Here is a 329,682-nt window from a genome sequence, read left to right on the forward strand (position 1 = left end):
TACGAGTTAAATCAACAACTCGTACAGACGAGTTTTGTTTTTGTTTATGATGAGCCTCCGAAAAACCGGGAAACGTCCTACGCTCCTGTCGTCAAATAATGACAGCCGAATGGACAACTCCCCCACTTGGCCCGTAAGGTTCCGCCCCGGTGAACAGCGCGGTACAGAGCCCTCTCCATGAGCAAATACAACCAGATCTACAACGATCTGCTGACCAGCATTACCACCGAACGCCTGGAGCGAGGCGCTCGCCTGCCCTCCGAAACCGAACTGATGGACAGCTATCAGGCCAGCCGTGGCACGGTGCGCAAGGCCATCGAACAACTCCAGGAGCGCGGCTTCGCCCAGAAGATCCATGGCAAGGGCACCTTTGTGCTGTCGACCCAGCCCATCGAATTCCAGCTCGGCGGCATCGTCAGCTTCCAGGAGACCTACCCGCGCCTGGGCAACGATGTCAGCACCGAAGTGGTCGAGTTCAGCCAGTTTCCGTTGGAAGGAGCGCTGCTCGAACACATCAAGGCCCCCGCCGGGAGCCCGATCACCCGCATCAAGCGGGTCCGGCGAATCGACGGCAAGCGCGTGATCCTGGACATCAACCACTTCGTCAGCGACGTGATCCCTGGCCTGACCCGCGACATCGCCATGCAGTCGATCTACGCCTTCATCGAACAGACCCTGCACCTGCAAATCGCCTACGCCCAGCGCACCATCGAAGCAGTCCGCTGCGGCAAGGACGACCAGCAACACCTGGACCTCGACGGCCAGAGCCATGTGATCGTGGTCAGCAACCAGACCTTTCTCCAGGACGGCCGACAGTTCGAGTACACCGAATCGCGGCATACGCTGGACAAGTTTTATTTTTCGGATGTGGCGCGGCGTTGATTTCGGCCCATACCCCTACCTGTTGCAGCGCGGGCATTCCAGAAATGATGTCGTGCACCTGATCTTGTAGCTAACGGTTAAGGTTGTAAAAAAACGATTAGATAACAAGAGTCGCGCACAAAAACGATTACTCCTGCCAACCGGCTCGTCAAACTGAGGAGAGGCTGAGCATGACTATCACCCAACCAAAGCTTCCAACTCTTCGCAAGCCATACCAGGTAACCGTCGACCTTCTTTCGCAACGTTGACCTGCAACGCCACCTGGGCCACATCCAACACATTCTTGGTAAGCGAATAGCTGCCCTTGGCCTGCAGCCAGGTCAGCACGTCTGCCAAATGCCAGATAGAAGCACTCCCCTCGTGCACCGGCGTTGGGAAGCTATCTGGATGAGCCAACATCAGCTTGCGCATGTTCTGCCGAGACACACCTACGATCTCAGCTACATCGGTCAGCCCTACCAAATCAGGCGCTACCTCGATCAATTTGACCGACGGCACCGCGCGATGGACGTCGGCCAGAGCACTAAGCACTGCCTTGACCGCATCAGGAGCATCGCGAGTGAACTCAAGCGCCAGTCGCCCCGGCTGCCCGATGCCGACCAGGGCATCGTCGCAGCCCGCTTCTCCCAAGCGCTCGATCAGTTCATCCATGGCACAGCCATCGTCAGCAAGCTGATATTTCAAGGTAAAAATATAGTCCATTGTTCTATTGCTCAGCATCGTCATCAGCCTCACGCCGATTGCGATGCGCAGTGCAATTGTCCACGACGCGTCGCATGCTCGCGCATGGTTGCCAGGGTTCTTCGGCGTGCACCATATCGAGGTGATGCAGAACTCGCCGCAGCGGCACGTCTCATCGTTGTACGGGCAATAAACCCGTCCCCAGGCGTGACTGCCGCCAACTTCTATGCACCACCCCTGCCCTTCGGCATGCCTAAGCGCTTCTTCGATTTCTTTCTTCGGGTGCGTTGGACGAATCATCCGTGATCTTCAGTATTCGCATGAGTCGCCAGATTGTCAGATGACAACCTAAGCATCCGCTTCAAGCGGCGCCACTCAGCAGCGTCTCAAACGAGGAGATAGGTTGGCATGTGACAGGTCCTCGTGAACCGTACGGTGAAATACTCTTGGGGCCATGCCGCCCGATGATAAGCGTTTCCGGAACACCGCTAAGGCGGGTAATCGTAGCGAACGGTGACGGCACCGCCCTCCCAATACCGTCACGCTAGGTCACCACGGGCGGAAGCTGATGAAGCCTGGAATTGAGCCAAAATGAAAAAAGCCCCATGGAAGTTATCCACAGGGCTTTTGTTCAAAACGGGCGCCAGGGCCAATAGTGGCCGTCAGCAGTCAGATATCTAAGCCTGACTCATTCCCACTCAATCGTCGCCGGCGGCTTGCTCGACACGTCATACGTCACGCGCGAGATACCTTCGATTTCATTGATGATGCGCCCGGAAACGGTTTCCAGCAGCTCGTACGGCAGGTGTGCCCAGCGCGCGGTCATGAAGTCGATGGTTTCCACGGCACGCAGGGCCACGACCCAGGCGTAACGACGGCCATCGCCGACCACGCCCACCGATTTCACTGGCTGGAACACCACGAACGCCTGGCTGACCTTGTGGTACCAGTCGGCCTTGCGCAGTTCTTCGATGAAGATGTGGTCGGCGCGACGCAGCAGGTCGGCGTATTCCTTCTTCACTTCACCGAGGATCCGCACGCCCAGGCCCGGGCCCGGGAATGGGTGACGGTAGACCATGTCGTACGGCAGGCCCAGCTCCAGGCCGAGGCGACGCACTTCGTCCTTGAACAGTTCGCGCAGCGGCTCGACCAGCTTGAGGTTCATCTCTTCCGGCAGGCCACCGACGTTGTGGTGGGACTTGATCACGTGGGCCTTGCCGCTCTTGGCGCCGGCCGACTCGATCACGTCGGGGTAGATGGTGCCCTGGGCCAGGTACTTGATGTTGTCCAGCTTGTTGGACTGGGCATCGAACACGTCGATGAAGGTGCGGCCGATGATCTTGCGCTTCTTCTCCGGGTCGGACTCGCCGGCCAGGTTGTTCAGGAACTGCTCTTCGGCGTTGGCGCGGATCACTTTGACGCCCATGTTCTCGGCGAACATGGCCATCACTTGCTCGCCTTCGTGCAGGCGCAGCAGGCCGTTGTCGACGAAGACGCAGGTCAGTTGGTCGCCAATGGCCTTGTGCAGCAGCGCGGCAACCACCGAGGAATCGACACCGCCAGACAGGCCCAGCAGCACGTTGTCGGTGCCAACCTGGGCGCGCACCTGGGCGATGGCATCTTCAGCGATTTTCGACGGGGTCCACAGGGCTTCGCACTCGCAGATGTCGAGGATGAAGCGCGACAAGATGCGGCCGCCCTGCTTGGTGTGGGTCACTTCAGGGTGGAACTGCACGCCGTAGTAACGGCGATCATCGTTGAACATGCCGGCAATCGGGCAGCTCGGGGTGCTGGCCAGGATGTGGAAGTCTTCCGGCATCCTGGTGACCTTGTCACCGTGGCTCATCCACACGTCCAGGCCGAACAGGCCGTCGGCGTCGACGTGGTCCTCGATGCCGTCCAGCAGGCGGCTCTTGCCGACTACGTCAACGCGGGCATAACCGAACTCACGCAGGTCCGAACCTTCGACCTTGCCGCCCAGCTGTTCAGCCATGGTCTGCATGCCGTAGCAGATACCGAAGACGGGCACGCCCAGGTCGAACACGGCTTGCGGGCAGCGCGGGCTGTCGGCTTCGTGCACGGACTCGGGGCCGCCGGCGAGGATGACGCCTTTAGGCGCGAATTCGCGAATCGCTTCATCATCCATGTCGAACGGATGCAATTCGCAGTACACACCGATTTCACGCACGCGGCGGGCGATCAGCTGGGTGTACTGGGAACCGAAGTCGAGGATCAGGATGCGGTGAGCGTGAATGTCGAGGGCCATGACTCATTCTCATGTAGTGAATCAGAAACAACTCGGGGCTGAATGAACAGCCCCGGTGATTAACGTTTTGCTGGAAGCCTTAACCTACGCGGTAGTTCGGCGCTTCCTTGGTGATCTGCACGTCGTGGACATGGGACTCGGCCATGCCAGCGCCGGTGATACGCACGAATTCCGGCTTGGTGCGCATCTCTTCGATGTTGGCGCTGCCGGTGTAGCCCATGGAAGAACGCAGGCCGCCCATCAGTTGATGGATGATGGCGCTCAGGGTGCCTTTGTACGGCACGCGACCTTCGATGCCTTCCGGCACCAGCTTCTCGGCACCCGCGGAGGAGTCCTGGAAGTAACGGTCGGAAGAGCCCTGGGCCTGGGACATGGCGCCCAGCGAACCCATGCCGCGATAAGCCTTGTAGCTACGGCCCTGGAACAGCTCGATCTCGCCCGGCGCTTCTTCGGTACCGGCGAACATCGAACCCATCATCACGCAGGAGGCACCGGCTACGATGGCCTTGGACAGGTCACCGGAGAACCGGATACCGCCGTCGGCGATCAACGGCACGCCAGTGCCTTCAAGGGCGGCGGCGACGTTGGCGATGGCACTGATCTGCGGCACGCCGACACCGGCAACGATACGGGTGGTGCAGATCGAGCCAGGGCCGATACCGACCTTGACCGCGTCGGCGCCGGCTTCGGCCAGGGCCTTGGCGGCAGCGCCGGTGGCGATGTTGCCGCCGATCACCTGCACTTCAGGGAAGTTCTGCTTGACCCAGCGAACGCGGTCGATCACGCCTTTGGAGTGGCCGTGGGCGGTGTCGACCACCACCACGTCAACACCGGCACTGACCAGGGCGGCGACACGGTCACCGGTGTCCTTGCCGGTGCCGACCGCAGCGCCGACGCGCAGACGACCTTGGTCGTCCTTGCTCGCCAGCGGGTAGGCCTTGGCTTTTTCGATGTCGTTGACGGTCATCATGCCCTTGAGGGCGAATTTGTCGTCGACGATCAGCACGCGCTCGATGCGGTGCTTGTGCAGCAACTCGCGGACTTCTTCCTTGTTGGTGCCTTCCTTGACCGTGACCAGGCGCTCTTTAGGCGTCATCACTTGGCGGACGCTGGCATCCAGGCGATTCTCGAAACGCACGTCGCGGGAGGTGACGATGCCGACCAGGTCGCCATCGTGCAGCACCGGAACGCCGGAGATGTTGTGCATGCGGGTCAGTTCGAACAGATCCCGGACCGTGGCGTCAGCCTCGATGGTGATCGGATCCTTGACCACGCCAGCCTCGAACCGCTTGACCTTGCGCACTTCGGCGGCCTGCTGTTCGATGGTCATGTTCTTGTGGATGATACCGATACCGCCTTCCTGGGCCATGGCAATAGCCAGACGGGCTTCGGTCACGGTGTCCATGGCGGCGGAAACCAGGGGGATATTCAGTTCGATGCCACGGGTGAGACGGGTTTTGAGACTGACTTCGTTAGGCAGTACTTCGGAATAACCGGGCACTAGGAGAATGTCGTCGAAGGTCAGAGCTTCTTGGCTGATACGCAGCATCGCGGGGGCTCCCGAGCGGGAAAATGGAAGCGCGCCATTATACTCATGGACCCCGTCTGGCTCAATGTAAAACTCTGTCTATTATTGCCGGGCTGATTGACGGGCTAAATCACTGCCCTACTGCCAGCACATTCCCTGTGGGAGCGAGCTTGCTCGCGATGGCGGCGTATCAGTCAACACCGCACCAACTGACCCGACGCCATCGCGAGCAAGCTCGCTCCCACACTCGCTCATCGGTGTCCTTACAACTCCACCTTCACCCAACTCACCGGCTGATCGAGCCAATCGGCGAACTCATCGAGAAAGTCCTGCTTGAACCCCGCCTCCAGCCAGTTGTTGAAGATGAACCCCAGGTTGGAAAAGCCGCAGGGCTGCAGGAACAGGAAGCCGTTGATGTCGTCTTCATGACCGCATTCGGGGCAAGTGAAGTTGTCGGTGCGCGCCGGCATCCAGTCTTCGAGGCTTTCGAACAGCGCTTCGCCGACTTCCTTGCGGCACTCGGCGCAACCGGCTTCTTCGAGAAAGCCCTTGGCCGGTGTATAGATGCAGCGCTTGGTGATGATCTCCAGGCCATTGATCGCTTCACCGAACGGCAAGGCTTCGGGATGCAGGACCACCTCGCGGGCTCCGGGGGCGATGGCGTGGGCCATGCGATTGCCGGTGCGCCCGCAGGTGGTCAGTTGTTCTTCGACGATATTCTTGCGCACCAGCCAGCGCACGATCGCCCGGGCCCGAGGCTCGTGGACCGGCAGGGTGGAAATTTTCGGAACGATGATGCTTTGCGAGTTCATGGCGAGGCCTGGCTGTTTCCCTGGCAGGGTCTGATCAAAGGCCGGCAGCTTAATCCCTGGCGGGGCCAGGTCAAGCACTCAGGTAGCGCCCGATCAACGCGAGGCCGCTGGCAAGCACCAGCCAGGTGACCAGCCGCACGAATGCCTCTCGCGACATCTTCATGGTCAAGCGACGCCCTACCCACAACCCCAGCGCCATGGCCGGCAACAAACACAGCGCCAGTACCAACAAGGGTAGCTCGGCATAGACCCCGGCCACGATAAACAGACTCAGGCGCACCACGGTGCTGCAACTGATCAGGGCACTTTGCGTGGCTCGGGCCGGGTCCTTGGGCAAGCGACTGTTCAGGTAGATGGCATATAAAAAGCCGCCACTGCCAAACAACGCGCCGAACATCCCGCCCACCGTGCCCATCGGAACCGCCCACAGCGATGACAACTGCGTCGGCCGGGTCTTGATCAGCAGGCTGTAGATCGCATAGCAACTGATGAACACCCCCATCAGCAGCAACAACAGGTCGGACTTGAGGTTGAGCAGGAAAATCACCCCGAGGGTGCAGCCCAGCGCCATGCACGGCAACAACCGCAGCAGCTCCGGCCGGGACACGTCCCGACGCGACGGCAGCAAGTTGCCGAAGGCCGCGACAAAATCCAGCAAGACCAGCAGCGGGACGATTTTCGACAGGGGCATGAACAGCAGCAGAATGGGCGCGGCCACCAGCGCTGTGCCGAACCCGGCGATACCGAAGACGATATAGGCCAGGGCAATGGCCGAGCCGATCACCAGCCATTGCGTGGGGGCAAATGCCCATTGGCCCAACCATGGGAGAAGACTCATCCGGCACTTCCTTGATGGCGAAAGCGGCGACTTTAGCCAGATGCGGGGGGTTACTTCCAGCATTTGTGGTGATTGGCCTATCGCTATCGCGAGCAAGCTCGCTCCCACATTCGATCTTCAGTGCGACATAGATCTCCTGTGGGAGCGAGCTTGCTCGCGATGCAGGCAACCCGGTCTAATTGTCTGCACACCATCGGCGAATCCCCTTATCATGCCGCCCATGATTAAAGATCCCTTTGCCCGACTGGGCCTGGACCGCGAGGTCCTGACTGTCAGCCAGCTCAACGGCCGTGCGCGGGTGTTGCTTGAAGACGTGTTCAGCAACATCTGGGTCGAGGGCGAAATCTCCAACCTCGCCCGTCCGGCCTCCGGCCATGTGTACTTCACCCTCAAGGACAGTGGCGCCCAGGTGCGTTGTGCGCTGTTCCGGCAGAATGCCGCGCGGGTGCGCCAGGCCTTGAAAGACGGGCTGGCGGTGAAAGTGCGCGGCAAGGTCTCGCTGTTCGAAGGCCGTGGCGACTATCAACTGATCCTCGACACCGTCGAGCCGGCCGGCGATGGCGCACTGCGCCTGGCCTTCGATGCCTTGAAGGAAAAGCTCAGCGCCGAAGGCCTGTTCAGCGCCGAACGCAAGGTGCCGTTGCCGGCCCATCCGCAACGCATCGGTATTATCAGTTCACCCACGGGCGCGGTGATCCGCGACATCATCAGCGTGTTCCGTCGCCGCGCGCCGCAGATTGCCCTGACCCTGATTCCCACTGCCGTGCAAGGCCGCGAAGCCACCGCACAAATCGTCCGCGCCCTGAAGCTGGCCGACGCCCGTGGTTTCGATGCGCTGATCCTGGCCCGGGGCGGCGGTTCGCTGGAAGACTTGTGGTGCTTCAACGAAGAAGCCGTGGCCCGGGCGGTGGATGCCTGCGTCACGCCGATCGTCAGCGCCGTAGGCCATGAGACCGACGTGTCCATCAGCGATTTCGTCGCCGACGTACGCGCCCCGACCCCGTCCGCCGCCGCCGAACTGCTGGCCCCGGATGCCGGCGACCTGGTGCGTCGGGTCGAAAGCCTGCATCGCCGGCTGGTGATGCGCATGCGTGACCGGCTGATGCGCGATCAACTGCGTCTCGAAGGCCTCACCCGACGCCTGCGTCACCCCGGCGAACGCCTGCGCCAGCAAGCCCAGCGCCTCGACGACCTGGACATGCGCATGCGCCGGGCGTTCGAGCGCAGCCTCAATACCCGCCGCGAACGCCTGATCCGCCTGGAAACCCGCCTGGCCGGGCAACATCCGGGCCGGCAACTGGCCTTGCTGCGCCAGCGCCTGGACAGCCTGGCCGAACGCCTGCCCCGGGCCATGCGCGAAGGTCTGAAAAACCGCCGCGTGCAATTGCACAACCAGATGCAGACGCTGCACATTGTCAGCCCCCTGGCGACCCTCGGCCGCGGCTACAGCATTTTGCTCGACGAACGCGGCCAGGCGATCCGCAGTGCCGGGCAAACCCAGACCGGCCAGCGCCTGACCGCCAAGCTCGGCGAAGGCGAATTGCTGGTACGGGTCGAAGACAATCACCTGACGCCGGTCACCCTTTCTTTACTGGATTGATTCATGCCGCGATATCTCGCCCCCTTGCTCTTGCTGTGCCTGACCTTCAACGCCCACGCCGACAGTTACATTACCCGCCTGCTGAACAAACCAGTGCCCGGCGGCGTGGCCGTGGTAGACCTGGGCAGCGCCGCCAAGGCACCGAAAGCCAGTTACCAGGGCAAGCCGGTGCTGGTGGTCAAGGAACAGGACAACTGGCTGGCGATTGTCGGCATCCCGCTGACGGTCCAGCCCGGCACGCAGCAGATCAGCAGTGGCGGCGGCACCCAGCCGTTCGTGGTCGGCTACAAGAAGTACCCCGAGCAACACATCACCCTGAAGAATAAGCGCCAGGTCAACCCGAACCCGGCGGACCTCAAGCGCATCGACGCCGAGCTGACGGTGCAACTGAAGGCTTATCGCAGCTTCAGCCCGAACATCCCCAGCAACCTGCTGCTGGACAAACCGGTCGACGGCCCGCTGTCGAGCAAGTTCGGCGTGCGCCGCTTCTTCAACGGCGAAGAGCGCAACCCCCACGCCGGCCTGGACTTCGCCGTGCCCGCCGGCACGCCGATCAAGACCCCGGCCGCCGGCAAGGTGATCCTCACCGGCAACTACTTCTTCAATGGCAACACCGTGTTCGTCGACCATGGCCAGGGCTTCATCAGCATGTTCTGCCACATGTCGAAGATCGACGTGAAGGTCGGCCAGCAACTGGCCCGGGGCACCGTGGTGGGCAAGGTCGGCGCCACCGGCCGCGCGACGGGGCCGCACATGCACTGGAACATCAGCCTGAACGATGCGCGGGTGGATCCGGCGATTTTTATCGGAGCTTTCCAACCCTGAATGGGATGGTGGGGCTACTGGCCTCATCGCGAGCAAGCTCGCTCCCACATTTGATCTTCAGTGCGACATAGATCTCCTGTGGGAGCGAGCTTGCTCGCGATGACGGCAGCCGCATCACCCCCTCCTTTGAATTGCCAAGCTCAAAACATCGACGCAATTTCTGACATCCGTACCTGATACATGCGCGATTAAATCTCGCAAACCCGCCTAAAAGCAGAACTTATCTCAATTTTTTCCGACTGCTTGCGATCCTCTCCTCACGCGGTTAGGGTTGAAGGCATGAAAACCTCTCACACCCTCATTCAGCTTCGCCAGCACCGCAGCCTGTGCCTCGTCAGCGCACGACTGCCGGGCTGAATCGCGGCACCTCGTCCCGGCTGTGAAGCCACCCCCATCGAACCACCGGCAGGCCGCCTCTTTCCGGCCACGACAATAAGGATTTCCCCATGAGCATGCTCAAAGACCCGTCTTCCAAATACCGTGCTTTCCCGACGATCAACCTGCCGGACCGCACCTGGCCGTCGAAGACCATCACCGCCGCGCCGATCTGGTGCAGCTCCGACCTGCGTGACGGCAACCAGTCGCTGATCGAGCCGATGGACGCGGTCAAGAAGCTGCGCTTCTGGAAAACCCTCGTCGCGGTGGGCGTGAAGGAAATCGAAGCTTCGTTCCCAGCCGCTTCGCAGACCGACTTCGACTTCGTGCGCACCCTCATCGAAGAAGGCCACATCCCGGACGACACCACCATCCAGGTGCTGACCCAGGCCCGTGAAGACCTGATCGCCCGTACGTTCGAATCCCTGCGCGGCGCGAAAAAGGCCATCGTTCACCTGTACAACGCCACCTGCCCGTCGTTCCGCCGCATCGTGTTCAACCAGGACAAGGAAGGCGTGAAGGAAATCGCGGTGAACGCGGCCAAGCTGTTCGTCAAATACGCCGCGCAGCAACCGGAAACCCAATGGCAGTTCGAATACTCGCCAGAGACTTTCAGCGCCACTGAGCTGGAGTTCGCCAAGGAAGTCTGCGACGCGGTGATCGAAGTCTGGAATCCGACGCCAGAGCGCAAGGTGATCCTCAACCTGCCCGCTACCGTGGAAGTCGCCACGCCGAACATCTACGCCGACCAGATCGAGTGGTTCCACCGCAACATCACCCGTCGTGACAGCGTGCTGATCAGCCTGCACACCCACAACGACCGTGGCACCGGCGTAGCCGCTACCGAGCTGGGCCTGATGGCCGGCGCCGACCGTGTCGAAGGCTGCCTGTTCGGCAACGGCGAACGCACCGGTAACGTCGACCTGGTGACCGTGGCGCTGAACCTCTACACCCAGGGTATCAACCCTGAGCTGGACTTCTCCGACATCGACGGCGTGCGCAAAGTGGTCGAGGAATGCAACCAGATCCCGGTACACCCGCGTCATCCGTACGTTGGCGACCTGGTCCACACCGCGTTCTCCGGCTCGCACCAGGACGCCATCCGCAAGGGCTTCGCCCAGCAGAAATCGGACGGTCTGTGGGAAGTGCCTTACCTGCCGATCGACCCGGCCGACATTGGCCGCAGCTACGAGGCGGTGATTCGCGTCAATAGTCAGTCGGGCAAGGGCGGCATCGCCTACCTGCTGGAACAGGAATACGGCATCAGCCTGCCGCGTCGCATGCAGATCGAGTTCAGCCAGGTAGTACAGCGCGAAACCGATCGCCTGGGCCTGGAAATGACTGCCCAGCAGATCCACGCCCTGCTGCAGCGTGAATACCTGCAAGCCAACACCCCGTACGCGCTGGTCAGCCATCGCCTGCAGGAAGAAAACGGCAACAGCGCCGTGGAAGTGGAAGTGGCGAGCAAGGGCCAGGGCGAGACCAACCTGCACTGGCGCGGCAAGGGCAACGGCGCGCTGGAAGCCCTGGTGGCCGGCCTGCCAATTCCGGTGGAGATCATGGACTACAACGAACACGCCATCGGCGCCGGCACCAATGCCAAGGCGGCGGCGTACATCGAACTGCGGGTCAACGGCGAGCGTGCGGTGCACGGCGTGGGCATTGATGAGAACATCACCACCGCCAGCTTCAAGGCGCTGTTCAGTGCACTGAACCGTTCCCTGAGCCAGCCGGAAGCCAAAGCGGCCTGATCGGTCGCTGAAAAATCAAAAAGGCCCCGGGGTGTGAACCCTGGGGCCTTTTTGTTTGGCTGATGGTTTTGTGTGGTCTGGTAGGGCCTCATCGCGAGCAAGCTCGCTCCCACATTTGGATAGCAGCGCTGCCCCCCCCTGTGGGAGCGAGCTTGCTCGCGATGGCGGTCTGTCAGACAACCAAAATGTCAGGCATGGGTATCGATCGAGACAGTCATTGCCTGCAACAGAGCGGCCTGCAGGGTCTGCAATGTGGCTTGGGTCGCCATGATCTGAGTCTGGATCGCCATGGTTTCCTGAGCTTTCTGCTCCTCCCACATTTGGATAGCGGCGCTGCCCCCCCCTGTGGGAGCGAGCTTGCTCGCGATGGCGGTCTGTCAGACAACCAAAATGTCAGGCATGGGTATCGATCGAGACAGTCATTGCCTGCAACAGAGCGGCCTGCAGGGTCTGCAATGTGGCTTGGGTCGCCATGATCTGAGTCTGGATCGCCATGGTTTCCTGAGCTTTCTGCTCCTCCCACATTTGGATAGCGGCGCTGCCCCCCCCTGTGGGAGCGAGCTTGCTCGCGATGGCGGCCTGTCAGACAACCAAAATGTCAGGCATGGGTATCGATCGAGACAGTCATTGCCTGCAACAGAGCGGCCTGCAGGGTCTGCAATGTGGCTTGGGTCGCCATGATCTGAGTCTGGATCGCCATGGTTTCCTGAGCTTTCTGCTCCTCATCAGCCCGGCTTTTTTGCACCCGAGCTAGCTGGGCTTGCTGTTCGGCCAGCAACTTCTCGGTCTGTTCGATCTGCTTCTTCAGTTGTTCGATGACATCGCCGCTGCCGCTGCTGCCACCCGCACCTGCGATATTCGCGCCGCTGGTGTCGACTTCCAATTTCTTGTCTTTGTCTTCGCTGCTGTCAGTCGATGCCACTGGACTGACCGCTTTCTCTTCTTCAGCCCCACGGATGGAGACTTTAGGGGCTGACAATGGATAAGGGTTGACGGTGGTTGCGCTGATACTGGTCATAGGGACTTCTCCTTGGCTGACCGGTTATCGGCACGCAACACCGTTCCTGAAGGGTTGAAACGTTTCAGTTAGATGAATTCGAACGAGTCGGCATCCAGGTTCGCCGGAAACCGCGTGCGATACGCCGCCAGGTCCGCTGCGTTCAAGCACACCTTGAACACACCATCCGCCTCGCCGGCGCTGAGCAAGCTCTCGCCCTGGAAATCCAGCACCTGGCTGTCACCGGTGTAGGCGAAGCCCTTGCCGTCGGTGCCAACACGGTTTACCGCCGCCACGTAGCACAGGTTCTCGATCGCCCGGGCCGGCAACAGCCGATTCCAGTGCAGACGCCGCGCCCCGGGCCAGTTGGCGGTGTACAGCAGCAGGTCGGTGTCCTCGGCGTCGCGGCTCCAGACCGGGAAGCGCAGGTCGTAGCAAATCAGCGGACGAATCCGCCAGCCCTTGAGTTCGAACAGCACCTGTCGCTCACCCGGGGTGTAGTGGTTGTGCTCCCCCGCCATGCGAAACAGATGGCGCTTGTCGTAATGCAGCACCTCTCCATCCGGCCGCGCCCAGAGCAGGCGATTGCGATGGCTGCCGTCAGCGGCCTGGATGATCACACTGCCGGTGATCACCGCGTCCAGCTTCGCAGCCTGGGCTTTGAGCCATTGGCGCGTCGGGCCGTTCTCCGGCTCCGCCAGGGTCTCGGACTCCATGGAGAAACCGGTGGTGAACATCTCCGGCAGGATGATCAGGTCAGCCCCGCGCGCCTGCTCAAGCAGCGCTTCAAAATGCTCCAGGTTGGCCCGGCGGTCGTGCCAGGCCAGGGTGGTCTGGACCAGGGCAATGTCGAGGTCTGGCAATGTACTCAAATCACGCATAGCTTTTGCGCCGCTTCGCGCAGCGTCTCCTCGCGTTTGGCAAAGCACAGGCGCACCAGGCGCTGGCCTTGTGGTGGGTGCTGGTAAAACACCGAGATCGGAATCGTCGCCACGCCATGCTCACGGGTCATCCACACCGCCATGTCGACGTCATTCAGGTCCGGGCGAATCTGCGAATAGTCCACCAACTGGAAATAAGTGCCGGTCACGCGCTTGAAGCTGAACCGCGACGGGGCCAGCAAATCGCAGAACAGGTCGCGCTTGGCCTGGTAGAAGTCCGGCAGCTCATCGACGTGTTCCGGATGCTCGGCCATATAGTCGGCCAGGGCGTACTGCAAGGGCGTCACGCCGCAGAAGCTGACGTACTGGTGCACCTTGCGCAGTTCCGCCGTCAGGGCCGCTGGCGCCACCACGTAGCCGGTTTTCCAGCCGGTGACGTGGTAGGTCTTGCCGAACGAACTGACCACGAAGGCGCGGCGGTATAGCTCTTCATGGGCCAGGACACTGGCGTGGGCGACGCCATCGAACACCAGGTGTTCGTAGACCTCGTCGCTGACCAGGTAGATGTCACGGTCGCGAATCAGCGTCGCCAATTGATCCAGTTCGGCGCGGCTGATCAGCGCACCACTGGGGTTGTGCGGCGAGTTGAGGATGATCATGCGTGTACGCGGGCTCAGGGCTTCGCCGAGCTTCTCGAAGTCGATGGCGAAATCATCCAGGCCCAATGGCACGTGCACGCAACGCCCCCCGGCCAATAGCACGGCGGGCTCGTAGCTGTCGTAGCTGGGGTCGAAGACGATCACTTCGTCGCCGCTGTGGACCACCGCCGCGATGGCACAGAAAATCGCCTGGGTCGCGCCCGGGGTCACGGTGACTTCCTGATCGGCATCGACACTGGCGCCGTAGCTGCGGGCGATCTTCGCCGCGATTTGCTGGCGCAGCGCCGGCAGGCCGGTCATGGGCGAATACTGGTTATGGCCTTGGGCAATGTGCCGGCCGACCGCATCGCGCAGGGCCTGCGGACCATCGAAATCGGGAAAGCCCTGGGACAGGTTCAGCGCGCCCGTCTGCGCGGCGAGCTGGGACATCTGGGTGAAAATAGTGATGCCGACATTCGGCAACTTGCTGGTGATCATGAAGGGTCCCTGCTCTGCACCCGGCTCTGGTGCGGCGCGGGAGAGCTCGAGGATAGCCCAATCGCCGGGCATGAAAAAGGGTGCCACCCAGGGCACCCTTCTCATGCTGAAGACTCATGCCCTGTGGGAGCCAGAGCTGTGGTAGGCAAGACTGTGAGGCCAAGACTGTGGGAGCAAGGCCTTGCTCCCACAGTTCCATAGGTCCACAGGTCCAGATCCCAGATCCCAGATCCAGACTGAATCAGCGCTTGTCGCGGCGCTTCTTGTCGGCCTTCTTGTGGTGCGACATCAAGCGGCGCTTCTTGTTGACCTGGCGGTCGGTGAGCGTGTTCTTGTTGCCTTCGTACGGGTTCTCGCCGCCCTTGAACTCGATGCGGATCGGCGTGCCGACCAGCTTCAGGACGCGACGGTAGGTGTTCTCCAGGTAACGAACGTACGACTTGGGCACCTTCTCGATCTGGTTACCGTGGATCACGATAATCGGCGGGTTGGCACCGCCCAAGTGGGCGTAGCGCAGCTTGATCCGACGGTTGTTGACCATCGGTGGCGCGTGCTCGCCTACCGCATCTTCGAGGATCTGGGTCAGGCGGTTGGTCGGCCAGCGGGTCACCGCCGACTTGAACGAGTTCTGCACCGAAGCGTAGAGGTTGCCCACGCCCGTGCCGTGCAGAGCCGAGATGAAGTGGATATCGGCGAAGTCGACGAAGAACAGGCGACGCTGCAATTCGATCTTCACGAAATCCCGTTCGCTCGGCGTCATGCCGTCCCACTTGTTGATCGCGATGACCAACGCACGACCGGCTTCCAGGGCGAACCCCAGCAGGTTCAAGTCGTGATCGACCACGCCTTCGCGGGCGTCCATCACGAAGATCACCACGTTGGCGTCTTTGATCGCTTGCAGAGTCTTGACCACGGAGAACTTTTCAACTTCTTCGTGGATCTTGCCGCGCTTGCGCACACCGGCGGTGTCGATCAGCGTGTACTTCTCTTCGTTACGCTCGAAGGGAATGTAGATGCTGTCGCGGGTGGTGCCGGGCTGGTCGTAGACGATGACCCGGTCTTCGCCGAGCATGCGGTTGACCAGCGTCGACTTGCCCACGTTCGGGCGGCCGATGATGGCGATCTTGATCCCGTCCTTTTCGCTCGGGCCAGGAATGCGCTTGGCTTCCTCGCCTTCGGCAACGATCTCTTCCTCGCCCTCTTCCGGCTCTTCCACGTCGTCTTTCGGGAAACTCTCCAGAGCGATTTCCAGCATCTGGGTGATGCCACGACCGTGGGCGCCGGCGATCGGGATCGCCTGGCCCATGCCCAACGGTGCGAATTCGGCGCGGGCCATGTCCGGGTCGATATTGTCGACCTTGTTGGCGACCACGTAGGAACGCTTGTTACGCTTGCGCAAATGCTCGGCGATCATCTGGTCGGCGGCGGTAAAACCGGCCTTGGCGTCTACCAGGAACAGCACCACATCGGCTTCTTCAATGGCGAGCAGCGACTGCTCGGCCATTTTTTCGTCCATGCCGTGTTCATCACCGGAGATGCCGCCGGTGTCGACCAGAATATAGGTACGCCCTTGCCACTTGGCCTCACCGTATTGGCGATCACGGGTCAGACCGGACAAGTCGCCGACAATGGCGTCGCGAGTCCTGGTCAGGCGGTTGAACAAGGTGGACTTGCCGACGTTCGGTCGGCCCACCAGGGCGATTACGGGAACCATGCGGCTCTCCACTTCGTTATTTCAGAAAATACAAAAGCCGCTGCGAGGCAGCGGCTGGTGCTCGGGGCAGTCTGTGCAAGCCCTGCAAACCTTGTGAACAAGGCCGCTTGGGGGATTAGCCCCAAGCATAGTCTTACTTGATGGTCAGGGCTTCCAGTTTGCCGCTGTTGCCATACACATAGATCATGTTGCCCACCACCAGCGGACGGGCACGCAGGCCGTCGCTGTCGATGCGCTCACGGCCGACGAAACGACCGTCCACCTGGCTGAGCAGGTGCAGGTAACCTTCCAGGTCACCCACTGCGACGTAGCTGGAGAACACTTCCGGGGCCGACAGTTGACGACGGGCCAGGGAGTCGTTGCTCCACAAGGCGGTGGTGGAACGCTCGTCAACACCTTCGACGGTGCCCGAGGACAGGCTCACGTAGACGCTGCCAAAGCCTTGGGCGACACCGGCGTAGCTGGACGCATCGCGCTGCCACAGCGGACGACCGCTTTCCAGGTCCAATGCTGCAACGCGGCCCTGGTAGCTGGCGACGTACAGTGTGCCGCCAGACAGCAGCAAGCCGCCGTCGATGTCGACCACACGCTCCAGCTCCGAACGACCTTGCGGGATCGCTACGCGCTGTTCCCAGACCGGCACGCCGTTGGAAATATCCAGGGCCACCACTTTACCGGTCGACAAACCAGCCACCGCCAGGCGGTTGGTGACGACTGGCGCGCTGGTGCCGCGCAGGGTCAGTACCGCCGGGGTGCTGTCGTACAACCAGCGTTGGTTGCCGGTAGCGGCATCCAGGCCGATCAGACGGTCGTCCTGGGTCTGGACCACCACCACGTCACCGTTGGTGGCCGGCGGTGCGAGCACTTCACTGGTCACGCGGGCGCGCCATTTCTCTTCACCGCTGCTCGCGTCCAGGGCGACGATCTCGCCCTTGAGCGTGCCGATCATGACCAGGCCGTAACCCACGCCAACGGCGCCGGAAACAGGCAGTTCAAGATCTTTCTTCCATTTGACGTCGCCGTTGGTGCGGTCCATCGCCATCACCACGCCCGTGACATCACCTGCATAGATGGTGTCGCCGTCAATGGCCGGCACCAGCATGTTGTAGGTTTCGCCCTGGCCATCGCCGATGGAACGGCTCCACTGCTTCTGCAGCACGACTTCTTCTTTGAAGTCGGTCAGTTCGGCCGGAGGCAGTTCTTTTTTGCTGTTGCTGCTGCAACCCGCGGCCAGAATGGCCAGAGCCAGCAATGCTGCATGTTTCCAACGGATCACGTCACGCATCCCCTTTGGCCAGGTCGTCCAGCTTGATTTGCAGGCCACCGACTGCGGCTTCATCCGACAGCGCAGCCTTGGCTTTTTGGTAGGCCGCATGGGCCTCATCGGCACGGCCCAGCTGTACCAGCAGGTCGCCCTTGAGTTCTTCGCGGGTCGCCAGGAATGCCTTGTCGGCATCACCGTCGAGCAGCTTCAAGGCGTCTTCGGCCTTGTTCTGTGCCGCCAGCACCTGCGCCAGGCGCTGACGCGCCACTTCGCCCAGGGTCGGGTTGGCCGGTTTGTCGACGATACCCTTGAGCTCGGTGGCCGCGTCGTCCAGCTTGCCGCTGTCCACCGCCACCTTGGCCACGAACAGGCGACCGTATTGGGCGTAGGCGGTGCCGCCGAATTCCTTGTCCAGCTTGCCGGCCAGGTCCGCCACGCGGGCAGCGTCAGGCTTGCCGTCCGGGGTCAGGGTGGTTTCCAGCAATTGCTGGTAGAGCACCGAGGCGCCTTGCGACTGGTTGCTCTGGTATTTCTGGTAGGCCTGCCAGCCGAACACGATGACCAGCGCCAACAGGCCGCCAGTGACCAGCGGCTTGCCGTTGCGCGTCCACCAGTCCTTCAAATCCGCCAGCTGTTCATCTTCGGTACTCGACACCCCAATACTCCTTAATCGCTAAATCGGCTGTTTGACAGCTTCAACCCTGCACGACGCAGGTGGCCAGGTGTGCAGCAAGCGCATCCCAGGCAATGCTTTGTTGTTCGCCCTGGCCACGCAGGGGTTTGAAACCTACCACTTGTTGGGCCAGTTCGTCGTCACCGAGGATCAGTGCGTACAGCGCACCGCTCTTGTCGGCCTTCTTGAATTGGCTCTTGAAGCTGCCAGCACCGGCGTTGATCTGCAGGCGCAGGTTGGGCAACTGGTCGCGGATCCGCTCGCTCAACGACAGGGCTGCCAGCTCGGCGGCCTCGCCAAAGGCGCACAAGTAGACGTCGACCTGACGGGCCAGTTCTTCGGGGACCTTGTCCAAGGCTTCAAGCATCAGCACCAGGCGCTCGATGCCCATGGCAAAGCCCACGCCCGGGGTCGGCTTGCCGCCCATCTGCTCAACCAGCCCGTCGTAGCGGCCGCCGGCACACACGGTGCCCTGGGCGCCGAGCTTGTCGGTGACCCACTCGAAGACGGTCTTGCTGTAGTAGTCCAGGCCACGGACCAACTTGGGGTTGATCACGTAAGGAATGCCCACGGCGTCGAGGCGCGCCTTCAGCCCTTCGAAGTGTGCACGGGATTCGTCGTCGAGGTAGTCGGCCATTTTCGGCGCGTCGACCAGGACCGCTTGGGTCTCGGCATTCTTGGTGTCGAGCACACGCAGCGGGTTGGTCTTCAGACGGCGCTGGCTGTCTTCGTCGAGCTTGTCCAGGTGGGCGGAAAGAAACTCCACCAACGCTTCACGGTAGCGGCCACGGGACTCGCTGGTGCCCAGGCTGTTGAGCTCAAGCTTGACCGCATCGCGAAGCCCCAGCTCGCCCCACAGGCGCCAGGTCATGACGATCAGCTCGGCATCGATGTCCGGACCCTCGAGGTTGAACACCTCCAGGCCAATCTGGTGGAACTGGCGATAACGGCCTTTCTGCGGACGCTCGTGACGGAACATCGGGCCGACGTACCAGAGTTTCTGCACCTGACCGCCGCCGGTGATGCCGTGCTCGAGCACCGCACGCACGCAGGCCGCCGTGCCTTCGGGGCGCAGGGTCAGGGAATCGCCGTTGCGGTCGTCGAAGGTGTACATCTCTTTTTCGACGATGTCGGTCACTTCGCCGATGGAGCGCTTGAACAGCTCGGTGAACTCGACGATCGGCATGCGGATCTGCCGATAGCCGTAGTTATCCAGCAGACGCGCCACGGTGCCCTCGAAATAGCGCCACAGGGGCGTCTGCTCGGGCAGGATGTCGTTCATGCCACGAATGGCTTGCAGGGACTTGCTCACGTGTATTCCTTAATCTTTCGACTTAACCGCGCGCGATGACCGCTGCGTCGGCTTCGACCTTTTCGGCCGCTTTCTGGCGGATCAGCCGTTCCAGCTCATCCACCAGATTGTCATTCGTCAGTTTCTGCGACGGCTTGCCGTCGATGTAAATCAGGTTCGGTGTACCGCCAGTCAGGCCGATATGGGCCTCCTTGGCTTCGCCCGGCCCGTTGACCACGCAACCGATCACCGCGACATCCAGCGGCACCAGCAGGTCTTCAAGGCGCCCTTCCAGCTCGTTCATGGTCTTGACCACATCGAAATTCTGCCGCGAGCAGCTCGGGCAGGCGATGAAGTTGATGCCACGGGAACGCAGGTGCAAGGACTTGAGAATGTCGTAGCCGACTTTCACTTCCTCGACCGGGTCAGCCGCCAACGAGATGCGGATGGTATCGCCAATCCCTTCGGCGAGCAGCATACCGAGGCCGACGGCGGATTTCACCGTGCCCGAACGCAACCCACCGGCTTCGGTGATGCCCAGGTGCAGCGGCTGGACGATTTCCTTGGCCAGCAGGCGGTAGGCTTCGACGGCCATGAACACGTCGGACGCCTTCACGCTGACCTTGAAGTCCTGGAAATTCAGGCGTTCGAGGTGCTCGACGTGGCGCAGGGCCGACTCCACCAGTGCCGCGGGGGTCGGTTCGCCGTATTTCTTCTGCAGGTCTTTTTCCAGGGAACCGGCGTTCACGCCGATGCGGATCGGGATGCCCCGGTCGCGGGCGGCATCCACCACGGCACGGACACGGTCTTCGCGACCGATGTTGCCCGGGTTGATACGCAGGCAATCGACGCCCAACTCGGCCACACGCAAGGCGATGCGGTAGTCGAAATGGATGTCGGCCACCAAGGGCACCTTGACCAGTTGCTTGATCTTGCCGAACGCCTCGGCGGCGTCCATGTCTGGCACCGATACCCGCACGATGTCGACACCGGCGGCTTCCAGGCGGTTGATCTGGGCGACCGTGGCGGCCACGTCATTGGTGTCGCTGTTGGTCATGCTCTGCACAGCGATAGGCGCATCGCCGCCCACGGGCACGTTGCCGACCCAGATTTTTCGGGATTCGCGACGCTTGATTGGAGATTCGCCGTGCATGACTTATTGACCCAACTTCAGGCGAGCGGTCTCGCCACTGGTGAACGGAGCGATGTCGACCGGCTGGCCGTTGTAGCTGACCTGCGCGCCACGGGCATAACCCAGGCGTACGGCAAAGGGTGGCTTGCCGTTGATGGAGGTGCTGTCGCCCTTGCGCTTGAGGCCACTGAACAGCACCTTGCCGTTGCCGTCGGTGATCTGCGTCCAGCAGTCGGCGACAAACTGAATCTGTACCTGGCCTTCACCTGCCGCTGGAGCCGGGGTCGGGGCCGCCGGGGCTGCCGGAACAACTGGCGCGGCTGGAGCCGCGTGGGTCGCAGGCGCAGTCGCGGTTGGCGCTGGCGTGCTCGGTGCGGCAGGGGCGGTGGCAATCGGTGCAGTCGGCGCTGTTGGTGCAGCTGGCACAGGGGCTGGAACAGCCGGCTCGGCACCCGCTTCGGCATCGGCGGCGTCCTGGCCCTGTGGCAACGCCAGGGCGGTTTCGCCTTCGGCCTGGCCTTCGACGACAGCCTGGTCTTCCGGCTCGTCCAGCGGATGGATCTGGGTGGTGCCGTCGGCGCCTTCGACCTCAACGTGCTCAGGGTTCATGGCGACCGGCTCTTTGTTGCGCAAAGAAGCCTGATCCTGCCACCAGACAAAACCGCCACCAATCACCGCGATCAGCAGCAACAGGCTGACGATTCGCAAAATGGTGTGGGAAACGCGAACCGGCTCCTCGATGCGACCCAGGCTGTGCACGTTGCTGCCCTGGGCATCGGAACCGGTGTATTGATCGAATTGCTGGACCAGCACGGTCTGGTCCATGCCGAGCAACTTGGCATAGGCGCGGATATAGCCGCGGGCGAAGGTATGCCCAGGCAGCTTGTCGAACGCGCCCGCTTCCAGATTGCCCAAGGAGGCCACGGTGAGATTGAGCTTGAGGGCCACTTCGGCCAGCGACCAACCATTGCTTTCGCGGGCTTGACGCAGGGTCTCACCAGGATTTACGCGAGTCGCTGCTACAACTTCGGGATGCGCCGCTTTCATCATTGCTCCGACAGGTATTGCTGATATTCCGGCGTACCGGGATAGAGTCTTTTGAGTTGCAGGCCGTAACTTGCAGCCTTGTCGCGATCTTCAAACACATGTGCCAGCCGAACGCCGAGCAATAGACTACGTGCATTTTGCTCGCTCAGCAGGCTAAAACGCTCGTAGTAGTCACGCGCGGGCACATAATGCCTGTCTTCGTAGGACAACTCAGCCATTTCCAGCAGCGCCCGCGGTTGCTGGCGGTTGAGCCGCAGCGCCTTTTCCAGCTGCTGGCGGGCCAGGTCACGCTGGCCCAGCTGCGCGGCCGTCATGCCGAGGTTTTCGAAAACCCGCGAACGCTCAGGGTAAAGGGTGTCGGCGGCAGCCTGCTCGAAGCGCTCGTAGGCTTCCTTGTAACGTTTCTGCTCGAAAAGAAAGCTGCCGTAGTTGTTCAGGATCCGTGCGTCTTGCGGGCGGGCAGACAGCGCCTTGCGAAAATGCTGGTCGGCCAGCTCCGGTTCCATCTCGGCCTGGAACACCAGGGCCAGGGCCGCGTTGGCGTCCGGGTCGGAATCGTCCAGCTCCAGGGCTTTCTTGAGCGGCACCTTGGCCCGTTCGGTCATGCCCTGCTGCAGGTAGCCAATGCCCAGTTGCACGTAGGCCACACGCGCCTCGTCGCGCCCTTTGCTGGTCCTCATCGGGTTGTAGTCACCCGACAGGACACAACCGGAACAAAGGCCGGCCAACAGCAAAACGAGCGCGAAGCGCAGGGACATAGAGTTCCTCTCTTAGTGACTGTTCGCAGCGTTTTGCACCGCATCGTCCGCGGCGTTCAACTCACGCACGGCAATGTAGCGTTCACTGCGACGGGTGCGATCCAGCACCTGTCCTACCAATTGGCCACAGGCGGCGTCGATGTCTTCGCCGCGGGTGGTGCGCACGGTGACGTTGAAGCCAGCGTGGTGAAGCTGATCCTGGAAGCGACGAATCGCGTTGTTGCTCGGACGCTCGTAACCGGAATGCGGGAACGGGTTGAACGGAATCAGGTTGATCTTGCACGGGATGTTCTTGAGCAGCTCGATCATCTCGACCGCGTGTTCGACCTTGTCGTTCACATCCTTGAGCAGCGTGTACTCGATGGTCAGCACGCGCTTTTCGCCCAGGGACGACATGTAGCGCTGGCACGACTCGAGCAGCATCTTAAGCGGATATTTCTTGTTGATCGGCACCAATTGGTTACGCAATGCGTCATTGGGTGCGTGCAGCGACAACGCCAGGGAGACGTCGATGTGCTTGGCCAGCTCATCGATCATCGGCACCACGCCGGAAGTGGACAGGGTCACGCGGCGCTTGGAGATGCCGTAGCCCAGGTCGTCCATCATCAGGTGCATGGCGGAAACGACGTTGTCGAAGTTCAGCAGCGGCTCACCCATGCCCATCATCACCACGTTGGTGATGGCACGGTCGACGGTCGCCGGGACGCTGCCAAAGGATTTGTTGGCAATCCACACCTGGCCGATCACTTCGGCGGCGGTGAGGTTGCTATTGAAGCCTTGCTTGCCGGTGGAGCAGAAACTGCAGTCCAGGGCACAGCCTGCCTGGGACGAAACGCACAAGGTGCCGCGTTTGCCCTGGGGAATGTAGACGGTCTCGACGCAGCTGCCGGACGCCACGCGCACCACCCACTTGCGGGTGCCGTCGCTGGAAATGTCCTGGCTGACCACTTCGGGGCCGCGAATCTCGGCAACAGCCTTGAGCTTTTCGCGCAGGGCCTTGCCGACATTCGTCATGGCGTCGAAGTCGTCGACGCCAAAGTGGTGAATCCATTTCATCACCTGACCGGCACGGAAACGCTTCTCCCCGATCGAGTCGAAGAATTTCTCCATTTCCGGCTGGGTCAGCCCCAGCAGATTGGTTTTAACAGTCGATGTAGTCATGGATTCACCTTCACTCTCAAGCCAATGCTTAGCGAGCGGTTACTTCAGTAGCAGCGAAAAAGTAAGCGATTTCGCGAGCAGCAGCGGCTTCGGAGTCCGAACCGTGAACGGCGTTGGCGTCGATGGACTCGGCGAAGTCAGCACGGATGGTGCCGGCAGCAGCTTCTTTAGGGTTGGTAGCGCCCATCAGCTCACGGTTGCGAGCGATAGCGTTTTCGCCTTCCAGCACCTGAACGACAACCGGACCGGAAGTCATGAAAGCAACCAGCTCACCGAAGAAACCGCGCTCGCTGTGCTCAGCGTAGAAGCCTTCGGCTTCGGCTTTGGACAGTTGCTTCATTTTCGAAGCTACAACGCGCAGGCCAGCGTCTTCGAAGCGGGTAACGATCTTGCCGATCACGTTTTTAGCAACGGCGTCAGGCTTGATGATGGAGAAAGTACGTTGAACAGCCATGGTGTAACTCCAGAAACGGTAATTTGCGAAAAATTAAACCCGCGAATTATACGCGGGTTCAGGGGTATTGCCTAACCTGCCAGGTCGATCAGTCGATTTCTTCGATCCAGAGCGCCTGGACCGCTTCCAAGACCTTCTCGCCGCAACGGCCAGAGGTGCTGTCGAAACCGGGAAGCTCCATGATCCAGTGCTGCAGATCGACGAAATTGACCTTCAGCGGATCCACGTCCGGCTTGGCTTCGGCCAGTTCTTCTGCGATGCGTTGTACATCATTCCAACCATAGCTCATGACAGTGTCACCATCAGTGCGGCGCTTCGGCCGCATGGTTAAGCGAATATTTCGGGATTTCGACCACCAGGTCTTCGGTACCGACCTTGGCCTGACAGGTCAGGCGCGACGTCGGTTCCAGGCCCCAGGCCCTATCAAGGTAGTCTTCTTCCAGCTCATCGGCCTCATTCAGCGAGTCGAAACCTTCGCGAATGATGCAATGGCACGTGGTGCAGGCACAGACACCGCCGCAGGCGCTCTCGATCTCGATGTGGTTGTCGTGGGCCACTTCAAGAATGGACTTGCCGGTTTCGGCCTCTACCACCATACCGTCCGGGCAATGCTCGGCGTGTGGCAGAAAAATGATCTGCGGCATCAGTTATTCCTCGATTTCATTCAGGTTGCGCCCCGCCAGGGCGGCTTTCACCGTCGAGTCCAGGCGGCGGGCAGCAAAGGCGTCGGTGACGTGCGACAGACGCTTGGTCTGCTGCTCGATGGCATAGCCATCGGTGCCTTTGATCAATTCGGACAATTCCTGCATCTGCAGCTCGATGACCATGCGCTCTTCGGCATCCAACAAACGGTCGCCGTCAGCCTCAAGGGCACCTTGCACGGCTTCGATCAGGCGCTGGGCGTCGACCTGCTGCTCGCGCAGCACACGGGCGACTTTGTCGTCGCTGGCATGCTGGAAGGAATCCTTGAGCATCTTGGCGATTTCGCCGTCGGTCAGGCCATAGGACGGCTTGACCTGGATGCTCGCCTCCACGCCCGAACCCAGTTCGCGGGCGGAGACGTTGAGCAAGCCGTCGGCATCGACCTGGAAGGTCACGCGGATCTTCGCCGCACCCGCCACCATCGGCGGGATGCCGCGCAATTCGAAGCGAGCCAGGGAGCGGCAGTCGCTGATCAGCTCACGCTCGCCTTGCAGCACGTGGACCATCATGGCCGACTGGCCGTCTTTATAGGTGGTGAAGTCCTGGGCGCGGGCAACGGGGATGGTGGTGTTACGCGGAATCACCTTCTCCATCAGGCCGCCCATGGTCTCCAGGCCCAGGGACAACGGAATCACGTCGAGCAGCAGCAGTTCGCCGCCATCGCGCTTGTTGCCGGCCAGGGTATCGGCCTGGATCGCGGCGCCGATGGCAACCACCTGGTCCGGGTCGATTTCAGTCAGCGGCTGGCGGCCAAAGGCCTCGGCCACGGCTTCGCGAACTCGAGGCACGCGGGTCGAACCACCGACCATGACCACGGCCTTGACGTCTTCGAGCTCTACGCCGGAATCGCGCACGGCACGGCGGCAGGCCTTGAGGCTGCGGGCGACCATGGGTTCGATCAGGGCATCGAAGGCTTCGCGGGTCAGCGCGGCTTTCCAGTCGCCATAAGCGACTTCAACCGTGGCGGCGTCGGTCAAGGCTTCCTTGGCGGCGCAGGCGGTTTGCAGCAGATGGCGTTGCGCACCCGGGTCGAGGTCAGCGGACAAACCGGCTTGCTCGATGATCCAGCCGGCGATGGCGTGGTCGAAGTCATCGCCGCCCAGGGCGCTGTCGCCGCCGGTGGCCAGGACTTCGAAGACACCGCCAGTCAGGCGCAGGATCGAAATATCGAAAGTACCGCCACCCAAGTCGTAGATGGCGACCAGGCCTTCGGCATGCTGGTCCAGGCCATACGCCACCGCAGCGGCCGTCGGCTCGTTGAGCAGGCGCAGCACGTTCAGGCCGGCGAGCTTGGCGGCATCCTTGGTGGCTTGGCGCTGGGCATCGTCGAAATAAGCCGGGACGGTAATGACCGCGCCCACCAATTCACCGCCCAGTGCCGCTTCGGCGCGCTGGCGCAAGACCTTGAGGATGTCGGCGGAAACCTCTACCGGGCTTTTCGGGCCCTGTACGGTTTCGATGAACGGCATGTGGGATTCACCGCCGACGAAGCGGTACGGCAGTTGGTCGCCCAGTTGCTTGACGTCGGACAGACCACGACCCATCAAGCGCTTGATCGAGACGATGGTGTTCAACGGGTCGGTGGCGGCGGCCAGCTTGGCCGACTCGCCCACTTCGACGTGATCGGCGTGATAGCGCACGGCGGACGGCAGGATCACTTGCCCTTGCTCATCGGCCAGCGGTTCGGAAAGACCGCTGCGCAAGGCAGCGACCAGGGAATTGGTGGTACCCAAGTCAATCCCGACAGCCAGGCGACGCTGGTGCGGTTGTGGACTTTGGCCGGGTTCGGCGATCTGCAGTAGGGCCATCGTAATCAGGACTTATCTGTAATCAGGCGTGCGACCGGAGCGGCACTGGGTTAATCGTCGAGGCGCTCTTCGAGCTGGCGCACTTCGTAGGTGAGCTTGTCGAGGAACTGCATGCGCCGCATCAGGCGTTCGGCCTGTTCGCGTTGCGCGGCATCGTTCCAGCAGGCTGCGAAGCTTTCGTTCAATGTGTGCTGGGCGTCTTTCAAGCGGCGCTTGAATACCGCGACACCGGCCAGGTCGGCGCTGTCCTGCAGGTCTTCGAGCTCTTCGCGCCATTGCATCTGCTGCAAAAGAAACTCGGGATCGTGGACCGTGACCTCCAGCGGCAACTCATGGCCGCTGATGGCGAGCAGGTAACGCGCGCGCTTGGCTGGACTCTTGAGTGTCTGGTACGCCTCGTTGAGGTTCGCAGACTGCTCAAGCGCCCGGCGCTGCTCGGCTTCGGAGGCGTCAGCAAAGCGGTCCGGGTGGACACCACGGGCCAATTCCAGATAACGCGCGGACAACTGGTCGAGATCCAGCTGGAACGCAGGCTGCATCTGGAACAACGCAAAATGACAAGGAGTACCCACAAGCTGCCTCAGATGTTGAAGCTTTCGCCGCAGCCACATTCACCGCGCACGTTGGGGTTGTTGAACTTGAAGCCTTCGTTCAACCCTTCCTTGACGAAATCCAGTTCGGTGCCGTCCAGGTACGTCAGGCTTTTCGGGTCGATGATCACTTTCTGACCATGACTCTCGAACACCTGATCGTCTTCGCCCACTTCGTCGACGAATTCCAGTACATAGGCGAGGCCAGAACAGCCCGTGGTGCGAACACCCAGGCGGATACCCTCGCCCTTGCCGCGCCCCGCAAGTGAGCGCTGGATATGGTTAGCTGCCGCTTCTGTCATCTGGATAGCCATGGAAAACTCCTTACCGTAACGCGGATCAGATCAAGCCTTTCTTCTGCTTGTAATCGCGAACGGCGGCCTTGATGGCGTCTTCGGCGAGTACCGAGCAGTGGATCTTCACTGGCGGCAGGGCCAGTTCTTCGGCCAGCTGGGTGTTCTTGATGGTTTCGGCTTCATCAAGGGTCTTGCCCTTCATCCACTCGGTGGCCAGGGAGCTGGACGCGATCGCGGAACCGCAGCCGTAGGTCTTGAACTTGGCATCTTCGATGATGCCTTGCTCGTTGACCTTGATCTGCAGGCGCATGACGTCGCCGCACGCTGGGGCGCCGACCATGCCGGTGCCGACATCAGGATCCTGCGCGTCCATCTTGCCGACGTTGCGCGGGTTCTCGTAGTGGTCGATGACCTTTTCGCTATATGCCATTTGCTTTAATCCTCATCAGTGAGTCGCTCTGGTGGCGACTTCTTCAGTGCGCCGCCCACTCGATTTTCGAAATGTCGACGCCGTCTTTGTACATGTCCCACAGCGGCGACAGAGCGCGCAGCTTGGTAACGGCCTCGCAGACTTTCTGCGCGGCGTAATCGATTTCTTCTTCGGTGGTGAAGCGGCCGAAGGTGAAGCGGATCGAGCTGTGGGCCAGTTCGTCGTTGCGGCCCAGGGCGCGCAGTACGTACGAAGGCTCGAGCGATGCCGAGGTGCAGGCCGAACCGGACGACACGGCCAGATCCTTGAGCGCCATGATCAGCGACTCGCCTTCAACATAGTTGAAGCTCAGGTTCAGGTTGTGCGGTACGCGGGCGGTCATGCTGCCGTTGACGTAGAGTTCTTCGAGGTCCTCGACCTGCTTGAAGAAGCGGTCGCTCAGGGCCTTGATGCGCACGTTCTCGGCAGCCATGTCTTCCTTGGCTACACGGAAGGCTTCGCCCATGCCGACGATCTGGTGGGTCGCCAGGGTGCCGGAACGCATGCCACGCTCGTGACCGCCGCCGTGCATGGTCGCTTCGAGGCGAACACGCGGCTTGCGGCTGACGTACAGCGCGCCAATGCCTTTAGGGCCGTAGGTCTTGTGGGCCGAGAACGACATCAGGTCGACTTTCAGCTTGGACAGGTCGATGTCGACCTTGCCGGTGGACTGGGCCGCGTCGACGTGGAACAGGATGCCCTTGGAACGGGTCAGCTCGCCGATGGCCGCGATGTCGTTGACGGTGCCGATTTCGTTGTTCACGTGCATGATCGAAACCAGGATGGTGTCGTCGCGCAGGGCGGCTTCGACCATGGCTGGAGTGATGATGCCGTCTTCACCTGGCTCGATGTAGGTGACTTCGAAGCCTTCACGCTCCAGTTGGCGCATGGTGTCCAGGACAGCCTTGTGCTCGATCTTGGAGGTGATCAGGTGCTTGCCCTTGGTGTGATAGAAATGCGCGACGCCCTTGATTGCCAGGTTGTCGGATTCAGTGGCACCGGAGGTCCAGACGATTTCACGCGGGTCGGCGTTGACCAGGTCAGCGACCTGGCGACGGGCGTTTTCGACCGACTCTTCGGCCTTCCAGCCGAACACGTGGGAACGGGACGCCGGGTTACCGAAGTTTCCGTCGACCAGCAGGCATTCACTCATTTTTTGCGCAACACGCGGGTCAACCGGGGTGGTCGCTGAGTAATCAAGGTAAATCGGCAATTTCATGGACTCTCTCCTAAATCAGGCTGGCTGGCGTTCCGCGTGCTCTGCGGCAGTCATTCGACGGCGGACGCTTCAATCTTGTCCAGGTGCGGCGCCTTGCTATTGCAACGACGCTGGTCCTGACGCTGGGCTACTTCTTGCACCTCACGACGAGTTACAAGGTCAGCCAAGCTGATACCGCTTAGAAATTCGTGAATCTGCAGGCTGAGATCGCACCACAAGTGGTGGGTCAGGCAAGTATCGCCGCCATGGCAGTCGCCAAGGCCCTGGCATTTGGTCGCATCGACCGATTCGTTCACCGCATCGATCACCTGGGCGACCTGGATGCCCTGCATGTCGCGCGACAGCTGGTAGCCGCCGCCAGGGCCGCGAACGCTGGAAACCAGGTTGCTACGGCGCAGCTTGGCGAACAGCTGCTCAAGATAAGACAGGGAAATGCCCTGGCGCTCGGAGATATCGGCCAGGGACACCGGCCCGTGCTGCGCATGCAATGCCAGATCCAGCATTGCGGTCACGGCGTATCGGCCTTTTGTAGTCAGTCGCATGGACAATTACCACGGAGTTCGGAATGGGGGCGAGTATGCAATTCCCGAGTATTTAAGTCAAGTATAAGACCTAGTACTTTACTCAGGTTTACCCGCGAAAGAGCGCGCGCATCATAGCAAAGGCTGGCCGGCGGCGACCAGTGATACCGCGTTATCGTTTATCGCGAGCAAGCTCGCTCCCACATGGGATCTGCGGCGTACACGAATTGTGCATCCACCAAAGCCCCCCTGTGGGAGCGAGCTTGCTCGCGATGAGGCCAGTAGGGTTTCAGCTGGCCTGGGTCTCATCCTTGTCCTTCACACACGCAAAATCTTCCTCGCGCAGTTCAGGCAGGTCCTTGGCACAGTAATTACTGCCCAGGTCCTTCAGGGCGCCGCACATCCCCTCCAGGCGCCCATCGACGGCCTGCAGGTGATCGAGCAACTGGTTGATGGCGCGGGCGACCGGGTCGGGCATGTCTTCGCCGACACCGTAGGCGTCGAAACCGATCTTCTCGGCCATGGCCTTGCGGCGGGCGTCCTGCTCGTCATCGGACTTGACGATGATCCGCCCAGGGATGCCCACCACGGTCGCGCCAGGCGGCACGGCCTTGGTAACCACGGCATTGGAGCCGACTTTCGCCCCCGCCCCAACCGTGAACGGCCCGAGCACCTTGGCGCCGGCGCCCACTACCACGCCGTCTTCCAGGGTCGGGTGGCGTTTGCCTTTGTTCCAGCTGGTGCCGCCGAGGGTCACGCCCTGGTACAGGGTCACGTCATCGCCGATCTCGGCGGTTTCGCCGATGACGATGCCCATGCCGTGGTCGATGAAGAACCGGCGACCGACCTTGGCGCCCGGGTGGATCTCGATCCCGGTCAGCCAGCGCCCGAAGTTCGAGACCAGCCGCGCCAGCCACTTCCAGCCCATGTTCCACAAGGCGCCGGACAGGCGGTGGATCCAGATCGCGTGCATCCCCGGGTAGCAGGTCAGCACTTCAAAGGCATTGCGCGCCGCCGGGTCACGATGGAAAACACTTTGGATATCTTCACGCAAACGTTCGAACATTTTATTTCTTCCGCTTAATCAGCTCGCCACGGGCCGCTTTCTGGGTTTCCGTGAGGATGCCGCGCAATATATTCATCTCCGCCCGGCTGACCGAGCTTCGTCCGTACAACCGACGCAGGCGCGCCATCAAGTGTCGCGGCTTTTCCGGGTCGAGGAACTCGATGTCCACCAGGGTCTGTTCCAGGTGTTCATAGAACCGTTCCAGTTCGTCCATGGTCGCCAGTGTCTCACTGCGCGGCGACGTGACCTCGGTTTTTTCGATTTTGCTGGGCTTGCCTTCAGCTGCCAGCCAAGCCATGCGCACTTCATAGCTCAACACCTGCACCGCCGCCCCCAGGTTCAAGGAACTGAACTCGGGGTCGGAAGGGATATGCACGTGAAAGTGACATCGCTGCAGCTCGTCGTTGGTCAGGCCGGAGTCTTCACGGCCGAACACCAGGGCAATCTCAAAGCCTTGCGCGGCTTCCTCGACCACTTTGGTGCCGCATTCGCGGGGGTCGAGCAGTGGCCAGGGGATACGCCGGTCGCGGGCGCTGGTGCCGAGCACCAGGTTGCATCCCACCAGGGCGTCTTCCAGAGTAGCGACGACCTGCGCGTTGGCGAGGATGTCACCGGCGCCAGAGGCCCGGGCGTCAGCTTCGTGATGGGGAAACAAGCGCGGTTCGACCAGCACCAGGCGCGACAGGCCCATGTTCTTCATGGCCCGCGCAGCTCCGCCGATGTTACCCGGATGGCTGGTATTGACCAGGACGACACGAATGTTCTGCAACAAGGGAGGCGCTCTCGAACACGATAAAGGGAGCAAATCTTACATAAGCACCTACCGTTAAGCTATGAAAGCGAACACCAACCTTCTCCTGAGAAAACTTTCTGATAGAATGCGCGGCTTTCTTTAACAACCTTAGGTGACACATCCATGCAGCCCATGCTGAATATCGCGCTGCGCGCCGCCCGCAGCGCCAGTGAACTGATCTTCCGCTCCATCGAGCGCCTGGATACCATCAAGGTCGATGAAAAAGACGCCAAGGACTACGTGTCCGAGGTTGATCGCGCCGCCGAGCAAAAGATCGTCGACGCCCTGCGCAAGGCTTACCCGAACCACTCCATCCTCGGTGAAGAGACCGGCATGCACGCCGGTACTGGCATCGAAGGCGAAGAGTACCTGTGGATCATCGATCCGCTGGACGGCACCACCAACTTCCTGCGCGGCATTCCTCACTTCGCTGTCAGCATCGCCTGCAAATACCGTGGCCGCCTGGAACACGCCGTCGTGCTGGACCCGGTTCGCCAGGAAGAATTCACCGCCAGCCGTGGCCGTGGCGCCCAACTGAACGGCCGTCGCCTGCGCGTCAGCGGCCGCACCAGCCTGGACGGCGCCCTGCTGGGTACCGGCTTCCCGTTCCGCGATGACCAGATGGACAACCTGGACAACTACCTGGGCATGTTCCGCGCCCTGGTCGGCCAGACCGCCGGCATCCGCCGCGCCGGCGCTGCGAGCCTGGACCTGGCTTATGTGGCCGCTGGCCGTTTCGATGCGTTCTGGGAATCGGGCCTGTCCGAATGGGACATGGCTGCTGGCGCCCTGCTGATCCAGGAAGCCGGTGGTTTGGTGAGCGACTTCACCGGCGGCCACGACTTCCTTGAAAAAGGCCACATCGTTGCCGGCAACACCAAATGCTTCAAGGCTGTGCTCACCGCCATCCAGCCGCACCTGCCGGCTTCGCTGAAGCGCTAAGCAACCGGCTACAAAAAAGCACCCTTCGGGGTGCTTTTTTTATGCCTGCCTCATACGCCGATCGTTCCTCACGCTCCGCGTGGGAATGCCGCCAGGGACGCTCCGCGTTCCGCTTCTGGAAGGTGACGCAGAGCGTCACGGGATGCATGCCCACGCAGAGCGTGGGAACGATCGGTTACAACATCAGACATCCACGCAAGCTTAACCACCGCTATCGCGAGCAAGCTCGCTCCCACAGGGGGTTTGAGGTGGAGTAGTAAATGCGGGCGAAAAAAAAAGCACCCCGAAGGGTGCTTCTTTCATAGCGGTTGGATCACTGAGCCGGTTCGTTCTGGCCCAGGATCAGTTGGCCTTCCTTGTTCACCGGGATCTGGTTGCCCGGGTCGCGGTCCATGCGGACTTTGCCTTCTTTGCCGTCGAGCATGTAGCGAACGTCGTAGCCTACAACCTTGTCGCTGATGTCATTGACCGTGTTGCAGCGAGTCTGGGTGGTGGTGTAGGTGTCGCGCTCCTGCATGCCTTCCTGAATCTTGTTACCGGCATAACCACCACCGGCCGCACCCGCCACGGTTGCGATCTTCTTACCGGTGCCGCCGCCGATCTGGTTGCCCAGCAGGCCACCGGCTACGGCGCCCAATACGGTACCGGCGATCTGGTGCTGATCCTGGACTGGCTTCTGCCGAGTCACGGTGACGTCCTTGCACACTTCACGCGGGGTCTTGATTTGGGTCTTGACCGGCTCCACGGCCAATACTTGCGCATACTCAGGGCCACTTTTTACCAAGCTGTAGGTGGCGACCGCACCACCGGCTGTTACACCGACAGCACCCAATACCGCACCAACCAGCATCGATTTGTTCACTTGAACCTCCTGACCATCACAAGCGGATTAATCCGCGCTTCTCCCAGCCTTGGAGCACAAAAAAAGGCGCGAGTTCAACTCGCGCCTTTTCAGTGGTGACGGATGGAAACCGGAGCCTTACGGGCGGTCGTCCACTTCCGTTTCAGCAGCAGCCGGAGGAATCAGATCCTCGGTGCTCAGGTTCAGCCAGATCAGCACCACGTTGGCGATGTAGATCGACGAGTAAGTACCCGCCAACACGCCGATGAACAGCGCGATGGAGAAACCGAACAAATTGTCGCCACCAAAGAACAACAGCGCAGCAATCGCCAGCAAGGTGGAGATCGACGTCGCCATGGTCCGCAGCAGGGTCTGGGTGGTCGAGATGTTGATGTTCTCGATCAGCGAGGCCTTGCGCAGCACGCGGAAGTTCTCACGTACCCGGTCGAACACCACGATGGTGTCGTTGAGCGAGTAACCGATGATCGCCAGCACCGCCGCCAGCACCGTCAGGTCGAAGGTGATCTGGAAGAACGACAGGATGCCCACGGTCACGATCACGTCGTGGATCAGCGAGACAATCGCGCCTACCGCGAACTTCCACTGAAAGCGGAAGGCCAGGTAGAGCAGGATGCCGCCCAGGGCCATGAGCATGCCGAGGCCGCCCTGGTCGCGCAGCTCTTCACCCACTTGCGGGCCAACGAACTCGACGCGCTTGACCTGGGCCGGGTTGTCACCGCCGGCCTTCTGCAAGGCTTCAGCCACCTGGTGACCCAACTGCGGGTCTGCACCCGGCATACGCACCAGCAGGTCGGTGGTCGCACCAAAGCTCTGCACGATGGCATCGCTGTAGCCCGAGGTCACCAACTGCTCACGCACCTTGGTGACGTCGGCCGGACGCTCGTAGGTCAGCTCGATGAGCGTACCGCCGGTGAAGTCCAGGCCGTAGTTCAGGCCCTTGTGGAACCAGCTGAACAACGCCAGTACGGTAAGGAACAATGTGACGCCGAACGCAACGTTGCGAACGCCCATGAAGTTGATTGTACGTAACATGGCAGCCCCTTAAATCCACAACTTCTTGAAGTCACGACCGCCAAAGATCAGGTTGACCATTGCGCGGGTCACCATGATGGCTGTGAACATCGAGGTAAAGATCCCGAGGGACATGGTCACTGCGAAGCCCTTGACCGGGCCGGTGCCCATGGCGAAGAGAATCCCGCCGACCAGCAACGTGGTCAGGTTGGCGTCGAGAATCGCGGTGAATGCCCGGCCGAAGCCTTCGTTGATTGCCCGTTGAATTGTCATGCCCGCGGCGATCTCTTCACGTATCCGCGAGAAGATCAGCACGTTGGCGTCCACCGCCATACCCATGGTCAACACGATACCGGCGATACCCGGCAGGGTCAGCGTGGCACCCAGCAGCGACATCAAGGCCAGCAGCATCACCATGTTCACCGCCAGCGCGACGGTGGCGATGATGCCGAAGAAGCGGTAGATGGCGATGATGAACAGCGACACGAACAGCATGCCCCACAGCGAAGCATCGATACCCTTGGTGATGTTGTCGGCACCCAGGCTCGGGCCAATGGTGCGCTCTTCAGCGAAGTACATTGGCGCGGCCAGACCACCGGCACGCAGCAGCAGGGCCAGTTCCGAGGATTCACCCTGGCCGTTCAGGCCGGTGATGCGGAACTGGCTGCCCAGTGGCGACTGGATGGTCGCCAGGCTGATGATCTTCTTCTCTTCCTTGAAGGTCTGCACCGCGACGTCTTTCTCGACGCCGTTGACCACTTGCTTGGTGTAAGTGGTGGTCGGCTTCTGCTCGATGAAGATCACCGCCATGCTGCGACCGACGTTGCTGCGCGTAGCGCGGCTCATCAGTTCGCCGCCATGGCCGTCGAGGCGAATGTTCACCTGTGGACGACCCTGCTCGTCGAAGCCCGCCTTGGCGTCAGTCACCTGGTCACCGGTGATGATCAGGCCACGCTCGATCTGCGCCGCCGGCCGATTGCCCTCACGGAACTCGAAGCTCTCGGAAGTCGCCTTGGAAGCACCCGGCTCAGCGGCCAGACGGAATTCCAGGTTGGCGGTCTTGCCGAGGATACGCTTGGCTTCGGCAGTGTCCTGCACGCCTGGCAGCTCAACCACGATGCGGTTGGCGCCCTGGCGCTGCACGATCGGCTCGGCCACACCCAGCTCGTTGACGCGGTTACGCACCGTGGTCAAGTTCTGCTTGATGGAGTATTCGCGGATTTCCGCCAGCTTGGCCGGGGTCATCGCCAGACGCAGCACTGGCTGACCATTGAGGTCGGCCGGCACAACGTCGAAATCATTGAAGTTCTTGCGGATCAGGCTACGGGCCTGCTCGCGGGTATCGGTATCGCTGAAGCCCAACTGAATGGCACCGTCGAGTTGCGGCAGGCTGCGATAACGCACGCGCTCTTTACGCAGCAAGCTCTTGACGTCGCCTTCGTAGACTTTCAGTCGCGCATCGAGGGCTTTTTCCATGTCCACTTCCAGCAGGAAGTGCACACCGCCGGACAAGTCCAGACCCAGCTTCATCGGATGCGCGCCGAGCTTGCGCAGCCATTGCGGGGTGGTCTGGGCCAGGTTCAGGGCCACAACGTAATCGTCGCCCAACGCCTTGCGCACCACGTCCTTGGCTGGCAGTTGGTCTTCGGCCTTGGCCAGACGCAACAGGCCGCCCTTGCCGTTTTCGGCGATGGACGCAGCCTTGACCTCGATATTGGACGCTTTGAGCGCAGCGCTCGCACGGTCCAGATCGGCCTGGGTGACCTGCAGCGCAGTGCTTGCGCCACTGACCTGAATGGCCGGGTCATCCGGGTATAGATTGGGAGCGGAATAAATCAGACCGACCGCCAGCACCGCCAGGATCAGTACATATTTCCACAGAGGGTATTTGTTCAGCATCACGCCGCCCGCTTATGACGCGGGGCGCCTTGCGCGCCCCGTCGATTGAATAGAAGTTGTTACTTAGATCGCTTTCAGCGTGCCCTTTGGCAGCGTGGCCGCGATAGCGCCCTTCTGGAACTTCATTTCAACAGTGTCGGACACTTCCAGAACCACGAAGTCATCAGCCACTTTGGTGATCTTGCCAGCGATACCGCCGGTGGTGACCACTTCATCGCCCTTCTGCAAGTTGCTCAGCAGGTTCTTCTGCTCTTTGGCGCGCTTGGCCTGTGGACGCCAGATCATCAGGTAGAAGATGACCAGGAAGCCGACCAGGAAAATCCACTCGAAACCGCCGCCCATAGGGCCGGCAGCAGCAGGTGCAGCCGCGTCAGCCATGGCATTAGAGATAAAAAAGCTCATTTAGCACTCCAGTTGCAAGTATTGAATCTAGGGATCGGAAAACTCAGTCCAAGGGCGGTACAGGCAACCCGCGCTTGGCATAGAAGGCCTCGACAAAGGCGGCCAATGTACCCTGTTGAATAGCCTCGCGCAAACCAGCCATAAGCACCTGGTAATGGCGCAAATTGTGGATGGTATTGAGCATACTGCCGAGCATTTCGCCGCACTTGTCCAAATGATGCAGATAAGCGCGAGAGAAGTTCTGGCAGGTGTAGCAATCGCACGTCGGATCCAGCGGCGAATTATCATGGCGATGAAACGCGTTACGGATCTTCAGCACACCAGTGTCGATGAACAGATGCCCGTTGCGGGCATTACGGGTTGGCATCACGCAATCGAACATGTCCACACCGCGGCGCACACCCTCAACCAGATCTTCCGGTTTGCCAACGCCCATAAGGTAACGAGGTTTGTCAGCGGGCATTTCACCCGGCAGGTAATCGAGCACCTTGATCATCTCGTGCTTGGGCTCGCCCACCGACAGGCCGCCAATCGCCAGGCCGTCGAAGCCGATCTTGTCCAGGCCTTCGAGCGAGCGCATGCGCAGGTCGCGGTGCATGCCGCCCTGGACGATGCCGAACAGCGCGGCGGTATTGTCGCCATGGGCGTTCTTCGACCGCTGGGCCCAGCGCAACGACAGCTCCATGGACACCCGCGCCACATCTTCATCGGCCGGGTACGGTGTGCATTCGTCGAAGATCATCACGATGTCCGAGCCCAGGTCGCGTTGCACCTGCATCGACTCTTCCGGCCCCATGAACACCTTGGAACCGTCCACCGGAGAAGCGAAGGTCACGCCCTCCTCCTTGATCTTGCGCATCGCACCGAGGCTGAACACCTGGAAGCCGCCGGAGTCGGTCAGGATCGGGCCTTTCCACTGCATGAAATCGTGCAGGTCACCGTGGGCCTTGATCACTTCCATGCCCGGGCGCAGCCACAGGTGGAAGGTATTACCCAGGATGATTTCCGCGCCAATCGCCTCGATGTCCCGTGGCAGCATGCCCTTGACCGTGCCGTAGGTGCCCACCGGCATGAACGCGGGGGTTTCCACGGTACCGCGGGGGAAGGTCAGACGACCGCGACGAGCCTTGCCATCGGTGGCGAGCAACTCGAAGGACATGCGACAGGTGCGACTCATACTGTTTCCTCGGGTCCGCGTGGCGCGGGGTTACGGGTGATGAACATCGCATCACCGTAGCTGAAAAAGCGGTATCCATGCTCGACGGCGGCCTTGTAGGCGGCCATGGCTTCGGGATAACCGGCGAACGCCGAAACCAGCATCAACAGCGTGGATTCGGGCAAATGAAAGTTGGTAACCAGGGCATCGACCACATGAAACGGCCGGCCCGGGTAGATAAAGATATCGGTGTCGCCACTGAACGGCTTGAGCATGCCATCGCGCGCGGCGCTTTCCAGGGAGCGCACGCTGGTGGTCCCCACCGCCACCACCCGCCCGCCGCGCGCGCGACAGGCCGCCACGGCATCGACCACTTCCTGGCTCACTTCCAGCCATTCGTTGTGCATGTGGTGGTCTTCGATGCGCTCGACGCGCACCGGCTGGAATGTGCCAGCGCCGACGTGCAGCGTCACGAACGCGGTCTCCACGCCCTTGGCCGCAATGGCCTCCAGCAACGGCTGATCAAAATGCAGCCCCGCCGTCGGCGCCGCCACCGCCCCCAGGCGCTCGGCGTACACGGTCTGATAACGCTCGCGGTCCGAACCTTCGTCCGGGCGGTCTATATAAGGAGGCAACGGCATGTGCCCGACACGGTCGAGCAGCGGCAACACCTCTTCGGCAAACTCCAGCTCGAACAACGCATCATGGCGCGCCACCATCCGCGCCTCACCGCCGCCGTCGATCAAGATCGACGAACCGGGCTTGGGCGACTTGCTCGACCGCACATGGGCCAGCACGCGATGGCTGTCCAGCACCCGCTCCACCAGAATCTCCAGCTTGCCGCCGGAGGCCTTCTGGCCAAACAAACGTGCCGGAATCACCCGGGTATTGTTGAACACCATCAAATCGCCCGGGCGCAAATGCTCAAGCAAATCAGTGAATTGACGGTGAGCCATGGCACCGCTGACCCCGTCCAGGGTCAACAGTCGACTGGCGCGACGCTCGGCCAGAGGGTGGCGAGCGATCAGCGAATCCGGGAGTTCGAAGGTAAAGTCAGCAACACGCATGATGGGGTTCGTCTAGCAGGGCCGGAAAGTCTAGCGGAAATATCAAAAATTCACCATGAAACGTGATTGACCAACGGTAGGCACCTCTCTATACTTCGCCGCCATTGAGCCCTGATGGCGGAATTGGTAGACGCGGCGGATTCAAAATCCGTTTTCGAAAGGAGTGGGAGTTCGAGTCTCCCTCGGGGCACCATCTTAAAGAAAGACCTTGAAATTCAAGGTCTTTTTTTTCGTCTGCAGGAAAGTGGTTTTTCGCGGCTAATGCAGAGCTCAGCCAATTCCCCACGCGCTTTTGTGGTGAGGAGATATATCCCCACTCCCCTTTGTGGTGAAGGAATCTATTCCCCCTTTGTGGCGAGGGGATTTATCCCCGCTGGGCCGCGAAGCGGTCCCCCATAGCCAACCCCATGGAAAGGAAGAACCTGGGAACAAGGAAGAACCCCGGTGGTAGAGAAGAACCTGTAGCAGGGAAAACCCTGTGGTAGGGGAAGACCTGTTATAGAGGAAAAACCTGTGGCGAGGGAGCTTGCTCCCGCTTGAGCGCGAAGCGCTCACAAAAAAGTCTCCACCCTCACCAATACCCCGAGCAGCCAAATCCAAGACATTAACCATCACCCCACCCTCCTCACCCAGTCACAAAGGACTTCACCCCATGGAATTGCTGCTGGAAACGGTCGCTCTTTACTCCCTCAAGCTGGCTTATGAGACAGAAGGCCACAGCCCAATTCTGCGGGATGATCCGTTGATGGGCAGTTGCGACCGTGAGGTTTTTGAGTTGCTGATACGGCGGGGCGATGTGGCTGGGATTCAGGGCGAAATCAGTCGATGCCTGGATTTAGCGTTGGGAGCGATTGGCGGGATGGATACGGTGCTGGGCCGAGAGCTGCATCGTTTAGCTGCGGATTTCAGCGCTGTGCAGAAGATGGACGACCTTCACGCTCCGCTCATCGCGCTTAACGGTTATGTGAAAGATATTCTATAAACAGCAGCGCTCGTTCCCACGCTCCGCGTGGTAACGCATCCCGCGACGCTCCGCGTTGCAGACTTAACAGGCAAAACACACGCCTACGCAGGCAATCCATGGACGACATCATCGCAGCGATGGGCAGTTGGCTAACCGAAACCCATGAAGCGAAACGGCGGATGGTGAGCAATCTGGAAATGCTCTTCTGGATCGCCGTCGCGATTGTCGGCGCGCTCGCCGCGAAGGATTACGCCACGAAGCGTAAGGCGCTGATGGTGCGAACGGAGCAAGCCTTGCCGGAGAAGGATCTCGTCGCTACATCGTTTAGTGACGAAGAGGGTCGTGCGGTTAAATATGTTGGCACCCTGCGGCGGGTTGAGGGCGGATATACCGTTAGCCTGATTCGAGAGGCTGACGGGGAACGCACCGAGTCGTGTAGCGAGGTGATGCCGTCGTTGGAGAAGGTTGAGGTTTATCTTACAAGTTGTACTTCGTTTGTTTTGTCGGATTTCAAAAGCTGAAGTGGCTGTTAACGTCAGCCATGACGGGCCCGCTCGCACAGAAACAGACGCCTAAAAGAAGTGGACAGAACAGCTCGACCAATGAAAACAATCCGCCCCAATTCAGTTCTGATCGCTAACCGTTAAACGCTATTGAGGTTTGGACGATGACCCGCCCACAGCTTGTGCAGATTGACCTAAGCGGAGTGATGAGTACCGACGAATTCCATTCCACCCTGAGCGATGCGCTCAGATTCCCCGGCTGGTACGGCCGTAACTGGGATGCCTTCTGGGACGCAATTACAGGATTGGTGGAAATGCCCGTGCAACTGAAAATTTCCGGGTGGGATGCTTTGTGCAAACGCTTGCCTAAAGATGCTGAGCTCATGCAAAAGTGCCTTGATGACCTGAGCCTTGAGTATCCATCGCTCGCGCCAAATGTGGAGTTCGACTGAACGCGAGAACGCGGCGACGGCTAGCGGTGCGACACTCAAGGTCATCGACCCACTATCCGAGGCCTCGTAACATCCCGTCGCACCACCCAAACCATGAAAACGGTTGAAGAGCTGCCAAGGACACACGTGAATCTACAAATCGAAATCGAGCGAATTTTTGGCTGCAACACGTTCGCCAGACCACTGTTCTATTCCTATCCCGGCGGCTTGCGCTTTGAACTCTCCGAGTCAGCGGAGTGATCGATCAGTTCCTAACCGCACTCCGCAAAGCAACAAGGATATGTAACGACATCTTCCGTGGCGAAGACGAACCCGTCGTCTGTTTGCGCGCCTACTCTGACGGAAGCCATTTCATCCACAGGCCAGTGCTTCGCGCGCTGCAATCTGCCAGCATATCAATTCGACAGGGTTAGCCGTTCTACAGCCCCCGTAACACTGATTCGAGAAGGCAACTCTCGGCCAAAAGTAGCCGTTGGGGTGACCAAAATTGGCAGATCCAGGCAGACGCTCTGTACTGAGAACTCAATGCATGGGTAGAACGGACTATGTCGTCATGAAATGTCAGATGGCATCCGCTAAGTAGTAGAGAATGTACCCGGAATACATTAGAGACCCGGCCTCCACTTCTGCTTCGAAGGACTCTTTGATTGCATCCTCATCAGCAAAACCGTATTCCGACAGCTTGTCGCCGGCAAAACTAGCAAGTCGCCATACGTCAAAGCCAGCGATCTCGCCATGGGCTCCAAAGTCAAAGTCTACTGTACCTGTGGGGAGGCTAACCGCACAGCCATAGCCGTGCTTGAAGTAACGAACTCCGCCTTCAAGCTCTCCGCGATGAGGAATGTCAGTTCCCACCCAATCCCTATTGGTCGGGGGCCGAGGGATACCAGACCGTTGCATCAAATCCACAGCGGCGCCGACGCTTGCTTGATAGTCGCGGATCAAAATGGCGAGTTGGTTATTCATACAGCCTCACTGTTATAGATGAGAAGCACTGAGACCAGAAAGTAGCATTCGAAGCAACTGACAGATAGCTTAAGCAAAAGCGGTCAGTCGTGGCTGCAATCAGTAAAATACACGATACTCCCAAACGTCTCTAGATGGCCGTCGCGGAATGCAGCATCGGTCAGAAAAAAACACACCGCTCTTACACAGGGTTCCGGGTAGATCCTCATAGTCGTAGCCGATCTGAGGCTAAGCACGTTACGATACAAATCCAATCTGTTAACAATGCAGGGATAGCACGTGAGCAAGTCAATAGAGGAAGAGCTGGAGCGACAGAAGCGCTGGGTAGCTAATTATTTTACTGGCAAGGTCGGCGAGTTCGCGTATCGCTTGAATGAAATCGTGATAGCTTGTGATGATTCGCTTTCATGTTTCATTGCTGGCCGGGATCACCCGGAGGGAACCGGAAAGATTGTAGTCTACGGCTTTTCAGCACTATCGAACTTGGTCCAAACGCTGAAAGATTCGATTTCAACGTTCTCGGGCATGAGCGTTACTTGGGGGACAATTAAAACTCTGCGGCATGGTGAGTTCTTTTACCTCAGTCGGAATGCCGCCACCCACGATGGTAATCCAATCATAAGCTCTTGGGTGGATGGGCGATTTTACGTTCCTCTGGATATAAGAAGACTGGATAGCAATAATCACTTACTGTGTATTCCTGTACCGTCTGAAGATGTCAGAACTTTCTGCCTTGAGTTTTCCTGTGATTTTATTGACTTACTGATCCAACAACTATCCACTGTAGAGCGACATGCTTATTTACTCGGCACATCATATGATTTTTATGAAACATCTAAGACAATGGAATCGAACTTGACTCCATCGTTTGCCAAAGCTTTATTTGAAGAGAATAGTGAGAAAATTAGAGCGGCCATTGAGACTTGCAGGTCTGCCCCTATAGAAAACTCAATTGAAAAACTAAACACCATCCGGCATTACTGCAATCAGATGCTTCATATTGCATAAAGAGTTTAGAGTCTGGCCTCCAGCAGTAGATAGCTACCTGTCGAACGCCAAATTGTGAGTTAACGATCTGAATACAAACTCCTTAGGTGGAGTTTAGCCTTTATCAGGTATTCCTCTTCACTTCACATTTATATCCACCTAAAGACCGAACATTTCTCCAGTCTTTCCAATTAGCAATGAACCAGTCATGGTGCAAGCTTCCATCCTTCGCAAAAAGATCCTTGCCACGTGCTATTGGGAAGTAAAAAACGTGTCTTTTATTCGAGATGGACTGCATAGTGACTTTTAATTTCGCCTGTCGTCCGTAGGATTTTTCAAAATAGGCGTTCAGGTCATCCACATATGTCAGTTGCGCAATAGTGAAAGGTACACCCGCCGTTTCGTGTACAAATACGTCGGACATTTTTTCGTCCGTTAGGTAAGACGAAACGCCCCGCAATTCTATATTCGTACCAACGGTGAGCCACTGGGTCGCTCCAGGGGCGACGGTGATTGGATTATTTTCGTTTCGATCAGGGCCGAGTGTGCACCCGCCCTTGCCGCCACTTTTCGCGACGACCATAGTTCGACCGTTCTGCACGGATAAGGATGCAGCAATCAGGACAAAGGGGACGGATTTATTTAAAAAGTCCCGCCACGCCCCCCCTGGTTTAACAGCCAAAAAATTTATTACTTGCGACGTAGACAACCTTCAAACCGACGCAATTTTTCGTCTTAGGAGTTTGATGGCGGCTGAATGTAAATCACCTGTTTATCTCGACCAACCAACAAACCGACGATGAGAAAAATCACCCCCAAGAAGAAGCCAACAAACCCTAAGAAGCCACTCACCAAGGTGCCGCCAATTGCAGCTCCTGCGGTTTCTGCGCCTGAATGAGCACCGCTAATATTCGTTGCGATATGGCTACCGGTAAAAACAATACCAGCCAACGGAAGCATGAACGCAGCAATGCCTGAGGTGACCAAAAGTCGACGCCATGCCTTGCCAGCAGAGGGAGCGGAGACAGCTATTGCTAATGCAATAATCCATATTACGAAAAAAACAATCGCGCCAGTCCCTCCGGCGGCCCTCGGAGATGCCGCCCCGGCGATAGCTACAACTGTCGAAACAAGAATGGCTAATATCAATCCCGCGACCAACCCTGCAAGAATCTTCATCCTGAACTCCCGTTTGCACCGCGCCGTATATGCTCACTCAGGTATAGCAGCAAAAAGCCACTGCTGCCCTGCGAAAATTTGTCGCACCTCAGCTAGCAGAAGAAAATCTCGCACGGATGAAGAATGGTAACCTTTGGGGCCTCGGGCCTGCTGGAGCGCTCGGCCTCCCTCGGGTACAAAAAAGGCCTTGCTGGGCAAGACCTTTTTTCAAATCCAAGCAGCACGTAGCTCTGTTGCCCTACCTCACCTCAACAATATCCAAAGCCCGGTTCGCCAACAGCTCACTCACCTCAATCACCTGCAAAATCCCCATCGCAACACGCCGTCGCGAACCATCCAGATCAAACGCCAAATCACTGATCATGGCATTCGCCGAAGCCAGGTTCTCACTGAGATTCGCAAGCAAACACTCAGAATCAACCCCCGGATCAATCCGAAAAATGGAGTCTGGCTTGTCAGACGTCTCGCCCATAGGCTTGGATTTCAGGTAGTAATCCAACGCGCGAGTGGCAGCGTCGTCGAGCTTCTTGTTGCGGGCAGACTGGGCACGAGATGTGGGTTCGTCTGTAACTGGAGGATTCGGTGTAATTTTGACCATGGCCTTAGCTCTCTTTGGTTGAGGCTACTTCCCGTTCGCGACTAAACGATTGGGAGGCAGCTGTACGCAGGTTAGTCGACCGACGAGCTAAGAAATCGGCGCGCCCGGAGGCGCCCTGCGCACAGCCACCATCGAGTGCAGGGATGGGGATACCTGACTGATGGACGCTTGAGCGACTTAGCAACGACGGGCGACTAAACCCGATCACTGATGAGCAGTGACAGGTCTCAAACTACCGACGCAATCCAAGGCGAACAAGCCGGCGGATTCTGGCGTAGTTGTAGGCAAAGGCGCAAGGCGACGTCGGCTCGCGAGTTGCGGTTGCCCAATGACTGACAGCCCCATCTGACACTTCAAATTGTTCCGGCCTCTCATATCCAGCCCTACCTGTTTTGAGGAAACCGGAACGACCACTTCAAGAAACCTCCTACATCGCGCCCCTATCTTCCCGCGTTAGCGTCTGTGCTGCATTTAGCGGACGAGATTCACTACGTGGCGACACGCAAAAAAGATATCCCCCAGGTCCGAAACCCGCCCGGCGGCGACGGGCATCACGTCACCTATCGGGACATGACCGCCAGCGAACTGGCCGAGCGCGAAGCCCGGCAGTTGGCTTACGAAGCCATGCTTGCCCGGCAGGCAGCCTATGAACGAGAGCGCTGGGCCACGGTGGATAAAAAGCCCGTATTCAGCGTGACCGGAAGCGTGTTTGCCAAGAGCTGCAAGCTCCCCGACGGCATCATCGATTACAGCAACCCCAGCGGCTACGTCCCGGCCGATCTGGTCAAGCAGTACGGCGAACTCATGTGGCTCGGCGGTCGCGGCGCCGATCCATCCGGCACGATCCCCCTCAAGCGGATCGGCGCCGGCACGGTTCCCGTTACCTTGGGCCGGCTCGCGCTGGGCGGTTCGGCAACCTCCTCGGCTGCAGTTGCTGGCAGCACCGTTGGCGCAGCCCTGCTAACAGGCATCGTCGCCCTGCTCTGGCCGTCCAATCTGGGCGACAGCGCGCTTTACAGCGAAGACCAGCTACGCGACCTCAAGCAGGCCCGCAGCCGCATGCGCCTGAGCGTCGAGCAGCAGGCCGACGGCAGTCTCAAGGGGTATGGCTTCTATACCGGCCAGCATCCCGATTGGGAAATGGTTGATGTTGTTCAGTTCACGTCGCGAGCCGATCAGTTCATCGCCGACCTGGGAGATGGCATTGAACTGATCTGGACGCCGGCTACCAATCCGGCTGACACCCTCGGCATTCCTGCCCTGGAAGCTGCACCCCAGGCACCGCCTATTTGGATCTACCCGCCGACGCCGATGGCCGACAGCATCATCGTCGACCCGATCTACCCGCCGGAGTACAGGGATTTCATTCTGGTGTTTCCGGCGGATTCGGGAGTTCGGCCGGTTTATGTTGTGGTCTCTGTCAGGCGAAGCGGTAACGCCGACCATGACTACTATCCAGCACCAGAAACCGAAGAAATTACCGGTTTTTCAAATCTCAAAGAGGTAAAAAAGAAAACACCAAAACAAGGAGGGGCTGGACTCAGAGAACGTTGGGTTGGTCCTAAAGGAAGGACCATTTACGAATGGGACTCCCAACATGGCGAGCTAGAGGTATATCGCGCAAGCGACGGAAGTCATTTAGGCGCGTTCGATCATCGGACGGGAGTGCAAGTAGGTAAAGCTAGAAAAAACCGCAACATCAAAAAATATTTGTGAGGATTCGATGGGCTTAAAAATAAGATTGGATTGGTACGACAAAAAAACCGAATTGGGCGAAGGCAAAGAATATTCGAACGACTTGGGGGATGATTTGTCAGTAATCACCGCGCTGGATCTGGAAAGCGAACCCGAAATATATGACGGGGGCTTTGATGTACGCGCCGAATGGATACCTATCATTCAGCCCTTCTTTGAGCATTCAATCGCCCCAGAAAAATTCGATTATCAAATTGCATTTCGGTACCGAGCTAATTGGTAAAAAACAACTAGCCACCTCCCATCAAAACGTTTGTACGTAGCGGCGACGTAAAGCGTTGAAAATGGGAGGATCCTAAAGGCAGGTTTATGAATGAACTCACGACACGGCACTATAGGATAACCCCATGAAACATAAAATAATGGGCGCGATAGACGGTGACGACTTCGCTTCATACGAAAAAACTCTCTGCATTGACACTCAGGCTCTAGCAAAGATAATGAATTGGAACAAAGAAGAAAGTTATTTTTACGACTACGCACTGAACACATCTCAAATTGAAGCACTGGAAGATTCGTGCTCAATAGAGTTACCACGAAACCTGTTGCTTTTTTTAACCAGCAGCAACTAATTCACTAAAAAGCATCAAAAAGAGGGATACCATGCGTTACTTCTCAATAACAGGCTTCTATCCAGACGACAAGAAAGACGATTCACTGCAATTTGAGATTTGCATAAAAAACGCCGAGCAAAACGAAGCGCTAGCCCAGATAACTGAAGCAAAACCATTCAACGCTGTTGAACCAGGAGAGCTGGAGATAACGGAAGAGCAACTCAAAAAAATAGAGAAAACACTCGACATGAAATTCCCTGCCGGCCTGGAATATTTCATCGGGACTAGCGCCGACACCCCCTCAACCAAAACCAGATCAAAAAGCTGAACGAGCCAAATGGGACTCAAACTCAGACTTGAATGGTTTAGCAAGCAAACCGAATCCTACGAAGGAGAAGGATATTCAAAAGACTTGGGCGAGGACGGCACTGTCATTGAAGCCTTAGGGATTCCAATCGAAAACAACATAAATAACGGAGGCTTTAATGTCCCACAAGAATGGATAAAAATTCTCCAACCTTATTTTCAGCATTCAATTGATTGGCCCACCTACGTCTATCAGGTCTCCTTCGATTATCGAGACAGCTGGTAGCCACGGAGTGAGTGGTCAATCAAAGAGAAATACAGACTCACGCCACATACCGTGCCCGGCTAAAAAACAGTGCCGCACCGATAGCAATAGCACTGGTTGAAGCGATACCCACATCAAAGCCCGAGATGAAGGATGGCAGCGCAAAAATACTCGCAAATCCCAGCGCAAGCAGGGTTATGCCGAGCCATTTCCTGAGGTCGTAGGATTTCATATAGAAGAACAGCAGCAGGAACACCGCGTATGCCAAGGCGTACAGGCCATATTCGCTCATAGTCCTAACCTCCTTGAGCCTTGATGATCATGGAGGATCCGGAGCGTTGCGGACCTATGCCACCGCTAACTTGTGCATCCAGGCTAACGATGACATCACCGGCGTGATAGGTCGGCAACTTGCCCAGTGTGAACTCGCGGACCGCCCATCCCACAGGAAGGGCTGCGCCGGGCATTAATTTGCCGGCCGCCGTGGCGAAAACGCCAGTGGTTAGGTTGGCGATACTCATTCGTTGGGCGTTGAGTAAATCACCTTGTTGCCGGGTCAGGGGTTTTGAAATCCCGATCATCATTTGGCAGGGTAAATCCTTGGCGAGCATTTTGTCGTAGAGCTCCACCACCTGGTTGCTCACTTCATAGTGGGCGGATTTCGCTTCGCCAAAGTGCAGTGTTCTGAGGCTACCCCGTTCATCGGCTGACAGGGTGAAGCGCGATACGCTGAAGATAATTCCATGGTTGCCAGAAAATTGGCCTGTTTCAAACTTCAATGCTCGCATCCTTATCGAGTCTATGAAGGCGGGATTCTGTCTTAGCCGGTGCGCTTTTCGCAAATGGTAAAGCTACGGCTCGGATTGCCCTGCTACCTGACGATCCGCAGTCACGATAAAGGGCCTGCCCTCAAGATCCATTTGCTCCAGGACCATCCTGTTCTTATCCACCTCCTTGATGCGCGCCTGCCCCGATCCCCCTTCGGGGTAGATATCACTGAGGTTGGGCATGCTGGGGCCGATAAATTGCGCCACTGTCAAAGGCGAAATATCTTGGCCGTCAACCGAGTAGGTCTTGGGTAACGTCTTCATCTGCTGCAGCGTGAACGACAGGTTTTCGCTGTCTGCGCTCCAGGTGCCGGCGCCATTGGCGCTGTATTCGAGCCTGAACGGCTTCGAAGGCTCTGTCCCAACCAGCGCGACGACGCCGCTGACGTTGTAATGATTGTTGGCGAAGTATTCGATGGTGCCCTTGAACTCGAACTTCATGCCGTCGCCGTTGGGATAGCTGAACGCTTCGGTCCAACGACCAATGAAGTGGCTTTTGTAGTAGTCGGCCCTCATTTCGGCCAACCAGGATGAAATGCTGGGGAACCCGGCCAACAAGCCAACAATCGCCACGATCGCGGCCCAGCTTTTTAGCGAGTACTGCTTGAGTGTCGAGACAGCGGTCATCCATAACTCCTTATCCATGAGGAGGCGCGCAGCACTCCGGTTTGCCTGAGCGGTTGTTGCCAGACCGCTCAATAGAAGCGGTCTTCTTCTTTCATGCGGTAAATGCGACCGAACGTCATGAAGGAAATTCCGAAGAACACCAATGTCAGCAATACCCCGCCAGCCATGACGAAGAAGCTGGCGCGATAAGTGTGTAGCTCGGTGGCGATGCTGCTGATTTGGGGAAACCAACGTGAATACAGCAGGGGAACGTCCCCCCCTACCTCGTACTGATCATGTTCGTTATAGCGTTGGTCCACGTATTCGTCTTCATGGACTTGCTGATCACCGTCGGCATATTGGTAACGAATGATGATGCCGTTTTCATTCATCGGGATGCTTTCCAGTTGCGTCACGGTGCCGTTTACCTCGACAGCGCTCCACCGAATGGCCCCATAAATGGACCCTGAGTGTTTTGCCAGAGAGGCTAGAAATAGCAGTACACAGCAAGCAACGGTAAGCAGGACGATTCGGTTATACAGGTGGTCTTTTTCAGCTTCGCGTGGGTAAAACATGCTCCGGTCCTTCGAATGGGATTGCTGCGCAACCTATCGGCGAGCGACCGGGCAACTTGAGTTTTTATAGAGGCCACGGCCCGTTCGTTGCTGTCGGCCTGTCGATAAGCAGGGTTCAACGGATTGTTATCCTGCCAAGTGTTTCATTTACTTAACAGCACGCCGTCAACACTTTCAATTATCGCCAAAAACAGGCGAGTCGATTCGACAAGCGAAACGGTACGGCTATATTCACAATGCCTCCATCCTGATTGGATTTGAATCCTTCGCTGTAGATCCTGCCGGAGGGACGTAAGCATCCGAACCGGACTCATCTCCTGTTCTGAGATAACTATGCTCGGACAAAGGAATTCCCCATGGCTTTGGTCGACCCTAGAAATAACGAGTACGACGTTTCCAAACTACAAAGTGCAAGTATTATTGGACACGTCACCACCCAGTCTGCACGCATTTGGATTCGCGTCTATACACCAGGAAACTGGAGCCTGGTTTGGTCAAAGAATGCAATCGAAGGCGATTTGGTAAAGCTGGATGGCAAACCGCTGGCCGAGTTTTTGAAACCGTATAACTGTGCTCATGACTCATATGCATTCAGCTGGGAAGATGATCTGACCCATACCTTCGACCTTCAGGGCCTGGATCAAGACACGACTTATTTCTACTATCTAATGACCGACGAGACGGACGGTACGGAAACCTTTCGCAGGACCGAAATCGGTTGTCATAAGTCACTCGCCTTCAGGACCATGGCAGACGAGATGCTTGATTTCAGCTTTGGATTCTATAGTTGCCATGATCCGTTCAACGCAAATGGAAGTTATGGCGCCTGGCCTCTCTTTCTGGAAAAAATGGATGTTTCAAACGCCAGATTCGCTATAGGGGGTGGCGATCAAGTGTATGTTGATTGCCAGGAGAGCAAGCACTTTCCTGACATCTGGGAGTGGTTGAAAGACAACAAGGACGACTTGATCGCAGAGTGCTCCACAAAAGGCAAGCTTGACCTTAAAAAGCTCGACGCGTACCTGCTCAATCTGTATCGCTGGTACTATCGAGTGTATTGGAAATTTCCACACCTCCAGGAAGCGTTCTCCAAGTACCCGCAATACATGATCTGGGACGATCATGAAATCATGGATGGCTGGGGTTCTCGTACCGACGAAGAGCGAATCGCAATAATTTCCAGGTATTTCGAACGCGATGACAAGGTAATAGATAGAAAATTGGTTAATTCAATGTGGACGGCTGCGCGGACGGCTTACTTTGAATATGCGCACAGCCACAATCCCGAGACTGGCGTTTCCAAAGGCTCCTTGAAAAAACCAGAGACCTGTATCTGGGATTACGGTTTTGAAAAAGGCGGCATTCCATTTTATATGCTTGACATGCGTGGACATCACGACGTCGAAACCCCGGAAAAGAAGAACTTTCTTCTCGGTACAAAACAAATCGAACGATTCCAAGAATGGTTGAAAAGTAGCGCGAACTCATCCTCTCCCTTGTTATTTGTGGTTAGCCCGGTGCCATTCGTTCACTGGAAATCGGTGCTCTTGACGGCTGGTTCCTGGCTTGACTCCGCCAAAGATGATTGCATGGATGAGTGGGACCATAGCAGCAACCATGCAGAGCGAAACATTCTGCTGGATTCCATCTTTCCAGCGCTGGACAAAAGCGGTAAGACATTGGTGTTCATCAGTGGCGACGTTCACTGTGCCGCTGCGTTTCGACTGAGTCATGATAAATATCGTAAAGCCAGTATCTATCAGGTGGCCTCCAGCGCTATTTCCCGAATGCCCGCCGGGCAGTTCGCCGGAACCGGGATCGCAAATTCTGGAAAGATCAACGGTCATGATTCCATCTATTTCGAGCACCTTTTCAGTCACTCGGAAGACAAGAACTTTGCAATATTCCACGTAGCAGGTGGAGCCTCGGCATCTGTCGATCTCTGTTGGCCTGGTGGCTCACAAGGCGAAGCCGTGGTGAAAACCCTACGACTTCGCTGACTCCCGCTTGACGCAAGGCCTTGATAAAACCTGCGCACTGTAAGTCGCTATGGTGCGCAGTCACGTCCCGAAAATCTTTCCACTCCATCCCTTCCCGCAAAGCTCCCATCCGCTCCAGCAAACGCCCCCGCCCACCCCCGCCTCGATAATCCCTTCTCCACTCACCCCCTACCGCTGCAACCGAGCACCGTGTACCCCCCATGAACCTACGCACCTTCATCCGGAGCTATTGCCTCAACTCCAGGCTCGCCACGCATGCCCTGACCCGGCTGCACCGAGCGCTGTCATCCCTGGCCGCCTACCTGGCCCAGCAAGGCTTCGATTCCAACATATGGCCGGCCACCCGTGACGAAGCCACGCTCGACCGTCGCCTCAACACCGTGTGCCCAGAGCTGGCCGCCACTGTGTTCAGCCACGCCCGCGAAGGCATCATCCTGGTCGACCCCTTCGGCCGGGTCATCGCCGTGAACGAGGCCTTCACCCGCCTCACCGGTTACGGGCAAGAAGAGATCAAGGGTCGCGAGCTGAACTCCCATCGCATGGTCCGTCGCCTCACCGCTTTTTACGCGCCAATGAAAAACGCGTTGGATTTCCACGGGCATTGGTCCGGTGAAATCCAAAGCAACCACAAGGACGGCCGGGAGATGACCTCGCGGATCAGCATCAGTGCGGTGCATGACCGTCACGGCAATGTTCAGCACTATGTGGCGCTGTTCAGCGACATGACCCAGATGAAGCAGCGTCTGCAGTTGCTGGAGCGCGATGCCCGGTATGACGCGCTCACGCAGTTGCCCAATCGGTTGTTGTTGGCCGAGCGGATGCGTCAGGCGTTGGGCAAGGCGCGTATTTATCAGCAGAAGGTGGCGATTGCGTTTATTGATCTGGATGGGTTCAAGGCGCTGAACGACAGTTATGGGCATGACTGGGGGGACCGGGTGTTGCAGATTGTCGCGGCGCGGATCAATGCGACGTTGCGTGAGGGCGATACGTTGGCGCGGCTGGGGGGTGATGAGTTTGTTGCCGGGCTGGTGGGGTTGCAGGCGGTGGAGGACTGCGAGCCGTTGCTCAAGCGGATGCTGGCTGCGGCCAATGCGCCGATTTTGATTGGCGCGCAGACGGTGGAGATCGCGGCGAGTATCGGGGTGGCGTTTTACCCTGAGCATGGGCATGAGATCGATGGGCTGATCAGTAAGGCGGATCAGGCGATGTATCTGTCGAAGAAGGCCGGTGGTAATCGTTTGGCGTTTTGTCCGACGCGGTTTATTTCGGTCAATAGCGAAGCCTGACGGTGGTGCCGAGGGTGCGTTCGCTGCCGGTCATGACGCCGTAGTCGCCGGTGCCGAGCAGTGAATAGACGGCTGTGATGTAGTTGCGGTCGAAGAGGTTACGCACCCAGCCTTCGACTTCCCAGGCACGGTCCTGGCTGCGCAGGCCCAGGCGCAGGTTGGTGAGGCCGTAGCTGGGTTGATAGCTGCCTTCGCCACCTTCGAGGGTGCCGGAGTAGCCGGTGCGAAAGCTGTAGTCGATGCCGCTGAAGGCTTCCAATCCGTAGGGCAGCGGGTGGGTGTGGTCGAGACCGCTGCTGAGGGTCCATTCCGGCGCGTTGTAGAGGCGCTCGCCGCTGAGGTCGCAGGTCCATTGGCCCGAGGCCGGTGGGCACGGGGCGTTGGGGAAGCTGCGGTAGCGCGCATCGCTCCAGGCCAGGCCCAGGCGGCCGGTGAGTTTGGGGGTAAGTTGCCAGGCCGAATCGAGTTCGATGCCGCGCAGGCGGACTTTGCCGACGTTGATCAGATTGTCCCGCAGGGGTGGCGCGAACAGCGAGGTGGGCGGGCTGTAGGTGAGCGCTTGGTAGTTGTCGACGTCGGTCTGGTAAATGGCGAGGTCGAGCAGCGCGCGTTCATCCCAGAACCGCGTCTTCATGCCCAGTTCCAGTGATGTGGCCCGCTCGGGTTCGAAGGTCGGCGCGGTGAACGGGCCGACCACGTCGAAGTTGATGCCGCCGGCCTTGTAGCCCCGCGACCAGCTGACGTAGCCCATCACCGCCTCGCTGAAACGGTAGCTGGCGCTGAGGAGGCTGGAGACGTTGTGTTCTTCAATCGAATCTTCGCGGTAATAAGCACCACCGAGGGCAATGTCGCGCAGCAATTGCCCACCGGCCTGGAACACCGGGGGCAAGCCAGTCAGCGGGGCGAGGTTGCTGACGTCGCGGGAGATCCAGCCGTCCTTGCGCTCCTGGCTGTAGCGCAGGCCGCCGGTGAGTTCCAGCGGGTCAATCGGGCGCCAGGAGAGTTGACCGAAAATCGCTCGGCTGTCGCCCTTCTGCTCGCCATCGTAACGTTGCCGGGCGCCGTCCAGCAGCATGGCCGGCACCTGGCTCGGATCGGTGATGTTGATGCCCAGTTTCTTCAGTTGCTCCAGTTGATCACCGACGAACCAGGGCGCGGCGTCCTTGCCGAATTCGGCGTCGATCTGTCGGTCGAGCTGCTGGCGCAGGTAGTAAAGGCCGGCGACATAGTCGACGGACGAGCCGGCTGTGCCGGACAGGCGCCATTCCTGGCTGAACTGCCGGTGGCCCAGCTCGGTTTCGGATTGGATCACCGACAGCGCGGTGCTGTCGCTATCGCGGGTGGCGCGGTAGTCCCAGTCGCGGTAGGCGGTGATGCTGGTGAAGCGCATCGCCTCGTCGAGGTCCCAGTTCAACTCCAGTGAGACGCCGTTCTGCAGGGTTTGCGGATGGCCCGGCGCGTCGATGCGGGACTCGCGTTTGTAGGGGTCGGGCTCGGTCAGTGGATAGCCGAGGAATTTGGCGCGTTTGCGGGTTTGCTCGCCGTAATGATTGACCAGCAGGACGTTGCCAGCTTCGTTTTGCTCGGCGTAGTCGGCGATCAGGCGGGCGCTGAAGTCCGGGTTCGGCGTCCACAGCAATTGGCCGCGCAGGCCTTGGCTGTCGGCGTCGCCGAGGCGGCTGCCGTCTTGCAGGTTTTCCACGGCGCCATCGGAGGCGCTGTCGAAAACGTTGAGGCGGCCGGCCAGCACGTCGTCTTGCAGCGGCCCGGAAATCGTCCCGCGATACTCACGCAAACCGCGCTCGCCGTAGCGGGCTTCGAGGTTGGCTTCGGGCTGGAACGTCGGTTGTTTGGTGATGATGTTCAGCGCGCCGGCGGTGGTGTTTTTGCCGAACAAGGTGCCTTGGGGCCCGCGTAAAACTTCGATGCGCTCGATGTCCATCAACTCGGTGAAGGCCATGCCCTGGCGCGCCTGGTAAACGCCATCGACGTAGGTGCCGACGCTGCCTTCCAGGCCTTCGTTGTAGGCGGTGGCGCCGAAGCCGCGCAGGCCGAAGCCGGCGTAGCGGGCATCGTGGCCGGACACTATCAAGCCCGGCACGCGTTGTTGAATGTCTTGCAGCCGGTGCAGGCCGGCTTCGTCCAATTGATCGCCGTAGAGGACGTTGATCGGGATCGGCACGTTTTGCGGGTCTTCCTCGCGGCGGCGAGCGGTGACGGTGGTTTCGTCGAGCGTGAGGACGGTGGGCGCCGTTTGTTCGGCCTGGACCTTCGCCCAGGGCACCATCGAAAGGCTGCCGAGCAAAAGCAGTCGGTAACCCCAACCCTGCACGCTATTGCTCCCGAGCCATCGCCGGACCCGCCGTGTCCGCGCAGGCCAGAGCCTTGACGCACGCCAGCAATTCGCGGCTGTCGGCGGGCTTGAGCAGTACTGCGTCGAAGGCCAGGTCCTGTGGATAGTTCTCCGGTCTGCGTGGCGGCACTGCGGAATAAAGCATCACGGGTAGATCGCGCGGACCGTCGCGCACTTGGCGCAGCAGTTCCCAGCCGTCCATGCCGGGCATCATCTGGTCGCTGATCAGCAGGTCAATCGATTGTTCAGCCAGGCAGGCCAAGGCGTCTTCGCCGTTCGCCGCCATGCTCACGTCGAAGCCGTAACCGGCCAGCAGGTCGTAGAGCCATTCGCTGTTCTGTTCGATGTCGTCCACCAGCAGGACGTGTTTGCCCTGGCCGTCGAATGGCGTGGCGTTGTTGTCGACGATGCCGTTTTCCAGGTCGTGTTCTTGGGCGCAGTTCAGTTGCAGGCGAAAACTGAAGTGGCTGCCCTGCCCCGTAGCTTGCGGCTCGAGGCGGCTGTCCATGCGTTCCAGCAGTTGCGTGACGATGGACAGGCCCAACCCGCTGCCTTCGTAGCGCTGGGCATTGCGGCCGCGGCGGAACGGTTGCAGGAGTTGTTCGAATTCCTGCGGATCGATGCCGATGCCGGTGTCGATCACGCTGAAGCGCAGTTCCACGGTATTGGTGCTCGCACCTGAAGGAGCGCTCACTTCGAAACGGATCTGGCCGTTGCGAGTGAATTTCGCCGCGTTCGCCAGGAGGTTCATGAGGATCTGCCGGAGGCGTTTGAAATCGGCCTCTACCAGTGGCGGCAGGTCATCCGCCAGCACCGCCTCAAAGGTGTTGCCCTGGCGTGCGGCGAGAAAGCCCGCTTCGTCTGCGATCTCGTTGAGGAAGCCGTACAGATAACCCGGTGCGAGGGTCAATTGCATCTGCTCCAGCTCGCCATGGGAGAACTCGAGCATCTCGTCGATCAGCTCCAATTGCTGGCGGGCGTTGCGCTCGATGGTGGCTTGATAGTCGCGGTTGGGGCCGGCGTGCAGCAGCCGCGCGTAGTCGATGATGCGTACCAGCGGCGAGCGCAGGTCGTGGCTGATCCGCGCCATCAACGCACTGCGCGCCGCCAGGGATTCGCGCAACTGCGACGTGCGCAGGGCCACGGTGCTTTCCAGGCGTTCCTGTTCGGCTTGGCGTTGTTGGTCGAGGGTGGACAGGGCGTTTTTTTCACGGTTGCGACTGCGGGCGACTTCCATGATCAACGTACACACCTGCAACGCCACGCCCGCCAGGGTGGACGATAGGCTGTATTTGCTTTGCGGCGACTGCCAGGGCAATTGCTCCTGGGGGAAGAACAGCCGCATTAGCAATTGCCCAAGCAACAGCGCCGGCACCAGCCAGGCCATCCAGTTGTAGCTCAGTCGTGCGCGCCAAGCCATGAACAGCGTGGCAAGCAGTACGCCATAGAAACTCATCAAGGATATCTGGACGATCTGCGCGCCTTGGACTGGATCGATCTTCAGCCACCAGAGTCGGCCGAGGATGCAGCCCAGCAGCGGCACCCAATAGCTCCAGCCGATGATTCCGGGCAGACGGGCAACCTGCAACAGGACGCGTATGTAGGCCAGGAAGAGTACGAACGAGAACGCGCTGGCGCAGGTCAGCAGCTCGCGTGTCCAGCCGAGTGCGGTGGGCCAATAGATCAGGTAGCCGTTGAGGATGCAGGTCAGCAGGATGTAGCTAAATATCGCGCCCGCGTTCACGGTCAGCAGTTGGGAGCGCAGGATCCAGCCGACGATGAAACCGAACGGGACCACCAGCAGGACAATGCCGAGGGTGAGTCCGTCGCTCAGGTAGGTCTGTTGCTGACTGCGCAGCAGCGCCGGTTCGGACCACAGTTCCGGCTCCAGCAACATCTGGAAATTGCTCGCCACGCGGATGAATAGCGTGGCGCTCTCCCCTGCCGCCAGCGAGACCGGGAACGCCGGCTGACGTGTCGCCGGCTGCGGCCATTCGGCCAAGGGATAGGCGCCGCCTGCATGGGCATCCTGACCCGGTTGATAGACGCGGATGTCTTCCAGGCGCGGCGCGCCGACCACCAGCAGGCGCGAACACGCCGCAGTACTTGAGTTGCTGAGCTGCACTTTCAACCAGAAGGCGGAGCGGCTGTAGCCTTGGGTCGGCCAGCCTGGGGTCGCGTGCTTGAAATACGTGTTGGGTAGTTGAGTGACTTCTTCCTGGCTCAGGCTGGCCTGGGTGTCCTCGAAAATTTGCATCGCGGGCATCAGGTCCAGGTGGTCAGCCCGGCAGATATCCACAGGCGCGGCGCGCAGCAAGCCTGTGGATAACAACGCTATCGTCAGCAATAAAACCTGTAGGAGCCGCATCAGGCGCGCCCGGCCAACTCGGTTTCGGTGATGCCCAGGGCTTGCTGGCGAAACTGGCTGGGCGTCATGCCGATTCGCTGGCGGAAGGCCGTGGTGAAGTTGCAGGCGTTGCGAAAGCCCACCAGTTCGGCAACGTCTTGCACGCTCATGGCGCTTTCGGAAAGCAGATCCTGGCCGCGCCGCAGTCGTGCGTCGCGAATGTAGGCGAACACGGTCAGCCCCAGGTGCTCGCGAAAGATTCGCGAGAGACGTTTCTCGTGAGTGCCGACTTTTTGCGCCAGTTGGACCAGGGACGGCATGTCATCGAGGTGGTCTTCGATCAACCGCATCGCGGCGCGCAGGACGATCTCATCGCCTTCCGGCTCCGGATCCGCCGGGTTCTGTTGGTGGGTGGGCGGCGCGCGCCAGGTCAATTGCAGGTGGATCTTGATACGCGCCAGCACTTCCTCGGGCGCGCAGGACTTGGGGATGTAATCCACCCCGCCCACGGTGAGCCCTTCCAGGCGTTCGATGGAGCTGTTGGCCGATGACAGGAACAGGATGGGCGTGTGCCGTGTCGCCGGCGCCTCGCGCAACAGCCGGCACAGGCTGAAACCGTTCATGTGCGGCATGTGCACGTCCAGCACGATCAAATCCGGACGCAAGGCCAGTGCCCGCTGATAACCCTGGTGAGCATCGCTGGCCAGGGAAATGCGCCAGGGTTGGGCCTTGAGCAAGATGAGCGTCGCACGGATATCCTCCGGGACGTCGTCGATCAGCAGAATATGCGGCGGCTCGGACGACACCGCCGCGCTTGCCTCCAGAGCCGCCCGCCTTTCGTATCGTCCGTCGTCCATTCGCTACGTTCTCTTATCGTGCGTTTGCCAATTAATTGCCGGAAAGCAACGGTATCGCAACGCAAAATCGATGGATCGGTAAAAATCGTTACACCAATAGCGGCAGGTGCGGCGAAGACTTGAAGGCGCCGATATGTCCATGGCCGCTATGCTGAGGCGATCCTACTTCGACAGGCAGGCTTTGATGATCCAGTGCAAACGCGCCTATGAAACAGCCAGCGCCGAGGATGGCGTACGGGTTCTGGTGGACCGCTTGTGGCCGCGCAATTGCCGCAAGGATGCGTTGGCGATTGCGCAGTGGCTGCCGGAGGTCGGGCCTTCCCATGAGTTGCGCAAGGCGTTCAAGGCGGGGGCGGTTTCGTTTGCCGAGTTCAGCGTGGCGTATCGGCGTGAGCTGGCGGCGCGGCCAGAGCATTGGTGGAAGCTGGTGGATATTGCGCGGGATGGGACGCTGACGTTGGTGTATGCGGCCAAGTCGACGGTTGAGAACAATGCGGTGGTGTTGGCGCAGTGGTTGGAGGATGAGGTGGAGAAACGGGCGGAGGGGAGTTCGCCGGTTTGTTATTTGTCTGAGTTTCCGGAGCTTTGAGTTGATCGTTCCCACGCTCCCGCGTGGGAACGCCGCCAGGGATGCTCCGCGTTCCGCTTCTGCGAGGTGACGCAGAGCGTCACGGGATGCATGCCCACGCAGAGCGTGGGAACGATCAGGGTGCGGCGGCGGTGGAAGATCGTTCCTCACGCTCCGCGTGGGAACGCCGCCAGGGATGCTCCGCGTTCCGCTTCTGCGAGGTGACGCAGAGTGTGGGAACAATCAATGCACTGCACAGACCTCTCCACGGGGTAATTGGTTTGCTTAAGTTCGGCGGCGTGCGGCTAAGATGGCGCGCAGAGAAACCACAAGGAAGACAGCCGCGATGCAATCGCCATTTGATCCGTTGGTTCATATCGATTGGAAAACACCGGGCAGCGACTTGCTCGGGCTGTTGCAGCATTACTATCCCGACATCGGTGTGTTTTCCGGCCCGGAATTCGAGGCGTTGTTGGATGAGCTGTCCAACGAAATGCCCGAGGTCTGCTTCGAGGCGCTGGCGCCGGTGTTGGCGGCTCAGGGTTACGACTTGTGGAACCTGGATGCCGGTGGCGATGATTATCGGCCGGTGATTGTCCCGGTCGATCAGCGCGAGGCGTTTGCACAACACTGGCGGGAACAAAACGCAGAGCCAGGCTACACGCCGACGTTGATCGAGCCGCCGAAACCTGTCGCAGTCGAGCGCAAAAAACCCAAGGCCAAACGCAGCAAGTTGAATTGGCTGCAGGAAGTCCATGACTATCCCGGCACCACCTATGTGCATGAATACAACTACCGCAACGGTTGGGCCGCCATCACCGAGCAGGACGAAGACCAGTGGTTGTGCTTCCTGATCGATTACAACCAGTGGCCGCCCACCGAGCAGGACATGCTCGAACACCGGACCGATGGCGTGGACGGCGCGGACTTGCAGCTCATCGATGCCGATGCCCAGCGCAGCCTGTGGAAACGTCGGGTCGTACGCGGCGATTACAGTGCGGATGACCGTTATCAATACGAGATTCGGCAAGGCGATGAGATCGCGGCGTTCGGGCCTGCCGGGGTGCAGTGGCCGGAGGTTGAACAGCCCTGCGTGGTGGTGGGCTCGGAGATATTCGAACGCCAGCGTATTTACGAACCCGAGCATTTGACGCGGATCTGGCGGATCACGGCGGACAGCAGCGAGGTGATTTTCGAGTACGCGGATGAACTGACGATCCTGCCCATCGGCCCTGGCCGCTTGCTGTTCATGCAGCACAACGGCCCGAAGTGCTGGGTCTGGAATCAAGACCCGCCGCACCAGGCCATCGTCGCCAAACCGATGCCCGCTGAGGCTTATAAGCTGCGGGCCTCAACCGCGTACCTGGGGGGTGACGAGATCCTGTTGTTCAGCGAAGGCGCGCGGCAGAACGTCGAGCACTCGGGTTATCAGGAGACGGTGCTGTTGGCGTGGCGCTTCAACTTCATGACTGGCACTGCGACAAAGGCGACATTGGATGGTTTCGGCAGTGAGCTACGCCAGGACACGCGCCTGCTCGTCACGCAGCCCAAGCAGGTCATTACCTTGCGCACGTTTCACGGGCAGCTTCATGTGTCCCGGGGGCATGGGGATTGGTGGGTGTGGAGTTATCGCGCCAATACGTTTGGGTCGCAGACGCTGGCGTGGTTTTGGAATCAACGCAGCAATGAGGTGGTGAAGCTGTCGACCAAGGACATCCCGCGTATTAAACCGGATGTTCGTTACGTGCCGGCGCAGGATCGGTACCTGGCGTTTGAGACAGAGTTTGTGGCGCGGTTGCCGGGGTTCAGTGAGATGGTTGAGGCCAAGGGGTGTGAGGTTTTGGTTTTTGAGTGAGACGGTTACGCAGGAGCTTTTGTGGCGAGGGAGCAAGCGCCCTCGCCACAGGTTTGCTTAGATGCTTAGCACGCCGCGAAACCCGCGCGCCGCGTAATACGACTGCACCCCATTGTGGTAGATGAACACCCGGCCATAACGGTAGTCGCCAAAAATCGCCCCATCGAGCGAGCGAAGCGCTGGAGGGGTTGCCAGCCAACTGGATGTCTTGGCATCAAACTCACCGAGCGTTTGCAGAGCTCGGTACTGGTCTTCCGTCAGCAGGGCGATACCCATTTCTTCGGCCATTTCGACGGCACTGCCCTTGGGCTTGTTCTCCTTGCGTGCATCCAGGGCGGCGCGGTCGTAGCAGAGGCTTCGGCGACCGGTTGGGCTTTCTTTGGCGCAATCGCAGAAGGTGACAGCGCCGGTTTTCGGATCGAGGCCGATCACGTCCGGCTCGCCTCCGGTGGCTTCCATGGCCTGGAGGGACTTCAGGGCATTGGGGTTGGCTTCAAGCCGGGCTTGGATGTCGGCCCAAGAGATACCTGGGTGGCGTTGGGGATTTTGGTCGAAGCGGGCCTTCAGGGTGTTGAGCAAACTTTCTTGTTCTTGTTTTTTCATGGTCCTGGAATCCATTGATGGTCGGTTGCAAGCCCCGCACTTATTGCCCACAGGAGGCTAGAATAAAGACCTGCCCGGTGGTACTCACCTGCGTAATGCCAAGGCTTCCTATCGGGGTAAAGGGATAGCTGCCGGTCGTCAAGGTCAATGGTTTAGAGTCGAACTCGGTATCCGGCGTAAAAAACAATGTGGTTTTTACGCCGTCTCGCCGTTCTTTGGGCGCCAGCGCCAGGTTTTTTTATTCAGCGCTTCGTCTTGATTGGTGTAGTCGTTAAGGTGGTTCATTGGAATCCCTCCCGATGTTGCATTCAGAGCGAATACTTCACTCTAGACAGCGTATTTCACACCGTCCAGCGAGGGGCCTTGTTCCACGTTGCCCGCCAAAATGAGGCCTGAGTGCTGCCCAATGGTTACAGAAAACGCTTCAGACTCGTCCCTGAGTTTTCGTCCAGCCAACCTTGATCAAGACAGCGACGTTTGCGTGCATTTCTTCGAGGACATGCTGCTGTGTGCGTTTGGTTGCGCACAACAGCTACACGGTCCCGATGGTAGGCAGCGATACCTTCAGTCGCTGCAAGAAAAAGCAGCCGCGGTTCCTGGCAGCGTTGTCCATGCCTGGGATGAAACACGGATTGTGGGACAGATAGAGATATCGCTGCTGAAGACAGAACCTGCAGTGGGTTACATCCACTTTTTCTATCTCATCCCTGACTGGCGATCACGCGGTGCCGGGAAGTTGCTGTTGGCTTACGCGACCGACTTTCTTGCGGGGCTGGGCTGCGAGCGGATGAGATTGTCGGTGAGCGAAACGAACCAGAGGGCGGCGCAGTTTTATAGCCACCATGGTTGGACTGATATCGGGCCCAGACAGGACAAGCCAGAACTGCGCTTGCGCTTGATGGAAAAGCCCATTGGCTAAGGGCCTGTGGTGCAATATCGGACTTTGAGATTCTGGCTCCTCGAAAAAGAGCGCGTCGTATCGGAAGGGGAAATGACTTCCTTGAAGTATCCGGCGCTCAAGATAATGCCTTCACACTCCTTCAGTTAAGCACTGAACTGCTTGATCCAATCAAGGCCTGCCACGGTAGAGCCGGCGGGACGGTATTCACAGCCGATCCACCCTTGGTAGCCACGCCGCTCCAGGTCTGCGAACAAAGCCGCAAAATCCATGCTCCCCGTCCCTGGTTCATGACGCCCCGGACAGTCGGCAATTTGCACATGGACGGTTCGGTCATAGAAACGAGCCAGGATATCCGCCGCGTCCCCGGTCAGCCGTTGGGCATGGTAAAGATCGAGGATCAGCCCAACACTCGGGAACGTCTCCAGCACCTGCTGCGCCCTGCTGAAGTCGGACATGTAGTAGTCCGGCATTTCCTGCACGCAGATGACTTCGATCAACGGCCGCAACCCCTGGTCTTCGAGAAATTTGACGGCGTACTCCAGATTGCGCCCATAGATAAGCGCGGCGTCTTCCTGAGTCGTAACGCCCGACATGATGTGGACATCCGAACACGCCAGCGCCTTTGCATAGCGAGCAGCCTGGAGCAAGCCGCTGCGAAACTCCTCGTCCTTGCCGTGCAAGGCTGCGATGCCTTTGGTCACGCCAGCCGGTGCAGCGAACTGGATCAACGGCAGGTTGTGTCGAGTCAGATGATCGGCCAGAAGACTGGCGTCGAACTCATAGGGCGACGGGAATTCCACCGCGCGAAAGCCCGCAGCAGCGGCGGCTTCGATGCGTTGTAGAAAAGGCACTTCATTGAATTGAAAACCGAGATGAGCGTTGAACTTGGGCATTGGGTAAATCATCCATCCTGGGAAGAAACGAAATCATCCGTTTAGAGCAACTTGCGCAGCGCCAGCACGGCACTGTCGGGTGTGGTCAATACCGGTAGTCCGGAGCGAGCCTGGGCCTGTTCGGCAGCACTGGTCATCGAAAACTGGGCGAAACAGATCAGGTCGCAACCCTCGACCCGGGCGGCCATTTCCACGATGGCGGCATCGTGGGCTTGCGGGTTGCCGTCTTTCAACGCCTGCAATGCCCCCGGAACGAAATAGGGCACCACTTCCACCGCGCGGCCACTGCGCTCTGCCGCTTGCTTGAACTCGGGCATCATCGAGGTAATGGTGGGTTCGAACGTTGCCAGCACAGCAATGCGCGATGCCTGGCTCAGCGCCTGGTCGATCATGGCTTCGTTCGGCTTGAGCACGGGAATGGCCACTTCGGGTTTAACCAGGTCGATGGCATCACCAAAGGCCGAACAAGTAAACAGAATGGCATCCGCCGCGCTTTGTACGGCGTAATGGGACAGCGTCAGGAAGCGCGCTTTCATGCTCGTGGTCAACTCGCCCTCTTCCACCCGGTCCTGGGGCAACGAGTCCTCGAGCAGATTGATGATCCGTGCCTGCGGCCAATGCCGGGTAAAAGCCGCCGTGATGGGCTCGATTGCCAAAGGGGTTGCGTGGATCATGAAAATTCGTGGAGCCTTCATGCTCATGTGCCTCGATAAGGTTTTTCGGCCAGCAGCAACTACCGCTCAGCCTCTCCCTGTGGATAAATGTCGCTCACATTCAACGACAACTTTGCCGCCACTTCTTGTCCGTCGGCTTTGCTGAAGCGCAACTGAAATTCCTGGTACGCAGGACCGGCCCGCCAACGGTCAACTTTCAGGTTTTGGTGGAGGGTACTTTCGCCGGGTTCGAGCTGCCCGAACAGCGGATAGCCTGCATTGGTAAACAGTTGCTCCGCTTCATACCAGTCCATCTCCTTGTGCAAGGCTACGAGCGGCTCCACCATTGCCCATGCCGCCGGAGATACTTTTTGCCCGACATCCAGGAAGACCACCTTGCTTTCTTTCGCGGCGATCAGGAATGGCAAAGTCATGGACTCGCCCGTCGAATCGAACAGCTTTGAATTCATGCCGGCGTACGCGTCACTGCTATTTCCCCTGCGTTCCGATATTCGCCAGCCGATAACGCTTTCCGGGTTGAAGCTGTTATTGGTGAGGATGATTTTGTAGCGCTGCTTGAACAGCACCTCCTGGTCATCCTGGTAGGCTTTGTAGAAGGACACTTTGCTGTGTTCAGCGCCGACCCGGATGATGAGTGGAGTTCTGCGGCTGGCGACGCTGTCCTGGTATTGCTGGTAGCTGAAGTAGGCTGAGGCGATGGAGACGATCAAAGCCAGTGTTGCAATGGCGTCTGTTCGAGTGAGGGAATTGAACCATTTCATCATGAGGTGGCGCGTCCGGGCATTGGTGTTGGCTAAAATGACGTCATCGCGAACAGGCTCGCTCCCACAATCATCAGTGTTCGCAGCATTTTGTCTCACCAGAACCCTGATTCCCCATCAAACCAGGACATTCACTCTCCCCCCCGTCTGTGAATGGGTCATGAGCCCACGATAGGACTGAGGCAGGTTGCCAGCGCGGAAGCGAATCTTGCCATCACCATGGGGTGTACGCTGGCGTACGACTTGGCTGGGTATCCGGTATAGGGGTCCTTGATTGGCAACCTTGCCTGATCGGCGTCTACGTTTGCTTGGGCGCGGCCGTCGCGCCAGGCAATATCACCACGTCACTGCGTTGCGTGACGATGCAGACATGTGAATGTTCTGGCCATTGGCCCAGGTGCGTGCCGCTCAAGTCACCGGGGCACAGCAGAAGAACATCCCCAAGGGAAAAGAGTGGAAAGGCCTCTACAACCGGGAGATCCAGGCTCGCGTCCACCGTTCCCCAGCTCGCCGGATCAAAGTCTTTGGCCTCAAAATTCTTCAACAACCGATATTTGAGTGGAGTCGTTTCACGCACCCCCATCATCCCCGCCGCCTTGAACACCACGGTAGAGCTCGCGCCCGGATACGTGGCGACAACCACCAAGGTGACAAGCAATGCCGATCCGAACGACAACAGCCCGCGGGCGACGATATGTTTTTTGCTCACGAAGAAGATCAAGGCTGGTAAGAACAACAAGACGACCGCCACCATGGAAATGACCATCAGCGAGTTGATCGCTTCCGGGGTGTCTTTGCCCGTGTACGACTTCAGCAATATCAACATCGGGTAGACGGCGGCGAAAACGGCGATTATCAAAATAGAGTAGGCAAAAAAGAATACGCCTGCCTGATGCCACCAAACCCCAAGGCCTTTGAGGTTGTTAAAGAGGGACACCAACTTCAAGGCCATTCGAATTCTTTGCGATTTCAACGATAAGCCCAAGACCGCGCTCATGCCTGAAAGGATGACCAAGGCGACAATCCAATGCTCGAGCTTAGGCGCCTGGAACGCAAAGGCCACAAAAATCAACGACCCCACGACCGCCGCCCAGAAAAACCAGCGGGCAACCGTTGGCCTGAGGTTGGGCGTCTGGTTGAAAAAAGACACGGCTAAGGCGTAGAACATGGTAGTGACACACATCACCACCATGTAAAGAAACAGGACAAAGGCAACCACTCCCATCCACGGAAGCAATGCAGAGAGCTTCTTATCGAACACCAGCGGTAAAAGGTCGATCCGATCGATCGCCTTCGCGTACGTCATCAGGATTCCAAAACTGAGCACCGCACTGATTAACGCCCCCAGACTGCCTATCAGGCCCCAATGCTCCGCCATCAATTTCAGCGCCGCGTAGATATCCTGTTGGAATGAGGCAGGTTTCTGTTTCTCGTCCGTTGTGCCGAATTCTTGCTCCATTACCTTTTCCTTTTCCATTCCAAACTGAACAATGAGGAGAAACACAGATGGATGCGCACGTCTCCAGAATCACCCTATCGACCGCACGTCGATGACCTTTAGCCTGCAGGATACCGGGCGTAAAGGGGAGCTGGTTCGCGATGCGACCGGTCTAACCTGCGATGTTGTATGTGCTGCCGTTTTCGCGAGCAAGCTCGCTCCCACAGTTTTTTGTGTTGAGATGACATTCCAGCATGAATAGCTAAGGTGAAGTAACCCGTAGCGTCCATCACTGAGCACATGAGGCCCGTATGAAGAACTTCACGATTCAACGTATTGACCACATCGTCCTGCGCGTAAAAGACATCGAGCGCAGCCTCGCTTTCTACACGTCGGTGCTTGGTTGCGAGCTCAAGAAGCGCCGGGACGATCTTGGCATGATTCATCTGGGCACCGGTGTTTCGATGATTGACCTGGTAGCCGTCGACGGGCCTCTCGGTCGCCAGGGCGGGCCGGCGGCCGGAAAGCAAGGGCACAACGTCGATCACCTCTGCCTGCGTATCGAGCCGTTTGATGAACAGGCCCTCCTCGCGCATCTGGCTTCAGCTGGCCTGGAGGTTGAGAAAGCGCAGAAGCGCTATGGCGCGGAGGGCAAGGGTTGGTCGATTTACTGCTTCGATCCGGACGGCAACCAGATCGAGTTGAAGGGGCCGGCGTTGGAGCCTTGAGTTCGACAGGCCTGACCCGTTCCGCGACATCGGCCGAGCTTTGTGCACTGTCCAATGAATCGGCCAACCGGGGCATTTTGTGCAATGACATAGCAACCTCGCCTTCGCGCTGGCCCAAGGGTGCCCATCCCTGGGTACCGCTCTGGTTGGTCGCCAACCCGCAATGCCTGCCGTTCGACCCCGCCAGTGGTGCCGAGGTGCACGCCATTGCCCTGGCGGCTTTGCAAAGTTTGTATGTGGAAGGCGATGACGGCTTTTACAACATGGCGCTTCACGACCAACCTGATGACTTCATCACACCCAACGCCCCCTCTGCGCGAGTCAGGCCCTCAAGGGCACGTACAGGCTCGCCGGGATCGATGCCGATTCAGCGCTCCCTCGGGTGCGCTTGCTGGGTGCGGGCCGGCGTCAGCGCGCTCGTCCGCTGTTGCGCGCCGCGCTGGCCGCTCGCTCCAGCGCGTCACTGAAGACGCGCTGCTGTGCGTCGTCGAATTGCGACAAGAACAATTCCTCCACTGCCCCTTCGTAAATGTTCCACATCTTTTTGCGCAATACCTTCCCGCGTTCGGTGATGGCGGCGTATGCGCCCCGGCCGTCATCGCTGGCGCGGCTGCGCGTGACCAGGCCTTCGGCCTCCAGGCGGTCCACCAGGCGAGTGAGGTTGTAGCGCTCGATGGCCATCACGTCGGCCAGTTCGTTCATGCGCCGGGTGCCGTCAGGGCCGCTTTCCAGACCCCATAACGCGTCATACCAGGCGTAGGCCGGCAGCCCGGCGGCGGCCAGCCGACGTTCGATTTCGCGGATCAGGCAGCGGTGCGCCCTGACGAATCTGAACCAGGTATCCGGCTCGCTTGAAGACATGCATCACCTTTTTCATGAGATCGATTTAGTTGCAATTGTAGCGCGCGACAGGCTAAGTTCTCGCACGTAGTTGCAATTGCAACTACAAACATTCTTGAAGGTTGGCGTCGATCCACGCCCCTTAGTCAGGCACCAAACGACTCGGTGCTGCTGCACTGTCCAGGAGAAGACAACGATGGCTCAACAACCCATGTTCCTCGACGAGGATCCACAAGAGACTCGCGAATGGCTCGAATCCATTGAATCGGTGGCGAGCGTCGAAGGGCGGTCTCGCGCCCACTACCTGATTGACCAGATGCTGGATTTCGACGCCAACCGCCATGGCGATTTTTACGGGCGCGTCACCACGCCCTACGTCAATACCATTCCATCCGACCGTCAGCAGCCTTATCCCGGCGACCTGGCCATAGAGCGCCGGATAAACGCCTACATCCGCTGGAACGCGTTGGCCATGGTGCTGCGCGCCGGCAAGCATTCGAACGTGGGTGGACACATCGCTTCCTATGCCTCGGCGGCCGTTCTCTACGATGTGGGCTTCGAGCACTTCTTCCGTGGCCGCACCGAGCAGTTCGGTGGCGACATGGTGTACATCCAGGGCCACTCCTCGCCGGGCATCTACGGGCGTGCTTATCTGGAAGGTCGCCTGGACGAAGCACAGCTGGACAACTTCCGCCGCGAGACCGACCGCGATGGTGTTTCATCCTATCCGCATCCAAGGCTCATGCCGGATTTCTGGCAATTCCCCACGGTGTCCATGGGGCTCGGGCCGATCACCGCCGCGTACCAGGCGCGGTTCATGCGCTACCTGGAAGATCGCGGGCTGAAGGAGCATCAGGGGCGCAAAGTCTGGGCGTTCCTCGGTGACGGTGAAATGGACCAGCCGGAATCGCTGGCGGCAATTTCCCTCGCGGGCCGGGAGAAGCTCGACAACATCATTTTTGTCGTCAACTGCAACTTGCAGCGCCTCGACGGACCGGTGCGCGGCAACAGCAAGGTGATCCAGGAATTCGAAAGCCTGTACCGCGCAGCCGGCTGGAACGTCATCAAGGTGATTTGGGGCAGCGGTTGGGATGCGCTGTTGGAAAAGGACAAGACCGGCCTGCTACGCCAACGGATGATGGAGTGCGTCGACGGCGATTATCAGAACTACAAGTCCCAGAACGGCGCCTATGTGCGGGAGCATTTCTTCGGCAAATACCCCGAGTTGCAGGCGCTGGTCAGTGACCTGAGCGATGACGACATCTGGAAACTGTCGCGCGGTGGCCATGACCCGGAGAAGGTCTACAACGCCTACGCCGCCGCCATGCGCCACACCGGCGGGCCTACGGTCATCCTGGCGAAAACCGTGAAAGGCTTCGGCATGGGCGAAGCGGGCGAAGGCCAGAACATCAACCACCAACTCAAGAAGATGGGCGAGGATGCGGTCAAGGCGTTCCGTGATCGTTTCGGCCTGGACCTCACGGACGATCAATTGGGCGACATGCCCTATCTCAAGCCCGCAGCGGACAGCGTCGAAGCCCTTTACCTGCAAGCCCGGCGCACTCAGTTGGGCGGCTACGTGCCTGCGCGCTTCAGTGCGGTGGAGCCTTTGCAGATCCCGCCATTATCGACCCTGGACACCCAGCTCAAAGGCACCGGCGAGCGGGCGATCTCGACGACCATGGCCTTCGTGCGCATCCTCGGCACGCTGCTCAAGGACCCGAACATCGGCAAGCTGATCGTGCCGATCGTCCCGGACGAATCACGCACGTTCGGCATGGAAAGCCTGTTCCGCCAGATCGGCATCCATTCCCATGTCGGCCAGTTGTACACGCCTCAGGACGCCGGCCAGCTGAGCTATTACAAGGAAGCCCGGGACGGCCAGATCATGCAGGAAGGCCTGAACGAATCCGGCGGGATTTCTTCCTGGATCGCGGCGAGCACTTCCTACAGCACCCATGGCGTGATGACGGTGCCCTTCTACATTTTCTACTCGATGTTCGGCTTCCAGCGCGTCGGCGATCTCGCCTGGGCCGCTGGCGATGCCCGCGCCCGGGGGTTCCTGCTCGGCGCCACCTCCGGCCGGACCACGCTGATGGGCGAAGGCCTGCAACATGACGACGGCCACAGCCATGTGCTGTCCTCCACCATCCCCTGCTGCGTGTCCTACGACCCGACCTACACCTATGAACTGGCGGTGATCATCCAGGACGGCATGCGGCGAATGTATGTCGACAACGAGGACATTTATTACTACATCACCCTGCTCAACGAAAACTACGCCCATCCGCCCATGCCCGAAGGGGTCGAGCAAGATATCCTGAAAGGCATGTACCGGCTCTCAGCCCCTGCGCAGCTCAGCGAAGGCAAGCATGTGCAACTTATGGGCTGCGGTTCGATCCTGCGCGAAGTCGTCGCCGCCGCGCAGTTGCTGGAGCAGGACTTCGGCGTCAGCAGCGAAGTGTGGAGCGTCACCAGCCTGACCGAACTGCGTCGGGACGGCCAGGATGCCGAACGCTGGAACCTGCTCCATCCACAGCAGGCACCTCGTATCAGCCATGTTGAAAGCTGCCTGCTGGATAAACAGGGGCCGGTGGTGGTGGCGACCGACTACATGAAGATATTCGCTGACCAGATCCGCCCGTTCGTGCCCAAACGCCGCTTCGTGGCCTTGGGCACCGACGGCTTTGGCCAATCGGACACCCGTGAATCGCTGCGCCGGTTCTTCGAAGTGGATCGCCACTTCATTGTGCTGGCGGCCTTGAAGGCGCTGGCTGATGACGGGGCAATACCGCGGGAAAAAGTGGCCGAGGCGATTGTGCTTTATGGCATTGACCCGGAGAAACAGAACCCGACAGCGGTTTGAGCCCTTCCCTCTTGCAGCGGCATCCCCAGCGGCGCTGCTGTGAGCAGCCAGGATCAAAAACTGTGGGAGCGGGCTTGCTCGCGAATGCGGTCTGTCTGAGACGGTGATGTTGGCTGTGCCGCCGGCATCGCGAGCAAGCTCGCTCCCACAGGGGGACTGTGGTGAGCGCAGAATTCGTGAACACCTGGGATCAAAACTGTGGGAGCGAGCTTGCTCGCGATAGCGGTGTGTCAGCGGCGGTGATGTTGACTGTGCCGCCGTCATCGCGAGCAAGCTCGCTCCCACAGGGGGACTGTGGTGAGCGCAGAATTCGTCAACACCTGGGATCAAAACTGTGGGAGCGAGCTTGCTCGCGATAGCGGTGTGTCAGAGGCGGTGATGTTAGCAGTGCCGCCGTCATCGCGAGCAAGCTCGCTCCCACAGGGGGACTGTGGTGAGCGCAGAATTCGTCAACACCTGGGATCAAAACTGTGGGAGCGAGCTTGCTCGCGATAGCGGTGTGTCAGAGGCGGTGATGTTAGCAGTGCCGCCGTCATCGCGAGCAAGCTCGCTCCCACAGGGGGACTGTGGTGAGCGCAGAATTCGTCAACACCTGGGATCAAAACTGTGGGAGCGAGCTTGCTCGCGATAGCGGTGTGTCAGAGGCGGTGATGTTGGCTGTGCCGCCGGCATCGCGAGCAAGCTCGCTCCCACAGGGGGACTGTGGTGAGCGCAGAATTCGTGAACACCTGGGATCAAAACTGTGGGAGCGAGCTTGCTCGCGATAGCGGTGTGTCAGAGGCGGTGATGCTGGATGTGCCGCCGTCTTCGCGAGCAGGCTCGCTCCCACAGGGATCTCTGGCGAACGCCGAACTTGTGAACAGCCGCAATCAAAAACTGTGGGAGGCGGTGGCTGCGGAGGGTGGACTCCCTGTCACAGATTTTGTGCTGACTTTGGCTGCCTGGCTAGATTCGAGGTTTGCGCCGTCGACTCCAGACAATGCCCACCGTCGCAGCCACGACCACCACCCCGACATTGCCAAACAACCAGATCGCAAAGTTGCGGCTCTGGTCTGCTTCGCTCTCGTAGAACGGCCCGAAATAACTACCAACGGCCATGAACGCCAAATTAAATGTACCGACCGCCAACACGATGATCAGGAGAACAAACAAAGTTTCCTTGATGACGTTCATATGACTTTCCAGAACCAGATGTCCTTGGAATCGTGAAAGTCCGAGAACGTGCCTTCGATCGAAAAACCCATTTGTATACGTGGGTAGCTCAGCCAATCCGTCAGGCGACGGCCATTCCACAGGTCGATGTGATCGCCGCTGCGGTTGGTCGTGGTTTCGTTTGCCCGACGCCAGAAGTCCTTGAAGAAAATAACGCCCTGCTGCCCGCTCAGGGTCTCTTCGAATTCTTCGCTTTTAATGGTCTTCATGGCCTGCAAGCCAGGAATCTTGGCGCGGCTCAAGGCCTTGGCGAGCTCTTCGGCGGCCAATATGTGCCCGTCGCTCTTGGGGTGTTGCCAGCAATGTCGCACGCTTTTGAGCTGACTCATGTCTGCACCAGCGCGACGCAGGGCCACGCCGAGGTTGATCGCGCATTGGTCACTGAAGTTCTTGGCACCATTGGTTCTGCAAGGCGCGGCATCACCAAATATCTGCGGATGGCTTTTCCACAACGTGTCGAATGTAAACATTCTGCCCTCTCCATGAGGTTTTTATCCTGGACGAATAGCCTAGCAGACCTGCTCGAACCATGGATTCAATAAGCGCTGGCGCAAGATTGAAAGCCAGTAGCCATCACCGCTCCTTTATGGTTTCCTGCCCCAGCACGGTTATTGACTGAAACCTTTCGAAATGACCCGTTTGTGATGTTTCAGCCCGACGCAAGGAGGGCTCTAGCGCAACCTGTCGAGATGTACAGCCAAAGGACGGTTTTCCTGTTAACCGCACTCGACAAGTTGTTTTTCTGCCTAGACTCATCATTGTTCCGCCGTGCGCTGTGTTTTGAATGAGCCCGCACGAAAATACTAAAAACAAGAGGAAAGCCCGTAATGTTCAAACCTATCTGGAAAGCGCTCGCTTGCACATTGGCCCTTAGTGCGATGAGCACGGCCATGGCGGCAGATCCGGTGGTGATCAAGTTCTCCCATGTGGTCGCCGAACAAACACCAAAAGGCCAAGGCGCGCTGCTGTTCAAAAAACTCGTGGAAGAACGGTTGCCAGGCAAAGTGAAGGTCGAGGTCTACCCCAACTCTTCACTGTTCGGCGATGGCAAGGAAATGGAAGCCCTGCTATTGGGCGACGTGCAGATGATCGCGCCGTCACTGGCCAAGTTCGAGCAATACACCAAGACCGTACAGTTGTTTGACTTGCCGTTCCTGTTCGATGACATCTCCGCCGTGGACCGTTTCCAGTTGAGCCCTGAAGGCCAGAAGCTGCTCAAATCCATGGAAAGCAAGAACATCACCGGCCTGGCTTATTGGCACAACGGCATGAAGCAGCTGTCGGCGAACAAACCCCTGCGTGAACCCAAGGATGCTCGTGGCCTGAAGTTCCGCGTACAGGCATCGGCGGTACTGGAAGAGCAATTCAAGGCGGTGAACGCCAACCCGCGCAAGATGAGTTTCGCCGAGGTTTACCAAGGTTTGCAGACCGGCGTGGTCAACGGTGCGGAAAACCCGTACTCGAACATCTACAGCCAGAAAATGCATGAAGTGCAGAAGTACATCACCGAATCCAACCACGGTGTACTCGACTACATGCTGATCACCAACACCAAGTTCTGGAACGGCCTGCCGCCGGACATCCGCACTGAACTGGACAAGATCCTGGTAGAAGTCACGGCCCACGTGAACAAAGAGGCCGCGCAACTGAACGAGCACGACAAACAGCGCATCCTCGACGCCAAGACCACCGAGATCATCACCCTGACGCCAGAAGAACGTGGCGAATGGCGCGACAAGATGAAACCGGTATGGAAAAAGTTCGAAGGTGATATCGGCGCTGACCTGATCAAAGCCGCCGAAGCCTCCAACAAGGCCCAGTGATTGGTTGGCCGGTGCTGCCGCCCTGGTAGCGCCGGCCTGTCGTCCCCCACAGGAGAGGTCACGCCATGAACGCCCTTCGGCGCATCTGGGAACACTTCGAGGAAGCTTTCATTGCCTTCCTTCTGGCCGCCATGACGCTTGTAACGTTCGTCTACGTGGTACTCAACAATCTCTATACCGTTTTCTATAGCCTCGGCGACCAATGGTCAGCCGCGAGCGAGTCGATGTTCGCCATTGGTGACACCGTCATGGGCATGGCCCAGGCCATGACCTGGAGCACGTCACTGACCAAGGCCCTGTTTGGCTGGCTGATCTTTTTCGGGTTGTCGTACGGCGTGCGCACGGCCGGGCACATCGGCGTCGATGCGCTGGTGAAACTGGCGAGCAAACCGGTGCAGCGCGTCATCGGCGTCATTGCTTGCCTGTGCTGCCTTGGCTATGCCGGGCTGCTGGCGGTGGCGAGTTTCGAATGGATCAACACCTTGATGATTGCCCAGATCGGCGCCGAGGATCTCGGCCATTTCGGCATCATGCAGTGGCATATCGGGTTGATCGTACCGGTCGGTTTTGCCCTGGTGTTTATCCGTTTCGCAGAAATTCTCGTGCGGATCCTGCGCAACCGCCAGACCGGTCTGGGCCTGGCCGATGAAGCGGCCGAAGCCATCAAGTTGACCGAACATGAGGAAGACAAGCCATGACCATTGCCTTCCTGTTCATAGCACTGTTCGTGCTGATGTTCATCGGCGTGCCCATTGCCATTTCGCTGGGATTGGCCGGTTCGCTGACTATCATTTTCTTCAGCCCCGACTCGGTGCGTTCCCTGGCGATCAAGCTGTTCGAAACGTCCGAGCACTACACGTTGCTGGCGATTCCGTTCTTCCTGCTGGCCGGTGCGTTCATGACCACCGGCGGTGTGGCACGACGGCTGATCGACTTTGCCAACGCCTGCGTCGGGCATATCCGTGGCGGCCTGGCGATTGCGGCGGTGCTGGCTTGCATGCTGTTTGCGGCGTTGTCGGGCTCAAGCCCCGCGACGGTGGCAGCGGTCGGCTCCATCGCCATTGCCGGGATGGTGCGCTCGGGTTATCCACAGGCGTTTGGCGCAGGCATCGTGTGCAACGCCGGGACCCTGGGCATCCTGATTCCGCCCTCGATCGTGATGGTGGTGTATGCCGCGGCGACCGAAACCTCGGTGGGCAAGCTGTTCATGGCCGGTGTGATTCCCGGCTTGTTGTTGGGTTTTTTCCTGATGGTGGCGATCTACATCGTCGCTGTGAAGAAAAACCTCCCAGCCCTGCCCCGGGCGACGCTCCGTGAATGGTTGAGCACGGCACGCCAGGCCATCTGGGGCCTGCTGCTGATGTTCATCATCCTCGGCGGGATTTACTCCGGGATGTTCACCCCCACCGAAGCAGCGGCGGTGGCGGCGGTGTATTCGGCGTTCATTGCGTTGTTCGTCTACAAGGACCTGACGTTCCGTGAGACGCCGAAAGTGCTGCTGGAGTCGGCCAAGCTGAGCATCATGCTGATGTTCATCATCGCCAACGCCATGCTCTTCGCCCACGTACTGACCACCGAGCAACTGCCGCAGCAAATCACCGCATGGGTGATCGATGCCGGCTTGACGCCGGTGACCTTCCTGCTGGTGGTGAACATCGTGCTGCTGGTCGCGGGCGCGTTCATGGAGCCTTCGGCGATCATCCTGATCCTGGCGCCGATCCTGTTCCCCATCGCCATGAAGCTGGGCATCGACCCGATCCACCTGGGCATCATCATGGTGGTGAACCTGGAGATCGGCCTGATCACGCCACCGGTGGGATTGAACCTGTTCGTCACCTCGGCGGTGACCGGCATGTCCCTGCCCGCCACCATCCGCGCCGCCATGCCATGGTTGATGATTCTGCTGGCGTTCCTGGTGCTGATTACCTATGTGCCGTGGATCTCGCTGGTGCTACCGAACTGGTTGGGGATGAGTTAAGCCCAACCGAACACAGACCTGCGGAGCGAAGGCACTGGCTCATCACTCCGCAGGTGCAGCTCCTGGTGTGGTTAATGCACCGTCGACACATGCATAAGGAAATCCGGCAATGCTCAAACCTATGTGGATAACGCTCGCCTGTACCCTGGCCTTCAGTGCGTTGGGCACGGCCACGGCGGCGGAACCGATCGTGATCAAGTTTTCCCATGTCGTGGCCGAACAAACGCCCAAAGGCCAGGGCGCGTTGATGTTCAAGAAGCTCGTGGATGAACGACTGGCGGGCAAGGTGAAGGTGGAGGTGTACCCAAACTCCACGCTGTATGGCGATGACAAGGAGCTGGAGGCCTTGCTCCTCGGGGAAGTGCAGATCATTGCGCGGTCGCTGGCCAAGTTCGATCAGTACACCAAGTCGGTGCAGTTGTTCGACTTGCCCTTCCTGTTCAACGACATCGCCGCCGTGGACCGTTTCCAGCGCAGCCCCGAGGGCCAGAAGCTGCTCAAGTCCATGGAAAGCAAGAACATCACCGGCCTGGCCTATTGGCACAACGGCATGAAGCAGCTATCGGCCAACAAGCCGCTGCGCACCCCCGAGGATGCCCGCGGCCTGGCGTTCCGGATACAGACCTCCGCGGTGCTGCAGGAACAGTTCCAGGCCGTGGGCGCCAAGGCGCAACCGATGATCTTCTCGGTGGTGTACCAGGCTTTGCGCACCGGTCTGGTCAACGGCACGGAAAACACCTATTCGAACTTCTACAACCAGAAACTCAATGAAGTGCAGAAATACGTCACCGAGTCCAACCACGGCATACTCGACTACATGCTGATCACCACCTCGGACTTCTGGAACGGCCTGCCGCCGGATATCCGCAGCGAACTGGACAAGATCGTGGTCGAATCCACCGCCCATGCCAACCAGGAAGCGGAGCGATTCAACCAGCAGGACAAGCAGCATGTGCTGGACGCCAAGACCACCGAGATCATTACCCTCACACCAGAGCAGCGTAACGCCTGGCGCGAAAAAATGAAGCCGGTGTGGGCGAAGTTTGAACAGGAGATCGGGCCGGACCTGATCAAGGCGGCTGAGGCTTCCAACAAGGCCCAGTGATGTAACAAGGTATATGGCGAGGGAGCAGGCTCCCTCGCCACAAAAGCGGTCATCCACGTTGAATCCACCGTCCCCAGCAACCCGGCACATTGCGTTATGATCCCCGCCTCTCCCTGAACAGAGCTTTTACTCGCGAATGCTGCCGTCCACCGCCGATACCACCGCCCTGCCCGCCGTCCTGGTCGGCCCACTGTTGCGACGGCTGGAGCCCTCGCGGCTGGTGATGTGGCTGGTGGGTACGCGAGCATTGGCGTTGACGTTGCGCGTGGCCGGCGTGGGCGATCGTGCACTGGATGCGACGTGCTGCACCGTGGTGCCGGTGGGGCAGCAGGCTTTTGTACACCTGATCGATGTACGGCTCGACAGCCCCCTGCCCCGGGACGTGACGATTGACTACGACTTGCTGTTGGACAGCGCGCCCATCGCCGAATGGGCGCCGCATCTGCTGTATGACGGCGCACCGTGCCCGAATTTCATGTTGCATTCGCGCATCGAGCAGCTGGTCCACGGCTCTTGCCGCAAACCCCACTACCCAGCCAACGACGGCCTGCTCTGCGTCGACCGGCTGCTGGCGCAAACCCCGGAGCAGCGCCCGGCATTGCTGATGATGAGCGGCGACCAGGTCTATGCCGACGACGTCGCCGGGCCCATGTTGCGGGCGATTCATGCGCTGATCGAACGCTTGGGGCTGTTCGAGGAATGCCTGGACGGTGCCGTGGTGGAAGACAGCGCCAAGCTCTATCAGCACCCGGCCAGTTATTACCATCGTGCCGATTTGCTGCCGGCACTTGAGAGTAACGAAACCCTGCGCGAGCGATTTTTCGGCGGGGCCCGCAAGCCGATTTTCACCAGCAGCAGCGCCGACAATCACCTGGTGACTTTCGCCGAGGTCATGGCGATGTACCTGCTGGTGTGGTCACCCGTGCCTTGGACGCTGATCACGGTGCAACCGCCCGAACTGACCGTCGAACGGCGCCAGCGCTACGACCTGGAACAGCAGCGCATCGATGCGTTCAAGACCGGGCTGGGCGGTGTGGCGCGGATGTTTGCGCACCTGTCGTGCCTGATGATTTTCGACGACCACGACATTACCGATGACTGGAACCTGTCTGCGCAGTGGGAGGAAACGGCCTACGGCCATCCGTTCTCCAAACGCATCATCGGTAATGCGTTGATCGCCTACATGCTCTGCCAGGGCTGGGGCAACAACCCGGATGCCTTCGCTGACGTGCTCCCGCAAACCTTGGCCCTGAGCGACACCGCCCGAGATCGTTACCTCGACAGCGAACCCCAGGACCAACTGATCGACACCCTGCTGGCTTTCCAGCAATGGCATTACGTGCTGCCGAGCACCCCGGCCCTGGTGGTGCTCGACACCCGCACCCGCCGCTGGCGCAGCGAGAACAACCTCAAGCAGCCTTCCGGCCTGCTGGATTGGGAAGCCCTGAGCGAGTTGCAGCAGGAGTTGTTGGATCACCCGTCGGCGATCATCGTCTCACCGGCACCGATCTTCGGTGTGAAGCTGATCGAGACTGTGCAGCGGGTGTTCAGTTGGTGCGGTTATCCGCTGCTGGTGGATGCGGAAAACTGGATGGCCCATCGCGGCGCTGCCCAGGTGATCCTGAATATTTTCCGCCACTCGCGTACGCCCGGTAATTACGTGGTGCTGTCCGGGGACGTGCATTATTCCTTCGTTTACGAAGTATTGATCCCACACCGCAAGGGCGGTCCGCGTATCTGGCAGATCACCAGCAGTGGCATCAAGAATGAATTTCCGCCTGCGCTGCTGGAATGGTTCGATCGCCTGAATCGCTGGCTCTACTCGCCGCGCTCGCCCTTGAATTGGTTCACCAAGCGCCGCAGCATGCGCATCGTCCCCCACACCCCGGAACACGCCGAAGCCGGTGAGCGGCTGTGGAACAGCGCAGGCATTGGCCAGGTGTTCTTCAATGAACAGGGCCAGCCCACGAAGATCTACCAGCACAACGCCAACGGCCAACCGCCGACGCGCATGCGGCCTCCCAAATCCCCACCAGCCTGAAACCTGTGGGAGCGGATGCAAAAACACCTGTGGGAGCGAGCTTGCTCGCGATGACGGCGGCATGATCAGTATTTTCGCAAGCTGACACTCCGCTATCGCGAGCAAGGTCGCTTCCACAGGGAAGTCGGCAGGTCAGAACGCCAATTGCAGGCTCTGCTGACCTTCAAGGCTGAGCAGCAGCTGCTTCGCCGCCAGGCCGCCAGCGAAGCCGGTAAGGCTGCCGGAACTGCCGATGACGCGGTGGCATGGGGCGATGATCGAGATGGGGTTGCGGCCATTGGCGGCGCCAACCGCCCGAACCGCCGTCGGTTGGCCAATCTGGATGGCGATGTCGCGGTAGCTGCGGGTTTCGCCGAAAGGGATGGTCAACAGGGCTTGCCAGACGCGGATCTGGAAATCAGTCCCTGCGAAGTCCAGCTTCAGCTCGAAACGACGGCGCTGGCCGGCGAAGTATTCCAGCAACTGACGCTCGGTTTCCTTGAGGACCGGGTGCTGGGTGTCCTCCTCCAAAGGCCCCAGCCGCACCCGATTGAGCCGCTCGTTTTCCCAGAGGATGGCCGCCAGCCGTGTCTCCCGGGCGACGAGGATCAGTTGGCCGACGGGGGATTGGATGGTTTTGTAGAGGGGCAACATCGAAGGATTCCTTGTCAAAGCCTTTGTGGCGAGGGAGCTTGCTCCCTCGCCACAGGGGGTTCTCACCGCTCCCAAAATCTCGCTCAACCCAACAACCCCAACGCCTTCGCCCGCGCCACCGCCTGGGTGCGGCGCTCGACGCCGAGTTTGCTGTTGATGTGACTGGCGTGGGTCTTGACGGTGTGCAGCGAGATAAACAACTGCTCGCTGATTTCCTGGTTTGAGCAGCCTTGGGCAATCAACTGCAACACCGCCCGCTCGCGACTGCTGAGGGTTTCGACCGGCGCCGCTGGGTCGGCAGGCTGGGCCACCGTCGAGGGCAGGCGTTCGAGCAGGTGCTCGCGCAAGGTACTGGGCGGTGCCTGCAGCAGCTGTTCGCGCAACCATTCACGGTGCTCGCCGAACAACCACTCGAAAGGCTGCAATACCCCGCCGCTGGCGGCTTCGAAAGCCTGGGCCAGGGTGCGACGGGCTTCGGGTTCACGCCCGATGCTCAGCAGCAAGGCGACTTTCTGGTTGAGCGCCATCACGCTGAGCATCTGCCGGCCACTTTGCTGACCATGTTCAAGCAAGGCATCGAGCCGCCCTTGCGCGAGTATCGGTTGGCCTCGGATGGACTCCAGCACCGCCTGTTGCAATTCGACATGCAGCGGCAGTTGCGGGTGGAATTCCGGTGGTGCGGCGGCCCGTTCGCCCGTGTAGGTCTGGCCCAACCGGGCCAACCAGGCTTCGGCCAGGTCGGTGCGGCCCTGGGCCAACCAGAGTTCGCACTTAACCAGGGTGATCATCGCCAGATAGTAGATCGGCGGAACATCCCAGATATGCATCAGGCGCTCGGCTTCAGCCAGTTCGGCGAAGGCCCGGGCGAACTCGCCACTGTAGCCTTCGATACGCGCGATCACGCAATGACCGATCAGCACGCTGATGTCGCGGCAGGCACGGGCCTCGGTGAGGCCCGCCTGCAGCCGCGTAAGGCCGGCCTGGGGCTGCATGCGCAAGGTCAGCAAAAAACCTTCGTACATGATCAAGCGCGCCCGTACCGCATAAAGCCGCTGGGGCGACAGCTTGTGCAAACGTTGCAGGCCCTGGTGCACTTCATCCAGCGCCCGCAGTATCTCCCCCCGTGCCTGCAGGACCCGGGCACGATCATAATGGGCCAAAGCCTCGAACAGTGGATTACCGACCCGCTGCGCCAGCTCCAGGGAATCACGGTTCAGGTTCCGGGCGCGCCACAGGTCGCCGTCGGCAATCGCCAGGTTCGACAGTGTGGACAGGCACATCAGGCGCTGGCCGTAGCGTTTTTGCGGCAGGCTCTCCAAAGCTTCGCTGCAATACCGCACGGTGGCCTCGCGGTCGCCCCGGCCACGGGCGACGATCCCGCTCAGGGCCAGCCATTGGGCGAGCATGGATTTTTGCGCTGTGGCCGAGGGAGCCGGCAGGAAACGACTCAAGTGCGCCGCCAGCTCTTCGGCAGCGTCCAACTGGCAGGCCAGCCCCAACGCCCAGCTGTAGAGCACGATCAGCCGCGGGGTGCTGATGAGCAGGCTGTCGGGCAAGTCCATTTTCCAGCGCAGCAACATGCCGACGTTCTGCTCGGCCAGCAGTTGCTCCTCCGAGAGGTTCTGCACCAGGTTCGCCGCCACGTCCAGGTGCCCGGCCCGCAGCGCCTGCTCCACAGCTTCGTCGATCAGGCCCTGGGCGTTGAACCAGCGGCAGGCTCGCAAGTGCAGGGTCGCGGCCGGGACCATGGCCGGTGCGCTGGGGCGACTGCGCAGCAGGTCGGAAAACAGATGGTGGTATCGGTACCAATGGCCGTGCTCGTCCAGCGGCACCAGGAACACCTGGTGGGCCGCCAGGTAACGCAGGATTTCGGCGCTGTCGTGGGCCTCGCGCACGGCGTCGCACAGTTCGCTGCAAAAGCGTTCCTGAGGGGCCGTGTCGTAGAGAAATGCCTGCACCTCGGCGGGTAGGCAGTCGATGACCTCTTCAAGCAGATAATCGCGAATCAGCCCTTCGCCGCCGTGCAAGGCCTGGGGCAGCAGGCCTTCGGTACCGGCTTCGGAGGCGGCCAGCAACCAGAAACGCAGCCCGGCCACCCAACCTTCGCTGCGCTGGATAAGGTTTTCCAGCGCCTCACCGCGCAACGAACTGCTGTGGTGCTGGAGCAGGGTCAAGGCTTCGTCATGGGTCAGGCGCAGGTCCTGCTCATTGAGTTCGAGCAGTTGCCGCGACAGGCGCAAGCGCGCCAAATGCCAATCCGGCCGCTGGCGGCTGGTGACAAGGACCAGCAACCCGTCGGGCAGGTGATTGAGGAAAAATTGCAGGCAGCGATCCAGCACCGGGCTTTGGGCCAGGTGGTAATCGTCGAGCACCAGCAGCAAGGGCTCATGGGGCGATAAGTGCGTGGACAGTTCGTCCAGCAGGCCATCGAGCCATTCTTCGAAAGCAAAGGGTTGATGACGCTGACGCATTTTCAGCAGCCCCAGGGCCCGACCGCCCAGTTGCGGGAAAAACGCCTGGAGCCCTTCGAGCAACCGTTCCAGGAAGCGGCCGGGATCGTTGTCCCGGGCGCTGAGCCCCAGCCAGAGGCTTTGCCAATGGGCCGGCAGGCTCTGGCAGAACTCCACCGCCAGGGAGCTTTTACCGAACCCCGCCGGGGCACTGACCAACAGCAACCTGCCTGCGAGCCCTGCGCTCAAACGCTCGCACAACCGGGGCCGCACGACATGGCCGTCGGGCAAGGGCGGGCGGTAGAAACGCCCGTCCTGTACCGCGATGGCTGCGCGGGCAGAATCCGGAAGTGAAGACAAATCAGTCATGGCCGGCTCTTGTTGGAATGCGGGTGGCGGCGTTGCAGATGTCCGCAGACTAGCGGTAAACGAGGAGGTATTGAAGGGAGTGCTACAAATGGCTACAAAAAGACTACACGCCGACCGACTTGAAAAAACTTAGGCAGCCACCGCTCTTGTGGCGAGGGAGCTTGCTCCCGCTGGGTTGCGAAGCAACCCCCAAAGGCAGCGACTGCGTTGTACCTGACACAATGAGAAGGCTGGTTTGGGGCTGCTGCGCAGCCCAGCGGGAGCAAGCTCCCTCGCCACAGGGGGGTTGTGTTGCTCAAAAAAAACGCCCCGAACCAGTCGGGGCGTTTCTTCGAGGATGCGGCCTCGGGTAAAGCGGTTTAGCGGATGCCGTCCTGACGCAGGGCGTTCGGGGTGAAATCGGCGGTGGTGGCGGTGAAGCCGAAGTCGTAGGCCGATTTCTCTTCGTTCTTCATGCCCAGTGCCAGGTAGCGGCCGGACTGCAGGTCGTAGAGGGTTTCCAGGGCGTACCACGGCACTTGCTTGTCGTAGTAGTTCTCGGCATGGGCCTCGGCCACGCGCCACAGTTGGCCACGGCCGTCGTAATGGTCAATCACCGCAGCTTGCCAGGTGTCTTCATCGATGAAGAAGTCACGCTTGGCGTAGATGTGGCGCTGGCCTTCCTTCAGCGTCGCGGTCACGTGCCAGACACGACGCAGCTCGTAGCGTGCCAGGTCCTGGTTGATGTGGCCGGCCTTGAGGATGTCGGCGTACTTGAGTTGCGGCGAATCGATCTTGTAGCTGTTGGAGGCGATGTACAGCTCTTTCTTGCCTTCCAGCTTCCAGTCGTAGCGGTCCGGCGCGCCGTTGTACATGTCCAGGTTGTCGGAGGTACGCAGGCCGTCGGCGGCGGTACCCGGGCCGTCGTAGGACACTTGCGGGGCACGGCGCACACGACGCTGGCCGGCGTTGTAGACCCACGCCGAACGCGGCTCCTTCACTTGGTCGAGGGTTTCGTGCACCAACAGCACGCCACCGGCCAGGCGCGCCGGCGCGGTCACTTGCTGCTTGAAGTAGAACAGGATGTTGCCAGGGTTGGCCGGATCGAAGTCCTTCATCTTGTCGCGGAACACGAACTGGTCGCGGAAATACACCAGGCTGTACGAACCGTTGGGCTGTGGGGTGGCCTGGGTGACCAGACGCGTCACGCTACCGCCGCGATAACGAGTGATGTGGTTCCAGATGACTTCCACGCCGCTCTGGGGAATCGGGAACGGCACGGCCGTCTCGAAGTTCTCCAGGCCGTTGCCGCCGGAGACCAGCTTGGTGTTGACCGCGTTTTTCTTGATGGAGGCGAACACCTCGTCCGGCACGGTGGCACCGCGATGGGTCGGATAGACCGGCATCTTGAAGGTTTCCGGGTAACGCTTGAACATCGCGTACTGGCCCGGCGCGAGCTTGTCCTTGTACTGGTCGACGTTCTGCGCGGTGATGGTGAACAGCGGTTTTTCACTGGCGTATGGGTCGGCGAGGAAGCCCTTGCTGTCCACGGAACCGGCATTCTTGGCCATGGGTTTCCAGGCCGAGATCGAGCCGTCGGCATTGCCGGCCATCTCGGCGCCCATCGGCGTCAGGCTCTTGCCGAGTTTATCGGCCTCGGCGGCGGGCACTGCCGCCATGACGCTGGCAGCCAGCAGGGACAGCCCCAGAACACCGGCCTGCAACAGATTCTTTGTTATTTTCATAGTGTGTCGTCCTGAAATTCGGTGCTTAGAAGGTCACGCCGACGCTGAGCGCCAGGAAGTCACGATCGTCCACAGTGCTGAAGTCGCCACCAAAGAAGTTGGTGTAGGCCAGGCTGGCGTTGTAGGTGTTCTGGTACTCGGCATCCAGCCCGAGGCTGACGGCTTTTCGGCCTTCTTCGAAGTTGCCGCCAGGGCCTGGCGAGTAGCCTTTGACGTCATGGGACCAGGCCACGTTGGGCTTGAGGTTCACGCCGGCGAAGACGTCCGGGTATTCCCAGATGGCGCGCGCACGGTAGCCCCAGGAGGTGGAAGTGGTGAAGCCGTCGTTGTTGCAGTTGCTGTTCACGTCGTTGATGGTCTGGCCGCCACCCGACGCAGTAGAGGTATTGAGCGAGTTACAGAAACCGTTGGGCAGCTCGCCCGGCCCGAACACCGGATCGCGGCCGTAGCGTGCGTCGGATTTGCTCTCCAGGCCACCGACATGGGTCACCCCGATTTCGCCCACCAGGGTCAAGCGGCTGGCGCCCATGACCTGGTCCAGGAAGTGAGTGAACGTGGTCTGGAACTGAGTGATCTCTTTACGGCGATAGCCATGCAGGTCCTGGCCTGGCGTGCCCTGAAGCACCGATGCATCGCCAAAACCGGGAAGCGGCGTCACACCGGCGAAGAGAATGTCAGTGGTGCTCAGTTGCACTGGCGCATTCGGGCGATAGCTGATCTCACCGCTCCACGCCGTGCCGGTAGGCAGTGTCGTGGAGAAACTCAGGCCATAGAGACGGATGTCTTCCGGGTATTCGACGAAGTAGTTGGAGTTACCTGCCACGATCAGAGGACGCAGTGCCGCGATTGGCCCCGCGGTGTAGAACTGCTGCGCAGCCCCCTGGGCACTGAAAATCGGCGCACGACTGTGGTAGTTCATGAAGTAGGCGCCGAACTCGGTGTCCAGCGGTTCGAACATGTACTTCAACGATGCGCCCCACTGGCCGCTGTCGCGGGCATCGCGGTCCGGACCACGGCGTACCAGCACGCCTTCTTCATTGATATCGACACCCTGGCCTTCCAATATTGGAAGAATGACGCCCGGCAGCGGAATGGTCGAACGCTTGTTCAGCACCCGCAGGTTATCGGTACACCCATCGGCAATCACATCCGGCTGGGAGAAGAACGTACCGCAGTTATCCACCACGGTCTGGTCCCACTCCAACTGGTAGAACGCCTCGGCCGACAGATTGTCGGTCAGGCTCTGGGAGACGTAGAACATGTTGACCGGGATCAGGCCTTCCTTGATCTCGGCACCAGGACGACGGAACGCGGACACGTCGACCGGGTTGATGGAGTTGATGCCGCCCTGGATGAAGGTACTTTCACCCCAGCTGACCACCTGCTTGCCCAGACGGACCGAACCCGGCTGATCGGCGATGGCGTAGTTGTGGTAGACGAATGCATCGAGGATCTGTCCGCCGGAGGACTTGGCGCCTTCCTTGCGGTTGTTGTCACTGATGTCCTTGTACAGGCGGCTTTCGTCCTTGAGTTCGAAGTCGTACCAGTACTTGCCGCGCACGAACACGCCGGTATCGCCGTACTTCAGTTCCAAGTCATGGATGCCCTTGAAGATCTTCGAGAAGGTTTCCCCTCGTTTGAAGTTCAAGTGGCCGTCATCGGAGGTCTGCGACAAACCCTTGCCGCCATTGTTGACACCGATCAGGTCCTTGTTGGCGTTGGCCGTGGACCAGCTCGCACCGACCGACAGGGACGAGTCGAACTGGCCTTCGATTTCACCGATGTTGAAACTGACGCCGAATGCTGGCCCGGCGAGCGAAGAGGCGAGACTGACCGCCAGAGGCAGTTTTGCCCGGCGCCAGAACGTGGTTGCTGAGGTCATCGACGCTACTCCATGTGCATTATTGTTATGGCAGTGGACATTTCAAGAACACCTCGATGGCTGGGAGCGGCAGCGTCCCGACATCCGTCGAAGTCGCATCGCCCTTTCGTGCGTGCGCCCCGTTCCTGAGAATCCGTGAGCGGACTATAGCCAGCAGGTAGTACGGCTTGATCCCTCTAAAGTGTGATTTGCAGCCCTCAACCACTCTGGAACAGTCCTTTCGCCAGGCCGACAGGTGTCGGCACGGCAAGGATGGCTGAAATTTGCGGTTTGACAAGTCAAGCGCTTGCTTGGTGGGGCTGCCGTGCCCTTTCGGGCACGGCAAAAAGGCCTAAAGCGTGGAGAGGAAGGTGCTGTTGTTGCTCTGCCATTCGGTGATGTCGACGCGGATGCGCTTTTTGTCGAGCTTGCCGACGCTGGTCTTGGGAATTTCCGTAACAAGGGCTATCTGGCTCGGGATCGCCCACTTGCTCAAGTGCCCCAGCTCGACGAACGGCTTGAGGTGTTCCTTGAGTTCACGAGCCCCGATCTGATGCCCTTCGCGAATCACCAGCAGGGCAAACGGCCGCTCACCCCACTGCGGATCGGGAATGCCGACCACTGCTACTTCGCGTACCGCCACGTGACGGCTGATGAGGTCTTCCAGGTCCAGGGAGGAGATCCATTCGCCACCGGTCTTGATCACGTCCTTGATGCGATCACGGATGTCGATGAAGCCCATGTTATCCAGCGTGGCGACGTCACCGGTGTGCAGCCAGCCTCCGGCCCAGAGCTCGGCGCCCTTCTGCGGCTCGTTGAAATAGCCCTCGGTGAGCCAAGGCGCGCGCAGCACCAGTTCGCCCTGGGTCTCGCCGTCGGCCGGCAGGAAGCGCCCTTCGGTGTCGACGATCGCCGCCTCCACCAGCGGACCCGGCACACCGGCCTTGATCCGGTAGGTGGTGCGTTCGTCTTCGCTGCCGGCCATCAGTTCATCGTTGAGGTGGGCACAGGACACCAACGGGCCGGTTTCCGACATGCCATAGGCGGCAGTGAGCTGGATGCCCCGCGCCTTGGCCGCTTCGTAGAGGCTGCGATTCAGGGCGCTGCCACCGATGACGATTTTCCAACCGCCGAAATCGGTGTCCTGGGCCCCCTTGGCATTGAGGACCATTTGCAGGATGGTCGGCACGCAATGGGAAAAGGTGACCTTTTCCTTGCGCCACAACTGGACCAGGAATTCGGGGTCGTAGCGGCCCGGGTAGACCTGCTTGAGCCCGAGCATGGTCGCGACATAGGGCAGGCCCCAGGCGTGGACATGGAACATCGGCGTGATGGGCATGTACACGTCGTTGGTGCCCAGCAGCCGCACGCTGTCGATAGACCCCATGATGGTCGCCACGCCCATGGTGTGCAGCACCAGTTGCCGATGGGTGAAGTACACGCCCTTGGGGTTGCCCGTGGTGCCGGTGGTATAGAACGTGGTGGCGACGGAGTTTTCGTCGAAATCCTGGAAGTCGTAGGTGGGGGCGGCGGCGGCCAGCAGTTGCTCGTATTCACCCACCAGGTTCGGCAGGTCGGCGGTTTTCTCCGGCAGGTCGGTCAGCAGCAGGGTCTTGTCCACCGTGGTCAGGTGCCCGGCAATCGCCTGGTACAAGCCGACGAACTCGCTGTTGACCAGCACGAAGCGGTCCTCGGCGTGGTTCATGGTGTAGAGGATCTGTTCCGGGGACAGGCGCACATTGATGGTGTGGATCACCGCGCCGATCATCGGAATCGCGAACATGCATTCCAGATAACGATGGCTGTCCCAGTCCATCACCGCCACGGTATCACCGGCCTTGACCCCTGCCTCGGTCAACACGTTGGCCAGCCGCGCGACCCGCTCTATCAGCGTCGGATAGCTGTAGCGCAACTGGTCACGGTAGATGATCTCGCGGGTTTTCTCGTAACGCGTGCCGGACATCAGCAGCCGCTTGATCAGCAGCGGATATTGATAAGCGCCTTCGGCTGGAGGAATAACGCGAGTCTGCAACATAAGAGTCCCTTTTCTGACTGCACGGTCTTGGCTGGAAGTAAGCACTCTAGAGCGCTTATACACTGATCAAATCAGCCAAAGGAATGATTTGATCAGTGGGCAAATACTAGCCTTGAGCCATGTCCAGGACTGTAGGAGCTCCTACACAGAGCGGGATCAGTGCGCCTCGGTAAACGCCAGCTTCACCCCAATGGCGACGAGTACCGCGCCCATGGTCCGGTCGAACCAGTGGCCCATGCGCGCAAAACCGGCGCGCACCCGTTGCTGGCTGAACAGCAGCGCCACCAGGCAGAACCAGGCAGCCGTCGCAACCGCCAGATACACGCCGTAACCGGCCTGGACAGCCAGTGGGGTGTGTGGGTTGATCACCACGGTGAACAGCGACAGGAAAAACAGGGTGGCCTTGGGATTCAGGCCATTGGTGACGAAGCCCGAGGTGAACGCGCCGCGAGGGGTACGTTCACCGGCCTCCTTGTGCAGGTTGTCCTCGGCGGGCTTGGCCGGTTGTGCCCGCAGTGCCTTGAAGCCGATGTACAGCAGATACGCGGCGGCGGCCCATTTCAGCGCGTTGAACAGCACGATCGATTGCGACACGATCAGGCCGATACCCAACAGCGAGTACCCCACATGCAGGAAAATCGCCGTGCCGACGCCCAGCGCCGTCCAGGTCCCGGCACGCCGGCCATGGGTCACGCTTTCACGCACCACCACGGCAAAATCCGGCCCGGGGCTGGCAACGGCCAACAGGTGGATCAGGGCGACGGTGAGGAATTCGGTGAGGTACATGGTGGAGCTCCTTGGCTAACGCAATCTCGAAACAAACATCAACTGTGCAGTGAGGGGGCTGTGTGGGAGCAAAGCTTGCTCCCACACACATCTGATAGGCTCGCCACATTACGCCTTCGGTTCTTCACATAAAAGGTACAGCTGATGACGAACACCGCCCGCGCAGTCTTCCTCGACCACCCTTCCCTGGACCTCGGCGATCTGGACCTGGGCCCGCTGCGCAACTGCTTCAGCGACCTGCAACTGTTCGCCCGGACCACGCCGGACCAGGTCATCGAGCGGCTCAAGGGCGCCACCGTGGCGATCACCAACAAGATCGTGATCGATGCACAGGCCATGGCGGCCAGCCCCGAACTGAAGCTGATCCTGATCAGCGCCACCGGCACCAACAATGTCGACCTGGCCGCCGCCCGCAGCCACGGCATCACCGTGTGCAATTGCCAGGGCTATGGCACACCGTCAGTGGCCCAACATACGATCATGCTGTTGCTGAACCTGGCGACGCGCCTGGCCGATTATCAAAAAGCGGTGGGTGACGGTCGCTGGCAACAGGCTTCGCAGTTCTGCCTGCTGGACTATCCGATTGTCGAACTGGAAGGCAAGACCCTGGGCTTGCTGGGCCATGGTGAATTGGGCAGTGCCGTCGGGCGGCTGGCCGAAGCCTTTGGCATGCGTGTGCTGCTGGGGCAGATCCCCGGGCGCCCGGCCCGCCCCGACCGCTTGCCGCTGGAACAGTTGTTGCCGCAAGTCGATGCGTTGACCCTGCACTGCCCGCTCAATGAGCACACCCGGAACTTCATCGGCGCCCGCGAACTGGCGCTGCTCAAGCCCGGTACATTCGTGGTCAACACCGCCCGTGGCGGCCTGATCGACGAACAGGCCCTGGCCGAAGCCCTGCGCAGCGGTCACTTGGGGGGCGCCGCTACCGACGTGCTCAGCGTGGAGCCACCGACCCAAGGCAACCCGCTGCTGGCCGGCGATATTCCGCGGTTGATCGTCACGCCACATAACGCCTGGGGCAGCCGCGAGGCGCGGCAACGGATCGTCGGGCAAATGAGCGAAAACGCCCAGGGCTTTTTCAGCGGTACAGCGCGGCGTGTCGTCAGTTGATAAACTGCCGCACTTTTTTTCAAGGAGCAGACCATGGATCCGCGCAGTGAAGTACTGCTTCGTCAGGCCGAGTTATTCCAGGGTTCGGTGTTGTTGGCCGGCCTGCCCGCCGATGACCTGCTCGGCCGTTTGCCCGAGGCTCATGGCTGGTGCTGGCATGCTGGAGATCAGGCTGCGCTGGAGGCTCGCTTCCCCGAGCGCAGCCACTTTGGCGTGAACGTACCCGAGCGTGGGTTCGACACGGCCGTGGTGTTCCTGCCCAAGGCCAAGGACCTGACCGACTACATCCTCAACGCCGTGGCGGCGCGCCTGGCCGGGCGCGAGGTGTACCTGGTGGGGGAAAAACGCAGCGGCATCGAAGGCGCGTCCAAGCAGCTCAACCCGTTCGGCAAGCCACGCAAGCTCGACAGCGCGCGGCATTGCCAACTGTGGCAGGTCACCGTCGCCAACGCGCCCGAGGCCACGCCACTGGAAAGCCTGGCCCAGACCTACGAATTACCCCTGGCCGAAGGCCCGCTGAAAGTCATCAGCCTGCCAGGGGTGTTCAGCCATGGTCGCCTGGACCGCGGCAGTGCGCTGCTGTTGGAACACCTGGATAAACTGCCCAGCGGGCATTTGCTGGACTTTGGCTGCGGTGCCGGGGTACTGGGGGCGGCGGTCAAGCGGCGCTATCCGCACAACACCGTCACCCTGTTGGACGTGGACGCATTTGCCGCCGCCAGCAGTCGCCTGACCCTGGCCGCCAACGGCCTGGAGGCCGAGGTGCTGACTGGTGACGGCATCGACGCCGCACCGATGGGCTTGAGCGCGATCCTGAGCAACCCACCATTCCATGTCGGTGTGCACACCGATTACCACGCCACGGAGAATCTGCTGCGAAAAGCGGCCAAACATCTGAAAAATGGCGGCGAACTGCGGCTGGTTGCCAATAGTTTCCTCAAGTACCAGCCACTGATCGAGGAACATCTGGGCGTCTGCGCCATCAAGGCCGAAGGCCAGGGCTTTCGTATCTACCGGGCCAAGCGCGGTTGAAATCTTTTAGGCAACAGCACTTGCTCAATCGGATTTGCCTAGGCAGAATCCGCTCCGTCCTAGGGGAGTAGTCTCCCGCGAGCGCCATGCTCGCCCGGCATACGTCAACATACTTGGTCAGCAGACCATGGCGTATGCGGCCCAAGCGTCCACGCAGATGGTCGCTGGGTTTGACAAGACCTATGACACGCACACCTTACCCGGGGCGGGAAGGCTGTACGTGTCATAGCCGTGTCGACCCGCCCCTTTAGGAATTCCTGATGCTGGACTCACTCCTCGTACCTACCGCTATCGTTGCGCTGGCCGAAATCGGCGACAAGACGCAATTGCTCGCGCTTATCCTGGCCGCTCGCTTTCGCAAACCCTGGCCGATCATCGCCGGCATCATTGCCGCAACACTCGCCAACCACGCAGCCGCCGGGGCAGTGGGGGCCTGGGTCAGCGGATTTTTCTCCAATGCGGTGTTGCACTGGATACTGGCGGCAAGCTTCACGGCCACGGCGCTGTGGACCCTGGTCCCGGACAAACTGGACGATGAGGAAGCAAACACGGCCCGCAAGTTCGGACCGTTCCTGACCACGCTGATTGCGTTCTTCCTGGCGGAAATCGGCGACAAGACGCAGATCGCCACAGTGATGCTCGCCGCGCAATACCCGGAGTTGTGGTTGGTAATCATCGGCACCACCGTGGGCATGTTGATTGCCAACGTGCCAGTGGTCCTGGCGGGCAATTTCGCCGCCGAGAAGCTGCCCCTGACCCTGATCCGCCGCCTGGCCGCCTCGGCATTCTTCGTCCTGGCGATCGTGGCGGTGTACAAGGCGATGCAGAGCAGTGGGTGGGTTTGACCCTGTGTCACACCTTGGGCAGAGGATAACTGTGGGAGCATAGCTTGCTCGCGATAAACGATGACGCGGCCTGATTGACGTCTGCGTCGCCCCTGTCGCGAGCAAGCTTTGCTCCCACAACGATGCTTACTTCTTGGCCTGCTGATAAAGCGGCATCACCTTCGGAATCGCCGCCTGCAACGAAGCGATACGGCTGCTCGAGGACGGGTGGGTGCTCATGAATTCCGGTGGTGCGCCTTCCGAGGCCTTGGCCATCTTGTTCCACAAGGTGATCGCCGCGTTCGGGTCGTAGCCGGCGCGGGCGGCCAGTTCGAGGCCGATCAGGTCGGCTTCGTTCTCGTTGCCGCGGCTGTTGGGCAAGGTCATGCCGTAGTTGGCGACGGTGTCGGCCAACGCCAGGCTGTCCTGGCCCAGGCCGAACAAGGCGCCAGCGCCCTGCTTGGCCATCTCGATGCCATAGGCCTTGGACATCGCTTCGCGCCCGTGCTCGCGCAGGGCGTGGGCGATTTCGTGGCCCATGATCGCGGCGATTTCAGCGTCGGTCAGCTTCAACTGGTCGATCAGGCCGGTGTAGAACATGATCTTGCCGCCAGGACCGCAATTGGCGTTGAGCTCATCGCTCTTGATCAGGTTCACTTCCCAGTTCCACTGCGCCGAATCCGGGCGGAACACAGGTGCCTGGGCGATCAAGCGGTCGGCAATGACCTGGATGCGCTTGGCATCGTTACTGGTCTTGTCCAGCGCGCCCTGGGCTTTCGCCTCACCCATCGTCTTCTGGTAGGACTGGGCGTACATCTGGTTGACCTCATCGGTCGACAGCATGCTGAACATGTACTGCTTGCGTTCCACGCCCACGGCTCCGCCGCTGGTGGTATTGACCGACTGGCAACCGGTGAGCAGCAGAGCCGCGCTCAGAGCACTCACCATCAATGTCTTGTTCATGTAAAAGAAGCTCCCTGGAAACGTGGGCGTATCCTAGGCCTTGATTTGTATCGGCGCCAGATACAGAACGAGGGATTACAGGTTTTTCGGACAGACCCTACACAGTCCATTTGCGACACCCACGCAGCTAAAACAGTCAGCCGACGAACAGCGCCTCATGCCGCGCCACAGAAACGCCGATAACGGCTCCAGACGTCATTTCCGCGTCCGGAGCCTTTATGAAATTCAGATCGATCCAGTTTTCCGTGGCCGCCCTCGCCGGCGCCATTGTGCTCAGCGTGGTGGCCGCCCTTGTGCTGTACGCACTGTTTGCCGGCGCGCGCACCCAGGATATGGTGCAACAGCGGACCAAGGCGCAGTTCGAACAACTCATCGAACAACGCCTCACTGCCCTGGCCCGCACCCAGGCGAGCCTGATCCAGCGGGAACTGGAAGCCCCGCTGCTGCTCGCCCGCGGCCTGGCCACCAGCAACGCCTTGATGGGCATGAACGGCACGGACGGCAACCCGCAATTGAAGGTGCCCCGCGAGCAAATGATCAGCCTGTTGCGCGAAACCGTGGTGCGCAACCCGAAGATCCTCGGTGCCTACATCGCCTGGGAACCGAACGCCATCGACCATGACGACGCCAACTATGTGAACAGCCAGGTGGTGGGCATGGAAACCAACGGGCGTTTCCTGCCGTGGTGGTTCCGTAACCAGGACGGCTCCCTGGGCCTGGAAAAACTCGCCGACGTGACCGACCAGAAACTGCTTTCCACCGGCATCCGCGCCAGTGAGTACTACCTGTGCTCCCAGGACAGCAAGAAAGCCTGCGTGATCGACCCGGCGCCCTATCGCGTGGGCAGCACGATGACCATGCTCGCCTCGTTCATCGAACCGATCATGATCGATGGCAAGTTCCAGGGCATCGTCGGTGCCGACCTGTCGGTGAACTTCATCCAGGACATGCTCGTGGCCGCCGATGGCAAGTTGTACGACGGCGCCGGGGAAATGGCCTTGCTCTCCAGCAACAATCGACTGGTGGCCTTTACCAAGGACCCGAGCAAACTCGGGGAAAAGGCCAGTGACCTGCTGGACGCCAGTGCACTGGATAACCTCGCCAGGCTGGGCGCCGGCGAAGTGCGCTATGACATCGACGAAGAACACGGGCATATCGAGGTGTACATGCCGTTCGGCATCGGCGAGACCAACGCCCGCTGGACGCTGATGTTGCAGCTGCCGCTGAACGCGGTCATGGCCGACCTGCAAGCGCTGCAGAAGGACCTCGACCATCAGCGTCAGGCCGATATCTTCGGCATGGCGATAGTGGGCCTGGTGATTGCCGGCATCGGGCTGCTGGTGATCTGGCTGGTGGGCCACGGCATTGCCCGTCCGCTCAAGCAAATGGTGGCGATGCTCGATGACATCGCCCAGGGCGAAGGCGACCTGACCCGTCGCCTGGTCAGCGACCGCGCCGATGAACTGGGGGCGATCGCCAGGGGCTTCAACACCTTCCTGAGCAAGTTGCAGGGCATGATCACCCAGGTGGTGACCTCGGTGCAGAGCGTCAGCGATTCGTCGGAGCACACCGCCGATATCGCGATCCGCACCAACCAGGGCGTGCACAAGCAGATGTCGGAGATCGATCAGGTCGCCACTGCCGTGCACGAAATGACCGCCACCGCCCAGGACGTGGCCCGCAACGCGACCCAAGCCGCCCAGGCCGCCAGCCATGCAGACCAGGCTGCCAGCCAGGGCATGCAGATCGTGCGGGACACCTCCACCTCCATCGGCGCCCTGGCCGTGGAAATCGGCAAGGCGGTGGGCGTGGTGCAGACCCTGGCCAAGGACAGCGAGAACATCAACGCGATCCTCACCGCCATCCGCGGAATCGCCGAGCAGACCAACCTGCTGGCCCTCAACGCCGCCATCGAAGCCGCCCGGGCCGGTGAACAGGGCCGTGGTTTCGCGGTAGTCGCCGATGAAGTGCGCAACCTGGCGCAGAAGACGCAACAGGCGACCGAAGAGATCCAGACGATGATCCAACAGTTGCAACAAGGCACTCGGGATGTGGTGCAGGTGATGGAAGACAGCCAGAACCGTACCGACGAAAGCGTGCAGCATGCGGCGAAAGCGGCCCAGGCCCTGGAGACGATCACCCAGGCAGTGTCGGTGATCAACGACATGAACACCCAGATCGCCAGCGCCGCCGAGGAACAAAGCGCCGTGGCCGATGACATCAACCGTAACGTGATCAACATCGGGCAAGTAGCGAACGAAGTCGCCAGCGGCGCCGATGAGTCCAGTGCAGCCAGCGCCGGGTTGACCAAACTGGCGGAGCAGCAGCGGCGGTTGATCAATCAGTTCAGGGTCTGATCCAAAGGCCCCATCGCGAGCAAGCTCGCTCCCACAGGGGGGGTAGGCGGTGGCATGCCGATTTGTGAACGCAGCAGAACAACTGTGGGAGCAAAGCTTGCTCGCGATGGCGTCGTCACGGACAACAAAACCGCTATCGCGAGCAAGCTTTGCTCCCACAGACTCCCACAGGTTCAATGCAGGGGTTTAGAGTTCGCCGAGGGCTTCTACCAGCGCTTGGTTCTGCTCCGGTGTGCCGATGCTGATCCGCAGGAACTGGGCAATCCGCTCCTGTTTGAAGTGCCGCACGATCACACCCTGCTCCCGCAGTTTCGCCGCCAACCCTGCCGCATCGTGCCGGGGGTGGCGGGCGAAGATGAAGTTGGCCGCCGAGGGCAGCACTTCAAAGCCCTTGGCTTGCAGTTGGGCCACGACCCATTCACGGTGCTCGATGACCAACTGGCAGGTCCGGTCGAAATGCTCGCGGTCGTCGAACGCCGCCGCGCCGCCGACATTCGCCAGGCGATCCAGCGGATAGGAGTTGAAGCTGTTCTTGATCCGCTCCAGCGCTTCGATCAGGTCCGGATGGCCCACCGCCAGGCCCACGCGCAGCCCCGCCAGGGAGCGGGACTTGGACAGGGTCTGGGTCACCAGCAGGTTCGGATAGCGATCCACCAGGCTGATGGCCGTCTCGCCGCCGAAGTCGATATAGGCCTCGTCGACCACTACCACCGAATCCGGGCTGGCCTTGAGGATCTGCTCGACCGCTTCCAGCGCCAGCAGGCAGCCGGTCGGCGCGTTCGGGTTGGGGAAAATGATCCCGCCATTGGGTTTGGCGTAGTCTGCCGGGTCGATCCGGAATTGCTCATCCAGCGGCACCGCATCGAACTGGATGCCGTACAGCCCGCAATACACGGGATAGAAGCTGTAGCTGATGTCCGGGAACAACAGCGGCTGGTCGTGCTGCAACAGACCGTGAAAAATGTGCGCCAGCACTTCATCCGAGCCATTACCCAGGAACACCTGGTTGCTCTGCACGCCGTAATATCGGGCCACGGCGCCTTTCAGCAGGTCACTGTTGGGATCCGGGTACAGGCGCAGGTTGTCGTTCAACTCGGTCTGCATGGCCGCCAAGGCCTTGGGCGATGGGCCGTAGGGGTTCTCGTTGGTATTGAGCTTGACCAGCCGGGTCAGCTTCGGCTGTTCGCCCGGCACGTAGGGCACCAGGTTCTTGACGAACGGGCTCCAGAATTTACTCATTTCAGTTCCCCTGACCTTCAATGGAGTTTTCGTCAAGAATGCGGTACTCGGCGCTGCGGGCGTGGGCGCTCAGCGATTCGCCACGGGCCAGCACCGAAGCGGTCTTGCCCAGTTCGGAGGCGCCCTGCTCGGAGCAGAAGATGATCGACGAGCGTTTCTGGAAGTCATACACCCCCAGCGGCGACGAGAAGCGCGCGGTGCCGGAAGTCGGCAACACGTGGTTGGGGCCTGCGCAATAGTCGCCCAGGGCCTCACTGGTGTGACGACCCATGAAGATCGCACCGGCGTGACGGATCTGCGGCAGCCAGGCCTGCGGGTCGGCGACCGACAATTCCAGGTGTTCCGGCGCGATACGGTTGGCGACTTCGATGGCCTGCTCCATGTCGCGGACCTTGATCAGCGCGCCACGGCCATTGATCGACGTATTGATGATCTCGGCGCGGTCCATGGTCGGCAGCAGCTTGTCGATGCTGGCGGCGACCTTGTCGAGGAACTCGGCGTCCGGGCTGACCAGGATCGCCTGGGCGTCTTCGTCGTGCTCGGCCTGGGAAAACAGGTCCATGGCGATCCAGTCCGGGTCGGTCTGGCCGTCGCACACCACGAGGATTTCCGAAGGGCCGGCGATCATGTCGATGCCGACCTGGCCAAACACGTGGCGCTTGGCGGTGGCGACATAGATGTTGCCCGGCCCGACCACCTTGTCGACCCGCGGCACGCTTTCGGTGCCATAGGCCAGCGCAGCCACGGCCTGGGCACCGCCGATGGTGAACACCCGGTCCACACCAGCGATGCAAGCGGCGGCCAGCACCAGTTCGTTGATTTCACCGCGCGGGGTCGGGACGACCATGACCACTTCGGTCACGCCGGCAACCTTGGCCGGGATGGCGTTCATCAGCACCGAGGACGGATAGGACGCCTTGCCACCCGGCACGTACAGGCCGGCGCGGTCCAGCGGCGTGACCTTCTGGCCCAGCACGGTGCCGTCGGCTTCGGTGTAGCTCCAGGAGTCCTGTTTCTGCCTTTCGTGATAGTCGCGCACTCGGGACGCGGCCTTTTCCAAGGCTTCGCGCTGGGGCACGGTGATCCGGGTCAGGGCCAGTTCCAGTCGCTCGCGCGGCAGGATCAGGTCGGCCATGGACGCCACTTGCAGGCCGTCGAACTTCTGGGTGAATTCCACCAGGGCAGCATCGCCACGCTCGCGCACAGCCTTGATGATGTCCAGCACCCGCTGATTGACCGAGTCGTCAGACACGCTTTCCCAGCTCAGCAGATGATCCAGATGATGTGCGAAATCCGGGTCGGCAGCATTGAGTCGGCGAATCGAAGTGGGAGCGGTCATAGCGAGGGCCTCATTAATGGCAAATGCTCAGGCGCCCTAAGCTACCAGTCCATTCGCGTGGGCACCTGAGAAAATTGGCTATGACACGGATAGACGGGCGCGACTCAAGGTCGCGCAGGTGAATCAGCCGCGGTGTCGCGATTCCACTGCCTTGCGCAGGGTATCGATCAGAGCCTGGATACGGGCGTGCTGCATTTTCATCGAAGCCTTGTTGACGATCAGCCGGGAGGTGATGTCGGCGATGAAATCCTGGGGTTCCAGGCCATTTGCCCGCAGGGTGTTGCCGGTGTCGACCACGTCGATGATCTTGTCCGCCAGGCCGATCAGCGGCGCCAGCTCCATCGAACCGTACAACTTGATGATATCGACCTGACGGCCCTGCTCGGCGTAATAACGCTTGGCAATATTGACGAACTTGGTCGCCACGCGCAAACGCCCCTTGGGCTCCGGCGCGCCAACTTTACCGGCGGTCATCAGCTTGCAGCGGGCGATCTGCAGGTCCAGGGGCTCGTACAGGCCCTGGCCGCCGTATTCCATCAGCACGTCCTTGCCGGCAACGCCCAGGTCGGCGGCGCCATGTTCCACGTAGGTCGGCACATCGGTGGCACGCACGATCAGCAAGCGCACGTCGGCCTGGGTCGTGGGGATGATCAGCTTGCGGCTCTTGTCCGGATTCTCGGTCGGCACGATGCCCGCTTCAGCCAGAAGCGGCAGGGTGTCGTCAAGGATGCGGCCCTTGGACAGTGCGATGGTCAACATGGGAAACGTCAGTCCTTATCAAGGTACTCATGCCCGGTCGCAAGCGGCGCCGGACACACATCGAGGGTGCAAACACCCTCGATGTGAAACAAAATCAACGGACACATCCTTGTGCCCACGGAAAGTGCCTGCGCGACGATCATACTGCGTTGAAAACAGGCTCGGAATGCTCATTGACAATCAGTCAACTCCGCTTCCTCGCCTGTTTTCGCCTTGCCTGATCGCCGCGCAGTCACTTTCCAATTAGCCCGGTACGCGGCGGATCTTGGCGCCGAGCATCTGCAGTTTTTCTTCGATGCACTCATAGCCACGGTCGATGTGGTAGATGCGATCGATCAGGGTATCGCCTTCGGCAACCAGGGCCGAGATGACCAGGCTGGCCGAGGCCCGCAGGTCGGTGGCCATCACTGGCGCGCCCTTGAGCTTCTCGGTGCCGGTGACAATGGCCGTGTTGCCTTCGACCTGGATCTTGGCGCCCATGCGGTGCAGTTCGTAGACGTGCATGAAACGGTTTTCGAAGATCGTCTCGATCACAGCGCCCGTGCCTTCGGCAATGGCGTTGAGGGAGATGAACTGCGCCTGCATGTCGGTCGGGAACGCCGGGTACGGAGCGGTCCGCACGTTGACGGCTTTTGGCCGCTTGCCGTGCATGTTCACTTCGATCCAGTCTTCGCCGCAGGTGACTTCGGCACCGGCTTCCTTGAGTTTCTCCAGGACGGCTTCAAGGATGGTCGGATCGGTATCCTTGACCTTGACGCGGCCACCGGTGACCGCAGCGGCCACCAGGTAGGTGCCGGTTTCGATCCGGTCCGGCATCACTTTGTAGGTGGCCGAATGCAGGCGCTCGACGCCATCGATGGTGATGGTATCGGTGCCAGCGCCGCTGATCTTGGCGCCCATGGCGATCAGGAAGTTCGCTAGGTCGACCACTTCAGGCTCGCGCGCGGCGTTTTGCAGCACGCTGCGACCCTTGGCCAGTGCGGCGGCCATCATGATGTTCTCGGTGCCGGTCACGCTGACGGTATCGAAGAAGAAGTGCGCGCCGCGCAAGCCGCCTTCCGGCGCCTTGGCCTTGATGTAGCCGCCTTCGACGTCGATTACCGCGCCCATGGCTTCCAGGCCGCGAATGTGCAGGTCCACCGGACGCGAGCCAATGGCGCAACCGCCAGGCAAGGCGACTTCGGCTTCACCGAAACGGGCGACCATCGGACCCAATACCAGGATCGACGCACGCATGGTCTTCACCAGCTCGTACGGGGCGACCAGGGTCTTGATGGTGCGTGGATCGATTTCGACGCTGAGCTTCTCGTCGATCACCGGCTCAATGCCCATGCGGCCGAACAGCTCGATCATCGTGGTGATGTCGTGCAGGTGCGGCAGGTTGGCCACGGTCACCGGGCCATCGCACAGCAGGGTCGCGGCAAGGATCGGCAGGGCGGAGTTCTTTGCCCCGGAAATACGGATTTCGCCATCAAGACGAACGCCGCCGGTAATAATCAGTTTATCCATAAGAATCTCGAGGCCCTTGGGCTCAGGTGCGCTCGGCCCAGGCCGCGCGGCTGAAAAATTTCATCGTGACCGCGTGGATGCTGCCATCGGCGATCCATGGGTTCAAATGGGCATAGATGCTCTGCTGACGCTTCACTGGGCTCAACGTCGCCAGTTCATCGCTGATCACGTTCAACTGGAAGTTGCAGCCTTCGCCTTCAACTTCCACCTGCGTACCAGGCAGCTTTCCTTCTAGGAAGCTCTTCACTTCTACAGCCTGCATGCTCAACCTCAATCGGCGCCCTGTGCGCGCGGGTCGCACATCATACAAAAAAGCCCCGCGCCTGCGAACCCCGCGAAGCAGGACTCTGACGGGGGGACTTTTCCAACAATGTGGCTCAGGGGTGCGCCAACAACTCGGTCAGCTCGCTGACCTGGGCTATTTCGCGCATATCTTCGGGCATCCCACGGATGCTCCACGTTTTGCCGGCTGCCTTGGCGTCCCGCATGAAGCACAGCAGCAGCGACAGGCCGACGCTGCTGGACTTCTGCACCGCCGAGCAGTCAATGACCACCTCGGCGGCACTGACGGACTTGATCAGCGCCTGGCCCTCCTTGCGCAGGGCCGGGCCGGTGCGGTAATCCAGCACGCCACTGAGCATTAGCACGCCAGCCTCACCCAGACGAACGGCGGACTCACTCACCGACTCGATCATTGTGCCTGCTTCTCTTTGGCATCTTCGGCCACTTCCTTGGCCTTGGCGACCTCACCGGCCCAACCGTTGATGGTCTTGTCCAGGTCGTTGCCATTGCGCTGCATCGCGTCGGCGAACTGATCGCGGAACAGCTTGCCGATGTTGATGCCATTGATGATCACGTTGCGCACCTTCCACTCGTCGTTGATTTTCTCGAGTGTGTAGGAGACAGGGTAGATCGCGCCGTTGTTGCCTTTGACCTGCATGTCGACGCTGGTGCGGGTGCCGCTTTCGTCCTTGGCCGGCGAAACGGTGATGCCCTGGTTGTTGTATTCAAGCAAGGCGTTGCCATAGAACTGCATCAGGCTGCGCTTGAAGTTCTCCTGGAACCGGGTCATCTGCGCCGGGCTGGCCTTGCGCGAGTACTTGACGGTCATGATGCTCTTGGAGATGCCGTCGGCGTCCACCACGGGGCCGACGATGCCGTTCAGCGCGTCATAGAACGCGCTCGGGTCCTGCTTGTATTTCTCTTTGTTGGCGGAAAGGTCCGCCAACAGCCGGGTCGTCGTGTCCTGGATGATGTCATGGGCCGAAGGCGCAGCCACGGCGTTAGCCATCAACGGCAGCGCGGCGAGCAGCACCAACAAGCCACGTCGCAAGATAGAGATCATTCAAAAGCTCCTCATTTGGCGTCTTTGCTAACGGTATTGAGCAGGAATTTACCGATCAGGTCCTCGAGCACCAGGGATGATTGCGTGTCGTGGATAACGCCACCGTCCTTGAGCACGGTATCTTCCCCACCCACGCTGATGCCAATGTATTTCTCACCCAGCAGCCCAGCCGTGAGGATAGATGCAGTGGAATCAGTCGGCAGGTTATCCACGCGCTTTTCCAACTGCAGCGTCACCCGACCGGTGAAATCCTCGCGATTCAGATCGATTGCCGTGACCTTGCCGATGGTGACACCGGCCATGGTCACTTTGGCTCTGACCGTCAAACCGGCGATATTGTCAAAGTTTGCATAAAGTTTATAAGTATCGGTGCTTGCCGTCGGCGCCAGCCCACTGACCCGCAGGGCCAGCAGCAGCAAAGCCAGGATGCCAGCCAGCAAGAAAAGGCCGACACCGATTTCCAGGGTGCGGTTTTGCATCAGAAATCTCCAAACATCAAGGCGGTCAGAATAAAGTCAAGGCCCAGGACCGCCAGCGAGGCGTACACCACGGTCTTGGTTGTGGCACGGCTGATCCCCTCTGACGTGGGCTCACAGTCATAGCCTTGAAACACGGCGATCCAGGTCACGACGAAAGCGAATACGGCACTTTTGATCACGCCATTGAGGACATCGTCGAGGAAGTCGACGCTGTTTTGCATGTTCGACCAGTAGGAACCTTCATAGACCCCCAGCCAGTCTACCGCCACCCACGAGCCGCCCCAGATCCCCACGACGCTGAAAATGATCGCCAGCACCGGCAGGGAAATGAAACCGGCCCACAGGCGCGGGGCAATGATGTATTTGAGTGGGTCGACGCCGATCATTTCCAGGCTGGACAATTGTTCGGTGGACTTCATGTTGCCGATTTCGGCGGTCAACGCCGAACCGGCACGCCCGGCGAACAGCAGCGCCGTGACCACCGGGCCGAGCTCACGCAGCAGCGTCAGCGCAACCATCTGCCCGACCGCCTGCTCCGAACCGTAGCTGGACAAGATGTTGAAACCTTGCAGCGCCAGGACCATGCCGATGAAGATCCCGGAGACCACGATGATCACCAGGGACATCACGCCCACCGAGTGCAACTGCTTGACCAGCAGGCCGAAACCGCCGCCCGTCGAGTTGCGACCGAGCAAGGCGTGCATCAGGAACAGCGAGGAACGGCCCAGTACCGCCACCACATCGATGCCGGAACGGCCGAACAGGCGAACTCTTTCCAATAGTGATTTCTTGCGCATCAGCGCTTCCCCAGCAGATCGGTACGGTAATCCGTGGCCGGAAAATGGAACGCCACCGGCCCGTCCGGATCACCCTTCATGAATTGGCGGATGCGCGGATTGTCCGAATCCGCCAGTTCCTGGGGCGTGCCCTGCCCCAGCACCTGGCTATCGCCAACCACATAGATGTAGTCGGCAATGCTCGCGGTTTCGGCCAGGTCGTGGGAGACCACGATGCTGGTGATGCCCAGCGCATCGTTGAGCAGGCGGATCAGGCGCACGAGCACGCCCATGGCGATCGGGTCCTGGCCGACGAAGGGCTCGTCGTACATGAGGATCTTCGGATCGAGGGCAATAGCCCGCGCCAACGCGACCCGACGCTTCATGCCGCCGGACAGCTCGTCGGGCATCAGGTCGAGGGCGCCCCGCAGCCCAACGGCCTGCAACTTGAGCAGGACGATGTCGCGAATCATCTCTTCCGGCAGCTCGGTATGGACCCGCAGCGGGAACGCCACGTTCTCGAATACATCGAGATCGGTAAACAGCGCGCCACTCTGGAACAGCACACCCATGTGCTTGCGCGCATCGAACAGGTCGCTGCGAGACAACTCGGGAAGGTTCTGACCATTGACCCAGACTTCGCCGGCGCTGGGGCGCAATTGTGCCCCGATCAGCCGCAGCAGCGTGGTCTTGCCACACCCGGAAGGCCCCATGATGCCGGTGACCTTGCCGCGCGGAATGCGAATATCGATGTCATTGAAAATGCTGCGCGTCCCTCGCTTGAAGGACAGTCCCTTCAGCTCGACCGCGTAGGCGTTGTCGGCACTCATCTAAACTCCTTGCGATGCAGCCTCACATTCGAATGCCCAGGGCAGCCGACAAGCGCCGGTACCGCCGGGCACACGAACCGGCGGCGAACTATATCACTGCAACAGCCAAGCGCCCAAGGCCAACGCCCCGCCTGTTAAGCCTGGTTTAAGGTAAAAAGCCACATTTTATGTCGAACCTTGCGGCCCCTCGAACAAAGCATGACGAACTTACGTGAGGGAATTGTTCATTGCCGCTATAATCGCCGCCTTTTCATCGGGCTATACGATTTCTGACATGAGCCAATCCAGCGACCTGATTCAATCGGCACAACGTACCATCCGCCTCGAGCTCGAAGCCGTGCAAGGCTTGCTGCCCCAAATCGACGCTGATTTCGTACGCGCCTGCGAGATGATTCTGGCCAGCAAAGGCCGCGTGGTCGTGGTCGGCATGGGCAAGTCCGGGCACATCGGCAACAAGATCGCCGCCACCCTCGCCAGCACCGGCACCACGGCCTTTTTTGTCCATCCGGCCGAAGCCAGCCACGGGGACATGGGCATGATCACCCGGGACGACGTCATCCTGGCCCTGTCCAACTCCGGCTCCACCAATGAGATCATCACGCTGCTGCCGCTGATCAAGCGCCTGGGCATCCAGTTGATCAGCATGACCGGCAACCCGGACTCGCCGCTGGCCAAGGCCGCCGAAGTGAACCTCAATGTTCATGTCGAACACGAAGCCTGCCCGCTGAACCTGGCACCGACCTCCTCCACCACCGCGGCCCTGGTCATGGGCGACGCCCTGGCCGTGGCGCTGCTGGAAGCCCGGGGCTTCACCGCGGAAGATTTCGCCTTTTCCCATCCCGGTGGCGCCCTCGGCCGTCGCCTGCTGCTGAAAGTCGAAAACGTGATGCACGCTGGCCAGGAGTTGCCACAAGTGCTGCGCGGCACGCTGCTCAAGGACGCGCTCATGGAAATGACCCGCAAGGGGCTGGGCATGACGGTGGTCCTGGAGGTCGACGGCAAGCTCGCCGGAATCTTCACCGACGGCGATCTGCGCCGCACCCTGGACCGCACCATCGACATCCACAGTGCGACCATCGAGCAAGTCATGACGCCCCACGGCAAGACCGCCCGCGCCGAGATGCTCGCCGCCGAGGCCCTGAAAATCATGGAAGACCACAAGATCAGCGCCCTGGTGGTCGTCGACGACGAAGACCGTCCGGTGGGCGCCCTGAACATGCACGATCTTCTGCGTGCGGGAGTCATGTAAATGAACACAGACCTGTTGCAACGCGGCCAAGCCATCAAGCTGGCGGTTTTCGACGTGGACGGCGTGCTGACCGACGGCCGCCTGTACTTCCTCGAAGACGGCAGCGAGTTCAAGACGTTCAACACCCTCGACGGCCAAGGCATCAAGATGTTGATGGCCGCCGGCGTGCAGACCGCTATCATCAGCGGCCGCAAGACCCCGGTGGTCGAGCGGCGCGCGAAGAACCTCGGCATCCCGCACCTTTACCAGGGGCGCGAAGACAAGCTGGTGGTGCTGGACGAGCTTCTGGGTCAACTCAACCTAAACTATGAACAGGTGGCCTACCTCGGTGACGACCTGCCAGACCTGCCGGTGATTCGCCGGGTCGGCCTGGGCATGGCGGTCGCCAACGCGGCCAGTTTCGTCCGCGAGCACGCCCACGGCGTCACCACGGCGCGAGGCGGCGAAGGTGCGGCCCGCGAATTCTGTGAACTGATCCTGCGCGCCCAGGGCCGCCTCGAAGCGGCCAACGCCGCGTACCTGTGAGCCATTTATGCTGAGCAAGAAGATTCGCACCATCGTGGTGTTCGGCTGTATCGCGGCGATTTTTGCTGCGGTGGGCTACTGGAACATCAGCCCCGAACGGTTTCTCGACCAGCCTGCGGCCCAGGTCGAGGAAAAGATCGACTGGTACGCGACCAACACGCATACCCTGCAGTACCTGCCCGACGGCAAGGTGCAATACGAGATGACGTCCGACAAGGTCGACCACGTAAAAGCCACTGACATTACGTTGGTTACGAAGCCCGACCTGAACATGTTCCGCGGCACCGAGTTTCCGTGGCATGTGCAGAGCGAGCACGCCGAAGTCAATTCCGGCGGTACCGAAGTGGAACTGATCGACTCGGTGCGCGTCGCCCGAACCGACGAAAAAAACCGTACGACCATCATCACCAGCACGCGCATGACCGTGTTCCCACAGCAAGAATATGCGCAGACCGAGCAACCCGTTAGAATCGACGGCGCCGGGGGTGTATCGACCGGCACGGGAATGAAAGCGTATTTGAAGGAAAGCAGGATACACCTGCTATCGAACGTAAGAGGACAGTATGAAGCTCGCTAAAACCCTCCCTATTTTGCTCAGTCTGGGCGCAGCACTGGGAAGCGCGAGCGCCTGGGCTCTTCCCGACGACCGCAACCAGCCTATTCGCATCCAGGCCGACGATGCCCAGCTCGACGACAAGAATGGCGTCGCCACCTATAAAGGCGACGTGATCATCACCCAGGGCTCGATGAAGGTCACCGGCAATACCGTGACCATCACCCGCACCCCGTCCGGCGACATCGACGTGGTGACTTCGGTGGGCAACCTGGCCTATTTCGAGCAACTGCAAACCGCAGGCGATACCAAGCCAGTGCAGGGCTACGGGGTAACCATCCAGTACCACGCCGCCCAGGATCGCGTGGTCCTGATCGACCGCGCCAAGGTCGTCGACAAGGACAACAACGTCACCCAAGGCGAAAAAATCGTCTACGACACAGTCAAGAAGCTGGCCAGCGCCGGTCGCGCCACCGGCAGCAAGGTGACCGAGTCGCGTCCGCGGATCGACATGGTGATCCAACCGAAAAAGAAAACCGACGAGCAGAAGGCCCAGTAATGGCAACTCTGAAAGCTCAGCACCTGGCCAAGAGCTACAAGAGCCGTCAAGTCGTGCGTGATGTCAGCCTGTCCATCGACAGCGGCCAGATCGTCGGCCTGCTCGGCCCCAACGGCGCGGGCAAGACCACCTGCTTCTACATGATCGTCGGCCTGGTCCAGGCCGATCAGGGTCGCGTACTGATCGACGACGTGGACGTCAGCCACCAGCCAATGCACGGCCGGGCGAAGGCAGGTATCGGCTATTTGCCGCAAGAAGCGTCGATCTTCCGCAAACTGTCGGTTGCCGACAACATCATGGCGATCCTCGAGACCCGCAAGGAACTCGACAAGGCCGGTCGTCGCCAGGAACTGGAAAGCCTGCTGCAGGAATTCCACATCAGCCACATTCGCGACAACCTGGGCATGAGCCTGTCCGGTGGCGAGCGGCGTCGCGTGGAAATCGCCCGCGCCCTGGCCACCGCACCGAAGTTCATCCTGCTCGACGAACCGTTCGCCGGCGTGGACCCGATCTCGGTAGGCGACATCAAGCAGATCATCCATCACCTCAAGGCCAAGGGGATCGGCGTGCTGATCACCGACCACAACGTGCGCGAGACGCTGGATATCTGTGAAACCGCCTACATTGTCAACGACGGCCAGCTGATCGCCGAAGGCGACTCCGCAGCCATCCTGGCCAATGACCTGGTCAAGGAAGTGTATCTGGGCCATGAGTTCCGCCTGTAAGCACAAGTGTCTGGCGAATTGTCCGAGCGTCGTTTAATTTTATTATGGCGACGCTCTAGGCAAACACTTCAGTTTCAGGCATATAATTTGCTTAAGTTTGGCGCCTCGGCGCCCTGTAGTGGATGGCGCATGTGCGCCGGCTAATAAGGTGTTAAGCCCCTGCCATGAAACCATCGCTAGTCTTGAGAATGGGCCAGCAGCTGACGATGACACCGCAGCTGCAACAGGCCATCCGCCTGCTCCAATTGTCGACCCTGGACCTGCAACAGGAAATCCAGGAGGCCCTGGAGTCCAATCCGATGCTCGAACGCCAGGAAGAAGGCGACGACTTCGACAACACCGATCCGCTGGCCGACAACGTCGAGCAGAAGACCAACACCGAAATCCCGGAACCGGCCTACCAGGAAACCGCCCCGACGGTGGACAACCTCGAGGATGGCGAATGGAACGAACGCATCCCCAACGAACTACCCGTGGACACGGCCTGGGAAGACGTCTACCAGACCAGCGCCAGCAGCCTGCCGAGCAGCGATGACGACGAGTGGGACTTCACCACCCGTACCTCTGCTGGCGAAAGCCTGCAAAGCCACCTGCTGTGGCAGTTGAACCTGGCGCCGATGTCCGACACCGATCGCCTGATCGCCGTGACCCTGATCGACTGCATCAACAACCAGGGCTACCTGGACGAGACCCTCGAAGAAATCCTGGAAGCCTTCGACCCCGAGCTCGACATCGAGCTGGACGAGATCGAAGCCGTCCTGCATCGCATCCAGCAGTTCGAACCGGCCGGCATCGGTGCCCGCAACCTGGGCGAGTGCCTGTTGCTGCAACTGCGCCAGTTGTCCGCCAAGACACCATGGCTGGCCGAGGCCAAGCGACTGGTCACCGATTACATCGACCTGTTGGGCGGCCGCGACTACAGCCAACTGATGCGTCGCATGAAGCTCAAGGAAGATGAGCTGCGCCAGGTCATCGAACTGGTGCAGAGCCTCAACCCGCGCCCCGGCTCGCAGATCGAATCCACCGAGCCCGAATACGTGGTCCCCGACGTGATCGTGCGCAAGCACAATGATCGCTGGCTGGTGGAGCTCAACCAGGAGTCGGTGCCCAAGCTGCGGGTCAACGCCCAGTACGCCGGCTTTGTGAAGCGTGCCGACACCAGCGCCGACAACACCTTCATGCGCAACCAGTTGCAGGAAGCGCGCTGGTTCATCAAGAGCCTGCAAAGCCGCAACGAAACCCTGATGAAAGTTGCCACCCAGATCGTCGAGCATCAGCGCGGCTTCCTGGAGTACGGCGATGAAGCGATGAAACCGTTGGTCCTGCATGACATTGCCGAGGCAGTGGGCATGCACGAGTCGACGATTTCCCGGGTAACCACCCAGAAATTCATGCATACCCCTCGGGGTATCTATGAATTGAAATACTTTTTCTCCAGCCACGTCAGCACCTCCGAAGGCGGCGAATGCTCGTCCACGGCCATCCGCGCGATCATCAAAAAACTGGTAGCTGCGGAAAATCAGAAAAAGCCGTTGAGTGACAGCAAGATCGCTGGTTTACTGGAGGCACAAGGCATTCAGGTGGCCCGCCGTACCGTCGCCAAATACCGCGAATCCCTCGGGATCGCGCCTTCGAGCGAACGCAAGCGGTTGATGTAACAGGCCACGCCACAGCGTTCCAGTGGCAGGCATTTCTGCCTGCCGCTTTATGCACTGGCAACGAAGGAGAAGCTGTATGCAAGTCAACATCAGTGGACACCAACTGGAAGTGACCGAACCCCTGCGCACCTACATCGGCGAAAAACTCGACCGATTGGAAAGGCATTTCGACAAGATCACCAACGTGCAAGTCACGATGAACGTCGAGAAGCTGCTGCAGAAAATCGAAGCCACGCTGCATATCCCCGGCGGAGAAGTGGTTGCCAACGCAGAGCACACAGACATGTATGCCGCGATTGACCTGCTGACCGACAAGCTGGATCGCCAACTCAAAAAGCATAAGGAAAAGACCCAGAGCCTCCTCCAGGGCGCAACCGGTCGTTAACCCCCCCAATCCATGATCCGACTAGAAACCATCCTGACCCCCGGCCGTTCCCAGGTGAACGCGCCGGGCGGCAGTAAGAAGAAAGCCCTCGAACACATTGCCAACCTGATCCACCGCGAGGTACCGGATCTGGAAATGCAGGACGTCTTCGAGGCATTGGTTGCCCGTGAAAAACTCGGTTCCACCGGTTTTGGCAACGGCATCGCCATTCCCCACTGCCGTCTCAAGGGTTGTGCCGCGCCGATCAGCGCGCTGTTGCACCTTGAAACCGCTATAGATTTCGACGCCATCGACGGCGCCCCGGTCGACCTGCTGTTTGTATTGCTGGTACCGGAAGCGGCGACCGATGCGCACCTTGAGCTGCTGCGCCAGATTGCCAGCATGCTGGACCGCAAGGAAGTGCGCGAAAAACTGCGCAGCGCACCGAGTAACGAAGCTTTGTACCAGGTTGTCCTGGACGAGCAGAACGGTCATTAAAAATGCGCATGATCATTGTCAGTGGCCGCTCCGGCTCCGGTAAAAGCACGGCCCTCAACGTGCTTGAGGACAGCGGCTACTATTGCATCGACAATTTGCCCGCCGGCCTGCTGCCGGAACTGGCCGAGCGCGCCCTGATCCACACCGAGCTGGCGCAGCCGCTGGTGGCGGTGTCCATCGATGCGCGCAACCTGCCAAGCCACCTGTCGCGTTTTCCTGAACTGCTCGAGGAAGTGCGCAGCCGGCATATCCAGTGTGACGTGCTGTACCTGGATGCCGATGAAGAGACACTGCTCAAGCGTTTTTCCGAAACCCGCCGGCGCCACCCACTGAGCAACGCCAACCGTTCGCTGGCCGAAGCCATCGAGGATGAAAGCCAGCTACTGGGGCCGATTGCCGACCTGGCGGACCTGAAGGTCAACACCACGCACCTGAACCTGTATCAGTTGCGTGACACGATCAAGCTGCGCCTGCTCAACCAACCCGAGCCGGGCACGGCGTTCCTGGTGGAGTCGTTCGGTTTCAAGCGTGGCATGCCCGTCGATGCCGACCTGGTGTTCGACGTGCGTTGCCTGCCCAATCCTTATTGGAAGCCGGAATTGCGCGCGCAGTCCGGGCTCGACCAACCGGTGATCGACTACCTGGCCGCCCAGCCGGATGTCGAAGAAATGTACCAGGACATCTCCAGCTACCTGCTCAAATGGCTGCCCCGCTTTGCCGCGAGCAACCGCGCCTATGTCACGATCGCCATCGGTTGTACCGGCGGCCATCACCGCTCCGTCTACCTGACCGAACGCCTGGGTCAACTCCTGCAACAATCCCTGAAGAACGTCCAGGTTCGCCACCGCGACCTCAGCTAAAGGATTCACATCGCGATGCCTGCTCAGGAAATTGAAATCATCAACAAGCTGGGTTTGCATGCCCGAGCGTCGGCCAAGTTCGTCGGAGTCGCAGGCCAGTTCAAGGACACCACCATCAGGGTTGGCCGCACACCCGAGACTGCGGTCGACGGTAAAAGCATCATGGCGATGATGATGCTCGCCGCTGGCAAGGGCACCAAGATCCACCTGCACACCGAAGGTGAACAGGCACAGGAGGCGATGGATGCCCTGGTGGACCTGATCAACAGATACTTCGACGAAGGCGAATAACTGACCAAATCCCAAGGCGGATTTATTGTGGCAAGGGAATTCATTTGTGGGAGCAAAGCTTGCTCGCGATGAAGGCGACTCGGTAACTCAGAAAACCGAGGTGCCTGGATCGCGAGCAAGCTTTGCTCCCACAGATTCCCTCGCCACAGATAAATCACATCACCCTAGATGCCTGCCGTTTGTCACGCCAACGCCGTATCCAGCACCATCATCAGACAAAACCCCACCAACAGGCCCAGGCTCGCCAGTTTCTCGTGACCATTGCGACGGGATTCGGGAATAACCTCGTGAGTCACCACCAGCAACATCGCCCCGGCCGCCAACGCGAGCCCCAGGGGCAAGAGCATCTCGGCCAGACTCACCAACCAGGCGCACAGCAGCGCGAACACGGGCTCGACCAACCCTGACGCCGCGCCAATCAGGAACGCCCTGGCCCGCGACATCCCCGCCGCAGCCAGCACCAGCGCGATCACCAGCCCTTCGGGTACATCCTGCAAGGCGATGCCCATCGCCAGGCTGTCGGCATCCGGCATGCCGCCGCCCGCCGACACCCCCACCGCCATGCCTTCGGGAATGTTGTGGGCGATGATGGCAAACACGAACAACCAGATCCGCGGCGCAATGATCGGCCGGCCTGGCGCAGCGACCAGCCTTTCGGGACAGGCGCAGACTTTGCGGTCCACTAGATACAGCCCGAACGCGCCCGATAGAATGCCGAAACTGATAAGGCCGCTGGCGGCCCAAGGCGTCAGTCCCAACTGCTCGGCCGCAGCAATGCCCGGCACGATCAGCGAAAATGCCGTGGCCGCGAGCATCACCCCGGCACCGAATCCCAGCAGCGAATCGCTGACGGCCTGGGGCATGCGCCGGATGACCAACACCGGCACGGCCCCCAGCGCGGTGCCCAAGGCGCAGAGCCCGCCACCCTCGAGCGCGCGCAACAACCTGGGCTCCAAGTCCAGCCATGCCAGGCCCTGGGCCGCCAACAATGTCATTCCGGCCAGCAGCAACAACGACCCCAAGGCATAGCGGAACATCCGTCCGCTTCCAATCGCCAGTGTTTGAGTATCCATAGTCAGCCTTGGGTTGCTTTCAGGAAGGGCTCGAAGCCAGCGCAGCCTGGTAGCGCCGGGCGACCTCAGGCCAGTTGATCACGTTGTAGAAGGCGCTGATGTATTCCGGACGACGGTTCTGGTAGCGCAGGTAATAGGCGTGCTCCCAGACATCCAGGCCAAGAATCGGTGTGTTGCCCTTCATCAGCGGGCTGTCCTGGTTGCCGCTGCTTTCCACCGCCAGGGTCTTTTGCGGGGTCACGCTCAACCAGGCCCAACCGCTGCCGAAACGGGTCAGCGCCGCTTTGGTGAAGGCTTCCCTGAAACCCTCGATACCGCCCAGTTGCGCTTCGATCGCCGCCGCCAGGGCGCCATCGGGCTGGCCGCCGCCCCGGGGCGTCATCACTTCCCAGAACAGCGAATGGTTGGCATGACCACCGCCCTGGTTGATCACTGCGGCTTGCAGGCTTGCCGGCAACTGCTCGACACTGGACACCAGTTTTTCGACAGGCCACCCGGCGTACTCGGTGCCGTCCACCGCTGCGTTGAGGTTATTGATGTAGGTCTGGTGATGCTTGGTGTAGTGGATCTCCATGGTTTGCGCATCGATGTGCGGTTCCAGGGCGTCGTAGGCGTAGGGCAATGCAGGCAAGGTAAAAGCCATGTTCAATGAGCTCCATGATGAAGAGGGGCATTGCGCTGCCGGGGCGTAGCGGCATTGCAGTGCAGCAGGCGTTGGGTCCGTGGGTATTCACCGTGCTCGCTGATGAAACTCAGCAGTTCGACATAGGTCTTGTGGCTCTGACGCCGTGCGGCGGTGCGCAGGGCCGGTGCCAGGCGTTCGTCCTGCATCGTCTGCAACAACCGTTGGTGGATCGCGCACAAATACTCGGCGCTCTCCTCCGGCTGGTTCAGGCGCAAGTGCAGGTCTGCCAGGTTGTGATGGGAGACGACGCACGCGGCCACGGCTTCGTCGGCATCCGCCCAACGCTCGAACAGCACCTGGGCCAGCGCCAGGGCCTGCAGGTAGGCTTCGCGGGCGTCTACCAGCTCGCCCAGCATGAAACAGCGATTGGCCCGTTCGATCGTACGTTTCCAGTGTTCCATGATGAGTCCTCCACACAGGTGTCGGGGTTACACGCCGCCGGCGGTGAGCTTCTCCGGGTCCAGCAGGACTTCGAGTTCGCTGCGTGTCAGGTCGGTGTGCTCCAGGGCGACATCGATGACCGGCCGACCTTGCTGGTAAGCCTTCTTGGCGATTTCAGCGGCCTTCTGGTAACCGATGATGGGATTGAGCGCGGTCACCAGGATCGGGTTGCGCGACAACGCTTCCTTGAGCCGTGCCTCGTTGACCTTGAAGGTGGCGATGGCCTTGTCCGCCAGCAAGCGGCTGGCGGTGGACATCAAGGCGATGCTGCTCAGCAGGTTCTGGGCGATGATCGGTAGCATCACGTTCAATTCGAAGTTGCCCGATTGACCGGCGATAGTGATCACCGTGTCGTTGCCAATCACTTGGGCCGCCACCATCGCGGTGGCTTCAGGAATGACCGGGTTGACCTTGCCGGGCATGATCGAGGAGCCCGGTTGCAAGCCTTCGAGCTCGATCTCGCCCAGGCCTGCCAGCGGCCCGGAATTCATCCAGCGCAGGTCGTTGGCGATTTTCATCAGCGACACGGCGGTGGTCTTGAGCTGCCCGGAAACCGCTACGGCGGTGTCTTGGGAGCCAATCAGCGCGAACAGATTCTTGCCCGGGGTGAATTGCACCTGGGTCAATTGCGTCAGTTGTTGACTGAACAGCTCGGCGAAACGTGGATGGGCATTGACCCCGGTGCCGACCGCCGTACCGCCCTGGGCCAGGGATTGCAGGCTCGGCAGCACATCCTCCAAGTGGCCGATATTGGCCTTGAGCTGCTGCGCCCAACCATCGAGCACCTGGCTCAGGCGCACCGGCATGGCATCCATCAGATGGGTGCGACCCGTCTTGATGAATGGGTGGACCTCTTCGGCCTTGCGCTCGATCACCTGCACCAGGTGCGACAGCGCCGGCAGCAGTTGCTCATGCAAGGCCAGCGCCGCGCTGACATGAATGCTGGTGGGGATGATGTCGTTGCTGCTCTGGCCGCAATTGACGTGGTCGTTCGGATTGACCGTTTCCCCCAGCAGACGACTGGCGAGGGTGGCGATCACTTCGTTGGCGTTCATGTTGGAGCTGGTGCCGGAGCCGGTCTGGAAGATATCCACTGGGAAATGGTCCATGAAACGGCCTTCGAGCAGCCCCAGGGACGCATCGACAATGGCCTTGCCCTGGGCTGCGCTGATTTGTTCCAGCTCTACGTTGGCCCGGGCGGCAGCAGCCTTGGCCAGGATCAGGGCGCGGATGAACTGTGCCGGCATACGCTGGCCACTGACCGGAAAGTTATCCACTGCGCGCTGGGTCTGGGCGCCATAGAGGGCATCCACCGGGACTTGCAGCTCGCCCATGCTGTCGCGTTCGATACGGGTATTACTCATCGGGAGATCCTTGCACCAGTTCAATAAGAGGAATCGACGGCTCCAGGGCGCAGGTCGCCAGCGCCCAGGCATGGCTCTGCCAGCGCTTGAGGCGGCAGCGGCACAGTGATTGTTGTTCGAGCTCACGCAGAGGGCGCCAGGCCTGGTCGAGGCAGAGATTGCGCCAATGCCAGGGCAGCGCGACATCCAAGGCGGTATCGAGCAGCAGCCGGAACGCGGTCTCGGAGATCATCCATGGCGAAGTGACGGTGCAGCAGGCCAGATAGCGGCCCTCGGCCAGGTAGTGCTCGATCAACCGCGGCTCGTCCGGGTTCATCGCGCAACGGATCTGGCGGCTCATCCAGCGCCAGCTTTCAAGGTAGGGTTGTTCGTGCAGGGCAGAACTCATGACCGGGGCTCACTCGGCGAATGAGATTCATTATTAGATGATAATAAGAAGCAACACAACTGTTAGACCGCACAAATTCATTGTGGCGAGGGAGCTTGCTCCCGCTCGGTTGCGCAGCGACCGCAAGATCTTGGGGTCGCTTCGCGGCCCAGCGGGAGCAAGCTCCCTCGCCACAAAAGCGCCTTCGCCACAGGATTTGCGGGTACAAAAAAGGCGCGTCACCTCGTGGATGACGCGCCCTTTTCAAGCGGTGAGCGTTAGCTACCTGCCACCGTCATCCGCTCGATCAGCACCGAACCGGTGCGGATGTTGCTGCGCAGTTCCAGATCGTTGCCCACGGCCACGATCTGCTTGAACATGTCACGCATGTTCCCGGCGATGGTCACTTCCTGGACCGGGAACTGGATCTCGCCGTTCTCGACCCAGAAACCCGCCGCGCCACGGGAATAGTCCCCGGTAACCATGTTCAGGCCGTGGCCCATCAGTTCGGTCACCAGCAGGCCACGACCCATGCGCCGCAGCAGGGCCGCCTGGTCTTCTTCGCCATGGGTCACGAACAGGTTATGCACGCCACCGGCATTGGCGGTGCTCGGCATACCGAGCTTGCGGCCCGAATAGGTGCCGAGGATGTAGGACACCAACTCGCCGTTTTCCACGAACGGCTTGGCGTAGGTGGCCAGGCCGTCGCCATCGAACGCCGAGCTGCCCATGGCCTGCATCAGGTGCGGACGCTCGTCGATGGTCATCCATTCCGGGAACAGTTTCTGGCCCAGCGCGCCCTCGAGGAACGACGACTTGCGGTACAGGTTGCCGCCGGACACCGCCGACAGGAAGCTGCCGAACAGGCCGCCGGCCAGCTCGGCCGAAAACAGCACCGGCACTTCGCAGGTCGGCACCGGCCGCGCGCCCAGGCGGCTGGCCGCCCGTTGCGCGGCTTTCTGGCCAATGCTCACCGGGTCCGCCAGCAGGGTGCCTTGGCGGTTCACGTCGTACCAGTAGTCACGCTGCATCTGGCCGTTGGCCTCGGCGATCATCACGCAACTGAGACTGTGGCGGGTCGATGCATAACCGCCGATAAAACCGTGGCTGTTGCCGTAGACCCGGCAGCCCTGGTGGGTATTGAGCGTCGTGCCGTCGGCGTTCTTGATGCGACTGTCGGCCTCGAATGCCGCGGCTTCGCAACGCAGTGCCTGTTCGATGGCCTGCTCGGGGGTGATGTCCCAGGCGTGGAACAGGTCGAAGTCGCGCAGTTCCTTGCACATCAGCGCGGCATCAGCCAGGCCCGAGGCTTCGTCTTCGGAGGTGTGCTGGGCAATCGCCAGTGCCGCGGCGACGGTTTCGCGAATGGCCTCCGGGCCGCTCGCCGAAGTGCTGGCCGAGCCCTTGCGCTGGCCTACGTACAAGGTGATGCCAAAGCCCTGGTCGCGATTGAATTCGACGGTTTCCACCTCGCGCTGGCGCACCGACGTCGACAGGCCCTGCTCCAGCGATACGGCCACTTCACAGGCACTGGCGCCCTGGCGCTTGGCCTCGGCGAGGATCTGCTCGACTTGTTCCTGCAGTGCCGGCAATGCCTGCGGGCCGACGCTTTGAACTGCACTCATGGTGTTCTCCACTCAAATTCTTCTTTCGGTTAAGGCTTTGTACGTAAAGTGCCTGCGCGACGATCATGCTGCGTTGAAAACAGGCTCGGAATGCTCATTTACAACCAGTAAACTCCGCTTCCTCGCCTGTTTTCGCCTTGCCTGATCGCCGCTCGGCGACTTTTCGTACAAACCCTTGGCCTTCGAGCGACCGGGCCGGACAAGCGGCCCCCGACTGGTTATCATGGCGGCGTTTCTTTGCGGACTGCCACCATGGTTGATTCTTACGACGACTCCCTCTACGAGGGTGAAAAAAGCAAATCCCAGGTCAAACGCGAGCTGCATGCTCTGGTTGACCTCGGCGAGCGCCTGACAACACTCAAGCCTGACTTGCTGGCCAAACTGCCTTTGACCGACGCCTTGCGCCGGGCCCTGGCCGATGCGCCCAAGCACACCGCGAATATCGCGCGTAAACGGCACCTGCAATTCATCGGCAAACTGATGCGCGATCAGGACACTGACGCCATCCTGGTCCTGCTCGATCAACTCGATGCCTCCACCCGGCAGTACAACGAACGTTTCCACAACCTGGAGCGCTGGCGCGATCGCTTGATCGCAGGCGACGACGGCGTGCTGGAAAAATTCGTCATCGACTACCCGGAGGCTGACCGTCAGCAATTGCGCTCCCTGATCCGTCAGGCCCAGCACGAACTGGCACAGAACAAGCCACCGGCCTCGAGCCGTAAAATCTTCAAGTACATCCGTGAGCTGGACGAAACCCAACGCGGCCTGCGCTGAGTAACGCCCACGGGTGGAGGCCCTTGCACTCCACCCGATGCTCCGGTCATGCGCCCGTGCCACCCACGGTAATCGCATCGATCTTCAGGGTCGGCTGGCCGACGCCCACTGGCACCGATTGCCCATCCTTGCCGCACGTGCCCACACCGCTGTCCAGCGCCAGGTCGTTACCGACCATCGACACCTTGCTCATCGCCTCCGGCCCGTTGCCGATCAGGGTCGCGCCCTTGACCGGTGCGGTGATCTTGCCGTCTTCGATCAGGTAGGCCTCGCTGGTGGAGAACACGAACTTGCCGCTGGTGATGTCCACCTGGCCGCCGCCGAGGTTGGCGCAATAGATGCCTTTTTTCACCGAGGCGATGATTTCCGCCGGATCGCTTTGGCCACCGAGCATGTAGGTGTTGGTCATGCGCGGCATCGGCAGGTGCGCATAGGATTCACGACGACCGTTGCCAGTGCGGGCCACGCCCATCAGCCGGGCATTGAGCTTGTCCTGCATGTAGCCCTTGAGCACACCGTTCTCGATCAGCGTGGTGCATTCGGTCGGGGTACCTTCATCGTCGACGCTCAGGGAGCCACGACGCCCGGCCAGGGTGCCGTCATCGACAATGGTGCAGAGTTTCGAGGCGACCATTTCCCCCATGCGCCCACTGTAGGCCGAGCTGCCCTTGCGGTTGAAATCGCCTTCCAGGCCGTGGCCGACTGCTTCGTGCAGCAGCACGCCGGACCAGCCGGACCCCAGCACCACCGGCAACGTACCGGCCGGGGCCGGAATGGCCTCCAGGTTGACCAGCGCCTGACGCAGCGCTTCGCGGGCGTAGCCCATGGCGCGGTCTTCGCTGAGGAAATAACGGTAATCAGTGCGCCCGCCACCGCCATGGCCGCCGCGCTCACGGCGACCGTTCTGCTCGACGATCACGCTGACGTTGAACCGCACCAGCGGCCGCACGTCCGCCGCCAGGCCGCCGTCGGTGGACGCCACCAGGATCCGTTCCCAGACCCCGGCCATGCTGACCGACACTTGCTGGATACGCGGGTCGAGGGCACGGGTGGCGACGTCGATGCGCTTGAGCAGCTCGACTTTTTCGGCGCGGCTCATGACTTCCAGCGGGTTATCCGGCGCATACAACTGCGCCACGTCCTGGCTGCTGAACGCCTGGACCGTGCCGTTCTGCCCGGCACGGGAGATCGAGCGGGCCGCACGGGCAGCAGCGCCGAGGGCTTCGAGGGTGATGGCGTTGCTGTAGGCAAAACCGGTCTTTTCCCCGGACTGGGCGCGCACGCCCACGCCCTGGTCGAGGTTGAAACTGCCTTCCTTGACGATGCCGTCTTCCAAGGACCAGGACTCGGAGATCTGCCCTTGGAAATACAGGTCGGCCGCATCGATGCCCGGGCCGGCCAGGTCGCCCAGCACGCCTTGCAGGCTTTCGAGGGTCACGCCGCCGGGGGCTAGAAGGTGTTCACTGACTGAGGACAACAACCCGCTCATATGATTTACGCCTTGAATTCGTCGTCTTGGACAGGCCGCTGTCGAGCGCCCTGCGAGAAAAAGCGCCGATGGCTGGCCACCGGCATGCGCGCCCGGATGGACGCCTGTTCGCTGCTGTCACGCTCGGCCAGCAGCACGGCCTCACCTTGATCCTGTTGTGCCAGCACACGGCCCCACGGATCGACAATCGCGGCATGGCCAAAGGTTTCCCGCGGCCCCGGATGCACGCCGCCCTGGGCGGCCGCCAGCACGTAGCACTGGGTCTCGATGGCCCGGGCGCGAATCAGCACCTCCCAATGGGCCGCGCCGGTCACCGCGGTAAACGCCGACGGCGCCGTGATCAGTTCGGCCCCGGCAGCCCGCAGCTCGCTGTAGAGCTCCGGGAACCGCAAGTCATAACAGACCGTCAGGCCCACCCGGCCCACGGGGGTATCGGCAACCACCACGTTAGCGCCATAAGCATAGTCATCCGACTCGCGATAGCGCCCGCGATTGTCCGCCACATCCACATCGAACAGGTGCAGCTTGTCGTAGCGCGCCACGATCTGCCCCTGATCGTCGACCAGCAACGAACAGGCATGGGACCTGGCCTCGGGCTGGTCCACCGGTGGCAACGGCAACGTGCCGGCCACAATCCATAACTTGAGGTCTCGGGCGACCTGTTTCAACCAGGGCAGGATCGGTCCCTGACCAAAGGCTTCGGCTCGACCGATATCGGCAATGTCCCGCCGTCCCATCGCGGCGAAATTCTCCGGCAGCACGGCCAGCCTGGCACCGCCTGCGGCAGCCTGCTCCAGCAGCACACGGGCACGAGCCAGGTTGGCGAGCACATCGCTTTGGCTGACCATTTGAATCACTGCGACTGGCATGGCTCCTCCCTCTTTTTTATCCTCGCCCAAGGCGGCAGTGGGAGCAAAGCTTGCTCGCGATGAGGCAGGTACATCCAACATATAGGCTGACTGATACACCGCAATCGCGAGCAAGCTTTGCTCCCACAGGCCCGCTCCCACAAGGGAGTTGGCGTCGAACTGTCAAAACGGCTTGTCGAAGGTGATCTTCGGCTCTTTCCACGGCCCCTTGACGTCGTATCTTACGCTGGCAAAGCGCGCCACGCGGTCACCGATCAGTTTGTCGATCAGAAACAGCGCCCCACCCACCGCCGGTGCGCCAACGATCAGCGCGGCGATTGGCAGGTTATTGGTCACCGGCAGCGTCACCAGCAGCTTGGCGTCGACACGATCGGCCACCATGTCCAGCGTACCGTTGAGCTCCAGGTTGCTCGACGGCCCGGTCAGGGTAATGGGTTCGCGGGTTACGTAGACACCGTCGCTCGCTACCAACAGCCCCTTGACCCGGTCGTAGCTCAACCCCTTGCCGAACAGGTCGGAGAAGTCCAGGCGCAAGCGTCGGCCGATGGAATTGAAGTTCAGCAGGCCAAATACCCGCAGCGCCTGGGCGCTGCCTTCCACTTCGACAAACTGGCCCTTGCTCAGCGACGCGTCGAGGCTGCCGGAAAAGCGCTTGGTGGCGACCCACGCCGGCGAGCCGGGCCAGCGGCCGTCGACATCCAGACGGAATGTCTGGCTGGTCACGCTCGGGGCATAACCCCAGCCCTTGAGCACGTCGCCCAGGTTCTTGCCGCCGATACGGCCCTTGTACCAACTGCTGGTGGAACCGGGCGTACCTTCCCAACCACCACTGCCGTTCAACACCATGCCCTTGAGGCCCATGTCCAGATCGTTCAACGCGATGCCCTTGGCGGTCGGTCGCACTTTCAGCGACCACGCACCGATGAGATCAGGGCCCTGGAACAGTTTGTCGATGGCAATATCCATGGCCGGGATTTTGCCGGGATCGACCGACGCCAACGGGTCCGGAGAGTTTTCATCCGCCTGGACCGTCGGGTCTGTGGCCGGCAGGCGCACATAATCAAGCTTGATACCAATCGGGGCGGCCTTCGCATCCGGCAGGCTGACGTCGCCCTTGGCCTGCTGACTGTCAAGCCGCAAGGCCCAGGCGTCCGGCTTGCGGTCCAACTGCACCGATGCCTGGTCCAGGGTCGTGCCCATGGCCGTGAGCTTGCCGACGGTCAGATCGACGCTGTTGAGCAGTTGCTTGGCACTGCCGCCCGGATCCTGGCCCGCGTACTTGTTCACCAGGTCCTGCCAGGGACTTACGTCCAGTTCCGACAGTTTGCCACGCAGTCGCAGCCCCTTGGCCCCGGGCAGAACGGCATCGCTGGCACCCAGCAATAATTCGCCACGACCGTCGGCGATTTTCCCGCTCGGCGCGGCGTAAGTGAAACTGGCCAGGTCGCCATAATTGACCCAGTAACGGCGCTCCGGCCCTTGCAGGGTCATGCGAAACACCGTGTCGCGCCCTACATCGGCAGTCATGCCGAAGGGTGCTGGCAGGTCCACCGCCACGCCCTTGAGGTTGGAACTGACCGACAATTGGCTGTCGGCGCCGTCCAGGATCACTTGCAACTGGTAGGGCACGACACCGGATACCGGCAACGGCTGGGTGACATTCAGCCAACTGGTGAGTTTCTTGATCTCCACCTGCCCGGACGCCGCGACCCGTGTGTTGAGCGCTCCGGCGCGGCCCTCGGCGAAAATCTGCGCGGTCACGGGCCGGTCGAATGCCCGGGCACTGATGCCCTTGCCGCTCAAGCCCTTGTTGCTGTCGAAGCGGAAATCGCCCTTGAGTTGGGTCAGTTCCAATATCGGCTCGCTGAGCTTGAGACGGGCCTTGTCGGTGGCGAAGTCCACCAGGATCTTCGGTTGCTCGCCTTTGACCAGGGGAATGTCGAGCTTCACGCTGCCTTGCAGGTCGCCCTCGCCCTCCCAGCCGGCGAATGTCTCGGCGGTCCCGATCGGCGCGGTCTGGAGGATTTTCAAACCGTCGCCCAGTCCTCCGGCGAACCCGCCGTCCAGAAACAGATGAACACTCTGCCCGCTGGGTACATGGGGAATGTTCACCGAAACATCCTTGACCTGGGTATCGAGCAATTGTCCCTGGCTGGCGAAGATGCGCACACCACTGTCTTCGACGAAGACATCGCCGCTGACCTTGCTGACCGAAGGCCAGCCCGGCTGGAACGCCAATTCGGCGTCATGCACCTTGAAAAACAGGCTGATGCTGCGCGCCGCATCCTCGGCACCGTGATTGAGCGAGCCTTGATACTGGAAAAAGCCTTCGTCCACCGCGCCCTTGACGATGGCCGTGCGCAGCCACTCATCCAGCGCCGGGCTGAGGACCGCTGGCAGGTACTTGGCGGTATAGCGTCCGTCACCGTCCACCAGGCCGACCCGCAGGTCCATGTAGTCTTCCTGGCTGTGGTCGAAATGCAGGCGGATCAGGAAGTCGCCGGCAATCCGGCCCTCCTCGCCCAGCACCTTCAAATACGGCGCGATCAGGGTGAAGCCTTGCTTGTCGAGCTTCCAGGTCAACCGGGCGTTGGCCTGCAGGTACTGCCAGGGCTTGGCGAAAATCGGGTCCAGGTGCAGGGAAAAATCCTTGCTGTCCATGCGCAGCTCGCCGCCACCGAGGTCGCCGCTCAGGCTCCCCGATACGTTGCGCGCAGCCGGGGCGCCGCGATAGGCATCAAAGCCCACGGTGTCCAGGTTGGTGGCGAAGCTGATTTTCTGGTCACCAGTGTTCTGCGGCCGGTAGTCCAGCAGCACGTTGCGCAGGCCACCGGTCACCTTGAGACGGTCGATGGTCGTCGCCAGGCCTTCGGGCAACGGTGCCAGGGCATTGAGCAAAGGCGTCAGGGGGGTCAAGTCGAGGCGGTCGGCCTGCAGGTGCCAGCGCTCCTCGGCCTTTTCGGTGGCAGCACTCTGTTGCAGTTGCAGGCGCGATTCCCAGCGGGTTTCGCCCAGGTTCATCGCCAGGGAATCGAAGGTCGCGGTAAATCCCTGGTCGCCACGCTGGAAATATCCATTGAGCGCCAGGTTATGGATCTGCACCGGCTTGCGCTCGGCGTAGGCACCCAGGATGTCAGGAGCGTTCAAGCGCATGGCCGCGCTTTGCACCGTACCGTCCCCCCAACTCAGCCAGAACTCGCCACCGGCCTTGATCCGGGAAAAATTCCATTGCTGGGTCAGGCGTTTGGGCAGCCATTTGGACCAGTCGCTTTGCGGCAGGCTCAGGTACGCATCGGCCTGGCCATTCTTCCAATCACTGGCGCGGATACGGGTGCGCAGGTTGATCGCCACGGGCTGACCGTCAGGCAGGGTCAAGCGCACGTCCAGCCGTTGGCGGGTGGCGCCGGTGCGCAGGCTCAAACCGACGTAGGTGAGGGTCAGCGGTGGTTGCTCGACAGGTTGCAAGGTCACCTGGCTGTCGAGCAGCGAGAACTTGGAAACCACCTGCATGCGTTCGAGCAGTTGCTGCGGATCGAGGGGCTGGTCGTCCTTCACCGGCAGGCCTTCCAGGGCCCACTTGCCGTCGGCGCCTTCCTTGAGGCTGATCTTCAGGCCGCTGACTTCCAGGTGGGCAATGCGCACCTGACGTGCCAGCAGGCTGTCCCACAGGTCAGGCACGGCTCGCACCTGGTCCAGGTGCAAGGCGTTGGGGCCTTCGCCGACCACCACGTCGCGCGCTGCCAGGATTGGCGCCAGGGCGCTCCAGCTACCGTCGAGGCTTCCGATGTGCACAGGCATGCCCAAGGCAGCGCTGGCCCGGGTCTCGACCTCGGCGCGGTATTCGGCCACCAGCGGGACCAGCTCACGACCGAGGCTGACGTACAACGCCAGCAACACCAGCAGCAGCGCACACAGCCCCAGCCCCCAGCGAGTCAGCGCCGCCAAAATACGTGTCAGACGCTCCATGTCAGTGGGCTCCCCTGGCAAAGACAATCAAATCCGCGGGCCCGCCGCTTCCGAAGCTCTTCAGAGCAGCACCACGTCGTATTGTTCCTGGGAATACATGGTTTCCACCTGGAAGCGAATCGTGCGTCCGATAAACGCTTCCAGCTCCGCGACATTGCCTGACTCCTCGTCGAGCAGGCGATCCACCACTTTCTGGTTCGCCAACACTCTATAGCCAGTCGCCTGGTAGGCGCGCGCCTCCCGGAGGATTTCCCGGAAGATTTCGTAACACACAGTTTCCGGGGTCTTGAGCTTGCCACGGCCCTGGCAACTGCTGCACGGCTCGCACAGTACCTGTTCGAGGCTTTCGCGGGTGCGCTTGCGGGTCATCTGCACCAGGCCCAGCTCGGTGATACCGATGATGTTGGTCTTGGCGTGGTCGCGTTCGAGTTGTTTTTCCAGGGTCCGCAGCACCTGGCGCTGGTGCTCTTCATCTTCCATGTCGATGAAGTCGATGATGATGATCCCACCCAGGTTGCGCAGGCGCAGTTGCCGGGCGATGGCGGTGGCGGCTTCCAGGTTGGTCTTGAAGATGGTTTCTTCCAGGTTGCGATGGCCGACGAACGCCCCGGTGTTGACATCGATGGTGCTCATGGCCTCGGCCGGGTCCACCACCAGGTAGCCGCCGGACTTGAGCGGCACCTTGCGCTCCAGGGCTTTCTGGATTTCGTCTTCGACGCCGTACAGGTCGAAAATTGGCCGTTCGCCAGGGTAATGCTCGAGGCGGTCGGCGATTTCCGGCATCAGTTCGGCGACGAACTGCGTGGTTTTCTGGAAGGTTTCCCGGGAGTCGATGCGGATTTTTTCGATCTTGGGGCTGACCAGGTCGCGCAAGGTCCGCAGCGCCAGGCCCAGGTCTTCGTAGATCACGCTGGGGGTGGCGATGGTCTTGATCTGCGCGGCGATCTGGTCCCAAAGCCTGCGCAGGTAGCGGATGTCCATGAGGATCTCATCGGCCCCGGCCCCTTCGGCGGCGGTGCGCAGGATGAACCCACCGGCTTCCTTGATACCTTCTTTTTCCACGCAGTCGCTGACCACCTGCTTGAGGCGCTCGCGCTCGGCTTCGTCTTCGATCTTCAGGGAAATGCCGACATGGGCGGTGCGCGGCATGTACACCAGGTAGCGCGACGGAATCGACAGTTGCGTGGTCAGGCGCGCGCCCTTGGAGCCGATGGGGTCCTTGGTGACCTGCACCACCAGGCTCTGGCCTTCATGCACCAGCGCGCTGATGTTCTCCACGGCCGGCCCTTCGCGCATGGAAATTTCCGACGCGTGGATGAATGCCGCGCGGTCCAGGCCGATGTCGACGAAGGCCGCCTGCATGCCCGGCAGCACCCGTACCACCTTGCCTTTGTAGATATTGCCGACGATGCCACGCTTTTGCGTGCGCTCGACGTGGACCTCTTGCAGAACACCGTTTTCAACCACCGCCACGCGCGATTCCATCGGCGTGATGTTGATCAGGATCTCTTCACTCATGGCAGGGTCTCGTTCAGGCATGTTCACGATTATGGCCGCATCAAGTCAGACGGCGCTCAGCGCGCGTTCAAGGTTTGCCAACAGGGTATGCCGAAATGGCCCAGTAGTTCTGCGGTTTCGCACAGCGGCAGGCCAACGACGGCTGAATAACTGCCTTCAAGCCCGGCGACGAACACCGCGCCCAGCCCTTGAATACCATAGCCGCCGGCCTTGTCCCGGGGTTCACCGCTGGCCCAGTAGGCCGCCGCTTCCTGTTCCGTGATCGAACGAAAACGCACCAGGCTGCGCACAACGCGGGATTCGCAACGCTGCCCATCCAGTATGGCAATGGCGGTCAATACTTCATGTTCGCGACCGGACAGGCTCAAGAGCATCGTCATGGAGTCGGCCTGGTCCACGGGTTTGCCGAGAATTCGTCCGTCCAGTACCACAGCCGTATCGGCGCCCAGCACGCAGCCATCCACGCCGGCGTCCAGGGCTTGCCGACCCGCCTCGGCCTTGCCGCGCGCCAGGCGCTCGACATAGGCCGAAGGGGTTTCGTGGTCCAGGGGAGTTTCGTCGATCTCCGCACCGATGGCGGTAAAGGGCACGCCGATCTGCGTGAGCAGTTCACGCCGACGCGGCGAGCCTGAGGCGAGGTAAAGCGGTTTCATCAAGACATCTCCCTATCAAGGCCAATGCCTGACCGAATCAGTTGATTTTGAAACGCAGGCGCAGGCCACGCAAACCGAAGCTGACCCAGGGCCAGAGCAAGGCGCTGACCAGGGCTGGCAACACCAATGCCAGGGTCGGCTGGCGGTTGCCGGTCAGCGCGCTGAGCCACAATTGCACCAGTTGCGCCAGGCCGAAGATCACCAGGATCACCAGGCACTGCTGCCACATGGGGAACATCCGCAGGCGTTGTTGCAACGACAGCACCAGGAAGGTGATCAGCGTCAGGATCAGCGCGTTCTGCCCCAGCAACGTGCCGTAAAGCACGTCCTCGGCCAGACCCAGGCACCAGGCGGTGACCATGCCGACCTTGTGCGGCAAGGCCAGCGCCCAGAAGGCCAGCAACAGGGCCAGCCACAGTGGGCGCAGGATTTCCATGAACTGCGGCAGCGGCGAAACGCTGAGCAACAGGCCGATGGCGAAGGTCAGCCAGACCATCCAGCCGTTACCGGATTGGGTACTGCTCATTCTTCTCGTGCTCCCCTGGGGGCTGGCGCGGTGGCCGGCGTGGAGGCTGGCGGTTTGGCGGCGGGCCGGGCTGGCTGAGCAGGCTGCGCGGCGGGCGCGTGGGTGGCCGAGCGGGTCGGTTTCACAGCAGGCGCGGCGGGTGGGGTAGCCGGGGTGGCCGCAGGCGTGGTGGCCGGAGCCGCCGTCACTGGCGCAGGCACTTGTGGTTTCGGCACAGTGGCAGGGACAGGCGCAGGCGCTGCTGTCGCTGGGGCGGCCGACTCGCCGCCCTGGCGGTCCTGGGCTTCCTGGGCCACGGCGGCGTCGTTGGCACGCTCTTCGGGCGTACGGTTGTCGCTGAATACCAGCAGCAGGTAGCGGCTGCGATTCAATGCAGCCGTCGGCACCGCGCGAACGATGGCAAACGGCTGGCCGGAGTCATGGATGACCTCCTTGACCGTTGCCACCGGATAACCGGCCGGGAAGCGCTGGCCAAGACCGGAGCTGACCAGCAGGTCGCCTTCCTTGATATCGGCGGTATCGGCCACATGCCGCAGTTCCAGGCGTTCCGGGTTGCCGGTGCCGCTGGCAATCGCGCGCAAGCCGTTGCGATTGACCTGCACGGGAATGCTGTGGGTGGTATCGGTCAGCAGCAGCACGCGGGAGGTGTAGGGCATCAACTCCACCACCTGGCCCATCAGGCCCCGGGCGTCGAGCACCGGCTGGCCGAGGACGACGCCGTCGCGCTCACCCTTGTTGATGATGATGCGGTGGGTGAAGGGGTTGGGGTCCATGCCGATCAACTCGGCCACTTCGACCTTCTCGTTGACCAGCGCCGAAGAGTTGAGCAACTCGCGCAGCCGCACGTTCTGCTCGGTGAGGGCCGCCAGCTTCTGCATGCGCCCCTGCAACAGCAGGTTTTCGGTCTTGAGTTTTTCGTTTTCGGCGACCAGTTCGGTCCGGCTGCCAAACTGGCTGGCCACACCTTGCCACAAGCGCTGCGGCAGGTCGGTGATCCAGTAGGACTCCATCAACACCAGCGACATCTGGCTGCGTACAGGCTTGAGCAGCGTGAAGCGGGCATCGACCACCATCAGCGCGACCGAGAGCACGGTCAGCACCAGCAGGCGCACACCCAATGAGGGGCCTTTGGCGAAAAGCGGTTTAATAGGCCGCTCCTCCCAGGCAAATGTTTTCTTTATTCATACGGCATCAAACCGGCCTGGATACGAATGACAGAAGATAAACGCCAACGGGCAGCACTGCAAAGTGCTGCCCGGGAGCGAACAACATAGACGATCCAGCCAACTTATTCGCTGGAGAGCAGGTCCATGGTGTGCTTGTCCATCATTTCCAATGCACGGCCACCGCCGCGGGCAACGCAGGTCAACGGGTCTTCGGCAACGATCACCGGCAGCCCGGTTTCCTGGGCCAGCAGCTTGTCGAGGTCACGCAGCAGCGCGCCACCACCGGTCAGCACCAGGCCGCGCTCGGCGATGTCCGACGCCAGTTCCGGCGGCGACTGCTCCAGGGCGCTCTTGACGGCCTGGACGATGGTCGCCAACGACTCTTGCAGCGCTTCGAGCACTTCGTTGGAGTTGAGGGTAAAGGCCCGTGGAACGCCTTCGGCCAGGTTGCGACCGCGTACGTCGACTTCACGCACTTCACCGCCCGGGTAGGCCGTGCCGATTTCCTGCTTGATGCGCTCGGCGGTGGATTCGCCGATCAGGCTGCCGTAGTTGCGACGCACATAAGTGATGATCGCTTCGTCGAAACGGTCGCCGCCCACACGTACGGATTCGGCGTAGACCACACCGTTGAGGGAGATCAGCGCGATTTCAGTGGTACCACCACCGATGTCGACGACCATCGAACCGCGGGCTTCTTCCACCGGCAGGCCGGCACCGATGGCAGCAGCCATTGGCTCTTCGATCAGGAACACTTCACGGGCACCGGCGCCGAGGGCCGATTCACGGATAGCGCGTCGCTCTACCTGGGTGGACTTGCATGGAACGCAGATCAGCACACGAGGGCTGGGCTGCAGGAAGCTGTTTTCGTGAACCTTGTTGATGAAGTACTGCAGCATCTTTTCGCAGACGCTGAAGTCGGCGATCACGCCGTCCTTCATTGGGCGAATGGCCGCGATGTTGCCCGGTGTACGGCCCAGCATGCGCTTGGCTTCCGTACCGACAGCCACGACACTTTTCTGGTTACCGTGGGTGCGGATGGCCACGACCGAGGGTTCATTCAGGACGATACCGCGCTCGCGCACGTAAATAAGGGTGTTGGCAGTGCCCAGGTCAATGGAAAGATCGCTGGAAAACATGCCACGCAGTTTCTTGAACATGGGAAAGGGACCCTAGGCAACGCGTGGGTAAAAAAGTGCGGCAAACTCTAACAACGACAGGGATTTTGGGCAAGGCGCCAATATGTTAAATTGGCCGCTTTTCTGTGCACCAAACCCCGAAATCGCGGCCGTAAGACCGTAGAAATGCGGTAGTGTTCCGACAATCTAACACACGGACAGACTGCGTCCGTTTTGTTTTCCACTGGAGAATCCCATGGCGCTTGAACGCTCCGACGTGGAAAAAATCGCTCATCTGGCCTGTCTGGGCCTCAATGAAGCCGATCTTCCACACATCACTTCTGCCCTGAACAGCATTCTGGGGCTGGTCGACGAGATGCAGGCGGTCAATACCGACGGTATCGAACCACTGGCACACCCACTGGAAGCCAGCCAGCGCCTGCGCGCCGACGTCGTGACCGAGTCCAATCACCGCGAGGCCTACCAGTCCATCGCACCAGCGGTCGAAAACGGCCTGTACCTGGTTCCGAAAGTCATCGACTAAAGGGAAAGAGCCTCTCATGCATCACATGACCCTGGCCGAGATCGCCCGCGGACTCGCCGATAAAAAGTTTTCTTCCGAAGAGCTGACCCAGGTCCTGCTGGCGCGCATCGCCCAGCTCGACCCACAGCTCAACAGCTTCATCAGCCTCACCCAGGAGCTGGCTCTGAGCCAGGCCAAGGCCGCCGACGCCCGGCGCGCCAATGGTGAAACCGGCGCCCTGCTCGGTGCGCCGATCGCCCACAAGGACTTGTTCTGCACCCAGGGCATCCGCACCAGCTGCGGCTCGAAGATGCTCGACAACTTCAAGGCGCCGTACGATGCCACCGTGGTCGCCAAGCTGGCCGCCGCCGGCACCGTGACCCTGGGCAAGACCAACATGGACGAATTCGCCATGGGCTCGGCCAACGAGTCGAGCTATTACGGCGCGGTGAAAAACCCGTGGAACCTGGAACACGTACCGGGCGGCTCGTCCGGTGGTTCCGCCGCCGCCGTGGCCGCACGCCTGTTGCCGGCCGCCACCGCCACCGACACCGGCGGTTCGATTCGCCAACCGGCGGCGTTCACCAACCTCACAGGCCTCAAGCCCACCTACGGCCGTGTCTCGCGCTGGGGCATGATCGCCTACGCCTCCAGCCTCGACCAGGGTGGCCCGCTGGCCCGCACCGCCGAAGACTGCGCGATCCTGCTGCAAGGCATGGCCGGCTTCGACCCGAACGACTCCACCAGCATCGATGAGCCAGTGCCGGACTACAGCGCCAGCCTCAACGGCTCGCTGCAGGGCCTGCGCATCGGTGTGCCGAAGGAGTACTTCAGCGCCGGCCTCGACCCACGCATCGCCGAACTGGTCCACAACAGCGTCAAGGAGCTGGAGAAGCTCGGTGCGGTCATCAAGGAAATCAGCCTGCCGAACATGCAGCACGCGATTCCGGCGTACTACGTGATCGCCCCGGCGGAAGCGTCCTCGAACCTGTCGCGTTTCGACGGCGTGCGCTTCGGCTATCGCTGCGAGAACCCGGAAAACCTGATCGACCTGTACAAGCGCTCCCGTGGCGAAGGCTTCGGTGCCGAAGTGCAGCGCCGGATCATGGTCGGCGCCTACGCGCTGTCCGCCGGCTACTACGACGCCTACTACCTCAAGGCGCAGAAAATCCGTCGTCTGGTGAAGAACGACTTCATGGCCGCCTTCAACGAGGTCGACATCATCCTCGGTCCAACCACGCCGAACCCGGCCTGGAAACTCGGGGCCAAGAACAGTGACCCGGTCGCCGAGTACCTGGAAGACGTCTACACCATTACCGCGAACCTCGCCGGCTTGCCGGGCCTGTCCATGCCGGCCGGTTTCGTCGATGGCCTGCCAGTGGGCGTGCAGTTGCTCGCGCCGTATTTCCAGGAAGGCCGCCTGTTGAACGTTGCCCACCAGTATCAGTTGAACACTGACTGGCACACCCGCACCCCAACCGGCTTCTGAGGAGAAACACATGCAATGGGAAGTCGTGATCGGGCTGGAGATTCATACCCAGCTCACCACCCGGTCGAAAATCTTTTCCGGTAGCTCCACCACGTTCGGCTCCGAGCCCAACACCCAGGCCAGCCTGGTCGACCTGGGCATGCCCGGCGTTCTGCCGGTGCTCAACGCCGAAGCGGTGCGCATGGCGGTGATGTTCGGCCTGGCGATTGACGCCGAGATCGGCCAGCACAACGTGTTCGCCCGCAAGAACTACTTCTACCCGGACCTGCCCAAGGGCTACCAGATCAGCCAGATGGAATTGCCGATCGTAGGCAAGGGCCACCTGGACATCGCCCTGGAAGACGGCACGGTCAAACGCGTCGGCATCACCCGGGCGCACCTGGAAGAAGATGCCGGCAAGAGCCTGCACGAAGAATTCAACGGTGCCACCGGCATCGACCTGAACCGCGCCGGCACGCCGCTGCTGGAAATCGTTTCCGAGCCGGACATGCGCAGCGCCAAGGAAGCCGTGGCCTACGTCAAGGCGATCCACGCATTGGTGCGCTACTTGGGCATCTGCGACGGCAACATGGCCGAAGGTTCGCTGCGCTGCGACTGCAACGTATCGATCCGGCCCAAGGGCCAGGTCGAGTTCGGCACCCGCTGCGAGATCAAGAACGTCAACTCGTTCCGCTTCATCGAGAAGGCGATCAACAGCGAGATCCAGCGCCAGATCGAACTGATCGAGGACGGTGGCAAGGTCATCCAGCAGACCCGCCTGTACGACCCGAACAAGGACGAGACCCGTCCGATGCGCAGCAAGGAAGAAGCCAACGACTACCGTTACTTCCCCGACCCGGACCTGCTGCCGGTGGTTATCGAGAACTCGTTCCTCGACGAGGTGCGCGCCACCCTGCCGGAACTGCCGCCGCAAAAACGCGAGCGCTTCCAGGCGCAATTCGGGCTGTCGAGCTATGACGCCAACGTCCTGGCCACCAGTCGCGAACAGGCCGATTACTTCGAGAAAGTCGTGAGCATCGGCGGCGACGCCAAGCTGGCGGCCAACTGGGTGATGGTGGAACTGGGCAGCCTGTTGAACAAACAGGGACTGGAAATCGACCAGTCGCCGGTCTCGGCCGAACAACTGGGCGGCATGCTGGTGCGGATCAAGGACAACACCATTTCCGGCAAGATCGCCAAGATGGTGTTCGAAGCCATGGCCAATGGTGAAGGCAGCGCCGACGAGATCATCGAGAAGCGCGGCTTGAAGCAGGTCACCGATACCGGCGCCATTTCCGCCGTGCTCGATGAAATGCTCGCGGCCAACGCCGAGCAGGTCGAACAGTACCGTGCGGCAGACGAAGCCAAGCGCGGCAAAATGTTCGGCTTCTTCGTCGGCCAGGCCATGAAAGCCTCCAAGGGCAAGGCCAACCCGCAACAGGTCAACGAACTGCTCAAAAGCAAGCTCGAGGGCTGACTTATCGACGGTGATCGTTCCCACGCTCTGCGTGGGAACGCCTCACTGGACGCTCCGCGTCCGCTTTTTGTGACGCAGAGCGTCACGGGCTGCATTCCCACGCAGAGCGTGGGAACGATCATGGGGTCATCGAATGAAGCGTCTCCTCGGCGCCTGCGCCCTGCTGTCCCTGTTGGCCGGTTGCGCCAGCCAGAGCGGGACGGTCGATCCACACGGCTACGACCAGACCGGCGTCGCCTCGTATTACGGTGCCAGGCACCACGGCAAGCGCACCGCCAGCGGCGAGCGTTTCGACCAGCACAGCCTGACCGCCGCCCATCGCCAGTTGCCGTTCGGCACCCGGGTGAAAGTCACCAACCTGAACAACAATGACAGCGTGGTGGTGCGCATCAACGACCGTGGCCCATACTCCCGAGGCCGCTTGATCGACGTGTCCCGCGAAGCCGCCGAGCAACTGGGCATGTTGCGCAGCGGCACCGCACGGGTGCGCGTGCAAGCCCTCGACGATTGATAGACGGAGCCCGGCCATTTCCCTACTCACCGCCCTACCGCTGCTCAGCCTGATCGAATTGTTCGGCGCCCTGCTGTTGCTGATCGGCGGCGCCGAACTGCTGGTGCGCGCCGCCGTGGGCCTGGCGGCACGCTTGCAGGTACGACCACTGATCATCGGCCTGAGCGTCGTCGCGTTCGGCAGCAGCGCCCCACAAATGGCCGTCAGCCTGCAGGCAACCCTGGCGCAAAACGCCGACATCGCCGTGGGCAGCGTGATCGGCAGCAGCATCTTCAACATCCTCGTCACCCTCGGGCTGTCGGCGCTGATCATTCCATTGCGCGTCTCGCGCCAACTGGTGCGCCTGGACATTCCGTTGATGATCGGTGCCAGCCTGCTGGTGTTCGTGCTGGCCTGGAATGAGGAACTGACCCGGCTGGACGGCGTATGGCTGCTGGTGGGCCTGGCGGTGTACCTGGGCCTGTTGTTGCGCCAGTCGCGGCACTCGGGACGGCCGCACACGGTGGATATCGAGATGACCCGGGGGTCGTGGCCCATGAGCCTGGCGATGATCGTGCTGGGCTTGGCAATGCTGATTTTCGCCGGGCACCTGCTGCTGGGCGCGGCGGTGGAAGTGGCCACGGACCTGGGGCTTTCGGAGCGCATCATCGGCCTGACCATTGTCGCCGTCAGCACCTCGCTGCCGGAGCTCGCCACCTCGTTGATCGCCGCCCTGCGCGGCCAACGGGACATTGCGGTGGGCAACGTCATCGGCAGCAACCTGTTCAACCTGCTCGGGGTATTGGGGATAACCGCCCTCGCCGCCCCCACGCCATTGTCGGTCTCACCGAACGCCCTGGATTTCGACCTGCCGGTGATGCTCGGCGTGGCGGTGCTGTGCCTGCCGGTGTTCTATTCCGGTTATCGTGTCACCCGCGCCGAAGGGCTGCTGTTGCTGGGGTTGTACCTGGCCTATGGGCTGCACGTGATGTCCTTCACCACCGGCATGCCCCTGGCCGGCCAACTGGAACGGCTGATGCTGTTTTATGTGCTGCCGGCCCTGCTCGCGTTTTTACTGTTCACCTCCTTGCGCGCCTGGCGCCGCCAACACCACAAGAGGGATTTGCCATGACCGACACTCCAAAGACCGGCCTGGACATGCGTCGCCAAGTCATGGGCGACGCATTCGTCGACCGCGCCCTGGGCAACGCCACCGAGTTCACCCAGCCATTGCAGGACTTCGTCAACGAACATGCCTGGGGCAGCGTCTGGAGCCGCGAAGGCCTGCCGCTGAAGACCCGCAGCCTGATCACCCTGGCCGCCCTCACCGCCCTCAAGTGCCCGCAGGAACTCAAAGGCCATGTGCGCGGCGCGCTGAATAATGGCTGCACGGTGGAAGAGATTCGCGAGGCATTGCTGCATTGCGCGGTGTACGCGGGCGTGCCGGCGGCGATCGATGCGTTTCGGGCGGCGCAGGAAGTGATCGATAGCTATCAGAAACCTGAGTGACCGTTGGATCGCTATCGCGAGCATGCTCGCTCCCACAGATGATTGCGATACACCTGGGAGCGAGCTTGCTCGCGATTTGGACCTCAAGAACAGCGCAAACCCAAGGCTAGATCCACCCACCCCACTGCAACACAAAGATCCCCAGGTTGGTGGTAATCGCCGCCATCAGCGTGGTGATGACGATAATCGCCGCTGCCAGTTCATGGTTGCCATCGGCCGCCCGGGCCATGACGTAACTGGCGGCGGCGGTGGGGCTGCCGAAGTACAGGAACAGGATCCCCAACTCCGCCCCGCGAAAGCCCCAGAGCCACGCACCGAGAGTGGCCAGCAGCGGCAGCCCGACCATCTTCACCAGGCTCGAACTCAGGGCCATCTTGCCGCTCTTGCGCAAGGCCGCCAGCGACAGCGTGCCGCCGATGCAGATCAACGCCAGGGGCAAGGTCATTTGCGACAGGTACTTGGCCGAGGTCTCGAACCAGTTTGGCAGGCCGATGTGCCAATAGGCGAACGGCGCGGCGACGATCACGCTGATGATCAGCGGGTTGCTGATCACACTCTTGCAGATGCTCCACGGGTCAGACTTGATCACCGGGCTGTAGACCGCCAGCACGATGGTCGACAAGGTGTTGTAGAACAGGATCACCAGCGCCGCGAGAATCGCCCCCAGGGAAATCCCGTAGTCGCCATACATGCTCGCCGCCAGCGCCAGGCCAATGACCCCGTTGTTGCCGCGAAACGCACCTTGGGTATAGATACCGCGATCCTCGCGCGGGCAGCGCCAGATCGCCCAGCCCCAGGCCATGGCGAAACTTGCCAGGGTGGCGACGGAGAAATAGATCAGCAGGTCGGGCTGCAACGCCGCATGCAGGTCGGCATGGAGGATGCCGAGGAACAACAGCGCCGGCATGGTGACGTTGAACACCAGGGACGAGGCAATGTGGATGAAGTTGTCGTTGATCCAGTTGATGCGCTTGAGCAACACCCCCAAAAACAGCATGGCAAACACCGGCGCGGTGATGTTCAGGGTTTCGAGGAAAATTGCCAGCATGCCGGGGACCTTGAGAGGGTGTCGTTAGGTGGCTAATGATAAGCCACTCACGGCATTGGCGTCTGGTGGAGCGCTATCGCGAGCAAGCTCGCTCCCACATGTGTTCTTCAGTGAACACAAAATCCGCACTCTCCGCAAATCCCCTGTGGGAGCGAGCTTGCTCGCGAAGACGGCAGCACATCCAACATCGATGCTAGCTGAACCACCGCTATCGCGAGCAAGCTCGCTCCCACACTGGATCTCCGGCGATCACAAAATCATCAGGTGATCGGTGCTGGGTTGAACAACGTGATGTCGTTGTACAACTTGTGCCGCTCGGCCCAGGTCTGTTTCTTGCCGCTGGCCACGTCTAGGTAGTAGTGGAACAGCTCCCAACCCAGTTCCTCGATGGTCGCGCGTCCGGTGGCGATCCGGCCGGCGTCGATGTCGATCAGGTCCGGCCAGCGTTGGGCCAGTTCGGTGCGGGTCGAGACCTTCACCACCGGGGCCATGGCCAAGCCGTACGGCGTGCCGCGGCCGGTGGTGAACACGTGCAGGTTCATCCCCGCCGCCAGTTGCAACGTGCCGCAGACAAAATCACTGGCCGGCGTGGCGCAGAAGATCAGGCCCTTTTGCTTGAAGCGCTCGCCCGGACCCAGCACGCCATTGATCGCGCTGCTGCCGGATTTGACGATCGAGCCCAGGGATTTTTCGACGATGTTCGACAGCCCGCCCTTCTTGTTGCCCGGCGTGGTATTGGCACTGCGATCGGCTTCGCCCTTGGCCAGGTAACGGTCGTACCAGTCCATTTCACGCACCAGTTCCTGGGCCACTTCCTGGGTTTGTGCCCGGGAGGTCAGCAGGTAGATCGCATCGCGCACTTCAGTGACTTCGGAAAACATCACCGTTGCCCCGGCCCGCAGCAGCAGGTCCGAGGCGTAGCCCAGCGCCGGGTTGGCGGTGATGCCGGAAAACGCATCGCTGCCACCGCATTGCATGCCCAGGATCAGCTCCGAAGCCGGTACGGTTTCGCGGCGGCGCTGGTCGAGTTTCTTCAGGCGGGTCTCGGCCAGTTCCATGATCTGCTCGATCATTTCGGTGAAACCGTGACTGGAATCCTGTAAGCGATACAACCAAGGCTCGCTGAGGTCCACCGAGCTGTCGCCCTCATGCATCACCTGCCCGGCCTGCAATTTCTCGCAGCCCAGGCTGATCACCAGCGCCTCGCCCCCCAGGTTCGGGTTACGTGCCAGGTTGCGCACGGTACGGATCGGGATGTAGGCATCGGTGGCAGTGATCGCCACGCCGCAGCCGTAGCTGTGGGTCAGCGCCACCACGTCATCGACGTTCGGGTACTTGGGCAGCAACTCGTCCTTGATGCGCTTGACTGCATGGTCCAGCACCCCGGTCACGCACTGCACCGTGGTGGTGATGCCCAGGATATTGCGCGTGCCGACGGTACCGTCGGCGTTGCGATAACCCTCGAAGGTGTAGCCCTCCAGCGGCGCATCGGCCACCGGCACATCAGTGGACAGCGGCAGGCTGTCCAGCGGCGGCGCGGTCGGCATGCGCAACTGGTCTTCCTTGACCCAGCTGCCACGAGGGATCGGTTGCAGTGCATAGCCGATGACCTGGCCATAGCGAATCACCTCGCCGCCCTCGGGAATGTCCACCAGGGTGACCTTGTGGCTCTGCGGCACAAAGTCCACAGTGACCAGGCCGTCCGGGAACTCGGTCCCGGCCGGTACACCCTGGTCATTGACGACGATCACTACGTTGTCCCGCTCATGCAAGCGGATGTAACGCGGCGAATCGGCATGTTCAATCAGTTGCATTGACGCCGCTCCTTCAGGATTTTGCTTCAGACAGGCTGGAGATGTCGGCATCCTTGGCCGTTGGTTCCTTGAGCACGACACGCTTGATCGGCCCCACAATGACCAGGTAGCTGAACACCGCCACCAGCGCGTTGCAACCGACAAACACCAGCGCCCATTTGAACGAACCGGTGGCGCTGATGATGTAGCCGATGACGATTGGCGTGGTGATCGATGCCAGGTTGCCGAAGGTGTTGAACAGGCCACCGCTCAAGCCGGCGATCTGTTTTGGCGACGTATCGGAGACCACGGCCCAGCCCAGTGCGCCGACGCCTTTACCGAAGAAGGCCAGGGCCATGAAGCCCACCACCATCCATTCGATGTCGACGTAGTTGCACGCCACGATGCTGCTGGACACCAGCAGGCCGGCGATGATCGGCGCCTTGCGGGCGAAGGTCAGCGAGTGGCCCTTGCGCAGCAGGTAATCGGAAATCACCCCGCCGAGGACGCCGCCGATGAAACCGCAGATCGCTGGCAAGGACGCGATGAAACCGGCCTTGAGGATGGTCATGCCGCGTTCCTGCACCAGGTATACCGGGAACCAGGTCAGGAAGAAGTAGGTGATGCCGTTGATGCAGTACTGGCCCAGGTACACGCCGAGCATCATGCGGTTGGTCAGCAGTTGGCGGATGTAATCCCACTTCGGACCGTCGGTTTTCTTGTCCTTGCCCTTGTCCTGGTCCATATCGACCATCGCACCATTGGCGGCGATGTGATTGAACTCGGCCTCGTTGATCATTGGGTGCTGACGCGGGCTGTGGATCACTTTCAGCCAGATCAGCGAGAACACGATGCCGATCACGCCCATCACGATGAACACATGCTGCCAGCCGAAGCGATAGACGATCCAACCCATCAGCGGCGCGAACAGCACCGTGGCGAAGTATTGCGCCGAGTTGAAAATCGCCGAGGCGGTGCCGCGTTCTGCGGTCGGGAACCAGGCGGCGACGATACGTGCGTTGCCAGGAAAGGACGGCGCCTCGGCCAGACCGACCATAAAGCGCAGCATGAACAGTGCAACCACGGCCGTGGACATGCCGAATTCACCCACATAGCCTTGCAGCACGGTGAACAGCGACCAGGTGAAGATGCTCAAGGCATAGATTTTTTTCGAGCCGAAACGGTCGAGCAGCCAGCCACCGGGAATCTGCCCGGCCACGTAGGCCCAGCCGAAAGCGGAGAAGATATAACCGAGGGTGACGGCATCGATGCCGAGGTCTTTTTGCAGGCTGGAGCCTGCGATGGCGATGGTGGCACGGTCGGCATAGTTGATCGTCGTCACCAGGAACAGCATGAGCAGGATCAAATAGCGGACGTGAGTCGGCTTGGTCGCTTGCATGTAGAGGTACTCCCACTATTTATTTTTATGCGGGTCAGCAGATTGTACGACCGGAGCTGGAAATCCAGCCCCGGCCGGTGTTGCGTTTACGAACCGATGTAAGAGGTCTTCACCACGGTGTAGAACTCTTGCGCGTAGCGACCTTGCTCACGCGAACCATAGGACGAGCCTTTGCGTCCGCCGAACGGCACGTGGTAATCCACGCCGGCCGTCGGCAGGTTGACCATCACCATGCCCGCCTGGGAATGGCGCTTGAAGTGGTTGGCATACTTCAACGAGGTGGTGGCGATACCGGCGGACAGACCGAACTCGGTGTCGTTGGCCATCGCCAGCGCCGCCTCGTAGTCGGCCACGCGCACGACGTTGGCCACCGGGCCGAAGATCTCTTCGCGGCTGATGCGCATCGAGGCTTCGCTGTCGGCGAACAGGGTCGGCGCCAGGAAGTAACCTTCCGTGTCGCACGTCACCAGGCCGCCACCGCTGACCAACCGAGCACCTTCGCTCTGGCCGATGTCGATGTACTTCAAGTCCTGGCTGAGCTGGGCTTCAGAAACCACCGGGCCGATATCGGTGCCGGCCTTCAACGCATGGCCGACCTTGATCGACTGCATGCGCTCGGCCATGGCCTCGACGAACTTGTCGTGGATGCCGGCGGTGACGATCAGGCGACTCGAAGCCGTGCAGCGCTGGCCGGTGGAGTAGAACGCACTCTGCACCGCCAGTTCGACGGCCTGCTTGAGGTCTGCGTCGTCGAGGATGATCTGCGGGTTCTTGCCGCCCATTTCCAACTGCACCTTGGCCTGGCGCGACACGCAGTTGACGGCGATCTGCCGCCCCACGCCCACCGAACCGGTAAAGCTGATGCCGTCGACTTTCGGGCTGTTGACCAGCACTTCGCCAACCACACGGCCGCTGCCCATAACCAGGTTGAACGCACCGGCCGGGAAACCGGCGCGGGAAATGATCTCGGCCAGGGCCCAGGCGCAGCCCGGCACCAGTTCGGCGGGTTTGATCACCACGCAGTTGCCGTAGGCCAGGGCCGGGGCGATTTTCCATGCGGGAATGGCGATCGGGAAGTTCCACGGGGTGATCAGGCCGACCACACCGAGGGCTTCACGGGTGACTTCAACGTTGACGCCTGGGCGCACCGACGGCACGTAATCACCCGACAGGCGCAGGCATTCACCGGCAAAGAACTTGAAAATGTTGCCGGCGCGGGTCACTTCGCCGATGGCTTCGGGCAGGGTCTTGCCCTCTTCCCGGGCCAGCAGTTGGCCGAGTTCTTCACGGCGGGCGAGGATCTCGCTACCGACTTTGTCCAGCGCATCGTGACGGGCCTGGATGCCCGAGGTCGACCAGGCCGGGAACGCGGCGCGCGCGGCTTCGATGGCGGCATTGACTTGCGCTGCGTCAGCCTTGGCGTATTCACCGATGACATCGGACAAGTCAGACGGGTTGATGTTGGTGCAATAGTCAGCACCAGCCACCCACTGACCGTTGATGTAGTTATCGAAACGCTTTGAATCTGCCACGGAGCTACTCCTTCTACAAAAGCTGTCTAGGAACGCAGAGCGTCCCTGGCTGCATTCCCACGCGATGCGTGGGAGCGATCGAGCCTTACGCAAAAAGCCGCTGATTGCTCAGCGGCCTTATCGGGTCTGTTACTGCTTGCCTTGCTTGTCGATCAGCGCGGCCAGTGCTTCGTATTCTTCTGGCAGCAGGTCGGTCAGCGGCGTGCGCACAGGACCTGCGTCATAGCCCACGATCTTCGCGCCGGCCTTGACGATGCTCACTGCGTAACCGGCCTTGCGGTTGCGAATGTCCAGGTATGGCAGGAAGAAGTCGTCGATGATCTTGCCGACGGTTTCGTGATCGTCGCGGGCAATGGCGTGGTAGAAATCCATCGCGGTTTTCGGGATGAAGTTGAACACCGCCGAGGAGTAGACCGGCACGCCAAGGGCCTTGTAGGCCGCAGCGTAGACTTCAGCGGTCGGCAGGCCGCCCAGGTAGCTGAAGCGATCACCGAGGCGGCGACGGATCGACACCATCAGTTCGATATCGCCCAGGCCATCCTTGTAGCCGATCAGGTTAGGGCAGCGCTCGGCCAGTTGTTCCAGCAAAGTGGCGTTCAGGCGGCAGACGTTGCGGTTGTACACCACCACGCCGATCTTCACCGATTTGCACACGGCTTCAACGTGGGCGGCAACACCGTCCTGGCTGGCTTCGGTCAGGTAATGCGGCAGCAGCAACAGACCCTTGGCACCCAGGCGCTCGGCTTCTTGAGCGTATTCGATGGCCTGGCGAGTGGCACCGCCAACACCGGCAAGGATTGGCACGCTGGTGGCGCAGGTATCGACGGCGGTCTTGATGACTTGGGAATACTCGCTGGCGGCCAGGGAGAAGAATTCACCGGTGCCGCCCGCTGCGAACAATGCAGAGGCGCCATACGGGGCCAGCCACTCGAGGCGCTTGATGTAGCTGTCGCGATTGAAATCGCCTTGAGCAGTGAAATCGGTGACCGGGAACGACAGCAGGCCAGACGAGAGGATGGACTTCAGTTCTTGTGGATTCATTATTCGAACACCCTGGACGCAAATGATGTGTTGTAGGAAACGGTTCAGCTTCACGTGAAGTTGTAGGTCATCGTACAACTTAAAATATGAACGTCAACTGCATTTCGTCTTTTGTCGGGTGCAGGGGTTGAGGCGTTTGTCGCAGAACCTTGTAAATCGGGCCTTTGAGCAGGATGGAAAAGACAGATAAAACTTGCCGACCGAGCACCAGGACCGCTCATCGCCACTGTCAACTCTGTCAGTAGGCGTCGTCACGACAAGGGGGCATAACCCAGGCATGGCCGTGTCATGCCCGGCTGTAGTCCTTTTCTCAATCTTTTAAGTGAGTCGCCCGTACGCAACGATCAGGGCTGCCTCACAGGGAGTGACATCATGGCGAAGAGCTATGCGAAACCGACGCTCAAGGACTTTCCAGCCACTGGGGAAGTCACGATCAGCTTGTCAAAGGTAAAGACGTTGAGCGTGAAGATTCCGGATGCAGCTTTTGAACCGTACTCGAACGCCCGACTGACTCTGGGCGTCGGCTCGACGTCTCCAACTCCGGTAGGTGCGTTTACACCGCTGACCGAGGGTGAGGAAGGTACGCCCTGCAAGGATGTGACAATGACGCTAACCAATGCCGACTTGACAGCTTACATCGACAAATTGGTTGAGCTTCGTTACGAGGTTAGCTACGAGAGCTGGGATCCCGATATATCCGAGCCGCAAATGTTGCGGATCAAGGCGTAGTAGCCATCTCCGTGCGTTTGTCGGCTGGTAAGCGAGCAGCAACGCAGTATCTGTGTGGCGAGGGGATTTATCCCCTCGCCACAGGAACAGTGACTCACCTCATCTCAACTGACAGCAGCTAGCCCTGCGCCTGCGCCTCTTCATGGGCCTGGCGCAGCCGCTCGCGGCTGTTGGTCAGATGCAAACGCATGGCCGCACGGGCCGCCTCGGAGTCCTGGCGGGCGATGGCGTCGTAGATCTCCTCGTGCTCGCGGCTCAGGCGGTTCATGTAGCGCTGCTGGTCATCGTGGGCCAAACGCGCCGAGTTCACCCGGGTACGCGGAATGATGCTGGTACCCAGGTGAGTCATGATGTCGGTGAAGTAGCGGTTGCCGGTGGACAGGGCGATTTCCAGGTGGAAGGCGAAGTCCGAGGCCACCGCATCGCTGGCGTGGGCGGCGCTTTCGTTCAAGGCGTCGAGGGCGGCGCGCATGGCGGCCAGTTGCTCGTCGCTGCGGCGCTGCGCCGCCAGCCCGGCGGATTCCACTTCCAGGCTGATGCGCAACTCCAGGATCGCCAGCACGTCACGCAAGGTGACCACGGTGGCCGGGTCGATGCGAAAACCGCTGGGGCTCGGCGTGTCCAGCACGAAAGTGCCGATGCCATGGCGGGTTTCCACCTGGCCGGCCGCCTGCAAGCGGGAAATCGCCTCGCGCACCACGGTACGGCTGACGCCATGGGCTTCCATGATCGCCGACTCGGTGGGCAATTTATCGCCACGCTTGAGCAGGCCGTCGCGAATCTGCTCGGTCAACACCGTCACCAGCTCCTGCGCCAGGCTGCGGCGCTTGCGGGGAAAGCGTGGTACTTCGATCGGGTTTTCCATGGGGTTGTGTCTCGGTAAACGGCTGAATGGCATCATCATAGCGCAACGTGGTTGTACGATCACCGTGGGTGCAGCGGCGAGTCTGGTGCTGAGACCGATTCGCCTTCATCGCGAACAGGCTCGCTCCCACACTAGAGCGGTTGCGTGCATTTGCATCCGGCTCACCACAAACCCCCTGTGGGAGCGAGCTTGCTCGCGATGGCGGTGGGTCAGCCACATCAATATCAACTGATACACCGCTATCGCGAGCAAGCTCGCTCCCACAGGTTTTGGGTGTTTATGCTGTCACGGTGCGCTCCACCAGTTGGCCATTTTCGATACGCACATGTCGCGGATGGAAACGTTTCAAACTGCTTCGGTGGCCGACGCTGACGATGCTCAGGCCCGGTAACTGGTCGATCAGCGCCTGGTACAGCGTCGCCTCGTCTTCTTCATCCATCGCCGACGTGGCTTCGTCCATGTACAACCATTGCGGTGCATAAAGCAATGCGCGGGCAAAGGCCAGGCGTTGTTGCTCGCCGGGCGAGAGCATGCGCTGCCAGTGGTTGCTTTCATCCAGCCGCGGGATCAGGTGCGGCAGGCGGCAGGTTTCCAGCACCTGGGCATAACGTTCGTTGGGATAGATATCGCCGGCCTGTGGATAACTCAATACCTCACGCAGGCTGCCAATCGGTAGATAAGGCTTCTGCGGCAGGAACAGGTAACGCGCGGCCGGAAGCCGGATCGTCCCGTGCCCTGCCGGCCACAAATGCCCCATCGCCCGCAGCAGGGTCGATTTGCCGCTGCCTGAACGGCCACTGAGCATCACCCGTTCGCCCGGCTCCACGGTCATGTCGGCGTTATCGAGCAGATGGCGACCGTCGGCCAGGTCCAGCCCCAAGTGATGAACCTTCAACCCATCGCCCTGGTTTTGCACATCGATGGCCGGCACACGGTCTTCGTTGTCGCTCATGGCCTGGCGGAAACTCAGCAGACGATCGCAGGTGGCGCGCCACGCGGCGAGGTCGGCATAAGCACTGATGAACCAGCTGAAATTCTCCTGCACATTGCCGAACGCCGAGTTGATCTGCATGAGCTCGCCCAGCTGGATCTTGCCGGCGAAGTAGCGCGGTGCAGCGACGATGAACGGGAAGATGATCGCGATCTGGCCGTAGCCGGAGGTGAAGAACGTCAGGCGCTTGGACACTCGCATGATGTCCCAGAAATTATGCCAGACCAGGCCGAAACGCCCGCTCAGGCGACGGTTCTCGTTCGGTTCACCGTTGTACAGCGCAATGCTCTCGGCGTTTTCACGCACCCGTACCATGGAAAAACGCAGGTCGGCTTCGAAGCGTTGCTGGTTGTTGTTCAGACCGATCAGGCGTCGGCCGATCAAGTGCGTCAGCCAACTGCCCACCGCCGCATACACCAGCGCGCACCAGAACATGTAGCCCGGGATGGTGTAGCCGAACACTTCGATGCTGCCTGACACGCCCCACAAAATGATCGAGAACGACACCAGGCTGACCACAGTGCGCAGCAATCCCAAGCCCAGGCTCAGGGTGTTGGTAGTGAAACTGTTGAGGTCTTCGGAAATCCGCTGGTCCGGGTTATCGGTATAACCGCCCTGCTCCAGCCGGTAGTAATTCTTGTCACCGAGCCAGCGGGCGAAATGCTGCTCGGTGAGCCAGGCCCGCCAGCGGATGGTGAGCATCTGCGTGAGGTACAAGCGGTATACCGCGCCCAGGATCGCCACCGCCGCGATGCCGCAGAAATACAGGATCAACTGCCAGAACGCCGCGCTGTCCTTCTCTTGCAGGGCGTTGTAGAAATCCTTGTACCAACTGTTGATCCACACCGAGATCGCCACGCTGAACAGCGAGAGTGCGATGACGGCGATCAACAGCGTCCAGGCCTTGCCCTTCTCCTCACTGCGCCAGTACGGCGTGGTCATTTGCCAGACACGGCGGAAAAACTGCCCGCGCACCGCGTCATTGACCGCGGAATATTCAGCGTTCTGATTCATGGTTAAGGCTCTATAAAAAAAAGAACAGACTCGGGCCGATCATATAGAGCAACGACCCGATGTGTCGCGGGGGTGGACAACACCTGTTCAGCGCAGGTTCAGCGACGCACGGGACGCTTTTGCAATTTGCGCTGCAAAGTCCGCCGGTGCATGCCCAAGGCGCGGGCCGTGGCGGAGATATTGCCTTCGTGCTCGGTCAGCACCCGCTGGATGTGCTCCCATTGCAGGCGATCCACCGACATGGGGTTTTCCGGCACCAGGGTGTCGAGGTCGGCGTGCTCGGACAACAGCGCCGCCAGTACATCATCGGCGTCCGCCGGTTTGCACAGGTAATTGCAGGCACCGCGCTTGATGGCCTCGACTGCGGTGGCGATGCTCGAATAACCGGTGAGGATCACCACGCGCATCTCCGGGTCCAGCTCCAGCAGCTTGGGCAACAGCACCAGGCCCGAGTCACCGTCCATTTTCAGGTCCAGGGCGGCGTAGTCCGGCAGGTCGGCCTGGGCGATGGTCAGGCCTTCTTCGGCAGAACCTGCGGTGCTGACGCGAAAACCGCGACGGGACATCGCCCGGGCCATGACGCGGGTAAACGTGGCGTCGTCATCTACCAGCAACAGGTGCGGCAGCTCTTCGCCGTCGACTTGGATCTCGTCACTCATGTTTCGTCTCCTCGGTCGGCATGGGGCAGGCGCAGCTCGGTGAGCGTGCCGCCTTCCTCATGGGGGTAGAGTTTCACCGAGCCGCCGGCGCGTGTCACGCTGGCTTTGCTCAAAAACAGGCCCAGGCCGAAACCTTTGCCCTTGGTGGTATAGAACGGCTTGCCGATCTGCTCGGCAATCGCCAGCGGCACACCGGCGCCGTGGTCGCGAATACTGATGGTCAGCTCATAGGCATTCCAGTCCAACGCCACTTCCAGCCCTTCGGGGCAAGCGTCGGCGGCGTTGTTCAGCAGGTTCAGCAGCGCCTGGGTCAGGTCCGGCGGCGGAGCCATGCGTGGCACCGGGCCCTGGCCCAGGCGCTGGAAGCGATAACTGGCTTCCGGGCGCATCAGGTGCCAGCGGTTCAACGCCTCATCGAGCCAGTCGGTGACATCTTGCATGTCGATGGCCAGCCGACGATTGGCCTCGGCGGCGCGCACCAGGTACTGCAGGGTCTCCTTGCACAGCTTGACCTGGTCCTGCAGCACGCTGAGGTCCTCCTGCAACGCCGGGTCGTGGTGATCCTGGCGCATCTCCTTGAGCAGCACACTCATGGTCGCCAGCGGCGTGCCCAACTCATGGGCGGCGCCAGCGGCCTGAGTCGCCACGGCCAGCAATTGCTCGTCGCGCAGGCCCTCTTCACGGCGGATGGCCCGCAATTCTTCCTGGCGACGCAGCTCCTCGGCCATGCGCGCGGCAAAAAACGTGATGACCGCCGCGGCCAGGGCGAAACTCAGCCACATGCCGTAGATCTGCAGGTTTTCCCGGGCGATGGGGAAGGTTTCCAGCGGGTAGAACCGCGCCAGCAGCAAGGTGTACAGCGCCAGGGCGATACCAGACAGGATCAACGAAAAGCGCCACGGCAACGTCACCGCGGCGATGGTCAGCGGCACCAGGTAATAAGAGACGAAAGGGTTGGTGGAACCGCCGGAGAAATACAGCAGCGCGCTGTGGATAAACAGGTCGCCGGCCAGCTGTACGGCGTATTCCAGCTCAGTTACCGGCCACGAGGTGCGCAGGCGAATCGCCGTCAGCGCGCAGAGCACGCTGGAACAGACCAGGGTGATCGCCAATTGCAGCCAGGGCAGCGGCAGCAGGTTGAACCAATAGGCGAGCCCCACCGAGCCGGCCTGGGCCGCCAGGACCAGGATGCGGATGAATGTCAGGCGCCAGAGGTTCTGGCGAGAGGCGGATGTCATTTGCAAAGGGGCGAGCATGAGCTCTCCTGATGAGCGCTCCAGGCGAATCGCACGGAGTATAACCAAGGCGCGGCTTGCAGCGGCAGATATGCGGCAAAGCGCCACAGCCTCGAAATGACACACCCCCTGTCAATTGGACTCATGCACATCTGTATAGAAGTTGTAACTGTGCGAACCCACCCATAAAAGCTAGAGTCTTAACGTTCACGCAGGCCCGGACCTCACCCCTGCGCACCATCCCAAGGAGCTTTCATGCACACGTTCCGTCGCCCCGCCGCCCTGCTCGCCCTCAGCCTCGGCACCGCCGCCAGCCTGCCGGCCCTGGCCGCCGATGAGCTGCACTACAACCAGATTTCCCTGCGCGCCGAAGCCAGCCAGGAAGTGGCCCGCGACCTGATGATCGTCACCCTCTACACCGAGGAGCAGAACACCGACCCGGCCAAACTCGCCGCCGCCGTCAGCACCACGCTGAACAAAGCCATCGGCCAGGCCAAAGAGGTCAAGGACATCAATCTGCGCCAGGGCAGCCGCAACAGCTACCCGATCTACGACAACAAAGGCGGGAAAATCACCGGCTGGCGTGAGCGCGCGGAACTGCGCCTGGAAAGCGCCGACTTCGCCGCCCTGTCCAAACTCACCGGCGAACTGCTGGGTGACATGAAAATGGCTGGCATGGACTTCGCCATCGCCACCGCCACCCGCAAAACCAGCGAAGACGCCCTGCTCAAGGACGCCGTCAACGCCTTCAAGGCCCGCGCCCAACTGGCCACCGACGCCCTGGGCGGCAAGGGTTACAAAATCGTCAACCTGAACTTCAATACCAACGGTTATCCACAACCGTACATGCGCCCGCAGATGATGATGAAAGCCGCGTCCATGGATGCTGAGTCGGTGACGCCGGAAGTTGAAGCGGGCACCAGCCAGGTGACGATGACGGCGGATGGGGTGGTTGAGGTGTTGATGCAGTGATGATCGGCGGTGGTTCAGCCAGTCTCACTGACTGAACCACCGAAGCCGAGTGAGAATACTCCGTGGCGAGGGAGCTTGCTCCCGCTGGGCTGCGCAGCAGCCCCAAACCAGACGCCTCGGTGTATCAGATGGATCCAGTCGCTGCTGCTGGGGCCGCTTCGCGCCCCAGCGGGAGCAAGCTCCCTCGCCACAAGGTGGTTAAGGTGCCGGGCTGGCCGGCTCGTATCAACGTTGATAACGGCCCGCCCTGGGGTTCGCCACGCAATCCAGGAGAAATTACAGAGCTGAGTATCTGGCTGATTCGGCTGGGAATTCGGATCAGCTTCAGCCGTCCTCGACACCCTCAAACCAATGGAAAGCTCGAGCGTTTCCATCGTTCACTCAAAGCAGAAGTGCTCAATGGACGTCACTTTTCCACACTGATGGACGCTCAATCGGCTTTTGATCAATGGCGTGAGGTTTATAACCTACAACGCCCGCATCAGGCGCTGGGCTACAAGGTGCCTATGGACCGCTATCGGAGCAGCCCCTGGGCGTATCCGCAGCAACTGTCAGACTTTGAATATGGCCCGGATGATGTGTTGGCCAAGGTTTATCACAGTCGGTTTCGCTTTCAGAAACGCTACTTCAGCATCGCCAAAGGACTGGTTGGACAGCACATCGCAATACGCCCTAACGCTGAAAGCGATGGCTTGTTTGACGTCTACTTCTGCCATCACTTCCTACGGACCTTCGACGTGAATACCCCTGACTACGGTGCATAATGTGTCCACTATGTCCCCGCACAGGTGTCAACCATGTGTCCGGTCCGTACAAAAAGCGTGAAAGTAACCAAAGCGCTTTTGCCCCACCACTCGGTGCCTCGCTTAGGCTCGGCATGCCTGAACGAAGGCATTGCTCCGTGGGCCGCCGCGAAGGGCCATCCATGGCCCAGCGCGGCTAACCCGGCATCCATGCCGGGTTGCCCACTGCGCAATACCTTCGTTCAGCCAGCGTGGTTAACGGGGCGCCCGAGATCAACGTCCACCGCGAGGCGGCCTGGTAGCCGACCTGGCTCTTGGTGGGACCGCGTTTCTCCTGTGGGAGCAAAGCTTGCTCGCGATGGCGGTGGTTCAGTCACATGGATGTTGAGCTTACTGGCCTCATCGCGAGCAAGCTCGCCCCCACAATTTGGATTGGGGACAGCCGAAGATACAGGTCGGCTGTAAGGCCGCCTCGCGAGCAAGCTTTGCTCCCACAGGTCCTGCTCAAACAGATCTGATGGGTGTACGACCAGGAGAACCAGGTCGGCTACTAGGCCGCCTCGGGGCGGACGTTGATCTCAGCGCCCCGTTAACCACGCTGGCCGAACGCAGGCATTGTGGAGTGGGTATCCCGGCATGGATGCCGGGATAGCCGCGCTGGGCCATGGATGGCCCTTCGCGGCGGGCCCACGGAGCAATGCCTTCGTTCAGGCATGCCGAGCCTAAGCGAGGCACCGAGTGGTGGGGCATATAGCGTTTTGCTTACTTTTGCGCTTCTCAAAAGTGAGCCGCCGTCAGGGCGGAACCCTAAGCAGCCGTTACCGCAGCAATGGATATGTACTCGATCAACAAGGCCAGCTATCAGGTCGCCTTCGCGAGCAAGGCCGCTCCCACACTTGGATCGGGTACGACCGGGAGAGCCAGGTCGACTGTCAGGCCGCCTCGCGAGCAAGCTTTGCTCCCACAGGCCTGACGGGTGTATGACCAGACAGCCTCGCCCCCAAAACAACAAGGCGCCACCCAGTGAAACCGCAGGTTGCGCCGGGTACCACCCTCAACTCATGAGCAATGACGGTGCAACGTCCCCCTAACGCACGAATGCAGCACAAATGCTCCAGCAGAATCGGATCAAGACCATCGTCAGCATGAATGAAGCAAGCACATCAAGCGCGCAAAAAATGGCGAACATGCTGCAATGATTTACATCTGCCCCCCGATAACCGACAACCGACTGGAGCGATAAACAGGGATTTCAAACTCAGCCCATAGCCCCCATACCCATCTACGGCGCGGGTTTGAAGTGGTAACACCTGCCCATTCCCGGTGCACTACAGCCGAAAAACGCCCCCGAAAAGAGCGTGATTTACCCCGAAAAAACACGCGCAAACGATCAAATGCGTCGGAAGTTACACAGATGCGACATTAAGGTACGTTCGTGCCACTGTTTCGGACTTGTGACCGCTCTGGATCTTGCATTGGGTATGGGGCCTGCATAAGTATCCGCAGGACGACTCACGAGGTCGCCCTCAAATCCAAAAATGACAACAAATCATGAGGCCAACATGCTTAAACAAGCGGTCATTCCGTTTTTAGTCGGCGCAAGCTTATTAGCCAGCGCACCTTTCGCCCAAGCCGCGACTAACCTGGTGTTCTGCTCCGAAGGGAGCCCGGCCGGTTTTGACCCTGGTCAGTACACCACCGGAACCGACTTCGACGCCTCTGCAGAGACCATGTTCAACCGCCTGACCCAGTTCGAACGTGGCGGCACCGCCGTGATTCCTGGCCTGGCGACCAAATGGGATATTTCCGAAGACGGCCTGACCTACACCTTCCACCTGCGTGAAGGCGTCAAGTTCCATACCACCCCGTACTTCAAGCCGACCCGCGAATTCAACGCCGACGACGTGCTGTTCACCTTCAATCGCATGATCAGCAAGGATGACCCGTTCCGTAAGGCCTACCCGACCGAGTTCCCATACTTCACCGACATGGGGATGGACACCAACATCACCAAGATCGATAAAGTCGACGACCACACCGTCAAGTTCACCCTCAAGGATGTCGACGCCGCGTTCATCCAGAACATGGCCATGAGCTTCGCCTCGATCCAGTCCGCCGAATACGCCGCCCAGTTGCTCAAGGAAGGCAAGGCCTCCGACATCAACCAGAAGCCAGTCGGCACCGGCCCGTTCGTGTTCAAGAGCTACCAGAAAGACTCCAACATCCGCTACACCGGGAACAAGGACTACTGGAAGCCTGACGACGTGAAGATCGACAACCTGATCTTCGCCATCACCACCGACCCGTCGGTGCGCATGCAGAAACTCAAGAAAAACGAATGCCAGATCACTCTCTTCCCACGCCCGGCCGACCTCAAGGCCCTGAAGGAAGATAAAGCGCTGAAGATGCCTGACCAGGCGGGTTTCAACCTGGGCTACATCGCCTATAACGTGATGGACAAGATCAAGGGCAGCAACGAGCCGAACGTGCTGGCCAACCTGAAAGTTCGCCAGGCGCTGGACATGGCGGTCAACAAGCCGCAGATCATCGATTCGGTCTACCAGGGCGCCGGCCAGTTGGCTGTCAACGCCATGCCGCCGACCCAATGGTCCTACGACACCACCATCAAGGACGCCAAGTACGACCCTGAGAAAGCCAAGGAGCTGCTCAAGGAAGCCGGCGTCAAGGAAGGCACCAACATCACCCTGTGGGCGATGCCGGTCCAGCGTCCGTACAACCCGAACGCCAAGCTGATGGCCGAGATGCTGCAGTCCGACTGGAAGAAAATCGGCCTGAACGTCAACATCGTCAGCTACGAATGGGGCGAGTACATCAAGCGTTCCAAAGGCGGCGAGAACCAGGCGATGATCATCGGCTGGAGCGGTGACAACGGTGACCCGGACAACTGGCTCAACGTGCTGTTCGGTTGCGACTCGCTCAGTGGCAACAACTTCTCCAAATGGTGCGACAAGAAATTCGACGATCTGGTCAAGCAAGCCAAGCGCACCTCCGACCAGTCCAAACGCACCGAACTGTACAAACAGGCACAACACGTCCTCAAGGATGCCGTGCCAATGACACCTATCGCTCACTCGACGGTGTATCAACCCATGCGCGCCAACGTGCAGGATTTCAAGATCAGCCCATTTGGCTTGAACTCCTTCTACGGCGTCAGCGTCAGCAAATAAAGATAGGCAACGGCGACGTCTTCAACGTCGCCGTTGCTGTATCTGCCGAGACCAAGACTCAGGAAATCGCCTGCATCCAAAAGCACTGCGTACCACAGCAGTTGGTTTAGGACGTATCGCCCTTTCCCACAAGTCTTTCAGGCATTACGCATTCACCGCCTGGCCCACGGCTCCTACCGTCGGGACCTGGACGGCTTGCTGATCCTGCGGCATCGCGACGCAATGGAATGAGCTCAGTGCTCCGGGTCCCCGGAAGGACACCGGTTCACTGTTAAAACACCCCGAACGAGAGAGGGAGCGTCATGCGCCATACCTTGGTTTTATCCGCATTGCTGGGCACCGGCCTGCTGGCCACGACGTCCGCAGCCCAGGCCGCTGGCGGCAGCCTGGTGTTCTGTTCCGAAGGCAGCCCCGCCGGTTTCGACACTGCGCAATACACCACGGCCACCGACAACGATGCCGCCGAGCCGCTGTACAACCGCCTGGCCGAGTTTGAAAAAGGCGCGACCAATGTCGTCCCAGGCTTGGCGACAAGTTGGGACATTTCCGAAGACGGCCTGAAGTACACGTTTCACCTGCGCGAAGGCGTGAAGTTTCATACCACCGACTACTTCACACCGACCCGGGATTTCAACGCCGACGACGTGCTGTTCACCTTCAACCGTATGCTTGACCCGCAGCATCCGTTCCGCAAGGCCTACCCCACCGAGTTCCCGTACTTCAACGGCATGAGCCTGAACAAGAACATCGCCAAGGTGGAAGCGACCGGGCCGCTGACCGTGGTCATGACCCTCAACAGCGTGGACGCCGCGTTCATCCAGAACATCGCCATGAGTTTTGCCGCGATCCTGTCGGCCGAGTACGCCGACCAGTTGCTCAAGAACGGCAAGCCTAGCGACATCAACCAGAAGCCGATCGGCACCGGGCCGTTCGAGTTCAAGAGCTACCAGAAAGACTCCAACATCCGCTACGTCGCCAACCAGCAGTACTGGGCGCCGGAACGGGTCAAGCTGAACAACCTGATCTTCTCCATCAATACCGACGCGTCGGTACGGGTGCAGAAGCTCAAGGCCAACGAATGCCAGGTCACCCTGCATCCGCGTCCGGCCGATGTGCCAGCCTTGAAGAACGACCCCAAGCTGCAGTTGATCGAGAAGCCTGGTTTCAACCTGGGCTACATCGCCTATAACACCCGCCACAAGCCGTTCGACCAGGTCGAAGTGCGCCAGGCATTGGACATGGCGGTGAACAAGCAAGGCATTCTCAATGCCGTGTACCAGGGCGCGGGGCAACTGGCGCAGAACGCCATGCCGCCGACCCAATGGTCCTACGACGACACCGTCAAGGACGCTCCCTACAACCCGGAAAAAGCCAAGGAATTGCTCAAGGCCGCCGGGGTCAAGGAAGGCACCGAAATCACCCTCTGGGCCATGCCCGTACAGCGCCCGTACAACCCCAACGCCAAGCTGATGGCCGAAATGCTCCAGGCCGACTGGGCCAAGATCGGCCTGAAGGTGAAGATCGTCAGCTATGAGTGGGGCGAGTACATCAAGCGCACCAAGAACGGCGAGCACGACATCAGCCTGATCGGCTGGACCGGCGACAACGGGGACCCGGACAACTGGCTTGGCACGCTGTACAGCTGCGACGCCATTGGCGGCAACAACTACTCCATGTGGTGTGACCAGGACTACGACAAGCTGATCAAGCAGGCCAAGGTCGTCACCGACCGCGACCAGCGCACCGTGCTCTACAAACAGGCCCAGCAGTTGCTCAAGCAGCAAGTGCCGATCACCCCTGTTGCCCACTCGACGGTCAACCAGCCGCTGAGTGCCAAAGTCGAAGGGTTCAAAGTCAGCCCCTTCGGTCGCAACGTGTTCTCGGGCGTCAGCCTGAACCCATAACCGCTTAGCCACACAGCGAGGGCTTCCTTTGGAAGCCCTCACGCAGGCGCCTTGCCTGAATTCGTCGATCAGGCGCCATGCAAACGTTTGCTAGCTGTGAATGAGTTGCAAAAACCAATAGCCGTATCACCTAAAAAGACCGGCATCAAAAGAAAGAAAAGGAGCGTTACCCATGAAACTGAGCAGCACCGCGATACTGGCCCTGGCCATCAGCAGCATCACCGCCACGGCCTATGCAGAATCCCAAAGCCAGGCGGTCACCCCGGTGACCCTCAAGACCACCAGCGAGCAAAGCGAAGCCAAGGGCTTCATCGACGGCCAATCCATCAGTGGCAGCACACGCAACTGGTACGCCAACGAGCAATTCAAGCGCGGCGCGAAACTCACCTATCGCAAGAACGGCGAAGCACGCGAGACCGACCGCCGTATCAACTGGCTGCAAGGCACCATCATCAAGTACAACTCGGGCTTCACCGAAGGCACCGTGGGCTTCAGCACCGAACTGGCCGCCTACAACGTCATCGCCCTGGACCAGGATCGCAAGGACCTGGCGTCCAACAATGGCGGTGCCCCGACCACCCGTCCTGGCGCTGGCAACAACCGTACCCTGACCCGCGAAGGCGGCGACGCCGTGGGCCAGTGGAGCAAACTGGGCCTGGCCAACGTCAAGGCCCGTGTTTCCAACACCACCCTGACTGCCGGCCGCCAGAACTTCAGCAGCCCGATGGTCGACGTTATCGGCAACCGTGCCCTGCCCTCCAGCTTCCAGGGTGTGAGCCTGCACAGCGAAGAGTTCGAAAACCTGGCCTTCGACGTCGCCACCTTCGACCGCAACTCGCCACGTACCGAAGAGAGCCAGCGCAAGTTCCGCTCCGAATACGGCGACAGCAGCGTTGAAACCGATCACGTCAACACCGCGGGTATCACCTACCAACCACTGGCCAGCCTGAAAACCAGCCTGTGGGCGACCCAGGCCGAAGACCTCTGGAACCAGTACTACTTCGGCGCCACCCATGAACTGGGCGACAGCTCGGTGCTGAGCCTGACCACCGGCCTGAACTACTACAAGACCGTGGATTCGGGTAAAAGCAAGCTCGGCGAGATCGATAACGACACCTACTCCCTGTCGTTCGGCCTGACGCACCAGGCCCATAGCCTGACGTTCTCGTACCAGGAAGTGAACGGCAACGAGTACTTCGACTACCTGCACGAAACCAACGGCATCTACCTGGCCAACTCCCTGCTGTCGGACTTCAACGGCCCGAACGAGAAGTCCTTCCAGATCGCCTACGGCCTGAACATGGCCGAATACGGCGTGCCAGGCCTGAAGTTCAACATCTACCAGGCTCGCGGCTGGGGCATCGACGGTACTCACTACAACAGCACCGGTTATAGCGATGTACGGGCCATGGACGGTGAGCACCACTACGAATACGGCATCGGCGCATCCTATGCCGTACAGAGCGGCCCACTGAAAGCCACCGCGATCCGTGCGACCTACACCGCACACCGCGCCAGCGAAAACCAGGCCGACGGCAGCCTCAACGAGTTCCGCCTGGTCACCACCATTCCGTTCAACATTCTCTAAACTGCCACCGGGCGGTCGACTCACAAGGTCGCCCGTCCGGTCTTTTGCCATTTACCCGATTGCAGAGGATTGACGATGAACATGATCCCCCTACGCGCCGCCATCGCCGCTGCGCTGCTGAGTGTCGCCGTTGGCGCCACGGCCAAACCCCTGGTGGTTTGCACAGAAGCCAGCCCGGAAGGCTTCGACATGGTCCAGTACACGACTGCAGTCACTGCCGACGCCGTGGCAGAAACCATTTTCAATCGCCTGGCCGATTTCAAACCCGGCACCACCGAAGTGATTCCGGCCCTGGCCGAATCCTGGGGCATCAGTGACGATGGCCTGACGTACACCTTCCACCTGCGCAAGGGCGTCAAGTTCCACACCACCGAATACTTCAAGCCGACCCGCGACATGAACGCCGACGACGTGGTCTGGAGCTTCCAGCGCCAGCTGGACCCGAATCACCCGTGGCACAAACTGTCGAGCGTAGGCTTCCCGTACTTTGAAAGCATGGGCTTCAAGGAACTGCTCAAGAGCGTCGAGAAAGTCGACGAGCACACGGTCAAGTTCAGCCTGACCCGCCGCGAAGCGCCGTTCCTGGCCGACATCGCCATGGCCTTCTCCTCGATCTACCCGGCCGAATACGCCGACCAGTTGCTCAAGGCAGGCAAGGCTGGTGACCTCAACAGCAAGCCAGTCGGCACCGGCCCGTTCGTCTTCCAGCGCTACAACAAGGATGCCCAGGTGCGCTTCAAGGCCAACCCGGACTACTTCCGTGGCAAGCCGCCGGCCGACGCTCTGGTATTGGCCATCGCCACCGACAACAACGTGCGCATGCAGAAACTCAAGACCAACGAGTGCCAGATCGCGCTGTACCCCAAACCCGATGACATCCCCAGCATCAAGAAAGACCCGAACCTGAAGGTCGCCGAGCTGGATGCGATGACTGTTTCCTACACCGCCCTGAACACCAGCCACAAATACATGAGCGACGTGCGGGTGCGCAAAGCCATCGACCTGGCCTTCGACAAGGAAGCCTACGTCAACGCGCTGTTCGGCAAGGGCAACGCCACCGTGGCGGTCAACCCGTACCCACCGACGCTGCTGGGTTTCAACCACGACCTGAAGAACCCGACCCGCGACCTGGACAAGGCCCGCCAGCTGCTCAAGGAAGCCGGCGTGCCGGAAGGCACCGTGTTCACCCTGTTCACCCGCAACGGCGGCGGCCCGACCAACCCCAACCCGATGCTCGGCGCGCAGATGATGCAGGCGGACCTGGCCAAGGTCGGGATCAAGGTCGACATCCGCGTGATGGAATGGGGCGAAATGCTCAAGCGCGCAAAAAACGGCGAGCACGACATGGTGTCCGCCGGATGGGCGGGCGACAACGGCGACCCGGATAACTTCCTGACGCCTATGCTCAGTTGCGAGGCCGCCAAGAACGGCGAAAACTACGCGCGCTGGTGCAACGAGAAGTTCCAGGCGCTGATCGACCAGGCTCGCGCCACAGTGAACCCCAAGGAACGCGCCAAGCTCTATGAACAGGCCCAGGTGATTTTCAACCAGGACCAACCGTGGATCAGCATGGCCCACACCCGCATGTTCACAGCAATGCGCAACAACGTAGAGGGCTACGTGATTAGCCCGCTCACCACCAACAACTTCGCCACCACCCAGGTGAAGTAGATAAGAAAACGCCCGGTACCCCTTATCCGAGGGCTACCGGGCACGCCTAACCGGCTGATGAGGTACACCTGAAGATGTTTAGTTTTATTGCCCGCCGACTGGGATTATTGATCCCCACGTTCTTCGGCATCACCTTGCTGACCTTCGCGTTGATTCGCATGATCCCCGGCGACCCCGTGGAAGTGATGATGGGCGAACGTCGGGTCGATCCCGAAATGCATGCACAGGCAATGGAACGCCTTGGCCTCAACAAACCGCTGTATGCCCAGTACCTGGACTACATCGGCAAACTGGCCCACGGCGACCTCGGCGAATCGCTGCGTACCCGTGAAAGCGTATGGACCGAGTTCAGCTCCCTGTTTCCCGCGACCCTGGAATTGTCCATGGCCGCGCTGTTGTTCGCCGGTATCCTGGGCCTGCTGGCCGGGGTGATCGCGGCACTCAAGCGAGGATCCCTGTTCGACCATGGGGTGATGGGCATCTCCCTGGCGGGGTATTCGATGCCAATCTTCTGGTGGGGCCTGATCCTGATCATGTTCTTCTCGGTATCCCTGGGCTGGACGCCGGTGTCGGGGCGGATCGACCTGCTCTACGACATCGAGCCGAGAACCGGCTTCATGCTGATCGACACGCTGCTGGCCGATGAGCCCGGCGCGTTTCTCGATGCGCTGCACCACCTGATCCTGCCGGCCATCGTGCTGGGCACCATTCCACTGGCGGTGATCGCCCGCATGACCCGTTCTTCGATGCTCGAAGTGCTGCGCGAGGACTACATCCGCACCGCCCGCGCCAAAGGCCTGTCGCCTTCGCGCGTGGTGTTCGTGCATGGCCTGCGCAACGCGCTGATCCCGGTACTGACCGTGGTCGGCCTGCAAGTCGGCACACTGCTGGCCGGTGCGGTCCTGACCGAAACGATCTTCTCCTGGCCGGGCATCGGCAAGTGGCTGATCGAAGCCATCGGCGCCCGGGACTATCCCGTGGTGCAGAACGGCATCCTGTTAATCGCCTGCCTGGTGATTCTGGTCAACTTCGTCGTGGACATCCTCTACGGCTTTGCCAACCCACGCATCCGTCACCAGCGCTGAGATCAAAACCATGAGTACTCCAACTACCGCGGTAGCAGTCGATCAAAGCCTGCTGTATCCGTCCCCGTACAAAGAATTCTGGCACGCGTTTTCCCGCAACAAGGGCGCCGTGGCCGGGCTGCTGTTCATGATCCTGGTGGTGTTCTGCGCGATCTTCGCCCCCTGGGTCGCACCTCACGACCCGAGCGAGCAGTACCGCGACTTCCTGCTGACGCCGCCGGCCTGGCTTGAAGGCGGGCAGATCCAGTTCCTGTTAGGCACCGACGAACTGGGCCGCGACTTGCTCTCGCGCCTGATCCAGGGTTCGCGCCTGTCGCTGCTGATCGGCTTGTCGTCGGTGGTGATGTCGCTGATCCCGGGCATCCTGCTGGGGCTGTTCGCCGGGTTCTTCCCGCGCCTGCTCGGCCCGACCATCATGCGTTTGATGGACATCATGCTGGCCCTGCCTTCGCTGCTGCTGGCCGTGGCGATCGTCGCCATCCTCGGCCCAGGCCTGATCAACACCGTGATCGCCATCGCCATCGTCTCGCTGCCGTCCTACGTGCGCCTGACCCGTGCCGCCGTGATGGGCGAACTGAACCGCGACTACGTGACCGCCGCCCGCCTGGCCGGTGCCGGCCTGCCACGCCTGATGTTCATCACTGTGCTGCCCAACTGCATGGCACCGCTGATCGTCCAGGCGACGCTGAGCTTTTCCTCGGCGATCCTCGACGCCGCCGCCCTGGGCTTCCTCGGCCTCGGCGTGCAGCCGCCCACCCCGGAGTGGGGCACCATGCTGGCCTCGGCCCGCGACTACATCGAACGCGCCTGGTGGGTCGTGAGCCTGCCTGGCTTGACCATTTTGCTCAGCGTGCTGGCAATCAACCTGATGGGCGACGGGCTGCGCGATGCGCTGGACCCGAAACTCAAGAATGCCGCCTGAGGAGATTCCCATGTCACTGCTAGAAATCAAGAATCTCAACGTCCGCTTCGGCGACGCCACCGCTGTGCCGGTGGTCGACGGCCTGGACCTGACTGTGGAAAAAGGCGAAGTCCTGGCCATCGTCGGCGAATCGGGCTCGGGTAAATCCGTGACCATGATGGCGCTGATGGGGCTGATCGAGCACCCCGGCATCGTCACCGCCGATGCGCTGAACTTCGACGGCAAGAACATGCTCAAGCTGAGCAACCGCCAGCGCCGGCAGATCGTCGGCAAGGACCTGGCGATGGTCTTCCAGGACCCGATGACCGCCCTCAACCCTAGCTACACCGTGGGTTTCCAGATCGAAGAAGTCCTGCGCCTGCACCTGAAGTTGTCCGGCAAGGCCGCCCGCAAGCGCGCCATCGAACTGCTGGAAAAAGTCGAGATCCCAGGCGCCGCCAGCCGCATGGACGCCTACCCGCATCAACTGTCCGGCGGCATGAGCCAGCGCGTGGCGATTGCCATGGCGATTGCCGGCGAGCCGAAGCTGCTGATCGCCGACGAACCGACCACCGCCCTGGACGTGACCATCCAGGCGCAGATCATGGACCTGCTGCTGGCCCTGCAAAAAGAGCAGAACATGGGCCTGGTGCTGATCACCCACGACCTCGCCGTGGTGGCTGAAACCGCCCAGCGCGTGTGTGTGATGTACGCCGGTCAGGCGGTGGAAGTGGGTAAGGTGCCGCAGCTGTTCGACATCCCCGCCCACCCGTACAGCGAAGCGCTGCTGGCGGCGATTCCGGAGCACAGCATGGGCGCCGAGCGCCTGGCGACCTTGCCCGGCATCGTGCCCGGTCGCTACGACCGCCCACAAGGTTGCCTGCTGTCGCCGCGCTGCCCGTACGTGCAGGACAACTGCCGTCAACAACGCCCGGCCCTTGACCCGAAATCCAACAGCCTCGCCCGCTGCTTCTACCCGTTGAACCAGGAGGTGGCGTGATGGCCGTCGTACTTACCGCCCGTGACCTGACCCGTCATTACGAAGTGTCCCGCGGCATGTTCAAGGGCCATGCGACCGTGCGCGCCCTCAACGGCGTGTCGTTCGAACTGGAAGCCGGCAAGACCCTGGCCGTGGTGGGCGAATCCGGTTGCGGCAAATCCACCCTCGCCCGGGCCCTGACGCTGATCGAAGAGCCATCCTCCGGCTCCCTGAAAATCGCCGGCCAGGAAGTGACCGGCGCCAACAAGGCCGAACGCAAGCAATTGCGCAAAGACGTGCAGATGGTCTTCCAGAGCCCGTACGCGTCCCTCAACCCACGGCAGAAAATCGGTGATCAGCTGGCCGAACCGTTGCTGATCAACACCAGCCTGTCGGCCACCGAGCGGCGGGAAAAAGTCCAGGCGATGATGAAGCAGGTGGGCCTGCGCCCCGAGCATTACCAGCGCTACCCGCACATGTTCTCCGGTGGCCAGCGCCAGCGCATCGCCCTGGCCCGCGCCATGATGCTGCAACCCAAGGTGCTGGTGGCGGACGAACCGACGTCGGCGCTGGACGTGTCGATCCAGGCCCAGGTGCTGAACCTGTTCATGGACCTGCAGCAGGAATTCAACACCGCCTACGTGTTCATTTCCCACAACCTGGCGGTGGTGCAGCACGTGGCTGACGACGTGATGGTGATGTACCTCGGTCGCCCGGTGGAAATGGGCCCCAACGAGTCCATCTACAGCCGCCCGCTGCACCCGTACACCCAGGCGCTGCTGTCGGCCACCCCGACCATCCACCCGGACCCGAACAAGCCGAAGATCAAGATCGTCGGCGAACTGCCCAACCCGCTCAACCCACCGTCCGGCTGCGCCTTCCACAAGCGCTGCCCGTACGCCACCGAGCGCTGCAAGACCGAAGAACCGGCGTTGCGCTTGCTCGATAACCGGCAGGTGGCGTGTCATTACGCCGAGCAGTTCCTCGACGGTGCGGCATGAGCAAGGCTTGATCATCCACAGGTTCAACCCATGCACTGGGTAATGCATCAGGCATGAAAAACCCCTCCAGTCCCGACTGAGTATCAGTTGGGCTGGAGGGGTTTTCTTTAGGTTAGAGACCTACGTCTGGCTATCATCCTCTTCATTTTCATCTTCATCACCGTCCGGCGTATCGATTGGCGCGCCATCATCGTCCTCGCCATCATCCGGATCACCGGCATCCGAATCGGACGCAGCAAGCATCAACTCACCCTGCGCCACCGAGCCACTCGATGCGTGCTGCTCGTGCTCATCGCATTCCGCCCAAGCGGCGGTGGAGCCCAGGGACAGCATCACCAAGACCTTCAGCAAAAACATCATGCGTAGCAGCTTGTTCATAGCCAATTCCTTCTTTTCCGGATAAAGCCGGGACCTGACGGCGCTCAAGAAAATCTAGTTCTGAACAGGCCGGTTCACCAGATAGGACGCTCCAGAACAGACAGAAATGCCATAGCCCGACAGATTGGTTTCGAATAAGCGTTATCTCCAAACCTACTAACGCCAGGAACCTATGTGGGAGCAAGGCTTGCCCGCGAAGAGGCCGGCACATCCAACATCCAGGCAAGCTGACCCACCACTATCGCGAGCAAGCTTTGCTCCCACAGAGGGAACTGTGCCGAGCACAAGTTTCTTGCCCACTGAAGATCCAGTGTGGGAGCAAGGCTTGCCCGCGAAGAGGCCGGTACATGCAACATCCAGGCAAGCTGACCCACCGCTATCGCGAGCAAGCTCGCTCCCACAGAGGGAACTGTGCCAAACATAAATTTCTTGTCCACTGAAGATCCAGTGTGGGAGCGGGCTTGCCCGCGAAGAGGCCGGTACATCCAACATCAATGCAAGCTGACCCACCGCTATCGCGAGCAAGTTTTGCTCCCACAGAGGAAACTGTGCCGAGCACAAGTTTCTTGTCCACTGAAGATCCAGTGTGGGAGCAAGGCTTGCCCGCGAAGAGGCCGGCACATCCAATATCCAGGCAAGCCGACCCACCGCTATCGCGAGCAAGCTTTGCTCCCACAGAGGAAACTGTGCCAAACACAAGTTTCTTGTCCACTGAAGATCCAGTGTGGGAGCAAGGCTTGCCCGCGATGGCGGCGGTACATCCAACATCCGGGCAAGCTGACCCACCGCTATCGCGAGCAAGCTCGCTCCCACAGAGGGAACTGTGCCGAGCACAAGTTTCTTGCCCACTGAAGATCCAGTGTGGGAGCAAGGCTTGCCCGCGAAGAGGCCGGCACATCCAACATCCAGGCAAGCTGACCCACCAATATCGCGAGCAAGCTTTGCTCCCACAGAGGGAACTGTGCCGAGCACAAGTTTCTTGTCCACTGAAGATCCAGTGTGGGAGCAAGGCTCGCCCGCGAAGAGGCCGGCATATCCAACATCAACTCCAGCTGACACGCCGCTATCGCGAGCAGGCTCGCTCCCACAGTTAATTATTCATGTTCAGGACATGGGACAAGCCATAAAAAACCCCGCAGCTTTCGCAACGGGGTTTCGGTTTCAACACTCAGCGCTTAGTGATGCTCACGCGTCGCGCGGAATTTCACGTCCGGCCAGCGCTCTTCCATCAGTGCCAGGTTGACTCGGGTCGGGGCCAGGTAGGTCAGGTGACCGCCGCCGTCCAGCGCGAGGTTTTCCACGGCCTTGTTGGAGAATTCCTCGAGTTTCTTTTTGTCGCCGCATTCGATCCAACGAGCGGAGTACACGGTGATCGGCTCGTAGGAGCACTCGACCTTGTATTCCTCTTTCAAGCGGCTGGCGACGACGTCGAACTGCAGCACACCGACAGCACCGAGGATGATGTCGTTGCTGCGGGTCGGGAAGAACACCTGGGTGGCGCCCTCTTCGGCCAGTTGCTGGAGACCCTGGCGCAGTTGCTTGGACTTGAGCGGATCCTTCAGGCGTACGCGGCGGAACAGTTCCGGGGCGAAGTGCGGGATGCCGGTAAAGCCCAGGGTTTCGCCTTCGGTGAAGGTGTCGCCGATCTGGATGGTGCCGTGGTTATGCAGGCCGATGATGTCACCGGCAAAAGCCTCTTCCAGTTGCTCGCGTTCCGAGGAGAAGAACGTCAAGGCGTCGCCGATGCGCACGTCCTTGCCGGTGCGCACGTGGCGCATCTTCATGCCCTTTTCGTATTTGCCGGAGCAGATGCGCATGAAGGCGATACGGTCGCGGTGCTTGGGGTCCATGTTCGCCTGGATCTTGAACACGAAGCCCGAGAACTTCTCTTCCACCGGCTCCACGGTGCGCTCGTTGGCGACACGGGCCAGCGGGCGCGGGGCCCAATCGACCACGGCGTCGAGCACATGGTCCACACCGAAGTTGCCCAGGGCGGTACCGAAGAACACCGGGGTCAGTTGACCGTCGAGGAACTCCTGCTGATTGAACTCATGGCAGGCGCCCTGCACCAGTTCCAGTTGCTCGACGAAACGATCGTACTCGTCGCCCAGGTGCGCGCGCGCCTCGTCGGAGTCGAGCTTCTCGATGATCTTGACGTCGGTGCGCTCGTGCCCGTGACCAGCGGTGTAGACGATGATGTAGTCGTCGGCCAGGTGGTACACGCCCTTGAAGTCGCGGTAGCAACCGATCGGCCAGGTGATCGGCGCGGCCTTGATCTTCAGGACTGCTTCGATCTCGTCGAGCAGTTCGATCGGGTCGCGGATGTCGCGGTCGAGTTTGTTGATGAAGCTGACAATCGGCGTGTCCCGCAGACGGCAGACGTCCATCAGCGCGATGGTCCGTGGCTCGACGCCTTTACCGCCGTCGAGGACCATCAGCGCCGAGTCCACTGCCGTCAGGGTGCGGTAGGTGTCTTCGGAGAAGTCTTCGTGGCCCGGGGTGTCGAGCAGGTTGATCATGTGATCGCGATACGGGAACTGCATGACCGACGTGGTAATGGAAATACCCCGTTGCTTTTCCATTTCCATCCAGTCGGAGGTGGCATGGCGGTCGGATTTGCGAGATTTCACCGTGCCGGCGACCGCAATCGCCTTGCCCATCAGCAAGAGCTTCTCGGTGATGGTGGTCTTACCGGCATCGGGGTGGGAAATAATGGCGAAAGTGCGGCGTTTCGCGACTTCGGCGGCCTGGTTGGTCATGGGAAATCGCCTGGCAGGTGATTCAAAAAAGGGCGGCGATTATAGCTCAACTTGTGCCAGGAACCGAACCGTTGAGCACATCCAGGGTGGCCAGATCTTCCCCGGCATGGGAACCTTTAGCAGTGTGGAGGCGTCCACCACCCTGTTACGGCTATTCGTCAGGGTCTGAAAATCAGCAAGTTAGCCTGACGAGGCTGCGCTCATGGCTCGATTTACCTGCCGTTTTACCGGTATGGAAAAGAGCTGCTTCTCGCGAACGTTTTCCCGGCAACCAGTGATGGTTTGCCGCCCGGGAAAGCGTGCGCCGACTGAAAGACAAAGGAGTCCGCCTGTGGCTATCCGCTATGGCAAAGGGCTTATCGGGGGTGCGGTCGTCGTCGCGCTCCTGGCCCTGTTGGTCCACTGGATCGGCATCGATACGATCCAACGCTACCACGACGATCTGCTGTTCTACCTGCAAGCGCACCTGCTGCTGGTACTGGCCTCCATGCTGGCGGCCCTGCTCGTGGGCATTCCCGCCGGCATCGCCCTCAGCCGCCCCGGCATGGTCGGGCGCGCCGAACGCTTCATGCAAGTGTTCAACATCGGCAACACTGTGCCGCCCCTGGCCGTGCTGGCCATCGCCCTGGGCATCCTGGGCATCGGCAGCGGTCCCGCCATCTTCGCCCTGTTCCTCGCCTCGCTGTTGCCCATCGTGCGCAACACCTATGAAGGCCTGAAAAACGTCCAGGGCTCCCTCAAGGAAGCCGCCGTCGGCATCGGCATGACCCCGCGCCAGGTACTGTGGAAAGTCGAGTTGCCCAACGCCGTGCCGATCATCGTCGGTGGCGTGCGCGTGGCCCTGGCGATCAACGTCGGCACCGCGCCGCTGGCGTTCCTGATCGGCGCCAACAGTCTCGGCAGCCTGATCTTCCCCGGCATCGCCTTGAACAACCAGCCGCAGCTGTTGCTCGGCGCGGCCTGCACCGCCCTGCTGGCGCTGCTGCTCGACGGCCTGGTGACAATGGCCAGCCGCCTCTGGCTGGAACGCGGTCTGCGACCGTCATAAGCCGGCTGGATAAAGGAAATCGTTTATGAAGAAGTTGAGCTTGATACTGGGCTGCGTCCTGCTGTTCGCAGGATTCGCCCAAGCCGCTGAAAAACCGTTGATCCGCCTTGGCGCCCGAGTGTTCACCGAACAGACGCTGCTGGCGGAAATCACCGCGCAATACCTGCGCAGCAAGGGCTACGACGCGCAGATTACCGGTGGCCTGGGCAGCAACCTGGCCCGCAGCGCCCATGAAACCGGGCAACTGGACATGCTCTGGGAATACACCGGCGTGTCGCTGGTGGCCTACAACCACGTCACGGAGAAACTCGACAGCGCCCAGTCCTACGCCCGGGTGAAAGAACTCGACGCGAAAAAAGGCCTGGTCTGGCTGACACCGTCAAAATTCAGCAACACCTACGCCCTGGCCCTGCCGGAAAAAATCGCCCGCCAGTACCCGCAGATCAACAGCATCAGCCAGTTGAACACGGTGCTGCAGGCCGAAGCCGATGACGATCATCTGGTGGCCCTGGACACCGAGTTCGCCAACCGCTCAGACGGCCTGGCGGGCATGGTCGAGCAGTACGGCATGAACCTGACCCGCAAGAACATCCGGCAGATGGACGCGGGCCTGGTCTACACCGCCCTGCGCAACGGCCAGGTCTTCGCCGGCCTGGTGTACACCACCGACGGCCGGTTGAACGCGTTCAAGCTGAAGTTGCTGGAAGACGACAAGCATTACTTCCCCGACTACACCGCCGCACCAGTGGTGCGCCAGGCGTACCTCGACGCGCACCCGCAACTGGCCGAACAGCTCAAGCCCCTGGCCGAGCTGTTCGACGACGCAACCATGCGCCAGCTCAACGCCCGCGTGGACGTCAACCACGAAAGCCCTTCCACCGTTGCCGCTGATTTCCTGCGCCAGCATTCGCTGCTCTCAACCCAATGACCTGGAGGAAAAGCCATGGATTTTCTTGACGCCTTTTCCCATCTGGATTGGCCGCTGGTACTGCACCTGACCTGGCAGCACATCACCCTGGTGGGCATCGCTGTGACCCTGGCCATTGTCGTCGGTGTGCCGCTGGGCATCTTCATGACCCGCTTCCCGGCGCTCGCCGGCCCATTGCAGGCCAGCGCCACGGTGCTGCTGACGATTCCGTCGATTGCGCTGTTCGGCCTGCTGCTGCCGTTCTATTCCAAGTTCGGCCAAGGCCTGGGCCCAATGCCGGCGATCACTGCAGTGTTTCTCTATTCGCTGTTGCCGATCATGCGCAACACCTACCTGGCCCTGACCGGCGTCGAACCGGGCATCCGTGAGGCCGCCCGTGGCATCGGCATGACCTTCGGCCAGCGCCTGCGCATGGTCGAACTGCCCATCGCCGTGCCGGTGATCCTGGCCGGCGTGCGCACCGCCGTGGTCATGAACATCGGCGTCATGACCATCGCCGCCACCATCGGCGCCGGTGGCCTGGGCGTGCTCATCCTCGCTTCCATCAGCCGCAGCGACATGTCGATGCTGATCGTCGGCGCCGTGCTGGTCAGTCTCCTGGCCATCTTCGCCGACCTGCTTCTGCAATGGCTGCAACGCTCGCTGACCCCAAAAGGACTATTGAAATGATCGAACTTCAAAACCTCAGCAAAACCTTCAAGAGCAACGGCAAAGACGTCAAAGCCGTGGACTCGGTGAACCTGACCGTCAACGAAGGCGAGATCTGCGTGTTCCTCGGGCCGTCGGGCTGTGGCAAAAGCACCACGCTGAAGATGATCAATCGCCTGATCCCGCCCACCTCCGGCAAGGTGTTGATCAACGGTGAAGACACCACCGGCCTGGACGAAGTGACCCTGCGCCGCAACATCGGCTATGTGATCCAGCAGATCGGCCTGTTCCCGAACATGACCATCGAGGAAAACATCACCGTGGTCCCGCGCCTGCTCGGCTGGGACAAGCAGAAATGCCACGACCGCGCCCGCGAGCTGATGAGCATGATCAAGCTCGAGCCCAAGCAATACCTGCATCGCTACCCCCGTGAACTGTCCGGCGGCCAGCAGCAACGGATCGGCGTGATCCGGGCCCTGGCGGCCGATGCGCCGTTGCTGCTGATGGACGAACCCTTCGGCGCGGTGGACCCGATCAACCGCGAGATGATCCAGAATGAGTTCTTCGAGATGCAGCGGGCGTTGAACAAGACCGTGATCATGGTCAGCCACGACATCGACGAAGCCATCAAGCTGGGGGACAAGATTGCGATCTTCCGCGCTGGCAAGCTGGTCCAGTTCGATCACCCGGACACACTGCTGGCCCATCCGGCCGACGAGTTCGTCAGCAGCTTCGTCGGCCAGGACAGCACGCTCAAGCGCCTGTTGCTGGTCAAGGCCGAAGACGCGGCGGACAACGCCCCGTCTGTCAGCCCCGAGACGCCAGTGGGTGAGGCACTGGAGTTGATGGACGAACATGACCGTCGCTACGTGGTGGTCACCTGTGCCGAGAACAAGGCCCTGGGGTATGTGCGCCGCCGCGACCTGTACCGCCAGACCGGCACCTGCGGACAATACCTGCGCGAATTCAACGCCACCGCCGCGTATGACGAACACCTGCGGATCCTGCTGTCGCGCATGTACGAGTTCAACCGCTCGTGGCTGCCGGTGATGGATGCCGAGCGGGTGTTCCTCGGGGAAGTGACCCAGGAATCGATTGCCGAGTACCTGAGCTCCGGACGTTCGCGCGGGGGCAAGACCAGCATTGTCTCACCGGCCGAGACTGCGTTGGCCTGATCGAGCACAGCAGCCTTTGACTGATCGTTCCCACGCTCTGCGTGGGAACGCCTCCACGGACGCTCCGCGTTCGGCTCTGGGGACGCGGAGCGTCCCGGGCTGCATGCCCACGCAGAGCGTGGGAACGATCATCAACCGCCTTGAAAAACCAATCCAAGGGAACATCAATCTGTCACGCAGGTCGGTTACATCATGAGCTGTCGCGGGCCGCACGACGGATGTGTGCAAAAACGCGACATTTTTAGTTGATCTCAGGCCCCTCACGCCCTAAAGTTCGCGCCGAACGTCCATGCTGGAAACGATCCATCCGGCTCAAGTACTGACGACGAGACAGCAAGGCCAAGGGAATCACGCATCCCGTGGCCTTTTTGCTTTCGGCGACATGCCTTGGGAAGTAGGCGAACCAAAGTGGGGATACGGAGGACGTTCACGAGGGCTGCTTGCCCTCACACCCATTGATCCTGATGTTTGCCAGTAGGAGTCCCAAGTATGTCGATCCAGGTCGAAGATTATTTCGCGCGCGAAACCTTCCAGAAAATGAAAGCGTTCGCCGACAAGCAGGAAACCCCGTTCGTGGTGATCGACACCGCGATGATCTCCCAGGCCTATGACGACCTGCGCGCCGGTTTCGAGTTCGCCAAGGTCTACTACGCCGTCAAGGCCAACCCGGCGGTGGAAATCATCGACCTGCTCAAGGATAAAGGCTCGAACTTCGACATCGCCTCGATCTATGAGCTGGACAAGGTCATGAGCCGTGGCGTCGGCCCGGACCGGATCAGCTACGGCAACACCATCAAGAAATCCCGCGACATTCGCTACTTCTACGAGAAGGGCGTGCGCTTGTATGCCACCGACTCCGAAGCCGACCTGCGCAACATCGCCAAGGCCGCGCCGGGCTCGAAAGTCTATGTACGGATCCTCACCGAAGGCTCGACCACCGCTGACTGGCCGTTGTCGCGCAAGTTCGGCTGCCAGACCGACATGGCCATGGACCTGCTGATCCTGGCCCGCGACCTGGGCCTGGTGCCGTACGGCATTTCGTTCCACGTCGGCTCGCAACAGCGCGACATCAGCGTCTGGGACGCGGCGATCGCCAAGGTCAAGGTGATCTTCGAGCGTCTGAAGGAAGAAGACGGCATCGTCCTGAAGCTGATCAACATGGGTGGCGGCTTCCCGGCCAACTACATCACCCGCACCAATAGCCTGGAAACCTACGCCGAGGAAATCATCCGTTTCCTCAAGGAAGACTTCGGCGACGACCTGCCGGAAATCATCCTGGAGCCGGGCCGTTCGTTGATCGCCAACGCCGGTATCCTGGTCAGCGAAGTGGTGCTGGTGGCGCGCAAGTCCCGTACCGCCGTCGAGCGTTGGGTGTACACGGATGTGGGCAAGTTCTCCGGCCTGATCGAAACCATGGACGAAGCCATCAAGTTTCCGATCTGGACCGAGAAGAAAGGCGAGATGGAAGAAGTGGTCATCGCCGGTCCTACCTGTGACAGCGCCGACATCATGTATGAGAACTACAAGTACGGGTTGCCGTTGAACCTGGCTATTGGGGATCGTCTGTATTGGCTGTCGACCGGGGCCTATACCACTAGCTATAGCGCGGTGGAATTCAATGGCTTTCCGCCGCTGAAATCGTTTTACGTGTGATGTGTTTGGGTACTTGAACCTCTGCGGTTCTTGCCCCGGTCGCGTGGTGTTGTTCATTTGAAAAAAACGGTGCTTCTTCAGGAATGGGAAGCGCCGTTTTTTTTGATGGGTTGGTGTGTATATCCGTTGCTGCGGTAACGGCCGCTGGCGGTTCCGCTCTTACAGCGGGTCACTTCTGGAGAGCGCCAAAAGTAACCAAAAGCGCTTTGCCCCACCACTCGGTGCCTCGCCTAGGCTCGGCATGCCTGAACGAAGGCATTGCTCCGTGGGCCGCCGCGAAGGGCCATCCATGGCCCAGCGCGGCTAACCCGGCATCCATGCCGGGTTGCCCACTCCACAACGCCCCCGTTCAGCCAGCGTGGTTAACGGGGCGCCGAGATCAACGTCCACCGCGAGGCGGCCTAACAGCCGACCTGGCTCTCCCGGTCGTACACCCATTAGATCTGTGGGAGCAAAGCTTGCTCGCGAAAGCGGTGTTCCGGTCAATGAAGATCTTGGATGTGCCGGCCCCTTCGCGAGCAGGCTCGCTCCCACAGGATTTCGTCGTCGGCGGCGGGCAAAAGGCCCGCTCATGCAAATGATCGGGCCTTTTGAGTGTGTTTATGAATGCTTCTCGATAACACACGGCATAATGCACGCCGTGATGAACAGTAAATGAACAAGGCGAGCGACGTGTTGAAGAAATCCCTGTTCCAGTTGCACTGGTTTTTCGGCATCAGTGCCGGGCTGGTCCTGGCGTTGATGGGCGTTACCGGGGCGGTGGTGTCGTTCCAGGATGAAATCCTGCGGGCCTTGAATCCACAGGTTCTGATGGTCGAGAAGCAGCCGGCCGGCGTCCTGCCGCCCGCCGAGTTGGTGGAACAGATCGAGGCCACCTCCGGCAAGACCGTCGCCATGCTCTGGGTCGAGACCGACAGCGGCAACGCCGCGCGGGTGATCTTTGCGGCGCCTCCTGGGGAAAAACGTGGCGCCATACGTTATTTCAACCCTTACAACGCACAGTTCATGGGCGATGTGACGGGCCAGGACTTCTTCGGCTTGATGCTCAGGTTGCACCGCGTCCTGACCCTGGATGATGTCGGTCGGCAAATCACTGGTGCCTGCACGCTGATCCTGGTGTTTTTCTGCCTGTCCGGGCTGTACCTGCGTTGGCCGCGCCAATGGAAAAGCTGGCGCGCCTGGCTGACCCTCGACTGGGGGAAAAAAGGCCGGAGCTTCAATTGGGACCTGCACTCCGTGGCGGGCACCTGGTGCCTGGTGTTCTATCTGCTGGCGGCCCTGACCGGGCTGACCTGGTCCTACGAGTGGTACAACAAAGGCGTGACCCGCCTGCTTTCCGATTCACCGAAAGAGGAACGGGTGCGCAATCGCGGCCCGGCGCCGAGCGGCCCACTTCCCGCGGCCGATTACCGGGCCATGTGGAGCAGCATCTACAGCGCCGCCGGCCCGGGGCTGTCGGCCTATAACGTGCGCATGCCGCCCGTGGCCGGGCAGCCGGCGACCGTGTTCTACCTGCTGAAAAACTCACCCCACGACCGGGCGCTGAACCAGCTCACCCTCGACCCGGCCACCGGCGTCATCAGCCGGCACAGCCGCTACAGCGACAAGAGCCTCAAGGCGCAGTTGCTGACCAGTGTCTATGCCCTGCATGTCGGCAGTTACTTCGGCCTCGTCGGGAGGATCCTGGTGACCGTCGCCGCGCTGACCATGCCGCTGTTTTTCATCACCGGCTGGTTGCTGTACCTGGACCGCCGCCGCAAGAAACGCCACGTCAGAAACGCCCGCCAGGCCATTATCGCCAACCCGGGCAATGCGCCGGCCTGGCTGATCGGCTTCGCCAGCCAAAGCGGTTTCGCCGAGCGACTGGCCTGGCAGACCGCCGGTCAACTCCAGGCCGCCGGCTTGCCCGTGAAGGTCCAGCCACTGGCCGGTGTGCGTGAGCAGGACCTGAACGACGCCACCCATGCGCTGTTTGTCGTCAGCACCTTTGGCGACGGCGAAGGGCCGGACAGTGCCCGCGGTTTCGAACGCAAGGTGCTGGGCCAGGCCCTGAGCCTGGAGCGCCTGCAGTATTCGGTGCTGGGCCTGGGCGACCGGCAATATGAACACTTCTGCGGCTTCGCCCGGCGCCTGCACGCCTGGCTGGCGGAACACGGCGGCAAGACCCTGTTCGCGCCGGTGGAAGTCGACAGCGGCGATCCTTACGCCCTGCGGCACTGGCAACAACAATTGGCAGAGCTGACCGGCCAAGCCCCGCTGGACACTTGGCAGGCACCAAGCTTCGAAAACTGGACCCTCAGCCAGCGCACCCTGCTCAACCCCGACAGCAGCGGCTCGGGCGTATACCTGCTGGGCCTCACCGCCCCCGGCCCGAGCAGTTGGCTGGCCGGTGACCTGGTGGAAATCCTGCCGCGCAATGACCTGCTGGCCATCGAGCATTTCCTCGACGGGCTCGGCCTCTCCGGCCACGCGCGCGTGCAAGTCGATGGCCTGTCCCAGAGCCTCGACCAGGCCCTGGCGACCCGACAACTGCCGGAAAACCGCGCCCATCTGGTCGGCCTGCATGCCCAGGCGCTGGTGGATGCCCTGGCACCGCTGGCGATACGCGAGTACTCCATCGCCTCGATCCCGGCCGACGGTATGCTGGAGCTGATCGTGCGCCAGGAACGTCACGCCGACGGCAGCCTGGGCGTCGGTTCCGGCTGGCTGACCGAACACGCACCACTGGGCAGCGCCGTCAGCCTGCGGCTGCGCCGCAACAGCAGCTTCCATCTGCCGGCCCAAGGTGTGCCGATGATACTGCTGGGCAACGGCACTGGTCTGGCCGGCCTGCGCAGCCTGCTCAAGGCACGCGTCACCGAGGGCATGCAGCGCAACTGGCTGCTGTTTGGCGAGCGCAACCGCGAACACGATTTCCACTGCCGCGATGAGTTGCAGGAATGGGTGACCTCAGGCGACCTGGAACGCCTTGACCTGGCCTTCTCCCGGGATCAGAAGCAGAAAGTCTACGTCCAGGACCGCCTGCTGGAATCGGCCGCGCTGCTCAAGCAATGGCTGGCCGACGGCGCGGTGATCTATGTCTGCGGCAGCTTGCAGGGCATGGCATCCGGGGTGGATCACGTGCTCAACAACGTGCTGGGGCGCGAGGAAGTGGAGCGGCTGATCGAGCAGGGGCGGTATCGGCGGGATGTCTACTGACAGACACCCATCTTAAGTACCCCTTGTGGGAGCAAAGCTTGCTCGCGATAGCGGACTGTCAGCCAGCCATTTATTGACAGATGTACCGTTATCGCGAGCAAGCTTTGCTCCCACAGTGGCTTTTCCCACAGAGGTTCCTGGCGCGACTGACAGTCAAACCGGCTGCAACTTCTTCTCGAACACCGCCACACCTTCCAGATCCCGCAGCACCACGCTCATCTCCCCGCTTGGCCCGTCGATGTTCACCTCGCCAAAGAACTGATACCCGGCAAACGGCGAGGTGTTCTGGGCCGGCGGAGCTTTCTGGAACACCACTTCGGGGCCGAAGGTCTTGTCCAGGGCATTGGGCCCGAAGCTGCCGGCGTTCAACGGCCCGGCGACAAACTCCCAGAACGGTTCGAAATCCTGGAACGCGGCTTGTTCAGGATGGTAATGATGGGCGGCGCAATAGTGGACATCGGCGGTGAGCCAGACGTAGTTGCGCACCTGATGCTTGCGCAGGTAGCCGAGCAGTTCGGCGATCTCCAGTTCACGCCCCTGGGCCGCGCCCGGGTCACCGTTGGCGACCGCTTCCCAGCGCGGCACGCCGGGGCTGACCTCGCCATCCGGCACACCGAGGCCGATGGGCATGTCGGCGGCGATGACTTTCCATTGGGCACGGGATTGCTTCAATTCACGCTTGAGCCAATTCAACTGCTCACGCCCCAGGAACGGCTTGGCCGCGCCGAGGTTGGCGTCGTTGGCTTCGCGGTAGCTGCGCATGTCCAGCACGAACACATCCAGCAGCGGCCCGTAACCGAGCTTGCGGTAGATCCGTCCGCCGCCGTCGGCCTTCTGCAGACGCATCGGCGCGTATTCCAGCCAGGCTTGTCGCGCGCGCCCCACGAGGCTGTGGATATCCTTGGTCTGGTAGCGCTCGTCCAGTTGCTTGCCCGGCGACCAGTTGTTGACCACCTCATGGTCGTCCCACTGCCAGATCTGCGGCACTTCGGCGTTGAAGCGACGAACGTTTTCGTCCATCAGGTTGTAGCGATAGTTGCCGCGATACTCATCCAGGGTCTCGGCGACCTTGCTCTTGGCTTCGGTGGTGAGGTTGCGCCAGATGCGTCCACCCTCGGTGGTGATTTGCGCCGGCACCGGGCCGTCGGCGTAGATGGTGTCGCCGCTGTGGATAAAGAAATCCGGCAGACGCAGGCGCATGGCTTCGTAGATGCGCATGCCGCCGATGTCCGGGTTGATGCCGAAGCCCTGGCCGACGGTATCGCCGCTCCAGACAAAACGGATGTTGCGCTTGAACTGCGGCACGCTGCGCAGGTGACCCAGCCAGGGTTCGCTGGCGACACCGCTCTGGGCGTCTTCGAAATGCACCCGGTAGAAAATCGCCTGGTCGCGGGGCAGCCCGGTGAGTTCGACCCGGGCAGTGAAATCGCTGCGGGCGTCGACCATGGGCGAGACGAAGCGGCGGGGATTGCTGAACTTGCTGCGGGTGTCCCACTCCACCACCATCCGCGCCGGACGGTCGCTGCGGCTCCAGATCATCGCCCGGTCGCCCTGCAAGTCGCCAGACTGCACACCGTCGGTGAGCACCGGCCGATCCTTGACCGAAGCCATCACCGCCGGCGCCAGCCCCGGCAACAACAACCCCGCCCCCACGGCTTGCATCACACGACGGCGGCCCAGGTCGAATTCGCTCATGGTGTTCTCCCTTGAAATGGGGAAACTTAAGCATGGCTCTGTGAAGTGGGTGTGACAGGACCTCATGAACTCAGCAGAACGAAATGTGGGAGCGAGCCTGATCGCGAAAGCGGTGTATCAGTCGACAAACAGGCTGTCTGACACTCCGTTATCGCGAGCAGGCTCGCTCCCACAGTAGGCACAGCAGTGATCAGGCCTTGGCCGGCTCCAACGCCATCTCCACCACTTCCGGCCGCTTGAGCAGCGCATACGCCACCCCCGTCAGCAGGCTCCCCGCCACGATCGCCAGCAGGTACAGCAGCGCGTGGTTGATGGCGTTGGGGATCAGCATCACGAACAGGCCGCCGTGGGGGGCCATGAGCTTGCAGCCGAAGTACATCGACAGCGCACCGGTCAGCGCGCCGCCGGCGATGCTGGCCGGAATCACCCGCAGCGGGTCCTTGGCCGCGAACGGAATCGCCCCTTCGGAGATGAAGCACAGCCCCAGCACCAGTGCGGCTTTACCGGCCTCGCGCTCGGTCTGGGCGAATTTGCGCCGGGCGATGAAGGTGGCGATACCCAGGCCAATCGGCGGCACCATGCCGGCGGCCATGGTCGCGGCCATCGGTGCATAACTCTGGGAAGCCAGCAGCCCCACCGAAAACGCGTAGGCGGCCTTGTTGATCGGCCCACCGAGGTCGACGCACATCATCGCCCCCAGCAGCACGCCCAGCAGAATCGCGTTGGTGGTGCCCATGCTGTCGAGGAAATGAGTCAGGCCTTCGAGCATGCCCGCCACCGGTTTGCCGACGATGTAGATCATCACCAGGCCGGTGACCAGGCTCGCCAGCAGCGGGATGATCAGGATCGGCTTGAGCGCTTCCAGGCTCTGGGGCAGGCGCGCGTAGCGGTTGATCGCCTTGGCCACGTAACCGGCCAGGAAACCGGCGATGATCCCGCCAATGAAACCGGCGCCCAGGGTGCTCGCCAGCATCCCACCGATCATCCCCGGCGCCAGGCCCGGACGGTCGGCGATGGAATAGGCGATGTAGCCAGCCAGCAGCGGCACCATCAATTTGAACGCGGTGTCGCCGCCGATCTGCATCAGCGCGGCCGCCAGCGTGCCGGGCTCCTTGAAGGCGGTAATGCCGAACACAAACGACAAGGCGATCAACAGACCACCGGCCACCACCATCGGCAGCATGAACGACACGCCCGTCAGCAGGTGCTTGTAGACGCCGGTCTTCTCCGATTTGGCCGGGGCGCTGGCACCGCTCGACGCGCTTTCCTGACGACCTTCGACCAGCGCTTTGTTCAGCGTCGCTTCGGCCTGTTTCAAGGCGATGCCCGTGCTGCAGCGGTAGATCTTCTTGCCGGCAAAACGCTCGGTGGCGACCTCGATGTCAGTCGCCAGCAGCACCACGTCCGCCTCGGCGATGGCCTCGGTGCTCAACGGATTGCGCGCACCGACCGAACCCTGGGTTTCCACTTGCAGGTCGTAGCCGAGCTTCTTCGCTGCCTGCTGCAATGCTTCGGCGGCCATGAAGGTATGAGCAACGCCCGTTGGGCATGCGGTGATGGCAACCAGGCGCGGCGCACGCTCGGTCGACACCGCGGCTACCTCCTCCACGACATCCGAGGCGAGAAAAACCTCGGCCTCTTCGGCGCCGCGACGCAGCACCGAATCGACGTCTTGCAGGGCCTGGGCCGGGGTGCTGCGGAACAGGCGTTTGCCGACGAAGCGCGACATGTCCATCGGGCCGCTGGCAACCAGCAGGACCCATTCGGCCGCTTCGAGGGTCGCCGCCGACAACTGGCTTTCCGGGTGGGCCGTGTCATGGACTTCAACACTGGTGCTCCAACCCTGGCGCTGCGCCGCGGCGTCCAGCAGGCGGGCGCACAACACACTGGTGACCATGCCGTTGGGGCAGGCCGTCACAATGGCTAGTTTCATTCTTGCTAACCCTCTTATTGTTCTGTCAGGGGGCGCACGCGCACGCCCTGTTCAAGCGACGCCAGCAACGCGGTGTCGTGGATGCCAAAACCGATCTGCGTGACCGCCATGGCGGCGATGGCCGTGGCGGTGCGCAGCGTCTGTTCCGGGGTGTCGGCGCTGAGCAGACCGTGCAGCATGCCCGCCAGCAGCGAATCCCCGGCACCCACGGTGCTGGCGACGCTGACCTTGGGTGGCGAAGCATGCAGCGCCGTACCGACACTGAACCAGTTCACGCCATCGGCGCCGTGGGAAATCACCACATGTTCGACGCCCTGGGCATGCAGGCGCTGCGCCGCTTGCGCCTGGGCCGCTTCGCTCACCACCTCGCAACCCAGCGCGTCGGCCAGTTCCTCGGTGTTCGGCTTGATCAGCCACGGCCCCGCCGCCAGGGCGACGCGCAAGGCTTCGCCACTGGTGTCGAGGGCCACGTTCAGGCCGAGTGTTTTCAAGCGCGTGATCAAGGCCTGCAACCACTGCGGGCTGACGCCCCGGGGCAAGCTGCCCGCCACCACGACAACGTCGTGACCGGGGGCGATTTGCTCAAGACGCGCAAGCAAGGCGTGCTGTGCGGCTTCATCAACCACCGGGCCGGGGCCGTTGAGGTCAGTGATGCGTCCGTCCTGCTCGGCCAGTTTGATATTGCTGCGAGTTTCGCCGGGGACACGGATAAAAGCATCGACAAAACCACGCTGGGCAAACAGCGTCTCGAACACCTGGGCATTGTCTTCGCCCAGAAAACCACTGACCGTCAGCGTATGGCCGAGATCGGCCAACACCTGAGCCACGTTCACACCCTTGCCGGCGGCGTGGGCGTGCATGGCGTCGCTGCGGTTGACCTGCCCTGGCTCCAGGCGCGCCAACTCCACCGTGAGGTCGAGCGCCGGGTTGAGGGTCAGGGTAAGAATCTTCGCCATTACAGCGCCTCCACTAATGCGCGCACGTCATCGGCGCTGCCCACGGCCAAAGCCTCTTGGGCCAGGGTTTGTACTTGCGCCAGGCTCAATTCGCGGACCCGCGCCTTGACCTCGGCAATGCTGCGGGCCGATACACTCAGTTCGTCCACACCCAGGCCCACCAGCACTGGCACCGCCAGCGGGTCGGCCGCCAGTTCGCCACACACACCGACCCATTTGCCATGGGCATGGGCAGCGCGCACGGTGATGTCGATCAGTTGCAGCACCGCCGGGTGCAGGCCATCGGCCTGGGCCGAAAGGGTCGGGTGACCACGGTCGATCGCCAGGGTGTATTGCGTCAGGTCGTTGGTGCCGACGCTGAAGAAATCGACTTCCTTGGCGAGCACCGGCGCCAGCAACGCGGCGGACGGCACTTCGATCATGATCCCCAGTTGCAGGTCCGCCACGGGGATTTCCTGGCGCAGGCGCTCGGTCATGTCCCGGGCCTGGCGCCATTCATCGACGCTGCCCACCATCGGGAACATGATCCGCAACGGACGGTTGTCCGCCGAGCGCAACAGGGCACGCAGTTGCGCTTCCATGACCTGCGGACGCTGCAAGGTCAGGCGGATGCCGCGCACGCCGAGGAACGGGTTTTCTTCTTTCGCGATCGGCCAGTACGGCAGCGGCTTGTCGCCGCCGACATCGAGGGTGCGCACCACCAGCGGTCGACCGGCCAGACCGTCGAGCACCTTGCGGTATTCGGCTTCCTGGGTCGCTTCGTCCGGCGCCTGGGTATGGGCCATGAAAATCAGTTCGGTGCGCAACAGGCCAATGCCTTCGGCGCCCTGCTCCACCGCGCTGGCAACACCAGCGCTTTCGCCGATGTTGGCAAACACTTCCACGGCATGACCGTCACGGGTCTGCGCCGGTTCGTGGCGCTGCTCGGCGGCGACCTTGAGGCGCTGCTCGCGGGTGTCGCGTTCCTCTGCTGCCCGTTGCAAGGTAGCGGCGTCAGGGTCCACGTGCAGGCGACCGCGCTGGCCATCCAGCAACAAGGACGTGCCCGGCGCCAGCAGCAACACCGCGGCACCGGCACCCACCAGCGCTGGAATGCCCAAGGCCCGGGCAACAATGGCGCTGTGGGCGGTGGCGCCGCCACGGGCGGTGAGAATCCCCGCCACCCGCGTCGGGTCCAGGCGGGCCACGTCGGACGGACCGACTTCGTCCATCACCAGGATGTAGGGTTGATCGGGTTCGTTCGGGGTTTCGACACCGCACAGTTGCGCCAGCACACGACGGCCGACGTCTCGCAGATCGGCGGCACGTTCGGCCAGCAAGGCGTCCTGCAAGGCTTCCTGTTCTTTCGCGGCGGCTTCAACCACCCCCATCCACGCCGCTTGCGCACTCTCGCCCAGCTTCAAGCGGGTGTCGACTTCGTCGCTCAGCTCCGGGTCGTCGAGCATTTCCTGGTGGGTGATGAAGATCTCGCGGATGGCCTTGGCCTTGGCGCGCTCAATCAACCCTTGGATATCACGGCGCACCTGGCTCAAGGCGTTTTGCAGGCGCTCGCGCTCGATGGCCGCCGACTCACCGCGCAACGGGTAATCGATGGCCTGCAATACCTGGATGTGGGCCGGGCCGATGGCGATGCCCGGGGCGGCGGCGACGGCCTGGATCAGGCTGCCGGATTCGGGCGCCAACACGACAGTCGCCACTTCGGCTATCACGGTTTCCCGCGGCGCACTCGGTGGCGGCAGCGGTTCGACTTCTTCGCCAAGGCCTTCTTCGATGGCCGCCAGCAGGGCCGGCAACGCATCGGCGGCAATGCTCGGCTCGGCGATGAACTCCAGGACCTGGCCGCGACGGGCGCCCAGGCTCAACAGTTTGCTCAGGCTCTTGGCCGACACGGCGCTGTCCTGGCCATCGACGATGCGCACGCGGATCTCGCCTTCGAAGCTTTTCGCCAACTGGGCGAGGATCTTCGCCGGGCGTGCATGCAGGCCATGGGCATTGGCCAGGCCGATGCGCGCGCTGGGCCAATCGGCGGGTAATTCGCCGCCGAGCACTTCCAGCACCTTGCGGCTGCTGGTGGCGCGACCCAGTTCGTGGCCGCGGCCTTCGATCAGCAAGGCGCAGAGCCTTTCCAGCAGGGCCTGGTGAGCTTCGCCGAGGCTGGCGAGACAGAACAGCCCGCTCAACGGTTGACCCAGGTAGCGGATGGGTTTGTCCGGTGTGACGAACGCCAGGCCCGGACGCTTGACGGTCTGTTCGCTGTGCAGCCACCACAAGCCATCGCCCAAGGGCAGCGCATCGACTTGCTGCAACACCCCGGCAAAGCCATTGCTCACGCAATCGGCCTGGCGCAGCAAGCGGGCGCCGCGCCATACCAGTTCTTCAAAATCGTCAGCCGACACACCAAGACCGATCATCTGGGCATCCAGCGCCAGCTCCTGCGGCGCGCCTTGCAGCAGCTTCAGCAACGCTTCGGCGGAACCGGCACGGCGCAGGGCCTGGCCCAGGTCGGTCTCGCCGAGGGCGCGGGTCAGCAGTTGCAGCAGGCGCAGGTGTTCGTCGGACTTGGCCGCGATACCGATCGCCAGGTAGACGATCTGACCATCGCCCCAATCCACACCCTCGGGGAATTGCAGCAGGCGCACACCGGTCGAATGAACCAGGTCGCGGGTCTGCGGAGTGCCATGGGGGATGGCAATACCTTGGCCAAGAAAGGTCGAGCCCTGGGCTTCGCGAGCCTGCAAGCCGGCGAGGTAACCCTCAGCCACCAAGCCATCGGCCACCAGTTTGTCGGCGAGCAGTTGCAGTGCAGCGTCTTTATCCACAGCCGTCTGAGCCATGGATATCTGCTCTAGAGTGAGCTCGAGCATGCTTTCTCCTTTTTGGCGTCCGGTTGGCGCCAGGTATTGTTTTGAATGAATCAGCTTAGCGTTGCAGGATGATTTTTGGCGTGATCACGGCAGAAGGGCCAAAAATCCTGCTAGCCTTGAAAATACGCTTGCTGAAACGTTTAATCTAGAAAGATTGGCACGTTACTCGATAATCTCTCATCCTTGAAGTGCAACTTGTCGTAAGCGCTTGGACGGTGACCGTCGGCTTGAATCGGGTAGGATGGCCCTTATTGTCGGGGCTAACTCGAAAAAACAAGGAAAACCGGGTTGAAACTCAGTGATATTGCCCAACTGGCCGGTGTGTCCGTGACCACCGCCAGCTATGTCATCAACGGCAAGGCCGAACAGCAACGCATCAGCAGCGCCACCGTCGAACGGGTGCGGGCGGTGGTCCTGGAACACGGCTTCACGCCCAATCCCCAGGCCGCCGGGCTGCGCAGTCGCCACACCCGCACCCTGGGTTTTATCCTGCCAGACCTGGAAAACCCCAGTTACGCACGCATCGCCAAGCTGCTGGAACAAGGGGCGCGGGCGCGGGGCTACCAGTTGCTGATCGCCAGTTCCGACGACGCACCCGACAGCGAACGGCAACTGTTGCAGTTGTTCCGCGCCCGGCGCTGCGATGCGCTGATCGTCGCCAGTTGCCTGCCGGCCGGCGACGACAGCTACCTGCAGTTGCAGGCCAAGGGCATTCCGATCATCGCCATCGACCGGGTCATGGACCCTGCGCGGTTCTGCTCGGTGATCAGCGACGACCGCCAGGCCAGCCTGCAACTGACGCGCAGCCTGCTGCAGACCCACCCTCGGCAAATCGCGCTGATCAGCGCTCGTCCCGAGTTGAGCATCAGCCAGGAACGGACCGCCGGTTTTCGCGAAGCCTTGGCCGGGTTCGAGGGCCAGGTACTGATCGAGCATGGCGAGTCGTTCAGCCGTGAATGCGGTCGCCAGTTGATGGATGAAATGCTCGCACGCCTGGGGCATCTGCCTGATGCGCTGATCACCACGTCCTACGTGCTGCTGCAAGGGGTGTTCGACGCCCTCCACGATTTCCCGCTCAAGTCGCGGCCGTTGCGCCTGGGCACGTTTGGTGACACGCAGTTGCTGGACTTCCTGCCGCTACCGGTCAATGCCATGTCCCAGCAGCACCAACTGATCGCCGAAAAAGCCTTGGAGCTGGCCCTGGCGGCCATCGAAAACGATGACTACCAGCCAGGCGTGCAGGCCATCGCGCGGACGTTCAAGCAGCGTATTCACCAGGGCTGAAGCTTCTTCAGGATTGATGCATGGAGTTGATCGATACCCATACCCACCTGGATTTTCCAGACTTTGACGCGGACCGCCCGGCACTGCTGGCCGAAAGCCGCGCCGTGGGCGTGCGGCAAATGGTGGTACTGGGCGTGTACCGGGACAACTGGCAGCGGGTCTGGGACCTGGTGCAAAGCGACCCGGACCTGCATGCCGCACTGGGCCTGCACCCGGTGTATCTCGATCAGCACCGACCCGACGACGTGGCGCTACTGCGCGAGTGGCTGAGCCGCCTGGCCGGACACCGGCAATTGTGTGCGGTGGGGGAAATCGGCCTGGATTACTACATCCCGACCCTGGACCGCGAACGCCAGCAGGCGCTGTTCGAAGCACAACTGCAACTGGCGGTGGAGTTCGAGCTGCCGGCGCTGATCCATGTGCGTCGCAGCCATGCCGACGTGATCTCAACGCTCAAGCGCATGGCCCCCAAACGCGCAGGAATCATCCACGCCTTCGCCGGCAGTTTTGAAGAGGCCCGCGAGTACATCAAGCTCGGCTTCAAGCTCGGCCTGGGCGGCGCCGCGACCTGGCCCCAGGCCTTGCGCATGCACCGGGTGCTGGCGAAATTGCCGCTGGACGCGGTGGTGCTGGAAACCGATTCCCCGGACATGGCCCCGGCGATGTTCCCCGGCCAACGGAACAGCCCGGCGCATTTGCCGGCGATTTGTGAGGCGTTGGCCGGGATCATGGCGATCAGCGCCGAGCAACTGGCCGAGGCCAGCACGGCCAACGCGCGCCGACTGTTCAACTGGTGATCCCTTGTGGGAGCGAGCTTGCTCGCGATAGCGTCCCATCAGTCGACAAATAGGTTGCCTGACACTCCGCTATCGCGAGCAAGCTCGCTCCCACATTGGATCGGTGGTGGGCCCTGGGAATCACACCCGAAACGCATTGATCAACTGCTTGAGCTGCACCACCTGGGCAGACAATTCGCGGCTGGCGTCTTCGGTCTGGTGGGCACCTTCGGCGGTGCGTTCGCCGGCGCGGTTGATCTCGACGATGTTCTGGTCGATGTCATGGGCCACCGCCGTCTGCTGCTCTACCGCGGCGGCGATCTGCTGGTTCTGGTCGACGATCATGCCGACGGCGCCGAGGATATTCTCCAGGGCCTGCTGGACCTTTTCCGATTGGCTGACCGTGCCACTGGCCATCTCATGGCTGGTGCCCATCGCCTTGACCGCAGCGCCGACACCACCATGCAGACGGGTGATCATCGCTTCGATTTCTTCGGTCGATTGCTGGGTTCGCTTGGCCAGGGTCCGCACTTCATCGGCCACCACCGCAAAGCCGCGCCCCTGCTCACCGGCCCGGGCCGCTTCAATGGCGGCATTGAGGGCCAGCAGATTGGTCTGCTCGGCGATGCTCTTGATCACATCCAGCACGCGACTGATGGCCTGGCTGTCGGTCGCCAGTTGATTGATCACCTGCACGGACTGGTCGATCTCGCTGGCCAAGCGGGCGATGCTGCCCTGCTGGGATTCCACCAACCCGCGCCCACTGAGGGTTTCGTCGTTCACGCTGTGGGCACTGCTCACAGCTGCAGCGGCACTGCGGGCAACCTCCTGGGCCGTGGCCGACATCTGGTTCATCGCCGTGGCCACCAGTTCGATCTGGCTGCGCTGGCCGGCGACGGCCTGGTTGCTCTGGGCCGATACCGTTTCCACCTGCCCGGCCTGGCGTTCGACTTCGGCGACGGTGCGACCGACCTGTTCGATCAGATCATGGATCTTCGCCACCGTACCGTTGAACACTTCACCCAATTCGCCCAGCTCATCCTTGCTGCGGGCAACAAAATTGACCGTCATGTCCCCCGCCGCCACCTTGTCCATCATCTGGCCCAGGTGCTGGAGCGTGGTGCGGGTCGAGGCGTAGAAACCGGCGTACAGGTAAAAAATCAACAGGAACACCAGCACCAGCGCCACGGCTTGCAGCACCATGTGGCTGCGGTTCTGCTCCAGACGCTGCTGCAACTGCACACCAAGAAAGCCCTGGGTCGCCTCGTTCAGCCGATAGGTCTGCTCCATCAGGCCACTGACTTGCTCATAAAATGCCGGCCATGGCGCATCGAGCGTGTCGGCCATCACTACCTGCTCTTCAATCAGTTCACTGGCCTTCTTGAGGGTGCTCTTGCTGCCATTGGCCTGATCGGCAAGGGCCTGCCCGGCGGCCTTGCTGGAACCCAAGGCATCCTGCAGTTTCAAGTCATATTCGCCCTGGAGCTTTTCGATCTGCGCCAGCAACTCGTCGAAGCGGGTGCTCGACGCCGAGTTGAGAAACCCCAGCCCCAACGAGGACGCGCCCAGCGCCCGGCCTTCGCCGAGAATCTGGGTGACCTTGGGGGTCGTGCCGATGATCAACTCGCTGAGCTGGCGGATGTCGCTCTGGTTGTCGCGGCTCAGCCCCGCCTGGCTGGCGATGAGCTGGCCGAACATCTGGGCGCTGTTGAGCAACTTGCCGATCAGCGCACTTTTGCTCTGCAGCGAGCTTTCGGCCTGCTGGGCCTTGAAAGCTCCGATCATTTCGTCGCGCTTGGCCTCGAAGGCACTGACCTGCTCTGGCTCGATGGCCACGGGAGTCATGCCTTGCAGCCGCGCGAGGACCTGTTGTTCCAGGCTGCCGATCTTCGCTTCGACATCACCGGCCTTGCCGGACTGACCCAGGCTGGCGTTGATCTGCACCAGGTTATTTAGGGTTTCCAGGTCGCGGCGCAGGACCAGGCTGCTGCCCAGCAGGTCGAGGCTTTGCAGCTCCACTTGCGTGCCCTGGAATTCCCGATAGGAATCGCGCACCAGAAAGAAGTTGGTTACCAGCATTGGCAACAGGAACAGCACGCTGATCAGGCTGAACTTCATGCCGAAGCTCAGGCGGTTCATCAGCGCGACGGCGGGCCAGAGCAAACTCTTCACAAGGAAGTCTCCCGGTAGTGTTCTTATTGTTATGAGTTCGCGCACGGAGACAGCAGAAAGCCACTATTCGGGCGCTGTCCCTGTATAGCCTAAATCGGCGGGGAGATTTGTAACTTAAGGTTAACGAGAAGGACTGACACGGTTCAGCTGTGGGAGGGGATTTATCTGTGGGAGCAAGGCTTGCCCGCGATGCAGGCGCCTCGATTTCTGAAAGACCGCATCGCTTGTATCGCGGGCAAGCCTTGCTCCCACAGAATCCCTCGCCACAAGGAAATGTGTTGGTTGCTCTCAGGCCAACACCGTCCACAAGGCAAACCCGGCATACCAGAGCAGCGCCGCACGCAGCAGCAGTTCCCAGAGACGGTCCAGGCTGTTGATACCGTCCGGGCCGGCGACGGGCCGGGGGATCTCGCCTGCCACCAGGCCGACCTTGTCGATAAGGTCGGCGGCGCTGATGTTCCAGTTCAGCAGCTCATGCAGCATGACCCGGCTGACCGCGACGAAATTGCCCACCAGGGCGAAGCTCGCCGCCAGCAACCGCACCGGCACCCAATCGAAGGCGTGGCGCATTTGCGCGGCCCGCTCGGCCACGCCGGGGTTCTGGCTGTGCTCGGCGGCCAGCGCCAGCAGTCGATAACTCAGGGCCGCGACCGGGCCCAACACGAAATACCAGAAAATCACCGCGAAAAAGCTCTGGTAGGCCTGCCACAACAAATGCCCTTGGACCCGCTCCAGCAACTGCTCACCGTCATTGGCTTCAATGTCCAGGTCGCGCTTGGCGACATGGGCCGCCGCTTGCAGGTCTTCCCGACGCCACGCGTCGCGAAACGGCCCGAGGCCGGCCAGCAGATCACCGCGCCCCAGGCTGTAAATCACCACCAGCAAATGCACCGGCAGCGCCAACAGACCGTAGGCCACCGGCTCCAGCACCCACAGCAGCAACGCCAGCAGCGCCACGGGCAGCAAAACCATCACCGTCAGCACCAGCCAGGGTCGGTTGACCCAACGTGGGCTCGCCTCGAGCTTGCTCAGCTCGTGCAGCCAACCGCCGTCGCGCTGGACCCGCTGGCGCAAGGCCGAGAACTTCTCGATCCAGACGGCCAGCAGCAACACCAGAAAACTCATTGTCCTTCCCCTTCTGTCAGGGCCGCGCGGTAGCGCACCCAGTCGAATGCCGGTCCCGGATCGGTCTTGCGCCCCGGTGCGATGTCGCTGTGCCCGCAGATACGCTGCACAGTGATCGCCCTGAACGCCGCTTGCAACTGCCGGGTCAGGTCCACCAACGCGGCATATTGCGCATCGGTGAACGGCAGATCATCCGTGCCCTCAAGCTCGATGCCCAGGGAAAAATCGTTACAGGTCTCACGCCCCTCGAAGCACGAGACACCCGCATGCCACGCACGATCCAGACAAGAGACAAACTGGGTCACGGCGCCGTCACGCTCGATCAGAAAATGCGCAGAGACGCGCAGGTCGGCGATACCGACAAAGTAGGGATGTTCCGTGACATCCAGACGATTCTGGAAGAATTCCTGCACCTTGCCCGTGGCGAATTGTGCCGGTGGCAGGCTGATGTTGTGGATCACCAGCAGGGAGATTTCGCCTTCGGGGCGCGCATTGAAGTTGGGCGATGGGCAATGACGTATCCCCTCGCACCAACCGCTCGCGGAGTCCAACTGCATACAGGTTCCTTCGATGACGACGGTGAATGCCGCCAGTATGCCGTGATCGGACCGGGCAGCGCGATCACTTGCCGCGATTGAGCTGGCGCAGATTGCCCAGCACCGACTCCAGCGCGCGGTCGAACAGCAGGGTGTCGTCCAATAGCCGCGCCGCGCCACGGCGAAACTCCAGAGCCAGGCTGGTGCGGCTGTGCTCCAGCACCTTGAGGCCGGTACGATTGACGAAGACGTATTTGCCGGTGGCCTCGATGATCGCCGCCAGCTTGCAACGCAAGGTGTTGTCATCGTCCTCCTGGAACTCGACCCAGCTTCCCAGGTGCAACTGGTCGACCTGCAGCAGGCCCACGTCATCGGCGGGCAAATGCACCGCCACGCTCTCCCCCGCCGACTTTTGAGGGGGGCGCAAGACGATTTTTTCCAGCACCTCGACCATGACCGGTGAAGTGAACGACTGGGCCTGTTCCGTCGTTTGGCCCGTGCGTTCGAGCGCCTGCACATGCAGGGCTTCCAGTTCACTGAAAAACTCGCTGGTGGCGAACGGATCGAACGCCGAGCGACTCAAGCCTTCACGCAGGGCCTTGAGCAGTTCGGGCACCATCGCCAGCAAACGCAGGCCGGCATCGGATTCATCGTGAGGCTGGACGCTCCAGATCAATTGCTCCAGGGTCAAGACGTCGGCCTGCCACTCGGCGGAATACTTGCCATGCTTGAAGCACGTCAGCAGCAACACCTGGCTCCAGGCGTGTTGCACGAACTCCACCACGGCTTGCGGCAGGACTTTGCCCAACATCACCTGGTTCAGCGCCCCTTCGACGCGCTGGCGCGCCAGTTCGGCCTTGGCCCGGCCCTCTTCGGCATCGCGGATGCGCTGTTCGAGCAGCTCACTGCGGCGCCGCTCGTCACTGGTGAAGGCCAGGAAGTCGGCCAGCAGTTCGGAGAAGATCGCCGGGTCATCGACAAAATCATTCAATAAGCGCTGCACCACCTGCTCGATGCGCAGGTAGAGGCTGTCGCGCTGATGATCGTCGCAATCACCCCAGCCCATGGCCGCGGCTGCGATTTCGTTAAGCAGCCGCCGGGCGGGATGATTGCCACGGCTGAAGAAACTCTTGTCCTGCACCGCGACCTTGAGCATCGGGATTTGCAGGCGGCCGATCAGGGCCTTGAAGGAGTCTGGCAGGTTGTGATCGTCGAGGATGAATTCGAACATCATCGAGATCAGGTTGATCACGTCTTCATCGGCGCCTTCGACCACGCGAGACTTGCCACTCCTGACGCTGACCCGGGTCAACAGCTGTTCGAGCTGGCTACGCAAATCGAACTCGTCGTGAACGGTAGGTGCAGGCACGTATTGCTGCAAATGAGAGAGCAGCCGCAGCAGGTCACGGGTGGAAATCGGCTGGGGCGGCACGCTGGGTTCCAGGGTCGGCGCCACAGTGCCACGCACCTGCATCAACAGCTTCTGCAAGGCGGCGAACACTTCCTGCACGCTGTCATCAACCTCGGCATCGCTGGGCTTGGCAGCCATCTCGGCGTTGGGCCTGGGGCTATCCTCGGTGCGATCCGACGCCCGGCGCGCCAGCGTAACCTTGAGCTCTGGCAGGATGCCGGTGGCGGCCAGCAACTGGTTGGCCTCGGTATAGAGTTGGTCGCAATCGCTGAGCACATAACGCTCGAACAGCTTGAGCAGGATCAGCTTGACCTTGATTTCCACGCCCAGGTTGCGCCCGGCCTGCAGGAACTTCTCGCACAGCAATGCCGGGCTCAAGGGATTGTGCTGATTGGCCAGCGGGCGGGCCAGCAGCACACTGAGCCGTGCCGTCAGTTGTTCCAGCGACACGCCATCGCGCCTGAGCACCCGAGTGACCATCGCCTCGACCGCCAGTTGCCGCTCCAGGTCGTCCTGGGAGCGCTGGATTGGGCTGTCTGCCAGGTTCGGCGCCAAGCTGGTGTGGGTCAAGTCGTATTGGGCGAGGCTGACGAAAGTCTCGAAAAACTGCTCGATAAATTCACGTTCGATGCTTTTGCGCTTCAGGCGCAGGTCCCGCATGGCCTCGAAGTACAGGTTCTGCTCGACGTCGTCGCGCGCCCGGTCGGCCATTTCAAACAAGGTGTCGTCGGCGTTATCGAACAGCCCCTGCAAACCCAGGCGCAAGTGCTGGGCGGCCTTGTCGCGAACCTGAAGCAGAATCACAGGCAGGCGGGCGAGCGGCGAAGGATTCGCCTGATCGGTAGCGACCTTGTGCAAAGGCACTACATTCCCGTCGTTGTGCATCCTGGCCTCCTGAAACGGTTTTCTGCGGCTCATAACGTCAAAGCTATGACGTCAATCGAAAGGCGGATTATCGGGTAAAACAACCCTGTCGCACCAGCACACTCTGTGATCCATCTCGAAATACGGCGCAATAAGTGACCGGGGAAATGAGGAAATGTTGCGAGGACGCGACCAAATGCAGGTTTCGACACCCTATAATCAGGCCACTTTGTTTGTGGAGCCCGTTATGCCGAATCTACGCCTCGCCGATCTGACCGCCGAAATCGAAGCCAACGTGCGCCGTGCGTTGCTTGAAGACATCGGCAGCGGCGACATCACCGCGCAACTGATCCCCGCCGAACGCCTGGCCAAGGCCACCATCATCACCCGCGACGCGGCGATCATCAGTGGCACGGCCTGGGTCGATGCCGTGTTCCGGCAACTGGACCCGCGTGTCGCGGTGCATTGGCAAGTGCGCGACGGCGACCGGGTCAACCCCGATCAAGCGCTGTTCCATCTGGAAGGCCCGGCCCGCTCGCTGCTGACCGGCGAACGCAGTGCGCTGAACTTCCTGCAAATGCTTTCCGGCGTTGCCACGCGGGCCCGTTACCTGGCCGACTTTGTCGCCGGCACCCAGGTCAAGCTGCTGGACACCCGCAAGACCCTGCCGGGGCTGCGCCTGGCCCAGAAGTACGCGGTCACCTGCGGTGGCTGCCATAACCACCGCATCGGCCTGTACGATGCCTTCCTGATCAAGGAAAACCACATCGCCGCCTGCGGCGGGATCGCCCAGGCCATCGCCGCCGCCCACAAGATCGCACCGGGCAAACCGGTGGAAGTCGAAGTGGAAAGCCTGGCGGAATTGAAAGAAGCACTGGCGGCCAACGCCGACATCATCATGCTCGACGAACTGAGCCTGGACGACATGCGTGAAGCCGTACGCCTCAATGGCGGCAAGGCGAAGCTGGAAGCCAGCGGCGGGATCAACGAAAGCACGTTGCGCCCGATTGCCGAGACCGGGGTGGACTACATCTCGATCGGCGCGATGACCAAGGATGTGAAGGCAGTGGATCTGTCGATGCGCTTGAGCCTCTGACAACAAAAAACGCCAGCCTTGAAAGGCTGGCGTTTTGTTCAGACCACCAGATTGTTCATCTCGCAGTACTCATCCCATTCCACACCCAGCACCTCGGCCGCTTCCTTGTGCAATGCAAGGCGCTGCGTCTCGAATTCTTCAGGCGTGCTGGTGTACTTGAGCGTCAACTCCCAAGGCTGCAGCCCCTGGGCTTCGGCCTCGTCCTCGAACGCCCATTGGATCTGGTCTTTCTGATCGTCGGCAGACAAGTCCTTGATCTCTTCCAGCAACTGGGGCGCATCCAACACGTACTTTTTCAGAGCTTCTTCGTGCCTGGCTTCCTGGGTCAATTCTTTAACAGTCATGGCGTTCTCGTTGATCTGGGGAATGGAAGATGGATCTGGATCATCAAGGATCTCTCTGACGCAAAAAAACCGTGTGAAGCCCGGTCTATCTGGCCTTCAGAACCATTCGGGGATCATCTGAAAACTGCTGGGCGATGCACATGCAGGCAATGAATATAGGACGTTTTGCCGACGATTTACACGGTTCTTTACATCTATCCCACAAAAAAAACCATGCGCATGAGAAACCAGGAGAGCCTGGGAACATCTGTCAAAATAACCAGTCATAGCCATGTGCCATGCCGGCACTTCACAAGGAACCCCAGTGATGCGCAGCTTTTCGAAACGTTCGTTGACCCGGCTTGCTACCGCGACCTTGCTGCTCGGCAGCCTGACTTTGGTCGACGCTGCCCAAGCAGCTGTTGAAGTCTCCTCTGATGGGCCGTCTTCCGACGACGCTATTCCTGCCCTTCGTTATGACCGATTTGATAAGTACGTACTCGTCAAGACCAATGTCAGCGTCAGCGCCTTGGAAAACCTGCCAAAAACCGTAAAGAACAATGCTGAAGAACTGGAAAACCAGAAACGCGTCCTCAGCGAGCAGGCCCGTCAGATCGAAGAACTCAAGCGCAACAGTGGCTCCAGCTCCACCTCCAGCAGCAAGGAAATCGACGAGCTCAAGCGCACCATCAAGGAACAGGAACGCGACCTGAACGATCTGGGCAAGCAAGTGGAAGAACTCAAGCGCAATAGCGGCTCCAGTTCGAGTTCGAGCAACAGCGAGATTTCGTCCCTGAAACGGGAGCTCAGCGATCAGGATCGCGAGATGGATCAGCTCAAACGCACGGTCGAGGATCTGAGCAGGAAAGTGAAATAACGAGGGGAATGGTGCCCGAGACAGGAATCGAACCTGCGACCTTCGCGTTACGAGTGCGCTGCTCTACCGACTGAGCTACACGGGCGGTGGCTAAACCTAGCATCGTCCCCTGTGGCCAGGCAACCCGCGACACAGGGATTTTCACCACACAGCAAAACGCCCCGAACCAGTCGGGGCGTTTGCTTGTTCAGCGGTCAGGCGAAGGGGTGATTAAACGCCCGATGCCTTGGCTGCTGCGACGTCCTTGATGGACAGCTTGATACGGCCGCGGTTGTCCACGTCCAGTACCAGCACTTCCACTTCCTGGCCTTCTTTGAGGATGTCGGTCACTTTCTCGACGCGAGCATCGCTCAGCATGGAGATGTGAACCAGACCGTCCTTGCCCGGCAGGATGTTGACGAACGCGCCGAAGTCGACGATGCGCTCAACCTTGCCGACGTAGATCTTGCCGATCTCGGCTTCTGCGGTGATACCCAGGACGCGCTGGCGTGCTGCTTCTGCCGCTTCCTTGGTTTCGCCGAAGATCTTGATCGAACCGTCGTCTTCGATGTCGATCGAAGCCTTGGTTTCTTCACAGATCGCACGGATGGTCGCGCCGCCTTTACCGATGACATCACGGATTTTGTCGGTGTCGATTTTCATCGCGATCATGGTCGGAGCGTTTTCCGACAGTTCGGTACGGGACTGACCGATGATCTGGTTCATCTGACCGAGGATGTTCAGGCGCGCTTCCAGGGCCTGGCCCAGGGCGATTTCCATGATCTCTTCGGTGATGCCCTTGATCTTGATGTCCATCTGCAGTGCGGTGACGCCTTTGGCGGTACCGGCCACTTTGAAGTCCATGTCGCCCAAGTGGTCTTCGTCACCCAGGATGTCGGTCAGGACGGCGAATTTCTCGCCCTCTTTGACCAGACCCATGGCGATACCGGCAACCGGAGCCTTCATCGGCACACCGGCGTCCATCAGGGCCAGGGAAGCGCCGCAGACCGAAGCCATCGAGCTCGAACCGTTGGACTCGGTGATTTCCGATACCACGCGGATGGTGTACGGGAACACGTCAGCGGCAGGCAGCATGGCCTGGACCGAACGACGGGCCAGACGGCCGTGACCGATTTCGCGGCGACCGGCGCCACCCATGCGACCACACTCGCCCACCGAGAACGGAGGGAAGTTGTAGTGCAGCATGAACGGGTCTTTCTTCTCGCCTTCCAGGGTGTCCAGCAGTTGCGCGTCACGGGCGGTGCCCAATGTTGCAACGACCAGCGCCTGGGTTTCGCCACGGGTGAACAGTGCCGAACCGTGGGTCTTTGGCAGAACGCCGACTTCGATGTTCAGCGGACGTACGGTACGGGTGTCGCGACCGTCGATACGCGGCTTGCCGTTGACGATGTTTTCGCGAACGGTGCGGTATTCGATTTCACCGAAAGCGGCCTTGACGTCGCTGGCCGATGGCTGGCCTTCTTCGCCGGACAGCTTGGCAACGACCTGGTCTTTCAGCTCGCCCAGGCGCGCATAACGGTCGGCCTTGACGGTGATGGTGTAGGCCTGGGAGATCGCTTCGCCGAACTCGGCACGGATCGCGCCCAGCAGCTCGGTGGCTTCGGCTTGCGGAGCCCAGGTCCAGGTTGGCTTGGCGGCTTCGGCGGCCAGTTCCTTGACGGCGTTGATCACCACCTGGAACTCGTCGTGGGCGAACAGCACCGCGCCCAGCATCTGGTCTTCGGTCAGCTCTTTGGCTTCGGATTCAACCATCAGCACGGCTTCGGAAGTACCGGCCACGACCATGTCCAGGCTCGAAGCCTTCAGTTGCTCGTAGGTCGGGTTCAGCAGGTAGCCGGTGCTTTCGTGGAACGCAACGCGGGCAGCACCGATCGGGCCATCGAAAGGAATGCCGGAGATCGCCAGGGCAGCCGAGGTACCGATCATCGCAGCGATGTCCGGATCGGTTTTCTTGCTGGTGGAGACGACGGTGCAGACAACCTGCACTTCGTTCATGAAGCCTTCTGGGAACAGCGGACGGATCGGACGGTCGATCAGTCGGGAAGTCAGGGTTTCTTTCTCGGAAGGACGGCCTTCGCGCTTGAAGAAACCGCCAGGGATCTTACCGGCAGCGTAAGTCTTTTCCTGGTAGTGAACAGACAGAGGGAAGAAGCCCTTGCCTGGATCGGCTTGCTTGGCACCGACAACGGTCACCAATACGCTGACGTCGTCGTCAACGGTGACCAGCACTGCGCCGGAGGCCTGACGGGCGATACGGCCAGTCTCGAGGGTAACGGTCGACTGACCGAACTGGAATTTTTTGATTACCGGGTTCACGGTGTCCTACCTTCTTTGTGGCTCTTGGGGAACTTGTCTTCTTGCGAAATTCTTGGGCAATGGCGGGAATCGGCCCGACGTCTGTCCAGGGTAAAACGTGTATCCAGATAAAACTTGAGGCTGGGAGCCTGCCATGCGCCAGCGGGAAACCCACTGACGTACGACAGACCACCAACCTCTAGCGCAATCGCTGATTAGCGACGCAGACCCAGGCGAGCGATCAGAGCGCTGTAACGGCTCACGTCCTTGCCTTTCAGGTAGTCCAGCAGCTTACGACGCTGGTTTACCATGCGGATCAGACCACGACGGGAGTGGTGATCTTTACCGTTGGCCTTGAAGTGACCTTGCAGTTTGTTGATGTTGTGGGTCAGCAGTGCAACTTGCACTTCTGGCGAACCAGTGTCACCAACAGCTTGCTGGTAGTCAGCTACGATTTGAGCTTTTTCTTGAACGTCGAGAGCCATGAGGCAATCCTTTTAGTCAGGAAACTGTTTCAAGGAAACAGCTTCAACAGGCCAGGGACAAATCCCTGTATCTATAAATGAGTAGTGACCGTGCCTGTTAACAGCCACACTCGCCAACCTGCTGTTACGCAGGCTGGTTCCGGTCATTCCGACCGAATCAGTCGACGCGGCGCAATACGCCCGTCTTCGCTCACTTCACCGATACCGATGAAGCGACCGTTATGATCCTGCACCCGGACCATGCCGAACTTCGGCGCATCCGGGGCACGTACCGGCTGGCCGTTGAGCCAGTAGAACGCACTGTGTTCCGAGAACTGCAACAGCGGCCAATCCAGCAAGCCGCTGTCCGATGGCATCAGGAAACGGTCGACCGCTTCGTTGCCGCCTTCGGCATGTACCGCTTCAAGCTCTTCCAGCGTGACCGTCTGGGCCAACGTGAAAGGCCCGGCCTGGGTCCGTCGCAATTCTGCCACGTACGCGCCACAGCCGAGCTGTTCACCAATATCCTCCACCAGGGTCCGGATATAGGTGCCCTTGCTGCAATCCACGGCCAGCCGCGCAGTATTACCGTCAAAGGCCAGCAATTCCAAGCGCGCAATAGTAACAGAACGCGGCTCGCGCTCCACTACTTCGCCTGCCCGGGCCAGTTTATACAAGGGCTGGCCATCACGCTTCAGAGCCGAGTACATCGGCGGTATCTGACTGATTTGCCCACGAAAAGCTGGCAGCACGGCTTCGATATCAGCCTGACCAACGGTCACCGGGCGCTCGAGCAAAACCTCACCTTCGGCATCCGCCGTGGTGGTGGTCTTGCCCAGTTGCGCCAGGGTTTCATAGCCCTTGTCGGAATCGAGCAGGTACTGGGAAAATTTGGTCGCCTCGCCAAAGCACAGCGGCAGCACGCCGGTGGCCAGCGGATCGAGGCTACCGGTATGCCCGGCCTTTTCGGCATTGAGCAGCCAGCGAACCTTCTGCAACGCCGCGTTGGACGTGAACCCCAGCGGCTTGTCGAGCAGGATGATACCGCTGACGTTACGACGGATACGTTTGACCTGAGCCACCGATTACTCCTTGGTGTCTTCGGGTTCAGCCGCAACCGGATGCTGGCTGTCTTCAGCCACGGCGCGTTCGATCAGGGCCGACAGATGCGCACCACGCACGACGCTTTCGTCATAGTGGAAGTGCAGCTGTGGGACGCTGCGCAGCTTCATCTCCCGGGCCAGCTGCATACGCAGGAAGCCGGCGGCCGAGTTGAGCACCTTGATGCTCTGGGCGATTTCTTCGGCGCTATCCTGGCCCATCACGGTGATGAAAATCTTGGCATGACCGACGTCACGACTGACTTCCACTGCGGTAATGGTGACCAGGCCGACGCGCGGGTCTTTGACTTCGCGACGGATCAGTTGGGCCAGCTCACGCTGCATCTGATCGCCGATTCGTTGGGTACGGCTGTATTCTTTTGCCATGTCTTGTTACCTGTTACTGCCCCACGGTGAAACCCGCGAGGTCTGAAAGCGGCAAACGCCCGGCCTGGCAAAAGCCAGACCGGGCGTTGCGTTTAGAGTCTGCCAACGAAGCAGCGCATGTTAATGCGGCTACCCGGTGCAGCTCTTGAAGTGCGCGAGTCAGAGGCTGCGAGCAACCTGGACCTTCTCGAAGACTTCGATCTTGTCGCCGACCTTGACGTCGTTGTAGCTCTTGACGCCAATACCGCATTCCATGCCGGCACGTACTTCGGAAGCGTCATCCTTGAAGCGGCGCAGGGATTCCAGCTCGCCTTCGAAGATCACGATGTCTTCACGCAGTACACGGATCGGACGGTTACGGTGAACAACACCCTCGATCACCATGCAACCGGCGATGGCACCAAACTTCGGCGAACGGAACACGTCGCGAACTTCGGCCACACCCAGGATGTTCTCCCGGACGTCGCTGCCCAGCATACCGGTCAACGCTTTCTTGACGTCTTCGATGATGTCGTAGATCACGTTGTAGTAACGCATATCCAGGCCTTCCTGCTCGACGATCTTGCGAGCGCCGGCATCGGCGCGCACGTTGAAGCCGAACAGTACAGCGTTGGAGGCCAGAGCCAGGTTGGCGTCGGATTCGGTGATACCACCGACACCGCCACCGACCACACGCACTTGCACTTCGTCGTTACCCAGGCCATTCAAGGCGCCGTTCAACGCTTCCAGCGAGCCACGGACGTCGGATTTGAGGACGATGTTGAGCGTCTTCTTCTCTTCCTGACCCATGTTCTCGAAGATGTTTTCCAGCTTGCCAGCGTGAGCACGAGCCAGTTTGACTTCGCGGAACTTGCCTTGACGGAACAGAGCCACTTCACGGGCTTTCTTCTCGTCAGCCACAACGCTCATCTCGTCGCCAGCATCCGGGGTGCCGTCCAGGCCGAGGATCTCGACCGGGATAGCGGGACCTGCTTCCTTGATGGACTTGCCGTTCTCGTCGAGCATGGCACGTACACGGCCGTAGTTCGAACCGACCAGCACCATGTCGCCTTGGCGCAGGGTACCGTCTTGAACCAGGACGGTCGCAACCGGGCCACGGCCCTTGTCGAGGCGCGATTCAACGACCACACCACGGCCTGGAGCCGAAGGCGTAGCGGTCAGTTCCAGAACCTCGGCCTGCAACAGAACGGCTTCGAGCAGTTCGTCAACGCCGGTACCCATCTTCGCCGAGACCGGAACGAATGGAGTGTCGCCACCCCACTCTTCGGAGGTCACGCCGTGGACCGACAGTTCGCTGCGGATGCGATCGAGATCGGCGCCCGGCTTGTCGATCTTGTTCACCGCAACCACCAGCGGCACGCCAGCTGCCTTGGCATGCTGAACGGCTTCGATGGTTTGCGGCATCACGCCGTCGTCCGCTGCAACCACCAGGATCACGATGTCGGTCGCCTTGGCACCACGGGCACGCATCGCGGTAAACGCGGCGTGACCCGGGGTGTCGAGGAACGTCACCATGCCGCGGTCGGTTTCAACGTGGTAAGCGCCGATGTGCTGGGTAATGCCGCCAGCCTCACCTGCCGCAACCTTCGCACGACGAATATAGTCGAGCAGGGACGTTTTACCGTGGTCAACGTGACCCATGACGGTCACGACCGGAGCACGGGAAACCGCCTCACCTTCAAACTTCAGGGACTCGGCCAGGGAATCTTCCAGGGCGGTGTCGCTGACCAGGGTCACTTTGTGGCCCAGCTCTTCAGCAACCAGTTGGGCAGTTTCCTGGTCCAGTACCTGGTTGATGGTGGCTGGCGTACCCAGCTTGAACATGAACTTGATGATTTCAGCAGCCTTGACCGACATCTGCTGGGCCAGATCGCCCACAGTGATGGTCTCGCCGATCTTCACTTCACGCACGACAGGGCCGGTAGGGCTCTGGAAACCGTGGGCGTTGCGCTTCTTCAGCTTGGCCTTGCCGCGACCGCCACGACGGAAGCCATCGCTTTCCTCGTCGGTGGTACGTGGTGCAACGCGTGGCGCTGGTGCCTTTTCCTTGACCGAAGCACGATGAGGCGCGTTCTTGCGCTCGCCATCGCCACTGCCACGACGGTTGTCGTCGGCACGTGGTTTGTCCGGACGACGCTGTTCGTCGCGCTTGCGAGTATCGGCTGGAGCCGCAGCCGCAGCCACGACTGGAGCAGCTTCGCGCACAGGTTCGGCTACCGGGGCAACAGCCTCGACGGCTTCTACCGGAGCAGCTTGCGCAGCAGCAGGCTGGCGACGCGCTTCTTCTTCGGCGCGACGCTTGGCTTCTTCTTCAGCCTTCTGACGAGCAGCATTTTCTACTGCGCGACGTTCTTCCTGTTCGCGTTTGCGCTCGGCTTCGATTTCTTCCGGGCTGCGCTGTACGAAGACTTTCTTCTTGCGTACTTCAACGCTGATGCTTTTGCTACCGGCAACACGCAGGGTGCTGGTGGTTTTACGCTGCAGAGTGATCTTGCGCGGTTCTTCCACTTTCGCCTTGTGACTGCTCTTCAGGTGAGTCAGCAGGGACTGCTTCTCACTGTCGGTCACATGTTCCTCGGCGGCGGTGTGCGGCAGACCTGCCTCACGCATCTGCTGCAACAGGCGCTCTACCGGTGTTTTGACCTCATCGGCCAGTTGTTTCACCGTGACTTGCGTCATGCACTTCTCTCCTCAGGCCGCGCCTAATTACTCGAACCAGTGGGCTCGGGCGGCCATGATCAACTTGCCGGCACGATCATCGTCAATGCCGTCGATGTCGAGCAGATCGTCAATAGACTGCTCGGCCAGGTCTTCGCGGGTAATTACGCCGCGCACCGCCAGTTCCATCGCCAAATCCTTGTCCATGCCCTCAAGCGAGAGCAGGTCTTCGGCCGGATGGGCGTCTGCCAGCTTTTCCTCAGTAGCGATGGCTTTGGTCAACAAACGATCCTTGGCCCGAGCGCGAAGCTCGTTGACGATCTCCTCGTCAAAGCCGTCGATGTTGAGCATTTCCTCCACCGGTACGTAGGCAATCTCTTCCAGGCTGGTAAAGCCTTCATCCACCAGCACCTGCGCCAGCTCTTCATCGACTTCAAGCTCGTCGATGAAGTTGCGCAGGATGTCGCCGGTTTCAGCTTGCTGTTTAGCCTGGATGTCCGATTCGGTCATCACGTTCAGGGTCCAGCCAGTCAACTGGCTGGCCAGACGCACGTTCTGACCACCGCGACCGATGGCCTGAGCCAGATTGTCTGCGCCAACGGCGATGTCCATGGCGTGGGCATCTTCGTCGACGATAATTGCCGCCACTTCAGCAGGCGACATGGCATTGATCACGAACTGAGCCGGGTTGTCGTCCCACAGGACGATGTCCACGCGCTCGCCGCCCAACTCGCCGGATACGGCCTGGACACGCGAACCACGCATGCCGATGCAGGCGCCTTGCGGGTCGATGCGCTTGTCCTTGGAGCGGACCGCGATCTTGGCACGCGATCCCGGATCACGGGAGGCGGCCATGACTTCGATCAGGCCTTCAGCAATTTCCGGCACTTCGATGCGGAACAACTCGATCAGCATTTCCGGCGCGGTACGCGACAGGATCAGCTGCGGGCCGCGGTTCTCGGTGCGGATTTCCTTGAGCAGCGCACGCAAACGCACGCCAACCCGGAAAGTTTCGCGAGAGATGATGTCTTCGCGAGCCAGCAACGCTTCGGCGTTGTTGCCCAGGTCGACGATCACGTTGTCGCGGGTCACTTTTTTCACGGTGCCGGAGATGATTTCCCCCAGGCGCTCGCGATAAGCGTCGACGACTTGCGCGCGCTCGGCTTCGCGAACTTTCTGCACAATAACCTGCTTGGCAGTCTGTGCAGCGATGCGACCGAACTCGATGGACTCGATTTTTTCTTCTACTACATCACCAACCTTGGCACCCGGATGCGTTTCTGCAACCTTGCTCGGCCAGGTTTCGATAGCCGGATCATCCAGGTCGGCTTCCTCGACCACCGTCCAGCGACGGAAAGTCTCGTAGGCACCGGTGTGGCGATTGATTTCCACACGCAAATCAACTTCGTCTTCAAACCGCTTCTTGGTAGCAGTGGCCAGAGCCAGCTCCAGCGCTTCAAAAATAACGTTAGCCGGTACGCCCTTTTCATTGGATACCGACTCAACAACCAGCAGTACTTCTTTGCTCATCGTACGCCTCGCCTTTCGCAAGCCATTGGATCCGCGGGATCCGCAGTATCTGGCACGTATCAGTCAAAACTGGGAATAATGTTGGCCTTGTCGATCATATCGATCGGCAACAGGAACTCATGGTCATCTACCTGCACCACGACGTCCTGCTCTTCTACACCGCGCAGAAGGCCTTGGAAGTTGCGTCGACCTTCGAAAGGCGAGCGCAGCTTGATCTTCACTTGTTCACCGGCAAACGAAGCGAACTGTTCAAGTGTGAACAGGGGGCGCTCCATGCCAGGCGAGGAAACTTCAAGGGTGTATTCGGAGGTGATTGGATCTTCAACATCCAGTACACCGCTGATCTGACGGCTGACGATGGCGCAATCATCCACCAACACGCCGCCTTCCTTATCGATATAAACGCGCAACAGTGAGTGGCGACCTTGAGCCGAGAACTCAATACCCCAGCATTCATAGCCAAGGGCCACGACCACCGGGGCCAACAAGGCCTGCAACTGTTCTAGCTTGCTCGACACCTGAACCCCCTCGTGCATGTTTGTGCATGCTGTGCAAATAAAAAAAAATGGGCGAATCGCCCATCCCTGAAACGCCGTCGAACAGCGGCGTTATAAAGTGTCCAGCTAACAAAAAGCCCCTTGGAAGGGGCCCCTGAAACTGGTTGCGGGAGCCGGATTTGAACCGACGACCTTCGGGTTATGAGCCCGACGAGCTACCAGACTGCTCCATCCCGCGACAAAGCTGGGGCGGAAGTATACGACCGATCCCTTACAGGGTCAATGTAACCCTTCCACCTACAAGAAAGCCCGCAATCGCGGGCTCTCCTGATAATTGGTACCGAGAAGGGGACTCGAACCCCTACACCCTATGGGCACAACCACCTCAAGGTTGCGTGTCTACCAATTCCACCACCTCGGCAATACAGCGTTTGAAACCTTCTTACTTCTGCTCTTGAGCTGGAGGTACGTCAGTCGCCGGGTTGGCCGACTTTTGCTCTTGAAGCACCGGGACATCATCAGAAGCCGGCTGTTGCTTTGGCGCTTCCAGTACCGCTGGGTTTGGCAAACCTACTTGAGTCAGCTCATGAGCTTTCTCTTTAGCAAAGTAACCTAACCCTAAGCTGGTCATGAAGAAACCGGCGGCAAGTATAGCAGTAAACTTACTAAGAAAGGTAGAGGAACCTTGGCTTCCGAACACAGTATTTGAAGCACCTGCACCGAAAGACGCACCAGCATCCGCACCTTTACCCTGCTGCAGCAATACGAGAGCAACTACGCCCAGTGCACCCAGCAGATGAAAAACGACTACGACTGTTTCCAGCATTTTTTCAGTTTCCCGCGGCGCGACAAATCGCACCGAACTCATCTGCATTCAGGGACGCTCCACCAATGAGCCCCCCATCGATATCCGGCATGCCGAACAGTTCGACCGCATTGGCCGCCTTCACGCTGCCGCCGTATAGAAGCCGCACACCTCGTGCCACTTCAGAATTCTCTGCCGCCAACTGTGCGCGGATGGCTGCGTGCACATCCTGCGCCTGTTGCGGCGAAGCAGTCAGCCCGGTGCCAATGGCCCAGACTGGCTCGTAAGCAATGATTGCCTTTGCAAAAGCACCGACACCCAGGTCTTCGATGATGCTGCCCAGCTGACGCCCGACAACTTCAAGGGTCTTGCCGGCTTCACGCTGCTCGAGGGTTTCCCCTACGCACAACACCGGAATCAGACCACAGCCCTGGGCCGCAGCAAACTTGCGGATCAAGGTCTTGTCCTGCTCGCCCATGATCTGGCGACGCTCGGAATGCCCGACCAGGACCAGGGAGCAACCTGCATCCAGCAACTGACTCGGCGCAATTTCACCAGTCAGCGCACCTTGCATGGATTCCACCGCAGAATTCTGCGCACCGACCGAAATCGATTTGCCTTTCAAGCCATCAATCACTTGATTGATAAACAGGCAAGGCGGGAATACCGCAACATCAACACCGCTTGGCAAGGCCAGATGACGAAGGCCATTGATCAGCTCAGCGACGCTGGCGCGGGTACCGTGCATCTTCCAGTTACCAGCTACCATAGGGCGACGCATGCTGTACCTCGTCGGTCAAAGTGGGCGCAGATGTTACCCAACCGATTCATGACTGGCAAGCCGAATTCAGGCAGAAACTTCAGTAACCAGTTTTGCCAGCTCTTCGGCATAACCGCGAACTTGCGCTTCATCCTCCCCTTCGACCATGACACGCACCAAAGGCTCTGTGCCGGACTTGCGCAACAACACACGCCCACGCCCCGCCATCGCCTGTGTCACATGCTCACTGGCCTGCTTGACCTTCGCATGCTCGAGAGGATTTACACCGCCACCGAAACGCACGTTGATCAACACTTGCGGGCATTTGCGCAATGCCTGGCGCGACTGCGCGAGGCCTTCGTTACGCGCCTTGAGCGCCATCAGCACTTGCAGGGCTGCAATGATCGCATCACCTGTGGTGGTATGGTCGAAGCACACGATGTGGCCGGAGTTCTCGCCCCCGATCACCCAGTTGCGCTCCAGCAGCTCCGAGATCACATAGCGGTCACCCACGTTAGCCCGCACGAACGGAATATCCAGGTCCGCCAGGGCCAGTTCAAGCCCAAGGTTGCTCATCAACGTACCAACCACGCCGCCCTGCAGCTTGCCGCGCCCATGCAGGTCACGGGCAATGATGAACAGCAGCTCGTCACCATCGACGACCGTGCCGGTGTGATCGACCATCAAGACCCGATCACCGTCGCCATCGAAGGCGATCCCGAGATCGGCCTGCTCAGCCAGCACCGCGGCCTGTAACGCCTCGGTATGGGTGGAGCCACAGTTATGGTTGATGTTCAGGCCATTAGGCTGGGCGGAAAGTACCACCACCTCGGCGCCCAGCTCGCGAAAGACGCTCGGCGCAACTTTATAGGTTGCCCCGTGGGCGCAATCGACGACGACTTTCAGGCCGGAAAAGCTGGTACCGGTCGGCACACTGCCTTTGCAGAACTCGATGTAGCGACCCGATGCATCGTTGATCCGCGACACTTTGCCGATCTTGCTCGACTCAACCACAGTCATCGGCGTGTCCAGCAGCTCTTCGATCATCAGCTCGATATCATCCGGCAGCTTGGTACCCTGGCCGGAGAAGAACTTGATGCCGTTGTCATCATGAGGGTTGTGCGAGGCACTGATCACGATGCCTGCCTGGGCCTGGAACGTACGCGTCAGGTAGGCAATGGCTGGCGTCGGCATCGGGCCCAGCAGCATCACATCGGCACCCGCCGACGTCAGGCCGGCCTCGAGTGCCGATTCGAACATGTAGCCGGAAATTCGCGTGTCCTTGCCGACCAGCACCTTGCAAGCGCCCATTTTGCGGAACGCCATGCCGGCCGCCCAGCCGAGCTTGAGCATGAAATCAGGGGTAATAGGGTATTCGCCGACCCGACCACGAATCCCGTCGGTGCCAAAGTATTTCTTGCTCATAAGTGCTCCGTCATTCTTATTCGGCTGAATCCACAGCTGCGATCATCCGCACGACATCCATCGTTTCGGCTACATCGTGCACGCGCAATATACGCGCGCCCTTGGCAAGGGCCAAGGCAGCCAGCGCGAGACCGCCATACAGGCGTTCGCCCACCGGGCGGCCCAAGGCATTGCCTATCATGCTCTTTCGCGAGACCCCAACCAACAGGGGCCGCCCCAAGGCATGCAAGGCTTCCATATGCTTGAACAGGCTCAGGTTGTGAGCCAGGGTCTTGGCAAAGCCGAACCCAGGGTCAAGGATGATCCGCTCGGCGGGAATGCCCGCGGCGACACACTGGTCCAGACGCTCCACCAGGAATTCACCCACCTCCCTGGTCACATCATCATAGTGCGGGTCATTCTGCATGGTCCCCGGCTCGCCGAGCATATGCATCAGGCACACCGGCAACCCGGTGGCCGCCGCAGCGTCCAGGGCACCATCGCGCCGCAGGGATCGAACATCATTGATCAAGCCCGCCCCCAGTCGCGCAGTCTCACGCATGACCGCAGGCGTGGACGTATCGACGGAGATAATGACATCAAGTTCGCGATGGATACGCTCGACAATCGGCGCCACTCGCTCCAGCTCTTCGGTCGGCGAGACCGCACGCGCGCCCGGCCGGGTCGATTCACCACCCACATCAATCAGCGTTGCGCCCGCGACCACCATGGCCTCGGCGTGCCGCAGCGCAGCATCGAGCTGGCTGAATCGACCACCATCGGAAAAGGAATCAGGCGTGACATTGAGAATGCCCATGACATGCGCATGGGCCAAATCAAGAACCCGGTTGCCGCAAGGCAACCGGGTCGAGGACTGAACAGAAGTCATTTCAAGCCTTAGACATCAGCGGCCGGACCGCCAATCGGTGTTTCCGGACGCTCACCCTGTACAGCCGGAGGTGTACCGGAGGTGCCAGTACCACCCGACCAGTCACGAGGCTCGCGAGGTACGCGACCCGCCATGATGTCGTCGATCTGCTCGGCATCGATGGTTTCATACTTCATCAGGGCATCGGCCATGGCATCGAGCTTGTCACGGTTGTCCGTGAGAATCTGCCGGGCTGTGCCGTAACACTGGTCGATGATGCTGCGCACTTCGGAATCGATCAGCTTGGCCGTTTCGCCAGAGAAGCTTGCATGCTGGCCACCGCCACCACGACCGAGGAATACTTCTCCCTCTTCTTCGGCATACATCAGCGGCCCCAACTTCTCGGACAGGCCCCACTTGGTGACCATATTCCGGGCGATCTGACTGGCACGCATGATGTCGTTGGACGCGCCAGTGGTCACACCATCGAAGCCCAGCGTCATCTCTTCAGCGATACGACCGCCGTACAACGAACAGATCTGACTGATCAATGCACGCTTGGACAGGCTGTAGCGATCCTCTTCCGGCAGGAACATGGTCACGCCCAGGGCGCGACCGCGCGGAATGATCGAGACCTTGTAGACCGGATCATGCTCAGGCACGACACGACCGACGATCGCGTGACCCGCCTCGTGATACGCAGTGTTCTGCTTTTCTTTCTCCGACATGACCATGGATTTGCGCTCTGCGCCCATCATGATCTTGTCCTTGGCCAGCTCGAATTCCTTCATTTCCACGACGCGCTTGCCGGTACGAGCAGCGAACAGCGACGCCTCGTTGACCAGGTTCGCAAGGTCGGCACCGGAAAAGCCCGGCGTACCACGCGCAATGACTGCCGGGGCGACGTCGTCACCCATTGGCACCTTGCGCATATGAACCTTGAGGATCTGCTCGCGGCCACGAATGTCCGGCAGCCCCACCACGACCTGGCGGTCGAAACGACCTGGACGCAACAGCGCGGGGTCGAGCACGTCAGGACGGTTGGTGGCGGCAATCACGATGATGCCGTCGTTCATTTCGAAACCGTCCATCTCGACCAGCAACTGGTTGAGGGTCTGTTCACGCTCATCGTGACCGCCACCCATGCCGGCACCACGGTGGCGACCGACGGCGTCGATTTCGTCGATGAAGATGATGCATGGCGCGTGTTTCTTGGCCTGCTCGAACATGTCGCGAACACGACTGGCGCCCACGCCGACGAACATCTCGACGAAGTCGGAACCGGAAATCGTGAAGAACGGCACCTTGGCTTCACCGGCAATCGCCTTGGCCAGCAAGGTTTTACCAGTACCTGGCGGGCCTACCATCAGTACGCCGCGCGGGATACGACCGCCCAGGCGTTGGAACTTGCCCGGATCACGCAGGAACTCAACCAGCTCGCCGACTTCTTCCTTGGCTTCGTCGCAACCCGCGACGTCGGCCAGGGTGGTTTTCACCTGGTCTTCGGAAAGCAGCCGGGCCTTGCTCTTGCCAAAGCTCATCGGCCCGCCCTTGCCTCCACCGCCGCCCTGCATCTGGCGCATGAAGAACATGAACACGGCGATGATCACCAGGATCGGGAAGCTGGCGACCAGGAGCTGGGTCCAGATGCTTTGCTGCTCAGGCTGCTTGCCTTCGACCACGACATGGTTGTCCACCAGGTCGCCGATCAGGCCATTGTCCTGGATTGCCGGGCGAATGGTCTTGAAGCTGTCGCCATCGGTGCGCTTACCGGTAATCACATAGCCATCAACGGCTACGCGCTCGACCTTGCCATCCTTGACCTGCTGGATGAAGTCGGAATAGTTGAGGGTCTGCGGCTCGTTAGGGCTGGAGAAGTTGTTCATCACGGTCACAAGGACAGCGGCGATGATCAACCACAGGATCAGATTCTTTGCCATATCGTTCAATTAACTACCCTCTGAAGCAAGCTCCGCTACTGGCGCGCGCTTCGCATGATATTCACCGGCCTAACTTACTACATTACCTACGACTCTGGCAGGCGCCGTCTGTAACCCTTTGTGAAACACTTTCTACACAATATTCGCTAATGCTCACGGGACGAAATACGAAAAACCTATCGCCCCGGTCGAAAAACCTCTTATTCCTCACTGCGACCACGGAAACCACGGCCCAGCAGGTACTGCTCACGGGAGCGATCACGCGATGATTTCGGCTTGCGCGTCGTGACCTTCTCGAACTGCTTGCGCACGCTTTTGTGGTATTCGTCGAAGCCTTCACCCTGGAAGACCTTGATCAAAAAATCACCACCTGGCTTCAACACCCGAGTCGCAAGATCCAGTGCCAACTCGCACAGGAACATCGATCGCGGCATATCAACAGATGCCAATCCACTCATATTGGGGGCCATATCGGAAATCACAAGGTCCACCTCGTTTTTTCCAACCGCTTCAAGGATCTGCGCCAGTACGGCGTCCTCGGTAAAGTCGCCCTGAATGAAGGTCACATCCGGGATGCTGTCCATTTCCAGGATATCGGAAGCGATCAGTGTGCCTTGCCCACCAATCAGACGACTGGTCACTTGGGACCAGCCACCCGGGGCGGCGCCCAAGTCGATCACGCTCATGCCTGGACGGATCAGACGGTCTCTTTCCTGAATCTCCAGCAGCTTGTAGCTGGCACGGGAACGATACCCGTCTTTTTGCGCCATTTTCACGAATGGGTCGTTGAAATGCTCTTGCAGCCATTTAAGACTTGTCTTGGAACGGGCCACGGGCCACCTCAAAAATAAAACGGGTCGTGATTAAGTGGGCGGTCCCGGACTTGCTCGGGTAAACTGGCCGCCGCTTTTTACAAGATCAGACGCAGGGGTCAGATTATGCCGCTCACTCAAGAGCAGAAGAAACAATACAAATCCATTGGCCACCATCTGAAACCGGTTTTGACTGTGGCTGACAACGGTTTGACTGAAGGTGTACTCGCCGAACTGGAGCGCGCCTTGAGCGATCACGAGCTGATCAAGATCAAGCTCAACATCCTCGACCGCGAAGCCCGCCTGGCTGCCGTTGCCGAACTGTGCAAGACCGGCAAGGCAGACCTGGTACAGGTCATCGGCAAGATGGCGCTGATTTATCGCAAGAACTTCAGCGTCAACAAGCAACTGTCGAACGTTCACCGCTTCAAGTGATGTCAAAGGGTCAAGGGTGTGCCTCGCACACCCTGCCGCTCCACCCGGGAACCGGTTGCAACACCAGCACCAATCCGGAAAAACCCAGCACCAGGTAACTGAATGCCTGCCACTGGCTCGCATCCGGCCAGCCGAGACGCACCGCAAAGAACATCCCGCACGCGTACAACGACATGAGCAACAATTGCCCACGAATGTCGCGCCATAGACTGGCAAGGCCCTCGGCCTGAACCAGCACCAAAGCCTGAAACATTACGCACGCCGCGGAGAAACCCACCAGCAGCGCCGTCAGCATGCCTGCGATTTCATCGATGAGCAGCGGCGCCAGGCCGACTCGACCCAGCACCGGCAGCAAACCGACGTGCAACAACCAGACGCCGCCCACCCACAACATCTGAGTGAGCTGCCAGATCATGGCGCCCGCTCGCAGCGGGCGCCTTCGTTCAGATGTGACGGACTTCGACAATCTCATACTCGATGACACCACCTGGCGTCTTCACCACCACCACATCGCCCTCTTCCTTGGCAATCAAGGCGCGAGCGATGGGCGAACCAACGGAGATCTTGCCGAGCTTGATGTCTGCCTCGTCCTCACCAACGATCTGGTAAGTGACGCTTTCATCGGTCTCGACGTTGGCGATTTCCACGGTAGTGCCAAAGATCACCTTGCCGGTGTGCGGGATCGTCGTGACATCGATGATCACCGCATTCTGCATGCGACCTTCGATATCACGGACACGCGCCTCGACCATCCCCTGCTCCTCTCGGGCAGCGTGGTATTCGGCGTTTTCCTTGAGATCGCCCAGCTCACGCGCTTCACCGATAGCCTGGCTCAAGCGCGGGCGCTCGACCTTGGTCAGGAAAGCATGTTCTTCTTCCAGGGCCTTCGCGCCCTGAACTGTCATCGGGTACTTGGTTATGCTCATGCCTTCAATCCTGCATGTAGATCCTGCAAGCGACGCACGGTCTTCTCGGGACCGAACTTGAGCGCTTCGCAGATCGCTTCGCCCGCAGCAATGGTCGTGGTGCAATAGATCTTGTGCTGCAGCGCATTGCGACGAATGGAGTAGGAATCGGCGATCGACTGACGACCTTCGGTGGTGTTGATGATCAGCGTGACTTCGTCATTCTTGATCATGTCGACCACGTGCGGACGCCCCTCGGTCACCTTGTTCACGCGGCGCACTTTCAGGCCTGCCGCTTCGATAAGCCTGGCAGTACCGGCAGTGGCGACCACTTCGAAGCCCAAGTTGATCAGATCACGGGCTACACCTGCAACCAGTGGCTTGTCGTCATCACGCACGCTGATGAACGCCGTGCCGCCAGTCGGCAACACTTCGCTGGCGCCCATCTGGGCCTTGGCGAAAGCTTCACCGAAGGTATCGCCCACACCCATCACTTCACCGGTGGACTTCATCTCAGGGCCGAGGATCGGGTCGACGCCAGGGAACTTGGCGAACGGGAACACCGCCTCTTTCACGCTATAGAAGTTCGGAATGATTTCCTTGGTGAAATTCAGTTCCTTCAGGGTTTTACCAGCCATGACCCGGGCAGCGATCATCGCCAGGGAAACACCGATGCACTTGGAGACGAACGGCACGGTCCGGGAAGCGCGCGGGTTGACTTCGATGACGTAGATGTCTTCGCCCTGCAGGGCCAGTTGCACGTTCATCAGGCCGATAACGCCCAGTTCCAGGGCCATTTTCTTGACCTGTTCGCGCATCTCGTCCTGGATGTGCGCCGGCAGCGAGTAAGGCGGCAACGAGCAAGCGGAGTCACCGGAGTGAACGCCCGCTTGTTCGATGTGCTGCATGATCGCGCCAATCACCACGTCCTTGCCGTCGCTGACCGCATCCACGTCCATTTCGATGGCGCAGTTGAGGAAGTGATCCAGCAGCACCGGGCTGTCGTTGGAGACCTGGACCGCTTCACGCAGGTAGCGCTTGAGCTCGTCTTCTTGATAGACGATTTCCATCGCACGGCCGCCCAGTACATAGGACGGACGCACCACCAGCGGATAACCGATCTTGGCGGCGGCACGAATCGCCTCGTCTTCGCTGCGCACGGTGGCGTTTGGCGGCTGGCGCAGGTTCAGGCGCTCGACCATCTGCTGGAAGCGCTCACGGTCTTCGGCGCGGTCGATCGCATCCGGGCTGGTGCCGATGATCGGCACGCCAGCGGCTTCAAGGGCGCGCGCCAGTTTCAGCGGAGTCTGGCCGCCGTACTGGACAATCACGCCTTTCGGCTTCTCGACGCGGACAATTTCCAGCACGTCTTCCAGGGTCACTGGCTCGAAGTACAGGCGATCGGAGGTGTCGTAGTCGGTGGACACGGTTTCCGGGTTGCAGTTGACCATGATGGTCTCGTAACCGTCGTCGCGCAGGGCCAGTGCCGCGTGTACGCAGCAGTAGTCGAACTCGATGCCTTGGCCGATCCGGTTAGGACCGCCACCCAGGATCATGATCTTGTCGCGCGTCGATGGCGCGGCTTCGCACTCTTCTTCGTACGTGGAGTACAGGTAGGCGGTATCGGTGGCGAACTCGGCCGCGCAGGTGTCGACGCGCTTGTAGACCGGGAACACTTCCAGCTTGTGGCGATGCGCACGCAGGCTCTTCTCGGTCACACCCAGCAACTTGGCCAGGCGCATATCGGAGAAGCCTTTGCGCTTGAGGCGGAACATCATGTCGCGGTCGATGCTGGACATGCCCAGGGTCTTGACCTTCTCTTCTTCCTTGATCAGATCTTCGATCTGCACCAGGAACCAAGGGTCGATCATGTTCATGCCGAAGATCTGCTCGACGGTCATGCCGGCACGGAAGGCATCGGCCACGTACCAGATACGCTCGGCGCCCGGCACGGTCAGCTCGCGCTTGAGCACGCTCATGCTTTCCGGGTCGGCCAGGTCCAGCTTCGGATCAAGACCGCAGACGCCCACTTCCAGGCCGCGAAGGGCTTTCTGCAAGGACTCCTGGAAGGTCCGGCCGATGGCCATGACTTCACCGACCGACTTCATTTGGGTGGTCAGGCGGGCATCGGCCTTGGCGAACTTCTCGAAGGCGAAGCGTGGCAGCTTGGTGACGACGTAGTCGATGGACGGTTCGAAGGACGCCGGGGTCTTGCCGCCGGTGATGTCGTTCGACAGCTCGTCCAGGGTGTAGCCCACGGCCAGCTTGGCAGCGACCTTGGCAATCGGGAAACCAGTGGCCTTGGAAGCCAGGGCCGACGAACGGGATACCCGCGGGTTCATCTCGATGACCACCATGCGACCGGTGTTCGGGCAGATGCCGAACTGGACGTTGGAGCCGCCGGTTTCCACGCCGATCTCGCGCAGTACCGCCAGGGAGGCGTTACGCAGGATCTGGTATTCCTTGTCGGTCAGGGTCTGGGCTGGTGCGACGGTGATCGAGTCACCGGTGTGCACGCCCATCGGGTCGAAGTTCTCGATGGAGCAGACGATGATGCAGTTGTCCTTTTTGTCGCGGACAACTTCCATTTCATATTCTTTCCAGCCGATCAGGGATTCGTCGATCAGCAGTTCCTTGGTCGGCGACAAGTCGAGACCACGGGCGCAGATTTCTTCGAATTCTTCACGGTTGTAGGCGATGCCGCCACCGGTGCCGCCCATGGTGAAGGACGGACGGATGATGCAGGGGAAGCCAAGGCGTTCCAGGACGGCGTTGGCCTCTTCCATGCTGTGGGCGATGCCCGAGCGTGGGCAGTCCAGGCCGATGGATTTCATCGCCTTGTCGAAGCGCGAACGGTCTTCGGCCTTGTCGATGGTGTCGGCGTTGGCGCCGATCATTTCCACACCGAACTTCTCCAGGACGCCTTCGCGCTCCAGGTCCAGGGCGCAGTTCAGCGCGGTCTGGCCACCCATGGTCGGCAGCAGCGCGTCCGGGCGTTCCTTCTCGATGATCTTGGCAACGGTCTGCCACTTGATCGGCTCGATGTAGGTGGCGTCGGCCATGGCCGGGTCGGTCATGATGGTGGCAGGGTTGGAGTTCACCAGGATGACGCGGTAGCCCTCTTCGCGCAGGGCTTTACAGGCCTGGGCGCCGGAGTAGTCGAATTCGCAGGCCTGGCCGATCACGATCGGGCCAGCGCCGAGAATCAGGATGCTTTTTATGTCTGTACGTTTTGGCATGGGTTTGTCACTCAAATCCGCAGGTCAGTCGGCTAGGCCGTCGAACAATCTTTGTAGCGCCCGAAGGGGCCGCCGTATTCGGGGCCGCCTTCGGGCTTCACGCAGTCAGCGTCGCTTGGCCATCTCATTGATGAAGCGATCGAACAGCGGCGCCACATCGTTCGGGCCCGGGCTGGCTTCAGGGTGGCCCTGGAAGCTGAACGCGCTCTTGTCGGTACGCTCGATACCTTGCAGCGTGCCGTCGAACAGCGACTTGTGAATCGCGCGCACGTTGGCCGGCAGGGTGGCTTCGTCCACCGCAAAACCGTGGTTCTGGCTGGTGATCATCACCACGCCGGTATCCAGGTCCTGCACGGGGTGGTTGGCACCGTGGTGGCCGTGACCCATCTTCAAGGTCTTGGCGCCCGAAGCGAGGGCCAGCAACTGGTGACCGAGGCAGATACCGAATACCGGGATCTCGGTTTCCAGCACGTCCTTGATCGCCTGGATCGCGTAGTCGCAAGGCTCCGGGTCACCCGGGCCGTTGGACAGGAACACGCCATCGGGCTTGAGGGCCAGGACGTCGGCGGCCGGGGTTTGGGCCGGCACCACGGTGACGCGGCAACCACGCTCGACCAGCATGCGCAGGATGTTCAGCTTGACGCCGTAGTCGTAGGCCACCACGTGGTAAGGCAGCTCGGAAGCCTCGATCGTCGCGTGACTGTCGGTCTTCAGGTCCCAGACCGTGGAGCGCCATTCGTACTGCTTCTTGGTGCTGACGACTTTCGCCAGGTCCATGCCCTTGAGGCCAGGGAAGCCCTGGGCAGCGGCGATGGCGGCTTCTTCGGAAATGTTGTCGCCGGCCATGATGCAGCCGTTTTGCGCGCCTTTTTCCCGAAGGATGCGGGTCAGGCGACGGGTGTCGATACCGGCGATCGCCACAACGTTGTTGGCTTTCAGGTAATCGGACAGGGACATCGTGTTACGCCAGTTGCTCGCTACCAGCGGCAAGTCACGGATGACCAGGCCGGCGGACCAGACACGATCAGACTCGGCGTCTTCCGGCGTGGTGCCGGTGTTGCCGATGTGCGGGTAAGTCAGGGTAACGATTTGTTGGGCGTAGGAAGGATCGGTAAGAATTTCCTGATAGCCGGTCATTGCGGTGTTAAACACCACCTCACCAACGGTCTGACCGTCGGCTCCAATGGCTTCGCCGCGAAAAATGCTGCCATCAGCAAGGGCGAGTATGGCTGGCTTAGTCAAGAAGACCTCCCGTAAATAAAGCCTGAAAGGGCGATCGCAGGTTGTAAAAAAGCGGAGTGACGTATGGACACGTCACCCCGCTTCTTCACTGAATTATTCTGCGCGCTTTTAGTGGACACACTAAAGCTGTAGCTTACAGAAAAAGGCTTTTTTGGTCCACCGCTAATGAGCCTTAAAGGCAGGGGAATGCGACAGGCCGTCGCGAAGCGGTGTAAAACGGGGCTCAGTATAACCTGAACCCCGCACTTAAGGGCATCAACGCAGGTCGAGAACGTCCTGCATGTCGTACAAACCAGGCTCGCGGCCATCCAGCCACAGCGCGGCACGTACAGCACCCTTGGCGAAAGTCATCCGGCTCGACGCCTTGTGGGTGATCTCCAGGCGCTCACCCTCAGTGGCGAACAGCACGGTGTGGTCGCCCACCACATCACCACCGCGCACAGTGGCGAAACCGATGGTGCTGCGCTCACGCGCACCGGTGTGCCCCTGGCGCCCATACACGGCCACTTCCTGCAGGTCGCGACCCAGAGCATCGGCAATCACTTCACCCATGCGCAAGGCCGTACCCGAAGGCGCGTCGATCTTGTGCCGGTGATGCGCCTCGATGATTTCGATATCCGCATCGTCACCCAAGACCCGGGCCGCCATGTCCAGCAGCTTCAGCGACAGGTTCACGCCCACGCTGAAGTTCGCGGCGAACACGATCGGAATGTCTTTGCCCGCATCGGCCAGCAATTGCTTTTGCGCAGCGTCCAGACCCGTCGTACCGATCACCATGGCCTTGCCGTGCTTGCGGCAGATCGCGAGGTTTTTCAGCATCACTTCCGGCAGGGTGAAATCGATCAGCACATCGAACTCGTCGAGCACTTTCTCCAGGCCGCCGGACATCGGCACGCCGATACGCCCCAACGAAGCCAACTCGCCCGCATCGGCGCCTACCAGCGTACTGTCGGGCCGAACGATGGCCGCCGTCAGGCCGGAAAGCGGCGAGCGTTGCTGCACCGCCTCGACCAGCGCCTTGCCCATGCGCCCCGCAGCGCCCATCACAGCTATACGTCGCATGCGAACTCCTTACAGGTCGCCGAAGAAGCGCTTCACGCCTTCGAACCAACCAGTGGTTTTCGGGGAGTGGCTGTTGTCATCCGCCAACGAGTTGCGGAATTCTTCCAACAACTCACGCTGACGCCGACCCAGATTGACCGGAGTCTCCACCGCCACGCGGCACATCAGGTCGCCCGCACCGCCGCCACGCACTGGCGCGACGCCTTTGCCACGAATCCGGAACTGCTTGCCGGTCTGCGTGCCCTCGGGGATTTTCAGCTTGACGCGACCGTCGAGGGTCGGGATCTCAAGCTCACCACCCAAGGCCGCATCGACGAAGCTGATCGGCACTTCGCAGAACAGGTGCTTGCCGTCGCGCTGGAAAATCGCATGCTCGCGCACGTTGATGACCACATACAGGTCGCCAGTCGGGCCGCCCTGGGCACCCGCCTCGCCTTCGCCGGACAGGCGAATGCGGTCACCAGTGTCGACACCGGCCGGCACTTTGACCGACAGCGTCTTGTACTCTTCGACACGCCCTTCACCGTGGCAGGAGTCGCACGGATCGGAAATGATCTTGCCTTGGCCATGGCAACGCGGACAGGTCTGCTGCACCGAGAAGAAGCCCTGCTGCATGCGGACCTGGCCGATGCCGCCGCAGGTTGGACACGTAACGGGCGAGGAGCCCTTCTTGGCACCCGAGCCATCGCACGGCTTGCAATTGACCAGCGTTGGAACACGGATATTGACGGTAGTACCGCGCACCGCCTCTTCCAGGTTCAACTCCAGCGTGTAGCGCAAATCGCTGCCACGCTGGGCGCCGCCACGGGCACCGCCGCGACCGCCACCGAAGAAATCGCTGAACACATCACCGAAAATATCGGAGAAGTTCTGACCGCCGAAACCGGCACCGCCGCCACCCATGCTTGGGTCGACGCCGGCATGACCGTACTGGTCGTAAGCCGCGCGCTTGCTCGAATCGGACAGTACTTCGTAGGCCTCGTTGGCCTCCTTGAACATCTCTTCCGACGCTTTGTCGCCGGGATTACGGTCCGGGTGGTGCTTCATCGCCAGGCGACGATAGGCCTTTTTCAGGTCTGCCTCGCTGGCCCCCCGCTCGACACCCAATACTTCGTAAAAGTCACGCTTTGCCATTAGTCTTTGCACTCTTATAGGACGTCCGGCAAACCTCTCCTGAACCTTGCCAAACTCGTTGAGCCCCAATACAGGCCCGGACCCAACTCACGTCAATTCATCAACGATCCTGGTCTTTAAATATTTCAGCCAGGGCCCCGGCCAAAACGCAGTGCCCATCGCCGGAAAGCAGGAGCATTCCCGAACGCACCGCCAGCATCCGAGCGTTGTCGCATGCTGTAAAAATTCATTGGCTCCAGACACGCCAACGCGGGAGCAAGCTCCCGCGCGGCGACATCCTACCAGCCACCGCACAAATGCAGTCAACCGGCCGACCAACAAGCGATTACTTGTGGTCTTTCACTTCTTCGAACTCGGCGTCAACGACGTCGTCGGCTTTCTCGGCCGATTCGCCCTGCGCAGCCGCGCCTTCTGCAGGCTGAGCCTGTTCGGCGTACATCTTCTGAGCCACTGGCGCGGAGACCTTGGACAGCTCTTCGATCTTCGCTTCGATGGCGGCCTTGTCGTCGCCTTTGACGGCAGCTTCCAGGGCAACCACGGCCGCTTCGATGGCGGCCTTCTCTTCCGCGGTCACTTTTTCGCCAGCATCAGCGATCATTTTGCGAGTCGAGTGCACCAAGGCATCGCCCTGGTTGCGAGCGCTGGCCAGCTCTTCGAACTTGCGGTCTTCCTCGGCGTTGACTTCAGCATCGCGAACCATCTGCTGAATTTCTTCCTCGGACAGACCGGAGTTGGCCTTGATCACGATCGACTGGGTCTTGCCAGTAGCCTTGTCTTTCGCGCCGACGTGCAGGATGCCGTTGGCGTCGATGTCGAAGGTCACTTCGATTTGTGGCACGCCACGTGGTGCTGGTGGAATCTCGGCCAGGTCGAACTTGCCCAGGGACTTGTTCTGTGCGGCTTGCTTACGCTCACCTTGCAGCACGTGAATGGTCACTGCGCCCTGGTTGTCATCGGCAGTCGAGAACACTTGCGATTTCTTGGTAGGAATCGTGGTGTTTTTCTCGATCAGCGCGGTCATCACGCCGCCCATGGTTTCGATACCCAGGGTCAGCGGGCTGACGTCGAGCAGCAGAACGTCTTTCACGTCACCAGCCAATACCGCGCCCTGGATAGCAGCACCCATGGCAACAGCTTCGTCAGGGTTGACGTCTTTACGTGCTTCTTTACCGAAGAAATCGGTGACCAGCTTCTGAACCAGTGGCATACGGGTCTGACCGCCAACCAGGATCACGTCGTTGATCGAACCAACGTCGATACCGGCGTCTTTCATGGCGATGCGGCAAGGTTCGATGGTGCGCTGAACCAGGTCTTCCACCAGCGCTTCGAGCTTGGCGCGGGAGATTTTTACGTTCAGGTGCTTAGGACCGGTGGCATCTGCAGTGATGTACGGCAGGTTCACGTCGGTCGACTGGCTCGAGGACAGTTCGATCTTGGCTTTTTCAGCGGCTTCTTTCAGGCGCTGCATGGCCAGCGGGTCACCCTTGAGGTTCATGCCGCTTTCTTTCTTGAACTCGTCGACGAGGTAGTCGATCAGGCGGATGTCGAAGTCTTCACCACCGAGGAACGTGTCACCGTTGGTTGCCAGCACTTCGAACTGGTGCTCGCCGTCGACTTCAGCGATCTCGATCACGGAGACGTCGAAGGTACCGCCACCCAGGTCGTAAACGATCACGGTGTGATCGCCCTTGGCCTTGTCCATACCGTAGGCCAGAGCGGCCGCAGTCGGTTCGTTGATGATACGTTTTACGTCCAGGCCCGCGATGCGGCCGGCGTCTTTGGTCGCCTGGCGCTGGCTGTCGTTGAAATAGGCAGGAACAGTAATGACCGCCTCAGTCACCGCTTCGCCGAGGTAATCTTCGGCGGTTTTCTTCATTTTCTTGAGGATTTCAGCCGAGATCTGTGGCGGCGCCATTTTCTGGCCGTTCACTTCAACCCAGGCGTCGCCGTTGTCAGCCTTGGCGATTTTGTAAGGAACCATCTTGATGTCTTTCTGGACGACTTCTTCGTCGAACTTGCGACCGATCAGACGCTTCACCGCGTACAGGGTGTTATGCGGATTGGTCACTGCCTGACGCTTGGCCGACTGGCCAACCAGAATCTCGCCATCATTGGCGTAAGCGATGATCGACGGCGTGGTACGCGCGCCTTCAGCGTTTTCGATGACTTTGGCCTTGCCGTTTTCCAGCACGGAGACGCACGAGTTGGTGGTCCCCAGGTCGATACCGATAATCTTGCCCATGTTAACTCTCCCGGAACTTGGATTTTGTTGCCGCAGCAGTGGTGGCTAACTGCGGTAGCACTTAAACGCTTGACATATAGATGGGGCCGCTACGACCGATTTCAAGCCTGCTCATCAATAGAAGGCGAAACCGGCGCTGGCGTCTTGCTGACCACGACCATGGCCGGGCGCAGCAGGCGACCATTGAGCAGATAGCCCTTCTGGAAAACCTTCAGCACACTGTTTGGCTCGACGTCGGCACTTTCCTGCATCGCCATGGCCTGGTGGTGCTCGGCGTTGAAGGGTTCACCATGCGGATCAAGGGTTTCGAGCTGATAACGCTTGAGGGTGTCCTGGAACATTTTCAGGGTCAGCTCGATGCCTTCACGCATCGGACGGATGTTTTCGTCATCCGGGTTGGACAGCTCCAGGCCACGCTCCAGGCTGTCGATGATCGGCAGCAGGTCGCCGGCGAAACGCTCCAGGGCGAATTTATGAGCCTTCTCTACATCTTGTTCGGCGCGACGGCGGACATTCTGCAGGTCGGCTGCTACACGCAACGCCTGATCCTGCGCACCGGCCAGTTGCTCCTCGAGCACTTGTACACGTGCCGCCAGCTCTTCACCGGAATCCTGGGAAGCCTGATTGGCGTCTAGATTTTGCGTGTCCTGCGTCTGTTCGTCAGCCATAGATTTCTCCTCTCAACTTCGTCCGCGAGCTCAACTCGCGCTTCTGCCCCGGTATATGGGGTCGGGTTTTGCAGCTTCAAGGGCCATCTGACGAATTAACCTTACAAAAAGCAGCTGCATAACCATTCCCCGCAGCGCTAAGAAAATCATTTGTCCAAGCAAATCGAGCTAAGCGTGGGCATTGTCAGGCCAAAACAAAACACTGTATAAATAACCAGACCTAAAGCCTGGGAGCGGCCTTATGCTGGTGCACCTGTCCGTACACAACTACGCCATCGTCGAACACCTCGATCTCGAACTTGATCGAGGCATGAGCGTGATCACCGGTGAAACCGGCGCAGGCAAGTCGATCATGCTCGATGCCCTGGGCCTGACGCTGGGCGACCGCGCCGACAGTGGCGTGGTGCGCCCCGGAGCGGACAAGGCCGACATCCTGGCGACGTTCGACCTGGTCGACATCCCCGAGGCCAGCGCCTGGCTGGCCGAACGCGACCTGGACACCGACGGTTTGTGCATCCTGCGCCGGGTCATCACCGCTGAAGGCCGCTCCCGAGGCTACATCAACGGCACGCCCTGCCCCCTGGGCGACCTCAAGGCCCTCGGCGAGCTGCTGATCGACATTCACAGCCAGCATGAACACCAATCCCTGCTCAAGACCGACACCCATCGCCGCTTGCTGGATGAATACGCCGGCGCCACCGACCTGGCCCGACAGGTCCAACTGGCGGCCCAACGCTGGCGCCAGACCCGCCAGGAACTGGATCGACTCTCCAATTCCGGCGACGAACAACGTGCCCGTCACCAGTTATTGAGCTACCAGCTCGAAGAGCTGGAGAACCTGGCCCTGGGTGAAAATGAACTGGAAGAGCTGGAGCAGGAACACAAGAACCTGACCAACGCCGAAGCACTGCTGGGCATTTGCCGGCAAGTGGTCGAACAATGCAGCGAGAGCGATTCAGGCAATGTGCTCAATGCACTGACAGCGAGCCTGAACCGACTCTCCAGCGTGAACAATTCGGTGGGCGCCCTGAACGAAGCGACCAACCTGCTGACGAGTGCGCAGATCCAGGTCGAAGAAGCCGTCGGGGAACTGAATCGGTTCCTCGATCATTTCGATGCCGACCCGGCCCGCCTGCAGTACCTGGAAGAGCGCCTGGACACTATCTATACACTGGCGCGCAAGCATCGCATCCAACCGACCGATGTTGCCGAACTCCAGCAGCGCCTGCTGGAAGAACTGGAAACCCTGAACGCCAACGATGAATCCATCGAGCGCCTGGGGGACGAACTGGCTTCTTATGCCCGTCATTACCAGGAAAAGGCCAAGGAGCTCAGCGGACTGCGGCAGCACGCCGCAACAGGACTGGCCAGCGCCGTGGAACAGGAAATCCAGCGCCTGGGCATGCCGGGCGGACGCTTCACCATCGAATTGCGCCCCAACGCTGGCGACGAGCTCCAGCCCAATGGCCTGGAGCAAGTGGAACTGCTGGTCAGCGCCAACCCCGGGCAACCGCTCAAGGCCCTGGCCAAAGTCGCGTCCGGCGGCGAGCTGTCACGAATCAGCCTGGCCATCCAGGTCATCACCGCGCAGACCTCTCGTGTGCCGACGCTGGTATTCGACGAAGTTGACGTGGGCATCGGTGGCCCAACCGCGGAAATTGTCGGCCAGTTGCTGCGCCGGCTGGGGGAACGCGGCCAGGTGCTGACGGTGACTCACCTGCCCCAGGTCGCCGCCCAGGGACACCAGCATCTATTTGTGCACAAGGTACGCGGCGAGGATGCCACTCGCACCGCCGTCTCCAAGCTCAACAAAAACGAGCGCGTGGAAGAAGTGGCGCGAATGCTCGGGGGCATCGACCTCACCAAGGAATCCCTGGCCCACGCGAAAAAAATGGTCGTTACCGCGAAAATCTGAGAACGGCAGAAAGCACGAAGGCGACCCTGGGGTCGCCTTCGTTCGTTTCACGAACCGTAATAGTCCGCGCGACATGCTTACTTTTTCTTGCGTACGTACAGCACAAGATTGTGATCAACCATCTCGAAGCCATACTTGTCGACGATTGCTTTCTGCAGCCGCTCGATTTCTTCGTCGAAGAATTCGATCACTTCGCTCGTCTCGACGTTGACCATATGGTCGTGATGCTTGCCGTCGTCCAGTTCGAAGACCGCATGGCCTCCGTCGAAGTTGTGCCGCACCACCAAGCCAGCTGCCTCGAACTGGGTCAGAACACGGTAAACCGTGGCCAGACCGACGTCCTCACCAGCCTCCATAAGTGCCTTATAGACATCTTCAGCACTCATGTGGCGTTGCTCGGCGGAATCGAGCATTTGTAGAATCTTGACCCGTGGCAGGGTCACTTTGAGGCCGGCTTTGCGTAGTTCGCTATTTTCAACCATGGTCAGCTTTCTCGCGATGCTGCTTCGCAGCTTCTCTTAATGCGGGTATGATCGGCGTTTACGTTGTCCCAGCCAAGATAGTGGAAGTCGCCCACCGATGCAAAACACCAAGCTCTTGCTAACCAGTTTCACCTTTGTGGGACTGCTCGCACTCGCCGGTTGTTCATTCCCCGGGGTTTACAAAATCGACATCCAGCAGGGCAATGTCGTCACGCAGGACATGATAGACCAGTTGCGCCCGGGAATGACCCGCCGGCAAGTACGGTTTATCATGGGTAACCCCCTGCTGACCGACACGTTCCATGCCGATCGCTGGGATTACCTGTACAGCTTGCAGCCAGGCGGCGGTGAGCGCCAGCAGGAACGCATCAGCGTTATCTTTAGCCCCAACGACCAACTCGTCAGCCTGTCGGGCGATTTCATGCCTGGCGTGAGCCGTGACGAGGCCATCTTGGGCAAGGACAGCGACAACACCGTTACTGACCCGACCCAGAAGGCCGAACAGCCGAAACCGGAAAAACCGGTCAAGCCAGGTTCGTTGCTGGACCAGATCCAGAAGGACGTGGACAAAGTCGAGACCGTACCCGTGCCGACGCCAGAGCCCCTGGACACCTCGCCGCAATAAATTGCGGCATAAAAAAACCCGGCATGCCGGGTTTTTTATTGCCTGCCATTCAAGCCAGGTTATTGCTCCGATTGGCGTGCCTGGGCAGCCTTCGCCGCGCGCAAGCGACGAATTTCCTTCGGATCGGCCAACAACGGGCGATAGATCTCCAGTCGATCGGCCGCCTGCACCACCTGATGCTCTGGATCGGCAACCAGCTTGCCAAAAATTCCTACCGGGCAAGTCGCCAGATCCAGCTCTGGAAACACATCGGCAATGCCCGATGCCGCCAGTGCGGCACGAACACTCGCGCCCTCCTGCACCACGCAGGTGCGCAAGACCTGACGCTCCGTCGAGGCATACACCACTTCTATCTCAATCAACGCTTGAGCTCTGCATTCTGCTTGGCCCGCTGGCAGAACGCATCGACCAGGGTATTGGCGGCTTGATTGAACAGCGGCCCCAGCGTCGCCCGCACCAGAGGACCGGCGTAGTCGAACGACAGGTCCAGGCTGATCTTGCAGGCCTTTTCACCCAGCGGCTTGAACACCCAGACACCGTGGAGCTGGTTGAAAGGCCCTTCTTCCAGATTCATCTCGATGGACTGTCCCGGCACCAGCGTATTGCGCGTAACGAAGCGCTGGCTCAAGCCGCTCTTGGCAATGTTGAGGCTGGCGCGCATATGGGTTTCAGAGCTCTCCAGCACCTCGGCCGACGAGCACCACGGCAAGAACTGCGGGTAGCTCGCCACATCGTTGACCAGGTCATACAGCGCCTGCGCCGGATAGGGCAGCAAGGCCGAGCGTTGAATATGTGTCGTCATGTAAGCGTCACTTCCACAGCTGGGCGGCAAACACTACGAGAATGCCGATGGGCGCCACGTAGCGCATCAAGAACAGGCTCAAACCAAACAATACCGGGCTGCGCAGCGACAATTCATCACGCACCGCTTCACGCCCCATGATCCATCCTGCAAACACTACGAAACACAAACCACCCAATGGCAGCATGATCCGTGAGGTGAAGAAATCAATCACGCCGAAGAAATCCAGCCCTCCGGTTGCGCCCCATTGGTAGAGATGGAATAGCCCGTCTTCGTTCACGAAAAACTTCGCTTGCTTCCATATATTGAAGGAAAACACCGTGCCCAGGCCGACAAACCAGCAGGTGAAGGCCAACCAGAAGGTTACCCAGGCGCGGCTGAGCCGGGTCCGTTCAACCAGGTAAGCCACCATGGGTTCCAACAGGGAGATGGCCGAACTCCAGGCTGCGATGGCCACCAGGAGGAAAAACACCACGCCCATCACTTGGCCGAACGCCATGCTGCCGAAGGCAAAAGGCAGGCTGACAAACATCAGCCCCGGCCCCTCACTGGGGTTCAGGCCGGCGGCGAATACAATCGGAAACAATGCCACCCCCGCCAACAGCGACACGAAGGTATCCAACAGCGCGACACCGACAACGGTCCGGGTCAGGGATGCATTCTTGGGCATGTAGGCGCCATAGATCATGATCGAACCGACCCCGACGCTCAGGGAGAAAAACGCATGCCCCATGGCCGGCAGCAGGCCATCCAGGACTTTCTCCGGCTGGAAGTCGAACATGAAATGCACGCCTTCCATGAAATGCCCGGTGGTCATGCTGTAGCCCAGCAGCACCAGGATCATCACGAACAGCAACGGCATCATGATCCGCAGGCTGCGCTCAAGCCCGGCAACCACTCCCCGGGCAATCACCACCGCCGAGAGCACCATGAAAATCGTGTGCCAGAGGGTCAGCCTCCAGGGATCGGCAATCACATTGCCGAAGTAGGCGCCTACCTGATCAGGCGTCACACCCTGAAAATCCCCACGCCCCATGTCGATGATGTAGTCCAGCGACCAACCGCCGACCACGCTATAGAAAGACAGAATCAACAGCGCCGTGATCATCCCGGCGAAGGCGCCCCACGACCACTTGGGCGAGTGCCCCGCCGCCACCGCCAACACCTTCAAGGCATTGGCCGGGCTTTGCCGGGCCCGACGACCGATCAGGGTTTCGGCCAGCATTACCGGCGCGCCGATCAGCGCAATGCACGCCAGGAACATCAGTACGAAGGCACCGCCACCGTAGACGCCGACCATGTAGGGGAATTTCCAGATACTGCCCAACCCCACCGCAGAACCGGTTGCAGCGAATATAAAAACCCAGCGGCTAGCCCAACTGCCGTGGACAGAAACCTTGTCTGTCGACATCGTGATCACGCCCAAGCATTCAAAAAAGAGGCCGCATTGTCCGGGATTCACTCAACGTGCTCAAGCACGCTGCTTCACCGTAGCCGACACGCACGCAACTGCCTATAATGCCGCCCCTATGGCTAAACAGAAGAAACACCCCACAGGGACCATCGCGCAAAATAAAAAGGCGCGACACGATTACTTCATCGAACAACGTTTCGAGGCTGGCATGGTCCTGGCCGGCTGGGAAGTAAAGAGCCTGCGTGCCGGCAAGGCGCAACTGGTCGACAGCTACGTGCTGCTCAAGGACGGCGAGGCTTGGCTGCTGGGCAGCCATTTCACGCCGCTGACCACCGCCAGCACCCACGTGATCGCCGACCCGACGCGCTCGCGCAAGCTGCTGCTCAACAAGCGCGAGCTGGAAAAACTCTTCGCCTCCGTGCAGCAGAAGGGTTACACCTGCGTCTGCACGTCGTTGTACTGGAGCAAGCACTTGATCAAGTGCGAGATTGCCCTGGGCAAGGGCAAGAAGGAATACGACAAGCGCGATACCGAACGCGAACGCGATGCCGGCCGCGAGCTGCAGCGCGCGGTGCGCAACAAGGGCAAGGAAGACTAGCCCGGGATCAACTGTGGGAGCCGAGCTTGCTCGCGATGGCGTCGACACATCCGGCAGCGATGTGTCAGACAGACCGCTTTCGCGAGCAAGCTCGCTCCCACAGGGTCCACAGGCGCGATTACATCCCTTTACGCCGCTCCGCCCGCGCCACGCGCTGCACTTCCTGACGCACCTCTTCCAGAACCTCCTGCACATACAAGATGTGCCGGCTTGACACTTCCCGCGCCTGTTCGGCGTGCCCGCCCATGATCGCCTGGTACAACTCCCGGTGCTGGCTGATCAACATGTCGCGGGTTTCACTGCGTTGCTTGTACATGCCGCCGATGTTGGTCACCACATTGCGCTTGAGCAGGTCGAACAAGCCGCGGATGGTATGCAGCAACACCGCGTTATGACTGGCCTCGGCAATCGCCAGGTGAAACCGGGCATCCGCCGCGCCCTCCTCCGCCCGGCTCACCTCGTCGTGGCGCGAGTAACAGTCCTGCAGCTCGTCGAATGCCGCCGTCAGCCGCTCGCGGTCTACATCCGTGGCCCGCTGCGCCGCGTAATAAGCACAGGACGCTTCCAGGGTGTGACGAAACTCAAGCAAGTCGCGCTGCGCTTCGGGATTGCTTTCCAACAATTGCAGCAGTGGATCACTGAACGTCGAGCCCAGCGACTCCACCACATAGTTGCCGCCGCCCTGGCGACTGACCAACAAGCCTTTGGCCGCCAGCTTCTGGATCGCCTCGCGCAACGAAGGGCGTGACACACCGAACTGCTCAGCCAGGGTCCGTTCGGCCGGCAGCCGCTCACCAGACTTGAGCGTGCCCTCAAGGATCATGCCTTCAAGCCGCTCGACAATATCGTCAGACAAACGGCGCTGACGAATCTGATCAAACCCCATAACTCAATTCTCCACGATCCCGACGGCTCGCCGGGCTCTCTATTCTGGCCCATCCGGGCCTTGTCCACACCCATCAAAGCCGTTTTGCACAACCGGATCAGATGCGCTCTGCACCGCTTATTCGACGAAAGTTTCAGGGCGGCAAATTGACACATGACAACCAAGGCTTTTACCCTAGCCAACAGCGATTGTAAATTGGTATTACCAATTAACCAAACCCGCTGGCAGTGCCTGACCAACAACAATTAGGGGCCCACCCATTATGCAAACCTGGCAACAGCTCTACAGCCCGCTCGGCAGCCTCGGCTTGTCCGCACTCGCGGCCGTCATTCCCATCGTATTTTTCTTCCTGGCCCTGGCGGTGTTTCGCCTCAAGGGGCATGTGGCCGGCAGCATCACCCTGGCCCTGGCGATTGCCGTGGCGATTTTCGCTTTCAATATGCCCGCCGACATGGCCTTCGCAGCCGCCGGCTATGGTTTTGCCTACGGTCTGTGGCCCATCGCCTGGATCATCGTCGCGGCCGTATTCCTCTACAAACTGACAGTCAAGAGCGGCCAGTTCGAGGTGATTCGCAGCTCGGTGCTGTCGATTACCGATGACCAACGCCTGCAAGTGCTGTTGATCGGCTTTTGCTTCGGCGCATTTTTGGAAGGTGCCGCCGGTTTCGGTGCCCCGGTGGCGATCACTGCCGCCCTGCTGGTCGGCCTGGGCTTCAACCCCCTGTACGCCGCCGGCCTGTGCCTGATCGCCAACACCGCCCCGGTCGCGTTCGGTGCGTTGGGCATTCCGATCATCGTGGCCGGTCAGGTCACCGGGATCGACGCCTTCAAGATCGGCGCCATGACCGGTCGCCAGCTGCCATTGCTGTCGCTGTTCGTGCCGTTCTGGCTGGTGTTCATGATGGACGGCCTGCGCGGCGTGCGGGAAACCTGGCCAGCAGCACTGGTGGCAGGCCTGAGCTTCGCCATCACCCAGTACTTCACCTCCAACTTCATTGGCCCGGAACTGCCGGACATCACCTCCGCCCTGGCCAGCCTGATTTCCCTGACGCTGTTCCTGAAAGTCTGGCAGCCCAAGCGTACCGCTGGCGCCCAGATTGCCGGCGCCACCTCCAGCACCACGGTCACCGCCAGCGCCGGTGGTTTCGGCCAACCGCGCAGCACCGTCGCTTCGCCCTACAGCCTGGGGGAAATCATCAAGGCCTGGTCGCCGTTCCTGATCCTGACCGTATTGGTGACGATCTGGACCCTCAAGCCGTTCAAGGCGATGTTCGCCGCTGGCGGTTCGATGTACGGCTGGGTGTTCAACTTCGCCATCCCGCACCTGGACCAGATGGTGATCAAGGTCGCGCCCATCGTGATCAACCCCACTGCCATTCCGGCCGTGTTCAAGCTTGATCCGATTTCCGCCACCGGCACGGCGATTTTCTTCTCCGCATTGATCTCGATGCTGGTGCTGAAGATCAATATCAAAACTGGTCTTACCACTTTTAAAGAGACGCTTTTCGAGCTGCGCTGGCCGATCCTGTCCATCGGCATGGTGTTGGCATTCGCGTTCGTCACCAACTACTCGGGCATGTCGTCGACCATGGCCCTGGTGCTGGCCGGCACGGGCGCGGCGTTCCCGTTCTTCTCGCCGTTCCTGGGTTGGCTGGGTGTGTTCCTGACCGGTTCCGATACGTCGTCCAACGCCCTGTTCAGCTCGCTGCAAGCCACCACCGCGCACCAGCTCGGCGTCAACGACACCTTGCTCGTCGCGGCCAACACCAGCGGCGGCGTGACCGGCAAGATGATTTCGCCACAATCGATCGCGGTGGCCTGCGCGGCGACCGGGCTGGTGGGCAAGGAATCGGATCTGTTCCGTTTCACCCTCAAACACAGCCTATTCTTTGCAACGATTGTCGGCCTGATCACGTTGGCCCAGGCCTACTGGTTTACCGGCATGCTGGTTCATTAAGTCCTACACGCAATACTGAAAAAACCGACGCCGAACCGTGATTCGGCGTCTGCTATTCACCACCGGGTCTGCAAGGCTGCTGAAAGATTTCCTGTCTATATTCAGCAGCCTCAGCGGACGGATAACCGGGACCACCCGGAGACACGCCTGATGAGCGAGCTTTTTTACAACGCCGTGCCGAACGCGACCCGTGTCGCCCCGCCATTGCCCGAGCCTCGGCAGTACCCCAGCGAGAAACCGCAAAGGGTCTACCTGTTCGGCACTTGCGTGGTGGACCTGTTCTATCCCGAAGCAGGGATGGATGCGATTCATCTGCTGGAGCGCGAAGGAATCCGGGTGGACTACCCGCAAGGGCAAAGCTGCTGCGGCCAACCGGCCTACACCTCGGGCTACACCGAACAGGCGCGGACGGTGGCACGGGCGCAGTTGGCCTTGTTTGCCGAAGACTATCCGGTGGTGGTGCCTTCGGGCTCCTGCGCCGGCATGCTGCGCGAGCATTACGCCGACCTGTTCAAGGATGAGCCCGACACGCTCAAACAGGTCCAGGCCCTGGCGGCCCGGACCTATGAACTGGCTGAATTCCTGCTGTTTGTCTGCAAGGTGCAGTTGAACGACAGCGGTGAGCCGGTGAAGGTTGCGCTGCACACGTCCTGCTCGGCACGGCGTGAAATGAACACCCACCTGCACGGCCGCGCGTTGTTGGCGCAGTTACGCAATGTGGAACGAGTCGACCACAGCCACGAAAGCGAATGCTGTGGCTTTGGTGGGACGTTCAGCGTTCGCATGCCGGATATTTCCGGCGCGATGGTGGCCGACAAGACCCGAGCGCTGAAGGAATCCGGCGCGCACAAGGTCATCAGTGCCGATTGTGGCTGCCTGATGAACATCAACGGCGCACTGGAAAAACAGCAGGAGGCGTTACGCGGCCAGCACCTGGCGAGCTTCCTCTGGCAGCGTAGCGGAGGTGTCGCATGAGCACGCCGACGCTGATTCCGACCGTTGAGGTGCAGGAAGATTTTCGCGCCCGAGCCCACAAGGCCCTGGCCGACACGCAACTGCGAAACAACTTTCGCAGCGCGATGGATTCACTGATGACCAAGCGGGCAACGTCCTTCAGCGATGCCCACGAAAGAGAACACCTGCGTGTGCTGGGCAATGCCGTCCGCGCCCGTGCGTTATCGAAGCTGCCCGACCTGCTCGAGCAACTTGAAAGCAACCTGACCCGCAACGGTGTGAACGTGCACTGGGCGGAAACGGTGGACGAAGCCAATGGCATCGTCCTCTCGATCATCCGCGCTCACGAGGCGCGGCAAGTGATCAAGGGCAAATCGATGGTCAGCGAAGAGATGGAGATGAACCATTTCCTCGAGGCTCGGGACATTGAATGTCTTGAGTCCGACATGGGGGAATACATCGTCCAGCTCGACCACGAGAAGCCTTCACACATCATTATGCCGGCGATCCACAAGAATGCCGGTCAGGTCGCGTCCTTGTTCCACGACAAACTCGGCGTGGAGTACACCAAGGACGTTGACCAACTCATTCAGATCGGTCGCAAGGTATTGCGGCAGAAATTCTTCGAGGCCGACATCGGCGTCTCCGGCGTCAACTTCGCCGTCGCTGAAACCGGCACGCTGCTGCTGGTGGAAAACGAAGGCAACGGGCGGATGTCCACCACCGTGCCGCCGGTGCACATTGCCGTGACCGGCATCGAAAAAGTCGTCGAGAACCTGCGCGACGTCGTGCCGCTGCTGTCGCTGCTGACCCGCTCGGCCCTTGGCCAGCCGATCACCACCTACGTCAACATGATCTCCGGCCCGCGCAAGCCTGACGAACTGGACGGCCCCCGGGAAGTCCATCTGGTCCTGCTCGACAACGGTCGCAGCCAGGCGTTTGCCGATAGCGAATTGCGCCAGACGCTGAACTGCATCCGCTGTGGCGCCTGTATGAATCATTGCCCGGTCTATACCCGAATCGGCGGTCATGCCTACGGCGAGGTTTACCCGGGACCTATCGGAAAAATCATCACGCCGCACATGGTCGGCCTGGCCAAGGTGCCGGACCATCCGAGCGCCTCTTCGCTGTGCGGTGCCTGCGGTGAAGTGTGTCCGGTGAAGATTCCGATCCCGGCTTTGCTGCGGCGGCTGCGGGAAGAAAACGTCAAGGCGCCGGACAGCCCCCATCAGGTGATGCGCGGCCAGGGCAGCAAATACTCGCCCAAGGAACGCTTCATCTGGAACGCCTGGGCTCGACTCAACAGTTCGCCACGGTTGTATCGGCTGTTCGGGTTCCTCGCCACGCGCCTGCGCGCCCTGACGCCCAACAACGTCGGGCCATGGACCCAGAACCACAGCGCCCCCAAACCCGCCGCCCGCTCATTGCATGACCTGGCCCGCGAACACCTGAACCAGCAGGGAGACCGCCGATGAGCGCCAAGGACAATATCCTCGCCAAGCTGCGTAAAAGTCTGACCGGCGCCACGCCCGTTGCCGACAACTTCGACGTCGAGCTGGTGACGCAGACCTACCGCTATGCGCCCGAAGAACGTATCCCGCAATTGCGCAAGCTGATGGAGGCGGTGCACACCGAAATCCACCTGACGTCCGAGGAAGGCTGGCCGACCCTGCTCGCGCAATTGCTGCGCGACCGTCAATTGCCGAGCCTGCTCATCGCCCCGACCACCGCGCACGGGGAAAAAATCACACAATTCTGGGCGAACAATCCGGACCTGCCAACCCTCAAGGCTTACGACCGCCCGGTAGAAGAGTGGAAAGCCGAGTTGTTCAACGACACCCCCGCCAGCCTGACCGGAACCCTTGGCGCCATCGCCGCCACCGGCAGCCTGATTCTCTGGCCAACCCGGGAAGAGCCTCGACTGATGAGCCTGGTCCCACCGGTGCATTTCGCCCTGCTCAAGGCCAGCGAAATCCGTGACAACTTCTATGAGGTGCAGCAGGAATTCGAGTGGGCCCAAGGCATGCCCACCAATGCCCTGCTGGTATCGGGCCCGTCGAAAACCGCCGACATCGAGCAAGTCCTGGCCTATGGCGCCCATGGTCCGAAGGATCTGGTTGTTTTGATTCTGGAGGACCAATGACCCTTCCGGCCCCTTTTCTACACGACGTCCAACAACTGATCCCGCAGAAACGCCGTTTCGACGATCCGCTGTCGACTTTGGCCTTCGGCACCGACGCCAGTTTCTATCGGCTGATTCCGAAACTGGTGGTACGCGTCGAATCCGAAGATGAAGTGATTGCTTTGCTGAAACTGGCCCAACGCGACCAGGTCCCGGTCACCTTCCGCGCCGCCGGCACCAGCCTGTCCGGGCAAGCCATCAGCGATTCGGTGCTGATTGTGCTCGGGGATAACTGGAACGGGCGCGAGATTCGTGAACAGGGCACGCAGATCCGTTTGCAGCCCGGCGTGATCGGCGCCCAGGCCAACGCCTGGCTGGCGCCGTTCGGGCGCAAGATCGGCCCAGATCCGGCGTCGATCAACGCCTGCAAAATCGGCGGCATCGTCGCCAACAACGCCAGCGGCATGTGCTGCGGCACAGCGCAGAACACCTATCACACCCTGGCCGGCATTCGCCTGGTACTGGCCGACGGCACGCGCCTGGATACCGAAGACGACAGCAGCGTGGCGGCTTTTCGTACAAGCCATGGCGAACTGCTGGAACGCCTCGCGACTCTGGGCCGCGAGACCCGCGCCAACACTGAATTGGCTGCGCGAATTCGGCATAAATATCGTCTGAAAAATACCACCGGCCTGTCACTCAATGCCCTGGTGGACTTCGATGAGCCTGTGGATATCTTGAGCCACCTGCTGGTCGGCTCCGAAGGCACTCTCGGCTTCATCAGTGCGGTGACCTACAACACCGTCATCGACCATCCGAACAAAGCCTCGGCCCTGATCGTCTTCCCCGATGTGGAAACCTGCTGCAACGCCGTCACCGTGCTGAAAAGCCAGCCAGTCTCGGCCGTGGAGCTGCTGGACCGCCGCAGCCTGCGCTCGGTGCAGGACAAACCGGGAATGCCGGATTTCGTACAGCATCTGTCGATCAATGCCTGCGCCTTGCTGATCGAATCCCGCGCCGCCTCTTCATCTTTACTGCAAGAGCAACTGGCCCGGATCATGGCCTCGCTGGCCGGTTTCCCGGTGGAAAAACAGGTCGACTTTACCGAGGACCCAAGGGAAAACGCCCGGCTCTGGGCGATCCGCAAAGACACCTTCCCGGCCGTGGGTGCGGTGCGCAAAACCGGGACCACGGTGATCATCGAAGACGTGACCTTTCCGGTGGAACAACTGGCCATTGGCGTAAACCGCCTGATCGAGTTGTTCGACAAACATCACTACGACGAAGCGATCCTTTTCGGACACGCGCTGGAAGGCAATCTGCACTTCGTCTTCACCCAAGGCTTCAACAACCCTGAAGAAGTCGCACGCTACCAGGCGTTCATGGATGACGTGGCGCAGTTGGTGGCGGTGGAGTTCGGCGGCTCGCTGAAAGCCGAACACGGCACCGGGCGCAACATGGCACCGTTCGTCGAACTGGAATGGGGCAGTGACGCCTATCAATTGATGTGGCAGCTCAAACGCCTGCTCGATCCCAACGGCATCCTCAACCCGGACGTGGTGCTCAGCGAAGACCCGCAGATCCACCTCAAACACCTCAAACCGCTGCCGGCCGCCGATGAGATTGTGGATAAGTGCATCGAGTGCGGTTTCTGCGAACCGGTGTGTCCGTCCAAGGACCTGACCTTGAGCCCGCGCCAGCGCATCGTGATCTGGAGGGATATCCAAGCCAAGAAACGCGCCGGCACGGACACCACCGAACTGGAGCGTGCCTACCAATACCAGGGCATCGATACCTGTGCCGCCACGGGCCTGTGTGCACAACGTTGCCCGGTAGGCATCAATACCGGCGAACTGGTGAAAAAACTGCGCAGCCGTGACGCAACAAAGACGAAAACCGCCAACTGGATTGAAGGAAATTTCGCCACCACATTGCAAGGCGCACGCTTCGCCCTCCACGTCGCCAACGGTGCGCGCATGCTGCTGGGCGCGCCCCGCCTGGCGAAACTGTCGGCCTCGTTGACGCGGCTGTCCAAAGGCCAAGTCCCACAGTGGACCAACGCCATGCCCCAGCCGGAAAAGGCCATCCGTTTCAGCCCCGCCGTGTCGGACGAACGGCCGAGAGTCGTGTACCTGGCGGCGTGCGTGTCGCGGGTCATGGGCCCGGCGGCAGCGGACAAGGAGCAGATGTCGCTGTACGACAAGACCCGCGGCCTGCTGGAAAAGGCCGGTTATCAGGTGGTCTTTCCAGACAATGTGGACAGCCTCTGCTGCGGCCAACCCTTTGCCTCCAAAGGCTACGCCGAACAGGCCGAGCACAAGCGCCAGGAACTGATCGGCGCCCTGCTGCACGCCAGTCGCGGCGGGCTCGACCCCATCTACTGTGACACCAGCCCCTGCACATTGCGGCTGGTCCAGGACCTTGGCGACGTGCGCCTGGACCTGTATGACCCGGTTCGCTTCATCCGTACCCACTTGATGGATCGGCTCGACTTCATTCCCCAGGAGGCGCCCATCGCCGTGCACGTCACGTGCAGCACGCAGCACCTTGGCGAAAGCCAGGCGCTGATCGACCTGGCGCGCAAGTGCAGTAAAAACGTGGTCATCCCGGAAGGCATCCATTGTTGCGGTTTCGCCGGCGACAAGGGCTTCTCCACGCCAGAGCTGAACGCCCACTCGCTGCGCTCACTGAAGGACGCGGTACAGCATTGCAGCGAAGGGATTTCCACCAGCCGCACCTGTGAGATCGGTCTTACCCAACACGGCGCAATTGACTACCACGGGTTGGTGTATCTGGTGGACCGTGTCACCCGCTCCAAGCCCGTCAACGGTGAGGACCTTGCGATGGGACTCGAAGAAAAATCGAATTCCTGCGCGTCGCTGTAGTCACTTGAATAGGCCCGGCTGCGCTGGGCCATCCACTGACTCGGCCTGGCCGCCACTGTCCCGCGGCACCGAGACCATACGTTCAAGGAGATACACATGAAGCGCACCGCACTTGCTGGCTTGTTCATTTCCGCTGCGATGTTGGCCTCTCCGGTGTTTGCAGATAGCCAGGCAGACCTTTGCCAAATAAATCTGCAAAAAATCAAGGACGCCAAGGTCAGCAGCGAGCAAATGAGTGAAAGCATGAAGTCTGACATCGATGCCACTGTCCAACAGGCCACCGCTGCCAAGGCCAAAGGTACCGAGCAAGGCACGAAGGAATGCATCTCGCTGACCACCCAAGCTCTTCAGAAACTGCAGAACAACACCAAAGGCGATCAGCAGTAATGTCGCGTCCGGCCAACCTTCGGGTTGGCCTCAGTCGCGGATTGGCGTACACTGCAAATGCCTGCCACTCCTCCAGCTTCATGGAGCGACAGGTTCGGGGCCGTTTAGGATTCGACGCCGGTTGCGAAACTTTAGGTGCATGCCGAGTTGGTAACAGAACTCGTAAATCCACTGTTGCAACTTCTATAGTTGCCAATGACGAAAACTACGGCCAGGAATTCGCTATCGCTGCGTAAGCAGCCTTAGACCTGAGCTTCTGGTACCTTCGGGTCCAGCAATCATTAGGGGATGTCTGTAAACCCAAAGTGATTGTCATATAGAACAGAATCGCCGTGCAGTACGTTGTGGACGAAGCGGCTAAAACTTACACAACTCGCCCAAAGCACCCTGCCCGTCGGGTCGCTGAGGGTTAACTTAATAGACACGGCTACGCATGTAGTACCGACAGCGGAGTACTGGCGGACGGGGGTTCAAATCCCCCCGGCTCCACCACTTCAACATCTAAAGACGTCCACGGACGTCTTTTTTTGTGCCTGGAATCCAGTAAATACGGGAGTTTCAGGGCTACTGGAGGCTTTCGAGGTTTTTAGAGTTCCAGGCGATTTGGTATTCCCAATGGTATTCCCGGCTACCCGGCGCTAATCTTGGGAATACCAAAAGGTGTCATGGAGTACTTCTCATGTGCGCTCAAACCACCCGCCTCTCCGACCGCCAGCTCAAGGCGGTCAAACCGAAAGACAAAGATTACGTCCTCACCGATGGCGACGGGCTCCAGCTGCGAGTCAGGGTCAATCGCTCGATGCAGTGGAATTTCAACTACCGGCATCCCGTCACCAAGAATCGAATCAACATGGCACTCGGCTCTTATCCCGAGGTTTCTCTTGCGCAAGCGAGGAAGAAAACCGTTGAGGCCAGAGAGCTGCTTGCACAGGGCATCGACCCAAAAGCTCAGCGCAATGAGCTGCAGGAAGCCAAACGAGCGGAAACGGAACATACGTTCGAGAACGTAGCCACCGCGTGGTTCGAATTGAAGAAGGACTCCGTCACCCCGGCGTATGCCGAAGACATCTGGCGCTCGCTCACACTGCATGTTTTTCCAAGCATGAAATCAACGCCGTTATCGGAAGTGAACGCGCCGATGGTCATCAAGCTGCTTCGTCCGATTGAAGCTAAAGGCAGCCTCGAGACAGTTAAGCGAGTGAGCCAGCGCCTTAACGAGATCATGACCTACGGGGTCAACTCCGGAATGATCTTTGCCAACCCTCTCAGTGGCATTCGAGCGGTGTTCAAGAAACCCAAGAAAGAAAATATGGCCGCGCTACCACCTGACGAACTTCCGGAGCTCATGATGGAAATCGCGAACGCCAGCATCAAGCGGACGACCCGCTGCCTGATCGAATGGCAACTTCATACCATGACACGCCCTGCCGAGGCGGCCACCACTCGATGGGCAGACATCGACTTCGACAAACGCATTTGGACCATCCCTCCGGAGCGAATGAAAAAGCGTCGTCCGCATACAATTCCGCTGACCGAACATGCACTCTCGTTATTGGAGACGCTCAAGCACCATAGCGGCCACAGGGAATATGTGTTCCCGTCAGATAGAAACCCGCGCACCCACGCGAATAGCCAAACAGCAAACATGGCGTTGAAACGAATGGGCTTTCAGGACCGTTTGGTCAGCCACGGCATGCGCTCCATGGCCAGCACAATCCTCAACGAGCATGGATGGGATCCGGAGCTAATCGAAGTCGCGCTGGCGCATGTCGACAAGGACGAAGTTCGGAGCGCCTACAACCGGGCGGATTACATCGAACGTCGGCGCCCGATGATGGCCTGGTGGAGTGAACATATCCAGAAAGCGGCTACCGGCAGCCTGTCAGCGTCGGCCATCAATCAAACCAGGGACCGCAAGGTGGTGCCGATACGCTGACATCACGGCGACAGTTCATGCCATCCGTGTAGTGGAGCTTGCCAGCGCTTCTTCGGCCGAGCCCCTGAGTATGGGAAGGCTCCGCATTCCCATACTCAGGGGCTCACGCTTAAAGGCCTATCAGACAACCACGACTTTTGCCTTTCTAAGGCGGATCAACCCTGCTGTTAACTCGTAGTAGTAGACGGTAGCTGGAGCTGAGCATCGCAGGTAGTGCTTCAGAAACCATCTCACGTGCTTTTCTCTCCAGGACCAGGGAGTCGCGCAACCCCAGCGCTCACGAATCACCTCGTGCATCCTTTCTGCTTGCCTAATGTGCCGCTGCCGCGTGGCATGTGCACCTTTGAGCACGGGGCACAGGAATAACGCTATGTCGAACTCGGCCGTCATCGCCAGCCTCCGATGTAGGCACTCACCACATCGATGCGGTTATGTCCCAGTTCGTGGCTGATCTGCTGTCGTGCACGCTGATCAAGCTCTCGATCTTCTCGATGAACACGACCGCCGTTGACAGGTGTATTCAAGCCAGTCAGTTGCTCATAGCGCTCACAGGCGAAAGCCGCCCGCAGCTCATGAAAGCCTTTCAATCCATGATCGTGCAGGAGGTCCCGTGCCGGTTGCACAACTGATTGCATAAACTCTTTGTAGCTCTCGTTGGGAGCCAACAGGTTCCGACTGCGACTGGGCGAAGCCTCACAGGCCCTCTCCAAGGCGCTACGGATTTGATCAGTGACCGGAATCCAACGTGGTGCTGACGCGCCTGATCGGCCGCCTTTGGTGCCGTCTTGGATGTTGATCTTGCCCAGTTGCCGCGCCTCACATTGCAGTCGGGGCAGGTCCGCCAAGATCGCTTCACGCAGACGCATACCAGTCTCCCGGGCCAGATGCACAATTGCGGCCACTCGTTGCTGACTTCGCTCTGACAGCGCGCGTGCGATCAATTCGATCTGAGCACGATCTTGGCCTTGCGGTGCCTCCCCGCGTACGCTTGAGCGCTGCAAACCCAGCGCCTTGCTCGGACTGGAGATTTTGACGTACTGATCACCGCGCAGCGCAGCCATCGTTCGGTTCACGCTGGACAGTCGGTTCTGCGCGGTGGCTATGCCGATGTTGCCCCGATCAACCTGCTCACGCACATACGTGGCGTACCGCATGAGGATCTCACGGTCGATCTGTCGCGCGTCATTGAGTCCCGGACCTTCATCGGATCGACACCAATTCACGAAGGCCTGCCACCGATCGCTATGGGCTTTGACGGTAGCAAAATGGCCATCGCCAAATAGATCTTTCAGTGCTTGCGGTCCGGCATAGCTGAGCTGGCGACCAAAGCCAAAATTACGACCCGCTCGCTTATCGACCCGAGCCATTTTCCTGCTCCTGATCGACTGCTGCGAGCTCATGAAAAAGGGCTCGCCAGTGTGCATTCACAATAGCGAACTGGGCCCAATCAGTCGGGCGAAAACACAGCGTGTTGCCGGCGACGTATAGATGCGCGCCCTCCTTTTTCAACCATTGGATGATGGCTGTCGTCGTAGTGCTAGCTTTACGGGTGATGGCGACATCGGCGACACCGGCGACAACCCTTACCTTGTCTGGCTTTGAGCGTGGCGACAAAGTGGCGACAGTCGCGGCGACAAACCGCGCTTTCGGCTCCTTTTGGCGCTGAGCCAGGTGGTTGCGCAGCGCTTCATCAAGATTGAACATGGCGCACCTCGAAGGTGTGGCCGTCGGTGATGAGCCACTGATGATCAATCAACTCGACCAACAGCTTGGCGGTATGACGACTGCTCTTACGGGCAAAACGGGGACCGTTGCGGTTCAGCTCCCGAATACTGAAGCGCTTCCAATCTTTGACCTGCAGCCAGCGCAGCAGCCTGTCTGCCTCTTCTTTTACCCGGCACACCGGTTCCTGTTCGGTCAGGCGCTGGATCTCGGTGAGGTAGTAGCCCACCAAGGTGGAGGCCCGTTGGATATGGTCGACGTCCACGACACTGCTCTCCTCCACCACTGCCAGGATGCCGGCGACGCGCAGCAGGTTGTCGGCGGCCTTCGATCCGCTGGGCCGCACGCTGGCCAGCTCACCAAACTCACCCAGTTGAGCTTCGATGGCATCATGCAAATCAATCCAGCGACGGCGGGCTAACGGGCTGAGTGTCAGCGGTGATAGCCGCAAGGCACCGTCAGCGGAAAGTGACCAAGGCTGATGAAACAGGGCCGAAAGACGGTGGTGATATCGCTTTAGGGCGGGGTCTTTGGACAAGTCGACAGCCTGGTAACTGCGTTGTCCGGCCAGGCTGGTGGGCCAGGTCATGAGGCAGCGACCGAGAATGCCTTGCCCCTGCAGCAATGGGTCACTGAGTAACTGCATGGCTAGATACGGTTGCAGCATCAGGTGCAGGCTTAAGCGTCGATCGTAAGCTCGCAAGCTTTCACCCACCATAGACCGCGCGCGATCTATCGGACTGCCGTCCCAGAGTGACGACAAGGTCGTGACCGCTTTCAAACGGTTATCCCGACTCATGGTGCTGCTACCGAGGAATTGTCCCCCCTCGTCACAGAACAGGCCCATGCTCGGCAAGTCATGGCAGAGTCCCTTGATCAGGGCCTCGATAGTCGGATCCGTGGTGATCAGCCTAGGTGCAGAGGGCTCCGCTTCAAGCGGTACGCCGTTTGTGGGGTTGGGATCGCCAGGGTTGATACGCTGCGCCTGTCGCTGCGCGACACGGTACCGGGCGAGTTGTTCACGGTAGCGCTGCCACTGCTCTCGCTCCCATTGCCGTGCTGGCAGTAATGCAGATCGGTCTGCCGCCGTTTTACGATCCCCCGAAGCTGCCACCGTGATCAGGTACAGCGACAGGGGATAATTTCTCCCGTCGAGCTGTAAGCCGGCATGACCTTGGGTAGCCAGTGCCGAGGCGGCCAACACCGATTGCGCTGCCAGTGCTTGGGGCACGCCGATGACCTCGGCCATGCGCTCCGCCGCAAGCCCGAGAATCCCACCCAGTGCCTGCACGGGATAAGGCTGGGGCACGGGGTTCGACTCAATCAACGGTCGAGGTGGTCGTGGTAGTTCAAGCTTCGGATCTAACTGCTGCATGGGCCCTCTCCTCAATCATTGCTAATTGTCCTCACGTAGTCCCGCCACGACTGTTGAGTGTTATCAGGGATCAAGGCCCCTGCGGCCTGTGAGGTGTTCACTGACGCGGAACGATCGGCTCCTTACAACCGGGAGCGAGGGCATAACCCATGAATCTGGCCTCCTTAGTCGCATCCGAAGATGCGGGCGGGTAGAGGCTGTGCCGACTGACGAGTTCGGCACCTGGAGATCTGGAGTAGGAGAAGGCAACGACATGGACACCTGGGGCATGCCTGACTGTCAGTCAGATGCAGCCTTTCCATTGGCTGCGGCACCGGTGCCTGTGTCGTTGCGGATGGCGACGAATCGGATTTGTCAGGTCGATTGTCACGAGGAGAGTTGCGGCAATGCCCTGTACGACGTGGCTTGCAGCAGTGGTCCGAGCGCCCGTCTCTTTCCAGAAGAAAGAGACGGGCGCGGATTGGCGCAGCGAAGTGTGCCGAGAGGTGAGGTTGCTGCAGTGCAGCGAGGAAGGTCCATCGTCTGCCGCAGTAGGCAGATTGGTCGAGTAGGCATCCATCACTCTTGGGAGTGACCGTGCGAGCCGCCGGACGCTAATCGCACTTGGGGAAGAACCACCACGCGAGTGGCGTAGCCTTAAAGGTTCTGACTACCTGGGCAGGTGCTGTCAACGACAGCGATCCGTGCGCCAATTGTTATACCCACTCGAAAAGGCGGTCAAGCGGCACCGCCAATGCGCTGAGAAAGTGGCGACTGTCGCCACTTCTGTCGCCATGCTCCAGACCACGTTATACGCGAGTTGTCGCCACTGTCGCCGCTGTCGCCATACCTATATCCATGCCCAACGAAAGGATCCGCTTTGACACTGAACCGGCTCTGCGCCCGATACAGATCACGAGCAATTACTGACGGGTAAAAGAAGGCTGGCGCTGATCAAATTTGAAATGAAAGGGGGGAACGCGGTGGCTGCAAGAAAAAGCGAGTGAACCCTCCGATCGGCGCGATCAAAGATCGCTTAATCGGAGGGTTTGGCGGGAAAAGCAAAGTCTCAAACGTCAATTACAAACTCAGGCATCGATGCTGGTTGATTGGGAAGTGACTGCCTCACGTCGCATGATCAGCGTCTGCTGCAATCGCAGCAGAAAACCTGCTTCAAATGCTTCTTGGGGATCACCTGGACGATGATGCTTTCGGTTTTGCGCCAGTGCCCACCACAGCGGCAATGATGAGCCATCGAGCCAGGTCTCAGCGCACCGAACGCCGTCCTCAATCATCGGGCGGAATTCATTGCCCCAAGGTGTTCGGAGACCAGGACAGCCTTCAGCTGAAGGGACAGAGACGTACTCACCACCCTGTTGATGAACGCGCTGAGCTGGGATACCGGACAAACATCGAAACGCCTTGTCGAACAACACAGCCGCGTCATCCAACAGCTCTACCGCCAGCTCAACATCCTGTGGAAAATGAAGCAGGACGCTCTGTGCTCCATTAAGCCGAAGTATTGCAGCCTGCCGTAGTTTAATCGCTGCATCTTCAGGGGTAAGCGATGAAGTATCGATGCTGTTGGGTTTGGGAAGGCCAATGAGAAGCGAAAGATCAAACATCGCGGAATCCTCCGAGATCTTTTGCAGCTTGAATCATTTGGCCAGGGTGGCGCACGAGCTTAAAAGGGGGACAGGTCATTTTCCTTATCTCCTCGGACAGTTAAGGAGCCGTCCACCCAGCCGTTCTGACACGAAATGGGTGGCGGACCGTACGGGGGTCAGAAACCGGCGTCCGAGGGAACCGGCCAGGCCGAAGCCTGCCCCGCACGGACCGCCATAGAAAAGCAGCAGCTAAGCCTATGTAAGCACTTAATAGCTGGCTATGGCGCTATGCGCCTCGAACAATTCAGGTTCTGACACCCGGCCACGGGATTGACCGTGACGGGACAAAGCGTAAATGTGAAGCAGTGACAACACAAGCATGCAGTATCAATAAGCTATACATCCGAATGAAGCTGCCGGCCAGACGATGACGCTCGACGGTGACTGGTGGCCCTCCACCGCTTCAGCTCTGACCTAACGACGACTACTGCAGAGCCCGACCACACTGATAGAATCGGCATGGTTGTACATAACGCCCTTCTGAGAAATTTTATGAATACAGAATTGACGGAAGAAGAGATGCGCCGGGCGCTCTTCGGTGATTCTCAGTCCCCTGCGCCAGCATTTAACACACACGTGCAAGACACCGTCCCGGTTGTCGTGATGGTACAACTGGTAAACGCAGCGAAGAAAAAGAAAGTCTCAAAAGGCTTCACGCCCAGGCTGAGAGTCACGCTGCGGGTGGGAAATGAATTTGAAGGCAAAATGCACGAGATGGTACATGAGGCCGATACGCTGAGCTCACTAGTTGCGGAGCAAGAAGCTACAAAGACGGCCAGAAAAAAATTCAGATTTGTGGAAGTTGTATCGGTCAAGTCGATGTAAGCGGCCCGTCTAATTTGGTACTAAATCGTTATCTGTTACCGCAGGTCACCCGACCGACCAGTTCGTGTCGATTGAGGCCTTAAACCTCAGTTACGCTAATCATATCGCAGGCTGGATTTAACACTGACGCTCCATCCAAAGTCTCGATACTTAACTGACCGCCAGCTCCCCGCAGCCGAGGGTAGCGACGGGCAGAAACCGGCCAAAAGCCCCCCTCCGCGGGGAGTTCTCGTAGCTACTACGACAGCAACGTTTGAAAGCCATTCAGAGGCAAGGATTCAGCTTATACAACCACGTTGAGCATAGTGTCAGCGCGGGATGAGAGGAAGAATGTAGTGAATCGTCCGCCCAGACTGGATTTTCGCCCATCTGTCGCTATGTTTAAAGGAAGAGTAGGACCATTCCGAGCTCGCACGCTGGCCACTCTTTAGTAAGCGCACATAAAAATATCGCTCACTCCAAGGATGATCAAAATGGCTGCAGAGAAGAGAGTGCGATCGGTTGGTTCCGTAGCTGGCGAGCTTATAAAGAAATCCAGAGAGGCGGCCCTCGCTTCGGTGCAAATATTCAATAACCCTGCGCTCACCTTTAAGTCTGAAATATTCATTGTTTTGATGATGATATCTTGGACTTATCTCCTTCACGCATTTTATCGAAAAAAAGGAATTGAATATCGGTACTTCAAAATGGAAGGCGCGCGAAAGCGATTTCACAAAACTGCTAAAGGCGCTGTAAAGCATTGGGAACTAGAGAAGTGCTTAAATCAACCTGAATCGCCGGTAGATTTGAGCGCCGCTAACAATCTCCGATTTCTAATCGGCTTGAGGCATGAAATCGAACACCAAATGACAACAAAGATTGATCAGTTCTTAAGCGCTAGATTTCAGGCCTGCTGCTTAAATTATAACGAAATTATAAAGTCTTTATTTGGTTCCAGCTTTGGCATAGACAAGCATTTATCTTTTAGCCTTCAGTTCTCCTCCTTGAACAAGGATCAAGTTGACAGATTATCTCAGGCGGACGGCCTCCCTGAAAATATCCGAGCCTATATAACTTCGTTTGACTTAGCTCTAACCGAGGAAGAATTCAATGATCCGAAATTTTCTTATCGCGTTTTCTTTGTCCCTAAAACTGCAAATCATAAAGGCCAGGCGGATCAAGTAATTGAATTTATCAAGCCAGGGTCTGAAATGGCTCTAGGAATGAACACCAAGTATATTCAAATCAAAGAGACCGAGCGCCCTAAATATCTGCCTTCGAAAATTGTCGAAAAAGTAAAGAATGCAGGCTATCCGAGATTTAACATGATGCATCACACGCAAATGTGGCAATTCCACGAAGCAAAAAAACAAGGCAAGGGTTTTGGTGTTACCGTCATGAATACGTGGTACTGGTATGAAACATGGCTGAATAAAGTGCTAGCTGAGTGTGACATTCGAAAAAAGGAATTCCTGTAGATTATACGCGATCTGCTGTTTTCGATTCGTAGCAGCGATTCTAATAACATCGGTGGAGCATATCTTTAAAGCCACCTAGATTCCGGAGTAAAAATTGTTAAAGCTACATACCCAGTTGATTTGCGTTCATCACATGAACAATATAGACGATCCTTCTGAATTTGTGCCAGCGCCTGACAGGCGTGCAAATAAGCCTATTGGCATCCACGAGGCATCCACGAACAAAACAGCTTTTTTTCAAAAAATAATCAAACCAAAAATTGGTTCAAATATAATTACATTGGCGCTCCCCAACGAGATCACTTTAGCCATAAGCGTGGCAACTAAGGCTTTGCGGCAAGCTCAAAAAATCAAAGTGGATCTCGAGCGGTTATCGGAATTTACCGAGTCTATATACGATCGCAATGTAGGCCTTGCCTATGATTACCTCGAGAACATTCAGGTGGCGACGATATTTTCATATAAGGCAGTGGAATCGTTTTGCAATGCCGTAATTCCTGACACATACATATACAAAAAATCCACGAGCAAGTCTACTGAGCATTACAGCAAAGAACAGATAGAGCGATGGATATCTACTTCGGAGAAGGTGGCATCCATATTGCCATCAATACTGAAGTGCCCGCCACCTCAATCAGCAAGCTTCTGGTCTGACTTCAAGAGCCTTGAGCGCTTAAGAAACGAGATTATGCACTGCAAGTCAAGCAATACAGATGCAATACTGGAAGAACTATTCGCAGAATACGTATACCGATATATACAGTCAGCCATGATTTTGCTCGAACACTTTATTTCTATAGATCCATCTAATCCAATTTTTCCATTAGGTTTTGGGACGTCTATGGTGCGGATTATGAGCGTAGAAAAGGCGGAAGATATATTGGGCAAAATAGAGGAGAGCTGATTAAAACCTTATCCCCAACACGTTGGAAGACAAATTATTCATTGCTTTCCTTTTTGCCTGATTTAATTTATGACTGACGTATCCTCATAATGGCATCTGTGATGGCTTGAGCATTTGTGTCCAGCGTTTCCATGGCGGACATCGCATTGGCGCCGACACTTCCAACCCCATTTTCTGAGAGCCACTTTGTTATCTCTTCTATCGCTGCGCCCAGGGCATGCTGATTGTGCAAGAGCAATGTCAAAGCGTCCGCCGTGGCGATCTTGCAGTCTAAGTTATGTGGCACGGCAGCGTCCTTGAGGAATGGTACAGGAAGCCTAGTTTATCTCGCCGCTGGCTCAGGCTGGGAGAGTAATCGCACAGATCTGCTTTGCATTCGAACTGACCAGTCCTTTGCGCCGGACTTGATCAGCATGCTTCCTGGTGATGACCGGCGGAAATCGGCCAAAAGCGGCCTCTCGGTGAAGGTGGCTCGTGCTCCATGCTCTGGTACTTTGCTCATCGATTGGATCTGGCAGAAAGTAGTTGAGATCAGTGTGCTTAGCGCCAGCAGTGAGGCCGATAGACAAGAGTGCACGATTTGACCCCTAACGTTAGGTTAAAGGGCGGGCTTTAGCCCGTCCCAGTGAGCGGAGCGAGCGATTTGAAGCACTAGTTAGGCATTGGATCTCAGCCACATTTCCAGCGTATGCCAAGAAATATAAAATACTACTCCGGCAATGAGCAGGCTGAACTGTAACTTTGCAAGGTTATTAGACGTTTCGCTGTTGCTTTCAATTGCTGATCGAACACCTTCGCTAGCCGCAGCCAGAGCCTGCGGATGATTTCCAACTTGTGGGTGTCTGCCGCTTTCGATTTTTAACATTTCTATATTGGCATAAAGAGTAGAACTTACATATTGCAAGTGCCGACAACCGAAAAAGAAGCTGAAGCCCCAGAGCAATATACTAATGGCTAAAGGTATTTGAGATGACTTCAAAGAAAGCCCCTGAGTCTGGTTTAGGGCAAAAGCAATAGATGCACCTACCGCAGCCAGCAAAAAATAAGCATATTTATCTTGGGAAGTTCGAAGCTGACGATATAGCTCAATGATTTCTTCTTGCACAAGACCCTCCTTTACCTAACGTAGAGCTTTACAGCAATTTTGTAGCCGCGAAGCGGTGGAGAAATTGTCCGACAACAGCGACTTGTAGGGCTGCTTTTTGCGTCGGATGTATTTTATTTTTTATAAGCTTTAAGTGGTGAATCCAATCCATTCCCGATTCATATTGAATATATTGAAACTTTCTTCTCCTGTATCACACCAGAATCCAATCCAATTTTTAGATAAATCAAACTGATTAAATGCTCCGTCCCCGGTTGCAACCAGAAAACCAACCCATTCTGATGCAGTGTCAAAGATCAGAATTACTTCTTCGTCTGCCTTTACGGTGAAGCCTATGGGCTGGCAACTTTCTGAGAAAATATATAGTCCTGTAATATTTGAGACTCTATTCGGGTCTATGCTTGACGTCCTTTTAGGGTCTATAGCCGACCTCAGTTTTGGGTTGATATGTGATCTTTGGAATGGATCAATGTGTGATCTCCTACGAGGATCAATATGGGATCTTTGATTGGGATTTATATGAGATCGCCGATGAGGGTCGATATGACTTCTCCTATTGGGGTCAATATGAGAGCGCCTCCGAGGGTCAATGTGGGATCTCATGTTCGGATTGATATGGGATCGCGAAGCCGGGTTTCGTGTTGAGGGTATTTTCATTTCATTCCTTATCATTCGCCAAGCCTAACTATAAATAGACACCAACGGGTGCATAACTCCCCAGACGGGTGTGGTGTATAACATTCCTTGTTCGTCTCGCTATCCATGTTTATGCTGAGGCTTCCAGCGTTCCGATGACCGTAGAAGGGAGTTATACACCATGGATGGACAGCCTCGTTTGCTCGACCAGGTGCGGGAGCAAATTCTCTCGCGACACTACTCGATCCGTACGGAGCGTGTCTATTGCAAGTGGGTTACGCCGCACGGCAGGAATAGGTCTGCTGAGGTCGAAGCATCTCATGCAGATTTCGCAGTGTATGGCTGCGTATTTACCATTACCCAGCACTAGGCACCATCTGCATAAGCAGAGTGTCTCTACCGGAGCGGAGGTAGTCCAAAAACGTCCACTTTTGGCCGTTTTCTGCCCTTGGCGACAGGCAGAAATCGGCCAAGAGCGGTCATTCAGCCTGTCTAACAAACTAGGGACGATTCAAACCGTGAAAAGCGTCGAGCCAGTTTCTCTTTAGAGGCACGTCCTGATCGCCATCACTCAAATTGCTCAAGGTCACTGCCTGAACCGTCGGCATCCGCGGGCTGAGGAAGCTGTTCAGCGAGAACCGTAAGATGTATAGAAGCGAACTGGTGGGCCGTTATCCTCGCTGGCTTTCCATCCTGATAGTACTGAGGGTCGTCCAGCTCGGCACCGTAACGGGTACGGAGGTTATCAAAAACGTAGTCCGGTGAAATTATTGACGCGACACTGTTGTAGGTCTCGCGCCTTAGGTCAGACCTAACCGGCAGGCCGCTTTCTACCTCCCATCCTTCTCCAATGTAGGTGTCGAGAAAGTCATCCAGCTTCGCAGGGTCTTTATCAAAAAGCTCACGCAAGCCCTCTTCGATCTCTTCTCGATTTCTTCCGTGCTGCCAGTACCAGTAAAGATTTGGTGCGTCTCTTCCTGCCTGCATGAACAACGGTTCAACTTCGTTCGCGTCACGGATGCGAACAGCGAACTGTTGGTAAAGAACGTCGTCCGCTCCATCAGGAAGAACTCGTCGCTCCTCTGGTGTGTCCTTTGAGTGTGTGAGCCAACGAACGCACTCCATACCCATAGCCATTGGATGCGCCGCTCCAAGTACTGCCTCAGCGGCTGACTGCCTGTCTGATAAGGGAATACGCCTGATAAGTTGAGAAATCAGCATACCGGCGTACATCATCGTGCCGCCCATTACGAACGCTCCGCGTTCGCGCGGAAGAAGATCTCCGTTCCTCGCAACAGCGATTGCTATCGCTAACGCCGATACTTCATCCAGAGAGTTCGCACGATCTCGAAGTGCTTGGATCAATTGCGGCATGACGCGCTTGGAATACGTGCTCAGCAGACTGCGCTGCGAATCGGCATCTGCTGCGACGAGGGCGTCTACCAAGTCTGTTAAACGATTATCCGATATATCTCCTTCAGGCACTCCGTAAACGAAGTAGCGTTTGAAATACCGACTCGAACAGACTCTTCGCTCTCTAGCCCACCTCTCCTCCCAATCGCCCCCGTACATCATGTTGCTGATTCGCGGAAAAAGAGGTTTCAAAAATCGCTCTCGCACCTGGCCTCGCTCTTCTGAGGAAGAACCCGGCATTGCGATTTCGAGGAGTCGATCAACGGCGGACGGAGGTTTTTCCAAACCTCGCAAAGCTTCACGGGACTCCCCTTTTAAAAACAAATCTGCGTTGTCGCGAATTGCTGTATGAAGCTTCGGGTACAACACCCTGAGCCCTTCAACAAGCATGAACTCAGCGATGTTGACCTCCCCCTTGACGAGTGGAAGTGCAAACATCAGTGCGTTTGTGTACAGCTTGGCAACTCGTGGAGTTTCAAGCTTCGGCTCAAGCCCGTCTACAAAATGGCGACAGAATACGTCGACCTGACGCTGGTCAAGAACAATCCCTGCTTGATTGAGAGCATGTTCGACGCCCTCGAAAGCGATCTCTCGCAGACTCATTTGATCAGCAGGTGGTAAATGCAAAGGTACCTGAATGATTTTTTCGAGAAACGCGCGCCCTGCTTCTTGTCCACCGGCGCCGTAACGCTCACCCAATGCAGCAGCGACTACCTCGTCATCGAAAGCCAGAACGTAGCAGGTGTACTTGAAGCTTGCCGAGAGCTTTACCAGCTTGAAAATGGCATGGGTTTCTTGTCTGTCCAACCGGTCAATATCATCGATAAGGATGACCAATCTTTTCCCGCTTTGGCCCAGAAGAGCGTCAATTTGATCCTTAAGCTTATCGAGACTGACTTTGGATAATGACTCTCCGATCTGCTTGGCAGCTTCCCCTGGATTGATCTCTACACCCGGCAGAGCGACTGAGATGACAGACAGGATCCCTCCGTAGGACTCAAGCAGCGCAGCCGCTTTTTCTTTGAACGCTGGCTCTTTGCCCAAGGCCTCAGCCAGGGTCGCAAAAAAACCGCGCAAAAGCGCGTCTTCTGAAGGAAAGTGCCAAGGATTGAATCGTATTGTAACGACCTGTCCGTGCTGATCTAGCGACTCCTCCATCATCTTGAGAACTGAAGTTTTTCCATCTCCCCACGGGCCAAACAGACCGATGACGATGCTTGAGGGATCGCGGCGCCTAGCGATTGTCTCAGCGATACGCGCTGCGTAAGGCGCTCGCCCGAACCTATCTTGATGTTTTGAGGTGATGGGTTCGTCCGAGAAGTACTGATCGCCATCCTCGTCGCTTTCTCGATCGTGACCAACCAGTTCCTCTGCCGGAGCATCCGACGAGGCTTTTGAGCCTTGAGCGCCCATACCAAAAAGCTTGCGAATCCATTTCACGACTCTCTCCTTGATGTCTCTGTAACTCTTACGGGCTGATGCCCTTGCTTCGCTTTGTACAAGCCTGCTTAGCTAGAGCGAGATACGAACTACCCACCTCATGAATGTACGTTTTCTCTCATATTTGGTGGGTCGACAACAAGGATTTCTCCAGTCAGGCGCCGACCTCCGTGATCATGCTGGCAATTTGGTTTGGAATCGGGTGTGATAGCGGGGGCAGATGGAGCTGATAGATGGAAGCGAAAGACTTAATGACGTTGGCTCTTTCAGGCGGGGCATTGCTCGTTTCCTTCGCAGCGTTGTATTTTTCTCAACTACACAAACCTTCCAGCGCGATGTTGATCCTTCTCGAAAGAACGTTTACACCTGAGTCAATTTTATTGCAATTTGGAGACAATATTTACGATACACCTGAGGATCGTCTTGTTAGTCCCGCGACACGGCACCTCAGGTACACCTTAAGCAATACCGGCAAACAGGCACTATATGTAAAATCTGTTGAGATTCTCAGAGGACCTGACAAGCGAGGGCATATGCGGTCAAGTCATTCGTTCACGATTTTATACGACACTGAGATAAATTCCTGCCTACTCGATCCGGGGCAGATTCTGCCAATTAATATAAATCATCCCGTTGAATTTGAGCTGCCAAGTGATTTTGACTATGCCTTCAATGCCTATGAGCTAGTTAGCATTGAGTTGATTTCGGCTGACGGCGCACGATATCAAATATGTCATGATATTTCAGATCTTGGAACCAGCGGGCCTGAGTTTCATCACCCTCTATGGGACGGTGTCGCTCTCGGGGCTCCAGTAAGAGGCTCCGGATTTATGTAAATAACAATCAAGACGCCCAACTGCATGGTTGAAATTTTTTGGGGTTGGGGTATATCGTCATTGTCCGCATTGCGTGGACTAATGGAGAAATCAGCAGATGGAAGTCAGAACTCCACTCACAACCGAGATGAACAGAACAATAAAAAAACAGCAATTTTATAGGGATAATCCAGTCATCGTTGTATTCAAGTGCTGCAGGAATACGTCACAGGTTTTGAATCCAACCTCAGTGAAAAGGAGACAGATTTATTTGCTGGAGATAAATTCGCCCCCTTTTTCTCAAGACCATAACAGGCTGACAGGGCGACCAAATAAGCTTAGTTTCTATCTAAAAAGCAATTATGATAGGGTCAGTTATGCAAAAAAATTACCCGGCGCGCACTAAAAATGGTAATTTTCTGCACTTTCACAGCTATCTAAATAGAGCGTTTTAGCGCATGGAAAAAGTAAGAATAAAACTCGTAACCATTAGCCATATTCCTCTGCACCTCAACCTCCAAGAGGTGTCAAGCTGGAAATCTGAAGTATTTGAATTGATTGGTGACATTGACAATCTTTCATTGCGATGTGACTCAGACGAGGCTAACTGGGCTTATTCCGATATGCTACTGAAGACTCAGTTCCCTCCGAATGCTGGCGCTGACTTCTCAATTGCATTAGTTAACGTTCCAATTGAAGATAACTGGTACTCTCGGCGCCTCGGAAATAATAAAATTGTTCTAACATTCTGCCAAATTCGAGAATTCCTGAACTGGGAAAACATACCACTTGAAAATGTTGTTCTCCGGGTTCTATATAGCTACACGTTGCTCTACAGACGCTCCGGAAATAAAATCCCTGGTTTTGGAGTAGCACCAAGCTTCACCCACGACGAAACACGCGGCTGTCTTTTTGATATGAATGGCATTAAGTCTGATCTCGTCGAATCCTGTGACAAACCTATTGTATGCGGAGAGTGCGAGGAACGACTAAAAAATGAAAGAATTTCAACGAAAATGATTAAAACGGTACAAAAAGAAATTAAAAACATTCGAAAGCACCTTTATTACAGGGCGTTCGATTTCGTAAAGACGAAGCCCCTAGCAGCCCTAGCAATATCGAGCGTATTTGCTATTTCATTAGGTGTTACAGGATCCTTAACAGCTTCGTATATTTACGACTCCTTTAAAACTCAGCTGCCCACCGAAGTTAATTCAGAGAAATAATAAGCTGAATCGCTCCGGACTTTGCATAAAAGCCGATGACTGCTTTTGGCCGATAGCTGCCTGTTCTCCAGGGCTGCTAGCGGCTAAATATGTTCAGCTCCGCGTCTTGGCACAAGCTGCGTGCTAAGTCATCGGTCATAGGTGAAGCCAGTCTTAGACTAGGTTTTTCATATGCATTCAGGGCTACATATGAACGGCAACCTCCGTAAAGGCGTCCATCAAATACAGGCCTAAGACGAACACATAACAAAAGGATTGTCGTCTATTTATGCCCAACGGATGCGCTTTGACGTCTAAATGTTGCACTCATTACGTTTGATTGTTCGCTCAAAAAGATAAGTCCCGTCCGCGTTGATCATTGTGTGGTTTATGGAGTACCCCAGCTTCAATATTGTTTGTGTGAAAGGCTGGCTACAACCATTTTTCAAAATATATGGAAATATATACTGCTCAGCCCATACTTTTGGCCACTCACTACCTGCTTTCCGTTCCAGCCCTGCCAGAAGCTGTGCACGGGTCAGATTTCCTTGCGTAGCTGCGCCATCCAGCATTCCTGCCATATCCACGGAATACCGATATGTTAGGACATGTCCAGGCTCCAGTATCATTGATATGAGAGTCGTCCTTTTGTCTATCGGCATTGGCAACGATTGAACCACGGTGGCTATCGCCGCTCGCAGTTTGGTATCCGTTTCAGCATCAGCGGCGAATCCGAGAGTGTAGATAAAAAGCATCGCGAGAAAAGAAGAAAAATTAATAATTTCTTTCATGTCAACGCTCCATCGTGATCGCCATAGCGAGATCCTACGTGCTTGTACAGTATAGCTGTGGATCCGGATTCTTCTGTGGAGGTGAGAACCGCCCGTAATGGCATCGATTGATCATGGGGTTACCTTCAGTGGCTGTCTGCTTCTGGCCGAATGTGGACGGTGGACACGGCGATGGCAAATGAGTAGTGTCACCGATGATGAATTCGAATTTGGAGGGTAGCAGGGCTTTCCGTCATCCATGTCGCGTCTCTCCCAGAGCTACCGCGACCACCTTAAAGCTGGACAAGGACTAACAGGGCGACAAGGAACATTATGCGACACGCCATCGCGATTGAGATCGCGATGGCATATCAATGACAGTTGGGCTTAATGGGCGTGACTTATGCCAAGTTTTGTATGGGACAGAGACACAGAGGATGCATGGAATGAACCCTATGAGTATGGGGGGCAAGAGCAGTTTCATCGAGAGGCTTGTAAAGTTCTATCATCAATAAAATGTCACTATGCAGAAAAAGACATGCACTTTGATCGAGATGAACAAACTCTCGACAAAGCGATCTGGCTAATACAAATAGATGCCTTAGAGGCGCTAATAGATGCCTTAAAGTTAACAGAGGAAAAGAGGCATCGAATTGCTTCGCGCTTATTTCGTGATGCGGTAGAAACAATGGATATTTCGGCCTACTTCTATTTGGCTGGTGACGGGGCAAGGAAAAATCTCGCGAAGTGGTATAACAACGAAGTCATTCCACATAGGGTGTTTAGAGAATTCATAAAAAAATTCGAATGCCAGGATAAAGCTAAAAACTTAAGCGATCTTTACAGCGACCTCAGCAAGTATACACATAGGACACATAGTGCGATAACCAAAAGCTACCTGCTCGGCAGAAACAACAAAATTGCCTATGACGGCTTTTCCGAGACCGGTTATAGAGTACTTCCGCATGTCATATCTCTTTCGTATGCAATAATCGCGGCATTGATCAAGAGATTTATCACGATTGCCGAGAATAGCCATCAAATCGACTCTGCAAAAGTTCGCGATATTTGGGAAACATCATTGGAGCAAGAAACAGTGCCAAGACGCTTTGGTCCAGGCCCAGGTCAGATGCTTAGAAGCGCTCCTATAGCGTTTGAGCTAAAGTTGGATGAAGGTTAACGGAGTTTTCCCTAGTTTTGCTGATGGGTTGAGTGTCTGCTTTTGGCCGGTTTCTGCCTGTTGCCACCTTCCGATTCGGATCGATTGCTGCCCGTTGTCCCGACTGCGGCGAGAAGATCACTGCTTATCATGGATGCGAAGCAAGGTTTTCAGGTCGAATACAGGCGGGGGTCAACGGAATGCTATCTCATGAGGTATTCCATTTGGTATTCCAATCAAAATACACAACTAATATTAACTATAATAATCAATAAGATAAATTACCGTTTCAGATTACCCCGGCCCACCACTTCATCATCTAAAGACGTCCACGGACGTCTTTTTTTGTGCCATACCAAAACTCTCCCACGCCTGCTCCCGCCCCTGCGCGTCTCCAACCCAAGAGTATGGCCGGAGGGAACGACCCACGTCGTACCGGCCACCGAGACCAACATCACGCCATTGATGGCATACACCAGTTGCCCTTCGGCATGCCGATGCGAAGCCACTATGTCCCCATGACCGTAGTTACCGGCCAACGTCGCCAGGGCTGTACACGCAGCCATCTCAGCAAGGCACCCCAGCGTTCATCACGCTGAGCAGCCCCAGGCGCGATGCGTGATTGACGGCGCTTGTCACCGCCTTGAGGGACGCCAGCAAACTACTGCCGTCGCGCGCGGCGCCAAATAGCAGCCGGTTATTCACGCGAATCTCGACATAGGCAAGTGCTTCGGCCTGAGCCCCATCGCGAGCAGCGTGCTCATGATAATCGGCGATATCGAAGTGAACGCCACGCTGGGCAAATGCATCGACCAGCGCCGCCAGCGGACCGTTGCCCTCACCGCTGAGGTCGAACTTGGTGCCCCCCATGTCGAGCACGCCCTCCAGGTAAGTCACAGCGCCTTCGCTGACCAATTTAGGCTGCAACAACGTGTAGGGCGTGCCCTCATCCAGATAGTGCCGGGTAAAGCACGCAAGGATCATCTCGCTACTGATCTCCTGGCCCGATCCATCCGCCTCTTGCTGGACTAGGTTGCTGAACTCCATCTGCAACCGGCGCGGCATCACGACCCCATGCTGTTCAAGCAGATAGGCCACGCCGCCTTTGCCCGATTGGCTATTGACGCGGATGACCGCCTCATAACTGCGCCCCATATCCGCCGGATCAATAGGCAGATAAGGCACTTCCCAGAAGCCATCGGGATTGGCCTGGCGCACTGCAAAACCTTTCTTGATCGCGTCCTGATGGGACCCTGAAAAGGCCGTGAACACCAGCTCGCCCGCGTAAGGATGGCGAGGATGCGTGGGCAGCTGATTACAGTGTTCCACCTCGCGCTGGACGTGGATGATGTCCGAGAAATCCAGCTGCGGATCGATACCGCTGGTGTAGAGATTCATGGCTAGGGTGAGGATATCGACATTGCCGGTTCGCTCGCCGTTACCGAACAGCGTGCCCTCGACCCGTTCGGCACCGGCCAGGCAGGCCTGCTCGGCGGTGGAAACCCCGGTGCCCCGGTCATTGTGCGGATGAACGCTGATGATCACGCTGTCACGACGGCTGAAATGCCGGCAGAACCATTCGATCTGATCGGCGAAGACATTGGCCGTGGAGACTTCGACGGTAGTCGGTAGGTTCAGGATCATCTTGTTGGAAGGCGTTGGTGCAAAGACATCCGTCACCGCCTCGCAGACTTGCAATGCAAAATCCAACTCGGTGAAACAAAAGGTCTCGGGGGAATACTGGAACGTCCACTGCGTCTCGGGATTGTTGTCCATGTGCTGTTTGATTTCGCGAGTGGCCTGGGTGGCAATCTCGATGCACCCGGCGCGGTCAACACCGAATACCACGTCTCGAAACACCGGGGCGGTCGCGTTGTATACATGCACGATAGCGCGGGGAACGCCCTTCAATGCCTCGAACGTGCGCTCGATGAGATGGCTGCGGGCTTGCGTCATGACCTGAATCGTCACGTCATCGGGAATCGCACCCGTTTCGATAAGTTCGCGTACGTAATCGAAATCGGTCTGCGAAGCGGCTGGAAAACCTACTTCGATTTCCTTGAAACCGACCTTGACCAACAGGTCGAAGAAACGACGCTTACGCTCGGCATTCATCGGCTCGATCAAGGCCTGATTGCCATCGCGCATATCGACGCTGCACCAGCTAGGCGCAACGGACTGGACCTTACCGGGCCACGTGCGGTCCGGCAGATCCACTGTGGTGAAATGTCGATATTTGCTGGAAGGATCCTTAAGCATCATGGCGTTTATCCTTTTGATACGTCCATAGGTGGGCAGGCTCGGCATCTGACGCCGCCGAACATTGGATCCAATCATAAATGAACATAACTTGATGCAAATTGCGTTTTCCCGTCAACAACCTGAGAAAAACCACAAAAACAACCAATAAAATTTAATATTTTGGTTATTTATGCTCAGACGCTAAGAGTTTGAACAATTTCAGTTCTTGCAGAATAGAGGTAATCCAGCCCACCCCTAATGCGACGAAACATAAACAGACGGCGCAACAGGCGCAGGCAACGCATAAGTCGCCTTCATCCATTCAATCTCCGCCTGAGGCGTTCGCCCGAACATCCGCTTGAATTCGCGGCTGAATTGCGAGGCGCTTTCGTAGCCGACGTTGAACGCGGCCGTCGAGGCGCTCATGGTGTTGCGCAGCATCAATAATCGCGCCTGGTGCAGGCGTGTCGATTTCAAGTACTGCATGGGCGTGGAGTCCGTCACGCTGCGAAAGTGCAGGTGAAAGTTGGGGATGCTCATGTTGGCTTCATGGGCGAGCGTTTCGACGTCCAGATGCTCGTGGTAGCAGCTGTGGATCTTGCGGATCGCCCGAGTGATCTTGCCGAAGTGCCCCTGGCGACTGAGCGCGGCGCGCATCGAGCCGCCCTGCTCGCCGGTCAGGATCCGGTAGTAGATTTCCCGTACCAGTGACGGCCCGAGTATTTGCGCTTCGCCCGGGCGACTCATGGCTTCCAGCAAACGCAGCGTCGAGCTGCGCAGCAAATCGTCCATGGGCGAGGCGTACATGCCTTTGGGTTGGGCATCGCTGGGGCCGAGGGTCTCGTCCACTTGCAGCATCAACTCGCTGGCCAGCTGCAAGTCGAGACGCATGTAGACCGCCAGCATGGGCTCAGCTTCGGTGGCGTCGGTCTCCATGGTGAACGGAACCGGGACAGACACCACCAGATAGTGCTGGGCGTCATACACGTAGACGTCCTCACCCAGATAACCGCGCTTGCGCCCCTGGCACAGGATCACGATACCGGGCTCATACAACACCGGCGTGCGCGTCAGCGGCCGGTTCGAACGCAGAAAACGGATGTCCTCCAGCGCGCTGAGGTTGTAGCCCTCGACCGGCGCAAGCTGTTCCATCAACTGCACCATGCGCGAAGTGTTTGAGGCCTGAGTCATTGATGCCCCCTTGCTGGCCGCTCAACCGTCGGTCGAACGGGTCAGCGCTTCCCATTGATCGATCTCACTGGTCGCACGACTGAGTTTGTCGCGCACCAGGTTCAGTGCATCGCTGCCCAACAACACATGCGCAGGAGGCGTCGGGCTGGCAATGATCTGCAACATCGCTTGCGCCGCTTTCCGTGGATCGCCCAGTTGCTTGCCGCTTTTTTCCACGCGCGCTTTACGTATCGGATCGAAACTAGCGTCGTAGTCGGCAATGCTCCGTGCCGTACGCTGCATCGAACGCCCCGCCCAGTCGGTGCGAAACGAACCAGGCGCCACCGCGGTCACGAAGATGTTGAACGGTAGCAGCTCCTTGCTCAGCGTATCGGAGAGGCCTTCGAGGGCAAACTTGCTCGCGCAATAATAAGAAATGCCCGGCATCGTAATGGTGCCGCCCATGGAAGTGATATTGAGGATATGACCGGCACGGCGCTGGCGAAAGTACGGCACGAAGGCCTTGGTCACCGCCACCGCGCCAAACACGTTGACGTCGAACTGGCGACGCATCTCCTCCAGCGGCGATTCTTCGAAAATGCCTTCATGGCCGTAGCCGGCATTGTTGACCAGGACATCGACCGGGCCGTAAGTGGTTTCTATCTGCGCCACTGCGCTATCGATTCGGTCGAACTCGGTGACGTCCAGGATCACGCCATGGGCACGCTCCGTGGAGAGAGCCTCGAAGGCCTGCAACGCCGCCTCACTGCGTACGGTGCCAATGACACGGTGGCCCGCTGCAAGCGCCTCTTGCGCCAGGGCGTTGCCCAAGCCGCTGCTCACGCCGGTGATGAAGAGGGTTTTTCTGTCGTGCATGGTGAACTCCACTGGATAAGCAGGAGGCCATGGTAACGATCGAAAAATGGCCCACCTATGCCGGTTTGCCTTGGGGCATTGCCTATTCCTATCAGCGCGTCAGATTCCCGGACCGGTCACGTGGGCTGGCAACCTGGCCAAACGATCCCAACCGTTTGCATCGATCCCGGCGCAGTTGGGCAACCACAGTGTTTGCAGCGGCAGTTGCTCCAACACAGGCACCACGGCCGACGTGATCCGCGATTCCCCTGGATCCGCCCCAAGCGTCAGGTCCCGCAGCGGCATGCCAGCGAGATGGGCCACCCCGGCGTCAGTCAGCCAAGGGCTGTCATACAGACCCAGGCGCTGCAGGGGCAGGTCCCGCAAACAAGCCAGGTCGGCATCGCGCAGGTTCAGGCCGCTTATTTCAAGCTCCTCCAATGGCAACCCCAACTCGACGAGCTTGCGCAAAACCTTGCCGTCGACGCCCTGACAAAAGCTCAGATTGAGCCGCTTCAGCGGCAGGCCAGCCAGTTGTTTCAGCTCCTTCCAGGTGATGTCGTTCAAGGACAGGTCCAGGGACTCCAACGCCAACCCGCGCAGATCACTCAACGTACTGGCGCAGACGCCCTGCACATCGGAGAGTCCCAATCGCTTGAGCGGAAATCCGTGCAGCACATCGAGCCGCTCGATCACTTGGCGTAGGCACTTGAGGTCCAGCTCCGTGAGCGGCATTCCCTCCAGCACTTCAAGATCGTCTTCGCAGATGAACGCAGATTGGAGCGAAAGCTTTTCCAGGGGCAGATTTTGAATCGCCTGCAACACGCTCTCGCTTGCATAACAGTCATCCAGACTCAACCCGCGCAACCCCGTCAGGTCGCCAAGCCAGGACGGATCGTCGAGGATCGCGCCGCTGCCACTGAGGGACAACTGTTCGAGGGGATGACTTGCCAAGTGCGCCATGCCACGGGACGTCAGCTCGCCCACGCGTTGCAAGGTCAGGGAGCGCAGCTTGAGGCGTGACAGTGCTTTAAGGCCGTCGTCGGTGATGTCATCGCAACGGTTCAACGACAATTCCTGCAAGGGGCTGTCGCTCAGTTGACGGAGGAAACGGTCGTCGAAGTCCTCGCCGTAGGTTTGCAACTTCAGCCGACGCAAGCGTGCGGGCGACGGGAGGCAATTGGCGTTATCGTCGCGGGAAAAATTACTGACTTCCAAGGTTTCTAGGGCATTGGCGGGCAAACGCTGCCACGTCTCCGGGCCGCAGATAAACCTCGGGCTGTTGAGCACCAACGTGCGCAAGGGCAGCCCGGCCAGGGCGTCACACCAATCCGGCTCGGCGTCGTTCAACTCCAGATGGTCGACCGGCAGGCCATGCAGTTGCGACAGCCATGGCCCGGGGCGATTTGTATGGGCGGTGGTGTTCAGTTGAGCCACCACCACCTTAGCCGCCGGATCGCCCAGGCCCGCCGCGACGCGTAAACCTTCCAGTGACGCCTCCCCGCTGTCGAGCAGATCGCGATAGAGCGAAGCGCGCGTGGTGGTGTCATCGGGGTTGGTGGCGAGTTGGGTGATCAGAACGTTGCGGTTGGGGGTTGGCACGGTTTAGTAGTCCGAATTGAGCGGGCGCAGGGTGTGCTGCGAAACGGGGTTCATCTGCCTGTTGTTTGTGGGTGCACAGCGCCCTGAGATATCAATCCAGGATCAGGCTCCAGATCACCAGCAACGGCAATCTCAACATTCTCATATAGCTGCGCCGCACTCTTCGTCCGAGCATCCCACCAGTCGGGCCGAGTGGTAACCGATTGGCCGGTGACATCTCTAATGAGACGGACGATATCGAAAGAGCGAAGGCCATCTACGTGCTCGCTTAAGCTTCCAGTCGTATTGGCCCACATCGGATCAAGTACGAAATCGATTCCCTTCATCCTCGCCAGTTTCGCAGCCGGCACAAAATCTGAATCACCAGCGACCAAAACGATGACATCAGTGAGCTTTTCAAGGGCGAGAGTCGTGATGTCCATGCCTAACTTGGTATCGACAGTCTTCTGTTCGACTTTGTAATGGAAATCGTCATTCGTGAGCTCTGCCCAGACCTTCTCACCACGCAACAGGGCCTTAAGGGAATGAGAATTGAGTTGCCAATCACCGCTTTTGGCCAGTTCGCCCAGTCGAAGCGCCGTTTTTCGGCTCGATCGAAGCTGATCGTGAAGGTCTCTTCGCAATCTATAGGGAGGATGAGCTTTGAAATCCATATGCCCTGCAGATTTATGACCGTCAGGGATTATGGGTAATCGAACCTGATTGGAGGGGGGCGGGCAGTCGTAGTAGTAGATTCGATAAAGCTCGCGACTCGCTGAGCGTTCGTCTTCGATGTGAAGCTTCACGAGCTTTTTTATGATTTGGGATATCTGGTCGGCGGATAACAGCAGTTCCTTGCTGAAGTATTTGCGGCCGAAAAACATAACCCTCTGGAAGAAAAATCCTCCATCAATGAGAACGGCGGTTCGCTTCACTGGCTTTTCCTTGGGCAAAAAAAAGCCCAGGACTGCTGGGCAGGTTCTAACAATTGCCTGCGCGCTGTACTGAGCTGCTGGGCGAAAATCTATTCGCCTATGCAGGCTATGTCAAGGTCGAAAGTGACGCAGAAAATACAACCATTGATGGGCCAAAATTCCTACATGAAGCTCGGAAAGTGACGTCTTGTAGCGCTCGGACGGAGGGGGCTATAGTCCCTCGTCGCTCCAATGGCGACTCGGGTTTGGCGACTCGACAACGAGGTAGCTCCTTTCAACTGAATGAGGTCCTACCGATGAACCGATACATGCCCATCACCGGCGTCGACTGCGTCCCCGCTACCCTGCTGATCGACACCGAAGCCCCGCTTGATGTCCTCTTCGAAACCGCCGACTACCGTATCCGTACCGTGACCCAGCTTCTGGAAAACATCGCGTTCCGTTCAGAGATCAGTTCCGACACGCTGGTGCTTTCCGACTTCTGCAAAATGCTGACGATCGCGCTGCGCGATGGGTGTGATGTGATGGATGTGATTGGCAAGCGATTGCGGGCGCAGGCGGCGGAGTAAATGAAGATGGCGCAGTTCTGAGAACTGCGCCATAACTGCGCCAAAATCTCCTCAAACAGCGCCAACGCAACGTGGCCTTCGAGCACCGACTACTGAACAGCATCCAAGCATCCAGGAGCGGGGCGAGCCTCTCAAAGCTCTTGGCCTGGCATTCTGAAATCGCCCGGCGAACGGCGCAACGCATCCTTGCAAACCTGATCGAAAGCAGCCTCTGGAAGGAAACACCTACTCACAGCTCGACACGCGACAACTCATCGAGCAAGGTAAGGCAGCACAGGGTAAAGCCGCTATAGAAACGCATCCAACTAACTCTTTTCGCACTAAAACTATAGCTTTATAAAGTCAAAAACCTGACCAAATAGTAGTTCAATCTTTGGTGACGTTTTAAGGAAATCAAGTGCTTCACTTGGGGTTACGGGCATATCAAACGGCTCAAATCCTCGCCAAACGGCGATACCGTACAACGCATATTCGTCATTCTCCTCATGCTCCCAACAGGGCACATAACCAACAACTTTATAGACTTTGAAAATCTCATCATGAAAATCCTTCAAGTCATATAAAAATGCTGGAGCAGCATTCAGCGACGAAGCCTGAGCACACCAGGCATTAAATTCATCTCTGCTTATAGCTTCACAAAAAAGACATGTAAAAACGAACGCCATCAATTCATCACTAAAGTACCCCGACTCATTCAAAATCACATCCCACCTCCCATAACCTCACAAAAAAGTGGATTTATTTATAAGCCGAGCAAAACCAACAAATCTGCCCCTCTGTGTTTCACAAAATAAATCTGTTCGCTTTTTGCACTTTAACGACATCCCCCCTAAGAGCTCAAGGGATCCCAAAGCACTCTCTTTACATACGTCAATGATTCCTCTTCAGTTTCAAAATCTTGGACTTCATAGTCATCATTTAAAAGCATTTCTCTCCAACGCACACTCCTATCCTCAAACGCTGCAGCCAGTTCAGCTCTCATCTCATCCAGCTTTCCACTTGACCTCAAGCCTCTTACATATATATTTTTAGCATCTTCCTCCTGAAAACCAAGATCTGCAGAAAATATAGCTTTTAGCATATAGCGAATATTTTTATACATCACAATACGCCCTCTATTTCAACCAAAAACGTAACCAAAAACGGGGACGGATTTATTTGTAAACCGAGCAATCCAATAAGCCCGCCCCTCCGCAGAAAATAAATCTGTCATCTTTTCGAACACCTTTAATTCCTTCGCCGCACTTCTACACTCTCCACATGAATTCCGTATGCGCTACTCATCCCCAGCGCGAATTAAAACACCTTGTTCCCACCAGTGCCCCCATTCAAGCACAGAGACGCCTGACTGCAATAGACACTTAAACTTTTCGTCAACGTGAAACACTTCCGAAAAAAGAAGTCCCAACTCATCAGGACAAGGAAAGGGGACAGATCTATTTATAAACCAAGAAAAGCAATGAGCCTGATCCTCTGCGCCTCACAAAATAAATCTGTCCCCTTTTCAGTCTCTGAGCTGGTAATGCCTTGACCGCGTCATCTACAGCAGCCCCAGTTGTTTTTGCACCAGCTAATCAAGCGAGAATGATGAGAAGTAGAACGACAACTTTTTATCCTCAAGATCACTCAGCTGATAACGCATCCTATCAAAGCCAGAATCCAGCTTACTAACGTTCATGTGCATCAACTGAGTTAATCCGCCGCCAAAATCATGGGACGTAAATTGGCAAATATCAATGAATCTGATATTCACGACATCAGCCCCTACCTTTTCAGAAGCCGAAATCGATAGAGATAAATCATAAGCCATCCCGTCAACATTCAACTGAATACTAATTGCACGCAAGCAGTTGTGAGCAACAAGCAATTCATTCAATTCTGGAAGACTAATCATTATTGATCCTCGTCTCTTTCCCATTGGAGCCATAGCCTGGACCATATTCATAGGTATGCGTGTGCAAAAAGGAAAGGGGACAAAAGGAAAGGCAAAGGAAAGAAAAGGAAAGGAAAGGGGACAGATTTATTTATCAACGTACAAACCAACAAGCCTGCTCACCTCATAAAATAAATCTGTCCCCTTTCGATCCTCTGTACCTGCAACAAAATTACTCCTGCCCTGTTTCAATATCGTCGACCCACACAGCTATCCGAGGTAGCGCCATACCACACTTCGGGCAATTACAGCGAGGAAGCGATAATGCCTTATAAGCAACTCCCAACTCACCATCAACTCCGAAATATAAAATCGGATCTGAGGGATTAGCAACTTCCCCAACCCAATCACATTGATCGCAAGTCACCCTTTCAATGAGCACTCGCTGCCATCGTTCATCCATACGATATAAATGTAATGGCACCCAAGGTTTCAACGATTTAGTTAAATGTAGCCCCAAACAGAATTTACCGTCGCGCCCAGATACAAAATCAAGCATATTGCGCACAACAATTTCAAGATTTCCATTGAAAACAGTTCCATCTTTATATTTGCCTGCTTTCAAAATCTCCTCCCATTCACTGACACTGGGAGCAATTACAAGCTGACCATCAACCACTAACTCTGTATATTTTTTCACATAGATATCTTCAGAAATTCATTTCCAAAAAAGGGGACAGACTTATTTATAACCGAGCAAAACCAAAAAACTTGCCCCTCTGCGTTTCACAAAATAAATCTGCCCCCTTTTTTTCTAAGTCAGAAACTGAAACGGTCCTCAAATACTGTCTGCCCCCCTATTCTGACGACACATTGCCGTGCCACCTCCACGGGTACTACCTTGCCTAAAACCGGCATCATGGCCTTGTAGAACACCTTGTCACAGGCTTCATCTTTACTAAACGGTTGGGCTCTGCCCTCAGCGTCCGCAGTAATGTGGCAGCCCGCTACTAAATCAGCTGGCAGGTCTTTAAAGGCGACAGGCTTTTGAGTAGTGCCCGACTGCGCCTCGATCATTTCATTGCAACCACCGGTTACGGCCCCTTCCGTAACGGTTTTTACAAAAGCAACGCGCTCGTAATCGGTACCGCTGAAAACAGTCTGATCGTTGACGCTAACGCGATACTGCGAAGGCTGGAGCATGATGGATTTGATGCAAAACTGTGTTGTGACCGGCTGATTATTCACCGAGGTCGTTGCCGACTTGCAACCCGGGACTGCGTTGGCGAAGCCACCGTTTTGCGCGCTACCTACGACAGGAATACGCTCCTGAGGCTGCGTAATGTCATAGGTATGCAGTTCACAGCCTCCACCCACAAACTGGAGTTCCGCCAGATAAACCTTGCCTTTCTCCGGCGTGAAAATGGTGCTGATCGGACCGCAACGATAACCGCGGTTGATACTTTCGCCAGTGGCGTAACCCGATACCTCAAATGGCTGATCGGGATCAGCTTGCACTTCCAACTGAGGGAAATGCTTCAAGGTCGCGCTGTGGGCCGTTTCGTTGAGTTTGGCAATCCAGCCGAACACTTTGCCGCGACCGGAATCCACCACTGTCCCCTGCACATCCATACGCCGGTCTGGATCCGTCGCTCGCCTGATTGCAAATTCCACAGGGACGACATTGCCCGTCGCTTTCATGATCACCTTGGCGTGCTGGGCGTCTACGGTCACTTTGTTTTGGTGCAGTTGGATGCCGTCGTTGAGCACGGTGGGGGAAGAGTCTCTGACGTTGGATTTACAGCCTGGCAACGTCAGGATCAGGCTCAACATTAGTAGTGATGCTTTCTTCATGAGTAACTCCAAGTACATACTAAAAAATTATAGATCTGGAGAAAAGTGGACAGATTTTTTTTGAAACCGAGAGAATTCAATAAACTCGCCCCCTCAGCGCCTTATAAAATAAATCCGCCCCCTTTTTCCTTTGTCTCTCACGCCCCCCGCCCGGAGATAAAAGACTTAACGTAGTCCCAACGAGTAACAACCCAGTACAATGCAAATATCCATGACAGAGGGAACCCGAGCCAAATAAAAACCCAATTTGAATCAGTCTGAAACAACAGTGAAATTAACACTGCAACTATCATCGCAAGAAAAGTACTCACCCCCCACACGATAGCCAACAATGAAAAAGCCAGCACCACCACACTAATAAATCTGTTTCCTCTCATTGGAACGCAGCACAATTAAAGTAGCAATTGAAAAAATGGACAGATTTATTTATCAACGTACAAACCAACAGGCCTGCTCACCTCATAAAATAAATCTGTCCCCTTTCGATCCCCTCGTATCTGTTGCATCGTCACGATATACAAGGAGACTACCCTTGGGCCAGCCACCTACCCATCCACACGGCCACCCACCGCTTAAATAAGCGGAAAGTATTCCCTCAAAAAACTCATTAGTCTTACCTTGAACAGCTCGACTATACAAACAGCACTTTAGATCCGAGACAACATCATCCAATAGTTCTCTATGCTTTGGGAGGAGCTGCTTTTGAACTGAGCGACTCAACTCATCCAAAAGTTCGGATAATTTAATATCCATCTCAGTATATTTTTCGCCCCCACTGTAAACAACATCCCAAACCTCACTCATTTTCTCAGATCTTAAGTCGGCCCAAGTGAAAGATTCTTCCCCATAGACCTGAACCCAAGCATATTTTTTTGCCGTTGCAAGATCAGCAATTTCGGCATCCCCCAAAACAACCTGATTGACAGATCTCAAGAGCAACCCACTATTTACAAAGCCAATAACTTCATTTACCAGATTGCTATTTTCACCCAACTCTACTTCCCTAACCATTTCAACCACACCTCTGTCTTAGCACCATCTACGTTGCGGACAGGCATGCCCGACCCAGTAACATTTCTCAACCTTCCCTGCAAGTCGAAAACCTGTTTTTGCAACTGTTCCACAGGTAGATTTCGGTCCAACTCATTCAAACTTTTTCGTACAGCCTCAGTATAGTTTGGATGGCTACCTGTATGTCTCGGCATACCGCTTATGGCACCCTCTGGCTTAGCCTTGCTTGCCGGCAAAAATATGCCATTAGAGGAGTCATCCAGATCAATGCCTACCTTCTTCAGAATAGGATGATTTTTTAACTCCGAAGGAATCAGGTGCTGAGCCTGATAACCAGCCCACGAGTCGGTGCGATTTCTCCCCATTGCTTGGTTCAGATTCTGCCCTAGCTTTGTTGAGCTACCGCCAGTTACTTGACCAGGAGTTCCTGAAAGCAGCCTTTGGTTATTGGGCAGAGCCTGGTCGGGCCCTTTTGCCCCACCCGTTTCCACCCACCCCTTCGGCGGATTCTCCGCAAACTTCTTGTCCCAATCAGGATCCTTCGGACCACCCCCCAGCTCATCGCGCCCTTTCGTTACACCATCCGAAGACCCCTTACCCACAATACCAATGGCCTTGCCCGCTACAGACCCGGCAGCGTTGGTGGCGATCCCCAAGGCAATATCCAGCAGCGTCGTTGCACCACGAACGTATACATCACCTTTTTGAGTAGTTGCCCCAAGCTTGGAAAGCTCCTTGAAACGATCATCGCTATGCTCCAAATCGTCCTTGCTCTTACCACTGAGCTCGCTCGCTAGGGATTTTGACAAAGCATCTTTAGCGTCGGCGATTTTGTCTCCAAACAGCTTATCCACCACCACATTACCGGCCAGACTCACCGCGGCTTTGACTGGTCCCATGACGGCTTGTATCCCCAAGCGTACAAGCTGCGCTTGCGCTGGGTTCAATTTATCGAGATAGGTCTGTAAAGCGTCAGCTTGAACCAACACATTTCCGCCGGAGGTACTTGGTACCAACGGCTTAAAATTCACAATCATGCTGTTGCCATCAGCATCAACATAGTGGACCGGATCCTTCTGGCCCTCGTCACCCGAAGCACAGTCTCCTGTAGCGCCACAGCTTTCTTGTTGCTTGGCAAACGTTGTGAATAGGTCCGCGAAGTATTGGATAGCGATTACATCCTTAGGCTCCAGCTTCGCGATGTCATCAGGATCCTTACCATTGCGAACCAGGTTCTTCGCAACATTCAGCGCAACCTCATCCCCCAACGCAGCCCTCGCGGAAGCAGGAACCTCCTCTATTGATACCCGCTGTGCCTGTATGCTGTTCCAGACCTGTCCAGCGGCCTGCACCGGCCCATTAACCAGCTTGAGTGCGTCCTCATACGCTTTCAGGCTGCTATCGGGGTAGCTTTTGATGCTGTTCTTCCAAGCCGTCACGGTCCCAGAGGTATCCATCACCGCGTCCACCGAGGATTTGGTGACGTACAAGTCGGTCCGAGATTCATCATCCTTGGTGATCTCGTAGGCCTTGCTCACATCCCGGTTGAGCCCTGCCGTCGAATCAGCCCCGGTTTTAGAGTCATTGCGCACCACGACTTCGCCAGCCCCAACGGTGGCACGGACGGTCTGCTGACGATCCTTCTCATACTCCCAACCGCTGATGCTCCAGCCGTTTTTATCCTTCTCGCCTTTGCCAACCTGGCTACTGTCCTGGGCGCCTCCGCCCCCCTTGGAGTAGCTACCACCAACGTTCAGGTAATAGCCGTGCTCCTTGTCCTTGCCGGCGATGTCGCTGAAGCCCAGGGTTCCGGTGTCCAGTTTGAGGTTGCCGTTATCGGCAGCGATCAAGGCACCGTCCAGCTGGGTGTGATCCTCGGTGCGGATGTCGACCTTGTTTTTACCGGTGATGCTGGTCTGCTGCTCAACCCAATTGGTCTCACCGGTTGTCTGTCCATACCCCACAGAGCCACTGACGCCAGCCCCTGGACCAAAGGTCGCTGTGACGCTGAGGTCGAACTCTTTGCCTTTGACTTCGCCGGTGTCAGGCACCGAGGAGACGTTCAGGTCGCCGCCGACACGGCCAACAACCTCATCGCCGCGCAGGGTGGCACCGCTGATGTTGGTGTCTTTGCCACTGGTGAAGCCCAGACGGTTGCCCGCGTAGAGGTAGGCTTCTTGCTGTCGGCTACCTTCCCGATCAAGATTGCCCTTGCCGATGTTCACGCTGACGTAGACGCCTACGCCTTGAGACCCGAACGTCAGGCCCCCCTCACCACCACCGTTGTGTCGATTGCTCTCACTGTCGCTGGCGTTCTGCGCCGACCTGATGTTCAACTCATTACCGGCATCGAGCGCAATATCTCGCCCAGCCTTGACCTGAGTGCCTACCAGGTTGATGTCGTGGCGGGCGTCCACGTTGACATCCCTTCCAGCGGCAACCTGAGTGGCCGTCGAACTGCCGTGAACGCCGTCCTCGGTAGCAACACCGTAGCTGCCACCGACGCCCAGTTTGAAACCGCCACTGGTGCCACCATGAATCCCGCTCCAGCTTTGGCGATCAGTGCTTTCCTGGCTGACACTTCCCTTCGCCACATCCAGCGTGACGTCGCGACCTTTGACGTTGATATCCCGCCCGGCCTTTAGCTGACCACCTTTGACCGTGACGTCGTTGCCGGCATTGAGATTTAGGTCGTTGCCCGCATCGAACGTCGACGCGCGATTGGTCTGCTCAATGACCTGCTGGCTGCTGGTTTGCGTGCTGTTGCCGTATTTGACGTCGACGGTCGGTCCGTTGACAAATTGGGCGACGGCATCGATACCTTTAAGGGTGCTGGATGCCTTACTGACGCCGTTCTCCCCTTTTCCTGCGCCGTTGACCGCATCCTTGGTGTTGCCGTAGTTATGATTGAACGAAATACCCAGACCATTACGACTGGCTTCACGCTCCTGCTCGGTTAGTTGGGTTTCACGCGCGGCATCAATGTTGATATTGCGTCCAGCCGTGAGGCCGATGTCACGGGTGGCACGCAGATCGGAGCCCGTCTGGTTGATATCGCGCTGAGCGTTGATGGCAACATCTTGCCCTGCACTGATCTGGCTGGCGGCAGCGGTTTGCTGTTCCAGACGATTCTTGTTCTTGAGGCTATCGGCACCTGCGAAGAAATTGATGCCATTAGCATCCGAAGAAACACCGATCCCAGCCTGCTTGTTCTTTTCCCAATCCCGCTCGGAACGACTGTTCTGCGCGGCCAGAACATTCACATCACGTCCGGCATTCAAGCTGACATTGCGCCCAGCATCGATACCACTACCCACCAGGTTGATATCGCGCTCAGCCTGCAAAGTCGCATCACGATCAGCCGTCACCTGACTGCCCACACTGGTACTGCTCTGCGCGATTCGACCCGACTCTTTGGCCGAGGAGAACGACAGGAAGCCACCTGAGACCGAGAGCCCGGTCTTCTTCTTGTATTGCTCGCTATGGCTGTAAGCTGTGTCATTGGCCGCGACGAGGTTGATGTCGCCGCTATCCTTGACCAAGCCCGCACGCAGTTCTACGTCATTACCGGCGGTGGTTTTGCTGGCGCGCAAACGCAAGTCGTTGCCCGCAACCAGCACCACATCGTTGCCTGCTTCCAGCTCGCTGGCCACTTGGGAGGCCGTGGTTTTCAGCTCGCTTTTTCCGCTCTTGGACAAGCCCAGGAAACCCGATTTGGTTTTCTTGCTGTAGGAGCCGTGTTCTTCGATACCCGAGAGCACCGCCACATCACCAGTGGCACCCACCACCAAATCATTGCCGGCGTTCAACTGGCTGCCGATCACCGTGACGTTGCGGCCGCCATCCAGCGTGACACCGCCACCGGCGGCCTGGCTGGTATTGACCGTCAGGTCTTGCCCCGCCTCAACCACCGACGCGACGTTGGTGCTGTCATAACTTTCCCGTTGTTCGCTTTTACTGCGGCCAAAGGAGCCTTTGCTTTTCTTCGAGTAGAACTCTGCGGTTTCGTCCGTTGCGGACAGCAGACTGATGTCGCGCGTGGCGTCGAGCGCAACGTCCTTGGCCCCTTTCAGTTGACTGGCGACGAGACTCAGGTCTTGCCCTGCCTTGGCGCTGAGGTCCCCACCCGACTGGATAACCGAAGACTGCTGACGCACCAGGTCGCTGCTGCTTTTGACTTTTTTGCTCTGGGACGAGCGATGGCTTTCGTTGGCGGCAGACGTGATCGCGATATCGCGCCCGGCAGTCAGCGCCAGGGTGCTCTGGGCGATGACGTTGCTGGCAACGACCCGCAGGTCCTGCCCGGCCGTCACCTTCATCTCCCGGCCCGCAGTAGCGCTGGAACCATTTTGGGTAATGGTTTGGTCCCGGTGCCCGCTCCCCATCGTGTTGCTGTCCACCTGCTCGGCGGAGGTGATGTTTACATCACGCACCGCCTGCAAGCCCATGTCATTGCCGCTCTTGAGCACGCCCCCCTTGTTGGCGATATCCCGTCCTGCACCCATCGTCAGGTCATGACTCGCCTCAATCCGCGCCGCGTTGTCAGCAAATTCGCGTTGCTCAGTCTTGTAGCCAGTGCCGCTGGCATGCCGGGTAATGGTTCGCTCATTGGTCAAATCACCAGCGACGGCAACAACACTGACATCCCGCCCAGCAATAACCCCGCCTGCCCGGTTAGTAAGATCATTACCCGCCAGCGCCTCAAGCCGATTCCCCGCCTCCAGCAACCCGCTGTTAACCAGACTGTCGCCCGCCGTAGCCCTCAGGTTGCTGGACGCACGCAAGGTGCCCGCATTGTTCAGGTTCTTACCCGCAATCAGGCTGACGTCTGAGCCCTGAATCAACGCACCATTCGGCGCCAGACGATGGTTGGCCTGGGCCAGATAAAGCACCGGCACCAACACCTGTTGATTATTCACCGTCCGGGTCTCCATCCAGACGATGTCATGGGTCAGGGCCGCAACCTGTTCGGCGGTCAGGCTGACGCCCAGGGACAGGTTGAGGGCGTCCTTGCTGGCGATGGCGTTGTTCATCAGGTACTTGAACATGCCGTCGTCGGAGTTCTGGCCGTCGAGGAAGCGTTGGCCGGTGCGGGCGATCACCGCCTGTTGGATCAGGCGTTGTTCGTAGAAGCCATCGCCCAAACGCTTGGCGGCGGTGTCCGGGTCGTAGCCGAGGTTTGTCAGCAGGTAATCGGAGCTCATGAACCGGCGCATGTCGGTCAACGCCGGGTTGGTCTCGATCAGGTATTTTTGCGGGTTGGCTCGGAACGAGCGGTCCGGCAGGCCACGCACTTGCGTCAGGCCCGAGCTCTGGGTCGGCGTGGTGGAGCCGTCGCCGCTCATGCGGAACAGGCCGTTTTGCCCGGTGGGCAAGTCAAAACCTGGCAAGGCCAGCGGATCGACTTGTTGCTGGGTCAGGCTCGGGGGTAGCTGCCGATTGACGCTGATGCGGGTCGAGAAGGCGTTGTCAGCCTGGGTGTCGGTACGCGGGCCGGCGCCAACGTAGTTGTAGCCGCCTCGCACGACGCCGCTGTTGAGGTCGCCCTGGGTTGGAATGTCGAGGGCACCACCGGCCTGGATAATCGCGGCATAGGTCTGGTTATCGGTAGTACTGGTCTGGGTGCGAAACTGCAGAAACTCAGTCTCGGTCATGCCGATGAAGCGGCTCATCGCTGCTTCAAGGCCACCCAGGTCGTTGGCGTTGTAGTCCGGACTCTGCAACCAGTATTTGTTGGTGAAGTCATTCGCGGCGGTGCGCCAGCCACTCGGGTGGCGCGTGCGTTGGGATCTGAAGGTGCGCGAGGTTTCGGTCTCGCCAGTCTCTATGCCGATGTTGTTCAGGCTGACGAGGTTGGCAGTCAATGCACCGCCGACACCGATGCTGCTGCTCCGGTTGGTCAGGGTGTCGCCCTGGATATTCAGGTTGCCGCCGGTGGTGATGCTGGAGGCAGCGCTGGCCGCGGTGACTTCGAACTTGTCGCGCTGGATGATCTGCCAGACGTGGTTTTGCTTGGGGCCGTCGCAATCACCTGGGATGCAGGCCACTTCCCTGATCGAGGCGGTGTAGATGCCTGCATCGTGGGTGGTCAAGATCTCGCGGACGTTGTCGATCGTGCTGGCCGCCAGGCGCATGTTGCCGTCGCTTTGCAGCGTGCCGGAGCTGTTGAGGATGCGGCTGGCACGGGTGCCGAGGCCGTCGCGATCGATGCTCAGATCACCCAGGCTGTAGATATCGGCATAGCGGTTGGTCAGGCTATTGACGCGCAGGCTGGTGTTGCCGCCGCTGAAGATCAAGCCGTGCTCGTTGAGCAGGTCGCCGGTCGATACGCCGAGCGCGCCGGCACTGCCCAGCGTGCCGTAGTTGTTGAGCGTGGCGGCCGTGACGCTCAGGTCCGCCGCCGAGGTCAGGCGACCGTAGCTGTTGAGGACGCCATCGACCACGACGGTAGTGTTGCCGCCGCCAGCGATGCTGCCGTTTTGCTCCAGACTGATCAGCGCGGCCTTCAGGCCCAAGGTGCCGAGACTGCTCAAGCGGCCGTTGCCTGTATAGTCGCCGGTCAGTTGCAGGTCGATCGCCCCATCGCTGCCGATCAGGCCGTCAACCCGCCAGTTGCTGCCACGGCCCACCATGCTGTCGGTACTGAGCAGTTGGCCGGTGGCGGTCTGGGTCAACTGGTCGACATTCACGACCAAGTGCCCGGCCTGGATCGCCGTGCTGTTGGTCCAGCGATCAGCCGTCACCGTCAGGTTGCCGTAGGTCACCAGCTGACCGCCGGCCTGGCCCAGGTTGGCCTGGCTGATGCCGAACAATCCCAAGCCGGTGTGCAGTAGCTTGCCGCCCACGTTCTGGACGCTGCCGGTGTTGAAGCCCACATCATTACTGGCGGTTTCCAGGGTGCCGTCGTTGTTATCGAACAGGCCACCGATCTTGAACACCGTGGTGCTGTTCTGGCCGAGGGTGCGCAGTTGGCCTTTCTGGTTGCTCAGGCTGGCGGCCAGAATGTCCAGGCTGTCCTGGCTTTCGATGATGCCGGCGTTGTTGTTCAGCGCACCCGAAAGGTCAAAGTCGATACGACTGGCGCTGACCTGCCCGCCGCCGCTGTTGTCCATGCCCCGGCCAGTGATCCAGACCTTGCCCGTGGCGTATATCCCACCGTTGCGATTGTTGATATCCGCAGCTGCGTTGGTGACCACGACATCGCCAGCTTGTGCAGCCATGCGTCCGCCGTCGTTGAACAGCCCAGCCAAGGCTCGGATGCTGAGTCCTTGGGCCTGGATCGTGCCGCCCTGACGGTTCACGTCATAGCCGTTTTTCAGCACGCCGGTGGTGCGTGCCTCCAGCGCCGCCTTGACGCTGGACAGCACGCCGCCACGGTTGTCCAGGTTGGTGGCGAAGACACTCAGCTTGGCGTCCTTGGCGATGATGCTGCCGCCCTGGTTATCGATGTCGCCGGATACATCCACGGTGACCAGGCCCTCGCCTTGCAGCGTGCCCTTGGCGTTATTCAGACTGGCAGCATCGAACTCGACCTCGGCAGCACGGCTGGCGAGCAGGCCTTTTTCGGCGTTGTTGACCGCGCCGGTGGCGCTGACCAGCAGCTTGCCATTGGCGGCCACGGTGCCTTTGTTGCTGTTGTCCAGGCTGGCGGTGCGCACGGTCATGACGCCTTGGCTGGATAGCTCGCCGCCCCGGTTATTGATCGCGCCGGTGTTAGTGATGTCGAGATTTTTGCCGGCCATGACCAGGCCGGTCAGGTTGTCCAGGCTGCCGAGGACCAGGGTCGCACTGTTCAGGCTCGAGAGTTCGCCTGCATTGTTTTCCAGATGGCCCAGGTTGGCCGTCAGCAGGCCCTGGCTATTGATCAGGCCGCCCTGGCTGTTGAGGACTTGATCGGCGCTCAGGTGCAGTTCGGTGTTACCCAGGATCCGGCCTTTATTGCGGTTATCCACAACGTTGCCGGTGACGGTGGTCTTGCCCTGCCCACTGAGTGTGCCGCCCTGGTTGTTCAGCGCTGCGGTAGTCGTGATATTCAGGTCGCGACTGGCGATGACGGTTTTGCCGCCGTTGTTCAGTTGCTTGGCAATGAGGGTGACATCACCCGTGGTATTGCGGCTGTTATCGGCGTAGACCCCGGCTTCGATAATGCCGTTGTTACTCAGCGTGCCACCGCTGTCGAGGTGAATGCTGTCGCGCGCCACCAGGTTGTTCTGGTTGGTCAGGTCGCCCTGGGTCTTCACCCTCAGTCGGCTACCGGCGTACACCTGGCCGCGGGTTTCCAAGCTTTTGGCGTCGATGTCGACGGCGCCGGCAGCCGCCGTCTGCGCCAAACTCAAATGACCGTTGGCGTCGAGTTGGATGTCGCCACCACTGGCAACCATCTTGCCATCCAGCTTCACCCCAACCCCGGCCTCGGTGCCCACCAGCTTGATCGCGCCTGCGTACATACCACCCAACGCCGAGGAGTCGATGGCCAGCTCCGGTTTCGCGCTGCCGTCATCGGCCCGGGCAGTGGCATTCAGGGTATTGGCATTAACGTCATTACGCCCAGCCACGATGGTTAGGTTCTTCGCCTGGATCTCGGCGTTGATCTTGGCGCTGCGAGTAATGATTTCGAAGCGGTCGACGTTGTTCGCGTTGAGGCCCGCGCCTTCAATGGCGACGCTGCCCTGGTCCACCTGATAGCGACCCACCTGACCGTTTTCGATGATCGGCTTGCCCGTGGTCAGGGTCGCCTTTGGGGTATTGATAAACCCGCAGCCATTGCAGGTGATGCCATAGGGGTTGGCGACGATCACATGGGCCGACTGCCCCGCCACTTCGGTGTAGCCGCGCAACTGGCTCGGGTTGCCGCCGTTGACTTCGTTGAGGATGACTTTCGCGGCCGTGCCCTGGAGGTTCGGGTTGCCGAGGATGATCCCGCCCAGTTGCGTGGACTGGGCGGCGTTGGTGGCGTTATTGAGGATCACGCCGTTGCTGCCGACGTTGTAGTCCTTGAACTGGTTGTGAGACAGCCCGCTGCCATTGGGCTTGGCGATGTTGACCACGGGCACGCCGTTGCCGGCCTGGCCGAGGCTGGTGCCCGGGGCGCTGACCACGATGCCGTCCGCCTGGGCCCACATTGGCTGCCAGAACATGACGTTTGCCAGCAGGAACGCCAGGCCGCGCTTGGGCATGCCCCAGAAGGCGTCGCGGGTTTTCAGGGCAGCAGAAGGCTGGCGAGCCAGGAAGGCGTATTGGCGGTCGTCCATGATCAGGTCTCGTTGCAGCAGAAATTAGATGGATACATCCACGCGGAAGTAGATCGGCGCTTCGCGCTCGGTCAGGGCATCCGGACGTTCCAGGGAATGGGCGAAGGTGACGCTGGCGCTCAGGTGCTCACCGCGGGCGAACAGCTCCAGCGAGTTGCTCGACATGCGCCCGTGCTGATCGCCGTTGTAGCGATTACCGCTGATCACGCCCTGGTCATAACCGAGGCTGGTGCCGTATTCGGCGAAGACCGGGCGCAGCCATTCCAGGGTCACCGGGCGGCTCCAACGCAAGTCGTTGCGCCAGTAGCCGCCGCTGTCGCCGGACAATGTCTGGTCCTTGTAGCCACGAATCGACGACAGGCCGCCCAGGCTCATGCGCTGGGGGCTGAACAGCACGTCTTCGCTACGCTGGCCGGTCATCAGGCTGCTGAAGCTGAAGGACTCGCCGCCCAGCATGAAGGGCTGCAAATAGCTGAGGGTCGCGGTGTATTTGCGATAGCGCGCATCTGGCACTCCAGGGCCCGGCTCATGATCGCCCTGGGCATCGAGGGCACCGATACCTTGTTGCAGGCCCAGGTCGAGGTTGACGAAGGCATTGCCCACTCGCCGGCCATGGTTGATGCCGAACTGCGCCTCGCTGATGCGATTGCTGCTCTCGGCGAGTTTGCTGTCTTCGATGAAGTTGTTGGTGCGCAGGTACGAAAGGCCGGTGTTGAGGGAGGTCTTGCTCACTGCGTCGCGATGGACCACACGCTCCAGGCGCAGCTGATGGTTCTGGCTGTCGCCGCTCTGCTTGAAATTGAAACCGTTGGCCTGGCCCAGCGCGCGGTACTCGCTCTGGCTGTAGGTGTAGCTCAGGTTCCACCAGCCAAACGGCAGGTTGTAATAGAGCATGCCGTTGCGCGAGGTTTTCTGGTGATCGCTGACGACATCGTGGCCGCCGCGCAAGGCCAATTGGTCAGCCAGACCCAGGGGGCTGTCCCAGTCCAGGGAGGCGCCCCATTGCTGCTCGCCCGTGCTTTTCTGCCCATCGTTATGCCGTGACAGGCCGGCGCGCCAGGGTTTCTGCGGGGTGTTATTGACCCGCACTTCGCTGCCGCCGATGTTCTGCCCCGGGGTCAGTTCCATTTGTGCACGGTTGGACGGCAACCGGTTCAGTTGATCGACCATCTGCTCCATCTCACGCAGATTGAGCAGTTCGCCGGTCTTGCCGGGAAACGCCATCGCCAACTCGCGATCCGACAGCTTGCTGTTCTCGGCACCTCTCAAGCCTTCCAGGCGACCCTCGACCACCAGCACTTGCAGGTGACCGCTGGACAGGTCCTGTTGCGGCAAGTAGGCGCGACTGGTGACCAGGCCTTTGTCGAGATAATGGTCAGTAATGACTTTGAGCAGCTCGTTCAGCTGCGGCACGCCCAGGCATTGGCCGATGTAGGGCTTGAGCAGGCGTTCGCGCTCCGCCACGGACAAAGCATCGGCGCCCTTGAGCTCGATGGTCTTGATCGGGAAGCAACGGGTATCGACAGGGGCCGTGGGCTGGGCCGGCTTCGCCTCCTTGCCGGGCAAGTCCTTGAGTTCTTCAAGGCGTCGGCGCTGCTCTTCGAGCAGCCGGTCCTGACGTTCACGGATCAGATCCGTGTCGCCGGGGGTTGGCGCGGCGACAGCAATGTTCATCGCCAGAAAACACAGCGACGCAACAACTAGCCTCGTCCCTAAGGCAAATACGGACATGTTCGATCCCTCGATACAGAAATGACAGCAGGCATGCACAGCAATGCGCGCACACCAGACCCTGCATATCGCTTTCGGTTCAAGAGAGCGGGAAGTTTCCACTCAAAAAAGAGACGCGTCTCACAGGACGCGTCGAGAAACACAACAAAAACGACGGCTCAGATTGCGCAGACGCCTACAGACACTCATCCAGGAAACTCACCACCGTTCCCATGCAAGCCATCCGCTCCTCGATATGGGGCATATGGCTGGAGTGTTCGAACAACGCCCAGCGAATGTCGGGAACATGATCCACATAGGGTTTGACCACCAATGGCGTCGCTTCATCGTATCGGCCTGAAATCAGCAGGGTCGGCACCTTGATCCGTGGCAAGCGATCGGTGATGGACCAGTCCTTCATGCTGCCGATCACATGGAATTCGGTGGGGCCGTTCATGGCGTGATAAACCGTAGGATCGGCATCGATCTGGGCAAAGGTACGGGCGACTTCATCGGGCCAGGGCGTGACACGGCAGACATGGCGGTCGTAGAAAACCCGAGCGGCATCAAAATACTCGGTAGACGTCAAGGTTCCAGCCCGCTCGTGCTTGAGCAGTGTTTGCTGCACCTCAATGGGTAGAAGCTGGCGCAAGCGATTGACTTCAAGGAGCCAGGTGGACATGTCCGCCGGGGAGTTGGCGATGATCAACCCGCGCAAGCCCGCGGGCTGGAGCACCGCATGTTCGCTGGCCAACATGCCGCCCCAGGATTGCCCCAACAGTGCGTAATTGTCGCCAATGCCCAGATGATCCAGCAGGTTCTCCAACTCATCGAGAAAGAGCGCCACGTTCCAGAACGAGGGGTCTTTTTCCGGAAGATGGGTGGAACGCCCATTGCCCAGTTGGTCGTAATGAATCACCGGATAGCCACTGTTGGCAATATCCTTGAAGGCATCGACATAATCGTGTGTACAGCCCGGGCCGCCATGCAGGATCAGCAGCGGCGTACGGCCACTGCTGAAATCGCCAGTGATGCGATACCAGGTCTGATACGGACCAAAAGGCGCAAAGCCTTCGTGCGTTACGGGAAAATCCATTTCGTGCCGCTCCCCAGGAATCCTGCGGCACACGATACCGGGGACTGGCCGGCGGAATAACTAGAGAAACAGATAGGTTTTTGCCCGATTTCAGCTATCGAGCAACCGATAATGCACTGCCCTGACCACGGCCTGGACCCGGTTCCTGGCGCCGAGCTTATGCATTGCAGAAGTCAGGTGGAGGGTGATGGTGGCCAAGGAACGATTCAGTTGCCTGGCGATGTCCGCCGCCGTCAAGCCTTCAGCGGCCAATCTCAAGCACTCACGCTCGCGTTTGGTCAGGCGAACCGGGCATGCGCGGGCTTCCTTGCCGAGCAGCGGAAAAGCCGCCTCTTGCAGGGCATGGGAAATCAGGCTGAAGTCGCCCAGCGTTTGCCGGACATCCTGCAGGGTGCTCCCCTTCGTATCGGCGCGCAGCCCGGTCAATGTCGCAAAGCCGCCTTTGGGCAAATGCATCGGCACCGTCACGCCGCAGGTCATGCGCGAATCCTGCAGGTAGCTCACGACCGGTGCATGACTCTGGCCGATGAACGGCTGCAGCACCGTGTCGGCCTCCGGTCGATAGGACCAGACAAAAGGAGATATGGCATTGATTGCCAGATGCTGGACGGGGTCGATCTGGTAATAACCTTCTTCACACCAGAGCGAGTGCCAATCACGGGGGGTATTGCGCAACTTCAGCACAGTCGGGGTGATCAGTGCCCCATCATGATCCAGTGGCACCGGACTGTAGTCGTACACCAAGGCTTCAAAGCCTAACGCCTGGACCATCCCCAGGGTGTTATCCATCTGTTCGTCCAGGCTCCTGCCAGACAAAAGACGGGTATTGAAGTCAGACAGCTTGGCCTGCATCCATTCAGCTCCCTTATTAATTTCAATCCTGAAATCGTGCAAGTAGAATGCCACGCCTGAGCGAGGGAATGCCAGATCAAACCTATAAGAATTGCTAGCTTATGGGCGCGTAGCTTCCTCGGTAAGGTTTAGCCAACGGGCGGTACCTGAGCAGGAGAGCAATGATGTGGCGTGAGATCGAGCCAGACCAGCGGTACGACGTGGAAGTCGATGGTCATCGTCTGGTGGCCTATGGCTTTGGCGACGGCGACGAGGTGCTGTTGTGCCTCAATGGCGGCCCGGGATTGCCTTGCGATTATCTGCGTGACAGCCATGGCTGGCTCAAGGAAAAGGGCTTGCGGGTCATCGCTTTCGATCAGTTGGGAACCGGCGCCTCGGCCAGGCCCACTGACGAATCCCTGTGGGACATCACCCGTTATGTGGCGGAGGTAGAGACCGTCCGCCAAGCCCTCGACCTGGGCAAAGTGCACCTGCTGGGGCACTCCTGGGGTGGCTGGCTGGCGATCGAGTACGCCATTCATCATCCCCAAGCGCTGAAAACCCTGATCCTGGAAAATACCGCGGGCGATATCCCTCACCTGTCCCTGGAGCTGGAGCGTCTGCGGGCCGCCCTGGGCAGTGAGACCGTCGCGATGATGCAGCGCCATGAAGCCATGGGCACCCTGGATCATCCGCAATACCAGGCGGCCATCACCCTGCTCAACTATCGCCATGTCTGCCGTCTGGACGAGTGGCCAGCGCCGGTGACACGTTCCCTGGGCGACTGGAACATGGGGCCCTACATGACCATGCAGGGCCCCAACGAATTTCTCTATACCGGCAATCTCAAGGACTGGAATCGCATCGAGCAGATGGCCAGCTTCGAAATGCCCGTGCTGATCACCACCGGTCAACATGATGAACTGACGCCAGCCTGTGCAATGCGCATGAAAATGGCGCTCAAGGATGTACAACTGAATGTGTTCCCCAACAGCAGCCACATGCCGTTCTACGAAGAGCCCCACGCCTATTTCCCAGTCCTGCTGGATTTTCTGCACCGCCACCGGAACTAGCCCATGAACCTGGCGCGCTACCGTTTCATACTGTCGCGCCCGCTACAGCTATTGCCGGTGCTGTTTGGCATCAGCATGATCACCTTTGTGCTCGTGCGCTCAATCCCCGGCGACCCCGCCCGGGCCCTGCTGGGCTCGCGCAGCACGCCGGAGGCGCTGATCAGGATTCGTGCCCAGTACGGTCTCGACCAGCCCTTGTGGATGCAGTACTTCTACTTTCTCAAGAACCTGCTCAAAGGCGATCTCGGCCAATCGCTGCTCTACAAAGTCGATGCCTTGAAGCTGATCAGTACCCGCATTGAGCCTACCCTGTTCCTGGTGCTCGGCAGCGTACTGCTGGCACTGCTGATTGCCGTGCCACTGGCAACGGTGGCGGCGCGCAACAAGGGCGGCTGGCAGGATCACCTGATTCGCCTGTTCACCACGGCAGGGCTCGGCATGCCGGCGTTCTGGCTAGGCATCATGTTGATCCTGCTGCTCAGTGTGCAGTTGGGGCTATTCCCGGTCTCAGGCTATGGACGTACGGGGTGGGACAAACTGCATCACATGGTCTTGCCGTGCCTGACCATTGCCTTGGCACTCTCCGCCGTTCTAGTGCGCAATCTGCGCGCCAGCATGCTCATGGAGCTACAAGCCGATCATGCCACCGCCGCACGGGCCCGGGGCTTGTCCGAGCGGGCGATATTTCGTCGGCATGTGCTGCCCAACTCCCTGGTACCGGCGGTCAACCTGCTGGCGGTGAACATCGGCTGGTTGATCAGCGGCACGGTGGTCATCGAAAGTCTGTTTGCCATTCCCGGCATCGGCCAATTGCTGGTGCGCGGCATCTTTACCCGCGACTACATGGTGGTCCAAGGCGTGGCCATGGTGCTGGCCCTCGCCACCGTCACGGTCAATTTCCTCGCCGATGTGCTGACTGTGATGATCGATCCGCGGGTGAACATGCGATGAGCGGCCAGGCCCTCAGTCCCACCTGGCGTCTTGCGCTGCGTTTGGGCTTGCGCAACCGGCGACTGGCCACCGTGCTGGGCCTGGCGATTCTGTTTGGCTGGCTGTTGCTCGCACTCTTCGCACCCTGGGTCGCGCCCTTCGATCCGATTGCCCAGAACACCGATATCCGCCTGCTGGGGCCGAGCCTGGCCCATCCGTTCGGCACGGACAATTTCGGCCGCGACGTTCTTTCCCGAGTGATCTGGGGCGCGCGCATCGACTTGCAGATTTCCGTGATCGGGGTGGTTTTCCCATTCTTGATCGGCACTTGCGTCGGCGCCTTGGCCGGCTATATCGGTGGCCGGTTCGACACGATCTGCATGCGCCTGATCGATATTATTCTGGCCTTCCCCTTCCTGGTGCTGATGTTGGCAATCATGGCCATCCTCGGCCCCGGCCTGGGCAGCTTTTATATTGCGATGGCTTTGGTGGGTTGGGTGTCCTATGCACGGCTGATCCGTTCGCAGATTCTGGTACTCAAGGAAAGCGATTTCGCCTTGGCGGCGAAAAGCCTGGGCTTCGGTCATGGACGCATTCTGTTTCGGCACCTGTTGCCCAATGCCATGTTCGGTTCGATCGTGTTTTCCATGTCCGACGCGGTGCTGGTACTGCTCAATGGGGCGGCGGTCAGCTACCTCGGCCTGGGGGTCCAGCCACCCACCGCCGAGTGGGGCACGATGGTCGCCGAGGGCCAGAGTTTTATCACCAACGCCTGGTGGATCTGCACCTTCCCGGGACTGGCGATCGTCACCCTGGCCATGGGCTTCAGTCTGCTGGCCGACGGTGTCGCCGAGCACCTCGGAGAGCGCCCATGAGCACACCGGTGTTGCACGTCGAGGACCTCAGCGTGATCGCCGGCCACGGTGAGGGCGAAGTCACGCTGGTGGATCGTGTGTCATTTGACTTGGCCGAAGGCGAAATCCTCGGTCTGGTGGGTGAAAGCGGCTCAGGCAAGACGATGGCCTGCCGGGCCTTGATGCGCTTGCTGCCCTCTGCAAACCTCCGCGTCCAGGGCAAGGCCGTGCGCCTTGCCGGCGAGGACCTGCTGTCGCTGGATGAAGCCGACATGCGGGGCATACGGGGTCGGCGGCTGGGGATGATTTTTCAGAATCCCGGCAGTCATCTTGACCCGTTGATGCGTATCGGCGAACAGATCGGCGAGGGCATACGCCTGCATCAGGGGGCGTCCAAACGTGAAGCACGGGCGAAGGCCATTGATGTGTTACGCCAGGTGGGCATTCCCGATCCGCTAAGGCGGGTCGACAGTTATCCCCATGAGTTTTCCGGTGGCATGCGACAACGCGCCATGATCGCCGTGGCGTTGGGTTGCAACCCCCAGGTGCTGATCGCCGATGAGCCGACCACCGCCCTGGATGTCACGGTACAGGCACAGATCCTGCGCCTGCTCCTGGATTTGCGCGACCAACGTGGGCTGTCAATCATCATGATCACCCACGACCTGGGGATCGTCGCCCAGACTTGTGATTCCATCGCGGTGATGTACGCCGGTCGGCTCTGCGAGCACGGCACCAAGCTTGATCTGCTGGCTCACCCACGACATCCCTATACGGCGGCCCTGATCGACTGCCAACCGGCGACCAGCGCCGGCCATGCCATGCTCAAGACCATCGCCGGCCAGCCTCCTCTGCTGGATGCGCTGCCCACCGGTTGTCGCTTCAATCCACGCTGCCTTCAGCAGGGCAGCCAGTGCACGCGGCTGTTGCCACAGATGCAAGACATGGCCGAGGCACACCGGGTCGCCTGCCATTACCCGCTGCCGGTGGGAGCCTCGTCATGACCCTGTTGCACGTGAAGGATCTGCAGGTGCGCTTCGCCGCCCCTGGCAGCGGTCCGTTCGGGATCAACCGGCAATGGGTGAAAGCCGTCAACGGTGTGTCGCTGAGTCTGGCCACCGGGGAGGTGCTTGGGTTGGTGGGTGAGTCGGGCAGCGGCAAGAGCACCCTGGGTCGGGCCATCTTGCGCCTCACTGAGGTCAGCGCCGGACAAATCCTGTTCGATGGCGTCGATATGGCTCAAGGCAAGCGGATCGACATCGAGCGACTGCGCCACGAAACCGCGATGATTTTCCAGGATCCTTATACCGCCCTCAATCCGCGAATGAGCATCGGCGACACCCTGGCTGAAGTGTTGCGAGTGCGCTGTGCGATTCCTGCACCGCTGATTCGCCAGCGGGTCGATGAACTGCTGAACCTGGTCGGCCTGCGACCGGAGCTGGCCCACCGCAAGCCAGGTTCATTGAGTGGCGGTCAATGCCAACGTGTGGGGATCGCTCGAGCACTGGCCATCGAGCCACGGTTGATCATCGCCGATGAATGCGTGGCCGCGCTGGACGTTTCCATCCAGGGACAGATCATCAACCTGCTGCTGGAACTGCGACAGCGCATGAACCTGGCGATTCTGTTCATTGCTCACGACCTGGCAATCGTTCGGCGGTTATGTGATCGGGTCGCCGTGATGTACCTCGGCGAGATCGTCGAGCAAGGCCCCACGGAGGCCGTGTTCAGCAGCCCTCGGCATCCTTATACCGTCGCGCTGATCCAGTCCATTCCACACATCGACCCGACTCGACCGTTGCTGAGCGAACCCCTGCCTGGCGAGCCACCCAGCCCCCTGAACCTTCCATCCGGCTGCGCTTTTCACCCGCGCTGCCGGTATGCACAACCCATCTGCGCGAAAACGCCGCCCCCCAGCCATGACATCAATGGACATCGTTATAGCTGTGTGCTCGGAGAGCCATTGCTCTAAAAAACATTCATCAATAGGGAGTTTGACCATGCGATCGAAACATTTGAAGTTACTGACCGCCGCAACGTTGACCGTTTGCACACTGGCGGCCGGTGTCGCCCAGGCAGCAGGCGTGCTGACCATCGGTTGCCGTGAAGAAAGTACGACGTTCGACCCGATCAAAAGCGCGCAGAACCGTGATAACTGGGTGTTCTCCAATGTCTACGACGTATTGGTGCGCGTCGACAACACCGGCACCAAGCTGGTACCGGGGCTGGCCGAAAGCTGGCACGTTTCCGACGATGGCCTGACCTATACCTTCAAACTACGCTCGGCCAAGTTCTCCGACGGCTCACCGATTACCGCCAGCGATGCAGCGTTCAGTCTGTTGCGCATTCGCGACAACAAAGGGTCGCTGTGGAGCGACTCCTACAAGATTATCGACAAGGCCCAGGCACCCGACCCGCAGACACTGGTGGTGACACTCACGAGCCCTTCAGTGCCCTTCCTCGCGCAGCTGGCGTTGCCCAACGTCTCCATCCTGTCGCAAAAGGCCATGGAAAAAATGGGGGAGGAAGCCTATGCCCAGGACCCCGTCGCCTCTGGCGCCTTTATCGTCAAGGAGTGGCTACGCGGCGATCGCGTGGTGCTGGAGAAGAACCCCAACTTCTGGCAGGCCGACAAGGTGAGCCTGGATGGCGTGGAATGGATCTCCATCCCCGATGACAATACGCGGATGTTGAAGGTACAGGCCGGTGAACTGGATTCGGCGATCTTCGTGCCCTTCTCGCGCGTCGAAACCCTGAAGAAAGATCCCAACCTGGTCGTACACATGGATCCCTCCACCCGCGAGGATCATCTGCTGATCAACCATGCGCACGGACTGCTGGGCAAGCCTGAAGTACGCCAGGCCCTGGACCTTGCGATCAACAAAAAATCCCTGGTCGATACCGTGACATTCGGCCATGGCCAGGTGGCTTATTCCTACATTCCTAAAGGCGCGCTTTATCACAATGCCGATAATCTGCAGCGCCCGTACGATCCGGAAAAAGCCAAGAAAATGCTGGCGGATGCAGGCGCCTCAGGCCTGAAGCTCAACTATGTAGTCAATGCGGGCAATGAAGCCGACGAGCAGATCGCCGTGCTGGTCCAGCAACAGCTCGCAGCGGTCGGCGTGACAGCCACCTTGCAGAAAGTCGACCCAACCCAGAGTTGGCAAATGCTGATCGACGGCGATTACGATCTGTCCGTGATGTACTGGACCAACGACATCCTCGACCCGGACCAGAAGACCACATTCGTGCTGGGACATGACACCAACATGAATTACATGACCCGCTACAAGAACGACAAGGTCAAGGATCTGGTCGCGGCCGCGCGGGTAGAAGTGGACCCGACCAAGCGCAAGCAGATGTATACCGATCTTCAGGTGATCGCCAAGCAGGACGTCAACTGGATCGATCTCTACTACAGCCCGTACATCAATATTTCGCGCAAGAACATCGAGCACTTCCAACAAAACCCACTGGGACGCTTCTCTCTTGAGGAAACAGTGAAGCGCTAGCGAGTAGTGGCTTCATCCGAGTCGGATAGGGCCAGTGGCAACGCCTTGATCACGAATCGAGGCTTGCCACTTGATGGCCAAGCGACATCGGACGCTCCCCGGTCATCTCGCACAACAGCGCTGTGACGGCGTTCCCCTCAACCGTGCCGTGCTCTTGCAGAAAGCCCGCCACGGCGCTGACAGCCGGCCAGTAACGGTGCACCAGGCAACTGCAGCGGGAGATGGCCTGGGATTGGGCGTCGAGCAATTTGCGCGGTGGCAGCAGGCTGATCAATTCGTGCCCCCGGTCCAGGTCTCCGCGGCCGCTGCCCCTGATCAACCGGTCGGACCGACGGTGCCGGTAGACTGCTTCGGCCACTGGCCCCGCGAAGCAATGGAGCAGGTCACGTTCAATGGCATCGACCATCGAGGGCAGGAATTCAGCGATCCCCGGGGCGTCGAATGCCGGGCGCGGGACAAGATAGTCCGCTTCCACCCACCCTTCTGCGTATTGAGGGTTGCCGCGCAGGTCGAACAGAGGACCCGTGCAGGCTTCAGCCTTGGTACGCACGGTGATGCGTTTTATCGGTTGGCCGTTCCACCAGAAAGCCAGGGCATGACCGGCTTCGTGGAAGGCCGTGCTGCGCGGGCATTTGTTCATTATTGGGTCCGTCACGGCAGGCGCCATTCATATCATCTGCCTCGCCCCTTGGCTTCGATAAAAGATTATCCCTATCGACCGTTAATACTGCGCCTATTAGCTATCTGGCAAAGGAGGACTAGCCTGAATTCAGGCTGGTGCAATCCGGCCCGTGAAACCTGACAAAGAGATACGAAGCGTTCAGAACCGTACTGGGCTTGCCGTGGGCCACCGAATGGGTAACCAGACATCTCCCGCGTTGCCGTGTGGCCGCACACGATCAGTTGAGCGAACTGTGAGCCCTGCGCCCTGTGTCATCTATTTCGCCTGTCGCTATTCGAAGCCCGGCCGGGCTGGATAGCTGGATGAATACGACCAAAGGTAGCTTCTCATGGCAAACGAATCGAAATGCCCGTTCAATCACGCCGCTGGCGGTGGTACGACAAACCGCGACTGGTGGCCGAACCAGCTGAATCTGAAGATCCTGCACCAGCACTCCTCGCTGTCCGACCCCATGGGCGAGGATTTCGACTATGCCCAAGCGTTCAAGCGCCTGGACTTCCAGGCCCTGAAACAAGACCTGAATGCACTGATGACCGACTCGCAAGACTGGTGGCCGGCAGACTTCGGCCACTATGGACCGCTGTTTGTCCGCATGGCCTGGCACAGTGCAGGCACCTACCGCACCGGTGATGGGCGCGGTGGCGCGGGTTCCGGCCAGCAGCGGTTTGCACCGCTCAACAGCTGGCCAGACAACGTCAGCCTCGACAAGGCACGTCGGCTGCTGTGGCCGATCAAGCAGAAGTATGGTCGCAATATCTCCTGGGCCGACCTGATCGTCCTTACCGGCAACGTCGCGCTGGAATCCATGGGCTTCAAGACCTTCGGTTTTTCCGGTGGCCGCGCCGATGTCTGGGAGCCGGATGAGGACGTCTACTGGGGTTCGGAAAACAAATGGCTGGGGGGCGATGTTCGCTACGGCAAGCCCGACAAAGCGGCCATGCAAGACCCCGGCGAAGGCCAATTGGTGGCCGAGCCTGGCAACGAAGAAAGCCGCACTGACGATGGACGCAACCTGGAGAACCCGCTGGCCGCCGTGCAGATGGGGCTGATCTACGTCAACCCGGAAGGCCCCGAGGGTCAGCCGGACCCGGTCGCCGCCGGGGTGGACATCCGCGAAACCTTCGCCCGCATGGCCATGAACGACGAAGAAACCGTGGCATTGATTGCCGGTGGCCACGCCTTCGGCAAGACCCACGGCGCAGGCCCTGCAGACAATGTCGGCGCCGAGCCCGAAGCCGCTGGCCTGGAGCTGCAAGGCCTGGGCTGGAAAAGCACCTTCGGCACCGGCAAGGGGCCCGACACCATCACCAGTGGCCTGGAAGTCACCTGGACCACCACCCCCACTCGTTGGAGCAATAACTACCTGGAGAACCTGTTCGGCTTCGAGTGGGAACTGACCAAGAGTCCGGCAGGCGCGCACCAATGGACGCCGAAAAACGGGGCAGGCGCGGGCATCATCCCCGATGCCCATGACCCGTCCAAACGGCGTAACCCAACGATGCTGACCACCGACCTGGCGCTGCGCTTCGACCCGATCTACGAAAAAATATCCCGGCGCTTCCTGGAAAACCCGGACCAGTTGTCCGACGCCTTTGCCCGCGCCTGGTTCAAGCTGATCCACCGCGACATGGGCCCGCTCTCACGCTACCTCGGCCCGGAACTGCCCAACGAAGAACTGCTGTGGCAAGACCCTATCCCGGCGGTCGACCATCCGCTGGTCAACGACAGTGACATCGCCGCCCTCAAAGGCAAGCTACTGGCCTCGGTCCTCACGGTTTCACAGCTTGTGTCTACAGCATGGGCCGCGGCTTCCACCTTCCGTGGTTCCGACAAACGCGGCGGCGCCAACGGTGGCCGCCTGCGCCTGGCCCCGCAGAAAGATTGGCCGGCCAACCAGCCAGAGCAACTGGCCCAAGTGCTGGCGACCCTCGACAAGGTTCGGGGCGAGTTCAACGCTGCCCAATCCGACGGCAAGAAAATCTCCCTGGCAGACCTGATCGTGCTGGCCGGCAGCGCCGGTATTGAACAAGCCGCGAAAAATGCCGGGCTCAGCGTGACGGTACCGTTCTCGCCGGGACGCATGGACGCGAGCCAGGAGCAGACGGACGTCGAGTCGTTCGGTTTCCTCGAGCCTATCGCCGATGGCTTTCGCAACTACCTCAAGGGCCGGTACCGCGTGTCCGCCGAGGCGTTGCTGATCGACAAGGCCCAACTGCTGACCCTCAGCGCCCCGCAAATGACGGCATTGATCGGCGGTCTGCGGGTACTGGACACCAACGTTGGCCACACTGCGCACGGTGTCTTTACCCAACGGCCCGGGACGTTGACCAACGACTTTTTCGTCAATCTGCTCGACATGGGCGTGGAATGGAAACCCCTTTCCGACACCCAGGAAACCTTCGAGGCCCGCGACCGCAAGACCGGCCAGGTCAAATGGACCGGCACCCGTGTCGACCTGGTCTTCGGCTCCAACGCCCAGCTACGGGCCTTGGCCGAAGTCTATGCCAGCCCGGATGCGCAGGAGCAATTCGTCAAGGACTTCATCGCGGCGTGGGTCAAGGTGATGAATCTGGATCGGTTTGATCTGCGGTGAGAAGAGTCCGCAGGCATGAGGTCGTGCAGGGAGGCGACCTCATAAACTTTTCTTCACCCCACGCCCCCGCGTGATTGGGTACAGTCGCCTCGCTCATTCAAGAAACTAAGGTTTTAGCCCGCTCTCCCAGCGGGCTTTTTTTTGCCCTGCATTCAGGCTGACGAATGTGCACTGCCCGACGCAGGCAAGGCAGCCGTTGCCGTCGCTCGCTGTGGTTTCAACACTGGCTGCTCCAAGGCCGCCCGCCCATAAAACAGCAACGCCATCAGCAAGCAACTCAACCAGACAAAAATCCCCGCCCAGAACGTGTGTGACATGTAATGCCAGCCCTGCAGGACCCGCGTCGTGCCGTAGACAAACCCCAAGACCAGCGCCCCGTGCATCAAGGCTTTCGAATGACGCCAGCGGTAGCGGCGGGCGACGAAATACAGCGCCAGCATTGTAAAGCCGCCGGACGCATGACCGCCGGGCCAGCAGCGACCATCACCGGCGACTTTCAGCAGGTCGAAATTCTGGAACCATTCCTTGTGCTCGATCTTGCCGGCGTATTGGGTGGTTTCCACCGGGCAGTACACACTGGTGTGGCCCTTGAGGTAATGGATCACCCCGGTGCTGAGGGAAAAGGCGACGACCACGTAGAGGAAGTCGCGACGGTGTTTGTGGGCAAAACGCAACGGTGTGGCCAACCGGGTTTTCTCCAACAGGCGAAGTAATCCCGGGCGCTTTTGCGGCTGGAAGACCGTCCAGACAAACGACAGCAGCGCCCCGATAATCGCCGCCTCGCCGGTCCAGTTCGGGATGATCCTGGCCCATTTATGGGTGATTTTCTCGAACAGCCGCACGTGCTCCAACGGAAAGACCTGGTGCACTGGGTCATAGAATAAATTGCTGAAGGCGATGTCGATGCGGGTCAAGTCGAACAGCAAGAACACCACCGCGGCGCAGACCAGGGGAATTCCGAGATTGAGCCCGTAGAAACGGGCGCGAGCAGACGTCAGCATGGGCGGTCCTAATCGTGGGAAAAATTACTGAAACGCCACCGAGCGCCAGTCAGAGGCTTCGATAAAACCGAGCAACTGCGGGGCTTGTGGCTGGGCAGCGGAGACGAACAGCGAAGCGCCGTAGCCAAACGTCGAGGTAGGCCGCTGGAGCGCGGTTTCCAATGCCTGCATGCATTCGCTGTGGGTGACCAGGATCAGATTGCGCCCGGCGACCTTGTGGGCCAGGGCATTGCGCAGAAGATCGCGGCGGCAATTGCTCAGCCAATCATCACCAGCACTCACCTTGTTGAACATGTAGCCCGCCGTCTGGACTGCACGCACCAGAGGGCTGTTGTAGAGGTCGGCGTTGCCCAGGCCCAGTTGCTCGAACCGCGCGCCCAACTCCACCGCAACGGCCCGGGCCCGGTCAGTGATGCCTTCGCGATCATTCAGGCACGCGGCCTTGGAGTGATCGCAGCGCTCGACATGACGCACCAGCACGATCATCTCGCCCTTGGCCCAGCCAGCGGCCAAGGCCCGGGCGCCGGCGACGTTGCCGTGGGCCAGGTCCGGTATCGCCGCCGGGCTGAGCAGCCAGAGGGTCAACGGGATGACCAGCAGCGCCGAAGCCAGCACGACCACAGCGTTTCGGTAACGGACAAAGCGGCGCGTATTGATCGAGCGCCTCAGGCCGAAAAGGCTCAGTCTCAGTTCCACATCAAGCCGCCCCAACGGCATCCACCCAGTCATTCGTTGGCGCGACAGTAGAGAGGCCGACGTAGGCAGTCGGTGAAACAGATGTGAAAAAAAGCTTGGGATGAGAGCAAAGCTCCCACAGATATCCGGAAAAAAGACTTACAGATCTTGTCCCCCCCGCCGATACAGCCCTGTTACATGCTCTGCTGGCTCTTAACAACAACAATCTTCCAGCGTACCGACGATCAAGCAGCACAACGTTCCTGGAGGAATTTGATGAACAGCTGGTTTGGCAACATTAGCGTCAACATGAAACTGGGCCTGGGCTTCGGCCTGGTGCTGGTACTGACCTGCCTGCTGGCCCTGACCAGTTGGACCAGCCTGGGCGGGCTGATCGACCGCAGCAACTGGATGAGCGACATCACCCAGCTCAACGCCGGCCTGACCAAGCTTCGAGTCACGCGCCTGCAATACATGCTGACCAACGGTGACGAGACCGCCGCCCAAAACGTGCAGACCACCCTCGATGGTTTCGTGGCACAACAGAACGCCCTGCTCAGCAGCTTCAAGAGCCCGGAAAACGTCAAGTTGCTCAAGGAGCAGAGCGCAGTCATCAGCGCCTACCAGGTGTCCCTGAACAAAATGCGCAGCGCCTACCGCACGGGCAACACCGCCCGCGATGCCATGGGCGCTAACGCCGAGATCGCCTATAAGCTGATCGAGACCCTGGATTCGGACGTGCGGAAAATGGGTGTCGGCGACGAGCGTTTCGCCCAGTTCCAGGCCATCACCCAGGCCAAGCAGGACTTCATGCTGGCCCGCTATGAAGTGCGCGGCTACACCGCCAACAGCAACGCCGACACCGAACGCAAGGCCGTCACCCAGCTGGACGCCGCCATCGCCTCGCTCAAGCCGCTGAACGAGCATTTCTCCAGTACCCGCCAGGATGAACTGCGCCAACTGGAAAACGCCCTGGCCCAATACCGCAGCGCCGTGCAGGCCTTCAAGCTGGCCACCGCCGACGCGGTACAGGCACGCAAGGAAATGACCGACCAGGGCGCGTCAATCGTGACGCTGAGCGAACAGCTGTACCAGATCCAACTCGACCGCCGCGACGCCGAAAGTGCCCAGGCGCGCACCCTGCAACTGGTCAGCACCCTGTTGGCGCTGCTGGTTGGCGTCATTGCAGCCGTGATCATCACTCGCCAGATCACCGGCCCGCTGCGCGATACCCTGGCCGTGGTCGAGCGCATTGCCGGTGGCGACCTGTCGCACACGGTCATCGTCACTCGCCGCGATGAACTGGGCGTGCTGCAACAAGGCATCGCGCGCATGGGCGTGACCCTGCGCGACCTGATCAGCGGCATCCGCGATGGCGTGACCCAGATCGCCAGCGCCGCCGAAGAACTATCCGCCGTGACCGAGCAGACCAGCGCCGGGGTCAACAGCCAGAAAGTCGAGACCGATCAGGTCGCGACCGCCATGCACGAAATGACCGCCACGGTGCAGGAAGTGGCCCGCAACGCCGAAGAGGCCTCCCAGGCCGCGGCCGCCGCCGACGGCGAAGCCCGTGCCGGTGACAAGGTGGTCAGCGAAGCCATCGCCCAGATCGAACGCCTGGCCAGCGAGGTGGTGCGTTCCACCGACGCCATGACCGTGCTGCAACAGGAAAGCGACAAGATCGGCAGCGTCATGGACGTGATCAAGGCCGTGGCCGAGCAGACCAACCTGCTGGCGCTCAACGCGGCCATCGAAGCGGCACGCGCCGGTGAAGCCGGACGTGGTTTTGCCGTGGTGGCCGACGAAGTCCGTGGCCTGGCCCAGCGCACGCAGAAATCCACCGAAGAAATCGAAGGCCTGGTGGCCGGGCTGCAGAACGGCACGCAACAAGTAGCGGCCGTGATGAACAACAGCCGCAGCCTCACCGACAGCAGCGTGGCCCTGACCCGCAAGGCCGGCGTGTCACTGGAAAACATCACCCGCACGGTGTCGAACATCCAGTCGATGAACCAGCAGATCGCTGCGGCCGCCGAGCAGCAAAGCGCCGTGGCCGAGGAGATCAGCCGCAGCATCATCAACGTGCGCGACGTGTCCGAACAGACCGCCGCCGCCAGCGAAGAAACCGCCGCTTCCAGCGTGGAACTGGCACGGTTGGGTAATCAGTTGCAGATGCTGGTCAGCCACTTCCGCGTCTAACGTCCGCCGACTGTGGGCGAACTTGCTCGCGATGGCGGTGGGTCAGTCAACTTAATGCTGGCTGATCCGACGCCTTCGCGAGCAAGCCCGCTCCCACAGGACTTGCATCCGCGCAGCCCACGAATCGCTCTTTCGTACAAATCTCCCGCCCCCGGTCCTACCGCCTTTCTCTGCACGCTCCTGTACGGTTTTCGCTTGAACAAGCACATTCCGTCCGCACAGGAGATGACCACACATGGACGTAAGCAACGACTCGCTGTTGCACAAGCTCGTTGCCTCCCCAGACGGAGAGGACGCTGCAAAAACCGATTTCAAGACCGCCCTGCAGCGAATGGGACTGACGTCGGTATTCGACATCCTGCGCCTGGGCAAGACGCAGTTCGCCCAGGCGCTCGCCAAGCACCGCGATGCAGATGCCGCGCAGGCCTACGACAATGCGTCGAGCCACGCCCGGCAGATCAGCCGCTTGTACCTGGAGCATCAACTCTGCTCCAGCGACACCAAGCTCCGTGTGCGACGCAGCCTGGACTCAGACCCGACATCCGGGCCGATCAGCTATCAAGCACTGTTCCAGGAAAACTGGGATCGGTTTTGCAAGGACGGTGACATCGCCGCGATCGACTCGCCCGTGGCCTACCTGCGTGCGCTGTACCTGTTTGCCAGGCAGTTGGAAAACAGCTCCACCCACGCCCGCAAGATCCCCCTGGAGAAACGTCGACCGGACCTCAACACGCTGATGCTCGACCCACACAGTGCCTTGGTTGCACGCCCGATGCTCAACATCGTCAACGACACGTTGCGCAGCCATATCGAGGCCAGTCTCGATGACGGCACAACCGTCCATCAGGCCTTGGCCGACGCACACTACCCCTTTTCACTGCCCTATGATCTTCACCACCACCAATGCCTGCTTGGCTTGGGCGCAGGTAAACCCGCCCTGGGTGAAGTCAATTATCGGATCAGCCTGAAACTGCCGTTTTGCCAGGACGGCTCAACGTATGGACACGTTTCGCAATCGCCTGGCGAAGCGCAAAAACTGCTTTCAGGGCTCAGTCCGGCGCAACAGGCACTCTTGCTCGCACCGCTCGCCTCGAACTCCGATTTCGAGGCCTTGAAAAAAGCCTATGGCACTGAAGATGTCGAGCGCCTGGGTGATTTCACATTCTTCAAGGAGCGCACCGGGCTGACGACGGAACTGGTTGAGCAGCTACTGGCGCATGGCCGATACAGCCCTTGCATCTCGCCCCATAACCCGCCCCCGACGCGTAACCTCCAGGGCGCCGCTTACATCAACGGCCCCGACACCGCCCCCGCGTTGGTGCTTGAAACCAGAACGAACCAGCGAGGGTTTGGCAACAAGTCCTACGAACGTTTCGACCGCATGCAGCGCATGGTCCGACTGCAACGATGGACCGGTATTGCCTTTGCCGAACTGGATACGCTGATCGTCAATAGCCTGTATTCGGAAGGCAACACCGCAATGACACTCGGCGCCAACACCTTGCGCGCGCTTGGGGTCTATCAGTACATGAAGCGGCGCCATGGCATCATCCCTGAGGAGTTTGCCTCGCTGTTGTACGAAATGCCGACCAGCGCTTGCGCAGAACGTGTTCCGTTGTTCGACCAAGTATTCAATCGCACCCGTTTACTCGACAGCCCGGCATGGGAGAAACAAGCGACGGACCTCGATCCCGCGGATCTTGAAACCCTCAGCTATCTCGGCGCGGGCCTGGGACTCGCCCTCACGGAAGACGCGTTGTTGTTGCTGGTGAAACAGACCGGGAAGTACCTGGCGCTAAAAAAGGATTTGCCTACAGTCTCCTCGCTCTACCGCCAGGCCCGTATCGCCCGGATGTTTGGCCTGTCGCCGCTGACGTGCACGGAACTGGCCCGGTTACTGGGAGGGGATACGTTCTGTCGGGCGCTGGTGACCGGAGCGCTGACCACCACCGGCCCTGACATTCTCGACGTACTGATGGCGATGGATTGGGCCCTGGACTGGCTCAAGCAAAACGATCTCGATGTGTTGCAGTGGTGTCGCCTGTTCGAGAGTGCCAGGCATGACTTGCCGTTGGATCAGAACCTGGAAAAGCGATTGGCCGCACTTCGGGAGCACACACAATCCACCAACGACCCTCAACGCCTGGTAGAAACACTGCTGCACGACAAGGCCGACGTGTCCGCCGAATATCTTCCCAGCGTGATGAAAATGGCCGGCACGAATGCCACGGAAATAGTCCAGGCCATCATGACCACTGTCGGCAAAACACCGCCATTGCTGGCGCACGTGCTTCGCACCGCTGACGCCTGCCAGAAATTGCATCTGAGCAGCAGCACGCTACAGGTGTTAATGCATCATCCCACGTGGTTAGCCTCGAACAGTTCAGGAACGCTTACACCTCAAACGCTGTATTTGCTCGAACGGTTCAATCATTGCGCGCGCCATCAGGCGCAGTCAGAAGAAAACCTGTTGCATTACTTGCAACTCGCCAACCAAGACCTACCGCAACATTCAGCAGAGACAGTCAACGGCCTGCTGGCCCACCTGCTGGGCTGGAGCACCGAGCAAGTGAGTTGCCTGACCGCGCTGCTGACGCCCAAACGCGCCACCACCATGCAAGCCGTGGATTGGGTCATGCGTTGCCAGGCGTGTTGCTTGAGCACAGGCCTGTCGGCAAACCATCTGCTCAAGGCCGCCGCACTCAATAGCGACAGCCTGACACAGGACTGGAAAATCGTCGGTGAAGGGCTGATCGCTGCGTGCCATTGAGGCGTACATTTTTTATTCAAGGATTGAATATGACCGTTGCCATGAAAAAGCAGCTGGATGAAAGCCTGCGCGATGCACAGTTGGCGCTCTACCTGGACAAGGTCGCGCCCGACAATGACCCGACCGGGACGGTGCGGCTCAAGACCCCCCAGGACCTCTATGAATATTGGCTACTGGACGTGCTGGTCAGCCAGGATGTACCCACCACGCCTGTAGCGTGCGCCATCGCCAGCCTTCAGCAATACATCAATCGCATCCTGATGAATATGGAGCCCGGCTACGACCAGGCAAGCATCACGCCCGAGCACCTGCAGACGTGGCGCAACGAGATGCATCAGTACCCCATCTGGGCGGCTCATCAAAAGCTGCTGTATTTCCCCGCAAGTTACCTGGACCCGGCCCTGAGGAATAACAAGAGCGGCAACTTCCAGCAATTGGAAAACGACCTCAACCAGAGCCGGATCCAGGCCGATGCGGTTCAATCGGCGGTCATGGCCTACCTGACCCGATTCGAAGAAATCGCCAACCTGAATATTCTCAACGGCTACATCGACGGCGAAGACTTTGCCAACAGCACTTACTATTTCATTGCCAAATCACGATCGGAGAATACTTATTTCTGGCGCTCGCTGGACATGGCGCAACGTCCACTGGACGGTACGCCACCAGAGGCCCCAGCCATCGCCGCCAAACGGGATCAGCCGGATCCGTATGCCTGGTCGGATTGGGAGAAAGCCGATGTGCCCATTCCCGAAAGCGCGGTCGAACACACGATTCGTCCTGTCTGGTTCAACAATCGTCTGTTTGTTGCCTGGGCAGAATGCATACAACAGGATCCGCGAGCCTTCACCATTGACACCGCTCATACCTCCGCCGGGCAATCAGGCACCAGTCATCCGCTATTGCGCTTGAGCTTTTGCTTCAAAAAACAGGATGGAAACTGGAGTACGCCGCGAGTTGGCTTGCAGGGTTACTGCAACGACAAAGCGCTTTGCGGAAAGGACCTTGATGCAACCCGGGCATTGATAGGCTCTGTTGCGGTGCACTACAACAACGGCTCGCATGACTCACTGTTTATAGCCTTGTGTGCACGAGAACTCAAAACCGACACGCCCTACTCGGCAGGCAACAATTTCAGATTCATTAAAACGGCTTGTATCGATAAAAATCTCATCCCTGAGTTGAATAACTCAGCTACCACGGAGCAAACGGCAACAGAAAAATCTCTCCCCTACGAGGCCGCCGTGAAAGTGCTCACAGGCGCTGTCGAGCAACGTATTCAAACAAAAACACGCTCGAAAATCATTCTCGCTGAAGCTTCCCTCCCGACTAGCATGAGCGATTCCATGTCTAACTTCGACGGTTGCCAGAAGTGGATCAGAATCCGATCCACCCATGACCATACCGCCTCCACGCTCAAGCTACACATGACTGCAGACATCGACAATCGCGCCAGCCTCTATGAACCACCTGAAAAAAGACGCTTAAGGCTTGAAACCAGACACGATCAGTTCCCAAGAATCCAGATTCACTTAGTGTTTCCCGCCCGAAGCCTGCCGGAAACACCCTACGTGGAACTGGATGCAGGTTCATACCTGGAAGTAACCAGCCACGCTCCGTTACCTCTTAACCAGAGCCACATATTATCGTTCGACCACATGGTCGACGTGCTCAGAGACTCTGAACACTCGCGCGGTATCACGCTGCATGCCTACACAGACCTTCAGGGGAAATTACTTTCTACAGAGGCAGTGCGCCATCTGATTATCGAAAGTAGACGCAATAGTGGCAGCACCACTTCCGGACAGGTACAAAACTTATCAATACAAGCAAACAACTCCGCAGCGCTAAATTTTGGTAAGGCACTAGTCTTTCTTGATGAGCCGCGAAACATTCAATATGTGATTTTCCGTCAGCCAACCGCCTCGGCGGCTCAACCGCTGTCGTATGAAAACCTGACAGTGGTGGCGCAGTCCAACCCGGCACCGGACCTGAGGGATTTTTTCGAGTTCACTTGGCATAGCGAGGATCTCAGCCAAGACGGCGATACATTTTTGTGTGGGGTTGCCTTTGTCTACCCCGATGAACCGGAAACGAAGCTCTATTCCGCCCTTAAAGCCATCAAGCTGAACTGCATCCCTGCACACTTTCAAGCTCCAGGCATTACCCCCTCATCGACGGCCGGACTAGGCACCACCCAATTTATCGATTTCACCCATAGCGCCATCAAGACCAGCGATGCCGGAGACCAACTCCGCCAACCGATCAGGTTGAACACCACCTTCGCCGCAGAACTGATCCGCCGTACCGAGAACAGTCTGGACGAGCTGTTCGACTGGACCACACAACGCCTGCCGGAACCCGCCATACCAGACAGCACTCACGACAGGATGGACTTCCACGGCCCTTACGGTCGTTACTTCACCGAACTGTTCCTCTACATGCCATGGCTGGTCGCCCAGCGCTTGAACGCCGAACAGCGCTATGAGGAGGCCGAACGCTGGTTGCGCCGTGTCTTCGATCCAGGTCGCGGCCAGAAACATTGCTGGAGGGCCGTTTCTTTAATCGATAGCACCACGCCTTCGTATGCCGACCAGGCGCCCCACGACCCTCATCAGATCGCGCTTAGTCATCCGGCACACTTTCGCAAGGCGCTGTACTTCCTGTACCTGGACATCCTGATCAATCGAGGTGACGCCGCCTACCGCCAACTGACCCCGGACGGCCTCAGCGAGGCAAAGCTGTGGTACGTGCGGGTGCTGGATCTGTTGGGGCCACGCCCGACCGTTCAATCGGTCGATCATTGGGTAAGCCTCAGCCTGCAAACGCTGGGCGAAACCACCAGTGACGACTTACGCACATTTGAACGATCACTCGCCCGCTCCCTGCCCTCATTGCCCGTTCGCGGGGGCAGTCTGCACGCGTCCTGGCCAGCCATCGACAGCCCGCACTTGCGTCTGCCGTTCAACCCGCAGTTGCTCCAGTGCTGGGACATCGCTGAAAGCCGCCTGTACAACTTGCGGCACAACCTCGACATTGCCGGCAAGCCGCTGCATCTGCCGGTATTTACAGTGCCGCTGGGCCCTCGCGCGTTGCTCGGTAGCCCTGTACTGAATACTTCGGACAATACGGTTCGAGGGCTGCCGAGTGCATCGATCCCACACTATCGGTTCTCGATCATGCACAGCCAGGCGTTGAGTGCAGTGGAAAGCCTCAGCCAATTTGGCGCTTCGCTGTTGTCGCTGATCGAGCACAAAGAACAGGCCCAGTTGCAGGAGCTACAGCAGCAGCAAGCATGGAACCTGGCGAAAATCTCGGTCGACCTGCAACGCCAGGCCTTGAACATCGACCGTCAGCAACACCAGGCGCTGCTGGCCAGCCAGGCGATTGTCCAAAGCCGAATCGACCACTACAAAATGCTGCTGGAAAAGGACGTCAGTCCAAACGAGAGACTGGCCACCCAGTTTCAACTGGCCAGTGGCACGGCCGAGATCGTGGCAACGGCGTGCCAGATCGCGGCAGGGGGCTTGATGGTGATTCCGAACATTGCCGGCTTCTCCTTTGGCGGCAGCCGCTGGGAAGGTCCGATGCTCTCTGCCAGCGCATCAGCCCACAGCGCCGCCATTACCAGCCGTATGGCCGCAGAAAACATCGACCGCACGGAGTCGTTCAATCGCCGCCGGGATGAATGGATACAGGGACACAATCAGGCGCAGCTCGAACTTGCGCAGATCGACGCCCAACTGGCGCACTTCAACGAGCAGCAAACCGCCACCCGCCTTCAGTTACACCTGGCTGAAACCGGCCTGAGCCAAGCCAAGTCCCACTACGACTTTCTCAGCAAGCGCTTTACAAAGACGCAACTGTATCAATGGCTGAACAGCCGGTTCGCGCAGTTCTACCGCCAGGCCTACGACACAACGCTCGCCCTGTGCCTCGCCGCCGAGACCTGCTGGCAATACGAAATTGCCGAGTTCGCGACGCGATTCATCCAACCCGGCGCATGGAATACCACCTATCGAGGGCTAGGAGCAGGCGAGCAATTGAAACTCAGCCTGTTGAACATGCAGGCCAGCTATCTGCGCTGTAGCGAGCGAGAGTTGGAGATCCGCAAGACGATTTCACTGCGTCAATTGAAGGACCAGACCCCAACCTCGACGATCAACAAGCCATGGCTGGACATGCATGCCGACCTGAAGAAAGGCCAATGCACGTTCGAGCTGCCCCACGAACTGTTCGACGCTGATTACAAGGATCAGAAACATTACCTGCGGCGGATCAAAACCATCAGCGTTTCCCTGCCGGTCGTCGTCGCTCCTTATGAAAACATCCGGGCCACGCTGACCCAGACCTCCAGCAAAGTGTTCATGGCCCCTGATGACCCGCGACAGGTCATGGAGGACCGGCGCGCCAACCAACAGATCGCCCTTTCCACTGGTGTCGACGACAACGGCTTGTTCACCCTGAACTTCAACGATGAACGCTACCTGCCGTTCGAATACACCGGCGCTGTCTCCACGTGGCAACTGACCTTCCCCAATCCTCAGGCACAAAAAGACCTGTTGGAATCGCTGAGCGACGTCATCGTGCACGTGAGCTATACGGCCAGGGCCGCCGGGGGTGCGCAATGAACGAGCAACCCGCATTGCCGGTTACCGCGCCGACCCTGCCCAAGGGCGGCGGCGCCATCCAGAGCGTCGGCAAAGGTTGGGGAAACGTCGGCGCCCACGGCACCGCGTCCTACGAGATTGCGTTGCCGATTTCGCCAGGGCGCGGTTTTGCTCCGCCCTTGTCTCTGCGTTACGACAGCTCGGTCGGCAACAGCGTGTTCGGTATCGGCTGGGGACTGTCGTTACCCTGCGTGGCACGACGCACCAACAAGGGCGTCCCGGCTTATGCCGAGGATGACGAAATCATCGGCCCCAGCGGTGTGGTCTGGTTGCCCGAACGCGACGCAAACGGCGTCATCCGTTCAACCCTCATCGATCGCTACAACACGCTGGCCCTGGGCACGACCTACACAGTGACGCGCCATTTTCCAAGAGTCGAAAGCGGCTTCGACCGGATTGAACATTGGTCGTCGAACAACGACAAACCAGGTTTCTGGCTCGTGCACGGTGCCGATGGCAGCCTCCATCTGTTCGGCAAGAATCCCCAGTCGCGCCGGGCAGATCCCCAGCAAGCAAGCCGTGTCGGTGAATGGCTGCTGGAGGAAAGCCTGAACGCTCGCGGCGAGCACATTCTTTATCAATACACGGGGGATACGTCGGCCCAACGCTATTTGAGCCATGTGCGCTATGGCAATTTCAAGGCCGACGCCGACCTCTACCTGTGGAAAGCGAGTCAACCCACGGCTGTGCAATGGCATTTCGAATTGGTGTTCGACTATGGCGAACGAAGCACCGGGTACGACCAGCGACCGCGCTATGAAGGCCAGCGATGGCAACCCCGTAGCGATGCTTTTTCCACCTTTGCCTACGGTTTTGAACTACGCACCGAGCGCCTGTGTCGCCAGGTGTTGATGTTCCACTATTTTCCCGAGGAACTGGGCACCGCCCCCGCCCTCGTTCGGCGCCTGCTGCTTGATTACCGCCAGACGCCGTTGGGATATCACCTCCTGAGCACAGCCCATGATCAGGCGTTCGACGATCGCGCAATGGCGCAGAACCGCCCTCCCCTCGAGTTCAGCTCCAGCGAGTTCAAGCGCTTGCCAGATCCTCCCGCCTGGCAACGTTTCCAAGACATGCCAGGCCTCAGCGGCGACCTGGGTTTTCAACTGGTGGATCTGTACGGTGAAGGTCTGCCCGGTGTGCTCTATCAAAGCGACACTGGCTGGTATTACCGCGAACCCATTCGAGCCAAAACCAAGACGGACGAAGTGGATTACGAGCAGTGGCAAGCGCTGCCCGGCATCCCCGTCGCCGATACGGCAAAGCCGCTGCGCCAGACGCTAGGCGACCTCACCGGCGATGGTCGGCTGGACTGGGTCGTTGCCCAACCGGGGCTCAACGGTTTTTTTTCCCTCGGTGCTGATCGAAGCTGGTCGGATTTCGCTGCGTTTCACGCGTTCCCTGCAGAATTTTTCCATCCACAAGGGCAACTGGCCGACCTGATGGGCGAAGGGCTCGGCGACCTGGCCTTGATAGGCCCACGCAGCATTCGCCTGTATGCCAATCAGCGCGAAAAAGGCTTCGCCGCGGCCCGAGAAGTCCCTCACGACGGCGATGACGATGCCTTGCCGGTACTCACCGCGTCACCCTCCGAGCTAGTGGCGTTCAGTGATCTGCTCGGCAGCGGCCAACAGCATCTGGTGCGCATTCGTCACAACGAAGTGAAGTGTTGGCCAAACCTGGGTCGCGGACGTTTCGGCAAAGGCATCATGTTGGACTTTCCGGGCCTTGCCCACCAGACCTTCGATGCCTCGCGCATCCGTTTTGCGGACCTGGATGGTTCCGGTGCCACCGACCTGATCTACCTGCAAGCGGATCAAGCACTGGTCTTCATGAACCGCTGTGGCAACGGCTTCGCGCCTGCGGTTGCGCTGCCCTGGCCGGAAGGCCTGCGCTACGACCGCTTATGCCAGGTGAACATCGCCGACCTGCAAGGGCTCGGCTGCTCCAGCCTGATACTGAGCGTGCCGTACCTGACCCCGGCGCAACATTGGCGCTACGACTTTGTTCGTGAAAAACCGTATCTGCTGACCGGCACCCACAACAATATGGGCGCCGCCCACAGCATCACCTACCGCAGCTCGGCCCAGGAATGGCTGGATGAAAAGGCGGCAAGAGTAAAAGCCCGCGCCCCCCTTGCCTGTCATCTGCCGTTGCCTCTGCACCTGGTGTCGCGCCAGACCCAGATGGATGAGATCAGCGGTAATCGCCTGAGCCAGAGATTCTCCTATCGCCAGGGTTATTACGATGGCATCGAACGGGAATTTCGCGGCTTCGGCTTGCTGCTGCAAACCGACAACGAAGCCCATCCCGACGATGCTGACTCACCAAGCTTCACCGCACCCTGCTTGAAAAAAAGCTGGTTTCATACCGGACAGTCGGTGGACATGGCCCGAACCGGCTATCACGACGCTGACCGGGCAGCCGTGGCGCTGGGCAAGGCGTTGCTGTGCCAATACGATGCTGGCAGCAATAGCGACGTACTGATTGATCCGCCAGACGCAGCGACCACCCTTGAAATGTGCCTCGCCCTGAGTGGCCATTTACTGCGCTGCGAGACCTACGCAAGGGATAAACGCCGCCAGTTGTATTCGGTCCAGGAAAACCGTTACCGGGTACGTCTGCTACAAGCGCCCGAAGGTGATCGGCGTTATGCGCGCCTGCTGCCCTTGCTGCTTGAGTCCATCAGTTTCCTGTACGAAGGTCTGAGCGACGACCCACAGTGCCAGCACACCCTCAACTTGCAGCATGACCGCTACGGCGCCCTGACTCACAGCGTGAACGTCCATTACGCTCGACGCAAAACCGCCAGCGATACCCCGCCCTTCAGCGATGTTGACCAGCAACAATGGTGGCGAGACGCTCATGATCCGGCGCAACAGTTCTACTACTTGAGCGAAACCCGCGCCGAGTTCATCCATCTGCAAGCCTCTCAAGGATGGCGACTGGGCCTGCCCTATCGTCAACGCACCAACGCCTGGAAACGACCCAAGGCACCCGAGGCCGAAGGCTTGACCCCACAAGACCTGACGTATGAAAAACTCATCGGGCTCAGCAAGGAAACGGCCTGGATGACCCAGGGCGTCCTGACCGGCCTTTGCGTACAACGCTACAAAGACAGCACCCGCGCAGAAACCTTGCCGGACGGCGTCGCTCATTTCGAGGCCCTGGTCGATCATCTGGAAACCGCCGAGCTGGACGAAGTCTCCCTGCAAGCCTTTCAACTATTGCCACCGAGCTCTCGCCCCAAGGGAAGACTGCTTGAACGATGTGGCTACCATCGCATGGCCGACTTTCTTCCCGCGAGCACGCCATCGAGAACCCTCTGGTCAGTCAAAAGTGGCTTCACGACCTATGCCGGGCTGGAGGGTTTCTATAACGCCAAGGGGTTACAGCCGAGCAGCAGCCACGGCGTGACCGAGATCAGCTATGACACGTACAACTGCTTTGTCACCGCGTTACAGCTGCCCGATGGCTGTACCACTCGGGCCCGCTACGATTACCGCTCACTTTTGCCCGTGAGCATTACCGACCCCAACGGTAACGTACAGGAATGCCTCGCGGACGCGTTCGGCCAAGTGTTGGCCACCAGCGTTTATGGCGACGAGAACGCCACCCGTGTGGGTTTCAAACCGCTCGAGCAGTTCGACCGAGCGCTCTTCAAAGACCCGGCAGAAGCCATCCAATCGCGCAGGGAGGCTCTACAGCAGGCCGCCACGGCCACCTATTACGCCCCCTTCAGTTGGATGGGTCGCGTATCGAAGGCGGCATTGATGGACGCCGACTGGCTCGCGCGCTGTGTGGCAAACCGTGACCTGCTCCCCACCGGGCATATCTACGCTTCGGCTCGAACCCGACTGTCGAACCTCTTGGTACTTTCTGTCGACGATGAAAAACTGAAAGGTGAACTTCACGCCTCGGTACGTGAGCCGATGCACATCACCACGCTGGTTGCCGATCGTTACCCCGATGATCACCAGAAGCAAATCCGCGTCACCGTGACGTGCTTCGACGGCTTTGGTCGCACCTTGCAAAGCAAGCAATGGGTGGAGTCGGGCATGGCCTACGTCGTGGACGCCAACGGTGAACTGACGCTCAAGGACGGCAAACCGCAGGAGCAGATCGCAGCCACCCGCTGGCGCATCAGCGAACGAGTGGAATACAACAGCAAGGGCTTGGCGATCCGCATCTACCGCCCTTACTTTGCCGATCAGCATCGCTACATCAACGATGCGTCCTTGCGGCAGTTCGGCCACTACGACCAGCAGTTCTACGACGCGCTGGGGCGTGCGACCCACACCCGTCTCGCCAAACGAGACGGCCTTTGCTATCTGCGACGACTTACCCGCCACCCCTGGTACAGCGTGGACGAGGACGAGAACGACACGCTGGAAGACGTCATGACCGAATATCCCTCGACCGCAGGAGGTGCGGCATGAACGCACGCCTTCATCGCAAGACACCCACGGTCAACGCCATCGACAGCCGAGGCCTGCCGGTACGGCACGTCGCTTACCATCGATGCCAAATGGATGAGCCCGCCCAGGCGCGTATCACCCAGCGAGACCATGACCTGGCCGGACGACAGGTTGCGCAGCGAGACCCTCGCCTGTTTGCCACGGCAACCGACGCCAATCTGGTCACCGTCTACAGTCTGTCCGGCAAGGCTCTGCTGGTGAACAGTGTCGACGCCGGCTGGCGACTGAACCTGCCTGGCGATGCCGGGCAGATCGTGCACCGCTGGGAGCAAAACGAACAGCATTGGCGAACGACCTACGACAACCAACTCAGGCCGACGGCAGTCCTGGAGCGAGCAGCAGGACAAGCCCCGCGCAGAGTCGAGTGCCTGCGCTACGGCGACAGTTCGCCAGAGGCGGCGACGCGCAACCTCTGCGGTGCGCTCATCCGTCACGATGACAGCGCCGGCACCTTGCTCATCGACGAACATGCGCTTTGCGGCAAGCCGCTGAGCCAGACCAGGCGCTTGCTGGCTGACATCACGCCACCCGACTGGCCTGCCGATGAGAAAGACCGAGACTCACTGCTTGAAGAGGGAAAAGGCCACAGGACGAGTTGGTGCTATGACGCCCTCGCACAGCCCATTCAACAGTCCGATGCAACCCAGCACCAACAGCGCTACGCGTTTGATGTTGCCGGCCAACTGATGTCCGTGAGTTTGAAAATAAACAACACGGCCATTGAAAAAACCATCGCAAAGGATTTCGTCTACAACGCGCTTGGCCAAGTTGAATCCCAGACCCTCGGCAATGGTGTCATCAGCCGCGCCGTTTTCGATCCAGCCAATGGTCGACTGACCTCGCTCTGCGCATCGGTCTCTGGCCGCACCTTGCAAGACCTGCACTACAGCTACGACGCGGTGGGCAACGTGACGCGAATCGAGGACAAGGTCCAACCTGCGCGGTTCGGCCATAATCAGCGGGTCGAAGCCATCAGCACATTCGCCTACGACAGCCTCTACCAGTTGATCCGCGCGACGGGCCGTGAAGCGGCGGGATTGAGCGTTGCGGCGCTCAGCAAGACACCGGTCGACCCCGGGCAACTGTTCAACTTTACCGAGCACTATGAATACGACGCCGGAGGCAACCTGACCAAACTGCGCCATGCTCGCGAAGGCAACCACTACACCCGGACACTGAACATCGCTGCCACAAGCAATCGGCTCCTGTCCTGGCGCACAGGCCACTCGATGCCCGCCACAGCAATGGACTTCGATGCCAACGGTAACCAACAGAGCCTGGACCTTGGTCGGGTGTTGCAATGGAACAGCCGCAATCAACTCGACAGCGTGTTACTGGTCCAGCGCGAAGACCGTCTCCCTGACATTGAACGCTATGGCTACGACAGCAGCGGCCTGCGGGTGCGCAAGATACAAACCACCTACGCCTCATCAGCGACGCAGACTCGAGAAGTCCGTTACTTGCCGGGCCTCGAGATTCGCACCCGTCATGGCGAGCGCCTGGAAGTCATCACCCTGCAAGCCGGCCGTTGCAACGTGCGTTACTTGCATTGGACTGAAGGCCGCCCCTCTGGCATTGCCGCCAATCAGATGCGCTACAGCCTGGACGATCATCTGGGCTCCAGCTCACTGGAACTCGACGACCAGGCCGCTCTGATCAGCCAGGAAAGCTACCTGCCCTTTGGAGGGACTGCCTGGATAGCCTCCCGCTCGGCCGTGGAAGCCGATTATCGGACCCTTCGCTATTGCGGCAAGGAGCGCGATGCCAGCGGCTTGTATTACTACGGACACCGGTATTACGCACCCTGGCTGCAACGCTGGATCAGCCCGGATCCGGCGGGAGCGGTGGACGGGTTGAACCTGTATTGCATGGTCGGGAATAACCCGCTGCGATTCGTCGACCATCAAGGGCTGGTGCTCGTTGACGCTCAAGGGCGGGACATTGACCCATTCGAATGGACCCAGCGTGATGGTCACGAACGCTCGAAAAAAATGATGTTGCCCCCGCCGACAAAGCGTACGAAACAATCTGCGCAAATGCACGGAGAGGGTTTCGATAGCAACCCCAGCTTCAGCAAGACAAAGCGCAAGGAACTGGTCGTTCACGCCTATGGCGTTATTCAGGACCGCACGGGCGATAACGATATGGTCCTCAACGAGCATTACAACCTGCCAGCGCCCAGATCCGGCCCAACGGGATATCGCGGGGTAGACCAGGATTACGACGGCTCCGCCACCAGCGAGAAGTTCTACTTGAACTTCGGCAGCTACAAGATCAGCAATACGCCTGATTACATCGAACACTTGGCCGACAATTACCGCGACCGGAAAAAAGACCCAAACCATCAATTTCAAGTCGACCCTGAAGCGCTGAAGCTCGACCCAACGCTGAGCAGGACAATCGACAACCTGTATGAACTCCAAGGTCCGACCCGCGAGCTCATCGAAAAGCATATCGATGCCTGCAACGCAATCATTCCCATACGAGCCGGAGGACCGGGAGCCCATGGCGAAGTTGGCGTGTTGAACTCAGTTGTTGCGCTGTATCCGGGCCAAGCTGAACGGGTGCTTTCGGATACGACGCTGTTCACCGAAAAGCTGACGGGGCAGCTGACCCAGCCGGAGCCATTTATTGCCTGCTTCAACTGCAGCGGCATCATTCCCGAAAACGTCCGCATCTCGACCGGCCGCAACCCCAGGAACTATGGGGTGTACAACTTTCATGTATCGGAAATCAAATAATGAGCCGAGACGTTGAAACAAGCCATGCCCTGAACCTGGAGCACGGCCCGGAAAGAACATGGGTATCTGGCTCTAGACATTAATCGCATTGGTAAACACCAACCGATTCCCGAACGGGTCACTGATCGCCATGTCCTGGCTACCCCAGGGCATGGCCTGGATCTGGGGGTGGGCGTAGCGGTATTGCTTGGCCAGCAATTGCTGCTGGAACGCTTCCAATTCATCGGTCTCGATCCGCAACGCCGAGCCCGGTGTGCAATCGCCATGGTGCTCGGACAGGTGCAGCACGCAGTCGCCGCGGGAGACTTGCAGGTACAGCGGGAAGTCGTCACCGAAGCGATGTTGCCAATCGACGGTAAAGCCCAGGAAGTCGACATAGAACGCCAACGCCTTGGCTTCATCGAAGATCCGCAGGATTGGGGTGGTTTTACCGAAGCTCATGGGTTGCTCCCTGGCTGAAAAGACCCAGTGTAGATGGGTTGATCCCAATGCTTCGGCCTTGAGCCCGGCTTCTTGAGTGTCGCAGTGCCATTATTGTGGCACCAATTAACGTTATTTCAGCCGCTTACACGCCATCTAACGCTGCCCGATGGACTGAATCCCTGGCGCAGATCGCCTTCGCGCGCCAGGAATCGACCTTCCCGTCGCCCGTTTGCCTGCCCTTCGCGATAGCTCAAGACACCATTGACCCACACGCCATCAATACCGTCGGCAGCCCGTTGGGGTTCGTTGAAATCAGCCACGTCGCGAATGGTTTGGGGATTGAACAACACCAGGTCCGCCCAATGCCCTTCACGAATTTCACCCCGGTGCTTCAAGCCAAAACGCGCCGCAGAAAGGCCGGTCATTTTGTGCACGGCGGTGTGCAACGGAAAAAGCCCGACGTCACGACTGAAATGTCCCAGTACCCGTGGGAAAGCGCCCCACAAGCGTGGATGGGGAAACGGGTCTTCGGGCAAACCGTCGGAGCCGACCATGGACAACGGATGGGCGAGGATCCGTCGTACGTCGCCCTCGTCCATGCCGTAGTACACCGCGCCGGCCGGTTGCAGGCGCCGGGCCGCCTCCAGCAGCGACAAGTTCCATTCGTTGGCGATGTCGGCCAGGTCGCGACCGCCCATGTGCGGATGCGCTGTCGACCAGGTGATGGTGATGCGATGGGCATCGGTCACCTGTTTGAGATCCAGGGTCGAGGAGCTGGCCGCATAGGGGTAGCAATCACAGCCGACCGGGTGGGATTTCGCTGCGGTTTCCAACGCCGCGAGCACCTGCGGGCTTCGTCCCCAATTACCGGCGCCCGCGCATTTGAGGTGGGAAATGATCACCGGGCTTTGGGCGTGCCGGCCAATCTGGAAGGCCTCGTCCATGGCTTCGAGCACCGGTTCGAATTCGCTGCGCAGGTGGGTGGTGTAGACCGCACCGAACGCGGCCAACTCTTCGGTCAGTTGCATGACTTCGTCGGTGGACGCCGAAAACGCATTGGCGTAGGCCAGTCCGGTGGACAAACCCAGCGCACCGGCCTCCAGGCTTTCGCGCAATTGCCGACGCATGGCGGCGATTTCTCCCACCGAGGCCGTGCGCAACAAATCGTCCATGTGATTGCTGCGCAACGCCGTGTGCCCGACCAACGCAGCCACGTTGACCGCCGGTGTGGCGGCCTCTACGGCTGCGCGATAATCCGTAAAGCGCGGGTAGGCGAACGCCTGGGCCGTGCCGAGCAGGTTCATCGGGTCCGGTGGATCGCCCCGCAGGCTCACCGGCGAAGCGCTGATGCCGCAGTTGCCGACGATGACGGTGGTCACGCCCTGGCTGAGCTTGGGCAGCATCTGCGGTTGGCGAATGACCACCGTGTCGTCGTGGGTATGCACATCGATGAAGCCTGGCGCGAGCACGCGGCCGGCGGCGTCGATGTCTTCAACCGCGCGGGCATCGCGCAAGTCGTCGATGCGTTCGATGCGACCGGCGCGAATGGCGACGTCGGCGCGGTAGCCAGGCGTGTCGCTGCCATCGATGACCAGCGCATTGCGGATAAGCGTGTCGTACAGCATGTCAGTCTCCCAGCGGCAAGTGATCGTCGCCGCCGCGGTAATCGTCCAGGGCGAGTTTGACCCGCCGCAGGCGCTCTTGATTGTCTTCGGGGTGGGCCAGCGCCAGCTCGGTGGCGAGCACGTCGATGGCCAGCAGCATGCCGTAGCGTGCCGCCGTGGGTTTGTAGATGAACGAGGTTTCGGCGCCTTGCAGGGGCAGCACGCAGTCGGCCAATTGGGCCAGTGGCGAGTCGGCGCGAGTGATGGCCAGGATCGCCGCACCGTAGCTGCGAGCCAGTTCGACCGCGCTCAACAGCTCCGGCGTGATACCTGTAAGCGAACAGGCAATGAGCAGATGTTGGTCGCTCAACGAAGTGGCGGTGATGCGCATCATCACCGGGTCGCGACAGGCGGCAATCGGGTAGCCGAAACGCACCAGGCGCACCTGCAATTCCTCACCGCACAGCGCCGACCAGCCACCGAGGCCGAACGCATGGATCATCCGCGCCTTGCCGATCATCCGCACCGCATCGCCGAACCGCGACTCTTCGAACGCCGACAAATGCTGGCGCAGGGTCGCCTCGATATCGCCAACGATCTGTCCATAAAACGCCGATTGCTCAGGCGCGCCAGCCGGGTCGAGGAAACGGCTGCCGACACCGCTGGCCTGGGCCAGTTGCAGGCGCAAGTCCCGCAGGTCGCGGCACCCGACGGTGCGGGCGAAGCGCGACAGCGTAGCGCTGCTGACTTCCGCCCGTTGGGCCAGTTCATCGAGGCTGGCAGAGGCGGCAAAGCCTACGTCGTCGAGCATCAGCCGGGCGATTCTGCCTTCGCCGGCGCTGAAGGAATCCTGGCGGGAGCGGATCTGGTAGAGGATGTCCATGGCGGCTCCTGTTGGGTGGCGTTGCGCTCAAAACAAGCGTGAAAGCCCGAGGGTCAAGGCGAACGCGACCACGGAGATCAGCGTTTCGAGCACGGTCCAGGTCTTGAAGGTTTGCGCGACGGTCATATTGAAGTATTCCTTGATCAGCCAGAAGCCGCCGTCGTTGACGTGGGAAAAGATAACCGACCCGGCGCCGGTCGCCAGCACCAACAGTTCGGGGTGGGGATAACCCAGGCCAATCGCCACAGGCGCGACGATGCCGGATGCCGTGGTCATTGCCACGGTGGCCGACCCCGTGGCGACGCGCATCAGTGCGGCAAACAGCCAGCCCATGACCAGCGGTGACAGCTGGAACTCCTGGGCCAGGCCGACGATCTGTTGCGTGACCCCGGCGTCCACCAGGATCCGATTCAAACCGCCGCCAGCGCCCACCAGCAAAGTGATGCTGGCGGTCGGTGCCAGGCATTCGTTGGTGAACTTGAGGATCGACTCACGGTTGAAGCCCTGGGCCAGGCCAAGGGTCCAGAAGCTGAGGATGGTCGCCAGCAGCAAGGCAATCACCGAGTTGCCGATGAACAGCAGGAATTGATTGAAACCGCTGCCCGGCGTGGAAATCAGGTTTGCCCAGCCGCCGATCAGCATCAGGATCACCGGCAGCAGAATCGTCCCCAAGGTCACGCCGAAACCCGGCAGGTTTGCGCGCGGCTCACGGTCGAGGAATTGTCGCTCCAACGGGTTTTCAGCCGGCAGCTGGATGCGCGGCACGATGAATTTGGCGTACAGCGGGCCGGCGATGATCGCCGTGGGAATGCCGATCAGGATCGCGTACAACAAGGTTTGCCCCACCGAAGCCTGGAACGCCTGCACCGCCAGCATCGCCGCCGGATGCGGCGGCACCAGCGCATGCACCACCGACAGCCCGGCGACCATCGGCAGCCCCACCATCAGGATCGACACGCCCACACGCCGGGCGATGGTGAAGGCGATGGGCACCAGCAGCACAAAACCGACTTCGAAGAACAACGGCAGCCCGACCAGGAAGGCGATGCACACCATTGCCCAGTGGGCGTTGCGCTCGCCGAAGCGTTCGATCAGCGTCTGCGCCATCCGCTCGGCGCCGCCAGATTCGGCCATCATTTTGCCGAGCATCGTGCCCAAGGCCACCACCAGCGCGATGTGCCCCAGCGTCTTGCCGACACCCGCCTCGTACGCCCCCACCACACCCGACGGCGGCATCCCGGCCAGCAGCGCCAGGCCAATGGACACCAGGGTAATCACAATGAACGGATTGAGCCGATAACGGGCGATCAGCACGATCAGCGCAATGATCGCGATGGCCGCGTAGACCAGTAGCCAATAACCGAAAGCAGGGGCCATGCGTTACTCCTCGAATGGGGTCACGTCGATGTGTTGTGAAACTCATAAATCATTTCGACGAATAATCTTCAAATCCACTGAAAGTAATTTTCGCGCACAGATAAAATTTGTCGCTGACGGACATCGCGACACGGCGTTGATGAAAATTCAGCGCAAGACTTTCATCGCCCTGACTTGTTGATCGCTCCCACGCTCCCGCGTGGGAACGATCAACACAACCGACCAACGGCTGGCCGCCCCGCACTCAATTCCGTACCATCCGCACCTGTTTTTTGCACCACTCCCCGGCAGCCGACTCTCCACCGGCGCCCAGTCAGGTAAATCATGAAATCAGCACGTCTTCGCGCCGACGCCCTCGCCGGCCTCACCACTTCTTTCGCCTTGCTCCCCGAATGCATCGCCTTCGCCCTGGTGGCCCACCTCAACCCGCTGATGGGGCTCTACGGCGCGTTCATCATCTGCACACTGACCGCCCTGTTCGGCGGTCGGCCAGGCATGGTGTCGGGGGCGGCGGGGTCGATGGCCGTGGTCATCATCGCGCTGGTGGTGCAGCACGGCGTGCAATACCTGTTGGCCACCGTGCTGCTGGGCGGGCTGATCATGATGGCCTTCGGGCTGTTGCGGTTGGGCAAGCTGGTGCGCATGGTCCCGCACCCGGTGATGCTCGGCTTCGTCAACGGCCTGGCGATTGTCATTGCGCTGGCCCAACTGGAGCATTTCAAGCAGGGTGAAACCTGGCTCAGCGGCGATCCGCTGTATCTGATGGCCGGCCTGGTGGCACTGACCATGGCCATCGTCTACCTGCTGCCACGCCTGACCCGCAGCGTGCCGCCGGCCCTGGTGGCGATCCTCGGTGTCGGCCTGGCGGTCTACCTGCTCGGCCTGTCCACCCGAACGCTGGGCGACATGGCCCATATCGCCGGCGGCTTGCCCGCTTTCGCCTGGCCCGATCTTCCCTGGAACCTGGAGACCCTGCAGATCGTCGTGCCCTACGCGGTGATCATGGCGATGGTCGGTTTGCTGGAAACCCTGCTGACCCTGAACCTGACGGATGAAATCACCCAGAGCCGCGGTTATCCGGACCGTGAATGCGTGGCGCTGGGCGCAGCCAATATCGCCTCCGGGCTGTTCGGCGGCATGGGCGGTTGCGCCATGATCGGCCAGACGGTGATCAACCTCAGCTCGGGTGGGCGCGGACGCTTATCGGGCGTGGTGGCCGGGGTGATGGTGTTGCTGTTCGTGTTGTTCCTGTCGCCGCTGATCGAGCGCATCCCGCTGGCTGCGCTGGTGGGCGTGATGTTCGTGGTTGCACAGCAGACCTTCGCCTGGGCCTCGCTGCGGGTGATCAACAAGGTGCCGAAGAATGATGTGTTGGTGATCATCGCGGTGACCGTCATTACGGTGTTCACCGACCTGGCCGTGGCCGTGCTCTGCGGCATCGTCATCGCGGCGCTCAACTTCGCCTGGCAACAGGCCCGGGAGCTGTACGCCGACACGCACCAGGAAGCCGACGGCAGCAAACTCTATCGCCTGCACGGCACGCTGTTCTTCGCCTCGACGACGCCGTTCCTCAACCAGTTCGACCCGGCCGATGACCCGGCCCAGGTCACCCTGGACTGCCGGCATTTGAGCTTCGTCGACTACTCGGCCGTCGCCGCACTCAAGACCCTGCGCGAACGCTACAGCAAAGCCGGCAAGCACCTGCGTGTGTTCCACCTGTCCGAGCGCTGCAAGCAAATGCTCAAGCGCGCGGGCGTGCACCACGACTGACGACATGCCAACACAAACCCTGTGGGAGCGGGCTTGGTGGGAGCAAAGCCCGCTCCCACAGGTCCTATGTTCTACTGATGGATCTCACACCATCTCATCAAGAATCCACTCTAGCACCGAGGTCCGCTTCGGCGTCCAACCCAGCAGCTCACGGGCGTTCTTGCCTCGTACACGGCTGTTGGAACCCAGGCCATAGTTGGCCATTTCGTAACCCCACTCCGCTTCGGCATCGGCCAATGGCCAGTCCTGCGGTTCGCCAAGGTTCAACGCCCGGGCAATGGCGGTGGTCATGTCGATGAACGAGGCTTCGCCGCTTTCGACGAAGTAGAAGGTGCCCGGCTGGTTGCGGGTCAGGGCCAGTTTGTACAACTCGACCACGTCCTCGATGTGCACATTGGACCAGATGTTCTGTCCCGGCCCGACATGCCGCACCACGCCACTTTTACCGGCCTGCTTGAGCAGGCGCGGCAGTTGCACGCTGTCACGCTTGACGCCCAGGCTGTGGCCATAGATCAAGGTGTTGCAGATCACCGCCGAGTTCACGCCTTGCTTCGCCGCATCCAGGACCAGGTAGTCAATGGCGACACGGGCAGCCTTGTCGGCGGTGGGCGCCGGCAGGTCATTTTCGTAGTAGATCGCATCGCTGGAACGACCGCCCGAAGCATCGCCGACGATGCTCGAACCGCTGGTGTGCAGCAGCACTTTGTTCGAGCCCTTGAGCCCTTCGATCAACGCTTGGACCGCACCGCGGTGGTCGCTGCTGGCGGCATTGATCACCGCATCGGCGGCACGGGCCTGCTCGGTCAGCAGCGCGCTGTCTTCGAGGGTGCCGATAACCGGCTCGATGCCCAGCGCCGTCAGTTCGTTCGCCTGTTCGGCGCTGCGCACCAGACCGATGACTCGATGCCCGGCGCGTACCAGGCCGGTGGCGATGGAACCGCCGATAAAACCGGCAGCGCCGGTGACAAATACGTTCATGGACAAACTCCTTGGCCAGATCAGTGATGGCGCAAGTATCGAGGCCCCATCCCTGACGAAACAGGCCACATTGCCCAAATCACTCTTGCCTTGAAGTCACGAATCAGTCCTTGAACTCCCGCGAGGCATAGCCGGCGAGCTTGTCCTGGATGAAGTCCAGGAAGCACTGGATCCGCAAGGCCAATTGCGAGTTGCGGTAGTACACGGCATTGATCGGCTGGCGATATCCACTGTTGGCATCGGCCAGCAGCACCTTCAGCCGACCGGCACGGATGTCTTCGCGGGTCATGAAGTCCGACAGGCAGGCAATGCCCTGCCCCTGCAGCGCCAAGTGGCGCACGGTCTCGCCACTGGACGCGCTGATGGCTGGCTGGATCAGCCAACGATCACCGTGTACGTGGCGCAGCGGCCACTGGTTGAGTCCCTCGTTCTGGGCAAACCCCAGCAGCGCATGGCCTGCCAGCTCGGCGACGCTTGACGGCGTGCCGTGCTGCTTCAGATAAGCGGGGCTGGCCAGGATGTGCAACGGGCTGCAACCCAGGGAGCGAGCGTGGAGCGTCGAGTCGGTGAGGGTGCCGATGCGGATGGCGATGTCGGTGCTTTGCTCCAGCAGGTCGATGATCAGGTCGTTGCTGTTGAGTTCGAGCTGGATGTCCGGGTAACGCCTGCGGAACTCGTCGATGTGTGGAACGATGGCATGCAGCATGAACGGCGAGGCCGCGTTGATCCGTAACCGGCCTGCAGGATTTTTCTGGCGGGATGACAGGCGCTCTTCCAGCTCATCCATCTGGTCGAGGATGCCTTTGGCCTGCTCGAAGAAATACTTGCCCTCCTCGGTCAGGTCCATGCGCCGCGTGGTGCGGTTGATCAGCGTGGTATCGAGCTTGGCCTCCAGCCGCGACAACGTGCGGCTGACCGCCGACGGCGTCTGCCCGACCTGCTCGGCGGCGGCGGAGATGGATCCGCACTCGATCACGCAGACGAAAATCTGCAATTCGTCGGATCTGGCTTTCACGTATCCCCCTGTCGACTGATCTCTCTTGTGGCGAGGGGATTTATCCTCGCTATGTGGGAGCAAAGCTTGCTCGCGATGAAGACGCCGCGGTCTTTCGGGAATCGAGGTGTCTGTTTCGCGAGCAAGCTTTGCTCCCACAGTGCAGGTTCACCCACCCGCCACAGGATAGTATCGGGATGCGCAGCAAAAGAAAGGTCACACCTTCAGACCGAACACCTCAACCAAATGCCGCTCATACCGCGCCACATCTTCTTCGATGTTCGGGCGCTTCATCACGTCCACGCACAGGAAGGTCGGCAGGCCGGTCATGCCGAGGAACTGATTGGCCTTGTGGAACGGGAAGTACACCGCGTCCACGCCCTTGGCCTCGAAGAAGTCGGTCGGGTCGTCGAAGGCTTGCTGCGGAGCGTTCCAGGTCAGCGACAACATGTACTGCTTGCCCTGGACCAGGCCACCGCTGCCGTATTTCTGCGAGGCATCGGAACGGGTCCGGCCGTCGCTGGCGTAGAGGCTGCCGTGGCCTTCGGTGAAGACTTCGTCGATGTATTTCTTCACGGTCCAGGGTGCGCCCATCCACCAACCCGGCATCTGGTAAATGATCACGTCGGCCCACAGGAACTTGGCGACTTCTTCCTTGATGTCGTAGCCGCCGTCGATGAAAGTGGTTTTCACATCAAAACCACCACGGTCCAACACGCTGAGCGCCGTGTCGTGGAGGGTGGCGTTGTAGCGACCGTCGGAGTGAGCGAATTGTTTGCCGCCATTGAGCAACAGGACTTTTTTCATGGGGAATCTCATCGGGTTCCACGGCATGGGCCGGCAAAGGCCGCCGCATGGAAAGGTTGAAAATGATGGCGGCAGAATAACGATGAGCTTCATGGGGAATAAGCCACCCGACGGCAAAACTGATTTGACCTATACGCACAAATGAACGGCCGATTATTGCCTTAGACTTCGAGACCTCTTTTATCTCAGGAGCCACCTCGATGAGCGAACTGCACGGTTTCATCCTGCACGCCAAGACCCGTCCGGAAAAAGCCGAAGCCTTCGAAGCGTTGTTCCGCGCCTACGTCGAGCCAAGCCGTGCCGAGCCCGGCTGCGTCGAATATCACATGCTGCGGGACCAGCAGGATCCGACGCTGTTTATCTTCTATGAGATCTGGGCATCCCAGGCGCACCTGGAGGTGCACTCGAACCTGCCGCACATGCAGCAGTTCTTCGAACAACGCATGGATTATCTGGAGCGCGACTTCGAAATCCGCCGCGTCGACATGCTCAGCCCGTCCTCGGCTAGCCGCTGATCAGCAAATGGCCGCCGAGCACGCCGAGGCCGACAAAAAACACCCGCTTGAACAACACGGCGCTGATCCGCTGGCGCAACCATTGCCCCAGCCACATCCCCAGCAGCGCCGGTGCCAGCGCCAGCAGCGAAGCGCTCAATTCGCCCCCACCCAGTGCGCCGCGCCACAACAGGCCGGCGGCCAGGGCCAGGGTAGAAACGGTGAATGACAGGCCCAAGGCCTGTACCAGTTCGTCCTTGCTCAGGCCCAGCGCTTGCAGATAGGGCACCGCCGGAATGACGAATACGCCAGTGGCGGATGTGATGAGGCCGGTGAGCAACCCGCAGAGCGGAGCGATCCACGGCTCGACATGGGCGCCGACCCGCAGCGTTGGCAGCAACAGCCCGCTCAACGCATACAGCACCAGCGCCGCGCCCAAAGCCCGCACCACCCAGGCCCCGCCCGTCATGCCGAGCCACAGCGTACCGAGCCCGGTGCCAATGAAAATCGCCAGCAACAGCGGCCACAGACGCCGGAGAAGGGCTTGCAGATGGCCGCCGAAAGCCAGTTGCCAGAGATTGGTCAGGGTCGCTGGGATGATGAGCAGCGCCGCAGCCTGCGCCGGAGCCATAGCCAACCCAAGCAAGCCCATGGAGATGGTCGGCAGGCCGAGGCCGATCACACCCTTGATGGTGCCGGCCAGCAGGAAGGTGCCGATAACCAGCAGGGAAAGGGCCAGGCCGAGGTTTTGATAGAAAGCGATGAGTGTGTCCATGGGGGTATCCTGCACCCGAGGCCTCGGCTTTAAAATCTGTCATATACTGAGACTGCCTCTCTTGCGGCAAGAGGCTGTGAACTCGCTGATGCGGCCGACGCCATCGCGAGCCAGCTCGCTCCCACAGTTGAAATGCAATCCCATGTGGGAGCGAGCTTGCTCGCGATGACGATAAACCAGGCGCCACAGCACTTGAGACAGGATCCCCGCCCATGCACTTCGACCTCACCGACCTGCGCCTCTACCTGAACATTCTCGACACCGGCAACATCACCGCCGGTGCGGCTAGCAGCCATTTGTCCCTGGCCGCGGCCAGCGCACGAGTGCGAGCCATGGAAGCGTCCCTGGGCATCGACCTGCTTGAACGGGGGCGGCGTGGTGTAACGCCCACTCCCGCGGGCAAAGCCCTGGCCGAGCACGCCCGGGTCCTGCTGCAACAGGCCGAACACCTGCGACAGGACCTGGCCGAATACGCCAAGGGCGTCAAAGGCCGGGTGCGGCTGCTGTGCAACACCAGCGCCATGACCGAATACCTGCCCGAGCTGCTGGCCGGCTTTCTCCAGGCCCATCCCAACCTCGACATTGACCTGCAGGAATTGCCCAGCTCACGGATCACCCATGCGCTGCGCCAAGGCGCGGCGGACCTGGGCATCGTTTCCGACGCAGTGGACACCGAGGGCCTTCAGGCCTGGCCTTTTCGCGACGATCCGCTGGTATTGATCCTGCCGACCGGACACCCCCTGGCTGACGGTCGCGCCGTACGTTTCAGCGAGACCCTCAGCCACGATTATGTCGGCCTGAACGCATCCAGCGCCTTGGCGATCCACCTGGAAGAGCAGGCCCTGCACATCGGCTCACGCATGCAAGTGCGCATTCGTGCCGATGGTTTCGACGGGATGATTCGCATGGTGGCCCATGGTGCAGGCATTGCCATCGTGCCGAAGGCTACCATCGACCGGCGCCCACCCGAGCCTTCGTATCAATGTGTCACGTTGCAAGAAGCCTGGGCGCACCGGGCGTTGCTGCTGTGCGCCCGCAACTTCGACGGTTTGCCGGCCTACGCCACGGCCCTGGCTCGGCATCTGGCCGATTGATGCGCGCTTCTGGATAGCCCGGTGTCGACCACAGACATCTACCCGCTCATGCCGCGCGTTAGGGTGCCTGTTCTCTTCTGCCCCTTTCGGAGCTCACATGACCGCACCCATCACCGTCCTGCGCGACACCCATCCGCTGCCCGTACTCGACGCCTGCAAATGGGAAAAACTCGAAGGCGACCCGCACACCGTCAACCTCAACGCCTACACCAGCGAAGACGGCAGCAAGATCATGGGCACCTGGATCTGCACACCCGGCAAATGGCGTGTGGATTACGTGAAGTGGGAGTACTGCCATTTCCAGGAGGGCTACTGCATCATCACCCCGGACGGCATGGCGCCGATCCATCTGCGCGCCGGTGACATCTTCGTCGTCGAGCCAGGCATGAAAGGCACGTGGGAAGTGGTCGAGACCGTGCGCAAATATTTCGTCTTTGCCTGAAACAAAAAACCGAGAGACCACCCGACGTGGTCTCTCGGAAAACAACTTTGTAGATTGCGCAGCCTCTGTGGCGACGGAGCAAGCCTTGCTCCCACAGATAATTGCCCTTGCCACAAAAGCCCGTCGATATCGTCGCTCTTACTGCGGCTTGCGATAGCTGTTAACAATCGCCGAAAAGTCCTTGCCGCCCTCGCCCCGCTGGCTCATCGCCTGATACAACTGCTGCGCCACCGCCCCCAGCACCACCGGCTGATGGGCCTGCCGCGCGGCTTCGGTCGCCAGGCCCAGGTCCTTGAGCATCAGGTCGGCGCCAAAGCCCCCCGTGTAGCCACGGGACGCCGGTGCCGTTTCGATCACGCCGGGCCATGGGTTGTAGGTGTCCGAACTCCAGCAACGGCCCGTTGAACTGTTGATGATGCCGGCCAACACCTGGGTGTCGATCCCCAAGGCATCGCCCAACGCCATGGCTTCGCTGACGCCCACCATGGAAATCCCCAGCAGCAGGTTGTTGCAGATCTTGGCGATCTGCCCGGTGCCGACTTCGCCACAGTGCACGATGTTACGGCCCATTTGCGCCAACACCGGTTGCAAGGTGGCGAACAACTCGGCCGAGGCACCAACCATGAAGGTCAACGTGCCCGCCGCCGCACCGCCGGTGCCGCCCGAGACCGGCGCATCGGCCATCGCCACCCCTTGTTTCGCCGCGGCAGCCGCCACGTCGCGGGCGGTTTGTGGATCGATGGTGCTGCAATCCACCGCCGGCGTGCCGGCGGCGATGCCAGCCAGCACACCGTCTTCACCCAGCCAGACACTGCGCACATGAGCGGCGGCCGGCAGCATGGTGATCACCAGCGCAGTGCCCTGGGCCGCGTCGCGAGGCGAGGCGCTGATCGTGCCGCCCAACGCCGCCAGTTCAGCCAGCACCGTCTGGTTCAGGTCGAACAAGTTCAGCGAATGGCCAGCCTTGAGCAGGTTGCGCGCCATGGGGGCGCCCATGTTGCCCAGGCCGATAAATGCGATGTTCATGTCCGGCTCCTTAACGCAAATTGATGGTGGTGTTCACACCGTCATTGACGCTGTCATCATCGAACCAGCGCGCGGTCACGGTCTTGGTCTGAGTGTAGAACTGCACCACTTGTTTGCCGTACGGACCGAGGTCGCCGAGTTTCGAACCGCGGGAACCGGTGAAGCTGAAGAACGGCACCGGCACCGGGATCGGAATGTTGATGCCCACCTGGCCGACGTCGATTTCACTCTGGAATTTGCGCGCCGCCGCACCGCTCTGGGTGAACAGGCCAGTGCCGTTGCCGAATGGGTTGGCGTTGACCAGGGCAATCGCCTGATCCAGGGTGTCGACTTCCAGCACCACCAGCACCGGCCCGAAAATTTCTTCGGTGTAGATACGCATGTCGGTGGTCACGCCGGAAAACAGGGTCGGGCCGACGAAATTGCCCTGCTCGAAGCCCGGCACGCTGATGCCACGACCATCGAGCTCCAGCTTCGCCCCTTGCTGCACGCCACTCTCGATCAATTCGAGGATCCGCGCCTTGGCGCGCTTGGAAATCACCGGGCCGACGTCAGTACCCGGCTCGCTGCCGGCATTGACCTTGAGCTTCTGTGCCAGGGCCTTTAGCTCCGGCAACCACTGCTTGGCCGCGCCCACCAGCACCACCACGGAGGTGGCCATGCAACGCTGGCCCGCCGCGCCGAAACCGGCGCCGACCAAGGCGTTGAGGGTTTGCTCACGATTGGCATCGGGCAACACCACCGCGTGGTTCTTGGCGCCCATCATCGACTGCACGCGCTTGCCGTGACGACCCGCCAGGTCATACACGTGGGTGCCGACCGCCGTCGAACCGACGAACGAAACCGCCTTGATGTCCTTGTGGGTGCAGAGCGCGTCCACCACGTCCTTGCCGCCGTGCACCACATTGAGCACACCCGCCGGCACGCCGGCCTCGATAGCCAGTTCCACCAGAAGCATGGTCGAAAGCGGATCCTGTTCCGATGGCTTGAGCACAAAGGTATTGCCGCAGGCGATGGCCATCGGGAACATCCACAGCGGAATCATTGCCGGGAAGTTGAACGGGGTAATGCCCGCGCACACACCAATCGGCTGGCGCAGCGTGTAGGTATCAACGCCACCGGCGACGTTCTCGGCAAATTCACCCATCTGCAGGGTGCCGATGGAACAGGCGTGCTCGACCACTTCCAGGCCACGGAAAATATCGCCCTCGGCATCAGCGATGGTCTTGCCCTGTTCGGCGCTGAGCACCGCGGCGATGCGCTTGGAGTGCTCGCGGATCAATGCCTGGAGCTTGAGCATGATGCGCATCCGCGCGCCGATGGGCGTCAGTTTCCAGGTCTGGAAAGCACGCTGGGCAGCGGCGATGGCGGCATCGACTTCCGAGGCCGTGGCGAACGGAACCTTTGCCAACACCTGCTGGGTGGCCGGGTTGACGATGTCGTGCCATTCGCTGGATTGGGATTCAACCCACTCGCCATCGATCAACAGTCTGACGGTTTGCAGGGTGGTGTCGCTGGGCGTAAGGGAAACGTTCATGCTGGCCTCCGGGATTGTTCTTATAGAGAGCGCTGGGACCAAGGTACATAGACACCTTGGTGATGAGACGGTTTTTGGAGTATAGATGTGCAAACTTCTAATAAGAATGCACATAAAAGCCGGTCCAACATGCAAAAAAACATCACCTCCCTGGGGTCGCTGAATTGGGACGACCTCAAGTTTTTCCTAGAAGTGGCCCGCACCCGCAAGGCCAGCACTGCCGCCAAGCGCCTGGCCGTCGACTACACCACGGTGTCGCGACGCATCAGCTCGCTGGAAGCCTCGTTGGGCACGCTGCTGTTCGAGAAATCCCGGACCAACGGTTTTGTCCTGACGGCCGAAGGCCAACGCCTGCTGGGTTACGCCGAATCGATCGAAAGCACCCTGCACATGGCCTGCGAGCAGGTTTCAGGCTCTGGCGTCGCACTGTCCGGCCACGTGCGCATGGGCTGCACCGAAGGCTTCGGCAGCTTCTTCATCACCCCGCAACTGAGCCACTTCGTCGACGCCTACCCGGCCATTTCGGTAGACATCCTCCCGCTGCCGCACTTCATCAGCCTCTCCAAGCGCGAAGCCGACATCGTCATCGCCCTCGAACGCCCCGAACATGGCCCATATGTATGCTGCAAATTGTGCGACTACCGGCTGCAGCTCTATGCCACCCAGCAATACCTGGACAACCACCCACCCATCCGGCGCCCGGCCGACTTGAGCAAGCACTCGTTCATCAGCTACGTGGATGACCTGGCGTTCAGTTCCGAGTTGCTCTACCTGGCCAACGTACTGCCCGGCGCCAATGCCCACCTGCGCAGCACCAGCGTGATCGCGCAATTCGTGGCAGCGCAGCAAGGACGCTCGCTGGCAATCCTGCCCTGCTTCCTCGCCGCCCAGGACCCACGGCTGTTGCCGGTCCTGCCGGAGGACATCACCGTCACCCGGCAGTTCTGGATGTACTGCCGGGAGGACTTGAGGAAGCTGAAGCGGATTACGTTGTTGTGGGATTACATTCGCGAAGTGACTGAACAGAACCAGCCACTGCTGATGGGCGACAGCCGGGAGATGGTGTTCGCCGACTAGTCGGCGATGACCACAATGGCGACACGGCGGTTTTCGGTGCGGCCGCTGGCGGTGTCGTTGGAGGCGACTGGTTTGCTGCTGCCCAGGCCGCGCAGTTGGACGTTCTCTTCGCGCATGCCAACGGCTGTCAGCACCTTGCTCACGCTGGCGGCCCGCCGCATCGACAGTTGTTCGTTGTAGGCCTGGGAGCCCGATGCGTCGGTATGACCATCGACGCGTACCCGCTGGATTCCCGCCCCCAGCAGTGCCTTGCCGATACGCTCGACGATTTCGGTGCTGGCCGGGTTGAGGTTTTCCACGTCGCTGCCGAACAGGACCTTGCCCGACAGGCCGAACGCCCAGCCATCGTCAGTCAATTCGAACCCTTGTTGCTTGAGTACGGCGATTTGCGCCGGGGTCAGGCCCTTCTGCGGTGCCGTCTGGCAACCGCTCATGGCCAGGACGGCCAGCAACAAAAACGCCGCGAACCAGCGCAGGGAAAATGAAGGATATGAACGCACGAGTCAGCTCCTGGTTTGAAGATCAGCGACGGAGTGATCCGACTCCGCCGTATGTTGACCGCCTCGGGCGAGGCGTTTGGCTTGGTACATCGCCGCATCGGCGGCATGGAGAAGGGTGCCCGGTGTCGCACCATCATCGGGGTAAACGGCAATGCCGATACTGAGGGACGTCAGCACTGAAGCATTGCCAGGCAGTTGAATCGGCATTTCCATGCTGGCGATGATTTTTTCAGCGATCCGCTCGGCGTCCTCGGCCTTGTGCAGAGGTGCCAGCAGCACGGCGAATTCATCGCCTCCCAGGCGTGCGACCAAGTCGTCTTCACGCAACTGTGCCCGGACCCGGGTTGCCACGGCCGTCAGCACCGCGTCACCGGCAGCATGACCGAAATTGTCGTTGATGCCCTTGAACCGGTCGCTGTCCAGGTACAACACGGCCACTTGCTCGTTGAGCTTGCTGGCGTTGCGCAAGGCGCGGATCAGCCGGCCCTCGAAAAACGCCCGGTTCGGCAAACCGGTCAAGCTGTCGTGACTGGCCTGGTGTGCCAGGGTTTCGTTTTCGCTTTGCAGGTGAGTCTGCCAGGACTCCAGTTCGTCGAGCAGTGCATTGAAGTCATTGGCCAGGTTATCCAGTTCGGCGATGGCGGCCGGCGGCACGCGCCGATCCAGGGCCCGCTCGCTGCGTGCCGCGTGGGCCACTTCGGCCAGGCTGCGCAATGGTCCGGTGATCGCCCGCAGCTGACGTCGCGCCAGGTACAACGCTACCCAGGCACTCACCGCCGTGCACAAAATGATCCCCGCCAGACCGCTGAGCAAAAAGCGCAACAGGCTGCCGCCATGCCCTGCCAATAGAATGCTGCCGATGTTCCGCCCTTGATGAACGATCGGCAGACTGATGGGCTTTTCCAAAAACGCCTTGGCAATGTGCATTTCCAGTTCCGACAATAAACCGGTATCCGGACGTTTCCAGCGCGCCAACAGACGGCCGTGCTCATTGAACACTTGGGCATCGGCGACCTCCTCGGTGGAGGCAATCAACGCCAGCGCCTCGGTGGCCGCCGCCGCGTCATCGAATACCACGGCCGCTTCCACGGTGTAGTTGATCGAGCGGGCGATCAGGTGCAGGTTGTGATCGGCGTAGACCCGCAACGCAAGCACACCCAGCAACGTCAGGGAAACACTGGCCATGGTGATCGCCACCAACGCGACAATCAGGTGGCCGCGCCCGATGACCGAGCCCAGGGTGGGACGGACCCGCGATTTGGACAGGCTCATGGTACTGCCGGCCTGCGACGGGAAAGCTGCAGAACGCTGGGATGGATACGCACGCCACTGCGCGCTACCGAGTCGAGGTTGACCTCGAACGATACCTGCTCATCACCGACCCGCAGACAGAACAGGCTCCCCACGGTGCACTGGTCACCGCCTTCGCTGATGCTCAACACGGGCTTGCCGATCAGGGAGTCAAACAGACGAGTACGCTCGTCGCTGGTCAGCCTGCCGATGTAGACGGCGTTGCAGTCCGTGGCGATGTTGGGGTGATCGGCCAGCAATCGCTGCACGGTCACCGGTCGACCGGTGGCCTGAGTGGTGCCCTTGACCAGGTCGTCGGTGTATTGAGTCGGGCCGACGATGCACAGTTGCAACTGCGCAGGCTCTACTGGCCAGCGCGCGTAGCTGAGAATGCCTAAGACGACTTGAGTGACCGATTCGGCCCGCTGTTCAGCCCGACTCGTGGAGGACGGGTCTTCGGCAAGCACCATAGGCGACAGCAACCACAGAAGACCGGCAAGCAGATAATGCCCCCAGTCCTTGCTGCGCACAGCCTCCCGAACCGCCACTTTCATGGAAAATCTCTAGATAATACGATAAGTGTCGGAACGATAGCACAGTGCCAAAAAGCCAGCGAGCCGGCGCCCTACGGACATATCTGACAGAAAACAGCCAAAATCGTGACCCCAGCATTGAATCACGAAAGCTGATCATTCAGTCATCACCCTCCAGTTCCAACATCAGCCCGCTCAAGCGCTTGACCTTGCGCCGCACCGCCTCCTCAAACACCCCCGCTCGCGGCTCTATCAGGCTGAACCATTGCTTGCCCCGAGTAATGGCGGTGTACACCAACTCCTTGGTCAATACCGGGTTCAGCGCATCCGGGAGAATCAACGCGGTATGGGTGAATTCCGAGCCCTGGGATTTGTGCACCGTCATGGCATACACGGTTTCCACATCATTCAGGCGGCTGGGCAGGACGAAACGCACACCGCCCTGACCGTCGTTGCGCGGGAAAGCGACCCGCAGAACCTGTTTTCCAGCATCAGGCCCGTCACGCTCGGGCAACTTGAGGGCGATACCGATATCGCCGTTCATCAGCCCCAGCCCATAGTCGTTGCGGGTCATCAGCACCGGGCGTCCTTCGTACCACTGATGATCGCTATCGATAAGGCGTGCCTTGAGCAAGGCGGCGGTGATTCGCAGGTTCAGTCCTTCGACGCCCCACGGACCTTTGCGCACCGCGCAAAGCAATTGGAATTCGTCGAAGGCCGCCAGGACTTCCCGGGCCCAATCGGTCCAGCAACGGTCTTCCAGCGGGCGAGAAATGGCCGGGCGTCGCTGCCGTAGCAGGTTCAGGTAATGCCGATACCCCTGGGACCCATCTGGCTTGCCGTCGAGTAACAGCTTCTCCAGTTTCGTGTCGTGTTCATTCGCCAACTTCAGGGAAGACAGATCGGCATGCTGCCCTTGCTCCAGCAACTGACGGGCTTTTTCAGGCTGCTGCTGGTTGACCCAGCGAGCCAGCTGACCGATCCCGCTGCCTTCGCCGAAGCGCCGGGAATGCCTGAGCATGACCACTTGCTGTGCCAGGGGATGAGTGCCGTCGAGGTCCTGTTGCAGGTCACCGGCCGCCAGGTTTTCACCGCTGACCGACTCAAGCCAGGCTCGGGTCCGGGGGCTGTACCAGCCCTCCTCGGCGTCTCGACACAAATCCCCGAGCACCGCACCGGCTTCTACAGAGGCCAACTGGTCCTTGTCCCCCAGCAATACCAACCGTGCATGGGCCGGCAGAGCATCCAGCAGATTGGCCATCATCTCCAGGTCGATCATCGACGCTTCATCGACCACCAACACATCCAGTGGCAAGCGATTGCCTGCATGGTGGCGAAAATGCCGGGTGCCAGGGCGGCTGCCCAGCAAACGATGGACTGTCGTGACGTCGCAGGGAATCCGTTCGCGCACCGCGTCGTCCACATCCAGGGTCCGGACCTGCTGGCTGATGGACTCGGTCAGGCGCGCCGCCGCCTTGCCAGTGGGCGCGGCCAGGCGAATCCGCAGCGGCTTCCCGGCCTCGACGGCCGGTGCCTGGAGCAGGGCCAGCAGGCGCACAACGGTCGTGGTCTTGCCGGTGCCCGGGCCGCCGGTCACGATGCTGAAGGACCCGCGGGTTGCCAGCGCGCAGGCCAGTTTCTGCCAATCGATCGGGCCGCTGGCATTGGCCGGCCCGAACAACCCGTCCAAACGCTCGCGCAGGTCGCCGGGCGCCGCTTCATGCTCGATAAGCCGTTGACGCAACGCTTCATCGATCCGCCGTTCATAACCCCAGTAGCGGCGCAGATAAAGACGTTTGCCAGACAGCACCAACGGACGTTGCTGCGCCTCTTCGCTCCCATCCACGGCCAGGGCCACCAGACGACTGGACGCCAGGACCTTGCACCAATGGACGCCGTCCAGTGTCGCCAATATTTGCGATGGCAGCAGCATCACACCCGTCTGCAGGTCACCCTCGGGAGGCAGGGACAGAGCAAAATCCGGTTCCTTGAGGGTCTCGAACACATCCAGGCAAACATGCCCGTGACCCAGTTGATGACTGGTCAACGCAGCGGCGAGCAGGACCAATGGATCATCGTCGGGTGCCAGTTCATGGAGGAACGCCACGAAGGCCTTGTCCAGGGCGCGCAACCAGCCGCGCTCGACCCAGCGCGTCAGTAACAACAGCAGGTCCTGCGCACGGCTCAAGGGCGCCAACTCCACCAGGCTTTCGTCGTCGGACGACTTGGGCAGCAGGTCGGCAAAAGAACGACTCATAGCAATTCTCCCTGTACCCACGCCGGCTCGGCCTTGGGTTCGGGCGCCCCTTGGAACAGACGATCCAATTGTTCGATCAATGCCCGTGGCGGCTTGGCGAAATACACACCCTGACTGGCTGAGCGGGTTCCGCGAAGGAACAGGTACAACGCGCCGCCGACATGCCGGTCGTAGTCGTAATCGGGGAGCCGTGCCTTGAGCTGGCGATGCAGGGCCAACAGGTACAGCACGTATTGCAGGTCGTAGCGATGGTCCAGGATCGACTGTTCCATGGCCGGTACGGTGTAGGCCATGTCATCGACACCCAGCCAGTTGGATTTGTAATCGGCCACGTAGTACCGACCGTCGTGCTCGAACGTCAAATCGATGAAGCCCTTGAACATGCCATTGAGCAGCACCGGCTCCGCTGCAACTCGGGCCACACCGCCATGGGTGAACCGGCAAACCAGCTGGTCGAGCTTTTGCACATCGACCTTGTGGCTGGCGAACCAGAACTCCATTTCGACCTGGAATTGGCTCAGGTCTTCGAGCACCACTGGCGCCTGGTCGTTGCCGACGTGCATGGGCATCTTGATCAGGTGCTGCAGCCAATCGCTCAGCGTGGTGATCCAGCCTTTCCAGCCTCGGCGATTGCAGCGTCGGGCAATGGCATCCTCGATATCCGCTGGCGCCGATGAAAAGCCCTCCCCTGCGGCCCACTCCAGCAGACCATGCAGGAAAGTGCCGGGGTTGGGGCCACGGGGAAAGCGGTGGATGTCGCCACCGATAGCGATAGTCTCCCTGGGAGCGTCCGGATCCAGTCGTTCATCGTCGAACAGTTTCTGGGCCTGCGGACTCTCTGGCGCGGTATCGCTGCCTTCGCTCAGGCTTTCGCTGATGCGTAAGGCACTGTAGGACGCGATCCACCAGTTCTCGCTGGCTTTTCGCAAGGGCACCAAGGGCTCAAGCAACACGGCTTCGTTGCGCGGGGGCCGGTAGTGCTCGTCGGTGGCTTCGGGCATTGGCTGGTAGCTCACCGCGTCGCTGCCTTGTTGCAGGTCTTCCAGCCAACGCCTCAACTCCACCGACTCGGTCAGCGGTGCACCACCGCCCAATAGATACCCCAACGCGGACACATGGAGGATCGAGCGATTGTTGCTGCCCCGCTTGAGATCCGCGACACCTAGCCAGCAGGCATGTTGTGCACGGGTCAGAGCCACGTAGAGAAGCCGCAGATCCTCAGCCAGACGCTCGTCATCGGCCTTGGCGATCAATTCGGCAGTGGGCTTGAGGCTGATCTGCGCCTTGTTGGCCTCATCGTGGTAGTGCAATGGCAGTCGACTGCCGTCCACCGGTTTCGTCGAGCAGATGAAGGGCAAGAAGACCAACGGATATTCGAGGCCCTTGGACTTGTGGATCGTGACCACCTTGACCAGTTGCTCATCGCTTTCCAGGCGCAGGATCTGCTCTTCTCCCGCCTGCCCGGACAAGGCCAGGTGCTCGGACAAATGCCGGATCAAGGCTTGTTCGCCATCCAGTTCACCGGCTGCCTGCTGCAACAGTTCGCAAAGGTGCAACAAGTTGGTCAGCACCCGCTCGCCATCGCTGCGCACCATCAAGGCCTGGGGCAGTTCGAAATCATGCAGCAGGCGCCGCAACATCGGCAGCACGCCCTGGCTGCGCCAGACCGTACGATAACCGCGGAATTGCATGACCCGGGCTTCCCAGGCCAGCTCATCCTGATTGAGACGCTCCAGTTCCGTCAGCGACAGATTCAACGTGATGCTGGCCAGAGCCGCCCGTAGCGGTCGTTCGGCATCCGGCTCGGCACAGGCCTTGAGCCAGACAAGCAAATCACGCGCTTCCTGCGAGGCAAAGACCGAATCCTTGTCGGACAGATAGACACTGCGCACGCCTCGCGCGGACAACGCGTCTCGCACCGCCTGCGCTTCTTTACCATCGCGCACCAGGATGGCGATATCTGCCGGGCGCACGCCTCGCAGCACTTTTCCATCGACCGTGAAGCCATCGCGTCCTGACTGGCCGCCGTTGAGCAACGCCGTGATCTCACTGGCGCAAGCGGCCGCCATGGATTGTCGATACACCGCACCGGAAAGCGGCTGCTCCGACGACAGGTGCCAGATGTTCAGCGCCGCGACCACCTGCCCTGCGACCCGCAAGGACTCCTTGCGTCCCTGGGATTCAACGGACAGGAACGGCACCGGGTTCTCGCCCGAAGGTTCACGGAACAGAAAGGCCCCACGCCCCTTCGGGCGGGACTCGGCATTCTGGAAAACATGGTTTACCGCACCGACCATGGCATGGCTGGAACGGAAATTCGTGCCCAGCGTGTGCAGCCTGCCAGCAGTGGCTTCGCGAGCGCGCAGGTAGGTATAGATGTCGGCACCGCGAAACGCGTAGATCGCCTGCTTCGGATCGCCGATCAGGAAAAGTCCGGTCCCGGGGTCGTTATCTTCGATACGGTAGATGCTTTCGAAGATCCGGTATTGAACCGGGTCGGTGTCCTGGAACTCATCGATCAGCGCTACCGGAAACTGCTCGCGGATCAGGCTCGCCAGACGCTCGCCTCCGTCGGCCTGCAGGGCCGCGTCGAGGCGCAGCAGCATGTCATCGAAGCCCATCTCGGCGCGGCGACGCTTCTCTGCCTCGAAGCGCGCCCCGACCCATTGCGCGGCATGCTGCAATACGGCGGCATCTGGCGTGGGCAACGCATCCAGGCTGGCCTTGAGACTGGCCATGGCGTCCAGCCCGGGATGGTTGGGCACGTCACCTTTCCAGGCTTCGGCCATGCCCTCGGGCGTCAACCGCGAGAACCCGGTGCCGATGTCCAACAGCTCAAGGCTTTCGTCATCGACCCAGGCAGTGATTTTCTGAAACCACGGTTCGAAGTAACGCGCCTGCATCTTGCGCCCGTCGACAGACTTGCTGGCCACGCCTTGCTGGCATATCTGCAACAGTTCCACCGCCCATTGCCGCCACGGCGCCTTGAGATCGAGCAAGGCGGCACTGCGCTCCTGCAAGGCCGCGGCGATGAGTTCGGCAGGCTCAAGCCCGTCACCATCGCCACGCTCGCTGGAAAACAAGCCTCGTACCCGCGGCAACAGCGCAGCAGGCCCTCCCCAATGGGTACGCACCCAGCTCAGCGCCTCGCCTTGCATCGAATAGCAGAACAACCGCCAATAATCGCGCAGCACCTCGCCCAGCAATTCGCTGTGGTCGGTTTCCAGGGTCTGGGTGAACAAGCTACCGCTGTCGAAGGCGTGCTCACGCAACATGCGCTGGCACCAACTGTGGATGGTCGAGACGGCCGCTTCGTCCATCCACTGCGCAGCGATGTCCAGCCGGTTCGCGCAGCCAGGCCATTGGTCGGCGTTGAACTCGTCGCGCAACGCAACGATCAGCGAATCCGGGGCGGGAATTTCGTCACGGAAGAAGCGTGCGGCTTCGGCCAGACGGGTGCGAATTCGTTCACGCAACTCTTTGGTGGCAGCGTCCGTGAAGGTCACTACCAGGATTTGCGGTGGAAGCAACTCGCGGCCAAAGCCGGACGCCGAACCGCCATGCCCCAGCACCAGACGCAGGTACAACGCCGAGATGGTGAAGGTCTTGCCGGTACCGGCGCTGGCCTCGATCAGTTGGCTACCATGTAGCGGGAAAGCCAAGGCCAATGGTGTCTGTCGACTCATGAACGGGCTTCCTCGCCGACCAATGAACGCCATGGGGCTTCGAGCAACGGCCGGTAAAGCGCATCGCACCAATCGGGGAATGTTTCGTCAGCCATCAAGGCATCGAAATCAGGAAACTGTCGAGCCAACGCCGGACTTTCCCGCCGTTCGCCTTCAAACGTCTGTCCATCGCCCTCATAGGCTTTGCGAGCCGCCGCTTCGGCCTTGTCCGGATCAGTCTGGCCGAGCCAGGCGAAAGCCGTCTTCACCGCGATTGGTAGCGGCTGGCGCATACCGGTCTGCCAAGCCAGCAGCATGTCGCCCAGTAGCCTTTGTGCGACAGGCTCGTCAAAAGGTGCCAGCAGCAAGCTGTCATCACTGGCCACCAGCGCCGTCGTCAACGACAAGCCATTAGCGCAGGCCACGAGATGGTTGACCCAAGGCCGTATCAAGCGATGCCACTTACGGGTCTTGGTGGAGCCAATGCTGTTGGGTATGGCCGTGATGGCGAGGACCGCACCGTCGGAACGCTGATGCAAACCACTGAGCCAGCCCTCGACATTCACTCCCTGCAATTGCAGGCTGACTGGCACAGCGCTGACCGACGGTGTCGGCCATAACGCCAGAAGCTGTTGGTAACGCTGGAGCAGATCCGGCAGGGGTTCAATCAATTCACGCTGCATGCACTCACCGAAACCGGCCATGGGTAACAGACCACTGTTCTGCAGTCTTTTGGCGTGGGCGGTGAGGGCAAGATCCGGCTGGTCCAGGCGTACCAGGGCGGCCTCGAGCAGACTGTCACTCAGGCTGTAGCGTTGCAGCGCATCGAGCACAAAAGGTTCGTCATCGGCCAAAGGCGCTTCGATGGCCTCGAAGAACACCTTCAACCGCTGACTGAAGAAATGGCGGACAGGATTGCGCAGGAAGTCCTGCAACTGCCCGAGGCCCAAGGGCTCTTCCTGAACATAGGGCTCCAGCATCCGGTTTTTATCGGTTTGATCGCAAGCGTCATGGAGCATCCGCCATTCGCTGGCGTAACTGAACAGCTCGTCACCTTGATGGAAATAACGTGCACTGAACGGTTGCAACGGATGCTCCTGGGTCAGGGCATCGAGAAGAGGCTTGCCGTCATCTGCCAACCGCCAGCCACTGGCGAGATGATCGCGCAGTTGGCCGATCAACACCGATGCCGGGCGCTCGCTGTTGTCGCGAATACTGCGCCCCACCCAACTGATGTACAGCTTTTCCCGAGCAGAAAGCAGCGCTTCCAACAGCAGGTAGCGGTCGTCCTCACGGCGGGAACGATCGCCCGGACGATAATCGCCGCCCATCAGGTCGAAGTCCAACGGCGGCTGGGCTCGTGGGTAATCACCATCATTCATTCCCAGCAGGCACACCAGCTTGAAGGGGATCGCGCGCATCGGCATCAAGGTACAGAAGTTGACTGCGCCGGCCAGGAAACGCTGGGACAGTCGCCCCTGATCCAGTCCGGCCAACCACGCCTCTCGCACCACCGTCAGCGGCAATTCATCGTGCAGTCCCACCGACTCACAGGTTTCCAGCCAGGTTTCACGCAAGTCTTCGAGTTGGGCCAGCAAATAGTCGTCATGCTCGTTGCTTGCCTGGAAAAACAGCTGCATCAGATCTTGCAGGCGTGAACCCCATTGCTGCGGCGATGCCGGCCGGGTGAGTTCCTGATGGGCAACTTCCAGGGCATCCAGCAAAGCAACCAGGGGACCGATCAACGCCGCATCCAGGCCCCCGATTTCGTCATAGGGCTCAATGCCCTCATAAGCGCTCGAACTGCCGACGGCATACCCCAGCAACATGCGACGCAAGCCGAAATGCCAACTGTTCTGCTCAAGCTCGGCAGGCAGGCCCAACCCGGCACGGTGTTCGGCGCTCATCCCCCAGCGAATGCCTGCTCCTTCGATCCAGCGGTGCAGTGTCGGCAGGTCGGCCTCATCGATGCCAAACCGTTCGCGTAACGCCGGGACATCCAGCAGATCGAGGATTTCGCTGACCGGGAAACGACTGTCCGGCAGCTTGAGCAAATGCTCGACGGCGATCAGCAGTGGATCACGTCCACGCTGGCCCTGGTCGGTCAGCGTGAAGGGAATGAACCGCGGGTCGCTCCTGTCGAGCTGGCCGAACACTGCGCGAATGTGCGGTGCATAACTGTCGATGTCCGGGACCATGACGATGATATCCCGTGGGCGCAGGGTCGGATCCGCACTGAAGTGGGCCAGCAATTGGTCGTGGAGAATTTCGACTTCACGCTGGGCGCCATGGGCCACATGAAAGCGAATCGAGCCGTCTCGCTCTGTATCGACGACAGGCCAGTGTTCCCGGGTTTCGTCCAGGGGGCGCAGCTCCAGGATGTCATCCTGCAACTGGCTGAGAAGGGTCGTGGGGGTCCCATCGGTGAACAGGTCGATTCGCCCATCGCGAAATACCGAGCGATAGCTGTTCGGGTCATCGTAGCTGTCGAGCAGGTTGATATAGTCGCGCCCTTGCTTGCCCCAGGCGGCCAATAACGGATGGGCATGTTGATGCAGGGTTTGCGGATCGAGGACGACGGGCATGCCAGCCTTGCGTGCCTGGCGCTTGTATTGGTGACGCAGCAAATCCTTGTCGGCGACGATGTCCGCCCAATGATGGCGACACGGGTTATGCACGCAGAGCAGAACCTGGCTGAACCGGGAAAGGCCGGCGAGCGCCTCCAGTACCTGGGCAGGCAACGACGAAATACCAAACACGATGACCCGTGCGGGCAGGCCTTTCGGAGCGACTTCCAGACTGTTGATACGCTCGATGTAGCGCTGATGAACGCCGGCACGGCTTTGCGCCATGCCTTGCTCTCCCACATCCAGCAGCAAGGCTCGCCACAGCTCCGCTTGCCAGCAATTTGCCGGTGCAAGCGGCTTGATTTCACCTCGGACATTTCTGGTCTGGTGTCGACCTTCCGCCCAATCCTCAAGCCAGTCGGCCCGGTAGACCTGGTACTGGTCGAACAGATCGGCAAGACGCTCGGACAGTTGATAGCGCTTGCGCAAGTCGGTGTCTTGGGTAAGGAATCGGCGCAGAGGTTCAAAATGAGGCTGCTCAATCAACTGCGGCAGCAGACGCATCAGGCGCCAGGTTAGCGGAGCCTTATCCAGCAGGGACTTGGCCGGAATTTCGTCGCGTCCCAGGACCGTTCGATAAAGTTGCCACATGAAACTGCCCGGCAGTTGCACATCAATGGCAGCCGCAATACCGCAGCCACCGGAATCATCGTCTTCCGGGTCTTCGGCCAGTGCGAGCTTGAGCCATTGGGCAATGCCGTTGCTCTGTACCAGGGCGATTTCATTTTCAAGGGGGGCCAGCGGATAGCGCCGCATCAAGCTGATCACCAGGCTGCGCAATTCATCAAGGCGATTCCCGTGAACCACCATGAAAGCTGGGCTAAGGGACGTTGCGTCCGGCATGAAAGGCATCCTTGAAATTGCAAAAGCTAGGGGCAGAACCTTAGCACTGTCGGGGGGTTGTGACAGCCGGGAGCTTTCCGCGCTTGTCGTAAGAACTTTCCCGCGGGCAAAACAAAACCCCTACCTGCATCAGCAGATAGGGGTTTCGGAATTTAATCTTGACGATGACCTACTCTCACATGGGGAAACCCCACACTACCATCGGCGATGCATCGTTTCACTGCTGAGTTCGGGATGGGATCAGGTGGTTCCAATGCTCTATGGTCGTCAA

General features: G+C 59.7%; 275 protein-coding genes, 4 tRNA genes, 1 rRNA gene, 1 other RNA gene, 6 pseudogenes and 1 riboswitch. Of the genes and pseudogenes, 108 read left to right on the plus strand and 179 right to left on the minus strand.

Annotation, left to right across the window (positions count from 1 at the left end; all coding sequences use genetic code 11):
* The first annotated feature begins 177 nt into the window (after nucleotides 1-177).
* Nucleotides 178-882, plus strand: coding sequence for a trehalose operon repressor (gene treR / locus F7R20_RS13760; RefSeq protein WP_003198045.1), 705 nt, complete (start codon nucleotides 178-180; stop codon nucleotides 880-882).
* Nucleotides 883-1,059: 177 nt separating this feature from the next.
* Here the strand turns inward: treR and F7R20_RS13765 are convergent, their stop codons facing one another.
* The 6 genes and pseudogenes from F7R20_RS13765 to F7R20_RS13790 form a co-directional block, all read right to left on the minus strand.
* Nucleotides 1,060-1,584 (minus strand): helix-turn-helix transcriptional regulator, encoded by a 525-nt coding sequence (locus F7R20_RS13765; RefSeq protein WP_003198043.1) that lies wholly within the window; start codon nucleotides 1,582-1,584, stop codon nucleotides 1,060-1,062.
* Nucleotides 1,585-1,588: 4 nt separating this feature from the next.
* Nucleotides 1,589-1,863: pseudogene (locus F7R20_RS13770) on the minus strand (hypothetical protein).
* A gap of 388 nt (nucleotides 1,864-2,251) precedes the next feature.
* The gene (gene guaA / locus F7R20_RS13775) at nucleotides 2,252-3,829 is read right to left on the minus strand and encodes a glutamine-hydrolyzing GMP synthase (RefSeq protein WP_003198041.1); all 1,578 of its coding nucleotides are present in this window, start codon (nucleotides 3,827-3,829) and stop codon (nucleotides 2,252-2,254) included.
* 79 nt (nucleotides 3,830-3,908) lie between these two features.
* Nucleotides 3,909-5,378 (minus strand): IMP dehydrogenase, encoded by a 1,470-nt coding sequence (gene guaB / locus F7R20_RS13780; RefSeq protein ID WP_003198039.1) that lies wholly within the window; start codon nucleotides 5,376-5,378, stop codon nucleotides 3,909-3,911.
* 242 nt (nucleotides 5,379-5,620) lie between these two features.
* The gene (locus F7R20_RS13785) at nucleotides 5,621-6,169 is read right to left on the minus strand and encodes a hypothetical protein (protein WP_003198037.1); all 549 of its coding nucleotides are present in this window, start codon (nucleotides 6,167-6,169) and stop codon (nucleotides 5,621-5,623) included.
* A 70-nt stretch (nucleotides 6,170-6,239) separates the two neighbouring features.
* Nucleotides 6,240-7,007 (minus strand): sulfite exporter TauE/SafE family protein, encoded by a 768-nt coding sequence (locus F7R20_RS13790; RefSeq protein WP_003198035.1) that lies wholly within the window; start codon nucleotides 7,005-7,007, stop codon nucleotides 6,240-6,242.
* Nucleotides 7,008-7,227: 220 nt separating this feature from the next.
* Here F7R20_RS13790 and xseA point away from each other — a divergent pair, with 220 nt between their 5' ends.
* From xseA to leuA (F7R20_RS13805), 3 genes are all read left to right on the plus strand, one after another.
* On the plus strand, nucleotides 7,228-8,607 hold the full coding sequence (gene xseA, locus F7R20_RS13795) for an exodeoxyribonuclease VII large subunit (protein WP_003198033.1): 1,380 nt from the start codon (nucleotides 7,228-7,230) through the stop codon (nucleotides 8,605-8,607).
* A gap of 3 nt (nucleotides 8,608-8,610) precedes the next feature.
* Nucleotides 8,611-9,432 carry a peptidoglycan DD-metalloendopeptidase family protein gene (locus F7R20_RS13800; protein ID WP_003198031.1) on the plus strand — a complete coding sequence of 274 codons (822 nt, stop codon included), beginning with the start codon at nucleotides 8,611-8,613 and terminating at the stop codon, nucleotides 9,430-9,432.
* Between the two features lie 446 nt (nucleotides 9,433-9,878).
* The gene (gene leuA / locus F7R20_RS13805; RefSeq protein WP_003198029.1) at nucleotides 9,879-11,558 is read left to right on the plus strand and encodes a 2-isopropylmalate synthase; all 1,680 of its coding nucleotides are present in this window, start codon (nucleotides 9,879-9,881) and stop codon (nucleotides 11,556-11,558) included.
* Nucleotides 11,559-12,156: 598 nt separating this feature from the next.
* Here the strand turns inward: leuA (F7R20_RS13805) and F7R20_RS13810 are convergent.
* From F7R20_RS13810 to trmJ, 22 genes are all read right to left on the minus strand, one after another.
* Complete coding sequence (locus F7R20_RS13810; RefSeq protein WP_003198027.1) at nucleotides 12,157-12,576, minus strand: hypothetical protein; 420 nt, start codon at nucleotides 12,574-12,576, stop codon at nucleotides 12,157-12,159.
* Nucleotides 12,577-12,644: 68 nt separating this feature from the next.
* Nucleotides 12,645-13,436: an amidohydrolase gene (locus tag F7R20_RS13815; protein ID WP_003198024.1), complete on the minus strand. Its 792-nt coding sequence runs from the start codon at nucleotides 13,434-13,436 to the stop codon at nucleotides 12,645-12,647.
* The gene (locus F7R20_RS13820) at nucleotides 13,424-14,572 is read right to left on the minus strand and encodes a pyridoxal phosphate-dependent aminotransferase (protein ID WP_003198022.1); all 1,149 of its coding nucleotides are present in this window, start codon (nucleotides 14,570-14,572) and stop codon (nucleotides 13,424-13,426) included. Before F7R20_RS13820 ends, F7R20_RS13815 begins: the two co-directional genes overlap by 13 nt.
* A 241-nt stretch (nucleotides 14,573-14,813) precedes the next feature.
* Nucleotides 14,814-16,286 (minus strand): ribosome biogenesis GTPase Der, encoded by a 1,473-nt coding sequence (der, locus tag F7R20_RS13825; protein WP_003198021.1) that lies wholly within the window; start codon nucleotides 16,284-16,286, stop codon nucleotides 14,814-14,816.
* 133 nt (nucleotides 16,287-16,419) lie between these two features.
* Nucleotides 16,420-17,571, minus strand: coding sequence for an outer membrane protein assembly factor BamB (bamB, locus tag F7R20_RS13830; protein WP_003198019.1), 1,152 nt, complete (start codon nucleotides 17,569-17,571; stop codon nucleotides 16,420-16,422).
* Nucleotides 17,564-18,205, minus strand: coding sequence for a YfgM family protein (locus F7R20_RS13835; RefSeq protein ID WP_003198017.1), 642 nt, complete (start codon nucleotides 18,203-18,205; stop codon nucleotides 17,564-17,566). Before F7R20_RS13835 ends, bamB begins: the two co-directional genes overlap by 8 nt.
* 40 nt (nucleotides 18,206-18,245) lie before the next feature.
* Entirely contained in the window at nucleotides 18,246-19,535 is a 1,290-nt protein-coding gene (hisS, locus tag F7R20_RS13840; RefSeq protein ID WP_003198015.1) for a histidine--tRNA ligase, read from the minus strand.
* Nucleotides 19,536-19,557: 22 nt separating this feature from the next.
* A complete protein-coding gene (ispG, locus tag F7R20_RS13845; protein ID WP_003185136.1) occupies nucleotides 19,558-20,667 on the minus strand; it encodes a flavodoxin-dependent (E)-4-hydroxy-3-methylbut-2-enyl-diphosphate synthase in 1,110 nt (369 codons plus the stop codon).
* 3 nt (nucleotides 20,668-20,670) lie between these two features.
* On the minus strand, nucleotides 20,671-21,693 hold the full coding sequence (locus F7R20_RS13850; RefSeq protein WP_003198012.1) for a RodZ domain-containing protein: 1,023 nt from the start codon (nucleotides 21,691-21,693) through the stop codon (nucleotides 20,671-20,673).
* Nucleotides 21,693-22,451, minus strand: coding sequence for a type IV pilus biogenesis/stability protein PilW (gene pilW, locus F7R20_RS13855; protein WP_003198009.1), 759 nt, complete (start codon nucleotides 22,449-22,451; stop codon nucleotides 21,693-21,695). The genes F7R20_RS13850 and pilW overlap by 1 nt, the downstream gene beginning before the upstream one ends.
* 12 nt (nucleotides 22,452-22,463) lie before the next feature.
* Nucleotides 22,464-23,612, minus strand: a complete 1,149-nt coding sequence (rlmN, locus tag F7R20_RS13860; RefSeq protein WP_003198007.1) for a 23S rRNA (adenine(2503)-C(2))-methyltransferase RlmN — start codon at nucleotides 23,610-23,612, stop codon at nucleotides 22,464-22,466.
* Nucleotides 23,613-23,640: 28 nt separating this feature from the next.
* On the minus strand, nucleotides 23,641-24,066 hold the full coding sequence (ndk, locus tag F7R20_RS13865; protein WP_003185145.1) for a nucleoside-diphosphate kinase: 426 nt from the start codon (nucleotides 24,064-24,066) through the stop codon (nucleotides 23,641-23,643).
* Between the two features lie 88 nt (nucleotides 24,067-24,154).
* Nucleotides 24,155-24,355, minus strand: a complete 201-nt coding sequence (gene iscX / locus F7R20_RS13870; RefSeq protein ID WP_003198004.1) for a Fe-S cluster assembly protein IscX — start codon at nucleotides 24,353-24,355, stop codon at nucleotides 24,155-24,157.
* 13 nt (nucleotides 24,356-24,368) lie between these two features.
* On the minus strand, nucleotides 24,369-24,710 hold the full coding sequence (fdx, locus tag F7R20_RS13875) for an ISC system 2Fe-2S type ferredoxin (RefSeq protein ID WP_003198002.1): 342 nt from the start codon (nucleotides 24,708-24,710) through the stop codon (nucleotides 24,369-24,371).
* A gap of 3 nt (nucleotides 24,711-24,713) precedes the next feature.
* Nucleotides 24,714-26,576 carry a Fe-S protein assembly chaperone HscA gene (hscA, locus tag F7R20_RS13880; protein ID WP_003198000.1) on the minus strand — a complete coding sequence of 621 codons (1,863 nt, stop codon included), beginning with the start codon at nucleotides 26,574-26,576 and terminating at the stop codon, nucleotides 24,714-24,716.
* Nucleotides 26,577-26,626: 50 nt separating this feature from the next.
* Nucleotides 26,627-27,148 carry a co-chaperone HscB gene (gene hscB, locus F7R20_RS13885; RefSeq protein ID WP_003197997.1) on the minus strand — a complete coding sequence of 174 codons (522 nt, stop codon included), beginning with the start codon at nucleotides 27,146-27,148 and terminating at the stop codon, nucleotides 26,627-26,629.
* An 8-nt stretch (nucleotides 27,149-27,156) separates the two neighbouring features.
* Nucleotides 27,157-27,480, minus strand: coding sequence for an iron-sulfur cluster assembly protein IscA (gene iscA / locus F7R20_RS13890; protein ID WP_003185155.1), 324 nt, complete (start codon nucleotides 27,478-27,480; stop codon nucleotides 27,157-27,159).
* Between the two features lie 25 nt (nucleotides 27,481-27,505).
* The gene (iscU, locus tag F7R20_RS13895) at nucleotides 27,506-27,892 is read right to left on the minus strand and encodes a Fe-S cluster assembly scaffold IscU (protein WP_003185157.1); all 387 of its coding nucleotides are present in this window, start codon (nucleotides 27,890-27,892) and stop codon (nucleotides 27,506-27,508) included.
* Between the two features lie 43 nt (nucleotides 27,893-27,935).
* Nucleotides 27,936-29,150 carry an IscS subfamily cysteine desulfurase gene (locus F7R20_RS13900; RefSeq protein WP_003197994.1) on the minus strand — a complete coding sequence of 405 codons (1,215 nt, stop codon included), beginning with the start codon at nucleotides 29,148-29,150 and terminating at the stop codon, nucleotides 27,936-27,938.
* A 50-nt stretch (nucleotides 29,151-29,200) separates the two neighbouring features.
* Complete coding sequence (gene iscR, locus F7R20_RS13905) at nucleotides 29,201-29,692, minus strand: Fe-S cluster assembly transcriptional regulator IscR (protein ID WP_003185160.1); 492 nt, start codon at nucleotides 29,690-29,692, stop codon at nucleotides 29,201-29,203.
* A gap of 268 nt (nucleotides 29,693-29,960) precedes the next feature.
* Nucleotides 29,961-30,737, minus strand: coding sequence for a serine O-acetyltransferase (gene cysE, locus F7R20_RS13910; RefSeq protein WP_003197992.1), 777 nt, complete (start codon nucleotides 30,735-30,737; stop codon nucleotides 29,961-29,963).
* A gap of 1 nt (nucleotide 30,738) precedes the next feature.
* Nucleotides 30,739-31,509, minus strand: coding sequence for a tRNA (cytosine(32)/uridine(32)-2'-O)-methyltransferase TrmJ (gene trmJ / locus F7R20_RS13915; RefSeq protein ID WP_003197989.1), 771 nt, complete (start codon nucleotides 31,507-31,509; stop codon nucleotides 30,739-30,741).
* A 144-nt stretch (nucleotides 31,510-31,653) separates the two neighbouring features.
* Between trmJ and suhB the strand changes: the two genes are divergently transcribed.
* A complete protein-coding gene (suhB, locus tag F7R20_RS13920; RefSeq protein WP_003185165.1) occupies nucleotides 31,654-32,472 on the plus strand; it encodes a type III secretion system regulator SuhB in 819 nt (272 codons plus the stop codon).
* Between the two features lie 313 nt (nucleotides 32,473-32,785).
* Here the strand turns inward: suhB and F7R20_RS13925 are convergent, their stop codons facing one another.
* From F7R20_RS13925 to queA, 6 genes are all read right to left on the minus strand, one after another.
* Nucleotides 32,786-33,334: a glycine zipper 2TM domain-containing protein gene (locus tag F7R20_RS13925; RefSeq protein WP_003197986.1), complete on the minus strand. Its 549-nt coding sequence runs from the start codon at nucleotides 33,332-33,334 to the stop codon at nucleotides 32,786-32,788.
* Between the two features lie 117 nt (nucleotides 33,335-33,451).
* Nucleotides 33,452-34,366: a protein translocase subunit SecF gene (gene secF / locus F7R20_RS13930; RefSeq protein ID WP_003197985.1), complete on the minus strand. Its 915-nt coding sequence runs from the start codon at nucleotides 34,364-34,366 to the stop codon at nucleotides 33,452-33,454.
* A gap of 9 nt (nucleotides 34,367-34,375) precedes the next feature.
* The gene (gene secD / locus F7R20_RS13935) at nucleotides 34,376-36,244 is read right to left on the minus strand and encodes a protein translocase subunit SecD (RefSeq protein ID WP_003197983.1); all 1,869 of its coding nucleotides are present in this window, start codon (nucleotides 36,242-36,244) and stop codon (nucleotides 34,376-34,378) included.
* Between the two features lie 63 nt (nucleotides 36,245-36,307).
* Nucleotides 36,308-36,646, minus strand: coding sequence for a preprotein translocase subunit YajC (gene yajC, locus F7R20_RS13940; protein ID WP_003197982.1), 339 nt, complete (start codon nucleotides 36,644-36,646; stop codon nucleotides 36,308-36,310).
* A gap of 43 nt (nucleotides 36,647-36,689) precedes the next feature.
* Nucleotides 36,690-37,805: a tRNA guanosine(34) transglycosylase Tgt gene (tgt, locus tag F7R20_RS13945; protein WP_161796642.1), complete on the minus strand. Its 1,116-nt coding sequence runs from the start codon at nucleotides 37,803-37,805 to the stop codon at nucleotides 36,690-36,692.
* Between the two features lie 14 nt (nucleotides 37,806-37,819).
* Complete coding sequence (gene queA, locus F7R20_RS13950; RefSeq protein WP_003197978.1) at nucleotides 37,820-38,869, minus strand: tRNA preQ1(34) S-adenosylmethionine ribosyltransferase-isomerase QueA; 1,050 nt, start codon at nucleotides 38,867-38,869, stop codon at nucleotides 37,820-37,822.
* A gap of 108 nt (nucleotides 38,870-38,977) precedes the next feature.
* Between queA and F7R20_RS13955 the strand changes: the two genes are divergently transcribed.
* The 4 genes from F7R20_RS13955 (at nucleotide 38,978) to F7R20_RS13970 (ending at nucleotide 40,788) form a co-directional block, all read left to right on the plus strand.
* A tRNA-Leu gene (locus F7R20_RS13955) sits at nucleotides 38,978-39,062 on the plus strand.
* 459 nt (nucleotides 39,063-39,521) lie between these two features.
* Nucleotides 39,522-39,851 carry a hypothetical protein gene (locus tag F7R20_RS13960; protein WP_003197976.1) on the plus strand — a complete coding sequence of 110 codons (330 nt, stop codon included), beginning with the start codon at nucleotides 39,522-39,524 and terminating at the stop codon, nucleotides 39,849-39,851.
* Nucleotides 39,852-39,949: 98 nt separating this feature from the next.
* A complete protein-coding gene (locus F7R20_RS13965; RefSeq protein ID WP_003197974.1) occupies nucleotides 39,950-40,354 on the plus strand; it encodes a hypothetical protein in 405 nt (134 codons plus the stop codon).
* A gap of 146 nt (nucleotides 40,355-40,500) precedes the next feature.
* A complete protein-coding gene (locus tag F7R20_RS13970) occupies nucleotides 40,501-40,788 on the plus strand; it encodes a barstar family protein (protein WP_003197972.1) in 288 nt (95 codons plus the stop codon).
* 561 nt (nucleotides 40,789-41,349) lie between these two features.
* Here F7R20_RS13970 and F7R20_RS13975 read toward each other — a convergent pair.
* Nucleotides 41,350-41,754 (minus strand): DUF6896 domain-containing protein, encoded by a 405-nt coding sequence (locus F7R20_RS13975; RefSeq protein WP_003197970.1) that lies wholly within the window; start codon nucleotides 41,752-41,754, stop codon nucleotides 41,350-41,352.
* A 279-nt stretch (nucleotides 41,755-42,033) separates the two neighbouring features.
* Between F7R20_RS13975 and F7R20_RS13980 the strand changes: the two genes are divergently transcribed.
* Nucleotides 42,034-42,762: a hypothetical protein gene (locus tag F7R20_RS13980; RefSeq protein WP_003197968.1), complete on the plus strand. Its 729-nt coding sequence runs from the start codon at nucleotides 42,034-42,036 to the stop codon at nucleotides 42,760-42,762.
* 103 nt (nucleotides 42,763-42,865) lie between these two features.
* Here the strand turns inward: F7R20_RS13980 and F7R20_RS13985 are convergent, their stop codons facing one another.
* The 3 genes from F7R20_RS13985 to F7R20_RS13995 form a co-directional block, all read right to left on the minus strand.
* Nucleotides 42,866-43,165: a hypothetical protein gene (locus F7R20_RS13985; RefSeq protein WP_149632265.1), complete on the minus strand. Its 300-nt coding sequence runs from the start codon at nucleotides 43,163-43,165 to the stop codon at nucleotides 42,866-42,868.
* Nucleotides 43,166-43,476: 311 nt separating this feature from the next.
* Nucleotides 43,477-43,920, minus strand: a complete 444-nt coding sequence (locus F7R20_RS13990; RefSeq protein WP_003197964.1) for a hypothetical protein — start codon at nucleotides 43,918-43,920, stop codon at nucleotides 43,477-43,479.
* A gap of 238 nt (nucleotides 43,921-44,158) precedes the next feature.
* Nucleotides 44,159-44,518, minus strand: a complete 360-nt coding sequence (locus F7R20_RS13995; RefSeq protein ID WP_003197963.1) for a DUF6124 family protein — start codon at nucleotides 44,516-44,518, stop codon at nucleotides 44,159-44,161.
* Between the two features lie 492 nt (nucleotides 44,519-45,010).
* Between F7R20_RS13995 and F7R20_RS14000 the strand changes: the two genes are divergently transcribed.
* The 5 genes from F7R20_RS14000 to F7R20_RS14020 all read left to right on the plus strand — a co-directional run bounded on the left by F7R20_RS14000 (nucleotide 45,011) and on the right by F7R20_RS14020 (nucleotide 47,419).
* Nucleotides 45,011-46,234 (plus strand): colicin E3/pyocin S6 family cytotoxin, encoded by a 1,224-nt coding sequence (locus tag F7R20_RS14000; RefSeq protein ID WP_003197961.1) that lies wholly within the window; start codon nucleotides 45,011-45,013, stop codon nucleotides 46,232-46,234.
* Between the two features lie 7 nt (nucleotides 46,235-46,241).
* On the plus strand, nucleotides 46,242-46,496 hold the full coding sequence (locus tag F7R20_RS14005) for a colicin E3-like toxin immunity protein (RefSeq protein WP_003197959.1): 255 nt from the start codon (nucleotides 46,242-46,244) through the stop codon (nucleotides 46,494-46,496).
* Nucleotides 46,497-46,620: 124 nt separating this feature from the next.
* A complete protein-coding gene (locus tag F7R20_RS31800; RefSeq protein ID WP_028237251.1) occupies nucleotides 46,621-46,845 on the plus strand; it encodes a hypothetical protein in 225 nt (74 codons plus the stop codon).
* Between the two features lie 31 nt (nucleotides 46,846-46,876).
* Complete coding sequence (locus F7R20_RS14015; RefSeq protein ID WP_003197957.1) at nucleotides 46,877-47,155, plus strand: pyocin S6 family toxin immunity protein; 279 nt, start codon at nucleotides 46,877-46,879, stop codon at nucleotides 47,153-47,155.
* Nucleotides 47,156-47,164: 9 nt separating this feature from the next.
* The gene (locus F7R20_RS14020) at nucleotides 47,165-47,419 is read left to right on the plus strand and encodes a colicin E3-like toxin immunity protein (RefSeq protein WP_028237252.1); all 255 of its coding nucleotides are present in this window, start codon (nucleotides 47,165-47,167) and stop codon (nucleotides 47,417-47,419) included.
* A 37-nt stretch (nucleotides 47,420-47,456) separates the two neighbouring features.
* Here the strand turns inward: F7R20_RS14020 and F7R20_RS14025 are convergent, their stop codons facing one another.
* The 4 genes from F7R20_RS14025 to F7R20_RS14040 all read right to left on the minus strand — a co-directional run bounded on the left by F7R20_RS14025 (nucleotide 47,457) and on the right by F7R20_RS14040 (nucleotide 49,406).
* A complete protein-coding gene (locus tag F7R20_RS14025) occupies nucleotides 47,457-47,690 on the minus strand; it encodes a hypothetical protein (RefSeq protein WP_003197955.1) in 234 nt (77 codons plus the stop codon).
* A gap of 4 nt (nucleotides 47,691-47,694) precedes the next feature.
* Nucleotides 47,695-48,177, minus strand: coding sequence for a hypothetical protein (locus tag F7R20_RS14030; protein WP_003197952.1), 483 nt, complete (start codon nucleotides 48,175-48,177; stop codon nucleotides 47,695-47,697).
* 72 nt (nucleotides 48,178-48,249) lie between these two features.
* Complete coding sequence (locus F7R20_RS14035) at nucleotides 48,250-48,852, minus strand: hypothetical protein (protein ID WP_003197950.1); 603 nt, start codon at nucleotides 48,850-48,852, stop codon at nucleotides 48,250-48,252.
* A gap of 68 nt (nucleotides 48,853-48,920) precedes the next feature.
* Nucleotides 48,921-49,406 carry a DUF3592 domain-containing protein gene (locus F7R20_RS14040; RefSeq protein ID WP_033028059.1) on the minus strand — a complete coding sequence of 162 codons (486 nt, stop codon included), beginning with the start codon at nucleotides 49,404-49,406 and terminating at the stop codon, nucleotides 48,921-48,923.
* 356 nt (nucleotides 49,407-49,762) lie between these two features.
* Here F7R20_RS14040 and F7R20_RS14045 point away from each other — a divergent pair, with 356 nt between their 5' ends.
* On the plus strand, nucleotides 49,763-51,406 hold the full coding sequence (locus tag F7R20_RS14045; protein WP_003197945.1) for an alkaline phosphatase D family protein: 1,644 nt from the start codon (nucleotides 49,763-49,765) through the stop codon (nucleotides 51,404-51,406).
* Between the two features lie 200 nt (nucleotides 51,407-51,606).
* Nucleotides 51,607-52,692, plus strand: coding sequence for a sensor domain-containing diguanylate cyclase (locus tag F7R20_RS14050; protein ID WP_003197944.1), 1,086 nt, complete (start codon nucleotides 51,607-51,609; stop codon nucleotides 52,690-52,692).
* Here the strand turns inward: F7R20_RS14050 and F7R20_RS14055 are convergent.
* Genes F7R20_RS14055 through F7R20_RS14065 form a run of 3 tightly spaced genes read right to left on the minus strand, consistent with a single transcriptional unit; the run spans nucleotide 52,676 to nucleotide 58,249 of the window.
* A complete protein-coding gene (locus F7R20_RS14055; RefSeq protein ID WP_003197943.1) occupies nucleotides 52,676-55,024 on the minus strand; it encodes a TonB-dependent receptor in 2,349 nt (782 codons plus the stop codon). The genes F7R20_RS14050 and F7R20_RS14055 overlap by 17 nt on opposite strands.
* Before the next feature lies 1 nt (nucleotide 55,025).
* On the minus strand, nucleotides 55,026-57,413 hold the full coding sequence (locus tag F7R20_RS14060; protein ID WP_003197941.1) for a hybrid sensor histidine kinase/response regulator: 2,388 nt from the start codon (nucleotides 57,411-57,413) through the stop codon (nucleotides 55,026-55,028).
* Nucleotides 57,413-58,249, minus strand: coding sequence for a response regulator transcription factor (locus F7R20_RS14065; RefSeq protein WP_223524291.1), 837 nt, complete (start codon nucleotides 58,247-58,249; stop codon nucleotides 57,413-57,415). The genes F7R20_RS14060 and F7R20_RS14065 overlap by 1 nt, the downstream gene beginning before the upstream one ends.
* A gap of 184 nt (nucleotides 58,250-58,433) precedes the next feature.
* Between F7R20_RS14065 and F7R20_RS14070 the strand changes: the two genes are divergently transcribed.
* Both F7R20_RS14070 and F7R20_RS14075 read left to right on the plus strand, forming a co-directional pair.
* Nucleotides 58,434-58,838, plus strand: coding sequence for a DUF488 domain-containing protein (locus tag F7R20_RS14070; protein ID WP_003197939.1), 405 nt, complete (start codon nucleotides 58,434-58,436; stop codon nucleotides 58,836-58,838).
* A 325-nt stretch (nucleotides 58,839-59,163) separates the two neighbouring features.
* The gene (locus F7R20_RS14075; protein ID WP_003197938.1) at nucleotides 59,164-60,672 is read left to right on the plus strand and encodes a DUF6630 family protein; all 1,509 of its coding nucleotides are present in this window, start codon (nucleotides 59,164-59,166) and stop codon (nucleotides 60,670-60,672) included.
* Nucleotides 60,673-60,729: 57 nt separating this feature from the next.
* Here the strand turns inward: F7R20_RS14075 and F7R20_RS14080 are convergent, their stop codons facing one another.
* Nucleotides 60,730-61,275, minus strand: a complete 546-nt coding sequence (locus F7R20_RS14080; protein WP_013692300.1) for a DUF4256 domain-containing protein — start codon at nucleotides 61,273-61,275, stop codon at nucleotides 60,730-60,732.
* 406 nt (nucleotides 61,276-61,681) lie between these two features.
* Here F7R20_RS14080 and F7R20_RS14085 point away from each other — a divergent pair, with 406 nt between their 5' ends.
* A complete protein-coding gene (locus tag F7R20_RS14085; protein ID WP_003197928.1) occupies nucleotides 61,682-62,194 on the plus strand; it encodes a GNAT family N-acetyltransferase in 513 nt (170 codons plus the stop codon).
* Between the two features lie 125 nt (nucleotides 62,195-62,319).
* On the opposite strand, the gene F7R20_RS14090 is transcribed toward F7R20_RS14085, so the two are convergent.
* From F7R20_RS14090 to F7R20_RS14105, 4 genes are all read right to left on the minus strand, one after another.
* Nucleotides 62,320-63,069, minus strand: a complete 750-nt coding sequence (locus F7R20_RS14090) for a hydroxypyruvate isomerase family protein (protein ID WP_003197927.1) — start codon at nucleotides 63,067-63,069, stop codon at nucleotides 62,320-62,322.
* Between the two features lie 41 nt (nucleotides 63,070-63,110).
* Nucleotides 63,111-63,764, minus strand: coding sequence for an arylsulfatase (locus F7R20_RS14095; RefSeq protein ID WP_003197921.1), 654 nt, complete (start codon nucleotides 63,762-63,764; stop codon nucleotides 63,111-63,113).
* A gap of 38 nt (nucleotides 63,765-63,802) precedes the next feature.
* Nucleotides 63,803-64,507: a hypothetical protein gene (locus F7R20_RS14100; RefSeq protein WP_003197919.1), complete on the minus strand. Its 705-nt coding sequence runs from the start codon at nucleotides 64,505-64,507 to the stop codon at nucleotides 63,803-63,805.
* Nucleotides 64,508-64,802: 295 nt separating this feature from the next.
* The gene (locus F7R20_RS14105; protein ID WP_003197917.1) at nucleotides 64,803-65,963 is read right to left on the minus strand and encodes a hypothetical protein; all 1,161 of its coding nucleotides are present in this window, start codon (nucleotides 65,961-65,963) and stop codon (nucleotides 64,803-64,805) included.
* A gap of 290 nt (nucleotides 65,964-66,253) precedes the next feature.
* On the opposite strand from F7R20_RS14105, the gene F7R20_RS14110 reads away from it, so the two are divergent.
* Complete coding sequence (locus F7R20_RS14110) at nucleotides 66,254-66,670, plus strand: VOC family protein (RefSeq protein ID WP_003197916.1); 417 nt, start codon at nucleotides 66,254-66,256, stop codon at nucleotides 66,668-66,670.
* Between the two features lie 408 nt (nucleotides 66,671-67,078).
* On the opposite strand, the gene F7R20_RS14120 is transcribed toward F7R20_RS14110, so the two are convergent.
* Nucleotides 67,079-67,531 (minus strand): MarR family winged helix-turn-helix transcriptional regulator, encoded by a 453-nt coding sequence (locus F7R20_RS14120; RefSeq protein WP_003197914.1) that lies wholly within the window; start codon nucleotides 67,529-67,531, stop codon nucleotides 67,079-67,081.
* A 175-nt stretch (nucleotides 67,532-67,706) separates the two neighbouring features.
* Here F7R20_RS14120 and aceE point away from each other — a divergent pair, with 175 nt between their 5' ends.
* On the plus strand, nucleotides 67,707-70,376 hold the full coding sequence (aceE, locus tag F7R20_RS14125; RefSeq protein ID WP_003197912.1) for a pyruvate dehydrogenase (acetyl-transferring), homodimeric type: 2,670 nt from the start codon (nucleotides 67,707-67,709) through the stop codon (nucleotides 70,374-70,376).
* 945 nt (nucleotides 70,377-71,321) lie between these two features.
* Here the strand turns inward: aceE and F7R20_RS14130 are convergent.
* The gene (locus F7R20_RS14130) at nucleotides 71,322-71,549 is read right to left on the minus strand and encodes a hypothetical protein (RefSeq protein ID WP_003197910.1); all 228 of its coding nucleotides are present in this window, start codon (nucleotides 71,547-71,549) and stop codon (nucleotides 71,322-71,324) included.
* On the minus strand, nucleotides 71,546-72,058 hold the full coding sequence (locus F7R20_RS14135; RefSeq protein ID WP_003197908.1) for a type VI secretion system amidase effector protein Tae4: 513 nt from the start codon (nucleotides 72,056-72,058) through the stop codon (nucleotides 71,546-71,548). The genes F7R20_RS14130 and F7R20_RS14135 overlap by 4 nt, the downstream gene beginning before the upstream one ends.
* 357 nt (nucleotides 72,059-72,415) lie before the next feature.
* Between F7R20_RS14135 and dctP the strand changes: the two genes are divergently transcribed.
* The 5 genes from dctP to F7R20_RS14160 all read left to right on the plus strand — a co-directional run bounded on the left by dctP (nucleotide 72,416) and on the right by F7R20_RS14160 (nucleotide 78,535).
* Nucleotides 72,416-73,411 carry a C4-dicarboxylate TRAP substrate-binding protein DctP gene (dctP, locus tag F7R20_RS14140; RefSeq protein WP_003197905.1) on the plus strand — a complete coding sequence of 332 codons (996 nt, stop codon included), beginning with the start codon at nucleotides 72,416-72,418 and terminating at the stop codon, nucleotides 73,409-73,411.
* 65 nt (nucleotides 73,412-73,476) lie between these two features.
* Nucleotides 73,477-74,109 (plus strand): TRAP transporter small permease, encoded by a 633-nt coding sequence (locus tag F7R20_RS14145; RefSeq protein ID WP_003197903.1) that lies wholly within the window; start codon nucleotides 73,477-73,479, stop codon nucleotides 74,107-74,109.
* Nucleotides 74,106-75,389 carry a C4-dicarboxylate TRAP transporter large permease protein DctM gene (gene dctM, locus F7R20_RS14150; RefSeq protein WP_003197901.1) on the plus strand — a complete coding sequence of 428 codons (1,284 nt, stop codon included), beginning with the start codon at nucleotides 74,106-74,108 and terminating at the stop codon, nucleotides 75,387-75,389. Before F7R20_RS14145 ends, dctM begins: the two co-directional genes overlap by 4 nt.
* Nucleotides 75,390-75,498: 109 nt before the next feature.
* Nucleotides 75,499-76,494 carry a TRAP transporter substrate-binding protein gene (locus F7R20_RS14155; RefSeq protein ID WP_003197900.1) on the plus strand — a complete coding sequence of 332 codons (996 nt, stop codon included), beginning with the start codon at nucleotides 75,499-75,501 and terminating at the stop codon, nucleotides 76,492-76,494.
* Between the two features lie 136 nt (nucleotides 76,495-76,630).
* Nucleotides 76,631-78,535, plus strand: a complete 1,905-nt coding sequence (locus tag F7R20_RS14160) for an alkaline phosphatase D family protein (RefSeq protein ID WP_003197897.1) — start codon at nucleotides 76,631-76,633, stop codon at nucleotides 78,533-78,535.
* A 132-nt stretch (nucleotides 78,536-78,667) separates the two neighbouring features.
* Here the strand turns inward: F7R20_RS14160 and F7R20_RS14165 are convergent, their stop codons facing one another.
* From F7R20_RS14165 to F7R20_RS14190, 6 genes are all read right to left on the minus strand, one after another.
* Entirely contained in the window at nucleotides 78,668-79,168 is a 501-nt protein-coding gene (locus tag F7R20_RS14165; RefSeq protein WP_003197896.1) for a methylated-DNA--[protein]-cysteine S-methyltransferase, read from the minus strand.
* A gap of 83 nt (nucleotides 79,169-79,251) precedes the next feature.
* Entirely contained in the window at nucleotides 79,252-81,987 is a 2,736-nt protein-coding gene (locus F7R20_RS14170) for a LuxR C-terminal-related transcriptional regulator (RefSeq protein ID WP_003197893.1), read from the minus strand.
* A gap of 359 nt (nucleotides 81,988-82,346) precedes the next feature.
* Nucleotides 82,347-83,711, minus strand: a complete 1,365-nt coding sequence (locus F7R20_RS14175; RefSeq protein ID WP_003197892.1) for a DUF1329 domain-containing protein — start codon at nucleotides 83,709-83,711, stop codon at nucleotides 82,347-82,349.
* A gap of 25 nt (nucleotides 83,712-83,736) precedes the next feature.
* Nucleotides 83,737-85,593 (minus strand): DUF1302 domain-containing protein, encoded by a 1,857-nt coding sequence (locus tag F7R20_RS14180; protein ID WP_003197889.1) that lies wholly within the window; start codon nucleotides 85,591-85,593, stop codon nucleotides 83,737-83,739.
* A 331-nt stretch (nucleotides 85,594-85,924) separates the two neighbouring features.
* Nucleotides 85,925-87,607 (minus strand): fatty acid--CoA ligase, encoded by a 1,683-nt coding sequence (locus tag F7R20_RS14185; protein ID WP_003197887.1) that lies wholly within the window; start codon nucleotides 87,605-87,607, stop codon nucleotides 85,925-85,927.
* Nucleotides 87,608-87,763: 156 nt separating this feature from the next.
* Nucleotides 87,764-88,393 carry a LysE family translocator gene (locus F7R20_RS14190; protein WP_003197884.1) on the minus strand — a complete coding sequence of 210 codons (630 nt, stop codon included), beginning with the start codon at nucleotides 88,391-88,393 and terminating at the stop codon, nucleotides 87,764-87,766.
* A gap of 144 nt (nucleotides 88,394-88,537) precedes the next feature.
* Here F7R20_RS14190 and F7R20_RS14195 point away from each other — a divergent pair, with 144 nt between their 5' ends.
* The 3 genes from F7R20_RS14195 (at nucleotide 88,538) to F7R20_RS14205 (ending at nucleotide 91,380) form a co-directional block, all read left to right on the plus strand.
* A complete protein-coding gene (locus F7R20_RS14195) occupies nucleotides 88,538-89,503 on the plus strand; it encodes a 2-hydroxyacid dehydrogenase (RefSeq protein WP_003197883.1) in 966 nt (321 codons plus the stop codon).
* 33 nt (nucleotides 89,504-89,536) lie between these two features.
* Nucleotides 89,537-90,535 carry a class I SAM-dependent methyltransferase gene (locus F7R20_RS14200; protein WP_003197881.1) on the plus strand — a complete coding sequence of 333 codons (999 nt, stop codon included), beginning with the start codon at nucleotides 89,537-89,539 and terminating at the stop codon, nucleotides 90,533-90,535.
* A gap of 49 nt (nucleotides 90,536-90,584) precedes the next feature.
* Nucleotides 90,585-90,707, plus strand: a riboswitch (yybP-ykoY riboswitch).
* 88 nt (nucleotides 90,708-90,795) lie between these two features.
* Nucleotides 90,796-91,380: a TMEM165/GDT1 family protein gene (locus F7R20_RS14205; RefSeq protein ID WP_003197879.1), complete on the plus strand. Its 585-nt coding sequence runs from the start codon at nucleotides 90,796-90,798 to the stop codon at nucleotides 91,378-91,380.
* Nucleotides 91,381-91,506: 126 nt separating this feature from the next.
* Here F7R20_RS14205 and F7R20_RS14210 read toward each other — a convergent pair whose 3' ends face one another.
* The gene (locus F7R20_RS14210) at nucleotides 91,507-92,322 is read right to left on the minus strand and encodes a M48 family metallopeptidase (RefSeq protein WP_003197877.1); all 816 of its coding nucleotides are present in this window, start codon (nucleotides 92,320-92,322) and stop codon (nucleotides 91,507-91,509) included.
* Nucleotides 92,323-93,620: 1,298 nt separating this feature from the next.
* Here F7R20_RS14210 and F7R20_RS32295 point away from each other — a divergent pair.
* Both F7R20_RS32295 and F7R20_RS32300 read left to right on the plus strand, forming a co-directional pair.
* Nucleotides 93,621-93,821, plus strand: a pseudogene (locus tag F7R20_RS32295) (HAMP domain-containing protein); the annotation flags it as partial.
* 114 nt (nucleotides 93,822-93,935) lie between these two features.
* Nucleotides 93,936-94,679 carry a methyl-accepting chemotaxis protein gene (locus tag F7R20_RS32300; protein WP_373366792.1) on the plus strand — a complete coding sequence of 248 codons (744 nt, stop codon included), beginning with the start codon at nucleotides 93,936-93,938 and terminating at the stop codon, nucleotides 94,677-94,679.
* 186 nt (nucleotides 94,680-94,865) lie between these two features.
* Here F7R20_RS32300 and hisC read toward each other — a convergent pair whose 3' ends face one another.
* From hisC to F7R20_RS14265, 10 genes are all read right to left on the minus strand, one after another.
* Nucleotides 94,866-95,918 carry a histidinol-phosphate transaminase gene (gene hisC / locus F7R20_RS14220; RefSeq protein ID WP_003197873.1) on the minus strand — a complete coding sequence of 351 codons (1,053 nt, stop codon included), beginning with the start codon at nucleotides 95,916-95,918 and terminating at the stop codon, nucleotides 94,866-94,868.
* 1 nt (nucleotide 95,919) lies between these two features.
* Nucleotides 95,920-97,257, minus strand: a complete 1,338-nt coding sequence (hisD, locus tag F7R20_RS14225) for a histidinol dehydrogenase (protein ID WP_003197871.1) — start codon at nucleotides 97,255-97,257, stop codon at nucleotides 95,920-95,922.
* 123 nt (nucleotides 97,258-97,380) lie between these two features.
* The gene (gene hisG / locus F7R20_RS14230) at nucleotides 97,381-98,016 is read right to left on the minus strand and encodes an ATP phosphoribosyltransferase (protein WP_003197870.1); all 636 of its coding nucleotides are present in this window, start codon (nucleotides 98,014-98,016) and stop codon (nucleotides 97,381-97,383) included.
* A gap of 243 nt (nucleotides 98,017-98,259) precedes the next feature.
* The gene (gene murA, locus F7R20_RS14235) at nucleotides 98,260-99,525 is read right to left on the minus strand and encodes a UDP-N-acetylglucosamine 1-carboxyvinyltransferase (RefSeq protein ID WP_003197868.1); all 1,266 of its coding nucleotides are present in this window, start codon (nucleotides 99,523-99,525) and stop codon (nucleotides 98,260-98,262) included.
* A 22-nt stretch (nucleotides 99,526-99,547) separates the two neighbouring features.
* Nucleotides 99,548-99,787 (minus strand): BolA family protein, encoded by a 240-nt coding sequence (locus F7R20_RS14240; protein ID WP_003197866.1) that lies wholly within the window; start codon nucleotides 99,785-99,787, stop codon nucleotides 99,548-99,550.
* A 115-nt stretch (nucleotides 99,788-99,902) separates the two neighbouring features.
* Nucleotides 99,903-100,208 (minus strand): STAS domain-containing protein, encoded by a 306-nt coding sequence (locus tag F7R20_RS14245; protein WP_003197864.1) that lies wholly within the window; start codon nucleotides 100,206-100,208, stop codon nucleotides 99,903-99,905.
* A gap of 8 nt (nucleotides 100,209-100,216) precedes the next feature.
* Nucleotides 100,217-100,870: an MlaC/ttg2D family ABC transporter substrate-binding protein gene (locus F7R20_RS14250; RefSeq protein WP_003197862.1), complete on the minus strand. Its 654-nt coding sequence runs from the start codon at nucleotides 100,868-100,870 to the stop codon at nucleotides 100,217-100,219.
* Nucleotides 100,871-100,881: 11 nt separating this feature from the next.
* Complete coding sequence (mlaD, locus tag F7R20_RS14255) at nucleotides 100,882-101,349, minus strand: outer membrane lipid asymmetry maintenance protein MlaD (protein ID WP_003178020.1); 468 nt, start codon at nucleotides 101,347-101,349, stop codon at nucleotides 100,882-100,884.
* Nucleotides 101,349-102,146 carry a lipid asymmetry maintenance ABC transporter permease subunit MlaE gene (mlaE, locus tag F7R20_RS14260; protein ID WP_003197860.1) on the minus strand — a complete coding sequence of 266 codons (798 nt, stop codon included), beginning with the start codon at nucleotides 102,144-102,146 and terminating at the stop codon, nucleotides 101,349-101,351. Before mlaE ends, mlaD begins: the two co-directional genes overlap by 1 nt.
* A complete protein-coding gene (locus F7R20_RS14265) occupies nucleotides 102,146-102,955 on the minus strand; it encodes an ATP-binding cassette domain-containing protein (protein WP_003197859.1) in 810 nt (269 codons plus the stop codon). The genes mlaE and F7R20_RS14265 overlap by 1 nt, the downstream gene beginning before the upstream one ends.
* 274 nt (nucleotides 102,956-103,229) lie before the next feature.
* Between F7R20_RS14265 and F7R20_RS14270 the strand changes: the two genes are divergently transcribed.
* The 10 genes from F7R20_RS14270 (at nucleotide 103,230) to F7R20_RS14315 (ending at nucleotide 110,237) form a co-directional block, all read left to right on the plus strand.
* Nucleotides 103,230-104,204: a KpsF/GutQ family sugar-phosphate isomerase gene (locus tag F7R20_RS14270; RefSeq protein WP_003197857.1), complete on the plus strand. Its 975-nt coding sequence runs from the start codon at nucleotides 103,230-103,232 to the stop codon at nucleotides 104,202-104,204.
* Nucleotides 104,205-104,729 carry a KdsC family phosphatase gene (locus F7R20_RS14275; protein ID WP_003197856.1) on the plus strand — a complete coding sequence of 175 codons (525 nt, stop codon included), beginning with the start codon at nucleotides 104,205-104,207 and terminating at the stop codon, nucleotides 104,727-104,729.
* 7 nt (nucleotides 104,730-104,736) lie between these two features.
* Nucleotides 104,737-105,306, plus strand: coding sequence for an LPS export ABC transporter periplasmic protein LptC (gene lptC / locus F7R20_RS14280; protein WP_003197854.1), 570 nt, complete (start codon nucleotides 104,737-104,739; stop codon nucleotides 105,304-105,306).
* The gene (gene lptA, locus F7R20_RS14285) at nucleotides 105,293-105,841 is read left to right on the plus strand and encodes a lipopolysaccharide transport periplasmic protein LptA (RefSeq protein ID WP_003197852.1); all 549 of its coding nucleotides are present in this window, start codon (nucleotides 105,293-105,295) and stop codon (nucleotides 105,839-105,841) included. Before lptC ends, lptA begins: the two co-directional genes overlap by 14 nt.
* A complete protein-coding gene (lptB, locus tag F7R20_RS14290; RefSeq protein WP_003197851.1) occupies nucleotides 105,841-106,566 on the plus strand; it encodes an LPS export ABC transporter ATP-binding protein in 726 nt (241 codons plus the stop codon). The genes lptA and lptB overlap by 1 nt, the downstream gene beginning before the upstream one ends.
* A gap of 164 nt (nucleotides 106,567-106,730) precedes the next feature.
* Nucleotides 106,731-108,224 (plus strand): RNA polymerase factor sigma-54, encoded by a 1,494-nt coding sequence (locus F7R20_RS14295; RefSeq protein ID WP_003197849.1) that lies wholly within the window; start codon nucleotides 106,731-106,733, stop codon nucleotides 108,222-108,224.
* 76 nt (nucleotides 108,225-108,300) lie between these two features.
* Nucleotides 108,301-108,609, plus strand: coding sequence for a ribosome hibernation-promoting factor, HPF/YfiA family (hpf, locus tag F7R20_RS14300; RefSeq protein ID WP_003178005.1), 309 nt, complete (start codon nucleotides 108,301-108,303; stop codon nucleotides 108,607-108,609).
* Nucleotides 108,610-108,621: 12 nt separating this feature from the next.
* On the plus strand, nucleotides 108,622-109,086 hold the full coding sequence (gene ptsN, locus F7R20_RS14305) for a PTS IIA-like nitrogen regulatory protein PtsN (RefSeq protein WP_003197847.1): 465 nt from the start codon (nucleotides 108,622-108,624) through the stop codon (nucleotides 109,084-109,086).
* Between the two features lie 2 nt (nucleotides 109,087-109,088).
* Complete coding sequence (rapZ, locus tag F7R20_RS14310; protein ID WP_003197845.1) at nucleotides 109,089-109,946, plus strand: RNase adapter RapZ; 858 nt, start codon at nucleotides 109,089-109,091, stop codon at nucleotides 109,944-109,946.
* A gap of 15 nt (nucleotides 109,947-109,961) precedes the next feature.
* Entirely contained in the window at nucleotides 109,962-110,237 is a 276-nt protein-coding gene (locus F7R20_RS14315; protein ID WP_003197843.1) for an HPr family phosphocarrier protein, read from the plus strand.
* A gap of 182 nt (nucleotides 110,238-110,419) precedes the next feature.
* On the opposite strand, the gene F7R20_RS14320 is transcribed toward F7R20_RS14315, so the two are convergent.
* The 6 genes from F7R20_RS14320 to pmbA all read right to left on the minus strand — a co-directional run bounded on the left by F7R20_RS14320 (nucleotide 110,420) and on the right by pmbA (nucleotide 115,792).
* On the minus strand, nucleotides 110,420-111,310 hold the full coding sequence (locus tag F7R20_RS14320) for a ZIP family metal transporter (RefSeq protein WP_003197841.1): 891 nt from the start codon (nucleotides 111,308-111,310) through the stop codon (nucleotides 110,420-110,422).
* Between the two features lie 19 nt (nucleotides 111,311-111,329).
* The gene (locus F7R20_RS14325; protein WP_003197840.1) at nucleotides 111,330-111,953 is read right to left on the minus strand and encodes a superoxide dismutase; all 624 of its coding nucleotides are present in this window, start codon (nucleotides 111,951-111,953) and stop codon (nucleotides 111,330-111,332) included.
* A gap of 2 nt (nucleotides 111,954-111,955) precedes the next feature.
* Nucleotides 111,956-112,396 carry a hypothetical protein gene (locus tag F7R20_RS14330; RefSeq protein WP_003197837.1) on the minus strand — a complete coding sequence of 147 codons (441 nt, stop codon included), beginning with the start codon at nucleotides 112,394-112,396 and terminating at the stop codon, nucleotides 111,956-111,958.
* A 27-nt stretch (nucleotides 112,397-112,423) separates the two neighbouring features.
* The gene (locus F7R20_RS14335; protein WP_003197835.1) at nucleotides 112,424-113,800 is read right to left on the minus strand and encodes a class II fumarate hydratase; all 1,377 of its coding nucleotides are present in this window, start codon (nucleotides 113,798-113,800) and stop codon (nucleotides 112,424-112,426) included.
* Nucleotides 113,793-114,188: a hypothetical protein gene (locus tag F7R20_RS14340; protein ID WP_003197833.1), complete on the minus strand. Its 396-nt coding sequence runs from the start codon at nucleotides 114,186-114,188 to the stop codon at nucleotides 113,793-113,795. Before F7R20_RS14340 ends, F7R20_RS14335 begins: the two co-directional genes overlap by 8 nt.
* A 257-nt stretch (nucleotides 114,189-114,445) precedes the next feature.
* Nucleotides 114,446-115,792 carry a metalloprotease PmbA gene (gene pmbA / locus F7R20_RS14345; protein ID WP_003197831.1) on the minus strand — a complete coding sequence of 449 codons (1,347 nt, stop codon included), beginning with the start codon at nucleotides 115,790-115,792 and terminating at the stop codon, nucleotides 114,446-114,448.
* 252 nt (nucleotides 115,793-116,044) lie between these two features.
* Between pmbA and yjgA the strand changes: the two genes are divergently transcribed.
* Nucleotides 116,045-116,569, plus strand: a complete 525-nt coding sequence (gene yjgA, locus F7R20_RS14355; protein ID WP_003197830.1) for a ribosome biogenesis factor YjgA — start codon at nucleotides 116,045-116,047, stop codon at nucleotides 116,567-116,569.
* A gap of 46 nt (nucleotides 116,570-116,615) precedes the next feature.
* On the opposite strand, the gene tldD is transcribed toward yjgA, so the two are convergent.
* The 8 genes from tldD to mreB all read right to left on the minus strand — a co-directional run bounded on the left by tldD (nucleotide 116,616) and on the right by mreB (nucleotide 127,916).
* Complete coding sequence (gene tldD / locus F7R20_RS14360; RefSeq protein WP_003197828.1) at nucleotides 116,616-118,058, minus strand: metalloprotease TldD; 1,443 nt, start codon at nucleotides 118,056-118,058, stop codon at nucleotides 116,616-116,618.
* Nucleotides 118,059-118,063: 5 nt separating this feature from the next.
* A complete protein-coding gene (locus tag F7R20_RS14365) occupies nucleotides 118,064-118,927 on the minus strand; it encodes a carbon-nitrogen hydrolase family protein (RefSeq protein WP_003197826.1) in 864 nt (287 codons plus the stop codon).
* A 162-nt stretch (nucleotides 118,928-119,089) separates the two neighbouring features.
* A complete protein-coding gene (locus F7R20_RS14370) occupies nucleotides 119,090-122,893 on the minus strand; it encodes a YhdP family protein (protein WP_003197824.1) in 3,804 nt (1,267 codons plus the stop codon).
* 60 nt (nucleotides 122,894-122,953) lie between these two features.
* Complete coding sequence (gene rng / locus F7R20_RS14375) at nucleotides 122,954-124,411, minus strand: ribonuclease G (RefSeq protein ID WP_003197823.1); 1,458 nt, start codon at nucleotides 124,409-124,411, stop codon at nucleotides 122,954-122,956.
* Between the two features lie 56 nt (nucleotides 124,412-124,467).
* Complete coding sequence (locus F7R20_RS14380; protein WP_003197821.1) at nucleotides 124,468-125,064, minus strand: Maf family protein; 597 nt, start codon at nucleotides 125,062-125,064, stop codon at nucleotides 124,468-124,470.
* A gap of 37 nt (nucleotides 125,065-125,101) precedes the next feature.
* On the minus strand, nucleotides 125,102-125,590 hold the full coding sequence (gene mreD / locus F7R20_RS14385; RefSeq protein ID WP_003197820.1) for a rod shape-determining protein MreD: 489 nt from the start codon (nucleotides 125,588-125,590) through the stop codon (nucleotides 125,102-125,104).
* Nucleotides 125,587-126,738, minus strand: coding sequence for a rod shape-determining protein MreC (gene mreC, locus F7R20_RS14390; RefSeq protein WP_080756114.1), 1,152 nt, complete (start codon nucleotides 126,736-126,738; stop codon nucleotides 125,587-125,589). The genes mreD and mreC overlap by 4 nt, the downstream gene beginning before the upstream one ends.
* A gap of 140 nt (nucleotides 126,739-126,878) precedes the next feature.
* Nucleotides 126,879-127,916 (minus strand): rod shape-determining protein MreB, encoded by a 1,038-nt coding sequence (mreB, locus tag F7R20_RS14395; RefSeq protein ID WP_002555108.1) that lies wholly within the window; start codon nucleotides 127,914-127,916, stop codon nucleotides 126,879-126,881.
* A gap of 214 nt (nucleotides 127,917-128,130) precedes the next feature.
* Between mreB and gatC the strand changes: the two genes are divergently transcribed.
* The 6 genes from gatC to F7R20_RS14425 all read left to right on the plus strand — a co-directional run bounded on the left by gatC (nucleotide 128,131) and on the right by F7R20_RS14425 (nucleotide 133,341).
* On the plus strand, nucleotides 128,131-128,418 hold the full coding sequence (gatC, locus tag F7R20_RS14400; RefSeq protein ID WP_003197816.1) for an Asp-tRNA(Asn)/Glu-tRNA(Gln) amidotransferase subunit GatC: 288 nt from the start codon (nucleotides 128,131-128,133) through the stop codon (nucleotides 128,416-128,418).
* Nucleotides 128,419-128,434: 16 nt separating this feature from the next.
* Entirely contained in the window at nucleotides 128,435-129,886 is a 1,452-nt protein-coding gene (gene gatA, locus F7R20_RS14405; RefSeq protein WP_003197814.1) for an Asp-tRNA(Asn)/Glu-tRNA(Gln) amidotransferase subunit GatA, read from the plus strand.
* A 10-nt stretch (nucleotides 129,887-129,896) separates the two neighbouring features.
* Nucleotides 129,897-131,342: an Asp-tRNA(Asn)/Glu-tRNA(Gln) amidotransferase subunit GatB gene (gatB, locus tag F7R20_RS14410; protein WP_003197813.1), complete on the plus strand. Its 1,446-nt coding sequence runs from the start codon at nucleotides 129,897-129,899 to the stop codon at nucleotides 131,340-131,342.
* 133 nt (nucleotides 131,343-131,475) lie between these two features.
* Nucleotides 131,476-131,853, plus strand: a complete 378-nt coding sequence (locus F7R20_RS14415; RefSeq protein ID WP_003197811.1) for a septal ring lytic transglycosylase RlpA family protein — start codon at nucleotides 131,476-131,478, stop codon at nucleotides 131,851-131,853.
* Between the two features lie 49 nt (nucleotides 131,854-131,902).
* Nucleotides 131,903-132,964: a calcium/sodium antiporter gene (locus F7R20_RS14420; protein ID WP_033028058.1), complete on the plus strand. Its 1,062-nt coding sequence runs from the start codon at nucleotides 131,903-131,905 to the stop codon at nucleotides 132,962-132,964.
* Entirely contained in the window at nucleotides 132,961-133,341 is a 381-nt protein-coding gene (locus F7R20_RS14425; RefSeq protein ID WP_003177973.1) for a carboxymuconolactone decarboxylase family protein, read from the plus strand. The genes F7R20_RS14420 and F7R20_RS14425 overlap by 4 nt, the downstream gene beginning before the upstream one ends.
* A 106-nt stretch (nucleotides 133,342-133,447) precedes the next feature.
* On the opposite strand, the gene F7R20_RS14430 is transcribed toward F7R20_RS14425, so the two are convergent.
* The 5 genes from F7R20_RS14430 to kdgD all read right to left on the minus strand — a co-directional run bounded on the left by F7R20_RS14430 (nucleotide 133,448) and on the right by kdgD (nucleotide 140,154).
* Nucleotides 133,448-134,389 carry an AEC family transporter gene (locus tag F7R20_RS14430; protein ID WP_003197808.1) on the minus strand — a complete coding sequence of 314 codons (942 nt, stop codon included), beginning with the start codon at nucleotides 134,387-134,389 and terminating at the stop codon, nucleotides 133,448-133,450.
* 260 nt (nucleotides 134,390-134,649) lie between these two features.
* Nucleotides 134,650-136,203, minus strand: a complete 1,554-nt coding sequence (gene garD / locus F7R20_RS14440; protein WP_003197806.1) for a galactarate dehydratase — start codon at nucleotides 136,201-136,203, stop codon at nucleotides 134,650-134,652.
* A gap of 13 nt (nucleotides 136,204-136,216) precedes the next feature.
* Nucleotides 136,217-137,581, minus strand: coding sequence for an MFS transporter (locus F7R20_RS14445; protein WP_003197804.1), 1,365 nt, complete (start codon nucleotides 137,579-137,581; stop codon nucleotides 136,217-136,219).
* Nucleotides 137,582-137,667: 86 nt separating this feature from the next.
* On the minus strand, nucleotides 137,668-139,113 hold the full coding sequence (locus F7R20_RS14450; RefSeq protein ID WP_003197801.1) for an aldehyde dehydrogenase family protein: 1,446 nt from the start codon (nucleotides 139,111-139,113) through the stop codon (nucleotides 137,668-137,670).
* A gap of 129 nt (nucleotides 139,114-139,242) precedes the next feature.
* Nucleotides 139,243-140,154, minus strand: coding sequence for a 5-dehydro-4-deoxyglucarate dehydratase (gene kdgD, locus F7R20_RS14455; protein ID WP_003177964.1), 912 nt, complete (start codon nucleotides 140,152-140,154; stop codon nucleotides 139,243-139,245).
* Nucleotides 140,155-140,526: 372 nt separating this feature from the next.
* On the opposite strand from kdgD, the gene F7R20_RS14460 reads away from it, so the two are divergent.
* Nucleotides 140,527-140,883 carry a hypothetical protein gene (locus F7R20_RS14460; protein ID WP_100264347.1) on the plus strand — a complete coding sequence of 119 codons (357 nt, stop codon included), beginning with the start codon at nucleotides 140,527-140,529 and terminating at the stop codon, nucleotides 140,881-140,883.
* A gap of 118 nt (nucleotides 140,884-141,001) precedes the next feature.
* Here F7R20_RS14460 and F7R20_RS14465 read toward each other — a convergent pair whose 3' ends face one another.
* From F7R20_RS14465 to F7R20_RS14485, 4 genes are all read right to left on the minus strand, one after another.
* A complete protein-coding gene (locus F7R20_RS14465) occupies nucleotides 141,002-141,748 on the minus strand; it encodes a FadR/GntR family transcriptional regulator (RefSeq protein ID WP_003197797.1) in 747 nt (248 codons plus the stop codon).
* Between the two features lie 277 nt (nucleotides 141,749-142,025).
* A complete protein-coding gene (locus F7R20_RS14475; protein ID WP_003197795.1) occupies nucleotides 142,026-143,753 on the minus strand; it encodes an ABC transporter ATP-binding protein/permease in 1,728 nt (575 codons plus the stop codon).
* A 98-nt stretch (nucleotides 143,754-143,851) separates the two neighbouring features.
* The gene (locus F7R20_RS14480; RefSeq protein ID WP_003177957.1) at nucleotides 143,852-144,412 is read right to left on the minus strand and encodes a response regulator transcription factor; all 561 of its coding nucleotides are present in this window, start codon (nucleotides 144,410-144,412) and stop codon (nucleotides 143,852-143,854) included.
* Nucleotides 144,409-145,668, minus strand: coding sequence for an ATP-binding protein (locus F7R20_RS14485; protein WP_003197792.1), 1,260 nt, complete (start codon nucleotides 145,666-145,668; stop codon nucleotides 144,409-144,411). The genes F7R20_RS14480 and F7R20_RS14485 overlap by 4 nt, the downstream gene beginning before the upstream one ends.
* A 234-nt stretch (nucleotides 145,669-145,902) precedes the next feature.
* Between F7R20_RS14485 and F7R20_RS14490 the strand changes: the two genes are divergently transcribed.
* The 10 genes and pseudogenes from F7R20_RS14490 to F7R20_RS14540 all read left to right on the plus strand — a co-directional run bounded on the left by F7R20_RS14490 (nucleotide 145,903) and on the right by F7R20_RS14540 (nucleotide 159,679).
* Nucleotides 145,903-146,619: an SIMPL domain-containing protein gene (locus F7R20_RS14490; RefSeq protein ID WP_003197790.1), complete on the plus strand. Its 717-nt coding sequence runs from the start codon at nucleotides 145,903-145,905 to the stop codon at nucleotides 146,617-146,619.
* 209 nt (nucleotides 146,620-146,828) lie between these two features.
* Nucleotides 146,829-147,383 (plus strand): annotated as a pseudogene (locus F7R20_RS14495) (integrase core domain-containing protein); the annotation flags it as partial.
* 1,541 nt (nucleotides 147,384-148,924) lie between these two features.
* Nucleotides 148,925-150,550, plus strand: a complete 1,626-nt coding sequence (locus F7R20_RS14505) for an ABC transporter substrate-binding protein (RefSeq protein ID WP_003197781.1) — start codon at nucleotides 148,925-148,927, stop codon at nucleotides 150,548-150,550.
* A 302-nt stretch (nucleotides 150,551-150,852) separates the two neighbouring features.
* Nucleotides 150,853-152,454 carry an ABC transporter substrate-binding protein gene (locus F7R20_RS14510; protein ID WP_003197779.1) on the plus strand — a complete coding sequence of 534 codons (1,602 nt, stop codon included), beginning with the start codon at nucleotides 150,853-150,855 and terminating at the stop codon, nucleotides 152,452-152,454.
* Nucleotides 152,455-152,626: 172 nt separating this feature from the next.
* Nucleotides 152,627-154,042 (plus strand): OprD family porin, encoded by a 1,416-nt coding sequence (locus F7R20_RS14515; protein ID WP_003197777.1) that lies wholly within the window; start codon nucleotides 152,627-152,629, stop codon nucleotides 154,040-154,042.
* Nucleotides 154,043-154,117: 75 nt separating this feature from the next.
* A complete protein-coding gene (locus tag F7R20_RS14520; RefSeq protein ID WP_003197776.1) occupies nucleotides 154,118-155,713 on the plus strand; it encodes an ABC transporter substrate-binding protein in 1,596 nt (531 codons plus the stop codon).
* 74 nt (nucleotides 155,714-155,787) lie between these two features.
* The gene (locus tag F7R20_RS14525; RefSeq protein WP_003197774.1) at nucleotides 155,788-156,798 is read left to right on the plus strand and encodes an ABC transporter permease subunit; all 1,011 of its coding nucleotides are present in this window, start codon (nucleotides 155,788-155,790) and stop codon (nucleotides 156,796-156,798) included.
* 10 nt (nucleotides 156,799-156,808) lie between these two features.
* Nucleotides 156,809-157,720 (plus strand): ABC transporter permease subunit, encoded by a 912-nt coding sequence (locus tag F7R20_RS14530; RefSeq protein WP_003197772.1) that lies wholly within the window; start codon nucleotides 156,809-156,811, stop codon nucleotides 157,718-157,720.
* 10 nt (nucleotides 157,721-157,730) lie between these two features.
* Nucleotides 157,731-158,699, plus strand: coding sequence for an ABC transporter ATP-binding protein (locus F7R20_RS14535; protein WP_003197769.1), 969 nt, complete (start codon nucleotides 157,731-157,733; stop codon nucleotides 158,697-158,699).
* Complete coding sequence (locus F7R20_RS14540; RefSeq protein ID WP_003197767.1) at nucleotides 158,699-159,679, plus strand: peptide ABC transporter ATP-binding protein; 981 nt, start codon at nucleotides 158,699-158,701, stop codon at nucleotides 159,677-159,679. The genes F7R20_RS14535 and F7R20_RS14540 overlap by 1 nt, the downstream gene beginning before the upstream one ends.
* A gap of 120 nt (nucleotides 159,680-159,799) precedes the next feature.
* Here the strand turns inward: F7R20_RS14540 and F7R20_RS14545 are convergent, their stop codons facing one another.
* Together F7R20_RS14545 and F7R20_RS14560 are read right to left on the minus strand one after the other, a co-directional pair.
* Nucleotides 159,800-160,057 carry a hypothetical protein gene (locus F7R20_RS14545; protein ID WP_003197766.1) on the minus strand — a complete coding sequence of 86 codons (258 nt, stop codon included), beginning with the start codon at nucleotides 160,055-160,057 and terminating at the stop codon, nucleotides 159,800-159,802.
* Nucleotides 160,058-161,232: 1,175 nt separating this feature from the next.
* A complete protein-coding gene (locus tag F7R20_RS14560; protein WP_003197764.1) occupies nucleotides 161,233-162,816 on the minus strand; it encodes a peptide chain release factor 3 in 1,584 nt (527 codons plus the stop codon).
* A 331-nt stretch (nucleotides 162,817-163,147) separates the two neighbouring features.
* Here F7R20_RS14560 and F7R20_RS14565 point away from each other — a divergent pair, with 331 nt between their 5' ends.
* The 6 genes from F7R20_RS14565 to F7R20_RS14595 all read left to right on the plus strand — a co-directional run bounded on the left by F7R20_RS14565 (nucleotide 163,148) and on the right by F7R20_RS14595 (nucleotide 171,466).
* Nucleotides 163,148-163,864 (plus strand): ABC transporter permease, encoded by a 717-nt coding sequence (locus F7R20_RS14565; RefSeq protein WP_003197761.1) that lies wholly within the window; start codon nucleotides 163,148-163,150, stop codon nucleotides 163,862-163,864.
* A gap of 25 nt (nucleotides 163,865-163,889) precedes the next feature.
* On the plus strand, nucleotides 163,890-164,792 hold the full coding sequence (locus tag F7R20_RS14570) for a glycine betaine ABC transporter substrate-binding protein (RefSeq protein WP_003197759.1): 903 nt from the start codon (nucleotides 163,890-163,892) through the stop codon (nucleotides 164,790-164,792).
* A gap of 15 nt (nucleotides 164,793-164,807) precedes the next feature.
* On the plus strand, nucleotides 164,808-165,461 hold the full coding sequence (locus tag F7R20_RS14575; RefSeq protein ID WP_003197757.1) for an ABC transporter permease: 654 nt from the start codon (nucleotides 164,808-164,810) through the stop codon (nucleotides 165,459-165,461).
* Complete coding sequence (locus F7R20_RS14580) at nucleotides 165,458-166,615, plus strand: osmoprotectant ABC transporter ATP-binding protein OsmV (RefSeq protein ID WP_003197755.1); 1,158 nt, start codon at nucleotides 165,458-165,460, stop codon at nucleotides 166,613-166,615. Before F7R20_RS14575 ends, F7R20_RS14580 begins: the two co-directional genes overlap by 4 nt.
* Before the next feature lie 489 nt (nucleotides 166,616-167,104).
* The gene (locus F7R20_RS14585; RefSeq protein WP_003197753.1) at nucleotides 167,105-168,268 is read left to right on the plus strand and encodes a type III PLP-dependent enzyme; all 1,164 of its coding nucleotides are present in this window, start codon (nucleotides 167,105-167,107) and stop codon (nucleotides 168,266-168,268) included.
* Between the two features lie 672 nt (nucleotides 168,269-168,940).
* Entirely contained in the window at nucleotides 168,941-171,466 is a 2,526-nt protein-coding gene (locus tag F7R20_RS14595) for a PepSY domain-containing protein (RefSeq protein ID WP_087945358.1), read from the plus strand.
* A gap of 153 nt (nucleotides 171,467-171,619) precedes the next feature.
* On the opposite strand, the gene F7R20_RS14600 is transcribed toward F7R20_RS14595, so the two are convergent.
* From F7R20_RS14600 to ptsP, 4 genes are all read right to left on the minus strand, one after another.
* Complete coding sequence (locus F7R20_RS14600) at nucleotides 171,620-173,161, minus strand: alkaline phosphatase D family protein (protein ID WP_003197749.1); 1,542 nt, start codon at nucleotides 173,159-173,161, stop codon at nucleotides 171,620-171,622.
* Nucleotides 173,162-173,351: 190 nt separating this feature from the next.
* Nucleotides 173,352-175,094 carry a PTS fructose-like transporter subunit IIB gene (locus tag F7R20_RS14605; RefSeq protein ID WP_033028057.1) on the minus strand — a complete coding sequence of 581 codons (1,743 nt, stop codon included), beginning with the start codon at nucleotides 175,092-175,094 and terminating at the stop codon, nucleotides 173,352-173,354.
* 14 nt (nucleotides 175,095-175,108) lie between these two features.
* On the minus strand, nucleotides 175,109-176,050 hold the full coding sequence (pfkB, locus tag F7R20_RS14610; RefSeq protein ID WP_003197744.1) for a 1-phosphofructokinase: 942 nt from the start codon (nucleotides 176,048-176,050) through the stop codon (nucleotides 175,109-175,111).
* A complete protein-coding gene (gene ptsP / locus F7R20_RS14615) occupies nucleotides 176,050-178,914 on the minus strand; it encodes a phosphoenolpyruvate--protein phosphotransferase (protein ID WP_003197742.1) in 2,865 nt (954 codons plus the stop codon). The genes pfkB and ptsP overlap by 1 nt, the downstream gene beginning before the upstream one ends.
* Nucleotides 178,915-179,202: 288 nt before the next feature.
* Between ptsP and cra the strand changes: the two genes are divergently transcribed.
* Nucleotides 179,203-180,198: a catabolite repressor/activator gene (gene cra, locus F7R20_RS14620; protein WP_003197741.1), complete on the plus strand. Its 996-nt coding sequence runs from the start codon at nucleotides 179,203-179,205 to the stop codon at nucleotides 180,196-180,198.
* Nucleotides 180,199-180,218: 20 nt separating this feature from the next.
* Nucleotides 180,219-180,995, plus strand: a complete 777-nt coding sequence (locus F7R20_RS14625; protein ID WP_003197739.1) for a TatD family hydrolase — start codon at nucleotides 180,219-180,221, stop codon at nucleotides 180,993-180,995.
* A gap of 120 nt (nucleotides 180,996-181,115) precedes the next feature.
* Here F7R20_RS14625 and F7R20_RS32305 read toward each other — a convergent pair whose 3' ends face one another.
* From F7R20_RS32305 to F7R20_RS14645, 5 genes and pseudogenes are all read right to left on the minus strand, one after another.
* Nucleotides 181,116-182,045 carry a methyl-accepting chemotaxis protein gene (locus F7R20_RS32305; protein ID WP_371103557.1) on the minus strand — a complete coding sequence of 310 codons (930 nt, stop codon included), beginning with the start codon at nucleotides 182,043-182,045 and terminating at the stop codon, nucleotides 181,116-181,118.
* Nucleotides 182,022-183,113 (minus strand): annotated as a pseudogene (locus F7R20_RS32310) (methyl-accepting chemotaxis protein); the annotation flags it as partial. The gene F7R20_RS32305 and the pseudogene F7R20_RS32310, both read right to left, overlap by 24 nt.
* A 321-nt stretch (nucleotides 183,114-183,434) precedes the next feature.
* Nucleotides 183,435-184,271 (minus strand): regulatory signaling modulator protein AmpE, encoded by an 837-nt coding sequence (gene ampE / locus F7R20_RS14635; RefSeq protein ID WP_003197737.1) that lies wholly within the window; start codon nucleotides 184,269-184,271, stop codon nucleotides 183,435-183,437.
* Complete coding sequence (gene ampD, locus F7R20_RS14640; RefSeq protein WP_003197735.1) at nucleotides 184,268-184,828, minus strand: 1,6-anhydro-N-acetylmuramyl-L-alanine amidase AmpD; 561 nt, start codon at nucleotides 184,826-184,828, stop codon at nucleotides 184,268-184,270. The genes ampE and ampD overlap by 4 nt, the downstream gene beginning before the upstream one ends.
* Nucleotides 184,829-184,892: 64 nt before the next feature.
* Nucleotides 184,893-187,103: a DUF1631 domain-containing protein gene (locus tag F7R20_RS14645; protein ID WP_003197733.1), complete on the minus strand. Its 2,211-nt coding sequence runs from the start codon at nucleotides 187,101-187,103 to the stop codon at nucleotides 184,893-184,895.
* 226 nt (nucleotides 187,104-187,329) lie between these two features.
* Here F7R20_RS14645 and nadC point away from each other — a divergent pair, with 226 nt between their 5' ends.
* Entirely contained in the window at nucleotides 187,330-188,178 is an 849-nt protein-coding gene (nadC, locus tag F7R20_RS14650; protein WP_003197731.1) for a carboxylating nicotinate-nucleotide diphosphorylase, read from the plus strand.
* Between the two features lie 38 nt (nucleotides 188,179-188,216).
* On the opposite strand, the gene F7R20_RS14655 is transcribed toward nadC, so the two are convergent.
* Nucleotides 188,217-188,522: a DUF6388 family protein gene (locus tag F7R20_RS14655; protein WP_003197729.1), complete on the minus strand. Its 306-nt coding sequence runs from the start codon at nucleotides 188,520-188,522 to the stop codon at nucleotides 188,217-188,219.
* A 307-nt stretch (nucleotides 188,523-188,829) separates the two neighbouring features.
* On the opposite strand from F7R20_RS14655, the gene F7R20_RS14660 reads away from it, so the two are divergent.
* Nucleotides 188,830-189,378: a hypothetical protein gene (locus F7R20_RS14660; protein WP_003197727.1), complete on the plus strand. Its 549-nt coding sequence runs from the start codon at nucleotides 188,830-188,832 to the stop codon at nucleotides 189,376-189,378.
* A 9-nt stretch (nucleotides 189,379-189,387) separates the two neighbouring features.
* Here F7R20_RS14660 and F7R20_RS14665 read toward each other — a convergent pair.
* The 16 genes from F7R20_RS14665 to rlmE all read right to left on the minus strand — a co-directional run bounded on the left by F7R20_RS14665 (nucleotide 189,388) and on the right by rlmE (nucleotide 204,919).
* A tRNA-Thr gene (locus F7R20_RS14665) sits at nucleotides 189,388-189,463 on the minus strand.
* A 125-nt stretch (nucleotides 189,464-189,588) separates the two neighbouring features.
* On the minus strand, nucleotides 189,589-191,694 hold the full coding sequence (pnp, locus tag F7R20_RS14670; RefSeq protein WP_003197725.1) for a polyribonucleotide nucleotidyltransferase: 2,106 nt from the start codon (nucleotides 191,692-191,694) through the stop codon (nucleotides 189,589-189,591).
* Nucleotides 191,695-191,888: 194 nt separating this feature from the next.
* The gene (rpsO, locus tag F7R20_RS14675) at nucleotides 191,889-192,158 is read right to left on the minus strand and encodes a 30S ribosomal protein S15 (protein WP_003197723.1); all 270 of its coding nucleotides are present in this window, start codon (nucleotides 192,156-192,158) and stop codon (nucleotides 191,889-191,891) included.
* Nucleotides 192,159-192,301: 143 nt separating this feature from the next.
* On the minus strand, nucleotides 192,302-193,219 hold the full coding sequence (truB, locus tag F7R20_RS14680; RefSeq protein ID WP_003197722.1) for a tRNA pseudouridine(55) synthase TruB: 918 nt from the start codon (nucleotides 193,217-193,219) through the stop codon (nucleotides 192,302-192,304).
* A gap of 3 nt (nucleotides 193,220-193,222) precedes the next feature.
* Nucleotides 193,223-193,624, minus strand: a complete 402-nt coding sequence (gene rbfA, locus F7R20_RS14685; RefSeq protein ID WP_003177871.1) for a 30S ribosome-binding factor RbfA — start codon at nucleotides 193,622-193,624, stop codon at nucleotides 193,223-193,225.
* Nucleotides 193,625-193,783: 159 nt separating this feature from the next.
* On the minus strand, nucleotides 193,784-196,303 hold the full coding sequence (gene infB, locus F7R20_RS14690) for a translation initiation factor IF-2 (protein ID WP_003197719.1): 2,520 nt from the start codon (nucleotides 196,301-196,303) through the stop codon (nucleotides 193,784-193,786).
* A 27-nt stretch (nucleotides 196,304-196,330) separates the two neighbouring features.
* Complete coding sequence (gene nusA / locus F7R20_RS14695) at nucleotides 196,331-197,812, minus strand: transcription termination factor NusA (protein WP_003197716.1); 1,482 nt, start codon at nucleotides 197,810-197,812, stop codon at nucleotides 196,331-196,333.
* Nucleotides 197,813-197,871: 59 nt separating this feature from the next.
* On the minus strand, nucleotides 197,872-198,330 hold the full coding sequence (gene rimP / locus F7R20_RS14700) for a ribosome maturation factor RimP (RefSeq protein WP_013692254.1): 459 nt from the start codon (nucleotides 198,328-198,330) through the stop codon (nucleotides 197,872-197,874).
* Nucleotides 198,331-198,470: 140 nt separating this feature from the next.
* A tRNA-Met gene (locus F7R20_RS14705) sits at nucleotides 198,471-198,547 on the minus strand.
* Nucleotides 198,548-198,644: 97 nt separating this feature from the next.
* A tRNA-Leu gene (locus F7R20_RS14710) sits at nucleotides 198,645-198,730 on the minus strand.
* A gap of 21 nt (nucleotides 198,731-198,751) precedes the next feature.
* Nucleotides 198,752-199,135: a preprotein translocase subunit SecG gene (gene secG, locus F7R20_RS14715; protein WP_003197714.1), complete on the minus strand. Its 384-nt coding sequence runs from the start codon at nucleotides 199,133-199,135 to the stop codon at nucleotides 198,752-198,754.
* 4 nt (nucleotides 199,136-199,139) lie between these two features.
* Nucleotides 199,140-199,895, minus strand: coding sequence for a triose-phosphate isomerase (gene tpiA, locus F7R20_RS14720; RefSeq protein WP_003197712.1), 756 nt, complete (start codon nucleotides 199,893-199,895; stop codon nucleotides 199,140-199,142).
* Between the two features lie 66 nt (nucleotides 199,896-199,961).
* Nucleotides 199,962-201,299 carry a phosphoglucosamine mutase gene (gene glmM / locus F7R20_RS14725; RefSeq protein WP_003197710.1) on the minus strand — a complete coding sequence of 446 codons (1,338 nt, stop codon included), beginning with the start codon at nucleotides 201,297-201,299 and terminating at the stop codon, nucleotides 199,962-199,964.
* Nucleotides 201,300-201,315: 16 nt separating this feature from the next.
* Nucleotides 201,316-202,167: a dihydropteroate synthase gene (gene folP, locus F7R20_RS14730; protein ID WP_003197708.1), complete on the minus strand. Its 852-nt coding sequence runs from the start codon at nucleotides 202,165-202,167 to the stop codon at nucleotides 201,316-201,318.
* Nucleotides 202,168-202,175: 8 nt separating this feature from the next.
* Nucleotides 202,176-204,086 (minus strand): ATP-dependent zinc metalloprotease FtsH, encoded by a 1,911-nt coding sequence (gene ftsH / locus F7R20_RS14735; protein WP_013692252.1) that lies wholly within the window; start codon nucleotides 204,084-204,086, stop codon nucleotides 202,176-202,178.
* Nucleotides 204,087-204,286: 200 nt separating this feature from the next.
* Nucleotides 204,287-204,919 (minus strand): 23S rRNA (uridine(2552)-2'-O)-methyltransferase RlmE, encoded by a 633-nt coding sequence (rlmE, locus tag F7R20_RS14740; protein WP_003177853.1) that lies wholly within the window; start codon nucleotides 204,917-204,919, stop codon nucleotides 204,287-204,289.
* A 105-nt stretch (nucleotides 204,920-205,024) separates the two neighbouring features.
* Here rlmE and F7R20_RS14745 point away from each other — a divergent pair, with 105 nt between their 5' ends.
* Complete coding sequence (locus F7R20_RS14745; RefSeq protein ID WP_003197704.1) at nucleotides 205,025-205,333, plus strand: YhbY family RNA-binding protein; 309 nt, start codon at nucleotides 205,025-205,027, stop codon at nucleotides 205,331-205,333.
* Between the two features lie 10 nt (nucleotides 205,334-205,343).
* Here the strand turns inward: F7R20_RS14745 and F7R20_RS14750 are convergent, their stop codons facing one another.
* From F7R20_RS14750 to grpE, 8 genes are all read right to left on the minus strand, one after another.
* A complete protein-coding gene (locus tag F7R20_RS14750) occupies nucleotides 205,344-205,748 on the minus strand; it encodes a hypothetical protein (protein WP_003197702.1) in 405 nt (134 codons plus the stop codon).
* A 28-nt stretch (nucleotides 205,749-205,776) separates the two neighbouring features.
* The gene (greA, locus tag F7R20_RS14755) at nucleotides 205,777-206,253 is read right to left on the minus strand and encodes a transcription elongation factor GreA (RefSeq protein ID WP_027911987.1); all 477 of its coding nucleotides are present in this window, start codon (nucleotides 206,251-206,253) and stop codon (nucleotides 205,777-205,779) included.
* A 2-nt stretch (nucleotides 206,254-206,255) separates the two neighbouring features.
* Nucleotides 206,256-209,477 (minus strand): carbamoyl-phosphate synthase large subunit, encoded by a 3,222-nt coding sequence (carB, locus tag F7R20_RS14760; protein ID WP_003197699.1) that lies wholly within the window; start codon nucleotides 209,475-209,477, stop codon nucleotides 206,256-206,258.
* Between the two features lie 105 nt (nucleotides 209,478-209,582).
* On the minus strand, nucleotides 209,583-210,719 hold the full coding sequence (gene carA / locus F7R20_RS14765; RefSeq protein ID WP_003197697.1) for a glutamine-hydrolyzing carbamoyl-phosphate synthase small subunit: 1,137 nt from the start codon (nucleotides 210,717-210,719) through the stop codon (nucleotides 209,583-209,585).
* 255 nt (nucleotides 210,720-210,974) lie between these two features.
* Nucleotides 210,975-211,781, minus strand: coding sequence for a 4-hydroxy-tetrahydrodipicolinate reductase (gene dapB, locus F7R20_RS14770; protein ID WP_003197696.1), 807 nt, complete (start codon nucleotides 211,779-211,781; stop codon nucleotides 210,975-210,977).
* Between the two features lie 9 nt (nucleotides 211,782-211,790).
* Nucleotides 211,791-212,915 (minus strand): molecular chaperone DnaJ, encoded by a 1,125-nt coding sequence (dnaJ, locus tag F7R20_RS14775; protein ID WP_003197693.1) that lies wholly within the window; start codon nucleotides 212,913-212,915, stop codon nucleotides 211,791-211,793.
* 325 nt (nucleotides 212,916-213,240) lie between these two features.
* The gene (gene dnaK / locus F7R20_RS14780) at nucleotides 213,241-215,157 is read right to left on the minus strand and encodes a molecular chaperone DnaK (RefSeq protein ID WP_003197691.1); all 1,917 of its coding nucleotides are present in this window, start codon (nucleotides 215,155-215,157) and stop codon (nucleotides 213,241-213,243) included.
* Between the two features lie 101 nt (nucleotides 215,158-215,258).
* On the minus strand, nucleotides 215,259-215,825 hold the full coding sequence (gene grpE, locus F7R20_RS14785) for a nucleotide exchange factor GrpE (RefSeq protein ID WP_003197688.1): 567 nt from the start codon (nucleotides 215,823-215,825) through the stop codon (nucleotides 215,259-215,261).
* A gap of 241 nt (nucleotides 215,826-216,066) precedes the next feature.
* Here grpE and recN point away from each other — a divergent pair, with 241 nt between their 5' ends.
* Nucleotides 216,067-217,740 (plus strand): DNA repair protein RecN, encoded by a 1,674-nt coding sequence (gene recN / locus F7R20_RS14790; RefSeq protein WP_003197686.1) that lies wholly within the window; start codon nucleotides 216,067-216,069, stop codon nucleotides 217,738-217,740.
* Between the two features lie 77 nt (nucleotides 217,741-217,817).
* Here recN and fur read toward each other — a convergent pair whose 3' ends face one another.
* Nucleotides 217,818-218,222, minus strand: coding sequence for a ferric iron uptake transcriptional regulator (gene fur, locus F7R20_RS14795; protein ID WP_003197684.1), 405 nt, complete (start codon nucleotides 218,220-218,222; stop codon nucleotides 217,818-217,820).
* A gap of 97 nt (nucleotides 218,223-218,319) precedes the next feature.
* Between fur and F7R20_RS14800 the strand changes: the two genes are divergently transcribed.
* On the plus strand, nucleotides 218,320-218,847 hold the full coding sequence (locus F7R20_RS14800) for an outer membrane protein assembly factor BamE (protein WP_003197671.1): 528 nt from the start codon (nucleotides 218,320-218,322) through the stop codon (nucleotides 218,845-218,847).
* 59 nt (nucleotides 218,848-218,906) lie between these two features.
* On the opposite strand, the gene F7R20_RS14805 is transcribed toward F7R20_RS14800, so the two are convergent.
* From F7R20_RS14805 to F7R20_RS14815, 3 genes are read right to left on the minus strand one after another with little or no spacing between them, the layout of a single operon-like run.
* Nucleotides 218,907-219,209, minus strand: coding sequence for an RnfH family protein (locus tag F7R20_RS14805; RefSeq protein ID WP_003197669.1), 303 nt, complete (start codon nucleotides 219,207-219,209; stop codon nucleotides 218,907-218,909).
* Entirely contained in the window at nucleotides 219,206-219,649 is a 444-nt protein-coding gene (locus F7R20_RS14810; RefSeq protein WP_003197666.1) for a type II toxin-antitoxin system RatA family toxin, read from the minus strand. Before F7R20_RS14810 ends, F7R20_RS14805 begins: the two co-directional genes overlap by 4 nt.
* Nucleotides 219,650-219,656: 7 nt before the next feature.
* Complete coding sequence (locus F7R20_RS14815; RefSeq protein ID WP_003197664.1) at nucleotides 219,657-221,060, minus strand: sodium-dependent transporter; 1,404 nt, start codon at nucleotides 221,058-221,060, stop codon at nucleotides 219,657-219,659.
* A 118-nt stretch (nucleotides 221,061-221,178) separates the two neighbouring features.
* On the opposite strand from F7R20_RS14815, the gene smpB reads away from it, so the two are divergent.
* The gene (smpB, locus tag F7R20_RS14820) at nucleotides 221,179-221,661 is read left to right on the plus strand and encodes an SsrA-binding protein SmpB (RefSeq protein WP_003197663.1); all 483 of its coding nucleotides are present in this window, start codon (nucleotides 221,179-221,181) and stop codon (nucleotides 221,659-221,661) included.
* A 118-nt stretch (nucleotides 221,662-221,779) separates the two neighbouring features.
* On the opposite strand, the gene F7R20_RS14825 is transcribed toward smpB, so the two are convergent.
* Nucleotides 221,780-222,547 (minus strand): FCD domain-containing protein, encoded by a 768-nt coding sequence (locus F7R20_RS14825; protein ID WP_003197662.1) that lies wholly within the window; start codon nucleotides 222,545-222,547, stop codon nucleotides 221,780-221,782.
* Nucleotides 222,548-222,809: 262 nt separating this feature from the next.
* On the opposite strand from F7R20_RS14825, the gene F7R20_RS14830 reads away from it, so the two are divergent.
* The 8 genes from F7R20_RS14830 to F7R20_RS14865 all read left to right on the plus strand — a co-directional run bounded on the left by F7R20_RS14830 (nucleotide 222,810) and on the right by F7R20_RS14865 (nucleotide 232,788).
* On the plus strand, nucleotides 222,810-224,504 hold the full coding sequence (locus tag F7R20_RS14830; RefSeq protein ID WP_003197659.1) for a lactate permease LctP family transporter: 1,695 nt from the start codon (nucleotides 222,810-222,812) through the stop codon (nucleotides 224,502-224,504).
* Nucleotides 224,505-224,654: 150 nt separating this feature from the next.
* A complete protein-coding gene (locus tag F7R20_RS14835; RefSeq protein ID WP_003197656.1) occupies nucleotides 224,655-225,479 on the plus strand; it encodes a (Fe-S)-binding protein in 825 nt (274 codons plus the stop codon).
* Nucleotides 225,476-226,933 (plus strand): LutB/LldF family L-lactate oxidation iron-sulfur protein, encoded by a 1,458-nt coding sequence (locus F7R20_RS14840; RefSeq protein WP_003197654.1) that lies wholly within the window; start codon nucleotides 225,476-225,478, stop codon nucleotides 226,931-226,933. Before F7R20_RS14835 ends, F7R20_RS14840 begins: the two co-directional genes overlap by 4 nt.
* Nucleotides 226,930-227,601 carry a LutC/YkgG family protein gene (locus tag F7R20_RS14845; protein ID WP_003197652.1) on the plus strand — a complete coding sequence of 224 codons (672 nt, stop codon included), beginning with the start codon at nucleotides 226,930-226,932 and terminating at the stop codon, nucleotides 227,599-227,601. The genes F7R20_RS14840 and F7R20_RS14845 overlap by 4 nt, the downstream gene beginning before the upstream one ends.
* The gene (locus tag F7R20_RS14850) at nucleotides 227,598-230,465 is read left to right on the plus strand and encodes an FAD-binding and (Fe-S)-binding domain-containing protein (protein ID WP_028237555.1); all 2,868 of its coding nucleotides are present in this window, start codon (nucleotides 227,598-227,600) and stop codon (nucleotides 230,463-230,465) included. Before F7R20_RS14845 ends, F7R20_RS14850 begins: the two co-directional genes overlap by 4 nt.
* Nucleotides 230,466-230,561: 96 nt before the next feature.
* Nucleotides 230,562-230,852, plus strand: coding sequence for a hypothetical protein (locus F7R20_RS14855; RefSeq protein ID WP_003197648.1), 291 nt, complete (start codon nucleotides 230,562-230,564; stop codon nucleotides 230,850-230,852).
* A gap of 96 nt (nucleotides 230,853-230,948) precedes the next feature.
* Nucleotides 230,949-231,344, plus strand: a transfer-messenger RNA (tmRNA) gene (ssrA, locus tag F7R20_RS14860).
* 187 nt (nucleotides 231,345-231,531) lie between these two features.
* A complete protein-coding gene (locus tag F7R20_RS14865) occupies nucleotides 231,532-232,788 on the plus strand; it encodes an integrase domain-containing protein (RefSeq protein WP_081352616.1) in 1,257 nt (418 codons plus the stop codon).
* Nucleotides 232,789-232,908: 120 nt separating this feature from the next.
* On the opposite strand, the gene F7R20_RS31940 is transcribed toward F7R20_RS14865, so the two are convergent.
* From F7R20_RS31940 to F7R20_RS14890, 5 genes are all read right to left on the minus strand, one after another.
* The gene (locus F7R20_RS31940) at nucleotides 232,909-233,178 is read right to left on the minus strand and encodes a hypothetical protein (protein ID WP_081352615.1); all 270 of its coding nucleotides are present in this window, start codon (nucleotides 233,176-233,178) and stop codon (nucleotides 232,909-232,911) included.
* Entirely contained in the window at nucleotides 233,175-234,155 is a 981-nt protein-coding gene (locus F7R20_RS14875) for an integrase domain-containing protein (protein WP_081352614.1), read from the minus strand. The genes F7R20_RS31940 and F7R20_RS14875 overlap by 4 nt, the downstream gene beginning before the upstream one ends.
* Nucleotides 234,139-234,492 (minus strand): hypothetical protein, encoded by a 354-nt coding sequence (locus F7R20_RS14880; protein ID WP_081352613.1) that lies wholly within the window; start codon nucleotides 234,490-234,492, stop codon nucleotides 234,139-234,141. The genes F7R20_RS14875 and F7R20_RS14880 overlap by 17 nt, the downstream gene beginning before the upstream one ends.
* Nucleotides 234,479-235,885 (minus strand): YfjI family protein, encoded by a 1,407-nt coding sequence (locus tag F7R20_RS14885; protein WP_081352612.1) that lies wholly within the window; start codon nucleotides 235,883-235,885, stop codon nucleotides 234,479-234,481. Before F7R20_RS14885 ends, F7R20_RS14880 begins: the two co-directional genes overlap by 14 nt.
* A gap of 1,067 nt (nucleotides 235,886-236,952) precedes the next feature.
* Nucleotides 236,953-237,489, minus strand: coding sequence for a LasR-specific antiactivator QslA (locus F7R20_RS14890; protein WP_081352611.1), 537 nt, complete (start codon nucleotides 237,487-237,489; stop codon nucleotides 236,953-236,955).
* A 534-nt stretch (nucleotides 237,490-238,023) separates the two neighbouring features.
* On the opposite strand from F7R20_RS14890, the gene F7R20_RS14895 reads away from it, so the two are divergent.
* The 3 genes from F7R20_RS14895 (at nucleotide 238,024) to F7R20_RS14905 (ending at nucleotide 240,717) form a co-directional block, all read left to right on the plus strand.
* Nucleotides 238,024-238,356 (plus strand): hypothetical protein, encoded by a 333-nt coding sequence (locus F7R20_RS14895; protein WP_081352626.1) that lies wholly within the window; start codon nucleotides 238,024-238,026, stop codon nucleotides 238,354-238,356.
* Nucleotides 238,357-238,829: 473 nt separating this feature from the next.
* Complete coding sequence (locus tag F7R20_RS14900) at nucleotides 238,830-239,813, plus strand: DUF3644 domain-containing protein (RefSeq protein WP_232002290.1); 984 nt, start codon at nucleotides 238,830-238,832, stop codon at nucleotides 239,811-239,813.
* Nucleotides 239,814-239,946: 133 nt separating this feature from the next.
* Complete coding sequence (locus F7R20_RS14905; protein ID WP_151180606.1) at nucleotides 239,947-240,717, plus strand: hypothetical protein; 771 nt, start codon at nucleotides 239,947-239,949, stop codon at nucleotides 240,715-240,717.
* 67 nt (nucleotides 240,718-240,784) lie between these two features.
* Here the strand turns inward: F7R20_RS14905 and F7R20_RS31945 are convergent, their stop codons facing one another.
* The 3 genes from F7R20_RS31945 to F7R20_RS14925 form a co-directional block, all read right to left on the minus strand.
* Nucleotides 240,785-241,003, minus strand: coding sequence for a hypothetical protein (locus F7R20_RS31945; RefSeq protein WP_081352608.1), 219 nt, complete (start codon nucleotides 241,001-241,003; stop codon nucleotides 240,785-240,787).
* Nucleotides 241,004-241,372: 369 nt separating this feature from the next.
* Entirely contained in the window at nucleotides 241,373-241,822 is a 450-nt protein-coding gene (locus F7R20_RS14915) for a hypothetical protein (protein WP_151180607.1), read from the minus strand.
* 1,203 nt (nucleotides 241,823-243,025) lie between these two features.
* Nucleotides 243,026-245,311, minus strand: a complete 2,286-nt coding sequence (locus F7R20_RS14925) for a KAP family P-loop NTPase fold protein (RefSeq protein WP_081352607.1) — start codon at nucleotides 245,309-245,311, stop codon at nucleotides 243,026-243,028.
* 233 nt (nucleotides 245,312-245,544) lie between these two features.
* On the opposite strand from F7R20_RS14925, the gene F7R20_RS14930 reads away from it, so the two are divergent.
* Together F7R20_RS14930 and F7R20_RS14935 are read left to right on the plus strand one after the other, a co-directional pair.
* Nucleotides 245,545-246,147, plus strand: a complete 603-nt coding sequence (locus F7R20_RS14930) for a hypothetical protein (RefSeq protein ID WP_081352606.1) — start codon at nucleotides 245,545-245,547, stop codon at nucleotides 246,145-246,147.
* A 437-nt stretch (nucleotides 246,148-246,584) separates the two neighbouring features.
* Complete coding sequence (locus tag F7R20_RS14935) at nucleotides 246,585-247,352, plus strand: hypothetical protein (RefSeq protein WP_081352605.1); 768 nt, start codon at nucleotides 246,585-246,587, stop codon at nucleotides 247,350-247,352.
* A gap of 293 nt (nucleotides 247,353-247,645) precedes the next feature.
* On the opposite strand, the gene F7R20_RS14940 is transcribed toward F7R20_RS14935, so the two are convergent.
* Nucleotides 247,646-248,122, minus strand: a complete 477-nt coding sequence (locus tag F7R20_RS14940; RefSeq protein ID WP_081352604.1) for a hypothetical protein — start codon at nucleotides 248,120-248,122, stop codon at nucleotides 247,646-247,648.
* 382 nt (nucleotides 248,123-248,504) lie between these two features.
* Here F7R20_RS14940 and F7R20_RS14945 point away from each other — a divergent pair, with 382 nt between their 5' ends.
* Nucleotides 248,505-249,281 (plus strand): hypothetical protein, encoded by a 777-nt coding sequence (locus F7R20_RS14945; RefSeq protein WP_081352603.1) that lies wholly within the window; start codon nucleotides 248,505-248,507, stop codon nucleotides 249,279-249,281.
* Nucleotides 249,282-249,661: 380 nt separating this feature from the next.
* On the opposite strand, the pseudogene F7R20_RS32135 reads toward F7R20_RS14945, so the two are convergent.
* The 6 genes and pseudogenes from F7R20_RS32135 to F7R20_RS14975 form a co-directional block, all read right to left on the minus strand.
* A pseudogene (locus F7R20_RS32135) lies at nucleotides 249,662-249,826 on the minus strand (AraC family transcriptional regulator); the annotation flags it as partial.
* A gap of 1 nt (nucleotide 249,827) precedes the next feature.
* A complete protein-coding gene (gene leuA / locus F7R20_RS14955) occupies nucleotides 249,828-251,522 on the minus strand; it encodes a 2-isopropylmalate synthase (RefSeq protein ID WP_003197623.1) in 1,695 nt (564 codons plus the stop codon).
* Between the two features lie 234 nt (nucleotides 251,523-251,756).
* Nucleotides 251,757-252,692, minus strand: a complete 936-nt coding sequence (locus tag F7R20_RS14960; protein WP_003197621.1) for an AraC family transcriptional regulator — start codon at nucleotides 252,690-252,692, stop codon at nucleotides 251,757-251,759.
* A 21-nt stretch (nucleotides 252,693-252,713) separates the two neighbouring features.
* Nucleotides 252,714-253,547 carry an oxidoreductase gene (locus tag F7R20_RS14965; RefSeq protein WP_003197619.1) on the minus strand — a complete coding sequence of 278 codons (834 nt, stop codon included), beginning with the start codon at nucleotides 253,545-253,547 and terminating at the stop codon, nucleotides 252,714-252,716.
* A gap of 99 nt (nucleotides 253,548-253,646) precedes the next feature.
* Nucleotides 253,647-255,128: a leucine-rich repeat domain-containing protein gene (locus F7R20_RS14970; RefSeq protein WP_003197617.1), complete on the minus strand. Its 1,482-nt coding sequence runs from the start codon at nucleotides 255,126-255,128 to the stop codon at nucleotides 253,647-253,649.
* Between the two features lie 50 nt (nucleotides 255,129-255,178).
* The gene (locus F7R20_RS14975) at nucleotides 255,179-256,042 is read right to left on the minus strand and encodes an NYN domain-containing protein (protein WP_003197615.1); all 864 of its coding nucleotides are present in this window, start codon (nucleotides 256,040-256,042) and stop codon (nucleotides 255,179-255,181) included.
* Nucleotides 256,043-256,338: 296 nt separating this feature from the next.
* Between F7R20_RS14975 and F7R20_RS14980 the strand changes: the two genes are divergently transcribed.
* Nucleotides 256,339-256,611 carry a hypothetical protein gene (locus tag F7R20_RS14980; RefSeq protein ID WP_003197613.1) on the plus strand — a complete coding sequence of 91 codons (273 nt, stop codon included), beginning with the start codon at nucleotides 256,339-256,341 and terminating at the stop codon, nucleotides 256,609-256,611.
* Between the two features lie 326 nt (nucleotides 256,612-256,937).
* Here F7R20_RS14980 and F7R20_RS14990 read toward each other — a convergent pair whose 3' ends face one another.
* The 10 genes from F7R20_RS14990 to F7R20_RS15035 all read right to left on the minus strand — a co-directional run bounded on the left by F7R20_RS14990 (nucleotide 256,938) and on the right by F7R20_RS15035 (nucleotide 274,258).
* The gene (locus tag F7R20_RS14990) at nucleotides 256,938-257,315 is read right to left on the minus strand and encodes a hypothetical protein (RefSeq protein ID WP_223522855.1); all 378 of its coding nucleotides are present in this window, start codon (nucleotides 257,313-257,315) and stop codon (nucleotides 256,938-256,940) included.
* A gap of 125 nt (nucleotides 257,316-257,440) precedes the next feature.
* Nucleotides 257,441-257,713 (minus strand): hypothetical protein, encoded by a 273-nt coding sequence (locus tag F7R20_RS14995; RefSeq protein WP_003197610.1) that lies wholly within the window; start codon nucleotides 257,711-257,713, stop codon nucleotides 257,441-257,443.
* A 468-nt stretch (nucleotides 257,714-258,181) separates the two neighbouring features.
* A complete protein-coding gene (locus F7R20_RS15000) occupies nucleotides 258,182-258,505 on the minus strand; it encodes a hypothetical protein (RefSeq protein WP_032833100.1) in 324 nt (107 codons plus the stop codon).
* A gap of 211 nt (nucleotides 258,506-258,716) precedes the next feature.
* Nucleotides 258,717-259,184 (minus strand): hypothetical protein, encoded by a 468-nt coding sequence (locus F7R20_RS15005; RefSeq protein ID WP_003197604.1) that lies wholly within the window; start codon nucleotides 259,182-259,184, stop codon nucleotides 258,717-258,719.
* A gap of 119 nt (nucleotides 259,185-259,303) precedes the next feature.
* Nucleotides 259,304-260,338, minus strand: a complete 1,035-nt coding sequence (locus tag F7R20_RS15010; protein WP_032833102.1) for a hypothetical protein — start codon at nucleotides 260,336-260,338, stop codon at nucleotides 259,304-259,306.
* A 459-nt stretch (nucleotides 260,339-260,797) separates the two neighbouring features.
* Complete coding sequence (locus tag F7R20_RS15015; protein WP_014336514.1) at nucleotides 260,798-261,349, minus strand: hypothetical protein; 552 nt, start codon at nucleotides 261,347-261,349, stop codon at nucleotides 260,798-260,800.
* On the minus strand, nucleotides 261,334-270,600 hold the full coding sequence (locus F7R20_RS15020; protein ID WP_003197598.1) for a hemagglutinin repeat-containing protein: 9,267 nt from the start codon (nucleotides 270,598-270,600) through the stop codon (nucleotides 261,334-261,336). The genes F7R20_RS15015 and F7R20_RS15020 overlap by 16 nt, the downstream gene beginning before the upstream one ends.
* 24 nt (nucleotides 270,601-270,624) lie before the next feature.
* The gene (locus F7R20_RS15025; protein ID WP_003197597.1) at nucleotides 270,625-272,331 is read right to left on the minus strand and encodes a ShlB/FhaC/HecB family hemolysin secretion/activation protein; all 1,707 of its coding nucleotides are present in this window, start codon (nucleotides 272,329-272,331) and stop codon (nucleotides 270,625-270,627) included.
* Between the two features lie 175 nt (nucleotides 272,332-272,506).
* Nucleotides 272,507-273,406 carry a proline iminopeptidase-family hydrolase gene (locus tag F7R20_RS15030; protein ID WP_003197596.1) on the minus strand — a complete coding sequence of 300 codons (900 nt, stop codon included), beginning with the start codon at nucleotides 273,404-273,406 and terminating at the stop codon, nucleotides 272,507-272,509.
* Nucleotides 273,407-273,496: 90 nt separating this feature from the next.
* The gene (locus tag F7R20_RS15035) at nucleotides 273,497-274,258 is read right to left on the minus strand and encodes a LuxR family transcriptional regulator (RefSeq protein WP_003197595.1); all 762 of its coding nucleotides are present in this window, start codon (nucleotides 274,256-274,258) and stop codon (nucleotides 273,497-273,499) included.
* A 164-nt stretch (nucleotides 274,259-274,422) separates the two neighbouring features.
* Here F7R20_RS15035 and F7R20_RS15040 point away from each other — a divergent pair, with 164 nt between their 5' ends.
* Genes F7R20_RS15040 through F7R20_RS15065 form a run of 6 tightly spaced genes read left to right on the plus strand, consistent with a single transcriptional unit; the run spans nucleotide 274,423 to nucleotide 280,609 of the window.
* Nucleotides 274,423-275,310, plus strand: coding sequence for a proline iminopeptidase-family hydrolase (locus tag F7R20_RS15040; protein WP_003197593.1), 888 nt, complete (start codon nucleotides 274,423-274,425; stop codon nucleotides 275,308-275,310).
* Nucleotides 275,311-275,313: 3 nt separating this feature from the next.
* Nucleotides 275,314-276,261, plus strand: a complete 948-nt coding sequence (locus F7R20_RS15045) for an ABC transporter permease (RefSeq protein ID WP_003197591.1) — start codon at nucleotides 275,314-275,316, stop codon at nucleotides 276,259-276,261.
* A complete protein-coding gene (locus F7R20_RS15050; protein ID WP_003197590.1) occupies nucleotides 276,258-277,115 on the plus strand; it encodes an ABC transporter permease in 858 nt (285 codons plus the stop codon). The genes F7R20_RS15045 and F7R20_RS15050 overlap by 4 nt, the downstream gene beginning before the upstream one ends.
* Nucleotides 277,112-278,098, plus strand: a complete 987-nt coding sequence (locus tag F7R20_RS15055) for an ABC transporter ATP-binding protein (protein ID WP_003197588.1) — start codon at nucleotides 277,112-277,114, stop codon at nucleotides 278,096-278,098. The genes F7R20_RS15050 and F7R20_RS15055 overlap by 4 nt, the downstream gene beginning before the upstream one ends.
* Complete coding sequence (locus F7R20_RS15060) at nucleotides 278,095-279,066, plus strand: ABC transporter ATP-binding protein (RefSeq protein WP_003197586.1); 972 nt, start codon at nucleotides 278,095-278,097, stop codon at nucleotides 279,064-279,066. Before F7R20_RS15055 ends, F7R20_RS15060 begins: the two co-directional genes overlap by 4 nt.
* A 28-nt stretch (nucleotides 279,067-279,094) precedes the next feature.
* On the plus strand, nucleotides 279,095-280,609 hold the full coding sequence (locus F7R20_RS15065) for an ABC transporter substrate-binding protein (RefSeq protein ID WP_003197584.1): 1,515 nt from the start codon (nucleotides 279,095-279,097) through the stop codon (nucleotides 280,607-280,609).
* Between the two features lie 49 nt (nucleotides 280,610-280,658).
* On the opposite strand, the gene F7R20_RS15070 is transcribed toward F7R20_RS15065, so the two are convergent.
* A complete protein-coding gene (locus F7R20_RS15070; protein ID WP_003197583.1) occupies nucleotides 280,659-281,249 on the minus strand; it encodes a hypothetical protein in 591 nt (196 codons plus the stop codon).
* Between the two features lie 370 nt (nucleotides 281,250-281,619).
* Between F7R20_RS15070 and katG the strand changes: the two genes are divergently transcribed.
* On the plus strand, nucleotides 281,620-283,884 hold the full coding sequence (katG, locus tag F7R20_RS15075) for a catalase/peroxidase HPI (protein WP_003197581.1): 2,265 nt from the start codon (nucleotides 281,620-281,622) through the stop codon (nucleotides 283,882-283,884).
* Nucleotides 283,885-284,036: 152 nt separating this feature from the next.
* Here katG and F7R20_RS15080 read toward each other — a convergent pair whose 3' ends face one another.
* Entirely contained in the window at nucleotides 284,037-284,885 is an 849-nt protein-coding gene (locus F7R20_RS15080; RefSeq protein ID WP_003197580.1) for a phosphatase PAP2 family protein, read from the minus strand.
* A gap of 24 nt (nucleotides 284,886-284,909) precedes the next feature.
* A complete protein-coding gene (gene pmrG, locus F7R20_RS15085; protein WP_003197578.1) occupies nucleotides 284,910-285,581 on the minus strand; it encodes a lipopolysaccharide core heptose(II)-phosphate phosphatase PmrG in 672 nt (223 codons plus the stop codon).
* Between the two features lie 390 nt (nucleotides 285,582-285,971).
* Here pmrG and F7R20_RS32450 point away from each other — a divergent pair.
* From F7R20_RS32450 to F7R20_RS15110, 6 genes and pseudogenes are all read left to right on the plus strand, one after another.
* Nucleotides 285,972-286,850 (plus strand): annotated as a pseudogene (locus F7R20_RS32450) (methyl-accepting chemotaxis protein); the annotation flags it as partial.
* Nucleotides 286,851-287,051: 201 nt separating this feature from the next.
* The gene (locus tag F7R20_RS32455) at nucleotides 287,052-287,756 is read left to right on the plus strand and encodes a methyl-accepting chemotaxis protein (protein WP_411741697.1); all 705 of its coding nucleotides are present in this window, start codon (nucleotides 287,052-287,054) and stop codon (nucleotides 287,754-287,756) included.
* Nucleotides 287,757-287,991: 235 nt separating this feature from the next.
* Entirely contained in the window at nucleotides 287,992-290,526 is a 2,535-nt protein-coding gene (locus F7R20_RS15095) for a Tc toxin subunit A (RefSeq protein WP_003197574.1), read from the plus strand.
* A 29-nt stretch (nucleotides 290,527-290,555) separates the two neighbouring features.
* Nucleotides 290,556-295,157 (plus strand): Tc toxin subunit A-related protein, encoded by a 4,602-nt coding sequence (locus F7R20_RS15100; protein WP_003197572.1) that lies wholly within the window; start codon nucleotides 290,556-290,558, stop codon nucleotides 295,155-295,157.
* Nucleotides 295,154-299,635, plus strand: coding sequence for a SpvB/TcaC N-terminal domain-containing protein (locus tag F7R20_RS15105; RefSeq protein WP_081352602.1), 4,482 nt, complete (start codon nucleotides 295,154-295,156; stop codon nucleotides 299,633-299,635). The genes F7R20_RS15100 and F7R20_RS15105 overlap by 4 nt, the downstream gene beginning before the upstream one ends.
* Nucleotides 299,632-302,415 (plus strand): RHS repeat-associated core domain-containing protein, encoded by a 2,784-nt coding sequence (locus F7R20_RS15110; protein WP_003197567.1) that lies wholly within the window; start codon nucleotides 299,632-299,634, stop codon nucleotides 302,413-302,415. Before F7R20_RS15105 ends, F7R20_RS15110 begins: the two co-directional genes overlap by 4 nt.
* Before the next feature lie 72 nt (nucleotides 302,416-302,487).
* Here F7R20_RS15110 and F7R20_RS15115 read toward each other — a convergent pair whose 3' ends face one another.
* The 4 genes from F7R20_RS15115 to F7R20_RS15130 all read right to left on the minus strand — a co-directional run bounded on the left by F7R20_RS15115 (nucleotide 302,488) and on the right by F7R20_RS15130 (nucleotide 306,702).
* Nucleotides 302,488-302,856, minus strand: coding sequence for a glyoxalase superfamily protein (locus tag F7R20_RS15115; protein ID WP_003197565.1), 369 nt, complete (start codon nucleotides 302,854-302,856; stop codon nucleotides 302,488-302,490).
* 116 nt (nucleotides 302,857-302,972) lie between these two features.
* Nucleotides 302,973-304,463: an N-acyl-D-amino-acid deacylase family protein gene (locus F7R20_RS15120; RefSeq protein ID WP_003197562.1), complete on the minus strand. Its 1,491-nt coding sequence runs from the start codon at nucleotides 304,461-304,463 to the stop codon at nucleotides 302,973-302,975.
* Between the two features lies 1 nt (nucleotide 304,464).
* Nucleotides 304,465-305,325: a MurR/RpiR family transcriptional regulator gene (locus F7R20_RS15125; RefSeq protein ID WP_003197561.1), complete on the minus strand. Its 861-nt coding sequence runs from the start codon at nucleotides 305,323-305,325 to the stop codon at nucleotides 304,465-304,467.
* Nucleotides 305,326-305,352: 27 nt separating this feature from the next.
* Nucleotides 305,353-306,702, minus strand: a complete 1,350-nt coding sequence (locus tag F7R20_RS15130; protein ID WP_003197559.1) for a GntT/GntP/DsdX family permease — start codon at nucleotides 306,700-306,702, stop codon at nucleotides 305,353-305,355.
* A gap of 324 nt (nucleotides 306,703-307,026) precedes the next feature.
* Between F7R20_RS15130 and F7R20_RS15135 the strand changes: the two genes are divergently transcribed.
* Entirely contained in the window at nucleotides 307,027-308,472 is a 1,446-nt protein-coding gene (locus F7R20_RS15135; RefSeq protein WP_003197556.1) for a SulP family inorganic anion transporter, read from the plus strand.
* A gap of 84 nt (nucleotides 308,473-308,556) precedes the next feature.
* Here the strand turns inward: F7R20_RS15135 and F7R20_RS15140 are convergent, their stop codons facing one another.
* From F7R20_RS15140 to F7R20_RS15150, 3 genes are all read right to left on the minus strand, one after another.
* Nucleotides 308,557-309,450, minus strand: a complete 894-nt coding sequence (locus F7R20_RS15140) for an NAD-dependent epimerase/dehydratase family protein (protein ID WP_003197553.1) — start codon at nucleotides 309,448-309,450, stop codon at nucleotides 308,557-308,559.
* Nucleotides 309,451-309,553: 103 nt separating this feature from the next.
* Complete coding sequence (locus tag F7R20_RS15145) at nucleotides 309,554-310,465, minus strand: LysR family transcriptional regulator (RefSeq protein ID WP_003197551.1); 912 nt, start codon at nucleotides 310,463-310,465, stop codon at nucleotides 309,554-309,556.
* A gap of 195 nt (nucleotides 310,466-310,660) precedes the next feature.
* Nucleotides 310,661-311,251: an NAD(P)H-dependent oxidoreductase gene (locus F7R20_RS15150; protein WP_003197550.1), complete on the minus strand. Its 591-nt coding sequence runs from the start codon at nucleotides 311,249-311,251 to the stop codon at nucleotides 310,661-310,663.
* On the opposite strand from F7R20_RS15150, the gene F7R20_RS31645 reads away from it, so the two are divergent.
* Together F7R20_RS31645 and F7R20_RS15155 are read left to right on the plus strand one after the other, a co-directional pair.
* Complete coding sequence (locus F7R20_RS31645; RefSeq protein ID WP_155252634.1) at nucleotides 311,250-311,396, plus strand: hypothetical protein; 147 nt, start codon at nucleotides 311,250-311,252, stop codon at nucleotides 311,394-311,396. The two genes, F7R20_RS15150 and F7R20_RS31645, sit on opposite strands and share 2 nt — an antisense overlap.
* A gap of 55 nt (nucleotides 311,397-311,451) precedes the next feature.
* A complete protein-coding gene (locus F7R20_RS15155; protein ID WP_003197548.1) occupies nucleotides 311,452-311,766 on the plus strand; it encodes a putative quinol monooxygenase in 315 nt (104 codons plus the stop codon).
* Here the strand turns inward: F7R20_RS15155 and F7R20_RS15160 are convergent.
* A complete protein-coding gene (locus F7R20_RS15160) occupies nucleotides 311,756-312,520 on the minus strand; it encodes a sulfite exporter TauE/SafE family protein (RefSeq protein WP_003197546.1) in 765 nt (254 codons plus the stop codon). The two genes, F7R20_RS15155 and F7R20_RS15160, sit on opposite strands and share 11 nt — an antisense overlap.
* A gap of 212 nt (nucleotides 312,521-312,732) precedes the next feature.
* Between F7R20_RS15160 and F7R20_RS15165 the strand changes: the two genes are divergently transcribed.
* Together F7R20_RS15165 and F7R20_RS15170 are read left to right on the plus strand one after the other, a co-directional pair.
* The gene (locus F7R20_RS15165; protein ID WP_003197544.1) at nucleotides 312,733-313,614 is read left to right on the plus strand and encodes a LysR substrate-binding domain-containing protein; all 882 of its coding nucleotides are present in this window, start codon (nucleotides 312,733-312,735) and stop codon (nucleotides 313,612-313,614) included.
* A 97-nt stretch (nucleotides 313,615-313,711) separates the two neighbouring features.
* Complete coding sequence (locus F7R20_RS15170) at nucleotides 313,712-314,056, plus strand: cupin domain-containing protein (RefSeq protein WP_003197542.1); 345 nt, start codon at nucleotides 313,712-313,714, stop codon at nucleotides 314,054-314,056.
* A 138-nt stretch (nucleotides 314,057-314,194) separates the two neighbouring features.
* Here F7R20_RS15170 and mmsB read toward each other — a convergent pair whose 3' ends face one another.
* Entirely contained in the window at nucleotides 314,195-315,082 is an 888-nt protein-coding gene (gene mmsB / locus F7R20_RS15175) for a 3-hydroxyisobutyrate dehydrogenase (protein WP_003197538.1), read from the minus strand.
* Nucleotides 315,083-315,092: 10 nt separating this feature from the next.
* Complete coding sequence (locus F7R20_RS15180; protein WP_003197536.1) at nucleotides 315,093-316,619, minus strand: CoA-acylating methylmalonate-semialdehyde dehydrogenase; 1,527 nt, start codon at nucleotides 316,617-316,619, stop codon at nucleotides 315,093-315,095.
* Nucleotides 316,620-316,748: 129 nt separating this feature from the next.
* Between F7R20_RS15180 and F7R20_RS15185 the strand changes: the two genes are divergently transcribed.
* The gene (locus F7R20_RS15185; RefSeq protein WP_003197534.1) at nucleotides 316,749-317,696 is read left to right on the plus strand and encodes a LysR family transcriptional regulator; all 948 of its coding nucleotides are present in this window, start codon (nucleotides 316,749-316,751) and stop codon (nucleotides 317,694-317,696) included.
* Here F7R20_RS15185 and F7R20_RS15190 read toward each other — a convergent pair.
* The 7 genes from F7R20_RS15190 to rrf form a co-directional block, all read right to left on the minus strand.
* The gene (locus F7R20_RS15190) at nucleotides 317,693-318,130 is read right to left on the minus strand and encodes an OmpA family protein (RefSeq protein ID WP_223470346.1); all 438 of its coding nucleotides are present in this window, start codon (nucleotides 318,128-318,130) and stop codon (nucleotides 317,693-317,695) included. The two genes, F7R20_RS15185 and F7R20_RS15190, sit on opposite strands and share 4 nt — an antisense overlap.
* A 69-nt stretch (nucleotides 318,131-318,199) precedes the next feature.
* The gene (locus F7R20_RS15195; RefSeq protein ID WP_003197529.1) at nucleotides 318,200-319,468 is read right to left on the minus strand and encodes a diguanylate cyclase domain-containing protein; all 1,269 of its coding nucleotides are present in this window, start codon (nucleotides 319,466-319,468) and stop codon (nucleotides 318,200-318,202) included.
* Entirely contained in the window at nucleotides 319,465-320,040 is a 576-nt protein-coding gene (locus F7R20_RS15200; RefSeq protein WP_013692183.1) for a YfiR family protein, read from the minus strand. Before F7R20_RS15200 ends, F7R20_RS15195 begins: the two co-directional genes overlap by 4 nt.
* Nucleotides 320,041-320,179: 139 nt before the next feature.
* Nucleotides 320,180-322,276: an exodeoxyribonuclease V subunit alpha gene (gene recD / locus F7R20_RS15205; RefSeq protein WP_003197526.1), complete on the minus strand. Its 2,097-nt coding sequence runs from the start codon at nucleotides 322,274-322,276 to the stop codon at nucleotides 320,180-320,182.
* Nucleotides 322,273-325,962 (minus strand): exodeoxyribonuclease V subunit beta, encoded by a 3,690-nt coding sequence (gene recB / locus F7R20_RS15210; RefSeq protein WP_003197524.1) that lies wholly within the window; start codon nucleotides 325,960-325,962, stop codon nucleotides 322,273-322,275. Before recB ends, recD begins: the two co-directional genes overlap by 4 nt.
* Nucleotides 325,959-329,411 carry an exodeoxyribonuclease V subunit gamma gene (gene recC, locus F7R20_RS15215; protein ID WP_003197523.1) on the minus strand — a complete coding sequence of 1,151 codons (3,453 nt, stop codon included), beginning with the start codon at nucleotides 329,409-329,411 and terminating at the stop codon, nucleotides 325,959-325,961. The genes recB and recC overlap by 4 nt, the downstream gene beginning before the upstream one ends.
* Before the next feature lie 156 nt (nucleotides 329,412-329,567).
* Nucleotides 329,568-329,682, minus strand: a 5S ribosomal RNA gene (gene rrf, locus F7R20_RS15220).

The organism is Pseudomonas brassicacearum subsp. brassicacearum (assembly GCF_008801605.1).
GTDB classification, from domain to species: Bacteria; Pseudomonadota; Gammaproteobacteria; order Pseudomonadales; family Pseudomonadaceae; genus Aquipseudomonas; species Aquipseudomonas brassicacearum.

Bases quoted from the DNA above. Each gene is read 5' to 3' on its own strand.
- F7R20_RS14175 (WP_003197892.1), bottom strand. From the start codon at position 83,711: ATGAAAATAACAAAGAATCTGTTGCAGGCCGGTGTTCTGGGGCTGTCC.
- F7R20_RS15180 (WP_003197536.1), bottom strand. From the start codon at position 316,619: ATGAACGTTTCCCTTACGCCCAGCGACACCACCCTGCAAACCGTCAGA.
- F7R20_RS31800 (WP_028237251.1), top strand. From the start codon at position 46,621: ATGAAACATAAAATAATGGGCGCGATAGACGGTGACGACTTCGCTTCA.
- F7R20_RS14940 (WP_081352604.1), bottom strand. From the start codon at position 248,122: ATGAAAGAAATTATTAATTTTTCTTCTTTTCTCGCGATGCTTTTTATC.
- F7R20_RS15010 (WP_032833102.1), bottom strand. From the start codon at position 260,338: ATGAAGAAAGCATCACTACTAATGTTGAGCCTGATCCTGACGTTGCCA.
- F7R20_RS15050 (WP_003197590.1), top strand. From the start codon at position 276,258: ATGAGCGGCCAGGCCCTCAGTCCCACCTGGCGTCTTGCGCTGCGTTTG.
- F7R20_RS13965 (WP_003197974.1), top strand. From the start codon at position 39,950: ATGGACGACATCATCGCAGCGATGGGCAGTTGGCTAACCGAAACCCAT.
- fdx (WP_003198002.1), bottom strand. From the start codon at position 24,710: ATGCCGCAGATCATTTTTCTGCCACACGCCGAGCATTGCCCGGACGGT.
- F7R20_RS14210 (WP_003197877.1), bottom strand. From the start codon at position 92,322: ATGAACAAGACATTGATGGTGAGTGCTCTGAGCGCGGCTCTGCTGCTC.
- F7R20_RS14190 (WP_003197884.1), bottom strand. From the start codon at position 88,393: ATGTACCTCACCGAATTCCTCACCGTCGCCCTGATCCACCTGTTGGCC.
- dnaK (WP_003197691.1), bottom strand. From the start codon at position 215,157: ATGGGCAAGATTATCGGTATCGACCTGGGGACCACCAACTCGTGCGTC.
- F7R20_RS13810 (WP_003198027.1), bottom strand. From the start codon at position 12,576: ATGACCAGTATCAGCGCAACCACCGTCAACCCTTATCCATTGTCAGCC.
- F7R20_RS14835 (WP_003197656.1), top strand. From the start codon at position 224,655: ATGAGCGAGCTTTTTTACAACGCCGTGCCGAACGCGACCCGTGTCGCC.
- hpf (WP_003178005.1), top strand. From the start codon at position 108,301: ATGCAAGTCAACATCAGTGGACACCAACTGGAAGTGACCGAACCCCTG.
- secG (WP_003197714.1), bottom strand. From the start codon at position 199,135: ATGCTGGAAACAGTCGTAGTCGTTTTTCATCTGCTGGGTGCACTGGGC.
- recB (WP_003197524.1), bottom strand. From the start codon at position 325,962: ATGAGTCGACAGACACCATTGGCCTTGGCTTTCCCGCTACATGGTAGC.
- F7R20_RS14270 (WP_003197857.1), top strand. From the start codon at position 103,230: ATGAGCCAATCCAGCGACCTGATTCAATCGGCACAACGTACCATCCGC.
- F7R20_RS14415 (WP_003197811.1), top strand. From the start codon at position 131,476: ATGAAGCGTCTCCTCGGCGCCTGCGCCCTGCTGTCCCTGTTGGCCGGT.
- F7R20_RS14580 (WP_003197755.1), top strand. From the start codon at position 165,458: ATGATCGAACTTCAAAACCTCAGCAAAACCTTCAAGAGCAACGGCAAA.
- F7R20_RS14830 (WP_003197659.1), top strand. From the start codon at position 222,810: ATGCAAACCTGGCAACAGCTCTACAGCCCGCTCGGCAGCCTCGGCTTG.
- F7R20_RS14180 (WP_003197889.1), bottom strand. From the start codon at position 85,593: ATGACCTCAGCAACCACGTTCTGGCGCCGGGCAAAACTGCCTCTGGCG.
- F7R20_RS14585 (WP_003197753.1), top strand. From the start codon at position 167,105: ATGTCGATCCAGGTCGAAGATTATTTCGCGCGCGAAACCTTCCAGAAA.
- F7R20_RS14540 (WP_003197767.1), top strand. From the start codon at position 158,699: ATGGCCGTCGTACTTACCGCCCGTGACCTGACCCGTCATTACGAAGTG.
- hscA (WP_003198000.1), bottom strand. From the start codon at position 26,576: ATGGCCCTACTGCAGATCGCCGAACCCGGCCAAAGTCCACAACCGCAC.
- garD (WP_003197806.1), bottom strand. From the start codon at position 136,203: ATGCAACTGATTGAACATGCCGATTCGCCGCGTTACATCCGCTTGCAT.
- F7R20_RS14380 (WP_003197821.1), bottom strand. From the start codon at position 125,064: ATGAAACCGCTTTACCTCGCCTCAGGCTCGCCGCGTCGGCGTGAACTG.
- F7R20_RS14025 (WP_003197955.1), bottom strand. From the start codon at position 47,690: ATGAGCGAATATGGCCTGTACGCCTTGGCATACGCGGTGTTCCTGCTG.
- F7R20_RS14080 (WP_013692300.1), bottom strand. From the start codon at position 61,275: ATGAAAAAACAAGAACAAGAAAGTTTGCTCAACACCCTGAAGGCCCGC.
- F7R20_RS15150 (WP_003197550.1), bottom strand. From the start codon at position 311,251: ATGAAAAAAGTCCTGTTGCTCAATGGCGGCAAACAATTCGCTCACTCC.
- F7R20_RS14200 (WP_003197881.1), top strand. From the start codon at position 89,537: ATGGATCCGCGCAGTGAAGTACTGCTTCGTCAGGCCGAGTTATTCCAG.
- xseA (WP_003198033.1), top strand. From the start codon at position 7,228: ATGATTAAAGATCCCTTTGCCCGACTGGGCCTGGACCGCGAGGTCCTG.
- F7R20_RS14035 (WP_003197950.1), bottom strand. From the start codon at position 48,852: ATGACCGCTGTCTCGACACTCAAGCAGTACTCGCTAAAAAGCTGGGCC.
- F7R20_RS14065 (WP_223524291.1), bottom strand. From the start codon at position 58,249: ATGGACGACGGACGATACGAAAGGCGGGCGGCTCTGGAGGCAAGCGCG.
- F7R20_RS31645 (WP_155252634.1), top strand. From the start codon at position 311,250: ATGGGGAATCTCATCGGGTTCCACGGCATGGGCCGGCAAAGGCCGCCG.
- F7R20_RS14560 (WP_003197764.1), bottom strand. From the start codon at position 162,816: ATGACCAACCAGGCCGCCGAAGTCGCGAAACGCCGCACTTTCGCCATT.
- lptB (WP_003197851.1), top strand. From the start codon at position 105,841: ATGGCAACTCTGAAAGCTCAGCACCTGGCCAAGAGCTACAAGAGCCGT.
- F7R20_RS14490 (WP_003197790.1), top strand. From the start codon at position 145,903: ATGCACACGTTCCGTCGCCCCGCCGCCCTGCTCGCCCTCAGCCTCGGC.
- ampE (WP_003197737.1), bottom strand. From the start codon at position 184,271: ATGAGTTTTCTGGTGTTGCTGCTGGCCGTCTGGATCGAGAAGTTCTCG.
- mmsB (WP_003197538.1), bottom strand. From the start codon at position 315,082: ATGAACATCGCATTTATCGGCCTGGGCAACATGGGCGCCCCCATGGCG.
- secF (WP_003197985.1), bottom strand. From the start codon at position 34,366: ATGTTACGTACAATCAACTTCATGGGCGTTCGCAACGTTGCGTTCGGC.
- F7R20_RS14645 (WP_003197733.1), bottom strand. From the start codon at position 187,103: ATGCACAACGACGGGAATGTAGTGCCTTTGCACAAGGTCGCTACCGAT.
- F7R20_RS15120 (WP_003197562.1), bottom strand. From the start codon at position 304,463: ATGCTGTACGACACGCTTATCCGCAATGCGCTGGTCATCGATGGCAGC.
- F7R20_RS14660 (WP_003197727.1), top strand. From the start codon at position 188,830: ATGCGCAGCTTTTCGAAACGTTCGTTGACCCGGCTTGCTACCGCGACC.
- F7R20_RS14980 (WP_003197613.1), top strand. From the start codon at position 256,339: ATGAACCGATACATGCCCATCACCGGCGTCGACTGCGTCCCCGCTACC.
- F7R20_RS14040 (WP_033028059.1), bottom strand. From the start codon at position 49,406: ATGTTTTACCCACGCGAAGCTGAAAAAGACCACCTGTATAACCGAATC.
- aceE (WP_003197912.1), top strand. From the start codon at position 67,707: ATGGCTCAACAACCCATGTTCCTCGACGAGGATCCACAAGAGACTCGC.
- F7R20_RS14605 (WP_033028057.1), bottom strand. From the start codon at position 175,094: ATGAAACTAGCCATTGTGACGGCCTGCCCCAACGGCATGGTCACCAGT.
- dapB (WP_003197696.1), bottom strand. From the start codon at position 211,781: ATGCGACGTATAGCTGTGATGGGCGCTGCGGGGCGCATGGGCAAGGCG.
- iscR (WP_003185160.1), bottom strand. From the start codon at position 29,692: ATGCGACTGACTACAAAAGGCCGATACGCCGTGACCGCAATGCTGGAT.
- F7R20_RS15055 (WP_003197588.1), top strand. From the start codon at position 277,112: ATGAGCACACCGGTGTTGCACGTCGAGGACCTCAGCGTGATCGCCGGC.
- ptsP (WP_003197742.1), bottom strand. From the start codon at position 178,914: ATGCTCGAGCTCACTCTAGAGCAGATATCCATGGCTCAGACGGCTGTG.
- F7R20_RS32455 (WP_411741697.1), top strand. From the start codon at position 287,052: ATGACCGCCACGGTGCAGGAAGTGGCCCGCAACGCCGAAGAGGCCTCC.
- F7R20_RS15135 (WP_003197556.1), top strand. From the start codon at position 307,027: ATGAAATCAGCACGTCTTCGCGCCGACGCCCTCGCCGGCCTCACCACT.
- F7R20_RS14145 (WP_003197903.1), top strand. From the start codon at position 73,477: ATGAACGCCCTTCGGCGCATCTGGGAACACTTCGAGGAAGCTTTCATT.
- carB (WP_003197699.1), bottom strand. From the start codon at position 209,477: ATGCCAAAACGTACAGACATAAAAAGCATCCTGATTCTCGGCGCTGGC.
- F7R20_RS13990 (WP_003197964.1), bottom strand. From the start codon at position 43,920: ATGAAGATTCTTGCAGGGTTGGTCGCGGGATTGATATTAGCCATTCTT.
- F7R20_RS14485 (WP_003197792.1), bottom strand. From the start codon at position 145,668: ATGCTCGCCCCTTTGCAAATGACATCCGCCTCTCGCCAGAACCTCTGG.
- F7R20_RS14090 (WP_003197927.1), bottom strand. From the start codon at position 63,069: ATGCCCAAGTTCAACGCTCATCTCGGTTTTCAATTCAATGAAGTGCCT.
- F7R20_RS14050 (WP_003197944.1), top strand. From the start codon at position 51,607: ATGAACCTACGCACCTTCATCCGGAGCTATTGCCTCAACTCCAGGCTC.
- F7R20_RS14655 (WP_003197729.1), bottom strand. From the start codon at position 188,522: ATGACTGTTAAAGAATTGACCCAGGAAGCCAGGCACGAAGAAGCTCTG.
- F7R20_RS15190 (WP_223470346.1), bottom strand. From the start codon at position 318,130: ATGAGCGGTTGCCAGACGGCACCGCAGAAGGGCCTGACCCCGGCGCAA.
- recC (WP_003197523.1), bottom strand. From the start codon at position 329,411: ATGCCGGACGCAACGTCCCTTAGCCCAGCTTTCATGGTGGTTCACGGG.
- F7R20_RS15080 (WP_003197580.1), bottom strand. From the start codon at position 284,885: ATGCTGACGTCTGCTCGCGCCCGTTTCTACGGGCTCAATCTCGGAATT.
- F7R20_RS14275 (WP_003197856.1), top strand. From the start codon at position 104,205: ATGAACACAGACCTGTTGCAACGCGGCCAAGCCATCAAGCTGGCGGTT.
- cysE (WP_003197992.1), bottom strand. From the start codon at position 30,737: ATGTTCGAACGTTTGCGTGAAGATATCCAAAGTGTTTTCCATCGTGAC.
- F7R20_RS14750 (WP_003197702.1), bottom strand. From the start codon at position 205,748: ATGATCTGGCAGCTCACTCAGATGTTGTGGGTGGGCGGCGTCTGGTTG.
- F7R20_RS14890 (WP_081352611.1), bottom strand. From the start codon at position 237,489: ATGTTTGATCTTTCGCTTCTCATTGGCCTTCCCAAACCCAACAGCATC.
- F7R20_RS14085 (WP_003197928.1), top strand. From the start codon at position 61,682: ATGGTTACAGAAAACGCTTCAGACTCGTCCCTGAGTTTTCGTCCAGCC.
- tpiA (WP_003197712.1), bottom strand. From the start codon at position 199,895: ATGCGTCGCCCTATGGTAGCTGGTAACTGGAAGATGCACGGTACCCGC.
- F7R20_RS14865 (WP_081352616.1), top strand. From the start codon at position 231,532: ATGTGCGCTCAAACCACCCGCCTCTCCGACCGCCAGCTCAAGGCGGTC.
- F7R20_RS14315 (WP_003197843.1), top strand. From the start codon at position 109,962: ATGCCTGCTCAGGAAATTGAAATCATCAACAAGCTGGGTTTGCATGCC.
- F7R20_RS14120 (WP_003197914.1), bottom strand. From the start codon at position 67,531: ATGTCTTCAAGCGAGCCGGATACCTGGTTCAGATTCGTCAGGGCGCAC.
- F7R20_RS14840 (WP_003197654.1), top strand. From the start codon at position 225,476: ATGAGCACGCCGACGCTGATTCCGACCGTTGAGGTGCAGGAAGATTTT.
- F7R20_RS14135 (WP_003197908.1), bottom strand. From the start codon at position 72,058: ATGTTTACATTCGACACGTTGTGGAAAAGCCATCCGCAGATATTTGGT.
- F7R20_RS14505 (WP_003197781.1), top strand. From the start codon at position 148,925: ATGCTTAAACAAGCGGTCATTCCGTTTTTAGTCGGCGCAAGCTTATTA.
- F7R20_RS13850 (WP_003198012.1), bottom strand. From the start codon at position 21,693: ATGAAAGCGGCGCATCCCGAAGTTGTAGCAGCGACTCGCGTAAATCCT.
- F7R20_RS13995 (WP_003197963.1), bottom strand. From the start codon at position 44,518: ATGGTCAAAATTACACCGAATCCTCCAGTTACAGACGAACCCACATCT.
- F7R20_RS14815 (WP_003197664.1), bottom strand. From the start codon at position 221,060: ATGTCGACAGACAAGGTTTCTGTCCACGGCAGTTGGGCTAGCCGCTGG.
- F7R20_RS14745 (WP_003197704.1), top strand. From the start codon at position 205,025: ATGCCGCTCACTCAAGAGCAGAAGAAACAATACAAATCCATTGGCCAC.
- pfkB (WP_003197744.1), bottom strand. From the start codon at position 176,050: ATGGCGAAGATTCTTACCCTGACCCTCAACCCGGCGCTCGACCTCACG.
- F7R20_RS15110 (WP_003197567.1), top strand. From the start codon at position 299,632: ATGAACGCACGCCTTCATCGCAAGACACCCACGGTCAACGCCATCGAC.
- pilW (WP_003198009.1), bottom strand. From the start codon at position 22,451: ATGTCCCTGCGCTTCGCGCTCGTTTTGCTGTTGGCCGGCCTTTGTTCC.
- F7R20_RS14875 (WP_081352614.1), bottom strand. From the start codon at position 234,155: ATGGCTCGGGTCGATAAGCGAGCGGGTCGTAATTTTGGCTTTGGTCGC.
- F7R20_RS15130 (WP_003197559.1), bottom strand. From the start codon at position 306,702: ATGGCCCCTGCTTTCGGTTATTGGCTACTGGTCTACGCGGCCATCGCG.
- gatC (WP_003197816.1), top strand. From the start codon at position 128,131: ATGGCGCTTGAACGCTCCGACGTGGAAAAAATCGCTCATCTGGCCTGT.
- F7R20_RS14800 (WP_003197671.1), top strand. From the start codon at position 218,320: ATGCAAAACACCAAGCTCTTGCTAACCAGTTTCACCTTTGTGGGACTG.
- F7R20_RS14250 (WP_003197862.1), bottom strand. From the start codon at position 100,870: ATGATCTCTATCTTGCGACGTGGCTTGTTGGTGCTGCTCGCCGCGCTG.
- F7R20_RS15060 (WP_003197586.1), top strand. From the start codon at position 278,095: ATGACCCTGTTGCACGTGAAGGATCTGCAGGTGCGCTTCGCCGCCCCT.
- F7R20_RS14110 (WP_003197916.1), top strand. From the start codon at position 66,254: ATGAAGAACTTCACGATTCAACGTATTGACCACATCGTCCTGCGCGTA.
- guaB (WP_003198039.1), bottom strand. From the start codon at position 5,378: ATGCTGCGTATCAGCCAAGAAGCTCTGACCTTCGACGACATTCTCCTA.
- F7R20_RS14170 (WP_003197893.1), bottom strand. From the start codon at position 81,987: ATGACTGATTTGTCTTCACTTCCGGATTCTGCCCGCGCAGCCATCGCG.
- F7R20_RS15030 (WP_003197596.1), bottom strand. From the start codon at position 273,406: ATGGATTTTCCCGTAACGCACGAAGGCTTTGCGCCTTTTGGTCCGTAT.
- F7R20_RS15200 (WP_013692183.1), bottom strand. From the start codon at position 320,040: ATGAAAGTGGCGGTTCGGGAGGCTGTGCGCAGCAAGGACTGGGGGCAT.
- F7R20_RS14625 (WP_003197739.1), top strand. From the start codon at position 180,219: ATGGAGTTGATCGATACCCATACCCACCTGGATTTTCCAGACTTTGAC.
- F7R20_RS14165 (WP_003197896.1), bottom strand. From the start codon at position 79,168: ATGTTGCCCCTCTACAAAACCATCCAATCCCCCGTCGGCCAACTGATC.
- grpE (WP_003197688.1), bottom strand. From the start codon at position 215,825: ATGGCTGACGAACAGACGCAGGACACGCAAAATCTAGACGCCAATCAG.
- gatA (WP_003197814.1), top strand. From the start codon at position 128,435: ATGCATCACATGACCCTGGCCGAGATCGCCCGCGGACTCGCCGATAAA.
- mreB (WP_002555108.1), bottom strand. From the start codon at position 127,916: ATGTTCAAGAAACTGCGTGGCATGTTTTCCAGCGATCTTTCCATTGAC.
- ptsN (WP_003197847.1), top strand. From the start codon at position 108,622: ATGATCCGACTAGAAACCATCCTGACCCCCGGCCGTTCCCAGGTGAAC.
- F7R20_RS13815 (WP_003198024.1), bottom strand. From the start codon at position 13,436: ATGCGTGATTTGAGTACATTGCCAGACCTCGACATTGCCCTGGTCCAG.
- F7R20_RS14130 (WP_003197910.1), bottom strand. From the start codon at position 71,549: ATGAACGTCATCAAGGAAACTTTGTTTGTTCTCCTGATCATCGTGTTG.
- F7R20_RS15170 (WP_003197542.1), top strand. From the start codon at position 313,712: ATGACCGCACCCATCACCGTCCTGCGCGACACCCATCCGCTGCCCGTA.
- nadC (WP_003197731.1), top strand. From the start codon at position 187,330: ATGCCGAATCTACGCCTCGCCGATCTGACCGCCGAAATCGAAGCCAAC.
- F7R20_RS14060 (WP_003197941.1), bottom strand. From the start codon at position 57,413: ATGCGGCTCCTACAGGTTTTATTGCTGACGATAGCGTTGTTATCCACA.
- F7R20_RS14530 (WP_003197772.1), top strand. From the start codon at position 156,809: ATGAGTACTCCAACTACCGCGGTAGCAGTCGATCAAAGCCTGCTGTAT.
- recD (WP_003197526.1), bottom strand. From the start codon at position 322,276: ATGAGTCGTTCTTTTGCCGACCTGCTGCCCAAGTCGTCCGACGACGAA.
- secD (WP_003197983.1), bottom strand. From the start codon at position 36,244: ATGCTGAACAAATACCCTCTGTGGAAATATGTACTGATCCTGGCGGTG.
- dnaJ (WP_003197693.1), bottom strand. From the start codon at position 212,915: ATGGCAAAGCGTGACTTTTACGAAGTATTGGGTGTCGAGCGGGGGGCC.
- ndk (WP_003185145.1), bottom strand. From the start codon at position 24,066: ATGGCTGTTCAACGTACTTTCTCCATCATCAAGCCTGACGCCGTTGCT.
- F7R20_RS14340 (WP_003197833.1), bottom strand. From the start codon at position 114,188: ATGAGTTCTGCCCTGCACGAACAACCCTACCTTGAAAGCTGGCGCTGG.
- treR (WP_003198045.1), top strand. From the start codon at position 178: ATGAGCAAATACAACCAGATCTACAACGATCTGCTGACCAGCATTACC.
- lptC (WP_003197854.1), top strand. From the start codon at position 104,737: ATGCTGAGCAAGAAGATTCGCACCATCGTGGTGTTCGGCTGTATCGCG.
- F7R20_RS14095 (WP_003197921.1), bottom strand. From the start codon at position 63,764: ATGAAGGCTCCACGAATTTTCATGATCCACGCAACCCCTTTGGCAATC.
- suhB (WP_003185165.1), top strand. From the start codon at position 31,654: ATGCAGCCCATGCTGAATATCGCGCTGCGCGCCGCCCGCAGCGCCAGT.
- F7R20_RS14160 (WP_003197897.1), top strand. From the start codon at position 76,631: ATGCTGCCGTCCACCGCCGATACCACCGCCCTGCCCGCCGTCCTGGTC.
- F7R20_RS14465 (WP_003197797.1), bottom strand. From the start codon at position 141,748: ATGGAAAACCCGATCGAAGTACCACGCTTTCCCCGCAAGCGCCGCAGC.
- glmM (WP_003197710.1), bottom strand. From the start codon at position 201,299: ATGAGCAAGAAATACTTTGGCACCGACGGGATTCGTGGTCGGGTCGGC.
- F7R20_RS15000 (WP_032833100.1), bottom strand. From the start codon at position 258,505: ATGATTAGTCTTCCAGAATTGAATGAATTGCTTGTTGCTCACAACTGC.
- F7R20_RS13765 (WP_003198043.1), bottom strand. From the start codon at position 1,584: ATGGACTATATTTTTACCTTGAAATATCAGCTTGCTGACGATGGCTGT.
- F7R20_RS13800 (WP_003198031.1), top strand. From the start codon at position 8,611: ATGCCGCGATATCTCGCCCCCTTGCTCTTGCTGTGCCTGACCTTCAAC.
- F7R20_RS14850 (WP_028237555.1), top strand. From the start codon at position 227,598: ATGACCCTTCCGGCCCCTTTTCTACACGACGTCCAACAACTGATCCCG.
- F7R20_RS14995 (WP_003197610.1), bottom strand. From the start codon at position 257,713: ATGTATAAAAATATTCGCTATATGCTAAAAGCTATATTTTCTGCAGAT.
- F7R20_RS15095 (WP_003197574.1), top strand. From the start codon at position 287,992: ATGGACGTAAGCAACGACTCGCTGTTGCACAAGCTCGTTGCCTCCCCA.
- F7R20_RS14105 (WP_003197917.1), bottom strand. From the start codon at position 65,963: ATGGAGCAAGAATTCGGCACAACGGACGAGAAACAGAAACCTGCCTCA.
- F7R20_RS15125 (WP_003197561.1), bottom strand. From the start codon at position 305,325: ATGGACATCCTCTACCAGATCCGCTCCCGCCAGGATTCCTTCAGCGCC.
- F7R20_RS15015 (WP_014336514.1), bottom strand. From the start codon at position 261,349: ATGGTTAGGGAAGTAGAGTTGGGTGAAAATAGCAATCTGGTAAATGAA.
- F7R20_RS14365 (WP_003197826.1), bottom strand. From the start codon at position 118,927: ATGCCAGTCGCAGTGATTCAAATGGTCAGCCAAAGCGATGTGCTCGCC.
- der (WP_003198021.1), bottom strand. From the start codon at position 16,286: ATGGTTCCCGTAATCGCCCTGGTGGGCCGACCGAACGTCGGCAAGTCC.
- F7R20_RS31940 (WP_081352615.1), bottom strand. From the start codon at position 233,178: ATGACGGCCGAGTTCGACATAGCGTTATTCCTGTGCCCCGTGCTCAAA.
- F7R20_RS14600 (WP_003197749.1), bottom strand. From the start codon at position 173,161: ATGAGCGAATTCGACCTGGGCCGCCGTCGTGTGATGCAAGCCGTGGGG.
- queA (WP_003197978.1), bottom strand. From the start codon at position 38,869: ATGCGTGTTGCTGACTTTACCTTCGAACTCCCGGATTCGCTGATCGCT.
- F7R20_RS13900 (WP_003197994.1), bottom strand. From the start codon at position 29,150: ATGAAATTGCCGATTTACCTTGATTACTCAGCGACCACCCCGGTTGAC.
- F7R20_RS14070 (WP_003197939.1), top strand. From the start codon at position 58,434: ATGATCCAGTGCAAACGCGCCTATGAAACAGCCAGCGCCGAGGATGGC.
- F7R20_RS15160 (WP_003197546.1), bottom strand. From the start codon at position 312,520: ATGGACACACTCATCGCTTTCTATCAAAACCTCGGCCTGGCCCTTTCC.
- F7R20_RS13790 (WP_003198035.1), bottom strand. From the start codon at position 7,007: ATGAGTCTTCTCCCATGGTTGGGCCAATGGGCATTTGCCCCCACGCAA.
- F7R20_RS14825 (WP_003197662.1), bottom strand. From the start codon at position 222,547: ATGGGGTTTGATCAGATTCGTCAGCGCCGTTTGTCTGACGATATTGTC.
- gatB (WP_003197813.1), top strand. From the start codon at position 129,897: ATGCAATGGGAAGTCGTGATCGGGCTGGAGATTCATACCCAGCTCACC.
- F7R20_RS13785 (WP_003198037.1), bottom strand. From the start codon at position 6,169: ATGAACTCGCAAAGCATCATCGTTCCGAAAATTTCCACCCTGCCGGTC.
- kdgD (WP_003177964.1), bottom strand. From the start codon at position 140,154: ATGAATCCACAAGAACTGAAGTCCATCCTCTCGTCTGGCCTGCTGTCG.
- murA (WP_003197868.1), bottom strand. From the start codon at position 99,525: ATGGATAAACTGATTATTACCGGCGGCGTTCGTCTTGATGGCGAAATC.
- rlmN (WP_003198007.1), bottom strand. From the start codon at position 23,612: ATGACTACATCGACTGTTAAAACCAATCTGCTGGGGCTGACCCAGCCG.
- F7R20_RS13975 (WP_003197970.1), bottom strand. From the start codon at position 41,754: ATGAATAACCAACTCGCCATTTTGATCCGCGACTATCAAGCAAGCGTC.
- F7R20_RS14185 (WP_003197887.1), bottom strand. From the start codon at position 87,607: ATGTTGCAGACTCGCGTTATTCCTCCAGCCGAAGGCGCTTATCAATAT.
- F7R20_RS14240 (WP_003197866.1), bottom strand. From the start codon at position 99,787: ATGCAGGCTGTAGAAGTGAAGAGCTTCCTAGAAGGAAAGCTGCCTGGT.
- F7R20_RS32300 (WP_373366792.1), top strand. From the start codon at position 93,936: ATGTCGGAGATCGATCAGGTCGCCACTGCCGTGCACGAAATGACCGCC.
- F7R20_RS14935 (WP_081352605.1), top strand. From the start codon at position 246,585: ATGGAAAAAGTAAGAATAAAACTCGTAACCATTAGCCATATTCCTCTG.
- F7R20_RS13960 (WP_003197976.1), top strand. From the start codon at position 39,522: ATGGAATTGCTGCTGGAAACGGTCGCTCTTTACTCCCTCAAGCTGGCT.
- F7R20_RS13985 (WP_149632265.1), bottom strand. From the start codon at position 43,165: ATGTCCGACGTATTTGTACACGAAACGGCGGGTGTACCTTTCACTATT.
- F7R20_RS14020 (WP_028237252.1), top strand. From the start codon at position 47,165: ATGGGACTCAAACTCAGACTTGAATGGTTTAGCAAGCAAACCGAATCC.
- yjgA (WP_003197830.1), top strand. From the start codon at position 116,045: ATGGTTGATTCTTACGACGACTCCCTCTACGAGGGTGAAAAAAGCAAA.
- leuA (WP_003197623.1), bottom strand. From the start codon at position 251,522: ATGATGCTTAAGGATCCTTCCAGCAAATATCGACATTTCACCACAGTG.
- F7R20_RS14460 (WP_100264347.1), top strand. From the start codon at position 140,527: ATGGCGAAGAGCTATGCGAAACCGACGCTCAAGGACTTTCCAGCCACT.
- F7R20_RS14005 (WP_003197959.1), top strand. From the start codon at position 46,242: ATGGGCTTAAAAATAAGATTGGATTGGTACGACAAAAAAACCGAATTG.
- F7R20_RS14570 (WP_003197759.1), top strand. From the start codon at position 163,890: ATGAAGAAGTTGAGCTTGATACTGGGCTGCGTCCTGCTGTTCGCAGGA.
- F7R20_RS14895 (WP_081352626.1), top strand. From the start codon at position 238,024: ATGAATACAGAATTGACGGAAGAAGAGATGCGCCGGGCGCTCTTCGGT.
- F7R20_RS14535 (WP_003197769.1), top strand. From the start codon at position 157,731: ATGTCACTGCTAGAAATCAAGAATCTCAACGTCCGCTTCGGCGACGCC.
- dctP (WP_003197905.1), top strand. From the start codon at position 72,416: ATGTTCAAACCTATCTGGAAAGCGCTCGCTTGCACATTGGCCCTTAGT.
- guaA (WP_003198041.1), bottom strand. From the start codon at position 3,829: ATGGCCCTCGACATTCACGCTCACCGCATCCTGATCCTCGACTTCGGT.
- F7R20_RS14155 (WP_003197900.1), top strand. From the start codon at position 75,499: ATGCTCAAACCTATGTGGATAACGCTCGCCTGTACCCTGGCCTTCAGT.
- yajC (WP_003197982.1), bottom strand. From the start codon at position 36,646: ATGAGCTTTTTTATCTCTAATGCCATGGCTGACGCGGCTGCACCTGCT.
- F7R20_RS15140 (WP_003197553.1), bottom strand. From the start codon at position 309,450: ATGAACGTATTTGTCACCGGCGCTGCCGGTTTTATCGGCGGTTCCATC.
- F7R20_RS14855 (WP_003197648.1), top strand. From the start codon at position 230,562: ATGAAGCGCACCGCACTTGCTGGCTTGTTCATTTCCGCTGCGATGTTG.
- F7R20_RS14295 (WP_003197849.1), top strand. From the start codon at position 106,731: ATGAAACCATCGCTAGTCTTGAGAATGGGCCAGCAGCTGACGATGACA.
- F7R20_RS14100 (WP_003197919.1), bottom strand. From the start codon at position 64,507: ATGATGAAATGGTTCAATTCCCTCACTCGAACAGACGCCATTGCAACA.
- F7R20_RS14905 (WP_151180606.1), top strand. From the start codon at position 239,947: ATGAACAATATAGACGATCCTTCTGAATTTGTGCCAGCGCCTGACAGG.
- hisC (WP_003197873.1), bottom strand. From the start codon at position 95,918: ATGAGTAAATTCTGGAGCCCGTTCGTCAAGAACCTGGTGCCCTACGTG.
- F7R20_RS14425 (WP_003177973.1), top strand. From the start codon at position 132,961: ATGACCGACACTCCAAAGACCGGCCTGGACATGCGTCGCCAAGTCATG.
- F7R20_RS13970 (WP_003197972.1), top strand. From the start codon at position 40,501: ATGACCCGCCCACAGCTTGTGCAGATTGACCTAAGCGGAGTGATGAGT.
- F7R20_RS15195 (WP_003197529.1), bottom strand. From the start codon at position 319,468: ATGAGCCTGTCCAAATCGCGGGTCCGTCCCACCCTGGGCTCGGTCATC.
- F7R20_RS15115 (WP_003197565.1), bottom strand. From the start codon at position 302,856: ATGAGCTTCGGTAAAACCACCCCAATCCTGCGGATCTTCGATGAAGCC.
- hisD (WP_003197871.1), bottom strand. From the start codon at position 97,257: ATGACCGCTCCCACTTCGATTCGCCGACTCAATGCTGCCGACCCGGAT.
- iscX (WP_003198004.1), bottom strand. From the start codon at position 24,355: ATGAGCTATGGTTGGAATGATGTACAACGCATCGCAGAAGAACTGGCC.
- dctM (WP_003197901.1), top strand. From the start codon at position 74,106: ATGACCATTGCCTTCCTGTTCATAGCACTGTTCGTGCTGATGTTCATC.
- F7R20_RS14545 (WP_003197766.1), bottom strand. From the start codon at position 160,057: ATGAACAAGCTGCTACGCATGATGTTTTTGCTGAAGGTCTTGGTGATG.
- F7R20_RS15155 (WP_003197548.1), top strand. From the start codon at position 311,452: ATGAGCGAACTGCACGGTTTCATCCTGCACGCCAAGACCCGTCCGGAA.
- F7R20_RS14045 (WP_003197945.1), top strand. From the start codon at position 49,763: ATGGCTTTGGTCGACCCTAGAAATAACGAGTACGACGTTTCCAAACTA.
- F7R20_RS13820 (WP_003198022.1), bottom strand. From the start codon at position 14,572: ATGATCACCAGCAAGTTGCCGAATGTCGGCATCACTATTTTCACCCAG.
- F7R20_RS15045 (WP_003197591.1), top strand. From the start codon at position 275,314: ATGAACCTGGCGCGCTACCGTTTCATACTGTCGCGCCCGCTACAGCTA.
- F7R20_RS14430 (WP_003197808.1), bottom strand. From the start codon at position 134,389: ATGCTGGCAATTTTCCTCGAAACCCTGAACATCACCGCGCCGGTGTTT.
- F7R20_RS14445 (WP_003197804.1), bottom strand. From the start codon at position 137,581: ATGCAAGCGACCAAGCCGACTCACGTCCGCTATTTGATCCTGCTCATG.
- F7R20_RS14510 (WP_003197779.1), top strand. From the start codon at position 150,853: ATGCGCCATACCTTGGTTTTATCCGCATTGCTGGGCACCGGCCTGCTG.
- F7R20_RS14515 (WP_003197777.1), top strand. From the start codon at position 152,627: ATGAAACTGAGCAGCACCGCGATACTGGCCCTGGCCATCAGCAGCATC.
- F7R20_RS14475 (WP_003197795.1), bottom strand. From the start codon at position 143,753: ATGAATCAGAACGCTGAATATTCCGCGGTCAATGACGCGGTGCGCGGG.
- F7R20_RS14810 (WP_003197666.1), bottom strand. From the start codon at position 219,649: ATGACGACACATATTCAACGCTCGGCCTTGCTGCCCTATCCGGCGCAG.
- F7R20_RS15165 (WP_003197544.1), top strand. From the start codon at position 312,733: ATGCACTTCGACCTCACCGACCTGCGCCTCTACCTGAACATTCTCGAC.
- recN (WP_003197686.1), top strand. From the start codon at position 216,067: ATGCTGGTGCACCTGTCCGTACACAACTACGCCATCGTCGAACACCTC.
- nusA (WP_003197716.1), bottom strand. From the start codon at position 197,812: ATGAGCAAAGAAGTACTGCTGGTTGTTGAGTCGGTATCCAATGAAAAG.
- F7R20_RS14520 (WP_003197776.1), top strand. From the start codon at position 154,118: ATGAACATGATCCCCCTACGCGCCGCCATCGCCGCTGCGCTGCTGAGT.
- rpsO (WP_003197723.1), bottom strand. From the start codon at position 192,158: ATGGCTCTCGACGTTCAAGAAAAAGCTCAAATCGTAGCTGACTACCAG.
- F7R20_RS14880 (WP_081352613.1), bottom strand. From the start codon at position 234,492: ATGTTCAATCTTGATGAAGCGCTGCGCAACCACCTGGCTCAGCGCCAA.
- mlaE (WP_003197860.1), bottom strand. From the start codon at position 102,146: ATGCGCAAGAAATCACTATTGGAAAGAGTTCGCCTGTTCGGCCGTTCC.
- iscA (WP_003185155.1), bottom strand. From the start codon at position 27,480: ATGGCTATCCAGATGACAGAAGCGGCAGCTAACCATATCCAGCGCTCA.
- katG (WP_003197581.1), top strand. From the start codon at position 281,620: ATGGCAAACGAATCGAAATGCCCGTTCAATCACGCCGCTGGCGGTGGT.
- F7R20_RS14965 (WP_003197619.1), bottom strand. From the start codon at position 253,547: ATGCACGACAGAAAAACCCTCTTCATCACCGGCGTGAGCAGCGGCTTG.
- F7R20_RS14945 (WP_081352603.1), top strand. From the start codon at position 248,505: ATGCCAAGTTTTGTATGGGACAGAGACACAGAGGATGCATGGAATGAA.
- F7R20_RS14930 (WP_081352606.1), top strand. From the start codon at position 245,545: ATGGAAGCGAAAGACTTAATGACGTTGGCTCTTTCAGGCGGGGCATTG.
- F7R20_RS14075 (WP_003197938.1), top strand. From the start codon at position 59,164: ATGCAATCGCCATTTGATCCGTTGGTTCATATCGATTGGAAAACACCG.
- iscU (WP_003185157.1), bottom strand. From the start codon at position 27,892: ATGGCATATAGCGAAAAGGTCATCGACCACTACGAGAACCCGCGCAAC.
- F7R20_RS15100 (WP_003197572.1), top strand. From the start codon at position 290,556: ATGACCGTTGCCATGAAAAAGCAGCTGGATGAAAGCCTGCGCGATGCA.
- F7R20_RS14370 (WP_003197824.1), bottom strand. From the start codon at position 122,893: ATGGAGCGTCTGACACGTATTTTGGCGGCGCTGACTCGCTGGGGGCTG.
- mlaD (WP_003178020.1), bottom strand. From the start codon at position 101,349: ATGCAAAACCGCACCCTGGAAATCGGTGTCGGCCTTTTCTTGCTGGCT.
- ampD (WP_003197735.1), bottom strand. From the start codon at position 184,828: ATGCAGTTGGACTCCGCGAGCGGTTGGTGCGAGGGGATACGTCATTGC.
- F7R20_RS15020 (WP_003197598.1), bottom strand. From the start codon at position 270,600: ATGGACGACCGCCAATACGCCTTCCTGGCTCGCCAGCCTTCTGCTGCC.
- F7R20_RS14265 (WP_003197859.1), bottom strand. From the start codon at position 102,955: ATGAGTGCCGACAACGCCTACGCGGTCGAGCTGAAGGGACTGTCCTTC.
- infB (WP_003197719.1), bottom strand. From the start codon at position 196,303: ATGACGCAAGTCACGGTGAAACAACTGGCCGATGAGGTCAAAACACCG.
- F7R20_RS14335 (WP_003197835.1), bottom strand. From the start codon at position 113,800: ATGAGTAATACCCGTATCGAACGCGACAGCATGGGCGAGCTGCAAGTC.
- mreD (WP_003197820.1), bottom strand. From the start codon at position 125,590: ATGAGCAGTACCCAATCCGGTAACGGCTGGATGGTCTGGCTGACCTTC.
- F7R20_RS14525 (WP_003197774.1), top strand. From the start codon at position 155,788: ATGTTTAGTTTTATTGCCCGCCGACTGGGATTATTGATCCCCACGTTC.
- fur (WP_003197684.1), bottom strand. From the start codon at position 218,222: ATGGTTGAAAATAGCGAACTACGCAAAGCCGGCCTCAAAGTGACCCTG.
- F7R20_RS14480 (WP_003177957.1), bottom strand. From the start codon at position 144,412: ATGAGTGACGAGATCCAAGTCGACGGCGAAGAGCTGCCGCACCTGTTG.
- rng (WP_003197823.1), bottom strand. From the start codon at position 124,411: ATGAGTGAAGAGATCCTGATCAACATCACGCCGATGGAATCGCGCGTG.
- hisG (WP_003197870.1), bottom strand. From the start codon at position 98,016: ATGTTGACCATCGCACTGTCCAAGGGCCGCATCCTTGACGACACCCTG.
- F7R20_RS15105 (WP_081352602.1), top strand. From the start codon at position 295,154: ATGAACGAGCAACCCGCATTGCCGGTTACCGCGCCGACCCTGCCCAAG.
- rbfA (WP_003177871.1), bottom strand. From the start codon at position 193,624: ATGGCAAAAGAATACAGCCGTACCCAACGAATCGGCGATCAGATGCAG.
- F7R20_RS14325 (WP_003197840.1), bottom strand. From the start codon at position 111,953: ATGGCTTTTACCTTGCCTGCATTGCCCTACGCCTACGACGCCCTGGAA.
- F7R20_RS15040 (WP_003197593.1), top strand. From the start codon at position 274,423: ATGTGGCGTGAGATCGAGCCAGACCAGCGGTACGACGTGGAAGTCGAT.
- pmbA (WP_003197831.1), bottom strand. From the start codon at position 115,792: ATGAGTGCAGTTCAAAGCGTCGGCCCGCAGGCATTGCCGGCACTGCAG.
- F7R20_RS15035 (WP_003197595.1), bottom strand. From the start codon at position 274,258: ATGCAGGCCAAGCTGTCTGACTTCAATACCCGTCTTTTGTCTGGCAGG.
- F7R20_RS14845 (WP_003197652.1), top strand. From the start codon at position 226,930: ATGAGCGCCAAGGACAATATCCTCGCCAAGCTGCGTAAAAGTCTGACC.
- bamB (WP_003198019.1), bottom strand. From the start codon at position 17,571: ATGCGTGACGTGATCCGTTGGAAACATGCAGCATTGCTGGCTCTGGCC.
- smpB (WP_003197663.1), top strand. From the start codon at position 221,179: ATGGCTAAACAGAAGAAACACCCCACAGGGACCATCGCGCAAAATAAA.
- leuA (WP_003198029.1), top strand. From the start codon at position 9,879: ATGAGCATGCTCAAAGACCCGTCTTCCAAATACCGTGCTTTCCCGACG.
- F7R20_RS15025 (WP_003197597.1), bottom strand. From the start codon at position 272,331: ATGTCCGTATTTGCCTTAGGGACGAGGCTAGTTGTTGCGTCGCTGTGT.
- folP (WP_003197708.1), bottom strand. From the start codon at position 202,167: ATGACTTCTGTTCAGTCCTCGACCCGGTTGCCTTGCGGCAACCGGGTT.
- F7R20_RS15185 (WP_003197534.1), top strand. From the start codon at position 316,749: ATGCAAAAAAACATCACCTCCCTGGGGTCGCTGAATTGGGACGACCTC.
- F7R20_RS14195 (WP_003197883.1), top strand. From the start codon at position 88,538: ATGACGAACACCGCCCGCGCAGTCTTCCTCGACCACCCTTCCCTGGAC.
- rapZ (WP_003197845.1), top strand. From the start codon at position 109,089: ATGCGCATGATCATTGTCAGTGGCCGCTCCGGCTCCGGTAAAAGCACG.
- F7R20_RS14015 (WP_003197957.1), top strand. From the start codon at position 46,877: ATGCGTTACTTCTCAATAACAGGCTTCTATCCAGACGACAAGAAAGAC.
- F7R20_RS14575 (WP_003197757.1), top strand. From the start codon at position 164,808: ATGGATTTTCTTGACGCCTTTTCCCATCTGGATTGGCCGCTGGTACTG.
- F7R20_RS14205 (WP_003197879.1), top strand. From the start codon at position 90,796: ATGCTGGACTCACTCCTCGTACCTACCGCTATCGTTGCGCTGGCCGAA.
- F7R20_RS14960 (WP_003197621.1), bottom strand. From the start codon at position 252,692: ATGACTCAGGCCTCAAACACTTCGCGCATGGTGCAGTTGATGGAACAG.
- tgt (WP_161796642.1), bottom strand. From the start codon at position 37,805: ATGTCCTTCGAGTTGCTCGCCACCGATGGCAAGGCTCGTCGCGGTCGT.
- F7R20_RS14330 (WP_003197837.1), bottom strand. From the start codon at position 112,396: ATGGAACACTGGAAACGTACGATCGAACGGGCCAATCGCTGTTTCATG.
- ftsH (WP_013692252.1), bottom strand. From the start codon at position 204,086: ATGGCAAAGAATCTGATCCTGTGGTTGATCATCGCCGCTGTCCTTGTG.
- F7R20_RS32305 (WP_371103557.1), bottom strand. From the start codon at position 182,045: ATGACGGTCAATTTTGTTGCCCGCAGCAAGGATGAGCTGGGCGAATTG.
- F7R20_RS14885 (WP_081352612.1), bottom strand. From the start codon at position 235,885: ATGCAGCAGTTAGATCCGAAGCTTGAACTACCACGACCACCTCGACCG.
- F7R20_RS14900 (WP_232002290.1), top strand. From the start codon at position 238,830: ATGGCTGCAGAGAAGAGAGTGCGATCGGTTGGTTCCGTAGCTGGCGAG.
- F7R20_RS14320 (WP_003197841.1), bottom strand. From the start codon at position 111,310: ATGGATACTCAAACACTGGCGATTGGAAGCGGACGGATGTTCCGCTAT.
- F7R20_RS15070 (WP_003197583.1), bottom strand. From the start codon at position 281,249: ATGAACAAATGCCCGCGCAGCACGGCCTTCCACGAAGCCGGTCATGCC.
- ispG (WP_003185136.1), bottom strand. From the start codon at position 20,667: ATGCACGGCGAATCTCCAATCAAGCGTCGCGAATCCCGAAAAATCTGG.
- F7R20_RS15065 (WP_003197584.1), top strand. From the start codon at position 279,095: ATGCGATCGAAACATTTGAAGTTACTGACCGCCGCAACGTTGACCGTT.
- tldD (WP_003197828.1), bottom strand. From the start codon at position 118,058: ATGAGCGGGTTGTTGTCCTCAGTCAGTGAACACCTTCTAGCCCCCGGC.
- lptA (WP_003197852.1), top strand. From the start codon at position 105,293: ATGAAGCTCGCTAAAACCCTCCCTATTTTGCTCAGTCTGGGCGCAGCA.